This is a genomic window from Brevundimonas sp. AJA228-03, assembly GCF_017795885.1.
Lineage (GTDB): Bacteria > Pseudomonadota > Alphaproteobacteria > Caulobacterales > Caulobacteraceae > Brevundimonas.
This window is the reverse complement of the sequence record NZ_CP059297.1, coordinates 2581506-3036602: the sequence shown is the minus strand read 5'-3', so window position 1 is coordinate 3036602 and position 455097 is coordinate 2581506. Positions and strand designations below refer to the sequence as shown.

Here is a 455097-nt window from a genome sequence, read left to right as displayed (position 1 = left end):
GAAGCGCCCAGGGCGAAGGCCTTCAGCGCGATCAGCACGACGGCAACCCCGACGGATACGGCCGTGATCTGGCGGGTCGTCAGGACGGCGAAGACGGAGCGGGCGACGGGGGAGGTCATTGCCCGCCTTGTCGCCTATCGCCTGCCGGTTGCCAAGGACACCGGTCGTCGCGGAACTGTGTTAGGAGACCAGTCATCAAACCGCCTCATGGTGGGGATCAGACTGGTTAATCGGCGGGGGCGATGGCGATGACGCCAGCAGCGGACGAGCGGATCGGGGAGGCGGGGGGTCGATGGATTCCCCGGGCCGAGGTCCTGTCGATGCTGGGGGTCAAGACCCAGACCCTCTACGCCTACGTCAGCCGGGGCCGGATCACCGCCCGGCCTGACCCCAGCGATCCCCGACGAAGCCTGTATGCCGCCGCCGACGTCGCGCGCCTGAAGGGCAGCTCGGGTGGAGAGTTCGCGGGCCAGGTCCTGCCCTTCGAACCTGCCGTCAAGGGTGAGGCGGTCATCCAGTCCTGCGTCAGCCTGACGACCGATGGGCGCATCTATTATCGCGGACGGGATGCGACGGAGTGGGCGCAAGGCGCGACGGTGGAGGAGACGGCGCGGCTGCTCTGGGGATGTGGCGACCATAATCCGTTCGCGGGTCTCGGCGTCCGGGTCGACGGCGCCAGCGGGGCGTCTCCTCGCGCGCGCCTGTTCGCCGCCCTGTCGCGGCGCGCCGAAGAGGACGAGCCGTCCCAGGGACGCGATGTCACGAGCCTGCAGCGTGAGGCGGCCACGGCGCTGAACGAGGTCGTCGATGCCATGGCCGGGCCGGGGCCGCGCCTGTTCTTTCACCAGCGGCTCGCGCGGGGCTGGAAGATGCTGGAGCGCGACAGCGTTCACCTGAAGCGCGCCCTGGTACTGGCAGCCGATCATGATCTGAATCCGGCGGTGCTGGCCACGCGGGCGGCGGCGTCGGGCGGTGCGTCACCGGCTGGAGCCGCCATGGCCGGTCTGGCGGCCCTGTCCGCCTCGCCGATGGCGCGGACGCTGAAGGCCGTCATCGTCTATGTCATCGAGGCCCGTCGCGACCCCGCCGGGGCAGCGCGCCGGCACATGGAGGCCTCGGGAGCGATCCCCGGGTTTGGCAGCGAGAGCTTTCCGCTTGGCGACCCGAGGGCCGATGCGCTTCTGGCCCTGGCCGATCTCCCCCCCGATCTGACGGCGGTTCTGCGCGAGGGCGAGGCGGCAAGCGGATCGCGTGCCGGGTTCGCGGTCGCCCTGGCGGTCCTGGCGCGTCGGCTCGACCTGCCGCGCGAAGGGGCGCTGGACATGTTTCTGGTCGGGCGACTGACCGGGCTGATGGCCCATGCGCTGGACCAGATCACCGACGGCTCGCCTATCCGGGCGCGCCTGCGCTATGTGGGGCCGAGGCCGGGAGCGGAGTGACCCCGGGACGACTTCGGGGATTTCATGTCTGACTGGCTGGCGGCGATCATCCTGGGCCTCGTCGAGGGGCTGACCGAGTTCATTCCGGTTTCGTCCACCGGCCACCTGCTGCTGGCCAAGAGCGTGCTGAAGCTGGTCGACGAGCCGTGGGACACCTTCATCGTCATGATCCAGCTGGGGGCGATCCTGGCGGTCGTGGCCCTGTATTTCGGGCGGCTGTGGAAGGTGGTGATCGGCCTGCCGGGCAAGGATCCGTCCGCTCGTCGCTTTGCATACTCGGTCCTGCTGGCCTTCTTTCCGTCGGCGCTGCTGGGCCTGATGATCCACGACTTCATCAAGGCAGTGCTGTTCAATCCGACCATCGTATGCGTCAGCCTGATCGTCGGCGGATTTGCCCTGATCGCCCTGGAGCGTTGGGCTCCCCGGCCGCGCGAGTACGACGCCATGACCTTCTCGCTGAAGACGGCCCTGGGCGTGGGCCTGTTCCAGTGCCTGTCCATCATTCCCGGCGTCTCACGGTCCGGGGCCACCATCGTCGGCGGCCTGCTGCTGGGCGTCGACAAGCGGGCGGCGGCGGAGTTCTCCTTCTTCCTGGCCATCCCGACCATGGTCGGGGCCTTCGCGCTGGATTTCTGGGAGAGCCGCGATCTGCTGACCGGCGATGCGATCCAGCTGATCGGCATCGGCTTTCTGGTATCCTTCGTCAGTGGTCTGTTCGTGGTCCGGACCATGCTGGATTTCGTGACCCGGCATGGCTTCACTCCCTTCGCCTGGTGGCGGATCGTGGTCGGCACGGTGGGGCTTGGGCTGTTGTGGACCGGCGTTCTGGCCTGACTTGTCAGACTGCCGGTTTCGGGGGAACGTGACTGGCATGACCCACCAACCCACCTCCGGCGAACGCTTCCGATCGTTCGAAGCCTTCTATCCGTATTACATCCACGAGCACTCGAACCAGACCTGCCGACGGATCCACATCGTGGGCACGTCGCTGGTGATCGTGGCGGCCCTGCTGGGGCTGCTGGTCAATGCCTGGTGGTTTCTGGCCATGCCGTTCGTCGGTTATGGCTTCGCCTGGGTCGGGCATTTCTTCTTCGAGAAGAACCGGCCGGCGACGTTTCAGTACCCGCTGTGGAGCCTGATGGGCGACTGGCGGATGTTCTTTGAGACCGTGGGCGGCAAGCGGAAATTCTAGTCGCCTGTCCGCGTCAGGCGGGTCTGGTTGCGAAAGCGCCAGGCGGTGTCGTCGGCGCCGACGGGGCGGACCTCCTTGACCTCCAGCAAGGTGTCGCCGTCGCGGGTCTCGGTGACGCGGATATCGGCGGGCTGGTCATCGTCCTCGCCCGTTTCCGAATAGATCAGGGTCCAGCGGGTGGCGTCGGTGAAGGCCGCGACACGGACGGTGCCGGTCGACAATTCCGGCGAGGTGCCCGCGCGGAAGCTGGCCGACGTCGAGGTACCGGTGGCGCGATCGTCCAGGCTGACGGTGGTGATCCAGACCGGCTTGTCGGGACCGTCGTCGAACAGGGACTGGCGCACCTGGGTCGCGCCGTCGCCGGGCGTCGCGATGGTGGTGGTGACGGGGATCTCGAACAACAGGTCGGTCTGGTAGTCCCGGTAGCCGAGCGCACCGGACCATTGGCCGACAAGCCCGAGGCGGAGATCGGTGGCGGTCGGCTGGCCTTGCGCCAGGGCCGAGCCGGGCAGGAAGACGAGCAGGGCCAGGGTGGTGGCAAGCAGGCGAAGGGTCATGACGGGCTCCCGGTCAGGCGGAAAGGATGTGGGCGGTGGCGGCGGCCATCTGGGGGTCGGTTCCGGCGACGATGTCGGCTGTGGTCGTCGGGACCAGCAGGTCGGGCGCGATCCCGGCGTCGGGCTGGGGCGTCTCCGGGAAGGAGGCGATCAGCGGCAGATCGACCTCGATGCGCGAGGCGGGCAGCCGCAGGAAGCAGAAGGCACCGCCGTTGATCCCGCGCCGGTTGCCGCCGGTCGGCGTGCCGATCAGGGTCGCGGTCCTGCTTTCCTGAACCGACTGGGCGAAGCCGAAGGTGGCCGAGGAATTGGACGCGTCGCACAGCACCGCGACCGGTCCGGCGAAGCGGCGGCCGGTTGGGCGGATTCGCGTCGACACCTCGCCGTCGTCGTAGCGGATGAGGCGATAGAAGCCCGGCCGGTCGGGATCGGGAACCGCCTGGTCCCCCCAATCCAGGAACGACCGGTCCCAGGTGTCGAGGTAAGGGTGCAGGGCCTGGGGTGCGCTCCGGTAGCGGACGAAACGCTGGTTGCGGGACGGGGCGAAATCGCGCGTGACCAGGCGGCTCAGGATGACATTGCCGCAGTCCTCGCCGCCCTCGTTGCCGCGCAGGTCGACGATCAGCCCCCTGGCCCCGTCGCCCGTCAGGTCGTCCATCACGCCGCCCAGCCAGGTCTGCCAGTCGAAGGTCGAGTTGTAGAGCGCCCAGCCGGGCATGGTCAGGCGGGCGATGCCGTCCGGGCCCTTGTCCAGCGTCCATGGGTTGGTGTCGCCGGACGGCTGTACGGCGGAGGGGGCCCTGGCCTGGCGCTCGGCCAGGGTCAGCAGGGTGGCCGTGACCACCCGCCCGTCGGCCAGGGTGAAGGCGGCCTGATCAACAAGGCCGGGAAGGACGAGCGGCAGGTGGATGTCCGGCGTTTCGAATTCGTCGTCGCCGCGCACCTCCATCAGGCTGATGCGCTTGGCATCGTTGTGGCCGTCGGCCCGGGCCAGGGGGATCAGGCGGGCGAGGATGTCCCCGGTCGGCACCTCGTTGACGGCCGTGACGCAGGTGCCGCGCGGAAAGGCTCCTTCGCCGGATTGGTCCGCTGTCACGACCATCTGCCCGTCGATCCAGACATAACGGAACGGCACCAGCTCACGACCCAGGTACAGCCGGTCGCGCACGGCCGCCCCGCCATTGTAGGGGCTGGGGTAGGTATGGCCGCAGCGGACCGAGGCGGTGACGCGGGTCAGGGCGAGGAACCGGTCGCGGAAGGACGCGGGCGCCTTCCATGCCGCCGACAGTCCATCCAGGCGCGCGGTGATCTCGTCCGGGGTGCTGTAGCGATGGAGGCCCGGATGCATGGTTTGCCAGGCCTGACGCAGGATCTCGACATCGCCGGACCAGTCCTCCGATGCGGACTGGCGTGCCCGGGCCGGCACGGCGCTGGACAGTACGAGGCCAGCGGACATCTGCAACAGGTGGCGACGGGACAGCATTGGGGAACTCCGCGAAAGACGCCCGGAGCATCGCCGGGATCAGCGGACGGCGCGCCTCATTTCCGGCAGGGGCGGTCGAAAATCACGATCTGAGACGCCGCGCCGGTAGCGGGACGGCGCGACGCCGTAGCGGGCCTGGAAGGCGCGGTTGAAGCTGGCCTTGGAGCTGAACCCCGCATCGAACGCCAGGGTCAGCAGGTCGTCACGCGAACCGGTGTCGAGCGCGGCGGCGACCGCCTCGGCCCGGACGCCGTTGATCCAGGACGAAAAATTGACGCCCAGACCCAGGTTGATCGCGCGCGACAGCCGACCGGTGTTGGTCGCGAGCCGCCGCGCCAGCACCTGCAGGCCGAGATCCGGCTCCGTTGCCCAGCCGGCCTGACGAAGGCGGGTGTCGAAGTCAGTCGCGATGGCGATCCAGTCGGGGACGACGGGCGTCTCGACCGCGGTGGGGTCCGCCGCCGCCCCGTCCAGAACGGGAAACCGCAAGGTCGTGTGACGCCAGCCCTCAATGGCCAGATAGAGGCCGATGACGACGAGCGACAGATACAGGCCTGTCTCCTGGAAGAAGTCGATGCCGCCGCTGAGCCAGTCCCACAGGGTGAAGGCGGCATAGAGGAACAGCACGGCCACCAGGGCGACGATGACCCGCGCCAGCCAGCCGGTGGCGAACCGGTCGTCGTCGCTGCGGGCCTGGGCCAGGTCGCGGCGATAGCGGTTCAGCAGACGCAGCGACCAGACGGCATAGAGGCCGAGCGAAACCAGAAGGGCCAGCTCGAATGCCGGACTGACGAACCGGGCGTGACTGCCGGTATACCAGGACCATTTCGCGTCGAGTGGCAGGGCGAAACAGGTCAGGGTGTAGCCGAGCTGGATCATCGGCGGCAGGAGATGCAGGCCGAACCGGGGCGGCAGGCGTCCGCGCACCAGGGCGTGGGTATAGGCGAACAGCAGGGGTGGAAGCGCCAGGGTCAGGGCCAGCGGCGCGAAGGTCAGCCAGCGCCAGGCGTCATAGGCACCCGCAAAGCCGATCGTATAGGGCGTCACGACCCCAACCAGCACGATGAGGAAGGCCGTCAGCAGACGGTTCGCCAGTGCATTCGGCGTCTGGACCGCGATCACCGCGGCGAGCAAAAGCAACTGCAGGCTGGCGAACCCGAGGATCGCCACGCGCCAGCCGAGATAGAGGGTCACACCATCCATGACCGGACATTAGGCCGGGTCGGTTGTGCTTCGCAAAGCGCCACTGGACGTCGGCCGGGCGTCAGTTGGACGCGGTGTTCCAGGCGGGCGGGCAGCCGTCGAAACGGCCGGCGTTGGTGATGGTCAGTCTCTGCTGGTTGAAGCGCATGACCGGCTGCATCGAGCCACGGCCATGGCCGGTATAGAGGTCGACGCGCTGGCCCCGGATCGCACCGCCGGTGTCGGACGCATACCAGTAGCCGTCATGGATGGTGCCGTCGGGCAGGTGCATACCGACCGTCTCGCGGATGAACAATCTGGTGCGGCGCGGAATCACACGGGGATCGGTGGCCAGGGTCCGCATGGGAATCGGGCGGCAGCCGAGGGAATCGTTGCCCGTCGCTCCGCCACCACCGGCGTGATAGAGGCTGGCACGGGCGCTCCAGTCGGGGTCGCGGGCCATCAGGGCAGCCTGTTCAGGGGTCAGATCGGCCAGGGCGTCGCCGGACTCGTTCGCGTTGTCAGGGCTTGTCGCAACGACCGGATCAGCGGCGACAGCCACTTCGTAGGGGATCGGATCGAAGGCGGCTGCCCAGAGCATGGCGAGCGTGGCGACGGTGCTGAACACAGATCGGTCTCATAGGTGACACCGGCCCCAGACCGCACCGGCAGGGTGCCGTGTCGCCGCGATCGATGGCGAAAATGTGGCAAGCGCGTGCGCCGCGACCGTCTGTCCCCGGCTCGGGATCGATCAGTCAACCGTTGCCTGAGATAAGCGGAACCGGGGTTGGGCAACGGCCGCAAACGCGATAGCAGTATAGGACGATCTTAAATCCTTTGCTGGCGTCCGATGCTTACTGTTCATGGAGATATTCGTTCGGGCAACTGCCTGAAGGTCAAGTGGATGCTGGATGCGCTTGGCCTTGATTATCAGTGGGTCGAGGTGGACATCATGACAGGCGGCAGCCGCACGCCGGAATTTCTCCTTTTGAATCCGTTCGGTCAGGTGCCGACGCTGGTGCTGGAAGATGGCCGGGCCCTGGCCCAGTCCAACGCGATCCTGCTGCATCTCGGCGAAAACACACGATGGATCCCGACGGAGCCGTGGGAACGGGCGAAGATGTTCGAATGGCTGTTCTGGGAGCAATACAGCCACGAGCCCTATGTCGCGGTTGCGCGGTTCCAGCGGGTCTATGCCGGCAAGACGGCGGCGGAGGTCGAGCCCCGCCTGATGGAGCGGGGCCATCTGGCGCTTGCGCGGATGGAGGCGGCGCTGGCGCATTCGACCTGGCTGGCGGGCGGACAGGCGGCGACGCTGGCCGATCTGGCGCTGGTCGCCTACACCCGGGTCGCGCACGAGGGCGGGTTCGACCTCGCGGCCTATCCGTCCTTGCGAGACTGGATCGGCCGCACCGAGGCGGCCTTCGCCATCGCCTAATCCATGCCCCGCACATTGTCGTCCGAGTTCCGGTCGATCCATTTGTTGTAGGGATCGACGCCCGCGAAGGTCGGCTTGGCCGCCGTGACGAACCGGAACGTCTGGGTGCCCGAGCGCAGTGCACGGCGTTCCAGAACCACGACGTTGGACCGGTCGAAGGCACCCTTGCCCGGTTCGGCGGTGAACAGGCCGATGTCGATGCTCTCGTTCAGCGGCGCTTCGGTCTCCTTGCCCTGGCCGTCGGCATAGAGCTTTCTTGCCTCCACCGTGATGGCGACGTCCCAGCGGCCGTCGGGGCGGCGCGTGGCCGTCGAGGCCGTCGTCTTCAGATCGTACAGGGTGATCTTTTCGAACAGGTCGGTGATCAGGGCCTGTTTGTCAGCCGGGGCATTGGCGCGGATCAGGGCGATCAGGTCGACCGAGCGCGGATAGGGTGCGCCCTTGAAGGCATGCGCCTGAAGGAACTGCGCCAGGGCGCGGTTCAGGTTCGCCTCGCCGATCTGGTCCTTGAGCAGATACATGACCAGCGCCCCCTTGCGGTAGTGAATGTACTGCTGGTTCTCGACCCGGTTCAGCGGCAGTTCCTCGATCCGTTCGGTGCCGCGCGAGCTCAGATAGTTGTTCAGCTCGAACTGCAGGAAGCGGCGAATCTTGTCGGGGCCGTACAGCCGCTCCATCACCATCAGGGCCGAATACTGGGCCAGGGTCTCCGACAGCAGGGTCATGCCCTGCATGTCCGCGCCCACGACCTGATGTGCCCACCACTGGTGCCCGAACTCATGGGCCCCGACATAGGTCACATAGTCGATCTTGTTCGGGTCCTTAAGGTCGGCGATGAAGCCGAGCCCTTCGGACCAGGCGAAGGTGTTGGGGAAGGACTGGGCATAGTCGGCATAGGCGGGGAACTCGCTGATCCGCGCCTGGCGGAACTGATAGGGCGAGAAATTGGCCTGGAAATAGTCCAGCGAGGTGGCCAGGGCCGTCATCATGCGGTCGACGTTCCGGCCGTGCTGGGCGTCGTGATAGACGACCATCTCAACCCCGTTGTGCATCCGCCGGGCGATCTCGTAGCGGGCCGATTGCACCGACAGGAAGTAGAGCACCGGCGACTCGGTGACGAACCGGACGGTGCGGCGGCCGTCGCGGGTGACGTCGCTGCGCTGATAGCCGGGGGCCAGGGGGGTCTGGTCGGCGTCGGTGGTGACGGTGACGTCGGTCGTGACCCAGTCCGCGCCGATATAGTTCCGGCCCGTCGCGCTCATGTCTTCCAGTTTGGCCGGTCGCAGTTCTGCGGGCAGGCCGAACTTGCGACGCTTGGCCCGGTCCTGCAGCGTGCCGTTCCGGTCCATGCCGATGATCGGCGCGAACTCCTGGTTGGTGACAAAGGTGCCGTTGTCGACGATCCGGGTCGTATTGCCACCGAGCCTGAAGCCGCGCTGTTCCAGCAGCGTGTCGAACGAGACCGTGCGGCGCTCGCCCGGGGCCATCGGGGTGGCGAAGCGATAGATGCGGTAGTTGAACTCGGGCCACTCGCGGACCATCCGCGCGCCCTGGACGTCGAGCGCCTTGATCTCCAGGTCGTCGTTCCAGCGCAGGTGCATTTCCGACAGCGGGGCCCCGGTCCGGTTCTCGATCGTATAGGTCCCGCGCGTCTCGAGCCGGGGGGCACGGGGGTGCAGGTCGAGGTCCAGCTTCACATCGACGATCGACGGCTGGGGCGTGGTCTCGAAGCGCAGCAGGGTCTTCTCGTAGTCGGCCTGGAGGCGTTCCTGCGACCCCTGGTTCCGGTATTCGTTCCAGACGTTGGTATTGACGTAGATGAAGCTGCCCAGGCCGATGAAGGCCACCAGGGCGACGCCGCCGATGATGCCGGCCGGTCCCATCAGGCGCGAGGGCAGACGGCGCAGACGGGGCAGGTAGCGGGTCTCGGTCCCCCTGCGCCAGAGGCCGTAGCCGAGCACCAGAAGGATGATCGCCGCCATGGTCCAGTAGGCGTCGGTCCAGTTGGCAAAGCCCCGGAAATCGCCCTGGCCGTTCATGTCCGACAGCGGCACGCCGATGCCGGCCCCGTAGCGGTAAAGGATGTGGTCGAAGCCAAGGTTCGACATCACGAGGGTGGAGATCAGATAGACCACCATGATGGCCCAGCCGACGAACTTGTTGGGCGACAGCGACTGCACGAAGATGGCCAGCACCGCGATCAGGCCGAAGTTCAAGGCCCCCGGCAGCACATACCACATCAGGTATTTGCCGAGCTCGAAGTCGTAATAGCCCTTGAACGTCTGGACAGCGACGCCGGCGACGACCCCCGCCAGCAGGATCGAGACCAGCACCAGGATCAGCGCCAGGGTCTTGGGCAGGATGAAGGTCCAGTCCGGCGTGGACGAGGCGTCGATGATCTCGTGCACCTTGCGGTCGCGATCGCGCCAGACCAGCTCGCCGGAATAGTAGATGGCGACGATGATGGAGATCAGGCCGAACGCGCCCAGCAGGCCCGAGATGACCGTGCGGGTGACCAGCAGGATCGGGGCGCCGTAGATCTCGCCAAGCACGAGCAGGGTGGTGGTTGCGAAGGCGAAGCCCAGCAGGATCAGGACGGCGAAAGCCGGGCTCTTGAACACCATGGCCATCTCGATGGCCGTGCGCGACGCCAGACGGCTCCAGCTCGCGGCAAGGCCCTCGGTCGGCGAGGCGAGGGGCCGGTCGACGACGCCGGGCGCGGCGGGGGTGGCGGCGAGGGCGCGCAGCTTGTCCAGCTTGCCCGCCTTCGCGCCCCGGACGGCCGGCTGGTAGAGGACATAGGCCAGGGCCAGCACGCCGACGCTGATCCCGATCCAGATGACCCGGTTCCACAGCAGGACGCCTTCCAGAGGGGCATTGATCGTATTGCGCTCGATCGCGGTCCAGTAGCGGGTGACGAGGCCATAGGCCCCGGCTCCGAAAGGCTCGCCCCAGGCCATGGCCGTCTCCAGCTCAGGCTTGGATCCCAGGATGCCTGAGGCCGCCAGATAGGCGATGAAGACCCCGACCACGCCGACATAGGTCGCCATCATGGACCGGGTAACCGTGGCGAGGGCGAAGAAGATCGCCGAGGTCAGGAAGACGCCGGGCAGGCCGAAGACCAGGTAGGCGTATGCGTAGTCCCACGGCCGGAACGCGCCGATGGTTTCCTTGTCGACCCAGGGGGCCAGCGTGCCGGCGACGATGCCGATCGTGACGGACAGGAAACACAGGGCGGTGGCGGCGAAGGCCCCGGTGAAGCGGCCGTACAGATATTCGAACTTGTTGATCCGGGTCGCCTGGACCATGGGCCCGAAGCCCGTCTGGACGTCTCGGACGACCACGTTGGCCACGATGGCCGTGGTCGCCAGCATAAAGAAGATCGCCATGATCCCGTTGATCGTGGCCAGGGCATAGGGGGCGTTCTTGTTGACGTTGCCGCCCGCCCCGATGGAGATGTTGTCCGACGCCGCCACAAGCCCGAAGCCCAGAAGGGCGAAGGCGATGGCGATGACCCAGAAGGCCGGCTGGCGCAGCTGGTAGCGAAATTCGAAGGCAGCGACCTTGGCGAACATGATCTTTACGCCGCGACTTTGCGCGAGGCGCTGAGCGTCGAGAAATAGACGTCCTCAAGCCCGCCTGGCACCGGCTCGAAGCCTTCGCCCGGAAGACGGTCGCTGAGGACGTGGATCACAGTCCTGCCGGCGAACAGGCGCGTGGAGATGACCTCGTACCTTTCGCGATGTTCGGGCAGGGCGTCCCTGTCGATGGTCTTCTTCCAGACCCGGCCGTTCAGCTGTTCCATCAGCTGGGCGGGGGCCCCTTCCAGCTGGATCTTGCCACCGGCCAGAACGGCCATCTTCGGGCACAGGTCGGCGACGTCCTCGACGATGTGGGTGGACAGGATGATGACGACGTTGTCGGCGATCTCGGCCAGCAGGTTCAGGAAGCGGTTGCGCTCCTCGGGGTCCAGCCCCGCCGTCGGCTCATCGACGATGATCAGTTTCGGATTGCCGATCAGGGCCTGGGCGATGCCGAAGCGCTGGCGCATGCCGCCGGAAAAGCCCGCCAGGGCTTTCTTGCGCACCGACCACAGATTGGTCTGGTTCAGCAGGGTCTCGACCGTTTCCTTGCGATCCTTGCCGGACGCAATGCCTTTCAGCACAGCCATGTGATCCAGCATGTCCCAGGCCGAGACGCGCGGATAGACGCCGAAATCCTGGGGCAGATAGCCGAGGGTGCGGCGCAGCTTCTCCGGCTCCGCGATCACGTCGATGCCGTCGAAGTCGATGGAGCCGGACGTCGGCGTCTGCAGGGTCGCGATCGAACGCATCAGCGTCGACTTGCCCGCGCCGTTGGGGCCCAGCAGCCCGAACATGCCGGTCGGTACCGTCAGGGAGACGTCGTCGAGCGCCCGCGTCCCGTTGCCATAGACGTGAACCAGATTCTTGATCGTAAGCATGATGGCACCCCTGTCAGTCAAGCAAGCTTGTCACCCGGCAACGGGCGGGGCAAGTTACAGAAGCGTAAGAATCCTTTTCCCTTTCCAGGAGAAGGACGTGGATCAGTGGAGGCTCTCGCCGTGCTGGGAGTAGTCGAGGCCCTCGACCTCGCCATCCCTGGGCACGCGCAGGCCGGTGGTGAACCTGCAGATCATCAGCACCAGGAAGGTCCCGGCCGCGCTCCAGGCGATGACGGCGGCGAGCCCGACGATCTGTTTGACCACATCCGCCCCCTCGGCCACGCCGTTGACGGCGGTGGTGGCGAACACGCCGGTCAGGATGGCGCCGACGATGCCGCCGACGCCGTGGATGCCGAAGGCGTCGAGGCTGTCGTCATACTTCAGGGCGTGCTTCAGCCAGACCGCCCCGGCGTAACAGGCCGGTCCGCCGATCAGGCCGATCAGGAAGGCCCCCTTGGGATCGACGAAGCCGGCCGCCGGGGTGATGGCGACCAGGCCGCCGACGATGCCGGACAGCAGCCCCAGCAGGGTCGGCCGCTTCTTCTCGATCCACTCGATGGTCATCCAGCCCAAGGCAGCGGCGGCGGGCGCGATGAGGGTGTTCAGGGCGGCGACCGAAGCGATGCCGTCGGCGGCCCAGGCGCTGCCCGCGTTGAAGCCCAGCCAGCCGACGAACAGCAGGCCCGTGCCGATGGCGGTATAGGCGAGGTTGGCCGGGGCCATATTGTCTCGTCCGAAGCCGTGGCGGGGGCCGAGCACGAGGGCGCAGACGAGGCCCGCCACGCCCGCATTGACGTGGACGACCGCGCCACCGGCGAAGTCCAGCACGCCCCACGAACCCAGATAGCCCCCACCCCAGACCTGGTGGCAGATCGGCGCATAGACGATCAGGTGCCACAGGCCGAAAAACAGCAGGGACGCCGAGAACTTCATCCGCTCGGCGAAGGCCCCGGCGATCAGGGCCGGGGTGATGATGGCGAAGGTCAGCTGATAGGCGATCCAGAGGTATTCCGGCAGGCCGGGGGCCAGGCTGTGGGCCGTGTCGATGCGGACTCCGTCGAGGAACAGCGCCTGCAAGCCGCCGATGAAGGCGTTGGTCGCATCGCCCGACGTGCCGAACGACAGGCTGTAGCCGACGATGAACCACAGCACCGTCACCACCATCAGGGCGGCCGTCGACGAGGCGATGGTGGCGATGATGTTCTTTTTCCGCACCATGCCGCCGTAGAACAGCGCCAGTCCCGGCAGGGTCATCATCAGCACGAAGGCGGTGGAGACGAGGATCCACGCCGTGCCCGCGCCGTCGAGGACGAGCGGCGCCTGATGGGCGAGGAGGTCAGGCGTGGGGAGCGTCATCGGCGGGGAGGCCTCAGGGAGCTAGATGTGAACGGCGATCATGCGGGGACCGCTTCGCCATGGTCAAGCTTGCGCTCCGCCTCGGCCACGGGGGTCGGGACGATGCGGACAAAGCGTTTGACGCTGTCACCCCAGGCCGAGAGCAAGCGCCGCGCGAGGGGCGATCCGGTCGCAGCGCCATGCGCCTCGATCAAGGCCTTCAGACGCTCGGCCGCCGCTGCCGTCACCGGGGCGAATGAGGCGAGGTCGCCGTTCAGCGCCAGCCCCGTGCGACCGGCTTCGTCGAGCACGAACAGCTCGCCGCCCGACATGCCGGCCGCCAGGTTCCAGCCGACCGGACCCAGGATCGCGACCCGGCCGCCGGTCATGTATTCGCAGGCGTGGGCCCCGGCCCCCTCGACCACGGCCTCGGCACCCGAGTTCCGCACCGCGAAACGCTCGCCCGCTGAACCGGCCACGAACAGGCGGCCGGAGGTGGCACCGTACAGGGTGGTGTTGCCGATGGCGGGCTGGTGCTCGCGCCATTCGATCGGCCGGACCACGATGTCGGCACCCGACAGCCCCTTGCCGACGTAGTCGTTGGCTTCGCCGGTCAGTTCCAGTTTCAGCCCCCTGGCGCCGAAGGCCCCGAAGGACTGGCCGGCCGATCCCTGCAGCTTCAGGGTCAGGACGCCGGTCGGCCCGGCCGGCCCCCAGCGGCGGACGATGGCGGAGGATACGCTGGCACCGATCGTGCGCATGACGTTGGAGATCGGATAGGTCAGCTCCGACGTCTGGCCACGATCCAGGAAAGCCCAGGCATCGTTGAGGACGCGGGCGTCCAGGGTCTCCGGCACCTCCGCGCGGCCCTTTTCGGCCCACAGTTTCTTCTCGGCCGCCTCGACCCGCACCAGCAGGGGGTTGAGGTCGAGGTCGTCCAGATGCGCCCCGCCGCGCCGGACCTGACGCAGCAGGTCGGTGCGCCCGACAATCTCGTCCAGCGACCGAGCGCCCAGCATGGCCAGGTATTCGCGGACCTCCTCGGCGATGAAGCTGAACAGGTTGACGACCTTGTCCGCCGTGCCGGTGAACTTCTCGCGCAGCCGCGGGTCCTGGGAGCAGACACCGACAGGACAGGTGTTGGAATGGCACTGGCGCACCATCAGACAGCCCATGGCGATCAGGGACGCCGTGCCGATGTTGAACTCCTCGGCCCCCAGGATGGCGGCGATGACGATGTCGCGGCCAGTCCTCATGCCGCCGTCGGCGCGGACCACGACGTGGCTGCGCAGGTTGTTCAGGCTGAGCACCTGATGGGTCTCGGCCAGGCCGATCTCCCACGGCAGGCCGGCGTGCTTGATCGAGGACTGGGGCGAGGCACCGGTGCCGCCGTTGTGGCCGGCGATCAGGATGCAGTCGGCCTTGGCCTTGGCCACACCGGAGGCGATGGCTCCGATGCCGGAGGCGCTGACCAGTTTGACCGTCACCCGGGCGTCGGGGTTGATCGATTTCAGATCGTAGATCAGCTGGGCCAGATCCTCGATCGAATAGATGTCGTGGTGTGGCGGCGGGCTGATCAGGGTCGTTCCCGGCGTCGAATGGCGCATCCGGGCGATGAATTCCGTGACCTTGAAGCCGGGGAGCTGGCCACCCTCGCCGGGCTTGGCACCCTGGGCGATCTTGATCTCGATCTCGCGGCACTGGTTCAGGTATTCGGCGGTGACGCCGAACCGGCCCGAGGCGATCTGTTTGACCGCCGAGTTCATGTTGTCGCCGTCGGGTCGGGTCGCGTAGCGCTCCGGATCCTCTCCGCCCTCGCCCGAAACCGAGCGGGCCCCGATGCGGTTCATGGCGATATTCAGCACCCCGTGCGCCTCGGGGCTGAGGGCACCCAGAGACATGCCGGGTGTCAGGAACCGCTTCCTGATATCCGAGACGGATTCGACCTCGTACACGGGAACGGGCTTCAGGCCCTCGCGCCAGTCGAGCAGGTCGCGGGGGGCCAGGTCGGGCTGGTCGCGAACGGCTTCGGAATACTGTTTGAAGCGCTTGTAGTCGCCCCGGTTGCAGGCGTCCTGCAGCAGGTGGATGACCCTGGCCTCATAGGCGTGGGCTTCCTGGCCCGCGCGGATGCGGAAGAAGCCGCCGATGGCGGGCGAGGGCGTGGTTTCCGTCCAGGCGGCGGTGTGGCGCTGGATCGCAGCACGCTCCAGACCGGCCAGGCCGATGCCGGAGATGCGCGACGGTGCACCGGGGAAGAACTCGGCCGTGACGGCACGGGACAGGCCCAGAACCTCGAACTCGCAACCGCCGCGGTAGGCGGAGATGACGCTGATGCCCTTGCGCGCCAGGGTCTTCATCAGGCCGGCTTCCAGTGCGGCCTTGTAGTTCAGGCAGGCATCGCGAAGGGCGAGGCCGGGATAGGCCCCGCGATCCAGACGCTCCTGGAACATCTCCTGCGCCAGCCAGGGGTTGATGGCCGTGGCCCCGACGCCGACGAGGACGGCGAAGCCATGCGGGTCGAGCACCTCGGACGACCGCACGACGATGGAGACGAAGCTGCGCAGGCCCTTGTCCGTCAGCCGGCCATGGACCCCGGCGGTGGCCAGGATCATGGGCACGGACAGGCGGCTTTCCGAAGCTCGTTCATCGGTGACGACGATCAGTCCGCAACCGCCGCGAACCGCTTCCTCGGCCTCGTCCTTGATCCGGTCGAGGGCGGCGCGCAGCCCCGCGCCGGGGCGGTCGCCTTCGGCCGGGAGGGGATAGGAACAGTCGATCACCACGGTCGAACCGGCGCCGACGACGTCCAGCATCCGCTCATACATGCCGGTGGTCAGCACGGGGCTGTCCAGCACGAAGACGTTGGTCTGGGCCTCCTCCTCGGCGAGGATGTTGCCGAGGTTCTTGAAGCGGGTCTTCAGGCTCATCGCCCCGGCTTCGCGCAAGGGATCGATGGGCGGGTTGGTGACCTGGCTGAAGTTCTGCCGGAAATAGTGGGCCAGGGGCCGCGGCAGGGCGGACAGCACCGCCGGGGGCGCATCGTCGCCCATGGAGCCGACCGCCTCCTTGCCGTCCTTGATCATCGGATCGAGCAGCAGGTCGAGGTCCTCGCGGGAAAAGCCGGCGGCGATCTGCCGGCGGGTCAGGGCCTCGCCTGTGGCGGCGCGGGGCTCGGGTCCGGGGCCGATCAGCGGCTCCAGATCGACCATGTTCTCGAGCCACTCCGTATACGGATGATCGGCAGCGAGGGCGTCGATGGCCTGGGTCTCGTCGAGGACAACGCCGGCCTTCAGATCGGCGACGATCATGCGGCCGGGGCCGATGGGCAGACGCCGCTTGATGCGGCTTTCCGGCAGTCCGGCAAGACCGGCCTCGGACCCGGCCAGCAGCAGGCCGTCGTGGGTCTCCATGGCGCGCAGGGGACGCAGGCCGTTGCGGTCCTTGCCGCAGACGATGAACCGCCCGTCGGTGGCGCAGATGGCGGCGGGGCCGTCCCAGGGCTCCATCACCGCATTGCAATAGGCGTACAGCGCCCGGTGCTGGGCCTTCATCAGGCCCTCGTCGCGGGCCCAGGCCTCGGGGATCAGCAGGGCCTTGGCCATGGGTGCCGGGCGGCCGGCGCGAACCAGAACCTCGAAGACGTTGTCGAGCGATGCGGAGTCGGACCCCCCCGGCTGGACCACCGGCTTGACGTCCCCGTCATGCTCGCCGAACGCCTGGGCCGTCATGCGGATCTCGTGCGATCGCATCCAGTTCAGATTGCCCTTCAGCGTATTGATCTCGCCGTTGTGGGCCAGCATCCGGAACGGCTGGGCCAGCCGCCATTCGGGGAAGGTGTTGGTCGAATAGCGCTGGTGGAAGATGGCGTAGGCGGACTGGAAGGTCGGATCGAGCAGGTCGGGATACAGCTGGTCCAGCAGCTCGGCCCGGACCATGCCCTTGTAGATCAGCGACCGCGCCGACAGCGAGCAGATGTAGAAGCCTGGCACGCTCTCGGCGATGACCGCGCTCTCGATGCGCCGACGGATCAGATAGAGCTCGCGCTCCAGGGCCTCGGTGTCGTCAATCAGATCGACCGGGGCGGCCAGCATGACCTGCTCGATCTCGGGGCGGGTGGCGTCGGCCTTCGATCCCACGACGGCCAGGTCGATGGGTGTCTGGCGCCAGCCGTAGATGGTGAAACCGGCCCGCAGGACCTCGGTTTCGACGATGGCGCGGGCGCGGTCCTGGGCCCCCAGATCCGTACGGGGCAGGAAGATCTGGCCGATGGCGATCGGGCCGGGCCGCAGGGTCTGGCCGATGACGCGGACCTGTTCGGCGAAGAAGGCCTGGGGGGCCTCGACCATCAGACCGGCCCCGTCGCCCGACAGGCCGTCGGGATCCACCGCACCCCGGTGGGCGACGTTCTTCAACGACTTGATGGCCAGCTCGACCACCTCGCGGCGCGGCACACCGTCGATGGCGGCGACCAGGCCGACCCCGCAGGCGTCCTTCTCCGACGCCGGTTCATAGGCATGGGCGTCGATCAGCCGCTGCCGGTCCTGTTGGTATTGGGTCAGCCAGGTCATGCGGCCTGCTCCTGCGTGCGGGCCTTCAGATAGCGGTCGATCTCGGCGGCGGCGTCCTGGCCGTCGCGCACGGCCCAGACGACCAGCGAGGCCCCGCGCACGGCATCGCCCGCCGCATAGACGCCGGGCAGGCTGGTGGCGAAGCCGGACCGCGCGGTGGCCACCGTGTTCCATTCGGTCAGGCTGAGCGCGTCGTGATGGGCGGCGAAATCCTCCGGCTCAAAGCCCAGCGCCTCGATGACGAGGTCGGCCTTCAGGTCGAAATCAGCCCCCGGAACCGGCACGATCTCGCGGCGCTTGCCGAACTCGGGTTCCGACAGGGCCATGCGCGCCGCGCGGACGGCCGAGATCGAACCGTCGCGGCTCATCAGGGCCTTGGGCGCGCCCAGCCATTCGAAATGGATACCCTCTTCCTCGGCATTCAGGACCTCACGGGCCGAGCCGGGCATGTTCTCGCGGTCGCGGCGGTACAGGCAGGTGACGCTCTCGGCCCCCTGGCGGATGGCGGTGCGGACGCAGTCCATCGCCGTGTCGCCGCCGCCGATGACGACGACGTTGCGACCGCGCGCATGATGGCCGGTGGCTTCGTCCGCCTCACCCAGGTCGCGGCGGTTCTGGTGGATCAGGAAGTCCAGGGCGGGCAGGGTGTCGCCGGGGCCTGCACCGGGAACCTGCAGCGCCCGGGCCTGATAGACGCCCATGGCCAGCAGGACCGCATCGTGCCTTTCGCGCAGTTCGGTCAGGGTGACGTCCGTTCCGACGTCGCAGTGGGTGACGAAGGTCACGCCGCCGTCGATCAGGCGATCGATGCGGCGCTGGACGACGCGCTTCTCCAGCTTGAAGCCGGGGATGCCATAGATCAGCAGGCCACCCGGGCGGTCATGGCGGTCGTAGACCGTGACCTGATAGCCCTGCTCGCGCAGACGATCGGCGGCGGCCATACCGGCGGGGCCGGCCCCGACGATGCCGACGCTCTCCGGGCGCTCATGCAGGGGACGGATCGGCTCGACCCAGCCGTTGTCGAAGGCCGTGTCGCCGATGAAGGCCTCGACAGAGCCGATGGTCACGGCCTCCCAGCCCGACTGGTTCAGGGTGCAGGAGCCCTCGCACAGCCGGTCCTGCGGACAGATGCGGCCGCAGATCTCAGGCATGGTCGAGGTGGCAGAGGCGATCTTCCAGGCCTCGCGCAGTTCGTTCTCGGCGGACAGGCCCAGCCAGTCGGGGATGTTGTTCTGCAACGGGCAGGCGGTCTGGCAGAAGGGCACGCCGCAGTCGGTACAGCGCCCGGCCTGGACTTCCAGGTTTTCGGTCGTCGGTTTGACGATGATCTCGCCGAAATCCTGCACGCGCATGGACGCCTCCGCCTTGGGCAGGCGACGCGGTTGAACGACGAACCCGGTGGGTCCGGTGGGGCCTTTCTGTTGCATGGCAACATATAACGACAGGCGAGGCCGTCAGCGCAAATGATTTCCCTGTCGGGCGAGTGTGGCTTCATCAGACAGCACGGAACGTGCGACGATACGCCGAAAGTTGCGATTTCTTCTCATTATGCCCTTGGGCGGGTTCGAGAGCGCTCCTGATCGGCACCGCCTGATCCCTTGCCCGCGCCCGCACTGCGCATCGGTCGTGACGCTTTCATTACCCATAAGGCTTGTCCGGCCTTGCCCGCCGTGCTGCTTATGCCCCAACGAAGCGCCGGGACGGGCGCCTGGATGGGAGTGAAGCGTTGATCAGGACGGACAGTGCGCGCGCGGCAGATCGGCCGTGCACCGGGAAACACACCAGGTTCGGGGGGGACGCGTCGTGAACATCGTCGTCCTTATCGGCATCGTCATTACCCTGGTCACGGGGATTCCCGTCCTTCTCCAGATCCTCAAGACCCACCCGCGTGGCCTGTTGATCTGCTTTTTCGCCGAGATGTGGGAGCGGTTTTCCTACTACGGCATGCGCGGCCTGCTGATCTTCTACCTGACCCAGCATTTCCTGTTCAGCGACAGCGCGGCAGGATCGATCTATGGCTCCTATACCTCGCTGGTCTATCTGCTGCCCCTGATTGGCGGCATCCTGGCCGACCGGTTCATCGGCACGCGCAAGGCGATCGCTTTCGGGGCTGTCCTGCTCGTCGCAGGCCACTCCATGATGGCCTACGAGGGTCGCGACACGACCCAGACGCTCACCTATGCCAACCAGACCTACCAGATCGCCACCCAGGGTCGCGGCGACGCCGGCCAGACGGGGATCATCCTCAATGGGACTACCTACGCCTACGGCCCGGCCGAGGGTGGCGGATTGGCGATCGAAGGCTTGCCGGCCGGCTCTGCGCTTCCCGCCGTCATTCCCGCCGACCAGTATGAGCTGAAGGCACAGCGCGACCCCATCGGCGAGAGCGTCTTCTTTCTGGCCATTTCGCTGATCATCATGGGCGTCGGCTTCCTGAAACCCAACATCTCGACTTTGGTGGGCCAGCTGTACCCCCAGGGCGACCCCCGCCGTGATGCCGGCTTCACCCTCTACTACTATGGCATCAACCTCGGCTCGTTCTGGGCCGCCGTCCTGTGCGGCTTGCTGGGCCAGACCGTGGGCTGGTGGGCCGGGTTTGGCCTTGCCGGCGTCGGCATGGCGCTGGGCTTCGTCGTGTTCGTCCTGGGCAAGCCCCTGCTTCAGGGGAAAGGCGAGGCTCCGGCCACCGGCGATCTGAAGAAGCCGCTGCTGGGCCCGCTCAACCGCGAATGGTCAATCTATCTCTTCGGTCTGCTGGGCGTCATCCCGGTGTGGTGGCTGGTTCAGCGCAACACGGTGGTCGGCTGGGTCCTGGGCGTGTCCACGATCGCGTCCCTGGCCTTCATCGGCTATGTCATGGCCGTGATCTGCAAGACCTGGGCACAGCGCCAACGCATGATGCTGGCTGTGGTCCTGGTGTTTGGATCGGTTCTTTTCTTCACCCTGTTCGAGCAGGCCGGCACGTCGCTGAACCTGTTCGCGGACCGCAATGTGGACCTGAATCTGCTGGCCAGCGCCCTGCAGATCGGCCCTCTGACGCTCGGCACACCCGAGCAGGTCGCCGCCGCCGGTCTGGTGGGCCAGGGCATCTTCATCGACACGACGATGACCGCATCCCAGACCCAATCGTTCAACGCCGGGTTCATCCTGATCTTCGCGCCTATCTTCGCGGCCCTGTGGGTTGCGCTGGGCCGGGCCAGGCGTGATCCGGACCCGACGTTCAAGTTCGGTCTGGGTCTGATCCAGGTGGGGCTGGGCTTCATGGTCGTGGTCTGGGGGGCAGGCCTGGCCGACTCGGCCTTCCGGATGCCGATCATCCTCCTGGCCCTGCTCTACATGTTCCACACGACGGGCGAGCTCTTCCTGTCGCCGGTGGGACTGTCGGAGATCACCAAACTGTCCATGCCCTCCGTCGTCAGCTTCATGATGGCGGTCTGGTTCCTGGCCTCCTCGATCGCCCAGTTCGTCGGCGGCAAGATCGCGGGCATCGCCGGGACCGAGACGGTCGGGGGCGAGGTGCTTGATCCCGGCGCGGCGCTGGCGACCTCCCTGTCGGTGTTCGAGACGCTCGGCTGGGGCGGCATGATCGCCGGTGGCCTGTTCATCCTGGCCAGCTTCTTCATCAAGGGCTGGTCGAACGGGGCCAATGACGCCTCGAACCATCCGGGGCCGACCCTGACAGATCGCGGTCAGGAAGACGGCAACGTCGCAGCACCGGCCACCTCGACTCCGGGCTGAAGCGCCAGGGGCGGCGTTCGCGCGCCGCCCCATGGTCGCCTCAGAAGGTCCGGCGCGCCTGCAGGAAGACGAACGGCCCCTGCCGCGTGCCCCGGTCCTCCCGGAAGGCCAGCGGGGAACTGTTCCGCGGGCCGGTGTGGACGAAGCGCGTGCGCCGCCGCTCAAGATCGCTGGCATTGCCTGCGTCGAACCGCAGCGTCAGCTCCGGGCGCGGCTTCCACTGGACGAAGAAGGTCAGGTCGGGATCAGTCTCCAGGCGGCGGACCTCGCGGATTCGGTACTGGAATGAGTCGTCCAGATTGCAGCCGTGATGACCGCCATAGGACCATCGGCCGCCGCGCAGGTCCTGGTCGAAGCTGACCCCGCAGCCATTGGCCAGCTGGCTGCTGAACCGTCGCGCCTCTCCCGTCAGGGGATCGATCACGCTCGACTGGTTCCAGCTGTAGCGCGCATGGAAGCGAGCATTGGCGAGGCCGAACCGGTCCAGCGGCAGGGCCAGCTGCACCTGCTGGAAATCGGAGGTTCCCGTGCCGACGTTGCCCACGGCCTCGAACCCGCCGACCAGGGGAATGACGTCGACGATGTCTTCCCACTCGCGGTGCGATGCTGTCAGGGTCAGGACGCCCTCGCCCCAGAACCGGCGCTCATAGACGCCCTCGACGACCCAGCTCTTCTCGGGCTCCAGTTCGGGATTGCCGCCCTCGACCTGGTTCAGATCGACGTCGGCCGAGGCGACGAAGTCCTCGAAATCCAGCTGCCCGACCTCGCGCTCCAGCCGCAGCCGGACCTGGTGATCGGGGATCGGCGTCCAGGTCAGCTGCACGCGCGGCTTGGGATAGACGAAGGTCCGGGACCGGTCGCTGTCGCCCGACTGGCGGATCTCGGACACCTCCACCCGCAACGCCGCCTCGACCGTCAGGCTGGCGCGGGGCCGCCAGGTCGCCTGGCCGAACGCCTCGCCCCGCAGTTCCTCCACCCTGACCGACGCCGAGGGCAGCGGAACGGGCACGCCGTTCTCGGCATAGGTCGTTGTGCTGTCCAGAAAGTTGTAGGCCGCCTCGCCGCCGCCCTCCCAGGCCCAGCGGTCGTTCGGCCGAAACCGAAGAACGGCGCGGGCGATGCTTTCGCCCGATGTCGAATCGGACCCGAAGTCGGTCCCTCCACTGGCCGTACGCGATCCCGACAGACTGTCCTCGGTCTCATAGGTCTGCAGGCCGATCAGCTCGATCTCGGCGCGCTCGCCCAGCGGCCGCGACCAGTTGGCCCCGACCTCGCCATTGGCGCTGCTGTAATCGCCGGTGTTCAGTTCGTCGCTGCCGATCCCCGACAGGATATGGGTGTCGATCGAACTGGCCATGTCGAACCAGTTGCCCAGGGCGTTGATCCGCAGCTTGCCGCCACCAACCCGCACCTGCCAGGCCACGGTCCCCTCCAGGCTCCTGTATCGGTCCCAAAGGTCCAGGTCCGCGTCCTGGGTCAGAGTGCCGGCCGCATCAAAGCGCCGACGATAGCCCGTCGCCGTCTGTCCGGTCCGATCTGCACTCGCGCTGAACGAGGCCTCCAGCTGGTCATCGCCCTCGCGGCGCGACCACGACCCCTTCAGCAGCGGCCCCAGGTAGCCGTCCGGATACAGGTAGCTGTTGACCTCGATCACCCGCTCGATCTGGACCGTGCGTTTCAGCACGACATTGGCGATGACGGCCCGGCCCTGCATGTCGATGCCGGGTGCCCCGCCCCGGATCAGCTCGATCCGTTCCACGCTGTCGGCCGAGATGCGGCGAAGGATCGCGTCCAGATCCTCGCTCTTGGTCGCGGGGCGATCTCCGTCGATCAGCACATTGCCCGCTGCGCCCGCGAAGCCGCGCGTGTCGTTGTCGCCGCTGTCGAGGCCGAAGCCGGGCAGGCGACCGATCATGTCCAACGCGGTGTTCGGCCCGGAGCTGGCAAAGAAGTCCGGCGTGAAGATCAGGACGCCTTGCGGTGGCGTGTCCCCGACCGTTGCCGGCTCCGCTGGGCCGGGTGTCTGGGCACCCGCCGGTATCGGGACCGCGAGAACTGCCGTCGTGGCGAGCAGAAGGGCTCGAATCAACATGGTACGCGCACCCCCGCCCCCGGGATCGGCTGGCCGGGTCCGCCTACAACGACAGGGGCAACCAGAGGATTAAATCTGTGTCAGGTTCGGCAGCGACCGGCGCGGCCGCTGCCGCCCCGATCAGAAGGTCTTCTTCAGGGTGATCTGGTAGAAGGTGTTGGGGTCGATATCGCGGGTCTCTGTGAAGGCCACGGGCCGCCCGCCGGTGCGGCTGGCATAGACGGTGCGCTCGACGTTGAAGTCATTCCAGATCGTCACCTGGGCCCGAACCGAGATGGACGGCGTCGGCTTGTATTCGACAAAGCCCTGAAAATAGTCGTCGCCGTTGAAGCCGGACGTCTGGTCCGGATCGAAGGAATACTGCCGCAGCGACTCCAGGTAGGTGGCGGCCCAGTTGATCTTCCAGCTGGTGATGTCCTGGCTGATCGTGAAGCCGGGCTGCGACGGACGCACTCCGGATATGGGGCGCGTCTTGCCCGTCGTCGGGTCGGTGACCTCGGTCTTCGTCCAATCGTTCTCGAAGGTGAACTGCCCGCCCGAGAAGCCGGTCCAGTCCAGCGGAATCGAGATGTTGACCTCCAGCTCGTCCAGGGTCCCGTCGCCGATGTTGCCGACCGCCGACAGGTCGCCGGGCAGGGGCAGCTGGTCGATCACGCCGGTGATCTCGTCGTGGCGATAGCCGACCGAGACGATGCCGTCGCCCAGGAACCGGCGCTCATAGACCAGTTCGGTGACCCAGCGCTGTTCGGGCTCCAGATCGACATTGCCGCCGAAGACATTGTCGTCGTCCAGCTCGGCCGAGGCTGCGAAGTCGCCGAAGTCCAGCTGTCCGACCTCACGTTCGAAGCGGAAGCGGACCTGGTTGTTGGCCATCGGCGTCCAGGTCGCCTGGAAGCGCGGCTTGGCGAAATAGAAGGATTTCTCCTGATCGGCGTCGCCCGACTGGGTGATGGTGGAGGCTTCCAGACGGATCCCGCCTTCCAGCGTCAGGTCGGGCCGGACGCGCCAGGTCGCCTTGGTGAAGGCCTCGCCGCGCGTCTCCTCGACCGTGACCGAGGCTGAGGGCAGGGCCACGGGCGTGCCGCCGACCGTGAAGGCCTGATCGGTCTCCAGCATGTTGTAGGCCACCTCGCCCCCGCCCTCGATCGTCATCGACGGCGACCGTTCCCAGCGCAGCAGGGAGCGCAGGATGGTCTCGGACGCATTGCCGACCGAGGTGAACCGCTGTTCGGGGCTGGCGACGCCTGCGATCACGCTGCTCGATACCGCAGTGTCGTCGAAGTCGCTCCATTCACGGATGAACCGCGTCTCGCTGGTCACGCCGGTGCGGATGGGACGGGTATAGACGGCGCCCACCTCGCCGCTGGTGCCTTCGTCGCTGAAGCTGTTGTTGCGGCGGACGCCGGGTGCGCTCTGCAGGCTGAAGTTGCGATAGTCGTTCTGGCCGATGCGGGCCGTCAGGTCGATCTTGCCGCCCAGCAAGGCGTCGGCATAGTTGCCGCGGATGGCCTGGCCGCCGCCCTGCTGGTCATTGACGTAGGCCTCGTCGCGCAGGATGGCACCACTGGCATCGCGGCGGATGACGCGGCCGGGCCCGTTGGCATCGCTGATGCTGACCCCGTCGGACAGGGTGATGCCCCACGACCGGTCCCCATCCTTGGCCGTGAACTGGTAGTTGCCGTTGTAGGCATCCTGCCCGCCGTCGAACAGGAAGGCGTTCCACGTCAGCACGGACTGGCGGCTGGACTGGCTTTTGGTGATGACGTTCACGACGACGGAATAGCCCTGCATGTCGATGCCCGGGGCCCCGCCGCGAACCAGTTCGATGCGCTCGACCTGCGTCGCCAGGGTCCGGCCTAGGACGGACGATCCGCTGTCGTTCTTGGATGCCGGGCGGGCCCCGTTGATCAGGATGTTGCCGACCGCCCCTTCGAACCCGCGCGAGCCGTCGCCGTCCCGGGTCGAGAAACCGGGGACCCGGCTGACCATGTCCAGCGCCGTGTTGGGCCGATAGTCGGTGAAGAAGTCGGGCGTGAAGACCAGCACGCCCTGCTGGTCGGTCTCGGCCACCGGGGCCGCGGCCTGGGCCGATGGCGTGGGCGGGACGGTCTGGGCCTGCGCCACGCCGGCACCGAACAGGATGGCCGTGGTCGCCAGTAGGATCGTCTTCGTCATCGCCTGGGGTTCCCCTCGTCTTGTGAGGGCCGGTTTGGCGGTCGCGGGGATCGATCTCCAGTTACAAGGCGGACAGGTGGATTAAATCGAATACAGCATTACAGCGCTGTAATGCATTCCGATATTTGAAAACCCGGTCTGTCCAAAGAACGATCCAGTGTTTCTGGAAGGCACGGACTGTATAGCGGCGACAGGGATCCTGCGGCCGGCGGGCCCTGTGGCCATGCTGATGCCACAAGGCGCTGCAAGCGTCACAGGGCATCGTGAGGGAGTCGTCGATGATCCGTGGTCTGGCCCTTGGCCTGTTGCTGATGTGTGCCGCCGTGCCCGCCGTGCCCGCCGTGGCCCAGGACGCGGATCAGGTCGATGACATCATCGTCGTCGCCCGCCGGTCCCAGACGCCGATCTGGGAAGTCAGTCGGGGGGACCGGTCCCTGATCCTGGTCGGCAATATCCGGGGCCTGCCGCATGATTTCGAATGGAGCCCGTCGGGGCTGGAGGCGGCGACCGCGCGGGCGGACCGGATTATGTATCCACCCGTGGCCCGCGTCTCGGCATCCGATCTGTTTCGCCTGCTGTGGCGGATGCGGACGATCAGCCGATTGCCGGGCGAGACGACCAGCGCGGACTATCTCGATCCGGCCGTGCAGGCGCGGCTGGAGGCCGTCATGGCGGACGACGGCGACGACTGGCGACGCCAGAGCTTCGTCTTTCTGGGCTTCGACCTGACACGGGACAAGGCGGGCTATCGAACCGGCGGCGACGATGCCGAAGATGTGGTGCGGCGCGGGGCCCGGCGGGCGCGGATCGAGGGCGAGACGGTGGGCGAGGTGCGAGGCGACGAAATCGTCGACAACCTGATCAACCAGGCACCTGGGGCCTATGTGCCCTGTGTCGCCGCCGGCGTCGTGGCGGCGGAGGGCGGGCCGGACGGTTTCGTCGCCCGCGCCGAGGACTGGCGCGCTTTGCGGGTGCCCGAAGTGATCGGGAACCCGCTGGACGTCGCCCTGGGCCAGTGCTGGCCGTGGGGCGATCCCGAGATCGGGCCGCAGCTGCGCGGGCAGTGGCTGACGGCGATATCCGGAGCCCTGGATCAGGCCGGGACGACTCTGGCCGTGGCCCCGTTGCGGCTGCTGGCCGAACCGGGCGGCGTTCTGGATGGCCTTGAAGCACAAGGGTTCGAGGTGCGGGGCCCCGACTGGAAAACCGGCCAGGCGGACTGAAAAACACCGTCCGACCCGTCCGACCCGTCCGACCTGTCGCGCGGCGATTGGTGCTGAATAGCGATGTCAAAGACCGGGAGCGGCAAGCCTGACAAGTGGCTGCGTCAAATTCGGTCGTGACCTAAACCGCCGTCCCGCCCACCGTCAGGCCGCCGATCTTGAGGCTGGGCTGGCCGATGCCGACGGGGACGCCCTGGCCCGACTTGCCGCAGACCCCGACGCCGGGGTCGAAGGCGAAGTCGTCGCCGATCATGGACACGTTGGTCAGGGCGGTGGCTCCGTCACCGATCAGGGTAGCACCCCGGACCGGCGCGGTGATCCGGCCGTCCTCGATCAGATAGGCCTCGGTGCACTGGAAGACGAACTTGCCGTTGGTGATGTCCACCTGGCCGCCGCCGAAGTTGGCCGCATACAGACCGCGCCTCGTGCTCGCGATCATGTCCGCCTGTTTGTCCCTGCCACCCTCCATGAAGGTGTTGGTCATGCGCGGCATGGGCATGTGGGCGAAGGACTGGCGACGGCCGTTTCCGGTCGCGCGCTGGCCCAGCTGGCGCGCCGACAGCCGGTCGTTCATCAGCCCGACCATGATGCCGTCCTCGATCAGGACGGTCCGCGAGGTCGGCGTGCCCTCGTCGTCGACGCTGAGCGAACCCCGACGTCCGGCGATGGAGCCGTCGTCTACCACGGTCACGCCGGGAGCGGCCACGCGCTGGCCCATCATGCCGCTGAAGACGGACGAGCCCTTCCTGTGGAAGTCGCCTTCGAAGCCGTGGCCGATGGCTTCGTGCAGCAGGACACCGGGCCAGCCGGCAGCCAGGACCACGTCCATCTCTCCAGCGGGGCAGTCGATGGCCTCGAGGTTGACCAGGGCCCCGCGCAGGGCTTCGTCGACCTGGGCCTGCCAGTGTTCGGGCTGGATCCAGGTCTCGAAACCGGCGCGGCCACCGGCCCCGGACGACATGGTCTCTCGGCGACCGTCCTTCTCGACCGTGACCGAGACGTTCAGCCGGACCAGGGGGCGCACATCGTTCACCATCAGGCCGTCGGCGCGCAGGATCTCGATGGCGCGACGCTCGCCGACGATGGAGGCGGACACCTGAACCACCCGGGGGTCGCGGGCCCGGGTCCAGGCGTCGATCTCCTGCAGCAGGGCGATCTTGTCCGAGAAAGCCGGCGAGGCGAGGGGATCGACCGCGTCGTAGAGCTTCTGGTTGGTGGCGCGGGGGCCTTCGGCGGTGATCCCGGCGTGACCGGACCTGGCCAGGGAGGCGCTGTCGGCGGCGCGGCGCAGCGCGGCGGCGCTGATTTCATTGGCGTGGGCGTATCCCGCGGTTTCACCGGCGACGACCCGCAGGCCGAAGCCCTCGGTGGCGTCATAGGCGGCGGCCTTCAGGCGACCGTCGTCGAAGACCAGGGATTCGGACTCCGAGCGTTCCAGGAACAGTTCGCCGTCGTCGGCCCCGTGGAGGGCCCCCTGAAGGATAGCGAGCGCCTCGGACGGATCGACGCCCGAGGATTCGAGCAGGGGCGGCGGGGGGGTGTGTACGGTCATGGGCAACAAGTAGTCGCTGGTCGGTCTCTCGCCAATCCTCCCCCGTCGGGGGAGGGAGACCACGAAGTGGCGGAGGGGGCCGGCCGCAGGCACCGAACCTGCCGCGAGCCCCCTCCGTCGCTGCGCTTCGCTTCGCGCCACCTCCCCCAACGGGGGAGGATCAACACGCTGTGGATCGGTCAGGCAGCGGGCCGCTCGGTCGAGGTGCTCACCGACACGCCGGGGCCGCGGACGACGTCCCGGCTCGTCGTGACAGTCGTGCTGACGTTGACGAAGTTGACGTCTCCCGACCCGGAGATGTTCTGGTTCACCGTCGCCGGTCGTGTGGCCATATCGACGTCGCCGGACCCCGAGATCGAGATGTCGGCCCGGTTCGTCGGTGCCACTGTCGCATCCCCCGATCCGGCGATGGCGACATTGGCGTCGGTGGCGGACAGGCCGGACAGGTCGGCGTCGCCCGAGCCGGAGATGTCCAGTTCCAGACTGCGGACCCGGCCGCTGGCAGAGACGTCGCCGGAACCGGAGATATCGACCGCGAGCGTGTCCTGGTCATAGTCCTTCAGCGTCAGGTCGGCGGAGCCTTCCAGGTTGAAGGTCGAGACGTCCGGGGCCGTGACCACGATATGGACGGCTTCCGAATGGGCCCACATGCCGCGGCCGTCGCGGTTGCGGCCGAAGACGACCGTCTCGTGGTTCGGGCCGTCGGCATCGTCGGTGGTCCACGTGAGGCGGCCATCGACCAGGCGGACCTTCTCGACTAGGTCGGCGGGTCCGGTGACGGAGACACCCGCCGTATCGCCCTGGACGTAGTCGACGTCGGCGGCCAGATCGATCGTCAGGGTGTCGCCGCCGGTCCAGGCGATCTGGCGGGTGATCTCCGGGGTGCGGGTGTCGTCGGCCCGCTGGAAGCGCACGGTGTCGCCATCCTCGTCCTTGAAGGTCCAGGACCAGCCGTGGCGGGCCATGTCGCGGCCGCCGAGCGCGAAGGCACCGCCGAGGGAGGCCGTGGCCAGCACGAGGCCGGCGGCGGCGATGATGAACAGGGTCCGGATCATGCGGGGTCTCCCACGACTTGGGTGGATTGGGGCTCGAGCGCGGGCTTGAGCAGGCGGTAGTGCAGGCGGGCGAACCAGACGATGCCGTTGACCAGCCAGATGGTGACGATGGCCAGCAGGGCTCCGGCCGATGCGGCCCCGGCCATCAGGCCCAGACCCGCGAGGATGGCGGCGAAGGCTCCGCCCGGCGCGCCGGCGAACGGCCCGGCGACCATGATGGCTCCGCCCGAGACGAACAGGGCGATGACGGCAATGGCGACCCCGAACAGGGTGCCGATCACCCCCATCAGGATGGGCAGCAGGATCAGGATGTCGATGGCCCCCAGGCCCAGGACCGCGAACACGGCCCCGGCGGCGGCTGACGGGTTCTTTTCCTGGTGCCAGCGCTGGGCCCCGGCCTCGGCCCGCAGCTCGCGTGCCAGACGGTCGGGATCCCCCAGGGCCGCGGCGACCTCGGCCTCGGTGCGGCCTGCAGCGGCCCCGTCGGTGAAATGGGTTTCATAGTCGTTCACGATGTCCGAAGCGGTCGAGGTCGGCAGGCCGACCAGCCCCTTCTTCAAACGACTGAGGAATTCGGCGCGGGTCATGATGCTTCTCCCGGAGCAGGCACCGGGGGCGAATCGTTTGCGACGATTGCATCCACGGCGCGGGTGAAATGGGTCCATTCGGCGGACTGGGCAGCGAGCGCGTCGCGTCCGGCCTGGCTGAGCCGATAGTATTTGCGCGATGGGCCCGACGATGATTCGACCAGATAGGTCTCGACCAGGCCATCGGTCTGCATGCGGCGCATGAGCGGGTAGATGGTGCCTTCGCCCATGTCGATCGCGTCCGACAGGCGGCTGGCGATCTCGTAGGCATAGCTGTCGGCACGGGCCAGAAGCGCGAGAACGCAAAGGCCCAGCACTCCCTTCTTCAACTGTATCTCTATGGTTTCGGGCATGTCCGAACACCTCCTTTGATATCTGCAGGCTATCGCAAGGTATCATGCTTGGCAAGGTAGCTATTCAAACATGACAGCGATTTAACCCGGGGGACCGTCGGCGAAATCCGCCGCCTGCGGCGACGGAACGCGCCCGTATCGCTTGGCAAGGGGGAAGTGACCCGATATGGACCGCGCTTGAAATCGTCGGGCCCCTCCCCGGAGGCCGGACGGGGCGGCGTCGTTCGTGGCCCATTGGCAGATGTATATGAGGAACTCTCGCATGGGACTGGGCACGCGAGCCCTGAGCAAGACCGGACACCTTCTGGGTGCCGCTTCGCTCGCCGTCTTCTTCGCCACCCCGACGTGGGCGCAGGACCTGATGGGCCAGCCGACACCGGGCGGCATCGATCTGCAACCGGCCGCCTCGCCGCTGAAGCACGAGGCGATCTTCTTCCACGATGTGATCCTGATGCCGATCATCGTCGGCATCTGCCTGCTGGTGCTGGGCCTGCTGGCCTGGATCGTCTTCCGCTATAACGCGAAGTCCAACCCGGTTCCGGCCAAGTGGAGCCACAACACGGCCGTGGAGATCGTCTGGACGGTCCTGCCGGTGATGATCCTGGTCGGTATCTCGCTGTTCTCGTTCCGCCTGCTGTTCGCCTATCACGACACGCCGCCGGTCGACCTGACCATCAAGGCGACGGGCAACCAGTGGAACTGGGCCTATGAATATCCCGACCAGGGCGTGGCGGAATACATCTCCAACATGCTGCCCGAGGACGAAGCCAGGGCGCGTGGCGTGCCCTATCGCCTCGCCGCCGACGAGCCGATCGTCGTGCCGGTCGGCAAGACCGTCCGCGTGCTGGTGACCGCTGCCGACGTGATCCACGCCTTCGCCCTGCCGGCCTTCGGTCTGAAGACCGACGCCGTGCCTGGCCGGATCAACGAGACGTGGTTCAAGGCCGAGCGCACCGGCGTCTTCTATGGCCAGTGCTCCGAGCTGTGCGGTTCCGACCACGCCTTCATGCCGATCCAGATCAATGTGGTGACCGAGGCCGAGTTCGCGGCCTGGGTCGTCTCCAAGGGGGGTTCGATGACGGCCGACGCCGACGCCGCCGCCACGGCCGCTGCTGCCACCGCCGCCGCCGCGGCTCCGGTGGCTGCTGCCGCCGGCGACGCCGCGACCCCGGCCGTCGCCGAGGCTCCGAACCCCGCCGCCCCCACGACCGCTTCCGCGACGACGGCGCCTGCCGCCGCCGCACCGGCCGCCCAGTAAACGCGAGCCCGAGACAGACATGGCCACCGACATCACCGCAGACGACATCGCGCACGCGCCCGGGCACGACGCCCACGCCGGGCATGACCACAAGCCGGGCTTCTTCACCCGCTGGTTCCTGTCGACCAATCACAAGGACATCGGCACCCTGTACCTGCTGTTCGCCATCATGGCGGGCATCGTGGGGGGCCTGTTGTCCGGCCTGATCCGCTGGGAACTGGCCGAGCCGGGCATCCAGATCTTCACCGAGGGTTCGGGCGTCGCCCTGATGGGCCTCGTGGAGCAGTCCAAGCACGGCTACAACGTCGTGGTCACCGCCCACGCCCTGATCATGATCTTCTTCATGGTCATGCCCGCCATGATCGGCGGCTTCGGCAACTGGTTCGTGCCGATCATGATCGGTGCGCCGGACATGGCCTTCCCGCGCATGAACAACATCTCGTTCTGGCTGCTGGTCGCGGCCTGGATCCTGCTGTGCCTGTCGATGTTCGTCGACGGCGGGCCGGGCAAGGGCTTCGGCGGCGGCTGGACCATCTATCCGCCGCTGTCGACCGTCGGCCACCAGGGTCCGGCGATGGACCTGGCGATCTTCTCGCTGCACGTCGCGGGTGCCTCGTCGATCCTTGGCGCGGTCAACTTCATCACCACCATCTTCAACATGCGCGCGCCGGGCATGACCCTGCACCGGATGCCGCTGTTCGCCTGGTCGGTGCTGGTCACCGCCTTCCTGCTGCTGCTGAGCCTGCCCGTCCTGGCCGGTGCCATCACCATGCTGCTGGCCGACCGCAACTTCGGCACCGCCTTCTTCGATCCGGCCGGCGGCGGCGATCCCGTGATGTTCCAGCACCTGTTCTGGTTCTTCGGTCACCCGGAAGTCTACATCCTGATCCTGCCGGGCTTTGGCATCATCAGCCACATCGTCTCGACCTTCTCCAGGAAGCCGGTGTTCGGCTACCTCGCTATGGCCTACGCCATGGTCGCCATCGGCTTCGTCGGCTTCATCGTGTGGGCGCACCACATGTACACGGTCGGCATGAGCGTGAACCTGCGCGCCTACTTCATCGCCGCGACCATGATCATCGCGGTGCCGACGGGGGTGAAGATCTTCAGCTGGATCGCCACGATGTGGGGCGGTTCGGTCAGCTTCAAGACCCCCATGCTGTGGGCCATCGGCTTCATCTTCCTGTTCACCGTCGGCGGCGTGACCGGCGTGGTCCTGTCCAACGCGGGCATCGACTACAGCCTGCACGACACCTATTACGTCGTGGCCCACTTCCACTATGTGCTGTCGCTGGGCGCCGTGTTCGCGATCTTCGCGGGCTTCTACTACTGGTTCGAGAAGATGTTCGGCGTGAAGTACAACGAGGTCCTGGGGTGCCTGCACTTCTGGATCATGTTCGTCGGCGTGAACATCGTCTTCTTCCCGCAGCACTTCCTGGGTCTACAGGGCATGCCGCGCCGCTACGTCGACTATCCCGACGCCTACGCCTTCTGGAACCTGGTATCGTCGTGGGGCTATGCGATCACGGCCGTGGGCGTGGTGGTCTTCCTGGTCATGCTGGCCGAGGCGGCGATCCGTCGTCGCGCCGGGGTTGCCAATCCCTGGGGTGAAGGCGCCACGACCCTGGAGTGGACCCTGTCCTCGCCTCCGCCCCATCACCAGTTCAATGAACTGCCGGTGGTCAAGGCCGACAGCCACTAAACCTGTCCCGTTCGTGATAGGACGAGGGCCGTCCCCCGACCGGGGGGCGGCCCTCTCACATTTTCATATGGCCCAGACCCCAGTGACCGCCACCCCCACCGTCTCGACGACCCAGCCGGAAGACTATTTCCAGCTGCTCAAGCCGCGCGTGATGTCGCTGGTGGTTTTCACCGCCCTGACCGGGCTGGTCGTGGCACCGGGATCGGTGAATCCGTTCGTCGGCGCCATCGCGGTGCTGTGCATCGCCATCGGCGCCGGTGCGGCGGGGGCCTTCAACATGGCGCTGGAGGGCGACACCGACGCCCTGATGCGGCGCACGCGCGGCCGGCCCGTCGCGGCGGGTCGGCTGAAGAAGAACGACGCCATGGCCTTCGGCGTGGTGCTGTCGATCTTTTCGGTCATGCTGCTGGGCATGAACACCAACTGGTTCGCAGCCGGGCTGCTGCTGATGACCATCGTCTACTATGCCGTCTTTTACACCCTGATGCTGAAGCGCCGGACACCCCAGAACATCGTCATCGGTGGCGCGGCGGGTGCGTTTCCGCCGGTCATCGGCTGGGCTGCGGCGACCGGCTCGGCCCCGTGGCAGGCGTGGCTACTGTTCCTGATCATCTTCCTGTGGACCCCGCCGCACAGCTGGGCTCTGGCGCTCTATTCGACCGGCGATTACGCCAAGGCCGGTATTCCGATGATGCCGGTGGCGCGGGGCGCGAAGTCCACGCGGCTCCAGATCCTGCTCTACAGCCTGTTGCTGGTCCCCGTCGCGATCGCACCCGGTTTCACGGGGATGGGTGGCCCGGTCTATCTGGCCGTGTCGATCGGCGGCGGCGCGCTGTTCCTCGTGCTGGCCGTCCGCATCTGGCGCTCGCGCGCGGGCGATTCCCCGGACAAGGCCGAGGCCGTGGGGCGAGAGGCCGCATTGTACGATGTGCGCGCGGAGGCCAAACCGGCACGCAATCTTTTCGCCTTCTCGATCCTTTATCTGATGGCCCTGTTCGCGGCCCTCCTGGTCGAGAGCTTCGGTCTTACCGGGATCTGATCCATGCCCACCTATCTGACCTCTGAACAACTGGCCGCCCGGAACCGCCGGAGCCTCTGGATCGCCCTGGGGCTGGCCGCCTTCGTCGTGCTGATCTTCTCGACCACCTTCCTGCGCATGCAGCGGAACCTGGCCGAGCGCACGGCCCAGCAGCAGGCCGTGGCGGAACGGACTCGTTGATGCGCCTCAAGCTGAAATCGGCCAATGCCATCGCCCTGGTCTGTGGTGCCCTGGTGCTGACCATGACGGGTGCGGCCTTCGCAGCGGTGCCGCTGTACCAGATGTTCTGCCAGGTCACCGGATTCGGCGGAACGGTTCGCCAGGCCGAGGCGGCACCGACCGAGGTTCTGGACCGGATGGTGACGGTCCGCTTCGACACCAATGTCCGCCACCTGCCGATGACCTTCCGCGCCGAACAGGTGACCCAGCGGGTCCGCATCGGCGAGACGGGCCTGGCCTATTTCGACGTGACCAACACCTCGGACCAGCCGATCCTCGCGCGGGCGGCCTACAATGTCGTGCCCGAGACGACGGGGGCCTATTTCCAGAAGCTCCAGTGTTTCTGCTTCGACGACCAGACGATCGCCGCAGGCGAGACCCTCAAGTTCCCCGTCCAGTATTTCGTCGCCCCCGAACTGGCCACCGACGCCGAGACCCGGGGCGTGCAGGAAATCACGCTGAGCTACACCTTCTATCCCGTCTCCGACGACGAAAAGCCGGCCACCACTGGCGCGGGCTGATCCCCGACGCTATAGCCCTCGACACCTTCCCGATCTCGACGATTCAGAGCCCGTAAGACGCATGGCCCACGCTCCCCACCACGACTACCACCTGGTCGATCCCAGCCCCTGGCCGCTGATCGCCTCGATCGCCACGACCATCATGATGGTCGGGGCCGTGGCCTGGATGAAGGGCGTGCTCGGCATTCCCGAGGGCAACTCCGTGCTGTTCTTCGCCGGTCTGGCCGGCGTGCTCTATGCCGCCTTCGGCTGGTGGGCCGACGTCATCAAGGAAAGCCGTCGCGGTGATCATACACCGGTCGTGTCGATCGGCCTGCGCTACGGCATGACGCTGTTCATCGCGTCGGAGGTCATGTTCTTCGCGGCCTTTTTCTGGATGTTCTTCGAGATGGCCGTGTTCAACGAAGCACGGGCCCACATCCCGGAAATCGGTAACTGGGCCGACACCGCAGCCGCCTGGTCGACGTGGCCGCCCAAGGGGGTGAATACGCTGGATCCCTGGCAGCTGCCGCTGCTGAACACCGTCATCCTGCTGCTCAGCGGCACGACAGTGACCTGGGCGCACCACTCGCTGCAGATCGGCGACCGCAAGGGAGCGCGTCTGGGCCTGATCATCACCGTGGCCCTGGGCGTCTTCTTCACCGTGGTGCAGGTCTACGAATACCACCACATCCTGCATGCGCAGGAGTTCTTCAACGCCGAGGCGGGGAACTCCAAGCTGTATGGCAACATCTTCTTCATGGCGACGGGCTTCCACGGCTTCCACGTCCTGATGGGCACCATCTTCCTGGCGGTCTGCCTGGGACGGCTCCTGGCCGGACAGTTTACGCCGGACAAGCATTTCGGCTTCGAGGCGGCGGCCTGGTACTGGCACTTCGTCGACGTGGTCTGGCTGTTCCTGTTCGCCTTCGTCTACGTCATCTTCGGCTAAGGCCGGGATTGACCGAAGGCCCCGTCAAACCCGATGCGTCCCAACCGGCGCGGATCCATGCGATCCGCGCCGGTCTGCTTTGCCGGTGCCCGAACTGCGGCAAGGGCAGGCTGTTCTCCGGCTTCCTGAAGGTGGTCGACACCTGCGCGGTCTGCGGCTTCGCCTTCACCCGGCTGAACACGGGCGACGGGGCCGCGATCTTCGTCATGCAGATCGCGGGCGGGATCGTGGTGTTTACCGCCCTGTTCGTGGAGATCGCCTGGTCGCCCCCGATGTGGGTCCATCTGGTGGTCTTCCTGCCGCTGGTTCTGATCCTGTCGCTGGGGCTGATGCGACCGGGCAAGGGGGCCATGATCGCCCTGCAGATGCGCAACAGGGCCGGACAGGCGGAACGCGATGACTGACGCGACGTCCAACGCGCCGCGTTTCCCGATCCTGCTGACGGCCTTCATCGCCGTCTGCGTGGCCATACTCTGCGCGCTCGGCACATGGCAGGTGCAGCGGCTGACGTGGAAGGAAGGCCTGATCGACCGGGCGGACGCCGCCGCCCTCCTTGCACCCGCGCCGCTGGCCGAGGTTCTGACGGCGACCGACCCGGAGTTCCGCAAGGCGCTGGTCGTCTGTCGCGGTCTGCCGACCGCCGCCTTCGTCGAACTGCAGTCCATCCATGACGGCGAACCGGGCCGTCGTCTGGTCTCGGCCTGTGTACCCGAGGGGATGACCCAGACGTTTCTGGTCGATCGCGGCTTCCTGCCCGATGCCGTGACCGAGCGGCCCCGGGTGATGGCCTCGACCCTGCCGCTGGCCATGGTGGTCGAGTTGCGTCGCACGCCACTCCCGGGCCCGATGATCCCTGCGCCGTCGCAGGGGCGATTCTTCGGCCGGGACAGTGCGGCGATGGCGGCCGCCCTGGGCGCCGCGACGCCGTCCGGGTTCACCCTCTATGCGCTCAGTTCTTCCAATCCGGAGATTCCGGCCCTGATCGCCACGGCCCCGCCGGCGGCCTTCTCGAACAACCACCTCGGCTATGCGATGACCTGGTTCGGGCTGGCGCTGGCCCTGATCGGCTTCTATGTGGCCGTACTCGTCCGTCGACGCAGAAAGACCCTCTCCTGAAATCGATCCATACCCTGTCCAACGGCGTCCGCGTGGTGTGCGATCCCATGCCTGGTCTGCGCACCCTGGCCCTGACCGTCGCGGTCCGTGGCGGGACCCGGTGGGAGAGCGAGAGCCGTTCCGGCTGGTCGCATCTGCTCGAACATCTGGTGTTCAAGGGGGCGGGCGACATGGGGGCGCGCGAGATCGTTGAGCGGATCGAGGCCGAGGGTGGCTCGATCAACGCCGCCACCGGTTATGAGCGGACCAGTTTCGAGGTTCGCGCGCTGGACGGGTCGCTGGGTCTGGCGATGCAGGTGCTGTCGGATCTGGTGTTTCGTCCCACGCTCGATCCGGTCGAGATCGAACGCGAGAAGGACGTCGTGGCCCAGGAGATCGCCGAGGCGTTCGACACGCCGGATGACCACGTCTTCGAGATGGCCCAGACCCGGTCCTTTGCCGGCCAGCCCCTGGGCCGACCGATCCTGGGGTCCGTGGACAGCCTGAAACCCGTCGATCGGGCCTCGATCGAGGCCTGGCGCGCGCGGTTGTATTCGCCCGACCGGATGGTGGTCGCGGTGTCCGGAGCGGTGGACGAGACCGAACTTCTGGCCCTGGCCGAGCGCTGGTTCGGAGATGCGGTGGCCATGCCCGCCGATGCACCGGAGCCGGCCGTTTTCACTGGCGGGGTGGCGACGCTGGGCCGCAGGATCGAGCAGGCCAATCTGGTGTTCCAGCTGCCGGCCATCCCGGTCCACGATCCGGCCATGCCCGCCATGCGGTTGTTCAGCGAGATTCTGGGCGGCGGCATGGCCTCGCGCCTGTTCCAGAGCGCACGAGAGGACCGTGGGCTGGCCTATGCCATCGACGCCTATCACGAGCCCTATGACGACACGGGCGTTCTGGGAATCTACGCCGGGGCGGCGGCCGACCGCTCGGTCGAACTGGCTCAGGTCTGCGCCGACGAGGTGCGCGATCTGACCGACAAGGGGCCGACGGATGCTGAGCTGTCGCGCGCCAAGGCCGTCCTGCGAGGCGGTGTGTGGATGTCGGACGAGAGTCCGGCCAGCCGCGCGGGGCGCAACGCCGCCCAGACCCTGATGTTCGGGCGGCCTGTCGCATCGGACGATACCGTGGCGCGGCTGCAGGCTGTGTCGATCAACGATCTGAAGGCGGTCGGCACGCGGGTGCTGACATCGGGGTTGGCATCCACGGCGGTGCTGGGGCCGAAGGCGGCGGCAGGCGCGGGCAGGGCGTTCGTGGAGCGGGTGGCAGGATAGCCTGCCTGTCCCTCTGGGAGCGGGCGGAATGATGCGCTATCGTCGTTCCCATGGCCCTGCTGGACTGGATGACGGATGCGACCGGTCCCGTGGTGGAGGGCCAGGGGGTGTTGCTGCGGCCGCCCCGGACAGGCGACTATGCGGCCTGGTCCGAATCGCGTGAGCAGTCACGCCACTATCTTGAGCCGTGGGAGCCGTCCTGGCCCGACGATGACCTGACCAGGGCGGCCTACCGACGGCGACTGGGGGTCTATGCGCGCGAGATGGAGCTGGGACACGCCTGGCCTTTTTTCGTATTCGATCCGTCAGGGCGGACGCTGTACGGGGCGATCACCCTGTCGAACGTGCGGCGCGGCGTGGCCGAGACCGGGACGTTGGGCTACTGGATCGGTCAACCGTTCGCGGGACAGGGGCTCGCCACGGCGGCGGTGCGGACGATGACGCGCTTCGCCTTCCAGTCGGCCCGCCTGCACCGGCTGGAGGCGTCGTGCCTGCCGACCAACCTGGCGTCGCGCCGGGTGCTGGAAAAAGCGGGTTTTGTGAAGGAAGGCGAGGCCCGGGCTTATCTCAAAATTAACGGGGTGTGGGCAGACCATATCCTGTTCGGCCTCGTGTGCGACGACCCCGTGGTATGAAGCCACCGCTGAAGGAAACCATGACCTCGTGACCGGGCGATCCAGACACCAGACCTGGGACGCGACCACGGCGATCGAGGCGCTTGCCGCCGCCGATTCCGCCCTGTGGATCTGGACGCCTGCCGAGGATTCCCTGCGGTTCACCGGCGCCACACGGTCGTTGGGTCTGGGACCCCTGGCCCCCGATTGCTCGAGCGCCGCCTTCATCGCCCTGGCATTGCCCCAGGACCGGGCGCTGGCCGAACGGGTCCTGAAGCCCGCCGAGGAGGGAACCGAAATCGCCGTGCGACTTCGCATGCGCGGGTTCGAGACCTGTCTCTGGCGCGGCGTCTGGCTGGAGGACGGTCTGCGCGCCGCCGGCATGGTGGCCATGGAGACCAGGATTTCCGGCTCGGACAAGGATTCCCTGACCGGCCTGCTGGACCGTCGAACCTTTCTGACCCGGGCGGCGGAGACCCTGACGGCACCGGGCGAATACGACATGGTCGTCGCTGACATCGACCGGCTGCGGCGCCTGAACGAGGCCCTGGGCCACGACCGGACGGACATGGTGATTTCGGCCCTGGGGTCGCGGATGTCGGCCGCCTTCTCGCACGACGCGTCGCCGGCCCGGATCGGAGAGGACGAGTTCGCGGTCCTGCTGCCGCGGGGAATCGGCAATGCCGCCAACCGCCTGCGCGCGGCGCTGGAGCAGCCACTGCGGGTCGCGGGGTTCGACATCTATCCGACCGTCTCGATCGGCTCGGTCACCTGCGAGGGTGGACCGGACGCGTCCGATGCCGCCGAGTTGCTGCGCCGGGTCGAACTGGCCGTCGGTTCGGCCAAGAAGGTCGGGCGCGGCGGGGCCGCTGTCTATGGCCGGGGGCTGGAAAGCGACAGCCTGTCCCGGCTGGCGCTGGAGGCGGATCTGAGGAACGCCTTCGTCCGCGGCGAGATCGAGCCCTTCTTCCAGCCGATCGTGAACCTGAACACCGGGGCCGTGGCCGGGTTCGAGGCCCTGGCCCGCTGGCGTCATCCCAAGCGCGGCCTGGTGCCGCCTGACGAATTCCTGGGCCTGACCGACGAGATGGGCCTGATGAACGATCTGGGCCTGATGATGATGACCCAGTCGGCGCGGCAGCTGGCCAACTGGTTGCAGCGCCACCCCACGGCCGGAAACCTGTTCTGTTCGGTGAACCTGTCGGTCGGCGAGATCGAGCGGCCGAATCTGGTTGATGACGTGGCCCGCGTCATCAAGGAGACCGGCCTGCCGCGCGGTGCGCTGAAGCTGGAAGTCACCGAAGGCGACATCATGCGTGACGCGACGTCCGCCGCCGTGATCCTGAAGAAGCTGAAGGACGTGGGGGCCTCGCTGGCGCTGGACGACTTCGGCACCGGGTTCTCATCGCTCAGCTATCTGGCCCGTCTGCCGTTCGATACGCTGAAGATCGACCGTTATTTCGTGCTGACGATGAACAAGGACGAGGGCTCGGCCAAGATCGTCAAATCGGTCGTCAACCTGGGCCGTGACCTGTCGCTGGAAGTGGTCGCCGAAGGCGTGGAGAACGCCACCCTGGCCAAGCTGCTGCTCGACGCCCAGTGCCACTATGGCCAGGGGTTCGGCTATGCCCCCGCCCTGCCGGCGCAGGAGGCCGAGGTCTATCTGAACGAAAGCCTTTCCGACGGTGCCGCGCCGCTGAAGGCCCGCTCGGCCCAGGCCCTGATCGGCTGAGGCGGAATCGCGAAGCGATGCGGCCTCAGCCGCTCTGGCTCCACCTCTAGGCGCGCCCGCTCTGGCTCGACAGCCGGGCCGCATCGACGCCGATCCCGGCCAGGGCCCGCGTCCATTTCGTATCGAAATCGGTATCGAACAGCAGGTCCATGTCTGCATCAGCCGTCAGCCAGACGTTGTCGGCCAGTTCCTCTTCCAGCTGTCCGTCGCCCCAGCCCGCATAGCCGAGCAGCAGTACTGAACGCCGCGGACCGCTCAGTGGATCGGTCATGGCGCCAAGGGCCTCCCGCGTCGCGGTCAGGGACAGCCCCTCGATGATCGGCGAGGAGCTGTCCTCGACCGTCCAGTCGTCGGTGTGCAGCACGAAGCCCCGTTCGCGCTCCACCGGGCCGCCGACCAGGACGTGCGTCGATGTGGTCCGGTCGGGGGCGGCGACATCCAGCCGGGTCAACACGCTCTTCAAGGTCACGCCGGGAGCGGGCCGGTCGATTCGCAGGCCCATGGCGTGATCCGGGCCGTGGGCGCAAACGAGGATCACGGCGTGCTCGAACCGGGGATCGCCGATGCCGGGCATGGCCACCAGCAGGCGTCCGGCGAGTGATTGGAAACCGATCATGACGGCATGATCGGGTGCAGAAGGCCCGGGCGCAAGCGGGGGTGGATCACGATGTCGCTTGGCGGGGCGGCCTGCTCGCCCTAGAGGACGGCATCGGTGCCCCGTGCGCCTTCCGTCCTCTTCTCCGGAGCCAGCCCATGACGATCCAGATCGGCGAACGCATCCCGCACGCAGTCCTGATGACCCCGACAGCAGACGGTCCCCGCCCGGTTCAGACCGAGGCGTTTTTCAAGGGCAGGACGGTCGCCCTGTTCGCCGTGCCGGGAGCCTTCACTCCGACCTGTTCGGCCCGCCACCTGCCGGGCTTCGTCGACAACAGGTCGGCCCTGACGGACAAGGGTGTCGATGCCATCGCCTGCCTGTCGGTCAACGATGCCTTCGTGATGAAGGCCTGGGCCGAGAGCCAGAGCCTGACCGAGGACGATGTCGTCATGCTGGCCGACGGTTCGGGCGACTTCACGCGGACTCTGGGCCTGACGCTGGACGCGCGCGGCTTCGGCATGGGCGAGCGCTCGCAACGCTATTCGATGCTGGTCAAGGACGGTGTCGTCGAACAGCTGAACATCGAGCAGGGCGGCGAGTTCAAGGTCTCGTCCGCCGAGTACCTGCTGGCGCAGCTCTGATTCGGGGGGGCTACGCCGCGACGACGGGTCCGGCTGCTGTCGGGGTCGTCTCGTCCTGAGCCTCTGACAGGACGTGGTTCAATGCGCCGAGCAGGGCGGCCGGCGTCAGGGGCTTGGAGACGAAATAGTTCATGCCTGCGGCCATGCAGGCGGCGACGTCGTCCGGCGCTGTATCGGCGGTGACGGCGATGACGGGGACGCCGGCATTGATCCCTCCGCCGGCACGCAGCCGACGCGTGGCCTCGCGACCGTCCAGCTCCGGCATCCGCACGTCCATGAAGATGACGTCGAAGGCGGCGGCTTCACACTGGGCCAGGGCCAGCAGGCCATCTGCGGCCGTCGCGATGTCGCAGCCAAGCGGGGCCAGGATCAGCTCGACGGCCCGACGATTGATGTCGTGGTCGTCGACCACAAGGACGCGCAGGGCCCGCTCGCCATCCTCGGGCTCGACGATCTCGTCGGCCTGATGTCGGGGTTCCGGGGCGGTTTCGACCGGCGCATCCACGGCGATCCGTGTCCCCCGGCTGGCCGCCATGCGTGGGGCCAGGCTGCGGACAAGGTCGCCACGGTTGTCGTCGCTCAAGGTCCTGGGGGTGATCGCTTCGGCATCGCCCCTGGGGAGCAGCAGTGAAACGGTGAAGGCGGCACCCTGGCCCGGACGGCTGCGCGCCGTCAGGCGGCCGCCCATCAACCGGGCCAGATCACGGCTGATCGACAGGCCCAGGCCCGTGCCGCCGTGGCGCGCGCTGACGCCCTGCGCGGTCTGGTCGAAGGGGGTGAACAGACGGTCCAGCTGATCCGCCGTCATGCCGGGGCCGGTGTCGACCACTTCGATCAGAACGGCATAGTTGGCCGGCTCTTCGGTCCAGACTTTCAGGTTCAGGGTGACCGAACCCTCGGCCGTGAACTTCATGGCGTTGGAAATCAGGTTGTTCAGCATCTGACGCAGCCGCATGGGGTCGCCCCGCACGGCTGCGGGGACGCTGGAGGCCCCCTGGACGCGGAGGGACAGCCCCCTGGCGCGGGCCTCTCCCTGCCAGAACATCACGGTCTGGGCGATCAGGCTGCGCAGGTTGAAATCGACCGTTTCGACCGTCATGCGGCCCGCGCCCAGCTTGGCGTGGTCCAGCAGGTCGTCGAGAAGGGCCTTCATCATGATGCCGGCGTCAGTGATCAGGGCGGCCTGCGACCTGGCGGCACCGTCCACGGCCCCGCGCTCCAGCCCGGCTGCGCCCGACACGATTGCGCTGATCGGCGTGCGCAGGTCATGGCTGACGGCGGCCAGGAAAGCGGCGTGACCGGCCATGGCGGCCTCCGCATCGGCCCTGCGTCGATCGGCGTCCAGGCGTGCGGCGCTCTCGGCCCGGGCGGAGCGCTCCAGGCCCGTCCAGGTCGACAGACAGTAGGACGCGAACATACAATAGGCGACGCAGACGGCGGTCAGAAAGGACGGCGACGCGCCGTACCACGACATCCAGAACGGCATGGCGAGCATGTAGAGAAAGTGCGGCATGATCGTCACCGCAAAGACGCCGCGCGATCCCGGTGAGTTGATCGTGCAGTAGATGGCGCCCGATGCACACAGGACGGCCGCGCAGACGCCGCCCATCGGCCCGCCGATCAGCCACAACGGGATCGACAGGCTGCTGAACGCCGAGGCATTGGAAAACAGCACGACCCAGCCGGCCGCATTGCGCAGCGGACCCATCCGCACGGATTTGCCGCTGTTGATGGGCGCGAAGACCAGCATTTCGACCAGCTGGATCAGGAAATATCCCGTGACCCACAGCATGCTGAATTTCCAGCCGAACATAGGGCTGAAGATCATGGCGATGGCGGCACCCATGCCGAGGCGCTGCAGCATCGCGCGTCGACGGCTGCGGATCGCGGGGGCCCAGCTGTTCGGCGTGTCCGTGCTGGCCTCCGACATGCTTGCCTCTGTAGACTGGCGGTGTTGGTCCAGCATCCGGAGACCATGACAGGTCGGGCCTAACGCTCCGTCAACACGGACGGCCGACCGCCTCGGCGATCGAAGAAAAGCCCTCGGCTCGAAGTCTGGCGGCGAGGTCGCGCTTGATCCGGCCGACCAGCCCGGGCCCCTCATAGATCAGGGCCGAATAGATCTGGATCGCCGTTGCCCCGGCCCGAATGCGGTCCCAGGCGTCCCGGCCGGATGCGATCCCGCCCACGCCGATCAAGGGAATCCGGCCGGCAGCGGCGGCGGCGGCCTCACGCAGGGCGGTCAGGGCGCGCGCCTTCAGGGGTTCTCCGGAAAGCCCGCCCGCTTCGGCCCGATCCGGCGCGCGGAGGCTGTCGGGCCGGTCCAGCGTGGTGTTGGACACGATCAGGGCATCGATGCGATGGGCCAGGGCGGCCTCGACGATCATGGCGATCTCGTCGGCCGTCAGGTCGGGTGCGATCTTCAGGAAGACGGGGGCGGGCGTCGTGCGAGCCTCGGCGACACGGCCCAGCAGGTCGTCCAGTGCATCGCGGCCCTGCAGGGCGCGCAGGCCCGGCGTATTGGGCGATGAGATGTTCACGGTGAAATAGTCGGACAGGCCGCCCAGACCGCGCAGGCCGGTGACGTAGTCGGCCGCGCGATCCCCGGTGTCCTTGTTGGCCCCCAGATTGGCCCCCACGATCGTCGCGGGCGGGCGTCGACGCAGGTGGGCGGCGAAGGCGTCAAGGCCGTCGTTGTTGAAGCCCATCCGGTTGATGATCGCCCGGTCCTCGGTCAGGCGAAACAGGCGCGGCCGGGGATTGCCGGGCTGGGCCAGCGGCGTGACCGAGCCGCATTCCACGAAGCCGAAGCCGAGACGGGACAGGCCGGCGAGAGCCTCGGCATTCTTGTCGAGGCCGGCCGCCAGGCCGACCGGATTGGGCAGGTTCAGCCCGGCGATCCGGGTGGCCAGGATGGGGTCGTCGGGGGCCGCAGCCGGGATCGGCGCATGCTTCAGGGCCCGGATGGCCAGTCCGTGCGCCGTTTCGGGGTCCAGCAGACGCAGCGCCGCCGCGCCGAAATCGGGGATCACGCCGCGCCATCCTCGAAGACCAGGCGGCCGTCCGCCGATACGGAACAGGCCCGGGCGCGTGTCACCGCCCGGGTCGGAAGCGGGCCGTGGACATGCGGAAACAGGGCCCCGCCCCGTGACGGCTCCCACAGGACTGTGTCGCCCAGCGCCGTCAGATCGACGCTGAGCAGCATCAGGTCGGCTCGCCCGGCAAAGTGCTTCCCGGCCGTGCCCGGCAGCTGTTCGGCGGTGGACAGGTGGATGAATCCATCGGCGATGTCGACGTCCGAGCCGTTGTAGATTCCTTCGAAGAGGGCCCTTCGCCATTCGGCAACGTCGATGATCTTGAAGGCGACCGGATCGTTCACTCGTCCGCTCCGCCACCGAAGGCCTTGGGCGTCAGGAAGCCGTCGTAGGCGCAGCGACCGGCCACATCGACCTCGAAGACGGCGGCGGCGCCCGTCGGAAAGCCCCCGGCCATCCGGTCCAGGATCGAAGGCGAGGCGGCGCTTTCGGTCAGATATTCCAGCGCCAGGGTGTGGATACCCGGATTGTGGGCCATGACCAGCAGGCAACCCGCCTGTTCCTCCGCGTCCTCAACCAGCCGACGGATCGTGTGGGTGGACGCATCGTAGAGGCGGGGTTCGATCCGCACCTCGACGTCGCCCAGGGCTTCGTGAACCGCATCCCAGGTCTGGCGCGTGCGCACGGCCGGAGACACCAGGGCGAGGTCCGGCCGCAGCCCCTTTTCGACCAGGATACGGCCCATCAGGATCGCGTCGTCGAGCCCGCGTGGCGTCAGGGCGCGGTCGCGGTCCAGGCCCGAGACGGCGGCGCGTTCGGTCTTGGCATGACGCATCAGGATCAGATGGTGCATGGCCTAGCCGCTTAAAGCGGTTCGCGTTCCGCATCCAGCCCGGTTACGTTTGGCGTGCGTGTCGCGGGCTGGGGCTGAAGGCCGCGCACCTCGGCCCGGACGCGCCGGGCCACGCCCGTGGGGCGGATGTGGGCATAGGCCTGGCGCGTGGCTTCCAGCAGGATGACGCCCGCGAAGCCCGGGGCGATCCGGCGACCGACCTGCTCGAATCCGTCGGCCAGTCCGAGCAGGGGCGGCCACGGCGGGACATACAGGGTCTGGGACCAGGCCGTGGGCTCGAGCCCCGCCGCGCGCACCAGCCGCTCCAGCTGGCCTCGGGTGAAGGGCCGGCCGTGACCGAAGGGCGTCGCCTCGGCCCGCGCCCACAGACCGCCCCGGGCAGCGGCGGCCAGGATGATCCGACCGGCGGGTGCCAGGGCGCGGACCGCCTCGGTCAGCAACTGTGTCGGATCGTCCGCCTCTTCCAGGGCATGGACCAGCAACACACGGTCGAACGAACCGGCGGCGAACGGCAGTCGCCGGTCGTCGACCAGAAGGGTGCGGTTGCGACCGGCGGCCGGCCACAGCTCGACCCCCTGGCCGGAGGGCATGGCGGCGATCACCCGGCGCGCGCCGACGAAGGCATCCAGCCAGGGCGTGGCATAGCCGATGCCCAGCACGTCGCACCCGTTGGCCTCGCCCCACGCATCGTCCAGCCGCCTGGCCAGCAGGCGCCGGACCAGCGCCCCGGTGGGTTCGCCGTAGAAGGTTCGCAGGTCTTCGATGGCACGGCGCATGGCAAGGACTATATGGCCATCAGGCCCCGCGATCCAAGGACGACCCCATGCCCGTGACCGTTCACCTGTTTCCGGCGCGCACGGACAACTATGCCTTTCTGGTGCGGGACGAGGCGACGGGCGCGGTCGCTGCGATCGACACGCCCGACGCCCAGGTGATCCTGGACGGGATCGCGTCGCTGGGGTGGGGCCGGCTGGACCGGATCGTCAACACCCACTGGCACCCCGACCACACCGAGGGCAACGCCCGGCTTCAGGCCGAGACCGGCTGCGACATCTGGGGTCCGGAAGAGGTTCGCAAGGTCGCTCCCCTGGATCGGGTGATCGAGGAGGGTGATCTGGTCACGATCGGCCAGACCCGCCTGCATGTCACGGCCACGCCCGGCCACACGCTGGGCCACGTCGTGCTGCGCTCGGTCGAGGACGGCATCGCCTTCACCGGCGACACCCTGTTCCCATTGGGCTGCGGGCGGCTGTTCGAGGGGACGCCGGAACAGATGTGGGACAGCCTGGGCCGCCTGCTGGCCTGGCCTGACGCGACGGTCCTGTATGGTGCCCACGAATACACGGCTGCCAATGCGCGCTTCACCCTGAGCGTGGACGATCGTCCCGAAGTCGCGGCCCATGCGGCGTCGATCTTTGCGGCGCGCGAGCGGGGCGAGCCGACCGTGCCGACGACCATGGCGGTGGAGCGGGCCTTCAACCCATTCCTGACGGCGGGCGATGCGGCCGCGTTCGCCCGGCGGCGTGCGGCGAAGGACAGCTTTGCGGGCTGATCAGCCTTCGGCGACCGCGCGAATGATCCGGGCCGAGGACGGGCGTCCGGCCTGACCTTCGTCAGGATCGACCACGACGCGCAGGTCGCCGCCCGTGAAGGTCACCGAACTGCGACTGCCCTCGACCAGGGTGATGCTGCGCAGGGTGGCGATGCTGGCTCGAAAGGTGGGGCTGGCCGCCATCCGGATGACGGCCTCGGTCGAGACGATCAGGGCATCGACCATCAGCGCCTCCGACCGTTCGCCCGACAGATTGATGACGACAAGCCGCCCCAGCGCCTGACTGACCAGGCTGCCGCGCTGCGTCATCAGGCTGAAGAGTCGAACCGGCCCGAGCGTCGGCAGGGTCAGGGGGGCGGCCTCGCCCGTCCTGGAGACCGGCGCGCCGTTCGGGGCCAGGGTCGTATAAAGCGTGATGCCGCCCGACGGCGTGACGCGCAGGATCTGCGAGCCGGCGTCGTTGCGATAGATGATGTCGCCGCGCGGGGCCGGGGTGGCGCGCAGCACCCAGGTTTCGGGCCGACGTTCGAAGCGGAACAGAGGCAGGCCCCCGGCGCCGTCCAGGATGAAGGCCTCGCCCCCGTCCGAGACGTAGCGACCGGAGGCCGGCAGTCCCCTGCGCATGGGCGGGATGCCGATGGCCCGGCTTTGCTCGGCCTGGGCATTGCCGCGCACCTGACCGAGGGCCAGAGTCGGACACGACAGGGCCGCGACGACGACGGCGACCGCCATCGCCGACGCGACCGGCCTTCCTGCCGTCTCGACCCGGACCCTCGATTTCATGGCCGGATCGTTGCGCCGGGTGCGCGGCGGATTTTGGGCAGCCTGCCGGTCAGCCGACCAGGTATTGACCGCCGTTCAGCGACAGGGTGCAGCCTGTGACATATCCGGCACGCTCACCCGACAGCCAGGACACCATGTCGGCGATCTCCTCACCCTTGCCCAGACGTCCCACGGGGATCTGGGCGATGATGGAATCGAGCACCTTCTGGTCCATCGCACCCACCATCTCGGTGTCGATATAGCCCGGTGCGATACAGTTGACGGTCACGCCCTTGCGCGCGTTTTCAAGGGCAAGAGCCTTGGTGAAGCCGATCATCCCGGCCTTGGCGGCGGAATAGTTGGTCTGGCCGATCTGGCCCTTCTGGCCGTTGATCGAGGAGATGTTGACGATGCGGCCAAAGCCCCGGTCGCGCATGCCGTTGATGACCTGGCGTGTCATGTTGAACACGCTGTCCATGTTGACCCGGATCACGTCGGACCACTGATCGGCGCTCATCTTGTGGAAGAAGCCGTCGCGGGTGATGCCGGCATTGTTGATCAGCACGTCGATAGGCCCCAGCTCTGCCTCCACATCGGCGACGGCGCGGGCGCAGTCGTCATAGGAGCCGACGTTGCCCTTCACCACCATGACGCCCAGTTCGCGGGCCGTGGCCTCGGCCGCCTCGGCATTGCCGGAATAGCCGCAGGCGACGGCCATGCCGTCTTCCTTCAGCCGCTGTGCGATCGCCTTGCCGATGCCGCGGGTTCCACCCGTGACCAGTGCCACTCGTGCCATGTGCGTGTCCTGTTCCCTGACGGCCCCGTCTGACGCGGGGCCTCTCCGAGAGCAGGTCTAACCCGGGCGGGTTCGCGCGGGAACCCCGCTAGAGCTGTGCCATGTCGATGACGAAGCGGTAGCGGACGTCGGATTTCTCCAGCCGGGCATAGGCCTCGTTGATCTGCGATGGCGCGATGACCTCGATGTCGGAGGCCAGGCCGTGCTCGGCGCAGAAGTCGAGCATCTCCTGGGTCTCGCGAATGCCGCCGATCAGGGACCCGGCGACCGAGCGGCGACGCCACAGGAGCGGCAGGGCGAAGACCGGAAGGGCCTCTGTCGTCAGGCCCAGCATGACCATGGTGCCGTCGTGGGCCAGCAGTTGCAGGTGGCCGGCGATCTCATGCGTGGCCGAGACGGTGTTGATGATGAGGTCGAACTTCTCGGCCGCTGCCTTCATCGCGGCCTTGTCGGAGTTGATGAGGAAGTGTTTCGCCCCCATCCGCTCGGCATCGGCCTTCTTGCGATCCGAGGTCGACAGCACAGTGACCTCGGCCCCCATCGCGGCCGCCTGTTTGACGGCCATATGGCCGAGACCGCCCAGGCCGATCACGGCGACCTTCGATCCCGGCTTGATGCCCCAGTGCTTCAGCGGTGAATAGGTGGTGATCCCGGCGCACAGCAGAGGCGCCGCGACGTCCAGGGGGATCGAATCGGGGATGGTGACGACGAAGGCCTGATCCACGACGATCTTGTCCGAGTATCCGCCCTGGGTGATCTTTTCGCCGGACTGGTCGGCGTGTTTGTCGGGCGCGCCATAGGTGCCGGTCATGCCCGGGACGCAGTACTGTTCGTCGCCGGCCTTGCAGGGACCGCAGACCCGGCAGCTGTCGACCATGCAGCCGACGCCGACACGGTCGCCGACCTTGAACCGGGTCACATTGGCACCGACCGCCGTGACGATGCCCGCGATCTCGTGGCCCGGGACGATCGGATAGACGGTGTTGCCCAGGTCGTTCTTCACGATGTGCAGGTCCGAGTGGCAGATGCCCGCGAACCTGATGTCGATGGCGACATCGTCCGCCCCCGGATCCCGGCGCGTGAAAGTATAGGGCGTCAGCGGCGCAGTGGATGTGGTCGCGGCGAAGGCGCGGGTGGCGATGGGCATGGGGAGGCTCCTGAAACGGCTGCCCGACAGTTGTGCCTTCAAGGCGTCGGGCACAAGATCGGATCAGCAGGGAGCACGGAAATGGTTGGTATCGTCGAATGGTTCGGGAACCAGACGAGGCCCTGTCCGGGGGGTGCCGCATTGTCATCCCCGACGCAGCGCAGCGGAGATCGCTCTCTTGTCATCCCCGACGCAGCGAAGCGGAGATCGGGGACGGCCCCGGGCCTAGCGTTCATCCTCCCGGAAGCGGCGTCAGCCGCTATCCGGGAGACAGGTCAGGGCATGGCAGCGACTGCCGGCTGTCTCCCGGATAATCGCGCTGCGATTTCCGGGAGCGTCGACGGCGCGCTCCGGCCCGTCCCGGATCACCGCTGCGCGGTGTCCGGGATGACAAGCCGCTCCCCGTCTATTTGAGCTTCTCGATCAGGGCCTGCGCCGCGGCCGGGTTGCGCACCTTGGCCCCGGCGATGAAATAGGCGAACACCGCGCCGCGTTTGGCCCAGGCCCGGGTTTGATCGGCCACGGCGTCCAGTTCGGCCGACGTCATGCCGGTCGGTTCGTCCTCGCGGCTCGACATCAGCCGGGCGTAGGTAAAGTCGGCGGTCGGCTGGTCGATCCGGGGCCATTCGGGGGCCTCGTCGTCCACGGCATAGACGATGGCCACCCCGTATTTCGCAGCCAGATCGTAGAAGGCCGGCGTGTCGAAGGTCGGATTGCGGACCTCCAGCGCATGGCGCAGGCGGATGCCGTCCCTTTCCTTGGGCAGCAGTTTCAGAAACCCCTCGAAATCGACCGGGTCGAATTTCTTGGTCCCCATGAACTGCCAGTTGATGGGGCCAAGCTTGTCGCCCAGGGCCGTCATCCCCTGGCCCAGGAACCGCTCCATCGACTCGCCCATGTCGGACAGGATCTTGCGGTTGGTGCAGTAGCGGCTGGCCTTGACCGAGAAGACGAAGCCTTCCGGCGTCTCGTCGCGCCACTTCATCCAGCTGTCGGGCTTGAAGGTCGAATAGTAGGTGCCGTTGATCTCGATCGAGGTCAGGGCGCGCGAGGCGAACGCCAGCTCCTTCTTCTGGCTCAGCTTGTCCGGATAGAAGACGCCGCGCCATGGCTCATAGGTCCAGCCGCCGATGCCGATATGGATGGGGTGGGTCATCAATGGGCTCCTTCGCGCCGACTGTCCGCCGTGATCACGTCGAGTGGCAAGAGGCAAGATCGCGGCAGTGGACGCCTGCGGAAATCGTCGGTAGGTGAATGTCTTCAAGATGTTGATCCGGGAGATCGTTATGCTGCTTCGTCTGTTCGCCATAACCGCAGCATTCGGTCTGGCCCTCGGCACGCCGGCCAGCGCGTCCAGCCAGGCCGCCGATCCGCTGGAAACCCAGACCCGGGCGATCATCGCGCGTTTCGATACGGCGCTGCGGGCCTGTGGCGTGACACCGCCCTATGTTCCCGGTGTCGTGATCGACTCGACCCCCAGTCTGGTGTCCTTCTATACGGACGACCGGTCGGTCCACCAGTCGCGCTGGGCCGAGATGCCTGCGGAACTGCAAGGCATGCTGGGGGGCTGGGCGGCAGCCGGGACCCTGGGCCTTACGCCCGAAGGCCAGTTCGCCGAGATTTTCAACAGCCTGCTGGTTCCCCATGAACTGGGGCATTTCGTGGCGTCCTTTGACGGTCGGCTGGAGCGCGAGGATTCCTGGACCAATGAGGTGCTGGCCAATCGCATCGCCATCGCCTTCTGGGCCGAGGATACGGAGGCCAGCACGCCGATCGCGGACCGGGTCGAGAACTTCAACGTCTTCCTGAGCCAGCTGCCCAGCCCGGTGCCGGCGGGCGAGGATCCCCACGCCTATTTCGAGAGTAACTACGAGGCGCTGTCGAACGATGCCGCCGCCTATGGCTGGTACCAGGGGGCCTTCATGCGCACGGCCTGGGCCGAGCACGAGGGCGTCAGCTTCTGCGATCTGGTGAAGCCCGACGCGGGCTGATCCTCAGTAGGCGAAGTCGCGGTAGATGCGGCTGACGTCGCCCTGCCATTCGCCGTGATAGAGGTCCAGCAGGCGTTCGGCCGGGGTCACGCCGGTGTCGGCGATGTCTTCCAGTTCCGACAGATAGCCGCGCTCGTCGACCATGCCGCCGCTGAAGCGGGCGCGGTTCTTCAGGCCCTGGCGGGCGATGGCGACCATGTCCACGGCGATGTCGCGGACGGACCGCCCGGCCACCTCGGCCCGCAGGCCCAGACGGGTCACGTCGCGGCGCAGGCGTTCGTGGTCCTCGATATCCCAGTCCTTGCACAGGTCCCAGGCGGCGGCGAGCGACGGGGCGTCGTAGAAGATGCCGGTCCACAGCGCGGGCAGGGCGCAGATCCGGCTCCAGGGGCCGCCGTCCGATCCGCGCATCTCCAGATACTGTTTCAGGCGGACCTCTGGGAACAGGGTCGTCAGGTGATCGGCCCAGTCCTTCAGCGTCGGGCGTTCGCCGGGCAGGGCGGGGAGCCTGCCGTCCATGAAGTCCCGGAACGACTGGCCTGAGGCGTCGATGTAGCGGTCGCCGCGTTTGGCGAAATACATCGGCACGTCCAGCGCATAGTTGGCATAGGTCTCGAAGCCGAAGCCATCGGCGAACACGAAGTTCAGCATGCCGGTGCGGTCGGGATCGGTGTCGGTCCAGACGTTGGCCCGTGCCGACAGGAAGCCGTTCGGTCGACCCTCCGTGAACGGACTGCAGGCGAACAGGGCCGTGCCGATCGGCTGGAGCGCCAGACTGGTGCGGAACTTGGCCACCATGTCGGCCTCTGAATCGAAATCGAGGTTGGCCTGGATGGTGCAGGTGCGCAGCATCATGTCGAGGCCGAGGTTGCCCTTTTTCGGCATATAGGCCCGCATGATGTCGTAGCGGCCCTTGGGCATGACGGGCACGTCCTCGCGCCGCCACATCGGGTCGAACCCGGCACCGAGAAAGCCCAGATTCAGCTCGTCGGCGACCATCTTCACCTCCATCAGGTGCTGGCCGGTCTCGGAGCAGATGTCGTGGATGGTCTCGAGTGGAGCGCCGCTGAGCTCGAACTGGCCGCCGGGCTCGAGGCTGATGGAGGCCGCGTAGCCGTATTCGTTCTTGCGCTCGAGCGCGATGACGTGACCGGCCTCTTCCACCGGCGACCAACCGAAGCGCTGCAACCCCGTCAGCATGGCCAGGATGCCGTTCGGGCCATCGTAGGTCGGGCGACGCAGGGTCGATTTGTCGAAACCGAACTTCTCGTGCTCGGCCCCCACGCGCCACGCGGACTTCGGCTTGATGCCTTTGGTCATCTCGCCGACCAGGTCGTCGAAGGTGAGCGGCGCGGTGACGGTCATGCTGGGAGGCCTTGGTCGGTGTCGCGGGTAGATGGGCGGGATTGAGGCATGACTCAAGGGGCCAGGGTTCGCGTCGCGGGCGCGCGTCGCCTATCGCTCCCAGTCGCCGACGGCGGCCTGCCACAGGGCCATGGCCGCGATGGCGGCAGTGTCGGCGCGCAGGATGCGGGGGCCCAGCGAGACGGCCGTCGTGAAGGGCAGGGATCGCAGACGCTCGCGTTCCTCCGGCGAAAAGCCACCCTCCGGCCCGATCAGGATGGCCCAGGGAGCCCGTTCTCCCTCTCCCTTGGGGGAGGGAGACTCCAGCGCCCGCATCACCGGCTGACCCCCCGTCTCGTCGCAGAACATCAGCCGGCGCGACGGGTCCCAGGCGTCCAGGATGGTGGCCAGTTTCTGCGGGTCGTCGACCGTCGGCACGTCCAGCCGCCCGGTCTGTTCGGCGGCCTCGATGGCGATGGCGTCCAGCCGGTCGAGGCGGACATGCTCGACATTGGTCCGCTGGGTGACGGCCAGGCGCACGCGGGCGGCCCCTAGCTCGGCGGCCTTCTCGACGATGGTCTCGACGCGGGATTTCTTGACCACTGCGACGATCAGTTCGAGGTCAGGGCCGAACGCCTGGGGCCGGACCTGTTCCTCGGCCCGGAGGATGACGCCCTTCTTGAGGATTTCGGCGATCACGCAGCGCCACTCGCCGTCGCGGCCGTTGAAGACCAGCAGGGCGTCACCGAGCTTCAGCCGCATGACCTGGGTCAGATAGCGGGACTGGTCCAGCGTCGGCGCGACGGCGGCACCGGCGGAGAGGGGCTGGGGGACGTGGAGGCGGATCACCGCTCGGACGCATCGTTTGAGGCTACAGCTTTTGCGGCCTGTCGTTCGCCATTCCAGAACGCACGTTTTCGCCAGCGAAAGTGTTTCCACCATTCGCCTGCTGGAGTTAGCAGTCCTTTTTTGACCTTGGCCATCCGCGCATAATAGCTTTGGCTCAGCCGATTGCGAGGCAGTCTATGTCATCCGCCCGATCCATGGCCAGGATGTCGTTCGCGTGCATCCTGAGGAGGACATGGACATAGGTCGTTGAGCGATTGCCGCATCTAAGCCAAACCACTTTCGGGGGAGAGCCACGAAGGGCTGAGAGGTCGGCAAAATCCCCATCGAGAGTCACGATACAGTAGCCATTCTCGGCAGCGTAACTCCAAATCGTCGTATCGTCAGCCTGATCCAGGTGCAGAAGACGGACCTGGGACGAGCCGGGAAACAGATTTTCGAGAACGTTCGGCAGCCGGTGGCTGAGATTCTGATCGAACAGAAGTTTCACGCGGCCGCGAAAGTGGTCCGGCGATGTCGGTCGGCCGCGTAAGCGAGCACAGCGCGAATGTCGTCTTCGGTCAGTTCGGGGAAGTCTTTCATGATCTCAGAGTGACTCATCCCTTCGGCGAGCCACCCCAATACATCTTCGACAGAGATACGCATGCCTCGGACACACGGGCGCCCGCCTCGCTTACCGGCCTCGATCGTAATGTATTGACGGTAGTCGATCATGAGGGGAACCTACCATGTAATCCTCATGAGTTACAGGCGTGTCGGAGCTACAAGCTCCGCGCGATCAGGACCTTCATGATCTCGTTGGTCCCGCCGTAGATGCGCTGGACGCGGGCGTCCTTGTACAGCTGGGCGATCGGATATTCATTCATATAGCCGTAGCCGCCGTGCAGCTGGAGCATCTCGTCGATGACCTCGCCCTGCAGGTCGGTGACCCAGTATTTGGCCATGGAGGCGGTGACGGCATCCAGCTGACCCTTCAGGTGCAGGCCGATGCAGTGGTCGACGAACACGCGGGCGACGGTCAGCTTGGTCTTGACCTCGGCCAGCTTGAACTGGGTGTTCTGGAACTCCAGCACCGACTTGCCGAAGGCCTTGCGCTGCTTGACATAGGCCAGGGTCTCCTGAAGCCCGCGCTCGGCCGCGGCGATACCCTGGACGGCGATGTTCAGCCGCTCCTGCGGCAGCTGCTGCATCAGCTGGACGAAGCCGTGGCCCTCGACGCCGCCGATGATGTTGTCGGCCGGCACCTTCACGTCGTTGAAGAACAGTTCGGAGGTGTCGTTGCCCTCCATGCCGATCTTGTGAAGGTTCCGGCCGCGCTCGAAGCCGTCCGCGCCGTCTGTCTCCACCACGATCAGCGAGGTGCCCTTGGCTCCGGCCGCGGGGTCGGTCTTGGCCACGACGATGATGAAATTGGCCAGCTGGCCGTTGGTGATGAAGGTCTTGGAGCCATTGACGACATAGCCATTGCCGGACTTCACGGCGGTGGTCTTGACGCCCTGCAGGTCACTGCCCGCGCCCGGCTCGGTCATGGCGATCGCGCCGACCAGTTCGCCAGTGACCAGACGCGGCAGCCAGCGCGCCTTCTGCTCCTCGGTGCCGTAGTGCCAGATGTAGGGGGCGACGATGGCGTTGTGCAGGCTGATTCCGAAATGGTCCGCGCCCTTCCAGCCCAGCTGACGCATCAGCACGACCTCGTGGCGATAGTCGCCGCCCATGCCGCCCCATTCCTCGGGCTGCGACAGGCCCATCAGGCCCGCCTCGCCCGCCTTGTTCCACAGGTCGCGCGGGACGGATGAGTTGGCGATCCAGGACTGCACCGCCTCGGGCGGCGCATGCTCGTCGATCCATTTGCCGACGCTGTCGGAGAACAGGACGATGTCCTCTTCCAGCATGAAGTCGGGGGAGGGGGTGTCGATGACGTTCATGGTTTCACTCGATCTTCTCCCTCCCCCTGCGGGGGAGGGTGGCCGCGCAGCGGCCGGGTGGGGGCGGCAAGGCGGAGCGGGCACCGGCGTGTGGATCGCCCGGCCCTCCCCACCCGGTCGTCGCTACGCGCCGACCACCCTCCCCCGAGGGGGAGGGAGAGGAGCGGCCTAGAACGCCTCCGCCGGAATCTGCATCAGCACGTCAGAGCCGGTCTTCATCTTGACCAGGTGCCCCTGGGCGTCGGGCAGGATGCGTTCGACGAAATAGCGGCCGGTCTGCAGCTTGGTGATGTAGAAGGGATCGTCCGAACCCGCATCGATCTTCGCCTGGGCGGCCCTGGCCATCTGGGCCCACATATAGGCCAGGGCCGTGAGCCCGAAGAGGTTGAGGTAATCGGTGGATGCTGCACCGGCATTGTCCGGGTTCTGCATGCCGTTCTGCATCAGCCACATCGTGCCGTCCTGCAGCTTCGTCTTGGCGTCGGCCAGTCCGTCGACGAAGGGCTTGATCGGGCCCTCGGCACTGTTCTCGGCGACGAAGGCGTCGATGTCGGCGAACCAGCTCATGATCGCGCGTCCACCGTTCGACGGCAGCTTGCGGCCCACCAGATCCAGCGCCTGGATGCCGTTGGTGCCTTCGTAGATCATGGTGATCCGGGCGTCGCGCAGATACTGGCTGGCCTGGAAATGCTCGGTGTAGCCGGAGCCGCCATGGACCTGCATGCCCAGCGACGCGACGTGGAAGCCCTTGTCGGTCAGATAGGCTTTCAGCACCGGGGTCAGCAGGCCCATATAGTCCTTGGCCTTGGTGGCCGTGGCCTCGTCGGCGGATTTCTCGAGATCGGCGTGCAGGGCGGTCCACAGGACGAAGGCCTGTCCGCCTTCCACGAAGGCCTTGGCCTCCAGCAGCATGCGGCGGACGTCGGGGTGCACCATGATGCTGTCGGCCTGGGCGTCCGGGTTCTTCGGCCCCGTCAGGCTGCGGCCCTGGATGCGGTCCTTGGCGAACTCCAGCGCGGCCTGATAGGCGGCGGAACCGATGGCCAGGCCCTGCAGGCCGGTGCCGAGACGCGCCTCGTTCATGACCACGAACATGTTGTTCATGCCCCGGCCTTCCTCGCCGATCAGCCAGCCGGTGGCGCCGTCATACTGCATGACGCAGGTGGCGTTGCCGTGGATGCCCATCTTGTGTTCGAGGCCCGCGCACATCAGCGAATTGCGCTCGCCCAGGCTTCCGTCGTCGTTGACCATCACCTTGGGCACCAGGAACAGGGACAGGCCCTTGATGCCGGCCGGCGCGCCCTCGACGCGGGCGAGGACCGTGTGGATGATGTTGTCGGTGAAGTCGTGCTCGCCGGCCGAGATCCAGATCTTCTGGCCGGTGATCCTGTAGGTGCCATCGCCCTGGGGCACGGCCTTGGTGCGGACCATGCCGAGGTCGGTGCCGCACTGGGGCTCGGTCAGGTTCATGGTCCCGCCCCACTCCCCGGTGGCCATCTTGGGCAGGTATTTGGTCTTCAGCTCTTCCGACGCATTGGCGTGGATGCCGGCATAGGCCCCGGCGGTCAGGCCCGGATACATCGAGAAAGCGGCCGAGGCCCCGGCGGTAAACTGGCCGAACGCCATGCCGACCACGGCGGGCATGCCCTGGCCGCCATAGGCCGGATCAGCCGACAGGGCCGGCCATCCGGCCTCGACCATCGCCTGATAGGCTTCCTTGTAGCCCTTCGGACCGGTGACCACCCCGTTGTCCCAGTGGCAGCCTTCCTTGTCGCCCGAATGGTTGATCGGGGCGATGACCTCCTCGGCGAATTTGGCGCCTTCCTCCAGCACCTGCTGGACCAGGTCGGACGAGACGTCCTGGAACCCGGGCTGGTTGGAATAGCGGTCGATCTCCAGAACCTCGTTGAGGATGAAGGTCAGGTCGCGGACGGGCGCCTTGTAGGCCATGGGGTCAGGCTCTCAGCTTGAAGGGATGGTGGGCGTGGTTGTCGAGGTGCTGGCGCAGCACCGAGGCATATTCCTCGGCCCCGGGCAGAAGGTCGGGACGCTGGTCGTTGAGGCGTTCTTCCATGGCCGCACAGGCCTCTTCGGCCATCTGGATGGCGGCGTTGAGGTCTTCGCGCTGCCGCTTCAGGGCCTCGATCTGTGCGCGGTGACGACGCAGGGCAATGGCCATCTGATGGGTGTTGCCGTCGTTGCGGTCGTACAGATCCAGCATTTCCTGGATCTCGGTCAGGGTGAAACCGATGCGGCGGCCGCGCAGGATAAGCTTCAGACGGGCGCGGTCGCGAGCGTCATAGACCCGGGTCTGGCCCTTGCGGGCGGGGGTCAGAAGGCCCTTGTCCTCATAGAAGCGCAGGGCGCGTGCGGTCGCACCGAACTCCCGGCACAGCTGCCGGATCGAATAGGAGCGATGGTCGTCTGCAGTCGCCATAAGCGCTTCATAACTTGACGCGGACGTAAAGGGAAGCTTTCAGGTTGACGCAGCGGTTCGCCCGGGCGGATAGGACCGCCGATGTCACGCAAACACGTCAACAAGGGACTGTCGCCACGAAAGGGCGATCTGCCGGAAAAGACCTGTGTGGTGTGTCAACGTCCCTTCGCCTGGCGGGCCAAATGGGCTCGGGACTGGGACGTCATCACCGTGTGCTCCGACCGCTGCCGGTCGGCCCGGAGGCTCAGCGCGAAACGCGACGGCCCAGGTAAACCGGGATCGTGATGGCCAGCAACAGGACGTTGGTCAGGGCGAGGCCCAGGTCCAGGCCGATCGCGTGAACCGCCAGCATGGTGGCTTCCAGCATGACCAGACCAACGGCCGAGACCAGCAGCGGCCAGCGACCCAGCTTCCACGACAGCAGGGGCGCGATCATGCCGAGCGCCAGCACGATCTCCACGATGCCGATGCCCCGGACCAGGCTTTCGCTGACCATCCCGGGCCAGTTCATCAGGGCGGTCAGGTTCGAGATCGACTCGGTCAGCTTGGCGTAGCCGGCGGCTGCGAAGAACATCGCCACCCAGCCCTGCAGGGTCCACAGCGTCAGATTCCTGAACGCCGCCCGATTGCGGATCTGGGCCGCCGACAGGGTCGGGCGCGTGGAGGCGGGTGGCGCGAGGCTTGTGGACATCTGGATTTCGTTTCGTCGGGGAGGACGGGGTATTGGCAACAGTGGCTAGATCAGATTGGTGGAGCGGTTTCGCAAGGGCTTGAGAACCGCACCGTAACCGGTTGTGATGAACAAGCTGTGCCTCAACGACGCGGCGACACCGTGGCCCGATGCCTACGGATCGGTAATCCGCGTGAATCACCGGCCACAGCGGAGATAGACCTGTCCGCGCCGCTGCCACCGGTCTTCAGCAGCACATCCACCCCCCGGCCGATGGACGCGGATAGGGCCCCGCACGCGGCGTGCGAGGCCCTGTCCAGCCTGCCCGGACTGTCGACGTCCGGGGCTCAGGCCTCGTCCGTCTCGCCGGGCGGCTGAGGTTCGGCGGAGTTCGCCAGCAGTTGACCCGGGGCGCAGTCCAGTTCGCGGCACAGGGCGTCCAGGGTGGAGAAGCGAATGGCGCGGGCCTTGCCGGTCTTCAGGATGGACAGGTTGGCGATGGTGACCCCGACCCGGTCGCTGAGTTCCGTCAGCGACATGCGGCGTTCGACGAGCATCCGATCCAGTTGCACAATGATGGCCATGGGGCGCCTCAGACCGTCATCTGCTGGTCGTCGCGCATGGCCGACCCCTGCCGGAACACCTCGGCCAGCATGAAGACGATCAGGATGCCCAGCCAGGCACCGAGATCGACCGAATAGTCGAGGTCGTCGATGATCCCCTCCGGCACAGTCCAGGCCAGGATGAACGCGCTGATCTGCACCCCGATCAGACCGAGGCCGACCCCCTGCAGGCGTCCGACATTGGCGCGTTCGAACGCGTCGCCCTGATTCACGGCGAGGAACATCCGGCGCAGGCGGTTGAGGACCCACCAGGTGCTCAGGGTGGCGACGAAGGCGGCGAGGAAGGTGGCGCGCTCGTTGAGCATCAACGTTCGCCAGCTGTCCTCGTTGTCCGCGAGGGCATCGATGAAGCCGGCACCGAAGTCCGGCATGACCAGAGACGCCACAAGCATCAGGCCCGTGGCGATCACGGCGAGGGCCACGAATATGTTCCCGAACCCCAGGACCCAGCGCAGGACGCTGGCGACGGAACGACGACCGATGAGCTTCACTTGACGACCTCCACGCCGCGATATGTGCGATCATGTCGATAGTCGATATAGGTTCATTGATTATCGATCAAGAAAATTGTCGATAAACGATATGAAACTTTTGTAAGGTAAGTTTCAGGTTCGGGCGGACCGAGCCTCTTCCACGCGCGCCAGCTTGGCCTCCAGCGGCGACCAGTCGTCATGTGCGTCGATCGCGGACCAGATCGCCTCGACCTCGTGGATCAGCATTTCTTCCGGCTCGGGACGGACGAAGGCGGGATGCTCCAGTCGCTCGGGCCGGTCGGGTTCATGCTCGAACAGGGCGAAGCGGAAGGCGTCGAAGGCCTCGCCCTGCCAGGCCTTGGCGCGCGGTCCGGACAGGGCGCGCGCCGAGGAGGAGAAGCCGGCGAACCAGTCGTGGAAAAGGGGTTCCCAGCGGATGGCCTCGCCCTTATCGCGCAGAAGCGCCAGCGTCGTGTCCAGCAGGCGCTGGTCGGCCGCCTCGCCCAGGCTCCTGACGCCCAGCCGCTCCAGGAAGGCCGCGCGGAGTTCGCGGATATAGGCCGGACCGAACCCGTTCAGGGCCTCGGTCAGAGGGGTGGCGTCGCCGACCAGCTTCAGCGTGCCCGCCAGCTGGGTCAGGTTCCAGAACACGGCCTCGGGCTGGCGCGCGAAGGCATAGAGGCCCGAGTGGTCGAAATAGGCGGCGGTGAAACCGGGTTCATAGGACGGCAGAAACCGCCAGGGCCCATAGTCGAAGCTCTCACCCGTGACGTTCAGATTGTCGGTGTTCAGCACGCCGTGGACGAAGCCGGCGGCGATCCAGCGGGCGGTCAGGCGGGCGGAGGCCGCGACGATGACGGCCAGCAGGCCGGGCGCGTCGCCGACCGCGACCGTCGGATGATAGAGACTGCGCACATGCTCGACCAGGGTCTCGATCTGGTCGGCGCGGCCGAAGAAGCCGGCCCTCTGGAAGGTCCCGAAACGGACGTGGCTGTACTGCAGCCGGACCAGCACCGCAGAGCGGGTCGGCGAAGGCTCGTCGCCGCGCTCCAGCGCTTCGCCGGTCTCGATCAGGCTCAGCGCCCGGCTGGTCGGGACGCCCTGGCTTTCCAGCATGGCGGCGGCCAGGACCTCGCGCACGCCGCCTTTCAGCGTCAGACGCCCGTCGCCCGCGCGCGACCATGGGGTGGTGCCCGAGCCCTTGGTGCCCAGATCCAGCACTCTGTCGTCGGAGGCTCTCATCTGGGCGGCCAGGAAGCCGCGTCCGTCGCCGAGGTCCGGATTGTAGGTGCGGAACTGATGGCCATGATAGCGCATGGCGACCGGGCCGGGCTGGCCGGGCAGGGGCTGGAACCGACCGAAATGGTCGACCCATTCGGCGTCGCCCAGTGTGGCCAGGCCGACATCTGCGGCCGCCCGATCGTTCCGGTGGCGCAGGACGGTTTGGGGGAAGTCGGCGGGGCGGACCGCGTCGCCGAATTCCGGGCCTAGATCAAAGAAGCGAGGCTCGGGGCGATAGGTCGGGCTGACGGGCATGGGTCGCAGATGCGACCTGACGGTGGCGGACGCAACCACGGACGGCCCGGTTTTCATTGAACGCTCGCCCCGGATGGCTATGGTGAAGGCAGCGATCAGGTCGGCGACACGCCCGACCAGGCCGGCGTCGATTTCCGTGCAGGGGGATAGGCGAACCCGGTCCGGTGCCCGTCGATAACCGGGTGCCAGCAGACCCCCTGATCGGAGGCCATCGTGGCTCGCAGATTGACGCTCGACTTCCTGAAGACAGAGGCCGCGTCCGGGGCCGTGCTCGGCCTGGCCGCCGCGGCAGCGCTGGTGGTGGCCAATTCGCCGCTGTCCGACGCCTATTTCGCCTGGCTCAAGAGCGAACACCTGTTCCAGGCGGGGCCGCTCCGTCTGGAGCTGACCGTGTCGGAATGGATCAAGGAAGGCCTGATGGCGGTCTTCTTTCTCGTGGTCGGCATGGAGATCAAATACGAAATCCTTCGCGGGGAGCTCAGCGATCCGAGGAAGCTGGCGACCCCCGTCCTCGCGGCGCTGGGCGGGATGATCGCGCCCGCCCTGGTCTATCTGGCGATATCCGGCGCGACGGGAGGGCCGCCCGGCGGCTGGCCCATTCCGCTGGCCACCGACATCGCCTTTGCCCTGGGCGTCTTCGCCATCGCAGGGCGAGGCCTGCCCTCCTCGCTGCGGGTCTTCCTGCTGACCCTGGCCATCGTCGACGATCTGGGGGCCATCGGACTGATCGCGGTGCTGTTCAGCAGCGGGATCGACGGGGTGCCCCTGGCCTGGGCGGCCGGGTTGCTGGCGGTCGGCGCGGCCGCGTCCCGACGGCCCATCGCAGCCCCTTTCTGGATCATGGGCTTTCTGGCCGTCTGGTGGCTGAGCGTCCAGGCCGGCCTGAGCACCTCCCTGGCTGCGGTCGCCTTCGCCGCGATCGTGCCGGTGGAACCTCGCATCAATGACGGTCAAAGCCCGCTGAAAGAGGCGATGCACGACCTCCACCCCTATGTCGCCTACCTGATCCTGCCGCTGTTCGCCTTCGCCAAGGCGGGGGTGTCCTTTGCCGGACTGTCGCTGGATCAGCTGTTCGCACCGCTTGTCCTGGGCGTGGCGGCAGGCCTTTTCCTTGGCAAGCAGATCGGCGTCTTCGGCGCGACCTGGCTGACGACACGATTGAAGCTGGGCAAGAAGCCGGCCCAATCAACCTGGCTGCAAATCTATGGGGTGAGTCTTCTGTGCGGGGTCGGCTTCACCATGAGCCTGTTCATCGGCATCCTTGCGTTTCCCGGTACCATCGACGCCCCCGAACAGGTCGAGGTCAAGCTGGGCGTGATCCTGGGGTCGACCCTTTCGGCGTCCCTGGGTGCCGTGATCCTGGCGGTGGCGGCCAGACGTCGGCGCAATTCGAAGGCCCGACCCTCGACGAATACTGATCCTGGCGCACCAATATTGACCTAGGGTCATCGTCGTCTGTCGCTTTTGCGTCACACACACAGCCGGGACGAGGCTGAAACATGTCGTGATTGCGTGCGGTCGCTTGTCGCTGGACGCGGCTTGGACTAACGCAACAGTTCGAGAATCCGACGCCTCGCAAGAAGGGCGCGGTCTGGGAATCAGGAATCGCCGCGACACGCCCGGGAGGGTTCGTCCGGCACATGAGCCGGGAGCCATCCATGCGTCTTACCAACTTCCTCCGCTGCACCGCCTCGGCGGCCGTGGTCGGCACTGCCGTGTTCGGCTGGGCCGGCGTCGCCTCCGCCCAGGACCAGGCGTCCTCGGTCGACGACATCATCGTCACCGCCCAGAAGCGCGAGCAGAGCCTGCAGGATGTGCCGATCGTGGTCACCAGCCTGTCGCAGGAAGCGCTCGAGAACGCGGGCGTCCGCGACATCAAGGATCTGCAGATCCTGACACCGGGCCTGACGGTCACCTCGACCTCGTCGGAAGCCTCGACCACCGCCCGCATCCGCGGCGTCGGAACCGTGGGCGACAACCCCGGTCTGGAAAGCTCGGTCGGTGTCGTGATCGACGGCGTCTATCGTTCGCGCAACGGCGTCGGCTTCGGCGACCTGGGCGAACTCAGCCGCATCGAAGTCCTGAAGGGCCCGCAAGGCACCCTGTTCGGCAAGAACACCTCGGCCGGCGTCATCAACATCCTGACCGAGGCCCCGTCGTTCACGCCGGGCGGCGGCGCGGAACTGACCCTCGGCAACTATGGTGCCTGGGGTGTCGCCGGTTCGATGACGGGTCCGCTCAACGACCAGGTCGCCTATCGCCTGTACGCCGCGCACCGTGAGCGGGAAGGCTTCTATGACGTCAATGTGGGCGACGGCCCGCGCACCCTCACCGAAGACGGCACCCAGGACTTCTTCACGGTCCGTGGCCAGCTCCTGGTTCTGCCAAACGACAGTGCCTCCGTCCGACTGATCGCTGACTACTCGCGCCGTGACGAGTTCTGCTGCGTCGGCGTGCAGCGTCGTACCGGACCCATCGGTGCCATCATCGACAGCCTGTCGACGGGCCCGGGCAATACACCGGCAGCCGCAGGGTTCGGCTACCTGCCCTTCGCGCGCCTCGCCTATGCCAACCGTGTGACCGATCAGGAGATCGAGGACATGGGTGTGTCGGCGGAAGCCAACATCGACATCGATGCCTGGAACGCGACGCTGACCTCGATCAGCTCGTGGCGCAACTGGTCGACCACCAATGGTCAGGACGCCGACTTCACCGGTGCCGACATCGCCTATCGCCTGCCGGACGGTGACTTCGGTGCCTCGGTGCGCAACATCACCCAGGAATTCCGCCTGGCCGGGGCCACGGACAAGCTGGACTGGCTGGTCGGCTTCTTCGCCACGCGCGAGAACGTCAACCGTCGCGACAGCTTCTTTGAAGGCGACGACTATGCGCCGGCCCTGTCGCTCCAGCTGTCGGCGGCCCTGAGTGCAGCGACGGCCGGGGCCATCCCGACCAGCCCGTCGATCATCCCCTGCTTCACGCGCCCGGCCCAGACCGCGCTCGGCCTGCAGCAGTGCCTGGGTACGCAAGGTGCCATTTCCGGTGGCGGGCCGACGATCGTGCCCGGTCAGTCGTTGCGCGACCGGTACATGCAGCGTTCGGACTCGATCGCCCTGTTCACCAACAACACCTACAAGGTGACGGACGCGTTCGAGCTCACGCTCGGCCTTCGTTATACCTATGACGAGAAGCGCCTGATCGGGGTGCAGAACAATGTCGGCACGAATTCGGGCGTCTGCGCCGCCGCCCTGGGCAACCAGGGCGCCATCCTCGGCGTGCTGGGTACGGCCAATGGCGGGGCTTTCCTGGCCCGCTTCTGCCTGCCCTGGACCAACCCCTTCTATGCCAACCGCGGCATCAACGAGAGCGTCAATGACGGGACCCTGTCGGGCACGGTCAAGGCGGCCTATCGGCTGAACGAGTCGATCCTGGTCTATGCGTCCTATGCCCGCGGCTACAAGAGCTTCGGCTACAACCAGGACCGCGTGCAGGTTGCGACGGCAGCAGTGCCGCTGCCGATCAACCCGGCCCCGTCGCTGTTCTTCCCCTCGGAAGACGTCGACAGCTATGAACTGGGCGTCAAGACCACCCTGTTCAACCGCTCCATGCTGCTGAACGCGACCTATTTCGACCAGAGGTTCGAGAACTTCCAGCTCAACACCTTCCTCGGCACCGCCTTCGTGGTGGAGTCGATCCCCGAGCTGACCTCGCGCGGCGTGGACGCCGACTTCCTGTGGTTCACGCCTCTGGAAGGGCTGACCCTGGGCGGCGGCGTCACCTACACGGACGCGCAGTTCGGCAAGTTCACGGCCTCGCAGCTGACCAACCCGGGTAACTTCGGCGGCCTGTCCCTGCTGCCGGGCAACCGGCCGTCGTTCGCGCCGGAATGGTCGTACGTCGCCTCGATCAACTTCGACCGGTCGATCGGCAACGGCCTCCGCGCCGGGTTCAGCCTCTCGGGCAAATATATGACCGACTACAACACCGGCTCCGACCTGTTGCCTTACAAGTTGCAGGACGGGTTCGGCACGCTGAACGGCCGCATCACCCTCGGTTCGGAAGACGAGCGCTGGGCCCTGGAAGTCTGGGCCCAGAACCTGACAGACGAAGAGTATGTCCAGGTTGCCTACAACGGCTTCCTGCAGGGATCGGGCTTCCAGTCCACGGCGACCGCCAGCGGCCCGTATGCCGGCACCTTCTACAACCCGGCCGGCGACACCCAGACCATCGACGCCTTCCTGGGCGCCCCGCGCACCTACGGCGCGACGCTGCGCATCAAGTACTGATCTTCGGCCTCCAGAGGCCGGAGTGACCAGGCCGGTCGGGGATGGCCCCGACCGGCCTTTTCTTTGCCTGGCGTCTGGCGACGACAGGACGGTGCCAGCCTCAAATGATACCGGGCCTGTGTATTCTATCTGGTCGAGCCCGGAGAAATGACGCTGCATCGTGCAGATTGTGCAGATTGTGCAGATTGTGCAGTTCCGGAGTAGGGGCAACGGGCTTGCTCTGCCCGATATCCTCCCGGTAGCAGGGATCCGGAATGAGGCTGAACGACATCCGCATCATTCGCGGTCGCAGGCCGCTCGCCCCCGATACGTCCCGTGCGTCCTGCCTTGAGGCCGCAAGGCCCGGCCTGGCATGGGCAACGCTTCGGACAAAGCAGCCGGACGGTCACCAGGGTCGGGCCTCCCGCGCAGGCGAAAGGCCCCGTACTCGTCTATTCCGCCGGACCGGAACCGAGGCTTGGCGGGGTCGCCAGTGAGTCGCCTGTTGCCGCGTCGCCCCGCTGGCCGGCGAACATCCGACTCATCCGGCGTTCGATGCGGACCTTCAGCCCGTCGATCAGGCTGAAGATGACGGGCACGAACAACAGAGACAGGGCGGTTGAGGTGATCAGCCCGCCGATCACGGCGACAGCCATGGGCGAACGGAAGCCGGTGCCCTCGCCGAGCGCCAGGGCGATCGGCAGCATGCCCAGACCCATGGCCAGGGTCGTCATGATGATGGGACGGGCCCGCTTGTGAGCCGAGTCCATCAGGGCGTCGTAGCGGCTCATCCCCTCGTGCATGGCGATGATGGCGTAGTCCACCAGAAGGATGGAATTCTTGGCCGCGATCCCCGTCAGCATGATGATGCCGATCAGGGCGGGCATGGACAGCGACTTGCCGGTGAGCAGCAGGGCGATGAAAGCCCCGCCGAACGAGACCGGCAGGGCGGCCAGGATGGTGATCGGGTGCAGGAAGCTTTTGAACAGCAGGACCAGCACCGCGTACATCAGCAGGATTCCGGTCACGATCGCGAAGCCGAAGCCGACGCCCAGCTCCTGGAAGCTCTCCACATCGCCGGAGGCGGCCTGGGCGACACCGGCCGGCAGGTTGGCGATCGAGGGCAGGGCGTTCACGGCCGTGGTCGCCAACCCGAGCGTCGTTCCGGGCATCTCCGCGGTGATGTTCGCGACGCGGCGCCGGTCATAGCGGTCGATCTGGTTGGGACCGGCCCCGAAACTGATGTCGGCGACGGCCGAGAGGGGGACCGAACTGCCCGACGCGGTCGGTACTTTCAGATTCTCGATCACACTGATGGATTGGCGGGAATCTTCGGTCAGCATGACGCGGATGGGAATCTGCCGGTCGCCCAGGTTGAACTTGGGCAAGAGCTGGTCGGCGTCGCCCAGGGTGGCCACGCGGGCGGCCTGGCTGATGTCCTGGGTCGAGACGCCGGTCAGGGCGGCGACATCGGCCTTTGGCGTGATCAGGATTTCAGGACGAACCAGGGCGGCCGAGGATACCACGTTCGACAGGCCGTCGATGCCACGCATCTCGCGGGCCACATTGGCGGCGGTGGCCTCCAGCGTCGCGCCGTCGTCGCCCACCAGGGCGATGGTCAGCAGGCTGCCGCCTCCCCCGCCGCCGCCACTACCGAACTGCACGCGGGCACCGGGCGTCTGGCGAAGGATCGGCCCCACCTCGGCTTCCAGCGCCTGTTGGCTGATGCTGCGATCGGCCTTGGGCACAAGGTTGACCGTCAGACTGGCACGGCGGACCTCCCCGGCGCTCGAATTGCCTCCACCGCCGAAGCTGGTCGTGGCCGAGCCGATCGACGAATAGACCGATGCGACCTCGGGCCGCTTCTGCAATTCCCGGGTGATCCGCTGAACGGCGGCGTCGGTCTGGTCCAGGGTGGTGCCCGGGGCCATCTCGACCGTCACGCTGGAACGGGACACGTCTTCGACGGGAATGAACTCGCCCGGGATCCTCGTGGCCAGCCAGATCGAGAGGAAGAAGAACAGGCCGCCCATGCCCAACACCCACAGTCGATGATCCAGCAGGCGATCCCTGATCCGCCGCCCCAGCGGACGCCTCGCCCTCACCAGGTCCGTCTCGGCGCGCGATGCCGAACTGCCCAGCGCCCAGGCCAGGGCCTTCTGATAGGGGGCCATCCAGAACGGATCCGCGTGTTCCTTGCCCTGATCGGCCTTCAGCAGATAGGCACCCATCAGGGGTGTCAGGGTTCGGGCGACCAGCAGGGAGAACAGCACGCTGACGCAGGTGGCGATGGCGAAGCTCTTGAAGAACTGCCCGACGATGCCCGGCATGAAGCCCGTGGGCGCAAACACCGCGACCAGGGTGGCGGTGGTGGCCAGGACCGCCAGGCCGATCTCGTCGGCCGCCTCGATCGCGGCGGGATAGGGTGCCTTGCCCTGCCGGATGTGGCGGACGATGTTCTCGATCTCGACGATGGCGTCATCGACCAGGATGCCGACCGTCAGCGACAGGGCCAGCAGGGTGACCACGTTCAGGGACTGGTTGGTCAGGTCCATGATCCAGAACGTCGGGATCAGCGACAGGGGCATGGCCACGGCGGTGATGAAGGTCGCACGCCAGTCACGCAGGAAGACGAACACCACGATCACGGCCAGGATCGCGCCAAGCAGCAGAGCCTCGACCGAGGCGTGGAAGTTGTTGATGACGTCCGAGGTGGTGTTGGCGACCTCCTCGATCGTCACGTCGGCGCGTTCGGCGTCCAGGGCCTCGATCGCAGCCCTGGACTGCTCGTAGACGTCGACCTCGCTGGACCCGATCGAGCGGACGACGCCGAAGCCGACCACTTCCTGTCCGTTGAACCGGGCACGCCCGCGCGGCTCGGACCACTCGTCCATGACCTGGCCGAGGTCGCCCAGCCGGACCGTGCGGCCATCGACGGGGATCAGGGTCTGCGCCAGGGCCTCGACCGACGATGCCGAGCCGACCGTCCGGATCGCCTGTTCCTCGCCGCCGATCTCGCCGCGCCCGCCGGGCAGATTGATATTGGAGCCGCGCAGCTGGCTCGAGACGGCCGCGGCCGTGATGCCCTGGGCCTCCAGCCGGCCTGGATCCAGCTTGATGCGGATTTCGCGATCGACGCCGCCGTCACGCTGGATCTGGCTGACGCCCTTCACGGTCAGAAGGCGCTTGGCCACCGTATTGTCGACGAACCAGCTGAGTTCCTCAGGGCTCATGCCCGGCGCGCGCACGACGAAATTGGCAATGGGAGTGCCGGTGAACTCGATGCGTTGAACGATCGGTTCCTGAACATCGGCGGGCAGGTTCTGGCGGATGCCTGTCACGGCATTGCGCACGTCATTGGTGACCTTTTCCAGGTCGACACCCAGCTGGAACTCGATCGACGTGGTGGAAACGCTGTCGTTGACCGTCGAAGTGATGTGTTTGACCTGCCCCAGACCGGCCACGGCATCCTCGACCAGGCGGGTCACCTGGGTCTCCATTTCGGTCGGAGCCGCCCCGGCCTGTACGACCGAAACGGCCACGACCGGCAGGTCGACGTCGGGGAAGTTATTGGTGCGCAGATTGAAGTAACTGCCGACGCCCGCCAGCGTCAGGATGACGAACATCAGGATGATCGGGATCGGATTCCGGATCGACCAGGACGAGATGTTGGCGAAATTCATCGCGCGGCTCCGGCAGCCGGAGTCGTCGCGGGTGCGCCGGCTGCGGCACTGGCGTCTGTCACGCTTACTGCGTCACCCTCGCCCAGGAACCCGGACCCCTGGACCACCACACGCTGACCGGCACCGAGACCTGCGGTCACCGCGACCAGACTGCCGGATCGATCGCCGGTCTGGACGGGCACGAACTTCACGGTGGAGTTGGCGTCGATGACATAGACGCCCGCCCGGCCCTCGCGGAACACGACCGAGTCCGATGGCACGGTCAGCACCGGCGCGTCGCCGACATCGATACGCGCGCGGGCGAACATGCCCGGACGCAGGCCGGTGCCGTTGGTCAGGGCCACGCGCGCGACGCCAAGGCGGGTCTGGGGATCGACTTCCGACGTCACGATCCGAACCGTGCCGGCGGTCTCGCCGCCCTGGTCGGCGACGATGACGGCCGACATGCCGGCGCGGACCAGCGGCAGGTCCGTCTCGGGCACCTGGGCGTCCAGTTCCAGACGGCCGTCGCGAACGATGCGGAACAGCTCCGAGCCCGCCTGAACGATCTGCCCACGCGTGACGCTGCGCCGGATGACGAGGCCCGACACCGGGGCGCGTACGGTGGCCTGATTGAGCTGGGTCTGGGTCTGGCTGAGGGCTGCGCGCGCCTGGGCGACGCCCGCCGCCGAGGCGCGCTGATTGGCCTGGGCTGTGTCCAGCGAGGCCTGGCTGAGGAAGCCGCGCTCTTTCAACTCCCGTGACCGGGCCAGGGCCGCATCGTCACGCGCGAGGTTGGCCTCGGCGGTCTGGACCTGCGCCTGCTGCTGGCTGAGTTGGGCGCGCAGGACGGCGTCGTTCAGCTGGACCAGGGCCTGACCCTGCCGGACATAGGTCCCCTCGTCGACGAAGACGCCAGTGGCGACCAGGCCTCCGGTCTCGGCGCCCACCGGCACCTCTTCCCAGGCCGAGACGCTGCCCGAGGCGTTGACGACACGCGGAAGGTTGGTGGCTACCACCGTCGCGGCCGTCACCGACTGACGCTGGACCGGTGCGGCCTTTTCCTTGTCCCCGCCTCCGCAGGCGGTGATCAACAGGCCCAGTGCCGCAATGGCACCAATGGTCAGGGCGGAGGAACGAAGGCGCGTCGGCGTCGTGGGGGCCACGGAAGGGTCCTGTCGATGAGGCGGGCGAAATCGCCGGCCGGAAGTCGGGTCTTTGCCAGGCCAAGCTTTGGCGGCGCGAGGCCTCATACCGCGTTCACCGCGCGTTCTCAAACGCGCGACCGTCGCATTACGTCGAAGTAATGGGCCACAGATGTGACGGTCGTTCGCACCTTCTGCCGCGTTGGCGCGACAGCCCGGGCCATGCTAACCGCGCCGCACCATGACGACGCCCCCCATCGACCGAATCCGCAACTTCTCCGTGGTCGCCCACATTGACCATGGGAAATCGACCCTGTCCGACCGGCTGATCCAGTTTACCGGAGGCCTGACGGCGCGGGAGATGTCGGCCCAGGTTCTGGATTCGATGGATATCGAGAAGGAGCGGGGGATCACGATCAAGGCGCAGACGGTGCGGCTGAACTATACGGCCCGGGACGGGCTCGACTACGTCCTGAACCTGATGGACACGCCGGGGCATGTGGACTTCGCCTATGAGGTCTCGCGCTCGCTGGCCGCCTGTGAGGGCTCGCTGCTGGTCGTGGACGCCAGTCAGGGCGTCGAGGCCCAGACCCTGGCCAATGTCTATCAGGCCATCGACAACAATCACGAGATCGTGCCGGTCCTGAACAAGATCGACCTGCCCGCCGCCGAGCCCGAGCGGGTGCGCCAGCAGATCGAGGACGTCATCGGCATCGATGCCAGCGACGCCGTCCTGTGCAGCGCCAAGTCCGGCATCGGCATCGAGGAGGTGCTGGAGGCCATCGTCACCCGCCTGCCGGCCCCGAAGGGCGACCCCGACGCCCCGCTGAAGGCCCTGCTGGTCGACGCCTGGTACGACCCCTATCTGGGCGTCGTGGTCCTGGTGCGCGTGTTCGACGGCCAGCTGAAGGCCGGGATGCGGGTCAAGATGATGCAGAACGGCTCGACCCATCTGGTCGACCGGGTCGGCGTCTTCCTGCCCAAGAACACTCCGGTCGAAAGCCTCGGCCCCGGCGAGGTCGGCTTCATCACCGCCCAGATCAAGGAGGTCGCCCACGCCGCCGTCGGCGACACCATCACCGACGAAAAGAAGCCCACGGCCGAGCCGCTGAAGGGGTTCAAGGACGTCCAGTCGGTGGTCTTCTGCGGCCTGTTCCCGGTCGACGCCGCCGATTTCGAGGACCTGCGCGCCGCCATCGGCCGCCTGCGGCTGAACGATGCCTCCTTCACCTATGAGATGGAATCCAGCGCCGCCCTCGGCTTCGGCTTCCGCTGCGGCTTCCTGGGGCTGCTGCATCTGGAGATCATCCAGGAGCGGCTCAGCCGCGAGTTCAACCTGGACCTGATCGCGACGGCGCCGTCGGTGGTCTACAAGATCGGCCTGAGGGACGGCACGACGCTGGACCTGCACAACCCCGCCGACCTGCCCGATGTGATGCAGATCGAGACCATCTCGGAACCCTGGATCAAGGCCACCATCCTGACCCCCGACGAATACCTCGGCGGGGTCATCAAACTGTGTCAGGACCGGCGCGGCAGCCAGATCGAGCTGTCCTACGTCGGCACCCGGGCGCTGGTGGTCTATGAGCTGCCGCTGAACGAGGTCGTCTTCGACTTCTACGACCGGCTGAAGTCCATCTCCAAGGGCTATGCCAGCTTCGATTACGAGCTGACGGACTACAAGGTCGGCGATCTGGTCAAGATGAGCATTCTGGTCAATGCCGAGCCGGTCGATGCCCTGTCCATGCTGGTCCACCGCGGCCGGGCCGAGACGCGCGGCCGGGGCATGGTCGAGAAGATGAAGGACCTGATCCCGCCCCACATGTTCGTCATCCCGATCCAGGCCGCCATCGGCGGCAAGATCATCGCCCGCGAGACCGTCCGCGCCCTGAGGAAGGACGTGACGTCGAAATGCTATGGCGGCGACGCGACGCGCAAGAAGAAGCTGCTGGAGAAGCAGAAGGCCGGCAAGAAGCGGATGCGCCAGTTCGGCAAGGTGGAGATCCCGCAGGAGGCCTTCATCGCCGCGCTGAAGATGGATGAGGATTGAGGGGGTTATACCCCCGACCAGGCCAGCACCTCTCCGGACTTAGCTATCTGAAATAGAACGCCATTCGGCATTAGGTCCGACCCGCGTTGCCGCTTCAGCGGCCGACTTATCCTCTCGATATCGACGAGCAGGATGATGGCGGCATGACACAGACCAACACGAACCACCCCGATTTCGCCGCGCCCGACTTTGCGCTAAGGTTCGGTCATGAGCGATCTTCTGGCCCGCATCACGATCCGTCCCGACACCTGTGGGGGGCGTCCATGCATCCGGGGCATGCGGATTCGTGTCAGCGATGTCCTGGGCATGCTGGCTGCCGGGGAAACCCCGGCCTCCATCCTCGAACACCACCCCGATCTGGAGGCCGAGGACATCTCGGCCTGCCTGGCCTATGCGGCGCGGGAGGTCGACCACGCGGTCATCCTCGCGGCGTGAGGATCAGAAGCCCAGCAAGACGCGGATGCGCCAGTAAGGTCGAAACGCTAATTGACTATCAACTGAATGATTGAATCACCTTGAGGCTTCCGACCTCCGGTACCCCAAGTGTTTGCGATCGTGTTCGATCGACTCAATTCGACGCAGATATCTTTCACGTTCGTTTCCCTAAGCATGAACGCTTGCAGCAAGACGTCTGTAACTTGGGAAAACCGCGTGGGTCCCGCTCGTAGGAGGTTGGTCAGATGCGAGCGCGCCAATAGCTTTTGTTGCGCAACGACTGATTCAATCGAGGCTTCCTGAACATCGGCTTCGAAAGCGGCGAACAAGTCGACGTTGCCCGTTTTGTCTTCACGCTTTCGTTCTTTGGCGGTAGACCGATTTCTCGCGTGCTCGCGCAGGGCAGCGTACTCGATGTCCCGAAACGCTTTTAGACCAGCACGATCTTTCGTCCCGTAGGCCAAGAAAAAGTGAGGCCTATCTTCCGTGCTTTTGTCGATCCGCGTGGAGACAACGTAGTCGAAGGAGCCGGCTTGTCGCAGGGTTGAGCGGAATAGACTTTCCACAGCCAAGGCGGGTTCCATGCCGGCCTCTAGGCGAGTTTGCCAGCCTGAACCTCCTAGGATTGGGTCGAGCGATCCAATGATCTTTTCGTCCGGATGGTTTAGGAAGCGGCTGACGAATGCGTACATAAAGTTGATGAGCACTTCGCATTTCTCACGCTGAAACAGCGGCGAGATTTTCGAGAATGGATATCCAGTCCAGCCGGTTGGATCGATAAAGATCAGTGGAAACGAGATACCGATAAACGATTGAATGGTAGGAACCGCGTCTTCGAACTTTCCGCAAAAAGTCTGAATCTCAAAGCCATCCGCGGGTCGATGATGAGGCCTAACAGCCGCTTCGAGCTGGGCGTATGCCTCAGGGTCGTTTTCAGAGAAGAAGCAGCGGATACGTCGCCGGAGTCCAGTTTGTTCCTTGATCAGATTCTGAGCGTCTTTTAGGACGTTGATGGCGATCATGAAGGACGTATCACCGTAGTCCTCTCGCTCGGCTTTCCAAGGCCCCGAAAAGCCGTCCACATACGTAACATCCCAATGCCGCAGCACCTTGAAGGCCAGCGCTTGCAGGTACTTTCGAAGGATGAAGTGCTTTGCTTGTGTCTGCTCACGACCAGCGTAGGCCTGCATATCGGTCGCCAACGAATCGCCTTTCAGTTGTCCGTTTACAACGTTGCAGATTCCGGTAGTTCGTTCCACTCCCGGCCGTGCAGCGATCGGCCAGTTGCTTTCTTATTCCGGCCTCCCCACTGCTTGAAGAAGAACGCCGTCCCGGCATTTCGACAGCAAAGCTGGATTTCCTCGACCCATTCCGGATCCATCACGCGCGCTCGCGGACCGGACTCGCCCCCAATGATCGCCCAATGAATGTCTGTTAGGTCGGCATTCGCCACCGACCCTATTAGGGGTTCGAACGACACGAAACGGATGATTGCTGGCGTCGCTCTTAGATCATCAAGCCGACTGAGAACCGCTGAGTCCTCAACGCTGGCACCCAGCCACACGTGCGGCAGTACCGGCAAGTCGAGTGCCACGAGCACCTCACGCATGCGCTCGGGTCGCTTGGTTAGAATTTGATATGTGTGCTGAGGTGTCTGTTCCATCACCTTCCACACGCGCGCTATGAATTCTGCAGGAACGTCCGCGTGAAAAAGGTCCGACATCGAGTTGACGAAAATCTTTCGCGGCTTGCGCCACTTGAGCGGGGCGTCGAGCGAGGCTTCGTCAAGTCGCACTTTTCCCGTCCAGACATAGCGATCGCCACTCTTTCGCGTCAGTCCCTCGTACTTTGGAACGCCCATCGCATCGAGCCGCGCCGCCATGCGCATTGCATAGCAGTTCGTGCATCCCGGCGTGATCACCGTGCAGCCGGCGACAGGATTCCAGGTAGAGTCTGTCCATTCAATCGTGGTGTCGGCCATGGTCGATCCTATCACTTTCGAGCGCAGAGCCGACCCATGCATTAACCATGCCACCACGAAATGTTCGTGCTATGTTCTCATTTGGCGGCTGGAATGGCAAGGAACAGAGATGACAATAGAGCGGGTCGCGTGGATTGCCGAAGTCGATCGCCTGATGCTGCGAGACTGGTGCATTGACACCTCGGACGCTGGCCTCAGCGACGACGAGCTCAATCGCTACTGGCAGGAAGGCGACAAGCCCTCAGCCTTCGTTGCGTGGTTTGCTGAGAAGCATGACCTGATCCGGTTCGAGCGGAACCCCTATGGACCGGGTCGAGCCTAACGTGGCCGCTATGTCTATCCCTTGAACCGATTTTCCCGGTGGAAGCTCAGGAACGCCGGATGGGGTCGATGGTTCGGATCGGGCGGAAGGTTGATGTAGCCGCTGGCGTTGATCAGACGTTCGACTTCGTCGGGCACATGCCCCTTGGCCTTCAAGATGCGCATGTCGTCAGCCACGGCGATCAGCCCGCGATCGAACAGCCAATGAATGGTACCCGATAGAGCAAGGCCATTGCGGACCGAGTCCGGGCCACGATCCTCTACCGCTTGGATATGCGCGGCTTGGACCTCTGGTCGGCCGCCGCCGTTGATCAATCGGAGGCCGGTGACGGCGCAGCGATTGTCATAGGCCGCGCGGACCGAACGGCGAAAGGCAACGTCCCTGAACGGCTTTGTGATGGTCAGCTCCACCATCGGCCGCTCAAACTGGGCCATGTCTTCAGCGAAACTTGAGAGCGGTGTGGCCAGGTCTGGTTGGATGGCGAAGTCGACGCGGGAGGTGCTGTAACCCGCCGCCAAAATTGCCTCGAACTCGTCTTCAGGGACGATGCGAACGGCATGGCCAAAGGCTCCCCTGTTCGTACCGCCGTCGTCGCGCCGAAGAGCGTTCTCGAAATATGTGCTGCCGTTACGAAATGAGACTGCCTGTTCGAAATCCAGATAGTCCGAAACGTGGCAATAGAAGTGATCAGCCTTCTTCGGGTCTTCCGTGATTTTATAGGGCCTCGCTACCGCGAAGTAGGACTGTCGCCCCCCACGGCTGCTCAGATGCTCCGAGCTTCGTCTGGGCTCGTAATACACGATCGTGTCGCCAAGCGTTCGCTCGACGCGGGCGAGATAGTCCCGGCCAAAGTGGTATCGTTCCTCGGGGAGGTCGTCGTAGCTCGGACTAAGCTTTGTCGTGAACACGCCCTTGGCCATGGCGGATGGTCGCGCAGGTTGTGCCTTTCCTCAAGTCGTTCTGGCGCGCGTCAAGAACCCCTCCACCGCTTCGCGGTCCCCCTGCCCCATGACGGGGGAGGAGAGGGGCGGGATGTCCGCTCCCGGGGACCGGATTGTCCGCGCTGGCGGCGAATTGGCGTTTCGTTTCAGGGGTGGCCGATGAAATCGCGGCGTCGAACGCGCCTTGTCTTCTGGCACGGCAATAATGGGGGCATGACCCGAGCCTATGTCGAAGCGCCCGCGACCCATTTCCGGCTGAAGCCCGAGACCTGGGCGATCATCGCCGAGGAATACAGGAACGGGGCGACGGCGAAGGACATCGGGGCCAAGTGGAAGGTCGCGCCCTCGTCGGTCTATCGTTACGCCTGCCGCGACGGCTGGACCAAGAAGGGGATGGGCGATGCGCGGGCGCGGGCCCATGCGCGGATGGTCGAGGAGGAGGAGGCCTCGGTCCGGTCGATGCAGCCGGTGGGGTCGCGGGCGCTGAAGGCGCTGTTCCAGCCCGCGCCGGTCGACGATGCCTCGGCGACGGACCCGGCCGAACTGGCCCGGGCGGCGACCCTGGCCAGCGGGCGGGCGATGAAGGGGCGGCTGTGGAACGAGGCGAAGGCTCTGGCCGGGCTGGCCGAGACCTATGCGCGGCTGGCGGAGCGGGAGGCGAAGAGCGCGGAGGCGGCGAAGATCACGATCGAGACCATCGATCTGCAGCTGCTGTTCGACATTCTGGTGACCGAGAACGATGCGGCCCGGGCGCGGTTCTGCGTGGAACCGGATGGCCCGGACACGGAGTCGCCGACCTATCCCTTGCGCAAGCGCTTTGCCCGGATCGAGGGTGCCAAGCGCGCGGCGGTCTCCGCGTGGCGCATGGACAACCTGCGGCGGATGCGACGTCTGGAAGCCCTGGTCCGGGAGCTGGGGGGCGAGGTGCCGGAGCGTGATGAGGGGTGACGATTGTGCTGTGAACGGACGGTCGTGGCGCGAGGCGTGGCCGCGAATCACCATCCGATGGCGGAATTGTCCCGTGCCCGATGTTAAGGGTTGCGAAACGCCCCCGTCGTCCGTCACAAAGGTTGAATTGTGTTTCCGGGGGCCTTCATGACGACCAATGCGAACCTGCGCCACAGCCTGATGCTGTCCAGCGCCATCCTGCTTGTCCCGATGGCGGCGGCAGCCCAGTCCGGCTATGTCGCGCCCACCTCGCCCGAGCCGCATAACGGCTATGTCGCGCCGGTCGCGCCCGTGCCCCACTCGGCCGGCCAGGTCGTGCCGGTCGCGCCGGAACCGCAGATCCTGATCGCCAACCCGAACACGCCGACGACGGCGCGGGACCCGGTCAACATCACCGGCATCGGCCAGATGATCATCGATAACGGCGGCGGTTCGGTGGGCCTGTGCACGGGCTCGCTGATCAACCCGCGGACGGTGCTGTTCGCCGCCCACTGCGTGAACACCCGGTCGGCCATCGCCTATGGCGCGGGCGGAACACGGATCGGGTTCGGCTTCGAGGCCAACCTCCGCGCCGAGGCTGCGGGCCGACCGGATGAGCTGATACAATGGCTGCTGGCCGGTCCCAACCAGTACCGGACCAACATCGGGTCGTCCTTCTTCAACGTCGATCAGGTCCGCTACAATCCGCTGTCGCTGGAGCCGGCGGCGCGAGGCTTCCTGTACGGCGATGTCGCGACCGCGACGCTGGACACGCCGGCCGCCGGCATTCCGACCTGGGCCATGCTGTTCTCGCCGCTGGCCCCGACGACGATCACGGCCGCGGGCACGGGCTATAACGTCGGCATCGCCGGATATGGCGGCAACGGCACGGGAACCAGCGGCACGGCCCCGATCGATTTCCGACGCCGGATCGCCGACAACATCGTCGGCGCCCTGACCTCGCTCCAGACGTTCGAAGGCTTCCTGTTCGGCGGTGCGCCCAACGGCCTGACCCAGAACCTCTATTTCATCGACTTCGACGATCCCCTGCGCGGCACGGCCGGGGCCAGCCGCTTCGATTTCAACGCCTTTCGCGACAATGCCCGAGGCACGACCGAGGGCACGACGGCCGGGGGGGATTCCGGCGGGCCGCTGATCCTGCAGAACGCCCAGAACCTGAACCTGGCCATCGGCGTGCTGTCGGGCGGCTATACGCGGTTCTTCGGTGCCCAGTCGTCGAACGGATATGGCACGGTCAGCTTCTATCAGCCGCTGTATCTGTACTGGGACTGGATCGCGGCGAACAATCCGTACCGCTATGTCAGCAATGTCGCGGGTGACCGGGCCTGGACCGATCCGACCAACTGGGTCACCACCCTGGATCCGAACTACCAGATCATCGGCCCCACCGGCCAGATCATCAACGGCCTGCCCAACGACCCCGGCCAGCAGAAGAACGGCACCTCGGGCCAGTTCGGCGAGATTTGCTTCCAGTCCGGCGGTATCAGCGAGTGCCTGAACGTCGCGACCGGCGTCAATCGGGTCGACACCCGGCCGATCGGGACCGGGGGCGGGTCCGACGTGGGTGTCGCCACCCATGCGCCCGGCGAGGCGATCATCGAGCCGGTCAGTGGCTATGCCGAGGCCCAGGTCGAGGTTTCGGGCGAGGCGACGGCCCAGGCCGGGGGGACCATCGGTCTGGCCGCCCTGCCGGCCGCGACCCTGGCCAACGGCCTGCCGGGCGCGACAGGCTTCACGCCCAACAACGTGGATCCCGACCGCCTGACGGGTTCGATCGGCCGGTATTTCGACGTCAATCTGTCGGCCCAGGGCACCACCACGCTGAGCTCGACCGCCACGGTCGACCGGTTCCGGATCACCGGCGCCAACAGCCGTCTGAACATCGCCACGGGCGGGTCGCTGACCAGTCTGATGGACGTCAACCAGATGACCGGCACGCTGTCGGTCGACGGTAACCTGACCTCGCGCGGGGACTATATGATCCTGAGCGGTCTGCTGTCGGGCAATGGCCGGATCGCGGCACCGTTCGTGACCAATGTGATGGGCACCATCACCCCCGGTACGCTCGGCGGCGTGGGCGCCCTGGGGATCGACGGCAATCTGGTGCTGTCCTCGGGCAGCCGGCTGGTGATCGATATCGCGACGACCGGCGCCGATCGCCTGAGCGTCGCGGCAGGGTCGGGTCAGGCGGGCACGGCGCTGCTGGGCGGGACCCTGACGCTGAACGCCATCGGTCGGCCGAGCTATGGCGCGAGCTATACCGTGCTTTCGGCCGCGGGCGGCGTGACGGGCCAGTTCACCACCCTGAACACCCAGCTGACCCCGATCCTTTACGGCACCGTCAGCTATACCAGCTCGTCCGTGGGCGTCCGCATCGACGCTCTGGACTATGCCACCCTGAGCGGCGTGCGCCGGGGGGAACTGTTCACCGGTCGACTGCTGGATGCCAACCGGGCGGCCAACTATGCGGCCCTCGCCGGGATCTACGATCAGACGGACATCCAGAGCCTGGCCGGCATCCGTTCGACCCTGAACCAGCTGGCACCGCACGTGGCCCTGGCCAAGCGGTCCCAGGCCGTGCTCGTCAATGAGGTGCTGGCGGACTTCACGTCCGACCGGATGCACAAGGGCGCCCGCCACGACCTGGCCGGCACCCTGACCATCGGCGGCAATCCCGCAGCCATGTCGCTGAATGGCGAGTTCGACCGTCAGTCGCTGATGACCCAGCTGCAATCCGCGACGGGCCCTGTCCGGCGCATGACCCTGCCCGATGACGTCGGTGCCTATATCCATGCCGGTTATTTCGAAGGCGATTCCCGCCCGACGTTCGGTGGGGACAAGCGCGATACGCTGGACGGCTGGTTCGGCGTGGCGGGCGTGGAACTCTATCCGGAAACGGGCTGGATGCTCGGTGCCAACCTGGCCTATGCGAGCAGCGACGGCTCGGCCACGCCCCTGCAGAAGACCGGGTCCGACACCTTCCGCGGCGCGATCTACGCCACGCGTGAAGTCGGCGACGGCTTTATTCTGTCGGTCGGCGGCAACATCGGCACGACCAGCCTGGACACCGAGCGCCTGGTGACGCTGGGCACGACGACGCAGACCCTCACCAGCTCGGAAGACGTCTTCTCCTTCGGTGGCGAGGCCTCGATCAGCAAGGAGTACGAAAATGGCGGCGTCTTCATGACGCCCCAGGCCAGCCTGCGTGCCACGACCACGGATTTCGATGACGTGCGCGAAACCGGGGGCTCGGCCGCTCTGGATATCGGCAGCGGGCGCTACAACAGCTTGCAGGGCCGTGTGGGCATCGACTTCGCGCTGCCGTTCAACACCCACGGCTATGCCATCGCGCCGCACAGCTCCGTCCGTCTGGTGCATGAGTTCAGCGATGGCGACGCCCCGTTCGTGGTGGGCTTTGCGGGCGTGGGCAACCGGCTGAGAGTCCCGCGGGCGACCGGCGAGAACAGCTGGTTCGAGCTGGGCGGCGGACTGTCGGTCAGCCGGGGCGACATGAAGCTGGACATCTCGGCCGACACGACGACCGAGCGGGACGATATCAACTACCAGACCTACCGCGCAGCGCTCAGCTGGCGCTTCTGACGTCGATCGTGCGAGGTCGCGAGCGGGGGCGGGCGTGAGCCTGCCCTCGGTCGTCCTGGTCGACGACTTCCTGGCCAATCCCCAGGACCTGCGTCAGCGTGCGCTGGCCCTGGGATATGACCGCGCTGCGCAGCACGGCAACTATTCGGGGGTCACCTCGGACCGGGCGATCGAGATCCCGGGCCTGGACGAGACCGTGTCGCGCCTGATCGGAGTGCCGGTGCAGGCCGCGCCGGGCACCCTGCATGGCCACTGCCGGATCGCATTGGCCAGCGACCGCGGGGCCAGCGGCGTTCATATCGATCCGGCCTATTTTTCCGGCATCCTGTATCTGAGCCCGCCGGAGCACGCGCGGGGCGGAACGGACTTCTATCGCCACAGGCGCACGGGGCTGGACCGTGTTCCGATGACGGACGATGGTCTCGTCAGGGCTGGCTATGGCGACATCAACGCCCTGATCGAAGATGTCGTGAACCGCGACACCCTGAAGCCCAGTGCCTGGGAAAGGACGATGAGCCTTCCCATGCGGTTCAACCGGCTGGCCCTGTTCTCGCCCTGGCTGTTCCACAACAGCCGGCCCGGGTTCGGCACGACGCCCGAAACCGGACGACTGGTCTATCTGATGTTCTTCGCGGCGCGTTCGTAGGTTTGCATTCGCTGCGCCCTTGACGCCAGGTCCGAACAGGCCCCTGTCGCGCGGATGGCGACCGAGACCGTGTTTATCGTGCAGGCCTATGTTCAGGGGCGCGGCAGCGGGCTGAAGGCGGAGCCTCAGGTCGGATGCAAGGATGCCGCGGAGGCACAGCGCAAGGCCGAGCGGCTGGCCCCCCTCCGGCTGGGCGTGGTGGCGTTTTCGGTCTCGGCCGATACCGAGATGGGCGATTACGACGAGAGCCCCACCATCCTCTTCCGGGCCGGGCGTCTGCCCGAGATGTTCGAAGCCTGAGCCCGATGCCCCTGGCGCGCGGCCTTGCCAGCGTCGATCCGCTGACGGAGTATCCCTGCCTGTTCCATGGGGGTTGAAGATGGTTCTGGGTCTGGGTCGCCGGATGGCGTTGTGGCTCGCATCGAGCGCACTGGTCTCGGGAGGGCTGGCGGGCGAGGCGTCGGCCCAGTCGCAGATCCTGCAGCAGCCCGCGATCAGCGCCGATCAGGTGGCCTTCGTCTATGGCGGGGACCTGTGGACCGTGGCGCGCGGCGGCGGGCGGGCGCAGCGCCTGACGATCGGGGTCGGGATCGAGAGCGCGCCGATGTTCTCGCCCGACGGACGCAGCATCGCCTTCACCGGCGAATATGACGGCAACATCGACGTCTATACCGTGCCGGCCAGCGGCGGGCAGCCGAAGCGGATCACCTGGCACCCCGGCAATGACGCAGCGGTGGGATGGTCGCCGGACGGCAGCCGGGTCCTGTTCCGCTCGAACCGGTCGGCGGCCAGCCGCTACACCCAGCTGTTCTCCGTGTCGGCCGAGGGCGGCGCGCCGGATGTCATGCCTCTGCCCTATGCCCACACCGGCCAGATGTCGCCGGACGGGCGGGCCATCGCCTACAGCCCCTTCGCCCCGGCTTTCGGGTTCGAGTTCGGCAACTATACGGCCTGGGGCAACTATCGCGGCGGGAGGGCGTCGACCATCAAGGTGACGACGCTGGACGGGCTGGCGACGGTCGAGGTGCCGCAAGGCCAGGGCAGCAACGACCTGTCGCCGGTGTGGATGGGCGGCAGGATCTACTTCCTGTCGGACCGCGACGGGCCGATCTCGATCTACAGCTACGATCCGGCGACGCGGGCCGTGGCCAGTGTGTGGACCAACGACGGGTCGCCGATCCGGTCGCTGTCGACGGACGGCCGGACCCTGATCTTCGACCGGCTGGGCACGCTGTCGACCCTGGTGCCGGGCGGCGAGCCGCAGGCCCTGGGCGTGGACGTCGCCGGTGACATGCCAGACGCCCGGCCGCGCATCATCAATGTCGCCGACCAGGTGCAGGCGGTCAGCCTGTCGCCCTCGGCCGCGCGGGTGGCGGTGGAGGCGCGGGGCGAGATCCTGACGGCACCGGTCACGCGCGGGTCGGTGCGCAACCTGACCAATACGCCGGGCGTGATGGAGCGCAGCCCGGCCTGGAGCCCGGACGGGCAGAGTGTGGCCTATTTCTCGGACGAGTCCGGCCTGTATGCCCTGCACGTCGCGCCGCAGAACGGCGAGGGCGCGGTGCGGAAGTTTCCTCTGGCGGCCGAGCCGACCTATTACGCCAATCCGGTCTGGTCGCCGGATTCGAGGAAGATCGCGTTTTCGGACAACCATCTGCGCAACTGGGTTCTGGACACCACGACGGGGCGGCTCGGCGAGGTCGGCACGGCCCAGGCGCACGGGGGCTTCACCGTTCAGTCCACCGACATGGCCTGGTCGCCGAATTCGAACTGGCTGGTCTATTCGCGCAACGGGGCCAACCGGCTGACGGTGCTGAACCTGTATTCGGTGGCCGACGGGACATCCACGCCGCTGACCTCGAACCTGGGCGATGCGCGCGACCCGGCCTTCGATGCCGGGGGCGACTACCTGTATTACGTCGCCAGCAACAATGCGGGCGGCCAGACCTATGGGCTGGACATGACCAGCAACCTCTTCACGCCGACGCATTCGATCTATGCCGTCGCGCTGAACGCAGGCGTCGCCTCGCCGGTCGCGCCGCAGAGCGACGAGGAGGAGGGCGAGGCGGGCGACCGGACGACCGGTGGCGACGCCATGTCGGGGGCGAACACGCCGCCGAGGGCCATCGACATCGGCGGGATGACGCCCGACCAGATCCAGCGGCGGACGGTCGCCCTGCCGGTGCCGGTCCGGGCCTATTCGGACCTGACGGCGGGCAAGACCGGCGTGATCTTCTTCATGGAACAGACCAGTCCGGCAGGTGCCACGGGGCCCGCCGACATGTCGCTGAACCGGTTCACCCTGAAGGACCGCAAGGTCGAGGTGCTGGCCCAGCGGGTGGTGAACTTCGAGCTGTCGGCCGACGGGGAGAAGATGCTGATCTCGACGCGCGCAGGTGGAGAGGCGGTCCCGGGCACGCCGCCCCGCCCGCCGTCCTGGGCCGTGGTGCCTGCCAATGCGCCGGTGAAGGCGGGCGAGGGCGGGGTGTCGTTCGAGCAGCTGGACGTCCGCAGCGACCCGCGCGCCGAATGGGCCCAGATGTATCGCGAGCTGTTCCGCATGCAGCGGGCCTATTTCTATGACCCCAACTTCCACGGCTCGGACCTGACCGCCGTCCAGGCGCGGCTGCAGCCCCTTGCCGACGCCATCCTGTCGCGGACCGACCTGAACTATGTGTTCCACGAGGCCCTGACCGGCATGTCGGTCGGCCACCTGAGGGGTGGCGGGGGGACGATTCCGTCGGCGCGGCGCGTGTCGGGCGGCCTTCTGGGGGCCGACTATGCGATCCAGGGCGGACGCTGGTGCATCACCAGAATCTATGGCCCGACGGCCTTCTCGCCCGACGTGACGGGGCCGCTGGCCCAGCCGGGGGTGGATGCAAGGGTCGGCGACTGCGTGCTGTCGGTCGACGACCGGGCGGTCAGCGCCGACATGGACATCCAGGCGGCGCTGGAGGGCACGGCCGGGCGGATGGTGACGCTGAGACTGGGCGCGGCCTCGGGGGCCAACGGGCGCGACGTGACGGTGCAGCCGGTCGCCAGCGAGGCGCGCCTGCGCTACCTCGACTGGATCGAGGGCAACCGCCAGAGGGTCGACCGGCTGTCGGGCGGGCGGCTGGCCTATGTGCATCTGCCCGACACGGGGCAGGGCGGGTTCACCAGCTTCAACCGCTATTATTTCGCCCAGAGCGACCGCGAAGGGGCTGTCATCGACGAGCGGTTCAACGGCGGCGGCCAGATGGCCGATTACATCATCGAGGTGCTGGGGCGCGGGCTGCAGAGCTGGTGGGCGCCGCGCTACGGCTCCATCGACCGGACGCCCGCGCACGCCATCCTGGGGCCCAAGGTGATGATCGCCAATGAGGTCGCGGGCTCGGGCGGCGACGCCCTGCCTTGGATGTTCAAGCGCGAGCAGCTGGGCACCCTGGTCGGCAAGCGGACCTGGGGCGGTCTGGTCGGGATCGGCGGCATGCCGCCCCTGATGGACGGCGGCCAGGTCACCTCGCCCAACGTCGGCTTCTTCAACCCGGAGGGCGAATGGGAGGTCGAGAACGCGGGCGTGGCCCCGGACGTGATGGTCGATCAGGACCCCCGCGCCGTGGCCGACGGGGCCGATCCGCAACTGGACGCGGCGGTGGCCATCGCCATGCAGGCCCTGCAGGCGGCACCGCCCGAGCAGCCCCGTCGGCCGCCATATCCGGTGTATCCGCAGCGGTAATCGTCCCGTTCGTAATTCAGGGTCTGCGCCGCAAAGGGCGGCAACAGGGAAGCGGAGGAGACGGAGGGGTCATCAAGCGGGTGAGGTCGGTAGGGGGGCAAGACCCCCTCCACCACGTCGTGGTCCCCTCCCCATCGTTACGCGACAGGGAGGAGACGGTCAGGCCTGGCGGAACGCCTTCACCGCGTCCACGGCAGACCGGACCGAAGCCTCGATCCCCGCCCAGTCGCCGGCCTTGACGGCCGCATCGGTGATCAGCTTCGAGCCCATGCCGGCGGCGACGATGCCCGCGCCGAACCATCGGGCGATCGAGGCCGCGTCGGGATCGACGCCGCCGGTCGGCATGATCTTGGTCCAGGGCATGGGGCCCATGACCGCCTTGACGAAGTCCGGCCCGCCGACCGAGGCCCCCGGGAACAGTTTGATGATGTCGCAGCCCAGGGCGTGGGCCTCGGTGATGTCGCGCACCGAACCGCAGCCGGGGAAATAGGCGACCATGCGCCGGTTGCAGACCTGGGCGACCTCGGGGACGAGGGCCGGGCTGACCACGAAGCGGGCGGCGCGGTTCAGGTACAGGGCGGCCGTGCCCGCATCCAGCACCGAACCGATGCCGAGGATGATGTCCGGGTCGGTGCGGGCGATCTCGCGGGCGATGTCGGCGAACAGATCGACGGCGAAGTCGCCCCGGTTGGTGAACTCGATCACCGGCGCGCCGCCCCGGGCGCAGGCGCGGATGACGTTCAGCGCGACCTCGGGGTCCGCATGATAGAAGACCGGGCAGACGCCCTGGGCCTGGAGGGCGGTCAGGACGGTGAGGCGGTCGTGCGGCATGGCGGGCTCCGGAAAGGCTCAGCCGGAATCGTCCGGACGCGCCGTCCCGTCAAGTGACGTTGCGTTGCAGGGGGAGGCCTATTGCCAGCGCGTTCCCACGCCGCCGCCCTCGTCCCATTCGCCGCCGGCATCGAGCGCGTCGTCGAAGTCGAGCAGCCGGTCCAGCAGGACGCCGGCGAGCACGCCCAGGGCGGCGACGCCGACCAGGGTGGCGACCGAGCCGATGCCGATCTTCTCCGAGCGCGTCAGGCGACGACGACCGGTCGGGTCGATGATGCGGGACTTGGCGCGGGCCATCAGGCGTCCTCTCTCAGGCGCATGGTCTTCTTCACCCTGGACATGGCGCGGTCGCGGCGCAGGCGCGACAGGTGGTCGATGAACAGCACGCCGTTCAGGTGGTCCAGCTCGTGCTGGAAGCAGACGGCATACAGGCCCTCGATCTCTTCCTCGATGCGGGTGCCGCTGCGGTCCAGATAGGCGACGCGCACGCGGGCGGGGCGTTCGACCTGATCGAAATATTCGGGGATGGAGAGGCAGCCTTCCTCGTAGCAGAAGGTCTCCTCCGAGGCCCACAGGACCTCCGGATTGACGAAGTAGCGGGGATTGGGAACGCGGCTCCCGCCCTCGCCCTCGCCCTCGCCCTCTGCGGCCGGTTCGCCGCCCGCAGGGGCCGGGCCGTCGCCCAGGTCCATGACGACCACGCGCTGAAGCGCGCCGATCTGCACGGCGGCCAGGCCGATGCCGGGGGCGTCATACATGGTGTCCAGCATGTCATCCATCAGGGCGCGCACGGCGTCGTCGACCCCGTCGACGGGCTTTGACACCTGTTTCAGGATCGCCAGGTCGGAGGCGTTGTCGATGGTCAGGATGCGTCGGATGGCCATGTCCGTCAGGTAGGCGTGGGGGCCTCCAGGGTCAAGTTTGGCGCATGCCGCGCGGGTTTGCTGTAGGAGAGGGCCGACGCCGCGAAAGGAGCCCGACCATGACCGACCCGCCCGCCATGGGCCGCTTCGACGGCCGTGCGCATCTGTTGCCCGTGCGGGTCTATTACGAGGACACCGACTTCACCGGAGTGGTCTATCACGCCAACTATGTCCGCTATTTCGAGCGGGGGCGGTCCGATTTCCTGCGCGCCCTCGGCATCGGCCATGCGCAGCTGCTGGAGGGCGAGGCCCCAATGGCCTTCGTGATCGCGGAGATGAGGCTGCAGTTCGTCAAGCCGGCGCGGATCGACGACGCCATGGTCGTGCGGACCACCTATGATGCGGTGAAGGGTCCGCGGCTGATGATCTCCCAGGCCGTGGAGCGGGACGGCGAGGCGCTTTGCCGGGCGGAAGTGACGGCGGTCTGCATCCATCTGGACGGGCGGCCCCGGCGGCCGACGAAGGCCCTGGTCGAGGCGGTCGCGCCGTGGCTGGCATCCGTCTGACGGTTTCGTCACTTGCCGCGCGGGGCGGCGCGGCTAGACTCACGGGCAAGCGGGGGAGAGATCGATGGCCACTTCGGACAACAAGGCGTCTGCGGACGTCACGATGACGAGCAGCGCGGTGATCGTCACCTTCCTGCTGCTGGCGATGCTGGTCGGCGGCGGGCTGGTGGGCTGTCCCTACTATAACGTCTGGAAGCAGAAGATGGCCGGTCAGGCCGAGCTGCAGTACCAGCAGGGCGCGCGTCAGGCCCTGATCGCCCAGGCCGCGGCCGAGGACGAGGCCTCCATCAAGCGGGCGGAGGCGGCGACGCGGCGCGTGCGCGGCTGGGCCGATGCGGCCAAACGGGGGTGTGAGGACGTGGGGCTGGCGAACGATCGCGCCTGCATCAACCAGCTGCTGCGCGACGCGGCGACCTATTCCATCGCCAAGGAAGGCCATGAGGGGGTGATCGTCTCGGTCGGGGCGCCCGTCTCCGTGGCGGTGCAGCCACAGACCGGCGGTCGTCAGGAATAGGCGGCTCCCGAACCGCCCGTCCTCCGCTACCCTGCCTTAGAACCGCCACCGCCCGTCGCTCGATAGGGCGAAAGACGCATTCAGGATTCCCGTATGACCGTTGCCGCCGTGGCCACCGACGCCTCCATGATGAACCCGGTCACCCTGTTCATGGCCGCCGACTGGGTGGTGAAGGGGGTGATGCTGGGTCTGGCCGTGGCCTCGGTCTGGTCCTGGACCATCATCATCGACAAGGCGTTCCGCTTCACCGCCCTGAACCGCCAGGCCGATGCGTTCGAGGACGCGATCGGCTCGGGGCGTTCGCTGGAAGACGTGGCGGCCCAGGCGGGGCCACAGCCGACCCATGCCCTGCCGCGCATGCTGGTCATCGCCCTGGGCGACTGGAAGGAGACGCGCCTGAAGGGGCCGATGACGGACACCCAGGGCAATCTGCTGATCAGCCGCATCGACCGGGCGCTGGATTCCCTGATCGCGCGCGAGGGCCAGAGGATCGAGGAGGGGCTGGGGGTGCTATCGGTGGTGGCCACGGCCTCGCCCTTCATTGGCCTGTTCGGGACCGTCTGGGGCATCATGAACGCCTTCGGGCGGATCGCGGCAGCGGGCAACACCAATCTGACCACGGTGGCCCCGGCCATCGCAGAGGCCCTGTTCGCCACCGCCGTGGGTCTGGCGGCGGCCATTCCGGCCTATGTCGCCTACAACAAATTCTCGATCGATGCGGGCAAGTTCACCGGGCGGCTGGAAAGCTTCGCCGACGATCTGCAGGCGGCCGTCGCGCGTCGGCTGGGATCCGGCACGCCCGCGCCGGTGACGCCGCCGCCCTCATCCGGTGCCGCGCCTTATCGCCGGAGCGTCTGAGATGGCGATGGGTGGAGGCGGCGGAGGCGGCCACGTCCGGGGCCGACGCCGCGCGCGCAGGAAGCCGCTGAGCGAGATCAACGTCACGCCGCTGGTCGACGTGATGCTGGTGCTGCTGATCATCTTCATGATCTCGGCCCCGCTGCTGACCGTGGGCGTGCCGGTCGAACTGCCGAAGACCGAGGCCAGCGCGGTCGAGACCGACAAGCCGCCGGTGACCGTCTCCATCGACAAGGAGGGCGCGATCTTCGTGGCGCGCGACGAGACCGCCTTTGATGCCCTGATCGAACGGGTCACCGACGAGGCGGGCGATACGGAAAGGGAAGAGCTTTCGATCTTCGTGCGGGCCGACGGGCGGGCCCCCTATCAGGCTGTGGCGCGGGTGATGGCGCGGCTGTCGGCGGCCGGGTTCACGAAGCTGAACCTGATCACGGACACGGCGGCCGAGTCCTGAGCATGGCCGCGCGGGCTCCTTCCCCGGCGATCCCCCTCCCGGCGATTCTGGGCGCGATCCTGCTGCACGCGGGCGTGGCGGCCCTGTTCCTGCTGCGCTGGCCGCAGGCGGAAGAGGACATCGTGCCGATGGTGTCTTCGGTGCCCGTTTCGATCGTGTCGTCCGAAGTCGTCGAGGCCGCCGCCGCCGACAATCCCTCCGAGGAAATGGTCACCGAGGACGCCGCCACCGCGCCGGTCGAGGCCGAGGTGGCCCCGACGCCTCCCGCACCGACGCCGCCGACGCCCGCGCCGCGTCCGACGCCTGCGCCGACGCCGCCCCGTCCCACACCGCCCCGCCCCACACCGCCGACCCGCCCGGCCGCGACCCCGCGCGAGACGCCGTCGCTGGACCTGGACAGCCTGGCCGGACCTCGTCGTCCGGCCCCGGCCCCGGGACCACGCGCCGCGACCGGCCAGCAGGGACGCGGACAGGCTCCGCAGGCCACGGGACCGCAGCTGACCGCCATCTTCAACCAGGTCTATCCGAACTGGATCCTGCCCTGCGACATCCCCGGGGCGAACGCCCTGCGGATCGAGATGGATGTCACCCTGTCGGCTGACGGGCGGATCACCTCGGGGCCGACGTTGCGCAATGCCCGGTCGGACCCGGTCTATCGCGCCGCCGCCGACGGGGCGTTGCGCGCGATCCGCCAGACCGCGCCGTTCGACGTGCCGCAGGGATTTCCGGGCGGCGCGTTCCGGCCGGTGTTCGTGACGGAACGGGCGTGCCGGAATCGTTAGTTTTGGCGCTCGGGATTCTGCCGCTGTTTTCGTCATCCTCCGGCAAGCCGCGTCTTTGCGGCGCAGACCGGGGGACGCAGCGGCGCCGAAGGCGATCTGTTCATGTCGGATGTTGGAGGTATTGTGTGCGCGGCAGGTTCGCGCTCCCGCGCGCCGCTGCGTCCCCCGGTCTCGCTGCGCTCGCCGGAGGATGACGAAGGATTTGCAGGCGCATCAACGTCTGACCATCCCTGACACCACTCCCCGGCAAGGATTGCCGTCCCGAAAGTCGCCCCAATCGCCCGCAAGCTGGCGTTTGTCACACGGTCTGGCGATAAGGACCGGGACATTCTCGCCTGCGCCTCAAGGAGACATCGATGCGTCTGAACCTGCTTCTCGGCACCGTGGCGGCCATTGGCATCCTGGCGACCTCGCCGCAGGCCCAGACTTCCGGCCTGAACGGGCCCAGCCGCCAGCAGACCCAGGCCCAGCCGGCCCAGACGGGCGAACCGATCGAGGTCGAGATCGACCAGGGCGTGCTGCGCCCCTTCCAGATCGCGGTGGCCCCGTTCAGCGGCCAGAACGGCACCTCCCTGACCGAAGTCCTGTCGGGCGACCTGCGCCGCTCGGGCTTTTTCGAGCCGATCAATCCGGCCAGTTTCATCGAGACGGGCCTGACGCTGGCCAATGCGCCGAACTTTCCGCAGTGGACCCAGATCGGGGCCCAGGCGGTGCTGTACGGGTCGGTGACCCCGCGTCCGGATGGCCGGAACGACTTCGGCTTTCGCCTGTACGACCCGTACCGCCAGTGCCAGCTGGTCAGCTACAACTTCACCGCCACGCCCGAGCAGTGGCGCCGGATCGCGCACAAGATCGCCGACGTCGTCTATGCGCGCATGACCGGCGAGACCGGCGTGTTCGACACGCGGATCATCTATGTGGCCGAGAGCGGCACCGAGCTGAACCGCCTCAGCCGCCTCGCGATCGTGGACCAGGACGGATACAACCCCGTCTTCCTGACCGACGGCAGCGAGATCATCCTGACGCCGCGCTTCTCGTCCAATCCGAACGAGATCACCTATATGGCGCTGGGGCGGGATTACAGCCGCATCTACCTGTACAATCTGCAGACCGGGCGGAGGGAAAGCCTCGGCGAATTCGACGGCCAGGCCCTGGCGCCGCGATACTCTCCGGACGGGACCAGGGTGGCCTTCTCGATCATCCGGGGCGGCAATACCGACGTCTATGTGATGAACCTGCGCACCCGCCAGCTGTCGCGCCTGACCTCGGATCCCGGCATCGACACCTCGCCGTCGTTTTCGCCCGACGCGTCGCGGATCGTGTTCAACTCCGACCGGACCGGGACGCCGCGCCTGTATGTGATGAATGCCGACGGATCGAACCAGCGGCCGATCAGCCGGGGCGGCGGCAGCTATACGGCCCCGGCCTGGAGCCCGCGCGGCGACCTGATCGCCTTCACCAAGTCGGGCGGCGGACAGTTCGGGATCGGTGTCATGGCCACCGACGGCTCGGGCGAGCGGATGCTGAGCCGGTCCTATTTCGAGGAAGGTCCGTCCTGGGCCCCCAACGGCCGCTATCTGATGTTCTCGCGCCAGACGCGGGGCGGGAACACCAATCTGTGGATGGTGGACCTGTCGGGGCGGGTCATCGCCCAGTCCGGCTATCAGGGCAGGGGGTCGGACCCGGCCTGGTCGCCCCTGCTGGACAGCGCGCCCCGGAACCTGGGCACCGGCGGTGCCGACAGCTGCCCGACCTGACTTTTCCCGACGAAACCAACCACGGGTCGCGGCCTTATGGTAAGGCTTGGTACGGCCGAGAACAGACGAAGGAGACCCCGAGAATGTCCCAGTCCACTGTAGTGAAGATCGCCCTGGTCGGTCTGGCCGCCCTGTCCATGGCCGCCTGCACCCCGCGGCGCCCGGTGACCGGCGCGACGGACGGCACCGTCGGGGCCGTGGCCAACAATCCCGTCTATCCCGGGCCCGGCAACGGCGGCATCGACGGCAGCGCGACCGGCCCGGCGGCGATGGGTTCTGAACAGGACTTCGTCGTCAACGTCGGCGACCGGGTCTATTTCGACCTGGACAGCTATGAGGTCAGCCCCGAGGCCTATCCACGCCTGGACGCCCAGGCCGCCTGGTTGCAGCGCTATCCGCAGGTTCAGGTCCGGATCGAGGGCAATGCCGACGAACGCGGCACCCGTGAATACAATCTGGCGCTCGGTGCCCGGCGCGCCGAGTCGATCCGCAACTATCTGATCGATCGGGGCGTGCCCGCCGGCCGGATCGACACCATCAGCTTCGGCAAGGAACGCCCGATCGCCCAGGGTGCCAACGAGGACGCCTGGGCCCGGAACCGCAATGGCCACACGGCGATCGTGACGGGCGCGAACTAGAACGGGTCTCCTCCCCGTCCGCAGGATGGGGAGGGGGACCGCGAAGCGGTGTAGGGGTTCTTGCTGCCCCACCGCTGAGTGCCGTTGAAGAACCCCTCCGTCACGGCGCTGAAGGCGCGCCGTGCCACCTCCCCATTCGCTGCGCGAACGAGGATGAGACTTCGGTCTCGACCCTTGCCTCCGCCCTGGCTGACCGGCAGATTGTGCGATGCATGGTCTGGGGGACCCCATGGTGGATATCGAGGCGACCGGGGGTCTGATCACCGGCGGCATGATTGCGGGCGCGGTCGAGAAGCCGACCGGTCATGCGGGCGAGGCCCATTCCGGCACCTGCAGCGACTGCGGCGAGCCGGTCACGGCCAACTTCTGCGCCAACTGCGGCCAGCCGACCCATGTCCACCGCACCCTGCTGCATCTGGGCGAAGAACTGCTGCACGGCGTCATGCATTTCGATGCCCGCATCTGGCGCACCCTGCCGCTGCTCTTGCTGAATCCCGGCAAGCTGACGCGCGAATGGATCCATGGAAGGCGGACGCGCTACGTCTCGCCTCTGGCCATCTTCCTGTTCACCGTCTTCCTGATGTTCTTTCTGCTGAGTTTCGCCGGTGGCGGGATTGTCCAACAAGAACCGCTGGAGCAGCGCATCGCCTCCGCGCGGGAGGCCGTGGCCGAAGCCGAAGCGGAGCTCGCGGAAGCCCGATCCGAAAGCACCGTCGATGACCCGGGTGCCGAGGGGGTCATTGCGGGTGCGGAAGCCGCTGTGGAGGGGGCGAAAACGTCGCTCCGCTCCCTTGAGGAGGCCAGAACGGCCGGTCCGCGCGCGGATGGTCTGACCCCCGGCAGCTGGCAGGCCGGGGTGGCCGATGCGGTTCATGACCGGCGCGTCCAGATCGGGATCGGTGACGAGAAGCTGAAGGAGAAGATCCTGCACAAGCTCGCAAACCCCGACTTCGCCCTCTACAAGATCCAGCAGACGCTCTACAAATTCGCCTTCCTGCTCGTGCCGCTGTCGATCCCGTTCGTCTGGCTGTTGTTCGCCTGGAAGCGAGGATTCACCTGGTACGACCACGGCGTCTTCGTGCTGTACTCTCTGACCTTCATGTCGATCCTCTTTATGGGTCAGCTGGCATCCGGTATGGGCCCTGGCTGGATGGGGGCGATCACCAGCGCGGCGGTGTTCTGGATCATCCCCATTCATATGTTTGCGCAGTTGAAGGGGACCTATGGTCTGTCGATCTTTTCGGCGCTCTGGCGAACGGTCGCCCTGCTGATCTTCTGCTTCTTTGTGCTGGTTTTCTTCATTCTGGGCATCATCGTTCTGGGGCTGACCTCCTGACGCCTTGCGGTGGCCCCAAATCGGTGAAAGCTGTAGCATCATGAAAAGCCTGCTCACCTTTCGGAACATCGCCCTGGCCGTCGTCGGCTGCGGGCTGGTCGGCGGGGCCGTCGTGGCCCAGACCCAGCCGCTGCCCGCGGTACAGTGGGACAATCGCCGCCTCGATACGCTGGACCGCAACGTCCGGCGTCTGGAGCGCGCCCTGACCCAGAGGAACAGTCAGGGACAGCCCGTGCTGGTCGAGCCGGACCCCGAGGTCCTGGCGCTGCAGGGGCGCGTCGGCGCGATGGATCGACGGCTTCGCGATCTGGAGGCCACGGTCCAGCGGGTGAACGGCGATCTGGAGCGGATGACCTTCTCGCTGGACGAGAGCGACCGCGACAATGCGGCCCTGCGCATGCGCCTGACCGACGTGGAAGGCCGCGTGCAGGCGCTGGAGCGCGCCGCCGCCGAGGCCCGCGCCGCCCAGGAAGCCGCCGAAGCCGAAGCGGCCCGGCCCCGCTCCCCGACCGGCGACGCCGCCTCGGACCTGGCCGCGGCCCGGGTGCTGCTGGGCACCGATCCGGCGCGGGGTCGGGCGGCGCTGGAGGCCGTGACCATCAACTGGCCCGATACCCCTACCGCGCGCGAGGCGCTGTGGCGGGTGGGCGACATCATCCGCGCGGGTGGCGATCAGACCGGGGCGGTACAGCAATATGCCCAGGCCCTGCAGGGCTGGCCGACGCTGGCCTGGGCGGGCGAGGTCACGCTGAAGCTGGCGCGCGGTCTGGAGGCGACCAATCGCGATCCGCAGGCGTGCGCGGCGCTGGGTGAGTACAACCGGCGCTATGCGGCGACCTCGACGCCGGGTCTGCGCCAGATCGCGGCGGACACCGGCCGGGCCGCGAACTGCCGCTGACCGACGATCTGGGCGCGCGGGTCCGGGCACGGCTGGATGCGCGGCTGGAGCGGAACGTCGACCCTCCCATTGCTCTGGCCCTGTCCGGCGGCGGGGACTCCATGGCCCTGCTGTCGATCGCGGCCGACTGGGCGCGCGAGGCCGGGCGTCGGCTTCTGGCCATCACCGTCGATCACGGGTTGAACCCTGAGGCCGCCACCTGGAGCCGCTTCTGTGCCGGGGCGGCACGGGCCGTCGGCGCGGACTGGATCGAACGCCGCTGGCAGGGTGACAAGCCCGCCACCGGCCTGCCCGCCGCCGCGCGCCGGGCCCGCCATGCCCTGATCGCCGACGCGGCGCGAGAGGCGGGGGGCAGGGTCGTGCTGTTCGCCCACACCGCCGACGACATCGCCGAAAGCGACTGGATGCGGATGCGGGGTTCGACCCTGGGGGGCTTGCGGGAATGGTCGCCGAGCCCGGCCTGGCCTCAGGGGCGGGGGCTGATGCTGATGCGGCCGATGCTGGGCGAGCGGCGGGAGGCGCTGCGGGACAGGCTGCGCTGGGCCGGTCAGGGATGGATCGAGGATCCGGGGAATGACCGGTTTGCCAGGGGGCGAGCGCGTCATGCGCTTGCCGGTTCGCACCTTGACCCCTCACCCTTTCGGCTGAAGGCGCATCGCTCCGCTCTGCGAGTCTCAAGCCCTCTCCCGCTGGGAGAGGGATTCGAGGAAGTGGGAGCGGATCTCGCCATGACCCTGCTCTGCGCCGCCGGGCACGATCGTCTGCCCCGGACCGAGCGGCTGGCGGCCCTCGCGGACCGGCTCCGAACGGGTGACCCTTTCACCGCGACCCTGGCCGGGGCGAGGATCGAGGTCTCGTCCGATCGCGGGATCATCGGCCGCGAGGCGGGCGAACTGAAGCGAAAGCCCGTCGCCGACATCTCCCTTCATCCCAACATCCCCGCCGTCTGGGACGGTCGCTATGAGATCACCGCGCGCGAACCCGGCTGGACCGTGACCGCCGCCCTCGGCCGCCTGAACCGGCTGTCGAAGGCGGATCGCGCCATCGTCGATACGGTCGAGCCCTGGGGCCGCGCTGCCCTGCCGGTGCTGATCCGGGACGGATCGGATGGGCCGGTTCTTGCATGGCGAGAGGCGAGGGTTCGTGCGCTTGCGCCGCGTCGTCTGGCCCTGGCGCTGGGCGAAACGACGCAGGAATGCGACCTTCACGGACCGATCCATGGCGAAACGCCGCCGTCTGACCTATTTTGAATCCGAACACGTGAAACCCATGCCGGACAGCGGTCCGGTGACCTAGGAAATCAGAGCGATGAACCTGCGCAACATGGCCATCTGGGGCGTGATCCTGCTGGGTCTTCTGGCCGTCTATGCGGCGATCAGCCAGGGCAGCGGCATGAGCATGCCGGGTGGGAGCACCGCTGCTGCCGCGCGGCCGGTGGCGATCAGCTATTCGCAGCTGAACGACCAGGTGGCGGCCGGTGAGGTCAAGTCAGTCATGATCTCGGGCGACCAGGTCAGCGGCGTCTACAAGAACGACACCCGTTTCACCGCCGTGGTGCCGATTTCGGACAACCAGCTGGCCGCCCGTCTGGACGCCGCGGGCGTCGACGTCGGGGCCAAGACGATGCGCCAGTCGGTCTGGATGAGCGCCCTTCTGGGGCTGCTGCCGATCCTTCTGCTGATCGGCGTGTGGGTCTTTTTCATGCGCCAGATGCAGGGCGGCACGCGCGGGGCCATGGGCTTTGGCAAGTCGAAGGCCAAACTGCTGACCGAGCACAAGGGTCGCAAGACTTTCGACGACGTCGCCGGCGTGGACGAGGCCAAGGAGGAACTTCAGGAGGTCGTCGACTTCCTCAAGGACCCCGCCAAGTTCCAGCGCCTGGGCGGCAAGATCCCCAAGGGTGCCCTGCTGGTCGGCCCTCCCGGCACCGGCAAGACGCTGCTGGCCCGTGCCGTGGCGGGTGAGGCGGGCGTGCCCTTCTTCTCCATCTCGGGCTCTGACTTCGTCGAGATGTTCGTGGGCGTCGGCGCCAGCCGCGTGCGTGACATGTTCGAACAGGCCAAGAAGAACGCGCCCTGCATCATCTTCATCGACGAGATCGACGCCGTCGGACGGCACCGCGGCGCGGGCCTGGGCGGCGGCAATGACGAGCGCGAGCAGACGCTCAACCAGCTGCTGGTCGAGATGGACGGGTTCGAGGCCAATGAAGGCATCATCCTGATCGCCGCCACCAACCGTCCCGACGTTCTGGACCCGGCCCTGCTGCGCCCCGGCCGCTTCGACCGTCAGGTCGTTGTGCCGAACCCGGACGTTTCCGGCCGAGAGCGTATTCTCCGCGTGCACATGAAGGACGTGCCCCTGGCCGCCGACGTCAACGTCAAGACCATCGCACGGGGCACGCCCGGCTTCTCGGGGGCCGACCTGGCCAATCTGGTCAATGAGGCAGCCCTGATGGCGGCGCGCAAGGACCGGCGCATGGTCACCCATCGCGACTTCGAGGACGCCAAGGACAAGGTCATGATGGGCGCCGAGCGCAAGTCCATGGCCATGAACGAGGAAGAGCGCCGCCTGACCGCCTATCACGAGGGTGGCCACGCCATCGTCGCCATGAACGTCAAGATGGCGGATCCGGTGCACAAGGCGACCATCGTCCCGCGCGGACAGGCCCTGGGCATGGTGATGCAGCTGCCGGAAGGCGACCGCTATTCGATGAAATACCAGCAGATGGTCGATCGTATCGCCATCATGGCCGGAGGCCGCGTGGCCGAGGAGCTCATCTTCGGCAAGGAGAACATCACCTCCGGCGCATCGTCCGACATCCAGCAGGCGACCAAGCTGGCCAGGCGGATGGTGACCCAGTGGGGCTTCTCCGATGTGCTGGGCACGGTGGCCTATGGCGAGAACGAACAGGAAGTCTTCCTGGGTCACTCGGTCGCCCGCAGCCAGAACATCAGCGAGGAGACCGCCCGCACCATCGACGCCGAGGTCAAGCGGCTGGTCACCTCGGGCTGGGACGAGGCCCGCGAGATCCTGACCCGCAAGGCCACCGACCTCGAAACCCTGGCCCAGGCGCTGCTGGAGTACGAGACCCTGTCGGGCGAGGAGATCAAGGACCTGCTGGAGAAGGGCGCGGCCCCGAACCGCGACGAGAACAACTTCCCCAACGCCGGGCCTTCGGTATCAGTGCCGGTGACGCCGGTATCGGAAGGCGTCACGGTCGTCGCCGCGGATCAGCACCCCACCGTCCACTAGGCATAAGAACCCCGCCCTCGCGCAACGAGGCGGGGGTCTTTTTGATGAACATGTTTGCAATCTAAACAAGTCTGTGAGATATGGCGCTCCACACGAGGGAGAAGCGTCATGACCACCGAAATCCACCGACCGGACCGACTGCATGGACTGGACGCACTGAGGGCCGGCGCCCTGTTGCTGGGCGTCGTCCTGCACGCGAGCCTGGCCTTCTTTCCGCAGCAGATCTGGATCGTCGCCGACGAGAGCCGGTCCATCGGCGCGGCCGGGCTGTTCTTCGCCATCCACCTGTTCCGCATGACGGCCTTCTTCCTGATCGCAGGCCTGTTCGCCCATATGATGCTGGCGCGCCGGGGATGGCCGGGCTTTGTCAGGGACCGGGCCCTGCGGATCACGGGGCCACTGGCGGCCTTCTGGTTTCCGGTGATGGTCGGCATCGTCGGGGCCCTGATCTGGACCTCCTATGTGAACGGCCTGGTCGTGCCGGGCGCGTCGGCGCCCCCGCCGCCGACCTATGACTGGACCAATTTCCCGCTGACACACCTGTGGTTCCTCTATGTGCTGACCCTCTTCTATGCGGGGGTTCTGATCCTGCGCGCGCCCTTCGCCCTGCTGGACAGGGATGGCGGCTGGGGTCGGATGGTGGACAGGATGACCGGTGCCCTGATCGGGCCGTGGACGCCGGCCGTTCTGGCCGCGCCCCTGGCCCTGGCCCTTTATCTGGATCCGAAATGGATCGCCTTCTTCGCCGTGCCGACGCCGGATGCGGGACTGGTGCCGCACACCGCGGCCCTGGTCGGGTTCGGTCTGGCGTTCGGCCTCGGCTTCCTGATCGACCGGCGTCGCGACCTGTTGAACCGGATCGCCGCCTGGTCGCCGCTGTTCCTGGTCGTCGCCGTGGTTTCGGGTGTCGCCGCCTGGCATCTGGCCGGCGGCCCGAAGATCACGCCCATGGTCGAACTGACCGATGAAAAGGCGATCGCGGCGGCGGTGACGGCCCTGGCCGTCTACAGCTCCGCCCTCGCGGCGATGGGGCTGTGCCTGCGCTTCCTGTCGGGATACAGCGCGATCCGGCGCTATCTCGCCGATGCCTCCTACTGGGTCTACATCCTGCATCTGCCGCTCGTCATGCTGGCCCAGGTCTGGGTGCAGGACTGGGCCGGGCCCTGGTGGCTGAAGCTGGGCGGGGTGTCGCTGGGCGTCTTCGCCGTCTGCCTGATCACCTATGAACTGCTGATCCGCCACAGCTTCATGGGACGCTGGCTGAACGGTCGGCGCGTCCCGTGGCGCAAATCCGTGCCGATGACGACCGTCGCCGCCGAATAGCTTGCCAAGATCGACCGGCTCGTCCACCCCGGACGGGCCGGTCCAGAGAGAGAATCGCTATGTCCGAACACTCCAGCAAGCCGTCCGCCGAGGCCGACCTCGCCTTCCTGCGCGCGATCGTGGAGGGCGGGGGTGGGCGCAAGCAAATTCCCATGGGCGTGCTCTTTTTGGTCGGCGGGCTCCTCTACGGGGTCCAGTGTCTGTTCCATCTGGGCCAGATCGCCGGCCTGGTCCGCTGGCCCGACTGGGCGACCCTGACCTTCGTCGTGGCCATCACAGGGGCGATGTGCGTGGCCATCGCCTGGGTGGTCGTCGCAGACCGTCGGTCCGGCGTCGCGGCGACCAAGGGACCGACGGCCGGCCGTGCCATGAACAGCGCCTTCACCGCCACGGGCCTGGGCAATATGGCGGTCATCATCATCTTCGGCGCCGGTTCGGCGCGAGACGCCGATTTCGCGGTCTGGCTCTACTATCCCGCCATCGTCTTCGCCTTCCAGGCCATGGCCTGGTTCGTGGCCTGGACCCTGAAGCGCAAGGCCTGGATGGGACTGGTGGCCGCCGGGCACTGGACGACGGCCGTGGCCCTGGGCCTGCTGGTGCGGGAGCCGGTCACCTATCTCTGGGTCGCGACGGCCGCCCTGTTCCTGCTGTTCGCCCTGCCCGGCGCCATCATCCTGCGTGACGCCCTCCGCGCCGAGGCCTGACTCCATGTCGCTGGGCGATCTGGGCCGGATCGACGAGGTCATCCACGGTCGCATGCGGCTGGGGATCATGGTCTATCTGGCCGACGTCGAGACGGCCGACTTCACCGAGCTGAAGACGGTGCTGGAGGCCACGCAGGGCAACCTCTCCGTCCATCTGAAGAAGCTGGAGGAGGCGGGCCATGTGGCGATCGACAAGAGCTTCAGGGACAACAAGCCCCTGACGCGTGTGACCCTGACCCCCTCTGGCCGAAAGGCATTCGCCGCCTATCTCGAAGCCCTGGGCGGACTGATCGGAAAGAGGGGCTGATGGCGCCGGTGGTCGTCGATTCGCGCGTCCTTCAGCGCTTCACCCCGCGTGACCCCGGGACCCTCTGTCCGCAGGCGGAACCCGCGTGAGCCGTCCCCGCGTCATGGGCATTCTCAACGTCACGCCGGACAGTTTCTCGGACGGTGGCCTGCATGCCTCGGCCGAGGGCGGGCTGGCCCAGGCGATGAAGCTGATCGGCGACGGGGCCGACATCCTGGACATCGGGGGCGAGTCGACGCGGCCGGGGGCCGAGCCGGTTCCGGCCGACGAGGAGATCGCGCGGACGATCCCGGTGATCGAGGCGGTCCACGCCCGCTGGCATGGCCCCATCAGCATCGACACCATGAAGCCCGAGGTCGCGCGCGCGGCCATGGCGGCGGGGGCCAGGATCTGGAACGATGTGACGGCCCTGACCTTCTCGCCCGACAGCCCGGCGGTCGCGGCCGATCTGGGGTGCGAGGTCGTGCTGATGCACATGCTGGGCGAGCCACGCTCGATGCAGGTGGAACCGCGCTATGACGACGTGATGGCCGAGGTGACGGACTATCTGGTCGCGCGGGCGCGGGTGGCCGAGGCGGCGGGCGTCGCGCGGGCGCGGATCACCCTCGATCCCGGGGTCGGCTTCGGCAAGACGATCGAGCACAATCTGACGCTGATCGCCGGGCTGGGACAGCTGACCCGGACCGGCTATCCGGTGCTGATGGGAGCCAGTCGAAAGCGCATGATCCGCAACCTCGATCCGTCGGCGGTCGAGGCGGGAGACCGGCTGGGGGGTTCGCTGGCCATCGCCCTGGACGCGGCGGCGCGGGGGGCCTCCATCGTGCGGGTCCACGATGTGCGCGAGACGGTCCAGGCCCTGGCCGTGCAGGCGGCGATCGAGGGGGCCGTTCCGTGAGGGGCCGGGTCCTGATCATCGCCGGGTCCGACTCCGGAGGGGGCGCGGGGATCCAGGCCGACATCAAGGCCGTGACGGCGATGGGCGGCTATGCGGCGACCGCGATCACCGCGATCACGGTGCAGAACACCCTGGGTGTTCACGGCGTCCATCCCCTGCCGCTCGACCTGATCGGGGCCCAGGCGCGGGCCGTGCTGGACGACATCGGGGCCGATGCGATCAAGACCGGCATGCTGGGATCGGTCGCGGTGGTGGAGCGGGTCGCGGCCATTCTGGATACGTCCGACGCCATCGCCGTGGTCGATCCGGTGATGGTGGCCAAGGGCGGGGCGGCCCTGCTGGACGAGGACGCCGTGCAGGCCGTGCGGTCGCTGATGATCCCGCGCGCCGGGCTGCTGACCCCCAATGCCCCCGAGGCCGAGGCCCTGACCGGGATCCCGGTCGTCGATCTGGACAGCCAGCGCCGGGCCGGCGAGGCGCTTCTGACGCTGGGCGCGCGCGCGGTGCTGATGAAGGGCGGCCATGTGCCCGGGCCGAACGTCGTCGACCTGCTGCTGACGCCGCGCGGCGAGACCCTGCTGGAAGGCGCGCGTGTCGACACGACCTCGACCCACGGGACGGGTTGCACCCTGGCCAGCGCGATCGCGGCGGGGCTGGCGCGGGGGCGGCCGCTGGAGGTCGCGGTGGCGGAGGGGTGGGCCTATGTCGCCGAGGCGATCCGGCGGGCCCCGGGGCTGGGCGGCGGACACGGCCCGCTGGACCATGGCTGGCCGTTGCGGGTCGGGCGGTGAGCGACCTTGAAGCCCGTCTGGTCGAGATCGTCGGCGCCGATGATGGCCTGATGCATGTGCTGACCGTCGTCCGCGCGCAGGACCTGCCCGACTGGCGCATCTTTTCGGGGGCGGTCTATCAGTCGGTCTGGAACGCCCTGACCGGGCGACCGGCGGGCTACGGGCGCAAGGATTTCGACGTCGGCTACTATGACGCCGACACCTCGTGGGACGCCGAGGATATCGTCATCAGGCGGGTGGCAGCCGCTTTCGCCGAACCGTTCGCCAGCACGGTCGAGGTCCGCAACCAGGCCCGCGTGCCGATCTGGTTCCCCGCCCATTTCGGCGAGCCCTATGACCCCATCGCCAGCACGGACGAGGCGCTGGAGCGGTTCGTGGCCCCGGCCTTCGCCGTCGGCATCCGGCTGGAGACCGACGACACGATCAGCGTCGCGGCCCCCCTGGGGCTGGACGACCTGTTCGGCCTGATCCTGCGCCCCAATCCGAACCGGGGCGTGGCCGGGGACTGGGCGCGGGTGGTCGACAGGCTGACAGCGCGGTGGCCGGAGCTGACGGTGCGAGACCGGGAGCCCAACTGATGCGCCAGTGGACCATCGATGCCTTCGCCGACCGACCCTTCATGGGCAATCCCGCCGCCGTGGTCGAACCGTTCGAGGTCTGGCCAGACGACGGCTGGATGCAGGCCCTGGCGGCCGAGAACAACCATTCCGAGACGGCTTTCCTGCGCCGGACCCCGGACCCGGCGCGGTTCGATCTGCGCTGGTTCACCCCGGCGACGGAGGTCCCGTTGTGCGGCCACGCGACCCTGGCGGCGGCCCATGTTCTGTACGCGGAGCCTGGGGTGACGGCCGATGCCCTGACCTTCGACACCGCCTCCGGACCGCTGACGGTCGGGCGTCGCGGCGAGGGTTACGAGATGGACTTTCCCGTCGATCCCGTTACCCGGGTCGAGGTGCCACCGGGCCTGGCCGAGGCGCTGGGGGCCGAGCCGGTCGAGGTCTGGGCCAGCCGTTATCTGATGGCGGTCATGGCCGATGCCGCGACGGTCCGGTCGTTGAGGCCCGACAGCAAGGCCCTGCTGGCATTCGGCGATGGAGCGATGGAGCGCGGGCAGGTGATCGCCTGTGCCCTGTCGGATCTGGACGACGTCGATGTGATCGACCGGTTCTTCGGGCCGGGCTGCGGGCTGGACGAAGACCCGGCGACGGGCTCGGCGCGCGGCGGGCTGACGGCCCTGTTCGCCGAAAAGCTGGGGCAGCGGACGTTGCGGTTCCTGCAGGCCTTTCCCGGACGCGGCGCACGGTTCGAGTGCGAGCGCGCCGGCGACCGCGTGCTGATCCGGGGGCGGGCGATCACCGTGATGGACGGTGTTCTTCGAGTCTGAGAAACGCGAAAGGGGGCGCGACCCTTTTCGGATCGCGTCTCCGGCTGAGCGGTTTCGCGCGAGGTTAAACCTGTCTAAGCTGGATGTTCAGCCGCCGTTCACGGGCGATCTGTCACATAGCGTCCCATGTCCCGCGTTTCCGCCATCCTTCTCGCCGCCCTGATCGCCTTAGCGCCCCTGAGCGCGGCCGCGCAGGACCGTGGCGGCTTCCGCGGGGATCGCGATCGCAACGATGATCGCAGCGACATGCGCGAGCGCCGACAGATGAGCGTGGCCGAGGCCCAGTCCATCGCCCAGGGCCGGGCAGGGGGCGCGCGCTTCGTCGGCTATATGGGGATGCGCGGCAACAGCCATGTCTTCCGCTTCGAGCGCGACGGTCGTGTCATGGACATTTCCGTCGACGCCGGCGGCTGAGGTCTGGGGGAACGATCATGCGTGTTCTGCTTGTCGAGGATGACGTTGACCTGTCGCGTCAGCTGAAGATGGCGCTGGGCGACGCCGGCTATGCCGTCGATCACGCCGCCGACGGCGAGGAAGCCCATTTTCTGGGCGACACCGAACCCTATGACGTCGTGGTGCTGGATCTGGGTCTGCCCAAGATCGACGGCGTCTCGGTGCTGGAGCGCTGGCGGCGGGATGGCAAGACGACACCCGTGCTGATCCTGACCGCGCGCGGGGCCTGGTCGGACAAGGTCTCGGGCTTCGATGCCGGGGCCGACGACTATCTGACCAAGCCCTTCCACACCGAGGAGTTGCTGGCGCGGCTGCGGGCCCTGCTGCGGCGTTCGGCCGGCATCGCCTCGGCGACCCTGTCATGCGGCGGCCTGCGGCTGGATCCCAAGGCGGCGCGCGCGACCGTGAATGGCGAGCCGCTGCGGCTGACGTCGCTGGAATACCGGCTGCTGCACTATATGATGATGCACCAGGGCCGGGTCATCAGCCGGACCGAACTGGTCGAGCACCTGTACGATCAGGACTTCGACCGGGATTCCAACACGATCGAGGTCTTCATCGGCCGCCTGCGCAAGAAGGTCGGATCAGACCGGATCGAGACCGTGCGCGGGCTCGGCTATCGCCTGACGCCGCTGACCGGCGAGTCCGAGGCGGCGTGAGCCCCGAGGCGGGGACCCCGGTACGCTCGAAAGTGGCACCGTCCTGGGACCGCTGGTTCGGAAGGCCGGGCCGCAGTCTGACGCGCCGCCTCATCTGGCTGGCGTCGGCCTGGATCATCCTGGCCCTGATGCTGACGGGCTGGATGCTGACGCGCCAGTATGAGGAAAGCGCCTTCCGGCGCCTGGGCAACGTCCTGGCCACCACCATAGACGAGGTCGTCCTGGCCAGCGTGGCAACGCCCGACGGCATCGCGGTCGCCGAGATCAAGGACGCCCGCACCCTGCGCGGACTATCCGGCAAATACTGGCAGGTGGCCGAGGTCGGGCCCGACGGTCGGATGCGCATCCTGGCGCGTTCGCCCTCACTGGCGGGAGAGACACTTTATGTCGGCGGAGAGCTGCCCGAACGGCTGCAGGCGTCGTTCGGCACCCTGATCAGCTTCAACGACCCCGGCGTGCTCAAGGCCCCCCAGAGTCAGCCCCTGTACATTGCCGCCAGCATGAAGTCCCTGCCCGACCGGGCGCGCCCCCTGGTCTTCATGGCCGGCATCGACCGGTCCGACATCGAGACGGACACGCGCCAGTTCGCGACCTTCACCTGGACGGCGCTGCTGATCCTGGGGATCGGGCTGGTGATCGCGGTCTTCCTGCAGGTCCAGATCGGGCTGCGGCCCCTGTTCGATCTGAGGAACGAGATCGCCGACGTCCGCAAGGGCCGCGCGGCCCGGATCGCCCGCGATTATCCGACCGAGATCCAGCCTCTGGCCGAACAGGTCAATCGCCTGCTGGACCATAATCAGGAGGTGGTGGAGCGCCAGAGGACCCACGTCGGCAATCTGGCGCACGCCCTGAAGACGCCGCTCTCGGTCATGCTGGCCGAGGCGGAAAGCGATCCGACACCGCTGGCCGGGGTCGTGCGCCGTCAATCCGAGATCATGAAGGGCCAGGTCGATCACCACCTGCGCCGCGCCCGCGCCGCCGCCCGGGCGCAGGGCCTGGGCGAGCGCACGCCCGTGGGAGAGGTCATCGACGAACTGGCCGTGATGCTGGAACGGGTCTTCCAGTCCAAAGGGGTCGAGATCGACTGGCGCGCGCCCGACGACCTCGCCTTCCTGGGTGAGCGTCAGGACCTGCAGGAGGTGCTCGGCAATCTGATGGAGAATGCCTGCAAATGGTCGACGCGGCGGGTTCGGGTCTCGGCCGGGGGCAGCGGCCTGGGCCAGATGATCGCCGTGGTCGAGGATGACGGCCCCGGCCTGCCCGCCGACCAGCGTGACGAGGTCCTGAAGCGCGGGGCCCGTCTGGACGAGGAAGCCCCGGGGTCGGGCCTGGGTCTGGCGATCGTGGAGGACCTGACGAGGGCCTATGGCGGGCGGCTGACCCTGGCGGCCAGCGACCTGGGCGGTCTGAAGGCGGTGCTGGAGCTGCCGGCTGCCGAGGCCTGAACCGTCCGCTTGCCGAATCTTAAACTTCAGCGGTCAAGATGGTCCGAAAGCGGGGCGAAGCCCGTCTATCGGAGACCAGAATGGCCGCACTGTCGGTCGCTCAGTGCGCTGTGCTCGCCCAGATGCTGGAGCGCGTGCCCGGCAGCGTTCTGGATACGCTGTCGATGACCGTTGGCGAGATGCCAGGGGATCGCGCCCGCGCGCTCAGCAAGATGCTGGCTGAAGAGACCGCCGACCGCCAGCGCCGCGCCGTGGTGTTCGCGCCCCTTCTGCCCATGTTTGGCCCGCGTCCTGACGGCGTCGCCGCCCTGACCTTTCCGTCCACCGTCCTGCCTCGCGTGTGGAAGGCCGCCACGGCCCGCGAGCCCAAGCTGCTGCGCCAGCTGGAAGACGTCCGGTTCCGTGAGGACGATCCCAAGGTCGTGGCGGTGGCCAATCGCATCTGTATCGCGGCCTCCGGCGTGATCCGGGACCAGCCCGACATCATCTGGCCTGCGGACGGGTGGGACGAAGACACGCGGGCCGAAGGTCTCAGTGAACTGGCGGCCTGTTTCGACCTGTCCATTCTGGCCCGAAGCGGCATCGCGGCTCTTCCGGCCCTGACCGCCCGCCCGACCGAGGCTCAGCTGGCCGAGCTGCGTCTGATGATCCGCGACGCTTCCGAGATCGCGCATGACGGAGGACCGCGCCTTGTCGAAATCCTGTTTGCACACCTGGGCGATGCGGCGCGGATCCTGCGTCTGGTGATCAACTCGTCGCGCGCCGCGAGCCAGGAAGGCATGCTGTCGGCATCGGAGATGGCGGTCTTCGTCGACCGGCTGATCGCCGCAGTGGAAGACCGGGTGACCCGTATCGCCGCCTTCAAACCCGGGCGTGCCGACTCCGCCCCGGGTGTCGGCGTGGAGGACGACATCATCTGGTGTGGCGAGATCCTGGAGGAACTGGACCGTACCCTTCAGCTGGCGCCCGAAGGCGCATGGGGCAGGTCGGCGCGCGAGGCCCGCGTCCGCATCAACGGCACTCTGTCGGACATGCTGAAATCCACGGAAAGGTCCCTCGACAAGATCATGCCGACCCGGCGGGCCCGGACCGCCGGCCGCATGACCCGCGAAGCCGCCGACCTGGACAAGATGGCCGGGCCGGACGTCATCGAGACCACACGGGTCATGCTGACCCTGGTCGGGGCCATCCGCAGCTCGGCCAAGGTCTTCGGCTGCGAGTCCCAGAGATATCAGCTGGAACAGACGGTGATCGAGCGGCTCACCAGCTACGTCGATCTGGTGATGGAGATCGTCAATGAAGGCGAGGCCCCGGATGTCCATGCCGCCCTGCATCTGGTCGAGACCTTGTCGGAGTTCCTGACGCTGATCGACGCCACCGACCTGGCCAAGACCGTGCGCCGTCGTGCCACCGCCGCCAAGGTCGCCCTGAACCCCGCGACACCTGAGGCCTCGCCCCAGGCCGCGTGATCCGCTAAGCCGCCGGGATGATCGTATTCTGGACTCTGGCCGGGTTCGCCACGGCGCTCGCAGGATGGCTGGTGCTGACGGCGGCCCGACAGGGACGGACGGTGGTTCCGGTGCCGTCCGACACCGCGACCGCAGAGCTGGCGGAGCTGGACCGCCTGAAGGCACGCGGCTTGCTGGACGACGATGCCTATGCCGGCGCGCGGGCCGAGGCGGCGCGTCGCCTTCTGGCCGATTCGGGGCCGGAGCCCGTCGTGCAGGTCGGATCGCGCGACCGGACCATCGTCATGTCAGCCTTGGGGGCGACCGCCGTCGTCGCCCTGGGCCTGTATTTCGTCTTCGGTGCCCCCGGTCTGCCGGACCAGACCTATGAGCGGCGCATCGACGAATGGACCGCGACGCCCGAGACGCTCGACGCGCCCCGGATGGCGGCCGTCCTCACCCGCGCCGTCAAGCGCGATCCCGGCAACCACACCGCCCTGACCATGCTCGGGGCCGCGCGCTTCCAGGCCGAGGATCCGATCGGCGCGGCCTCGGCCTTCCGCAAGGCGCTGGAGATCCGGCCGGACGACGCCCAGAGCTGGTCGCGTCTGGGGGAAAGCCTGGTCCGCGCCAATGAGGGCACGGTCGGCACGGACGCCGAAGCCGCCTTCGTCGAGGCCATCCGGCGCGATCCCGATCAGCTGGGCGCGCGCTTTTTCCTGGGGCAGGCCGCACTGGCGCGCGGCGACCCGGCACGGGCGCGGGAAATGTGGGGCCCGCTGATCGCCGTGCTCGATCCGGCCGACCCGCGCCGTGCCGGTCTGGTGGCCCGGCTGGCAGCGGCGGGATGACCCGTTGGTGCCGCCCGCATGCGGGTCTATACGCAGCATCCTGTTCCGATCTGACCGGTTTCGCGCACCCATGAGCTGGCTTCCCAAATCGCCCAAGGCCCGGCGTCGTCTATGGGTCGTGGCGGCCGCCGCGCCCGTGCTGGCTCTGGCCGTCGGCCTGTCCCTGTGGGCCATGCAGGACAGTGTGACCTTCTTCTTCTCGCCGTCCGAGGTGACCGAGCAGAAGGCCCCGACCGGCCGGGTCATCCGTCTGGGTGGCCTCGTCGAGACCGGCAGCGTCCGGATGCACGGAGCGGACGTCAGCTTCGCCGTCACCGACAACAAGGCGACCACCCGCGTCGTCTATCGCGGCGACCTGCCCGACCTGTTCCGCGAGGGGCAGGGGGTCGTGGCGCAAGGGTCGTTCCAGCCCGACCGCACCTTCCACGCCGACACGGTTCTGGCCAAGCACGACGAACGCTATATGCCGCGTGAGGTCGCGGACCGCCTGAAGGCCGACGGCGAATGGCGGCCCGAGACGCCCGCCCGCTCATGATCGTTGAATTCGGGTCCTTCTGCCTGGTCCTGGCCCTGGCCCTGTCGGTGCTGCAGACGGGGCTGTCCGCGGTCGGCCGGACGCGCCGCAGTCCGCTGCTGGCGGGCGGTGCCGAAGGGGCCGCACTCGCCGCTGCCGGAGCCGTGGCGCTGGCGTTCGGCGCGCTGATCTTCGCCTTCGCCACCTCCGACTTCTCGGTCGCCAATGTGGCCTCCAACAGTCACACCGACAAGCCGATGCTCTACAAGGTCGCGGCCGCCTGGGGCAGCCACGAGGGCTCGCTGGTCCTGTGGTGCCTGGTCATGACGGTGTTCGGTGCCGCCCTGACGCGCGCGCGCGGCCTGCCGTTCGGGCTGAAGGCCTCGGCCGTCGGCGTGCAGGGCGCGCTCGGCTCCCTGTTTCTGGCCTTCGCTGTCTTCACCTCGAACCCGTTCAGCCGGCTGGATCCGGCCCCGATCCAGGGGGCGTCGCTGAACCCGTTGCTGCAGGACCCGGCACTCGCCTTCCATCCGCCGCTTCTCTACATGGGCTATGTCGGGTTTTCGGTGACCTTCTCGCTGGCGGTCGCGGCCCTGATCGAGGGCAAGGCCTTCTCCGGCTTCTGGCCCGCCTGGGGGCGCTGGGTCCGACCGTGGGCCCTGGCCAGCTGGGTCTTTCTGACCGGCGGCATCACACTGGGCTCCTTCTGGGCCTATTACGAACTGGGCTGGGGGGGCTGGTGGTTCTGGGACCCGGTCGAGAACGCCAGCTTCATGCCCTGGCTGGCGGGCACCGCCCTGCTTCACAGTGCCGTGGTGACCGAGCGGCGCGGGGCGCTGGCGGGCTGGACCGTCTTCCTGGCCCTGCTGGCCTTCAGCATGTCGATGCTGGGTGCCTTCCTGGTGCGCTCCGGCGTCCTGACCAGCGTTCACGCCTTCGCCGTCGATCCCGAGCGGGGCATGATGTTGCTGGCCATTCTGGGCTTCACCGCCGGGTCCGCTTTCGCCCTGTTCGCCTGGCGGGCACCCCAGCTGAAGGGCGGCGGTCTGTTCGCCCCGATCAGCCGCGAGGGCGCGCTGGTGCTGAACAACCTGTTCCTGACCGTCGCGGCCGTCACCGTCCTGCTGGGTACGCTCTATCCCCTGATCCTGGAGGCCGCGACCGGCGCGACCATCTCGGTCGGCCCGCCCTATTTCGCCCTGACCTTCACGCCCCTGATGCTGGTCGCCTTCCTGATCCTGCCGGCCGGGCCGTTGCTGGCCTGGAAGCGGGGCGATGCCCGGGGCGCGATCCAGCGTCTGGCCGTCGCCGGAGCCCTGGCCATCGGTGCCGGATTCGTCGGCTGGCTGGCGTTCGAGCCGAAGAAGGCCCTGACCGCAGGGGGTCTCGCTATCGGCGCCTGGCTGATCTTCGGGGCGCTCGCGGAGGTGATCGAGCGGGTCCGGCTGTTCAAGGCCCCCCTGGCCGAGGTCCTGCGCCGCACGCGGGGCCTGCCGCTGGGGGCCTGGGGCATGACCCTGGCCCATGCCGGTCTGGGCGTCTTCGTCCTGGGGGCCGTGATCGAGACCGGATTCAAGGTCGAGGCCGCTGCCCCCGTCTCCATCGGCCAGACCGTGACCGCCGGGCCATGGCGGGTCACCCTGGACAAGGTCGAGGTCGTCGAGGGGCCCAACTATCTGGCCGAGCGGGGCACGCTGACGGTCGCCCCGGTCGATGCGGGCCCGCAGACCCGCACCATCACCGCCGAGCGTCGGTTCTTCCCGGCGGGCGGCCAGACGACGACCGAGGTCGGTCTGGATTTCCGGGGCCTGGACGACGTCTATGTGGTCATGGGCGAGCGCCGCGCGGGGGCCCAGGGCCAGAACGCCTGGACGGTGCGGGTGTATGTCAATCCGTGGGCGCGGCTGATCTTCCTGGGACCGTTCATCATGGCGCTGGGCGGCCTGCTGAGCCTGTTCGACCGGAGGCTGAGGCTGGCCGTCGGAGGGCGCAGGAAGGCGGTGGCGACATGAACATCGAGACTTCCGCTCATCCCCGCGAAAGCGGGGACCCAGTCCTGTGGGGGAGGGGCTCCCATGAGGTCCTTATTGAGCGCGATCCTGCGCACCCTGCGCCACGAAAGCACTGGGTCCCCGCTTTCGCGGGGATGAGCGGAGGGGGAGCGACGGTGCTTCTTTCGCTCATCATTGCTATGCTGTGCATGATTACAGCGCCCGCCTTGGCCGCCGAGCCCGCCGCGGCACCCGACCGGCCCCTGCCCGATGCCGCCCAGGAAGCCCGCGCCCAGGCCCTGTTCAAGGACGTGCGCTGCGTCGTCTGCCAGCATGAGTCCATCGCCGACAGCCCGGCGGGCATCGCCGGCGACATGCGCCAGCGCATCCGCGAGGAGATCGCCTCGGGCGATACCGACGCCGCCGTCCGCGCCGACCTGGTCAGGCTGTATGGCGACTACATCCTGTTCACGCCGCCGGTGCGCGAGGGGACCTGGCTGCTGTGGTTCGGGCCGCTGATGCTGGTCGTGCTGGGCGGGCTGGCGCTGATTGCCTTCACGCGCCGCCAGACCGTGGAATCCCCACCGCTTTCGCCTGATGAGGAGCGTCGGCTGGCCGATCTTCTCCAAACGGAAACGGTTCGCCCCGATCCTGACGCAAGCGCGCCTCACGACGGGCGCTAGACGGGTAGAATCGTCAAACAGCGGAGGTTGGCGAAAGTCGCCATCGTCCTATATCCAAAGGCGAAACGGACACCCGCAAGGGGTCCATTGAAGGATCGCAAGAGACCGATGCTGAAACGCAAGGAATTCATCCTGGGGGCCGCCGTCGGCCTGACCTTCGCCGCCGCGGCGACCGCCGGGGGCGTGATCGACTGGCCGGGTGCCAATGCGGCCGAACGGCCGACCGCCGCCGGACGCCTGATCCCCTCGGCCGGAGCGGGCCTGGCCTTCGCCCCGCCGCAGGGCGCGCCGCTCAGCTTTGCCGACATCTTCGAACAGGTCGCGCCCGCCGTGGTCCAGATCGATGTCGAGACCCCGGTCGAGCGCCCGCGCGGCGGCATGATCCCCATCCCCGGCCTGCCGGGCTTCGGCTTCCAGGCCCCCGAGACCCAGCAGCCCGATGAGGACGAGGAGCCCCGGACGGCCCAAGGGGCCGGGTCCGGCTTCTTCATCTCGGCCGACGGCTTCATCGTGACCAACAATCACGTCGTCGAGAACGCTACCAAAATTATGGTCAAGCTGTCGGACGGGCGAGAACTTCAGGCCCGGTTGGTCGGTCGCGATAAGGATACGGACCTGGCCGTGGTGAAGGTCGAGGGATCGGACTTCAAATTCGTCAGCTTCGAGGAAGCGGCCGAACCGCGCGTCGGCGACTGGGTCATCGCCGTGGGCAACCCCTTCGGCCTGGGCGGCACCGCCACGGCCGGGATCGTCTCGGCACGCGCCCGCGACATCGGCGACGGGTCGACGCCCTATACGGACTATCTGCAGATCGATGCCGCCATCAACCGGGGCAACTCGGGTGGGCCGACGTTCGATATCTACGGCCGGGTGATCGGGGTGAACTCCGCGATCTTCTCACCGACCGGCGGCTCGGTGGGCATCGGCTTCGCCATTCCGGCCTCGATCGCCAAGTCGGTGACGGATCGGTTGATGAGCGGCCGAGCGATAGAGCGCGGCTATCTGGGCGTCCAGATCCAGAACCTGCCGGAAGACTATCGCGAGCCGCTGGGCCTTCCTGCAGAACAGGAAGGCGCCTTCATCGCCGAGGTCACGCCCGGCGGCCCGGCGGCCGAGGCCGGGCTGCGCGAAAGCGACGTCGTGGTGGCCCTGAACGGCCAGCCCGTCACGAGTTCGACCGAACTGACCCGTCGCGTGGGACAGGCCTCGCCGGGCGATGTCCTGCGGCTTGAGATCTTCCGCGAAGGCCGTCGCCAGACGATCAATGTCCGGTCCGGGACCCGCCCGGCAGACGTCAATGCCCAGGCGAACGGAGCCGATGAGGACCAGACGGTTCGCCCGGATCGCGTGCAACCTCTGGCAGGGGAAGTCATCGAAGGGATGACGGTCGCGCCGATCACCGAGGCCCTTCGGTCTCGCTATTCGATCGACGAGGGCGTCCGCGGACTGGTCGTGACCGGGGTGTCGGCAACGTCGCGGGCGGGGAGGGCCCAGATCCCCGCCGGTGCCGTCATCACCCAGGCCAACGGCCGACCGGTGGCCAGCGTCGCCGAGCTGCGCGGGGTCATCGCGGCCTTGCGTACTGCCAATCGCGACAGCGTGCTGCTGATGTTCCGCGTTCCGCAGGGCAACCGGCCGTTCGTGCTGGAACTCGAGGACAAGTGATCGTCCCGACCCTGAACAAGCCGTAACTCCCAAGTTCGCCGCCGATGGGCTACCGTCGGCGGCGAATCTGCGTCTGGAGGGCGGTGCCATGAAAATTCTGGTTGTCGAGGACGACGCCGAGGCGGCCCAGGCAATGGTGCGGGGCCTGACCGAGGGCGGCCACACCGTGTCCCACGCCATCGACGGGGCCTATGGCCTGCTGGAGGCGCAGAAGGGCGACTACGACGTCTATGTGGTCGACCGGATGATGCCCCGGCTGGACGGCATCGGCATGGTCGAGACCCTGAGGAAGGACGGCGACCAGACCCCGGTGCTGTTCCTGTCGGCCATGGGCGAGGTCGAGGACCGCGTCGTGGGGCTGAAGGCCGGGGGCGACGACTATCTGGTCAAGCCCTATGCCTTCGCAGAGCTGATCGCCCGGGTCGAGGCCCTGTCGCGCCGCCGCGAGACGGGCGGGGTGCAGACCGTGCTGAAGGTCGGCGACCTGGAGATGAACCTGATTGCCCGCACCGTGCATCGCGGCTCGACCGAGATCGACCTGCAGCCGCGCGAGTTCCAGCTGCTGGAATTCCTGATGCGTCATGCCGGCCAGTCGGTGACCCGCACCATGCTGCTGGAAAAGGTCTGGGAATACCATTTCGACCCCCAGACCAACGTCATCGACGTCCACATCAGCCGCCTGCGCTCCAAGATCGACAAGGGTTTCGATCGCGCCATGCTGCAGACGGTCCGGGGCGCGGGGTACCGGCTGGAGGCTTGAGCCAGTGGCGAGTGGCGAGTGGCGAGTGGCGAGTTGGTCGCGGCCGGCGATATGGTCTGATTGCGCTCGGGTCCAAGGGTGCGCTGCTGCTCGTTTCCGCTCTCGCCACTCGCCACTCGCCACTCGCCACTAAGCGATGCAGCTTCCCTCCCTCTTTCGCCGCACGCCCTTTCGCCTGACGCTGCTGTTCCTCGCCCTGTTCGCGGCGGCGGCGAGCGCGATCCTGGCCTATGTCTACATCGCCTCGGCGACGGAGGCGCAGGCCAAGGCTGAGGCGGATGTGACGGGCGAGTTGCTGACCCTGCGGGGCATCTATGACACGCGCGGGATCGACGCGCTGAACATGGCGGTCATCGATCGTTCGATCAGCAGAAACGCCTTCGTCTACCAGCTGATCGACCGAAGCGGGATGCCGATCACCGGCAGCCTGAGCGTTAATCCCTTCGAGCCGACGGCGCAGGACGGCGCGTGGATCACCTTCCCCTTCACCGACATCGACGCCGAGGGGCGCGTGATCCGGCCCCAGGTGCGGGCTGTGACCTCACGGTTGTCGGGTGGCGAGACCCTGATCGTCGGCGAGAGCCTCGGCGATACCGAGGCCTATCTGAACCGGCTGACCCAGGCGCTGTGGGCGGCCATGGGCATGGTGCTGCTGCTGGGGCTCAGCGGCGGGCTCCTCATCAGCCGAAATCTTGAACGGTCGATGGCGCGGCTGACCCGCGTCGTCACGGCCGTGGAGGAGGGGGATCTCAAGGCTCGTGTGCCGGTCAAGGCGTCGGGCGACGAGCTGGACGAGCTGGGGCGCGGCCTGAACCACATGCTGGACCGGCTGGAGGGGTCGATGGCCTCGATCCGGCATGCGGGCGACGCCATCGCCCACGACCTGCGCTCGCCGCTGACGCGGATGCGGGCCAAGCTGGAGGTCGCCCTGATCGACGCCGACAATGGCAAGGTTTCGGGCGTCGAGGCCCTGGGCATCGCGCTGGACGAGGCCGATACCCTACTGAAGACCTTCAACACCGTCCTGGCCATCGCCCGGCTGCAGGCTGCGGCGGGGCGGATTCCCGACGCCGCCGTGTTCGACGCCGCCGACCTGGCTGCCGACATGGCCGAGCTGTACGAGCCCGCCGCCGAGGACAAGGGGCTGGAGTTCTCCGCCGAGATCGAGACCGGGTTGATGATCGAGGGCGGGCGGCCCTTCCTGGCCCAGGCCCTGGCCAACGTCATCGATAATGCCATCAAATATACCCCGGTCGGGGGCGCGGTGATGCTGCGTGCGCGTCGTCGCTCCTCGGGCGAGATCGAATATTCGGTCACCGACACCGGACCGGGCGTGCCCGAGGCGGATCGCGGTCGGGTCATCGAACGCTTCGTGCGGCTGGACAACTCCCGCACCGAGGCCGGATCGGGGCTGGGCCTGTCGCTGGTGGGTGCCGTGATGGAGGCGCACATGGGCCGCATCCAGCTGGACGAGGGTCCGGGCGAATACGGCGGCTTCGGTCCCGGCCTCCGCGTCGCCCTGATCCTGCCGCCTGCGAGCGTGGCGTGAGCGACCTGCCGCTGGGCCGACGGATCGCACCGTGCGGTCCGGTGGTCGACGCGAACGCGGCAGAGCGGGCGAGGGACCGGCTGGCCCCGCTGGCGGCCGAAGGCGGATGGGGCGATGTGTTCGACGCGGCATGGCCCGCCCTGGTCCCGGCCTTCGCCGCCTCGCCCTATCTGTTCGGTCTGGCCCGGCGCTGGCCCGCGATCCTGCGGGCTGTGTTGACCGATCCGGTCGACGACCGGCTGGCCGAGCTCATCGCCCGCACCATCGCCCTGACCGGCGGGGCCGACGACATGCGGGCCCCCCTTCGGCACCTGAAGGCCGAGCTGCATCTTCTGACGGCGCTCGCCGATCTGGGCGGTGTCTGGGATCTGGATCGGGTGACGGGCGCGCTCAGCCGGTTCGCGGATGTCGCCAGCCGCGCGGCCCTGTCCGGCGTGGCCGAGGACCTTCGCCGACGGGGAAAACTGCTGACCCCCGCCGCCGACACGCGCGGGCCCATTCCGGGCCTGTTCGGCCTGGCCATGGGCAAGCATGGCGCCTTCGAGCTGAACTATTCCTCCGACATCGACCTCAGCCTGTTCTTCGATCCCGAGCGGCTGGCCCCCGTCCTGGCCGGGGGCACGGAGGCGCAGGGGCTGATGAACCGGGTGGCCCAAGGGGTCGCGGCCCTGCTGAGCGAGCGCACCGCAGACGGCTATGTCTTCCGCGTCGATCTGCGGCTGCGGCCCGATCCGTCGTCCACGCCGCCGGTTGTGGCCGTCCCCATGGCGCTGGACTATTACGAGAGCGTCGGCCAGAACTGGGAGCGGGCCGCCTTCATCAAGGCGCGCGCCATCTGCGGGGACTTCGAGGCCGCGACAGCGTTCCTGAAGGAGATGGTCCCCTTCGTCTGGCGACGCAGCCTCGACTATCAGGCCGTGCTCGACATCCAGTCGATCAAGCGACAGATCCACGTCCACAAGACCGGCGAGGGGCTGGAGGCGGCCGGGGCGAACCTGAAGCTGGGGCGCGGCGGCATCCGCGAGATCGAATTCTATGCCCAGACCCAGCAGCTGATCCTGGGCGGGCGAGACGCCGGCCTGCGCCAACCCCGCACCGTCGATGCATTGGCGGCCCTCGTCGACAGGGGCCATCTGCCCGCCGGGGTCGCTGCCGGGATGACCGACGCCTATGTCGAGCTGCGCGGTCTGGAACACCGGATCCAGATGCTGGACGACGAACAGATCCACGTCCTGCCCGCCGATCCCGTCCGCCGCGCGGCCGTCGCGGCCCTGGCGGGGGCGGGCGACCTGGCGATCTTCGATGCGGGGGTCGAGGCGGTGCTGCTGGGCGTCAACCGGCGCTACGGGGCTCTGTTCGAGGGGGAGGAGGAACTGTCCTCGCCGTTCGGCAGCCTGGTGTTCACCGGGGTGGACAACGACCCGGAGACCCTGGCGACGCTGCAGCGGATGGGGTTCCCGGACCCCTCGAACGTCGCCGACACGATCCGGTCCTGGCACCACGGCCGCATCCCGGCGACCCGCTCGGTCCGGGGGCGCGAGCTGTTCACGCGGCTGGCCCCGCGCCTGCTGACGGCGCTGGCGCGGACGGGCGCGGCGGACGCGGCCTTCCGACGGTTCTCGGTCTTCTTTTCGGGCCTGTCGGCGGGGGTACAGATCCAGGCCCTGTTCCTGAACCAGCCCGAGCTGTTCGAGCGCATCGTCGGCGTCATGGCCTTCGCCCCCCGGCTGGCGCGGACCCTGGGGCGCTATCCGGCGGCGCTGGATTCCATGCTGGACGTGCGGTTCGAGACCGAGCTGGGCGTCAACACCGGCCTGTTCGACCAGATGGACGAGGAGGCGAAGGCGGCCGGCGACTTCGAGGGGGCCATGAACGCCGTGCGCCGCCTGCATCGCGAGCAGGCCTTCCGCATCGGCATGCAGACCCTGACCGGCCGGGTCGGCCCACAGGCGGCGGGGAAGGGTTTCACCAACCTGGCCGATGCCGTCATGCGCACCCTGTCGGCCGCAGCCCTGACCGAAACGCTACGGCTGGGCGGGACCTTTCCCGGCGCGGTCGCGGTCATCGCACTGGGCAAGGCCGGGTCTGGCGAGATGACGGCGGGGTCCGATCTGGATCTGATGACCGTGTACGATGCGCCTGCCGATGCGGTGTCCGGGACCCGGGGCTGGTCGGCGGATACCTTCTATGTCCGTTTCACCCAGAGGCTGATCTCAGCCCTGTCGGCGCGCACGGCAGAGGGGGGGCTGTACGAGGTCGACATGCGGTTGCGCCCTTCCGGCTCCAAGGGACCGGTGTCGGTCAGGCTGTCGGGCTTCAGCGCCTACTATGCCGGGGAGGCCGCGACCTGGGAGTTCATGGCCCTGACCCGCGCCCGCGTCGCCTGGGCCAGCGACCCGGCCTTCGGGTCGCAGGTGACCCAGGCCATCGAGGAGGCCCTGCGCCGGCCGCGTCCGGGCGTCGATGTCGCCGCAGAGGTCCGCGCCATGCGCGACCTGATGGCGCGCGAACGCCGCGCCTCGGGCTTCTGGGACCTGAAGCTGGTACCCGGAGGGCTGGTCGACGCCGAATTCGTCGGTCAATTCCGGCAGTTGCAGGCTGCAGGCAGGGGCACCGCGCTCAGCGTCTCGACGCTGGAGCAACTCGCCTCCGACAAGGCCCTGCACGAGGCCTGGGCCCTGCAGCAGGGTCTGTCCCAGCTGCTGGCCTGCGCCTTCGACGACCGCGCCGACGTCGAGGCCGAACCCGCCACCTTCCACGCCCGGCTGGCGACAGCGGCCGGCGAAAAGGACTTCAAGGCGCTGGTCCGGCGGCTGGAGCGAACGCGCAAGGCGGCGCGCAAGGCCTTCGACAAGGCCCTGCCACCCCCCGGAGGACTCGCGACCTGATGGACGTCGTCATCTATCACAACCCAGCCTGCGGCACGTCCCGCAATGCCCTGGCCCTGATCCGTCACGTCGGGATCGAACCCCATGTGATCGAGTCTCTGAAGACGCCGCCCAGTCGGGCCATGATCGTCGATCTGGCGGCGCGCGCCGGTGTTCCGATCCGGATGCTGATGCGCGCGAAGGAAGCGGCGTTCTCCGATCTTGGCCTCGGCGATCCCGGGCTGGACGACGACCGGCTGCTGGATGCGATCGGAGCGCAGCCGGTCCTGCTCAATCGCCCGATCGTCGTGTCCGGGCTCGGCGTCCGGCTTTGCCGGCCTTCGGAAGCCGTCCTCGACCTGCTGCCGTCCGACGGCCTCAAGCCCTTCACCAGGGAGGACGGAGCGGTGGTCGTCGATGCCTCCGGACGGCGCGTCCTGCCCTGACGACGGCCCCGCGACGGACTCCCTGACGACCCGCGTTGAATGTGTCGGTGGGCAACATCGGGTCAGCGCATGGCGCACCCCTTTCGGAGACGACATCATGAGAAAGATCCTTCTGGTTACGGGCGCCGCGGGCGTCCTGGCCATCCTCGCCGGAGCCGCAGTCGCCCAGACGGCGACACCGGCACCGCATGGCATGCGCGCGGATGCCAATGCCGACGGCCGTATCAGCCGTGACGAATTCGTTCAGGGCCGGGTGGCACGCCTGACGGCCGTGGACGCCAACCGCGACGGCTCGGTCTCGGCCGAGGAGATGCGCTCCGGCATCGACACCCGCCGCAACCAGCAGGTCTCGGCCCGCTTCGACACGGCCGACACCGACGGCAATGGCATGCTGAGCCGCGAGGAGTTCATCTCGGCCGCGGGTCAGCGCGGCGAGCGCGCCGGGCGCGGCGGCCACGGGCGGGGCGGGGAGCATCGCGGCTGGCGCGGAGCGGGCAGGGGCGGTGCCGAGCGCGGCACGCGCGGACCGGTGGCCATCGCCGATGTCGAGGCCCGCATCACCGCCGCCTTCGCCCGTCTGGACAAGGACGGCGACGGCTATGTAACCGCCCGGGAACGTCAGACCGCCCGGGGCGAGATGCGCGAGGCCCGTCGGGAGCGTCGCGCCGCGCGGATGGCCAACCGCACCGCCGGAACGTCGTCGCCATCGACGGCCCCTTCGGAGTAGGGTGAATGGCGGGGTCGACGATGCGCGTCCGACTCTCTCTCCTGTCCGGAAAGGGACCGATTGGGCGCGATCGTCGACCCCGACGAGGATCTGGTGCGCCGCGTGGGTCAGGGCGACCCGGCGGCGATCGAGGCCATGGTGGCCCGGAAGCTGCCGCGCATGCTGGCTCTGGCCCAGCGGATGCTGGGCGACGTCGGCGAGGCCGAGGACGTGGCCCAGGACGCCATGCTGCGGGCGTGGAAACAGGCGCCGCTCTGGCAGCCGGGCAAGGCCAGGTTCGACACCTGGCTGCACCGGGTCGGGCTGAACCTCTGCTACGACCGATTGCGGAAACGGCGCGAGGTCCCGACCACGACCGGGACGCCGCCGGACCGGCCCGATCCGGGACCGGCGCCGGATCGGGGCCTGCTGGCTGCGCAACTGGGCGACCGGGTCAACCGGGCGCTGGCGAAACTGCCGGAGCGTCAGCGGGAGGCCATCGTGCTGTGCCACTATCAGGAGCTGGGCAATATCGAGGCCGCCAGCCTGATGGATATCAGCGTCGAGGCGCTGGAAAGTCTTCTGTCGCGGGGCCGCCGGACCCTGCGCCAGACCTTGTCGGACCTGGCACCCGGCGCTGAACCGTGACGGGCATGAGGAGAGAAGAGATGGACGAGGCGAGGCTGCGCGCACTGGCCGATATCTGGGGCGGGGACCTGCGCCGGTGGCCCGTGGCCGATGCCACGGCGGCGCGCGCCTGGTCGGCCGCGAATCGGTCCCTGGCCGAGCGGGCCCTGTTCGAGGCGCGTCAGCTGGATGCCGCTCTGGATAGCTCGCCCCGGCCGGCCGTATCGACGGCCCTGCGGGATCGGGTCATCGCCTCGGCGGCCGCAGCCGGGCTGAAGGCGCGGCAAGGCCTGTCCGCAGCGCTGAACCGCCTGTTCTGGATCGGCGGGGTTGGCTGGGCCGCCGCCGCCTGCGCGGGGGTGCTGTTCGGCACCACTCTTGGCAGCCAGATGGCGGCCGATCAGCAAACCGATCTGGTGCTGGAACAGGCGCTCGCCCCCGGCCTCGACGACACCATGGTGCCGGGATGAAGACCTGGACCCTGGCCATGGTTCTGGGCGCGGCCCTGGCCGTTTCGGTGGGCGTGAACCTGTTCGCCGCGACCGCCGCCTATTCGGTCCTGTCACGCCAGGACAGCGGCAGGCCCCACCGGGACGATGCGGATGGAGCGGGCCGCCCGTCCAGCCGCGCGATGATCGACAGGCTCAGCCCGGAGGCGCGTGCGCCGGTCCGCCAGGCCCTGCGCGCCGCCGCCCAGCGGGCCCGCCCCGAATTCCAGGCCTCACGCGAGGCCAGACGTCAGGCGATCGCGGCCGCATCGGCCGAGCCCATGGACGCCGCCCGCGTCACCGCCCTGCTGGATCAATCGCGCGCCTCCGAGGTCCGGGGTCGCGAGATGCTGGAGGCCGACACCATCGCCATCCTTCAGACGCTGAAGCCCGCCGACCGGACGGTGATGGCCCAGATGCTCAATGCCCGCGGGCGCGGTAGCGGTCATGACCGTAGCCATGCCCCGGCCGCGCGTTCGAACACGCCATCAGCCCGGAGCCTGATCGGATGACGTGGGATCGGCTCGCGATGCCGCCAATGCCGTGAATCAGGCTCCGGTCAGGCGCAGGGCATGATCCATGCCTTCGGTTGGTCCCACGATATGGGTCCACCTCAAACGATCATCCCTTAGGCCGCCTGTGCCTGCTGGGCTTCGACCGGGACGGGTCGACGGATCGGGATGTCGAAGCTGACGGTCGTGCCTTCGCCCGGCGTGCTGGTCATGATCATCCGGCCGCCGTGCAGTTCGATCAGCGACCTGGTCAGGGCCAGGCCCAGGCCCGTGCCTTGCGTCGTCTTGGAATGCTGGCCCTCGACCTGTTCGAACGGCTGGGCCAGGCGCGCCAGGTCGGCCTCGGCGATGCCGATCCCGGTATCGGTCACCGCAATGCGCATCCGTCCGGTGTCCTCTTGCGCGATCGAGACGGTGATCTTGCCGCCTTCCGGCGTGAACTTCACCGCGTTGGAGATCAGGTTCAGCATCACCTGCTTCAGGCCGCGATAGTCGGCCTCGATCTCGGGCCCGTCTTCGGCCTCCAGGCTCAGGGTCAGGCCACAGTCCTGGGCCTTGCCGCGCATCAGCCGGATCGCTTCCTCGCACACCTCGGTCAGGGATACCGGCTCGTAGTGCAGGGTCATCTTGCCGGCCTCGATCTTGGCCATGTCCAGGATGTCGTTGATCAGACTCAGCAGGTGCTGGCCGGACTTCAGGATGTCGTGCGAATAATCCCGGTATTTCTCGTGACCCAGCGGGCCGAACATTTCGCCGGCCATGATCTCCGAGAAGCCGTTGATGGCATTCAGCGGGGTCCGCAGTTCATGGCTCATATTGGCCAGGAACTCCGACTTGGCCTGGTTGGCGGCCTCGGCGCGTGTCATGGCGATCTCGTACTTGCGGGCGAGCAGGGACAGCTTCGTCCGGCTGGCCTCCAGCTCGTCCACGGTCTTGCGCAAGCTGTCGGCGGCGCGCTGGCGCTCGACCTCCTGGCGACGTATGGCGGTCACGTCGGCGGCCGTGATGACGGTGCCGCCGTCGCTGGTGAAGCGTTCGGACAGCTGCAGGACCCGGCCGTCGTGCAGTTCGACCTCGCGAGCGCCGGCGCGGCCCTCGGGCGAGGACCGGTCCGTCTTGATGGCCAGGGCGGCGATGCGGTTCAGTTCGTCCTTGAGGGCACCCCTCCGGACCGTCTCGCCATCGAAGTTGAAAGCGTCCTTGAAGGCCTGGTTCCACAGGATGAGCCGGCCGAGCCGGTCGAACAGAACGAAGGCGTCGGACACGCTCTCGATGCCGTCGCGCAGGCGTCCCTCGGCCGCCTGGGCCTGGGCCTTGGCGCGGCGGGCCTCGGTGATGTCCATGGCGACGCCCAGGATCTTGACGTAGCCATCTTCGCCGCGAGCGCCCTGGGCCTGGCCGCGTGCGTCGATCCAGCGAGCCCCGCCGCCCTCCAGGGGAACGGCGAACGTGACCTCGAACGTGCCGAAGGTGGCCGCCTGGCGAAGGGCATGTTCGACCAGATCGCGATAGCGCGGATGGATGTGCTCCATGACCCCGGCGGTCGTCACCGATCCTCCATCCGGCAGTCCGAGCAGGGCGGCCATGTAGTCGGAGACGTCCACGGTTTCGGTCTCCAGGTTCCATTCCCAGACCCCGCACTGGGCCGCCTCGACCGCCACGCGGAAGCGCTGTTCGCTCTCGGCCCATACCCTGGAGGCTCGCGACTGACGCCAGCGTTGCAGCACGGCCAGGCCCAGCACCATCACGCCCAGTCCGATCGGCGCGACCACCAGCCACAGATCGCTGACGAAAGCCGCTGCGCCGGTCGACCGGGGACGCCAGGCCACGACGACCAGCCCGGTTTTGCCCACCGCCGCGCCCGCGGCGCTCAGAGGCGTGTCGCCGCTCTTGCCGGGCAGGGGCGTTCGGGTTTCGACGAGTGCGCGGGGTTCGAGGCCCAGCCGGTCCTTCAAGGTCGTCGGCGTCCCGATCACGCGACCGTCCAGACCGACGAAGACTATATCAGCGGCCTCGGGCAGGGTCGTGCGCGCCGTCACGGTGCGCCCGCTGACGGCGCGTTGGTGCAGGATGCCCCGGGTATTCGAGACGAAATCCTCCGGGGCGGCCCCCTTCACCGCCACATGGGCCCCGTCGGAGGCCTTCACCAGAAAGGCCGTCTCGGGGGCCACGGCGCGGCCGGCCTCCACGGCGTCCAGGGGGCGCCCCGGCGCGCTGGCCAGACGTCTGGCGACGACATCGAGCCCCAGCTGTGCCCGTCCCAGGGCCGCGTCCAGACGGGCTGCCGTCAGTTGGGCCTCGGCCACCAGGGCCTGTTCGCGCAGACCCTCGACCTCGCGCGCCGGGCGCGTGCTCTCGCGGGCGAACAACAGGACATAGATGGCCAGACCCAGGGTCAGGGCCAGCACAAGCACCCTCGCCCAGGCCGGCAGGCCGTCGGGACTGTCCGCGGCGCGGCGGCCCGGCTGCTGAATGCGGCGCTCTTTGCCCCGCAAGGCGCTCTCCCCGGACAGGTCGCGGCCTTGTCCGGCGGGGCCGGGTGCGCGCGTTCTTGACGACGCCCTGGAATCTAAGCTGCGTCGCGGAATCCTGTCGAGGTCTGGTTAACGAAAGATGACCGCGTGATCCCGAAAAGTGTCAGCAGTTTTCGGACCGGATTATGCCCCAGGCTTCAGGCCGCGGCTTGTCCGGTCATCTGCGGCTCGACGCGCGGCTGCACATCGGTCGGCGCCGGGGTCAGCTGGGTCACGCCTTTCAGGATGTCATGCGCTTCCCGCGCCAGGGCCAGGCCCTCGGCCGTGGCATCATCGGGGCTCTCGGACACCGCATCGATCAGCCGCTGCGCCAATTGCATCAGGCGGGGCGCGGCCACGATCAGTCGGCCCTGATACTCGATCTTCTGTGGGTCGCGGTCGTATTCCGCGCCCGGTACGCGCCAGCCGCCCCAGTCTGCCGCGTCGGTCACGACGACGGGATAGGTGCCGGGGTAGGGATGGTGCGCCACGTCATCGGACGTCTGCCACTTGTTGCGGGCGCGCAGCAGACGCCATTTGCCGAGCTCGGGGTCCGCCTCGTCCTCGACCGGCAGGGTTAGTTCGCAAGCCTGGAACTCGCGTCCCAGCCCGACGTCATAGGTGAGGCGTACGGGTTCCTCGAACCCCTTGGCCCAGATGGGCTGAACCTTTTCGATCTGGGCCCATGCACCGACGCACTCGACCCAGACCTTCTGGCCCTTCTGAAACTGCGCGCGCGCCATTCTGGCCACTCCTGATCGTTACCGCCTACCTTGCCGCACCGGTCGTTGACGCATGGTGTCCAGACAGGGTGAAACAGGCGTGAAGGCGAGCAGGCCGATGTCGAGATCGTCTCCGGCGTCGCGCCCACGGATTTCGTCTTCACACGCGCCGACGGGTCGCCCGGCGACACGATGCGACCTCCTTGATCGGATCGGCGGGGCGGGCGACCTGCACGTCCCGGCTCATCACGTCCTTGATCGTCACGATGGAACGCCGGGTCTGCTGCGTGGAACCGTCAGAACCCGCCGCACGCGGCCGCGTTGCTCCGCTCTTGCGGGCCACAGGCGTCACCGTTCATCTAGCTGTCGGTTTGACAACAGACGGCTCAGACCTGTGTCAGCTTCACCGTGGTTTTCTGATCCTCGCCGCCCAATCCAGGGTGGGTGAATGAGGAACAAAGATCATGACGACCGCCCTGACGAGGAAAGCCCTGCTTTCGCTGCTGGCGGCGTCGGCGGTCGCGATCGCGACCCCGACGCTGGCTCAATCCTACGGTCGCCACCACGGTGGCGGTTATGGTGGAGGCTATGGTGGCGGCTACGGCCAGGACTACAACGGCGGCTGGAACGGTGCCGGCCTGAACGGCGACCAGGCCCGCCTGTCCCAGCGCATCGACCGCGCGGCCTACACCGGTCGCATCAGCCGGCGAGAGGCCCGCGACCTGCGCTGGCAGCTGAGCGAGTACCAGCGGGTCGAATGGCAGTATCGCCGTGACGGTCTGAGCCGCTGGGAGCGCCGCGACCTGGAGGACCGGTTGTATCGCATCGGGCGCGCGCTGCGCGAAGACCGCCGCGACGGCGGCTGGCGCGATCACCACTGATCCAGGGCTGATCTGAACGAGGGGCCGCTTCCGAAAAGGAGGCGGCCCTTTTGCTTTGTCCGACGCAAGGCTAAGCCCGGCACGAAACTGGAGCCGACCATGACCGCCGCCGCAGATGCCCGTCTGATCCTGACCCGTCTCGGCGTGCCTGAAACCGCCTTCGCGACCGACGGGCTGCCGACCCGCTCTCCCATCGACGGCTCGACGGGCGTATCCGTCCGCATCGACGGCCCCCGCGACATCGACACCGCCCTGTCGGCAGCCACCACGGCCTTCGAGGCCTGGCGACGCGTGCCGGCGCCGCATCGGGGTGAGCTGGTCCGGCTGCTGGGCGAGGAACTTCGCATCGCCAAAGCCGACCTCGCCATGCTGGTCACGCTGGAGGCCGGCAAGATCACCTCCGAGGGTCAGGGCGAGGTGCAGGAAATGATCGACATCTGCGACTTCGCGGTCGGCCTGTCGCGTCAGCTCTATGGTCTGACCCTGCCCAGCGAACGCCCCGGCCATCACATGCGCGAGACCTGGCAGCCGCTGGGTCCGGTCGCGGTGATCTCGGCGTTCAACTTTCCGGTCGCGGTCTGGGCCTGGAACGCGGCGCTGGCCCTGGTCTGTGGCGATCCGGTGGTCTGGAAGCCATCGGAGAAGACGCCGCTGACGGCCCTGGCCGTTCATGCGGTTGTCCGGCGGGCACTGGCGCGCTTCGGCACTGCCCCCGACGGACTGCTTCAGCTCTTGATCGGCGGCCGCGATGTGGGCGAGGCGCTGGTGGCCGATCCGCGCGTGGCCCTGGTGTCCGCGACCGGGTCGACCCGGATGGGCCGGGCGGTGGCGACAACGGTGGCGGCACGGCTGGGCCGGTCGCTGCTGGAGCTGGGCGGCAACAATGCCATGATCGTCACCCCGTCCGCCGACATGGACCTGGCGGTGCGGGCCATCGCCTTTTCCGCCGTGGGGACCTGCGGCCAGCGGTGCACGACCCTGCGCCGCCTGCTGGTCCACGAGGACGTGGCCGAGCCCCTGTTGGCGCGGCTGGCATCCGCCTACGCCAGCCTCCCCATCGGCGACCCGCGCGCGTCCGCCACCCTGGTCGGGCCGCTGATCGACGAGGAGGCGGTGAAGGGCTTCGATGCGGCCCTGGCCCAGGCGGTTGCCGAGGGCGGTACGGTCGTGGTCGGCGGCACCCGGGTGGAGGGCACCTGCGTCCGTCCCGCCATCGTCCGGATGCCGACCCAGAGCGCGGTCGTCCGGCACGAGACCTTCGCGCCGATCCTCTATGTCCTGACCTGGCGCGATTTCGATGAGGCGGTGGCGATGCAGAACGCCGTGCCGCAGGGGCTGTCGAGCTGCGTCTTCACCGACAGCGTCCGGGAGGCCGAAGCCTTCCTGTCGGCCTGGGGCTCGGACTGCGGCATCGCCAATGTCAACATCGGCCCCTCGGGCGCCGAGATCGGCGGGGCCTTCGGCGGTGAGAAGGAGACGGGTGGCGGGCGTGAGAGCGGCTCGGACGCCTGGAAATCCTATATGCGTCGCCAGACCCAGACGGTGAACTTCTCGGCCGACCTGCCCCTGGCCCAGGGCGTGACCTTCGAGGTTTGACCGCGACCGCGACAGCACCGCGCCTCGACGCGGGGGTCGAGCATCCCCATTGTTGATTCATGAACCGTCGTGACCTCCTGACCCGGGCCGCGCTGCTCGCCGGTGGGCTGGGCGGGGCCTGGTGGCTGCGCGACAACGTCCTGTGGCGCGATCCGGCGGTGAGCTTCGGCGCCGACGGGACCAGCGGCTGGGTGCCCTATGACGCCCCGTATGCCGCGACGCCGACCGCCCTCGTCACCATCGCCGGCCAGACGGTCCGGGCCCTGATCGATTCGGGGGCCCAGTATTCGGTCATCGACAGCGGCCTGTTCGACGCCCTGGGCCTGACCCGCGCCCTCGACCTGCCGCTGGTGGCCTATGGCGTCGGCGGCGGGGCCCAGATGGGGCGGGGGACGACGCTGCAGATCGCGCTCGGAGACATGCGGATCGCCGATCTTCGCGCGGCCATCCTGGCGCTGGGTCCCCTCGCCATGCGCGAGGGCCTGTCCGCCCCGCTGATCCTCGGTCAGGATGTTCTGGGCGAGGCGGTGCTGGAGCTGGACACGGCCGGGCGGCGGCTGCGCTTCCACGCCCGATCCGGCCACGTCCTGCCGAGCAATGTCCTGCCCGTGGTGGTCGGCAAGTCGCGCGGAGCCCTGGAGACCGAGGTCACGGTGGAGGGCGCGCGGGTCCAGGCGGTCATCGACACCGGTGCCTCGGCCCTGATCGCGCTGGGGCGCGAAACGGCGCAGAACGCGGGCCTGCTGGACGGCCGTCCCGTGCGGCGCGGGTCCAGCATCGTGCTGGGCGGAGCCATCGCCTCACAACTCGTCCGTGCCCGGACGGTCACTGTGGGCGATCAGCTCTATCGCGATGTGGAGACCGCCATCTATGCCGACGTCGCCCTGCCGGGCTTTCCCAAGGCCCTGGTCGGTATGGAGGCGTTCGAGGGGCGACGGCTGGTCATCGACCTCGGCGGCACGGCGCTGCACACCTCGCGGCCGATGGATCTGACAGTTGGCTAGGCCCGCGTCTGGCCCGTGCCGGTCACCAGATATTTGAAGCTGGTCAGCTGTTCGGCCCCCACCGGCCCCCGCGCATGCAGTCGCGAGGTCGAGATGCCGATCTCGCCACCGAAGCCGAACTCTCCCCCGTCGGCGAACTGGGTCGAGGCGTTCCAGAGTACGATGGCGCTGTCGACCGCCTGCTGGAAGGCGGCGGCGGCCCAGGCGTCCCCGGCCACGATCGCCTCGGTATGGCCCGAGCCATAGGTGGCGATGTGCGCGATGGCCTGATCCAGACCGTCCACGATCCGCACCGACAGCATCGGTGCCAGATACTCCGTCGACCAGTCGGCCTCCTCGGCCGCCTCCATGCCGGGCACCAGGGCCATGGCCTCTGCATCGCCCCGCATGGCACAGCCCGCCGCCGTCAGGGCCCGGGCCACCGGCACCAGCAGCCGCTCCGCCGCCGCGCGGTCGACCAGCAGCGTCTCGGTCGCGCCGCAGACCGAGACGCGCCGCATCTTGGCGTTCACCACGATGTCCACCGCCATCGCCGGATCGGCCGAGGCGTGCAGATAGGTATGGTTCAGCCCCTCCAGATGACCCAGCACGGGCACACGCGCATCGGCCTGCACCCGCGCCACCAGACTCTTGCCGCCGCGCGGGATCAACAAGTCGATATGGCCCTCCAGTCCCGTCAGCAGGGCACCGACGGCGGCGCGGTCCGGCGTATCCACCAGCTGAACCGCATCGACGGGCAGCCCGGCCTCGGCCAGGCCCTCGACCATGGCCCGGTGGATGGCGCGCGAGCTTTCCAGACAGTCGGACCCGCAGCGCAGGATGGCCACATTGCCCGCCCGGATCGACAGGGCGGCGGCGTCGGCCGTCACATTGGGCCGGCTTTCATAGATGATGGCCAGCACGCCGAGCGGGGTCCGCACCCGCTGGAAGGCCAGCCCGTTCGGCCGGGTCCAGCGCTCGGTCACGACGCCCACCGGGTCGGCGAAGGCCGCGACCGCGTCGACGCCCTCGGCCATGGCGGCGATGCGGGCCGGCGTCAGGGCCAGCCGGTCCTGCATGGCCTCGCTCATGCCGTTCGTCCGGGCCCGGTCGATGTCGCTCTGATTGGCGGACAGGATCGCATCGGCTTGGGCGCGCAGCGACCGGGCGGCAGCCGACAGGGCGCGGCTGCGCACCTCGGCCGGGGCAGTGCGGACCGCCGCCGCCGCGGCCCGCGCGCGTCGCCCCATGGCCAGCATGTCGGTCTCGATATCGCTCATCAGCTCAGCACCAGATCGTCGCGGTGAATGGCCACGCCGGGGCCCTTATAGCCCACGATGGCCTCGATCTCACCGGAATGGCGGCCCAGGATCAGGGCCATCTCCTCGGCCGAATAGGCCGCCAGTCCGACGCCGACGGCCGTGCCCGCGCTCAGCACCCGCACGCTGTCGCCCCGGTCGAAGCGCCCTTCGATCCGGCAGACGCCCGAGGCCAGCAGACTGCGCCCCCCTGCCAGGGCATCGGCCGCGCCGGCGTCGATCTCGATCACGCCTGCGGGTTCCAGACTGCCCGCGATCCATGACTTGTAGGCCTGCATCGGACTGGCTGGCGCGGTGATCAATGTCGCCCGCGCTCCGTTGGCGATCGCCGCCAACGGCCGCGTCACCAGGCCCGAGACGATCAGGGTCGCGCAACCCGCCGACCGCGCGATCCGCGCCGCCTCCAGCTTGGTCGCCATTCCGCCCGTCCCGACCGAAGCCTCCGCATTGGCCCCACCCGCCATGGCCAGGACGTCCGGCGTCAGGGCGTCGATCCGGTCCAGATGGGTGGCGTCGGGGTTCTGCCTCGGATCGGCCGTGTACAGACCATCCACGTCCGACAGCAGGACCAGCAGATCCGCTCGCGCCAGCTGCGCCGTCCGCGCGGCCAGCCGGTCGTTGTCGCCGTATCGGATTTCCTCGGTGGCGACGGTGTCGTTCTCGTTGACCACGGGCACGACGCCCAGCTTCAGCAGGGCCTCCAGCGTCGCCTGCGCATTGAGCCAGCGGCGGCGGCGTTCGGTGTCGTCGCGCGTCAGCAGGACCTGCGCCGTCGTCATGCCGCGAGACGCCAGCGCCACCTCCCACGCCTGCATCAGCAGGGACTGACCCACGGCCGCCGCGGCCTGCTTCTCATCCAGCCGCGCGTTCTTCGCCAGCCCCAGGCGCCCACGCCCCAGCGCCACGGCCCCGGAGGAGACGACGATCACGGATCGCTTGCTGGCCCGCAGCGCCGCGATGTCCTCGGCCAGACCGGCCAGCCAGGGCAGGGCGGCCGCGCGGCTCTCTCCGTCGACGACCAGAGAGGAGCCGACCTTGATCACCACACGGCGGGCATGGCGAAGGGCGTCGGCGGCGGTGGCAGGCGCGGAGGCGGTCACGGCGTGACAATGGCGTCACCTTGCGTGCACTGCAACATGCGATCAGAAGTCGGTATAGCGGTCGCAGGCCGCCGGTTCGCCGGACTGGTATCCGCGCCGCAGGGCCTCGACCCGCTGTGCCGAGGTGCCGTGGGTGAAGCCGTCGGGGTTCACCTGTCCACCCGAACGGCGCTGCAGGTTGTCATCGCCGATGGCCGAGGCGGTCTGCAGACCCTCTTCCAGATCGCCCTGTTCGACCGCGACCTCCCCGCCGGACACCGATGCGGCATTGGCGGCCCAGACTCCGGCATAGCAGTCGGCCTGAAGCTCCAGCCCGACCGAATACTGGTTCGCCTCGGCCTCGCCCGAGGCGCGGGCCTGGGCCCGTTCGACGCGCTGCGAGGCCCCGGTCAGGGTCTGGACATGGTGGCCGATCTCATGGGCCAGGACATAGGCGCGGGCGAAGTCGGCCCCTGAGGCCCCCAGTTGGGTCTCCATCTCTTCCCAGAAGCCGAGGTCCAGATAGACGGTATTGTCCGCCGGGCAGTAGAAGGGCCCCATCGCCGACTGGCCGAAGCCACAGCCGGTGTCTGTGCCCTGTTCGTAGAGGACCGTCGGTTCGGGCGGCGTATAGCCGTCGATCTTGGCCGCCCAGACATCGTTGATGTTCTTGCCGACGATGGCTACGAATTGACCCGCTTGGTCTTCCGGCGTGCCGATCTTGCCTTCCTGGCTGGTGCTGGCCCCGCCGAATTGGCTGGCGACCTGCTGGGTCGTGGACGGGTCGATGCCGAACACGAAATAGCCGATCAGGCTCAGGACGATGACGCCGATCCCTCCGCCCGCGACGGCACCGCCGCTCATCCCGCGCCGATCCTCGACCCCGCCACCCCTTTGTCCGCCCCGCCAGCGCATCTTCGTCTCCCCATTTCCTGACCGAGGCTAGGCCGAAACGCGGGGGCAGGGGAAGGGATTCCGTCGCCGGCCGGGTGCTGGGCGTCGCCATGTCACGAGGTCGCGAGACCGGTTCAGGGCATGGCCCAGACGCTGGAGCGCTTGATGGCGAAATCCTCCAGCTCGCGCGTCGTCGGGACCTGGTACTCGGCCAGCAGGTCGAGCCCGGACTTCGGAAAATAGGTCCGGTGGGGATCGCCGATCAGGACGCGCGTGCCCTGTCGCCGCGCCCGCCCCAGCCACTGAAGCACCCGATCCGTCATCGGCTTCTCATAGCAGACGTCGCCCGCGCAGATGACGTCGACCGGCGGCGGATCGGCGTCCAGCAGGTCCATGTCGGTGAAGGCGACCTCCACGCCATTGGCCCGGGCGTTCAGCGCGACCGCCGCCCCGCTGAACGGATCGATGTCGGCGCACAGGACGCGGGCCGCCCCCGCCTTCATCGCCGCGATCCCGACCAGTCCCGATCCGGTGGCGAAGTCCAGCACCGACCGGCCCGCGACCTCGGCAGGCGTGTCCAGCACCCAGCGGGCCAGCCCCTGTCCGCCCGACCAGGCGAAGGCCCAGAACGGCGGCGGCAGGCCCAGTTCGCCCAGTTCCTCTTCCGTCATGCGCCAGATCGGCGTGATCTCGTCGGCCAGCCACAGCTGGATCTCCGGCGTATGCGGCACGGCCTGCAATCGGGTGTTGGTCAGGATGAAGGCGGATGGATCGGCGATGGCCATGCGCAGCATGTGCGCCTTCGCGCCCTGACCGGCTAGAGCCAGGGCTGCAGGATCGCGCGGACATCGACCCGCGCCTTCAGTCGGGCGGCCAGCAGATAGATGCCGCCCAGCTTCCTCTGGATGAACAGGGTGTCGATCGGGGGGATGTGCCAGACCGCACGGTCCTCGGCGAAGGTCATGCCGCGCGTCCGCAGCTGACCGACCACGGCCGTGTCGCCGAAATCGAACGGCCCGGGGGCCCGGAACGGGGCCATGGCCAGGTCGAACATGGCCTCCAGACCCGCGCGATCCTTGCTCAGCGCCCGGTCGTCGAAGAAGCCGATCCGCCGCGCCGCCTCGATGGCCCCGTCGCGGTCGTCGTCCAGGGCGGCCTTCAGGAAGATGCGGTAGCCCTCGGCCACTTCGGGCCGGATCTCGCGCGTCGCGCCGAAGTCCAGCAGGACGATGCGGCCGGTGGTGGCCTCGTGGCGATAGTTGGCGAAGTTGGGATCGGTCTGCATCAGGCCGAACTCGAACAGCTCGCGCAGCAGAAGCTGCATCAGGACGGTCGCGACCTGGTCGCGTTGCGCCTGCGGCGCGGCGATCAGGTCCTCGACCGGGTCACCGGACAGATAGGTCATGGCCAGAACGTCCGGCCGGGTCAGCCCGGCGTGCAAGGCGGGCACGACGACGTCGGGATGGTCGGCCAGCAGCGCTCCGAACCGCGCCAGATGCTGGCCCTCGCGCTCGTAGTCGGCCTCCTCGTGCAACTGGCGCTTGGCCTCGCCCAGCAGGGGCGTGACGTCCAGCTCCCGAGGCAACAGGCCGGAGACCCGCAGCAGGGTGGCGACATTGTCCACGTCGCTGTCGATGCTGTTCCGGACGCCCGGATACTGGACCTTGACGGCCAGGTCCTCGCCCTCCCGCGTCAGGGCGCGGTGCACCTGTCCGATGGAGGCTGCGGCGACGGGGTCGAAATCGAACCGCTGGAACCGCGCCTCCCAGCCCCGGCCCCAGCGCCGGTTCAGGGCGGCCTTCAGCTGGACCTGCGGCATCGGCCGGGCGTCGGCCCGCAGGCGCGACAGGATGTCCGACAGTTCGGGGGGCAGCATTTCGCCCGCGTCCATGGAGATCAGCTGGCCCACCTTCATCGCGGCGCCGCGCAGCTGGGCCAGCTGTTCGGTGACCCGCACCGCATTGGCGGGGGTCAGCAGCAGGTCGCCGACCGTCGGTCGCTTGCCCTGGCTGAACTGACGCGCCCCTTCGGCCAGCATGCCGCCCGCCACGCCCGAGGCCAGCCCGCCGAAGCGGGCGAGACGGGACAGCCGCCCGCTGGGGACAGCCATGCCGCGTGGGGATGAAACGGGCGATCGCATACCCGGACAGATGGCCTGTGTATGCCCGATCCGGAATGCGGCATGTCCGCCGGGTCCAGGGGCAGCGCGATGTGGGGGCGCGGCCATTGACCCGGATCAGGCTCCGTGGCGTGATCGTCAAGGCGTCGCAGGATCATGTCAGATGGCGCGACAGATGAGAAACAAGGCCATGCGCACAGCATTTGCAACGATCCTCCTGTTCTCCGGCGTCGTCGGGACGGCGACGCTCACCCCGGTCGGGCCGGGCGCACAGGCGGCCAGTTTTGACTGCACCCGCGCGCGCAGGGCGGACGAGGTCGCCATCTGCGGCAATCGCGCGCTGGAAGACGCGGACGTGAAGATGAGCACGACCTACACCCTGGTCCTCCAGCTGGTCGGCATGGGGATGCGCAGCGACCTGCGCGACAGCCAGACCGCCTGGCTGCGGGAGCGGGGCCAGTGCGGCGGCAACGTCAGCTGCATCGCTCAGTCCTATCGTGTCCGTACCCAGCGGCTGGAAGCCGTGTTCCAGACCATCGTCCGCCAGGGCCCGTTCTGACGTCAGCCTGACCTGACAAAAGTCAGGTTGACATGACAAAACTTCGGTGTAAGGTAGGCCTTACATCGGAGAGCAAACATGCAACTGCCCAAGGTGTGGGACGCGGCCCACAAGAAATATTTCATCCGCACCAACGCCTTCATGGCCGGCTATGTCGCCGTCAACGTCGCGGCCATTTTTGGTGCGTTCGACGCGATCATCGGAAAGCCCGCCGGCCTGCTGCTGGGTCTGGCCGTGGCGGCGCCCATCGCCGGTCAGGTCTGGGCCACCCTGACGCTGATCAACGAGGCGGATGAGTTCGTACGCGTGCTCACCGCCAAGCGGTTCATCCTGGCGTCGGGCCTGGCCATGGCGCTGTTCTCCGGCTGGGGCTTTATGGAGAGCTATGGCGGTGCGCCGCACGCGCCGGGCTGGATCGTCTATATCCTGTTCTGGGGCCTGTTCGGCCTCGTGTCTCCCTTCGTGCGGGACAGCCGCTGATGCGAAACTCCCTGCGCGACCTGCGCACCGCGCGCGGCTGGACCCAGGAACAGCTGGGTCAGGCGCTGGGCGTCTCGCGACAGGCGGTCAACGCCCTCGAGACCGAGAAACACGACCCGTCGCTCGACCTCGCCTACCGGATCGCCACCGTCTTCGGCCAGCCGGTCGAGGCCATCTTCGAAAACCCCCACGCCTGACACCCGTCAGGCACCACTCCAGAAGGACACCACCATGCGTTTCCAGACCGCCTTTCCGCGGTGCCGGCGCCCCCTTGCCTGGTTCCCGATCATCGTCGCCATAGTCGTGGCCTGCACCGTCGGCCAGACCGACGCCCGGGCAGAGCCGGCCCATGCCGTTCAGACGGCTCCCTTCACCTCCGACCGGCTGTCGGTCGAGGTTACCGGCTCAGGCCCCGACGTCGTCCTGATCCCGGGCCTGGCCTCCTCGCGCGAGGTCTGGCGGCCCCTGGCGACCCGACTGGCCGCGATGCACCGGGTGCATCTGGTGCAGCTGGCGGGCTTCGCGGGCGAGCCCTGGAGCCACGGCGACGGCCCCTTCGTCCAGCCGGAGGTCGATGAGCTGGCCCGCTATATCGCCGAGGCTGGCCTCGATCACCCGGCCGTCATCGGCCACTCCATGGGCGGGCTGTCGGGCCTGCTGCTGGCCCAGCAGCATCCCGACCGGGTCGGCCGGCTGATGATCGTCGATGCCCTGCCGTTCTACAGCGCCCTCTTCGGTCCCACGGCAACGCCCGAGTCCGCCCGGCCGTTCGCGGCCCAGTTCGCGGCGGGCATGCTCGCCGCCGACGATGCCACCTTCCGCTCGCAGCAGGCCCAGACCGCCGTGGGCCTGGCCCGCGATGCGGCCATGCGCCAGACCATGGTCGAATGGTCGATGGCCAGCGATCGCCACGCGGTCGCCGCCGCCCTGACCGACGTCATGACCACCGACGCCCGGCCCGGTCTGGCCGCCATGACCACCCCCGTGACCGCCCTATACGCCACCGACGCTGATGGCGGCCCGCCGCCCGCGATGGCGCAAGCCCTGTGGACGCAGGAGTACGCGAGCCTTCCCGGCGTGACCCTGATCGCCGTCGACGGCAGCCGCCACTTCATCATGGCCGACCAGCCGGCACGGTTCGATGAGATCGTGGATCAGTTTCTGAAGTAGATCAGGCGGCGGCGGGCTTCGGCTCGCCGCCGAACTCGTCGGCATAGGCCGGGGCGATCAGGCTGCGGAAAACGCTCTGGGGCACGGTCACCTTATAGCTGCCCTCGGCATAGGGGCCGACCAGATAGGGGGCGATCAGGAAGACCAGTCCGCCCGCCTTGCCCGGCGAGACGCCCTGCGCCAGCACGAAGGGCGTGGTCGCCGCCCGGGGACAGGTCCAGTCGCCGCCGGTCAGGGACACGGTCCGGGCGGCCGGATCGCGCTTTTTCTTTTCGGCATTGATGGCGGCGCACAGGGCGGTGTCGAGCGCCGACAGATCAGCCCCCTTGGTGAACAGGTCGATCGCCGTGATCTCGCGCTTCAGCGCCTTGTCCCACAGGATCGACAGGAAGGAGGCGTTCGAATGCGCCCCGCCGGTGAACTCGCTGTCGGTGCGGATCAGGCTGAACAGCTTGCCGGTCTCGGCCCCCGGGGTGATCGCGATGGACTTGTCATAGGGCCCCATGCCCTCGTCGCCGCCGGCTTCGGTGCGATCGGCCTGGGCCCCTTCGGTGAACTCGCGCAGGTCCGCGACCGTGCGGGCATAGAGGGCGGCGTGCAGGTCGGGCTGGCTCTTGATGGCGACCGGCAGGGTCAGGCTGACCTCGGCGTAGGGCGTCTTTGACTCATAGGTCATCGGGGCGGCGGCCTCGGCCGGGGTCACGACGGCACCGACGGCGGGCGCAGTGGCGGCAGTCTCGGCGGGCTTGTCGCGGTTGCACCCGACCAGCGTCCCGGCCAGGGCCAGGGTGATGACGAGGCTGCGGATGGGGACGGTCATGACGATCTCCGGGTCAGAGCGAAACTGTTAGCCCACCCAGAGCGATCGCCGCCAGCAGGATCAGTCCGGCCTCGCGGTTCGACTTGAACAGCCGCAGGGCCAGCGCCCCGTCGTCCGGCTTCAGGGTCCGGACCTGCCAGATGAAATGCGCCCCATAGGCCACCAGCACCATGAAGAAGGCCACGCCCAGCCCGGCCGCGAGACCCGCTGCCAGGGCGCACAGGGCCGCCAGCCCATAGAAGATCGCCACGCCGCGCCGCACATCCTTGCCCAGCCGCCGGGCGGTGGACTTCACCCCGACCATGGCGTCGTCCTCGATGTCCTGCAGGGCGTAGATGGTGTCGTAGCCGAGCGTCCAGAACACCCCGCCGAGGTAGAGGAGGGCGGCGGCGGCGGTCAGCGAACCGTTCACGCCGGGCACGGTGTCGTAGATCGGCCACTGGCCCGTCGCCATCATCAGCCTGGCATAGGCCCAGGCGAAGAATGGCAGGATACCGGCCGCCGCCGCGAATCCCATCAGCGCGCCCCAGTTGAAGGTCAGCCCCAGCCACGCCTGCGGCCACCATGTGATCCGCTTCATGAAGGGATAGGCTGCGACCAGCGCCAGCGACCCGACCCCCAGCAGCACCACCGTCAGGTTCAGCGTCAGCAGGATCAACAGACTGACCAGACTGCAGCCGACCAGAAAACCCCACGCCTGTCTGACGCTGATCCGGCCCGACGGGATCGGCCGCGCCGCCGTGCGGGCGACCCGGGCGTCGATGTCCCGGTCCACGATGTCGTTGAAGGCGCACCCGGCCGCCCGCATCAGACAGGCCCCGAGGCCGAAGCCGACGAACAGCCAGAGGTCGCCGAGGTCCGGTGCGCGCCGATATTCCGCCAGCGCCAGGGCGATCCCCTGCCAGCCGGGCAGCAGCAGCAGCCAGATCCCGATCGGCCGGTCGAACCGGCCCAGCTTCAGCCAGGGCTTCAGCCCCTCGGGCGCGCGGGCATCGACCCAGTTTCGACCGGCATCGGGAAGGGGCGTGGACATCAACCTCTCCGCACCAACAGGACGCCGGCGATGACCAGGGCGACCCCGGCCACCCGCGTCAGGCTGATCGGGCTCTGCGGTACGCCCAGGGCACCGAAATGGTCCAGCACCAGACTCAGCAGCAGCTGGCCCGCCACCATCAGGGTGATGGTCATGGCCACGCCCAGCCGGGGTACGGCCCAGGCGGCCGCCACCACGAAGATCGCGCCATACAGTCCGCCGAACCAGGCATAGGCGGGCAGGGCCCTTGTCGCGACCATGTCCGGCCGCGTGTGCAGGACGGCAGCGATGATCCCCAGCGCGGCCGTCCCGACCGCGAACGAGATGAAGGCCGCATTGACAGGGCTGGCCACGGCACTGGCCAGCCTCGCATTGGTCGGGGCCTGCAGCGCCGTCGCGCCGCCGGCCAGAACGACGGCCAGCATGGCCAGATAGGGGGCGAAGTTCATGGCCGGGCCTCTACCAGTTCGGATCGACCGGCGCGCCACCGAAGATTTCGGCCAGGCGCGTGACGGTGGACCGGTGCGCGTCGGGCGGCAGGTCCTTGGGATCGAACCAGCCGGTCTCGGCGATCTCGCCGTGATGGGTCCGTTCGCCCGGCGTGAATTCATCGAACCGATAGACCGCGACATGGTCGCCGCGAAAGAACCGCTCGTTGGAGTGCAGCGACAGCAGCCGGCCCGGCGCCGTGGCCCTCAGGCCGGTCTCCTCGAACAGCTCGCGCGCGGCGGCGTCCAGACAGGTCTCGCCGCGGTCGACCCCGCCACCGGGCAACCACCAGCCATGCAGATAGGTGTGCCTGACCAGCATGACCCGGCCCCGGTCATCGACCGCCACGGCCCTGACGCCGAGGGTCATGCCCCGCGTCGCGCGCGAGACGGCGAAGAACAGCGGGCGGGTGAACGGCTCGATTCGGGTGCGCCAGGGCATGGGCCCACGCTGCCACAGACGCGCGCGCCGTGCGACGCCGTTGCCGAACCGGGGCGGGTCCGACGGGCTCGCGCCTTGAACCGATCGGCGGCCCCCTATATGGCATCCGCTGAACAGGAGAGTTCCATGATCGCCCTCGGCATCATCATCGGTTTCGTCGTCGTGCTCGCCGCGATCAACGCGTTCGAGTTCGGCCGGGTTGACTGACACGCCCCGGGGGGCGGTCCCGGGCGCGGCGCTGGTCACCGGCGGCGCGCGCCGCATCGGTCGCGCCATCGTCCTGGCCCTGGCCCGGCGTGGCCATGACGTGGCCATCCATCATCGCGAATCGAAGGACGACGCCGAAGCCGTCGCCGCGGAAGTCCGCGCGCTGGGGTGCCGGTCGATCGTCGTCGCCGCCGATCTGACGGATGAAGCCGCGGTCCGCGCCCTGATCCCTGCTGCCACCGCCGCGCTGGGCCCGTTGTCGGTGCTGGTGAACAACGCCTCCGTGTTCGAGGACGACCGGGTCGGCGCATTGTCGCGCGAGACCTGGGACCGGCATATCGAGACCAACCTGCGCGCCCCCATCGTGCTGGCCGAGGCCTTCGCGGCCCAGGCCCCCGACGGCTCGGCCATCGTCAACCTGCTGGACCAGCGGGTGCTGAAGCCCGATCCGCGCTTCGTCTCCTATGCGATCTCCCGAAACGGCCTGTGGTGGGCGACGCGCACCCTGGCCCAGGCGCTGGCCCCGCGCATCCGCGTGAACGGCGTCGGCCCGGGCCCCACCCTGAAGTCCATCCACCAGTCCGACGCGGACTTTCAGGCCGAGGCCGCCGCCGTGCCGCTGGGCCACGGGGCCTCGCCGGACGAGATCGCCGAGGCCGTCCTCTATCTGGTCCAGGCCGGCTCCGTGACGGGCCAGATGATCGCCGTCGACGGCGGTCAGCACCTGGCATGGCAGACGCCTGATATCCTGCCGGAGTCCTGAGCCGTGTCCCCGTCCCCCGAGTCCCACTCCCCCGAGTCCCCGTCCGCGCCCCGCCGCCAGGGCCTGACCATCTTCGTCGAGGGGCTGAAGGTCGAGGCCGGAATCGGCGTCTACGACCATGAACACGGCCGGCTGCAGACCCTGCTGATCGATGTACGGCTGGAACTGGGCCCGCTCGAGATCCACGGCCTGGCCGACACCATCAACTACGAGACGGTCGCCAACGCCTGCCGTCGCATCGTCGCCGAGGGCCATGTCGGGCTGGTGGAGACCTTCGCCGAGCGGCTGGCGCTGGACTGCCTGACCGATGCGCGGGTGCGGGCCGTCACCGTCCGGGTCGACAAGCCCGGCGCCCTCAAGGCCGCCACCGGGGCCGGGTGCGAGCTGCGCTATAGCCGCTGAACCTTGCGTTTCCGGCCCTTTGGCACGACATAGCGCCCTCCCATGCCCCAGGTTCGCTTCACCCGCCGGTTTTCCATGGCCCACCGCCTGCTGGCGGATGCGGGGTCACGATGCGCCGTGCCGCACGGGCACAACGAATTCGTCACCGTCACCCTGGCCACCGATGCCGCCATCGACTTCGGCGGCTCCAACTATGTCGCCTCGTTCGAGACGTTGAAGACGCGCTGGCACGGATTCATCGACGGGGCGGTGGACCACGCCTTCCAGATCGGATCGGCCGATCCCCTGCTGGACTGGTTCCGCACGCACGAGCCGCACCGGCTGGGTCGGTTGATGGTGTTCGAGGGCGACCCGACGACCGAGGCCTTCGCCATCGCCCTGCGCCGCAAGCTGGACGCCATTCTGGCGGATGACGGCTCTCCCTATCGCTGCGTGGAGCTGGCGCTTGAGGAGACGCCCACCAACACCGTCGTGGTGGGCGAGCAGCTGAGCGCGGGCGAGCGGGCCTGGGCGGCGGGCAGCTGGATGGACCGGCCCGACATGAGCATCAACGATCTTCAGGGCTGACCCGGAAACGCCTCAGCGGATTTTCGACAAGGTCAGGGCCCAACCACCATGCCTTGCTTAGGGGCGGGCGGATCGCCATTGTCCCCGCTCCTGACCTTCGAGGATTCCGATGGCCGAACCCGGCGATCCAGACGCGCCCACGCCGACCGATCCGGCCGTCGATCACGACGATCTGATCGGCTTTTCCTCGGCTGCCGCCCTGCAGGGTCGGTCGCGCGTCGTACAGGAGCCGGAGCCAGACCCTGTGCCGGAGCCTGCTCCGTCCGTCGAGCCGGTCGAGGCTGCGGCCTCCGGGCCGGAAGCCGATCCGGTCGCCGCCATCGAACCGGCGCCGCCGCCCGACGAACCCGTCCTGCCCGCGCCGGATCCCCGGCCCCGTCCGCGCCGGGAGGTTCCGCCCGGGCGTGAGCCGGCGCCGACGTTTGCGCCCGCACCGCGACCCGCTCCGGTGCCCGGCTGGGCGGTCGAATCTCCGCGCGTCTTCGGATCGTCCCCCGTGGACCGCCGCACCGTCGTCCCGCCGAAGGACGTTGCGGGCAGCACCGGCCTGTACACCGTCTACGCCCTGATCCTGTTTGCCGTGCCGACGCTGGGCGTCTCGGCCCTGATCGCCCTGCTGGCGGTCACCGGTCGGCCCGGTCCGGGCGGCGCGGTCGCCGCCAGCCATTTCCTGTTCCAGCAGCGCACCCTGTGGACCGGTGCCGTCGCGGCCCTTCTGGGGGCCATCCTGATCGCGGTGGGTCTGGGCGTCTTCGTCCTGTTCATCGTTGCGGTCTGGTTGATCCTTCGCGGGGCAAGCGGCGTTCTGACCCTGAAGGCCGGCCGGCCGGTCCGCAATCCGCGCGGCTGGTTCCTCGCCTAGGAGGCAAACAATGTCAGATGCATCCCAGCCCCGTCTCGCCCCCGGTCACGAGGCCGAGGGCAAGCCCGCCGCCCTGATCGCCTGGGGCCTGTATATCCTGTCGATCCCCAGCGCGAACATTCTGGTCCTGGTCGGGCTGGTCGTCGCCTATGCGGCGCGGAGCACGGCCACCGGCCTGGCGCGCGAGCATATCGAGGCCCAGATCGCGCTGTTCTGGTCGGTCTTCTGGTGGACCATCGCCACCTGGGTTCTGATCGCCCTCAGCGCGGTCGCCTCGATCGTGCTGATCGGCATCCCGTTCCTGCTGCTGTTCCTGGCGCTGTGGTTCCTTCTCAGCGTCTGGTTCACGGTCAAGAGCGTGCTGGGCCTTCTCTCGCTGCTCGGGGATCGCCCGCCGGCCTGAGGCGGAACGACCGCCCCCGGCGCGGGTTTTCGCGTCCCGGCCCGCGGTCAGGCCTGCTCCTGCTGGCGCTCCATCTCCTCGGCCGTCATCAGCCCGGCCGCTTCTTCGTTGAGGGCGCGACCTTCGCGACGCGGCTTCACATAGGGGGCCGGTTCCGGCGTCGTCGCATTGCCGCGCGCCAGATCCCGACCCGCCTGCAGTCCGCCCGCGACCTGCAGCGTCAGACGCTCGTAGTCCCGGCGACGCGCATCCTCGACGGCTTCGCGCGCATCCTCGTCGGAGAATCCCAGGTCCATCAGCACATGCTCGCTGAAGGCCAGGGCGCTCTCGAAGGTCTCGCGGATATGATACTCCACGCCCGCCTTGATCAGCCGGATCGAGTGTCCCCGGTCATAGGCGCGCACGAACAGCTTGGTCAGGGGGAACTCGGACTGGACCAGTTCGACGATCCGGTCCGCCGTCTCGGCCCGGTCGACGCAGACCAGGATGCTTTCGGCATCGGCCGCGCCCGATGACCTCAGCACGTCCAGCCGCGACCCGTCGCCGTAGTAGACCTTGAAGCCGAAATTGCCGGCGGCCTTGATCATGTCCACGTCGATGTCGACGATCGACACGTCCACGTCGCGCGCCAACAGCGGCTGACAGACGACCTGGGCGAAACGGCCGAAGCCGATCACCAGCACCCGCTCCTGCAGATTGCGGGCCTCGTCGATGCCTTCCAGAGACACCTTTTCGCGGGACTTCAGCCGGTCGGCGACCATCATCCGCAGTGGCGTCAGCGCCATCGACAGGATCACCACGGCCGAGGCGATGGCCCCGGTGCGCGCATCGAACAGTCCGGCGGCCAGGGCTGCGGCATACAGGACGAAGGCGAACTCGCCGCCCTCGCCCATCAGGGCGGCGCGCTTCAGCGCCTCGGGATGACCGGCCTTCATGAACCGGGCGACCGAATAGACGCCGATCATCTTGGCCCCCATGAAGGCCGCGACCCCGCCCAGCACCAGTGGCCAGTCCCGCGCGACCACGCTGAGGTCCAGCGACATGCCCACACTGAGGAAGAACAGGCCCAGCAGGATACCGCGGAACGGCTCGACATCCGCCTCCAGCTGGTTGCGGAAGGTCGATTCCGACAGCAGCACGCCCGCCAGAAACGCCCCCATGGCCATCGACAGCCCGCCCAGGTCCATGGCCCAGGCCGCGCCCAGCACGACCAGCAGCGCGCCGGCCGTCATCACCTCGCGCCCCCCGTATCGGGCCAGCAGCCGGAACGCCGGGTTCAGCGCCCAGCGTCCGATCACATAGACCGCCGCCACCGCCGCGATGGCGAACCCGACGGTCAGCCAGATCGGCTGCGGATTCTCGATGGTGGTGCCGAACTGGCCGGCCAGGATCGCCACGATGGCCAGCAGCGGCACGATGGCCAGGTCCTCGAACAACAGGATGGAGACGACCCGCTGCCCGTCGTTCTCGTTGTTCTCGTTCCGCTCTTCCAGCAGCTGCATGACAATGGCTGTGGACGACAGGGCGAACCCCGAGCCGATGATCAGCCCGGCATACCAGGGCAGGCCGAAGGCGATGGCCGCGGCGGTCAGCAGGCTGGCGCACACCCCCACCTGAAGCGCGCCCAGACCGAAGATCTCCCTGCGCAGGCTCCACAGCCGCGCGGGTCGCATTTCCAGCCCGATGATGAACAGGAACATCACGACGCCGAGTTCGGCGACATGCAGCACCGCCTGAGCGTCCTCGATCATGCCGACCCCGAACGGGCCAATGATCAGGCCGGCGGCCAGATACCCCAGCACGGCACCCAGGCCGAAACGCTTGAACAGCGGCACGGCCACAACCGCCACCGCCAGAAGGGCCACCGCGTGGCCCAGATCCATTCCCGTCGGTTCCGCCATGACGCCTGCCCCTGCTGCGAACCCCTATAGTGGCGTCACAGTGTCGCGATGGCGAGGGTGGTGACGCCAACGTCTCCCTCCCCCGAGGGTGGGCGGTCGGCGATACGGACACGGGCGGTCGCTGTGTTGCCCTGCCGCCCCCACCCGGTCGCTTCGCGACCTGCCCTCCCCCGAGGGGGAGGGAGACGGCTACCGCGCCAAATCGGCGATCCGCTTCACCAGCGGACTGTCCGGGTCGGTCAGGGGCTCCAGCACGGTGAAGTGGTTCAGGCCGGGCAGGGCCTCGAACCGGGTCTCCACGCCCTTCGCGCCCCAGTGATCAGCCATGTCGCGCGACTGGCGGATGAACTCGGAAGTCTCGTCCCCGCCGACGACGCAGTCCAGCACCGTGCCGCCGGGCGTCGATCCGTCCGGCGCGGGCCAGTGAATCGGCGACAGCGCCGCCGCGTCACGCGCATCCAGCCTCAGCGCCGCATTGATCGAGGTCGGGATCAGCGGGGCCAGGTCGAACACGCCCGAGATCGCGACCGCCGCCGAGGCGCGTCCCTGGCTGAGCAGGCAGGCCGCCAGATGCCCTCCGGCCGAGTGCCCGAACACCACCGGGCGACGTCCCGACCGCACGCGCACCTGATCGGCCACGGTCTCCATCTGCCGCACGATGGCGCCGAGGCGCACGGTCGGGCACAGGTCGTAGGACGGAATGGCCAGGCTGACCCCGTGGGCCAAAAGGGCCGGGGCCAGGCCGCTGAACCAGTCCTTGTCCAGCGCCTGCCAGTAGCCGCCGTGGATGAAGACGACGATGGGGGCGTCCGGCCCGGCCTCGAACAGGTCCATGACCTCGCGCGCGCCAGCGCCATAGGCGATCGTCGTCGGGGGATGGGCCGCGCGGGCCGCCACAGCCGACGCTTTCCAGCGGCTCATCAGCAGGGGGTGGTCGGGCACGGCCGCGCGGTTGTTGTATTCGGCCTCCAGCCATTCCTGAGAAGGCGGGGCGGCCGGGGACTTGGGGGGCTTATCGGTCATGCCTGCATCCGCTACGACACCCGCGAACAGCCGGGAGCTTGCCGCCATGATGACCGCCATCTTCGTTTTCATCAAATGCGAGCTGGGCCATGCCAACGACGTCGCCGCCGACATGGTCGACAATGTCGAGAACGTCTCGGAGGTCTATTCCACCTCGGGCCAGTACGACCTGCTGGCCAAGTTCCAGCTGCCCAAGGACATGGACATCGGCACCTTCGTCACGAAGTCAGTCCAGACGCGCCCCCACATCCGCGACACCTTCACCGTCATCACCTTCTCGCCCTTCCTGCCGACCGCGCGCTGACACTCTCCCTCCCCCGCGGGGGAGGGCAGGCGCGGAGCGCCGGGTGGGAGCGGCAAGGCAAGGCCGCACGATGGATCGCCTTGCCCTCCCCACCCGGTCTTCGCTGCGCTTCGACCACCCTCCCCCGCGGGGGAGGGAGAACGCTGACGCTACGTCACCCGATTTTCTTTGCTAACCTGATCGTCTGAGACGCAGCCGAAGACGTCAGGGAGACGACCATGACCGATCTGGACACTTTCCGCGCCGAGACGCGTGCCTGGCTGGAGGCGAACTGCCCCGCCGAATGCCGTGGCCCCATGGACAATGACGAGGACCGCGTCTGGGGCGGTCGCAACGCCACCTTCAAGACCCCGGCGCACAAGGCCTGGATGGAGGCCATGGGCGAGCGCGGCTGGACCGCGCCGGAATGGCCGACCGAATACGGCGGCGGGGGCCTGAGCCGCGAGGAGGCCAAGGTGCTGGCCAGCGAGATGCGCCGTATCGACGCCCAGTCGCCGCTGTCGTCCTTCGGCATCTGGATGCTGGGCCCGGCGCTGCTGCAGTTCGGCACCGAGGCCCAGAAGAAGCGCTTCCTGCCCGAGATCGTGCGCGGCGAGATCCGCTGGTGCCAGGGCTATTCGGAGCCCGGCGCGGGCTCCGACCTCGCGGGCCTGCAGACCCGGGCCGAGGATCGCGGCGACCACTGGATCGTCAATGGCCAGAAGGTCTGGACCTCCTATGCCGACAAGGCCGACTGGATCTTCTGCCTCGTCCGCACCGACCCGGACGCGCCCAAGCACCTGGGCATCAGCTTCGTCCTGTTCGACATGGCGACGCCCGGCGTGACCACCAAGCCGATCACCCTGATCAGCGGCAAGTCCCCCTTCTGCGAGACCTTCTTCGACGACGTGCGGGTGGAAAAGGAAAACCTGGTCGGCACGCTGAACCGGGGCTGGGACGTGGCCAAGGCGCTGCTGGCCCATGAGCGCACCATGATCGGCGGCATGGGCGACATGGGCCGCCCCATGGGTCACGTCGCCGTCGATTCCATCGGGCTGGACGAAGCGGGCCGGCTGGACGAGCCGATGCTGCGCACGAAGATCGCCGAACTGGACATCGACGTCGCCGCCTTCCGCCTGTCGATGGAGCGGGTCGGCGACCAGGTGAAGGCCAGACAGGTCTCGCCCGCCATCGCCTCTATGCTGAAATACTATGGCTCGGAACTGAACAAGCGCCGCCACGAACTGGCCATGGCGGCCGGGGGCTCTGACGCGCTGGAGTGGGAAAGCGACCGGTCAAGGAAGGGCACGGCGGCGCGCGACTGGCTGCGCACCAAGGCCAATTCGATCGAGGGCGGGACCAGCGAGGTTCAGCTGAACATCATCGCCAAACACCTGCTGCAGCTGCCGGGGGCTTAAGAGCCCCTCCGTCACGGCGCTGGAGAAGCGCCGCGCCACCTCCCCATTCCTTCGGAACGAGGAGGAGACGATGAAGCACCGTCTCCTCCCCACGTCGTGGGGAGGGGGACCACGAAGTGGTGGAGGGGCTCTTGGCACCCCACCGACCGGAGACCCGAGATGCCCCTGATCCTGACCGAAGAGCAGACCATGCTGAAGGAGGCCACCGACGGCTTCCTCAGCGAAAACGCGCCCATCGCCCACCTGCGCCAGCTGCGGGACTCGAAGGACGCCGACGGCATCTCACGCGACCTGTGGAAGGCCTTCGGCGAGATGGGTTTCGCGGGTGTCATCATCCCGGAAGAACACGGCGGCTCCGGCCTCGGCGCGGTCGAGGCGGGCATCGTGGCGGAAGGGCTGGGCCGCACCCTGACGCCCTCGCCCTTCTTCGGGTCGAGCGTTCTCGCCGCCCGTGTCCTGATCGACGCCGCCTCGGCCGAGCAGCAGGCCGCCTGGCTGCCCCGGATCGCGGCGGGCGAGGCCATCCTGTCGCTGGCGCTCGACGAAGGCCCCAAGCACCAGCCGTCGCGCATCGCCACCACCGCCGAACGCAGCGGCAACGGCTTCAAGCTGAACGGGGCCAAGGGCTTCGTGCTGGACGGCCACATCGCCGACGCCCTGATCGTTGCCGCAAGGACCGGGGCGGGTACGACGCTGTTCCTCGTTGATCCGAAGACTGCGGGCGTCGAGATCGAGCGCACCGTCATGGTCGACGCCCACAACGCCGCCCGGATTGTCCTGACCGACGTCCAGGTCGACGCGGATGCCGTGATCGGTCCGGTCGACGGCGGCGAGGCGGCTCTCGAGGGCGCGCTCAATCTCGGCCGCGCCTGCGCCGCCGCCTGCCTGACCGGGGCCGGGGATCAGGCCTTCCTGTCGACCGTCGAATATCTGCGCGGACGCAAGCAGTTCGGCAAGGCGATCGGCGAGTTCCAGGCCCTCCAGCACCGCGCCGCCCATCTGTTCACCGAGCTGGAACTGGCCAAGGCGGCCGTGCTGGGTGCCCTGCAGAGGATCGACGCCGGGGCCGACAAGGCCGACCTCGCCGTCTCCGTCGCCAAGGCCAAGGCCGGCAAGGTCGCCGAACTGGCGGTGCAGGAGGCGGTTCAGATGCACGGCGGCGTCGGCATGACCGACGAATACGACGTCGGCCTCTATATGAAGCGGGTCCGTGTGCTGAACGAACTGCTGGGGGATGCCGGGTTCCACGCCGAAAAACTGGCGAGGGCGGGGGGGTACTAGGCTTTCCCTCTCCCATCGGGAGAGGGCTTGAGGCTCGCAGAGCGTAGCGATGCGCGAAGCCGAAAGGGTGAGGGGTGTCGCCCTTACCGGTTCGCACCGTAACCCCTCACCCTTTCGCGCAAGTCTGCTCGCCTTTGGCTCTCAGGCGCTCAAGCCCTCTCCCTCCGGGAGAGGGTGACGCCCCCGTCTCCCGCGGTTAAACCCCTCACTGGGAGACTCCACGCATGACGCTGAACAGCGCGACTTACCTGACCGGTTTCGGCAATCATTTCGCGACCGAGGCGGTCCCCGGTGCCCTGCCGGTCGGCCGCAACTCGCCGCAGAAGACGCCGATGGGCCTCTATGCCGAGCAGCTCAGCGGCACCGCCTTCACTGCGCCCCGCTCTGAGAACCGCCGCAGCTGGCTGTATCGCCTGCGACCCTCGGCCCAGCATCCGGCCTATCGGCCCTTCGGTCAGGGCCTGATCCGCTCCGGCCCCTTCCACGACGCCCCGCCCAGCCCCAACCGCATGCGCTGGGACCCGCTGCCGATCCCGACCGCCCCCACCGACTGGGTCGAGGGCCTCGTCACCTATGGCGGCAACGGCGACGCGGAGGCCCAGACCGGCGTGGGTATCCACCTGTACGCCGCCAACCGCTCGATGGTAGACCGCGTCTTCTATTGTGCCGACGGCGAGCTTCTGATCGTGCCGCAGCAGGGATCCCAGACCTTCGTCACCGAGTTCGGCCGCATCGATGCGGACCCCGGCCACGTCGTCGTCATCCCGCGCGGCGTCCGCTTCCGCGTCGAGGTGACCGGGCCGGTGCGCGGCTATGTCTGCGAGACCTATGGCGCGCCCTTCCGCCTGCCGGATCTCGGCCCCATCGGCTCCAACGGACTGGCCAATCCGCGCGATTTCGAGACGCCCGTCGCCGCCTTCGAGGATGTCGATCGCCCGACCGAATGTATCCAGAAGTTCGCCGGGCGTCTGTGGACCACGACCTTCGCCCACAGCCCGCTCGATGTCGTCGCCTGGCACGGCAACAACGCGTCGTATCGCTGGGACACCGCGCGGTTCAACACCATCAACACGGTCAGCTTCGACCACCCCGACCCGTCGATCTTCACCGTCCTGACCAGCCCGTCGGACACGCCCGGCACCGCCAATTGCGACTTCGTCATCTTCCCGCCGCGCTGGATGGTGGCCGAGGACACCTTCCGCCCGCCGTGGTTCCACCGGAACGTCATGAGCGAGTTCATGGGCCTGGTGACCGGGGCCTATGACGCCAAGGAAGGCGGCTTCGCCCCCGGCGGTGCCTCGCTGCACAACGCCATGAGCGGCCACGGCCCCGATCAGGCCAGCTATGACAAGGCGGTCGCCGCCGAGCTCAAGCCGCACAGGCTGGAAAACACCCTGGCCTTCATGTTCGAGACGCGGCTTCCGATCCGCACCACGGAATGGGCGCAAACGACCCCGACGATGCAGCTCGACTACGACGACGTCTGGACCGGGTTCACCAAGGGCGACGTCTCGCACAAGGGATAACCATGCGCCTTTTGATCGCCGCCCTCGCCCTGATGGCGTCGGCCTGTTCGCCGATGGCGGCCCAGGCCCCGGAGACGGCCACGCAGACCCGGACGGCGGAGCAGGTCTGCGCGGCCCGGGGCGGCGCGCTGATGCGGGTGGGCCGGTTGCAGACCGAGCAGTGCGTCATTCCCTTCGCGGACGGCGGCAAGGTCTGTCGCGACGGCGATGACTGCCGGGGCAATTGCTACACGGAGACGGCGGGCAACCAGCCTCCCGGTCCGGTGACCGGCCGCTGTGCCGTCAACGACCTGCCGTTCGGCTGCCGCACGCCGGTCGAGGACGGGCAGGCCGGCCCGACCCTCTGCGTCGATTAGCAGTCCGGGCAGTCCGGCATCACGTCGGTTTCGAGCTGCAGGGTCGTGTGGCCGATGGCGAAGCGGCTGCGCGCCAGGGTCTGGGCTTCCAGCAGCAGGGCGTGCGGATCCCTCCGGTCGTGAACCAGATGGGCCGTCAGCGCCGTCCGGGTGGTCGACATCCCCCAGATGTGCAGGTCGTGCACGGCCGTGACGCCCGGCAGCCCGGCCAGGGCCGACCGGACGGCCTCCACATCGACCGAGGCGGGGGCGGCGTCCATGGCCAGGCCGATGGAGTCCTTCAACAGGCCCCAGGTGCCCCACAGGATCACCGCCACGATGACGATGGACACCAGCGGATCCAGGATCGACCAGCCGGTCAGCAGGATGACCCCGCCCGTGATGACCACCCCGATCGACACCGCCGCATCCGACAGCATGTGCAGATAGGCCCCGCGCGCATTGAGGTCCGAATGCTGGTCCCGCATGAACAGCAATGCCGTGCCCAGATTGATGACGAAACCGATGCCCGCCACGATCATGACGACGCCCGACTGGACCGGCGCGGGCTCTGACAGTCGCTGCACCGCCTCGAAGGCGATGGCCCCGCAGGCGAAGATCAGCAGCAGGGCATTGGCCAGTGCCGCCAGGATGGTCGCCTTGCCGAAGCCATAGGTCAGCTGGCTACCCGCCGCGCGCCTCGCCAGCACCGCCGCCCCGCCTGCCATGGCCAGTCCCAGCACGTCCGACAGATTGTGCCCCGCGTCCGCCAGCAGCGCCGTGGAGCCGCTGAACAGCCCGGCCCCGAACTCGCACGCCACGAAGGCCAGGTTGATGATCAGCCCCACGCCATAGCGCCAGTCGCCCGTGTCGACCGGACCGTGCGCATGTCCATGTCCGCCGTGAGCGTGGCCGGCGTGCCCATGGCTGTGACCGCCGTGGTCGTGGTGATGGTGATGGTGCGCGTGGTCGTGGGCCATGGGGGATGGGTAGGCCCGGGAGCGGCGAGTGGCTAGTGGCGAGGGATCGCCCACGGTCCATTCTCTCAATACCGGACACCACGTGGCCGTGGACAATGCGCGCGGTTCAGGCTGAACCACTCGCCACTCGTCACTGCCTAGTGCTGATGCGTCACGACAAGAAGTCCGATCGCGATCAGGGCGACACCCAGGATGGCCCCCTCATAGCGCGCCCACCGCTCCAGCCTCAGCACCGAAGCGCCCGCGCGGGCCAGGGTCGTGAAGGTTGCCATGCCCAGGATCGTCCCGACGGCGAAGACGACCGTCAGCAGCGCCAGCGCCATCGCGCCCTCCTGGGCCGAGGACATGTAGATCGGCAGCAGGACCTCCCCCGGCGACAGGGCCATGACCGCCACCAGTCCCCAGAAGGCGGCCGAATGCGAAACCGTCGGCTCGGCCAGATCCAGCGGCGGCCCGCCCGCCGTCGCCGGTCTGCGGACCACCGACTTGATCAGATAGAAGCCGCCGAAGCCGAACAGCAGCACCGCCGATAGATGCGACAGCAGACCTGCGACCACCTCGTCCAGCGCCATGCCGGCCGCGACGATCAGACTGCCCACCACGACTGTCGTGGCGATATGGGCCAGCCCCGCCGCCGTGACCGCCAGAAGGCTCCGCGTCAGGCTCCAGCGCTGGGCCCGGCCGACCAGCACGAACGGCAGCCAGTGCGTCGGCAGGGCCGCATGCAGAAAGGCCGCCGCGAACCCGCCGCCGAGAAGCGACCACAGGACCGGCTGTTCAAAGGCGGGCGGGGACATCGACCGCCCTATAGCCTGTTACTTTGTAACGGTCGAGGAGTAATCCTCACCCGGAGCGTAGCGAACGGGGGAGGGGGACCGCCCCCGGGTCTCGGCTTCGCCGAGCCCGAGGACAGGCTTTGCGATTGCGTCGTGGTGGAGGGGGCGGCCCCGGACTCGGTGTCCGCTTCGGCCTCCTCCACCGCTTCGCGTTCCCCCTCCCCCGCAAAGTGGCGGGGGAGGATCAGGCGTACAGACTGGCCCGGTCCAGCGGCAGGCCACTGGGGCCGGGACGGCGCTTCTGGGCGACGGTCTGGTAGACCAGCACCGATCCGCGCTCGAAGCCCTTCTTGAACAGGGCGAAATAGATCAACCACAGCCGGGTGCGGGCCTCGCCGACAAGGGCATAGGCCTCCTCGCGCCGGGCATAGAGCCTGTCTTCCCAGTGCTTCAAGGTCAGTTCGAAATGCTCGCGCATGTCTTCGACATCCAGGGTCTCGAAGCCGAGCCGGCCCAGGTTGGTCACCGTCATGCCGATGGTGTCCAGCTCACCGCCCGGGAAGATGAAGCGAGTGATGACCTTGGTCGTGTCGGTCGGCCGGATCGGACCCTTGCCGCCACGCCGCACCGACGCCTGGTGGAAATACAGGCCGCCGGGCTTCAGCAGCCGATGCATTTCCAGGAAGTGGCGTTCGTGGTTGGCGAAGCCGACGTGTTCGAACATCTCGACCTGGCTGATGGCGTCGTATTGGCCCTCGACGTTGCGATAGTCCTTCAGCTCCAGGGTGATCCTGTCCGACAGCCCCTCGCGCTCGACCTTGGCCCGGCCGAAATCCAGTTGCGCCTGCGACAGGGTCACGCCGTGAACGGTGACCCCGTAATGTTTCGCGGCCCAGCAGGACAGACCGGCCCAGCCGCAGCCGACATCGAGCAGGCGTTGCCCGGGCTGGAGTCGCAGCTTCCTGCAGATACGGTGCAGCTTCTCTTCCTGGGCCGCCTCCAGCGTCGCGTCGTGGCGCGTGAAACAGGCGCTGGAGTAGACCATCTCCGGGTCCAGGAAGAGCGCATAGAAGTCGTTGCCGACGTCATAGTGGAACTGGATGAAGTCCTGGTCGCTGCGCCCGGCCTTTGTGGCCCCGATGCCGTCGTTGCCGGTCGTGTCCCAGGCCGGAAGCTGCGTCGACCCGGCGTCTGATCCCCCCAACAGGAAGGGCAGGGCCTCCTTCGCCATCAGGACCTTGTCGAGCCGTGAGGCCAGATGGATGGCGCGGCCATGGTCCCAGCGGTCCGCGGCATCCAGCGGACTGCCCCCTTCGACCCGCAGGTCGCCGGTGGCGAACATCTCGAACAGCGTCATCAGGCCGGGCTTCAGCAGCAGGCGACGCACCGCCGAGGGGCGGGCGACCACGATCTGGATGTCGTCGCGGGCCTTCGGTCCCAGCGGCAGGACCTCGCCGGTCCACAGCCGCAGCGACAGGTCGGCCTGAAGATGTTCGGCCACATGGGCGACGATCCGGCGGGCGGCGGTCGCGCGGCGGTCGGTTGCGCCGCCGGCTTCAGTCTGGGTCATCGAGGGCCTCTGGCTGGAAGGTCGTTCCGTCTTTGCACGGCCGGTCGGATCAGGGCTAGATCAGCGGCGCAAATCAGCACCTGACGGCATTTCCGGTGCGTTTCGCGTTGACTCGCAGGGCACCATCCGTATATGTCGCCGCTCTTCGCCCGCGGGGTCTCCCGGCGGGCGCATTCTTTTTTGCGTTAGCCAAGGCTTCAAGATGTACGCGGTGATCAAGACCGGCGGCAAGCAGTACCGGGTCCAACCGGGCGACACGATCGTCGTTGAAAAGCTCGACGGCGCGGCCGGCGATGTCCTCAGCCTGGGCTCGGTCCTGATGCTGGGCGGCGACAAGGGCGTGACCCTGGGCGCTCCCCTGATCGAAGGCGCGACCGTCGCCGCCACCCTGATCGAGACCCGCAAGGGTGAGAAGGTCAAGATCTTCAAGAAGACCCGCCGCCAAGGCTATCGCCGTACCAACGGCCACCGCCAGATGGAATCGGTCCTGCGCATCACCGGCATCGATGGTGCCGGCGAGACCGCAAAGTGGGACGGCAAGGTCGACCTGATGACCAAGGCCGAGATCAACCTGCGTGCCCGTGGCCTGGCGCCCCGTGTGGAAGCCGCCGCTCCGGTGGAAGCCGAAGCGCCCGTCGCCGCCGCCAGGCCTGCGAAGGCTCCGGCCAAGAAGGCCGCGCCCAAGACCGAAACCGCCGCTTCGACCGACGAAGCCTAAGCAGGACCCGCGCTCAGTCAGGCCGAACGGCCCCTGGCGCAACAAGGAAGCAGGAGCGCCCAGATGGCTCACAAGAAATCCGGTGGTTCGTCGCGTAACGGTCGCGACTCTCACTCCAAGCGCCTCGGCGTGAAGAAGTACGGCAGCGAGAACGTGCTGGCCGGCAACATCCTGGTGCGTCAGCGCGGCACGACCTTCCACCCCGGCGACAACGTCGGCATGGGCCGTGACCACACCCTGTTCGCGCTCGAGCACGGCGCGGTGAAATTCACCAAGAAAGCCAACGGCCGCTGTTACGTGTCGATCCTTCCGGCGAACGACGACGCCTCCCTTGCTCGGAATGGGGCGATCGCCGCCGAGTAGCGCGAAACCGGATTTCGGATCGCGCTGCTTCCTCGAAAAAGCAGCCGATCCGGACCAGGGAAACATTTCCGCGGGGAGTCTGGATCACCAGGCTCCCCGTTTGCGTTCCCCGCCTCGATGTCCGCCCGAGCCCTCCAAGGCGGTGGACCGAAGACAAGGCTGGAAACATGTGCGTCATCGAAACCTCTCCGGTCATCGAGACCCGGCGCCTGCTGCTGCGCGCGCCCGCGCCCCGGGACGTGTCCGTCATCGCGCAATTGGCCAATGACGAGGCCATCACCCGCAACACATTGCGGATGCCCTATCCCTATGGCCATCGGGAAGCCGAGGCGTTCGTGACCGATGTCGCGGCCCAGAACCCGGCAAAGGCCAACACCTTTCTGATCGAGCACGAGGATCTGGGACCCGTCGGGGTCATCGGCCTGTTCGAGGACGCCGACCTGGCCCCCGAGATCGGCTACTGGATCGGTCGGCCCTTCTGGGGCCGGGGCTTCGCTACCGAGGCCCTGGAAGGTGCCCTGGTCTGGGCCGGCCAACGCTGGCGCAGGCGGGCCCTGATGTCCGGCCATTTCGCCGACAACCCGGCCTCGGGTCGCGTGCTGGAAAAGGCGGGCTTCCTCTATACCGGCGAGGTGCGGCGCCAGTTCAGCAAGGCGCGGGGCGCGCCGGTCGACACCCGCCGGATGGTCTGGTTGGCCTAACCGCCGGCCAGGCCCGGTCCAAAGGCCAGGACGGCGGCGGCGACGCCCCCGACGACGGCGGCTGCCGCTCCGGCCACGAAGGCGAAGGCGGTACGGGTCTGGCGGCGACGCATGCCGCCGGCCCGAACGCTGCGGATGAAGACGAAGGGCGATCGGTTGAACGCTTCCGAACCGACGATGTTGTGCTGGGACATGAACGCGCTCCCTGAACTGAGATCGGCCCGGAACGGGCCTTCAGCAGGTAAGGCGATCCCGCTGTGTCTGAAAGATGGCGAACGCGGGTTACCCACTGTCTCGTGATCGGCCGGGAGGCCCTGCGTCACCCGCAGAACACCAGACGGCCCGAATAGGCGCGGTAGTAGCCGGTGCCGGGATCGTAGGAGCGGTAGCGGGCGGCGCACCAGGACGACCGGCCGCGATCGCCATCGGCAGCATACTGGCCGTATCTGCCGACCTGGCCGCCGTAACCGCTGCCGGGGTAGACCTGATCCGGGCGGCCGTATGCTCCGTAGTACTGAGTGCCCTGGCTGTAGGGCTGGTAGACATGGCCACCGCCCTGCCCATGGCCGTAGGACCTGTAGCGTCGATGGCCATATTCCGAACCATGGGCCTGGCTGCCGTAGCGCCGCTGGTCGCGCCAGGACGCTCCACAGTCGTCCCGCCCCCGATCCCAGTAGGCGTCACAGCGGTAATCGCCCGGCCGATCGGCCTGACCGTTGAAGTCCTCTCCATACCGGCCGTCGCTCGAATAGGTCCGGACCGGATCGGGATAGGACCCGCTCTGCGCCGAGGCGGGGCCTGCGACCGTCAGGGCAAGGGCGGCGAGGGCGAAGGCTTTCATCGAAGGGACGCCTCGGGCTGTGGCGGGACCGTCCCGCGCGGATGGGGGCAAGCCTTACAGGGTGACGTTGGCGGTGGTGCCGGCGCGGGTGACAACATGACGCATCAGGATGATCCGGTCCGCTCCGGCGCTGACCGGGGTGATCAGGAACCAGCCGCCCTCGGGCAGGTCGTCGAACCGGAACTGGCCGTTGCTGCAGGTCTGGGACCGGACGTAGGAGCGGTAGTCGGCGGTGGGGTCGGGCACGGTGCGGGCGCGGACCACCGCCTCGGGCACGGCGGCCTGTTCGGTCGAGCCATACAGGGTCTGGAACCGCTGGCGGGTGTAGGGGGTGTCCGGCGTCAGGCCGACCGAGCCGGTGCAGGCAAAGCTCTGGCCGTCGCGCTCGAAGGCCACGCGCCCCTCGATGGCGGCGTCCCCGGTCCGGGCGGACGGCGCGAAGTCGGCGGTGTTGAAGGCGGCGGGGGGACCATAGCCGCCTCCGGCCGTTCCCATCGTCGGGGCGCAGGCTCCCAGACCGGCGGCGACGGCCGCAAAGGCGACGAGGGTACGAATGGACATCGGCAGGCTCCCTTTCAGACACGCGGAATCGCCCGTCAGGCGACCACCACAAGACCCCTAACGCAGGCATAAGGTCAAGGTTGCGAGACCTGACGACGGGCGCCACAACGGCCCCATGAGCGTCACCTTCGAAGACATCCAGGCCGCGCAGTCGCGCATCGCCGGCCAGGTCGACCGCACCCCCGTCCGCCACTCCCGCCGCCTGTCGCAGGCCACGGGGGCCGAGGTGTGGGTCAAGTTCGACAACCTGCATTTCACCGGCTCCTTCAAGGAGCGCGGCGCGCTGAATCGCCTCCTGTCCCTGACCCCCGAAGAGCGGCGGCGCGGCGTAGTGGCGGCCAGCGCGGGCAACCATGCCCAGGCCCTGGCCTATCACGGCGGCCGCCTGGGCATCCCCGTCACCATCGTCATGCCCGAGGGCACCCCCTTCACCAAGGTCGACGGCACCCGTGGCCACGGTGCCCATGTGGTCATCCACGGCCTGGACTTCACCGCCTCCACCACCGAGGCGCACCGGCTGAGGGACACCGAGGGTTTCGTCTTCATCTCCGCCTTCGACGATGCGGGCATTGTGGCGGGGCAGGGGGTCTGCGGCCTGGAGTTCCTCGAGGACGCCCCCGATCTGGACGCCCTGGTCATCCCCATCGGCGGCGGGGGCCTGATCGCGGGCTGTGCCGTCGCGGCCAGGGCGATGAAGCCCGACATCCGCATCTTCGGCGTCGAGGCGGCCATGTATCCCTCCTTCAGCGCCCGGCGGGCCGGCCTGCCACCCGTCTGCGGCGGGGCGACGATCGCCGAGGGCATCGCCATCAAGGCCGTCGGCGACATCCCCTTCGCCCTGGCCGACCCCCTGGTCGAGGACGTCGTGGTCTGCGCCGAGGAGGATTTCGAGCGCGCCGTCTCGATGTTCGCCACGCTCGAAAAGACCGTCGCGGAGGGGGCCGGGGCCGGGGGTCTGGCCGCCCTGCTGGCCCAACCGGAGCGGTTCCGGGGGATGAAGGTCGGCCTGGTTCTCTGTGGCGGCAACATCGATGCCCGGATGCTGGCCGTGGTCCTGAACCGCGAGATGGTCCGCGAGCGCCGCCTGATCGTCTATCGCATCCTGTCCGACGACCGGCCGGGCATCCTGTCGGCCATGGCAAGGGTCATCGGCGACGTCGGCGGCAACATCATCGACGTCGTCCACAACCGTCTGGCGCTGGACGTGCCGGCCAAGGGGGCGGAGTTCGACATCATGGTCGAAACGCGCGATAGCGCCCACGCCGACGAGATCGGACAGGCTTTGAGGGACCAGGGTTATGCGCTTCGGATGGGTTAGGCCTTTCGTTCTGGTCGCGGTCCTGGCCGTGTCCGCCTGCAGCCGGGGCGACGCCGCGCCGGGGGCCGATGCGGAGGCGAATATGAAGGCCGCCGAGTTCTTCCTGACCTCCAACGCCCGCGCCGAGGGCATCCGCACCACGGCCAGCGGCCTGCAGTACCGGGTCCTGAACAGCGGCCCGTCCGGCGCCGTCAGCCCCGACCGCAACGACCTGGTCCGCGTGGACTATGAGGGGGCGCTGACGGACGGCACGGTGTTCGACTCCTCCTTCGCCCGGGGCATCCCCTATGCCACCCACGTCGATGCGGTGGTGCCCGGCTGGACCGAGGCGCTGCAGATGATGAAGGCCGGCGACGAGTGGATGCTCTACCTCCCGCCCGACCTCGGCTATGGCGACCAGGGCCAGGGCGACATCCCGCCCAACTCGGTGCTGGTGTTCCGCGTCAAGCTGCTGGACGTCGCCCCCGTCCCGGGCGGCGGACGGGGTGTCGGGCTGGCGACGGGATAGTTCGGCCCGCCGTCACCGCGTCACGGATCACCGGAAAAAATTTCGTCCGCACCGTGCAGACCGTGCAGACCGTCCAGTTGGGGCGGGCCGAGGCGGGCGGAGAGGGCTTCGGACAGCACGGCGCTGGAGGCGACGTAGGCATCGGCCTCGCGCTGGTTCAGGATGCGGCGCTCGGCCTGTTTGGCCTCCCAGATATTGGTGAAGCGTTCGGGCTCGGCGGCCAGGGCCACCTCCGCAGCGGCCCTGGCGGCGGCTTCGGCCTGGCGCCGGGCCTCGACCATTTCGGCGAGACGGCGATGGGTCCGGATCCAGCGCCCCGCCTCGACGGCCCGGTCGGCGGCGATGGCGCGCCGCACGCGCAACAGGGCCCGCTCGACCAGGACGTCGAGGGAGACCTCGTCCAGGGTGTCGTCGATCAGGGCGTCCCGGCCGTCGTCCTCGACCGCATATTCGACGAGGGGGCGCACCGCGCCCGCCTGATCGGCGCGCCGCCAGCCCTGTTCCCGTGCCCGCGCCCGGATCGTGCGCTCGGCCATGCCGAACCTCGCCGAGATCGAGGCCGCGCTCTCTCCGTCCAGATAGGCGTCGCGCGCGGCCGCCCAGTGGGTCTCGGAGACGAAGCGGTGGCCGCTGCGGGGCCCCGATCGCGTGGAAATGGGGGCAGGCGCGCCCTCAGGCTGGGGCAGCAGGCCGAAGGGGTCATAGGGCGGCGGGTTGAAATCGTCTTCGTCGTCCGACCAGGCCACGGCGTGCCTCCCGAGGTGAAACTGCGGGCGGCAGGATCGCACAGCCGGATATGCGGGCGCGTTCGAGGGGGTGGTTTTACGGAGGGGTGTTGAAAAGGTGGGGGGTATTGGGCCGAGCGCGGACAATTGGCGGTGGTTGGGCGGACATCCGTTGCCTTCTCCCCTTGCGGGAGAAGGTGGCCGAGCGGAGCGAGGTCGGATGAGGGGTGACTCCCAATCTACCCGATGAGCATCTGCCCTGACCATCTCGATTGCGTCTTCGTACCCCTCATCCGCCCCTCCGGGGCACCTTCTCCCGCAAGGGGAGAAGGAGAGTCGGTGAAACTCAGCCCTTGCCGTGACGCACGGCGTGATCGCGCACCGCCTGGAACAGCAGGGCCGGGTTCTTCAGCACCGCCTCGTTGTTGAACCGCAAAACCGTCCACCCGTTCGCCGTCAGCCACGCGTCGCGCACAGCATCGGTCTCGGCCCGCAAGACATGGACCCCGCCGTCCAGCTCGACGATCAGACGGATTGATGGACAGGCGAAGTCGGCGATGTAGGGACCCAGCGGTAGCTGCCTTCGAAACTTCAGCCCTTCCAGTCGTCGGTCGCGCAGAAACGTCCAGAAAACCGCTTCCGGCAAGGTCGGATCACTCCTGCCTCGGCGGGCGCTGGCTCGGGTGCGATCGGATGGCTTGAGCATGGGTTGAGTCTAATCGGCAGACGGCGGTGTTTCACCCCTCATCCGCCCCTCCGGGGCACCTTCTCCCGCAAGGGGAGAAGGACCGTGCGTTGAGGTCGTCGGCGACACGCTGAAGTATGCGGATTGCATACCGGACCATAAATGATACGATGAATTTGCAGTCCTCGGCATTGGGCCGAGGGGAATAAAGCTGGGAATGGATCCGCTATGCAAAGTAGTGTCAACCTGCACGCAGGAGATGTGCATGCACACGGTCCGATTCTACGAAACCCCGTCCGGCCGTCCCGTCATCCTGGAGTGGCTGCGATCCTTCGATAAGCCGGATCGCGCGATTCTCGGCTTTGACCTCAAGCGGGTCCAGTTCGGGTTTCCGATGGGGCTGCCCCTCTGCCGCTCATTGGGCGGCGGGCTTTGGGAGGTCCGGTCGAGCCTTGGCGGCAACCGCGAGGTGCGGATGATCTTCTTCCACGACGCGGAGCATCAGGCGCTCGTCGTGGTCCACGGCTTTATCAAGAAGTCGCAGAAGACGCCGCACGCCGATATCGATATCGCATCCCGGCGAATGAAGGAGCGCGGCCTTTAGAAGGTGTGCTCATGACAGACATGAAGTTCCGCGACCCGTCCCACTTCTCCACCCTCGACGACTTCCTCGACGAGGAGGGCATCCGCGAGGAGGTAACGCTGCGCGCGGTCAAGAGCGTGATCGCCCTCCAGCTCCAGCAGGCGATGGCCGACCAGAAGATCACCCGCGCGGCCATGGCCGCGCAGATGGACACCAGCCGGGCGCAACTGAACCGCGTCCTCGACCCGAACGCCTCCAATGTCACCCTGGACACCCTGAGCCGCGCGGCGCGGGTGCTGGGGCATTCGTTGAAGGTGGAGTTGGTTTAAGGCGAGCCGCCTCGTCCCCCCTTCGTCATCCTCCGGCGAAGCGCAGCGGAGACCGGGGGACGCAGCGGCGCCGCAGCGAAGCGCAGGCGATCTTTCAGCAGCAGCGTCCGCGACAGGTTGGCGGCTACGCCCCGCCCTTCGGGTCCGGGTCTTCCCCCGGCTTGCGCCGGGGTCCGCCCGGAATGACGAAGGAGAAGAGCCGGGACAGAAGGCATGGGCGGCGACCCAACCCTCGCTCAGGACGCGGGCGTTCCGGGTCGGCCCCTTGAAGACCGCCGCCTCTTCGGCGAAGCCAAGATTGCTCCAGGGGGCGTCGTCTTGGGCCATTCAGCTTACTTGACCTAGTGCGAGCAACCTCGGACTGTATCCGAAAATCACAAGAGAAGTTGGGGCGCTTTTGGACACGCAGGATGGCGAGAGCCTCGGTCTTACGCAGACACTCACCGGCCGGCTGCGCAATTTCCCCCTGGCACCATCGCCAGATAATTCCCTCTGGGCAGTATACGAGTCCATCTCGAACAGCCTGCACGCTATTCGTGATCGGGAGTCCGGCGGCCGGGATCGTATCGACGTCCGAGTGAACCGTGACAGCGCGGGTGACGTCGAAGGCTTTATCATTACCGACACTGGCGTCGGGCTGACCACGGACAACTTCGCTTCATTCCGGAGGATTGACAGCACTTACAAAGCAGTCCGAGGAGGAAAAGGAGTCGGACGCCTTACCTGGCTGAAAACGTTTGGTCGTGCACGTGTGTCATCGACCTTTAGCGACGGGACTTCCTTCCAGGTAAGGAACTTTGATTTCATCGAGGATGACTCGATGCCGATCAAACATCACACGCTGGTCCCGTCCTCAGGCCCGTCAGGCACGATCGTAGAGCTTAACGAGATGAAGCCTGCGTACAAACGTGAGTGTCCAAAGCGGTCTGAAACGATAGTGCGATCCATCGTCCGACACTTTCTGAAGGACGTTATTTCTAAAGAAGGGCCCGACATATTTGTCGACGATGGCGGCATCCATGATCTGAAAAAAGTGTTCGAAAGCTCGATTGTCCGTCGCCATGAGTCGACATTTACGGCGAAGATTGGCGACGCAGAGCACTCATTCTCAATCACGCATCTAGTGACTTCGAAGGCGTTCGCCGATCACGAGGCTAAAGAAAATGTCGTCTATTTGCTTGCGCACGGGCGGGTCGTGGGACGACGCCCCGTTGGGGGCCTGATCGGGCTCAAGAAGCTGCAAGGTGGCAAGACTTATGTCGGGATGGTTGAGGGCGACTTCCTAGACGATACCGTCACACAAGAGCGTACAATGCTCGCCGCCGACTCCACGTTGGTCGATATAATCGTGCGAGAGGCAGCAGAAGACGCAGCTCAGTTTCTTCGCGAAGACACCCAGCCAGTCCGCGATCGGCAGCTAACAATGGTCAAACAGATAAAGCGAGAGTATCCAAGATTTATGGGGACTTTGTCGGATGAGCAAAGTTTCGTTGACAATAAATTACAGCTTTCAGTGCGAGATCAAGAATCCGTATTCAGAGCGGTGTCGTTGGATTGGTATAGATCAAAAAGGAAGATCGACAGATCTATCCGGACAGGCCTTAGCAATCCAAAGAACGAGCAGGAGTTCAAGGCCGCATTAGCCGAAGCAAACAAATCCATAGCGATAGAGTCAAAAGCGATTCTCGCTGACTATGTCACAGAGCGAAAAGTTGTTATTGAATTTCTGACGAAGCTAGTAGCGCGGGTTCGCGCCTCGCCAGACGATGATTATGAGACTGAGGCCAAGGTCCACGACTTGATACTGCCAAGGAAATCGAATTCCTCAAACATCAAACTTGAAACTCACAATCTTTGGATAATTGACGAAAGGCTTCCATACTATTATTATTTTAATTCAGATATCCCTCTGAAGGATCAGATTATAGATTCGAATGATTTGAGGCGTCCAGATATAACATTATCTGATGTAGCGTCGTCATTCCAGCAACGAGGATCAAACGAGCCGTTCATTGTCGTTGAATTTAAAAGACCCGGAAGAGATAACTATAACTCGAAAGACGATCCGGTTAAGCAGTGCCTAGAGTATGTCGCGGAAATGCGGGATGGAAAAAAGCTCGCTAGCGCCGACGGCTCATGGAACAGCTCCGTCCAAGATAATACGCTCTTCTATTGTTACATAATCGCAGACATAACCCCGACGCTTCGGAAGCTTGTTGAGTTCCACGATATGAAGAAAACTCCTGATGGACGGGGGTATTTCCGTTATCATGATGGTCTGAGAGCATGGTGCGAGGTCATACCTTTCGACAAGCTGATCGAGAATAACCGGGTTAGGCACAACGCCTTCTTCGAGAAGCTTGGGATAACTTAGCCCCTACAACCGCCCCTTCCTGAACGCCTCCGCCTTCTCCGTCGTCGCCTCGGCGCGCCACGTCTTTGGAGCCGCCTTGTCCACCGCTTCCCCCGCCCCGGTCATGATCTCGTTGGCGAACGCCAGGGCGAGGCGTTTCTGCGTCCTGGTCTGGCGGCGCCCTGCGGGCTTCGTCGCCCTCGGCTTCGCTTCGGGTCGTCGCGGAGGCGGGTGGTCCGTCAGATCAGCTGTGCGGGGATGTCCATCCGGTCGTCGAGGACGCGGACGACGATCAGCCGATCCCCGTCCCGCGTGAAGACGATCAGGTGGCGGGGACGTGCGACCCGGTCCGGGCGAGGCAGGTCGCGGCCGCTGGACCGGAGATGCCAGGCCGAAAGCTGATCGGTCAGCGCGCGGACGCCGGCACGGCCGGGGTCGTCGGCGATGTCCTCAAGGGCGCAGTCGATCAACCGGGCGTAACGCGCGCGGGCGGCGGGGCCGAAGGTCTTGCGGCTTTGGCGCAAGGCGGCGGCGATGTCTTCCCGCGCCACCGGCGTAAGGAAGATGCGGGTCACGCCGCGCGGTCGGCGAACCCGGCTTCGACCTCGGCCGCGATCTCGTCGAGGAAGGCCCGGATGTCGGTGACCTCGATGACGTCGCCGCGCTCGATCTCGTCGAGCCCCACCTGGACCAGGGCATTGAAGCGTTCCACGCGGAAGGAGTCGGCCTCGGCGCGGGGCATCATCCGCAGGATGGCTTCATGGATCAGGGTGTCCGTGTCGGGATATTCCCCCGCAGCGACCTGATCCTGGACGAACTGGTCGAGCGCGGGCGGCAGGGTGACTTTGAGCACGGCCATGGGAGGAGGATAGCACAGATGGCGGCGGTGCGGAATGTCGGCCCCTCTCCCGGCGGGAGAGGGCTTGAGGCCCGCAGAGCGGAGCGATGCGTCTCGGCCGAAAGGGTGAGGGGTCGTTGCATGAGGGTTGGCGGGGTGCCCCTCACCCTTTCGCGCAAGTCCGATCGCCTTCGGCTCCCGGGCGCTCAAGCCCTCTCCCGCCGGGAGAGGGAAAGGCTCAGAGCCGCCCCTTCCTGAACGCCTCCGCCTTCTCCGCCGCCGCCTCGGCGCGCCATTTCTTCGGGGCGGACTTGTCGACCTGTTCGCCCGCCCCGGTCATGATCTCGTTGGCGAACTCGAGGTCGAGGAGTTTCAGCTTCTTGATCTCGTCGCGCAGGCGGCCGGCTTCCTCGAACTCGAGGTTGGAGGCGGCTTCGCGCATCTTGCCTTCGAGGTCTTTCAGCGTGGTCTGGAAGTTGTTGCCGATGAAGGGGCGGGTGTCTTCCCTGACGCCCGTGGTCGGGATCAGGACACGGTCCTTCTCATAGGGGCTGTCGAGGATTTCCTTGATGTCGCGCTTGACGCTCTCGGGCGTGATGCCGTGTTCGAGGTTGTAGGCGGTCTGGCGCTCGCGCCTGCGGTTCGTCTCGGCCATGGCGCGTTCCATCGAGCCGGTGACGCGGTCGGCATAGAGGATGACGCGGCCGTCGACGTTGCGGGCCGCGCGGCCGATGGTCTGGATCAGGGAGGTCTCGGAACGCAGGAAGCCCTCCTTGTCCGCATCGAGGATGGCGACCAGGCCGCATTCGGGGATGTCGAGCCCCTCGCGCAGCAGATTGATGCCGATCAGGACGTCGAAGGTGCCCAGGCGCAGGTCGCGGATGATCTCGATCCGCTCCATGGTGTCGACGTCACTGTGCATGTAGCGGACGCGGACGCCCTGTTCGTGCATGTATTCGGTCAGGTCCTCGGCCATCTTCTTGGTCAGGACGGTGACCAGGGAGCGGTAGCCGGCGCGGGCGACAGCCTTCACCTCGTCGATGACATCGTCGACCTGGTTGCGGGTGGCACCGCTGACGGGGCGGATCTCCACCGGGGGGTCGATCAGGCCGGTGGGGCGGATGACCTGTTCGACGAAGACGCCGCCGGTCTGTTCCATCTCCCACGGGCCGGGGGTGGCAGAGACGTGCACCGTCTGGGGCCGCATGGCCTCCCATTCGTCGAACTTGAGCGGGCGGTTGTCGATGCAGGAGGGCAGGCGGAAGCCGTACTCCGCCAATGTGGACTTGCGGCGATAGTCGCCCCGGAACATGCCGTTGATCTGGCCGATGGTGACGTGGCTCTCGTCCACGAACAGCAGGGCGTTGTCGGGGATGTATTCGAAGAAGGTGGGCGGGGGCTCGCCGGGGGCGCGGCCGGTCAGCCAGCGGGAATAGTTCTCGATCCCGGCGCAGGAGCCGGTGGCCTCCATCATCTCCAGATCGAAGCGCACGCGCTGCTCAAGGCGTTGCGCCTCCAGCAGCTTGCCGTTCTCGATCATCCAGTCGAGCGTCTCCTTCAGCTCGGCCTTGATGCCGCCGAGCGCCTGGTTGAGCGTCGGGCGCGGGGTGACATAGTGGCTGGCGGCATAGACGGTGACCTCCTTCAGATCGGCGGTCTTCCTGCCGGTCAGGGGGTCGAACTCGGCGATCGCCTCGATCTCGTCGCCGAACAGGCTGACGCGCCAGGCGCGGTCGTCGAGGTGGACGGGGAAGATCTCGACCGTGTCGCCGCGCTTTCGGAACATCCCCCGCTCGAAGGCGACGTCGTTGCGCTTGTACTGCAGGGCGATCAGGTCGGCCCGCAGCTTGGACTCGTCGATCTGGTCCCCGACCTTCAGGTCGAAGGTCATGGCCGTATAGGTCTCCACCGACCCGATGCCGTAGATGCAGGAGACCGAGGCCACGACGATGACATCGTCCCGCTCCAGAATCGACCGCGTCGCCGAGTGCCGCATCCGGTCGATCTGCTCGTTTATGCTTGAGTCCTTCTCGATATAGGTGTCGGTTCGGGGGACATAGGCTTCCGGCTGGTAGTAATCGTAGTAGCTTACAAAGTATTCGACCGCATTGTCCGGAAAGAATGCTTTGAACTCAGAGTATAGTTGCGCAGCCAATGTCTTGTTTGGCGCGAGGATCAGGGCCGGGCGCTGGGTGGCCTCGATGACCTTGGCCATGGTGAAGGTCTTGCCCGAGCCGGTGACGCCCAGCAGGACCTGGTCGCGGTCGCCCTGGGCCGCCTGGGACACCAGTTCGGCGATGGCGGCGGGCTGGTCTCCGGCGGGGGTGTAGGTGGTCTCCAGCCGGAAGCGGTGCTTCTGGCGGCCGGTCAGGGACTTGGCCGGGCGGTCGGGGCGGTGCGGGGTCCACTCGCCCGCATTGACCGGCGGCTCCTCCGGCGTCAGGCGCGGTCCTCCGGTCAAGCCGGAGGATGACGAGGTCACCGGGGCGAACATCGGCAGGTTCGCCGTAGCCCGTCCTCCGGTCGGGCCGGAGGATGACGGGATATCGCCGTCGCGGATGAAGGCCGACGGAGCCTCGGCCACGCCCCTGTTCGGAACGTGGACCGGCTTCCTGGTGACGGGGGCCGAGCCCTTGGGGGTCGAGGAACGGTTCATGAACGCAACCTAGTGCGCCCGGGACGATGTCGCCAGTCAATGCGCGGTCGCGGCGGCGGAGCCGGGAGGCTGTGTCGCTGACCTCAGCCCGGCGCGGGGTCGTGGCGGGCGGCGTCGGCATCGATGCGGATGTTGGCGACATGGCGCAGCGACAGGCCGTCGTCCCGCCCCGTGAAGACCAGGGTCATGCGGTTGGTCTCGGCCACGATCCGGTCCCCCGACGGCGTGGTGTAGTCGCCGAGCGCCCAGCGGGCGACGCAGATCCGGACGTCCGGCGCGATCTCGACGATGCTGTCCACCCCCAGCAGGGTGTTCGGGACATCGTGGAACATGATGGAAAAGAACACCTCATGCGCATGGATCACGGCGGGCAGGCCGCGCCAGTGCATGCCGACCACATTGACCCAGTGCAGGTCGGGCGCGGCGCGGGTGTACATGGCGGGAACGTCATTGGCGTTCCAGGCGGCGGCGTGCTGATCCAGCCAGGTGTGGATATCGGCGTGGCTGTCGGTGGAGGGCTGGGCGAGGGCGGTCATGGCGGTGCCTGCGAGAGGAAGGGAAACAAGGCCGAGGACGGCGTGGCGGCGGTGGAGGGGGCGGCGGTGCATGGGGTCGATCTCCGTCTGGACGGGCCCGCAGTCAGCCACGCCGGACCCCCGACCGATAGGACGGATCGGTCATGCCCGGACGACCGGAAGCGGCGAGGCGAACCCGCCGGGCGCGGTCCCGGCAAAGGCGTGGAAGTCGCGCTGGAGATGGGACTGGTCGAAATAGCCGTGGTCCTGGGCCAGGGCGGTCCAGGGGCGCGACGGGTCCCGGTCCCGGTCCGCCAGCATGGCGTCGAAGCGGACGATGCGGGCATAGAGTTTCGGCGCGACCCCGACCTGGGCGGTGAAGCGGCGGTGGAACTGGCGGTCGCCCAGGCCGGCGCGTTCCGCCAGGGCGTCGATCCGTACCGCCCCCCGCATCCGGCGCAGGACATCCGCCGCCTGGTCGACCGCGTCGCGCGGGCGTGCGGCCTCCAGTCGCCGCGACAGCCAGGCCTCGGCCGCGGCGACACGCCCCTCGAAGCCCGCCGCCGACTGCACCGCGGCGCGCAGGTCGGCCAGGGCCGCCCCGCCGACCTGATCCGCCGCATGGGCGGCATCCGCCATCTCGTCCATCGGCAATCCCAGAAGCCGGTTGAGGCCCCCCGCCTGGAACTGGATGTTGAAGCTGCAGATCTCGCCGCGCATCAGAAGGTCCGTATGCCGCCGGGTCTGGGGCCCCACGATCACGGCGTCCGGCACCGCCGCGAACCCCGAGCCCACATCGGCCCAGTAGGGGGTGGCGGCATAGATCTCGATGAAGGCATTCGGCCGCCCGGTCAGCGGCAGCACCACCCCCGGCCCGGACAGACGACCGGTCCGCTCCTGATAGCCGCGCACGACCCCGCGAAGGCGGGCGGCGGCGGGCTGGCGACGATAGACGAGCATGGCCTCAGCCTAGCCGAAGGACGCCGCCCCGATCTACCGGCCCGGTCCCGCCGCACCCGGTCCCCTGCGCAGGGGGCGGAGAGAGGGCGGTTGTGGCGAGGGGTGTCAGATCGCGGCGTCCAGCCGCGCGGCCTGGGCTGCGATCAGGCCACTCCAGTGTTCGGCCTCGTCGGCGGGCAGGACGGCCAGCAGCTTGGGCACGGTCCGGTCCATGCGCGCGGCCTTCATGTCCGGGTCCCACGGCCAGCGCGTGGCGGCGGTCAGGGTGGCCAGGGTCTTGCGCAGGGTGTTCACCGCGATGGCGTGGGGCACGACATAGGCGGCGGGTCCCCCGGCCAAGCCGGGGGATGACGAAGGGGTGCCGAAGAGGTCGGGTTGCAACTCAGTCCTTGCCGTCGCGGCCGTCGGGTTCCTTGGCGACGCCTTTGAAAGGGCCTTCGCTGGACTTGCGCTCCATGAACTGGCCCGTGCGCTCGTCGCGCTTCTGCCAGTCGCCGTTGGGTTGCTGAAACTGGGTGCGGCCGGTGACAGCCCCGCGGCGAAAGTCGTTACCCGTGTTCTTGGCCATCACAGCCTCCGTTGGAACAGATCGGGAACGTACACCGATTCTCGCCCTTGTCATCCGCACCCGTGCGCGGGCCACGACCTCAACGGCGCGCGACAGGGCGACCGCGCCGTCCAGCCTGGCATCGGCGAGATAGGCGGCAATGGCTTCCTCGGTGTCGAGGTAGTCCGCCGGATCGAAAGGCAGGGTTTTGAGGGGCATCATGATTCTCGTTCGAGCGCCTTGGCCCTGGCGATGTCTCGCGATTGAGAACTCCTGTCTCCGCCGCACAATAGCACAATCACTGTTTCTCCGGGAGAAGGAAAACGGTAAAGTTGTGCGATGAGAAAGATCGCGCAGGCTCGGGCGTTGCGACAATCCTCCGGCCTCGCCGAGGACCGGATGTGGGCCAGGCTGCGCGGGGGCCGGGTCGATGGACACAAATTCCGGCGGCAGCACCCGATCGGCCGTTTCATCGCCGACTTCGCCTGCGAGCCACTGAGGCTGGTGATCGAGCTGGATGGCGGCGTGCACGGGCTGGAGGCGGTGGCGGAACGTGACCGGGCGCGTCAGGCGGAGATCGAGGCCATCGGCTGGACCGTGATCCGGTTCGACAATGCCGTGGCGCTGGCGGAGCCGGGCCGGATCGACGAGGCGGTGCGGGAGCATGCGAGGACGTTAGGGCTGTGATCCCTCTCCCGGCGGGAGAGGGCTTGAGGCTCGCAGAGCGCAGCGATGCGTGCAGCCGAAAGGGTGAGGGGTCGGTGCGTGGCGGTTGGCGGGTGCCCCTCACCCTTTCGCACAAGACTGATCGCTACGCTCTCAGGTGCTCAAGCCCTCTCCCGCCGGGAGAGGGAGTTCCCGCGCCCCCGCCGGCAGCGCCGCCATGGCGTCGGTGATCGCCACTGTCTCCACACTGACCGTCACCACACGCGCCAGCAGGTCCACCACCGTCTCCTTGTAGTCGGCGAAGCGATAGGTGTTGAACTTCGCCCGGATGGTCGGGTCCGTGGGCGTCTTTTGCTTGTGCTGGTCCAGCACCCAGTCGATGGCCGAGCGGTTGCCGAGGCGATAGCGCCAGGCGGACAGGGGCACGCCCGACAGCTGGGTGTCCGCGTCCAGCACGATGATGCCTTTGTCGGGATCGGACTTCAGCTTGACCACCGGGGTGGTGTCGGGCGCGCGTTTCGGGTCGGGGGTGTCGGTGCGGGTCAGGGCGGCGGGGGCGGCGGTCTCATAGCCGATGTGCAGGTCCAGCAGGGCCTGACCCCAGTCGCGCCACCGCTTGAAATCGGGATACAGCGGAATGCGCGGGAACTCGCGCTTCAGGTTCAGGGCATAGGTCTCGCGGTACACCGGGTCGTGCAGCACGGCATAGACATAAGCGAAGATGTCGTCTTTGGAGATCGCGGCGGCCTTGCCGTAGCGGTCGGTGAACTGTTTGAGCGCCCAGTCGGTGATGTTGTCGAGGCGGTCTTTGCCGACATAGCGGTAGCGTCCAACACCTTGGTATCCGTCGCTCGAAGCGCCGAAGTGGAGGTCCCACGGGCCATCTGTCGCCAGAGACATGAAGTCGGCCCGGAAAGCGGTATCGCTCCAAGTGATCGCTATGTTCGACAGGCCAGCGCCAAACATCGCAGGCTGTTGGTAAGTCCGGCCGTTGAAATGTGCATCGAAATACAGCCAGCGTTTGGCAAATGGCCGATAAGCAGCTCGAATTATCGATTTGGCCGAAAAGCTCTTCGCGATCCCAGCGGCGCGGTGGCGATCCAAATCAGCGTCCCACTTGATCGTCTCCCGATCATCGAATGCCGCGTTCTTGCGAGTGGCCTCGTAAATCTTGACCATCACAGCGGCTTTCGCAGCGAGAGCGTCCTTACCTATGTCATAGGTCCACTCGTCCCGCTGGGTCTTCAACCCATTCGACACAAGCCGGAATATCGCGTTGTGCTGCGCGGTCGTGCGAGCGACGGAGATGCTGGTATCGACAAGCGGAAGTAGCGTGTCCCAGTCGTTGTCGCTGAGGTTTAGCCAGTCATTCTTCCGATCCGGCTGGATTGTCTCAACCGACAGTTTTCCGATATCGCCAATCGCGGAGATGGCCGCCAGCTTGTCCTCCGCCGTCTCCATCTCCGGGCGCCGTGCATAGCGGATCACGGCCCCGCCCGACTTGCCCTTCTTCTTCACCAGAAAGACAATCGCCACGCCGGTCTGGATGCCGAACACGTTGTGCTTGGTGCCCGAAAGCTTGGGATTGTCGCGCACGTCGCCCCCCAGGTCGAAGACCCAGATTTCCGCGAACTCGCGGGCGATCACCTTGCGGAACCCGTCGTAGGCGGCCTTGGCGAAGGGCTTTCGCCCGATGATGAAGGCGATGACGCCTTCGTCCTTCACCCGGTCCGAAGCCCAGCGGATGAAGCGGGTGTACATGTCATAGACGCTGTTCTTGTTCTGGGCCGTGCCCTCCTTGATGTAGGTCGCGCCGATCCGCTGATCGACCCGCGCATAGGGCCGATTGGCGTTGTTCTGATTGTAGTTTTCCTGCCAGGCGTTGTAGGGCGGATTGCCGATCACGACGCTGATCTTGCGGCTGTTCTGGCGCTTCACCCGGTCGGCGTTCTCGTCCGACATGCCGCCCAGCAGGTCGTACTGGTGCCCGGAATAGATGCCGAGCGCCGCGACGTTATCCAGCGTGTCGACGAAGCACAGGCCCGGGAACTCGGCATAGCCGCCGGTGATGGCGTTGTAGGTCGCCTCGATATTCAGGTTGGCGACGTAGTAGGGCAGGATCGCCACCTCGTTGGCGTGCAACTCCTCGGCGTATTTGTGCTTCAGCTTTTCGGGCTGGCCGCTGAAATGCTCCAGCAGTTCGACGATGAAGGTGCCGGTGCCCGTGGCGGGGTCGAGGATCTCGACATCCCGGTCGATAAGATTCTTCTTGAAATGCTTCTCGCACAGCCAGTCGGCGCTCTCGACCATAAAGCGGACGATCTCGTTGGGGGTATAGACGACCCCCAGCCGGTCGGCGGCCTTGGCGTTATAGACCTTGTAGAACCCCTCGTAGATCGCCTTGAGGAACCCCTGCTTTTCGCTGTGTGACGTGATCAGGGCGGCGGCGGATTCGATGGCCGCGTAATAGGTCGAGAGCTTGGACAGGGTGCGGCGGCGCACATCGCCGGAGAAGAAGGTGTCCTCCAGCGCATACAGGGCCTGGGCGACGTTGTTCTTCCGGTGAAACTCGTCGTCGCCGAACACCTTGGCGAAGATGTTCTCGGTCAGAATGTGCTGGATCAGCATTTCCCGAACGTCGTCAGCCGTGACCGACGGATTGATGGTCTCTTTCGCCTGTTTCAGAAAGGCGGCGGCGGCGCTCTGAAACGCCGGGACGTTGGCCTGGGCCGCGTCGATCTGTTCGCGCAGGATGTCGAGGACGGGGGGCAGGTCGACCTTGAACTGGGCCACGGCCTTCTTGAAATTGGTCGTCTCCTCGCGCTCGTAGCCGAAGAAGATGTCCAGCAGCTTGCCCAGTTCCGGGCCGTCGGTGACGGCGCAGTCCATGACGAATTTGCCGTGCTGCCACAGGACCGCGCGGTGGGTGTCCTCGAAGATGATGTTGGTCTTGGGATAGCCGCGCCGGAACTTCTTTTCGATCTCGACGTCGAGGTCGTCGTCCTCGTCCTTGGCCTCCCAATAGCCGATGGGGAACCGCTCCAGCATGATCGCGCCGTCGACGCGGTTGTTGACCTTGGCGGTCGTGGTGAAGGCGTGCTGGGTAATGAGCGTGTAGCCAAACGGCTTGGCCCAGGCCTTGAGCAGGTCCTTGAACGCCTCTGAGGTGACGCCCTCGGTGGTGCCACCAATGCGGCGGTAGTTCGCCAGATCCTTCAGATAGGCGTTGATCAGTTGCTGGCTCATGCGGTCCCCTGCGCCGGGAGACTTTCGCCCGGTTCGCGGGAGACGTGCAACGCAAAAACCCTCTCCCGGCGGGAGAGGGTTTGAGCCCCCGATCAGGTCGGGGGAAGCGATGTGTCTTGAGCCGAAAGGGTGAGGGAGGGGTGCGAAAGGGTGACGGGGTGCCCCTCACCCTTTCGCGTGGCCGATCGCTTCGCTCCCGGACGCTCAAGCCCTCTCCCGACGGGAGAGGGAAGTCTTTAGCGCCGCACCCGCGCCTGGACCTCCAGCTCGCCGAGGCGGCGGTCGAGGTAGGCGCGGTCGTCTTGCGACGGCTGGGTGCGGCTGTAGGCGGCTTCGAGGTGGGTGAGGTCGTCGAACGGGACGCGGACGGCGTCCTGCTGGCCGCGCGGCAGGGTGTAGAGGGCGCGCTCGATGGCGGTCAGGCGATCGCGGGGGCTCTGGCTGTAGCCGCCGCCGTTGTTGCCGGTGGTGTAGCCGGTGTCGCCGACGCGGGCGTCCAGGGCGTCGAGGCGGGTCTCTATATCGGCGCGCTCGCGGGCGGTCAGGCCGTCCCGCTGATCGCCGGCCTCGACCTGGACCAGAGAATAGTAGTCGGCGCGCAGCCGGGTGGCCTCGGTGCGGGTCAGGCGGCGGGCGCCGACGGCGGCGTCGACGCGGGCCTCGAACGCGCGGCGGCCGTCTGCGACCGACCGATAGCCGCCGACGTCGTCGCCATAGCCGCCGTCCTCCACCGCCAGGGTCAGGGCGTTGTAGCGGGTGGTCAGGTCCTGACGCTCCTGCGTCGTGAAGCGGCCGTCGCGGGCATAGGAGGCCTCCCGCTGGACCAGGGCGTCATAGTCGGCGCGGATGCGGTCGCCGCTGTACGCCGCGATGGCACCGGAGCGAATCTGGGCGTCCAGCTGGCTGTCGAAGGTGGCCTGCTGCGACGCCAGCGGACGCCGGCCCCGGCTCCATTCCGCATCGGCGGTGCCGGAGGTCTGGCCGCCCAGAAGCTGCTGCAGAATCTGGCCGAAGACCTGCTGGCCGGTCGAGGGCTGGCCGTATGGCGACGGGGTCTGGTTGTACGGGGTCTGGTAGTAGGGCGTCTGGGCCGTGGCGACCGAAGCGGTGGCGAGCGCGAGGGTTCCGGCCGCGAGGGCGGTGAAGGTCTTCAGCGATGTCATGGGGATCTTTCCGGGGTCTGGCCCTGTTCGGATGAGAGAACGGCGTCGGCTGGTTATGGTTGCTTCGGGGCCCGGTTCGCCGTGCTAGGGTCAGGGCATGACCGACGAAGCGAACGACCCGGTAACGCCCGCCGAGACCCCGGCCCGCAAGGCCTTGCGGCTGAAGCAGGCGCGGCTGGAGGCACGGCCCAAACCGCCCCGGGGCGGGAAGTTCCAGAAGGATCAGGCGGCGGGCGTCAATCCGGGCGCCAACCGTCCGTGGACGCACAAGTAGGCGATGCCTCCTCCCCCGTCGGGGGAGGGGGACCGCCGAGCGCTTGCTCGGGGGTGGAGGGGCCAGCCACAGTTCGCCTGTTCGCGGCGAGCCCCCTCCGTCACGGCGCGAAGAGGCGCCGCGCTACCTCCCCCGCCGGGGGAGGATTGCCGCCTACCAGCGCGGCGAACTATGGGCCGGGCCGAGGAAGATGGCGTTGATCAGCAGGGGCTTCAGGCCCTCCAGATAGCCGCGCACGGTCGGGTCCTGGGTGAAGGCGACCAGCTGGCCGCTGCCCAGGCTCTCGCTCATGACGAAGGGCTTGAAGGCCAGCTGGCGGCGGTTCTGCTCCCAGATCTGGCCGGACTGGACCAGGTCGTCCGGGCCCGAGAAGCGCACGACATTGGTGCCCTGGCCCCGGGTCAGGGGGCTGTAGATGTCGCCGCCCTGGACCAGGACATTGACGCTGGACGCCATGCCGACCGAGAGCCAGTGTTCGGGATCGACCTCGGCCCTGAGCAGGGCCCCCGCGACGCTGTCGGGTGGGCCGCCGCCGGCCAGGATCAGGGCATGGTAGTCTGAGGCATCGGCGATGACGGTGGCGTCGGCCTCGTCGTCCGCGGCCTCCTCGCCCGCCGCGTCCTGACGGCGCGAAGCCAGCATCTTTGAGTCCTCCGCGGTCAGCAGTCGGGTGGCGCGGCCGAGCGAGATCAGGGTCCCGCCACGCTCGACCCACGCCCGCAGGGCGGTGACGCCGTCCTCGCCCAGGGTGTCGGCATAGCCGCCGCCGGACGGCAGGATCAGGACCTGGAAGGCCGACAGATCGGCCGAGGACAGGTTGGCGGTGCGGATGGCGGTGACCGGATAGCCGAACTCGCGCTCGACGATATAGCGGGCCGCCCCGGCGGCGGAGGGGTCGGTGGGATCGTCCCAGGCCAGGGCGACGCGGGGCGCGCGGACCAGCACGGCGTCGGACGAGCCGAAGCCGGGGCCGTCGGAGACCCAGCTGTCGGCCACCCCGGTGATGCGGGCGCCCGTGGTGGCGGCCAGGGTGGTCAGGGTCTCTGTCAGATCGGCGGGGTTGCCGGCGCGGGGGATGACCATCGTGCCCGACGGCCATCGGCGACCGTCCTTGGTGAAGCCGTGCTCCATGGAGCGGAGCGTTATGCCCTGCCGGACGGCGGCGACCATCAGCTTCAGGCCCGCCGAGCCCGGCTCGACCAGATAGCCGAAGGCTGCGGAAGGCCCGGCGATGGCGGCGGGGCGGACGAGGTCGCGACCGGCCGGGGTGGTGGCGATCGACGGTGCCGATGCGCAGCGGGCCGAGGGCACATTGAACATCAGCGGCAGGGACCAGGCGGTGACGTCATAGATCTGGTCGCCCAGGCCGCGCGCGCGCCGCCGCTCCTGTTCGGCCAGAAAGTCGGCGGAGAGCGGCACGTCCTTCGACAGCAGCACCTCGGCCATGCGGCGCCGCGGCTGGCCGAGGTTTACGACATAGGAACCGGCGGCATAGGACTGGCCGCAGGCGGTGAAGGCGGCACCGGCCTGGCCGACCTCCAGACCCGAACGGGTCAGCAGGCCCGCCAGCCGATCCACGGTGCCCGGATCGGACGGATTGGCCGACAGGATGAAGGCCCCGCGCCCGCCCTCGACCCCGTCGCGGCCGAAGGCATAGGCGTTGTTCAGCAGCCGGTCGTGGTTGGCGCTGGCGGCCTCGATCGTCGACAGGCTCGCGATCAGGTGATGCCGGACGGTGTCGCGATAGGTCAGGATCTCGCCGGACGAGCGACGGGCGGCCAGGCCCCGCGCGGAGCCCTGTTCATAGGTCATGGAGACCACGCCCAGATAGGCGGGCCAGCCGTCGCCATAGCCGGGGTAGAAGGCGTCGTAGACCTGACGGTTGAAGTAATCGACGCCGGCCGCATCGAAGCGCCGGGCGGTGTTGCGGCCGATCAGTTCGCGGCTTTCCAGCGTCGCCGGAAAGATCAGCGGGTTCAGGGGCTGGGCCTCGGGCGGGAAGAAGAAGCTGGCGTCGGTGCCCATCTCGTGGCTATCGACCATGACCTGGGGCTGCCAGTCCAGGACCAGGGCGGCGTGGCCCTGCGTCTCCGGCTGGGTCTGGATGAACCAGTCGCGGTTCAGGTCGAACAGGTCGTGATTGTAGCGCCCGCCGGGCCAGGGCTGATCGCGTTCGGCCGACAGGGCGTCGGGGTTCGGCGTGGTGCCGAAGCCGCCGTAGAAGCTGTTCAGGAAGCGGTCGCGGCCGTCCGGGTTCTGGGTCGGAACGACGACGACGACGGTGTTGGCCAGCCAGGCCTGGACGGCCGGATCGCGGCTGGCCAGCAGGTGGTGGGCAGCAGCCATGGCGGCATCGGCGGGGCTGATCTCGTCGCCATGGACCGAATAGGCCATCCAGACCAGGACGGGCTGGTCTGCGATCAGGCCTTGTGCCTGGGCCGGAGAGGTGACGCGCGGATCGGCCAGGGCGCGGGCATTGGCCTTGATCTGGTCAAGGCGGGCGATGTTCCGGGCCGAGCCGACGGCGGCCCACCACAGGGGGCGGCCCTCGTGCGTGCGGCCATACTCGCCGATGACCATCCGGTCGGGCGACCCGGCGGCCAGGGCCTCGAAATAGCGGCGGACATCCGACGGGCGGGTGATCCAGTCGCCGCTGTCATAGCCGAGGACGGCACGCACCGTCGGGACGGCCGGGTCGAAGGTCGTGCCCGCGATCAGGGGCGAGGCGGCGACAGGGGCAGGGACCCGGACGGGGGTCTGGGCCAGGGCGGGGCCGCCGAGGGCGACGAGAAGCGCGAGGCATGACCCTGCGAGGCGGCGGAAGGCGGTCGGCATGGATGGATCCCCGTAACTGTCGTCACCCTAGCCGGGTCGGCGAAAAAGGAAACCGGGGCTTGACCGGATGTAACCCATAGGTGATATGTAACCCCAAGGTGACATGTAGAGCTCGGAGAGATGGACGTGGCTGAAAGCAGCTTCAAAAAGGCGGATGAGGCGTTCGCAAGGAAGTCGCGATGGCTGATCGCGCTGATGGGGCTGGGCATTGTGGCGGCCGTGACCGGCTTCATCGGCGGCAGTGACAAGGATGGGGACGTCGCAACCAACTTCGGCATCTTGGCGGGCGTGGGAATAGCGTTGGTGCTGGGCGGTGCCGTCATGCTGTGGATCCACATTGCGGCCAGGGCCATCGGGGACGATCCGGGCGGGTCCATCAAGCGCGAGCGCCTGCAGACCCAGCGGTCGCGACAGCTCTGGGTGTTTCCGGTTTTGGCGTTCTTCTTCCTGATCCAGGCCATTCCGGCGGCCGGGAACATCATCCGGCGAACGGGAGACACGGGTGATTACCTGCACATGGTGCTGCCCGTGCTTTACGCCTGGATGGCGACCGCGATCGTGATGGGGTGGGACGGGCAGACCCGCAAGGAAAGGAAGTTTCTGGAGGACGAACTGACCCGGGTGCTGCGCGCGCGGGCCATGTCGTGGGCCTTTATCGCCCTGATGGCTGGCGTGACGGCGTCTCTGGGGCTGGGGTTGTGGCGACAGGACCTGGGGATCGCGTCTCTGCCGCTGGTTCTGTCGGCCGCCGGGGCGACCGCCGCCATCCGCTTCGTCTGGCTGGACCGCGAGGCGGGGCAGAACGATGGCTGATCTGCGATCCACTCTCCAGAAGGCAAGCGGCCTCCTTATCGGCCTTGGTGTTTGTCTGCTGGTCGTGGGCGTGACCTTGCGCGACGCCTATGGCGATCCTCTGGATCACGGCCTGGCACCCGGTATCGACGGTCGATGGACGAACGTCGCGATCGGAACCGGTTTTGCGATGCTGGTGATCGCGGGATTGATGCTGCTGTTCACCTATCAGAGCGCGGCGGCAAGGCGGCGGGCCATGGATCCGCGCCGGGCCGAAGGGGCCCAGCGTCTCAGGGTGTGGACCCTGCTGATCTATTCGCTCGTTCTGGTCGTGTTTTCCGTACCGTCGTCGTTGGAGATCGGGCGCTTGATGATCGGGGCGAGCCCGCCGCATGACGGACGGGCGCTCGGCGTGGTGCTGACCTACGTGTGGCTGGTGCCCCTCGTCCTGATGGGTTGGGATTATCGATCGCGGATCAACCGCCGCTGGCTGAACGATGAGCTTTCGCGGAACATGCGGGCGCAGTCGCTCATGCTGGCCTTCTTTGTGCTTCTGGCCGGGGTCACGGCGGCGCTTGCACTCACAATGGTCCAACCCGCCTGGGGACTCATGGCCCTGCCGCCTGCCCTGGGTCTAGCGGTGGCATCGGCGGCATTGCGCTTCGCGTGGCTGGACCGCGAGGCGGGCAAGGATGGGTGATCCGCGTCTGGGGTCGCGGCTGAAGGAAATCCGGACCGAAGCCGGACTGACCCAGGCCGAGCTGGCCGACCGCGCAGGCGTGTCGCGCAAGACCATCAACACGGTGGAGAACGGCGTCTTCGTGCCCTCGACCCTGCTGGCCCTGTCGCTGGCCAGGGCGCTGGGGACGACTGTGGAGAGGCTGTTCTACCTGGTGGAGTGAGGGGTTCCTTCAGTCATTCCGGAATGTCTGAGCCAGGCGGCCAGACCGGGCGAGCCTCAGGACGCGATCCTTCAGGCGTCGATACAGGGCATCGGGCAGAAGGCCGTAGGCATAGGTGCCAGAGCCGCGTCGGATCGGTCGCAGATCGACGCCGGGCCAGACGAAGCGATTGAGATCGGCGGCCACGATCCACGAACGGTCTCCGTCGAGGCCGAGACGGGCCTTGGTGGCGGCCGGAATCTCGACGGCGCTGTCGGGGTAGCGAGGCGGAGCGTGGGTGACGGGTGCGACCGTGACGATGGTCTGCCCGTCGCGATCCTCGACCGAAAGCACGATCACGCAGGGCCGGTCCTTTCGGCCTTCCTGTCGGCCACGCAGGGCCTCGTCACGCCAGAGGTAGGCATAGCAGACGACGAGGCCGGGGACGGGCCGGGGAAGCACCAAGCCTTAGTCCAGCTCGACATCGAAAGCGCGCGCCTCGGCGGGAGCCTCCGAGGCTGCCAATGCCGCCAGGGATGCTTCGTCCAGTTCCCACGGATAGAGTGGCTGGCGATCATTGGCCTTGAGCCTGCGATATTCAGCAGCGGACAACAGCACCAACCGCTCGCGACCATGGCTGGTGATCGAGACGGGTTCAGTGAGGGCGGCTTCGCTGATGCGGCCATAGGCTTTCAGGAAATCGCCGGATGAGATGGTGATGGCCATTCCGACAGTTTGACGAATTTCTCGAGTTTTTCAACTTTGGCATTGTTGCGGGTATCGCCGTCGAGCGCTTGACTCCCTCACACAGTATGCGGCATACACTGTGTGTCACACACTATGTGACGTGAAGGACCAAGCGCGTGACCGTCGACGCCGACCTGTTTGAATCGATGCGGCTGGAGCTGCGGCGCGGGTCGCTGGTGCTGGCGGTGCTCGCCTGTCTCCGGACCGAGCGGTACGGCTATACGCTGCGTCAGGCCCTGGCTGCCGACGGGCTGGAGATGGAGGAATCGACCCTCTATCCGCTGCTGCGCCGGCTGGAGAGCCAGGGCCTGCTGAACAGCGAATGGCGCGAGGAGGAGAAGCGGAAGAAGCGCTTCTATGTGCTGTCGCCCCTGGGCGTGCAGCTGCTGGCCCGTCTGGGCGACGAGTGGCGGGCGATCAGCGTCTCGCTCGACAAGATTCTCTGACATTTCGGATTTGAGGGGAGCGTCATGAACGCCAGGACCGAAGACATGATCGATCGCTATCTGGAGGCCGTCGCGGCCCAGCTGCCGGTCGAGGAACGCGACGACATCATCGCCGAGCTGAGGGACCTGATCCTGAGCCGCGTCGAGGCGCGCGAGGCGGAGAAGGCGCGGCCGCTGACCGATGACGAGCGCGAGGCGATCCTGAAGGAGATCGGCCATCCGCTGGTGGTGGCCGCGCGGTACCGGAAGGGGCCGGACAGTCTGATCGGGCCGGAGCTGTTTCCCTACTGGCTGTACGGCGCCAAGGCGGGGCTGCTGATCCTCGGGGCCGTGTTCGCGCTCGGTCTGCTGATCCGGCTGATCGGCGGGTCCGCGAACTTCGGCCAGGACATCGCCCAGGCCTTCCACGGCTTCTTCGGTGCGGCCCTGACGCTGATCGGGGCGCTGACACTCGCGGGGGCCGTGATGGAGCATTACGCCATCCGGCCGAAATGGTTGACCGACTGGCGGGTCAAGGATCTGGGCGCGTTCGGCCTGTCGGACCCCTCGACCTGGGGCATGGCGGCCAAGTCTGCGGGCGAGCGGATGCAGGCGCGCAGCGATGGGCGCCGGTCCACGGTTCCGTTCGGCGTGCATCTGGGCGGCGGCGGCAACGACGTCGGCAATGCGGCCTTCACCTTCATCGCCATGGGGATGTTCGCCCTGTGGTGGCTCGGGATCGTGCATTTCCCCGGGACGGCAGGCGTCATCTCCATCGACGGAGAGAATGCGACGCTGAGCCCGGCGACGATCTGGGCGACCCTGTTCGTGCCGATCCTCGTCTATGCCTTGGCGCGGATGGGGGTGGCGCTGTTCACAATCATCCGGCCGCCGGCGGTCCGGATGCGGGCGGGGCTGAACATCCTGATGGCGGCGTTCGGGTTGTGGCTGATCTGGATGATCTTTCAGGCGAGCGACTGGTTCACCCTTTCCGTCGGGGCCGACAGCGCCCGGATCGCGGGCGACATGACCATGCTGGACCTCGACCGGCTGCGGACGATCGGCGACGGGCCACGCGACCTGGCCGGCATCGCCTCGACCCTGTCCCTGGGCATGACCTGGTGGCTGGCCATCATGGGGCTGAGCCTGGTGTGGAAGGTGGCGAAGAACGTGGGACGACTGTTCCAGTCCTCACCCGAGTAGCGGAGCGGAACGGGGGAGGGCGCAACCCCGGACGCGGTGCCGGCTCCCGCCCCCTCCACCCCCCTTCGGGCGGTCCCCCTCCCCCGCGAAGGGCGGGGGAGGATAAGTCCGAAAACCGCGAGACATCGGCGGTGTCCCGGGTCATCTTCGCGGCATGGAAATGCGCACCGAACCGCTCGATCAGGAGGCCTGCTACCGCGCGGCCCTGACGCGGGATGCCCGGTTCGACGGGCGGTTCTTCGGCTGCGTGAAGACGACGGGCATCTATTGTCGGCCGGTCTGTCCGGCGCGGACCCCGAACCGGGAGAACATGATCTTCGTCGTCACGGCGGCGGCGGCGGAGGAGGCGGGGTTCCGGGCCTGTCTGCGCTGCCGGCCGGAGACGGCTCCTGACATGGGGGCCTGGCGCGGCACCTCCAACACCGTCAGCCGGGCGCTGAGCCTGATCGAACAGGGGGCTCTGGATGAGGACGATGTGGATGCCCTGGCCGGGCGGCTGGGGGTCGGGGAGCGGCAGCTGAGGCGGCTGTTCCGCCAGCATCTGGGCGCCGCGCCGGTCAGCGTGGCCCAGACGCGGCGTGTGCTGCTGGCCAAGGCCCTGATCCAGGAGAGCGATCTGTCGATGGCGCAGGTGGCGCTGGCGTCCGGCTTCGGATCGGTGCGGCGGTTCAACGAGACGTTTCAGGCGCTGTACGGGCGGCCACCGTCGGCGCTGCGGCGGGGCAAGGACCGGGTGTCGGACGGAGGCGTGAAGCTGAGCCTCAGCTATCGTCCGCCCTATGACTGGGACGCGATGTTTGAGGCGCTGATGGCACGGGCCCCGGATCAGGTCCGGGATGACAGGCCGGCAAGCCGGGTCTGGTCGCGTGAGCTGGATGCGGCGATCGACGGGGCGACGGGGCGGGTGACGGCGACGCCCGGCCCGCCGGGGCGGCTGGAGGTGCGCGTGGAGGCCTCGGACCTGAAGGCCCTGCCCGGTGTGCTGGCGCGGGTGCGGCGGGTGTTCGACCTGTCGGCGGACCCCGAGGCGATCACACGCGACCTGTCGACCGATCCGGTGCTGAGGCCCCTGGTCGAGGCGCGGCCGGGGCTGCGCTTGCCGGGCGACTGGGTGGATGCGGGCGAGGATGCGCCGTCGGACCGACTGAGCGATGCGACGCTCGTGGCACGGGCAGAGCAATGGCGACCCTGGCGGGCCTATGGGGCGCTGTATCTCGGCCTGGCCGGGATCACGGGCGCGGACCTGATGGAGAGAGACGATGAAAAACGCGCAGCCTGAGACCCTGACCCTGGACCGGATCGCGACGCCGGTGGGCGAGGTGCTGCTGGTCACCGATGCGGACGGTGCCGTGCGGGCGCTTGACTTCGTCGACTTTGAGCCCCGGATGATGCGGCTGCTGGGACGGCACGCGCCCGGCGCGACGCTGCAGATGGGCCGCGCGCCGGAGACGGTGCGGGGGGCGGTCGAGGCCTATTTCGCGGGCGATGCGACGGCGCTGGACGGGCTGACGGTCCGGACGGCGGGGACGGCGTTCCAGACGGCGGTCTGGGCCGCACTGCGCGCCATCCCGGCGGGCGAGACCCGCAGCTATGGCCAGCTGGCGGCGGCGGTGGGGTCGCCGAAGGCGGTGCGGGCGGCCGGGCTGGCGAACGGACAGAATCCGGTCGCGGTGATCGTGCCGTGCCACCGGGTGATCGGGGCCAACGGGACGCTGACAGGCTATGCGGGCGGGCTGGAGCGCAAGCGGTGGCTGCTGGCGCATGAGGGGGTGGTGTTGTGACCTTCGTCATCCTCCGGCGAGCGTAGCGAGACCGGGGGACCCAGCGGCGCCGAAGGCGATTTGTTCAAGCAGGCCGTTGATACGGAGTCCGCGGCAGGTTCGCGCTCGCGCGCGCCTCCCCCGGTCCGATCTTCGATCGGCCGGAGGATGACAATGTGTCCCCCGGTCTGCGCCGCGAAGGCGCGGCTTGCCGGAGGATGACGATCCTCGAAATCTACACCGCCTCCAGGAACAGTTTCGTCGCCGGGTTGTCGGTCTCGTCGACATAGGGATAGCCCAGCTCGGCCAGGGCGGTGGTCAGGGCGGGCTGTTCGGCGGGCGGGACGGAAATGCCTGCCAGCACCCGGCCGACGTCGTCGCCGTGGTTGCGGTAGTGGAACAGGGTCAGGGCCCAGGCGGGTTTAAGACTGTTCAGGAAGCGCAGGAAGGCCCCCGGGCGCTCGGGGAATTCGAAGCGCAGGATCCGTTCGTGCGGCAGGCCGGTGGCGCGGCCGCCGACCATGTGGCGGACATGCAGCTTGGCGGTCTCGTTGTCGCTCATGTCCTCGACAGCGTAATCGCCGGACCGCAGCGTTGAGATGAGATCGTCCTTCTCGTGCGGACCCTGCTTCAGGGCGACCCCGACGAAGATGTGGGCGCGACCTTCGCCCGACCAGCGGTAGTTGAACTCGGTCACCGAGCGGCCGTCGAGCGCGGACAGGAAGCGGCTGTAGACGGCGCGGTCGTCGGCCATGGCCACGGCCAGCAGGGCCTCGGTGCCCTCGCCGATCTCGGCGCGTTCGGCGATGTGGCGCAGGCGATCGAAATTGACGTTGGCCCCGGAGTTGACCGCGATCAGGGCACCCCCGTCGGCATCCGGATGGGCGGCGGCCCAGGCCTTAAGGCCTGCCAGTGCGAGCGCCCCCGACGGCTCGGCCACGGCGCGGCTGTCGTCGAAGATGTCCTTGATGGCGGCGCAGATGGCGTCGTTGTCGACGGTGACGATGTCGTCCAGCAGGTCCCTGCACAGGCGGAAGGTCTCGGTTCCCGCCTGACGCACGGCCACACCGTCGCAGAACAGGCCGACCTGGTTCAGGGTCACGACCTCGCCCGCTGCGATGGCGGCCTGCATGCAGGCGGCGTCGACGGGCTCTACGCCGATGACCTTCGTTCCGGGCCGGAGGAATTTGACGATGGCCGCGACCCCGGCGGCCAGACCCCCGCCGCCGACGGGCACGAAGATGGCTTCGATCGGCCCGGAGTGCTGACGCATGATCTCCAGCCCCACCGTGCCCTGGCCTGCGATCACATCGGGGTCGTCGAAAGGGTGGATGAAGACCGCGCCGTCGTCTGCGGCCATGCGGCTGGCCTCGGCGAAGGCCTCGTCGAAGGCGTCGCCATGCAGGATGACGTCGCCACCCAGGGCGCGCACGGCCGCGACCTTGATGGGCGGGGTGGTGACCGGCATGACGATGGTGGCGGTCGCGCCCCGCTTCCGGGCGGCGAAGGCGACGCCCTGGGCATGGTTGCCGGCCGAGGCGCAGATGACGCCGCGCGCCAGCTCCGGGCCGGACAGACCGGCGATCTTGTTGTAGGCCCCGCGGATCTTGAACGAGAAGATCGGCTGCAGGTCCTCGCGCTTCTGCAGCACGGCGCGTCCAAGCCGTCGGGTCAGGCCGGGCAGGGGGTCGAGCGGTGTCTGGATCGCCACGTCATAGACGCGGGCGGTCAGGATCCGGCGGAGGGTTTCTTGCATGGGAGGACGATCAGGCAGGGGTTCCGTGGAGGAACTATCTCGCCCACGGCGCATTTGCGAACGGATTTCCCTCACATGACCGAATTTCGTCCGGACGACTGTGGGTCAGGGCGCGCCCGATCGGTCGTTCACCCGCCCTTGCACCCGTCCGTCATCGGCCTATATTGCTCGCAGTTATGCTAACTTTGAGCATAAGGGTCGGGAGGCCGCATTGGTCGTCAGTCTGCAGCTGGATCGCAAGATCGCCGAGGAGACCGCGCCGGTCTGGGCCAAGGTCAAGGACTTCGTCACGCCGATGGAGTGGCCGGATCAGGCGCGACTGATCTCCGAGATCAACGCCCTGAAGCGCGAACGCGACGCGGTCATCCTGGCGCACAACTATATGACGCCCGAGATCTTCCACGGGGTCGGCGACTATGTCGGCGACAGCCTGGGCCTGGCCAAGGAGGCGGCGAAGTCCAGTGCGAAGGTGATCGTGCAGGCGGGCGTGCACTTCATGGCCGAGACGTCCAAGATCCTGAGTCCCGACAAGACCGTGCTGATCCCCGACCTGAAGGCCGGCTGCTCGCTGGCCGAGGCGATCACGGGGGCGGACGTGCGTCTGATCAAGCAACGCTATCCCGGCATTCCGGTCGTCACCTATGTGAACACCACGGCCGACGTGAAAGCCGAGACCGACATCTGCTGCACATCCGCCAACGCCGTTCAGGTGGTGGAATGGGCAGCGAAACAATGGGGCGTCGACAAGGTCATCCTGATCCCTGACGAGTTCCTGGCGCGCAATGTCGCCGCCCAGACGACGGTCGGCATCATCGCCTGGAAGGGTCGCTGCATCGTCCACGAGCGGTTCCGCGCCGCCGACATCGAGGAGATGCGTCAGGCGTATCCCGGTGCCGAGATCCTGGCCCACCCGGAATGCCCGGAGGACGTGCTGGCGGCTGCGGACTTCGCCGGATCGACGGCAGCGATGACCGACTACATCACCACGAGAAAGCCGCGTCAGGTGGTGCTGATCACTGAATGCTCGATGGCGGCCAACATCAAGGGCGACGTGCCCGAGGTCCAGTTCATCGGGCCGTGCAACCTGTGCCCCTATATGAAGCGGATCACCCTGACGAATATCCGCGACTGCCTGCGGGACATGCGCTTCGAGGTGACGGTGCCGCAGGAACTGATCGCGCCCGCCGCCCTGGCCGTGCAGCGGATGATCGACCTGCCGCCGCCGTCGGTGCCGGCGCGCTATGACATGGTCAAGGCCCGGCACCATGTGTCGGTGGAGCTGATATGAGCGAGATCGGTCCCTGGGGTGCGCGCGACGGGCGCGCGGCAACACCGGGTGTCAGCGCCGAAACGGCCGTGCCCGCCTCCAGCCCCGGTGCACCGCCGATCGACAAGGGACAGAGCCTGCCCTGGGCGATCGGATCGACCCTGCTGCTGGGCGGGTTCATCTGGTTGACCACAGGCAGCTGGGTCGTCGCAGTGGCGGCGATCTTCGGCCTGTTCGTGCACGAGTACGGACACGTTCTGGCGATGAACCGGCTGGGGATGGGACCGGCGAAGATCTACATCATCCCCTTCCTCGGCGGGCTGGCGCGGGGGCAGCGGAACCCCGACAGCGAATGGCACGGGGTGCTGGTGGCGCTGGCGGGGCCGGCGTTCGGCCTGCTGGCGATCCTGCCGGTGGTGGGCGTGTGGCTCGCGACCGGCGACGATGCCTGGATGCTGGGGGCCTTCTTCATCGCCATGATCAATCTGGTGAACCTGGCCCCCGCGCCGCCGCTAGATGGATCGAAGGCGCTCGGCCCCGTGCTGGCCCGGATCGATCCGATGGTCGAGAAGGCGGCGCTGATTGCGATAGGCGGTCTGGCGGTCTGGTGGGGCGTGTCCACCGGGCGCTGGATCCTGGCCATCTTTCTGGGCCTTGCCGTGTTCGGGTCGCTGCAGCGTGGCGCGTGGCGGCCGGGCGAGACAAAGCTGACCTGGCCCGAGGCGGCGAGGTCCCTGGGCCTGTTCCTGCTGACCGGGGCGGCCTGTCTGGGCGCGGCGATCGGCGTGCTGCTGCCGATCGCGGACGGCTCTCCGGGCGAGGCTCTGTCCATCGCCGCCCGCTTCATCGGTTTCGACCAATGAGCCGGATCGTGCACGATGGACCGCTGATCATCGGCGGCGGGCTGGCCGGCCTGTCGGCCGCGCTGGCGGCCGCGCCGCGACCCGTTCTGGTCATCAGTCCGGCCCCCCTGCTGGAAGCCGCCTCGAGCGCCTGGGCGCAGGGCGGCGTGGCGGCGGCCCTGTCGAGGGACGACGCACCTGCGCTGCATCTGAAGGACACCGAGGCGGCCGGGGCCGGTCTGGTCGACCACCATGCGGCCGAGGTCCTGACGGACGAGGGCCGTTCGACGGTCGAATGGCTGGCGTCTCTGGGCGCACCGTTCGACCGGGACGCGGCGGGCGAGTTCTCCGTCAGCCTGGAGGCGGCCCATTCGAAGGCGCGGGTGGCGCGGGTCGGCGGCGACGGCGCCGGGCGGGCGATCCTGTCGGCCCTGGTCGACTCGGTCCGGGCGGCGACGCACATCACGGTGTGGGAGGACGCGCGTCTGAGGTCGCTGATCCAGGACCAGACCGGCCGGGTGCGCGGCGCGGTGATCGAGCATCCGGGCGGGACCCTGGTCGAGGTGCTGGCCCCGGCCGTGGTGCTGGCGACCGGCGGCGCTGGCGGGCTGTTCGGGGCGACGACGACCCCGACCGCGCTGAAGGGCGAGGGCATGGCCCTGGCCTGGGCGGCGGGGGCCGAAATCCTCGATCCGGAGTTCGTGCAGTTCCACCCCACGGCCATCGATGTCGGCCTGGACCCCATGCCGCTGGCGACCGAGGCGCTGCGGGGCGAGGGCGCGCGGCTGATCGACGGGGAGGGACGTTTCCTGCTGGGCGAGGCACCGGATGCGGATCTGAAGGCGCGCGACATCGTGGCCCGTGCGGTCCACGCAGCGCGGACGGCCGGGCGCGGGGCCTTGCTGGATGCGACCCGGGCGATCGGCGCGCATTTTCCGACCGAATTTCCGGCCGTGTTCGCCGCCTGTATGAAGGCCGGGCTGGACCCACGCACGACACCGATCCCGGTGGCGGCGGCGGCTCACTATCACATGGGCGGAATCGGCGCGGACCCGGACGGACGTACCAGCCTGCCGGGCCTGTTCGCGGTCGGGGAATGTGCGGCAACAGGGGTCCATGGTGCCAACCGTCTGGCGTCCAACTCCCTGCTTGAGGCTGCCGCGTTCGGGCGCCGGACGGGGCGGCTGGCGGCGACCATGATGGCCGGGACCGGGCCGGTTGTCGTCGGGGTGGTGATCGACGACCTGCCGGCCGAGGCGATGCTGGAACTCCGCGCGGGCATGAGCGCCAACTGCGGCGTGGTCCGCAACGGCGACGGCCTGCGGCGTCAGATCGCGCTCATCGACCGGCTGGAGGCGACCTGCGGGGCGGCACCGGCCCTGGTCGCGGCCCGACTGATCGTAGAGGCGGCCCTGGCCCGGCACGAGAGCCGGGGCGGGCATTATCGCATCGACTACCCGGACACGGCGTCGGTGGCGCGGCACACCCGCTTGTGTCGGGCAGAGATCGAGGCGATGGCGGCGGAATGATCCCGTCGCTTCCCGATATCCTGATCCTGCCGATCGTGCGCGCCGCACTGGCCGAAGACCTGGGCCGGGCCGGCGATGTGACGGCGGCGGCCTGTATCCCGGACGGCGCGCGGATGCGGGCGGTCTTTGCGGCGAGGAAGCCAGGCGTGCTGGCGGGCATCGATTGCGTGCGGCTGACCGTGCTGGAGATCGACCCGGATGCGTCCGTCGACCTGCGGATGCAGGACGGGGACGCGTTCGAGGCAGGGGCCGTGCTGGCCGAGGTCGAGGCGGACGCGCGGGCCTTTCTGTCGGCGGAGCGCACGGCGCTGAACCTGCTGGGACGGCTGTGCGGGATCGCCACTCTGACGCGGGCCTATGTGGAGGCGGTGGCCGGTACAGGGGCGCGGATCGCGGACACGCGCAAGACCACGCCCGGCCTGCGCGCGCTGGAGAAACACGCGGTGCGCTGTGGCGGGGGCATCAATCACCGCTTCGGCCTGGATGACGCCATCCTCATCAAGGACAACCACATCGCCGTCTGCGGCGGCGTGGAGGCGGCGATCACGGCCGCGCGCGCGCATGTCGGCCACCTGATGAAGATCGAGGTCGAGGTGGACGGGCTGGATCAGCTGGACGTCGCCCTCGGGATGGTCGCCGGGGGTCGGGGGCCGGACGTCATCATGCTGGACAATTTCGACCTGGCGATGCTGGCCGAGGCGGAGCGGCGGAGGCGAGGTGGCGGACACCGGGTGGTGCTGGAGGCGTCCGGCGGTGTGAATCTGTCGACCGTGCGGGGCATTGCCAAGACGGGCGTGGACGTGATCTCGGTGGGCGCGCTCACCCATTCGGCATCGGTACTGGATATCGGTCTGGACGCGGTCTGACATCGGTCCGGGGTCGTGCGATGGCACGTTCCGGACCGGCAGGCGCGCGACCGATCAGGCCTTCGGCGTGGTGGCGGGCTGGACCTGGGCCGGTGTCGTGGCCGGGGCGGTCGGTGCCTGAACCGGGGGCGATGCAGGCTGGATCGCCGGGGCCTGAGTGGCCGGGGCCGATGTCGTGCCGGACGCCAGGTTTTCCTGAGCCACGAGGGCCGTATAGGCGATCGCCTCGCCCGCCTGACGCAGGCTGGTCGAGGGGTCGATGCCGGCATAGACGGTGTGTTGCATCTCGCCGCCGCTCGATGGCCGCGTCTGATAGGCGAAGGCGCTGGTGGTGCCCGAGCGACCGCCGAAGCGGTAGAAGACGTGATTGCCGACCTGGCCGACACGCATCAGCGAGTTCCGCCACGACGGCGAGACGCCTGTGGTGTGAAAATGGGTCGCATTGCCGACGCCGGCATAGACCGAGCCGGACAGGGCCGCCGAGGCGATCGAGCGCGCCCGGTTCCAGGCAACGCGGTTGACGGTGCCGCGCATCGAGCCGTCGCAGGTGAAGCTGAACTGGCAGCCGACCCGACGGCCGGCTCCCTGGAAGACGACGCCGCAGATGCTGTTCGGGAAGGCCGCATGGCGCGCGCGGTTCAGCACGACCTGGGCCACGGCGCGCATTCCGTCGGCACCCTCGCCGCGCGCCTCATAGTAGGCCGCCTGGGTCAGGCATTCGAGGTCACGGCTGTCATCGAGGGCGTTGCCGAGGTGGAAGGGCCGCGGGGCGTCCGACAGGCTGGCGCGTCGCAGACCGGCATCCATACGCTGCGGACGAAGCTGCTCCAGGCGGGCGGTCAGCAGTTCGGCCTGGCGGTCACGCTGGGCGGAGCCGGCCACGGTGTACGGATCGTGACGACGGGCAATGGCCAGGGCGCTGGCGTCCAGACCTCCGGCGGCAGCGGCCAGGGCTTCCTCGGTGAAGCCGGCGGAAGTCGCCCCCTCGAGCCGTTCGGCCTGGGCACGCACGGTCGTCGCCTTCGCGACGGTGCCGCCCAGATAGGCACAGCCGATTCCCAGCCCCAGGACGCCGCCGAACATCGCTGCCGCCGTCATGGGCCGAATCCGGGCCACACGATCGGCGCGCGAGATCGCACGCGTCTGCGAGGGATGGATCAAAGGCGTCGTCCTATTCAACAGGGCGGGAAGCTGCCCCTTGGTCGTCTGCAGAACCGGGCGAAATGGTGTGTCGCGGTCCGGTTTGCGAATCGAGGCTCGGTGAACGCCAAGCCATCGAAGAAATCGCCTTAAGCCATCCGTTTATGGCACCAATGTGTTTGATTCGCAACTCCGTACTGCAGCGCAGCATCCGACGACCAGTTTTCGACCAGGGTGAGGTGAATCGGCACCACCTTATGAACAGGCCAATGGTTTTCGTATTCAAATCTGTATCCTGATGCACAGAGCCTTCGTGGAGCGATTAACGGAATTGAAAAAACCACTCTGGTGGCCGCCCTTTATTGTATTCGATGCCTTTCGCTCGCTCATGCGAACTGGAGCCCGGTCCGGGGCGTGGAACCTGTGCCGTGATCCGGCGTTTCGAGCCCGTCATTCCCGGAAGGACCCAGACCATGCACCGCGCCATCCTTGCCTCCATGGCCCTGTTCGCCCTGCCGCTCGCCGCCTGTGGCCAGACGATCGAACAGCGCGCGGCCACGGGTGCCGTGGCCGGAGCCGTTGTGGCAGGACCCGTGGGCGCGGCGGTCGGTGGCGCGGCCGGAACCGCCGTCGGTCAGGCCAGCAGGCCGGACTGATCTGGCTCCGTCGCGTGCCGACCGCCACTGGATCATCGCAGGCGGCTTCCCATATGCGTCGGCCTGCCTGCGACACCGGCGCGACGGTCGCCCAGGAACCGCGCCGAAAGCGGTTCCATAAATGGCTGCGCGCTTGATTTTTGCCGCCGTTTCGGGTTTGCCGACCGCCGGATGCCGTGACGCATCCTGATCGCGTCGTCCGGCTGATCCGGACGGGCGACCCAAACCCTCGAAGGACGACCGACCGCCCGCATGAGAGATCTGAAACAGACCGGCTTCAACGACCGCATCACGGCCCAGCAGGAGGCCAAGAAGGCGCTGCTGGCCAAGTTCAAGCCCAAGCCGACCGTGACCGACCCCGAGTTCGACCGTCTGGCCGAAAAGCGCGCGGCGGAAAAAGAAGCCCTGCGCCTGCAGCACGAGGCCGCAAAGGCCGAGGAACGCCGCATCAGGCAGGAGCGTGAAGAAGCCCGTCTGGCTGCCATGCGCGAGACCGAGGAGGCCAAAGAGGCCGAGAAGCGCGCCGCTCGCAAGGAGCGCAAGCAACTCACCAAGGAAGAGCAGAAGGCCGCACGCGACGCCCGCTACGCCGCCCGCAAGGCGCGTCGCTAGAACATGATCGCTTGAGGCAGAACCGCGAAGCGGTTCGACCTCAGCCGATCCGGCTCCAGGCCGGCCTCGCGCCTCTACCCCTTCTCCCCCTCCCCCCGCCCGGCCGGGCAGACGCGGCGCGAGCCGGTCTGGCGGAAGGGGGACAGGCGAAGCTTTGATTCGTGGTCGGCCGGGCCGGGCGTGCCGTCGGGGTGCAGGCCGCGGTAGTAGAGCTTCTGCCACTGGTCGGCCGGGGTCTTGGGCTGGGTCCGCTTGACCCAGTCCTGGAAGTCCAGCCGCGCCTGTCGCCAGGCGTCGAACGAGGCCAGCAGCTCGGGGTCGTCCTCCATCGGGCGCAGTTCGGGCTTCAGCCGTTCCAGCACGCCGCGCGGCGTGGGGAAGAAGAAGCAGAAGGGCTCGTTCTCCTCGAACCGGATCCAGACGTCGGGCCGGGTGAAGCGCCAGTTCATGGTGAAGGTGTAGGGCGACCAGTCGGTCTCGATCACGCCCCCCATGGGGGCGATGCCGTCCTTCATGGCGTTGGGCGGGCCGCCGACCCACAGGTTCCAGCCCTCCGACGTGCGGAAGATGCCGTCGACGTGAAACGTCAACGTGCCGCTGCCGAACAGGGCGTTCGGGGCCCTGGACTTGTCCGCCCCCGGATCCAGCACGATCTCGACCGCCCCGGCATGGTCGCCGCCGTGCCAGCGGGCGGAAAAGCCGCAAGGGTTCAGCACCTCCCAGCCATGGGTGTTGGCGACGGCCAGGGGCAGGCAGCGATAGGCGAAGCTCTCGGGCGTCGCGGTCATCCAGTCGCGGCGCGGTGAGGCGGGCGCGATGCGCGGGGCCCAGCCGTCGCGCACATGGCAGATCAGTTCGGTCTCGGCCGACCGGAGGGGCGCGTCGGGGCGGCGCGCCGGGGCCGATCCCTTCAGCCGTTTCCTCATCTTCTGCCCCCGTCGTTGTGGTCTGGGACTTATGGCATGGGGCAGGCGGGGTCGTAAGGGCGACCGCCTGGCGATCAGATGCCCGAGGCCGCCTCGGGGTCGGCGGTGGCATCGCGGCCCTCCACGATCCGCGCCGCCGCCAAGTCCGCCGTGACGTTGCCGACCGTGCGGAAGATGTCGGGCACGACCTCGACCGCCAGCAACAGGGGCAGGACCTGCAGCGGGATGCCCATGGCCAGACAGATGGGGCCGATGGAGGCGAAGAAGCTGACCTGTCCGGGCAGGCCGACGGTGCCGACGCTGATGGCGAGGGCCGCCACGCTGCCGGCCAGCAGGACCTGCGGTGACAGGGCGACGCCGAACAATTTGGCGCAATAGATGGCGACGGCAAGGTTGGCGACGGTCGAGGTGATGCGGAACACCGCCACCGCCAGCGGCAGGACCAGACCCGCCGTCGGGGCCGAGACCCCCAGCCGCGTCGTCGCCCGCTCCACCATCACCGGCAGACAGGCCAGGGACGACTGGGTGGAAAATGCCACCACCTGGGCCGGGGCGACGGCCGAGGCGAACCGCGACAGGCTGATCCGGCCGAACACGACGGCGATCCCATAGGTCAGCAGGATCAGGCCGATCAGGCTGAGCACGACCAGGGCGATATAGTGACCCAGCACGCCCGCGGCCCCGAGCCCGGCGCGCAACCCCACGCCCATGGCCAGGGCGAACACGCCCAGCGGCGCGACGGCCAGCACCCACTGGACGATGACGATCATGGTCTGGGCCACGGCCTCGAAGAACAGGGCCACGGGCTGGCGCAGGCGCTCGGGCAGTTTCGTCGTGGCGAAGCCGAACGCGATGGCGAAGACGACGATGGCCAGGATGGCGTCGTCGGCGGCCGCCCGGATCGGATTGGACGGGGTGAGGCCCGTCAGGAAGGCCTCGAACCCGCCGCCGGTGACGTTACCCGCGACCTCGCTCGCGGCCTCGGGTGGCGCTCCGGCGATCAGGGCCCGGGCCCCCGCCGGGTCGATCGGCCACAGCATATGCAGCCCCAGTGATGAGGCGACCGCCCAGACCGTGGCGACGACCAGCAGGGCCGCGAACACCAGCACCGCCTTCAAGGCCAGCCGCCCCGAGGCCGCCGCATCGGCGATAGAGGCGATGCCGGTGACCAGCAGGCTGAAGACCAGCGGGATGATGGTCATCCTGAGTGCATTGAGCCATAGCTGACCCAGGGCATCGACGACGGCGATGGTCCCCGTCCCGCCCGGAATGCCATACGCCTGCGCCGCCGCCCCCGCGGCCACGCCCCCGACCAGGGCGATCAGCACCCACAGGCTGAGGGAGGTCAGGACGGAGTGGGTGCGCGATGGGGTCATGAGGAGACGCTAGTGCCTTCGCCGGTCTGTGGGGAGAGGGTTGCAACCATACGATCCGCCGCCCGGTCCAGCGCCCCGTCGGACACCTCCGCCATCTCCACCCGGCCCAGCACCGGCCGGTCCCGCCGCGCCGCCATCCGGCGATAGGCGGGGTCGTAGTGATCGGCGATGAGGGCGGCGGCCAGGGCCTCGACCTGGCCCTCGCGCGCCAGGGTTTTCCAGCCCGCCACCGTCTCTTTCGAATGGTGCGGCGGCAGGCGGGTCAGGGCGGTCTCCAACGCCGACGGGTCGGCCGCGATGTCGGCATAGACCCGGGCGGAGAAGGCGGCGCGGGCGGCCACGGGAGCGGACAGTTCGACCACCGACGCCCGGCCCATGGCGGCCCACAGGGCGGGCGGCACGGTGCGGGCCCCGATGCGGCTGCTTTCGGCCTCGACGACCAGCGGGCGGCCCGGGTCCAGCCCTTCGAGCGCCACGAACAGCCGGCTCTCGAACAGCTTCTGCGACGGCTGTGGTTGACCCTTCAACGCCCCGAACAGGGAGCCGCGATGCGCTGCCAGTCCCTCCAGATCGATGACCTGAACCCCGCGCTCCGCCAGCCGGGCCAGAAGCGCGGTCTTGCCCGAACCGGTCCCGCCATCCAGGAGCACGACCTGCCGGTCCGCGCCATCGCCATACAGCGCCGTCTGGACCGTGCGCCGCCAGGTCATGTAGCCGCCGTCCAGCACCGTGACCGGCCAGCCGATCTGGTCCATCACCGCCGCCATGGCCCCCGAGCGCTGTCCGCCGCGCCAGCAGTGGACCAAGGGGCGAAAGCTGCCGTCCCGGTCCTTCAGCGCACCGTCCAGATGGGCGGCGATGTTGCGCGCCACCTTCGCCGCCCCGATGCGCCGGGCGAGGAATTTGGACGACTGGACATAGAGGGTCCCGATCTCGGCCCGCTCGACGTCGTCCAGCACCGGCAGGTTGATGGCCCCCGGAATGTGATCCAGGGCGAACTCGGAGGGGCTGCGCACATCGAGGATGGCGTCGAAGCCGGCGCGGGCCGTCGGCGAAAGATCGATCGTGCGCCGGATCAAACGACCCGCACCCCGGTGCCCTCGACCGTCCGGCCGACGACCGCCGCCCGGTCGAAGCCGGCCGCACGGACCCGGGCGAGAACATCAGGGGCCGCGTCGGGGGCCACCGCGATCAGCAGGCCGCCGGAGGTCTGCGGGTCGGTCAGCAGGTCGCGCCGCCAGCCGTCGAACCCGCCCGGCAAGGCCACGCCCGCGCCGTAGCTGTCCCAGTTCCGCCCTGAGGCCCCGGTCCGCACGCCGTCACGCGCCAGGGCCTCGACCCCGTCCAGCAGAGGAACCGCGCCCGCCTCGATCTCGACCGCCCGTCCGGACCCCCGCGCCATCTCCAGCGCATGGCCCAGAAGACCGAAGCCGGTCACATCGGTCAGGGCGTGGACCGCATCGACCTCCGCCAGATCGGCCCCGACCGCGTTCAGCCGGGTCGTCGAGGCGAGCATTGTCGCATAGCCGGCCTGATCCAGCCGCCCCTGCTTCAGCGCCGCGCTGAGCACGCCCACGCCCAGTCCCTTGGTCAGGATCAGGACGTCGCCGACCTGTGCGCCCCGGTTGGTCCGCACCCGGTCGGGATGCACCAGCCCCAGGGCAACCAGCCCGTAGATCGGCTCGACGCTGTCGATCGAGTGGCCGCCCGCGACCGGGATCCCGGCGTCGGCGCAGACGCTGGCCCCGCCTGCGAGGATCTGTCCGATCGTCCCGGTCGACAGCACGTTCACCGGCATCCCGACCAGCGCCAGCGCCAGGATCGGTCGCCCGCCCATGGCATAGACGTCGGACAGGGCATTGGTCGCGGCGATCCGGCCGAAGTCGAACGGATCGTCCACCACCGGCATGAAGAAGTCCGTGGTCGCCACCAGCGCCTGGGTGTCGTTCAGCCGCCAGACCGCCGCGTCGTCGGAGGTCTCGGTGCCGACCATCAGGCTGGTGAAGGCCGCCGCCTGTGGCATTCCGGCCAGGATGTCGCGCAGGACGCCGGGCGACAGCTTGCAGCCGCATCCCCCGCCGTGGGCGAGACTGGTCAGGCGCGGTTCGGGCGTGGTCATGCGCCATGGTGTGGGCGAAACCGCGCAGGGTTTCAACGCCGGTGAGCCGGGGGCGCGTCCGGTGCTGGCGGACAGGCTGACGCCGGGCTTGCGCTCCGTGGCGTCAACTCCGCTAATGTGACGCGTCGTCAGCGGAGCCGTACCATGATCGTCGTCCATCACCTGAACAACTCCCGATCGCAGCGCGTGCTGTGGCTGCTGGAAGAGATGGGCCTGCCCTATGAGGTGAAGCGCTACGAGCGCGACGCAAAGACCATGCTGGCCCCGCCCGAGCTGCGCGCCATCCACCCGCTGGGCAAGTCGCCGGTGATCCAGGACGGCGATATCGTGGTCGCCGAGACCGGGGCCATCGTCGAATATCTGCTGGAGGCCTATCCCGGGCGGGGGCTGAAACCCCAGCCGGGCACGCCGGAAGGGCGCCGCTTCACCTACTGGCTGCACTATGCCGAGGGGTCTGCCATGACGCCCCTGCTGCTGAAACTGATCTTCGGCCAGCTGCCGACCCGGTCGCCGGGTCTGGTCAGGCCACTGGTCAAGGCGATCTCGAACAAGGCCCAGACCGGCTTCATCGACCCCCAGATCGCCAGCCACACGGCCTACTGGGAGGCCGAACTGGCCAAATCCGCCTGGTTCGCGGGCGAGAGCTTCAGCGCTGCCGACATCATGATGAGCTTCCCGCTGGAGGCCGGGGCCAGTCGCGCGCCCTATGGCAAGGACAAGCCCCGGCTCAAGGCCTTCCTGACCGCCATCCACGCACGCCCGGCCTATCAGCGCGCGCTCGAACGCGGCGGACCCTACGCCTACGCCTGACGGTCGCCGGGTCGGCAACCATGGCGGCGGGCGGGCGTTAAGCGGCCCATGCGCCTGCGAATGAACCACATCTGTGCGGTCCTGGCCGCCGCCGTCGCCCTGTTCCTGGCCTTCATCGCCATGGGCATCGCGGCGATGTCCGGTCTCGCAGCCCTGCTCGCCGCGGCCCTGGTGGCCTGGATCGTCTACCGCGCGGCGCGCAACGCCCTGACCCGCGACCGGGTGAGCCGGGTTGCCGCCGAAGGTGCGCCCCGGGCGGTGCCTCCACTCGCCACCTGACCCCACCTTGAGTTTTCGGTTGGTCTGCCCTAGTTTCTTCGGCCGGTCGCGCGCGCCCAGCGACCCAGTGCTTTCGCCAGAGTTTCTCTTCAGTCCCCTCTCCGGTTTACCGGGCGACAACCCAGAAAAATCACGACCACATGGAAAAAGTGCCGATGACGGCCGAGGGATACCGCTCCCTCGACGATCAGCTTAAGCAATTGAAGTCGGTGGAACGGCCCAGCGTGATCGCCGCCATTTCCGAGGCGCGCGAACACGGCGACCTGTCGGAAAACGCCGAATATCACGCTGCGAAAGAGCGTCAGGGCTGGATCGAGGGATCGATCGCCGAGATCGAGGACAAGATCAGCCGCGCCCAGGTCATCGACGTCTCCAGGCTGAGCGGCGACCAGGTCAAGTTCGGCGCGACCGTCACCGTGGTCGACGAGGACACCGAGGAAGAGGGCCGTTACCAGATCGTCGGCGAACATGAGGCCGACGTGAAGAAGGGCAAGATCTCGATCTCGTCGCCCATCGCGCGCGCCATGATCTCCAAGTCGGTCGGCGACACGGTCGAGGTGAACACCCCCGGCGGCGTGAAGGCCTACGAAATCCTCAAGGTCGAGTGGAAATAGGCTCCGGCCCGCTTCGCATCCAGGTCGTCTCCGACGGCCGGGTCGGCATGGAAAATCAGGCGCTCGGCCTGGCCGAGGCCGTCGCGCGCCTGAAGCCTGCAGAGATCAACGTGAAACGCGTCCGCTGGCGGCGGGCGTTCGACTGGCTGCCGGTCGGCCTCAAGTCGCCCGGGATGCTGGACCCGGCCGGTGACGCGCCTTTCCCGGCCGATGGCCAGCCCTGGCCGGATCTTTGGATCGCCACCGGCCGCGCGACCCTGCCCCTGTCGCTGGCGGCCCGTCGCCTCGGCGATGGCCACACCTTCGTCGTCCAGACCCAGGACCCGCGCATCGACCCGGCCGGATTCGACCTGATCGTGGCCCCGGCCCACGACGGCCTGACCGCTCCGAATGTCGTCTCCATCACCGGTTCGCCACACCGGATCACGCCCGGGGCCCTGGCTGCCGCAGCGCCCGCCTTCGCCGACCGGCTGGATGCCCTGTCCCGGCCGCGCGTGGCGGTCCTGATCGGTGGACGTTCGAAGGCCTTCGACCTGACCGAGGACCACGCCCTGGCCCTGGCCGACCGGATCGAGGCGGCAGTGCGCGCCGTCGGCGGCACCCTGTTGCTGACCTTCTCGCGACGCACCCCGGCTCTGGCGCGCGCGGCGATCACGACGCGGCTGTCCGATCTGCCCGGCTGGATCTGGGACGGCACCGGACCCAATCCGATGTTCGCTTTTCTGGAGACGGCCGATCACATCCTGGTCACCGAGGACAGCGCCAATATGGCCGCCGAGGCCGCCTCGACCGGCAAGCCCGTCCACATCCTGCCCATGATCGCGCGGAAGGCCCCCGGCAAGTTCGCCCGACTGCACGCCGACCTTGCCGAACGCGGCGCGGCGCGACCCTTCGACGGCGTGCTTGAGACCTGGACCTATCAACCGCTGGCCGAGACCGACCGGGCGGCGCGGGTCATTCTGAAGCGGATGGGCCGCCTCTAGTCGCCGCCGCCGCCGCCGCCGTCTCCGCCACCACTGTCCCCACCGCCGTCCGAGCCACTGTCGTTGTCGCCGTGGCCGCGGCCGTGCCCGTGCCCGTGCCCGTGCCCGTGCCCGTCGCTCCCCGTGCCCATGATCAGGGGAAAGATCGCAGCGTCTCCGCCATCGTCACTGCGGCGTGTCGCGCTTCGCTTGCCACCCCGCGCATCCATCGCCACGCCCACGACGATCCCCAGGGTGAACCCGATGATCAGGCCGATCAGGATGCTGCCGACAGCATAGCCGATGCCGGCCCCGACCGCCGCGCCCAGGGCGATGAAGATCCCGATGTAACTGCGACCCTGCATGCGACGATCCTTATCCACACCTGCGGGCATCGCGCCCGGCGGAATCAGCGACTAGATAGCACCCATGAGCCATCCAGAAACCACCCGTGTCGCCATCATCGGTTCCGGCCCCGCCGGATGGACCGCCGCCATCTATGCGGCGCGGGCCAGCCTGAACCCCGTCGTCATCGCCGGCATCCAGCCGGGCGGTCAGCTGACCATCACGACCGACGTGGAGAACTACCCGGGCTTCGCCGAGGTCATCCAGGGCCCCTGGCTGATGGAGCAGATGAAGGCCCAGGCCCTGCACGTCGGGACCGAGATCATCGAGGACATCGTGGTGTCCTGCGACCTGTCGCAGCGCCCCTTCCGGCTGAAGCTGGACAGCGGCACCGAAATCCTGGCCGAGACGGTCATCATCTCCACCGGCGCCCAGGCCAAGTGGCTGGGTCTGGAATCCGAAGCGAAATACCAGGGCTTCGGCGTCAGCGCCTGCGCCACCTGCGACGGCTTCTTCTATCGCGGCAAGGAGGTCGTGGTCGTCGGCGGCGGCAATACAGCCGTAGAGGAGGCGCTGTTCCTGACCAACTTCGCCGCCCGGGTGACCGTGGTGCACCGCAAGGACGAGTTCCGCGCCGAGAAAATCCTGCAGGACCGGCTGTTCGCCAACCCGAAGGTCGAGGTGGTCTGGGACCACCAGGTCGACGAGATCCTGGGCCACAACGACGGGGTCGCCTCCAACGTCACCGGCGTACGACTGAAGAATGCCAGGACCGGCGAGACGCACGAGCGGTCCTGCGACGGGGTCTTCATCGCCATCGGTCACGCGCCGTCATCGGAACTGTTCCTGGGTCAGCTTGAGACCAAGCAGGGTGGCTATCTGGTCGTGAAGCCGGGCACCACCTCGACGAATGTCGAGGGCTGCTACGCCGCCGGCGACGTCACCGACGACGTCTATCGCCAGGCCGTCACCGCAGCCGGCATGGGCTGTATGGCCGCGCTGGAGGCCGTCCGCTTCCTCGCCGAGGAAGACCACGCCCGCGCCCACCATCCGATCTCCCACCATGAGGCCGAAAAGATCGGGGCCTGGTAGCCTCCCGATGCCGTCGGTCGATCTCCCTGAACGCTGCAGCTCCGGCGGGGCGTATTCGATGCGCCGACCCTGACGCCAGCGTGAATGGCCCGGCCTTCCCATGCGTGAACCCGGACCGGGTCGCAGGCGTGGTGGTTCAGCCGACGGGCCTGCCGACTTCCTCGACGTCCATCCGGGTTACGCCGACGGGCGGTGGTGCCGGCGGTGCCGACGCGATGGCCGGAGCCTCGAAAGCCGCCAGGCGCGCGTTGATGGCGGCGATCTCTTCGGCCGTGGCGGGTCGGCGACCGCCCAGACTGGCCACGCCGACGACCCGGGTATGGCCGTTGATCTCGACGGTTCGCAGGCTGGCACCGCCATTGGCCAGCACAGCCGCATCTGCGGCGTCGAGATCGCCCCCGGCCAGCAGCGTCGGCGGCGCGACGAAGCGGGGGCGAGAGAAGCGCGCCTCGTCGATCACCGGCTCACGCCCGGCATAACGCTGCTTGAAGGCCGCAGTCTCTCCGTAGATGCCCTTCCAGCGATAGAAGATGTGCGCGCCGATCTGCGTGATCTTGGCCAGGGTCGGCGACCACCAGGGATGGACATAGTCGGCGTGATAGTGGGTCGCGGTGCCGACCTTTTCAGCCACATGCCCGGCCAGGGCCCGCTCCGCCACCGAACGGGCCCGGTTCCAGGCCCAGCTGACAGGGGCCTGTGCGAGCGCGCCGTCACAGGTGAAGCTGAACTGGCAGCCCGTCGTCCGCTCGGCGCCCTCGAACACCACGCCGCAGATGGTGTCGGGATAGTTGGGATCGCGCACGCGGTTCAGGATGACCTGCGCCACGGCCGCCTGCCCCTCGGTGCTTTCCAGCGCCGCCTCGTAATAGACGCCCTGCGTCAGGCAGCGCAGCGCGCGCTGGCGGTCCGCCTCGCTCGCGGTATGGAACACGAACGGCCTGGCTTCGCGCAGAGCACCCCTGTCGGCCGGCATGGCCGCATTCAGGCGCTGAGCCTGAAGCCCGTTGGTGCCCAGCTCCAGCGACGGCTTGCCCGCCAGCGTCAGGCTTTCCCAACCGGGCGTCAGTCCCAGCAGCGCCGGGTGGCGGTCATTGGGATCGAAACGGATGGCCAGGGCCAGCTGCGCCCGGTCCATCCGCGATGACAGCGCCGCCAGACCGCGCGCGGACAGATCGCCTTCGGTGACCCGCGCCACGGCCTCGGCCGTCCGGTCCGCATCGGAACGCGCGGTCGATCCCGCCGCCATGGCCACACCGAGCGCCGCCAGAGCCGCCGGCAGCGCCGCCGCATAACGACGGGCGCGGGTCGTCACCCGCTTCCAGTCGATCGGCGAGGCGAATGATGGCGTCATGACGCTTTCGGGCTGAGGCGCGAAGGCCGCGAAGTCGGGGCGTTACCCGGTCTTCGCGGCGGTTTTCGGGCCGTCGACTACGGTTCGGTCAGCCTGTCCCGATGCCGTGAATCAGGCAAGAGCGCCGGGACAAGGACACCACGGATCATGCGTGAAACGTCGCGCCGGATCATCCGAACATCCAGAGATTGAACGCCCGAAGCTTCGGTCGACCGTCAGTGCGCGAAATCCTGGATCGGCCGCACGTCCAGCGTATCCGCCTGGATCGCTTCGATCCCCTGCGCCGCCGCCAGGGCTCCCGCGGTCGTCGTATAATAGGGAATCTTCATCATCAGGGCGGTGCGGCGAAGGCTGAAGCTGTCCTGCAGCGACTGCTTGCCCTCGGTGGTGTTGATGACCAGCTGGACGTCGCCGTTCTTCATCACGTCGACGATGTTGGGTCGGCCCTCCAGCACCTTCTTCACATAGCCGACGGGCAGGCCCTGCTGGACCAGCCAGGCATGTGTGCCGCCGGTGGCGATGACCTCGAACCCCTGTTTCAGCAGCAGGGTGACGGCCTCGGTCACATAGGGTTTGTCGGCGTCCTTGACGCTGACGAAGGCGCACCCCGAGGTCGGCAGGGTGGTGCCGCCGCCGATCTGGGACTTGGCGAAGGCGCGGGCGAAGGCGGGGGCCATGCCGGTCTCGCCGGGACGTTTGAAGTCGAGGCCCATGACCTCGCCGGTCGAGCGCATCTCGGGGCCCAGGATGGTGTCGACCCCGGCGAAACGGGCGAACGGGAAGACCGCCTCCTTGACCGCGATATGGTCATAGGGGACGTCCTTCAGGCCGAAGGAGGCGAGAGGAACGCCCGCCATGACCTTGGCGGCGATGGCAGCGACCGGCTGGCCTATGGTCTTGGCCACAAAGGGCGCCGTGCGGGACGCGCGCGGATTCACCTCCAGCACGAAGATGCGGGGCGCATCGCTGTGCGGCTCCTCGATGGCGAACTGGACGTTCATCAGGCCGCGCACCTTCAGGGCCCGGGCCATGGCCTCGGTCTGGCGCTTCAGCTCGGTGACGATCGCGCCCGACAGGGAGAAGGGCGGCATCGAACAGGCGCTGTCGCCCGAGTGGACCCCGGCCTCCTCGATGTGCTCCAGCACCCCGGCCACGAACACCGTCTCGTCGTCGCACAGGGCGTCGACGTCCACCTCGGTGGCGCGGTTCAGATAGTGGTCGATCAGGACCGGGTCATCGCCCGAGACCCGCATCGCCTCGCCGACATAGCGGTCCAGCTGCTCGCGGTCGTGGACGATCATCATGCCGCGTCCGCCCAGCACATAGGACGGGCGCAGGACGACGGGATAGCCGACCTCGTCCGCCTTGTCGGCGGCCTCCTGGGCGCTGCGGGCGAGGCCGTTGGGCGGCTGCATCAGACCGATGTCGTTCAGCATGACCTGGAACCGCTCGCGGTCCTCGGCCAGGTCGATGGAGTCGAGCGACGTGCCCAGGATCGGAATGCCGTCCTCGTGCAGGGCATGGGCCAGCTTCAGCGGGGTCTGGCCGCCGAACTGGACGACGACGCCGATCAGCTCGCCCTTCGACCGCTCGACCTCGATCAGCTCCAGCACGTCCTCGGCCGTCAGCGGCTCGAAATACAGCCGGTCGGAGGTGTCGTAGTCGGTGGAGACGGTCTCCGGGTTGCAGTTGACCATGATCGACTCGACGCCGATGTCGGCGAAGGCGAAGGCCGCGTGGCAGCAGCAGTAATCGAACTCGATCCCTTGCCCGATCCGGTTCGGTCCCCCGCCCAGAATGATCGCCTTCTTTCTGTCGGTGGGCTCGGATTCGCACTGCGCGATCTGGCCCAGGGCGCCGGTCTCGTAGGTCGAATACATGTAGGCGGTGGCCGATTTGAACTCGGCCGCGCAGGTGTCGATCCGCTTGAACACGGGGCGCACCGACAAGGCGCGACGGGCGTGGCGGACCTCGCGTTCGGTCGCACCGGTCAGCTGGGCCAGGCGGGCGTCGGAGAAGCCCTTGGCCTTCAGCGTGCGGAAATCGTTCGGGTCCGTGGGCAGGCCCTGGACGCGGACATGGCCTTCGGTCCGTACGATGTCGGCGATCTGGCGCAGGAACCAGGGCTCATAGGAACAGGCGGCATGAACTTCCTCGACCGACAGGCCGTGGCGGAAGGCCTGGGCGATGACGCGGATCCGGTCGGGCGTCGGCTGTCCGAGCGCGCGCACGACGGCGGCGCGGGCGCTGGCGTCGTCCTCCGCATCGACCGTGCCCTCGATCTCGATCTCGTCGAAACCCGACAGGCCCGTCTCCAGCCCGCGCAGGGCCTTCTGCATCGATTCCTGGAAGGTCCGGCCTATGGCCATGACCTCGCCGACCGACTTCATCGAGGTCGACAGGGTGGCCTCGGCACCGGGGTATTTCTCGAAGGCGAAGCGGGGGATCTTGGTGACGACATAGTCGATCGACGGCTCGAAGCTGGCCGGGGTGACCATGGTGATGTCGTTGGTCAGTTCGTCCAGCGTATAGCCGACCGCCAGACGCGCCGCGACCTTGGCGATGGGGAAGCCTGTGGCCTTGGACGCGAGGGCCGAGGACCGCGACACGCGCGGGTTCATCTCGATCACCACCATCCGGCCGTCGGCGGGATTGATGGCCCATTGGACGTTGGACCCACCCGTCTCGACGCCGATCTCGCGCAGGACGTTGATGGAGCCCGTCCGCATCCGCTGATATTCCTTGTCGGTCAGCGTCAGGGCGGGGGCGACGGTGATGGAGTCGCCCGTGTGGACGCCCATCGGGTCGATGTTCTCGATGGAGCAGATGATGATGCAGTTGTCCGCCTTGTCGCGGACGACCTCCATCTCATACTCCTTCCAGCCCAGCACGCTCTCCTCGATCAGCACCTCGGTGGTCGGCGACAGGTCGAGACCGCGCAGGACGATCTCCTCGAACTCCTCGCGGTTGTAGGCGATGCCGCCGCCGGTGCCGGCCAGGGTGAAGCTGGGGCGGACGATGGCGGGCAGGCCGACGAACGCCAGCCCCTCCAGCGCCTCTTCCATATTGTGGGCGGCCTTGGACCTGGGCGATTCCAGGCCCAGCTTGTCCATGGCGTCGCGGAATTTCTGGCGGTCCTCGGCCTTGTCGATGACCTCGGCCCGGGCCCCGATCATCTCGACGCCGTACTTCTCCAGCGCGCCCGACGCGTCCAGCGCCAGCGCCGTGTTCAGCGCCGTCTGCCCGCCCATGGTCGGCAAGAGGGCGTCAGGGCGTTCCCGGGCGATGATCCGCTCGACGAACTCGGGCGTGATCGGCTCGATATAGGTCGCATCCGCCATGTCCGGATCGGTCATGATCGTGGCCGGATTGGAGTTGACCAGGATGACCCTGTACCCCTCGGCCTTCAGCGCCTTGCACGCCTGCACGCCCGAGTAATCGAACTCGCAGGCCTGACCGATGACAATCGGCCCGGCCCCGATGATCAGGATGGATTTGATGTCTGTGCGTTTGGGCATCTCAAATCAGGTCATCAAAGCCGACGTCAACGCGGGCTTTTAGGTCATTCAGGAATGAGTTCAGGAAGTATGCATCAGGCGCGCTCTTTTTTGCCCTAACCTCCTGTCGGAATGCGTATTTTTCACCATCGATCTTGAAGAGGATCAGTCCGATACCGACCATTTCGCAGAGGGTATCGATACGATCCAGATCGTCTTTTCGAGACTTGGTCGTCTCGGCCTCGGGGACAACCAGATAGGAACGATGCGTGAACAGTTGGTACGCGACCGCTTGACCGAACGCTTCAACCAGATTTGCCCCAGCGTCCTTGATTTCAGCGGCGACATACTCCGGCTGAAACTTGTAGAACTGGGATGCTAAGGGCTTAAAAACGCCAAAGACATCTGGGTTTCCCCATTTTCCGTTGAATCGAAACGCTCCTGAGACGATAGCGTTATTGCAGAGCTCCTCTTGAAGTAAAAACTGCCGCAGAGGTTCATATATCTTGGCTTCTTCGTATTGACGGGGAGCTGCCTCCTTCGCCTCTGCGACCTCAACAGCCTCATCGATTGAAGCCAGTGACACCCAGCCTCGCCCAGGGTCGGAAACGTCGTCGTTGTTGGCTTTTAGCCAAGAGATTGTCGACTGGATGCTCGATGAGTTTGCATCGGGGTACTTTTTGGAGATCCATTCAACGACCTCCTTGTTCTTGGCTGGCCGCTTGAGTGAGTTGAGAGCTGCCATCACCATTTCGACGTTGGTCATCTGTTTCGGCTCCTAGTTCGTCACGACCGCGCACTCCCAGCCGTCGTAGTCGAGCTGGAAGGCCGCGGCCCAGGATTGCATCATGGCGGAGACCGGCGAGAAGGACGCCTCGTCCACCGCCATGGTCGTTTCGAGAATGGTGGTGTCGTCCTGGCCCCGGGTGAGGAAGCCGGCGCGGCGTGCGACCTCGTTCAGGTCGTCGTGGTCGCCCTCGCCATGGAAGTAGAACAGGGTGTGGCGCGGTGTGATGCCGCTGTCGCCATGCTCCGCCAGCGAGGCGCGCACCATGGCATCGCGTTCGTCGTGGGGGATGGCGTCGTCGTCCAGGGCGGTCTCTCGCTCGCGCACGAACGACCGGCGCAGCGAGGTTCGCGGCCGGGAGCGTTCGGGTTGTCGGTTAAGCGGCCGGTTTAGAGAGAGCGTGGCAGGCGTGCAAGGTGCCGGGCGACAGACATGAAAAAGGGGCGGCCCCTTTCGGGACCGCCCCCTCTCGTTTCGATCGAATGCGGATCAATAGGTCGTGGCGAACCGCAGGAAGAAGTAGCGACCCACGCCCGAAACCGGCGTCGTCACCGAGGCGATGAAGGGCTCTTCGTTCGTCACATTGTTGACGCCGAAGGTGACCGCATAGTCGTCGGCCTGCCAGCGCACCGACAGGTCGTGGATCCAGGTCTCGTCGGCGAAGGCGAACACGAAGTTGGACGCGTTCTCGATCTCGACGCCCGGCAGGGCCTGCTCGCCCAGATACTGGTGACCGGTGTTGATCGTGAAGTCGCCGATGGACCAGCGGATGCCGGCGTTCAGGGCCAGTTCCGGATTGTTCAGCTGAAGCTCGACCGGGTTGGCCTGGGTCGGGTTGGTGGCGAAGGGATAGTCATTGCGGTCTTCCACATGGGTACCGCCGACCGACACCGACATGTCCCCCCAGGCCGGGCGGCCCAGGTCTGCGAAGTCGAAGGCGTAGCTGACGTTGAAGTCGATCCCCGACGCTTCCAGGCCGGCGAAGTTCAGCTGGGTCGTGGTGATCGAGTTGAAACCGAGGAAGGTCGGCGAGGCCCGGTTCCGGTTCCGCGTGAACTGGCTGCAGAAGATGTTGCTGAGGTTCGGTCCGTCGTAGCAGCTGTCGACGATGTCCTGGGTCGTCACCGCCTGGATCGCGTTGGTGATCTCGATATTGTAGTAGTCGACTGTCACCGCCAGGCCCGGAATGAAGCGGGGCTGGAGGACGACACCGTAGGTGAAGCTGTCGGATTCCTCTTCCTGCAGGTTCGGGTTGCCCCCGGTGCGGCCCGCGAACTGGCTGGTCAGGGGGTCGGTGAAGCCGACGGGAATGCCGTCGGCCCGGCAGTTGGCCAGACGGTTGGCCGGGTTGTTGCCCAGGCCGATGTTGTTCTGGTCGCAGGGATCGACCGGGCGAGCGTTGAACGAGGTGATCGGCGAGAACAGCTCTGAGATATTGGGCGCGCGCACCGTCTTGGCCTGGCCACCGCGGAAGCGGATGTCGCTGATGGGGGCCCAGACGGCGTCGTACTTGTAGGTGGTGGTCGAGCCGACGGTCGAATATTCACCCGTGCGGACGGCCCCGGTCAAAGTCAGTTCGTCGAAGAACGGCCTGTCTGCCAGCAGCGGCACACGCAGTTCGGCGAAGATTTCCTGAACGTCGTACTCGCCGCTGACGTCCGCCGTGATCCGGCTTTCGAAGTTGTAGCCCTTGTTGACGTAATTGTCGCCGTCGAAGTCGCTCTTCTCCTTGCGGTACTCGCCGCCCAGGACGAACCCGATCGGGCCGCCCGGCAGCGAGAACAGTGGCTCGGAATCGCCGGTCAGGACGCCGGTGACGACCGTCTGTTCGATCGTGAACACATCCACGCCCGTGTAGGCGATGAAGTCCAGGGCCGCCTTGCTGGCCTGATTGAGGCCGAACAGGTTCAGCGGGCGACAGGCGGATCCGGCACCGGGGGTGAAGGTGTTGAAGGGGATGGTCCCGCCGGGGTTGGGGCCCAGCTGACCCTTGCTGGGCAAGGCGGTGGGGTTCAGCGTCGAACGGCAGACGATCTCGCCATTCGGTGCGCGTACAGCGTCGATGGCCGAGAAGTAGCGGTCTTCCAGTCGCACGGCGCTGCGCGACTCGCCTTCGGTCCGGCCGTAGTTGAGCGACAGGTCGTAGGACAGGTTCCAGCCCAGATCGCCGCGAGCCCCGATGACCGCGCGGTAGGTCGTGCGTTCGTCGTCGATCGCGGGATCGAACAGGTCGATGTTGTCGCGGCCCAGCAGAACCTTGGCGACACTGGCAATCGAGGGATCGGCCGCGATCTCGGCATTCATGATTGCGCGGATGCTTGCCGGAATGAAGGGGTTGTCGAGCCGGATCGGAATCGAGTCGTCGAAGGTGTTGTAAGGGTTGTAGCTGGTCGCGGTGGTGCGGACGGCCTTCAGTTCTGCATAGGGGTGGAAGGCCTCGCTGACCTCGTAGTTCAGGAAGACGTTGGCCGAAATCTGGACCTCGTCCGGGACCAGGGACTGGCCGTTGAAGGTCTGGCCTGCGCCGTCGCCACCGGACTGGTTGATGCCGCCGGCATAGATGCCGTCGACGAACGGCCGCACCTGACCGGTGACCGGGTCGACCACATAACAGCCATAGCCTTCGCGGCCCGCGCGGCTTTCCTGACAGTCGTTGATGCCGTCGCGGTCCAGATCCTGGAAGGTTGAAAGGAAGCGCGCCGGGGCCGAGTAGCCGCTGCCGTCGGTGTCAAAGCCGATCAGGCCGCTGGTGCTCGACACGTCGAAGGTCGGACGATTGATGAAGGTCCGCGCCTTGGCGGCCCGGGCGCGGGCGATCAGAGCGGGAGAGGTTCCGGCGAAACGCGGATTGCCGCCGGACAGGATGGTCCGGCCCAGGACGCGCGTCTGTCCCGGCGGGATGGGATCGCCCGCCTGGAAGAACAGGTCGGGGTTGGGATAGTCGTCGGCCAGGAAGTTGTCGCGCGTGAAGTCGCGGTCGCCATAGAAGACGGCCTGGCGATCATAGCCTTCCACCGATACGGTGATATTGCCGCGGTCGCCCTCACCGAAATTGGTGCCGAACAGGAAAGAACCATAGAGTTCGTTGCCGTCGCCCTCGCCGGACATGCCGGCCTGCATGGTGAATTCCGAGCCCTCGAAATCGTCCTTGATGATGAAGTTGACGACCCCGGTGACGGCGTCGGAACCGTAGACGGCGGAGGCACCACCGGTCAGCACGTCGACGCGGTCGATCAAACCGGAGGGGATCGAGGCGATGTCCACGGCGGACGAACCGGGAACGCCCGCCACATGTCGGCGGCCATTCACAAGCACCAGGGTGCGGTTGCCACCGAGGCCACGCAGGTTCAGCGTCGCCTGGTTTCCGTTGGCCTGGGCCGAGCTGGTGGAGCTGAGCAGGGCGGGCAGGGTGTCGAGCAGATCCGAGATCGCGACGGTGCCCTTTGCGGCGATGGCCTCGGCGGTCACAACCTGAACCGGCTGCGGGGCCTGGAGGACCGAGCCCGAAGACAGGCGCGAGCCGGTGACCACGATCTCTTCGACCTGGTCTGCCTGGTCGGAGGCCTGGGGCGCAGTCGACTGGGCCAGGGCAGGCCCGGCCAAGATGAAGGTCGCCGCCGACCCCATCAGCCAATGCTTCGCCATACGCATGAATCGTTCCCCTGAGGTTGAATTGAGCTTCAGAAGGGCATGGTTCTTGCGGCAATGCGAAATGCGCAAGCCGCGATTTGCGGCGCAACGATTATGTCCAGATCGTGTCACGCTTTTGACACGCTCAAGTTCGTCACGGCCGGGAAGCTCCCGGAGCCTGCAGCACACGGAGGGCTTCTGGCTTGCCGGGGCCCGGTGCACCGCAGCACCGGATGACGAAGGGAAGGGCGGCCCCTGCGCAAGGCCGCTCTCTTCTATGCCCGGTCGGCGATCCAGGCGGGCAGGGCGGTGATAGCGTGCAGAGCCCCGTAGCGGGCATGGCCGTTGGGCGGGTCGGCCAGTTCGTGCGCCCAGGTGACGTGATAGGGAATGTGCACAGCGAAGGCCCCGGCCTGCAGCGCGGGCAGGATGTCGGACTTCATCGAGTTGCCGACCATCACCGCCTCGTCCGCGCCGGTGCCATGGCGGGCGAAGACGCGGTCATAGGTGCCGCGGTCCTTCTCCGAGACGATCTCGACGGCGGCAAACAGCTCGCCGAGGCCCGAGGCCGCCAGTTTGCGCTCCTGGTCCAGCAGATCGCCCTTGGTGATCAGCACCAGACGATAGGTTTCGGCCAGCAGCGCCACGGTCTCGTCGACGCCGGGCAGGGTCTCGACCGGATGGGCGATCATCTCGCGCCCGGCGGCCAGGATCTCGCGCACGACCGAGGCGGGGGCGTCGCCTTCGCACAGCTCCATGGCCGTCTCGATCATCGACAGGGTGAAGCCCTTGATGCCGTAGCCGTAGAGCCGAAGGTTGCGTCGCTCGACCTCGGCCAGCCAGGCTTCGGTCGTATCCGTATCGGCATAGGCACCCAGCAGATCGAGGAACCGCGCCTGGGTCAGCCGAAAGATCGTCTCGTTGTGCCAGAGGGTGTCGTCGGCATCGAGACCGATCGTGGTGATGGGCATGGGGAGGGCTCCGGCCGGGACGGGTGATCTGGCGCGCGCCCGATGCGGGGTCAACCGGTCGCGTTGCGCCCCGTGCCAGAGACCTGCATGGCCTTCGCATGGACCCGAGCGACAGGAAGACATCGGCCGTGGTGATCGGAGCCTCCGGCGGGATCGGGGGTGCCGTCGCCGATGCCCTCGAGGCCGGCGGCGCGTTCGGTGTCGTGCATCGCTTCGCGCGGTCGACGCCGGGTGAGGCCCATATCGACCTGGAGGACGAAGGCTCCATCGCCGCCGCCGTTGCGCGGGTGGCGCAGGGGCCCGTTCCCACCCTGGTCTTCGTCGCCACCGGCGTGCTGCATCACGGGCAGGAACCGGAGCGGTCCTACAAGGCCATGACGGCCGAGCACCTGTTGCGCGATTACCGCGTCAACACCGTCGGTCCTGCGCTGATCGCCAGGCATTTCGTCCCGCTGATGCCGCGCGACCGGCGGGCAGTCTTCGCGGCCCTGTCGGCGCGGGTCGGCTCGATCGGGGATAACCGTCTGGGGGGCTGGCACAGCTATCGGGCGTCCAAGGCGGCGCTGAACATGATCCTGACCAATCTCGCCATCGAACTGGGGCGGTCGCATCCGCAAGCCATCGTGGCGGGTCTTCATCCCGGCACGGTCGACACCGGGTTGAGCGCGCCCTTCCAGCGCGGGGTAAGGCCGGAAAAGCTCTTCACGCCCGCAGCATCGGCCGCGCGGCTGCTGAAAGTGCTGGATGGTCTGACGCCCGCCGACACCGGTGGCGTTTTCGCATGGGACGGCATGCGAATTCCGGCATAGCGTTTTCGCCATGAGCCAGACCGAAACGATTCCGCTGGCGGCCCGGCATGGCGGCCGCAAGCTCGGCTGGGGCCTGGCTGCGCTGGTGGTGGCCGGCAACATGATCGGCTCGGGCGTCTATCTGGCCCCCGTGGCCCTGGCCGCAACCGGGTCGTCCAGCCTGATCGGCTGGCTGATCTGCGGGGCGGGAGCCATGGTGCTGGCGGCGGTGTTCGCGGGGTTGGGCCGGTTCCAGCCGGACGCGGACGGGCTGACCGACTTCACGCGCCGGGGTCTGGGGCGGTTCGTGGGGTATCAGACCGCCATCGCCTACTGGGGTGTCTGCCTGACCGGCAATGTGGCGGTTGCCCTGGCGGGAACCGGCTATCTGGCCTTCTTCCTGCCGTCGCTGGCTGAGCCCGTTCCGGCGATGCTGTGCAACCTCGCCCTGATCGGGATCACGACGGCGGCCTATGCGGCTGGAGCGCGCGTGGCGGCGCGACTGGGGGCGGTCACACTGGTGATCGGGCTGTTGCCGCTCGTGCTGGCCATGGGGGCCGGGGTCGTGGCCTTCAGCGGGACGACGTTCGCGACGTCCTGGTCGCCACAGGGCCTGCCGCTGGCCCAAAGCGTGCCGGCGTCCCTCGTGGTGATCTTCTGGTCCTTCCTCGGGCTGGAGAGCGCCGCAGCCCTGTCACGGCTGGTGCGGAACCCGGCCAAGGACGTCGGCCGCGCCAGCGTCGCGGGCGTAGCATTGGCGCTGGTCGTCTATGTCGCCGCCAGCGTGGCGGTTTTCGGCGTCATACCGGCCGGACAGCTGGCCAGTTCGACCAGCCCGTTCGCCGATCTGGCGGCGCGCGTGTTCGGGGCCTCGGTCGCCGGGTTCGTAGCGGCCTGCGCCGTCATCAAGGCGCTTGGCACTATTGCCGGCTGGACCATTCTGGGCGGCGAGACAGCGAGGAGCGCCGGCGAGGCCGGCTATCTGCCGCGCTGGTTCGGATCCGCCGCGACACCGGGGCGGTTGCCGCTGGCCAATCCCCTGATCAACGGGGCGATCATGGCCGGCCTGATCGTCATGACCTCCCAGCCGACGCTGGCCGGACAGTTTGCCCTGTTGATCGGGGCCTGCACGGTTCTGACCATCTGCCTGTATGCCCTGTGTTGCATCAGCCTGTTCCGAGCCAGCCGCGCACCGGGCTGGAGAGCCCTGGCCATCGTCGGGCTGGTGTTTTCGGTGGGAGCCGTGGTGGCGGCGGCACCGGGGAACATCGTGCCGGCCATCGTCCTGTTCCTCGTAGCGTCGATCGGATGGCTTTGGGCGCGCAAGGCTCCCGAACGGCGCGTTGACCCGGTCAGGCCATCTGTTTAGTGACGCAGCCGTTTGTTCGCCGGGATTCGGTGTAAGGGAACGGCCATGACCACTCCGCTTCTGCCCGGCTGTACCGGCGTTCTGGCCCTGGCCGACGGCACTGTCTTTCAGGGCATCGGCGTCGGCGCGACCGGTTCGGCGCTCGGCGAGGTCGTCTTCAACACCGCGATGACCGGGTATCAGGAAATCCTGACCGACCCCAGCTACATGAGCCAGATCCTGGCCTTCACCTTCCCCCACATCGGCAATACCGGGACGAACGGGGAGGACATCGAGCAGATGGGTGGCGGGTCGGACACCTCGGCGCGCGGCGCGATCTTCCGCGACCTGCCGACCGATCCGGCCAATTGGCGCTCGGACGCCACCCTGGACGTCTGGATGAAGCGCCGCGGCGTCGTGGGTCTGTCGGGCATCGACACCCGCGCCCTGACCCGGCGCATCCGCGACCACGGCGCGCCCCATGCGGTGATCGCCCACGATCCGGAAGGCCGCTTCGATCTGGAGGCGCTGGTCGAGCAGGCACGGGCCTGGACCGGTCTGGTCGGCCTCGATCTGGCCAGGCCTGCCTCGACGCTGCAGGCGTTCGAGTGGGACGAAGGCCTGTGGGAATGGCCGGAAGGGCATCCGAAGACGACCGGCAGGAAGTCGGTCGTGGTTCTGGACTATGGGGTGAAGCGCAACATCCTGCGGGCCCTGGCCTCGACCGGCGCGAAGATCACGGTGGTCCCGGCGACGACGACGGCGGAAGAGGTCCTGGCGCGCCATCCGGACGGCATCGTCCTGTCGAACGGACCGGGCGATCCGGCGGCGACGGGTGCCTATGCCGTGCCGGAGATCCGCAAGCTGGTCGAAAGCGGCAAGCCGGTCTTCGGGATCTGCCTGGGCCACCAGATGCTGGCGCTCGCCCTGGGCGCCAGGACGGTGAAGATGGATCAGGGGCACCACGGGGCCAACCATCCGGTCAAGGATCTGACCACCGGCAAGGTCGAGATCGTGTCGATGAACCACGGCTTTACCGTGGACCGCGACAGCCTGCCCGAGGCGGTGGTGGAGACGCACGTTTCGCTGTTCGACGGCACCAACTGCGGTATCCAGCTGAAGGACCGGCCGGTGTTCAGCGTCCAGCACCACCCCGAGGCCTCGCCCGGGCCCACCGACAGCCTGTATCTGTTCGACAGGTTCCAGGCCCTGATGGACGCCTAGGTTGGCGTCCTCGCCCAGCGTCCGGTCGGACTATCTGCGCTGGCTGTCGCAGGCGCGGGGATCCGCGCGGGTCGAGGCGGTGTCGGGTTCGGGCACCGTCGATGTCGTGGCCGGCTATGCCACCGGCTATGACGCCCACCACATCGCGCCCTTCGTCCGCTCGCTGCGCAGCGTCTTCGACGGTGAGATCGCCCTGGCCGCCGATGCGCGACCCGACGTCGAGGCGCTGTTCGCCGAGCACGACGTGCGGTTCCTGGCGCAACCCCGTACACAGGGCTGGCAGCCCCATCCGGTCATGGCCCGGTTCGCGGCGGTGGATGCCCATCTGTCCGGGCGGGCCGATGTCCGCAACGTGCTGCTGACCGACGTGCGTGACGTGATCTTCCAGAAGGCCCCGTTCGAGCCCGCGCCGGAGGGGCTGGAGGTGTTCCTGGAAGGCGACCGGCTGGCCGACCACGCCTTCGACATGAAGTATCTGCGGGCCCTGGCCGGGGATGCGATCGCCGACGACCTGGCCCCGGCACCCGCGATCTGCGTCGGGACGGTTCTGGGGCCGCGCGCCGACATGGTGCGGTTCTGCCGTACGGTGCTGATGCTGGCGGCCGTGCCCCGCTCGGAGATGGGTGGAAGCTTCGGGGCCGATCAGGCCGCCTGCAACATCGCGATCCACATGGGTCTGGTGGAGGCCGAGGTGCGCGAGAACTACGGCCGGGTCGCCACCATCGGTCTGGCAGCCGCCGGGGGCTTCGCCTTTCGTGACGGGCAGGTGGTCAATCCCGACGGCACGATCAGCGCCATTGTTCACCAGCACGACCGCCACCCGATCCTGGCCGAGGCCGTGCGCGGGCGCTGGGCCGTCGGGCTGGAAGCGCGTGAGCGGGTGACCCCCAAGAGCCTGGCGTTTCGCCTTCAACGGCTCAGGCAGTCCCTCGCGCGGCGGCTGCCCGAGGCACGCTAGATCCGCTTCAGGGCAGGGGCGCGAAGCTGCATGCCTCGCGCAGGGCGCAGGCCTTCCTGACCGCCACCGGCGCGGCATGCAGCCAGTAGTCCGCATCCTCATGCCGGTCGGCCCGCTTTCGCTCCATGCCGCGCAGCCGCCGCTGGGCCGCATTCTCCAGAAGGCGTGCATGCAGGGCACGGGGGGGCAGGTGGTGGATGGCGGGGAACCGGGGACGGCGACGGCGTCGGGGCCGAGGGGTTCCACCGCCGGGCGGGCGATGGCGATGAACATGGTGGGCAAATCCGTGAGTGATCCGCCCGTCGCGCATCGCGTCCGGGGCGGCGAGGTCGCTCCCTTTCTGGGCGCGTTCGACAGGGTTAATCCACAAACCCTGTGGATTGTTCCTGATGTCTCACAGAAATATGCCCGAAATCAGATGGTTACGAACACGGATTTGCCTGTGTGGTTAACGAGAGGTTAATCGGCCAAGGTCTGCCATTCCGATCCATGCCTCGCCGCCCAGGCCCGCTGCGCTATCCACCGCCATGACGTCGCCATTGCTTCGCGTCGGGACGCAATGGCGTTAAGGATTGCGGGTGCGTTTCGATGACCGCTTCCTGGAAGAACTGAAGGCCCGCCTTCGCCCGTCCGACGTGATCGGCCGGTCGGTGAAGCTCAAGCGTCAGGGACGCGAGTGGGTAGGACTGAGCCCCTTCTCCAAGGAAAAGTCGCCGTCCTTCTTCGTCAACGACGACAAGGGGTTCTTCCACGACTTCTCCTCCGGCAAGCACGGCGACGTCATCAGCTTCCTGCAGGAGACCGAGCGGCTGAGCTTCCCCGAGGCGGTCGAGCGGCTGGCGGCCGAGGCGGGGATGCAACTGCCGGCCGAGGACCCGCAGGCCGCCGAACGCGAGGCGAGGAAGCAGGGCCTGTCGGACTGGATGGACCTGGCCCAGAAATGGTTCGCGGCCAACCTGCGCCGGTCGGTCGGCAAGGCGGCGCGGGACTATCTGGAGCGGCGCGGCCTGCCCGAAGATCAGTGGGACCGGTTCGGACTGGGCTATGCCCCGAACGACCGCGAGGGGCTGAAGGCGGCGCTGGTCCAGCGTGGGGCGAAGCCGGGCGACCTGGTCGAGATGGGCATGCTGATCGCGCCGGAGGGCGGGGGCGCGCCCTATGACCGGTTCCGCGACCGGCTGATGTTCCCGATCCTGGATGCGCGCGGGCGTCTCGTCAGCTTCGGTGGTCGGGCGATGAACCCAGACGACCGGGCCAAATATCTGAACGGGCCGGAGAGCCCGCTGTTTCACAAGGGGGCCACCCTCTATGGCCTGCCCGAGGCGCGGCGCATCCTGGGGGCGGAATCGAAATCGACCCAGAGCGTGATCGTGGTCGAGGGCTATATGGACGTCATCGCCTGCCAACGCGCGGGGCTGCCGGCCGTGGCGCCGATGGGCACGGCCCTGACCGAGGAGCAGATGGCCCTGCTGTGGCGGGTCTCGTCCGAGCCGATCCTGTGTTTCGACGGCGACGGGGCCGGGCAGAGGGCGGCCTATCGCGCCATCGAGCGGGCCTTGCCGCTGCTCAGGTCCGGCCGCTCGTTCCGGTTCGCCTTGCTGGAGGGCGGCCAGGACCCCGACGATATCCTGCGCGACAAGGGGGCACCGGCCCTGCGCCAGGCGATGACCGGGACGCGCCCCTTCGCCGAGGTGCTGTTCAGGCGCGAGGCCGAGGTCGAGCCGCTGGACACGCCGGAGCGCCGTGCGGGCCTGAAGGGACGGTTGCGCACGGCCGCCGCGGCCATCGCCGACAAGGATCTGGCCGAACAGTATCGCCGGGAACTTTTCGACCGGTTCGATGCCCTGTTCCCCTCGCGTGGGCAGGCGCCGCAGCGGGCCCAGCCGACGGGCGGCCGGTGGCGCCCCGGTCCGCCGCCCAGGCTGGGTCAGACGGCCGAAGGCGCCCAGGCCATGCAGGCGCTGAATCGCTCCATCGAGCCGGTCTCGGCGGCGCTGGCGCACGGGGCTATCGAGGATCCCGAACGGATGGACGATCACCTTGAGGCGATCGCGGCGCACGGGTTTGGCGATCCCGCCCTGGACGGTCTGGCGCAGGAGCTGGTGCGCCTGCGTTTCGGGGGTCAGACGCTTGACAGCGCGGCCCTGCGTCGCCATCTCGCGTCCTCCGGACACGACGCTTTAGTGCGCGAGGTCGAGAAGGCGGCGGCAAAGTCCGGCGCGCCTTTCCTGGCCGCGAATGCGCCCCTCGCCGAGGCAAGGGTCCGGTGGTCGCAAGGCTTCGATGCCCTGACCCGCGTGGCGGGTCTGGACGCGGCGCTGGCGTCAGCGAAATCGGGGGCGGATCACGCCTTCGATGCCTCGGCCTTCAGTCGCCTGAAGGCGGAGCGCGACGCGTTGCGACGGGCCATCAAGACCGGGACGATCTGGGACGACGCGGCGGTTTCGTAACGAACGGCGCGTCCAGGCGTTCTGTTTTGAAACGGATGTGGCATTTTTGCCAAGGGGCCTGATCCTCCCCTGTGGCTGGAGAAGAAGACGTAATGAGCGATACGCAGGAAGCGCCCGAGGCCACCACCGACGGGCCGCTGCTCGACCTCACCGATGCCGGGGTCAAGAAGTTCATCAAACAGGCCAAGGCGCGCGGCTATGTGACGATGGAGGAGCTGAACAAGGTCCTGCCGTCCGAAGAGGTCACGCCGGACGCGATCGAGGACACCCTGGCGATGTTGTCCGAAATGGGCGTCAACGTCGTGGAGGCCGAGGAAGACGCGGCGGAGTCCACCGGCGGCGAGCTGGCCGAGAAGGCCGAAACCTCGGTCACCGAGGGCGACGCCAAGCCGACCTATGACCGCACCGACGACCCCGTGCGAATGTATCTGCGCGAGATGGGCTCGGTCGAGCTGCTGAGCCGCGAGGGCGAGATCGCTATCGCCAAGCGGATCGAGGCCGGGCGCGACGCGATGATTTCGGGCCTTTGCGAAAGCGCCCTGACGTTCGAGGCCATCATGGTGTGGCGCGACGAGCTGGCGAACAACCGCATCCTGCTGCGCGAGGTCATCGACCTGGACGCCACCTATGGCGTGCTGAACCCGTCTTCGCTGCCGCACAACCAGCCCCAGCCGCCGATCCCGGGCCAGCCGATTCCGCCCAAGCCCGAGCCCGAGCCCGGCGCAGAGGCCGAGGCTGAAAAGCCCGAGGGCGACGACGAAGACGAGGATTTCGATGACGGCGGCGGGATGTCCATCTCGGCGCTGGAAGCCGAACTGCGCGAAGGGGTCATGGAGACCCTGGATGCGATCGCCGGCGACTTCGACGCATTCCGGAAGCTGCAGGAGAAGCTGGTCGAGAGCCGGCTGAAGGGCGAGGAGCTGAGCGCCAGGGACCGCAAGGCCTATGACACCCTGTCGGCCGCGATCTCCGGCCGCCTGAAGACGCTGAAGCTGAACAACAACCGCATCGAGGCCCTGGTCGAACAGCTGTATGCGATCAACAAGCGTCTGATCGGTCTGGAAGGCCGCCTGCTGCGCCTGGCCGACAGCTATGGCATCAGCCGCCCCGAGTTCCTGAAGGCCTATTTCACGGCCGAGCTGGACCCGACCTGGTCCACGCGCGTCAAGGACATGGGCGTGCGCTGGACCCGGTTCAGCGACAACGAGGCGACCCAGATCGCCACGATCCGCCATGACGTCGCCGCTGTCGCGGTCGAGGCCGGCCTGCCGATCGACGACTATCGCCGCATCGTCCAGACGGTGCAGAAGGGCGAGCGCGAGGCCCGTCAGGCCAAGAAGGAAATGGTCGAGGCCAATCTGCGCCTCGTGATCTCCATCGCCAAGAAATACACCAACCGCGGCCTGCAGTTCCTGGATCTGATCCAGGAGGGCAACATCGGCCTGATGAAGGCGGTCGACAAGTTCGAGTACCGCCGCGGCTACAAATTCAGCACCTATGCGACCTGGTGGATCCGGCAGGCGATCACCCGGTCCATCGCCGACCAGGCCCGGACCATCCGCATCCCCGTGCACATGATCGAGACGATCAACAAGATCGTGCGCACGAGCCGGCAGATGCTGCACGAGATTGGCCGCGAGCCGACCCCGGAAGAGCTGGCCGAAAAGCTGGCCATGCCGCTGGAGAAGGTGCGCAAGGTCCTGAAGATCGCCAAGGAACCCATCAGCCTGGAGACGCCCATCGGCGACGAGGAGGACAGCCACCTCGGCGACTTCATCGAGGACAAGAACGCCATCCTGCCCATCGATGCGGCCATCCAGTCGAACCTGCGGGAAACCACCACCCGCGTGCTGGCGTCGCTGACCCCGCGCGAGGAGCGGGTGCTGCGCATGCGCTTCGGCATCGGCATGAACACCGACCACACCCTGGAAGAGGTCGGTCAGCAGTTCAGCGTAACCCGCGAACGCATCCGTCAGATCGAGGCCAAGGCGCTGCGCAAGCTGAAACACCCCAGCCGGTCGCGCAAGCTGCGCAGCTTCCTGGATAGCTGACCGAGAGACAAGGGCCCGGGAGCGATCCCGGGCCTTTCGTCTATCGGCCGTCGAAGATCACCTCGAAGCCGCCCCACATCATGCGCTTGCCGTCGAAGGGCATGTCCACGTCCTTCCAGGCGGGGTCGGATTCCATGGTGGCGAAACAGGCGTCGGCCGTGGCCTTGTCGGGCCATTTCAGCCAGGAGAAGACGACCACCTCGTCCGGCTCCAGCTTCACCGCCAGGTCGAAGCCGGTCAGCTTGCCGGGGGGCACGTCGACGCCCCAGGTCTCGACCTGTTCGAGGCAGCCGTATTTCTGGAAGATCGGCCAGCTGGTCTGCGCCGAGGCGATGTAGCGGTCCCTGTTGTCCGCCTTCACGGGGGACAGGAAACCGGACACATAGGGCATGAGGGTGCTCCGTCGAAAGGAGGCTCAGGGTGCGACCGTCAGGCCAGCATGTCCAGCAAGGTTCCGGTCATGTCGTCGGCGGTGCGCAGGACGGCGACGTTGGCGGACAGGGCGGCCTTGGCCTGCATCCGTTCGACCGTCTCGGCGGCGAGGTCGTCCAGAGGCGCGGCGGCGGTGCGCGCCGCGCTCTGGTCGAACCGGGCCACGGCCGAGGCGATGCCGGCCGTGGCGACGGAGGCCGCGATCATTTGCTGATCCGCATTTTTTCGATGGCACCGGCGATGCGGTCGAAGGCGTCCCCGATGCCGGAGGCGCTGTTGACCGGGAAATAGTGGGCGTTATCGGTGGCGCAGCGCCGCAGCAGGGCCTGGGCCCTGGAATCGACCTGGACGGCGACGGTGTAGACCTCGATGCCCTTTGTCTTGATGTTTCCGCACATGTCCTCGGTGCCGGCGGTGGCGCTGTCGAACCGATCGTCCATCCTGGCGCGGCGGGCGGCATCGCTGCCCGAGGTTAAGCCCAGCCGGTTCTGCCAGATGTAGCCGTTGCCGTTGTAGGTGCTGTCGTTAGGGTTGGAGGCCGCGCTCATCACGTTCTCGCCGTCGGTCATGATGATGATGATCTTCTTCAGCTGCTCTGTGTCGTAGGCGCGGCCGTCACCGAAGGGGGCGTTGGGCGACAGGGTGTGCCAGCCCCACATCGTGCCGAGGGGGACATCGGTGTTGCCCCACGCGATCATGTCACTCACCCCCGCGCGCAGGGCGTTGAAGTCGTTCGTCAGCCGGATGATCGGCCCGAGCCTGCAGCCGGCGTTGGGACCGTAGGCGTTGGTCAGCGTATTGCGCGGGGTGTTCGAATAGCGGCTGGTATTGCGGACCCGGTCCCACCAGGCCTGGGCCCGTGCCGCCGTCGCCGCCGCCCCGGTGCCGAAGGGATTGTTGCCGGTGATGGCCGCGATGCCGTCATCCACATAGTCGTTGCCCTGGTAGCCATAGTTTCTCCACGTCGAGTCCCTGGGATAATCGTCCCTGTCCGGCTCGTCCGGGGCAAAGAAGGGCACGAACCAGCTGGCCTCGGTCCCCGCGACCGGAGGCGTGTCGCGGATGTCGTAGGGCGCACCGCGCGCCTCCACGCAGCCGCCCCAGGTGGTGTTCAGGCGACCGAACAGGGTGAACCGGCCCGTCGCATTGGCGTCGAACAGGCTGTATTTGTTGCCAGGGTCCGAATAGACGCCGCCGCCCGTGTGGTCCGTGGCATTCGTCATCCAGCTGGGCGGTGTGTTGGTGCCGCCCGCTGTGACCCGCACCGTCATGGAGAAGGGCACCAGCGCGATCTTGATCGCGTCCGGCTCGATCGAGCGAGCTTCGGCGGCCTCCAGCCGGTTGATCAGGTCGATGGCGGCGGCCTTGGTATTGGACAGTTTGGCCCCGGACATGGAGCCGGTGTTGTCGATCACCAGAGCGACCTCGAGCAGGCCTCCGCTGGCCCGAAGCACCTCGGAATGGGCGTTGACCGGCAGTTGGTCGTCGAAGAATTGGCCATAGGGCGGCAGGAAGATGTTGGCGACCATGGCCTTGACGCTGACCGTGGCGTCGGCCTCGATCACGCCGGTGGCCTCGTTCAGGCGGAATGTCGTTCTGGTCGTGTCGAGGATGATGTCATCGTAGGGGGCCAGATTGGCCTTCAGAGCGGCCAGGCCCACCTCATTGATGCGGGAGTCTTCGGTGGACTGCGAGCGGGCGGCGGCCAGGGTGGCGGCGTCGAGGGCGTCCTGGACGTTCACGCGCACGCTGGAAACACGGGCGATATCGACCCCGCCAAGGGTCATCAGCAGCATCGGCGGCAGGGCCAGGGCGAAGATCATGGCGACATTGCCGCGCCGGTCGCCAGCGACCCGGGCCCCGAAAGTCTTCAGCGCAGACGCTGTCCTCTTCACGATCCGCATGGCCCACTGTCTGGTCTGTCACGAGCGGGCCGCAGGGTCCGCCATCGACCTGACCTACCAAGGCGCCGTTAAGGGATCGGTGAAGGCAAGGGTTAACGGGCCGACGTCGAGCGAGGTTCGGTCAGGACGGTATAGCCTACCTCCAGCCCCTTGCGGACCCAGTCGCGGCCGGGCCACAGGAAGACGTTCTTGGCGGTCTGCTGGCTGATGGTGGAACCGCCCCACATCATGCGCTTGCCGTCGAAGGGCATGCCCACGTCCTTCCAGACGGGGTCGGTTTCCATGGTGGCGACGGAGGCCGCGATCACCGGCTGATCCGCAGGTCTGCGATGGCACCCGCGATGCTGTCGAAGGCATCCCCGATGCCGGAGGCGCTGTCGACCTCGAAATAGTGGCTGCTATTGGTGGCGCAGCGCCGCAGCAGGGCCTGGGCCGTGTCATCGACCTGGACAGCGATGGTGAAGACCTCGATGTTCGCGTTCTTCATGTTTCCGCACAGGTCCTCCGTGCCGGGGGTGGCGCTGTCAAGACGGTCGTCCATCCTGGCCCGGCGCGTCGACTCGCTGCCCGTGGTGATGCCCAGCCGGTTCTGCCAGATGTAGCCGTTGCCGCCGTAGCTGCCTTCATTGGGGCTGGAATACTCGGGCATATAGTTTTCGCCGTCGGTCATGATGATGATGATCTTCTTCAGCCCCGGGGTGTCGTAGGCGCGGCCGTCGCCGAAGGGGGCGTTGGGCGACAGGGTGTGCCAGCCCCACATCGCACCCAGGGGGACGTTGGTGTTGCCCCACGCGATCATGTCTCTCACCCCCGCGCGCAGGGCGTTGAAGTCGTCCGTCAGCCGGATGATCGGCTTGTGTCTGCAGCCGACGTTGGGACCGAAGTAGTTGCTCAGCGTACTGCGCGGGGTGTTCGAATAGCGGCTGGTATTGCGGACCCGGTCCCACCAGGCCTTGGCCCGGGCCGCCGTCGCCGCCGACCCGGAGCCGAACGGGTTGCTGCTGGTGATGCCCGCGATGCCGTCATCCATATAATCGTTGCCCTCGTAGTCATAATTTTTCCAGGTCGAGTCCTTGGGATAATCGCCCTTGTCCGGCTCGTCCGGGGCGAAGAAGGGCACGAACCAGCTGGCCGCGGTCCCCGCGACCGGAGACGTTTCGCGGATGTCGTAGGGCGCACCGCGCGTCTCCACGCAGCCGCTCCAGGTGGTGTTCAGGCGACTGAACAGGGTGAAACGGCCCGTCGCATTGGCGTCGAACAGGCTGTATTTGTTGGCAGGGTCCGAATAGACGCCGCCGCCCGTGTGGTCCGTGGCATCCGTCATCCAGCTGGGAGGTGTGTTGGTGCCGCCCTCTGTGACCCGCACCGTCATGGCGAAGGGCACCAGCGAGACCTTGATCGCGTCCTCCTCCGTCGCTTCAGCATCGGCGGCCTCCAGCCGGTTGATCAGGTCGATGGCGGCGGCCTTCGTATTGGTCAGTTTGGCCCCGTACATGGAGCCGGTGTTGTCGATCACCAGAGCGACCTCGAGCAGGCCTCCGCTGGCCCGAAGCACCTCGGAATGGGCGTTGACCGGCAGTTGGTCGTCGAAGAATTGGCCATAGGGCGGCAGGAAGATGTTGGCGACCATGGCCTTGACGCTGACCGTGGCGTCGGCCTCGATCACGCCGGTGGCCTCGTTCAGGCGGAATGTCGTATTGGTCGTGTCGAGGATGACGTCATCGTAGGGGGCCAGATTGGCCTTCAGAGCGGCCAGGCCCACCTCATTGATGCGGATTTTGTCGGTGGCCTGCGAGCGGGCGGCGGCCAGGGTGGCGGCGTCCAGGGCGTCCTGGACGTTCACGCGCACGCTGGAAACACGGGCGATATCGACCCCGCCAAGGGTCATCAGCAGCATCGGCGGCAGGGCCAGGGCGAAGATCATGGCGACATTGCCGCGCCGGTCGCCGGCGAACCGGGCCCCGAAAGTCTTCAGCGCAGACACTGTCCTCTTCACGATCCGCATGGCCCACCGTCTGGTCTGTCACGAGCGGGCCAAAGGGTCCGCCATCGACCTGACCTACCAAGGCACCGCTAAAGGATCGGTGAAGGCAAGGGTTAACGGGCCGAAATCGAGCGAGGTTCGGTCAGAGCACGCAGGCGGCCAGACCGTCGTTGCGGACCACCCGGGCCGAGGCCTGGATGCGCGCGGCCCGCCTGCGGACATAGGGGCCGGGCGTTCCGGCATTGTAGCGGCGTGGACTGGGCAGGATGGCGGCGATGCGGGCGGCCTCGCGCGGTGTCAGGTCGGCAGCCGACTTGCCGAACCAGTGGCGGGCGGCGGCCTCTGCGCCAAAGATGCCGGGGCCCATCTCGGCGACGTTCAGATAGACTTCCATGATGCGGCGTTTGCCCCAGCCCGTCTCGATCAGGACGGTATAGCCCGCCTCCAGCCCCTTGCGGACCCAGTCGCGGCCGGGCCACAGGAAGACGTTCTTGGCGGTCTGCTGGCTGATGGTGGAGCCGCCGCGCATCCTGCGACCGCTCTCGTTGTCCTTCATCGCCTGTTCGATGGCCTCCAGGTCGAAGCCCCTGTGGCTACAGAAACGTGCGTCCTCGGCCGCGATGGCGGAGGCGACCAGGTTGGGGGAGATGTCGCCAAGCGGCTTCCAGCGATAGTCCATCCCGTGTCCGGCCAGACCTTCCCGGATCATCAGAAGGGTAAGGGGCACCGGGGCGAACCGGTAGATCAGCACCCCGCCGAACGGCAGCAGGGCCAGGACCATGAGGGTGGTCAGGATGGGGCGGGCCTTGCGGCGCGGGCGCTCGGACGGGATCGGTGTGTCGCTCATTTCGGCAGGTTCACGTCCCACAAAAAGCCCCCGAGCCAGGCGCCGACCGCGACGACCAGGATCACCATCACGGCCAGGCACCCGAAGGCCATGCGCGGTGAGCCGCCTCGCCCTTTCCGGTTTCGCATCGGAACCCCCGTTCCGCCTGACGATAGGCGCGGGCGGCGCGGCCTGTCGAGGGTCAGTCGATGACGACGTCCGCCACCCCGGCGTTGCCGTCCTCGTCGGCCCAGGCGACGCGCGTGGTATCGGGGCTGAGGGCCAGGGCGACGATGGGCGCGCCCTTTTCGACCTTGACGAAATTCAGGCCCTGACCGGCCGGGTCGGCGACCCAGACGCGGCCGTCGGCGAGACCTGCCGCCAGCCGGCCGTGCGGGTTGGAGGCGGCGACCAGGCTGACGGTGGTGGCGTCGTCGAAGCCGATCTCCGACGCCTCGCGTCCCATCGGGCCGTTCGAGCCGGTGAAGGGCCACAGCACCGCCCCCTGCGCGCCCGAGGTGGCCAGCAGCGATCCCTTCGACAGGAAGGCCATGGCGCGAATTTTGGACGGATAGCCGCCCATGCGCATGTTCTTCGAATCCTTCAGCCGCCAGCCATGCAACTGCATGTCCTGCATGGTGGTGACGACGAAGGCCCCGTCCGGCGAGAAGGTCACGCCGGTGTGCGATCCGGCCCAGACCAGCTTCGTCGGCTTCTGGTCGGAGATACGGGCGAACCAGAGACAGGCTCCGCCATAGGTCGAGGTGGCGATGCGGCGGCCCCCGGGATCGAAGGCGACGCCGGACACGGTCCGCTCGTGCTGGAAATCGCGGCGGAATCCAGCGTCTGTGGCATCAATGACCGACAGCGTCCTGCCGGACGAGAAGGCGATCAGCTTCGTCTCTGGCGATGCGGCGATCGCATCGATCCAGCCGCCTGTGCCGGGACCTTGTGTGGTGGCCAGGACACCGGCCTCGCCCTTGCGGCTCCAGATCACCCGCCCGTCGTCGCCCCCGGTGACCAGACCCTCGCCCGAGGGGTGGACGGTGGCGCACAGGACCGCGCCGTCATGCACGGCATCGAACACGCCGTCCTCGAACCGGACCGAGCCGTCGCCCAGGGCGAAGACCGCGCCGGACCGGTCGAAATGCGCCGAGGTGACCTGGGCGTCGAAGGAGAAGGTGGTCATTTACGAGGACACTTTTTTGCGGCTTTCGAGCTCATGGCCGATGAACATAGCGCGGAACCAGCGGCGTTTCGGGTGACCCGTTGAAGAACGCCGGAAATCCGGATCAGGGTCATTTCGCCAAGGTGCCCGGCAGTCTCGCTGCCAAACCCGATTGAGTCAGCCGGCGGATCGCCTTGCGGTCGAACGAAACGAAGCTTTGGCCGCCGAGCGCCAGCCCTTCCGCCGCGATGATTGCATCGGTGAAGTCACCGCCTTCGTTCAGATGCGCCAGTCCGTGTTCGACCGTCGGTCTGTCCACGATCACCGACGGAATCGACAGGAACACTCCGATCGCCCGCCCTATTTCATCGCGACCGAAGCCGTATCGGCTTTTCAGGACCCATACCGCTTCGCACAGGGCGACCAGGGTCACCACCACCCGTTCCGCCGCGAGAACTTCGGTGCGCGCCGACCGGGTCTGGTCCGGATCGTCGCCGACGATCAGACGGACGAGGACGTTGGTGTCAATCGTGATCGTCAAGTTCGCCTGCCCACCCCCTGGCGATGGTCTCGTTCATCTCTTCGATCGACACGGGCGGCGTCCCGGGAAGAGGTTTCAGGATGCCGATGAGATCGTCCCAGGTTTTGGTTGCCGGCCTTACGGGAGGGATCACGAGGCCCCCGTCGGGCCGCACTTCGACGCGCAGCTTCTGTCCGGGTTTGGCACCCAGCCCGTCGCGCAGGGTCTTGTTGATCGTAATCTGACCCTTGGATGTCATCGTCAGTTCCATCACCGGAACGTAATGCAAAACTGCCTTACATTCAAGCCGCGCACCCCTCGAACCCCGCCTTCAACCCCGCCTCGTCGAGGTCGCGGCCGATGAAGACGGCGCGGCTCCAGCGGCGTTCGGCGGGGCCCCATTCGCGCTGGAGGTCGCCCTCCAGGATCATGTGGACGGCCTGGAAGACCAGGCGGCGGTCCTCGCCCTGGACGTCGATGATGCCCTTGGCGCGCAGGATGTTCTGGCCCTGCTGGCCCAGTAGCGTGTCCAGCCACTGGGTGAACTTCACCCCGTTCATGGGCCGGTCGAGGCTGAGGGAAATGCCGCGGATGTCGTCGCCGTGGCTGTGGCCGCGCGGGCCGTGGGCGGCATGGGCAGGGTCCGGATTCGCGTGGACTTCCTGTACTTCCTGTACTTCGTCATGGTGGTGGTCGTGGCCGTGATGGTCATGGCCGCAGTGTTCGTCGTGGACGTGGCCGGCCTCGCCGTGGGCCGGATTGGCGAACTCGGGGTGCAGGTCGAGGATGCGGTCCAGGTCGAAGCCATGCAGCCCCAGCACCTGGTCCAGCGGCACGTTCGCGCGTTCGGCGCGGGTGATCGGCGCGAGCGGGTTCAGGGCGCGCAGGCGGGCCTCGACGGCGGTCAGTTCAGCGGGCGTCGCCAGGTCGGTCTTGTTGAGGATGATGCGGTCGGCAAAGGCGACCTGTTCGCGGGCCTCCTTCGAGTCATCCAGGCGGGCCATGATGTGTCTGGCGTCGACCAGGGTGGTGACGCTGTCCAGTTTCGTCTTCGCCTTGACGTCCTCGTCGACGAAGAAGGTCTGGGCGACCGGGCCCGGATCGGCGAGACCCGTGGTCTCGACGATGATGGCGTCGAAGGCGGGGGCACCGGGCTTCTGGCGTTTCATCAGGCCGGCAACGACGCGGATCAGGTCGCCGCGCACCGTGCAGCAGACGCAGCCGTTGTTCATCTCGAACACATCCTCGTCGGCCCCGACGACCAGGTCGTTGTCGATGCCGATCTCGCCGAACTCATTGACGATGACGGCATAGCGCTTGCCGTGATCCTCGGTGAGGATGCGGTTCAGGAGGGTGGTCTTGCCCGCGCCGAGGTAGCCGGTGAGGACGGTGACGGGAATGCGTGTGTCGGTCATGGGCGCTAGATGGCGGCTGCGGCGGCGAAGGGGAAGAGGGCGACGCCATGACATATGTCCGGGCTTGCGTCCGGGCGGGCGATAGGCTCGTTAGGGTTCCATGACGCTGATCGAACTCGCCGGGCTGCTGGGCCTGAATCTGCTTCTCATCGTGGCGGTGATGCTGGGCCTGTGGACCCTGTCGTTGCGGCTGAAGGACGTCAGCTTCATCGACGGCGTCTGGCCGCTGGGCATGCTGTTCCTGGCCCTGATCACCTTTCCCCGGACGGACGGCGATCCGGTGCGCAAGGGCCTGCTGCTGTGGCTTTGCGCCGTCTGGGCGATCCGGCTGGGCTGGCACCTGCTTCACCGCTGGCGAGCGCACGGGGCCGACAAGCGCTACACCGAAATTCTGGAGGGACAGGCGGCGAAGGGCTGGAGCTTCGGCAAGACCGCCCTGCTGTTCGTCTTCCTGCCCCAGGCCTTTCTGGCCTGGCTGAACTCCCTGCCGACCCAGCTGGGCCAGATCGCGCCGGTTCCCCCTATCGGCTGGATCGGCTGGATCGGGGCGGTGATCGTGGTCGTCGGCATCGCCTTCGAGAGCATTGGCGACGCCCAGCTGGCGGCGTTTCGCAAGGACCCCGGGAACAAGGGCAAGGTGCTGGACAGCGGCCTGTGGCGCTATACGCGACACCCGAACTATTTCGGCGACGCCTGCGTCTGGTGGGGGCTGTGGCTGATCGCGGCAGAGACGGGCTGGATCGGGTTCGCCTCGATCCTTGGGCCGATCTTCCTGACCTTCACCCTGACCAAATGGTCGGGCATCGGCATCACCGAGAAATCGACGGCCCGGACCAAGCCGCAGTATGCCGACTACATCCGCCGGACCAGCGCCTTCATCCCGATGCCGCCGAAGAAGGACTGAGGCCTCCCTTCGTCATTCCGGGCGCGGTTATCCGGCCTCGTCGAACGCGACCCGTGCAGAGCCCAGCAGGGCGGCGTGCTTGTGGGTGATCACCCAGGTCGGGATGTCGGCCATATAGTCCCTGAACCGGCCCTTCCTCTCGAACCGCTGGCGGAAGGGGCTGGCCTTCAGGAAGGGCAGGATGCGCGGCGCAATCCCGCCGGCGATATAGACCCCGCCGCGGGCCCCGGTGGTCAGGGCGATGTCGCCAGCGACGGCCCCCAGAATGGCGCAGAACCGGGCGAGCGTCGCGCCGCAGGGGCTGTCGGGATCGGCCAGGGCCGTCCTTGTGATCTCGGCCGGATCCTCGATATGGGTCTCGCGTCCGTCGATCTCGGCCAGGGCCCGGTGCATGTTCAGCAGGCCGGGGCCGCAGATCAGCCGCTCGATCGAGACGCGGTCGTAGCGGCGGCGCAGGATGCGCAGGATCTCGTCCTCGACGGGATCGCCGGGGGGGAAACAGGCGTGGCCGCCTTCGGACGGCATGGCCATCTCGCCGCCATGGGCGTCGCGGATCAGGGCCGAGACACCGAAGCCGGTGCCGGGCCCGAGGACCGCGATGGTCGAATGGGGATCGCCGGCGTCGGGACCGCCCAGCTTTTCCAGATTTTCGGACGGAATGACCGGCGCGCCCCAGGCCAGGGCCTCGAAGTCGTTGATCAGCTTGACGGGGTTGAGGCCCAGCGTCGCCAGTTCCGTCTCCGACACCGCCCAGGGCGAGTTGGTCAGGTCGATGGCCCCGTCCTCGACCGGCCCGGCCACGGCGATGACCCCGCCGGACGGCCTCGTTCCGCAGCCGTCGATGAAGGCCTTCACCCCGGAAAGAAAGGTCGGATACTGCTCGGCCGGGAAGCTCTCGTGATGGTCCAGAACGATCTGGCCACCCTCCATCCGGGCCAGGGCGAAGCGGGCGTTGGTCCCGCCGACGTCGCCTACGAGGAGCGTCCTGCCGTCACTCATGCGTCCACTGCCCTGTTCTGTACATTCGCGTCCGCTACATCGCGGATCTCTGGTTGTTGGCTTGTCGGTTCGGGGACGAAACAGACCGAGGCCCCCTGTTCGGCGGAGGAAACCACCGACCGGAAGGCGCCGAACAGCTCGCGGCCATAGCCCCAGCTCTGGACGGCGGTCGGCCGGGCGCGGTCGCGCATCGACAGGTCGGCGGCGATGGCCAGGGTGCCGGCCTCGGCGTCCAGGCGGACGATGTCGCCGTCGTGGACATAGGCCAGCGGCCCGCCGTCCAGCGCCTCGGGTGTGACGTGGATGGCGGCAGGGGTCTTGCCGGAGGCTCCGGACATGCGGCCGTCGGTGACCAGGGCGATGGGCACGCCGCGGTCCTGGAGCACGCTCATCAAGGGCGACAGGGAATGCAGTTCGGGCATGCCGTTGGCCCTCGGGCCCTGGAAGCGCAGGACGATGACGCCGCCGGTGTCGAGCGCGCCGCGCTGGAAGGCGGCCAGGACGTCTTCCTGGGCGTCGAACACCCGGGCAGGCCCCTCGACGATGCGATGCTGCGGCTTGACCGCCGAGATCTTGATCACGGCCCTGCCGAGGTTGCCCTTCACCAGACGCAGGCCGCCCTCGGTGTCGAAGGGGTCGGAGGCGGGGCGCAGGATGTCGCGGTCCAGACTCTCGGCCACGCCGTCCTTCCAGACCAGCTGACCATCGACCATCGCCGGTTCCCGGAAATAGTGGTGGATGCCCCGGCCCATGATGGTGGTGACGTCGGAATGGATGTGACCGGCCTGGGCCAGTTCACGCGCCACGAAGGCCACGCCGCCGGCCGCCTGGAAGGCGTTCACATCGGCCGTGCCGTTCGGATAGATGCGCGCAAGCAGGGGGGTGACGGCCGACAGCTCGTCCATGTCGGTCCAGTCGATCAGCACCCCCGCCGCCCGCGCCATGGCGACCAGATGGATGGCGTGGTTGGTCGATCCGCCAGTCGCCAGCAGGGCCACGATCATGTTGACGACGGACTTCTCGTCCACGACGTCGGCCATGCGGCCTTCGCCGGACTGCGCCAGCTCGACGGCGCGCTTTGCCGCTGCCGCCGTCAGGGCATCGCGCAGGCCGGTCTCCGGATGGACGAAGGCGGTGGAGGGCATGTGCAGGCCGCCCAGCTCCATCATCATCTGGTTGGAATTCGCTGTGCCGTAGAAGGTGCAGGTCCCGGGCGAGTGGTAGGAGCCGATCTCGCTGGCCAGCAGCACGTCGCGGCCGACCTTGCCTTGCGCATATTCGGCGCGGACGCGGGCCTTTTCGGCATTGGGGATGCCGCTGGGCATGGGACCGGCGGGGGCGAAGACGACGGGCAGGTGGCCGAAGGCGAGCGCGCCCATGAACAGGCCGGGCACGATCTTGTCGCAGACTCCCAGCATCATGGCCGCGTCGAAGGCGTCGTGGGTCAGGGCGACCCCGACCGACATGGCGATGACGTCGCGGCTGAACAGCGACAACTCCATGCCGGGCCGACCTTGCGTGACCCCGTCGCACATGGCCGGGGTGCCGCCCGCGACCTGGGCGGTCGCGCCGACCTCGCGGGTCGCCTTGCGGATCACCTCGGGGAAGCGCTCGAACGGCTGATGGGCCGACAGCATGTCGTTGTAGGCGGTGACGATGCCGACATTGGGCGTCTTGCCCGTCATGGCGGTCAGCTTGTCGGCGATGGTCTGGCCCGCGAAGGCATGGGCCCAGTTGGCGCAGGACAGCTTGGCGCGGCCGACGCCGCTGTCGCGGGCAGCGTCCATGCGGCGGATATAGTCGGCGCGGGTCGCTTTTGAGCGTTCGACGATGCGGGCGGTGACGTCCGCGACCACGGGGTGCAGGGTCATCAGGCGGCCTCCGTCCAGACGACTTCGAGGGGAACCTTCGCCGCGATCATCGCCGCGACGGGTTGCGTGGCCGGGTCGCCGCCCGCCTCGCGCTCGAACACCGAACGCTTGGCGGACCCTTTCAGGGCCAGGACGACGCGACGCGCCGACATCAGATACGGCAGGTTGATCGACAGCCGCTCCAGGCTGGGGGCCGCACCGTCGCGGCCGTGCGGCACGCCATAGACGGCGGGCTTCAGGGTGGGGGTGAGCAGGGTCTTCAGCGTCGGGCTGTTCGGGAACATCGAGCAGATGTGCCCGTCCTCGCCCATGCCCAGCAGGACCGCGTCGAAGCGGCCGCCGGCCTCAGCGAGAGCATGGGCTGCCTTCGCCGCCGCGCGGTCCACGGTGACCTCCGGGTGATACAGCGGGACAAAGGTCGCTGCCGCGGCGGGTCCCTGCAGGAGGACCTCCCTGATCAGCCGGGCGTTCGACTCCGTTGAGGTCTCGGGCACGTAGCGTTCGTCCACGAGGGTGACGGCGATGTTAGACCACGCGAGGTCGGCCCGGGCCAGACGGGCGTAGACGGGCGAGGGGGTCGACCCGCCGGGTCCGGCGAACAGGGCGCGACCATTGCCGAGGACGGCGGCGGCGAGGGTTTCTTCAAGCCGGCCGGCAAGGGTGGCGGCCCAGGCGTCGGCGGTGGGAACGGTCTCAAGCATCGCTCGTGTTCCAGTCGCGGCCGGTGCGCACCATCAGCATGTCGGCGGCGTCGGGGCCCCAGGTGCCGGCGCGGTAGGGCTGTGGCTTCACATGGCCGTCGACCCAGGCCTGGGACACGCCGTCGACCCATTCCCAGGCCTTTTCGGCCTCGTCGCGGCGCACGAACAGGGTGGAATCCCCGTTCAGGGCGTCGAGCAGCAGGCGCTCGTAGGCGATCCGGCGGCGCGGCGGCCGGGCGTCCTTGCCGCCGACACCCCAGGACAGGCTCATCTTGATCGGCTGCAGCTGCATGCGCTGATCCAGCCCCGGCTTCTTGTTCATGACCGTCAGGGAGATGTCTTCCTCGGGCTGCAGCTCGATGATCATCCGGTTGGCGCTGTCCTCGTCGCGCGCATCCTGGCCGAAGATGGAATGGGGCACCGGCTTGAACTGGATGACGATCTCGGTCCGCTTCTCGGGCAGGCGTTTCCCGGTGCGCAGGAAGAAGGGCACGCCGGCCCAGCGCCAGTTGTCGATGTCGGCGCGGATGGCGACGAAGGTCTCGGTGTCGGAATCCGATCCGCGTTCCTCGTCATAGCCGGGCACGCGCTTTCCATCGACCGTGCCGGAGACGTACTGGCCGCGCACGGTGGTGCGTTCGACATCTTCATCCGTGATCGGACGAAGCGAGCGGATCACCTTGACCTTTTCGTTGCGGACCGAGTCCGGATCGAGGTCCGAGGGCGGCTCCATGGCGACCAGGCACAGGAGCTGCAGCATGTGGTTCTGCAGCATGTCCCGCAGGGCACCGTATTCGTCGTAATAGGGCCAGCGGTCGCCGACGCCGACGGTCTCGCCCACCGTGATCTGGACGTGGTCGATCGACAGATTGTTCCACAGCGGCTCGAAGATCACATTGCCGAAGCGCAGGGCGATCAGGTTCTGGACCGTCTCCTTGCCCAGGTAATGGTCGATGCGGAACACCTGGCTCTCGCTGAAGGCATCGGCCACGGCGTCGTCGATGGCCTGGAAACTCTCCAGATCGCGGCCGACCGGCTTTTCCAGCACGACACGGTCTTCGGGCTCGGCCAGTCCGGCCGCGCGCATGGCCGTGACGATCCTGGCATAGAGGGACGGCGAGACCGCCAGGAAGCTGGTGCAGGAGCCGTCGCCGACCTTGTCCTTCAGCGGCTTCAGGCTCTCGGCCGAGGTGGCATCGACGGCGAGATAGTCGAGCCGGGCTTCCAGCCTGCCCCAGGCATCGTCGGACCAGTGGCCGTCAGCCTTGGACTCGACCGCCGTGCGGACCTTGGCGACATATTCCGCGCGGGTCTCTTCGGACCGGGCCGCGCCGATGATCTTCAGCCCGTCGGGCAGCAGGCCGTCGTGCTCGAGGAAATAGAGCGAGGGCAGCAGCATCCGCATTGCCAGATCGCCGCCGCCGCCGAACAGGACCAGAGCCGTCATGCCGATTCCTCAAATCGCGAGGGCAGGCCCCCGCCAGTCAGTCCGCGTGTGTGGCCGGTCGCGCGCGTGAGGCCAACACATCCAGCACGTCCTGAAACGACATTTGACGCGCCCGTAACAGAACCAGCAGATGATAGACCAGATCGGCGGCCTCGGATGCGACTTCCTCGTCCGGGCCGGCGGCCCCGGCCAGGGCGGTCTCCACGCCCTCCTCGCCGACCTTCTGGGCGACCCGCTTCGGCCCCTCGGCGAGCAGGCGGGCGGTCCAGCTGGTGGCCGGATCGGCGGCGGCGCGTTCGGCGATGGTGGCTTCCAGACGGGCGATGCGGCCGAGGCCCGGCGCATCCTCGGTGCCGAAACAGCTGGTGGTTCCCAGATGGCAGGCGGGACCCATCGGACGGACGGCCAGCACCAGGGCATCGCCGTCGCAGTCGGGCGTGATGGAGACGACCTTCAGCCGGTTGCCGCTGGTCTCGCCCTTTCGCCACCGTCCGCCGCGCGAGCGCGAGAAGAAGGTGGCCTCTCCGCTCTCGATCGTCTCGTCGAGCGCGGCCCGGTCCATATAGGCGAGGGTCAGCACCTGCAGGGTGTCGGCATCCTGCACCACGGCCGGGATCAGGCCGCCGCCCTTTGCGAAATCGAGGGTGTCCAGATCCTCCCCCGTCGGGGGAGGTGGATCGGAGCGAAGCGGAGAGACGGAGGGGGCATGCTCCGAACGCGGTGCCCGGGGTTGGCCCCCTCCACCGCTTCGCGGTCCCCCTCCCCCGATGGGGGAGGATTGGGTCTTCACGATCATTGTCTCACCTCAACACCCGCGCCCGCCAGGAAGGCCTTCAGGTCCGGGACCGCGATCTGGCCGGAGTGGAAGACGCTGGCCGCCAGGGCACCGGATACATTCGCCCGATCGAAGACATCGAGAAAATGCGACTTCGCCCCGGCCCCGCCGGACGCCACCAGCGGAATCGTCAGGCGGCTGCGGGCGTCGGCCAACTGGGCGGTGTCATAGCCCTTTCGCACCCCGTCCTGATCGATGCAGTTCAGCACGATCTCGCCCGCGCCGCGGTCCTGGGCCTCGACGATCCAGTCCATGGTGAGGCGTCCGGCCAGACGGCGGCTGTCCGGGTCGCCGGTGTATTTGTGCACGACATAGTCGCCGTTCTCGCGCCGGGAGTCGACGCCGACGACCACGCACTGGCTGCCCAGCCGCTCTGCCATCTCGGAGATCAGTTCGGGCCGTTCCAGCGCCGGGGAGTTGATGGACACCTTGTCGGCCCCGTTGTCGAGGCAGGCCGCCGCCTGATCCACGGTGCGGATGCCGCCCGCGACGCAGAAGGGGATGTCCAGCAGCCGGGCGATCTCGCGGACCCAGCCGTAGTCCAGCGTCCGGCCTTCGGGCGAGGCGGTGATGTCGTAGAAGACCAGTTCGTCGGCACCCTCGTCGCGATAGCGCGCGGCCAGCTCGGCGGCGTCGCCCATGTCGACGTGGCCCTCGAAGCGGACGCCCTTGACGACGCGGCCGTCCTTCACGTCCAGGCAGGGAATGATCCGGCGTGCGGTCATGCCGTCAGCCTCGCCAGGACCGCATCCCGATCTCCGCTCATCCCCGCGAAAGCGGGGACCCAGTGTTTTGGGCGATGATCGACACCGAATGTCCTGCAGCATCGATCCCGGACACCCGGCCTCGCGAAAGGACTGGGTCCCCGCTTTCGCGGGGATGAGCGGAAAGGAAGGGAGGAGGCCATCACCTTGCGGCTTCTATGGCGTTGCGGGCCGTGAAGCGACCCTCGTAGATCGCGCGGCCGACGATGGCCCCGTCGCAGCCGATGGCCCTGGCCGCCGTCAGGTCGTCGAGGGAGGAGACGCCACCGGACGCCTGGACCTTCAGGTCGGGACGACGCCGGATGACCTCGGCCAGCAGGTCGAGGTTCGGACCCGTCAGGGCGCCGTCGCGACCGACGTCGGTGATCAGGACGTGCTCCAGCGTGCCGGGCGGATAGCGGTCGAGCGCGGTCCACAGGTCTATCGGCGCGGCCTCGGTCCAGCCCTTCAGGGACGGGACGGGTACGCCGTCCTCGCCCACCCGGACGTCGAAGGCGAGGGTCAGGCGCTGGTGGCCGAACCTGCCCAGCCAGGCCGACACCTCGGCCGGCGCCGTCACGGCCTGCGACCCGACGACCACGCGGCTGACGCCCGCGTCCAGCAGGTTGCGCACGTCGGACAGGGTGCGGACGCCGCCGCCGGACTGGATGTTCACATCCAGGCTGCCGGCCAGGTCGCCGATCAGCCGGTGCTGGACCGCTCGGCCTGCCTCCGCACCGTCCAGGTCGACGATGTGGACCCAGGTCGCGCCCTCGGCGACGAAGGCGGTCAGGCGCGCAGCGGGGACGGTGTCGTACTCGGTCACCTGGTCGAAGCGGCCATGCATCAGCCGCACGCAGACGCCGTTTCGCAGGTCGATGGCGGGATAGACGATCATGCCGTCACCATAGTTTTCGTCATGCCCCGGTCTCGCTGCGCTCGCCGGAGGATGACGAAAGAGAGGGAAGAGGGTTCACGCCGCCACCTCCAAAAAGTTCTTCAGAATCCGCGCGCCGGCCCCGGCCGATCGCTCCGGGTGGAACTGGCAGCCCCAGCGGTTTCCGGCGCGGACCATGGCCGGGACCTCGGCCCCGTAGTCGGCGCAGGCGATGGTGGCCCCGGTGTCGGGACAGACATAGGAGTGGACGAAATAGGCGTAGTCGCCCTCGCTCACCCCCTGCAGCAAGGGGTCGTCCTTCAGCTTATGCAGCTGCGACCAGCCCATGTGCGGGACCGGCAGGTCATGGCGGACGGGCATGCGCCGGACCGTCCCCGATATGAAGCCCAGCATGGCGGCACCGCCGTTCTCCTCGCTTTCGGCGAACAGCAGCTGCTGGCCCAGGCACAGGCCCAGCAGGGGGCGTTCGAAGGCCTTGATGACATCGGTCAGGCCGAGCGCCGCCATCCGCTCCATGGCATAGCCGGCCGCACCGACGCCGGGCAGGACCAGGCGTTCGGCCTCGGCGATCTCGACGGGATCGGAAGTGATGCGGGTGTCGGCGCCCAGCCGCTCCAGCGCGAACTGGACCGAGGCGGTATTGCCGGCCCCCAGGTGGACGATGGCGACGGTCATCGGCCCCTCTCCCACAGGGAGAGGGCTTGAGCGCGCGAGAGCCGAAGGCGATCGGCCTTGCGCGAAAGGGTGAGGGGTTTCGACCTCACCGGCTGGCATTGTAACCCCTCACCCTTTCGGCTTGGCGGCGCGCTGCGCTTGCCGAGCCTCAAGCCCTCTCCCAAAGGGAGAGGGAGCCGAAGAGCGGCCATCACAGCACCCCCTTCGTGCTCGGCACGGCGTCGCCCTCGACGCGGATCGCCTGACGCAGCGCGCGGCCGAAGCCCTTGTAGACGGCCTCGGTCTTGTGGTGGTCGTCGTCGCCCTTGACCGAGATCTGGATCGCGGCCCCCAGATGCTCGGCCAGGGAGCGGAAGACGTGGGCGGTCAGGTCGGTGCGGTATTCGCCGATGAAGGGGGTCGAGAAGGTGCCCTCGAACACCGGATAGGGACGCCCGGACAGGTCGATAGCGACATTGGCCTGGGCCTCGTCCATGGCCAGGACGAAGCCATAGCGCTGGATGCCACGCCGCTCGCCCAAGGCCTGTTTCAGGGCCTGACCCAGCGCGATGGCCGAGTCCTCGATCGTGTGGTGCGGGTCGGTGTGCAGATCGCCTTCGCACTTGAGACGCAGCGAGAATCCGCCGTGGGCTGCGACCTGTTCCAGCATGTGGTCGAAGAAGCCGACGCCCGTCTCGATCCGGATGGGGCCGGCGGCGTCCAGGTCCACGGCGCAGACGATGCGGGTCTCCTTCGTGTCGCGGACGGCCTGTCCGACGCGGTGCGCGCGGGTCCTCGCGGGCGTCAGGCCGAGCGCGGTCAGCAGCCGGTCGTTGACCTCGGCCTTGATCGAGACGGGCAGGCGGACCCGCTCCCCCGAGCGATCCGCGGCGATGCCGTATTTCGACAGGTCGGCCAGGGTCGCCTCGATGTCCAGCGGGCGCGCCATCAGGATGGGGCCGACACCGGTCTCCACCACCATGACCCGGCCGATCTGGCGCACCAGCCGCTCGCGTTCGCGGCGGACGGCGGCGATGCGTTCGGTGGTTTCGATCATGCGCGACGGATCGAGCGCCTGCATGGCGAGGCGGACCAGAGGCTCGGGCAGGGCATAGGGTTCGACGACCTCGGCCAGGGTGGCCAGGGTGCCGGGCTGGGCCAGGGCTGCGCCGACGCGGGCACCGGCCAGACCATAGGCCAGCGACAGGCTGCGCAGGACCACCAGATTGGCGTGGTCGCCGATCAGGGTGGTGGCGGAGGGGCCGTCGGCGAACTCGACCAGGCCCTCGTCCACGACCAGCAGGGCGGGGGCGACGCGTTCGGCCATCTCGGCCACGGCCTCGGGCGAGCCGAGGGCGCGGATGACCACGGCGGCGCGGTCGCCGTCCGCCGCACGATAGAGGCGGGCCAGACCGGCACAGGGCTCGGCGTCGGGGGCCTCGACCGAGCGGCCATCGCGGGCCGCGAGGCGGAAGACCAGCTCCAGCCCGTGGGTCAGGCCCCGGACGGGCAGAACCCGGTCGGTGGCGACGCCGTAGACCTGGGCCATGCGAGCGGCGAGGGCGGAGGGGTCGCCGGGATAGGCGTCGAGGCCTTCGCCACCGGCGACCAGGGGCGGATAGGGGGCGGGAAGGGTCATGTCGGGTCTCCTTCTCCCCTTGCGGGAGAAGGTGGCAGCCGAAGGCTGACGGATGAGGGGTACGAGGACGCAGATGGGATAAGGCGAGCAGTCCCCGACCGGCGAGACCGGGAGTCACCCCTCATCCGACCTCGCATTCGCTCGGTCCCCTTCTCCCGCAAGGGGAGAAGGGGAATGCTGAAGATCCTCATCCCGCACTCCTCAGATCGGCGGCCCGGGCGTGGGCTTCCAGGCCCTCCAGCCGGGCCAGACGGGCGGCGATGGGGCCGAGGCGTTCGGCCCCGGCCTCGGTCACGGTCTGGACCGACATGGAGGTCATGAAGCTGGCGGTGGTGATGCCGCCGAGCGTCCGGGCTCCGCCGTCGGTGGGCAGGACGTGGCTGGGGCCGGCGGCGTAGTCGCCCAGGGTCTCGGCGGCCCAGCGACCGACGAAGACCGCTCCGGCAGCGCGGATGGAGGCCACCAGGGCGTCCGCGTCCTCGGCCTGGAGGGCCAGGTGTTCGGGGCCATAGAGGTTGGACACCGCGCAGGCCTCGGCCATGTCGGACACGAGGATGGCGCGGGCCTCCGCCAGGGAGGCGCGGGCGATGTCGGCGCGGGGCAGGGTGGTCAGCTGTTCCTCGACCTCGGCCAGGATGGCGTCGATCGTGGCGGCGCGTTCGCAGACCAGGATGACCTGGGCGTCCGCGTCGTGCTCGGCCTGGCTCAGCAGGTCGGCGGCGGCGATCTCCGGGTCGCAGAAGCGGTCGGCGATGACCAGCAGCTCCGACGGTCCGGCCGGCATGTCGACCGAGGGGCCGTTCGGCAGGGCGGCGGCCTGACGCTTGGCCTCGGCGACATAGGCATTGCCGGGGCCGAACAGCTTGTCGCAGGCCGGGATCTCGCCGTCGTCCAGCACGACGCCATAGGTCAGAGCCGCGATGGCCTGGGCCCCGCCGATCAGCCAGATGGCGTCGAGGTTCGCCTCGGCCGCGGCCAGGATCATGGCCGGGTGGACGCTGCCGTCTTTCGCCGGCGGGGTGACGACGACGCGGGACGTGACGCCCGCGACCTCGGCCGGGATGGCCTGCATCAGAAGCGACGAGAACAGGGGCGCCGTGCCGCCGGGGACGTAGATCCCGGCCGCGCCGATGGGTCGCCAGACCAGTTTCGATTTCACGCCGGGGGTGGTCTCGATGAAGGCGGTGTCCTCCGGTTTCGTCGCCTGGTGAAAGACGTGGACGTTCTCGGCGGCGACCCGGAGCGCGCGGGTGTCGGCGGGGGGCAGGGCGTCGCGGGCGGCGGCGACGGCCTCGGGCGTGATGGCGATGCGGCGGGGCCTGAAGCCGTCGATCCGCTCGGCGAACTGGCTGACGGCCAGACCGCCGGAGAGGGCGACCTGTTCGAAGATGCCGCTGACGACATCCTGCACGTCGCGTTCGCTGCGGCGCGAGGGGCGGGCCAGCGCGTCGAGGCGACCCTGTCGGTCCAGGCCCGACCAGTCGATGCGCTTGATGGAAAGCGTGCCCATCACATCATCTTCTCGATCGGCAGGACCAGAATGGCCGAGGCCCCGGCCGCCTTGAGCTTCTCCAGCGTTTCCCAGAAGACCGCTTCCTGACACACGGCGTGGACGGCGACCGCGTCGTCGCGGCCCATCAGCGGCATGACGGTGGGGGCACCGGCCCCGGGCAGGATGGCGGTGATGGCGTCCAGTGCCGAACGGGGCGCGTTCAGCATCACATATTTGGCACCCTGCGAACTGACCACGCCGGCCATCCGCTCGATGATCGACTCCAGCAGGTGTTGCAGGCCGGGCTCGGGCGCGACAGGCGACTGGATCAGGACGGCCTGGCTTTCGAACACGGTCTCCTTGGCCACGAGGCCATTGGCCTCCAGCGTCGCGCCGGTGGAGACGAGGTCGCAGATGGCGGAGGCGAGCTTCAGCCGGGGAGCCACCTCGACCGCGCCGCGCATGACGACGATGTCGGCCCCGATGCCCTGCTCGTCCAGATAGCGGCGCAGGATCTTCGGATAGGAGGTGGCGATGCGCAGGCCCTGCAGCGAGGCGGGCCCCGCATAGTCCAGCATGGGCGGGCAGGCGAGCTTCAGCGTGCATCGGCCGAAGCCCAGCGGCATCACGATGGAGGCGTTCGATCCGCCGTTCTTGCCCTCTTCCAGCACATTCTCGCCGACGATGCCGAGATCGCAGACGCCGTCGGCGACGAAGGTCGGGATGTCGTCATCGCGCACCCGCAGCAGGTCGATCGGATAGTTCTCGACCTTGTACAGCAGATCGTTGGCTCCCTTCACGACGCGCAGGCCCGCATCCCGGACGAGGTCGAGGCTGCGGTCGGCCAGACGGCCGGATTTCTGCACGGCGATGCGAAGTCGCCCCTGGACGGTACTCATGGCGTTGGACTCAGGCTGATCTGTGGGTTCTGTCCAGCACCAGGCGATAGCCCTGATGCGGCATCTCGCGCAGGAAACGCGCGACGCGGACGACGGTCGTGGGACTGGCCCCGGCCTCGATCGCGATCTCTCGATAGGATTTCGACTTCTGATCCAGCAGCCGGGCGACAGCCCAGCGTTCGGCGAAGGCGCGGATCTCGGCCGGGGTGCACAAGTCCGACAGGAAGGCCTCCATCTCCGCGCGCGTCTTCAGCGACAGAAAGGCGTCGCAGAGCGCATCCCTGTCGTCTGCGGCCCGGGCCGGGGCGGTGTTGCGGAGGGTGTCGGTCATTGAGCGCGTTCCACTATGCTGTAACAGTGGAACGGTCAAGGGCGATCGACGCAGGGTCTAGCTGACCACCGTCATCGAGGGGCGCTGCGGGGGCGCGTCGGCCATCCACGGCGGGTCGGGCATGGCGCGGTGGGCGTTGGCCAGAGCCTCTGACCAGCGTCGACCCAGGTCCTTGAAATAGGGATCGTCGGTTTCGATCCGGCGCTGGTCGCCGTGCAGGCTGTCGCGCGGGATCACGATCATGTCGAACGGCGGACCCACGGCGATGTTCGACCGGATGGTGGAATCAAAGCTGATGAGCCCCAGCTTGACCGCCTCTGACATCGGGGTGTCGGGGCGTAGCGCGCGGTCCAGAATGGGCTTGCCGTATTTCAGCTCGCCGATCTGCAGGTAGGGCGTATCGGTGCCGCACTCGATGAAATTGCCCTGGGCGTAGATGAGATACAGCCCCATCTTGCCACCCCGGACCTGGCCGCCCAGCAGCATGGAGGCGGTGATCTTCAGCGCGTCGGCCTCGACCGTCGGCTGCAGGTCCTGACGGACCTGGTTCAGGCAGTAGCCGACCAGCTGGGCCGCGCGGAACAGGGTCGGGCAGGTCTCCAGCGTTTCGGGCACATCGTGGCCCGGCATCCGCACGCCCTCGGCGACCATGGCCAGGGCCGTCTGGGTCACCGACAGGTTTCCGGCCGTGGCGATGCCGATGACCCGGTCGCCCGGCACCTCGGTCACATGCAGCTTTCGATAGGACGAGATGTTGTCGACACCGGCATTCGTCCGGGTGTCGGCGATCATCGCCAACCCCTCATCCACCAGCATGCCGACGCAGTAGGTCATATCAGAAGACTCGGCCCGAACCGGACCGCCACTCATCAGAAGCGACGACGCTAACAGATTCGAACAACAGGACGACCCCTGAACGGATCATGACCAGCCCTGGCTTTGCTGTTGCTGCTGGGTCTGTTGCATCTGGCGCACACGCAGGGCCACGGTCATCGTCTCGCGCCCGCCGCCATAGCTGGTTCCGCGAATGGGCGAGGCCCCCAGCGCGTCCAGGCCGCAGGCGACGCGGACATAGTGTTCGGTCGGACAGATGCCATTGGCCGCATCGAACCCGACCCAGCCGAGGTCCTCGATCCAGGCCTCGGCCCAGGCGTGGGCGGCGTCCTGGTTTTCGACCCCGTCGGACCGGTGCAGATGGCCCGATACATAGCGCGCCGGAATGCCCATGCGCCGGGCGGCGGCGATGAAGATCTGCGCGTGATCCTGGCACACGCCCTGTTTCTGGGCATAGGCGTCGGCGGCGGTGTGATCCACCGTGGTCGATCCAACCCTGAAGGCCACCGTGCCATGGATCGTGGACATCAGCCGGTGCAGCCTCGTCAGGGTGTCGCCGTCCTCGCCCACCTCGGCCGCCAGGGCCCGGAGCGCCGCATCGGCGTGGGTCAGGGGGGTGTCGCGCAGGAAGACCAGCGGCGACAGACGCTCCGGCGTGCCGCGCAGGACGCCGCCGGTGTCGACGGTCGCGACCTCGCCCGTCACCCGCACCATCAGACCGTTGGTGGGGCGCTCGGTATAGAGGGTGTGGACGATGTTGCCGAAGGAGTCCTCGGAGCGGCGCAGATGGGCGTCGACGTCGGTCTCGATGCGCCAGTCGCGCACCTGCTGGCCCTCGGTCGAGCGCGGTGTCAGGCGCAGGACCTGGACGATGAACCGCGCGGCGCGGTCGTAGGCGTAACGGGTTTCGTGGTCGATCCGGATGCGCATCCTACACCAGGTACTGATCGTGGACGGCGGCAGCCAGGGCGTTGTTCTCGCTCAGGAAGGCCAGGATGTATTCGTGCAGGCCGGACTGGAAGATCTCTTCGATATTCGTCTCGTTGAACCGCGTCAGCCGGGCCGAGGCGATGCGCTGGGCCGGACCGCGACGGCCGTAGTCGGTGGCCAGACGGTCCAGATAGCTGACGATCATCCCCTGGCAGCTGGCCAGCGAGCGCGGCATCTGGCGGTTCAGCACCATCAGGTCCGCGACCAGCCAGGGTCGCACGCTCTCGCGATAGACCCAGCGATAGGCGGTCAGGGCCGAGACCTCGCGCAGCAGGGTCGTCCACTGGAAATAGTCGAGCTGGCCACCGACGCGTTCCCCGGCCGGGAGCAGCAGGTGATACTTCACGTCCAGCAGCCGCGCGGTGTTGTCGGCCCGCTCGATCGCCCCGCCCAGCCGCAGGAACCAGTAGGCGTCGTTCCTCAGCATCGTCCGCGACGATGCCCCCTCGACCGCCAGCGAGACGCCCTTCACCCACTCCAGATAGCGCACGAAGTCGTCGCGTTTCGACGGCTCGCCGAACTCGTTCAGCCCGTTCCAGGCTCCGTTGATGGCTTCCCACAGCTCGATGGTCAGGGCGGTGCGGACCGAGCGGGCATTGGTGCGCGCGGCGGTGATGCAGGCCCTTATCGAAGAGGGATTGTCGGGCGAGAAGGCCAGGAATTCGCGCACCGACTTCTCGGACGGGGTGCGGCCCGAGGCGGCGAACTGGCGCGACACCCCCGCCGAGGCGATGGCGCTGGCCCAGGCCGTGGCGGCGGCCCCGTCACGCGCAGGCAGGGCGGCCAGACGCACGGCCGCCTCCAGGATGCGCGCGAGGAAGTCGGCCCGCTCCATGTAGCGGCCGGTCCAGTAGAGGGATTCAGCGGTTCTAGAGAGCATCTCTATACCCGCTCATCCCCGCGAAAGCGGGGACCCAGTTCTGTCGCGAGGCCGTGCGCTGGACCATGACCGTGCCCTCTACGAACGATCGTCGCCCAAAGCACTGGGTCCCCGCTTTCGCGGGGATGAGCGGGATATGGAAAGACCTAATCATCCAGCACCCAGGTGTCCTTGGTCCCGCCGCCCTGGCTGGAGTTGACCACCAGCGATCCGGCCTTCAGCGCCACGCGGGTCAGGCCGCCCGGCGCGACACGGACGCCTGCGGGGCTGCTCAAAACGAACGGCCGCAGGTCGACGTGGCGGGGCGACAGACTGCCGCCGTCCAGCGTCGGGGCGGTGGACAGGGCCAGGGTCGGCTGGGCGATGAAGTCGTCGGGGTCGGCGATCAGCTTCTTGCGGAAATCCTCGATCTCGGCCCTGGTCGAGGCCGGACCCACCAGCATGCCGTAGCCGCCGGAGCCGCCGACCTCCTTGACCACCAGCTCGGGCAGTTTTTCGAGCACTTCCTTTAGCGCGGCCGGCTCGCGGCAGCGCCAGGTGGGCACATTGCCCAGGATCGGGTCGCCGCCGCTGAAGAAGCGGATGATCTCCGGCATATAGGTATAGACCGCCTTGTCATCGGCGACGCCGGTGCCCACGGCGTTCGACAGGGTCACGTTCCCGGCCGTGTAGGCGGCCATCAGGCCGGGCACGCCGACGGTCGAATCAGGCCGGAAGGTCAGCGGATCGATCCAGTCGTCGTCGACGCGGCGATAGATGACATCGACGCGTTTCGGACCCTCGGTCGTGCGCATGAAGACGATGTCGTCGTTGACGAACAGATCGCCCCCCTCGACCAGCTCGACCCCCAGCTTGTCGGCCAGGAAGCTGTGCTCGTAGTAGGCCGAGTTGTAGGGGCCGGGCGTCAGGACGACGATGTTGGGATCGGCCCCTGCGTGCTCGGGCGCGCTGGCGCGGAGGCTGGCCAGCAGCATGTCGGTATAGGTCTCGACCGGGCGGATGCGGTGCTCGGCGAACAGGTCGGGGAACAGCCGCATCATCATCTCGCGGTTCTCCAGCATGTAGGAGACACCGGACGGCGTGCGGCAATTGTCCTCCAGCACCACGAACCCGTCCTCGCCCGTGCGGACCAGATCGACGCCGCAGATGTGGGTCCAGATGTCGCCGGGTGGACGGCGGCCCTGCATCTCGGGGCGATAGTGGGGATTGGTGAAGATCAGCTCGGCCGGGACGATACCGGCGCGGATGCACTCCTGGGGGCCATAGATGTCCTTCAGAAAGGCATTGATCGCCGTGACCCGCTGCTTCAGGCCCTTTTCCAGCGGCTCCCACTCGGCCGCGCCGATGATGCGGGGCACCACGTCGAAGGGGATCAGGCGTTCGTTGGATTCGACGTCGCCATAGACGGCGAACGTCACGCCCATGCGGCGAAAGAACAGCTCCGCCTGGCGCGAGCGGGCCTGCAGCAGGTCGGCCGGCGCGGCCTCGAGCCACCGGGCCAGGGTCCGGTAGCTGGGGCGGACCTGATCCGAGCCGGCATGGCCTGACATTTCGTCGAACGTGACGGTCGCTCCCGCGCGCTAGGGTCCGTACTCAATAAGTCCTGGCCGTCTTTCAGTTGTTCTGATTCAAGGATTCCGGAAGGAGTCCTTGAATGCGGAAGCTCTATTGGCTGGATGACGAAGCGTGGGCACGGATCGAGCCCCATCTGCCTCGCGGTCGTCGCGGCGCGCGACGAGTGGATGATCACCGTGTGATCTCCGGAATCATCCATATGCTTCAATCGGGTGCGCGCTGGCGTGACTGCCCGGCCGAGTACGGGCCGTACACGACAGTCTACAACCGGTTCAACCGCTGGAGCCGCCAAGGCATCTGGCACGACATCTTCAAGGCCCTGACCGGCCACAGCGGCATCTACTCCAGCGCCGCCATCGACTCGACCTCGGTCAAGGCCCACCGCTCGGCGGCGGGCGCTAAAGGGGGGCCTTCGTCCAGAGCATAGGCCGGTCGCGAGGAGGTCGGACGACCAAGATCCACGGGCTGGTGGATGATCAGGGACGGCCTCGCGTGCTGCTGCTCAGCGCAACACCAACGACATCACCATGGCCCACGCCCTGATCGAGGCCGCCGGGCCGTTCCGCAAGCTGCTGGCTGATCGGGGCTATGATGCCGACCACCTCAGGAAGCGCCTGGCCGAGCGAAGCGCCGAGGCCGTCATCCCGACCACAACATCGCGAAAACGACCCATCCCCTATGACGTCGTCGCCTATCGCCAGCGCAACACCGTCGAGCGCCTTTGGTCCAGGCTTAAGGACTATCGCCGGGTCGCTACCCGATACGACAAGCTCGCAGCAAACTACCTCTCCGGCGTGCTCATCGCCGCGACCGTCTGCTACTGGGCCAAATGAGTCCCGACCCTAGGGTGGAGGTCCAGCGTGGACCGGCGGCGCGCCGATGCGCAACAGTTTTGTTGCGGTGCGGGACGGAAGATGCACCGGGTCTGCGGTCAGACGTCCAGATCGACCGTGATCGGGCAGTGGTCGCTGGGCTGTTCCCAGGCGCGGACCGGTTCGTGGATGGTGGCCGATCCGGGGATGACGGCAGGGGTCAGGCCCGGCGAGGTCCAGATGTGGTCCAGACGCAGGCCACGGGCGGACTTGCGGAAATCCTGCGCGCGATAGCTCCACCAGCTGGCCAGCTTCTGCGGCTCGGGAAACGCCTCGCGGACCACGTCGGTGAACGCGCCTGCGGCCTGCAGCCGGTTCAGGGTCTCCACCTCGACCGGCGTATGGCTGACGATCTTCGACATATAGCGGTGGTTCCAGACGTCGAACTCCGATGGCGCGATGTTGAAGTCGCCGCACATCAGCAGAGGGCGTGACCGGTCCTGCGCCGTCACGGTGGCCGTCAGCTGTTCGTAGAAGTCCATCTTGTGATCGAACTTGGGGTTCAGTTCGCGGTCGGGCACGTCGCCACCGGCGGGGATGTAGAAGTTCTGGATGTCGACGCCCGCGACCTGCACGGACACGCAGCGCGCATGGCCCAGCCTGCAGGACTGGAACGTCTCGCTGGGCGCGATCGGGTGGCGGCTGGCGATGGCCACGCCGTGCCAGCCCTTCTGACCCGCGACCTTCAGATGGGGCAGGCCCATTTCGGCGAAGGCGTTTCTGGGGAACTGGTCCTCCAGGCATTTGATCTCCTGGAGGCACAGGACGTCGGTGCCGCTCATCGTCACGAAGCGCGCGACCTGGTCGATACGCAAGCGGACGGAGTTGATGTTCCAGGTGGCGATGCGAAGCATCGGGTGCCTCTAGCCTGTCCGCGCTTCAAAAAATAACCCCCGGCGGGGGGCGCCGGGGGCCAAGGGTTCTCTCTCGCAGCCATCGGGAGGGGATGACGTCCGAAGGCAGAAGGGCGGCCAAAACCGCCTGTGCCCAAAGTGTCACGCCTGTCAGAAATAGTCAAATCGTTAATAAAGTGATTTGCCTGTGTTCATCCGAACACGGTGCAGGATTCGCCAAACTGTCAGTTGCGCCCGGGGCGACGGGTTGGATCGGTCAGGCGGAACAGGCTGGCGGCCAGGCCAGACGCGGGCGTCAGGGTGGTCAGCTGTGTCCGCGTGCGCGCGCCCGAGGCATCGGTGATGGTCCACTCCTGCAGGCGCATCGGGCTGCCGGCAAAGGCCAGGATGACCGAACCGTCGTCGGGCCGGTTGGAGTCCCGGGCGGTGATGGCGAAGGCTCCGGACTGCATGCGGGTCACGCGATCGATGCGCACGCCCTGGTCCAGCCGGACGTTCCTGGCCAGGAAGGTCGACAGCGGCGTGGCCCCCAGCGGCACCTGCCGGAAGACGTTCAGGCGCGGGTCGTAGCGTTTGACGTTGTTGCCGTCCGAGACGACCAGCAGGCCTGCCGGGTTGGTGTACTCGAACCGCATCCTGCCCGGGCGCTGCAGATAGAAGCGACCCTCGCGCCGCTGGCCGCCCGCGCCGGTCTCGACGAAGGTCCCCTGGGCCGAGGTGAGGTTCTGCAGATAGGTCTGGGCCGTCGCCAGCGTCGCGCGGTCCTCGGCCGACAGGCCCGACTGGGCGGCGGCCGGCAGGGCGGCGAGCGAGGCCCCCATGGCCGTCAGGGCGGCGAGGCCGAAGCCGAGGTCTCTGCGGGACAGGGTCATGAGGGTCTCTCTCAATTCGTCATCCTCCGGCCTGACCGGAGGGCGCGATGATTGTCGGTCGTGCCGTTATCGCGACCTGACCTGGCGTCGATATGACCCAAGCCAGACCATATTCCGGCGGTCGGATGAAGCCCTGTTCAGGTGAAGGGTTCCCGATGCGCCGTTTCCCTCCCCTTGATCGGAAGGGAGACGGGCCTGCCTCACACGATCGGCGGCGGGCCGGCGAGGACGTCACGCTTGCCCGCATGGTTGGCGGCCGAGACGACGCCCTCCTGTTCCATCCGCTCGATCAGGGAGGCGGCGCGGTTGTAGCCGATCTGCAGGCGGCGCTGGACGTAGCTGGTCGAGGCCTTGCGGTCGCGGGTCACCACGGCCACGGCCCGGTCGTAGAGGTCGTCGCCCGAAGACGCTCCACCGCCCTCTTCCATCGCCCCGTCGCCGTCCCCGTCCGGATCGTCGGTGATCAGGTCGAGGTAATCCGGCTCGCCCTGGCTGCGCAGGTATTTGCAGACCTCCTCGACCTCCTGGTCCGTCACGAACGGACCGTGCAGTCGGGTGATCCGCCCGCCACCGGCCATGTAGAGCATGTCGCCCTGGCCCAGCAGCTGCTCGGCGCCCTGTTCGCCCAGGATGGTGCGGCTGTCGATCTTGGAGGTGACCTGGAAGGAGATCCGGGTCGGGAAGTTGGCCTTGATGGTGCCGGTGATAACGTCGACCGAGGGGCGCTGGGTCGCCATGATCAGGTGGATGCCGGCGGCGCGGGCCATCTGGGCCAGGCGCTGGACGGCGCCCTCGACGTCCTTGCCGGCGACCAGCATCAGGTCGGCCATCTCGTCCATGACCACGACCAGATAGGGCATGGGCTCGGGCCGGATCTTCTCGGATTCATAGACCGGGCGGCCCTGGTCGTCGAAGCCGGTCTGGACCGTGCGTTCGAAATGCTCGCCTTTGGCCTGGGCCTCCTTCGCCCGCTCGTTGTAGCTGGCGACGTTGCGCACGCCGAGCTTGGACATCCGGCGATAGCGGTCCTCCATCTCGCGGACGGTCCATTTCAGGGCGACGACGGCCTTCTTCGGATCGGTGACGACCGGGGCCAGCAGGTGCGGAATGCCGTCATAAACCGACAGTTCCAGCATCTTGGGGTCGATCATGATGAAGCGGCATTCTGCCGGGCTGAGCCGGTACAGGATCGACAGGATCATGGCATTGACCCCCACCGACTTGCCCGAACCGGTGGTGCCCGCGATCAGCAGGTGGGGCATGCGCGCAAGGTCGGCGACATAGGGCTCGCCGCCGATGGTCTCGCCGAGCGCGAGCGGCAGCAGGTGCGCGGGCTTGCCGTATTCGGCACTGGCCAGCAGGTCGCGCAGATAGACGGTCTCGCGCTTCAGGTTCGGCAATTCGATGCCGATGGCGTTCCGGTTCGGCACCACCGAGATACGGCAGGCGCGGGCGGACATGCTGCGGGCGATGTCGTCCGACAGGGCCACGACGCGGCCGTGCTTGACGCCGGGCGCGGGCACCAGTTCGTACAGGGTGACCACGGGGCCGGGGCGGATCTGGTCGATGACACCCTTGACCCCGAACTCGGCCAGCACCTCTTCCAGCATCCTGGCATTCTGTTTCAGGGCCGTCTCGTCGACCGTGCCGACGCGGGCCTGGGGCCTGGCCAGCATGGCCAGGGGCGGCAGATCGAAGTCGCCTTGGGGCCGGACGAAGTCGAAGGTGACCTGACCGTCGTCGATGGCCTTTTTCGAGGCCTTGGCCGGCCGGGGCGCGGCGACACGGGGCTCGGTGGCCGTGCGGGCCGCGGGCAGGGCGGGTTCAGGCGCCGGTTCGTCCCAGGGCAGGAGCGCGACGTCGTCCTCGTCCCCGGGCAGTTCGAGACGGGTGGCGCGACCCGCGGCCCGGGGCGCGGCGATCGCGGCCTCGGCCACCGGGCGGCGACCGACCGGCCGGGACGCGGGCAGGGGGGGACGGTGCAGGCCGGACGCCCAGGCGATCGTCTCTCCGAAATCCGACGCCCGCAGGCCCACGGCGTAACCGCAGGCCCACAGGCCGAAGACCAGGAACAGCACGCCGCTGACGATCCCGCCGCCCGGTATGCCCAGGGCATGGGCCCCGTGGCCGAACAGGCCGATCACCGCATCGCCCCACAGACCGCCGAGGCCCGTCTGCAATGGCCAGGCGCCGGGGGCCGCCAGCGCGGACAGGGCGGCGGACAGGGCCAGGACGCCGCCGGTGGCCGACAGGGCCTTCAGGGGCGTGGGCTTCAGGCGTTGGCGGATCGCATCGCCGATGGCGGCGGCCAGCCCGAAGGCGATGGTCAGGGCGGCGGCGGGCCAGGCGGCCAGGCCCAGGCTCTGCATGAACAGATCCGCGAAGATCGCGCCGCTGGCGCCCAGCCAGTTGGTCGCCGGGCTGGACGAGGCGGCGTTCAGGCTGGGATCGGCTGCGTTCCACGACACCAGGGCCACGACCAGAAGTGTGGCCAGAAGCGCCTGCAACACGCCGCGAAACCGCACCACGAAGGGCGCGTCCCACAGGACAAGGGCACTCAGGAAGGCACGCTGGCTGATGGCGAGGGCGGCGGACATCGACGGCTCCGATCGGACGGACCGAGAGTGTCGCAGGTGCAGGGTTAAGAGGCTGTTTACCCCGGGACCACGCAATCGCCCGGTGTCGAGCTGATACTGCGACGAATTCGCAATTCGCCTTGCCACAGCTCTCTTGTCTGATATTGCGAACTAGTCGCATTTCAGTGCCGGATCTTGCCAGTGTCCCCGCCCAACGCCTCAGCTTTCAGCGCCCTTCTCGCATCCACAGCGCTTGCGCTGACATGGCCGACGATGGCGCTCGCGCAGCATCAGGCGACGGATCTTGAGCCCATCATCGTGACGGGTGCCAAACGCGGCTATATCGCCGTGAACTCGGTGACAGCGACCAAGACCGACACCGCCCTGATCGACGTGCCGCAAAGCGTGACGGTGGTGACGCGAGCCCAGTTGAACGACCAGGCGATGTACAGTCTGGGAGACGTGCTCCGGTATGTTCCAGGCGTCACCGTGGGGCAGGGTGAGGGCAATCGTGACCAGGTGACGCTGCGCGGTCAGAACACCACGGCCGATTTCTTCATCGACGGGGTGCGCGACGACGTTCAGTACTATCGTGGCCTCTACAATCTGGAGCGTGTGGAGGTCCTGAAAGGACCCTATGCGCTCATCTTCGGACGGGGCGGCGGTGGCGGGATCTTCAATCGTGTTCAGAAGGCCCCCAGCGCTGCGGGGCGATTGTTCGGGACGCGGACAAGCGTCAACAGCTTCGGTGCCTATGATCTGTCGCTGGACCTGAACGTTTCGACGGGAGAAATGTCGGCGTTCCGGCTCAATGCCGCCTACGAGGAACTCGCCAATCATCGCGATGTCTATGAGGGACAGCGGTCTGCGATAAACCCTCATTTCGCGGCGGATCTCGGCCACGGCTGGAAGGCCGGCATCTCCTATGAGCATATCGACGACGATCGCGTAACCGATCGAGGCGTCCCTTCACTGGCCGGTGTCCCGATCCGGGGTTATCGGGATCAGTTTTTCGGTGTCCCCGGTGTGAACCGCACGACCCTGGACGCTGACATCGTCAAGGTCCGGGTCGATGGTGTCCTGACGCCTGACCTGTCTTTCTCGACGACGGCGCTCTACGGCGACTACGACAAGGTCTATACGAACGTCTTTCCGAGCGGTGTCGCGACGGCGCAGGCCGGAACGGTGGCGCTGGACGCCTACGCTGACGCGACCACGCGCCAGAACCTTCTGGTCCAGAGCAACCTCGTCTGGAGCTTGCACACCTCCAGCGTCGATCATCAGGTGCTCTTCGGTCTTGAGTACGGCGATCAGGACTCGACCAACCGACGGCTCAACGGTGTTTTGTCGAGCAGGACCTTCAACCTTGCGAACCCCGTGTTTCCCACGGTCAGTTTTTCGGCTCCGGCCCGGGACACGGTTTCAAACGTCGAAACCGTATCGGCCTATGTGCAGGACCAGATCCGGCTTGGCGATCGGGTGGAGGCAATCGTCGGCATCAGGTACGACAGGTTCGACATCGACGGGCTGGACCTGCAGCCGAACCCTGATCGGCCCTTCACCCGGACCGACGAAAAGGTGTCGCCCCGTCTGGGTCTGATCTTCAAGCCCGGGCCCGGGATTTCGCTCTTCGCCAGCTACAGCCAGTCCTTCCTGCCGCGGTCGGGCGACCAGTTCCTGACCCTTTCGACGACCCAGCAGAACCTGGAGCCCGAGGCCTTCGTCAATCACGAGGTCGGCCTCAAGTGGGATGTCCGGCCGGGTCTGAACCTGACCGCGGCCGTGTTTCAACTGGACCGCTCGAACGCGACGACCCCTGATCCCTTAAACCCGCTGGTGACCATCAATGTCGGGAAGACGCGGACCCGCGGGATCGAGCTGGGCCTGACAGGTCGCATAACATCAGCCTGGCAGGTCAGCGGTGGATACGCCTGGCAGGAGGCGACGCTGCAGGGGAACGAAGCCGTCCGGCTGGGGCAGGTTCCGGAGCATCAGGTTTCGCTCTGGAACCGCTACAGCGTGAACGAAAGACTGGGACTGGGGCTCGGGATCATCCATCAGTCCGAACAGTTCGCCAGCATTCGAACGTCGGCCGCCACGACGCGCCTTCCGTCCTTCACGCGGGTCGACGCCGCCGTCTTCTACGAGATCACCCCGTCCGTGCAGGTCCAGCTCAACGTCGAGAACGTGATGGACGAGACCTATTTCGCCGACGCCCACAACAACTTCAACATCTCGCCTGGTGCCCCCCGGAACGCCCGCCTGACCCTGATGACCCGGTTCTGAAGCAGGGTCTGCCCTACCAGCTCAGGCTCAGCCCCGCTCGCAGACTGCGCGGGGGGCCATAGCCCTCGACCCCGTCGCCGCTTTCGGCCACCGCCACCCCGGCGTCGAACAGATTGTCGGCGGCGGCGTACAGGATCACGCCGTCGCGCACGGTCCACTCCGCCCGGGCGTCGGCGGTGATCGCCCCGTCCAGCACGCGGCTGTTCAGGTCGTCCTCGAACCGGCGGCTCTCGTAGCGGGTGCGGACGATCAGGCTCAGGCGTCCGGTCGCGCGCCAGTCGGCCCCGGCCGAGGCGCTCCAGACCGGGGCCTGGGCCGGGCGCAGGCCGGTCAGCCGGGGTGCCGCGGTGCCGCCGTCGACCTTGGCATCGGTCACCGACAGGGCGGCGTCCAGCGTCAGGGTCTCGCCGAGACGGTGCCCGGCGGTCAGCTCCAGGCCGGTCGCGTCGATGGTGCCCGCGTTCTGGCGCTGGCGCAGCACGCCGCCGGCCGGCACGAAGCCCGCGCGCGGGAAGGTGCCGGGGCCGCTGCCGAGGGTGACATTGACGATGGCGTCCTCGATCCGGTTCCAGAAGACGGTGGCCCCCAGCGTCGTCGCCGAGCCCTGCCAGGACAGGCCGGTCTCGACCCCCTGCAGCGTCTCGGGCACCAGGGCGGCATTGGCCTCGGTCAGGTCGTTGCCGACCCGGAAGGGCCGGTGCAGCTCGTTCAGGGTCGCGGGCCGGAACCCGGAATAGGCCGCGGCACGCGCGGCCAGGCCCGGGGCCAGCGCGCGGCGGACGGCCAGACGCGCGCTGAGGACCTCGCCCGACCGGTCGGGATCGGTCTCGTCCAGAGTGGCCAAGCCGGTCGCCCGGTCGCGCTCCAGCCGACGACCGTCCGCATTGCGCCAGCCGTCGATCCGCAGACCCCCGGCGACCAGCCACGGCCCGGTGGTCCAGGATCCCTCGCCATAGGCGCCGATGACGGACGTCCGGCCGCCCGCGACCCGGTCGCGGGTGAAGGCTCCGGCCATGAAGCGGAACAGTTCGCGCGTCTCGCCCTCGGTGAAGCGGGCGTCGGCACCCAGCTCCCACTCCAGCGCCCCGCCGCCGAACGGCACCGTTGTGCGACGGACCGCGAGGTTGGCGCCCCAACCCTCGGCCGGGGTGGCGAACTGGTTGTTGGCGGGAGTGGTCGTGGTCCGGTCGGCGGCCACGGCGACCGAGGTGTTGGCGAAGTCGCTCTCGCGCCGCCAAACCTGGGCGCGCCAGCCCGGGCGGCCCGCAGACGGGGTGCGCGACAGGGTGGCCGCATAGCTCTGGCCCGTCGCCGACGACCGCGCGCCCAGAAGACCCGCGCCGCGATCCTCCTCATAGGCCGAGGCGCGCAGGGACAGGGCGGTCACGGTGCTTAGGGCGACATCGGCCCGGATCGCCCCGGACAGGGTGGCGAGGTCCAGCGGCACGTCCGCCGCGCCCGCCCGGGCGCCCCGCACGGGGATGTAGCCGTCCGACTGCTCGCGCTGCACCGTGCCGGTCAGGGCCAGGCGCCCGATGCCCAGGGTGGTCGCGGCCGCCAGTCTCCGGCCGCCGTATTCGCCGCCGGACAGGTCCAGCGATCCGCCGACCCCGTCGCGCTCGCGCAGGGCGATGACCCCGGTCAGGGCTCCGGCACCGTATGGGCCTGCGCCCGCGCCCCGGACGATGTCGAGGCCGGACAGGCTTTCGGTCGGCACCTGGGACCAGATCACCCAGCCGCCGAATGGATCGTTCAGCGGCACCCCGTCCAGTGTCACCAGCGTCCGCCCGGCTCCCGACGGGGCGATGGCGCGCAGCGAGATGCCTTGCGTCGTCGGATTGGCGGCGAGGCTGGAGGTGCGGCGGAACAGGCTGACAGCCGGAACCGTGGCCAGGGCCTCGTCCAGCCGGGTGGCGCGGTCCAGCCGGTCCGGGTTCAGCCGGATGACGGAGAAGGCGGCCTCTCCGGCAGCGGGAGGCAGGCGCGCTGCGGTGACGACGACGTCGGGGAGGGGGGCGGCGGCGTCCTGAAGCATCCGGCCTAAGCGCCCAGCCGGCCCAGAAGCTCCGCCGCGAACTGCGACAGGGTGTCGTCCCGCGCGCCCATGACGATGATCCGGTCGCCTGGCCGGGCCAGATCGACCAGCCGGTCGCCGCAGGCCGCGCGGTCGTGCAAAGCCTCCGCCTGGCCACCCGCCGCGCGCACGCCCGAGGCGATATCCTCCGAGCCCACGCTGCGGTCGGTGGTGCCGCCGTAATAGACCGGCTCGGGCATCAGCAGGACGTCGTCGGGACGCATCAGCCCGGCGAATGTGTCGATGAACTCGGCCTTCATCAGCTTCAGCGGACCGAAGCCGTGGGGCTGGAACAGGATCAGCAGCCGCCCGTCGAAGGCGTGCAGGGTCTTGACCGTGGCGGCGATCTTGTCGGGGTTGTGGGCGAAGTCGTCGATGACGGTGATGCCGTTGGCCGTGCCGACCACCTCCATCCGCCGTCTGATCCCGGCGAAGGTCGCCAGCGCCGAGACCGCCGCGTCCAGCGGCACGCCCAGGGCCCGCACGGCCCCCAGTGCGGCCAGGGCATTGGCGACATTGTGCGCGCCGGGCACGTTCAGGGTCGCGGCGATCCGCGCGCCGCCGGCCCGCTCGGTCAGGTCGAAGGTCATGCCGGTGGGCAGGGGGGCCAGGTCGTGGGCCGACAGGTCCGCTGTGTCATTGCCCAGGGCGAAGGTCAGGACGGCCTCGTCCCGGCCGTCGTCCACCATCGCCTGGGCCAGGGCCGCCGTCTCGGGGTTGTCGAGGTTCAGCACCGCCGTCCGCGCCTTGCCGGTGAAGCCGCCGAACAGCTCGCGCAGCTCCTCCATCGACTTGTGGTCCAGCGAGATGTTGGACACCACGGCGACGGTCGGATCGTAGCGGGCGATGGAGCCGTCGCTTTCGTCCACCTCGGCCACGAACAGGTCGGCCCCGCCGACGAGGGCGCTGGCGAACGGATGGTCGGCGTCGGCGAAGTTGCGCATCACCGCCCCGTTCATGACGGTGGGGTCGCGGCCGGTCTGGTTCAGGATCCAGGCGATCATGCCGGTGATGGTCGACTTGCCGCTGGTGCCCGCGACCCCGACCGAGGTGGGCGCGGCGTTGAAGATCCGGCTCAGCAGCTCGGGCCGGGTGACGATGGTCGCGCCCAGCCGCCTCGCCGCCCCGATGTCGGGCACGGTGTCCTCGACGGCCCCGGTGGCGACGACGGTCATGTCCGCCCGGATGCCCGATCCGTCCTGCGGATGCAGGGTCACGCCGTGCGCCCTCAGCCAGTCGAACTTCTCGGGCGTCCGGCCCTGGTCCAGCGCCCGGTCCGACCCCTCGATCGCAGCCCCGCGCGCCTGGACGATCATCGCCAGCGGCAGCATGCCCGACCCGCCGATGCCGCAGAAGAAACAGGATGGTTCGCTCATGATCGCGTGACTAAAGTGGAGACGAGCGGGAGGCTACAGCAGAATGAAGATCGGTATCGTCGCGGTCTCGTCGCGGTTCTCCCGCGAGCGGGCCGAAGCCATCGAGGCCTGGATGGAGTTGAACTTCCCGGCCCGCAAGGTGGCGGTGGTGATCCACCCCTCATCGCTGGAGAAGTCCGGCCACTTCAGCGGCGATGACGCGACGCGCGCCCAGGCCTTCGTCGACTATGCCAACGACCCCCGCATCGACGCTGTCTGGTTCGCCCGGGGCGGCTATGGCTCCTGCCGCATCGCCGAGGCGGTGCTGCCGCGGCTGACCGAGAGGGCGCGGGCGAAGCGCTACCTGGGCTATTCCGACGTCGGGTCGTTGCTGGCCATCCTCTACAAGGCGGGCTTTCCGCACCTGGCCCACGGGCCCATGGCCTCGGACGCGGTCCGCCACGACGACACCGCCTTTCGCGCCCTGAACTGGCTGAGGAAGGGTGCGGTCTCGTCGTGGGAGCCGTCACTGCACGACGATCCGCGCCCGGCCGTGGCCTTCAACCTGACCGTTCTGGACCAGCTGCTGGGCACGCCGCTGGAGCCGGACCTGAGCGACCATGTCCTGATGCTCGAGGATGTGTCCGAGGCCGCCTACAGCATCGACCGGATGATGTTCCACCTGACCTCGACGCCCTCGATCCGGCGCGTGGCGGGCATCCGCGCCGGGCGGTTCACGGACGTGCCGCCGAACGATCCGGACTTCGGCATGACGGGCGAGCAGATCGTCGAATACTGGTGCAACCGGTCCGGCATCCCGTATCTGGGGCCCGCCGACATCGCCCATGACGGGGACAACAAGGTCGTCCCGTTCGGGGTGAGATGATACGCCCCATAGGGCGGAGGATCAGTGCCGTTCGGGACACGGGGTCAAGCCTTTCGTTCTCCCGCCCGGCGAACCCGGTCGACAGCGAACGACGGTCCGGGCCAGATGTCCGGCGATGGGGCGTAACGGTCTGACAACCCTGCCGGCATGGACACGGGCGGCCATGGTCGGCGTGATGGGTGTCACCGTTCTCGCAAGCGCGACGACCGTGTCGGGGGGCACGGTCGCGGCGGCGGAGAGCCGCAGCTTCATCACTTCCGACGGGGCCCGCCTCCACTATCTGGAGGCGGGTCCTGCGGAAGCCCGGACCGTGCTGTTCGTGCCCGGATGGACCATGCCGGGCTGGATCTTCCAGGCCCAGATCGACGCCCTGTCGGACCGCTTCCATGTCCTGGCGCTGGACCCGCGCGGGCAGGGCGACAGCGAGGTCACCCGCTTCGGCTACACCTATGAACGACGCGGACGCGACATCGGCGAACTGATCGACCATGCGGCGAACGGCCGCGTCGTTCTGGTCGGCTGGTCCCTGGGCGTGCTCGACAGCCTGGCCTGGGTCGCCGCCGCGGGTGATGCGCGGATCGCCGGCCTGGTTCTGATCGACAACTCCATCGGCGAGGAACCGGCACCGCGCGCTGCGGCCGGCGGGCGCGCCGCCGAACCGCCGGTCCTGACCGAGGCCGAACGCCGCGACCGCCGCGCCGCCTTCGTCGCCTCCATGTTCGCCCGCGATCCGGGCACGGACTATCGCGCGCGGCTGACCGATCAGGCGTTGCGGATGACCCCGGAGGACGAGCGGCGCCTGCTGGCCTATGATGTGCCGCGCGACTACTGGCGCGCGGCCGTGCATTCGACCGACCGGCCGGTGCTCTATGTCGTGCGGCCCCGCTGGCGTGCGCAGGGCGAGACTCTGGTCCGGACTCATGCCGATGCGCGGATGGTGGTATTCGAGGATGCGGGCCATGCCCTGTTCGTCGACGAGGCCGACCGCTTCGACCGCCTGCTGATCGACTTCCTCGACGGTCCGGTCGCGGCGCGGGACGCGGTCCATTGACCGCGCCCGCCGACCGCAGCCGCGCGGCCCTGATCCCGCTGTTCCTGATCGCCCTGGGTGTGGTAGGAATCGAGAACGCCCTGACCCGCTATTTCGCCGTCGCGAAATGGTCCGAGTACGGATACTGGATCATCTCCATCGTCCTGGCCGGGTTCGCCCTGTCCGGCGTGGTCGTGGCCCTGCTGAGAGACACCGTCCAGCGCCACGGCGTTCTGCTGCGGGCGATCTTGCCGGGCGCCATGACCCTGGCGGCGGCGCTCGGCTATCAGTGGGTGACGCAGAACCCGTTCAATCCGCTGCAGCTGCAGAATCCGACGACCTGGCCCGATCAGGTGCGCAACATCGGCCTGTATTATGCGGCGCTTCTGCCCTTTTTCTTCCTGGCGGGGCTCTACATCAGCCTGATCTTCGTGCTGAACCCGAGGGAGATCGGGCGGGTCTATGGCTATGACCTGATCGGGGCCGGGGTCGGGTCGGCGGTGGCGCTGGGGCTGATGTTCGTGGTCCATCCCTTCCTGCTGGCCCCCGTGCTGCTGATCCCGCTGGCGCTTTCGACCCTGTTCCAGCCGGGGCGGTTCAGATGGCTCGGCGTCGGTCTGGCCGGGGCGGCCCTGGTGGCGGGCGAGGCGATCCTGTTCCTCGGTGCCCCCCCGGCCTTCAGCGAGTTCAAGGCCATCTATGCGCCGCTGAATACGCCGGGCGCGGCCGTGGTGGCCGAGATCCGCCAGCCGCGCGGCCACTATCTGCTGCTCGACGACTTCACCGAGCGGGTGGACGTCGATGTGTCCAACAACGCCGGGATGATGGGCGTGGCCGGGCCGCCCAAGACCTATGGCCTGTACCGGGACGGCAACCGCATCGCCTCCCTGCCGATGGCAGGGCCTCTGCAGGCCACCTATGCGTCCAGCGCGCTGTCGGCCGCGCCCTATGCCCTCCGTCCGGGCGCGGACGTTCTGCTGGTCGGACTGTCCGGCGGTTATCGCGTGGCCGAGGCCCTGACGCTGGGCGCGGCCCATATCGACGGGGTCGAGAGCGAGCCGGTGCTGCGCGACGCCCTGATGCGCGGGCTCGGCCCGTCGCCCGCCCTGGCCCGCGATCCGCGTGTCCGTCTGCTCGAGGGTGGTCCGATCAATGCGGCCTGGCGCGCAGACCGTGGCCGCTACGACATCGTCGACGTTTCGGCCGACTTCGTCGACGCCGCACCGGCCAATGTCACCGGCGTGACGGTGGAGGCGATGGAGGCCTATCTGGCGGCGCTGAAGCCGGGCGGGGCCGTGTCGATCTCCGTCTCCATCCGCGACTTCCCCGTCTATGCGCTCCGGGTGCTGGCCAACGCGCGACAGGCCCTGCTGGAACAGGGTGTCGGCGATCCATCCACCCATGTCATGGTCTATCGCTCGGCCTGGAACGCGCGGATCCTGATCAGCCCGACGCCGTGGTCGGCGGCCGACGTCGCCGCGCTTCAAGCCTTCTGCGCCGCCCGGTCGTTCGATGTCTCGTGGCACCCCGGCATGGACGTCGCCGCCGCCCGCGCCCGCCTGTTCAACGACCTGCCCGGCGTCTCCTTCGAGAGCGGGGAGATGACGTCGAACGGGCCCGATGACGCCATCGCCAATGAGGTGGCCGCCGTGCTGGCGGGCCGCGCCTCGCCGTCGTCCGAGGCCTTCCACATCCGGCCCGCGACGCTGGACCGCCCGGCCTTTTATGCGTCGCTGAGGCTGGAGCATCCCGGCACCCTGATCCGCCGTCTGGAGGTCCTGCCCCAGGCCGAGATCGGCGCTCTGGTGAATCTGGCCGTCCTGGCCCAGGCCGTGGTGATCGCCCTGCTGGTCCTGGCCACGCCCGCCCTTTTCCGGCGGCGGTCCGGCGGGGTGAAGGAGCCGAAGCGCCTGTGGCCCGCATTCTATTTCCCCGCCCTGGGGCTGGGCTTCCTGTTCATCGAGATCCTGCTGATCGACCGGGCGGCCTTCTATCTGAACGACTACTCCTCGGCCTTCGCCATCGTCCTGACGTCGATGCTGATCTTCTCCGGCCTCGGCAGCATGATCGCGGGCCGATGCGCGGCCATGCCCAAGGCGGCCTCGGCCATCGCCCTGATCGTCGTTCTGGCCTGGATCGGTGCGATGCTGATAGGTGCCGAAGATTTCATGATGCGGACGCTGGATCAGTCCTGGGCCATCAGGGCGGGGCTGGTGGCGCTGGCCGCCGCGCCGGTCTCGCTGGCGCTGGGTCTGCCGTTCCCTCTGGGTCTGATCCAGGTCGGCAACGGCCGGGCCCTGCCCTGGGCCTGGGGCCTGAACGGCGCCTTCTCGGTCGTCGCCACGCCCCTGGCCAATCTGATGAGCCGCGACATCGGCTTTTCGTCCCTGCTGATCGTGGCGGCCGGTCTCTATGCCCTGGCCTTCCTCGTGCTGCCGGTCGCGGCACCCCGTGCCCGTACCGCCCCCCTGTTCGAACCGGCCCTGCCGGACGACCCCTTCGCCGACCTGCCCGGGCCCGCTCCCGCCCGCCTCGATCCTTTTCCGGACGCTGATCGTCCCAGCCAGCCGAGCCCCGCATGACCCCCTTGAATCGCCGCACCCTGCTGACCGCTGCCGCCGGCACCGCGCTGACGGGCCTCGCCGCCTGCGACGAGAACACGATGAAGTCGGTGCAGGCCCGGCTGAACCCGACCCAGGCTGCTGGGGGCGGCGGTGTCGCCACCAACGCCCCGACGCAGGCGGCGGCCGCTGCGGCCTCGGCCGTGTCGCAGACGGTCCGGATACCGGGCGAACCCTGGACCTTCGCGCGCTTCAATGCCGCGATGGAGGCCTCGAAACGCCCCCATACCATCACCGAGGCCCAGTTCACCGAGATCCAGGCCCGTAAGCCCGCCGCCATCGAGCGCATCAAGGCCTATCTGGACGGCCGGTTCGGCGCGGCCGATCCGAACGTCCTGATGGCCTTCGAAAGCGTGCCGCGCGACTATTTCCACTACGCCTACGCCAGCCAGGACTCGACCGCCTGGCAGGCCTATGAGGCCAACCCCAAGCCCTGGGCCATCGGCCATGGCAGCGTGCTGTCGGACTATCTGGGGCAGGCCTATATGACCCAGCTGGCGGCGCCGAAGCCGACCGATGTGACGCTGGAGATCGGGACCGGCTCGGGCTTCCAGTCGAGCCTGCTCAGCCGCATCGTGCGCGACGCCTATACGATCGAGATCATCGAACCGATCGGGCGGGCGGTGGACCAGATCTTCGCCCCGCTCGGCTATGACAACGTCCACGGCAAGGTCGGCGACGGCTATTTCGGCTGGCCCGAGGTGACCGAGGGCTTCGATACCATCATGCTGACCTGCGTCGCCCAGTACGCCCCGCCCGAGCTGTTCCGCCAGCTCAAGCCCGGGGGCAAGCTGATCATCCCGATCGGCCAGCCCTTCCGCCGCGGACAGGTCCTGTATGTCTATACCAAGGATGCCGACGGCCGGGTCCGCAGCCGCCGCGACGTGGGGGTGTTCTTCATTCCCATGACCGGGGCGATGCAGCAGCGACGGAACCCGGCGTAAGGTCCGTTTGAGGTGCGGACCGGATATGCTTCCGGGTCCGGAATGGAACCGTCATGAGCCTTGAACCATCGCCCCGGCCGATCGCCTGGCCCCTGCTGGCGCGCCAGACCCACACAGTCCTGGGCATGGTCATCGCGCCCTCGATCCTGATGTTCGCCGTGACTGGAGGGCTACAGATCTTCCGGCTGCACGAAAGCCACCCCGGCTATACGCCCGCGCCGCTGATCGAGAAGCTGGGCCGGGTGCACAAGGATCAGGTCTTCGCCATGCGCCCGCCGCGCCGGCCCCGGCCCGAGGCCCCGCGCCCGGCCGGTGCCGCGGCACCACCGGAGGCCGGGACGCCCGCCACCCCGCTCTCGAAGACCCTGCTCCAGTGGTTTTTCGTCCTGGTCTCGGTCGGCCTGTTCCTGTCGACCCTGCTGGGCGTCTGGATGGGCGTGACGATGGGACGGTTGAAGACCGTTGCGCGCTGGGCGCTCCTCGCCGGAACGCTGATCCCGATCGTGATCCTGCTGATCCCCTAGAGCCTGATCGGCTGAGGTGGAATCGCTTCGCGATTCCGCCGATGCCGTGAATCAGGCTCCAGATATGAGCGAGAGCATGATTCACGCTTTCGGCTGGACCCACGACGTGGGTCCACCTCAAGCGATCATGCTCTAGGCGGCCGCTGCTGCCTCTGCGACGACCAGAGCATCCAGCGCCTGAACCAGGTCGGCGATCAGGTCGTCCTCGTGCTCCAGACCGACCGACAGGCGCAGCAGGCCGTCGGTGATCCCGGCGACGACGCGCGCTTCGGGCGTCATGGCGGCGTGGGTCATGGTGGCCGGGTGGGCGATCAGGCTTTCGACCCCGCCCAGCGATTCCGCCAGGGTGAAGGTCTCAAGCGTCTCCACCAGCCGGCGCACGGCCCCGACGCCACCGGCCAGCTCGAACGACAGCATGGCGCCCGGCCCCTGCTGCTGGCGCGCGGCCAGGGCGTGGTTCGGGTGGGACGTCAGGCCCGGATAATGGACGGCCGAGACGGCCGGGTGGCCTTCCAGCAGGGCGGCGACCCTGCCCGCCGTCGTCTGCTGGCGTTCGATGCGGGCGAACAGGGTGCGCACCCCGCGCAGGGTCAGATAGGCGTCGAACGGCGAGCCCGTCACGCCCAGACAGTTGGCCCACCAGGCCAGCTCCGCATGATCCGCCGGATCGGCCGCGATCACCGCCCCGCCGACCACGTCGGAGTGGCCGTTGATGTATTTGGTCGTGGAGTGGACGACGATGTCGGCGCCCAGCTCGATCGGGCGCTGCAGGGCAGGGGACAGGAAGGTGTTGTCCGCCACCACCCTGGCCCCGACCCGGTGGGCGCGGGTGCAGATGTCGGCGATGTCGACGACGCGCAGCAGGGGGTTGGACGGGGTCTCGACCAGCACCAGTTTCGGGTTCAGGGCCAGCGCCTGTTCCAGCGCGACGGGGTCGCCCTGGTCCACCCACAGCACCTCGAAATGCCCCTTCCTCGCCCGGGCGCACAGCAGGCGGTGCGTGCCGCCGTAGCAGTCGTGCGGCGCGATCAGCAGGTCGCCCGGCTCCAGCAGGGACAGGGGCAGGTCGACCGCCGCCATGCCGGTCGCCGTGACCACACATCCCGCCCCGCCTTCCAGTTCGGCCAGGGTCTCGGCCAGCACGTCGCGCGTGGGATTGCCCGAGCGGGAGTAGTCGTATTTCCGCTTCTGCTCGAAGCCTGCGAACGAATAGTTGGACGACAGGTACAGCGGCGGCATGACCGAACCGTGGGCCGTGTCGGTGTCGACGCCCGAGCGGGCGCAGGTGGTGCGGACGTCGTGGGGGCGCCTGGTCATTGGTCGATATCCTTCAGGGCGGCACGGAGGATGGCGGCGACCGCCTCGTCCTCCTTCAGAAAGGCGTCATGGCCATACAGCGACGGGGCCTCGACCAGCCGGAACAGCCGGGGCAGGCGGGCGGCCAGTTCGCGGATGTCGTCGATCGGCACCAGCCGGTCGGAGGTGAACCCGACCAGGGTCACGGGCGTGCGGATCGCCTCGGGCGTCACCGCATGGCGGTCGATCGAGTCCGACAGCGACAGCCAGCGATCGGGCGTGGTGTGGGTGCGATAGGCCTTGCCCCGCGCGGTCAGATATTCGCAGACCGGATAGGCCTGACCCGCAGACGTGGGGGCCGTGGTCTCGAACCGGTCGGCGAACTCCTCGGCGGTGCGATAGGTGGTCATGGCCAGTTCGCGGGCCAGGGCGACCCCGTCCTCAGGCCGACCGGCGGCCTGGGCCAGCTGCAGGATGCGGCGCTGGATGCCGCGCCAGGCGGTGGCCTGCGGATGGGCGCGATGGGCGGCGGAGACGACGACCAGCTGATCGATCCGGTCGGGGAACAGCTCGGCAAAGGCCAGGCCGATCATGCCGCCATAGGAACAGCCGACAAACGCCGAGACGACCGGATCGCCGATCCGGTCCAGGATCAGACCCAGCAGCCGGGCCTGGTCGTGGGTGGTGATGGTGACGGGCTTCGATCCTTCCGCCGCCTCGGGGGCATAGTCGAATGCCAGGACCTGGAAGCGGCTGAGGTCGATGGGGCCCCGGATCGACACCGCGCCCGACCACCAGCCCAGGCCGTTGGTCTCGGTGCGGTGCACGAAGCGCCCGGCCGAGATGCCGCCCGCCACGACGATCAGCGGCGCGCCGACCCGGCCATGCAGCCGCCCCACGATCTGGCGCTGGCCCAGCCGCTCACCCGACGCCAGCCGGAAGTCGGCGGGGATCGCGACCGTGACGTCGGCGGCCTCGTTGCCGCGTCCGGCCAGCCGGGCCGTACGGCGACAGAGGGGTTCTGCGGCCGGTTGGGAAAGGGTCTCGGTGTCGAAAGCCATGGTGTCGTCTGCATCGTCCCGCCCACCAAGGCTCCGGATGCGATGACAGATCGTGGAGACGTCGCCTCGTCGACGCTCCACTCATCTCTCGCGGAAGGTCCGAAAACCGTCCTCGCAGGAGTTGGCACCGTTCGGCTGGAAACCGGTGGTTGCCCCGACGTCAAAGGGCCTATCCCTCGGTCGGTCTTGATGAGTGAGTTCAGGTTGCAACCGCGAAGCGCACCGGTCAAGAGAAAAAATCTCCCTCAGCGATTCCCCCTGCGTGGCCGGAAGGGTCAAAAGCGCCACACTTTCGGCCTGGACGCAAAAAAGATGCGTCAACCGGGTTGACGCCGGCGTTTCATCCCGACACCCTGAAATCAACGATCTTCAACAAGGTTCCGCCCGTGTCCCGTCTCGGCCACATCGCCGTTTCGACCTCCACCGCCGCCCTCGGGGCGCGGACGATGACGCTCGCGACCCTCATTTCGACCACCACCGGTATGACCATCACCGGCCCCTCGCGGGCGGGGACAGGTTAGCGCACGGGGATCGAAAGACCTTCAGCCAACCCAGACCCGCCCGGCCCCGGCCAGGCGGGTTTTCCTTTGCCCGATCACCCCGATTTCAGAACCCCGAACGGATCCACCGCAATGCCCAACGCTCCCCACCTCGCCGTCGTCGAGAAACCGAACGCCGAACCCGCGCCCGCCACCGAGGTGGTGGTACTGAAGTTCGGCTCCTCCATCCTGCAGGACCGGTCGTGCGCCCCGGCCGTGGCGTCCGAGGTCTATGGCCACGTCCGCGCGGGTCGAAAGGTCATCGCCGTGGTCTCGGCCCTGGGCGGTCACACCGACCGGCTGCTGGCCGAGGCGCGGGAGCTGGGACTGGATCACGAGAACGACCTGCTGCCCGCCTATGTCGCCCTGGGCGAGGAGAAGGCGGCGGCCCTCGTCGCCATCGCCTGCGACCGGATCGGTCTGGACGCCTCGGCCCTGTCCGTCCGCGAACTGGGCATCGTGGCCGAGGGCCCGTCCGAGCACGCCCATCCCGTCTCCCTGCGCAGCGAGGCGCTGCGAAAGGCGCTGGCGGATCATCAGGTCGTCGTGGTCCCGGGGTTCGGCGCGCTGGGGTCCAGCGGCAAGGTCGTGCTGCTGGGGCGTGGCGGATCGGACCTGACGGCCGTCTTCCTGGCCGCTGAACTGGGGCTGAAGCGCGTGCGTCTGGTGAAGGATGTGGACGGACTTTACGACCGCGATCCCGCCTCGGCCTCGGGCAAGCCACTGCGCTATCGCCGTGCGAGCTGGGACGACGCGCGCCGCCATGGCGGGGCCCTGGTCCAGCACGACGCCATCGATCTGGGTCAGTCCCGGTCGGTCGACATCGAGGTCGCTGCCCTCGGTCGTGCCGACTGCACGGTGGTGGGTGACGCCTCGGCGCCCCCCGGACCGTCCGTGCCCGATGCCCCGCTCAGGGTCGTCGTCGCCGGCTGCGGCGTGGTCGGCGGTGGCCTGCTGGCCCGGCTGCAGAAGGACGCGCGGTTCGAGGTCGTGGGCGTGCTGGTCCGCGATCCGAAGAAGCCCCGCGACGTCGAGGCCCCGGCCGGACTGTTCACGTCCGACCGCGAGGCCCTGCTGGCCCTGAAGCCCGACATCCTGCTGGAGGCCCTGTCGGAGGGCGGAGCCGGCCACGACCTGATCCGCGCCGCCCTGGAGCGCGGCATCGATGTCGCCAGCGCCAACAAACAGGCGATCAGCCGCGACCCCCAGGGCCTGGCCGACGCCGCCCACGCCCACGGCTCGCGCCTGGCCTATTCCGCCGCGGTCGGCGGGGGCGCACCGATGATCGAGACGCTGCGCGCCGCGAAATCGGCCGGTCCGGTCAAGGGCTTCGAGGCAGTGCTGAACGGCACGGTCAACTTCATGCTGACGCGGCTGCAGGCCGGGGCCGACTTTGCCGATGCCCTCGCCGACGCCCGCGTCGCCGGCTTCGCCGAGGAGGATCCCTCGTCGGATCTGGAGGGACGGGACTCGGCCGCCAAGGTCCGCCTGCTGGCCTTCGAGGCGTTCGGCCGGACGCCCGACGAGGCCGACGTCCCGTGCGCCGTGCTGTCGGATGCCTTTCAGCCTTCCGGGCCGGTGCGGCAGATCGGGGCCTGTTTCCGGGACGGCGACGGTCTGAAGGCGTCGGTCTCCCTTGACGCCGGGCTGGATGACCCGTTCTTCCAGGGACTGAACGGGGAGCGCAACGGCTTGAAGGTTTATGGCGAGGACGGGCGGGTCTGGTCCTGCAAGGGACGCGGCGCGGGCCGCTGGCCGACGACCGAGAGCGTGCTGGCCGACCTCGCCGACATCGTGCGGGCGCGGCATGCGTCGCTGGGACATCATTAGCGGGTGGCCGTCTTCACTCCGGTTTCGGACGATCAGGCGCGTGCCTTCCTCGAAACCTACGACCTCGGGGCTTTTCGCGCGCTCCACCCCATCGCCGAGGGGGTGGAGAACACCAACTATCGCCTCGAAACCGAAGGGGCCCGCCACGTCCTGACCCTGTTCGAGGCACGCACCGATGCGGCCTCCCTGCCGTTCTGTCTGGGCCTGACCGATCATCTGGCGGGGCGGGGCTTTGCGGCCCCCCGCCCGGTGCGCAATCGCGACGGCGGCTGGGTCGGAACCCTGAACGGGCGACCGGCGGCGGTGATCGAATGGCTGTCCGGGGCCTGGTTGCGCGACCCGTCACCCTCCGAGGTCGAGGCGGCCGGGGCCATGCTGGGGCGGCTGCATCTGGAGGCCGGGGGCTTCGCCGTTGCACGCGCCAATCCGGTCGGGCCGGTGGCCTGGCGCGCCCTGGCCGACCGGTGTCAGACGGCCGCGACCGGAGAGGACCGGGTGATCCTGGACGGGGTCGAGGCGGCCCTGGTCCGTCTCGGCGATCCGTGGACGGACGATCTGCCGCGCGGACCGATCCACGCCGACTATTTCCCCGACAATGTGCTGTTCGACGACGGCGCCGTGTCGGGCGTGATCGACTTCTATTTCGGCTGCACAGACCTGCTGGCCTATGACCTCGCCATCGCCCTCAGCGCCTGGGGTTTCGACGGCACGGGCACGCCTATTCCGGGCGCGATCGAGGCCTTCCGTCGCGGCTACGAGGCCGTCCGCCCGCTGACGCCGCCCGAGGCCGCCACCCTGCCGCATCTGGGCGAGGCCGCCGCGATCCGCTTCACCCTGACCCGCCTGCACGACCGCATCTTCCACGACCCCACCAAGCTGGTGACCCCCAAGGACCCGGGGGCCTTCTTCCGGCGCGCGCCCTGGTGGCGGGAGATGGGGTAAACCGTCTCCTCCCCGCGCCACCTGACGATGGGACTTGTCATCCCGGCCGTAGCGAAGCGAAGAGCCGGGACGCTGGACCGTGCCACCCTCCCTCCCGGAAATCGCGCCAGCGATTGTCCGGGAGAAAGCCCGGCCATTCCCGGCCGTCTCCCGGACAGCCGCTTTGCGTCTTCCGGGAGCGTCGATAGCGGGCATCGTCCGTCCCGTCCCGGATAATCGCTGGCGCGATTTCCGGGATGACAAGTTTCGAAGGCTCCGCAACCCCCGGCGGCCAAAACGCCTACCCCCCAAACCCCCGCACCGCCGCCAGAGCCTCGGCGGCCTCCGCCCCGATCACCTCGAACCGTTCGGCCCGGTCGCCGAGGTCGCGGATGACCTTCGGCGGGTCGGGGTCGAAGCCGAGCACAGGGGCTACGTCCTTGCCGAACTTGGCGGGGTGGGCGGTGGCCAGGACGATCACGGGTCCCTGCGTCCGGTCCACCCCACGCGCCGCCGACAGGCCGACGGCGGTGTGGGGGCAGACGACCTGGCCCCAGGCGGCGTGGGCGTGGGCGACCTCGGCCCGGGTCGTCGGCTCGTCGACCGAGACGGCACTGACCTCGGCGCGGAGGGCGGCCAGCAGGTCGACGGGCAGGGTCACCTCGCCCTTTCGGGCGAAGTCGGCGAACAGGCCGGCGGTCAGGGCGGCGTCGCGGCCCGAGGCCTCGTACACCAGCCGCTCGAAGTTCGACGGAGCCTGCACGTCCATGCTGACGCTGGCGGTCTCGACGGCGGCCTTTCGGGCATAGACGCCTTCGTTGATCGCGCGGGCCAGGGCGTCATTGCTGTTTACCGCCGCCACGAACCCGGCGACCGGCAGGCCCATCTTCCGGGCCGCGATCCCGGCGAAGGCGTCGCCGAAGTTTCCCGTCGGCACGACGAACACCGGGGCCCGCGTCTCACCCATCGCCGCCGCCTGGGACACCGCCGAGACATAGTAGGGAATCTGTCCGGCCAGCCGCGCCCAGTTGATCGAATTGACCGAGCTGAACCGCCCATGCGCGCGCAAGGTCTCGTCGGCCAGCAGCCCCTTCACCAGACGCTGGCAATCGTCGAAATCGCCCCGGACGGCCAGGTTCAGCACATTGTCGGCCTGGACCGTCGTCATCTGGCGGCGCTGGACGGGCGACACCCGCTCATGCGGATGCAGCACGATCAGGCGGATGCGCGGCTGGTCGGCGAAGGCGGCGACGGCGGCGGCCCCCGTGTCGCCGCTGGTCGCCGTGACCAGGGTCAGGGTCTCGCCGGAGGCGGCCAGGGCTTCCGACGCCAGGGACGCGGCCAGCTGCATGGCCAGATCCTTGAACGCGGCGGTCGGACCGTGGAACAGCTCCAGCAGATAGAGCCCCTCCTCCAGCCGGACCAGCGGCGTCACCTCGGCGGGCGCAAAGCCTGTGATCAGCCGCGCCAGCGCCCGGTCCAGCGATCCGGCCGGCAGGGCGTCGCCGATGAAAGGGGTCATGGCTGCGGTGGCGATGTCCGCATAGCCTTGTCCGGCGGCCCAGGCCCCGGGGGTCAGCGTCGGCCAGGCGGTCGGCATATAGAGCCCGCCGTCGGGGGCCATGCCGCGCAGCAGGGCCTCGGCGAAATCCGTCGCGGGTGCGCCGCCGCGCGTGGAGACATAGGTATCGGATCTTTGGGCCATCGCCATTCTGGTTAGCCAGCGGGGTTGCAGGCGTCAAAGCCCTTTCGGCCGAAGGTGGAACACCCGATCGCCCGGACGTCCGCGAATGTTGCTCCGACGTGCTAAAGAGCCTTTCGCCCGGTGGGCAAAGTGCAGGAAGTGCACAAAGTCCACCCTGTTTTCGCCGTACCTGGCCCCCAGATAGCCGACCATGACTCCCGTTCCCGCCCACCGCCTGTCGGTGGCCCCCATGATGGACCGGACAGAGAGTTTCGTGTTTTCAATTACGTGGAAGCGCTTGGGCACACGGCGGGTACAGCAAGAATGATAGGCGCGTGTTGTCGCGCGTTGTCCGATAGAGCCTCTTGGTTCCTTTCAGCCGTTGAGTTGTGACCGAGGGGATCGACCCAAAGGTTACGAACGGCCTGGTTCTATGCCCATGCCTGCCATTCAGCGCCAAGGTTACAACCTCACACCATTGGCCCCAGGCGGCCGTTCGCCCTTGCAGTGAGTAATGTCGGCCTTGCAGCCGAAACTCAGACGAAACGTCTGAACGAAGCATCTGAGCTGCCGACCAGCTCAGGAATGACGCTGGCGATGTGGATCGTAGCCTCGACGACCTGAGCCTCGTCGACGCCCCGGGCGCGCGAGGCGTCGAGCGTGGAAGCGAGGCCCTCCAGCAATGAACAGACAAGCGTTGCAGCGCGGTTTGTTTCCTCTGGTGAGAGACCTGGGAACTCCGCGGCGATCATGTCGCTCAAGGTCGACAAGTAAGCCATCATGAAGCTCTGGGTCGCTCGCTTTGCCGCCGGATCGTGAAAGGCCCGCGCCTGGATCATCGCCAACACGCCGCTCTCCCCGATGCGGCGCGTTTCCGACACCATGAACCGGATCGCGACGCCATAACGGGGGGCGTTCACATTGGCCGCAGCGATCGCCGCCAGTCGCGCGCGATACTCGGCGATGGCGTGGGCGACGAAGGCATCGAGAAGAGCTGCCTTGGTCGCGTAATGATATTGCAGCGCGGCAAGAGAAATCCCAAGCCGCCTGGCCACGTCGCGCATCGAGACGTCATCAAGCCCCGTCTCGAGCGCGAGTTCTTCCAGACACGCCAACGCCTGAACCGCCGTGTCGGCTCTGGGCCTTTGCTGATCGTAGATCACTGCGCACTCCGTCCCGACAATCGGCCCACATGAGCAGGATCGATCCATACGCGCTTGTCAGTTGACAGGCAACGCCCTGAATGGCACCTGTCATATGACAGGCGCCTTGGTGCGCTGGAGGAAGCCAATGACAGGTTCAGCCTTGAATCCAGGATCTCCGCTTGTCGCCCCGCGCGCCGTTAACAGTGAGTCGGCCAATGACGGTCCCGTGCTTGACGCGATCATCATCGGCGGAGGCCTTGCAGGGTTGGCGGCCGCGCGGCACCTCAAGCGAAGGGGGGCCTCCCTGAGGGTCCTTGAGGCACGGGATCGGATTGGCGGGCGCGTTCAGTCTCAGCGCCTTACCAGCGGACACTTTATCGATTTGGGAGCCCAATTAATCGGCGACGCCCAGACGCGCATTTCTGCCCTGGTCGACGAGGTTGGACTGACGCGCGTGGCGCGCAACCACATGGGACAAACGGTTCATATTCCATCACCAGACGCAGAGCCCGTGCTTGCCCGCAGCGGCAGTCCGCCGCTCTCGTTGATCGGGAAGGTGGATGCGCTCCAAGCCCTCTGGGACTTCGATGGACGCCTAAAGTCCTTTCGAGCGGACATCGATCAGCTCGACGCGATGACCGCGGCCCATTTCATCGCGGACATGACGTTCACTCGCGCAACTGCGGCCTTGCTGGCCGGCTTTACCGAGGGGGAGTTGTGCGTCCCGCTCGACGACGTCTCGGCCTATGAACTGCTGGACCAGAGCGCATCGGTCGGTGGCTATGACGGCGAGCGCGCCTCCGCCGATTGGTATCTCGCCGAGGGCATGGCCCCCGTCGCCGATCACCTCGCCAGCGCCCTCGGCGGTGACCTCATTCTCAATGCTGCTGTGACAGAGATCGAACAGCACACCGAATGGTTCCGCGTCAGCGCTCGCCCGGGGACCTATCGCGCCCGCAACCTTGTCGTCGCCGTCCCGCCACAGCTGTATGAACAACTGGGACTGTTTCCACTCTTGCCGGCCGAACGCCGCAAGGTCCTTGCCACATACAGGCACGGCGAGGTGATCAAGACCATTCTCGTGTTTGAGCGCCCCTGGTGGAGGGACCGCGGTCTCTCCGGCGATGTTCTCAGCCCCGGCAGCATGTTCAACTCGGCGCTTGACGGATCGCCTGAAAATGGCGGCGTCGGCATCCTTGTCCTGTTCGCTACGGCCGCTGCCGCCCGGCGGCTCAGCCAGACGCGGGCAGAGTCTGACCGGATATCGAAGGCCATCGACTGGCTTAGGGGGCTTAGCGGTTGGCCCGTGCCGAATCCAATCGCTGCGCGCTCGATCGACTGGAACGCCGATCCGTGGTCGCTTGGCGGTTACGCCAGCCGTCGTCCAATCGGCGGATGGTCAGAGACGCCGGATCTCTTTGCCTCATCGCAGCGGATTCACTTTGCAGGATCGGAGACCGCGAACGAGTGGCGGTCCTTCATGGAAGGGGCGCTCCAATCTGCCGAGCGAGCCGCCGATGACGTGCTACGGGACCTCTCGACGTTGTAGCGCCAATGCGAACGTCGGTTAGGAATCATCTACACCACTGGTCATTCGCTGAATGAGTGGCAGGGTCCGGAATCGGCGAGAATCAGCCGGTGCGGTTTGCTGAGAGCAACGGCCATTGATCGCCGCATTTCAGACATCGGCCAAAGCTCGACTGGCACACAGAAATCAAAAGATCGCGCGAAGTTGAGCGGTTTGCGCGCTCTAAGCGCTTGATTTAACTGTTCGGCGTCTCAGTCGGTCCAATAATGTATTGGAAGGATTTGGCGCGGAAAAACTGAATAAAATGACGCAACTAGATCGTCGTTTTGCCACGGCCCCCATGATGGACTGGACCGACCGGCACTGCCGGGCGTTTCACCGCGCCCTGAGCAGGCGGGCCTTGCTCTATACCGAGATGGTCACGGCCCCGGCGGTGCTCCACGGCGACCGTGAGCGGCTGCTGGGGTTCGATGCGGTCGAGCATCCCGTGGCCCTGCAGCTGGGCGGGTCCGACCCGGATCAGCTCGCCGAGGCCGCCCGGATCGGGGCGGACATGGGCTATGACGAGATCAATCTGAACGTCGGCTGCCCGTCCGACCGGGTCCAGTCCGGGCGGTTCGGGGCCTGTCTGATGAAGGAGCCGGAACTGGTCGCGGACTGTATGGCGGCCATCGCCGGTGCCGTGGATGTACCGGCCACCGTCAAATGCCGGATCGGTGTCGACGATCAGGACCCGGCGGTCAGCCTGTTCGCGACCGTCGACGCCAGCGCCGCCGTCGGCGTGACCACCTTCATCGTCCATGCGCGGAAAGCCTGGCTGAGCGGTCTGTCGCCCAGGGAAAACCGCGACGTGCCCCCGCTCGACTACGCCCTGGTCCGACGGCTGAAGGCCGAGCGTCCGCATCTGACGATCTGCATCAACGGAGGCATCACCTCGCTGGAGGCGGCCGAGGCGCATCTGGACGGCGCGGACGGCGTGGTCCTGGACGGCGTGATGCTGGGCCGCGCTGCCTATCACGAGCCTGCCCTGCTGGGTCAGGTGGATCGCCGCCTGTTCGGCGAGGGGGCCGGGGACGTCGATCCTTTCACGGCCATCGACCGCTACAGGCCCTATCTGGCCGCCCGCCTGGCTGAGGGCTGGGGCTTGCACGCCATGACCCGCCACATGCTGGGCCTGATGCATGGCCGTCCGGGCGCGCGGGCCTTCCGCCGCATCCTGACCGTCGAGGCGATCCGGCCGGGGGCGGGGCTGGAGGTCGTGGATCGGGCGGTCGAGGCGGTCCGCGAGGCCGAGGCCCGCCGCGAGCGGGTGGGCGAGGCGGCCTGACCGCATCAGGGTAAACCCGTCATTAAGCCTGTTTCGGCTATCCGGGCGCATGACCCGTGCTCTCCTGATCGCCCTGTCCCTGTCGTCAGCCCTGACCGTGCTCGCCGCCGGATCCGCCGAGGCGCAAGGGCGCGGCCGCTCTCCGATCACCGCCGCCCTGAATCTGGGCACGCCCGGTGTGGGGGTGGAAGCGCAGCTCTCGCTGGGGCCGGTGTTCGTGCTGCGCGGCGGCCTCGACACCCTCGGCGTCCAGTTCGACCAGAGCTACAGCGATGTGGACTACAAGGGCCGGTTTGACTTCGATACGGTCTCGGCCTTCATCGACCTTCACCCCTTCGCCAACGCCTTCCTGATCTCCGGCGGGGTCTATGTCGGAGACCGGACCATCGACCTGAACGCCACGCCCAATGCGCCGGTCGAGCTCGGCGGGGCGACCTTCACCCCGGCCCAGGTCGGCACTCTGAGCGGCCGCATCAAGCTATCGGACACCGCGCCCTTCCTCGGGCTGGGCTATGACGACAGCTTCTATCGCGACCGGCGCTGGGGCTTTCGCGGTATCGTCGGCGTCGCCTACAGCGCGGAGCCGCAAGTGGGGCTGGATTCCACCGGTGGCACCCTGTCCAACGATCCGACGCTCCGCGCCCGCCTCAATCAGGAAGCCGCCGACATCCAGAAAGACGCCAGGGACCGGGGCCTGTTTCCCGTCGTCCAGCTGGGTGCGACCGTCCGTTTCTGATCAGGCTCGACGGGCTGTTCAGGCCGATCGAGCCAGTGTGGTTCGCTGGCGTGCATTGCCAAGTCGGCGTCCCGGCCATAGCGTTCGTCCATGTCCAGGATGGCCGATGACCCTGACACGCCGTTCGATCGGTTGTCGGATATCGACAGGATCTTGCTGCGCGGAGCCGCGATCGGGCTCAGCTCCAAGCAAATGGCCCCCATGGTCTCGCGGTCTCCGCACACGATCGACGACCGTCTCAAGGCCTTGAAAAACAAGCTTGGCGCCATCGATCGATTTCACGCGGGGCGGATGTTTCTGTCGCATGAGGCGGGTCATGACCCCCTCAAGGATTGGGGGGCCCAAGCATTGGGTCTGGGCGGCCATATCGAGCCGTCGGATTCTTCCTCGAAACGAGGAATGATCCATGGTCTCGCCGAAGACGACCCATCCTTCGACCGATATGTCGCTGCCCGACGTCTATCCCAGACGGACGCGCCCCGCGATCCGGCCCCTGGACGTGCCGCCCTTGCGAGGCCCGCAGGTCCGGCAGCTGACCGAGGCGCAGCGCGTTTTCGAGGCGGCCTTCCCGCCGATCCGGGCATCGGACAGCGACAGTCTGGTCCTGAACTGGGACGAGATCGAACGGCAGTATCTGGACCTGGTCGCGCCGTGGGATCTGCAGAACGCGATGTTCCGTATCCGGGAAGCCCGCAGGATGGCCGCTCTGGAATCGCCGGAGAAGACCTTCAGGTGGTTGCTGGTTCTGGCCCAGTCCTGCCCGGGCCTGGACGCCGAGGAGCCACCCTCTGGGACCGGGAAATATCTCCCGATGCCATAGATGCCGCCCGGCTGGCACGGGAAGTCCTGCTCGCAGCCCTGGTTTGCGCGGCGATCATCGCCCTGATCTCATTCGCGCTCGGGCAATTCTGAGGGTCGCCGGATTTGAGGCGGAGGACCGAAGCCTCAAGGTCTCAGCGTCAGGACTGTGGGTCGGGCCTCGAAGGCCGACAGGCGACCCAGATAGCTCATGCCCAGCAGGGAGTGCGGCAGCCCCTTCTCGACCACCAGGGCCTCTACCCGATCGACGCGCGCACCGGCGACAGCGACATGGCCCAGCTGGATCGAGGCGGCCTTTGCAGGTCCGGAGGCAGTCTCGACCGTCCGGGTGAAGTCGGCGGGTGTCAGGCGCAGGCCCAGTCGCAGGGCGTCCTCGCGGGTCAGGGCGACGACGCTGGCACCGGTGTCGACCAGCACACGGATGGCGTGGCCGTCGATGTTCGCCTCGGCCCAGAAGTGACCATCGGCGCTCTTGGCGATCTGGGCGGGCTGACCGGCGACGGGAACGACGACGGCCGGGGCGTTCGCAGCGCTCGGGGTCGCGGCCTCGGCCTCGCGCGGAGTCTGATGGCTCAGCACCCAGGCGACGCTCAGAGAAGACACGATCGCCATGCCCATGACGATCGCGGATTGCAGGTCGAAACGCACCAGGGGGACACCCACACCAACCGGCTGCCTCTGCGGCCGACCCATATCCTGCACGACCGGTGTTGGGATGCGGTGAATCGAGATGGCTCACGGCGGGTTAACGCCTCATGTGCCGCGCAGGGCAGGATCGATCCGGTCCCGGCGGGCCGGAAGTTCGCTCATGATAACGGCGCGTTCGTCGTCGCTCAGCCGGCTCCATCCGGCGATCTCCGACAGGGTCCGATAGCAGCCCAGACAGAGGCTGGAGGCCCCGTCGACGACGCAGACCTTGATGCAGGGGGTGGCTACAGGCCGTGGCGGCTGCGCGACAATCAGCGACATCTTTACGAAATATACTCCGCAATCGGATTAAAAACTTGCATTCTTCACCGCATGTGCGAAGGTGTCATCGACGCGAAACGACTAAGAGGGTGAGAACCCCTGCAAGCACGACGCGTCTCTTTTCATCGTTCATCGAAAGGAGACGCCACCATGAACGACCGAGACAAGAACCTGCAACATGCCATGATGTCCTTTGCCCTGTGGGGCGGGATGCTGGTGAACACCAGGGCCCCGCGCACCGACGATCGCGTGGTCAGCCAACGGTCCAATTTCGTGCCCTTCCGGTTCGACAGGAAGGACTGAAAGCAGCGCCTGAATGCAAAAAGCCCCGGCCATCGGCCGGGGCTTTCGCTTGTCGGGATCTCGCGATCAGGCCGCCGGGTCGGGGGCCTGCATCGAGCGGTCGGCCGGGACACCGATGTTGGGCGTGCGCGGCGCACCGGCCGTCTGGCCTGGCTTCATGAACTTGACCAGGACCCGCTGGCCGATCAGCAAGGGGGCGTCGTTGGCCGACACAACGACCTCGACCACGCGTTCGTCCGAGCGCTGGGACGGATCGTCCGACGCCAGCTTCCTCGCTCCGAACACGGCCGCGCGACGCAGGACCGACCCGACATAGACCTTGGTCGGATCGCCTTCGGGGGTGATCTCGACGGCCTGACCGACGCTGACGTTGGGGATGTCGCTCTCGACGATCTCGGCGCGGGCGATACGGGGGGCGACGGGCTCCAGATCGAACATGTTGGACACGTTCAGGGTCGAGGCCCCGGCGCCGGGATTGGCATAACGCCGCACGATCCGGCCGTCGGCGGGCGAGCGGATGACCGTCAGTTCGACGTTATAGGCGGCTTGATCGCGGCGGGCGCGGGCGGTCTGGACGGCGGCCTGCTGGGCCCCCAGTTGGGCCTGGGCGGTGGCGACCGCGTCGCGGGCCTGGTCCACGCGCTGGGCGGCCACGAAGTTGGTCGCGACCAGGGCCTGGAGCCGTTCCAGCTCGCGCTGTGCGGTGCGGATGTTGACCTGGATCAGGCGCAGCTGACTTTCGGCGGCGGCCAGGTCGGCAGACGCCGTCTGCAACGCCAGCCGGGCCTCGTCGTCTTCCTGACGGGCCAGGATCTGCCCGGCGACCACGGTGTCGCCTTCCTGGACCAGAACCTCGCGCACGATACCGCCACGACGGGCCGCGATCTGGATGATCCCGCCCTCGACGTCCACCTTGCCGTTGGCAATGGCGGCATAGGGGCTTTCGACCTTGGTCGCCTCGGCCTTTTCCGTTTCCGCCTTCTTCGCCGCACCCGCGCCCTGCAGGGCCATGAAGCCGACGACGACGACGATGATCAGCAGGATGCCGATCCAGAGCCATTTGTTCTTGAGGAAGGCGGGCATGCGGATGGGTCCTTCGAAAGGCGTCTAGTGCGAGCCGAGCGTGGCGTTGGGATTGGGCGTCCGACGCTCGTCGGAGATGATGATGCCGTCCTCGATCTTGATGACCCGGTCGGCCCATTCCTCAAGGCGCGGATCGTGGGTCACGCAGATGACGGCGGCCCCGTGTTCCGTGGCGGCCCGGCGAAGCAGGCGGATGACCACCTGGCCGTTCTCGCCGTCGAGGGCGGATGTGGGTTCGTCGGCGAAAAGGATCTGCGGGTCCTTGGCCAGGGCACGGGCGATGGCGACCCGCTGCTTTTCCCCACCGGACAGGGCGGACGGGCGCTGGTGCAAACGTGGACCCAGCCCCACCTCCTCCAGGGCCTGGATGGCGCGCTTCCTTGCCTGACCGGGCGTCAGGCCCTGGAACTGCAGCACCGTGGTGACCTGCTGCAGGGCGGTCAGGGCGGGGAACAGGTTGAACCCCTGGAAGATGAAGCCGCAGTGATCCAGCCGGAACCTGTCGATCCGGCTGGCCGACAGTTTCCACAGATCGTCGACGTCCAGGGTGTCGACCCGGCCTTGCTCCGGCCGCAACAGGCCGCTGAGGGCCGCGATCAGGGTGGACTTGCCGGAGCCGGATGGGCCCATGACCATGGTCAAGTCGCCGTGGCGGGCGTCGAAATCGACGCCTTTCAGCACCTCGACATAGGCCTTGCCCGACTTGAACCGCTTGACCAGGCCCTTGGCCTCGATCGCATAGTCGCCATGCTTGCCGTGGGCGGTGGTGTGGATGACGGGCTTGGGGTCCGGCGTGAAATCCATCATCGTAGCAGATCCGCCGGCTGGCTGTTCTTGAGGATGCCGAGGGACAGCAAGCCCGACAGCATGGCGATGATGATCAGCCCCCCGCCGACGATGACCAGAAGCATGGGCGGCAGGGCGATGATGACGGCCCCGGTCATGGCCAGCCACTGGACACCCATGGTCAGCAGAATGGCCGCCAGCACACCGACACAACCGACCCAGAAGCTGAGCTCCATGACGATGCGGTTCAGCGATCCCATGCCGACGCCCAGGGCCCGGAGCGAGGCGAACTCCTTGATATTGGCCATGATGGCCCCGCGCAGCGTCTGCCAGGTGATGGCGATGCCGATGATGGTGCCCAGCACCACGCAGCCGCCGATGATGATGACCAGAATGCCTTCCTCGAACATCGCCATCTGGTTGGCGTCCGCCAGTTCCTGGCGGGTCCAGGCCTTCCACTGGCCGTTGCCGGTCGCGTTCAGTTCGGCGGCGACGCGTTGGGCCTGGGCGGGATCGCGCAGCTTGACCATCAGGGGGCCGACGCTCGGGCCGGTATCGGCCTGACCGACCATCCGCAGGGTGTCGCGTGACATGATCACGGTGGACTGCATCATGTTGGGATAGCCGCGCGTGACCCCCACGACCGTGACGGTCTGGCCGTTGTACAGCGCCTTGTCGCCCAGCTTGACGCCCAGCTTGGTAATGGCCGTCTCGTCGATCGCAACGGTGTAGGGCTGACGCAGGGCATCGACCAGTTCCTGGGAATAGTCGGTCGGGATGGTCACGGCACCGGGGGTGGTGTCGATAATCAAGGCCTGGACGAACTGCTGACGTGGGGCGCCCTGCTTGGCCCGATCGGCCTGGGACATGGTGGGATCGATGTTCTTGACCGACTGGAAACTGCCGCCGGCCCCGTCCAGCGGCTTGACCTCCACGACCTCGGGATTGTTGTAGACGAGGGGGATGAAGCGGCGGGGCACGCCCGAAGGGCCGCCGATCAGCGACTTGGCACCCGGCTGCATGACGATGATGTCGGCACCGGAGCGCTCGATGGTCGCGGTAAAGCCCTTGCCGATGCCGATGAAGACTCCGGTCATCGCCAGAACCAGCAGGCCGGACAGGGCCAGGGCCATGACGGCGGCCATATAGCGGCGCCACTCGTAGAGCAGCGTTGAAAGTGCGAGCGACATTGTGTCTCGAAGGTCCCTGACTTGCGCCCTGTGTGAGGCCGGGCGCTGTTCGCTCCAAGTTAAATCGGGGTAAGGCAACGGTCGAGATGTGGTCACGCTTGCGAGCGCCCGGCACCCGGGCCTAGCTAGCGGTCAGATGACCACAGCCGCCGACCCGGTCGGCGAACGGGAGACGATCCATGAGTCTGCGTACCCTCAGCGCCGCGACCTCTGGCCTGGCCCTGGCCATCGCCGCCATCGGTTTCCAGCCGACCCCCGCCCGCGCGGATGAGGGCATGTGGACCTTCGACAACTTCCCGATCGCGCGGGCCAATGCGACGCTGGGGACCGCGATCGACCAGGCCTGGCTGGACCGGGTGCGGCTGAGCTCCGTGCGGTTCGGCGGGTGCTCGGCCGGGATCGTGTCGGGCGAGGGTCTGGTCATGACCAACAACCACTGCGTCGCGACCTGCGTGGCCAATCTGTCGACCCAGGCCCGGAACTATGCCGAGACCGGCTTCACGCCCCGCAACCGCGAGGAAGAACAGACATGCCCCGGTGGCACGGCCGAGGTCCTGACCGACATCAGCGACGTGACCGGGCGCGTGCGGGCTGCGGCAGCGGGCAGGACGGGCCTCGCCTTCAACCAGGCGCGCGACGCCGAGATCGGCCGGATCGAGCAGGAGGCCTGTGGCGCGGCGACCGACAAACGGTGCCAGGTCGTCAGCCTGTATCGGGGCGGTCAGTTCAAACTCTATACCTACAAGAAATACACCGACGTCCGCCTGGCCTTTGCGCCGGAGGATCGCGCCGCGACCTTCGGCGGCGATCTGGACAATTTCAGCTTCCCGCGTTTCGCCATCGATGCGGCCTTCATCCGGCTGTACGAGAACGGGGCCCCGGCACCGACCCCGACCCATTTCACCTGGAACGCGGACAAGCCGGTCGAGGGCACGCCCGTGTTCGTCTCGGGTTCGCCCGGTGCCACCCAGCGGCTGCTGACCATGGATCAGCTGGCGACGGTGCGCGACGTGGTCCTGCCGATGGACCAGCTGATCGCGTCGGAGCTGCGCGGGCGGCTGATCCGGTTCAGCGAGGAGAGCGAGGCGAACGCCTTCATCGCCATGGACCCGATCGTGGGGCTGGAGAACACCTATAAGCGCGGCCTGGGCCGGATGCGGGCGCTGACGGACCCCGCGTTCATGGCGACGCGGGCCGAGGGTGAGGCGGACTTCCGTCGTCGCGTCGCGTCCAACGCGGCGCTGACCCAAAGGGCGGCTGATCCCTGGGGGGCCCTGTCCACTGTGCAGCCGATCGCGCGCGAACTGTATCCCGCCATGGCCCTGCTGGAAGGCGGAACCGGCATCGGCACGACCTCCGTCGCGGGTGGGTCGCAGCTGTTCGCCTGGGCACGGACACTGGTCCGCGGTGCTCAGGAGCGGGCCAAGCCGTCGGCCGAACGCCTGCCGGAATACGGCGACGCGCGACTGTCTTCGGTGCAGTCGGCCCTGTTCGCCGAGCGGCCCACCTATCCGGCGCTGGAGCAGGTGCGGATGGAATGGTGGCTGTCCAAGACGCGCGAGTGGCTGACGGTCGACCATCCGGCTGTGCGCGGCCTGCTGGGCCGGGAATCGCCCGAACAGCTGTCGGCGCGGCTGGTTGAGGGCACGACACTGGCCGATCCGGAGGTGCGGCGGGCGCTGTGGGAGGGCGGGCTGGCCGCCATCGAGGCCTCGGATGATCCGATGATCCGCTATCTGCTGTCGATCCAGGACGAGACCCGCGCCATCCGCGCCGACTGGGAAACCCGGGTCCAGGCCCCGACCGACCAGGCCTCCGGGCGACTGGCGACGGCCCGGTTCGAGGCCTATGGCGACACCGTCTATCCCGATGCGACTGGCACCCTGCGCCTGACCTATGGGCGGATCGAGGGGTCGGACGTGCCCGGCCAGCGGTGGGGGCCCTTCACCACCTTCGCCGGCCTGTGGGACCGGGCGACGGGGGCAGCGCCCTTCGATGTCGCGCCGAAGCTATTGGCGGCGAAGGACCGTATCGATGCGGACACCGTGCTGAACATGACGGTGTCGTCCGACACCATCGGCGGTTCCTCCGGCTCGCCCGTGGTGACGGCGGCGGGCGAGATGGTGGGAGCGAACTTCGACTCCACCGTCCTGACCCAGCGCAACGCCTATGGCTATGACCGCAACGTCAACCGCAGCGTGATCGTGACCACCGGCGCGGTGACCGTGGCCCTGCGCGACGTCTATGACATGGGCCGTCTGGTCGAGGAGCTGGGCGCGCATTGATCGGACCGACGACCCGGATTTCGACCCTCGACGACCTGCCGGCCCTGCACCGGCTGATCGAGCGCGCCTATCGCGGCGAGACGGCCAAGGTGGGCTGGACCAACGAGGCCGACCTGCTGGACGGCCAGCGCACCGATGTCGAGGAACTGACCGAAATCCTGACCGACCCGGCGCGCATCATGCTGCTGGCCGAGGATGCGGGGGCAATGGTCGCCTGCCTCCAGCTGGTGGATGAAGGCGGCGGTACGGCCTATCTGGGCATGCTGTCGGTGGAACCCGAATTGCAGGCGGGGGGGCTTGGCCGCTTCATGATCGCGGCAGCCGAAGCCGAAGCCGTCGCCCGTTTCGGCGCGGACACCATGCGCATGACCGTCATCCGTCAGCGCCCCGAACTGATCGCCTGGTACGAACGCCGGGGCTATGTCCGGACCGGCGAGACCGAGCCGTTTCCATTGAGCGACGAACGCTTCGGCCTGCCGAGGCGGCAGGATCTGGAGTTCGTGGTGCTGGCGAAGGGGCTTTAATCCTTCTCCGCCAGCGACCGCCGCGCCGTCTCGAAATACTGCCAGCCGGTCCAGACGGTGGCGATGGCGGCGAACCAGATCAGGCTGTCGGCGACCAGCTGGAACTCGTCCAGATACTCGAAATCGAGGCCGAAGCTGTCCCAGTTGCGGGCGAACAGCTGGCAGCCCAGGGCGACCAGCTGGACCGTGGTCTTCCATTTGGCCAGCAGGGTGACCTCCAGCTTGACCCTGCCCGCCATGGTTTCGCGCAGGGCTGACACCGCGAATTCCCGGAACAGGATCAGGCCGCAGGGAATGGCGATCTGGGGCACCGACCCGGAGGTCAGGACGCCCAGGATGGCCCCGGTGACCAGCACCTTGTCGGCGATGGGGTCCAGGATCGCGCCCCAGCGCGTCTCCGCATGCCAGCGCCGCGCCAGATAGCCGTCGATCCAGTCGGTCGAGGCAGCGACGACGAAGATGTAGAAGGCCACGCGGTACAGGCCGAACTGGTCCTCGGGGCTCAGATAGGCCGACAGAGGGCCGAATCCCCCCGTCGCCCCCGCCAGGATCAGGAACATCACCACCCCCGCCGCCAGTCGAAGGCCGGTCAGGATGTTGGGGATCGGATTGGCATGGTGGGTGTGGGTCATGGGACGCTCCGATACCTCAAACGCGATCTGCCATGCTTTGCGCTCCGAAGCGAGACGTCTGAGTTCGCAGACCTAGCCCATGGCCTCGAACCGACCCGGGCCCTCAAGGGACCGCAGGACCCCGTCGGCGATGCCGAAATGAAGACCGCTCAGGGCCAGGGTCCCCGCAGCCTCGCGTTCGGCGATCCACGGAAAAGTGCGCAGGTTCTGCAGGGACAGGCGGACCACGGCCTCTTCCGAAACCTGTTCGATGTCTTCGGGCGAGCAGTCCTCGCAGACGCGACGAACCACCGGTGCCCCCTGTTGCACCCAGGGCGCGACAAAGTCCTGGCAGTCGGCGGGGGCCCCCGTGCGCATGGCGGCGACCCCGCCGCAGCGGGCGTGACCCATGACCATGATGCGCCGGACGTTGAGCACCTTCACGCCGAACTCCAGCGCGGCCGAGACGCCGTGCAGAAGGCCATCGGGCTCATAGGGGGGGACCAGATTGGCGACGTTGCGGACCACGAACAGCTGGCCGGGGGCGGCGTCGAAGATCAGGGCGGGGTCGGCCCGGCTGTCGGAACAGGCGACGACGAGGGTGTGGGGCTTCTGCCCGTCCGCGGCGAGCGCCTCGTACTGGGCCTTCGCCTCGGGCCAGTGGTTGTCGCGGAAGCGATGATAACCGGAGAGCAGGGCGGCACGGGAATGTTGGGGCATGGGGTCGGTACTCAGGTTTTTTTGATTGTTCACGACAACAGGTATATACCTGTGTGTACAGGGAGTGGTCATGACGATCTTGACGACAAGGGCATTCCGAAGCGGAAACAGCGAAGCCGTACGCCTGCCCAAGGGCTTCGCCTATGGCACCGATGTGGAACTCGAGATCGAGCGTATCGGCGAAGTCACAACCATTCGACCCAAACGGCCGTCGGTCGCCGAGATGGTGGCCAGGCTGCGCAGCCTTCCCAAACCCAGCGAAGTCGAAAAGCGTGAACCGATCGAGTTCCCTGAACGGCCCGGGCTTTGACCCGCTTTCTGCTGGACACCAACGTGGCCATCGGGCTTCGCGACGATGTCATGGAGGTTCAGGACCGGGTTCTGTCGCTGCAAGGCGAGGTCGCCCTGTCAGTCCTGACCCGGGTCGAGCTGGAAGGCGGTTCACACCGGGATCCGGCGGACGCGGATCGTAAGCGCGCCAGACTCGATACGCTTCTGCAGAGCCTGCCGGTGTTCCCGTTCGATGACGATGCCGCCGACGCGTATCGCGCTATCGTCCAGTCGGCCGGCTTCTCGCGCCGCAAGATCATCGACCGCATGATCGCAGCCCAGGCGATGTCCAGAGACTTGACGCTGGTGACCTTGAACGGCGCGGATTTCCGCGACATCCCGGGTCTCGACATGGTGGAATGGTAGCCCAGCCTTCGGGGCGGCCGTTCATCATGAGGTGATGCCTGGGAGCCTTGCTGCGCGTCTCTTATGGGTGGAAGGCGGCCCCTCAAGGGGATCTGTCGGAGCTTAACCATTGCGCCAGGGTGGGACTGATGGTGCGATGGAAGCTGAGCTTAACGGGGGTGGCCCATGGATCGGTTCGAATATGTGATGGTGATGGTGTCCATCATCATCGGTCTCGCGATGACGCACCTGCTCCAAGGGCTGGTGGAGGTTGCGCAGCGGCCCAAGCCCTTCCGGCTTCGTTCAATCCACCTCGTGTGGGTCCTCTTCATGCTGGTGACCATCGCGTTCTTTTGGTGGTGGCAGTTCAAGCTGCAGGCGCTTCAGGAATGGACCTTCGGCACCTACATCTTCGTCCTCGTATTCGCCTGCCAGATGTATTTCCAGTCGACGCTGTTGTTTCCCAAGAACCTCGGCCCCGACGTCGATCTAGACGAGTTTTTTCATCAGCACCGCGCCTGGTTCTTCGGGGTCAACGCACTGAGCCAATTGATCGACCTGGTGGATACCTGGCTCAAGGGCTCGGAGCATTTCCAGTCACTGGGGCCGGAGTATCCCATCGGGGTCGCGGTCCAGATCATAGGCAGTCTGATCGCTATCTTTGTCCCTGCCCGGGCCTTTCAATGGGTCTTCGCGCTAGGCTCGCTGCTCTATGTGCTTTCATTGGCGCTCAGGCAGTTCAATACCCTTGCCTAGGCGGTCGATCTGAGCGGACGCAGCGTTATCGGGACGACCGTAATGGGTGGAATCCGCTCCTGACCGTCGTGCCAGAGAGGCGACATTGGATCGCCCCCCCGCGCGATGCTCCATTATGACCCCCGGCCCCGCTTGCCGTCGATCAGGACCGCCTGTTGCCAGCGGCTCGGGGCCTTGTCGGTGCGGTGGATGCAGCCGGGCCAGCAGCAGGGGCGGCCCTTGCCTTCCCGCAGTTCCTCGGTGGTCCGGCCGATGCGGCGCTCGCGGGTCTTCGCCTGTTTCGCGTCCTCGACCCAGCAGATGAACTCATTGCGGCCCAGCGGCGTCAGCCGCTCCCACAGAGCCAGGATCGCGGGATCAATGCGCAGCGCCGCTTCCAGATCAGTCGGGACCGTGTGGACGGTGCCCTGGGACAGCGCGCTCATCGGGTGCCTCCACGGGCCGTCGCGGCCCAGCTCAGCCTAACGCTGATTGGCCGGATGGAAGAAGCCATAAATCCGCTCGGCCAGCGGCTGGTTGATCCCGTCGACCTTGACGAGATCGACAACCGCCGCCCGACTGACGCCCTTGGCGGAGCCGAAGGCGTGCAGCAGGGCCTTCTTGCGGCCGGGGCCCACGCCCTCGATCTCGTCGAGCGGGTTCTTCTTGATATCCATCGAGCGGCGGGTGCGGTGGGCCCCGTTGGCGAAACGGTGGGCCTCGTCGCGGAGCCGCTGGATATAGTAGAGAGCCGGCGACTTCAGCGGCATCATGAAGGGGGGCTTGCCGGGGACGAAGAACCGCTCCATCCCCGCATCCCGATCCGGCCCCTTGGCCACGCCGACGGCCAGGATGTCGTCCAGCCCGAGGTCGGCCAGCACCGCCTGGACCTCGGCCAGCTGCCCGGCGCCGCCGTCGATCAGCAGCAGGTCCGGGCGGACGACCTCCTCGACGCCTTCCTCCTCGTCCTTGACCAGACGGCCAAAGCGACGGCGCATGACCTCGCGCATCATGCCGTAGTCATCGCCGGGGGTCAGGTCCGTGCCTTTGATGTTGAATTTGCGGTACTGGGATTTCTGGAAGCCCTCGGGCCCGGCGACGATCATGCCGCCGACCGCGTTCGAGCCCTGGATGTGGGCATTGTCGTAGACCTCGATCCGCTCGGGGCGGCCCTCCAGCCCGAAGGCCTCGCAGACCTCGTCCAGGATTTTGCCCTGGGCCGAACCCTCGGCCATCTTGCGACCCAGCGCCTCGCGGGCGTTGGTGTGGGCATGATCGACGAGGGATCGCTTGTCGCCTCGCATCGGCCGTTCGATCGCGACGACGCGGCGGCCGTCCGCCTCCCGCGCCTTCATCGAAAAGGCCTCTTCCAGCAGTTCCTTCTCGAACGGGACGACGTTCGAAAGGATCAGGCGCGGGACCGGCTTGTCCTCGTAGAACTGGCCGAGGAAGGCCGACAGAATCTCGGCGTCGGTGTCGGACCTGTCCACGCGCGGGAAATAGGCCCGGCCGCCCCAGTTCTGGCCCCCGCGATAGAAGAAGACCTGGACGCAGGCCTGGCCGCCTTCGCTGAACAGGGCGAAGACGTCGGCCTCGGCCACGCTGTCGGCGCTGACCGAATTCTCCATGGTGATGGCGGACAGGGCGCGGATGCGGTCGCGGACGCGAGCGGCCTGTTCGAAGTCCATGGCCTCGGCCGCCGCGGTCATCTCGTCCGACAGCCGGCCGATGACGGCGCGCGACTTGCCGCGCAGGAACAGCGACGCCTCCTCGACCAGCTCGCCATAGTCCTCGAGCGAGATCAGGCCGGTACACGGGGCCGAGCACCGCTTGATCTGATGCAGCATGCAGGGCCGTGTCCGGGTCTCGTAGACGCTGTCCGAACAGGACCGCAGCAGGAAGGCCTTCTGCAAGGTGTTCAGCGTCCGGTTCACCGCCCAGGTCGAGGCGAACGGCCCGAAATAGTCCCCCGGCGTCGTGTGCGATCCGCGATGTTTGCGGACCTGCGGGGCGCGGTGGTCCTTGCGGATCATCAGTTCGGCGAACGACTTGTCGTCACGCAGGACCACGTTGAAGCGGGGTTTCAGCTTCTTGATGAAGTTGGATTCCAGCAGCAGCGCCTCGGTCTCCGACGCCGTGACGACCAGCTCCATCGACCGGGTCAGCGAGACCATCAGGCCGATGCGCTGGGTGTGGAACCGCCCCTGCGCATACTGCAGGATGCGCTTCCTGATGGAGCGCGCCTTGCCGACATACAGGCAGGTCCCGTCCTCGCCATACATGCGATAGACGCCCGGCTTGTCCGGCGCGCGCCGGGCCTCGTCGCGGATCAGCTCGGCAGCGACAAGGGGCAGGACGGGCGAATCGGGGGCGGGAGTCTCCGGGGTCATCGCGGCCAATATAGGCCTTCGCCCGCCGGAGCGAAGCCTCAGGGCTGCAGTCGACCCTTCGCCTTTTGCGCGGGGAACAGGATGTCCTTGTCCGGCCGGTCGACCTTTGATCCGGGGCGACAGACGCGGTGCAGGATGTGGCGGATGATGTTCAGCCGCGCCGCCTTCTTGTCGTCGGTGGCCACGACCGTCCATTCGGAATGCGGCGCGCCGGTCTCATCCAGCATCCGGTCGCGGGCCGTGGAATAGTCGCTCCAGCGTTTCTGCGCCTCGGCGTCGAGCGCCGAGACCTTGAATCGCTTCAGCGGATCGGAGGTTCGTTCTTCCAGCCGCCTGGCCTGCTCGTCGCGACTGATGTCGAGCCAGAACTTGATCAGGACCATGCCCGATCCGGTCAGCATCCGCTCGAAATGCGGCGCATCGTTCAGGAACTGCTCGTATTGCGCCGGGGTGCAGAACCCCATGACCGGCTCGACCCCCGCCCGGTTGTACCAGGACCTGTTGAACAGGACGATCTCGCCGGCGGCCGGCAGATGGGGGGCATAACGCTGGAAATACCACTGGCCGGTCTCGCGCTCGGTCGGCTTGGACAGGGCGACGACCCGGGTCTGGCGGGGTGACAGGTATTCGGTGATCCGCTTGATCACCCCGTCCTTGCCCGCAGCGTCACGCCCCTCGAACACGATCACGACTTTCAGACCCTGTTCGATGGCCCAGGCCTGGGTCGCGACCAGTTCGACCTGAAGGGCCTCCAGCGCCTCTTCGTAGTCGTCTTTCTTGCCCATGCGGGATACTCCGTGTTCGGCCACAGTTTCGGGCAGTTTGGCAGCGCCGTCGAGAGCGCGACATGCGAAACAGGCCGGCCGCGATTGTTACCCTTTACGCACCCGTCCATTGTGGTCGGGCATGAAGCGTGACTTCGCCGACTTCTGGAACCTGATGTGGGAGGCGATGCTCGGCGTGTGCGCCGTCTTCGCGCTGCTGAACGCCTTCGCCCCGCCCCAGGACCTGTTCTGGAAGCCGCTGGACCTGAACCAGCCGGTGGGTCGGGCGACGGCGGCCAGGGTCGCCGATTTCGCGGTCGCGCCCGGTGCAGCGCCCGAGGAGATCGAGGGCGCGACCGATGCCTGTCTCCAGACCCTGCGCGACGCTGGCGTCGAGGTGAAGCGCGCCGTGGACGTCGATGACGGCGGCTTCTGTCAGGTGCGCGGCGCCGTCACCATCACGGGCGGGGCGGTCACCCCGCTGAAGCCCGGTGATCTGACCATGCAGTGCCCGCTGGCGGTCCGCTATGTGATCTGGGACCGTCAGGTGCTGCAGCCCGCAGCCCGGTCGGTCTTTGGTTCGCGCGCCGTGGCGGTGAACAACTCCGGCACCTATGCCTGCCGCCGGATCTATGGCTCGACCGACGTCGCCGACCGGCCCAGCGAGCATGCGCGGGCCAATGCCCTGGATGTGGCCTCGATCACCCTGGCGGACGGGCGCACGGTGTCGGTGGAGGCGGACTGGAGGGGCGACGGCCCACAAGGCGCGGCAGGCCCGGTTTTCCTGAAGCGGCTGCGCGACGGGGCCTGCCGGGTGTTCTCGACCGTCCTGACGCCCGACTACAATGCGGCGCACAGAAACCATCTGCACCTGGACGGCGCCCCCCGGTCGCTCTGCGTTACCGGACCGCATTAGCCACGCTCGCCTTAACGGCGAATCGTTTCGGGTTGACCGCGCCTTCACTCCGCGAGAAAACAGGCGCGCAATCCGGATTTCGCGTGGGGTCCAAACCCGCGTTTCGCTCCTTCGCCTGAACGAGCTGTCCAGATGGGTTGTCGGGCCCCCTCGTAAGGGCGTCCGCCTGGAAAAGCGCGTTTATGGAGACGCAACAATGGCGACCGGTACGGTCAAGTGGTTCAACCCCACGAAAGGCTTCGGCTTCATCCAGCCCGAAAGCGGCGGCGCAGATGTGTTCGTTCACATCACCGCCGTCCAGAAGGCTGGCCTGACGGGCCTCGATGAGAACGCCAAGGTGTCCTACGAGCTGGAATCCCAGCGCGGCAAGACCTCGGCCGTCGATCTGAAGCTGCTCTGATCCTCTAGGATCGGGGTCGCTGGACGACCATCAGGCGGGCGCGGGACCTTCGGGTGCCGCGCCCGTTTTCGTTCTGGCCCCCATGGCGGCTGACCACTGCGCCAGCACGATCGCGCACAGGACCAGCGCACCGCCCAGGGCCTGAACCGGCGCCAGGGTCTCGCCGAAGATGAGCCAGCTGAGCCCTGCGGCGACCAGCGGCTGGATCAGAATGGTCACCGCCGTGATCGAGGCCGGCAGTCGGCCCAGGGCCCAGGCGACCCCGCCCTGGCCGGCCACATGCATCAGCCCCATGGCCACGCAGGCGGCCCAGCCCGCCGCCGTCGCCGGGATCATGTCCTCGCCCAGCAGCAGCGCCACCCCGCCCATCAGCGGCAGCCCGGCCAGCGTCGCCCAGAAGGTGACCCTGAGCGCGCCCGCGGTGGTCCGTGCCTGTTTCACCATCAGGAAATAGCCCGCGTACCAGACCGACACCGTCAGCGAGAGGATGTCGCCCAGGATCGGGTGGGTGCCCTGTCCGCCCTCGGCGGCCGCCGCCATGGCAAAGGCCCCCGCCATGGCCAGGGCCAGCGCCAGAAGGAACAGCCGGGCAGGCGTCTCCTTGAAGAACAGCCAGCCGATCAGGGTCACGACCACCGGCGTCAGATTGCACAGCACCGTGGCGTTGGCGACCGAGGTCATGACGATGCCATAGTGCCAGAACGACAGGTCCAGGGCGAAGAACAGCCCCGCCAGCAGCATCCATTTCGACGGCCGGGCGATCCCTTCGCCGCCCGGCCGGGACAGGATCAGGACCAGCAGCGGCAGGGCGAACATGAACCGCCAGAACCCCGCCGCCGCCGGGCCTGTCTCGGTCAGACGAACGAGAATGGGGGCCAGCCCGAGGATGCTGGCGGACACCAGCACGACCAGCAGCGGAATCAATCGGGGGGCGGGGGGCGTCATGCGAGGTCACTAGCGTGTCCCCTCTCCCCACGGGAGAGGGAAAGCTACGCGAACCCCAGCTCCGCCCTCAGCTCCTGCGGCGTCACCCCCGCCTCGCGCAGGGCCATGATCGTTACCGATCCGTCCCGTTTGGCATAGCGTTTCCCGTCCGGGCCCAGCAGCAGGGGGTGATGGCGATAGACCGGGGTGGGCAGGTCCAGCAGGGTCTGCAGCAGGCGCTGGACCGAGGTCGCGGGGATCAGGTCCTCGCCCCGCACCACATGGGTCACGCCCTGCAGCGCGTCGTCGACGACCGAGGCGATGACATAGCCGGCGCCGATGTCCTTTCGCCCCAGGACCATGTCGCCCAGCGCCTCGGGCCGGGCGGTCCGCGTGCCCGGATCGGCCGTTTCCTCGACCCAGGTCAGGGCTTCGAACCCGCCCAGCCGTGCCCGCGCCGCCGCGAGCGACAGCCGCCAGGCGAAGGGTTGGCCGGCTGCCAGCCGTTCGGTCTCCTCGCCCGGATCCAGCGGGCCACCGGCAAAGGCATGGGCATCGGCAGGATCGTCGTCATGGGGCGCGACGCCGGCCAGGGCCATCAGCTCCTTTCGCGTCCGGAAGCAGCGATACAGCACGCCCTGACCCCGCAGCCGCTCCAGCGCCGCGTCATAGGCCGCGCGGTTGTTTGACTGCCGCCGGACCGGCTCTTCCCAGTCCAGGCCCAGCCAGGCCAGGTCCTCCAGCAGGGCGGTCTCATATTCCGGCCGACAACGGGTGAAGTCGGTGTCCTCGATCCGCAGCAGGAACCGTCCGCCCGCCTCCCTTGCGGCCGTCCAGGCCGTCAGGGCCGAAAAGGCGTGACCGCGGTGCAGAAGCCCGGTGGGGGAGGGGGCGAAACGGGTGACGAAGCTCATTGCCGGGCGCACGGGCCCGGCGGTTTTCGGCTGCTGTCGTCCGAAGGGGCAGACGCGGGGGTGATCGGAGCGGCGAGATCGTCCAGACTGGGCATGGCCGGACGCTACCGTTCCACGGCCGCGCTTGTCGACAAGGACGTCATGCCCATCACGCCTGCTGAACTGGCCGCCGCGCGCGAGACCCTGGCCCGGCTCGACCCGGCCCTGGCCCGCGTCGATGCCGGGACGCCGCCGTTCGAATGGCGGGTGCGTCAGGCCGGCTTCGTCGGCCTGTTCCGCATGATCGTGGAGCAGCAGGTGTCGGTGGCCTCGGCGGCCTCCGTCTGGGCGCGGCTGCAGGCGGGTCTGGGCGAGATCACGCCGGCCAATCTGCTGGCTCACGATCTGGACAGTCTGCGCGGCATGGGCCTGTCGCGGCAGAAGGCGACCTATGGCCAGGGCATGGCAAGGGCGCAGATGGACGGCACCATCGATCTGGAGCATCTGGCCACACTGGACGATGCCTCGGCGATCGAGGCCCTGGTCGCGCTGAAGGGCGTCGGTCTGTGGACGGCCGAGGCCTATCTGTTGCTGTGCGAGGGACGGACCGACGTCTTCCCCGGTGGAGATGTGGCGCTGCAGGAGGCCATTCGATGGGCCGACGGCACTGAGACCCGGCCTGACACGAAGGCAGCCTATGCCCGGGCCGAGGTCTGGCGGCCGTGGCGCGGCGTGGCGACCCACCTGCTGTGGGCCTGGTACACCGGCGTGAAGAAGGGCGAGATCGTGCGGGATGATCCCGCATGACGACGCTGGTCGATCCGACGCTGCTGACACCCGCCCTGGCGCATCCCGAAACGGTGCTGGGCGCGCTCGACTTCGCGGGCGTGGCGGTCTTCGCCGCGACGGGAGCGCTGGCCGCCGCGCGCGAGAAGCACGACCTGGTCACCTTCGGATTCTTCGCCGCCATCACCGGCGTCGGCGGCGGGACCCTGCGCGACCTGCTGATCGAGGCGCCGGTCTTCTGGGTCCAGGACTGGCGCTATATCGCCGTCTGTCTGGCCAGCGCGGCGGTCGTCTGGATCATCGGGGCCGGGGCCTGGCGGTTTCGGGCCCTGCTGTGGCTGGATGCGATCGGGCTGGGCGCCTATGGCGTTCTTGGCGCGGCCAAGGCCGAGGCGTTCGGCGTCCCGCCGCTGATCTGCATCGTCATGGGGGGGCTGACGGCCTGTTTCGGCGGGATCGTGCGCGACATTCTGGCCGGCCAGCCGTCGATCCTGCTGCGCCGGGAGATCACGGTCTCGGCGGCCCTGCTGGCGGCCACCGTCTACGTCGTGGCGCGGCTTCTCGGGCTGGACAACTGGCCGGCCGCGGCCATCGCGGCACCCGCCGGCTTCCTTCTGCGCGGCGGGGCGTTGATCTGGGGCTGGAGCCTGCCGGGCTTTCCCGGAGGCTTCGTCCGAAAGAGCTAGTCACGAAACCGATGCAAGCCCGTCATGGCGGCGCGCACGAATCGGGGATAGGCTGGATTCAGCAGAGAGAAGGAGCGACGTCTTCAGTCCTATTTCCTCGATCCAGTCCGGCGTGAGCGGGAGGGCCTGATGCAGGTGCTCCACAGGCCGCCGTCCGGCTATCCGGCCCTGGTGCTGAACGCCGATTTTCGCCCTCTGTCCTACTACCCTCTGTCGCTCTGGCCGTGGGAAGAGGCGGTCAAGGCCGTCTATCAGGACCGTGTCGATGTCGTGTCCGTCTACGACAAGGTCGTGCGCAGTCCGTCGATGGAGATGGCGATCCCCAGCGTCATCGCGCTGAAATCCTACGTCGACCAGAACCGCGCCCCGGCCTTCACCCGCTTCAACGTCTTCCTGCGTGACGGCTTCACCTGCCAGTATTGCGGCGACACCGCCGAGCTGACCTTCGATCACGTCATTCCGCGCAGCCGGGGCGGGCGCACGACCTGGGAAAACATCGTCGCCGCCTGCTCGCCGTGCAATCTGAAGAAGGGTGGCCGCACCCCGCAGCAGGCGCAAATGCCCGTGCGGCGTGCGCCGCATCGACCGAACGCCTATCAGCTTCAGGACGCCGGTCGCCGGTTCCCGCCGCACTATCTGCACCAGAGCTGGCTGGACTACCTCTATTGGGACATCGAGCTCGAACCGTAGGTCCGGTCGGAATGACGCGGGTGCCGCGACGTCTATCAGAGACGGCATCGCCTCTATCCGGACCCTGTCGATCTGCTATGGGACGCGGCCCGGAACGCACGCGCCTGCGCGACGTTGCCCGATCGTCCACTCCGTCATCAGGTCCTTCATGAAGATCCGCGTCCGCGCCGAGCTCGTCTATCGCTTCGATCCCCCGACCGATGCGATCTACAAGATTCAGGTCGCGCACTGGCCGGGTCAGACGGTGATCGAGGAGCGGCTGGTCACCAACCCGCCCCAGGATTTCCATGAGGACGAGGACGCCGACTTCGGGGCCCGAACCCTGCGCGCACGCCTGTCGGGCGAGGTGGCCGTGGCCTATGAGGCGATTGTCGACAACGGCACCCTGATGGGCCTGCCGCCGGGCGCGACCCGGCACGACTGGAACGACCTGCCGGCCGAGGTCCTGACCTATCTGTGGCCGAGCCGGTACTGTCCCTCGGACCAGTTCGGACGCTTTGCGGAACGCCAGTTCGGCGACACCTCGGGCGGCGAGCGGGTGCTGGCGATCCTGGGATGGATCACCGAAAACATCGACTATGAGGCCGGAGTCTCGGATTCGGAGACGACCGCGTCCCGCACCTTCATCGACCGCGCCGGGGTGTGCCGCGACTTTACCCACATGGGCATCACCCTGTGTCGGGCCTCGGGCATTCCGGCCCGCGCCGTCAGTGCCTTCGCCCATCAGCTGAGCCCGCCGGACTTCCACGCCATCTTCGAGGTTTGGCTGTCGAACGGCTGGTGGCTGGTCGATCCGACAGGCCTGGCCCCGATCGAGGGACTGGTGCGGATCGCCTGCGGGCGCGACGCCGCCGACATCGCCTTTCTGTCCACCCAGGGCACCTGCGAGCTGGTACGCCAGTCCATTACCGCCGTGGCCACCTGACGGCCTGTAAAAAGAAGGGGCGATCGGTCGAAACCGATCGCCCCCCGCACTCTATCGAGACGCCGGAAATCAGAAGCGCATCGTCACGGCTGCACGCCAGGACCGGCCGAGCACCGGACGGGCCAGATAGTAGCGGGCACCGGCGTCACCGGAGATGAACTGCCCGGCACGCGGATTGCCTTCGGTCAGGCCGATCTCATTGGTCAGATTGACCCCGGCCACCGAAAGGGCGACGGTCTCGGTCGCATCCCAGCGCAGGTTCAGATTGACGACCGTATAGGCCTTGAGAGCCTGGGTGTTGGCCACGTCGGCAAAGCGCTCGCTGTAGTATTCGACCGGCAGTTCCACACGGACCGTGTTCCCGAGCAGGTTCAGGCCGGGGGTCAGGCGAGCGCCAACCTTGGGAACGCGGATCAGCTGGTTGCCGCCGAAGTTCCGCACGGTCGGAACACCTCCGACGTTCTCGGTGAACCGGAAGGTATCGTACTCCGGGTTTTGCCAGGAGAGGGCACCGGAAAGGTCCGCCCATTCGACCGGCCGGAAGACGCCTTCCAGCTCCAGCCCGACCGTATTGGTGTCACCATAGGCAACCCGCGTCGTGAAGCTGTTGGTGGCCGAGTTGAACACATTGTCGTTGAAGCGGATGTTGTCGAATTTAGTCTGGAAGGCGGTCGCATAGACGTCGAAGAGATCCGACTGCCACTTCAGTCCGCCTTCCAGCATCGTGACCGGGGTCTCGCGGATGTCGGTGCGAAGGGCGTCAGCAGGGCTGCCCTGGAATTCCGAGGGGGCCGGCAGTCGAAGGGTGTCCGTATACCGGCCAAAAAGGCCCAGATTGTCTGCGAGCTGATAGTTGACACCCAATGTCCAGCTTGTGCCGTCATAGGCGCGGTCTATCGGGGTGAAGACCCCGGTGCCCGTGATCACCTGATTGTCCGCCAGTATGCCCGCGACGCCCAGATCGACGGTCTGTTTGCCCTCGACCGAGCCGCTGAAGTCGATCTGTTCGTGGCGCACGCCCAGATCGATCCGGAGTTTGGGCGTCACCTGCCACTCGTCAGAGGCGTAGAAGGCCATGACGCGGGCGTCGATGGTGGCGTTGTCGAACAGCGACCCATAGCGCAGGAAGCCGTTTTCGGTGACGCGACCGACGATCCCTCCTGCCGCGTTGACGGCCACGATGTCCAGACGGCGGGCCTGATCGCGCACTTCCAGATTGGCCGTCGCCATGTAGCGGTCGTAGTCGTAGTTGAAGTCCGACACATAGACGCCGAAGGCCAGATCGTGGGTCTGATCGCCCAGGTCCAGGGTCTTCACCAGCCGCAGATCGTTGGTGAACTCGTCAAGCGGGACCGAGACGCTGAGCAGGTTGCCGCTGACCACCAGGCCGTTCCTGTTCGCCGTCGCCGGGTCGAACGCCGCACCTGTGGTCGCATAGCGGTATTCGATGTTGGTCGCGCCTGGATAGGCGGCCAGGGCCTGCGCCCGCAGACCGTTCAGGCGCGCCGTGGCCGTTTCGATGCTGCCGGTCGGGAACAGACCGTTGCGCACGATGTTGCTGGTTCTGAAGCGGGCCGTGTTCTGCAGACGCCAGCCGTTGGCGATCTCCAGGTCCAGCCTGGCGGTGACAGCGGTGAGGCTGACGTCTGTACCGCGGCCGAGATCGAAGTTGAACGGGCCATTGACGTTGCGGAAGCTGACCAGACGGTTGTCCGGGCCCGCGAGGGTTCCGTAGTTGGGATCGAAGCCGGGAACACCGTCCGGGTTCTGCGAACCGTCGAACGTCAGGGGCACAGGCAACAGGAAGCCGACATTGTCATCGATGTGCTTGACGTTGATCTCGAAGCGGCCGCGCTCGAGTTCGCGCGACAGGCCGACGCGAATCTGGCCGCCCTTGTTCTGGGTGAAGCCCGGGCTGCGGACGCCTTCGTCGGAGCGGTAGAACCCGCCGATGGTCAGGCCCCAGCCGTCTCCCAGCGGCGCACCGTACCAGAAATCACCGCGGTACATGCCATAATCACCGACGGTGGCCTTGATCAGACCCTCGGGCGTATCTCCGGCCTGACGGGTGATGAAGTTGACCGTTCCCCCGGGGGAGTTGGACGCAAAGATCGAGGCCGGGCCGCCACGAACCGCTTCGACACGGCCGATGGTTTCGTCCAGACGGAAAGACTGGTCGGCATTCAGCCAGCCCAGGCCGCCGTCGTGCTGGATCGTCAGGCCATCTTCCTGGATGGTGACCGACGAATAGCCGTCGGTGGGGATGCCGCGCGTGCGGACGTTGTTGGAGCTCTCACCGCCGGATGCTTCCACCCAGAAGCCCGGAATGGCCTTGAAGACTTCAGCCGTAGAGATCGGGGCCTGAAGTCGCAGTGCGGTCTCGTTCAGGGTCGTGACGGCATAGCTGGCTTCAACGCGGCGACGCTCGGAAGCGCCAGCCCTGCCGGTTACGATGACCTCGTCCAGTTGTGCAGTGCTCTCGCTGGTCACGGCCTGTGCCAGCACTGGCGATGCCGTGGCAAGGAACGACAGCGCCATGGCGCTGGACAGTAAATTCCGTGAATAACGCATATCAAATCCCCCAAACTTTACGATGGGAGGACGCCTAGGCCTTTAATGTGGAACTGCTATTTATAAATCATAACATTCAGGAATACTTCTTCTGAACGTTTATTGAAAGAAGATCGGATTGCTGATCAAGATAAGGTGGCCGTCAGCGTCCCTTACGTTGACCCTTATCCATGAGTATTCGGGATTCCGTCCAAGGCTGTGGATGAGGACTTCGCTGGTGCCATGGACGGGCAGCGTCTCCGGCGCGGCGGAGGTCGGACCGCCCGTTATCAGCTCGATCAGGCCGCCGGGCACGCCAGAGACTGTAATCGTCAGCTGAACATCCTCATCGCCTGTGATTGGCAGGGTGCCTCCCATGGCGGTGCTGGCCCCGCCCACCGTCGCGGCCAGGTCCACGAACAGCCCCGGCTGCCCGCCCAGATCGATGAAGACGCGGCCGCTGCGAACGCCATCCAGAATGGCAGCCTGTGACAGGTCCCGTGCATAGACGACCGTGGTCGGCCGACCGACGGGAGACTGTCGATCCGCCGCGGCATCCGGGTCGTGGCTGTCGCTGCCGCCGATGGCCGTCGGGCGGCAGCCCGCGTCGAGCAGGCCTTGCCAGAAGGGGATATGAGACAGGCTGCCCTCGACCGAGCCGGTCAGGTGCATCGTCCCGCCATTGGCGATCTCGACGGCGGTGATCCGCGCGCAGTCCGGGATCGGCATGGTCCAGCCGCAGCCCATACAGGCTTCGCCAGAGGGCATGCCGGGATGGTTGATCGACAGGATCCCGCCCTGGGCGTCCACGGCATCCACCAGCTCCGGCAGGGCCGGCAGCCTCGGCGAACCCAATTGGAACGGCAGCGGTCCGGTTGGGCCGATGGCGTTCATGTGACCGTAGAAGGTCGTGATTTCCCGTCCCGGCAGGATCAGGAGATTGTCGTAGTAGGCCTGAAGCCCTCGCAGCTCGGCAAAGCCGGCCGGCGTGTTGTGTTCGGTCACGGCGATGAAATCCAGCCTGGCACTGCTGGCCCGCTCGAGCGTGCGAAAGACGGGGCAGGGAATGCGACGTCCGCTCAGGCTGTCGCACGACCCGTCGCTCTGACCGCTGTGTGTATGGAAGTCGCCGCGATACCAGCCCGGTCCGCTGCGGATCGGTCCGTCGAAGAATGCCGATTCAGGGGCCGGAGCCGCGGTGCCGACCAAGCGGATCGAGGCGGTCCAGCGGGCGGTGACCCCCTGGCGGATGTTCGGCACGCCCAACAACAGCCGCCACTGCCCGGGAAAGACCGGACCAGGCACATAGGAAGGGGTGGCGTCGCTGGTGGCCACCGTCACGATCGACTTGTTGCCTCCGCTCCAGCCCCGCAGGCCGTTGGGATCATAAAGACCGAGGTCGATGACCGTCCGATCGGCGCGATCATACTCAAACGACAGGGTCAGCCGCTCGATGCCCGGCGGGACGTCAAACGGCACCTCGACATAGGTCTGGTGATCAGCCCCGGTCAGAGTGCCCGTCAGCGTCAGAGTGCGGGCGACACCGGGATCGGGTTCCGACGGAGGCCCGCCCTGCCGGGCCAATGCGGTCCCGGGAACGGATGCGAGCATCGTGCAGATCAGGAGGCCGACACCAATGACGCCCCGCAGGCGGCCTTCCATGACGATCCGCAGTCTGCGCAGCATCTGCTTTTCCCCTTGGTTGATGACCCCCTATGGCAGCAGATTATGACATCCGGTTGAGCGCGACGGTCTGCCCCTGACCTCGCGCGCAGTGTCAGTGACGTGGATTGAAAGTCCAGGGCGGCAGCACCCTGATGCCGCAATGGAGGCATCGCCGATTTCGTCCAACCTGGCCGGCCCGCGCCGCAAGAGGCTCAGCGCTCAGCCGGTCGGGCGCGCCAGGCCTCGATGAAGTCCAGCCGCCGCAGGACCTTGTTGGCGGGGTCGATCAGGACATGGGCTCCGGTCGGTACGGCGATCGACCCTCGCCCGTCGGCCATGGGCACGGTCTGGACCACACCGTCGATTTCGACCTCCACCGGCATGGGGAAGATGCCGCCGTCGCCGGTGGTCCATGACAGGGTCAAGGTCTCGCCCTCGCGCGTCGCGGCCAGATCTGGCAGGGCGGCGTTGTACAGATAGCCCCGGAAGAACCAGCCGTAGTCGCCACCCGTCACCTCATTGACGATCCGCAGGAAGTCGGGCGTCGAGCGATAGACGGTGGTGAAGTTGCCGGGCGCCGGATCGGGCCGACCATAGACGAGGGTCGTGATCGCCCGATGGAAGGCCGCATCGCCGATCAACATCCGCAGCGAGTGGGCGACCAGCGCGCCCTTGAAATAGATGTCGTTGCCCGGCCCGGTTTCGCCCTTGTAGACCTCGTCCTCGCTCTTGAACGTGCCCGAGACGACGGGGAACTGGTTGCGCAGGTCCTGCTGAAGCCTGGCCAGTTCGGTCTGCATATAGCGATCGCCGTGCAGCCAGCGGCCGTACAGCGGCTGCATATAGCTGCCCAGCCCCTCGTGCAGCCACATGTCGTCGGCGTTGGCATTGGTCAGCTGGTTGCCGAACCACTCGTGCGACAGCTCGTGCTGCAAAAGCCAGTCATAGCCACGGCCATCCAGCCTGTAGCCGTTGCCATAGGCGTTGATCGTCTGGTGCTCCATGCCCAGGTGCGGGGTCGCGACCACGCCCATCTTCTCGTCGCCGAAGGGGAAGGGGCCGACGGTGGCCTCGTAGAAGTCCAGCTGCTTGGGAAACTCGGCGAACAGGGCCGCCGCCTGGGCCGGATCGTCGGACTTCAGATACCAGTATTGCATCGGGAAGGTGTTGCCGAACCGGCTGCGGTAGTCGGCGCGCAGTTCCTCGTACGGCCCGATGTTCAGGGCGATCGCATAGGTGTTGGGGTGGGCGGCGGACCAGTTCCAGGTCGTCCAGCCGTCGCCGTGATCCTGAGCCCCCAGGAAACGGCCGTTCGACGGAGCCGACAGGCCGGTCGGCACGGTGATGTGCAGATCGACCCGGCCGGGCTCGGCCAGGGGGCTGTCGATGCAGGGCCACAGCAGGTCGCAGCCCTCGCCCTGGATGGCGGTGGCGATCCAGGGTTCGCCCGTCGGCGCGGTGGACCAGACGAAGCCTCCGTCCCACGGCGCATTCGGTGCCACGCGGGGCTTGCCGGCATAGGCGATCCGCAGGGTCGTCGTTTCGCCCGTTGCCAGCGGACGGGGCAGGGCGACGGTCATGCGGCCCTCGGGGTTGGTCCATTCGGCCGGCTGGCCATCAACCGACACGGCCGAGACGGTGAACAGGGTGTCCAGTTCGACCACCAGCCGGGCGACGGGGGCGGTCGCGGTGAAGGTCAGTTCGGCGACGGCGTCGATCGCCCTGTCGGCCGGCAGGACCTTGATCGACAGGTCGGCCAGGTCGATGCGCAGGGCTTCCTGTTCCACCGTTCGCGGCTGGTCGGTCCGCAGGGTGAAGGCGGTGGATTCGCGGGGCGGGCTGTCCTGGGCGAGGGTGGGCCCCGAGCTCAGGGCCAGGCCGACGAAAAGCGCCAGGGCAGGGCGCAGGTCTTCTCCCGACATCAGTTGGCCGACCGGGCGCGTTCGGCGGCCGCCGCCTCACGCGCTTCCCGCCTGTAGGAATCGAAGTCGTCCATGAAGTCCAGTTGACGCAGCAGCTTGTTGTCCGGATCGATCAGCACAAGCGCGTTTTCCGGGACCGTGATCGTCGCGCTGCCGTCGGGCATGGGAACCGTCTGCGCGTCGCCGTCGACCTCGATGTCCACCGGCATGGGGAAGGGGCCGTCGCCACCGACGGTCCAGGTCAGGGTCAGCTGGTCGCCTGTGCGCGTCTGGGTCAGCACCGGCAGTGCGGCGCTGTACAGATAGGCGTCAAAAAACCAGTCGTAGTCCCGGCCGGTCACCTGGTTGACGATGGCGTTCATCTCGACGGTCGAGCGGGTCTGCGGGACGAAATTGCCCGGCCGAGGGTCGGGACGGCCATAGACGAGACGGCGGAGCACTTCGAAGAAATCGTCGTCGCCGAGGGTCATGCGCAGCGTGTGCGCGATCAGCGAGCCCTTGCTGTAGATGTCGCCGCCCGGGCCTTCCGACCCGCCATAGACCGCGTTGACCGTGCGGTTGGTGCGCGACACGACCGGGAAACGATTGGCCAGGCCCTCGCGCTGGCCCTTCAGCTCGGCCTGCATGTAGCGCTCGCCGTGCAGGAAGCGGGCGTAGAGCGGCTGCATATAGCTGCCCAGACCCTCATGCAGCCACATGTCGTCGGCGTTCCGGTTGGTCAGCTGGTTGGCGAACCACTCGTGGGCGAATTCGTGCTGCAGCAGGGTGTCATAGCCGCGGCCATCCAGCTTGTAGGCATTGCCGTAGGCGTTGATGGTCTGGTGTTCCATGCCGAGGTAGGGCGTCTCGACCACCCCCATCTTTTCGTGCCCGAACGGATAGGGGCCGATGGTCGATTCGAAGAAGTCCAGCATTCGCGGGAACTCGGCGAACAGCCGCGCGACCCTGGCGGGGTCGTCGGACTTGAGGTGCCAGAACGACATGGGGAAGGTGTTGCCAAACCGGCTGACGTAGGGGGCCGTGACCTCCTCGTACGGGCCCATGTTGATGTTGATGGCATAGATGTTCGGCCGTTCGGCGCGCCAGTTCCAGGTCCGGGTGCCGTCCGCGTTCTCGGTCATGCCGCGAAAGACCCCGTTGCCGGGGGCCGAGACATTGCCGGGCGTGACGACGTGCAGATCGACGACGCCGGGCTCGGCGTTGGAGTTGTCGATACAGGGCCACAGCAGGTCGCAGCCGTTCAGCTGCATGGCCGACCCGACCCAGGGTTCTCCCGTCGGCGCCGTGGCCCAGACGAAGCCGCCGTTCCAGGGCGAGCGTGGCGCGACCCGGGGCTGTCCCGCCCAGGCGATGGTGAGGGTCGGGGTGTCGCCCGCTGCGAGGCCGGCGGGAACCTCGACCGTCAGACGCCCTTCGGGGTTGGACCAGCGGTCGGCCGGCACGACCTCCCCGTCCAGACGGATCTCGGAAATCGTGTACAGGGTGTCCAGCTCGACCGCGAGGCGCTGGATCGGGGCGGTCACGGTGAAGTCCAGGATCGCCACGCCGTCGATCGCCCTGTCGTCCGGCAGGACCTTGATGGTCAGGTCAGCCTTGTCGAACCGGACCGCTTCCTGCTCCGGCGTGCGCGGATTGTCGGTCTCGAGCGTAAAGGCGGTGGATTCGCGGACCGGCAGCTCCTGGGCGATGGCGCTTCCCGCGCACGCCAGCCACAGGGCCGAAATCGCGGGCACGATCAGGCGAGACGAGACAGTCATGGACAAACCCCCGGGGATAATCCGTTCAGACTAGGGGGGCATCGGCATCGCGCAACGAAAAAGGCCGGGTTCGAGACCCGGCCTTTCGCAGATTTAATGTTCGGCGGACGGGCCGCCTGAACCGATCAGGCGGCGGCCTGCTCGGCCAGCCTGGCCTTGACCTGGCGCTTGATGCGCTGGGCCGCGACCGACAGCTTCTCGTCGTCGGCCTTGACGATGAAGGGGTCCAGGCCGCCCTTGAAGTCCAGGGTGCGCAGCGCGGCGTTCGAGATGCGCAGGGTGTAGGTTTGCCCCAGGGCTTCCGACGCCAGCTTGACCTTCTTCAGCGACGGCAGGAACCGGCGCTTGGTCTTCACATTCGAGTGGCTGACCAGATTACCGACCATCGGGCCGATACCGGTGAGTTCGCAACGACGTGACATCGTCAGATCCTTAGGGCACGGCGTCCACTCCGAAGCATGGGGGACGCATGAAACAAATGCGCGCGGGGTGGTTCCCCGCGCGAGAGGGGGCCGTATAGAGGAAGCGATCGCGCGCCGTCAAGGCTGGCAGGCATGAAACCGGAGCCTGCGCCGTCGTTCATGCGTCGTTCAATCGCCAAATTCCAATGCTTCAGCTATGCGGGTCCATGCGTCCGCCCTTCGCGACAGCCCGCACGAGAGATCGCCGATGACCCTGCCTCGCTTCGTCCTTCGTACCCTCGCCGTCGCCGCGCCCGCCGTGGCCGGTGTCGTTCTGCTGGCCGCGCCGTCGTCGGCCCAGGCCCCGACCAGCGAGGTCCTGCCGGGATTTTGGGAATACACGACCAACGCCGTGGGCATCCGCAGCACCGAACAGAAGTGTGTGCGCCCCAGCGAGATCAACCGCTTCTTCGGCGGCCTGTCCACGCGCCGCTGGCGCTGTGTGTATCCGACGCGCGAGGTCGGCAACGGCAATGCGCATTTCGAGGGGACCTGCACCGATCCGCGCGGACGCCGGGTGAATGTCCGCCTGCGTGGCCCCTATCAGGCCGAAAGCTTCCGCTTCTCGGGCGGGGCCCAGCTCGCGCGCGGCACGCCCTATCTTCCGGCCAGCATCACCGCGCGTCGCCTGGCGGCCGTCTGCCCGGCGGATGCCGAATACTTCTAGGCCGCGGCTGCGATCGCCGGATCGGCGGCGGCCTCGGCCAGCAGCCAGTCGCGGAAGCGCGCGATCTTGGGCGAGCGCCGCCGGTCCTCTGGCCAGGCGATCCAGTAGCCCTTGGACAGGGTGACGGTCTGGGCGAACGGCCGGATCAGCAGTCCTGCCGCGATCTCGCGCGCGAACAGGATGGGGGAGCCGAGCGCCACCCCCTGGCCGCCCAGGGCCGCCGCCACCTCCAGTCCCTGGATGTCGGCCTGCAGCCGGGATGCCGGTGTCGTCGTCGTCTCGACCCCGGCGCAGGCGAACCAGGCGGCCCATTCCTTTTCCTCGCCGACGCGGGGGGCGCCGAGCAGGTCGGACGGTGATGTCAGCTTCAGGTTCGCACACAGGGCCGGGCTGCACAGGGGGGTGAAGACGCTGGGCATCAGGAGGGCAGACTCGACGCCCGGCCAGTCGCCGTCCCCGACGCGCAGGGCGATGTCCACATTCTCTCGGGCCAGGTCCATCAGGCGCGGACGGGTGTCCAGCCGCACGGCCAGGCCCGGGTTGGCCAGCTGGAACGCGCCGAGCCGGGGGGCCAGCCACTGGGTCGCCAGGGTGGTCAGGGTGGTGATGGTCAGGACGCCCTGATCCTGCTCGGTCACCTCCGCGAAGGCCCGGCGCAGCAGGGTCATGGCCTCGGTCGCCGCGCGCGACAGCCGCTCGCCCGGCTCGGTCGGGCGCACCTCGCGGGGCAGGCGGCGGAACAGGCTGATCCCCAGTCGGGTCTCCAGCGCCTTGATCTGCCAGCTGACCGCCGCCTGGGTCATGCCCAGTTCCTCCGCCGCGCGGGTGAAGCTGTTCAGGCGCGCCGCGGCCTCGAACACCCGGATCGACGACAGCGGCAGGCCGGACAGAGGATCAGACATAAGTTCACCTAGGTCTTTGATGGCCTACTACTGGTTTGTGAGGTGCCACTGTCAAGCCGAAAGTCCAATGAGTTAATGTGAATCGGCAAGGTCAGAACATGGAAGAATCTCATCGAACTCATAAGGAACCTGTATTCGGCTGGCTCAAGGCCATTCTGGACGGGCTGGCCCGTCTCAGCCGGCGGACGCCCGGGGTTCGCAGACGCCGCGCCGGCGGTGCGACGCCGCGCGCCGTGTGCGAGCGGCCGGTCTAACGGTTTTGTAATCCGCCGCGTCTTGTGGGCGGTCCCGGGTTGGTGGCCAATGCGGCGACTTTTCTGGAGCAGCCGCCATGATCGACCGTCGCCGTCTGATGTTCACCGCCGCCGCCGGGGCCAGCCTGATGGCGACCGGGCAGGCGATCGCCCGTCCCCAGGCTGCGGCCACGGCCTCCGCCGCGCTGAAGGCGGTGATGGACACCATCGTTCAGGAGACCCTGATGACGTCGCCCGAACTGCTGACCCAGCTCGGGTTCGACAAGGGACCGAACGCGGCGATGAAGGCGAAGCTGGACGACCGGTCCCAGGCCAAGGTCGAGGCGGACCAGGTCCGGTTCCGCGCCCATATCGTCGACCTCAAGGCCGTCGATCGCGCCGCTCTGAACGCCGATGAGAAGGTCTATTTCGACACGCTGGAGTTCTTCGGCGACACGGCGATCGAGGGCTTTGGATTCGGCTATGGCGGCGGCGGGTTCGGACCGTCGCCCTATACCATCAGCCAGCTGACGGGGTCGTATCAGTCGATCCCCGACTTTCTGGACAGCCAGCACTCCATCGAAACGGCCGAGGACGCCGAGGCCTACCTCAGCCGCGTGTCCGCCTTTGCCACCGCCCTGGATCAGGAAACAGCGCGGATGCAGCGCGATTTCGCGGCCGGGGCGGTGCCGCCCGACTTCGTCATCGAACGCACCCTGACCCAGATGACCGCGGCCATGCAGCCCGGTGCGGCGGCCACAACCCTGGTCCAGTCCATCGTCCGCCGCACGGCCGAAAAGGGCATCGCCGGCGACTGGGGCAGCCGGGCCGAGGCCATCGTCAACGATGCGGTCTTCCCCGCTTTGGCCCGTCAGGCCGACGGGCTGAAAGCGCGCCGGGCCGAAGCGACCCATGATGCCGGCGTCTGGCGGTTGCCCGATGGCGAGGCCTTCTACGACTACGGCATCAAGAGCTATACGACGACGACCCTCAGCGGCGACGAGATCCACCGGATCGGTCTGGACCAGCTGGCCGAGCTGACCGCGCGCGCCGATGTCCTGTTGCGAGAGCAGGGCATGACCCAGGGGACGGTCGGCGAGCGGATCGCGGCCCTCGGCGACGACCCGCAATATCGCTATCCCAACACCGACGAGGCCAAGGAGACCCTGCTGGCCGACCTCAACGCCCAGGTGATCGAGGTGCGGCGGCGTATGCCGGAGTATTTCGGCCGTCTGCCGACCTCCGGCGTCGAGATCCGGCGGGTGCCCAAGGCGATCGAGGCGGGGGCGCCCGGTGGCTACTATAATGCGCCGTCGCTGGATGGGTCGCGACCGGGGGCCTATTACATCAACCTGCGCGACACGTCGGAATGGCCCAAATGGCAGCTGCCGACCCTGACCTATCACGAGGCCGTGCCCGGCCATCACCATCAGATCAGCCTGGCCCAGGAAAAGGCCAACACGCCCTTGCTGATGAAGGTGCTGGGCTTCTCGGCCTATTCGGAAGGCTGGGCGCTGTATGCGGAACAGCTGGCCGACGAGATGGGGATGTACGAGACCGATCCCATCGGCAAGATCGGCTACATCCAGTCCGCCATGTTCCGCGCGACCCGTCTGGTCGTGGACAGCGGCATGCACGCCAGGCGCTGGAGCCGCGAGCGCGCGATCGAGTTCATGACCACGGCGCTGGGTGATTCACCCACGGCCGTGACGACCGAAATCGAGCGCTACTGCGTCTGGCCGGGTCAGGCCTGTTCCTACAAGCTGGGTCACAACAAATGGGTCGAGCTGCGCAACCGCGCCCAGACGACGCTGGGCGACCGGTTCGACATCAAGACCTTCCATGATGCGGGGATGAACACCGGGGGCGTGCCCCTGACGGTGCTGGACCGGGTCATGACGGAGTGGATCGCGGGCCAGAGGGGCTAGGCCATTCGGCGGCCGGGTTGGCTCACCGGGTGACCCAGAAGGTCGGCCAGTATTCGCTGGGAACGCCGTTGCAGTCGGACATGCCGCTGCTTGTCTTCAGGACAAAACCCCGGTCGGTCCAGGTCCAGCTGGATGCCGTGCCGCAGTCGCCCAGACCCCTGCCCTTGTCAAAGGCATCGATGACGCGCGTGGCCGGATCGTAGGAGGCGTTGACCAGCAGATCCAGCGGTTCCCCGGTGCTGGGGAAGGTCAGGCGGCGTGGGTTGCTGCCGTCCGGGCGGGTCGTGAAATAGGCATTGGAGAAATTGTAGGCCCCGGCCCCGCAGGGCACGCCCCACAGGACGGTATCGGCATCCAGTCGGGCCGAGACGATGGCGGCCTGCAGATCCGGATTGAAGTCGGTATCGGCGCGGCACTGAACCACGTCGGGCAGATCCCTGATCGTGGTCGGCAGCGCCTGGCCTTCCTGATCTCCGTATCGCCCCTGGGCCACCGCAGCGGCGGGACTGACGACGGGGAGAGCCGGGGCCGGCGGCACTGTGGACGGCGACCGGTCGCCCTTGCGGATCAGGGCTGTCGTGGTACCCAGACGCCCCTGGCGCTCGTCGATCCACAGCAGCGAGGCCGCCGCACCGCTGAGCGATATCGAAACAGTCTCGCCGCCGGCATTCAAGGTCATGACCTCACCCTGGGTCATGGTGGCGATCAAGGCCTCGACCTGTGGGGCGCGAACCCGGGCGACCGGATATTCGGCGTCATCGCCCACCGGGTCGGTCGCCGCCACGACGCTGGTGCCCGTCACCTGTGCCGTTACCACGCCGGTGAATGCGCCGGTCTCCGGCCAGAAGCCGAGGACGATTTCCGGCTTCCCGTCGGGGCCGGCAGGTATCGCGACCCGTACCCAGCCCGTGCCCTCGGTCGCATGGCCGAAAGCGTAGCAGGCGTTTGCGTTGTTGCAGACGACATACCAGTCGCGGAAGGTCCGTTCCCCCGGCTGGTTGACCGACTGGATCGCGCCGGGTCTCTCGATCGTCCCGCTTGCTGCCTCGGCACTTTTGGCCACCGGGCCATCACCGCAGGCCGCAAGGGTGATTCCCGCCAAAAACAGCGCAGTAAGCCGCATCTTGCCCTCCACCAAGGCCAAGACGTCTTGTCAGGCCTTGCGCTGTTCCGACGGCCGGTGCGCCGCCCTGGCACCGGTACTGGTGCCTTCGACGGGATATTCGGGCTTATCCCTCGACGCCGCAACCTTGTGCGACCTGATCGTCGTGGGCGAGGTCAGCTTGTGCACACCCTTTCCTGTGGTCGTCCCCTGGCCATGGTCCCGGGCGACGGTCTCGCCCGCCTTGAACGTCCTGTCCGTCATGGTCTGCTGCCCGCGTTCGAGTGGCTTTTCAGCACGGCGCGCATCAATCCGGAGGATTCTTCCCGAAGCTTCGGCTATCGGACCAGTTGGTCCTGCGGTCGCCTTCACCGACCTCAATCGCACCGGCGTCCATGGACGCGCAGGACCTGACGCCGTCGCGCGCGATGGCGCTGCAGGCTCGCGCCGGCGGCGATTTGGGATTAGGCACCCAACGACCAGATCGCTCGGGTCTGCCAGTACAGGGAAAGATCGATGACGGTTGTCGTCACGGGTGCCGCAGGCTTCATCGGCATGCACGTCGCCCGGCGTTTGCTGGATCTGGGCGAAGACGTGATCGGCGTCGACAACTTCAATGCCTATTACGACCCGCAGCTGAAGCGGCTCCGGGCGGACCATCTGGCATCGCGTGCCGCGTTCCGCATGGTCGAGGCCGACATCGCCGAACCCCGGGCCATGGCCGATCTGATCGGCGGGCACGGCGTCAGACAGGTGGTTCATCTCGCCGCCCAGGCCGGTGTCCGGTATTCCATCGACAATCCGTTCGCCTATGAACGATCGAACCTGGCGGGCCATCTCTCGATCCTGGAGGCCTGTCGACACGCCGGCGTCGATCATCTGGTCTATGCGTCGTCCAGTTCCGTCTATGGCGACCGGCCGCTGGATGGAGCCGGATTTCGGGAAGACGATCCGACCGTATCGCCGGTCTCGCTCTATGCCGCCACCAAACGCTCGTGCGAGCTGCTGAGCCAGAGCTATGCGACGCTCTACGGGTTTCCCCAGTCGGGATTGCGGTTCTTTACCGTGTACGGACCGATGGGCAGACCCGACATGGCCTATTTCGGCTTCACCGAGAAGATCATGCGGGGCGAGCCGATCGAGGTCTATGGCGAGGGTCAGATGGCGCGCGACTTCACCTATATCGACGATATCGTGGACGGCGTGCTGGGCGTTCTGAGCCATCCGCCGGCGGCTGGTGGACATGAGATCTACAACATCGGAGACTCCCGGCCTGTCGGGCTGATGGACATGATTTCGACGCTGGAACGGGCCCTCGGTCGAGAGGCCGTCAAGATCATGCTGCCGATGCAGCCCGGCGACGTGACCGCCACCTATGCCGATATCACCAAGCTGAACGCCCTGACCGGCTATGCGCCCAGGATCGACCTCGCCGAGGGCCTGCCCCGCTTCGTGGCGTGGTGGCAGGGATGGAACGGCCGGAACGGAACCCGGTCCTGAGCGCGGCCCCGGTCGCCCGGGGCAGGCATGGCATGGAACATCCTCCACCGGTCGTCGTGCATGCGAGCGAAGCGGTCGTGTAGTGTCGGAAATGCATCGGCTTTCCTGCGCTTGCCTGCCCCATGCGCAAGGGCCATTAATGCATGGTCGGCACCTTCGGGTGCATCCGCCGGCCACGGCCGTGCGCAGGGGAACCAATGACTTGGCCGCGGAGCCTGTGCATTTCCTGATCCCTGTCTATCTGGAACAGCGTGACGCCCTGGCTCGGTTCCTGCGCGCGCGCCTCGGCAGCGACAGCGACATCGAGGATCTGCTGCAGGACCTGTATCTGAAGATCGTGTCGCTCGACCCCGACTATGCGGTCGCTGAGCCGCGGGCCTTTCTCTACCGGCTGGCGTCCAATCTGTTGCTGGATCGCGCGAGGTCGGTCCGCCGGTCGCAGGCCAGGGATACGGCGTGGCGACAGGTCGCCCACCACACCGACGGGGCAGACGACGTGGCCGACAGCCCATCCGCCGAGACCGCAGCGATGGATCGCCAGACCCTGCGTACCTTGCTGAACACGCTGGATACCCTGCCCGAGCGGACCCGGAGCATCTTTCGCATGCACAAGTTCGACGGGCTCAGCTACGCCGAGGTGGCGGCAAAATTTGGCATCTCGCGCAGCTCGGTTGAAAAACACATGATGCAAGCCTTGCGGGCGCTTTCGCGGGTACGCGGATCATGAAGCGGAACGGATTTTTCAGGTTTGGTGGAGGTCACCACCGATCGGCGACGTCCTATCGACGAGCACCATTCGGTCGTCTCAACAGCCCCCGGCAGCCATGACCGACGCCTCCGTCCACGATCAGGCTCTCCGCTGGTTCGCAGCCTTGCGCGACGATGGCGCTGACGAAGGCGAATGGCTGGCGTTCCAGGACTGGCTGGAAGCTGATCCCGAACATGCTCGGCAGTATGACGCCGTCCAACGGTTGTGGCTGGATCTGGAGGACGCGGCGGGAGCGCCCGGGATCGTCGCGCCGGTGTCGGCCGCGCGCCGACGGTCCCCGGCGGGCCGCGTATCGGCGAGGCGGCGACTCGTTCCGGTTCTGGCACTCGCGGCATCCCTGGTCCTGGCGGCAGGCCTCTGGATCAACCTGTCCGCCCGGCCGCAGTCCTTCGTGACGACCGATACGGACCGGATCGTGATGCTGAAGGACGGGTCCAGCGTCCATCTCAATCGCCACAGCCGCATGTCGGTACAAATGACCACCGGGCAGCGCACCGTGACCCTGGACGAAGGCGAGGCCGCGTTCGACGTCGTCCATCGCCCGGATCGCCCTTTCGTGGTGGTGTCGGGAGAGCGCTCCGTTCGTGTCCTCGGCACCGCCTTTGACGTCCTGAACCACAAGGGCCGCTATCGCGTGGCGGTGCAGAGGGGTGCCGTCGCGGTTGACACCGGCGCGGACGACGCCGGTACACGGCTGGCGGCAGGCCAGGCCCTTGAACGCCTGGGGCAGGCGCGACCGGTCCGTTACAGCCTGTCGCCGGACGAGGCGATCGCCTGGACCCAGGGCACGCTGATCTATCGAAACGCCTCCCTTTCGACCGTCGCCGACGACCTGTCGCGTTATCTCGACAAGCCTGTTATTGTCGGTGACCCTGCAAAACGCGTGATGTTCACCGGCGTCCTGCAGGTCGGGGACGAGGCGACGATGGCGAGGCAGCTGGAGGATCTTCTACCGATCCGGATCAGCCGGTCCTCGGCCGAGGTCCGCCTGACACTGCGTGGCCAGGACTGACCACCGGGGAGTACGCCCGATTGCCCGGGTTTTCGGTTTCGCCGCTGTCCTGACCCTGTCGGTTGCAGGCCCGACCCTGGCGCAGGCGCAATCCCTGTCGTCCGCCCCCCAGACCTTCAACATCCCGCGTCAGAGGGTCGAGGAGGCCCTGCTGCAGGTGGCCCTGCAGTCACGCCGATCCCTGGGTGGCGACATTGCGCAATGCCGCTCCACCAGCCCGACCGTGCGCGGGACGATGACGCTGGATCAGGCGCTGACCCGGGTCCTGCAGGGTTCGGGTTGCGTCTGGACCCTGTCGTCGAGCGGAGCCATTCTCGTCCGGCGCACCGCAACGGCCAGTCCGGTCGCCGTGCCGGTCCCTCCGTCCCGACCCGCGCGGCCCCCGTCGGCCCCGCCCCCGCCCGTCGAAGAGACGGTCGAGTTGTCGGACGTGATCGTCACGGCCGAACGCCGGATTGGCCGGGCCCAGGTTTCGGCCACCAGCCTCAGTGCCGTGGACGAGGATCGCCTGCGTCTTGCCGGCGTCACCGACATGATCGGCCTCGACGCCCTGGTGCCGGGCATGACGGTCACCAACCTGGGCTCCGGGCGCAACAAGATCCTGCTGCGGGGCATGTCGGACGGGACCTTCACCGGCCTGACCCATTCGACCGTAGGCCTGTATCTGGACCGTGTTCCGCTGACCTACAGCGCGCCCGATCCCGACCTGAAGCTGATCGACGTCGATCGGGTCGAGGTTCTGCGCGGACCTCAGGGAACGCTCTACGGAACGGGTCCCATCGGCGGCGTTGTCCGGATCGTGCCGCGCGGGCCGGAACCCTTTCGCGCCGATCTGGGCGTGTCGCTCGGCCGGTCCTGGACACGGCAGGGCGGCGAGAACCGCGACGAATCCGTCATTGCCAACCTGCCTCTGTTCGGCGGCGATCTGGCGCTGAGGGGCGTGGCCTATGAAGAGCGGTTCGGAGGCTATATCGACGACATCAGCCTGGCCACGCCCCGCGTCAACGATGGCGCGCGACGGGGTGGACGATTGTCCCTGATCCGCCGACTGTCGGACGACTGGTCCGCCAATCTCGGCGTCGTTCGCCAGACGATCAAGACCGAGGATACCCATTACATCTATCGCACCCTGGGCGGGCTGACCCGGGCCAACCTGGTCCGGGAACCGCACCACAATACCTTCAACGAGGTCCACGCCGGGCTCAGCGGGAGCAGCGAATGGGGTCAGATCGACGTCACCGTCGCCTCGGTCCGGCACAGGTTCAAGAGCCGGTACGATGCATCCAGCGCCCTTGGGTCATTCGGCTCAAGCGCCACCCTGGGCGCACTGGATGATTTTCGGCACACGGACCTGACGGTGGTGGACATCAGCTATGCCTCGCGACCTCTGGGGCGGTGGCGCTGGACGGGCGGGGCCTTCTATTCCAGAGGGACGATGCGCGCGGACAGCCGGGTGCAGGCGCTGCGGACGGTCGAGACCACGATCTATCGCGAGGTTCGACGCGATTGGACCAGCGAGATCGCCGCCTTTGGCCAGGTCAGCCTGGACCTGACGCCCGACTGGACCGTGGCGACCGGTGCCCGCCTGTCGAGCTTTGATCAGCGGGTGACGTCCAGCGTCGCCCACCGCAGCGCGATCCGACCCTTCAGCGGCGACGACAGGACGACGAGCCTGGCACCCATGGTCTCGCTGTCCTGGCAGCCGAGCGACGCGCTGAACCTCTACGGGCTGATCAGTCAGGGCCGGCGATCCGGAGGCTTCAACACGGCGGGTCCGTCCGGGCAGTCGTTCAATGGACGCCTTGGCAATCCCGCACGCCGGTACGCGCCCGATGTGCTGACCAACTATGAGCTGGGGGCCAAGGTGCAGCTGTGGGCCGGCCGGGTTCAGACGCGCGCGACGGTGTTCTTCGCCGATTGGCGTGATGTGCAGAGCGATCAGTTTCTGGCCAGCGGCCTGTCCTATGCCGTCAATGTCGGTGACGGACGGAACGCCGGTCTGGAAATCGAGGTCAACTGGCAGGCGACGGAAGACCTTCAAATCCGTGCCAACGGGCTTCTGGCCCACCCGGAGGTCACGAGCCCGAGCCCCGGCTTCAACTCTCGCCTCAACGCCGGCCTTCCCGGCGTGCCGGGACGCTCGGCCAACATCTCCGCCGATTATCGCCGTCCGATCGGTCGCGGCCTGAACCTGATCGGCCAGGCAACCGTGGCCTATGTCGGCGAGTCGCGGCTGACCTTCGATGCAGCGAAACGCTATCGTATGGGCGAATACGTCACCGGACGTGCGTCGATCGGTGTGGAGGCGCCTCAGTGGTCGGCCACCGCCTTCATCGACAACCCCTTCGATACCGAAGCCGATACCCTGTCCTACGGCGACCCGTTCCGCCTGCCGGAGGCGTTGGCCAGCACGCCGCTGCGGCCGATCACCGGGGGTCTGACCCTGACGTTCAGAAGGTAGGCGCTTCGCCTTTGCCTCCCGGCTCCGGCGTCGCTATACCGCCCGCCACCCCCTGAATATCCAGCACGCAAGGACCGCCCCATGGCCAAGATCCAGGTCGCCAATCCCATCGTCGACATCGACGGCGACGAGATGACCCGCATCATCTGGCAGTGGATCAAGGACAAGCTGGTCTTCCCGTTCGTCGACCTGAAACTGGACTACTATGACCTGTCGATGGAGAACCGCGACGCCACCGACGACCAGGTGACGATCGATGCCGCCCATGCGATCCAGAAGCACGGCGTCGGCGTGAAATGCGCCACCATCACCCCGGACGAGGCCCGCGTGGCGGAGTTCGGCCTGAAGAAGATGTGGAAGTCGCCCAACGGCACGATCCGCAACATCCTGGGCGGCGTGGTCTTCCGCGAGCCGATCATTTGCTCGAATGTGCCGCGTCTGGTGCCCGGCTGGACCCAGCCGATCGTCGTCGGCCGCCATGCCTTCGGCGACCAGTACAAGGCCACGGACTTCCTGGTCCCCGGTCCCGGCAAGCTGACCATGAAATGGGTCGGCAGCGACGGCCAGGAGCTGAACTACGAGGTGTTCGACTTCCCCTCGGCCGGTGTGGCCATGGGCATGTACAACCTCGACGACTCGATCACCGATTTCGCCCACGCCAGCTTCGCTTTCGGCCTGCAGCGGAACTATCCGGTCTATCTGTCGACCAAGAACACCATCCTGAAAGCCTATGACGGGCGCTTCAAGGATATCTTCCAGGCCGTATTTGACCAGCACTACGCCGCCGAGTTCAAGGCCAGGGGCCTGACCTATGAGCACCGTCTGATCGACGACATGGTGGCCGCAGCCATCAAATGGTCAGGCGGCTTCGTCTGGGCCTGCAAGAACTACGACGGCGACGTCCAGTCCGACATCGTGGCCCAGGGCTTCGGCTCGCTGGGCCTGATGACGTCGGTCCTGCTGACGCCAGACGGCAAGGTGCTGGAATCCGAGGCCGCCCACGGCACCGTGACCCGTCACTATCGCCAGCACCAGAAGGGCGAGGCGACCTCGACCAACTCCATCGCCTCGATCTATGCCTGGACGCGGGGCTTTGCCCACCGGGCCAAGCTGGACGACAATGTCGAACTGGCCACCTTCGCCGAGACGCTGGAACGTGTCGTGGTCGAGACGGTCGAGGCCGGTTTCATGACCAAGGATCTGGCGCTTCTGGTCGGCGACCAGCAGGGCTGGCTGACCACCGAGGGCTTCCTCGACAAGGTGGCCGAGAATCTGAAGGCCGCCCTGCCCGACCTGGGTTAGGGCGCGATCCCTCGCCGCGCGACGGCTCGCGGCCTGGGCGCAGGCCAGGCTGACCGCAGCGGGGCTCGCGGGTGACAGTGGGCCCCTGTTGTATCCGGCCATGCGCTTCCGCCTTGGACCCTTCGTTATCCTCGTGCATTGATGGCCGGGACACCGGAGGAGGGGAGACCACCGCGTGAAGACTATTCTGGGCAGGCTGGTGCTGATCGCCATCGCGCTGGCGGTGGCGTCATTCTTCGCGGCGCCGGCCGTGGTGTTCTTCGGCATACGCTCGGCGGCGCAGTCGGACGATGTCGCCGGGCTGCAGCGGCTGGTGGATTTCGACGCGGTGCGGGCTTCGCTGCGCCCCCAGCTGTCGAACCGCCCCGAGGCCCTGACCCCGCCGCCGTCGTTCATGAACGACCCGATCGGGGCCGTCCGTCGCCAGTTCGAGGAGACGGTCGCGCCGCAGCGCCCCGACCCTGACGCCTGGCTGACCCCTGACGCCCTCGACGGCCTGACGCGGGGCGAGGGACGCCATGCCGCCGTCCGCACGCCCGCGCCGGGCACGGATGCCGCCGCCGCGCCCTGGCCCCATCCTACCTACTGGGGCGTCAACCGCGCCCGGTTGGCGGTGACGGACGAGGGCGGGTCCGACACCGTCTTCACCTTCGAGCGCAAGGGGCCGTATGAATGGAAGCTGGTCCACATCGGCCTGCCCGACGGTTCCACCCCGCCCACGACCCCCACCCCCACGGCGACGCCGGAGACGAAGCGATGAAGGGCCTGTTCAAGGGGCTGATCGGCCTGGCGATCCTCGGCTTTCTGGTCGCCTATTTCGGTTCGCCCATCCTGACCGTCCGCGCCCTGGTGGCTGCGGCCGAAGCCGGTGACGAGGCGGCGCTGGAACGGCTGGTCGACTTCCCCCGGTTCCGAGACAGCCTGAAGGACGAACTGACGGCCCACCTGATGGCCAGGGCCCAGGCCGATCCGCGTGTCCGCGACAGCGGCCTGGGCGGTCTGGGCATGATCCTGGGGCCGATGCTGGTCGGCGGGGCGGTGGATGCCCTGGTCAATGCGCCGATGGTCGCGGCCATCGTCCGAACGGCGAGGGTGCCCGATCCCACGGATCGTGACCCCGGGGCACCTGCGGCCGGGGACGATGGATCCGACATCCGCCAGACCTATGGCTATCGGGACATCAACACCCTCGCCGTCCGGCTGACGAATGTGGAGCGGCCGAACCAGACGCTGAAGCTGCTGCTGACGCGTCAGGGCCTGTTCGACTGGAAGCTGACGGGCATCGACCTGCCGGCCGGTTGATCCCGTTCAGGGCCGGATCGATGACGCGGTCTGCGCCTCGATCCACGCCTCCATGCGCCGATCCAGCAGGTCCAGCGGCAGGGGCCCGTCGACCAGCAGCGCATCGTGGAAATCGCGCACATTGAACCGCTCGCCCAGGGCCTGTTCCGCCCGGGTGCGGATGGCCCGCAGCCGGATCTCGCCGATCTTGTAGGCCAGGGCCTGACCCGGCCAGCCGATGTAGCGTTGCAGCTCGGTCTCGATGTTGTGGGGGGCCAGGGCCGAGTTGTCGGTGAAACAGGCCCGCGCCTGTTCCGTCGTCCAGCCCATCCAGTGCATCCCGGTGTCGGCCACCAGCCGGCAGGCCCGCCACATCTCGTAGGACAGCCGTCCGAACCGTTCTTCCGGCGTGCGATAGAAGCCCATCTCCTCGCCGAGGAACTCCGAATACAGGCCCCAGCCCTCGGTGAAGGCGGTGACGTCGACGTTCCGGCGGAAATAGGGGCCCTGGGCTGCCTCCTGCTGCAGGGCGATCTGCAGATGGTGGCCGGGAACCGCCTCGTGCAGGGTCAGGGCCGGGAGCTCGTACAGCGGTCTCTGGTCCAGCTTGCCGGTATTGACGATGTAGCCGCCCGGTACGCCGTCGGCGAGCGAGCCGCCGTTGTAACGCCCGGTCGTATAGGTGTCCTCGATGTCCAGCGGCACGGGCCGGACATTGTAGGTCAGGCGCGGCAGGGTCCGGAACAGGGCCGGCAGGCCACCGTCGGCCCTTTTGGCCATCTCCGAGGCCTTCTCCAGCATGTCCTCGCGCGACGTCGCATAGAAGCGCGGGTCGGTCCGCAGGTGGTTCAGGAAGCCGGCGAAGTCGCCGGTCCAGCCGGAGGCCCGCATTTCCCCGTCCATGCGGGCGCGGATGCGGGCGACCTCGTCCAGGCCGATCTGGTGGATCTGGTCCGGGGTCAGGTCGGTGGTCGTATAGCTGCGGGCCTGGAAGGCGTAATACGCGCGTCCGCCGGGCCGCGAGCCGATGCCGACCTCGGGCCGGGCCGCCGGCAGGTATTCGTCCTGGACGAAGGCCAGCCAGAGGCGACGGCGCGGCGCGATCCGGTCGCCGACGATGGCCATGGCGCGGGCCCGGAAATCCTCCTGTTCCAGCGTCGGGATCGAGGCCGGCAGGCTGGCGAACGGCCGCAGCAACGGGTCGGTTTCGGGCGTGAAGGCGACCTCGTTCCTCAGCGAGACCAGAAAGCTTTCGACCACCGAGGTCGGCTGGGTGAAGCCGGTCTCCAGCCCCCGTCGCGCATTGGCCAGGGCATCGTCATAGAGGGTCGGCAGGCCGCCCAGCCGCGCCAACCAGGCCTCGGCATCCTCAGCGCTGCTGATCCGCGTCACCGAGGCCAGATAGTTCGCGGTCTGGCCGGGGCCGCCCTCGGAATCGAAGGCCAGGCGTCCGGAATCGAACCCGATCGCCTCGATCGAGCGGTTCAGGACCCAGATCAGGAAGTCGCGGTTCAGCCGGTCTTCCGACGACAGACCGTCGGTCGGAAGGGCGCTCGCCCGGGCGAGGAAGGCCTCCAGCGGCCCCTGACGCGCGACCTCGGCGGCGCGGGAGAGGTCGGGCAGCCGGGCCTTGGCGGCAAGGTCGCCCTCCTGCCCGGCGGAGATGGGGTCGTTGGCCTTCAGGAAGGCCTCATAGTCCGCAAGCAGGGCCGCCAGCGCTGGGTCGGGGCTCGGCGTCGCGACCTCGGCGGACGCGGTCTGGGCCACAGCGGGCAGGGCCGTCGAGGTCAACAGAAGGGCGGCAAGGCCTGCGGCGATGATCTTCATGGTGTCCCCCAAACGAGGGCGGCATGGGGACCGAACACCGACGCGGCGTCAATCCCGTCGCCTCCCCGTCCTTGCCCGCAGCGTCACGGCCCAACAGTCCTTCTCCCCTTGCGGGAGAAGGTGGCCGACCCCGGGCTCGACCCGGGGGAGGACGGATGAGGGGTGAAACCCGGTCCGGCCCATAGGCGATCATTCCGGTCAGCTCGCCTGCCTCTTCGTACCCCTCATCCGCCCCTCCGGGGCACCTTCTCCCGCAAGGGGAGAAGGAGACGCCTTATCCCGCCAGCGCCGCCCTGACTGCGGCCAGACCGGCTTCGGCCATGGAGCCGTCCGGGGCGCCGCCCTGGGCGAAGTCGGCCTTGCCGCCGGCGCCCTGGCCGCCCATGGCGAGGACAGCGGCGCGGGCGAGGTCGGCGGCGTTGATCCGGCCCCCCTCATTGGCGGTGATGTCCGAGGTCGCGGCCACGGTGACGGCCGCCTTGCCGTCGGTGACGCCGATCAGGGCGATGACGCCGGAGCCGACCTGTTTCCTGAAATCCTCGGCCACGCCGCGCAGACCCTTGCCGTCGACGCCGTCGAGGATGCGGGCGATCAGTTTTATGCCGTTGATCTCTTCCGGGGCGGCCGGGGCCGAACCGCCGCCACCCAGGGCCAGCTGCTTCTTCAGCTCGGCGACCTGTTTCTCCAGCGTCTTGCGTTCGGTCGACAGGGCCTCGACGCGGGCGGGGACGTCCAGGGGCTGGACCTTGAAGGTCTGGGCCAGGGATCTGGCCACGCCGGCCTGGGCCAGCAGGAACTGGCGCGCGGCCTCGCCGGTCAGGGCCTCGACGCGGCGGATGCCGGCGGCGATGCCGGTCTCTGACGTGATCCTGAACAGGCCGATGTCGCCGGTGCGGGCCACATGGGTGCCGCCGCACAGTTCGACGGAATAGGGCGTGTCGCCGGTCAGGCTGCGACCCAGGGTCAGGACGCGGACCTCGTCGCCGTATTTCTCTCCGAACAGGGCGACGGCGCCGGCCTCGATGGCGTCCTGCGGGCCCATCAGCTTGGTTTCGGCGGGCAGGTTCTGGCGGATGACCGCGTTCACCTCGGTCTCGATCCGGGCCAGTTCGTCCTCGGTCAGGGGGGCGTTGTGGCTGAAGTCGAAGCGCATGCGCTCGGCATCGACCAGCTGGCCCTTCTGGGCGACGTGGGGGCCCAGCACATTCTTCAGCGCCGCATGGACCAGGTGGGCGGCGGAGTGGTTGGCGCGGGTGGTCAGGCGCGCGTCGGGGGCGGCGCGCAGCTGGGCGCGGGTGCCGATGGCGAGCGTGCCCGCGGTGACCTCGATCGTATGGGCATGGAGGTCGCCGGTCGGCTTCTGGACATCGAGGACGCGGGCGCTGCCCCCCGACCATTCGATCTCGCCGCGATCGCCGGCCTGGCCGCCGCCTTCGCCATAGAAGGGGGTCTGGTCGAACAGGACCTCTGCGGTTTCGCCGGGTTCGACGCTGTCGGCGGCGGTGCCGTCCTTCAGGATCGCCAGCACCTCGCCCGAGCCGTCGACGGCGTCGTAGCCGGTGAAGACGGTCGGTCCCAGACGGTCCTTCAGCGCCAGCCATTCGCCGGTCGAGGCGGTCTGGCCCGAGCCCTTCCAGTTGGCCTTGCCGCGGCTCTTCTGCTCTTCCATGGCCGCGTCGAAGGCCTCGGTGTCGACGGTGAAGCCGCGACGGCGCGCCTCGTCCTGGGTCAGGTCCAGCGGGAAGCCATAGGTGTCGTAGAGGGTAAAGGCGGTGCGGCCGGGGATGACGCCGCCTTCGGCCAGGTCCGCCGTGGCGTCCTCCAGCAGGCCCATGCCGCGCCCCAGGGTGGTGCGGAAGCGGATTTCCTCCTGTTTCAGCGTGTCCTCGATGCTCGCCTGGGCGCGGGCCAGTTCGGGATAGGCCTCGCCCATTTCGCCGACCAGCGTCGGGACCAGACGGTGCATCAGCGGATCGGCGGCCCCCAGCAGGTGGGCGTGACGCATGGCGCGCCGCATGATGCGGCGCAGGACATAGCCGCGCCCCTCGTTCGACGGGGTGACCCCGTCGGCGATCAGGAAGGACGACGACCGCAGGTGGTCGGCGATGACGCGGTGACTGGCGGCGCGGTCACCCTCGGCCCTGGTCGAGGTGGCGTCCTCGGAGGCGGCGATCAGGGTCTGGAACAGGTCGGTGTCGAACACCGAGTTCTTGCCCTGCAGCACGCTGGTCATCCGCTCCAGCCCCATGCCGGTGTCGACGCTGGGCTTGGGAAGGCTGCGAACGATCTCGTCGTTCTCCTTCTCGAACTGCATGAAGACGTTGTTCCAGATCTCGACATAGCGGTCGCCATCCTCGTCCGGCGAACCGGGAGGGCCACCCGCGACATGGTCGCCGTAGTCCCAGAAGATCTCGGTGCAGGGACCGCAGGGACCGGAATCGCCCATGGCCCAGAAGTTGTCGGAGCCGGCGATGCGGATGATCCGGTCGTCGGAAAAGCCGGTGACCTTCTTCCAGATCGCGGCGGCCTCGTCGTCGTCGATATAGACGGTGACCAGCAGGCGTTTCGCGTCGAGGCCATATCCCTGAGTGACCAGTTTCCACGCCTGTTCGATGGCGTGTTCCTTGAAATAGTCGCCAAAGGAGAAATTCCCCAGCATCTCGAAAAAGGTCAGGTGGCGCGCCGTATAGCCGACGTTGTCCAGGTCGTTGTGCTTGCCGCCGGCGCGGACGCATTTCTGTGAAGAGGTCGCGCGCGGCCAGGGCGGGGTCGCCGCGCCGGTGAAATAGTCCTTGAACGGCACCATGCCCGCATTGACGAACATCAGCGTCGGATCGTTCTGCGGCACCAGCGGGGCGGAGTGGACCCGGGCGTGTCCGTCGGCTGCGAAGAAGTCGAGGAAGGTCGAACGGATCTGTTTCAGGCTGGACATGGCGATTCAGTCTTCAGGCGAGCGGCGAACGGGAAGGGGCCTCATATAGGGCTTTAGCAAAGAACGCACCCTGCAGGCGGTCGCGCGTAGCCGTCTTCCTAATCTGCCGTTTGGCGCTTGGCCGCCGCGAGTCTTGGACTGAATGCTTTCTCGATACGGTTCATGGCGCTGACCATAAAGGGCATGATAACAGGCCATTGGTCGGCGTCGAAGATATCGGCCTGTCGCTCCAGCTTGATTCGGCAGGCGCGCTTGGTGTCCAGGCGTTCCCAGACCAATGGCTCTCCGATTTCGTCTTCTATTGCCTGGCGGTCGTTATGCAGCCGATCGAAGAGCGCCTCGTTTTGATCCTTGTCCCCCCGGTCGATATAGATTTCAGCTCGTCCATAAGTTTGCGTGGCTCCAAAGTTGAAGCCGACCCCCCCGACGCCTGACCCTGCACTGATCCAACTGAATCTTCCGGGAGAAATGGACTGAAAAAGGCTAGAGCCGCTTGCATTCATTAAAGGGATAAGCTCGGTCCAAAACTTACGTCGAATTGGGTGGCGACGAGCTTCCTTTTGCAAGCCTTCGATCTCATCCTTGGCCTTGTCTGCCAGTCCGATGGTGAACTCTTCAGTGTCTTTCGTGGGTATGATTTGGTCGATTGTCAGGAACAAATCGTCCCCCATGGTGAAAGGGTTCGCTCGGAAGCACTGAATGCGAACACGAAAGTTGCTGAGCCACAGGACAGTGGAGGTGACTTCTTTGCGAAAGTTTGCGGCTACCAGAATGATTCGCTGGCTTACGCCCTTGTTCAAGATCAGGTCATCGTAGTCTTCGTCGTAGAAGGCGCACAAAGCCTCTTCGGCCGAAAGACCCTCACCGGAGCGCTGAAGGTAATCCTGGAAGATATTGCGAATTTCCTCCTTGGTCATTGCGGCGCAATAGGAGGCGTATTTCAGGGCCTGCCACGTTACGTCGCGACCGGTATCGTCCAGCTTGTTTTCGATGATCACCAAAGAGCCTTGCTTGTCGAGGGCAAGAAGGTCGAGGCGCTCGCTCGTGTCGGAGAATCCGGCGAACTCTTTTTGGATTACTAGCAGGTCTTCGCCGAGCGCGGAGGGTTCGCGTGCAATCCACTCCTGAAGATGCGCGCGCTCCCGAAATCCCAGTTCCTTAAACGAAACGGCCCGGAGGGGTTGGATGCTGTTGGCCGCCCGATCGATCCTGTACATCTTGCAACCCTATCAGCGCTTTTGAATAGTACGCCAGAATATTGATTAGCCCTCAACGACGTCATCCTCGTCGGACAGGAGGGCGTCGAGGGCTTCGAGGATGGCCTCGATCTGCCCGGGGCTGGCGGCCACGCGGAGCAGACCGCTGTCGCTGCCGCCGATCTCGAGCAGATAGCCGTCGTCGGTCTCGGCCTGGTTGAACCGGGTCAGGGTCTGGATGTCGTCTTCGGCCATGGCGGGACTCCGTGCGGGAGAGGGAGCGATGCAAGGCATGACGCCCGCGAAGGGGGCGTGAGCGGGGCGGATCGACGGTGCGCGGCATCCCGGCGCGGGACGGCCATCGTCGGACGGGCTAGGGTGAGACCATGGCAAGTCTGGAAGTCTGGTACGACGGGGATTGTCCGCTGTGTCGGCGGGAGATCAATCTGATGCGGCGACTGGACCGGCGGGGGGCCATCGTCTTCACCGATGTGGCGACCGGCCAGGGCGTTTGCCCGATCAACCGCGCCGAACTGCTGGCCCGGTTCCATGCGCGCGAGGACGGGCGGATGGTGTCGGGGGCCGAGGCGTTCGCGGCCATGTGGCGTGCGATCCCGATGCTGGCTCCGTTGGGGCAGCTGGCGCGGAATGGCGTCGTGCTGACGCTCATGGAGCGCCTGTACCTGGCCTTTCTCAAGGTCCGGCCCTGGCTGCAGCGCGCCCTGCGCGGGACCTGAACGCCGATCGAAAAGAAGGCCGTCCGGCTTTCACCGGACGGCCTGGCTCCGTCCGGCCCGATCCCGGCGGGGGTCGGCGGCGGGTCGCAGGGACCAGCCGGACGGAGTGTCTCGATCATCCTCCATCGAGGGGGAGGGATGACCGGGAAGTGCACCCTCGAAACGCAGTGTACTTCCTGTACTTTGTGCACTTCGAAGGATCAGCCCTCGAGGTCCTGGCCTTCGTCGGGCTCGGGCGTGCCCAGCAATTCGTCGGCGATCTTGTCGGTGGACCTGCGCACCTTCTGCTCGATCGCGTCGGCCATGTCGGGGTTGGCCTTGAGGAAGGCACGGACGTTCTCGCGGCCCTGACCGATGCGGGTCGAGTCATAGGAGAACCAGGAGCCGGACTTCTCGATGATCCCGGCCTTGACGCCCAGATCGATGATCTCGCCCAGTTTGGAGATGCCCTCGCCGTACATGATGTCGAAGATGACCTCGCGGAACGGCGGGGCGACCTTGTTCTTGACGACCTTGACCCGGGTGGTGTTGCCCACGACCTCGTCGCGGTCCTTGATCGCGCCGGTGCGGCGGATGTCGAGACGCACCGAGGCGTAGAACTTCAGCGCATTGCCGCCGGTCGTCGTCTCCGGCGAGCCGTACATCACGCCGATCTTGTGCCGGATCTGGTTGATGAACAGGACGATGCAGTTGGACTTGGAAATGGAGGCGGTCAGCTTGCGCAGGGCCTGCGACATCAGACGGGCCTGAAGACCCGGCAGGCTGTCGCCCATCTCGCCCTCGATCTCGGCGCGGGGCGTCAGGGCGGCGACGGAATCGACGACCACGATGTCCACGGCTCCCGACCGCACCAGGGTGTCGACGATCTCCAGCGCCTGTTCGCCCGTGTCGGGCTGGGAGACCAGCAGGTCGTCGAGGTTGACGCCCAGCTTCTGGGCATAGCCGGGGTCGAGCGCGTGTTCGGCGTCGACGAAGGCGGCCGTGCCGCCCGACTTCTGGATCTCGGCCACGGTGTGCAGGGCCAGGGTCGTCTTGCCCGAGGATTCGGGACCGAACACCTCGATCACCCGTCCGCGCGGCAGGCCGCCGATGCCGAGCGCCATGTCCAGACCCAGCGAGCCGGTGGACACCGAGGGGATCACGTCGGCGACCCCGCCCTTGCCCAGCTTCATGACCGAGCCCTTGCCAAAGGCCCGATCGATCTGTGCGATCGCCGCCTCCAGCGCGCGCTGCTTGTCGCCGTCTTCCTTGCCCACCAATTTCAATGCTGCCTGCGATGCCACCTTGCCACTCTCCCTTGCCATGATTCCCGTTTAAGCCCTGGAGGAGAGGCCCGCCTTCGATCCAATGACCGTGACCCGCTCCCTTGTGAGCCGGACTATGTGCATGTTTTGTTCCCGTTGCCAATATGTTCTTTTTTCTGGAGCGCCGGGATAGAACCACCGGCCTGAAGAGCCGCACTCCGGGCACTCCCCTTGGCTCGCCATGTGCCGGGGTTCGATTGGTCCTCCTGCTGTCATGGCCGCAGCGACCGCTTTCGGACCTGAAGCCAAGGGCTGCTTTCGACCCATTCGAGACATTTGCGTCGGAAGGCTCAAACCGCAGAGTCTGACTCATGGCGGTTGTTCAGGAGGTCCGCACCAAGGCGCGGATATCCATAGGTCGCGGCACGTCGCTGATGATCATTTACTGACCTTAGGGGCCGTCGCCGCCAGGAGCGGTATCTCGGCGCATAGATGGCGGCTCGGGGCAGGGGCGAGTTCCGCCGAAACAGGGTCACAACTCAGAGGCTGACGCTCTCAGCGCCTCGATGAACTGTTGCGTCAGGGGGCCCGGACGGCCGCCTCGGCGGAGCTTGTATCCAATGCGGCGTCCGCCGGCCCCTTGCAAGGTGATCACGCGGAAGGGCTGAGGCGGTCGGGTCAGCTGGGCGCGAGACACCAGGGTGATGCGCGACGTATGCGTGACGAGACTTTCGAGCAAGGGCAGGGCGTTCACGAGAATGCAGTCCCTGGGCCAGGCGACGCCCGAGGTCATGAACAGAGCTTCGACGTGGTGCCGATAGGTGCTTCCTTCCCGCGGCAAGGCCCAGGGCGCGTCCGCCAGTTGGCCGAGCGACAGGGATTTCGCGTCATAAAACGGGCTGGCCGGGCCAGCGGCCAACCAGAAGGGGTCATCGAACAGAACCGCTTCGACGACGTCATCCGTGCCGCCGAGCATCTCGTCGACAGGGCCGACGATGATGTCGATCTTCCCGGACCTCAGCATCGGCACCAGCCGGCCGTCCAGACCATCGACAATCTCGAGATCCAGCGGCGTCTGGCCGTTGTCCAGAAGCCGGAGCGCATTGGGCAGAAGGCTTGCCAGCACGCTGGGCGTGGCCCCGATTCTCAGGGGGCCCGATATGCCCAGAGCGTGACTGCGAACCTCGGCCTCGGCGTCTGACAGCAGCGATTGCACGCCCTCGGCGCGACGAACGAGGATCTCGCCGAAGGCTGTCAGGGTTGATCCGCGTCGACTTCTTTCCAGCACCTGCACGCCCAGCCTTTGCTCAAGCAGGGCGATGCTGTTCGACAGGGCGGGCTGGGACATGCCCTTTTCCGCTGCGGCGCGGGTGAAGGAGCCATGGCGGGCGATCGCCAGCAGGTTGGCGATCTGGGACGCTTCGACAGCCATAAGGAAAACGAACCACTACCCCAATTTCGATCATTTGACGGAGGGTGTCGGCGACTGTCAACACGATACCAACGAGAAAACCGAGGGATGGAACCGCGTGCTGGACTACGATGTCGTCATCATCGGCTGCGGACCGGTCGGTGGGTTGGCGGCCAATCTGCTCGGCAAGGCCGGGGTGAGGACGCTGGTCGTCGAACGCGTCGCTGAACCGCATCCCCTGCCGCGCGCCGTGCACATCGACCACGAGGTCATGCGCCTGTTCCAGAGCGCCGGCCTGGTCGACCGCGTTTCGTCGCTCGTGCGCGACACCCAGGGCCATATGCATATCGGCGCCGACGGTGGCGTCATCCGCTACATGGGCACCGCAGGCCGACCCCGGCCCTTCGGCTGGTCCGGCGACTATTTCTTCTACCAGCCAGAGCTCGAGGCCGTGCTTCGCGAGGGGCTGGGCCGGTTCGCTGAGGTCGATCTGCGCCTCGGCGTCGAATGCCTCGGGATCGACCAGGACGCCCGGGGCGTCCGCTTGCGGTTGGCCGCGCCGGAGGGCGAGACTGTTGTCTCAGCCCGCTGGGTGATCGCCTGCGACGGGGCCAGCAGCCCGACGCGCAAGGCGCTGGGCGTGGTCCTGGATGATCTGGATTTCGAGGAGCCCTGGCTGGTGGTGGACGCCGAGGTCGACGGGCCTCTGGTGTTTCCGGGCTTCCACCATGTGCCCGAGGGCGCAGATCTGCAGCAACTCTCCATCATGCTATGCGACCCGCGACGCCCGGCGACCATCGTTCCCGGCAGGGGCAACCACCGCCGCTGGGAGTTCATGCTGCTTCCCGGAGAAGACGAGACAACGCTGGACGCTGATGCCGTAGAGGCCCTGGTGGCGCCCTGGGTCGGATCGGCACCCAGCCGGATCGTGCGCGCGACCACCTATCGCTTTCATGGCCTGATCGCCGAGACCTGGAAGGTCGGCCGGGTGTTTCTGGCCGGCGATGCGGCGCACCAGACGCCGCCGTTCTTCGGCCAGGGCATGTGTCATGGCATGCGGGATGTCGCCAACCTGGCGTGGAAGCTGGAGAGGGTCCTGTCCGGCACCGCTCCCGACGGTCTGCTGAACGGCTATCAGCAGGAGCGCGAACCCCAGGTCCGTTCGGTCATCGCCAGCGCGGTCGAGGCCGGGCGCTATATCTGCATGCTCGATCCGGTCCGTGCTGCCGAGCGTGACGCCGAAATGCGCGCGAGGCAGGGCGACCCCGTGCGGACCGCCGCCGACCTGATCACGCCGATCCGGGGCCTGACGCTCGACAGCCCCGGTGCCGGCAAGCGCTTCATCCAGCCTTCCGTCCGGCTGGCGCAGCAGGAAGGCTTGCTGGATGACGCCACCGGCGGCGGGCTGGTGATCCTGTCGCGGGGCGAGCAGGGGGGTGTGGAGCCGACGCTCCTGCAGCGCCTCCGCATCCGTCATTTTCGCATCGGGATGGACCTGGAAGACGCGGCCGGAGATCTCGGTCGCTGGCTGGATGAGCACCAGGCCGACGCGGTCCTGTTGCGCCCCGACTTCTATGTTTTCGGGACGGCGAGCGGAACGGGCGCGGTGTCGGGTCTCGCCCGCGACTTCAGACACGCCGTCGCCGCCGAGGAGACCCTATGTCCGGCCTGACGCTCGATCTCGCCCTGACCATCACGCAAGCCGCCTTCGCGAAGGCGCGGGAGGATGGAGCCAAGCCGCTCAGCGTGGTGGTGCTGGACAGCGGCGGACATGTCCTGACGATCCATCGTCAGGAGACGGCCAGCCTGTTTCGCTCTGCGATCGCCACGGCGAAGGCCGCCGGAGCCCTGGGCATGGGAATGGGCAGTCGGGCCATCGCCGCGCGCGCCCAGCAGTCGCCGGTCTTCTTCGCCTCCCTTTCGGCCGTGACGGAGGGCCAGATGGCACTCGCGCCCGGCGGGGTGCTGATCCGCGACGCGGCCGGCGCGATCCTTGGGGCGGTCGGGATCAGCGGCGACACCTCCGACCTCGATGAACGCTGCGCGGTGGCGGGCATCGCGGCCGCCGGCCTGGTCGCCGATCCGGGCGCCGCCCCGGAGGCCCGCGCATGACCAGACTCCGCAGCATCGAGCTTGCGCTTCCGGGCGCCGGCGCGGCCGCTCACTTCCTGACCGAGCACTGGGGCATGGCTCCGGCGACGCGTGAGGCCGACACCTGGCACCTCCGCGGCGCGGGGGACGACGCCTATCTGCTGGCCCTGACCGAGGCAGATGCACCGACGGTTCAGTCGGTCACCTTCATCGCGTCCGAGGCCGAGATCGATCGGATCGAGGCTTCGGCCGGGGCGGAAGGAGCGCCGGTCGAGCGGGTCGATGCGACGGGTGAAACCGGATCCGGCCGCGGCATCCTTGTGACCGCTCCCGACGGCGAGCGGTTCCGCTTCCTGTCCGGCGTTCAGAGCAATGAACGGCTGGAGGGATGCCCCGACATGCCGAACCGCCTCACCCATGTCGTTTTTAACGCCCGGGACGCCGAGGCGTCCGGCGATTTCGTCGAACGGGTCCTGGGTTTCCGCGTTTCGGACCGGACGAAGGGCATGGTGTTCGTGCGGTGTGACGACTCGCACCATTCGATCGCCTTCGCCCGCGCCGGCGTCGCCACGCTCAATCACATCGCCTTCGAGATGGTCGATATCGACGCGGTCATGCGCGGCATCGGGCGGATGCGGGACTACGGTTTGACGGCCGCATGGGGGCCCGGACGCCATGGTCCCGGCAACAATGTCTTCGCCTACTATATCGCCCCCTTCGGGCCCGTGATCGAGTATTCGACCGCGGTCGAGAAGGTTGGAGAGGACTATCGGACCGGCGCGCCCGAGGACTGGACCTGGCCGCAGAACCGCATCGATCAATGGGGGGTCACAGACAAGGACGTGGCCGCCCTGGCCGTCGCCGAACGCAAATTCCGTTTCCCCGGCGCGCCTGCGCTGCCGGCCGCCTGACAGGAGCCGATCCGTGAAGATCGTCAGTTTTGAACGCCAGGGCCGCGCCGGCTACGGCGTGCTTGAAGGCGACCGCATCGCGGTGGCGCCGGCCTCCGGACCCGCCGACCTCAAGGCGGCCCTGGCCTCGGGAGGCGTCGCCGCCGTCATCCCGAGCGGCGAGTCGATCGCACTGTCGGACGTGACCTTGCTGCCGGTCCTGCCCAATCCCGGCAAGATCCTGTGCGTCGGTCACAACTACGAGGATCACCGCAAGGAGACCGGCCGCGCGAAGGTCGATCATCCCTCGATCTTCACGCGCTGGGCCGACACGCTCGTCGCCGGCGGCCAGCCCATCGTGCGACCACAGGAGTCCACCGATCTCGACTATGAGGGCGAACTGGCCGTGGTCATCGGAAGGGGCGGGCGTCGCATCTCGCGGGAAGCGGCCATGGATCACGTCGCCGGCTATACAATCGCCAATGACGCTTCGGTGCGTGACTGGCAGTGGCACACCCACCAATTCACCCCCGGCAAGAACTTTCCCGATACCTGTGCGCTTGGCCCCTGGTTGATGACGCCGGATGAGATGGGCCCGCTGGACCGGTGCCGGATCACGACCCGCGTCAACGGCGAGGTGGTGCAGGACGCCGGTTTCGACCAGATGATCTTTTCGATCGCCGACATCATCGCCTACTGCTCGGGTTTCACGACCCTGAGTCCAGGCGACGTCATCCTGACGGGGACGCCGGGCGGGGTCGGGGCCAAGCGGACGCCGCCGCTCTGGCTCAAGCCCGGGGATGTGGTTGAAGTGACTGTCACCGGCCTCGGCGTCCTGAGCAATCCAGTTTCGGAAGACGCCTCCGCCTGATCATTCATCCGCGATCCGGCGCAAGACCGGACGCCTCAAGAGGAAACGAAGCCATGAGCGAACCGGTGATCGACGTCGCCGCCGAAATGCGGGACGCACCGCTGACTGGATTCCACATCCGGTTCGCCGTGCTGATCGGAGCCATACTGTTCATCGACGGATATGACCTGTTCAATGCCGCCTATGTCGCGCCCTATGTGCGGCAGGAGTGGGGGCTGGGGGCTCCGCAGATCGGCATGATGCTGTCGATCGGGCTGGTCGGGCTGGCGACCGGAGCTCTGCTGCAGGGGCCGCTGGCGGACCGGTTCGGGCGTCGCGCGACCACCCTGGGGGCGGTCTGGCTTCTCGGTCTGGCCAGCCTGGCCCTCGCGATCTTTGCCAATTCGTTTGAAGTGTTTTGCGCCATCCGACTGGCGCTCGGCGTCGCGCTGGGCATGCTGTCGCCTCTCGCCTTCGTCTATATCAACGAGTGGGCGCCGAGTCGGTGTGCGAATCGGTTCGCGACCCTGGCGTTCGTCCTGCCGTTCTCGCTCGGTGGCATCGCAGCAGGTCTTGCTGGACTGCTGATCGCGCCGGAGTGGGGGTGGCGCGCCCTTTACCTGATTGGCGGTCTCGGTATTCCGGTCGCCCTGCTGGCTCACGCCATGCTACCGGAATCGGTGCGGTTTCTGGCGTCCCGCGAGCGGTGGGATCAGGTCGCCCGCATCCTGTCCCGCGCCCGCCCCGACCGCGCCGCCGCCTATGTCGGCGCGGCCTTCCAGTCCGGTGAGCCGTCGAGCGGGAAGGGTGCCTTCGTCAGCCTGCTGGCGCCGCGTTACCTGAGCACGACTGTTTCGATCTGGGTGGCGGGTGCGCTGAGCCTGCTCTGCATCCACGGCCTGACGGGCTGGCTGCCTTCGATCGTCCTAGCGGAAGGGGCAGGGGTACGCACGGCCTTCGGATATGGCTCGCTTCTGATGACGATGCAGATCTTCGGTGGTCTGGCGGGCGGCTGGCTGGCCGATCGATTCGAGCGGGTGCCTGTGATTTGCTGGGGGTTCGTCGGCGGTGCCCTGTCGCTGATCAGCCTGGCGGCGACATTGAACACGCCCTTCGCCATGGTCGCTGTCGCCGCGACCGGCTTCTTCATCTTCGGTGCCCAGGCTGTGATGAACAATCATATCGCCATGAGCTACGAGACCGGCCTTCGCAGCACCGCGGTCGGCGTGGCCGTGGCGGTGAACCGGATCGGCGGCGTGGCCGGACCCATGCTGATCGGCTTCACCCAGGGCCTGCCCGCCGCGCTCTGGGCAACGCTTGGGATGCTGGCTGTCGCCCAGTTGCTGGCGGCCGTGACATTGGGGATCCGGAGGCCGTCGCCGCCATCGTTGCGACCCGCACCTGAACCGTCCGTAGTGTGAGCGCGAGAAGATGAGAGGTCTGACCGTCCTGGCCCTCCTCGGCGCGGCCATGTCCGGCTGCGCATCCGCTTCGCCCGACAGCTTCGGCAGGAGCGTCAGCCAGCCGGATCTGGGCGTTCGAAGCGCCACCGTGCTGACGGTCGACGGTCTGCGGTTCAGGGATCTTGATCGCGACGGCCGGCTGACCCCCTACGAGGACTGGCGGCTCCCCGCCGCAGCCCGGGCCGAGGATCTCACGGACCGCATGACCCTGCACGAAAAAGCCGGTCTGATGGTGCATGCCTCGCCCCCGACCGTTGGGGGCGTGCTCAGGGCGGAATGGGACCTCGCCGGCGTTGAACCGATGATCCGCGATCAGGACATCCGGTTCATCATTCATCGGGTGAGCAGCAGTGATGCGGGCGCGCTGGCGGAAACCAGCAATACGGTCCAGGCCATGGCCGAGGCCAGCCGGCTGGGCATCCCTCTCACACTGAGCTCGGATCCCCGAAACCATTTCCAGACCACCTTCGGATTGAGCGTGGCCGCCGGTGCCTTCTCGCAATGGCCCGAAACCACGGGCTTCGCCGCTATCGGCGATGTCGATCTGGTCCGCCGCTTCGGTGAGGTCGCATCGGAAGAGTATCGCGCTATCGGGGTCCGGATGGCCTTGTCGCCGATGGCCGATCTGGCCAGCGAGCCGCGCTGGCCCCGGGTCAGCGGTACCTTCGGCGACGATCCGCACAGAGTGTCGGACATGGTCGGCGCCTATATCGAAGGCTTCCAGGGCGGGACATCCGGCCTGGGTCCGCAGAGCGTTGCCGCCGTCGTCAAACACTGGGTCGGCTACGGTGCCCAGCCTGAGGGTTACGACGCTCACAATCCCTATGGCCGGGACATCGTGTTTCCCGGGGGCCGGTTCCAGGACCACCTGAGCGCCTTTGACGGCGCGTTCAGGGCGCGGGTCGCCGCGGTCATGCCCACCTACGCCCGCCCGCCGGAGGGCCTGGAAATCAACGGCCGCCCGGCCGAGCGGGTCGCGGCCGCCTTCAGCCGGCAGATGATCACAGAACTGCTGCGTGAGGGCCGCGACTTCGACGGCATCGTGCTGACCGACTGGAAGGTCACGGACGACTGTTTGGCAGACTGCGAGGCGGGGACGCTCGACTATCGCCGTGTCGGCATGCCGTGGGGCGTCGAAGACCTGACCAAATCGGAGCGGTTCGCCAAGGCGATCGAGGCGGGTGTCGACCAGTTTGGCGGGGTGGCGGACACCGCAGTCATCATCGATGTCGTCGCCTCCGGACGGATCCCGGAAGCGCGAATCGACCAGTCGGTCATGCGGCTGCTGATCCAGACCTTCGAATTGGGTCTGTTCGAAAACCCCTATGTCGATCCGGATGCAGCGCGACGCATCGTCGGCTCGCCCGAACATCGCCAGGAGTCGCTCCAAGCGCAGCGACGATCGCTCGTGCTCCTGGAGAACCGCGACGGCGTTCTGCCGCTTCGACCGGAAGCGAAAAAGGTCTGGCTCTGGAAGGTCTCGACGGACGAGGCCCGTGCGCGGGGATTCACCGTCGTTGATGATCCGGCGGAGGCGGACTTTGCCCTTGTCCGGATCGCGACGCCGTTCACCAGCCATCCGGCCCACTTCTTCGGCCAGCGTCACCACGAGGGCGCGCTGGACTTTCCGGTCGACAACACCGACCTGCTCGCCGTGCAGAGGGCCGGCGCCGTCACCCCGACTGTTGTCAGCATCTATCTCGATCGTCCTGCCATCCTGACCCAGATCAAGCCCCTTGCGACCGCGCTGATCGGAGAGTTCGGCGCGTCGGACGCAGCATTCTTCGACTTCGTCACCGGTCGGGTGACCCCCGGAGCGCGGCTGCCGTTCGAGCTCCCCTCATCCATGGCCGAGGTAGAGGCACAGGCTCCTGATGCCGGGTCAGACACGCAGCAACCTCTGTATCCCCGAGGGGCCGGGCTTCAGGCCTGGTAGAGGGCGCAGCACCTACAGTCATAAGTGAAATGGTGCACGTAGCCATTTTCAATCATTTGACGATGGGACCTCGCCCAGTTCAACGATGACGCAACAACAACCGCTGCGCTTCGGATTTTTCCGGGCGATGGCGGGAACGCAAATGGGGAGACACCATGCAGTTTCACGTCAGCCGCCGCCTCATGGCCAGTGCCGCAGTCTTCGTTCTCGCCGCGGCCGCTGCGCCCGCGTTTGCCCAGGACGTCGCGTCACAATCCGAAGACACTGCGCAGGTCGAGGACATCATCGTCACCGCGCAGAAGCGCAGCCAGCGCTTGCAGGACGTGCCCCTCGCCGTAACGGCCCTCAGCGCCGAGACGCTCGACAACTCCCAGATCACGGGGACCAGCGGTCTCGCCAATCTGGTCCCGTCCCTGACCTACACCCAGTCGACCAGCGACCTAAACAACAACGTCCGGATCCGCGGCGTCGGTACGGCCCTGTTCAATACCGGTCTGGAATCGGCCGTCTCCTTCGTCGTCGACGGCGTGGTCCTGTCGCGTCAGGGCCAGGGTTTCCAGGAACTGATCGACATCGAGCGGGTCGAGGTCCTGCGCGGGCCGCAGGGCACCCTGTTCGGCAAGAATGCCACGGCGGGGGTGGTGAATGTCGTCACCCAGCGCCCCACCGACTACCTTTCCGGAGCGGCCGAGATCACTGCGGCCGAGCACGGAGAATATCGTTTCAAGGGCACGATCGCCGGCCCGCTCACCGACACCCTCGGTGGGCGCCTCACCGGCTTCTATACTGATGATGAAGGCTATGTTCAGGATACCGGAACAGGCCAGACGGTCTACGGCAGTGAAGTCTTCGGTCTGCGCGGCAAGCTGGAATGGCAGCCGAGTGAAGACCTGAACCTGCTGGTCTCGGCGGACTATCGCGAAAGCGACAGCACCTGCTGCCAACTCGTGCCCTATCTGACGACCAACACGGTGCTCGCCGGTATCCGCGCGCCGATCGTGGCCTCGCCCACGAACCGTTCGGTGGAAACCGACGGAACGACCTTCGCCGACACCAAGTCGTCGGGTGTGTCGCTTGAAGCCAACCTGTCCCTCGGTGACTACACCCTGACCTCGGTGACCGGTTATCGGACCTGGACGCTCGAGAACAATGTCGAGGTCGACGGCTTCCAGTCGGCGACGCCGCTCTATGTGCCGTTCGGCAACGGCTATTTCAGCATCAACGGCGGGGGGCTGGATATCGGCCAGTTCACCCAGGAACTGCGTCTGACCTCGCCGTCCAATCAGCCGGTCCAGTACACGGTCGGCGTCTTCTACTTCAACCTCGATCTGGATCGCGACTTCCGTCGCCGGGTCGGCGGCTGCGTGACCAATCCGGTCGCTTTCGGTCAGCCCTGCCCGACCTTTTTCTTTTCTTCTGCCGCCCACACCGCCAACACCAAGACAGAAAATGTGGCAGCGTTCGGTCAGGCGGAATGGCATCTGACCGATCAGCTATCGGCCCTTTTCGGTGCCCGTTTGCAGCGCGAGACAGTGAGCTACGAGGGGCTGCGTTTGGCCACGCCCCCGTTCGCTGGCGATCGTCTGCTCTTCGGGGCGTCCTCCGGTCGGGGAGAAGTCGCCGACACTGATCTGTCCGGCAAATTAGGGCTTCAGTACCAGTTCAGTGCGCAGGCCCAGACCTATCTGACCTGGTCTCGCGGTTATAAGGGCCGCGGCTACGATTTTGAGTTAACTGCAAATTTCGCGACCCAGGTGGCGGTCTTGCCGGAGACTGTAGAGGCCTGGGAGCTGGGCTACAAAGCCCAGGGGCTCGACGGACGGCTGAGCGTCAACACGGCACTGTTTTACGCCGACTATCAAAACCTTCAGGTGCAATCGACGGTCGCTCCGAACGTATCGATCCCGACGAATGCCGGCTCCTCGGTGTCCAAGGGCGCTGAAGTGGAGTTCCAGTTCGCCCTCACGGATCGCATCAGCCTGAGCGGCGGCGTCACCTATGCGGACGCCACCTTCGATGCGACCGGCCTGTCATGCCCGCTGACCGCCCAGGCCGCCGCGGTCACACTCGCCGCCGGCCAGGCCCAACCCGTGAACACCTGCTTCCGGATTGGCAACGGCACCGCACAGAACGTGGTCGACGGCCGGCTTCCCAATGCGCCGAAATGGCGGGGTAATCTGTCGATCCGGTACGACGACACCATCCCCGGCACAGATCTGAACGGCTTTATCCAACTGGCCGCCACCCGGCAGAGCGAGGTTACATTCTCGCTCGAGCAGGACCCGGGCCTGGTTCAGGACGGATACGGTCTGGTCAATCTGACGGTCGGTGCCAGCACGGCCGATGATCGCTACACGCTCAGCCTCTTTGTCCGGAACCTGTTCGATCAGGACTTCGTCAACGGCATGCAGCGCGAGTCGATCGTCACCAATGCGGCCAACCCCGGCAACATCGCCTACTTCCCGGCCAAGGACGCGGAACGCTACGTCGGCGTGTCCCTCCGCGCCAACTTCTAGGGTCTCTCGCTCCTGAACGCCTGGCCCCGAAGTCCCTCGGACTTCGGGGCTTTTCTCTGCGAGAACCAGGAGGACCAAGGCTACGGGGAGGACCTTTTCCAACCTTTCCTGGCGTTTCAGCGAGTGCCGCTAAGGCGCGAATCCCGAGGCCCGGGACATTCACTTCTGGGTTGAGAGCGGTCCTCTATATGGTGCCGAAAGGCAGATATCAGCAGCCCGGATGTCGCGTTTCCGCCGCGCTGCCAATGTCCGCGATTGGCGCGTAAGCGACTCTGAGCAGGGTTCGAACCGAAGTCCGGTATCCACCCTCAACTGCCGTTGACCGTGTCCGCTTCTGGACACTACCCAAAGGGCATGGTGGTCTCGCGCCATGTGCAACCTCTACAGCCTGCGTAAAGGCCCCGCCGCCATTCTCGACCTCGCGCGTGCGACGGTGAACCAGGCCGGCAACCTGGAACCCCGCGACACCTGGCCCGACTATCCGGCCCCCATCGTGCGCCACGATGAGGCGGGCGACCGGGTTCTGGCGATGGCCCGCTGGGGTCTGCCGTCCTCACGCAAGGCCATTCTGGACGCCGCGACCCGGCGGGCGGACAAGCTGCGGGCCAGGGGCAAGGCGGTTGATTTTGACGCCCTGCTGAAGATGGAACCGGACGGCGGGACCACCAATGTCCGCAACACCGCGTCGTCGCACTGGAAGCCGTGGCTGGGTCCGGCGAACCGTTGCCTCGTACCCTTCACGGCGTTCAGCGAGCCCGGCCGCGATGCCGAGAGCAGGTACCGGCCCGTCTGGTTCGCCCTGCCGGGTGACGAGCCCCTCGCCTTCTTTGCCGGGATCCAGATCCATGGCTGGACCGGCGTGCGCAAGATGAAGACCGGCGTTGAGACGGCAGACCTGTTCGCCTTCCTGACCACCGAGCCGAGCGAGCCGGTGCGGTCGGTTCACCCCAAGGCCATGCCGGTGATCCTGACCACGGAGGAAGAGCGCGAGGTCTGGATGCGTGCGCCGTGGGACGAGGCCAGGGCGCTTCAGCGCGCCTTGCCGGACAACGCCCTGGTGGCGGTCGAGCGGCGGTCGGAGGATTGATCCGTCGGTGCAGGGTCGGCTCTGGCCTCCACTGGCCCGGGTCATGGCGGACAGGGCCCGGGCCAGCTCAGGCCCGCCCGCCCGCCTGCGACCGGAAATGACGTGGACCCGGTCGGGGCCGGCGTGCTTTCTTGCCCGGCAGCCGCCGGGTGGGGCGGTCAATGGGGTGACGTCGGCATGGGTTGGTTCGGGCGACTGTTCGGAAAGCGCGGCCCTTCTGACCTTGAAGCGGTCTCCGCGTTGTTGACGAACCCGCCGTCGCCCCGTCTCGCCGCGGCGATCGAGGCGGTCGGGCGCACCCTTACCGAGAAGCGGCTGGGCAAGGGTCTGGGCCGTCTGCGACCGCGATTGATCCTGATTTTCGCCCGCCAGTCCGAGGACGCCACGCGCAAACTGTCCGACAGCTACTGGACCTCAGATCGCGGTCACAACGTCGGTATCGACGTCTACCATGCCTATGGGAACGCGCTCGCGGCCTTTCTGGTCGTGCTGGACCGGCGGCCCCGGTCAAAGACCCCGCTGCTGGACGCGGCAGCGGCCATTGAGGCCCTGATGCCCCCCATGCGGATCGAACCGGCCGATCCGGACGGCTACGGTCTGGCGACGCTGCACGAGATCCGGCGGGACCTGGCCAGCCTGCTGTAGAGGCGGCTGACCGCTACTCTTTCAGATGCGCATCCAGCAGGGTGTACCAGGTCGAGGTGAGGCGCTCGAACTCGGCGGGGCACTGTTCGGCGCGTTCGGGCGTCAGCCACTCGTCCTCGAGCAGGTTGGCGTATTTGTCCGGGTCGGAGCCGTACACCAGGCAGGTCAGGGTGTAGTACCGCTGCTGGCTGAGCGAGTGTTCGTCGGCGAAATCGCTCTCCTCCAGATCGCCGGCCTCTTCGGGGTCGGTATAGAAGCTGAGGGCGCCGGAGATGGCGGATTCCTCGCCATCATCGCCGTCGATCAGCCACCACGCCGCCAGACTGTCGGCGGTGTCTTCCTCGCGCCCCGTAAAGGGGATCTCCAGTACGTCGATCAGGGCGTGGCCGACCTCGTGGAAGACGGTGAAGAGAAACGATCCGTTGACCGCGTCCTCGATCTCTTCGTCGGTGTCGTAATAGGCGGCGAAGGTCTCGCGCTCGCCCTCGAACATCTCGATACAGATCTGGATCTCGCGATCGTCGGGGATGTAGTAGGCGTTGTTCTCGCCGCATTCGGCGAAGCGCATGCCAATATCGACCGGGAGACTCAGGCTCTCGTTCAGTACATCGGCGACGTCTTCCAGCCAGCGTTCCTCGGACAGCTGTTCCGCCAGTTCGGTATAGTCGTCGCTGGTCAGTTCGGCCGGGCGGACGACGAAATCCCCCCGGTCCGCTCCGGATGCGGCCACGCTCTCGCTGGAACAGGCGCCCAGGATGACGAAAGCGGCGGCTGCGGCGGCGACGCCCATGCCGCCGACGCGGCCCGTGATGGTCTTTTTCATGATCAGTCTCCCCTGCCGCGACCTTAGCCATACGGCGGCCGGTCACAATGGGGTCGCGGCCCGCTGTCAGGCGACGTCAGATCAGCCCCGGGCTGCGGCCAGGATCGGACCCCCGTTCGGGGCCTGGACGAGAACGGCCGTCGCCAGACCGGCGCGGGTCGCGGGCGGAAGGCGATAGCCGACGGTCTGGCCGCGCCAGTCGCCCAGGCGGACCAGTTCGCGCACCACATCCGCGTGGGGCAGGGTGCGGCCGCCGTTCTCGCCGCGCTCGACCGGCACATTGATCGGGCGCGGCTCGTAGCGCACCAGCCAGACGTCGGCGGGGACGGAAGGCGTGGCTCCGCCTGCGAAACCGACAGCGCCGTTACGGAACTGAACGGTCGGCCCGGTGAAGGGGCTGTGCCGGTCGATCAGGCCCTGGATCTGGGCCATGCGCTGGCCGACGACGTGGTCCCGGCCATCCACGACCACCTGGGGCGTCCAGACATTGTCGGTGCCCAGGCCGCGTTGATAGTCGCGCTGGCGGCGGGTGAAGGCTTCCTGGGCGAAGGTGTCCCTCCAGCCCAGACCGTCCCAGTAGGTGACGTTCCAGCTCAGCGCGAGGATGTCGGGTCGGCTCGACAGGGTCACCAGATTAGCGTTGGCGGGCGGGCAGGCGTTGCACCCCTGGCTGGTGAACAGTTCCACCACCGTCAGACCCGACGCGGCAGGTGGAGGCGACGGCAGGGGGGCTGCGTCGGCCGGCCGCGCCGTGCCCCGGCCGGCGATCAGGGCGGCGGCGACGACGCCGATGCTGGCGAACAGCGCCAGACGACGCCGCAGGTCGGGGTGGCTGGACAGGGCGGCGATGCGGACAGGGCGCGTCATGGCGGGTCTCTCGAACGATCTGCCCCGGCCTTCGCCGGGAGCGTCGCAGAGGTTACCGCGCGGTCGATGTCAGTGCGATGTCGGCGCGCGCACGGCGATCAGCGACTTGGTCATGCCCGCGACCACTTCGTCGTGGTGGACGGCGTCCGGATACAGGAACCGGAACTGTCCCTTGTCCAGCAGACGGGCGTGCTGGACGTCGCGCATCGCCTGACCCATGTCCCGGGCCCTGGGCGAAAAGCCATGGCCGCGTTTCAGCAGGGCGCGCGCCCGGCTCTGCTCCGAGCGCCAGTGGAAAAAGGGCGCGCTGAAATGCGGTTCGACCGGGAACCAGAAATAGGGCGTCTGGACATAGTAGGCCGGGGCCAGGCGGCGGCAGGATGCGGCGAAGGCCTCCATCCGCCCCCAGTCGCCGACGTGTTCGATGACCGAGTTGGAATGGACCAGGTCGAAGGCGTGGTCCGCATAGTGCGGCAGGTCGCAGGCGTCGCCGTCGACGATCTCGAACAGGGCGGGGTCGGCGGTCTCGTCGATGCCGCCGGGATTGACCAGGGTGATCCGGACCTTGCAGGCGTCCAGGAACGCCCGGTCGAACAGCGTCCAGTAGTTGGCCTCTCCCCCCAGATCGATGATCGACACCGCGCCCTTGCGGGCATGGATACGCTGGATCAGGTCGACGATGCGGCGCGCGCGGGCGCGGCGGAACCGCGTCACCAGCGAGTTGGGATCGGTATTGTCCTGCAGGGCGTGGATCAGGTTCATGCGCCCCTGATACCGGAGGGCGTTTTCGGTCGGCTTAAGCCACAGCCTTAACCGGACGCTAAGTCGGCCCGCCGGCGGTGGGCGCGGGCATGGGCTCGGCATAGCGGGCGGTCAGGGACAGGCCGCAGGCCAGGATCAGACAGGCGGCCGCCCCCGCTGCCAGCGTCGCCCGCGCATGCTCCGGGGCCAGGGGGCGGGCGAACAGCAGAACCAGCAGCGCCATCAGGGCGAGGACGCCGGGGATGTCCATACCGACGCCGAGGAAGACGGGATGGGCCAGGGTCAAGATCCAGGCTCCGCCCAGTATGGTCGCCAGCACGGCCGGGATCAGGGAGCGGGTGCTCTGAAGCCGCGCCCCGATCAGGGCGCAGGCCGCCGCCGCAAGGGCCGCGACCAGACCGGGCCAGACGAAGATCAGCGCCGCCTCCGGAGCGGTCGCCTGGGTGACGCACCCCAGGAGCAGGATCAGGGCGATCAGCCCCAGCCATCCGCCCCATGGGGTCTTAGGGGCCGTCTGGCTCCAGGTCGACAGGGCGATGGCGACGCCGCCCGCGCCCATCACGACGGCATCGAAGCCATTCATCACCATCACCGCCGCCGCGGCCGCGATCACGACCCCCGCCAGCAAACGGGGCCCCAGGGCGGCGCGTCCCGCCAGCGCGGCCAGGGCCACCGCCACGACAGCCAGACCGGTCCCTGCCTCCATCCAGGGCAGACGCCTCAGCAGGGTGTAATAGACCTCGGCCGACTCGGCCCGCGCGGCGGATGGACCGGCCAGGGCCCGCACGCCGTGGGTCACCACAAGCCCCATGGCCAGCACCCACAGGCCGGACAGCATGCCACGTCCGACATCGGCGGCGGTGACCCCCGTCGCATGGCGGGCTCCCCAGGCGGCGAAGGCCAGCAGGGCCGCCGTGACGGCCAGCAGCGTCCACCCCAGCCCGGTCGAATGGACGATGAAGATCCGGCCCAGCACGTCGCCATAGACGACATTGGCCCCCGCGACGGGCAGGGCGTCGGCGCGGATGTGCGCGTCGGTCGCTTCCAGCGCCTGGGAGCCTATGTGCTGCAACGCGCCCTGATCGAGGTTTTCGGGTGTGGCGCTCGGGGAGTGGTACTGCGACGGGCGGCCGATGAAGGCGAAGTTGACCCCGCCGATGCCCCGGTTCTTCGGGATGGTGAAGTCGGTGCCGTTGGGCATGGACTCATAGACGAAGATCGACAGGGCGTTGGACGTCGCGCCGCCGTCGGCCTTTCCCGCGGCCTTGGTGAACAGGGCGATCGTTTCGGCATTGCCCCGTCCGGTCTCGAACATCATGGCCCGGCCGCCGCCGCCGCGGGCCTCCAGATTGACCACCGCCCCGATCCGGTCGCGCAGGGGATTTTCCGAAAAGAAGAGGCGCGCGCCGTCCAGGTTCAGTTCTTCCGCATCGGTGAACAGGACGACCAGCGTCCGGTCCGCCGGACCACGCGCCTTGATGGCCCGGACGGCTTCCAGCACCGCCGCCACGCCCGCGCCATCGTCCGCCGCGCCCGGCGATCCCCAGGCGCTGTCATAGTGGGCCATCAGCGCGACGGCCGCCGCGCCCGGATTGCGCCCGGGCAGGACACCGACGATATTCACTGCGGCATTGCCCGCCGCCACCGGATCACCGCCCCAACGGGTCAGGCGTGCGATCGCCTCGGGCGACAGGGCTCCGGACTGGAGGACCGGATTCAGGCCGAGGGACGCCATCCGCTGGACGAGATAGCCCTGGACGCGCGCATGGTCGGCTGATCCGACGGGGTGGGGGCGGGCACCGATCTGGCGCACGTCGGCCATGGCGCGCCGGGCCGAGAATTCGGTGGGGGAGGCGCTGGCGTCGCGCGGCGCGGGCACCTGCAGCGCCCAGACCCCGATCACCAGCGCAAGCGCCAGGGATCCCAGAAACAGAGCCCATCGCATGTTCGTCATCCCCGACACTCCGTCAGGATAGGGGGCGAAACCGGACCGTGTCGATGCCCAAACCGGCGGGAGACGCGCGCGCTACGCCGCCCGGCTGACCGCCGAGGGGGACTTCACATACAGGCCGCTCCGCCCGCCGACGGGGCGGAAGGCGATGGTGTCGTCGTCGATGCGCTCCTCGGCCCCCAGCACCAGCACGCCGTCATCGACCAGGCGGCGCTCCAGATAGTCGACGACCTGTCCGCGCCGGGCGGGCTCCATCTCGATCAGCACGTTGCGGCACACGATGATGTCGAACCGGGCGTCGTCGGTCGGCGCGTCGAGCAGGTTGTGGCGGGCGAAGCGAACGACGTTCCTGAGCGCGGGCCGCACAGCCCAGGCGTCCTCGGCCGGTTCGAACCATTGCAGCATCATCCTGGCCGACAGGCCGCGCTGGACCTCGAAGGCGCTGAAGACCCCCGATCGTGCCTTGTCCAGCGCGCGCAGCGACAGGTCGGTGGCGACGATGTCGATATTGGCCCCGGCGTCCAGACCGGCCATGGCCAGGGAATAGGCTTCCTGACCGCTGGAGCATCCGGCCGACCAGACCTGCACGCGTCCCTCGGGACGGGCGCGGCCGATCGCCGGCAGGACTTCCCTGGCAAAGGTGTCGAACACGGCCCGGTCGCGCCGGAACCAGGTTTCGGAGTTCAGTAGCGCCTCGATGACCGCCCAGCCCAGGGACGCCACCGGCTTGACCCAGAGGGTGGCCAGCAGGGCCTCGACGCTGTCGAAGCCCTCGCGCCGCGCCACGGGCGCCAGTCGATGCTCGGCCAGATGGATCCGGTCGCGGCCCAGCCGGAAGCCGGCCCTCGACGAGAGCAGCGCCTGCAGACGATCGAAGTCGTCCTGGGTCATGGCTGAGCTAAGGGGGCGGGCATAGGTCGGCTTCAGACGGCTCCGACTTCGGACAGTTTGGAGTGGAGGATTTCCCCGTCGAACGGCTTCATGATGTAGTCGTCGGCACCCGCGCCCAGGGCTTCGGCGATGCGTTCGGGTGCCGTCTCGATGGTGCAGAACAGGACCTTCGGGCGGTCGCCGCCCGCCTGGGCGCGCAGACGCCGGAGGAAGGTCAGACCGTCCATGACCGGCATGTTCCAGTCCAGCAGGATGACGTCGGGCATCAGGCCGACACAATAGGACAGGGCCTCGATGCCGTCGGCGGCCTCGTCGACCTCGAACCCCAGACCCTCCACGATGCGGCGCGCGACCTTCCGGATGATCCGGCTGTCGTCCACGATGAGGCAGGTCCGGACATCCACGGTGTGTCGTCTCCCAACGGCCGGAATCAGCTTCGCCGTTTCGACCCCATAATCGGGTCAGGGCGGTTAATGACTCGTTGGTAGCGTTGATTAAGGGGGCATGGTTCCCGTCAGGACGACGCGGTCCTCCACAGTCTCGACGTCCAGCCATCCGCCCTGCTGCTGGAGGGTCAGCCAGAGCCAGTAGGGCTGTATCCACTGACCGGTCAGGCCCTCCGTCAACCGCTGTCCGGCCAGACCCTTCGCCGCCTCCGGCTTGAGCCGGGCGCGGGCTCCCTCGGCAGTACCCGTCAGAACCAGATCGTCTATCACCGCCCGCGCCGTGACCACGGCCTGACCGCCCATCGGCAGGGCCGCGGCCGTCAGATAGGCCAGGTTCACGAGCGCCCGCGCCTGGGGTTTGCTGAAATCCGTAACCTCCAGCTGCCAGTCCAGCCTGGCCCGCCCGTCCCGGGTCACGCCGTCGACCAGCGCCTTCAGCTCGTCCCCCGAGAACCGTTCGGCGGTGGTTGCCGCGCCGAAAGCCACGCGAAAGAACTGGACCTGGGCCACCATCTTTCGGGCGCTGTCGGTCAACAGGGCGATCGCGTCGTCGCGCATGTACTGGGCGGTCGGATCGTTCAGCAGGTCCAGCCCCGACACGATCGCGCCCGACGGGCTGATGAAGTCGTGGCACAGCTTGGCCACGAGCAGGCTGGCCAGTTCAGATCCATCGATGGACAGGGCGTCGAGGGGGATGTCGAAGGCGGTATCGGTCATGGGGGCGAGGATGGGGTGATTTGCCCCTTCGCGAAACCACCCGCCATGGTCTATCCCCCGCGAAATGATCGCTTCCCTGCCGACCGCCCTGGCCGCCGACCTCGACTCCGGCGCCCTGCATGACCACCTCGCCGCGATCGCAGAGGATGCCGCGCGTGTGATCCTGCCCTACTGGCGGGCGGGCGGAGAAGTCTTCACCAAGGCCGACGACAGCCCCGTGACCCTGGCCGATCAGCAGGCCGAGGCCCTGATCCTGTCGCGGCTCGCGGCCCTGTATCCCGACATCCAGGCCGTGGCCGAGGAACAGTCGGAGGCCGAGGGTCGCCCGGCCAGCGCCGATGCCGTCTTCTGGCTGATCGACCCGCTGGACGGCACCCGGGGCTTCGTTGCGGGCAAGGAAAGCTTCACCGTCAACATCGCCCTGATCCACGACGGCCGTCCGGTCGCCGGCGTCGTCACCGCGCCCGCCACCTCGACCACCTGGCGCACCACGGCCGACGGCACGGCCGAGATGCGGCGCTATGCCGAGACGGGCAACGACCCCTGGCGCGCGATCAGGGTCCGCAACCGTCCCGACGAAGGCATCGCCCTGCTGAGCCACAGCGTCACCGATGCGGAGGCGGCCCGCCTCGCGTCCCGCCACGGCTGTACCCGGTGGCAGGGGACGGACTCGTCGCTGAAATTCTGTCTGATCGCCGAGGGTCGCTTCGACGCCTATCCCCGCACCGGCCCCACGTCGGAATGGGATACGGCCGCAGGGCAGGCGGTCCTGGAGGCCGCCGGTGGCCGGGTTCTGGCCGCGGACGGATCGCCCCTGGCCTATGGCAAGCCGGGGTTCGCCAACGGCGGGTTCGTGGCGATGGGCGGATAGGCCCCCGGGCCCTGTCCGGTGACCGTCCTTCCGGGCCTGTCGGCAGGGCGGGGCCGGGTCAGGGCGCGAAGCGGGCGTTCTCGGGAACATCGGCGGGCGCGCAGTGCGTCCACTGGTCTTCCTCGACGCTGCCGTCGATGGCCAGTCGGGCCGTGCGTTTCAGGGTGCCGGCGTCGAGGACCTCATAGCTGATGGTATAGGCTCCGGCGTCACCGCCCAGTTCGGTCTGGCAGCGCTGGTCCTCGCGCCAGCTGTTGGGACCGGTCTGAAGCCACTGTCCCGGCTCGCAGCCGCCGAAGTCGATGGTGAAGGAGGTCGGGGTGGCGAAGGCCAGGTCGCCGTCACCCGGCCACACCTCGGCGCAGTCCTTGTCGCCCCGGGCATAGTAGCCGAGCGCCAGCGGAATGGGCTCCGGCTCGGTCTCGCCCTCGGCCAGGGTCACGCCGGGGGCGGAGGCCGTGGCGTCCGGGCCCAGCAGGTCGGCCAGGACGTCGTCCAGGGTGGGCGCCTGGGGGGGCTTCGGCTTGCCCGCCGGCGGCCGGGCCGCAGGCGTCTGGCCCACAGGCGGCCGGGCGTTCAGGCGCGGGTCCAGCGTGGACTGCGGCGGGGCGGTGTTCAGCGACCGGGTCGTGGCGCTGCCCTGATCCTGGGCAGAGGCGCTGGCGGCGAGCAGGATGGCACCCCCCGCGAGGGCCAGAACCGTTCCGGAGCGTATCGATCGAGCGTTCATACCGTCCCTTGGACCATGCGGTCGCGACAGAACAATGGCACGAAACCTGACGGTCCGTTCCCGGCGGTAGACATGGATCGCCCCGTATGTTGGGCTTCCCCGATTTCAGGGGGAAGGGCATGCGGAAAACGATCACCGGGGCGTTGTGGGTCGTGACCCTGGCCGCGATCATCGCGGCGGCGGCGGGCTTCTGCTGGCTGGTGATCGGCGTGGCCGACGACAAGGATGGCGGCTGGCTCACGGTGGCCGCGACCCTGGCCGTCGGGATCGGTGCCGCCGTTGCGCAATACACTCTGGCGCCCAAGGCTGCCGGTTCGATGCGGCGGCCGTTCTGGATCAGCTGGAAAGGTCTGGCGACGATCTTTGCGGCCTGCGTTACAGGAGCCGGGGCGATGTCCCTCATATTGCCCTTGATGGACCCTGCAGTGGCGACCGAGAAGACCGTGACGCAGGACGGTGACCGGACGCGGGGCGAGGTGGTTCGGGCGCGCGACGACATCCTTGCGGCCCTGTCCCCGCCACAGCGGGCCGTCGTCGGCGCTGTCCCCGGTCGGTGGGGAGAGGCGGGCTGCGCGGTGGTCTATGAGTTCAAGGTGAAGGACGGCGGCCTGATGATCGAACGGGTCCGGAAGGAGCCGGGGATGTCGGACTATGCGATGACGGCGGCGCTCGTGCCGGGCGGCGAGGGCGATCAGCTCAACGCCAGCATCGCGCGGTCGTCGGACGCGGGAGAGACCGAGGGTCAGGCCCTGATCTTCACCTATTCGAGGGCAGCCGACGAGGAACGCCTGAACTGGCGCAACCTGACCCACGTCGGATACGGCGGGACGAAGCTGGAGCGGTGTCCGTGAAGCGGTTCAGCGTCGTTCTGATGGCCCTGGCGGTCCTGGCCCCGGCCGGTGTGACTCTGATGGCGCCGATCCCGGCCCTCGCACAGGGACGGGACGGGACAGGGCTGGGCCCGGCCCAGGTTCGCGCGCTGCGGGTGGAGCTTAGCGTCGCGATCACCGCCGCCACAAATGCGCGCGGCGCCGCAGGTGCCGCCCGTCGCGAGGCCGAAGCCTCCCGGGCTGATCTCGGTCGGGTCGGGCAGCTGCTCGGCCTGCCGCCGGACGCTTCGCCGGAAAATGTCGTCCAGGCCGCGGCGCGCTGGGTCGAGCAGGACGCCGATAACCGCAACAAGCTCGCGGACATGACCGAGATCGTCGATCGGATCGAGACCGGCGAGATCCGGGACCGGGCGGCTTTTTTCGTGGAGGAGGCCCGGACCGCCTTCGAGGACGGTCGACTGCAGGACGCCGACCGGGCCCTGGAACAGCTGGCGTTCCTGCGACAATCGGCGTCGGTCGAGGCGGGAGATTTGTGGATCGGATCGGTCACGACGCGCGCGGCCTTTGCCCGCCAGCGACAGGATTTCGAGGGCGCGGAACAGATCGGTCTACAGGCCCGTCAGGAGGCGCGACGCCGCGCACGACACGACGATTTCCTTCTCACCTCGGACCTGGGCCTGACGGCATATCAGCGCGGCAATGAGCGGGGCGACAATGCGGCCCTCCTTCGCGCGATCGACTATTATTCGGAAGCGGCGTCTCTTGTGGACCGCGCAGAGAGTCCAGACGACTGGGCCGCGACCCAGAATGGCCTCGGCAATGCCCTTCAAACCCTCGGCTCGCGTGAGAGCGGGACGGCGCGTCTGGAGGAGGCGGTCGCGGCCTATCGCTTGTCGCTTGAGGAAAACACCCGTGAGCGCGTGCCGCTGGACTGGGCCTTGACCCAGAACAACCTGGGCAATGCCCTTCAGTCCCTCGGCGCGCGGGAGAGCGGGACGCCGCGTCTGGAGGAGGCGATCGTGGCCTATCGGGCGGCCCTTGAGGAAAACACGCGTGAGCGCGTGCCGCTGGGCTGGGCAGCGACCCAGAACAATCTCGGCAATGCCCTGACCACCCTCGGCGAGCGCGAGAGCGGGACGGCGCGTCTGGAGGAGGCGGTCGCGGCCTATCGGGCGGCCCTTGAGGAACGCACCCGCGAGCGCGTGCCACTGGGCTGGGCTGCGACCCAGAACAACCTCGGCACTGCCCTTCAGTCCCTCGGCGAGCGCGAGAGCGGGACGGCGCGTCTGGAGGAGGCGGTCGCGGCCTATCGGGCGTCGCTAGAGGAATACACGCGCGAGCGCGTGCCGCTGGGCTGGGCCTTGACCCAGAACAACCTCGGCACTGCCCTTCAGTCCCTCGGCGAGCGCGAGAGCGGGACGGCGCGTCTGGAGGAGGCGATCGCGGCATTTCGAGCGTCGCTTGAGGAGCGCACCCGCGAGCGCGTGCCGCTGGACTGGGCCGCGACCCAGAATGGCCTCGGCAATGCCCTTCAAAGCCTCGGCTCGCGTGAGAGCGCGCCGGCGCGTCTGGAGGAGGCGGTCGCGGCCTATCGCTTGTCGCTTGAGGAAAACACCCGTGAGCGCGTGCCGCTGGACTGGGCGCGGATCCAGAGCAACCTCGGCGGTGCCCTTCAGTCCCTCGGCGCGCGGGAGAGCGGGACGGCGCGTCTGGAGGAGGCGGTCGCGGCCTATCGGGCGGCCCTTGAGGAGAACACGCGTGAGCGCGTGCCGCTGGACTGGGCGTGGACCCAGAACAATCTGGGTAGCGCCCTTGGGACCCTCGGCCAGCGGGAGGGCGGGACGGCGCGTCTGGAGGAGGCTGTCGCGGCATTTCGAGCGGCCCTTGAGGAACGCACCCGCGTGCGCGTGCCGCTGGACTGGGCCATGACACAGATGAACCTCGGCGCTACCCTTATGACCCTCGGCGCGCGGGAGAGCGGGACGGCGCGTCTGGAGGAGGCGGTCGCGGCCTATCGGGCTTCTCTAGAGGAATACACGCGCGAGCGCGTGCCGCTGGACTGGGCGCTCACAATGGAGAACCTCGCGCTGACCTACGAAGCTCTTTTTGAGAAATCCAGCGATCCAGTCTGGCTGGATCGCGGACAGGTAGCAGCGCGCGATGCCTTGGCAGTCTATCAAGAGGCGGGAGCCGAGTACGACATCGGAACCAGTCAAGATTTGATCGCCCGCCTCGAAGCCAAACGCGCCGCCCTTCCCTGAGCCCTACCCCCGCTCCTTCGTCTTGGTGAAAGCCACCTTCGGGAAGCGTTCCATCACATAGCCGGTCTCCCACGACGATTTGGCGAGGAAGACCGGGGCCTGGTCGATGTCGCGGGCCATCTGGCCGCGGTATTTGGCCATGAAGTCCTCGACGTCGGCCTTCTCTCCGTCGATCCAGCGGGCCTCGGCATAGGGGCTGTGTTCGAAGATGACTTCCAGGCCGTATTCCTCGCCCAGCCGGTCGGCCATGACCTCGAACTGCAGCTGGCCGACGGCCCCGACGATGAAGTCCGCGCCGATCTCGGGGCGGAACAGCTGGGTCACGCCTTCCTCGGCCAGACCGTCCAGCGCCTTCTTCAGGTGCTTGGCCTTCAGCGGATCCTTGACCCGCACGCGCTGCAGGATCTCGGGGGCGAAGTTGGGCAGGCCGGCGAAGCGGATCAGGCCGCTCTCCGACAGGCTGTCGCCGACCCGCAGGACGCCGTGGTTGGGAATGCCGATCACGTCGCCGGCGAAGGCGTCCTCGGCCAGTTCGCGGTCGCTGGCGAAGAACATGATGGGGGCGTTCACCGACAGCTGCTTGCCGGTGTTCTGGACCTTCAGCTTCATGCCGCGCCTGAACGAGCCCGAGGCCATGCGGAACATGGCGATGCGGTCGCGGTGGTTGGGGTCCATATTGGCCTGGACCTTGAAGACGAAGCCGGTGACCTCGTCCGAGCCGGGCTGGATGGTCAGTTCGACGGGGGCGGGGGCGTTGCGGGTCTCGGGCGGGGCCTCCTTGCGCGCCGGCATGACCTTCGGAGGCGGCGCCCATTCGCCGATGGCGGCCAGCAGTTCGTCGATGCCGAAGTGGCGCAGGGCCGAGCCCCACAGGACCGGCGTCATATGGCCCTCCAGGAAGGACGGGCGGTCGAAGGCGGGGTAGCCGCCGGTGACCAGTTCGGCCGCCTCCATCAGTTCTTCCTGCTCGCCCGGCTCGAAATAGCGGGCGGCTTCGGACAGGGGCAGGGCAGGGGGATGGCCGGCATCCTCGACCGCGCCGGGGACCTTGCGGGCATAGGGCTGGAACCGTCCGGTGCCCATCTCGACCATGCCGCGCAGCCGGTTGCCGCTCTGGGCCGGCCACCAGACGGGGGCGGGGTCCAGTTGCAGCTTCGAGGCGATCTCGTCCAGCAGCTCCAGCGGGTCCAGGGCCTCGCGGTCCAGCTTGTTGATGAAGGTGATGATCGGGATGTCGCGCAGGCGGCAGACCTCGAACAGCTTCAGGGTCTGCGGCTCGATGCCCTTGGCGGCGTCCAGCACCATGATGGCGCAGTCGGCGGCCGTCAGGGTGCGATAGGTGTCCTCCGAAAAGTCCTCGTGCCCCGGCGTGTCCAGCAGGTTGAACATCTTGGCCACGCCGTCGGACGTGGTGTGCTCGAACGTCATGACCGAGGCGCTGACCGAGATGCCGCGCTCCTTCTCGATCTTCATCCAGTCCGACTGGGTCCGCCGGTTCTCGCCCCGCGCCCGCACCGCCCCCGCCGCCCGGATGGCCCCGCCGGACAGCAGGATATGCTCCGTCAGCGTCGTCTTGCCGGCGTCGGGGTGCGCGATGATGGCGAAGGTCCGCCGACGGGCGGCCTCCTGTTCGAGCGTGAGTTTCGACATGGGGGCGGGAGGTAGCGCGCGCGCCCGCGAAAGTCACGCGTGGCCCGTATCCGTCCGGCAGGATCGGACCGCGCCATGGGCGCTCGCGGCCTGAGCCCGGCGATCAGGCCGCCATGCGGCCCCAGACGGCGCGGTCGGCCGCGGCGGCGTCCAGACGGCCCTTGCCGCTCTTGGCCTTGAGCTGCTTCAGCACGGCCTCGGGCAGGGCGCAGAAGAGCGGCTCGACCAGGGCCGGATCGCAGTCCATATCCGGCGCCGCGAACAGGGCGGCGTTCACCTCGGGCGACCGGTCGTGGATCAGCCAGGCCAGGCGGCGCGCCCGCTCCGGGTCGTTCCGGTGCAACAGCGGATCCCCGGCGAACAGCTCGCAGCCCAGTTCCATCAGATAGTCGAAGCCCAGCTTCTCGAACCGGCGCGCATCGGCCGACGTGACCGGAGAGGCCTCGTCCAGGTCGAACACCACGTCGTTCATGAGAAACAGCATAGGGAAAGCCACCCGGTCGACGCCGACGGTTCTGACGACAATCGTGACCATGCACCCGGTTGGTTTTCGGTTCTGTGTGCGAACGGGGTTAGCGAGGGGTTATCCGTCCCGGAGCGCGGCGAGGAGAGAGGATCAGTCTCCCTCGACCCTTTCCGTCAGAAAGTGCCGCCCCTGGCGGTCCTCGATCTCCACCACCCACAGGTCGGGGTCATAGCCGCGCTGACGCTCGACATAGGCATCCAGCTCGCCCTCGGTGCCTTTCACCGGCTGGATCCACAGCCGGTCGCCATCCTGTCCGAAGGCCTCGCTGAACAGCCGTGCCGTGCGTTCCGACGTATTGTAGGCTTTCACGATCACGGTCCCCGCGCGCGCATCGCCCTTGCGGACCACCGTGGCATTGGCCCCTTCGATCCCGGCCCTGCGGATCAGGGCACCGACCCACAGGTCTGAGTTCAGAAGCAAATCGGTAACCCTGCTCGGAAACGGGACCGGAACGTCATGGCGCTACGGTCGGGCCCATGAGGATAGGCCGTTTCTCCCGTATCGCCAGCGCCGTGACCATCGGCGCCGTCCTGGCCCTGTCGCCCGTCCTGGCCTCGGCCGAGGGCGGCGGGACCTATTACGACCGGACCTTCGTCCTGGCCGCCGACCGGAAATGTCGTCTGTTCCAGGCGCCGGTCGCCGGGGCGCTGTCGGCGGCGACGCTTCAGTCGCGCGGCGCTGCCCTGAGGGGCGGCGTGGCCGAGGCGACGCTGAACGAGACCGCGGCCCGCGCCCGTTACCGGGCCGCGCGGGTGGATTGCGCCAACCCCGAGCTGGCGATGGTGCGCGACCGCGTCGCCGACGCCTTCGCCGGCTGGCAGCGCATTCCGCGCATGGACTTCATCGGCGACCGCGCCACCTGGACCGCCGACCGCGTCCGGCGCGAGGATGCCGCCTGGCGACTGGTCCAGCCCTCGGTGGTCGGGGCCTCACCCGTCCGGTTCGGCCTCAGCGCCAGTCCGGCGCAACCCGGCACGGTGTTCGGCGGCAACGTCCTGTCGGCCGTGGTGTCCTTCGTCGGTCGTCCACGACCCTATGCCGCGCGGATCGTGATGCGCGACCCGGCCCTGGCTCCGCGCCCGTGGCTGACCGCCGCCGGGTCCGCAGTCCTGCCGCCCGTCTCGGCGCGCAAGGAAATCTGGTCGGCCGGCACCGCCCCGGCGGCCCCGACCCTGCTGGCCACCGGCCGGACCCAGGGCGAGATCTGGCGCTTCCCCCAGACCGGGGCCGATGCCCTGGCCACACTGGATCCGCGCGAGCCCTTCCTGGTGGAGTTCCTGTTCCGCGACGGCAGCGTCGCCACCACGACCTTCGAGGCCGGAGACTTCGCTGCGGCGCGGGCGTTCGTGGGGTTGGGGACGGTCTGACATCCGCTTCGCCCTCTCCCTCGGGGAGGGGAACGACGTCGCGCCTAATCTGCCGCGTTCAGCGGAATGATCTCGGCCCCGCCTTCCGGCGGCCCGGCCCGGCCCACGGACACCACCGGCAGGCGCACCGTGACGGCCGTGCCTTCGCCCAGGGTGGAATCGATGCTCATGCGCCCCCCGTGCAGTTCGGCCAGGGCCCGGACCAGCGACAGACCCAGGCCCGTGCCCCTGGCCCGCTGATCGGCCTCGCCCGCCTGCTCGAACGGACGACCCAGGCGATTCAGGTCGCTGGAGGCGATGCCGACGCCGGTGTCGGCCACGACCAGCTCCAGGTACGGCCCGATCGTCTCCAGCGTCAGGGTCACAGAGCCACCCGACGGCGTGAACTTGATGGCGTTGGACAGCAGGTTCAGCGTGATCTGCTTCAGGGCCCGGCGGTCGGCGTCGACGTCGATCGGATCGTCCGGCAGCAGGCTGGCCAGGGTGACGCCCCTGTCCGTGGCTGAGACCCGCACCAGGGCTACGGCGGCCGAGACGACCTCGCGTGCATCGAACGCCTCGCGGATAAGCTCGTAGCGTTCGGCCTCGATCTTGGACACGTCCAGCACATCGCCGATCAGGTCCAGCAGGTGGGACCCGGCCTCGTGGATGTTGTCGGCGTATTCGGCGTATTTCGGTGACAGGGGTCCGAACAGGCGCTGGCGCATCACGTCGCTGAACCCCAGGACGGCGTTCAGGGGCGTGCGCAGTTCGTGGCTCATATTGGCGAGGAAGCGGGTCTTGCCGGCGTTCTGGGCCTCGGCCTCGGCGCGGGCCGCCTCCAGCCCGATCTCGGTGGCGAACTGGCGGGTGCCGTCGAAGGCCTGGGCGACCAGGCGCGGTCGACCGGCCGCATCGTTGGCCCGGCGCAGGATCAGGGTGACGCGCCGGTCCAGCGCCTGACGCGGGGCGAAGCTGACCTGGGTCGGGTGTCCGCGCAGCGCCGTATCGATGGCGTCCAGGAGCGGCCGCCGGTCCGGGGCATGGATGGCCGCGATCAGCCCCTGCTCGAACAGCGCATCGACATTCAGCGCGGGCGGTGCGCAGCCATAGGCCCCCTGCACCCGTCCCGATGGTTCCAGCACCAGGGTCAGCCCCGGCTGGTTGGTCAGCAGGGCCTCGATCCGGCGGGTCGTCTCCTCCGCCACCACCAGCCGTGTCTCGCGGATGCGCCACGCCAGGCGCATGGCCAGCGCGGCCGCGACCGCCGCCAGCAGGGCCGTGCCGGTGGCCACGCCGATGTTCGTATTGGGGGCTCCGATCAGCCAGGCGGACAGCTGACCGCCCCCTGCGGCGATGGCCGAACCCAGGGCACCGCCCTGCGCCAGCCGCACACCGTGCCTCGGCCCGCCCAGCGCCAGGCCGGCGACGAACGGCATGGCGATGAACCCCACCAGAGGTCCGCCGAGACCGCCCGACAGGACCGAGGCACCCAGGGCGACGAGCGTCCAGACCACCAGGACCAGGGCCCGCTCGCCCGGGCCGTCCCAGCGGATCAGCGCCAGTCCCGCCAGGCCGGGGACCAGCATGGCCAGGCTGCCGAATGCAGCGGGACCGCCCAGGGCCCCGACCCAGATCGCAGCCAGGGTGGCCAGCATGATCGCCGCCGTCCATGCCCCGTGCCAGGCGGCCAGGGCGGGCACGCCTTCGGCGACCGTCGCGCGGGACGCAACGCCTTTGGCCGGACCGTCCCTGGCGTCCGGCGATGTGGGGGCGGGTGAGGTCAATCGCGGGTCCGGAGGCCTTCGGGCGAAAGGCGGGGCAAGGGGAGTCGTACCGGACCGGACACTAGCCTTGCGCTTGAGTCGTCCAAAGCCCGCACGCGCGTGGGGCGAACCCGCGAAGGGACGGCAGACCCTGTCGCCGGGGACGATCCGCCTCGTTGTTCTTGACCCATGCCGGGGCTATCTGCGCGCCATGACCGAAGCTGGCACGATTGACGACACCCTGGCCGAACTGATCGAGGACTTCGACGTGCTGGAGGACTGGGAACAGCGCATCGCCTATGTGATCGACCTGGGGAAGGATCTGGCTCCGCTGCCGGACGAGGATCGGGTCGAGGCGAACAAGGTGCCCGGGTGTGCCGCCCAGGTCTGGCTGGCCTCAGGCCGCACGGGGGACGGGAAGGGGGGCGACCGCCTGACCTTCCGCGCCGACAGCGACAGCGCGATCTCGAAGGGCAATGTGGCCCTGTTGCTGAAGCTCTATTCCGACCGCACGGGTCCGGAGATCCTGGCCTTCGACGCCAGGGCCGCGCTGGACCGGCTGGGCCTGCCGCAGGCCCTGACCCGCCAGAGGGCCAATGGCCTGAACGCCATGGTCGGTCGCATCCGGCAGGAGGCGATGGGCACGGGATAGAAAAACCCTCCCCCGTTCTTCACGGGGGAGGGGGATCGCCGAAGGCGGTGGAGGTTCGTTACTTCTTGGCGGCGCGCGGGGCGCGGGCGGGTTTGCGGCCGCCCTGGCCCAGGCCCATCTGCTTGGCCAGGTCCGAGCGGGCCTTGGCATAGTTGGGGGCGACCATCGGATAGTCTTTCGGCAGACCCCATTTGGCGCGGTATTCCTCGGGGCTCATGTCGTATTTCGTGCGCAGGTGGCGCTTCAGCGACTTGAACTTGCGGCCATCTTCCAGGCAGATCAGGAAATCGGGGCTGATCGACTTGCGGATCGGCACGGCAGGTTCCTTGACCTCGGGCTCCACCTCGACGACGCCGGTCGAGACCTGGCTCAGTGCCGCATGGATATTGGAAATCAGCGACGGCAGATCGTTGGCCGACACGCTGTTGTTGCCAACATAGGCCGACACGATGTCCGCCGTCATTTCCAGAAGCTCGGACCGGTCGTCCATTCTTGTCGCGTCCATCGTCATTTCCCTGTCTAGACTTGTCGCACGGTTGCGATTGTGAGTCGGGAAATACTGATATTTCATACCGAAAGCAATGCGTCGGCAGGTCTTCTTCAGAGAAACGTCTGGACAAGAGCAGTTTTAACTATAGATGCGCTCCGGCCCCTCCGGAGATCAGCGGCCGAAGTTTTCGGACAGGGCCATGATCGCTGCGCGTTCGGCTGCCGAATAGTCGTCCAGGCCCTGGTCGTCGCCATCGCGGATCGCCTTCAGCAAGGCAGGTGACAGGGCGGAAGACAGCGACCAGTTCCAGTAACGCAGAACCGTCTGGGCGCGATCGACCGCCAGCATCTCATAGGTGGTCTGCACCCGCTCCCAGTCGGGATGCACAGAGCCGTCGGCCCGGGTTTCTGGCCGCCGTATCGAACGCCACAGGTACTGCAGGTCGACACGGGACAGGCCGGTGGCCTTGCACAGGATGGCGAGGGGTTCGCCACCGACGTCGCACAGGATCTTGGCTGCGGTCAGGGGTTTGATGCCCGCCAGATGGGCGATCTCGGCGGCGACCTCGGGGTTCAGGCCCGTCCTGGCGGCCTCGGCGACGGCGTGTTCCAGACTGGCGTAGGGGCTCTTTTCGATGGCCACCCGGTTTCGCTGGCGGCGCTCGATGAACTGCAGGGCCTTGCGCGACACCGGGTCCTGCCAGCGCTCCTCAGCGGCCATGGCAAAGACGTCCTCGACGACCTCCTGCATGACTTCGCGCGACACGGCGAAACGCTGCAGGATGGTCTTCCGGTCCTCGGCCCCGCTCCACCAGAACATCACATAGGCCCCGGATGGTCGCAGCTCGGACCGGCGTAGCATGTGGCCGCACAGCTCGGGCGCGGCCCGGCTCAGGCTGACGATCGCCTCGACCCCGCTCTGGGACAGGCGGGCGGTGGTGTTCTTCAGGACCCCCTCGATCACCGGGAGCTCGTCGAAGGCGATCAGGGTCTCGGTGACGACCTCCGACAGGCCGCGTCGGCTGGCCATCAGGACGCGGTGTTCGATGCCGGTGTCGCGGGCGCAGGCGACCAGGTCGGCATCGCTGAGGGCGGCGCAGCCCTCGATCAGCAGGCCGGCGATAGCGGGTTCGTCGCGCATCAGCATCCGCGCCAGGCTGTTGGGCAAGTCTCCGAGCGGTGCCAGGCGCTGGGCCACGCGATGGCGCTCTTGCGGGGCCGCCAGTCGCAGGATTTCGATCAGCAGATCCCCGACCACCGATCGCTCAAAGGTGTTGACCCGGCTGCCGGGCAGCGACACCACATCGGCCAGCCGCTTAAGCAGTGCATGACGCGCGCGAAAGCCCGGTGACGGTGCGTCAGGCGCAGGAGCTGGGGCCGGATCGGTCATACAGGTGCCAGCCTACTGGCAAGACGGTTAACCGCGCGCTTACAGCCCTTCGAACAGCGCCGTCGACAGATAGCGTTCGGCGAAGCTGGGGATGATGACGACGATGGTCTTGCCGGCGTTCTCTTCGAGCGCGGCCAGGCGGAAGGCGGCAGTCAGGGCGGCGCCGGAGGAGATGCCGACGGGAATGCCTTCGACGCGGGCGGCCTTGCGCGCCATTTCGAAACTGTCCTCGTTGGAGACCTGTTCGACGCCGTCGATGACCGAGCGGTCGACGATGGCGGGGATGAAGCCCGCGCCGATGCCCTGGATCTTGTGCGGGCCAGGCTCGCCGCCCGACAGCACGGGCGAGGCGGTCGGTTCGACCGCGATCATGCGGACCGAGGGCTTCTTCGCCTTCAGGCCCTGGCCGACGCCTGTGATGGTCCCGCCTGTGCCGACGCCGGACACGACGATGTCCACCGTGCCGCCCGTATCGTTCCAGATTTCCTCGGCCGTCGTGACCCGGTGGATGGAGGGGTTGGCGGGATTCTCGAACTGCGATGGGCTGACCGCGCCCGGGGTGTTGGCCAGCAGGTCCGCGGCCAGGGCGATGGCCCCCTTCATGCCCTTCTCGGCGGGCGTCAGGACCAGCTCGGCGCCCAGCAGGGACAGCATCTTGCGCCGCTCGATCGACATCGATTCCGGCATGACCAGGATCAGGCGATAGCCCTTGGCTGCGGCGACGAAGGCCAGGGCGATGCCGGTGTTGCCGCTGGTCGGTTCGATCAGGACGCTGTCGGCGTTCAACCGGCCCGCCGCCTCCAGCGCCTCGACCATGGCCACGCCGATCCGGTCCTTGACCGAGGCGATGGGGTTGAAGAACTCCAGCTTGGCCAGCACGCGGGCCCTGGGCTGGTATTCGGCCGACAGGCGCGGCAGGCCGACGATGGGCGTGTCGCCGATGGTGTCCAGGATGCTGTCATAGACCTTGCCCCGCCCGTGCGTGGCGTGGCGGACCGTGTCGTAGGCGGCGGGCAGGTCGGACATGGGGGAGGCTCCGGTGGGTCGCTCTGGAATTGAGTGCACATTGTGCACTTTGTGCAGATTCGCCGATCGCCCCGGCGCGGCCGGAGCGGCTGCGACAGACATAGGTCCGGCACCCGGAGGCACAAGGCATTATTGCTGAACCCCGCCCCAAGATTTCGTCGTCGATCCACCTGGGGAAACGGCCAGGGTATCGTTGAAACCTGTCATGCGTCTCCGCGACGGATCGGTCCCGGGGGAGCGGACCAAGGACTGAACAGAAATCCGGCATCGACGCTCACCGGGCGTTTGCGGCGGTGTGATCCGCTCTCCCTGCCCATGAAGGAGGGGGAGAAAGGGAGACGGGGACAAATCCGCCGCCCATGCTCTCTGCCGAGGCCGCGCGTCTGGATCGGCCGGACCTGAAGGTGCTGTTCATCACCGGCTATGCCGAGAACGCAGCGGTCGGAAACGGCCTTCTGGCCCCCTGCATGGAGGTCGTGACCAAGCCCTTCTTCATGGGCGACCTGGCGGCCAGGGTGCACGACAGGATCGAGGCGTAGGACGCGGTCTCGCGACGGAGACGCCCGCCATTCCTCACGCTTGACGCAGGCCCGCGCGATGGGCTTGGTTGACGGAACGCCGTTGGAAGAAAAGTCATGTCGATCCGTTGTGTCTTCCTCGCGCTCGCGGTGGCGTGGGGCGTTCCGGCCGCTGCATCGGGCCAGGACCTCGACGCCTATCCCACATGGAGCGCACTGGAGCTCGTTTCGGACTTCAGGCCCGACCCCGTTTCCGTCAGCGGCGGCGCAGGCGGGCCGATCCTGGCATCGTCCATTGGCGGGGGCTGCGCTGGCCTTGTCGGCAGTGCTCCCAACGTGCAGTTGACCTATTGGGCTGGCGACCAGCCCCTGTTCTTGAGGACCGCGGCGGCGGCGGATACGACGTTGCTGGTCCATGCGCCCAACGGCAGCTGGTATTGCGACGACAACGGTCGCGGAGGCCTGAACGCGCAGCTGTATTTCCCGAGCCCGGACAGCGGGACCTGGCTGATCTACGTCGGTGCCCAGGTCGAGACGGGCGTGCAGGCTCTGCTGGAGATCAGCGGTCTGCCGGATGGCCGCTCGGCTCCGGCCTGGCCCGGAGAGACGCTCGATCCGTCGCTTGCCGATGCCGCTGCCGATGCTGCCGATGCTGCCGCCGACGCGATGGACTTGTCGGCAACGGCGCCGGCGGCCATGGGCACGTATGGAACTCTGATGCTCGAAAGCGGCTTCTGGCCCAGCCCCAACCAGACCCTTGTGTATGCCGGGGGTGACGATCTGGCCTCGAACGTCGCCGAAGGTTGCGTCGGGCTGATCAGCACGGCCCCCGACGTGCTGCTGGCGTTCTGGCCCGGGAGCCCCGGCCTCATTTTCAGAACGGTATCGATCAAGGACACGACGATCCTGCTTCAGTCGCCCAGCGGCGACTGGTACTGTAATGACGACAGTGGCGGCAGCCAGAATGCCGAGCTGTACTTCCCCACACCTGAGGCCGGGACCTACTCCGTCTGGGTCGGAGCCTATGGTGAGGCGGACAAGGGCGCGGCCCTGCTGGAGATAAGCGAACACGCGGATTACTGAGCCCACATCTGTATCGCCTGACGACGCGGACGCTTCACCCCTCGTTAACCACGATCCCGCATCCCTCTTTGGATGCACAACCTGGTTGCCGCCGTCGAAGCCGTCGATCCCCTGGTCGTCACCGGCAAGGTGGCGGGCGTGTCCGGCCTGCTGATCGAGGCGAAGGGCGGGCTGTCGCGGCTGGCCGTCGGGGCGCGGGCCGAGATCGGGCGACGGGGGACCACGCCCCTGCCGGCGGAGGTGGTCGGGTTTCGCGACTCTAAGGCCCTGCTGATGCCGTTCGGCCCGGTCGAGGGCGTGGCGCCGGGGGCCGACATCCACATCATCGGCCAGGCGGCGGCGGTCCAGCCGACCACGGCCTGGCTGGGCCGGATCATCGATGCCTTCGGCCAGCCGATCGACGGCAAGGGGCCGCTGCCGCAGGGGCCCGCACCCTATCCGCTGCGCGCCGCGCCGCCCGCCGCCCATGCGCGAGGCCGGGTGGGGGAGCGGCTGGACCTGGGCGTGCGGTCGATGGACGTCTTCACCACGACCTGCCGGGGCCAGCGTCTGGGCATCTTCGCGGGCTCGGGCGTGGGCAAGTCGGTGCTGTTGTCCATGCTGGCGCGTCAGGCGACCTGCGACGCCGTCGTCGTCGGCCTGATCGGCGAACGGGGCCGGGAAGTGCGCGAATTCATCGAGGAGACCCTGGGCGAAGAGGGTCTGCGTCGCGCCATCGTCGTGGTGGCGACGTCGGACGAGCCGGCGCTGAAGCGGCGTCAGGCGGCCTATATGACCATGGCGATCGCCGAATACCTTCGGGACCAGGATCTGGAAGTGCTGTGCCTGATGGACTCGGTCACCCGCTTCGCCATGGCCCAGCGCGAGATCGGACTGGCGGCGGGCGAACCGCCGACGACCAAGGGCTATACCCCCACCGTCTTCTCCGAACTGCCCAAGCTGCTGGAACGCGCCGGACCGGGGCCGATCCGGCCGGACGGGACGACGGCGGCACCGATCACGGCCATGTTCACCGTGCTGGTGGACGGCGGCGATCACGACGAGCCGATCGCCGACGCGGTGCGCGGGATCCTGGACGGGCATATCGTGATGGATCGCAAGATCGCCGAGCGCGGGCGGTTTCCGGCCATCGATGTGCTGAAGTCCGTCAGCCGGACCCTGCCGGGGTGCCAGACCCCGCCGGAGCGCGAGCTGAACAAGCGGGCGCGCCAGTGTCTGTCGGCCTATGCGTCGATGGAGGAGCTGATCAAGATCGGGGCCTATCGCGCGGGGGCCGACCCGGTCACCGACCGTGCCATCGCCCTGAACCCGGCGCTGGAGGCGTTCCTGGGTCAGGACAAGGAGGACGTCACGCGGATGGCCGATTCCTTCAACCGGTTGGAAAGCATTCTGAACCAAGGTCTGGTTCAAAGTGGCGAGTGACGAGTGAAGCGAAGACCGGGCGCGCATCGCGGACGATGGCTGACGATCAGTCCATCGACGAGGTCGCCGGCTCTCTCGCCACCCGCCACTCGCCTCTCGCCACTGACTTGATCTGGATAAAGGTACTGTAACCGTATGACCGCCTGGGCCCATTCCCTGATCCGCATTTCCAACTATGAGGTGGAGACGCTGCAGAAGCGCCTCGCCGAGATCACGTCGAAGAAGGCATCGGCCGAGATGCGCCTGGCCGTTCTGGATGCCGAGGCCGAGATCGAGCGCGAGCGCGCCCGGATCGACGCGGAGGCCGCAATGATGCTGCAGGGCTATCTGACGGGCTGGAAGGCCCGAAAGGGTGCCGCCGAGGGCGACCTGGTCACCCTGGACGCCGAGGAAGAAGGGGCCCGTGACGCCCTGACCGGGGCCTATTCCGAGCTGAAGAAGTTCGAACACGTCGCCGAGATGACCCGTCTGAACGCCATCGTCGCCGCCGGCAAGCGTGAGACGGCGGCGTTCGACGAGATGGGGTTGAGGAAGCGTGCGGGCTAACGCACACCCATCTCCCTCCCCCTGCGGGGGAGGGCAGATCGCGAAGCGATCGGGTGGGGGCGGCAAGACGAGGCCGCCCAGACCGGAGTCCAGATTGCCTTGCCCTCCCCACCCGGTCTTCGCTTCGCTTCGACCACCCTCCCCCGAGGGGGAGGGAGAACGATGATCGACCGCCGCTCTGTTCTGCTGTCATCCCTCGCTCTGGCCGCCTGCGGGAACACCGAGGCCGCGCCGGCGGTCGATGCCACACCTTTGAAATCCATCGCGCCCTTCCCGATCGGCGTGGCCGCCATGAGCGGGCATTTCGACGAACCGGCCTGGGTGAACCTGGCCCTGACTCACGTCTCCCAGCTGACGCCGGAGTGGGAGATGAAGATGGAGTACATCCTGTCGGAGACCGGCGACTATCGCTGGGACGCCCCCGACCGGATCGCCGACTTCTGCACGGCGCATGAGCTCAGGCTCTATTGCACCACCCTGATCTGGTATTCCCAGGACAGCGCCTTCTTCCGGTCGCTGGACCCGGCGCGGTTCCGGCGGGAGTACGACCGCTACATCGCCGAGGTCGTCGGGCGATACCGCGGCCGCGCCACCGGCTGGGACGTCGTCAATGAGGCGGTGGCCGAGGACGGGAACGGACTGCGGTCCTGCCTGTGGTCGGACGTCCTGGGGCAGGAAGGCTATATCGCCCGCGCCTTCGAACAGGCGAAGATGGCCGATCCGGATGCGGTGCTGTTCCTGAACGACTACAATCTGGAGAACAATCCGGTGAAGGGCGCGACCTTTCTGCGGCTGGTCGAGCGGCTGCTGAAGGCGGGGGTCCCCGTCGGCGGTATCGGCACCCAGTCGCACCTGGATATCGAGATCCCCGTCGGCCAAACCCGCGCCTTTTTCAAGGAAGCCGCCCGGTTCGGCCTGCCGATCCATGTGTCGGAGCTGGATGCCAGTCTGCGATCCGAGGGCCGCATCGACATCCGCTCGCCGCGCCAGAAGATCGACCAGCAGACCGCGCGCGTCGCCGAACTGACCGAGGCCTTCGTTGCGCTTCCGTCGGCCCAGAGGTTCGCCTTCACCGTCTGGGGCCTGCGCGACACCGACAGCTGGCTGAGGGGCGGAGCTCGTGACGACGGCAAGGACAGCCCCCTGCTGTTCGACACGGCCGGGCGGCCCAACCCGATGTATCGCGCCGTGATGGCGGGTCTTCAGGGCGATTAGCCGACCCCGGACGATACGGCTCCGTACACGCACAATAGGCTGTCGAACCGTCGCCTTGATCAAATAACTGCGTCGCAATCCCGGCCTATGGCACCGCAGCGCTGCCCGCATGGGGCACGGCGGCGCGGGGATCCATCATCATGCTGAAGACGACCTTGCTCGGGACGGCCGCAACCGTCTGTTTCGTGACACTCGGCGCGAGCGCAGCGTTCGCCCAGACCTCTGCCGCGCCGGTCCAGACGGCCGAGGACACCGTCGACGAAATCATCGTCACCGGCTACGCCCGCAGTCTGCAGCGCGCGTCGACCCTGAAGCGCGAGGCCGACTACAGCCTGGACGCCGTGACCGCCGAGGACATCGGCAAGTTTCCCAGCCTGAACGCCGCCGAGGCGCTGCAGACGGTTCCGGGCGTGACGCTGGACCGCCAGCGCGGGCAGGGCCTGTTCATCAGCGTGCGTGGCCTTGGGCCCCAGTTCCAGAACGTCGAACTGAACGGCCGTTCGGTCGCCATCAACGAGCTGATCGAGAACGGCGGGGCGCAGGGTCGCAACTTCCGCTTCGAGGTCCTGCCGTCCGAACTGGTGTCGTCGATCGAGGTGGTGAAGGCCCCGACCGCGGACATGAACGACGGGGCCCTGGGCGGCAATATCGACGTCCACACCTTCCGTCCCCTGGATCTGGGATCCCGCGCGGCCCTGTCACTGCGGGCGTCCTACAATGATCTGGCCGAAAAGACCGATCCCTCGGTCTCGGGCCTCTACAGCTGGAACAACCAGGATGGCACCCTGGGCGTGCTGGTCTCCGGTTTGTATGACGAGCGGACCGTCCGCAACGACCGCTTCTTCAACTTCGGCTGGGTGCTGGACCGGTTTACCCCGGCGGTGGCCGGTGGCCTGCCCGCAGGTCTCTATGCTCCGACGAGAACCCGCCCGACCATCGAGCTTGAAGATCGCGAACGCGTCTCGGGCTCGCTGGCCCTGCAATGGCGTCCCAATGACGACTTCCAGACCGATTTCGACTTCCTGATCACCCGTCTGGACGTCGACTACGACGAGTACGGCCTCGACATCTATCCGGACGATCGCACCTTCCGCCAACCGGTGTTCCGGGCGGGCACCCAGCGCGTGGTCGGCGACACCATCGTGTCGGGCACCATCGACAACGTCCGCTGGATGGCCTCGCGCGAGACCAGCCTGAACCGCCACGACCTGCAGGTCTGGGGCCTGAAACAGACCTGGACGCCGGGCGAATGGACCGTCACGGGCGACCTGACCTACTCCTATGCCCGCAGCTATCATCCCGCAGGTCTGGCCACGACGCGCAACCGGATTTCCTATTTCGCGCCGCTGACGTTCGACTTTTCGCGCGGGTACAAGGAGGTCGCCCTCCTGTCCGGGCCGGTCGACTATAACAATCCGGCCAACTATTCGGGCGACGCCTTCGACTATACCCGCAAGGATTCGCGCGACACCGACCAGGCCGCGAAGCTGGACGCCCATCGCGAATTCGACGGCTTCCTGACCCGCATCGCCTTCGGGGCCCAGTATCGCGAGCGTGAGCGCAACTACATCCGCCGCGACATCGTGCTGAACACCCTGCTCGGCGTGCCGGTCTCGACCCTGGGGTCCAACTTCGTCACGACGCTGCCGATCACGAACTTCCTGTCGGATTTCGGCGGCAATACCCCGCGCGTCTGGGTGGCACCGTCGCGCACGGCCTTCTTCAACCTTCTCTATACCGATGCGGTGCGCAACCAGGCCCCATCCACGGCCGACCTGCGCAGTTCGTTCGTGGTGAGCGAGACCGTCAGCGCCGCCTACGTGCGGGGCGACTTCGCGTTCGATGTCGGGTCGATCCCGGTGACCGGCAATGTCGGCGTCCGCTACAGCCAGACCGAACAGACGGCCAGCGGCACGCTGGTCAACGGCACGACACCCACACCGGTCAGCTATCCCAAGACCTATGACGACTGGCTCCCCAGCCTGAACCTGCGTGCAGAGCTCACCGATACCCTGATCGCCCGTGCCTCCGCCTCGCGGGTCCTGACCCGGCCCAACCTGGTCGACATCGCGCCACGCATCACCGTCTCGCGCGACAGCCCGACGGCGTCCGGCGGCAACCCGGCGCTGGAGCCTTTCCTGGCGACCCAGGCCGACGTGTCGCTGGAATGGTATTTCGCCCCGACCGGCTCGCTGACCGGCGCGGTCTTCTACAAGAAGCTGGACGACTACATCACCGCCGCCAACACCACGATCCAGGTGCCGGGACGCGGCGACATCCTGCTGTCCAGCCTGGCCAACGGTGGCGAGGCCAAGCTGACCGGTTTCGAGGCCGCCTATAATCAGGTGTTCGACTTCCTGCCTGCGCCTTTCGACGGTCTGGGCTTGCAAGCGTCCTTCACGCTGGTGGACGTGAAATCCGAGTTCACCTCGGGCGCGCGCATCATCACCGACGAACTGGTGGGTCTGTCCAAGACCAGCTACAATCTGGTGGCCTTCTACGAGCGTGACCGGTTGCAGGCCCGGATCGGCTATTTCTGGCGCGCGAAGTTCCTGTCCGGCACCGGCAGCACGACCCAGGCCCAGACCTTCGTCGACGATTTCGGCTCGCTGGACGGTTCGATCTCGTTCGACGTGACCGACACCTATGCGGTGACGCTGGAGGCGACCAATCTGACCAACGCCTACAAATACACCTATGCCGGCTCGACCAACCGCCCTGCCGAAATCAATGACTACGGCCGAACGGTCACCTTGAGCCTGCGCGCCCGTTTCTGATCCAACTCCAGGTCCGGGGGCCCGCCGCGATGATCGATGTCCGCAAACCGTTCATGGCGGCGTTCGCCCTGCTGACGCTGGCCCAGCCCGCGTCGGCGCAGGATCTGAAGATCAACCAGATCCAGATCCTGGGCAGCCACAACTCCTATCGACCCTATCCGGATGCCCCGGTGATCGAGGCCATCCGCGCGGCGGCACCGACCCTGCTTCCGGGCCTTGAGTACGGCCACCCGCCGGTAGAGGACCAGCTGGCCCTGGGGATTCGCCAGTTCGAATTCGATCCGGTCTCGGACCGCCACGGCGGACTGTTCGCCGGTCCCTATGCCGGCGACCCGCGGGCCCTGGCCATCATGTCCGCACCGGGGGCCAAGGTGCTGCACATCCCGCCGTTCGACGATCAGACCCACTGCCTGACGCTGGAGCTGTGCCTGGCAATCGTCGCCGACTGGTCCGCGGCCCATCCGGACCACGAGCTGATCGTCATCCTGGTCAACAATCGCGACGCACCCGAACCCTATGACGTCGCAGGTCTGGACGCGATCGATGCTACCATTCGCACCGTCTTCGGCGACCGGGTCATCACGCCCGACAGCGTGCGGGGCGATCACGCCACCCTGCGCGAGGCGGCGCTGGCCCGGCATTGGCCGACGGTCGAGGCCTCGCGCGGCAAGGTGCTGCTGGTCCACGACACCAGCCCGCGCCTGAACGCCCTGTATGCCGAGGGCCATCCGGCCCTGCGCGGACGGATGATGTTCGGCTTCTATCCCGAGGATGCGGCCGAGGCGGCGGTGTTCAACATTCAGGACCCGGTGGTCGAGGGCGAAACCATCCGGCGTCTGGTCGGCCAGGGGTTTCTGGTCCGCAGCCGGGCCGACGCCAACACCGCCGAGGCGCGCATCGGCGACCTCGGCCGACTGGACGCGGCCGTCCAGGCCGGGGCCCAGATCATCAGCACCGACTACTATCCGGGCGCGCCCGATCCGCTGGGCCTGAACTTCGTGGTCCGGCTGGCCGACGGCTTCTCCCAGCCGAACCCGCGTGCGTCGGAGGCCGGGGCGATCCGTCTACCGCGCTAGATCAATGCCCTTCGGGCATCACCGATGAATGGAGATGGTCGATCTTCCACTCGCCGTCCTCGAACCGGTAGATGAAGGAATAGCGGGCGTGCACGTCGCGGCTGGCACCCGTGGCGGGATCGGTCAGGGTCACTGTCCAGGTGCCGACGCGTGATGCGGTCTGGCAGTCGATCTCAACCGTGCTGGTGTCGATCCGGCCGACCGGGCGGTTCCGCAGGAAGCCGACGAAATAGTCGCGGACAGCCGCCGGCGTCGTGCGCGGCGTGTTCGAAAGCGTCGGCAGCAACACCGGCTCTGCGGTGAACAGGGCGGTCACCGTATCCGGGTCTTGCGTGGCCCAGGCGGCGTTGAACCGCTGGAACTGGGCCTCGACACCGGCGGTCGTGACGGCGGGACAGGCCGCCTGGACGGGCGCGGCCAGCAGCAGGGTCGCGAGGGCAAACAGCGTCATCGTTGGTCTCCGTTGTTGAAGAAGGTGCCCACTCACGACCACAGCCAATGGGCTGCAGCGGCGTAGAGGGCGATGCCGAAGGTCAGGTTGAAGGGGAAGGTGATGGCCAGGTCTGACCGCACGAAAGCCGCCGCCGCGCCGGGGAAGAAGAACAGGATCGCCGGAGAGGTCAGTCGTTCAAGGCTGGCAGCGAGGTCGGGCATGGATCAATCCGCGTTTGAGCGGGGCCCCTGTAACGCCGGGATCAAGGCCGTTCCAGTTTATTGGTGTGATACAACGCATAACAAATACTTATGTATGGCTGATCGCATCTTCGATCGGGACATCGACGTTTTGCACGCCTTCGTGAGGGTGGCGGAGACGCGCAGCTTGACCCGCCGCACCAGCCCGGCTCGACCAAGCGCTGTCAGCCGACATGTTTATGCCCGACCATTCGGTCCTCCTCCGAGGTCCGGTCTGAAGGCTTCAACTCCAGTTCCCTCGGCCCGGACCGGATGGACACCCTGTTGAGGTCGCACAATCAGAGCCTCATCGGTTGAGGTGGCATTGCTTCGCGATTCCGCCGAAGCCGTGAATGAGGCTCCAGGACTGAGCGAGAGCGCGATGCACGATTTCGGCGGACCCACGTTGTGGGCCCCCCTCTGCCGATCAGGCCCTAGAACCTGAAGGTGGTGCCCGCCCAGACCTGGCGCCCGTAGAAGGACACGTCCCGATAGATGTCGTTTCCGGTGTAGTTGATCTTCTCCTCGTTGGTCGCGTTGCGGACCTCACCGATCAGTTCGAAGCGATCGTTGATGGCATAACGCGCCTGAAGATCGAACGTCCCCAGCGCCGCATCATAACGATCCGTCACACCGGTCAGATCGGTCGCGCTGACACTGGTGAAGGCTTCGCCGACATAGGCATAGGCGGCGCGGGCGCGGAACCGACCCTGCTCGTAGAAGACGGCGACGTTGCCGAGGGTGTCGGCCTGACCTTGCAGCACATCGACCGTGCCGCGCAGACCGCCTGTATCGAAACTGCCGTCGATGAAGGAGGCGTTGGCGGACACGCCGAAGTTCGACAGCCACCCCGGCAGGGGCAGGTTGTTGATGACGGCGTTGAGCTCAAGGCCCTGGACTTCTGCCCGGGTGGCATTGACCGGCTGGGTCACGTCTTCGCCATTGGGGCCGCCGGCGACGGTCAGCCGGGTGACGATCTCGTTCTTGATCTCCTTGCGGAAGACGCCGATCGAGACCACGCCGGTATTGCCGGGCAAGTAGTATTCCAGCGAGGCTTCATAGCTGTCGCCTTCGCGGGCGAGCAGATCCGGGTTGCCGCGATTGATGGCCCCGGTGGTCTGGTTGACGGTTTCACCCGAGGCGAGCTGGCTGGGGTTGGGGCGTCCCACCGCTCTGGACGCGCCCGCGCGAAGCCGCAGCGAGTCGGTGACGTCATACAGGAAGGTGACCGACGGCAGGAAGTGGTCGTACTGGCCCTCGCGGGTCACCCGCGACTGGACTGCGCCCTGAGTGCGGTTGCGCTCGACCGAGGTTGCCGTGTCCTCGTAGCGACCGCCGAGGATCAGGGTGTGACGCGAACCCGCGTGGCGCACGAGGCCATAGAGGGCGGTGACATCCTCGTCAAAGACCCAGTCTGCCTGACGGTTCTCGTTTCGACCGCCGGTGAAGCTCGCGGCATTGGCTTTGAAGAAGGCGTTGAAGGCGTCGAAGTCGATGAAGATCTGGTTGAGGTTGCCGTACGGGGGGCGATAGCTGGTCGGGATCGCAAACTGGCTGAGCGACAGGGGCGCGCCCGTGAGGACCCAGTTCCAGGTGGTCGAGTCATTGTCGCGCTTGATCTCGCGCACCTTGGCGCCGAGGCCGAACCCCAGGCCCTGGTCGCCGCGTTCGGTATTGCGGCCATAGTCGAAGGCGACTTCGCGGACATATTCGTCGCTGTCGTCCTCATAGGGCGTGAAGCTGTTGTTGAGCAGGGTGTAGCTGGCCGGGTTCGACAGCCGGGGATCCAGGTTGGTCGCCACCGGCACACGGCCCTGAAGAGCCACATCGAACGTCGCCGCCGGACCCGTCAGATTGAACTGCAGCTGGTTGGACGGTTCCAGAAACTGCGCCTCGGAGTAGGAGGCCCGGAATGCCAGGGTCTGGGTCTCGTCTAGGGCCCAGTCGACGAAGAACTGCGCCACAGTGGTGGGCTTTTCGAGCGGAAAATCGTTGAACCGGATGAAGCTGGCGTTGCCGCCGGTCCCGTTGCGCAGGCGCTGCGAATGGCGCAGCTCGTTGTCATTCTGGACATAGTGGACGAAGGACACGCCCGTCCGCAGGCCGGTCATCGGCTCCCATTCCAGCTTCAGGATGCCGCCGAGCCGTTCGATCGTGTTCGGATAGGTCGACCACAGCAGATCCGTCTGGGACCCGGCCGCCGCCGGGGCCCCCACGGGCGTCGGGGTCGCGGAAATGGAGGGCTGGACCTGCTGCGGCAGGAGCCTCTCCTGGTCGCGGTTGCGCTGGAGGTAGTTGACGCCGAACAGGACGCCGAATTCACCGCTGCTGCCGAAGCGTTGCGACATGGTCGCGTCGAAGCGCCAGTTCGGCGCATCGTCATAGGAGCGGCCAAATCCCTTGCCCGGGACGACGGTGTCGGAGGAGGTGCCGACCTCGGCCGTGCCGGCGAAATAGAAGCCGGACGAATCGAACGGCGAGCGCGTGATCAGGTTCAGCGTACCGCCGATCGCATTGCCGTCGACGTCGGGCGTCCGCGACTTGGTGACGACGACCTGGCGGATCGCGCCGGAGGGGATCGCCTCCATATTGAGCTGGCGGTTGGACCGCTCGGAGGTCGCGAGCGTCGCCCCGTCGAACGCCCCCAGGGTGTAGCTGGGGTTCAGGCCGCGGATCGAGATGAACTTGCCCTCGTCCTCATCGAACACGGTCTGAATGCCCGGCAGGCGCCGGATCGCGTCAGAGATGTTGTAGTCGGGCTGGCTGCCAATGTCGTCGGCCGCGAGATAGTCCGCGATACGCTCATCTGCGCGACGCGCCTGGATGGCCTGTTCGTTTTGCGCGCGATAGCCGAGAACGACGATCTCCTCGACCTGTGTGGCGTCCTGATCGGCCGGACCCGACTGGGCGAAGGCCTGTCCGGCAAGAGACGACAGGGCGATCGAGCTGCTCATCATCATGAGCAGGGTGCGCAGCGAAAACGTCATGGCAAATATTCCCCTTGCAGGCTCGCCTTGCTCAGCGAAAACACCCGCGTCCAAGACGAGACGTCGCAGCGACCGACAACGGCAACGCATCCGTTTCGAGAATTTTTGATCGGGAGTCGGCGAATTTTTTGCGACTGAGCACAGTCGTTGCGCGACTGAGCAGAGCGGGGCAGTGTGGCATACAACCTGTGGCGCATTCCGTATCCGACGATGCCGCCGATCTGTGAATTTTCGTCTGAATACTGAGGTTATCATGAGCTGGACAACCGGCATTCTTGCGAGAACATGCCTCGCGGCGGCAGCCTTCACAGTCGCGGCCTGCAGCACTGTCCCGACGTCCGGTCCGGTTCCGGCCCCTTGGGTCCCCCTGTTTGACGGCGTGTCGCATCAGACCCTGCCCGCGTCGGGGCCGGTTCCGATGTCGATCCAGGTGCTGCGGATCGACCTGACGGTCCCGGGGGTGTCGCTGGGGGTCACGCCGGGAGATGCAAGCGAAGGCCACGAATACCGGGCCCTGAAAACGTCCGAGGCGCTCCAGGCCCAGGACTGGCAGGCGGCGGTCAACGGAGGCTATTTCCTGCCATTCGCAGGCGGTTCGCCCGGGGGCGATGACTATATCCCCCAACCCGGTCAGGGGACGGATGTCTCAGGGGCCGCGATCCACGACGGGCGGGTGGTCTCCCCGGTCGAAACCGACCTCGACCGGCGGGTCAACGCCATCCTCTGCATCTGGCGGGAGGCCCGGGTGGTCATCAACGACGGTCAGGACTGCGGCCCGGGCGTGCGTGAGGCCATGGCGGCCGGTCCGCGCCTGCTCAAGGATGGCCAGCGTCTGTCATATGCAGCCTTCGACGCCGCCTATGGCACAGCCCGCCACCCGCGCACCGCCGTCGGTCTCGATGCCCGCCGTCGACTGGCCTGGCTCGTGACCGTCGATGGACGCCAGCCGGGTTTCAGCGAGGGTGCCAGTCTCGACGAATTGACCGACATTCTCGTCGCGCTGGGGGCCAGCGACGCCATCAATCTCGACGGCGGCGGATCCACGACCATGGTGGTGGAGTCGGCGAACGGACCTGTGGTGTTGAACCGTCCGATCCATACCGCCGTGCCCGGCCGTGAACGCCCCTCGGCCAATCATCTTGGCGTCCGCGCCCGTCCGCGCCCCGATGCGGTCCGGCCCTGAACCGGCCCCCCCGATCGGGTCGAGCGCGGGCTGGACGGGTCTGAACCCGCCCCCTCGGCCGGACGCCCACAAATTGTTCGCAGGGCCGTCTCACAAATGCATTGAGTCTGCCGGGGCAGCGTCACGGCAGGGGCCTAGGCGAGGAGGCGGATTGGAGACGCCGATGCTCAGACCCATCCTCGCCGCCACGGCCCTGGCCGTCCTCGCCCTGGGCTGCGCCGCCGCCGCGCGCGGCCAGGACCGCCCGGCGGTCGCCCGGCCGGCCGAGCCACGGCCGGTCCCGCCCCTGGCCAGCTATCCGCGCCAGCAGGAGCGGCCCCTGTCCCAGCCGCCCTATCCGCCGACCTTCGCCTCGGTCGAACTGCGGCGCTATCCGGACATCCGCGAGGCCGGCCAGGGCGCGGCGGCGGCGGGCGACGACTTCTACGCCGTGGTCAACACCCGGCTGGGCCGTTACGCCAAGGCGGATGGCACCAAACTGGCGGAATGGGCGGGCGACCCGACCCTGTTCGTCCATCTGAACGCCTGTCTGGTGCACGAGGCGCGGCTGATGTGCGCCCATTCCAACTTTCCGCATGTGCCGATGGTGTCCTCGGTCGAGGTGTTCGATCCCCTGACACTGGCCCATGTCGACAGCATCAGTCTGGGCGAGCAGATCGGGTCGCTGACCTGGATCGACTGGAAGGACGGGGCCTGGTGGGCCCTGTTCGCCAACTATGACGAGCGGGGCGGCCAGCCCGGACGCGATCACACCTACACCACCCTCGTCCGGTTCGACGACCAGTGGCGGCGGACGGAAAGCTGGGTCTTTCCGCCCTCGGTGCTGGAGCGGTTCGCCCCGACCTCCAGCTCGGGCGGCGGCTGGGGTGACGACGGCCTGCTGTATGTCTCGGGCCATGATGCGAAGGAGCTGTATGTCCTGGCCCTGCCCGAGGCCGGGTCGGTCCTGCGCCATGTCGCCACCGTCAATGTCGAGTTCGAAGGCCAGGGCTGGGCCTGGGACCGGACGGCCGACCGGGAGATCTGGGGCATTTCGCGCGAGGGACGGTCCGTGGTCCAGATCCACATCCCGCCGCTGCCGCTGCCGCTGAATCGCTAGAGCGACCACGCCCGCCGGTTCGCCGGCGTCGTCCTTGTTGCAACCACACGACGGTGGCCTGTTCGACGGTCCAGCTCTCGATGCCGGCCGCCTGCAGGTTCGACCCGCTACCCGGGCTCTGGCAGGGTCGGGGGGCGCGCTGATCGGAAGGATCGCCAGCGCGCCGCCCGGAAAACCTGGACCTGTCGCGCCCGTTGACGGTGTCATCAGCGAGAACGGCTGCCCCCGTTCGGGCCTGACAGTCCGGCCCCGATGAACGGGCGCCCCCATTTTCGGCACCAACGCCGTTGTGACACCGGTGGTCTGCGATATCACAAGTTTAAGGATTTATTCACTATTCCGCCGGGGGCGGACCATGACCAACGTTATCAGCTACTCCGCGTACAAGACGGCCAAGGGTGCGATCGACCCGCTGGTCGCCGACATCATCGATGCGCTCAGGGCCAACAGCGGCTCCGCGCACCGACAGGATATCGCGAACTGGATTGTCGGGCGCAGAACCGGCAAGCCGCTGAAGGCGACCCCCGACGAGCGGGAAGCGGTCTATGCCGCCTTTGAGGCCTATCTGGACGTCGCCGGGCGACGCCGCCCCCCGCCGCTTCTCTGCAAGCCGCTCGGCCCGGACAGCTACCGATGGGCCCTGACCAGCGCGGCGCTCGACCTGTTCGACAAAAGATGGTCCGGTCCCGCCATCAAGCGCGCCCGCTGAATGGCCTGGCGAACCTATACCCGGACGGAGCCCGAAGATCATCCGCTGAGCCCGCAGTCGCGGGCGCGGGCCTCCCGGGGAATCGTCTCCGAGGTCGTCCTGCCGGATGGACGTCGGCGATCCACCGCCCGCCCGTTGTTTCGCGCCTTCATGGACTGGTTCCAGAAGACCCGATTCCGTCTTTGACGGCGCGCATGATTGAGAGCCGGACATGATTGGATATGGAATGGACTTTGCCCACAGGCACAGGCGCGCGCTGGCGGCCTGGGCGATGACGGCCCTGGCCGGTGCCCTGACCGCTGGACTGATCGGACAATTGTAGGTTGGCAAGGACATCGTGGACGCGTTGCGGCGAACCGGAATCCGCACATCACCCTGAACATGGTGCGCTTATCGGCGTGCCGCATGCACAGAATTCTGCCGGTCGTATCTGATGAAGACGCACACGCCGGCCGCCGAGGTGTCCTGGCTCAATCTCAGAATGAGCCTCGCCTTCGTGAAGGCGAGCCGGGGGTGGCTGTCTGACGACATCATCGCCAGCCTGATCGTGGCGGGCGTCTTCACCGGCAACATCGAACACATAGACCGGCGACCCGAAGGCACCCGGATGTATCTTCTGCCGGGAAGCGTGCCGGACGAGATGCGCCAGCCCGCCAATGTCACGAGCGTCGCCATCTCGGTGGGCGTGCCGCGCGAAACGGCGCGAACAAAGATCCGGATGCTTGCGGGCAGGGGGTTTCTGTCCGAGCAGGAGGACGGCTTTGTCCTGGCCCGGGACAGCATCGTCATGGGCCCCCTGTCATCGATCTTTCCGGCCTATCTGGCGTCACTCGATGACTTCGTGAAGGGTCTCGGCGTGGTCAACGCCTATGATCTGGGACCGGACAGGACGCTGGTCCAGCCCCTCTGGTCCATCGGCGGTGCCCTGCTGCGTCTGGGATCATCGCACGTTCTGCGGACGATAAACGCCGTACAGGCCATCGCGCCCGACCTTCCGTTCATGACCAAATATGTGCTCGCGGCGACGTGCCATCTGGTCGGCGCGGACCTGCGTCTGTTGCCGGAGAGCATCCGTGCGTCCAGTCCGCTGTCTGTCCTCCGTCCCGGCGCATCGCCCGTGAGCGGTGGCGCGGTCGCGCGCTTTACAGACCTGCCGGCGGAAACCGTCAGACGGCACATTCGAAAGCTCGTGGATCAGGGCTACCTCGTCCGGATCGGGGATGGCTATGACTTCAATCCCGACAACCCGATCTTCGTCGCCCGGTGGTCGGCCTTTCAGGCCCGGTCCTATGCGAGTACGCGGCAGTTCATATGGAAGCTCGCATCGTCCGGGATCATCGTCGGGCCCTGAGGCAATTCGCGCCCTGCACCCCGGGTGACTGTTTGCGCGTTGTTCCCGATAGTGGCGTCATCCGGGATGGCCGAGAAAAGGACGATCATGAGGAAGACCCTGATGGCGATCGGCGCAGCCCTGGTGACCACCGCCTGTTCCACGGTCGGGGTTCGCTCCGGCACCGAGGAGCCTGCCTATCAGACCCTGGCGCCGGCAGGGGATCTGGAGATCCGCCTTTATGGCGAGCGGATCGCCGCGCAGACCGTCGTGACGGGCACCAGCGACGCAGCCCGCAACCAGGGCTTTCGACGCCTGGCGGGCTATATCTTCGGCGGCAACGCCCGGCGCGCCTCCATCGCGATGACGGCCCCGGTCGCGCAGTCCGGCGGGCGATCCGCGGGGTCGCAGACGATCGCCATGACCGCGCCGGTGGCCCAGACCCCGTCAGGCCCGGACCGCTGGACGGTCCAGTTCTTCATGCCGGCCGCCTATACGATGGACCAGCTGCCCGTGCCGGACGATCCGACGGTCGAACTGGTCGTCGTTCCGGCCGAAACCTATGCGGTGGTGCGGTTCAGCGGCGTCGGCTCGGTACGGGCCGTGGAGACGCACAAGGCCGGGCTGATGGCCGGGCTGAGCGGCAGCGGCTGGGTCGCGCGCGACGAGCCGGTGGTCTGGTTCTACGACCCACCCTGGACCCTGCCGCCGATGCGCCGCAACGAGGTCGCGGTAAGGGTCGAGCGGGAGTAGGGGGATCAATCCGATCCCCTGCATCAGCAGAGTCAAAAGGAACATCTGGATCAGGAACCGCTTCAGCCCCGACAGCCGGCTCCAAAGATCGCCCAGCCGCACCCGTTCCGAAGCCGTCTTCTTCTCGAAATGAGGCGCAGGCGTCAGTTCCAGCGCGACGCCGGTGAAGTGGCGCGACACCTCCCCCAGCGTCAGCTTGCGCTCGCCCCGCGCCGGATCGGCGATCCAGGCGAGGCCGCATTCGGACTGGAGGATTAGTCTGCTGTGCATCCTTGCCTTCTAGTACATGCTGCAGCTTGACACACAAATTTACCCACGTCAGCATTGTATCAATTAGGTAATGTGTTTTCGGAAATGCCTTTCGGAGACAGGTTGATGCGACAAACATTATTTTTTATTTTCGCTTGCTTGGCGATTATTTATACGCCGGCCTGCGTTCAACAGCCAGATCAAGTTAAAACAATAACGGGCGAACTTGACTCGACTTTTGTGGACGCAATTAGACGAAATGCCAACGCTGGTAATGATATTGTGATTTCTTCTTACGGAGGTGACCCTGCTATAGGCCAAGAAGCTGCATTATTAGTTGGTAGTTATCCTGCAAAAGTCTCTATTGGGGAACTTTGTCTGTCGTCATGTGCAGAGTTTATTTTGCCCACGAAGGCTCAATTGAATTTCGTCGGTAGACCACTCATTGGATTTCATGGCAACGACCAGATCGCCGTTTGGCTTGCTGAATACTACCAATGGCACACCCCCGTCTGTGGAAGCGAACGCGCCCAGTCTCAGAGAACACGTTTCGAGGAGTTAGGATGGAATGTGGATTTCTGGAAAGACGTTGCAAGACGTCTTCTTATAATTTCAGCCCGAGACAGTGGTGAGTATAACTGTACGTCCGTCGTTGTATCCTATGACATAGCCATGTGGTTTCCGACCTCAGATCAACTTCAACTGTATCTGAATTTTTCTCCAAGGGCATCAATTTGTGCAGATGACGAGAACTGCTGGCGCTCCCGAATGAGTTCCGTAATTTCGCCAGGGAGTGGATTTATGGTCGGCGATGATATCTTTCTTATGTCTGTAGACAACAAAATTGTTCCTCTTGCACGCGCACAGTTTCAAAGAAACTACATATCTCCATGATCTAGAAGAACTTTTCTCTACTCTGTTGTTGCGACTGAACAGGCGCTCTCCTGCCGCCAGACCCCGAACCTTGCGTCGTCTTGTCTTGTTGGCCACCCGTTTGAGAGCCTTGCTGATCAGCGTCACCAGGTTGAATCGAATACATAGGATCCCCAATCGCCCCACCGGCGACCATACCACAGTCTTCAAAGGTCAGGCTTCGCATTTACGCCTCCATGGGTTGTGGTTGACCTTTATGATGGTTAACAGAAACCAGGTTTGGCAGCCACCTAAACTTGTATAGAGGGACACGAAAAACTTGTGGCAACGGTCGCCCGGGCCGTCGGTCGCCCTTTCTGGTGCCAGCGCTCAAGGGTGCGGTCCTGGTGCTGTCCGAGGGGTCAATCAGTGCGCCGATTGCTCTTGCAGTCCTGCCGTCCTTCATCACGCGAGCAAGGCAGGTCACAATGGGGGGACTTCCGGCACGCGGCGTCCAGCGCCCCGGCACCGAAACTGGCCCAGTCCACCCTGACGCCGGCGCATCCCGCCAGGGTCGCCGTGAGTCCGAGACCGATCGCCAGCCTGGCAGCGCGTCGCATTGGTTCCGCCGGGCTCATGGCTCAAGTCCCTCTATGTCGCTCAGGATTTGGGAATCGCCGGCCAGGTCATGACCGATCCCTTCATAGGACTGGCCCTCCACGTCGGATCCAAGGCTTCTCGCATAGGCGACGAAATTGGCCGAACCCTCGACCGGCACGATTTCGTCCGCCATTCCGTGCAGGACGATGAATCGGGGTGCCACCCCGGCGGGAGCCTGGGTTCCGCCCAGCCATTCGGGAAAGCCGCCCTGAACGGATCCGTACTCGTCGAGGGCGAAACTGCCCTCGATCGCCGCTTCGGACAGGGACAGGTCCAGCAGGCCAGAGATCAGAACGACCCGATCGAACAGGTCCGGCCGTGCGAACGCCGCTCTCGCCGATGTGAAAGCACCGGCGCTGATTCCCACCAGGTCGAGGCGGAGAATGCCGGGATGGCGCCGCAGAACATCCTCGGACACCGCGATCAGATCCTCGGTCACGCGGCGCTTGTGGTTCCCGCGCCCGGCCTCCACCCACTCCCGGGTGCCTGCGTCGCCCCGAAGTCTGGGAACGATCAGCGTGTTGCCTTGCGCCACCCACTGTCGTTCAAGCGGTCGCGCGATGAACCGTTGAGGTTCCAATCCAAAGGCACCGTAAGGCCGGATCAGAATGCGCCCGACCTGGCCAGCACGGGCGATCACGTCGTAGGTCAGCACGACTCCGTCGGACGCGACCGTGGAATGGCCAAGCCGCACGACGTCCGAAAGCGGCTGAGCAGGCGCGGGAAGATCGAGATCGGCGGACAGCACGCGTGTCTGGCCGCATAGACCGATCGCGCGCGCCGGACCCGGCGACGACGCGATCGTCAAAGCCTTGATCGACAGATTACCGGCCACGTCGGACCGCGCGACCAACAGCGTGCCCGCCGCCGGCGCCCCGCCGTGGATCGTCAGGCTGGCCGCCTCCGCGCTCCAGTCGATGAACTGGGTCAGGGGTTCGGCGCGCGGCGCCGCGTCCGGCGAAGGGCGGCATATCTCCGACAGGGCGAAAACCCCGTCCGTTCGCGTGACGGCGATCATGGCTCCGTTCGGCAGGAAGGCGGCACCCTTCTCCGGCGATACCAGCCGACCAGGATCGGTGGGAACGGTCACCGTGGGCGAGGTCAAGCCGTCACCGTGATACAGGAGCCGATCAGGCGTCCATTCGGCCCCGGCGCGGGGTGTTTCGGTGAAGCCCTGCCAGCTCTCCCGGCCGTCCGGAGAGGCAGCGGCAATGTACAGGGTGCTTTCGAAACTGGCGATCAGCACCCCGGGAGACGGTCGAACCGGAGATTGCCTGTCGCCGTCGATCACCGTCCAGTGCGCTGGAACACCGCCCGTCATCAAAAGGATCGGCCGAACCGACGTTTGCGTGGGAAGATAGCGGGCATCGGCCACGCTGTTCGCGGGCTCGGCGCGCCAAAGCTCGCGCGCGCTGCCCGGATCGCTCAGGGACTGGACGACCAGTCCGGTCACGGTCGCCTCGGAGACCGACGAACGCAGCACACTCGAAGAGCGGGCATCGTAGTCCAGCACGGTGCCGTCACCAAGCTCGCGCCAATCCGGGCCGGACTGACCCGACGACAGGTCAAGCGTCGTCCACTGTTCCACAACGCCCCGGCGCCGCCGGATGATGCAGGCGTTCGTCACCTGGGTGTCGCACAGCACCTGACGGATCCGCCAACCCTCCTGGCGAACTTCGGAACCGAGCGTGTATCGCGTTTCCCATTCCAGACTGACGGACGGGGTCGAGTCCGTTCCGGGAACGCCAACCGAGACCGTGTCGCCGTTGGTCAGCCGGACCACGGCGGGTCCGCTGACAGAGTATTCGACCGACCGGATCGGCTCGTCCGGGCTCTCCAGAGGCAGGGCGGCGCTCCAGGCTGAACTGGCCTGAAACGCCGCCGCCACCCAGATCACGCCGGGTCCAGGCCAGGTCTTGAGACGCATTCGAAAACTCGTCGCGATCATTGATTTCAGAAGCGCCGGGTAATGCGAATCCCGCCGCCGTTGCCGTCCTCGGTCACGCCGACACCGACGGACCCGTTACCCGTATCGACGATCACCCCAGTCCCTGTGATCGGAGGGTAGTCGTCCGGGCCGCCTTCGTTTCCGCCAGGACCTGACTCAAAGGGCCCAGCCGGACGGCTGATCGGGATGTCACCCCATCTCACCTCCGGAGCGCGAGCTGTCTCACTGGGTGATCGCCCGCCGTTATTCCCCACACCTTGCGTCGTCTTGTCTTGTTGGCCACCCGTTTGAGAGCCTTGCTGATCAGAGTCACCAAGGTAAATCGAATACATAGGATCCCCAATCGCCCCACCGGTGACGATGCCACATTCGTCAAGGGTCAGGCTTCGCATTTAAGCCTCCATGGGTTGTGGTTGCAACCATGAGGCGCTGCCATGACCAGGATTGATCGCAACCACAGGTGATCTGCGGGGTGGGGGGTATTCTAAAGACGCCTTAAGAAGCCGTCGGTCACCCCTCGAGGCGGCGACGCGGACCGGGGCCGTGCTGGTGCTTGCCGACAGGTGGCGCAGGCCGCAGGCGCGGCCCCGGGGCGGTTTCGACGTAAGGACAGCAGAACGCCCGCCGGATCGCTCCGGCGGGCGTCTGAAGGTCTAGTCGTCCGCGGCCTTTCAGGCGGCGGCGCTGACCGGGGTCGGGGCGGAGCCTTCCGCCGGGTCGCGCAGGACGTAGCCGCGGCCCCAGACGGTCTCGATATAGTGTTTGCCGCCGGCGGCCGTGGCCAGCTTCTTGCGCAGCTTGCAGATGAAGACGTCGATGATCTTCAGCTCGGGCTCGTCCATGCCGCCGTACAGGTGGTTCAGGAACATTTCCTTGGTCAGGGTGGTGCCCTTGCGGAGCGAGAGCAGCTCCAGCATCTGGTATTCCTTGCCCGTCAGGTGGACGCGGTGGCCGTGCACCTCGACCGTCTTGCCGTCCAGGTTCACGGCGATCTCGCCGGTGTGGATGATGGCCTGGGCGTGACCCTTGGAGCGGCGGACCACGGCATGGGTGCGCGCGATCAGCTCGTCCTTGTGGAAGGGCTTGGTCATGTAGTCGTCGGCGCCGCCGCCGAAGGTCTTGACCTTGGTCTCGATCTCGGTCGAGCCCGACAGGATCATGACCGGAGTATTGATCTTGCCGACGCGCAGCTGGCGCAGGACTTCCAGACCGCTCATGTCGGGCAGATTCAGGTCCAGCATGATCATGTCGTAGTCATAGATCTTGCCCAGATCGATGCCTTCTTCACCCAGATCCGTCGTGTAGACATTGAAACCTTCCGACTTCAACATCAGTTCGATGCTCTGCGCGGTCGCGTGATCATCTTCGATAAGCAGAACGCGCATTCGAGCCCCTCCAGGCAAATCTTGACAAATAAGCCCGGTCTATCAGTTCCGGGTAACCTTGTTCGCGAGTTAACCCGTTAAAACCTTAAGAACGGTTAACAGCACCCCATGAACGCGAATCTAGGCTGATTTGCGAATCGGCGTCGAGAGTCCGCGAGTCCCGGATTCAATTTATTTTCAATACCTCGACGCCGTCGGCCTCCTGCGACCGTTTCTGACGCATGACAGGATTATATTCCTAACTATGCACTTTACATACCCGGCTGATTTCAGCATAAGAGGTGCATGACCGCCGCAACGCTCTCTGACCCGATCTTCCACGACGCCGACAAGGCCCGCGCACACTTTGAAAAGCTGCGCTGGCCGAACGGTCGGACGTGCCCGCATTGCGGTGTGATCGGTGACGATCAATCGACGCTCCTCAAGGGCAAGAGCACTCGCCCAGGCCTCTACAAGTGCAAGGCCTGTTCAGAGCCGTTCACGGCCACCATCGGCACGGTCTATGAGGACTCCAAGGTTCCTCTGAACAAGTGGCTTCTGGCGACGCACCTTATGTGCGCCAACAAGAAGGGGATCAGCGCCCTCCAGCTTCAACGCGAACTCGCCCTCGGTTCCTACCGCACGGCGTGGTTCATGGCGCACCGCATCCGTGAAGCGATGATCGACACCGACGACACCCTGCTAGGTGGCGAAGGCAAGGTCGTGGAAGCCGACGAAACCTATTACGGCAAGCCCGCCGTCTCCCCGACAAAGCGCACCCGTGGGGGCGACTTCAAGTATCCGAAGAAGCGCAACAGCCGCCCCGTGGTCGCTCTGGTCGAGCGCGGCGGGAAGGCCAAAGTCTTTCACGTTGCCGTTGCCGACAAGGCCACGGTGTCCGCTATCGTCATGGCCAACGTTGATCCGGCGACCCGTCTGCATACCGACGAAAGCAGCCTCTACAAGGGCGCTGCTGACGTGTTCGCCTCGCATGAAACGGTGAAGCACTCGGCTGGCGAATACGCCCGTGGTGACGTGAATACGAACTCGGCAGAAGGCTTCTTCGGCGTCTTCAAGAAGGGCATGAAAGGCGTCTATCAGCACTGCTCCGAGAAGCACCTGAACCGCTACGTCACCGAGTTCGGCTTTCGCCATAACACCCGCGCCCTGCTGGGCTTTAACGACGCCATGCGCACCGACGAAGCCCTTAAGGGCACGGTTGGCAAGCGCCTGACCTATCGGCGGACTGACGAAGCCTACGTTTAAGTTTCAGGCCGCGAGGCTGGCGAGGCTCCGCAGGAAGGGGCTGCTCGCCACACCTGTTGATGCCGATGCTAGCGTGCGTTGAGCGGATGACGAATCACGCCAGAAAGGTAGAGCCCGGCCGTGCGCCAACACGGACCGGGCTTTTTCTCAACCGCTGTAGGGCAGCGACTGAAATGACCTTGAGATCTCCGATTAAGTGGAGCCGCCAGAGTCGGTCAATGCCTTACTGCCATTTCCCATAAGGAAATCGTTATATGGCAAAACCTCCCCCAAACCATAACAAGCAGTGGACCGCTGCCGAAGTGAAGCAGCTTCAGAAGCTGGCCAACGGCAACACACCTACCCGCATTATCGCTCTAAAAATGGACCGGACGCCAGCGGCGATTCAGTCGAAGGCCTCAGCTGAGGACATCTCGCTGAAGCCGGCCAACCAGAGTCCATACGGGACTCAGAAGTAGCGACCTCATAAAGCTGGCGCTCCCGATCCGTCCATGAGTGGTCGTGGTTGGCGAGCGCCAACCCCAACGCGTCTAAGGCCTCAATAGCAGGGGTCATTCCTTCACCTTCGGCGCGAGCTTCGGCTCGCGCCCCTCTTTCTTCGGCTTTCGCGGTGCGGGCGGTGTCGCCAGCATCCGCTTCACAACTTCATCGCGGCGCTCAGCCGTGGGATCAGATTTCTCAGGCATGACCGACAATCCTTTTCCGGAGATGGACGCCTACCTGACCCATCTCGGCTTGTTCATCCACGAGTTCGCCCGCTGCGAAAGGGCTTTGCATCAGCTTTTGATCTTTCACGCTGGCGTGACAGACGAGGTTGCAGGCGCGATCTTTACCGGCGCGCGCGTCGATACGGCGAAAGACTTCATCAATCGTATCCTCGACGGAACCGGAAACAAGGAAACGAAAGCGCGTCTCTCAGATCCGTTTGCGCAACTAACTCTTATTGCCGGTGTCCGGAATCACCTTGTGCATTGGGGAACCAGCCACACTCAAGGCGTTCCGGACTTCTTGATTTCAAACGCGCACCTCAAGCCCGGCCCAGGCCGAGAGAAGGAATATCGAGCGTCCGTTGATGACCTAAAAAACATGACCATGGACCTGTTCCGGATCACGGTCATGTTCACGATTGAGTCGCAAACCTCTCCGCACGTCCCGCACTCAACTCTTCTCGAACTCGTCCTTCCGACGCTTGGCGACGCATGGCTGCATAAACCAATGCAACAAGCTCCTCTTCCGACGCCGCACCGCGCCCATGAAAAAGGGCAGCCGCGCCCGCCGCGATCATCGCCTCCGTAATCTCAATCTCAGTCAGCACCGGCCTGTCATCGTAGGTCATATGGGAAATTCTTCCGGTATGCAAAGTGCATAGTTAGGATTATATTCCTGTGTCTGGTCGGGGCGGGTCGCAGCCCCGGGACGTCAGGGAGGTCGGCACGATGAGGAGTCCATACCGCGTCGCGGTGTCGGAGGAGGACCGCAAGAAGGCGGATCTGGTGATCCAGATCGTGGCCCTGCGGTTCGGGGTGTCCGTCGCCGCGATCAATCGGGACTGCCGGCTGTCGGCCGATGCGCTGCGGGCCCGCCGGGTGGCCATGTATCTGGCCTATGTCTCGTTCGACTGGCCGCAGGAACGCGTCGGCCACGCCTTCGGCGTCAACCGCCAGACCACCTCGACGGCCTGTCGCAAGATCGAGGACGCGCGCGAGAACCGCGAGCTGAACGACCTGTTGGAGGAGTTGGAGGGGGCCATCCATGCGATCGTCGGCGCACCGGTGGACGCGACGCCGGACGTGCCGGAGGCGGCATGAGCGCGGGCAGGGTGGAGACGACCGCGGCTGATCCGCCCCTGGCGGGGCGCGCCCGGCGCATGCTGGGACGGTCCGGTGCCTGGATCTGCGAGCAGCCCTGCGGCGGTTATGGCCTGCGTCTGACCGCCGACCGCAGGACCCGGCCGCATATGGTCCTGGACGAGGCCGTCTTCCGGGCCCTGGTCGCGGCACCGGGTCTGAAGGCGCGGCCGAGCGGCGGCTGGGTCGCGCGCGTGCCGGACCCGCCGCACCGCGTCTCGCCCGCGGGCGCGCCCGGCCGGATCGAGGGCGAACGATGCGTGATGGCGGGCGACGGCCGCCTGATCCGCCGCACGGCCAATCTGGGCGAAAGCCCGATCGCCTGGCTGGCCCGTCGCAGGGACGCGGACGGCCGTCCCTGGCTGGGCCCGGCGGAGGTGGCGGCGGCGATGCGGCTGAGGCGGGATGCGGAGCTGGCCCTGTCGGGGCCATCGCTGACCCTGCGGTGGGACGCCCTGCCCAGGTCGGGTGGCGGCTCGGCCGCGCGGATGGAGCCGGGCGACCGGTCCCTGGCAGCCGGCCGGCGCGTGGCGCGGGCGCTGGAGGCCTGTGGCCCCCGCTGCCGCGGCTTCGTCGAACAGGCCTGCATCCACGACACGGCGATCCAGGCCGCCGAGCGGGCCCTGGGCCTGCCACGACGGGCGGGGAAGCGGTTGCTGAAGGCGGGGCTGGAGGCGCTGGCGCGGCATTACGGGATCGGATGACGACGCGGTTCGACGCTCTTGCGACCCGGGGGCGGGGGGTTCGCTATGGAGGCTAGCCTGACGCCGTCGACCGCGCTCGACGACGCCAGGCTCAAGATCCGATTGCGCCTTTCTGCGACAGGGCTTCAGCGCTGTGCCGAACTGGCCTCAGCCAGAGCCTCAAACCGGGCGAGTGTGGGTGCATAGGCAGCTCCACCGGTCTGCAGGTGGTTGAAACCGGGAAACTCCTGGATCGATACATTCCCGCCGCGCGCCCTGGCCCGCTCATAGAGAATGCGCGTTGCCGCGGGGTCGACGTGGTCGTCGGCCGTCCCGAGGATGATGTGAAACGGTGCCCGTGGGGTCCATTCATAGGTTTCGTTCTCGCGAACCATCCGGTTGAACCAGAAATCCCTGTCCGTCCGAATCGAGGCCAGGAACTCGGGGCGCAGGATCTCTGTGATGCTGCCCGGGGCCTGCCCCAGGAGCTCCTGCATCGACATGGAGCCGCCGAACCAGCGCGGCGCCTGCGCCACATAGGCCGGTGCAAAGACCTCTTCCAGCGGGCGGCCTTCACGCCAGGCGAAGGTGTACGCGGCCCAGGCGACATAGCCCATGGCTATGGGGTTGCTCGCCAGCGGCTCTTCGATCCGTGCCGCGAAAGACCCAACCAGTTCGTGCGGGCCAGCGACCGCCACCGTCTCGCGCAGGTCGTATCCGCGCAGCGGCCTCGCGTCGAGGTCGCGATGGAGCGCTGCGCTGAGCTGGCCGCCCTGGGAGAAGCCCGTGACGAACAGGGGGGTGTGCCTGCCCAGCGCCAGCGCCGATTGCGCGGCCGTCAGGGCGGCGCGGAAATCGGCGACATTCTCATCGGTCAGCAGAAACGCTTGCGGAGAGGGTGAGGCCCCAAAGCCGATATAGTCCGGTACGATGGTCACGAAGCCATTGCCGCCAAAGACAGCCGCCTCACTGGTCCAGATCGCATTGGGTGTGGTCGGCGCGGCGCTCCGAGGGATGTCGGAGCCGCGCAGATAAAGGACCGCGCCACGCGGCGGGCCTTGCGTGTCAGGAACGGCCACCAGCGCCGAGGCGTCGATGGCCTGCCCGCGGACGGATGAGCGATAGATCAAGCGATAGAGCCGCACGCCGTTGTTGACCGCGATCGCGCCCGGGAGTCCGGACGCCGTCTGTTGCAGGGACGCCCGTTCCAGATGATCGATCGGCTCGAAGCGGACCAGCTGGCCGGACTGGCTTGCAGGCGCGGTGATCCGGGTTTCGGGTGCCGAAGTCGGCGCGGACGATACGCAGGCGGTCATCAGACCGGCAGCGACGACGGCGATGGAAAGAACTTGAAAACGCATGGTGGCCTCCTGTTGTGGATAGCCGGATGGATGCGTCGGGACGGAGGTCACCGTCTCCTCAGAGGCAAAAACTCCCTCTCACTTCATGAATTGGGCAGGGATATCGGGTTCTGAGCAGACTCGCGCAGACGCTTTTCGCGGTAGCCGGTCGGCGTGTCGCCCTCGACCTCCTTGAAGACCCGGTTGAAGGTCTGGAGTGCGGCAAAGCCGGATTCATAGGCGATGGCCAGGACCGTCTCGCGCCCGCGCTTCGGGTCTGCGAGTGCGGCTTTGGCGTGAGCCAGGCGGTAGCCGTTCAGAAAGGCCGCAAAGTTGCGGTGTCCCAGGCCCTGGTTGATGACAGCCCGCAAGCGGTGCGTTGGTGTCCTGAGCACCTTCGCGACGCGCTCCAGCGTCAATCCCGGCTCTCGATAGAGGCCTGCATCCATCGCGCTGACCAAGCCGGCCAGCAGCGCCTGATCGCGTGGATCGACGCCGGATGGGGTCGCGGGGTGATCCGCTGCGGTCGCCGGATCGAAGCGCAGCCGTCCCGGTTCGATGGCCGTCAACCAGACGCTGACGACGGCCAGGCCCGGCAGGCTGGACAGGGCCAGCCGTACCAAGGCCGCAGCATCGGGATCGGCAAGGCTTTCAGACGCCACTGAAGCCAGGGCGGCGGCCGACAGAATGACCACCACCCAGATGCGCGCCGACTGGCGCCCTTGCACGAGGTCGCCCCCTCGTTCGGACGCGGCCACCCACATGACATGGGCGATCGCGAGGAAGGGAGCGACGCTGATCAGGGTCTCCAGGATGTCAGCACCCCCCGCTCGGTCCCAGTCGAAGGTCCTGGCCAGGGGGCCAATGCTGAAGAGAACGAAACCGACCTGCTCGAGGCGGCGAATCCTGAAGCCGTCGCGCAGAACCGCCAGAAAGAACAGCCACAGCAGCGCGACATTGAAGCCGCCAGTCAGGCGCAACGGCGTCCAGAGCCAGGACGGCAAGGCATCGCCCACAGGGCCTGTTGTCAGCTCCAGGGCAGCCAGCGAAAGACAGAGCCCCGCCATCAGGCGTCCGGCCAGATCCTTGCGCACATCGCGCCAGGCCAGCAGGCCAAGCAGCGTCGCAAGCGCGATGAACCCGCCGGAAAGCCCTGCGGTCAGGGTCGATGTCATGCCTGCGCCTTTCTGTGCGTCGGGTACGGGGGGACATTGGCCTTGCCGGTCGCGGCGGGCCATGAGCAAGCGACGAAAGCTGGCTCGCCCCGGCCCGGCCCCCGGTGAATCAGACGGCGATGCCAGCTAAATCCGCCTGCCTCGCGAAGTCCATCGGCTGCCGTCGGGTAAAACGCCAGGAGATCGGACGGCTACACATTGGATCGCGACGGGTCGTTTCACGAAATGCCGCCCGGGTACAAGGCGGGCAGGGCGGGAATGTCCCCTCCCCACCCACAACCGCCGTCCGGAAGGTCCGCGTTCCGGCGGTGCCGGGCCCGGGCGGCGGGATGGGTGATGCGGATCAGGCCGCGGCCGAGACCCGTCGCATGCGCCAGAACCGCAGGGTCCGGCCGGCGGCTTCCTTCGTCAGTTCGGCATAGAGTTTGGCGTAGCCCTGGGCCTTGCCCATGGCGCTTTCCTCCGTGCCCAGGATGACCACAGCGAAGGTCAGGAACAGGGCGCGGTCAAGGTCGGCGGCCTTGCAGATGACCGACAGGGCGTCCAGCTCGCGGCGGTCCACGATCTGGCGGGCGGTATGGAAATCCACGTCGGCCAGCTGGGCCAGGGCGATCAGGAACGAGGTCCTGGATCCCGAGCGGAGGAAGCGCGCCAGCACCGTCGGCGTCAGCTGGTTGGCGGCCTTCAGCGCCTCGACCTGGGACAGACAGTCCGCATAGTCGGCGGGCAGGGCCCCGTCGTCCGAGGCCACGCGGGCGCGGCCGGCGGCGAGAGCGCTTTCCAGCAGGATCGGATCCATCGCTGCGTTCTGTTCGAGAATCCGCTGGCGCAGACGCGCCTCGACCACGAAATACATCTCGTTCAGCAGGTCGGGAGGCAGGGCCTGACGCTCGACCGTGGCGGCATGAAGGGCCGGGTTCGCCTTGGCCCGTTCAACCGCCGTCTCGGATGCGGCACGCGACAGGATGGCCCCGTCGTTCCGCAACAGGGTGCCCAGGGTCTCGTCGTCGCCGCGTTCGACGATGACGTCGGATACGGCTTCGGGCACGCTGGCGCGTTCGGACACGGCGCGGAGATGCCCCTGGCCTTTGGAGCGGACGACGCCCAGCAGATCCTCGTCCGTCAGGACGGTGGAGACGCGCAGGACCGCCTCGGCCACCTCGACTTCGTCATTGGCCAGGCGCCGGATCAGGCCGCGCGGCGCATCGGGGGCCAGGGCGAACCGGGCCGACAGCTCGGCGCGGACGGCGGTCTCCATCTCGGCCGTCAGGTCGGTCAGGACGGAGTCGTAGAGGGAGTCCTCGGTCGCCGTGCGCGGGGCCCCGCCGAAGAAGTGGCCGGTCAGCTCGCGCAGCAGGGTGCGGCGCTTCTCGCTGGACGGCTCCTGCGCCAGGGCGATCAGGTCGGGCAGACGCGAGCCGATGTCGGCCGGGGCCGAGGACTCAGGGGCGCTGGAGGTCAGGGTCTCGCTCATGGGCGTTCTGGATCGTCGCTGCGGGAGGGGGCGAGAAGGCGGCCCTGGGCGTCGCGCCGGGGCACCTGGGTTTCGGGCGGCTGGGCCAGGTCCAGTGCCACGCTGTCATAGAAGACGGCCTCGGGCAGGGCGGTCCGGTCCGGCGTGTGACCTGCTTCGCGGTGGACGGAGTAATAGCGGCTGCCCTGCTGCCCGGGCTGGGCGGCCACGGGGGGCGTCGCCTCGGCATAGACCCGGGGCGCGGGCTGGTCGGCCCCGGCGCCCTGTTGCTGCGGAGCGGCTTGCGGGCGCAGGCGGAAGATCGGCGCATCGGCGCGCGGAGCCATGGGGTCGGCGGCGGCACCCGGGGTGGGCAGAGGCCCCTCGGCCACGGTCGTGGTCGGCGCGCCCTGGTCTGGCAGGAAGTCGGGCCCGGGCTGGCGCGGCGCGGGTTGCACGGTCGGCCGGGTCGCCATGACCGGAGCCGGTGCGGGGACGGGGGCGGCCATCTCGCGGGTATAGGCCAGCGGATCGGGCGAGCCGGGCGCGAAGGACGAAACCGGCTGCGGACCCAGCCAGGCGCTGGCGGGGGTCAGGCTGTTGGAGACCGGACGGGGCACCGGGGCCGGCTGCATCATCGGACGCGAGACGGTCTGGCCGGGGGCCATCCGGCGCGGGATCATGCCGCTGTGGGCCGGGGCCGCAGAGACACTGGCGGGCGTGGTGTTGGCCGGGCGACCGGCCCAGGACACGTAACGGGGGCCGGGGGCCGCCTGGGCCTGGGCCATGCCTGAGATCCCGCAGACCAGGGCGGCGGTCGCCAGCAGGATCGCGGGTCTGAGGGCGCGGGTCGACAATGCGTGGCTCCGGTGGATCATTGCCGCCAAGCCTAGCGGAAAGCGGCTTAACTCCGCGCTAACGGGGCGCAACGATCAGGACAGGACCTTCAGCACCCGCCGCTGGATCGCGGTGGTGACGGCGTTCAGCGCCAGGCCCATGGCGGCCAGGCACAACAGGGCGGCCAGCAGGTCGGGGGTGCGCAACCGGTTGCCGGCCTCCAGCAGGCGCCAGGCGAGCCCTTGCGTCGCGCCCGATCCGGACACGAACTCGGCCACCACGGCCCCGACGATCGACAGGCCCGCCGCGACGCGGATGCCTTCCAGCACGAAGGGCAGGGCCGAGGGCAGGCGCAGTCGCCACAACCGCTGCAGCGCCGAGGCTCCATGCAGATCGAACAGGCGCTCAAGGTCCGGATCGGCGGATTTCAGGCCTGTCAGTACCCCGGAGAAGACCGGGAAGAAGGCGACGGCGGCGGCGAGCGCGGTCACAGCCCGGTCGGCGTGGTCGAGACCGGCCCAGATCAGGACCAGGGGGGCGATGGCGACCACGGGGGTGACCTGAAGCGTGACGGCCAGGGGGGCCACCGCGCGTTCGGCGGTGGCGCTCAAGGACACGAGGATGGCCAGGCCACCGCCGAGGGCCACGGCGACGACCAGGGCCTTGAACGCCATCCAGAAGGTCTGGGCCGCCGATCCGGCGAGGATCGGGGCGTTGTGCATCAGGGCAAGGGCGACCGCGCCGGGCGGCGGCAGGAAATAGACGGGCACATCCAGCAGGCGGCAGGCGGCCTCCCAGCCGGCCAGAAGCAGGGCGGTCAGGAGCAGGGCGGGCAGGGCCTCGGTCAGGCGCTTCATGCCGCGACCCGCATGGAGGCGGCCAGGGCGTCGGCGACGATCTCGACCGCCGCGCGATACGCGGGATCGGCGCGCCAGCCCTCGGGGCGGGGCAGGGGGCCGGGCATTCCGACATCCCTCATGGCGCGGCCGTCGGTCGCGGACAGGACGACGACGCGGCGGGCCAGATAGGCGGCCTCCTCCACGTCATGGGTGACGAAGACCATGGCGATCGGGCGTGTGGCGGCGATGCGGTGCAGATCCTCGATCAGGCCCCGGCGGGTGATGGAATCCAGCGCCGCGAAGGGCTCGTCCAGCAGCAGCAGGTCGGGCTCGACGACCAGGGCGCGGGCCAGGGAGACGCGCATGGCCATGCCGCCGGACAGCTGGCGCGGGCGGGCGGTGGTGCGGTCGCCCAGACCGACGGCGACGAGGGCGACGTCGGCGCGACGGCGGGCTTCCCTGGCCGGGACGCCGGACAGTTCCAGCGGCAGGGCGACATTGGTGCGGGCATCGGCCCAGGGCATCAGGGTCGGGCTCTGGAAGACGAAGGCGGTGCGGGTGTCGGCAGGCTTCTCGACATGGCCGGAAGCGGGACGTTCCAGTCCGGCCAGAAGGCGGAGCGCCGTTGACTTGCCCGCGCCGGAAGCTCCGACCAGGGCCAGGATCTCGCCCGACGCGACGGTCAGGTCGATGGGGCCGAGAGCGGGGCGGCCGGAATACTGGACGACAGCCTGACTCAGTCGCGCGATCACGCTCGGTTCGGGGGCGTCCATCCGGGCGCGCCTCCGGCCGCTACGCGGCCCCTCTCCGCCCGGGGGGCGGAGAGCTAGCCACGGCCGGGCAGGAAGTTGTCGGTGAAGGCGTTGCGCCAGTTCAGGTTCGGGGGATAGACGCCCGCCTGGCTGGTGACGTCGAAGAAGGCCTTCCAGCGCGCTTCGGTCATGGCCCCGAGGCCATACAGGGCGGCGTCGCCCGCATCGACAATACCGTATTCGCTGAGCTTGGCGCGGGCCTGGTCCAGGATGTCCTGGGTCATGTCGGGGTTGGCCTTGCGGATCAGGGTGTCGGCCGGTTTGGGATCGCCCCGCATATAGTCGCGCCAGCCCTCGGCCGAGGCGGCGATGAAGCTGCGCAGCGCCTCCGCATTGTCGCGGGCGAACCCGTCCGGCGACAGGACCATGGTGGCGTAGGAAGGGTAGCCCTCGTCGGCCAGCAGGAAGACGCGGGGCTCGAACCCGGCCTGTTTCTCGATCGTATAGGGTTCGGAGGTCAGATAGCCCTGCTGGACCGCCCGGTCGTCGGCGATGAAGGGGGCAGGGTTGAAGTTGTATTTGCGGACCTGATCGTCGGTGAAGCCGTATTTCGCCTTCAGCCAGACCCAGAAGGCGGTGATCGAGGCGTCGGCCAGCAGGAACGGCCGGCCGGTCAGGTCGGCGATGCCCGTCAGGTCCGGGTCGGGGTGGGCGATCAGGACCTGGGGGTCCTTCTGGAAGAAGGCGGCGACGGCCTTCACCGGGGCCCCCTCGGCGACCAGGTTCAGGGGGATGAAGCTGTTGGAGCCCATGCCCAGTTCGACTGCGCCGGCGGCCAGCAACTGGGGCACGTTCACGCCGGGTCCGCCCTGGATGATCTCGACGTTCAGGTTGCGCCGCGCATAGGCCCCGGACGCCAGGGCCTGATAGAAGCCGCCGTGCTCGGCCTGGGCGCGCCAGTCGGTGGCGAAACGGATGCGGACGCGGCCCTGTTCGTCGACCGGGGCCTCGGAACTGCCGCAGGCGGCCAGCCCCATGGCGGTGACGGCGACGCCTCCCGCCAGGACGAGACGGCGGCTGACGACGGACTGAGTCGTGCGAGGCTTCATGCCGGGCAAACTAGGGCGATGACGGAAGGATGGGAAGCGGAGCGTCGTCGCGGGGGTCAGGCCGACTGCATCAGCTTTCTGGCCGCCTGGGCCAGAAAGCCCGAGCGGGTGAACCCATGGGCCTCGGCATAGGTGTCGATGTCGCGAAGGGCATCTTCCGGCAGTGTGATGTTGACCCGGACAGCGCGCGACCGCGTCTCGGCCCGAACGAGGATGGCCACCCCGTCCCGGTTCCCGGGATCATTCATGATGGTCTCAAGGCTGCTGGCTTCGGGAATGGGTTCGCCATCCTCGGCCAGACCTTCGAGATGCAGGACCAGAGCCTCTTCGGCAAAGGCGCGCGCCTCGTCCAGCGTCGTCCCGGCGGTGGCCAGGCCCGGCAGATCGGGGAAGTGGACGCCGTAGTCGCTGTCGGCATCCTTGTGGATCAGGGCGATGAACTGGGCCATGGCTTTACCTCAGGACGATCTGTGCCTGACGCTCGATCGAGCGCAGGGTGGCGATCGGAAAGTCGCGTTTGGGATGCGGCACCGTCACGCGACCGGGCTTGATCGGGTGGCGGAACTGCTTGTGCGATCCCTTATGCGCAACCTCGATCCATCCATCGGCGTGCAAGGCCTTGATGACATCGCGGCTGTTCATGTGCGTACTTATACACACGAAGCGGGGCGGGCGCAAGATTCGGCCTGAAGCGCAGACCGCGACGATGGGCCTGGATGTGTGGCGGGATGGCCGGCCTCAAGCCGCGAGGCCGGGGGAAGGCAGCGGCAGGCCGGTGCCGGAATTGAGCGAGGGGACGTGAACCCGGTCGAGCCGGTATTCACGTCCCCCCACCAAGTCCGGGTTGGGACTTGGCCATTGAGGTTTTCGGACCCTGGCGTCAGCGCCGGCGGGCGAACCCGGCGACGGTCGGCTGTATCCTGGCGGCCCCTGGTCTCTGGCGTTCCGTCCGGGCTTTTGACCCTCGCGCCGTCCATCGATCCCGATCCGGTTCTCCGTCCCCCTGCACCGAAGCGCCAAAGGCTGGGAGCCTGGACCCTGCCCGGGTTTTCCGCGTCCACCGAAGTGGCCTTGGAACCCTTGGTCAGAGAGCCGGACCGACCCGCTTGAAACCCCGGTCTCCCCGGGTTTCCGCGCCGCCGTGTCCCTCGGCAAAATCAGGTTCGCGCCGATCCCGGGATCCGGCAAGCGGCCGTTTCGTTACCGCTGTGCAACATGGGTCGGTGGCCGGTGGACAAGGTTGTTTACCTCTGTGGACGGATAAGATTCCGGCTCTGGGATCAGTGATCTGGGATATCCACAGAATCCCGTCAGCCGGCCATCGCCTCGCGTTTCGCTTCCAGCTCCAGCCATTCTTCCTCGGCCGCTTCCAGTTTCGCCCGTGCACCATCCAAGGCCTTCATGGTGCTGGCGAAGCCGGAGGGATCGCGGGCGTAGAAGTTGACGTCGGCGAGGGTCGCCTCGTGGGCCGCGATGTCGGCGGGCAGGGTGTGGATCAGAGCGTCCAGCTCCTTCAGCCGGTGCTGGTCCTTGAAGGAGAGTTTTCTGGAAGTGGCGAGTGGCGAGTGACGCGTAGCGAGTGAAGGGGCGGGCTCCGGAGGTGGTGTCGGGCTGTGGGCGCTTTTCTCGCCACTCGTCACACGTCCCTCGCCACTCTTCAGGAACCCCGGGTTCTGGCGGATGAAGTCGGTCCAGCCGCCGGGGGTCTCGACGATGTCGCCGCGGCCGTTCATGCCGATGGTCGAGGTCGCCAGACGGTCGACGAAATCGCGGTCGTGGCTGACCAGGATCAAGGTGCCGTCGTACTGCTCCAGCAGCTCCTCGAGCTTGTCGAGCGTGTCCATGTCGAGGTCGTTGGTCGGTTCGTCGAGGACCAGCATGTTCGCGGGTCTGGCCAGGGCGCGGGCCAGCAGGAGGCGGTTGCGCTCGCCGCCCGACAGGGTGGAGATGGGCTGGCGCAGCTGACCCTCCTGGAACAGGAAGTCCTTGGCGTAGGCGGCGACGTGTTTCGAGACGCCGCGCACCAGGATGGAGTCGCCGCCGCCGGGGGTCAGGGCGTCCCACAGGGTCATGTCGGACTTCAGGCCCTCGCGCGACTGGTCGAGATAGACCGGCTCCAGATTGGCCCCCAGCTTGACCGTGCCGGTGTCGGGCGCGAGGTCGCCCAGCAGAATCTTGACCAGGGTGGTCTTGCCCGCGCCGTTGGGTCCTACGATGGCCAGCCGGTCGCCCCGGATGACCCGGGTGGTGAAAGGCTTGATGACGGTCCGGTCGCCAAAGGCCTTGGACACCCCCTTCAGGTCGGCGACGAGCTTGCCGGAGGAGACGCCGGAATCGACGCCCAGCTGGAGCTCGCGCGGAATGTCTTTCACCCGGAGGGCGCGATCCTGGCGCATGGCCTCGAGCGCGCGGGCACGGCCCTCGTTGCGGGTCCGCTGGGCGGTGATGGAGCGGTAGAAGGTGTAGGTCTCGGCCTCGATGCGCTTGTTGAGGCGGCGCAGGCTTTCGGCCTCCTCCTCCTGCACCTTGGCGGCCCATTCGTCGAAATCGTTGAAGCCCTTGTTCAGGGTGCGGACGCGGCGATGCTCCAGCCAGTGGCAGGACTGGGTGACGCGATTCAGGAAGGCCCGGTCGTGGGAGACGATCAGGGCGGCGCATTTGGCCTGGATGATCTCGTTTTCCAGCAGCTCGATGGCCAGGATGTCCATGTGGTTGGTCGGCTCGTCGAGCAGCAGCAGGTCGGGCGCCTCGGCGAAGGCCTTGGCCAGGGCCGCGCGGCGGATCTCGCCGCCGGACAGGCCGCGGGCGGGCTTTTCCGGATTCATGCCGAAGGTCTCGAGCCAGCTTGCGGCCATCCAGGGCTCGGCGTCGCCGGAGGTGGCGTAATCCAGCAGGGTGTCGCCGGCGATGACGGGTTCCTGGGGGACATAGGCGAAGCGGATGCCGGACTGGACCGAACGGTCGCCCGAGTCGGGCTCGATCAGGCCCATGACCATCTTCATCAGGGTCGACTTGCCGGCCCCGTTGCGACCCACGAGACAGGACCGGGTGCGCGGCTCGATGGCCAGATCGACGCCCTCGAACAGGGGACGGGTGCCGTCCTGCAGACGGACATCCTTCAGGGCGACGAGCGGCGGACGGGGGGAGGAGCGGGGAGCCATGGGTGTCTTTCATCCTCCACCGCGTGGCGGGGGAGGGGGACGGGAATGGAGCCTGGGAAGGAGCGGCGTTCATCTAGGCGATCGCCGCCCAATGCGCCATAGACCTTGGCCGCGATATCAGATTGCGCTTGCAAATCACGCCGCTTGCAACTAGATTTCTGCTTGCATGAACAGCAAGCATACGAAGACGCTGTCGGCGGTATTCGCCGATCCGGTGTCCGGAACGATCGAATGGGCTGCGATCGAAAATCTGCTGGTCGCGGTTGGGTGCCACATCGTCGAGGGGGCGGGCTCAAGGGTCCGGTTTGTGCGTGGTGTCGAAGCCGAGTTCTTTCACAGGCCTCATCCCGCCAGGGAGGCCAAGCGGTATCAGGTCAGGGCGGCGCGGGCCTTTCTGATCAGGCTGGGAGTAGAGCCATGAGCATCATGACATACAAAGGGTATTCGGCGGCGGTCGAATTCGATGCCGACGACGAGATTTTCTTCGGCAAACTGGCCGGAATTCGGGACGGCGTCGGCTTTCATGCGGATACGGCGCGCGAGTTGAAGGCGGCCTTCCGGGAGGCGGTCGATGACTACATCGAGACCTGCGCCAGGATCGGGAAGTCGCCGGACAAACCTTACTCTGGCAAGGTGATGTTTCGGGTCGATCCCGAAGTTCATGCGCGCGTCACAAAGGCGGCAGAGCTGTCGGGGCGGAGTCTGAACGCCTGGGCCGAGGACGCGCTGAGGCGGGCGGCGGATGCGGACATGGCCAAGGCGGTGGCGGTCTGACCGCCCCGCCGGTCCCGGCCGACAGACCCTTCTGGCAGACCAAGCGTCTGGAACAGATGACCGCTGCGGAGTGGGAGAGCCTGTGCGACGGGTGCGGGCTGTGCTGTCTGATCCGGTTCGAGGACGAGGATACCGGTGAGGTCTTTCCGACCCGGGTGCACTGCAAGCTGTTCGATGGACAGCTGTGCGCCTGCACCGACTATGCGAACCGCAAGGACCATGTGCCGGACTGCATCAAGCTGACGCCATGGAACATCGAGGCCCTGGGCTGGATGCCGCTGTCGTGCGCCTATCGCAGGTTGCATGAGGGGCGGGGGCTGGCGAACTGGCACCCCCTGATTTCCGGCGATCCCGAGACCGTGCACACGGCGGGCGTGTCGATCCGGGGACAGACGATCAGCGAGCTTGAGCTGAACAGGCCGGAGGACGCGGTCGAGTATGAAGCGGCTGAATGGCTGGAAGAGCGGGGGTGAAACGGGCTGCCCGGTAACCGTTTGTTTGGTGTCGCCGGTTAACCCTGTTTCTCGAAGTGGAGACCGGTGTTGCCCAACAGTACAGCTTTCGACCGTTTGACCGAACTGGCGGCGGCCATGTTCGACGCGCCGATCGCCCTGATCACCGCGCTGGACGAGGATCGCCAGTGGTTTCGATCCAACCGGGGTTACCGGGCCGATGAGACGACGGCAGAAGAATCCTTTTGCCGGCACATGATCGGTTCGGAGGCCGGGACGACCCTGGTGGTCCAGGACGCCACCCTGGACGGCCGCTTCGTCGACAATCGCCTGGTCACCGAAGAGGGTGTGCGGTTCTATGCCGGCGCTGTGATCACGACGGCGGATGGCAAACAGGACGGGGCCGTCTGCGTGCTGGACACCCTGCCGCGCAGCGCGCCGACCGAGGGCCAGATGGAGAGCCTGAAGTTGCTGGCGCGGCTGGCGGGCCAGGAGATCGATCACGTGCGCCTGCTGAGGGCCCAGGCCAAACATACGACCATGATGGAAATGGCGGAGGAACTGGCCGGCCTGGGGCGTTGGCGCTACGACATCGCGTCCGGCAAGGTGGACTGGTCCGATCAGGTCTACCGGATTCACGGCAAATCCCGGGCGACATTCGATCCCAGCTTCGACGATGCGGTCGGATGCTACCATCCCGATGATCGCCTCCTGGTGAGAGACTGTTGCGCGCGGGCCATCCGGACCGGCGAGGGCGGCGGGATCCAGGTGCGACTGATCCGGGAGGACGGCGAGGAGCGGATCGTGAAGGCCGCGTGTCGGCCCGAGCGCGACGGAGACGGGCCGGTCACGGCCTTGTTCGGTGTGTTCCAGGACGTTACCGACCTGGCCCGCAGCCAGCAGAAGGTCGAGGCCAGCGAGGCGCTCTATCGCCTGCTTGCCGCCAATTCGACCGATGTGATCGGGACCTATGGCATGGACGGCCGGTTCCGCTACCTGTCGCCTTCGGTCGAGGGCATCATGGGCTATCGGGCCGAGGACCTGGTCGGTCGGGCGTCCTGGGATTTCATACATCCGGCGGATGCGCGGCGGGTCCGCAAGGCGTTTGCGGACTATGCCCGCTCGGGACCGGAGGCCGTGCCGCCGCGCATTCCGTATCGCGCGATCCGCAAGGATGGAACGGAGATCTGGCTGGAGGCGCATCCCAAGGTGATCCGCGACGCACAGGGCAGGGCGGTGGAGTACCAGGACGTGGTGCGCGATATCACGGCCACCAAGCGTCTGGAGGACGAACTGGTGGCAGCCCGCGACGTGGCCGAGGCGGCGGCAAGGTCCAAGTCCGAATTCCTGGCCAATATGTCCCACGAACTACGGACGCCCCTGACCAGCGTCATCGGATTCTCGGGCCTGCTTCAGGCCAGCGAGGCCCTGCCTGAGGCGGAGCGGCGCTATGCCGACCGGATCGCCGCGACCAGCGAGGCCCTGCTGGGCGTCATCAACGACGTTCTGGACTATTCCAAGCTGGAGGCCGACGCGGTGGGGCTGGATCCCGTGGCCTTCGATCCGGCGGCGATGGCGCGGTCGGCGGCATCGATCGTCGAGACCCAGTGCCAGGACAAGGGACTGACGCTGGCGGTCACGACGTCGGGGGACCTGCCCGAAGCAATCATCGGCGATGAAGGGCGGGTGCGTCAGGTGACGCTGAACTTCCTGTCGAACGCGATGAAATTCACGGCTTCGGGCCTGATCGGCCTGGATGTCGGCATCGTCGGCGAGCGGCTGCGGGTGACGGTCACCGACAGCGGGATCGGCATCGCGCCCGACAGGATCGACGCCCTGTTTGAACGGTTCACCCAGGCCGACGCCTCGACGCGGCGGGTCTATGGCGGGACGGGTCTGGGGCTGGCGATCTGCCGCCGGCTGGTCGACATGATGGGCGGCGAGATCGGGGCGACGAGCCGTCCGGGGCATGGATCGACCTTCTGGTTCGAGGTGCCGCTGATCGCGGTCGAACCCCTGAATGCCATGTCGGACGAGGTCCTGGAGGGCCTGCCGAATGGCTTGAGGGTTCTGTTGGCCGACGATGCGCCGGCGTACCGGGAACAGGTCCGTGTTCTGATGGACGCCTGGGGCATCAATCTGACGACGGTCTGTGACGGGGCCGAGGCGGTGCAGGCGGCCGCGACGGGCGGTTACGATCTGATACTGATGGATGTGCATATGCCGGTGATGGATGGAATGGATGCGTGTCGAACGATTCGTGCCCTGGGCAGCGAGGCGGCGGCGACGCCGATCCTGGCGCTGACCGCCGCCGTCCTGCCCGAGCAGGTCGAGGCGTGCCATGCTGCCGGCATGGACGGCCACGTCGGCAAGCCGATCGAGGTCGTGGCCCTGATCGAGGCCATGGTGAAGGCCCTCGATGTTCGCAAATCCTTCGCCTATGAGGCCGCAGCATGAAGCCCTCGATCCTGGTCGTCGACGACGACGACAACATCCGCGAGGTCATTCATGCGGTCCTGACCCAGGCGGGTTTCCAGGTCCTGGTGGCGGCGAGCGGCGAGGCGGCCCTGGCCTTGTTGAAGCGGTCGCGCTTTGAGCTGGTGCTGCTGGACGTCCACATGCCGAAGATGAGCGGGCTGGAGGTGCTGGCCGCCATGAAGAAGATCGCAGATGCGACGCCCGTCCTGATGGTCACGGCCGACAGCCAGACCGCAACGGTTCGCGAGGCCCTGTCGCTGGGATGCTCCGGCTATATCGCCAAACCCTTCACGCCGGCCACGCTTGTCGAGCGGGTGCGGCGGGTCCTGCCCCAGCCGGAAAACACCCGCCTGGTCTGATGGTGTCCGTGGACAGCCCTCAAGTTGTCCGCGAAAGCGCCGAAAAGCTGTTTGCGATCAGAGAGCGATCGATTTAACGGGCCGTCCAACCCGCCTTGTGACGCTGGTCCGCTATAGTTTGGGCATGGCGGGAAATGGCGATGCGAGGGGCAGGGCGGCGGTTCAGGCCGTCTGGCTCGAGGGCAGGCTGCAGGGCCTGCGCGACATGATCGACGGGGCCTTCACGGTGGTCGAGGCGCTGGAGACGCCCCGGGGCGATCCGGCCGCCATCAACCGGAAGATCCGCGCCCTCATCAACCTGGCCCGCGCGGTGGCGGCCGTCGAGGCGGCGGCCCGGCGGATCATGACCGCCGCCGCCCGCGCGCCCGAAAGTCCAGAGGATGAGATGAACGACGGTGACAGACCCGATCCCGAAACGGTCGAACGCTACAAGGCCGAGCTGCTCGACCGACTGGAGCGACATCGCGCGATTGTTGAAGCCAAGCGCGTCGCAGAGGATGCCCGAGACCGAGGCGGAATGGAGGCGGCTCTTCAAGGATAATCCCGACCTTGTCGACCATCAGATCGCTCCGGGCGTGCGATGGCGAACCTGGGTCATGCTGGGGGGACGGGGATCGGGAAAGACCTTCGCCGGCGCCCACTGGCTGCATGAAAAGGCGAAGACCTCCGACTTCACCTTCGCCCTGGTCGGGCCGGCGCTGCACGATGTGCGCGAGGTGATGGTCGAGGGACCGTCAGGGCTGAAGGCTCTGGGCGAGGGCGAGGACCGGCCGCGCTGGGAGGCGGGCCGCAAGCGGCTGGTGTGGCCGCGCAGCGGTGCGGTGGCCTATGCGTTCTCGGCCGAGGATCCCGACAGCCTGAGAGGGCCGCAGTTTCACGGGGCATGGGCCGACGAATTCTGTGCCTGGCGAGAGCCGGAGCGGGTGCTGTCGAACCTGCGATTTGGCCTGCGCCGGGGGGAGGCCCCGCAGCTGGTGGTGACGACGACGCCCCGGCCGATCGCGGCGCTGAAGAGGCTTTTGTCCGAGCCGGGCACGCGGACGACGCGGGGCGCGACACATGCGAACGCGGCGAACCTGCCGCCCGTCTATCTGGCGCATCTGCGCGACCTGTATGCCGGGACACGACTGGAGGCCCAGGAGATGGAGGGGCTGGTCGTCGAGAGCGAAGGGGCGCTGTTCAGGGCCGAGGATATCGCGGCGGCGCGAGGCGAGCGGCCGGAGCGGCTGGAGAAGATCATCGTGGCGGTCGATCCACCGATCACGACCACGGGCGACGCCTGCGGGATCGTGGCGGCCGGTCGTGCCTGCCCTCGCGGGAATGACGATGGCGCGATCGCCTATGTCCTGGCCGACCGGTCGGTGCGGGGCCTGACACCCCTTGGCTGGGCCCGGCGCGTGGTGGAGACGGCCGAGATGGTGGGGGCCGACCAGATCGTGGCCGAGGCCAACCAGGGCGGAGACATGGTGCGCACCGTTCTGGAACAGGCGGGGTGCCGGACCCGGGTCAGGCTGGTGCATGCCTCGCGCGGAAAACGGGCGCGGGCGGAGCCGGTGGCGGCGTTGTACGAGCAGGGCAGGGTGGTCCATTGCGGCCGCTTCAATGCCCTGGAAGAAGAACTGATGGGTCTGGGCAGCGAAGCGCCCGGACACAGTCCGGACCGGGCCGACGCCCTGGTCTGGGCGATCTCGCAGCTGATGCTGGACCGGCCCGCAGGCCCGCGCATCCGCCTGATCTGATCTGGCCACAAGCCGGCTTTCGACGCCCGTCCCGATCGACGTCCCTGCGTCACGCGATCCCTCGGCCGTGTTCGGACGGTCGCGGGTCTCGCGCCGCCACGACCAGGTCTGTCCGATCACCCGGGTGAGTGCCGGGACGCGGCGCTGCACCCATCCTGGCCGGTGGCACGGCCTGAACCCTGTCTGAGGAAAACATATGGCGATCCTGAACTGGCCGTCGCGTCGGGCGCGGAAGGCTGCGCCGGGCGCGCCGGAGGAAACCAAGGCCAGTCGGGCCGGACCGCTGATCGCGGTGACCGGCGCGGGTCGGCCACGATGGACTCCCCGCGACTATGGCAATCTGGCGCGCGAGGGATTTGCGCGCAATGCGGTGGCCTATCGCTGCGTGCGGATGATCGCCGAGGCCTGTGCGGCGACGCCTCTGGTGGTGTTCGCGGGCGGCGCGCGCGACGACGACCATCCGGTGGCGGCCCTGCTGCGACAGCCCAATCCCGAGCAGTCGGGGGCCGAATGGCTGGAGGGGTTGTATGGCGCGCTGCAGACGGCGGGGAATGCCTATGTCGAGGCGGTCGGGGACGGGCAGCCCGCTGAGCTGTGGTCGCTGAGGCCGGACCGGGTGCAGGTGGTGCCGGGGCGGGCGGGGTGGCCCGACGCCTATGAGTATTCCGTCGGCGGACGCTCGGTCCGGATCGGGCGCGAGACCGATGGCTGGATGCCGGTGATGCAGCTGAAGCTGTGGAACCCGACCGACGACCACTATGGATTTTCGCCGCTGGAGGCGGCGGCCGCTGCGATCGATGTGCACAATGCCTCGGGGGCCTGGAACAAGGCTCTGCTGGACAATGCGGCGCGGCCGAGCGGCGCGCTGGTGTTCAAGGGGGCGGACGGGGAGCGGCTGACCGAGGCGCAGTTCACACTGCTGAAGGCCGAACTGGGCGAGGCGCATGCGGGGGCGGGGAATGCCGGTCGGCCGATGGTGCTGGAGGGCGGGCTGGACTGGAAGCCGATGTCGATGAGCCCGTCGGACATGGACTTCATCGCCGGCAAGCATGCGGCGGCGCGTGAGATCGCCCTGGCCTTCGGCGTGCCGCCCCAGCTGCTGGGGATCCCGGGCGATGCGACCTATGCGAACTACCGCGAGGCCAATGCGGCCTTCTGGCGGGGCACGGTGGTGCCGCTGGCGAGGAAGACGGCCGGGGCGCTGGGCGGTTGGCTGGGCGGGCGCTTTGATGGCGTGCGGATCGAGCCGGACCTGGACGCGGTGCCAGCCCTGCAGCCCGAGCGCGACGCCCTGTGGGCGCGGCTGTCGGGGGCGGGTTTCCTGACGGACGAGGAGCGTCGACGGATGGCGGGCGTCGGCCACTGAGTCCCTCTCCCGGAGGGAGAGGGCTTGAGCGTCCAGGAGCGCAGCGATTGGAGACGCGAAAGGGTGAGGGGATCTACTCTTACCGGCTCGCACCCTGACCCCTCACCCTTTCGGCCAGGACGCATCGCTCCGCTCTGCGGGCCTCAAGCCCTCTCCCTCCGGGAGAGGGGGGAGAAGACCATGGACGACATTCGAAAACTGGCGACCGGGCTGGCGGTAGCGCTGGTGGTGCAGACGATCGGCGGGCTGGTCTGGGCCGGGAGTGCGGCGACGCGGATCGCGACGCTGGAGGACCGGGTGGACGAGCAGAGGCTGGTCGCCGAACGGCTGGCGCGGCTGGAGGAGCAGGGGATCGCCACGCGGGCGGCGTTGATGCGGATCGAGACGCGGCTGGAGGACGGGGAGTGAGGGGTGGGGCGAAGGCTTCTCCCTCCCCCTCGGGGGAGGGTGGTCGGAGCGAAGCGAAGACCGGGTGGGGAGGGCAGGGTCATCCTGATCTGGACCTGTGTGGCCTTGCCTTGCCGCCCCCACCCGGTCGCTACGCGACCTGTGCGGAGCCGATCGTATACGATCGGCCCGCGCCCCCGAGGGGGAGGGAGAGCGATGGTGCCTTGCTCATCCACGGCTACGCCTCCCTGTGGGGCGTGGCGGACCTGAACGGGGATGTGGTGGCGCGGGGCGCGTTCGTCGACAGCCTGAGGCGGACGGGTGCGCAGCGGGTGCGGATGCTGCATCAGCACGAGAGCCGGGCGGTCGTCGGCGTCTGGGACGAGATGGTCGAGGACGAGCGCGGGCTGTTCGTCCGGGGACGGATCGCCGACTGGTCGGCGGAGGCGCGCTATGCCCAGGCCTTGAGCCGGGCGGGGGCGCTGGACGGACTGTCGATCGGGTTCCGGGCGGCGAGGGCGCGGCGGGACGGGCGGTTGCGGGTGCTCTCGGGCGTGGAGCTGTGGGAGGTGTCGCTGGTGACGTTCCCGATGCTGCCGGGGGCGCGGTTCAGGACGGTGTGATCATAAATTCTCCCTCCCCCGAGGGGGCGCACAGCGCGCGAAGCGAGCGGGTGGGGGCGGCAAGGCCGCACGATGGGGTGCCGGCCGTTCCCACCCGGTCTCCGCTTCGCTTCGACCACCCTCCCCCGAGGGGGAGGGAAAAGATGTCACTCAACCAAGGAGACACCATGAAAGAGACCAAGACCGCCTCCGGCTCGCCGGAGGCGCGCAGCGCCATGCACGAGATGATGGCCGCGTTCGAGGCGTTCAAAGGGGCGAACGATGCCCGGCTGGACGAGATCGAGAGGAAGGCGTCGGCCGATACGCTGCTGGAAGAGAAGGTGGCGCGGATCGACCAGGCGGTGGGGCAGGCGCAGGCGCGGCTGGACCGGGCGCTGTCGGAGGCCAGGCGGCCGGCGGTGGGGGATGGACTTGTCCCCTCCGTCTCTCCCTTCGGTCGAGCCACCTCGCCCGACGGGGCAGGATTGGAAGCCAAGGCCGCGTTCGACGGCTATGTGCGGACAGGGCGGGAGCTGGGGCTGGAGGTGAAGGCGGGGCTGAGCTCGGCACCGACCTCGGGCGGCTACATCGTGCCGGCCGAGACGGAGCGGGCGATCGAGCGGCGGCTGATGGCGACCAGTCCGATGCGCGAGATCGCCACCGTGCGGACGGTGGCCTCGGGCGTGTTCCGAAAGCCGGTATCGACGGCGGGGATCGCCAGTGGCTGGGTGGCCGAGACGGCGGCGCGGCCGGAGACAGATCCGGCGACGCTGGCGCTGCTCGAATTCCCCTCGGCTGACCTTTACGCCAATCCGGCGGCGACCCAGGCCCTGCTGGACGACGCCCTGGTCGATCTGGACGAATGGCTGGCGGCCGAGGTGGAGGACGCCTTTGCCGCCCAGGAGACCCAGGCCTTCGTCAGCGGCGACGGGACGAACAAGCCCAAGGGCTTCCTGGGCTATCCGATCGTGGTGGATGCGAGCCAGACCTGGGGCAGTATCGGCCATGTGGCGTCGGGGGCGGCCGGGGCGTTTGTGCCGTCCAACCCGGCCGACAGGCTGATCGACCTGATCTATGCGCCCAAGGCCCGGTACCGGCCGAACGGGCGGTTCGTGATGAACCGCAAGACGGTCTCGACCGTGCGCAAGTTCAAGGACGCCGACGGCAACTACATCTGGTCCCCGGCGACGCGGCCGGGCGAGACGGCCAGCCTGCTGGGCTATCCGGTGACCGAGATCGAGACGATGCCGGACATCGCGGCGAACAGCTTCGCCATCGCGTTCGGGGACTTCCAGCGGGGGTATCTGATCGTCGATCGGGCCGGGGTGCGGGTGCTGAGGGACCCCTATTCGGCCAAGCCCTATGTGCTGTTCTACACGACCAAGCGGGTCGGGGGCGGGGTGCAGAACTTCGATGCGATCAAGGTGATGAAGTTCAGCGCGACGTAGTCGTCGAGGCAGTAGGCAGTAGGCAGTAGGCAGCAGGATTTGGGCGACGACAGGGAGGCCGTGACTGCGGGGTCTACTGCCTACTGCCCAAGCCCTACTGCCTCCCTTTTCTGACATCGGAGATTTCCCATGACCGCACCCGTGACCCTCACGGAGGCGAAGCTGTTCCTGCGCGTGGAGCACGCGGCGGAGGACAGTCTGATCCAGACGCTGATCGATGCGGCCACGGCCAGGGTCGAGGGGGAGGTGGGCCTGGGCCTGACCTCGACCTCGGCGGCGCCGCTGAGGCTGGCGATCCTGATGCTGGCCCTGCGCGCCTATGAGCGGGGGGAACAGGAGATGTCGATCCGCCCGGTGGAGGCCTGGATCGCGCCTTATCGCGTGGTGCGGCTGTGAGCGGCTTCAGGGTCCTGGCCAGCCTGCTGGAGCGGGTGGAGGCGGAGACGCCCTATGGCGGGCGGGCGATTTCTTATCAGCCTCTGGGATCGATCTGGCTGAGGCTGGAGGGGCGACGGCGGCGGCAGGCGACCGAGGCCGGTGGGACCTCGGCCATCGAGGTGGCGACGGGCGAGACACGGGCCGATCCGAGGCTGGCCGAGGGGCGGGTCATCCGGTTCGGCGGGGCGGACTGGACGATCGCGGCGGTCGATGCGGACCCGGACCGGCCGGGGCGGATGCGCCTGGGCCTGGAGCGCAGCCGATGAGGGATCATGAGGGCGCGCTGCAGAAGGCGCTGATCGGGCACCTGCGGGCGGACACCGCGGTTCGGGCCTTGCTGGGAGATCCGGCCAGGGTCTGGGACGCGGCACCGGGAGATGCGGTCTGGCCCTGGCTGGCGATCGGGCGGTCCGAAAGCCGGCCGGTGGCGGCGGACGGGTGCGGGGTGGAGCATACGCTGAGCCTGCGCTGTGCCTCGCGGTTTGCAGGGACGGAAGAGGCCAAGGCCGTGCTGGCGGCCGTACGGGCGGCGCTGCACGACGTGACGCTGGAGGCGGACGGGGTCCGCACCGTGTCGATCCGCGCGACCTATGCCGACGTGTTCCGGTCGCTCGACCAGAAGCGGGTCTGGGGCGTCGTGCGGGTGCGCGCGGTGACGGAAGAGACTTAGCGACCCCTCTCCCAGAGGGAGAGGGCTTGAGGCTCGGAGAGCAACGCGATCCGCAAGCCGAAAGGGTGAGGGGTTAGGTGGGAGCCGGTGAGAGGGAAACCCCTCACCCTTTCGCGTTTCCAATCGCTGCGCTCTTGGACGCTCAAGCCCTCTCCCTCTGGGAGAGGGATCGCAGAAAGGATTGAGACATGGCCGCTCAACGGGGCAAGGACATACTGCTGAAGATCGAGGGCGCGCCGGGCGTGTTCACGACGGTCGCGGGGCTGAGGGCGCGGACGATTTCGCTGAACGCCCGGACGGTCGATGCGACGGATGCCGACAGCGCCGGGCGGTGGCGCGAGCTGCTGGGCGGGGCGGGGGTGAAGTCGGCGGCGGTGTCGGGGCAGGGCATCTTTCGCGATGCTGCGTCGGACGCCGCGATCCGCGAGGCCTTCTTCGATCAGGGGCTGAAGACCTGGCGGCTGATCGTGCCCGACTTCGGCGTGCTGGAGGGGCCGTTCCTGGTCTCGGCGCTGGAGTATGCCGGCGACCACGAGGGCGAGGCGACGTTCGCCATCAGCCTGGCCAGCGCCGGGGCGGTCGGGTTCAGCGCGCTTTGAGCGGGGTCGGGACGGACGGCCCCCCCTCGGGCCTGGCGGCCCCCTCCCCCCGGCGGGGGGAGAATGGGGTCCGGGGCGAGGCGGTGGTGGTGCTGGCGGGCCAGCCGCGGCGGCTGTGCCTGACGCTGGGGGCCCTGGCGGAGATCGAGACGGCGCTGGGGGTCGCGGGTGTCGAGGCGCTGGGTGCGCGGATGCGGGCGCTGTCGGCCGGAGACCTGATGGCGGTGCTGGCGGCGCTGTTGCGCGGCGGCGGCGAGAGCGCGTTTGCGGGCGAGCTGGAGCGGGTGGCGGTGTCGCCGGTCGAGGCGGCCGAGGCCGTGGCGGCGGCATTCGTGGCCTCGGCCGATGGCTGAGACGGGCTGGGGCGCGATGCTGCGGACGGCGGTGGCGCTGGGCGTGTCTCCGGAAGCCTTCTGGCGGCTGTCGCTGAAGGAATGGCGGATGCTGACGGCGGTCGCCGGGAAGGCGGTGCCGATGGGACGCGCCGAGGTCGAGGCGCTGATGCAGGCGTGGCCGGATTGAGGCTTTCTCCCTCCCCCGAGGGGGAGGTGGCGCGACGCAACTTCGCGTCGTGACGGAGGGGGTTCGCCGCGAGCAGGGTGTCCGGGGCTGGCCCCCTCCACCGCTTCGCGGTCCCCCTCCCCCGATGGGGGAGGATTTATGACGGACCAGACACTGGACACGATCCCGGCCAGGGCGGCGGAGGCGGCGGCGGCGCTGGAGGCCTTGCGGGAGCCGGCGGAGCGGGCGGCGTCGAGCATCGAGGCGGCGTTCGGGCGGGCGGGGGCCAGTCTGACCCGGTCGCTGGCGCGGGCGGCGGCGGATGGCGAGGTGACGCTGGGCGACCTGGCGCGCGCCGTGCTGGGCGCGCTCGGGGCCGGGGTCGGCGGGCCGGGCGGGCTGGGCGAGGCGATCGCCCGGGCGGTCGCGGGCGCGGCCGGCTTCGGCGGTGCGCGGGCCGATGGCGGCGCGGTGACGGGCGGCAGGGCCTATCTGGTCGGGGAGCGGGGGCCGGAGGTGTTCCGGCCGTCGGGATCGGGTGTGATCGAGAACAGAGGCGGCGGTGGTGGCGTGACGGTGAACGTCAGCGTCGACGGCGGCGCACCAGCCCTTTTGAGGTCCGAGGCGCAGATCGCCCAGATGCTGGCCCGAGCCGCCGCACTGGGAGTGCGGCGGCTGTAGTTTGGCAGGTTCGACACCCGGTCTTGTCATCCCGGAAATCGCGGCAGCGATTATCCGGGACCGGAAACGCCAGTCATTGACCTCCCGGAAGACGCGAAGCGGCTGTCCGGGAGACGATCGAGGGCGGTCAAACTGGCTCCCGGACAATCGCTGGCGCGATTTCCGGGAGGTATGGTGGCGCGGTCCAGCGTCCCGGCTCTTCGCTTCGCTCCGGCCGGGATGACAAGGGCGGCTCTTCGCTCCGCTCCGGCCGGGATGACAAGGGAGGCTCTTCGCTCCGCTCCGGCCGGGATGACAAGGGAGGCTCTTCGCTTCGCTCCGGCCGGGATGACAAGGGCGGCTCTTCGCTCCGCTCCGGCCGGGATGACAAGGGAGGCTCTTCGCTCCGCTCCGGCCGGGATGACAAGGGCGGCTCTTCGCTTCGCTCCGGCCGGGATGACAACTGGGGCTCTTCGCTTCGCTCCGGCCGGATGACAGGTCCCTGAAAAAGCCGAAGATGGATTGGTCCTATCGGGTCTTCGGGTTGGGACCGAAGCGATTGTCGCCGGGCTGGCCTTCGGTGAGACCGATCCAGAGCAGGAAGCCGAACTGGACCACGGAGGCGATCGCGAAGATGCCGAGGGCGGGGGCCACCAGAGGCCAGACCACGGCGGGGTCGTCCGATTCCCAGTTTCCGCCATGGGCAATGGCGCTCACGCCGATGGTGGCGATGATACCGCCGATGGCGACCATGCCCCCGATCCAGGGGATGATGGCGAGCCAGCCGCTGTGACCCATGTCGTGCAGGCGCTTCACCGTGATGGCGACGTTCGGCCAGATCAGGGCGATCGAGATCAGCGCGCCAATGACAGGGATCCACCCCAGCACGATTCCGATACCAAGGCAGATCAGCCAGCCGAGCCAGAAATGCTGGCGACGAATGCGACCCTCGAACGCGAACAGGACCTTCGCAAAGTCGAAGGTATCGACGGGCACGCCGGGGGTTGCCGACGGGCCGGATGACGGCACGGCGGCGGCCAGCAGCATGATGCTGGTGGCCTGACCGGCCACGGGCACGAAGTCGACGCGCAGGCCGGGGGTGATGCTGGCCGGGGGCGTCACCTGGTCGGCATTGAAGGCGTAGCGGATTCCGTCGTCGCCGCTGATCAGGCCCGAACCCGCCGTCGGATCGAAATCGAGAATCTGGCCGCGCATCCGATGGCTCCCTTGCCGGGGGCCGAGGCTGGCCCGCCCCCAGACTGGACGAGGCACCGGGCCGCGACAATCCCCGCGTTCGCGGGGATGACCAAAGAGGAGCGATGATCCGATGGGTTTTCATGAGGTGAGGCTGCCGGCCCGTCCCCGCTTTCGCGGGGATGACAAGACCGCGTGTCGGGGGTGGCGATGAGTTTTCATGAGGTGAGGCTGCCCGCCCGGTTGGCGTTCGGATCGACGGGCGGGGTGGAGCGGCGGACCGAGATCGTCACCCTGGCCTCCGGGTTCGAGCGGCGGAACAGTCCCTGGGCGATGGGACGCAGGCGGTATCTGATCGGGGCGAACCTGAGGTCGCTGGCGGACATGGCGGCGCTGACGGCCTTTTTCGAGGCGCGGCGGGGCAGGCTGTTCGGGTTCCGGTTTCGGGACTTCGCGGACTTCGCCTCGTGCGCGCCGGGCGGGACGCCGGGGGCCGGGGACCAGGTGCTGGGAACGGGGGACGGGGCGAGGGCGGTGTTTCCGCTGGTGAAGGCCTATGGCGACCCCGGATCGGGTCCGGGTCAGGGCCTGCAGCGGCCGATCACCAAGCCGGTCGAGGGATCGGTGCGCCTTGCCGTGAACGGGATCGCGGTGTCGGACGCGGGCTTTTCCGTCGACGCGACGACGGGCGTGGTCACGCTGGCCAGGGCACCGAGCAAGGGCACGGTGGTGTCGGCGGGTTTCCTGTTCGACACGCCGGTGCGGTTCGACGCGGACCGGCTGGAGATGACGCTCGAGAGCTTCGACGCCGGGCGGATGGCGGCGGTGCCGCTGATCGAGGTCAGGGTCTGAGATGAAATCCTCCCCTTCCGGGGGAGGTGGCGCGGCGCGCCTTTGCGCCGTGACGGAGGGGGCTCGCGGCGAGCAGGGTGTCCGGGGCCGGCCCCCTCCACCGCTTCGCGGTCCCCCTCCCCCAGTGGGGGAGGATCATGAGGGACATACCGACTGAACTGGCCGCCCGCATCGAGAGCGGGGCGGCGACGCTTTGCCATGTCTGGATCGTGACGCGAACGGATGGGGCGCGGATGGGCTTTACGGACCACGACCGCGACCTGGAGGTGGATGGCGTCGTCTGCTCGGCGGGCAGCGGATGGACCCAAGGGGCGATGGACGCCTCGGCCGGGCTGGGCGCCGGGTCTCTGGCGGTCGCGGGCGTGCTCGATGATGACCGGATCACAGCGGCGGAGGTCGCGGCCGGACTGTGGGACCGCGCACGGGTCGAGGTGTGGCGTGTGGACTGGAGGCGACCGGACCTGAAGGTGCGGCTGGGGGTCGGGACATTCAGCCGGATCCGACGCGAGGGGGCGGGGTTCACGGCCGAGGTCGAAGGACCGCTGGCGGCGCTGGAGAGGGTGGTGGGGCGGACCTACGGGCGGGCCTGCGACGCCCTGCTGGGGGACGGGCGGTGCCGGGCCGATCCGGCGGGGCGGGTCTGTGACAAGCGCTGGGAGACCTGCGTCGGGGTGTTCGGCAACGGGATCAACTTCCAGGGCTTTCCGGGGATTCCGGGCGACGACTTCCTGACGGCCTGTCCGGCGACGGGCGGGCGGAATGACGGGGGGAAACGGTGAGAGGGTTGAATTCTGCTGTTTCCCTCCCCCGCGGGGGAGGGCCGGTCGCGACGCGACCGGGTGAGGGCGGCGATGCGAGGTCGCGCAGAGTTGAGTCCGGATCGCCTTGTTCGCCCCACCCGGCTTCGCCTTCGGCTCGGCCACCCTCCCCCGAGGGGGAGGGAGAGGCTGTGGTGATGGCCGCGCGCGGGTGGCTGGGGACGCCGTATCGGCATCAGGCGAGCACGAAGGGCGCAGGCGCGGACTGTCTGGGACTGGTGCGCGGGGTGTGGCGCGAGGTTATCGGCAAGGAGCCGGAGGCCCTGCCCGCCTATGCACCGGACTGGGCCGAGGTCGGTGGTGTCGAGACGCTGCTGGAGGCGGCGGGGCGGTGGCTGGTCGAGAAGCCGGTGAACGCGATGCGGCCGGGCGATGTGTTGCTGTTCCGGATGGCGGAGGGGGCGATGGTCAAGCACTGCGGGATCGTGTCGTCCATCGAGGGACCGGAACCCCGGATCATCCATGCCTACTGGGGGCGGGCGGTGGTCGAGAGCTGGATGGGGCCGTGGTGGCAGAGGCGGCTGGTGGCGGCCTTTGCCTGGCCCGTTCAGGCGCAAGGCCGGGATGACAAGAGAGGTTCCTGATGGCGCAGGTGATCCTGGGCGGTGTCGGACAGGCGATCGGCGGCGGCATCGGGCGCAGTCTTGGCGCGGCCCTGGGGGGTGTGGCGGACCGGTCGCTGATCGGGGCGCTGTCGCCGGCGCGCCAGGTCGGGCCGAGGCTGGAGACGCTGAAGATCCAGTCGACGGCGGAAGGCGCGCCGATGGCCTGTGTGTTCGGGCGGGCGCGGGTGACGGGTCAGGTGATCTGGGCGGCACGTTTCCTGGAGCAGAGGAACCGGAGCGGGGGCGGCAAGGGTGGGCCAAGGACCGTCGACTATGGCTATTCGCTGAGCTTCGCGGTCGCGCTATGCGAGGGGCCGATCGACGGGATCGGGCGGGTCTGGGCCGACGGCAAGCCGATGGACCAGACGGGCGTGGCGATGCGGGTCTATCGCGGGAGCGAGGACCAGACGCCCGATCCGCTGATCGAGGCGGTGGAGGGGGCTGCACCCGCCTATCGCGGGACCGCCTATGTGGTGTTCGAGGATCTGCCGCTGGGGCCGTATGGCGATCGGATGCCGCAGCTGAGCTTCGAGGTGTTTCGCAGGCCGGAAGCCGACGGGCTGGAGACGATGCTGGAGGGGATCTGCCTGATCCCCGGGGCGGGGGAGTTCGTGCTGGCGACGCAGGCCGTGATGCGGCGCGAGGGGCTGACGCGGACGCGGTCCGAGAACATTCACCTGGGCGACGGACGGACGGACGTGATCGCGTCGCTGGATCAGCTGGCGGCGCAGCTGCCGAACCTCAAACGGGTCAGTCTGGTGATCGGCTGGTTCGGGACCGACCTGAGGGCCGGGCACTGTGTCGTAAGGCCGGGGGTGGAGCGGCGGAACAAGCCGACCGAGCCCCTGACCTGGTCGGTGGCGGGGCTGGGGCGTGAAGACGCGCATCTGATTTCGGAGGCGGATGGCCGGCCCAGCTATGGCGGGACGCCGTCGGACGAGAGTGTGCGCCAGGCGGTGGCGGCTCTGAAGGCGCGGGGATGGGCGGTGACCTTGTATCCCTTCGTCTTCATGGACTGCGAGGGCTATCCGTGGCGCGGGCGAGTGAAGGGCGCGGACGGGCCGGGGGCGGCGGCCGAGGTCGCGGCGGTGTTCGGGACGGCGGACGGGTGGGGCCTGCGGAGACTGGCGCTTCATTATGCCGGGCTGGCGGCCGAGACGGGATGTGACGGGCTGCTGATCGGGTCGGAGATGCGGGGCCTGACCGGGACGCGGGACGCGGCGGGTGGATATCCGGCGGTTCAGCAATACCGGGCGCTGGCGGCGGAATGCCGGGCGGTGGTGGGGCCGGAGGTGGCCCTGTCCTATGCCGCGGACTGGTCTGAGTATTCGGGGCATCGACCGGATGACGGGTCGGGGGATGTGGTATTTCACCTGGATCCGCTGTGGGCGGACGAGGCGATCGATTACGTCGGCATCGACTGGTATCCGCCGCTGGGCGACTGGCGGGGCGGCGACGGCGGGCGGGATGCGGAGGCGTTCGCGGGGCCGGATGATCCCCTCTATCTGGCCACCCAGGTCGCGGGCGGCGAGGGGTTCGACTGGTTCTATGCCGACGAGGCGGATCGCGCGGCCCAGGTGCGCACTGCCATCGTCGATACGGCGCATGGCGAGGACTGGGTGTTTCGGCCCAAGGCCCTGAAGGGGTGGTGGGGCAACGTCCACCATGACCGGCCGGGCGGGGTGCGGGCCGCGGTGCCGACGGCCTGGGTTCCGGGGATGAAGCCGATCCGGCTGACGGAGTTCGGCTGTGGGGCGGTGGACCGGGGCGGCAATGCGCCGAACCTGTTCCAGGACCCGAAGTCCGCCGAGAGTTCGCTGCCACCGTTCTCGACGGGCGCGCGGGACGACGGGATGCAGCGGCGGGCGCTGGAGGCGGTGCTGAAGCATTTCGCAACGGGTCCGAACAATCCGCTGTCGTCGGTCTATGGCGGGCCCATGCTGGCGGGGGCGGATGCCTGGTGCTGGGACGCGCGGCCCTATCCGGCGTTTCCGGCGCTGGGCGACGTCTGGGCCGATGCGAGCGCTTGGCGGGCCGGGCACTGGCTGAACGGCCGGGTGGGCGGAGAGGGGCGGGCGCTGCTGGCGGCGATCCTTCGGCGGGGCGGTCTGGAGGCCGACGGGTTCGAGGTCGGGGAGCCGGTCGGGAAGGTTTCGGGCTATGTGATCGATCGACCGATGCGGACGCGTGATGCGCTGGAACCCTTGCTGGGGGCCTTCGACATGGTCGGGGCCGAGCGGGACGGACGGGTGGCGCTGGTCGGGGTCGAGGCGGCGGGCGCGACGGTTGCGCTTGAGGCAATGGCGCTCCGCGAGGAGACGTCGGGGCCGGTGCGCGAACGGGTGCTGGAGGCGCGGCCCGAGACTGCGCGGGTGCGGTTCATCGACGACGGGGCGGACTATCAGACCGGCGCGGTCGTGGCCCGGGCCGAGACGGCAACGGGTGGCGGCGGGGTCGATGTGGACCTGCCGATCGTATGCGGCACGGCGCTCGGCGCGGCCATGGCGCGGCGGATGCTGGCGGCGCATGGGGCGGATCGGGTGACGCTGGCCCTTGGGCCGCTGGAAGCGTTGCGGCTTGAGCCCGGTGATACGGTGGCGGTCGAGGGCGAGACCGGGGCGTGGCGGGTCGAGTGTGTGACGCTGGATGAGACGCCATCGGCGCGGCTGGCGCGACGGTCGGTCGGCGTCGTCGGACCCGACAATGCGCCGACGCAGCTGTCGGAGGGTGCCGAGCCGCCGGGGGTGCCGTTTGCGCGAATCCTGGATCTGCCCGGGCTGCCGGGGGCGGAGACCGATGGTCGGCCGGTCGTGATCGCGGCGGGCGATCCCTGGCGTCCGATGGCGGTCCATGTCGGGGAGACGTCCGAGGGGCTGATGCAGCGCGGCACGGTCGACATGCCCGCGACCGTGGGGCGGCTGGTGGGCGACTTGAGGGCCGGGCCGGTCGATCGATGGGACGAGGTGAATACGCTCGTCGTCGCGCTGGAGGGAACCGCGCCGACGTCGGCGAGCGACGGAGCCGCGCTGGGCCAGGCCAATCTGCTGGCGGTCGAGAGCGTGACGGGATGGGAGATTCTGTCGTTCCGGGAGGCGACCCTGGTTTCCACCGGCGTCTGGCGGTTGTCGGGGCTTTTGCGCGGGCGGCAGGGCACGGAGGTGGAGGCTGAACAAGGCGCGGCGGTCGGGGCGACGGTGGTCGTGCTGGACGGGCGTGCGGGTCGGCTGGAACTGGACCCCGCCGAGCGGCGGCTGGACCGGCGGGCGCGGATCGGGCCGATTGGTTCGGCACCGGGCGGCGCGGGGTTCGCCGAAGTGCCGTTCCGGTTCGAGGGCGTGGTCGATCGGCCATGGAGACCGGCGGCCCTGCGGGTCGTTCCGGAGGCAGGCGGGCTGGGCGTCAGCTGGCTGCCGCGCGTGCGGGTCGGGGGCGATCGGTGGGACATCGAAGCGGCGGAGGTGGACGTCCGGCGGTTCCGGCTGCGTGTGCTGGACGGCGACGTCGAGCGGCGGGTGTTCGAGGTCGAGGGGCTGTCGGCGGTCTATGCCGGGGCGGACCTGGCCGCGGACTTTCCGGGAGGGCCGGGGGAGGGCGCGAGGGTCGCCGTGGCGCAATATGGGGTCGACTGGGGCTGGGGCCGGGAGGCGGTTTGCAGGCTGGCGGCCTGAAAAACGATTGCGCGGCGCGGTCCATGCCCTAACTGACAGGGAAGCGTTCCGGCATGTGATGCAGGGGCGGCCCTGATTCTCTGACGGAGCGGCGAACGGCGTGGCGGGCGATCCCTATAAGGAACTGGGCGTAGCCAGGGGGGCGAGCGCCGCCGAGATCAAGGCCGCGTTCCGCAAGCTGGCCAAGGAACTGCACCCCGACAAGAACCCCGGCGACGCCAGGGCCGAGGAACGGTTCAAGCGTGCCTCTGCGGCCTTCGACATCCTGAGCGACCCCGAGAAGAAGGCGCAGTTCGACGCCGGACGGATCGATGCCGACGGCCAGCAGAAATATGGCGGCGGCTATGGCGGGGGTTCGTCGGGCGGAACGACCGGCGGGTTCGGTGGCTTCGGCGCGGGCGGCCCCGGCGGACGGGCGGCGTTCGAGGACCTGGATCTGGAGGAGCTTTTCGGGCGGTTCGGCGGCGGGGCCGCGCGGGGGCCGGGTCGCGGCATGGGACGCGGGCAGGACGTGCGCGCCACGCTGGAGATCAGTCTGGAGGACTCCATCGTCGGGGCGACGCGGCGGATCCAGTTCTCGGACGGGCGCACGCTGGACGTCACCATTCCCAGGGGCGCGGCCAGCGGGCAGACGATCCGGCTGCGCGGACAGGGCGCGCCGGGGCGAACCGAGGCGGGCGATGCGCTCATCGAGCTGCGAATTGCGGTCCATCCGGTGTTCAAGGTGGACGGGACGGATCTGATCATGGATCTGCCGATCTCGGTGCCGGATGCGGTTCTGGGGGGCAAGGTGGAATGCCCGACCCCGGACGGGCCGGTCTCGGTGACGGTGCCGAAGGGGGCGAACTCGGGCCAGACGCTGCGGCTGAAGGGCAAGGGGGCCTATGCGGGTGGATCGCGCGGCGACCTGAAGGCGCGACTGATCGTGACCTTGCCCGAGACCGTCGATCCGATATTGCAACGGATCGCGGAGGACTGGCGCAAAAGCCGTCCCTACAGGCCCGGAAAGAGCTGAACGTGGACAAGCCGAGTGTAAAGCCGAAGCGGCCGTGGTTCTCGGCCGGGCCGACGGCCAAGCGGCCGGGCTGGTCGTCGGAAGGGCTGCCGCAGACCCTGCTGGGACGGGGGATCCGCGCACCGGAGGTGGTGGAGCGGTTCGCGCATGGCATCCGGTTGACCAAGGCGGTGCTGGAGGTGCCCGAGGACTGGGTACTGGCCTATCTGCCGGGGTCCGACACGGGCGCGGTCGAGGCGGCGATGTGGTCGATGCTGGGCCAGCGGCCGGTGCAGGTCATGGCGTTCGAGAATTTCGGCAAGCAGTGGGCGGTCGATGCTAAGGATCACCTGAAGCTGGACGACCTGGAACTGCTGGAAGCGCCCTGGGGTGAGCTGCCGGACCTTTCGCGCGTGGACCCCGACAAGGACCTGGTGTTTCCGTGGAACGGCACGACCTCAGGGGTGCGGGTGCCGAGCGCGGACTTTATCTCGAAGGACCGGACGGGGCTGGCGATCTGCGACGCGACGTCGGCGGCCTTCGCCATGGCCATCGACTATTCGCGTCTGGATGTGGTGACGTTCAGTTTCCAGAAGGCGCTGGGCGGAGAGGCCGGGATCGGGGTGGCGGCCCTGTCGCCGCGCGCGGTCGAGCGGCTGGACACCTATGCGCCGCCCCGGCCGGTGCCCAAGGTTCTGCGGCTCAGAGACGCCAGGGGGTTCGACCGGGCGCTGGCCACGGGGTCGATGATCAACACCTTCAGCCTGTGGACGCTGGAAGACTGGATCGATGCGCTGGAGTGGGCGCAAGGCGTCGGGGGGTTGAGCGAGCTGATCCGCCGCACCGATGCGAACGCGGGCGCGCTGCAGGCCTGGGTCGGGCGAACGGACTGGATCGAAAGCCTGGCCGTCGATCCGGCGACGCGGTCGACGACCTCGGTCTGTCTGAAGATCGTCGATCCGCGCGTGACGGCCCTGGACGAGGCGGGGCGGCAGGCCTTCGTCAAGCGGATGAAGGGCCTGCTGGAGGCCGAGGGCGCGGCGTTCGACGTGGAGAGCCACCGGAACGCGCCCGCGGGCCTGCGGCTGTGGTGCGGCTGCACGGTCGAGACGGAGGACGTGGTGGCGGTGACGCCCTGGCTGGATTGGGCGTTCGGGGTGGCGGTCGCGGAGCTGTGACGGTTTAATCGTCCCGGTCGGGACGACATTCGCCCATTCCGCCGCTATAGCCCTCCCCGCATTCAGCGGAGACGAATCCTTTGGCGAACGTGGCGGTGGTCGGGGCCCAGTGGGGCGATGAGGGCAAGGGCAAGATCGTCGACTGGCTGTCGAACCGCGCCGACATGGTCGTGCGGTTCCAGGGCGGGCACAATGCGGGCCATACGCTGGTGGTGGACGGCAAGGTCTACAAGCTGGCCCTGCTGCCCTCGGGCGTGGTGCAGGGCAAGCCCTCGATCATCGGTAACGGCGTCGTGGTCGATCCCTGGCATCTGGTCGGCGAGATCGGGAAGATCGAGGCCCAGGGCGTATCGATCAATCCGGACATCCTGACCATTGCGGACAATGCGTGTCTGATCCTGCCGATCCACCCGGCGCTGGACGTCGCGCGCGAGGCGGCGGCGAATGCGGTCGGCGCGCGGATCGGCACGACGGGGCGGGGCATCGGCCCGGCCTATGAGGACAAGGTGGGCCGCCGTGCGATCCGGGTCTGCGACCTGGCCAATGCCGACGACTTGAAGGTCAAGATCGACCGGTTGCGGTCGCACCATGATCCGTTGCGGGCGGGTCTGGGGCTGGACCCGATCGATCCCGAGGCGCTTCTGGCCCAGCTGCTGGAGATCGCGCCGAAGATCCTGCCCTATGTGAAGCCGGCCTGGCGGGTGCTGGACCAGGCGCAGAAGTCGGGCAAGCGGGTGCTGTTCGAGGGGGCGCAGGGCGCTTTCCTGGATGTCGATCACGGGACCTATCCCTATGTGACGTCGTCGAACACCGTGGCGGGGCAGGCGGCGGCCGGGTCCGGGATCGGGCCGCGCGGGGTCGGCTATGTGCTGGGCATCGTGAAGGCCTATACCACCCGGGTCGGCGAGGGTCCGTTCGCCTGCGAGCTGAAGGACGAGATCGGGCAGCATCTGGCGACCGTGGGGCGCGAAGTGGGGGTCAATACCGGACGGGCGCGGCGTTGCGGCTGGTTCGACGCGGTCCTGGTGCGCCAGTCGGTGGCGATCAACGGTATCGACGGGATCGCACTGACCAAGCTGGACGTGCTGGACGGGTTGAAGAGGCTGAAGATCTGCGTCGGCTACCGGGTCGGTGATGAGGTGCTGGATTATCTGCCGAGCAGCCTGCACGCCCAGGCGGCGGCCGAGCCCGTATTCGAGGAACTGGAAGGCTGGAGCGAGACGACGGCCGGGGCTCGCAGCTTCAAGGATCTGAACGCCCATGCGATCAAGTACGTCCGGCGGATCGAGGAGTTGATCGGGGCCCCGGTGGCGTTGCTGTCGACCAGTCCCGAGCGGGATGACACCATACTGATCCGGGATCCCTTCCACGGCTGAAAAAGCCGTTTCGGTTCAACGTGGCCTTAACCGCCGCAGCGCTAGGTATTTCCCTCAGCCAGGAGGGCCACGCTTGTTCTCAGCCGATACCAAGACCCTGAACCGGATCGAGCCCGTGGTGCGCCGCGTGCTGATCGCCGATCCGAACCTGGCGTCCGCGCGACTGTTGCTGGACATCATGAAGAGCATGGGCGCGCGCGAGGTCGTGACCGAGTCCGATGAGCATCGGGTCATGGACCATGCGCGCGAGATGGAGCCGGGGCTGATCTTCACGGAGCGCAGCGGTCCCAAGCTGGACGGAGAACAGCTGGCCCGACGCATTCGCCGCTCGCACCTGCCCTGTCGGCGGGTCCCGATCATCATGGCTACAGCCGATGCGACGGCGACGTCCATCAGGGGCGCGCGGGATGCGGGCATCCACGAATTTCTGAGGAAACCCTTCGCCAGCGCCGACCTTTTCAGGCGGATCGAGAACGTGGCCCTGAAGCCGCGCGACTGGGTCGAGGGGATCGGTTACGTCGGACCAGACCGGCGCCGGTTCAACTCGGGCGAATATCCAGGGCTGCAGAAGCGGACGGGCGACAAACCGACGACGGCGGCGCAAGCGGCCCTGGAGGTCAAGGATCAGGCGCTGCGTATTCTGGCGGCGGCGCTGGCGAAGTTCGACAACGATCCGATACAGGCGACGCGCGCCGCCAAGCAGCAGGTCGAGACGCTGAAGGCGCTGGCCACAAAGAACGCGGATGTCCGCCTGTCGATCGCCGTTGCGGCACTTGAGGGTTATCTGGCGGAGGGCGTGCCGACCAGGGCAGGGCTGACCGGGCCGATCGGTGCCATCCTGGCGCTTGCCCCGCCCGAGACACTGTCCGAGGCGGGTTGACGCCTCGTCCACTCAGGCGTCGATGAGGTTCCGTTCCTCGGCGGCGGCGCGCATGGCCTTCTGCAGCTTCTCGAACGCGCGAACCTCGATCTGACGGACGCGTTCGCGGCTGACGCCGTATTCGCCCGCGAGTTCTTCCAGGGTGACCGGATCGTCCTTCAGGCGACGTTCGGTCAGGATATGCTTCTCGCGCTCGGTCAGCTCGCCCATGGCCTCTTCCAGCAGGCTCATGCGGATCGATTTTTCCTCGGAGTCGGCCAGTGCCGTCTCCTGAGAGACGGCGTTGTCGTCCGACAGCCAGTCCTGCCACTCGCTTTCGCCGTCGACCCGCAGGGGAGCATTCAGCGAGGCATCGCCGCCGAGACGGCGGTTCATATTGGTGACCTCTTCTTCCGACACGCCCAGCTTGGTGGCGATGGCGGCGAGATGTTCGGGACGCAGGTCGCCTTCCTCGAAGGCCGAGATCTGGCTCTTGGCCTTGCGCAGGTTGAAGAACAGCTTCTTCTGCGCGGCCGTGGTGCCCATCTTCACGAGCGACCAGCTGCGGAGGATGTATTCCTGGATCGAGGCGCGGATCCACCACATGGCGTAGGTCGCGAGGCGGAAGCCCTTGTCCGGGTCGAATTTCTTGACGGCCTGCATCAGGCCGACGTTGCCTTCCGAGATCACCTCGCCGATCGGCAGGCCGTAGCCGCGATAACCCATGGCGATCTTGGCCACGAGGCGAAGGTGGGATGTGACCAGGCGGTGGGCGCTTTCGGAATCCTGGTGTTCGGACCAGCGTTTCGCCAGCATGAACTCCTCGTCCTTGGTCAACATCGGAAACTTGCGGATTTCCGTCAGATATCGCGACAGCCCCTGTTCAGGCGACATCACCGCGAGTGATTTCATTGCAGCCATGTTTGGTCCCTCCGAACCCAGATCCGAGCAGGCTCGACGCAGGCGGCCACCGGATGTGCACCGCCTCCTCACCCCTCAACCGGACACATAGCGATGGGTTGCCGCCCTTGTCAGAGGCGGATCGTCACAGAGACCTGCGACCGTGACCCTGGCGCCACTTGCACCGTTCAGGAGCCTTTATAGACAGAAGTCCGTCCTTAATCAAGACTTACTCGATGCCGCGCCTGTTCCGGGCAGGGTCATGCTCCGTTTCGCTGGCGACACCCCGATCGTTACCCGGCCTGCGTCCCTTTCAAAGGGCGGCCAGAATCGATTCGAGGCAGGCCATGTCGGCCGGCAGGGGCGTTTCGAAGCGCAGCGGTGCCCCGGTCACGGGATGGACGAACCCGAGCACCGAAGCGTGGAGCGCCTGCCGGGTCAGGCCCGACTGCGCGATCGCGGCGCGGACGCTGACCGCCGGGCTGCCCGAGCCGTAGGTTGCATCTCCCAGGATGGGGGAGCCCTTTGAGGCAAGGTGCACCCGGATCTGGTGGGTGCGACCCGTGTGCAGGGTACAGGCGACCCGGGCTGCGAGCGGTGCGGCACCGGCCTTCGCGGGCACGGCAAAGCGGGCCTGGACCAGGTAGTCGGTGATGGCGTTTCGTCCGCCGGACTTCAGCACGGCCATCTTCTTGCGATCCGAGGCTGAACGTCCGATCAGGGTCTCGATCCGGCCCCGCGCAGGGGAGGGCGCGCCGCGCGTCAGGGCGATGTAGGTGCGCTCGATGTCATGGGCGGCGAAGAGTCTGGACAGACCCGAATGGGCGCGGTCGGACTTGGCGGCGACCATGACGCCGGAGGTGTCCTTGTCGAGGCGGTGGACGATGCCGGGGCGGGCCACGCCGCCGATGCCGGACAGGGACGCGCCGCAGTGGTGGAGCAGGGCGTTGACCAGGGTGCCGTCGGGCGTGCCGGGCGCGGGGTGAGCGGCCATGCCGGCGGGCTTGTCGATGACGATCAGGTCGTCGTCCTCGTAGAGGACGACGAGCGGGATGGACTGGGGCACAGGCGTTGCGGAGGCGATGGGCGGAACGGCGATCTCGTAGTCCCCCGCCACGGCTTTCGCCGATCCGTTGGCCAGGACGATGCCGTTCAGCGTGACTGCGCCGTCTGCGATCAGCGCCTGGAGCCGCGCGCGCGACAAGGTCGGACACGCGTCGGCCAGAGTTTTGTCCAGCCTGGGCCCGGCCGCGCCGACGTGGATGCGCAAAGGCTCAGTCACTGCGCAGTCGTCGTCGAAATTCAGGTCTGGATCGGACAAGCAGCCTCCTGCACCGGCTCTAGCATCCCCCTCCCATCGTGACACGCCCGGGCGATTGCGGCATGGTCAAGCCTGGCGTTGGGCCCGGAGGATATCGATGAAACGACTGGCACTCGCGCTCGGGGTGGTGGGCGCAGGCATGCTGCTCGGCAGTTGTGCGACGATGAGTGAAGATCAGTGCCTCGCCGGGGCCTGGGGCGAGGTCGGCTATGCCGACGGCCAGGCTGGCTACCCGATGAGCCGTCTGGACGCGCACGCCGAGGCCTGTGCCAAATACGGTGTCGTCCCTGAGCTGTCCGTCTATCAGTCCGCGCGTGCCGATGGTCTGATGCAGTACTGCACCGAGGCCAGGGGCTTTCAGGTCGGGCGCCAGGGAGAGGCCTACAACGGGGTCTGCACACCGTCACAGGAGGCGCAGTTCCTGCCAGCCTATCGCGACGGGCAGATCGTTCACGCAGCGATCTCAGCGGTCAATTCCGCGCGCAGCAATGTCGACGGGCTGGCGTCTCGTCTGAACGAGCTGGACGACAAGATTTCCGCCAAACAGGACGAAGTGCGTCAGCCTCAGCTCACGGATGACGAACGCGATGCCATTCGAGACCGCATCAGGGAAATCCGCCTGGAGCGCGAATCGACCGAACGCGACTGGTACCGCGCCCAGGACGAGCTGGACGACGCAGAGGCGGCCGTTCGCGATGTGCGATGGCGGTTCCGGGACATCTACGGCACCTGGTAGACGACGGGCCCGGCGGTCGGTGCCGGGCTGTTTCATCGAGGCGCTCCGCGCGCGTCAGGATGCCGCCTTCAGCGCGCGCCCGTAGACGGGGTCAAGATCGCCCCTGGCCTGGTGCCGGTCATGGCCATGCCGGCGGGCTTGTCGATGACGATCAGGTCGTCGTCTTCATGCAAGTCCGCCAGGGGGATCGCCTCAGCCAGGGGCTCTGCGGCCAGGACAGGCGGGAGTGTGATCCGATCATCACCCTTGACAGCCTTTGATGATCCGTCGGTCACTATGGTCCCGGCACGCGAGACCGCTCCCTGCTCGAACAGGACTTGAAGGCGGGCGCGGGAGACCAGGGGCGTTCCGCGAGCCAGGGCCTTGTCCAGCCGTTCCCCGGCGTCGGCTGCGGTCAAGTGAACAATGATAACTTGATCGTCCGCTTCAAGATCAATCGTCACGGATTCTGCCGTCAATCGTTCGCCCTGGCTTCATCAGGACTTCGCGGGGGCGACACGGATTGGCCTTAACGGCCAACCAAAGCCCGTTTTGGGGCATGGGGGACCCTGGCCATGATCGTTGCGAATTCGAAACCTTGTCTGATGGCCGCCGCCAGCCTGCTGGTCCTGTCGGTTGCCGCGCCCGCGATGGCGCAAGAAGCGACCACCCTCGGGGACATCATCGTCACGGCCCAGAAGCGGGAACAGGCCTCGACGGATGTGCCGCTGGCCCTGACGGCCTATTCGGGGGAATTCCTCGACCAGATCGGGGTGCAGGAGTTCGAGGAACTGTCGCTCTTCGTTCCCGGCTTCGAGGTGCAGAACCAGTCGCCGAACAACCCCGGCTTCGTCATTCGCGGCATCACGTCGGACTCGGGCGAGGCGACGACCGAGCCGCGCGTGTCGGTGTTCCAGGACGGTGTGTCGATCTCGCGGTCGCGTGGATCCTACATCGAACTTTTCGACAATGAGCGGATCGAGATCGCCAAGGGACCGCAGTCGACCCTGTTCGGCCGCGGCGCTCTGATCGGCGCGGTCAACGTCGTTCAGAACAAGGCACAGCTCGATGACTTCAGCGGGAACGCTGAAACCGAGGTCGGCAACTACGGCTACTACATGGTGGGTGGAGCGGTGAACCTGCCGCTCGGCGAGGGCCTGGCCGTTCGTCTGTCGGGGCGGATCAAGCAGCGCGACGGGTTCGTCGAAAATCTGCTGGGCGGCGAAGACTTCAACTCGACGGACACGCAAGCCTACCGCGTAGCCTTGCGTGGACAGCTGGGCGAAAATCTTCGTGCCGACGTCATCGTCAACGTCCAGTTCGACAATCCCAGCGGCACGTCGTTCAAATCGCTGACCTATGCACCGACCAATCCCGATACGGGCGCGGTCATCGGCGACCTGGGGCGCAACTCGGGCGCGGCGCTGACCACCGCAGCCGGCTTCGAAGGTGACCAGCCGCTGGGCCTGGATCGCGAAGTCTATGGCGTCACCGCCCTGCTGGACTACACGATCAACGACGCCTTCAGCCTGTCGTCGATCACCGCCTTCCGCCAGTTCGACGGGACCGAAGTGTTCGATCCCGACGGCTTCTCGCTTCCTGTGTTCGTGTTCGCCGAAGACGCCCAGGCCGATATGGCCAGCCAGGAGCTGCGCCTGAACTATGATACCGGCGGCGCGATCACGGCCTTTGCCGGTGTCAGCTATTTCTGGGAGAAGGGTTCGCAGCGGGTGCCCTTGCGGACCAACGAGCGGCTGTTTGCCCTGCTGAACACTGGCGGGCTGCCGCGTCCGAACGGATTGTCGATGGCAATCGTCAACTCTATCCCGACCCTGGCCCCGCTCAAGGCCAATCACACCGAGACCTTTACCAACTATGGTGAAACCAAAGCCATCGACGTCTTCGCCGACGCGAGCTGGGCCGTCACCGATCGTCTGGAACTGACGGCGGGTGTGCGGTTCACCAGCGAGGACAAGAGGTCGGGATACGGTGCGCAACTGAACAACGGTGGATCGATCGTCGGCGGCAGTACGCCGACTGTGGCGCGCGGCCTGATCATCCAGCCGACCCTGAACGGTGAGCCGCAATACCAGTCAATCGAAGACGACGGCATCACCTATCGCGCGGTGGCACGTTACGAGCTGAGCAACGATTTCAACGTGTATGCCTCCTATGCCACGGGCCGTCGCCCGGTCGTGCTGGCGGTCGCGGCCCCGACGGCACCGCAGGGCAATGTCCGGTTCACTGAACTGCCTTCGGAAGAGGTTGAGAGCATCGAAATCGGCGCCAAGGGCGAGTTCCTGGACCGCACCCTGACGCTGGAATCCTCGATCTACGACTACAGTTACTCGAATTTTCAGACCACGATCCGCAACTCCGCCGGTCAGTTCGTGAGCATCAATGCCGGTGAAGCCTCGTCCTATGGCTATGAAGGGCAGGGTTCCTGGCGGCCGAACGACGTGTTCACTGCCTTCGCCACCTATGCTTACAACCATTCGCGCTTCGACATCGGGGCGTTCGAGGGCAACCGCTTCCGCCTGTCGCCGGACCACACATGGTCGGTCGGCGCGCGGGTGGCGATTCATGCCCTGGGCGGAGAGTTCTCGGCCGTGCCGACCTATACTTGGCAGTCCAAGGTCTTCTTCGACAACAACAACGACCGCAGGGACCTTCAGGGTGCCGATCGGATCGTCGATGAGTTCCAGGAGGCTTATGGCCTGCTGAACCTGCGCCTCACCTATGCGCCGGAAAACGCCAACTGGCAGGTCGAGGCCTTCGGCTCCAACCTGCTGGACGAGGAATACATCAAGGACGCGGGGAATACGGGCGACGCCTTCGGTATCGCCACCTTCATCGCCGGAGAGCCACGCTACTATGGCATTGGCTTCTCTGTGAGCTACTGAGATGACTCTGGACCGTCGCAGTCTGCTGGGTCTCATCGGGGCGGGAGCCGGCGTCGTCGCCGGCCCCGTCGCAGCGGCTTCCGTCGCGGGTGAGGTCGCCTTTCGTCATGGTGTGGCGTCGGGCGATCCGGATCAGGCCTCCGTTCTGCTGTGGACGCGGGTCACGGCCACTGACAGCGTCGAACTGCGATGGGAGGTCGCCGAGGATGAGGCGTTCCAGCGCATCGTGTCCCAGGGCCGCGCGACGACCGACGCCAGCCGCGATCACACGGTCAAGGTCGTCGCCGAAGGGCTGAAGCCCGGTCAGGATTACGTCTATCGGTTCGTTGTCGGTGAGCTGGTGTCGCCGACCGGGCGCACCCGGACCCTGCCCGAGGCGTCTTCGATCGATGCGGTCGTTCTGGCGGTGGCGTCGTGTTCGCTGCACCCCAACGGCCTGTTCAACGTCTATGACGCCATCGCCAGGCTGGAGCGTCTGGACGCGGTCCTGCACCTGGGGGACTACATCTACGAATATGGTGCGGGCCAGAACGATTACGGCATGGCCAATGGGCGGATCCTGAACCGCATCCCCGAGCCGGCGCACGAGATCCTGACGTTGGCGGACTATCGGTTGCGTCACGCCCAGTACAAGTCGGATGCCGACCTTCAGGCCGCCCACGCACGGGCGCCCTGGATCGTGGTCTATGACGACCACGAAACCGCCAACGATGCCTATGACGGCGGGGCCGAGAACAATCAGGCCGGCGAGGCCGACTGGGCGACGCGCAAGGCGGCGGGCCTGAAGGCCTATTTCGAATGGATGCCGATCCGCGATCCGGCCCCCGGCGTCGGTCTGGAAGCGGCGACCCATCGCAGTTTCCGCTTCGGCCGGTCGGCTTCGCTGCACATGGTCGAGACCCGGCTTCTGGCCCGCACCAAACAGCTGGAATATGCCGAGGACTTCTATGTCGCCGGGCCGAACGGGACGCCGGTTCCGGATCGCGACGGGTTCCTTGCCAAGCTGAACGACCCCGATCGTCGTCTGCTGGGCGATGCCCAGCTGGCGTGGATCGCGCAGGATACCAGGGCCGCCGTCGAGGCCGGTTGCGCCTGGCAGATCATCGGCAATCAGGTCGTCATGGCACGGGTCAAGGGTCCGGACATCGGTGCCCTGGTCCCGAAAGAGACCCTGGACGCCATGGTCGCCAGCCTGCCCGAGGCCATCCAGGGACGGGTGCGCCAGATCATCGCCCTGTTCGGACAGAACGTACCGTTCAACCTGGATGCCTGGGACGGTTATCCGGCCGAGCGCGAACGGCTGTATGCCGCACTGAAGGCGGCAAAGGCCCGGCCGATCGTCCTGGCAGGCGACAGCCATACCTTCTGGGTCGATCAGCTGAAGACAGCCACCGGTGAAAAGATCGGCGTTGAATTCGGTACGACGGGTGTCACCAGCCCCAGTCCGGCGGGCTATCTCGGTCTGCCCGAGGTGCAGCTGGGCCAGCTGATCGCGGCCCAGAACGACGAGGTCGAGCTGGTCGATTTCGGTCCGCGCGGCTTCATCGCCCTGACCCTCACGCCCGAGACGGCAAAGGCGGATCTGATCGGCGTGTCGACCATCGCGGCCAAGCCCTATTCGACCACGGTCGTGGCGAGCTACAGCGTGCGCGCCGAGGGGATCGGCGTGATCGGGGATCTGGTCCGGGGCTGAGCCCGGGACACCCGCCGTCAGGCGGCCCTGGCGGACGCCTTGCCGAAGTGGGGGTTCAACTCGCCCGCAGCGTAGCGCCTGGCCATGATGGCGGTGGAGACAGGCGTGATCTTCGACGCCATGCCTTCGCAGCCGAACTCCTGGAAGCGCTGCTGGCAGACCTTGCGCATCGCCTCCTTGGCGGGCTTCAGCCAGGCGCGCGGATCGAACTCGCCCGGCTTTTCGGCCAGCAGTTTTCGCACCGCGCCGGTCATGGCCATGCGGTTGTCGGTGTCGATGTTGATCTTGCGCACGCCATGCTTGATGCCGCGCTGGATCTCCTCCACCGGCACGCCCCAGGTCTGGGGCATCTGGCCGCCGTACTGGTTGATGATGTCCTGCAGGTCCTGCGGCACCGAGGAGCTGCCGTGCATGACCAGATGGGTGTCGGGCAGGCGACGGTGGATTTCCTCGATGACGTGCATGGCCAGGACCTCCCCATCGGGCTTGCGGCTGAACTTGTAGGCCCCGTGCGAGGTGCCCATGGCGATGGCGAGGGCATCGACCCCGGTGAGGCTGACGAAATCGACGGCCTGGTCCGGGTCGGTCAGCAGGGCGGCGTGGTCCAGAACACCCTCGAAGCCGTGGCCGTCCTCGGCCTCTCCCATGCCGGTTTCAAGCGACCCGAGTACGCCCAGCTCCCCCTCGACCGAGACGCCGCAGGCGTGGGCCATCTCGACCACCCGGCGGGTGACATCGACGTTGTAGTCATAGTCGGCGGGGGTCCTGGCGTCTTCCTTCAGGCTGCCGTCCATCATCACCGAGGTGAAGCCGTACTGGATGGCGGTGGCGCAGGTGGCCGGACCATTGCCGTGATCCTGGTGCATACAGACCGGGATGTGCGGATAGAGCTCGGCCAGGGCATCGATCAGCTTGGCCAGAACGATGTCATTGGCATAGGAGCGGGCGCCGCGGCTGGCCTGAATGATGACCGGCGCATTGACGGCCTCGGCCGCCTCCATGATCGCCAGACCCTGTTCCATGTTGTTGATGTTGTAGGCCGGCAGGCCGTAGTCGTTCTCGGCCGCATGGTCGAGAAGCTGTCGCAGCGTGATGCGCGCCATGGGGTAGGCTCCTGAGGTCTTTTGTTTTGCCCTCGCTTTAGCGGGCCGACGCGCTCAAGTCACGCCGTGTTACAGCCGTTTCAGGCGCGAAGAGCCTCGACCCCCGGCAACGGCTTGCCCTCCATCCATTCCAGGAAGGCCCCGCCGGCTGTGGAGACGAAGGTCATGTCGTCGACCACACCCGCATGGTTCAGGGCCGAGACCGTGTCTCCACCGCCGCCGACCGCGACCAGAACCCCGGCCCTGGCCAGAGCCGCGGCGTGATGGGCGACGGCAACGGTGGCGGTGTCGAAGGGCGGGACCTCGAACACACCGAGCGGCCCGTTCCAGATCAGGGTCTTCGACGCCGTCAGGGCCTCGACCAGACGGGCGACCGTGGCGGGACCGGCGTCCAGGATCTTGTCGGCGGCGGACAGGGTGTCTCCGGCCATGACGATGCGGCTGGCGGCACCGGGCTTGACCTCGGTGGCCACGACGAAATCGACGGGCAGCAGCAGTTCGCAGCCCTTCGATCCGGCTTCGGCTATGATCTCCAGCGCCGTCTCGGCCATGTCGCGTTCGGCGAGCGAGCCGCCGATGTCGATGCCTTGGGCGAAAAGGAAGGTGTTGGCCATGCCGCCGCCGATGGCCAGACGGTCCAGCTTGCCGACGAGGTTCCTGAGCAGGTCGAGCTTGGTCGAGACCTTGGCCCCGCCGACGATGCCGATGACGGGTTTCCTGGGGTTACCCAGGGCGGCGTCGAGGGCGTCGAGCTCGCGGCGCATCGACTCGCCGGCATAGGCGGGCAGGTGGTGGGCGATGCCCTCGGTCGAGGCATGGGCGCGGTGGGCGGCGGAGAAGGCGTCGTTGACATAGAGGTCGCCGAGGTCGGCCAGCTTCTGGGCGAAGGCGGGGTCGTTCGCCTCCTCGGCCGCATGGAAGCGGACGTTCTCCAGCAGGATGACGCCGCCGGCGTCGAGGTCGGCGATGGCGGCCACGGCATCCGGGCCGATGCAGTCGTCGGCGAAGCGGACGGGGGCACCCAGCAGGTCGGACAGGGGTTTGACGACGGGGCGCAGGCTCATCGACGGCACGACCTTGCCCTTGGGGCGGTCGAAATGGGCCAGCAGGGCGACCCTGGCCCCGGCGTCGCGCAGCTTCTGGATGGTGGGGATGGCGACGCGCAGTCGGGTGTCGTCGGTGATCCGGCCATCCTCCATCGGGACATTGAAATCCACGCGGACGAGGGCAGTCTTGCCGACCAGGGAACTGGCGTCGTCGAGGGTGCGGAAGGCCATATCGGTCTCACATTGAGGACAAAAGACCCCACCCAAAAGGCAGGGCACCGAGAAGGAAAGGCGCTGCGATCAACGCTGCAGAAGTCACGCGTAAAGAAGGCAGGCGGCGAAGCCAGACAAACAAGCCGAAAAGCCAGGCTATGCAGACTGCCAAGACGATGGCACCTCCGCCGGCGAGCACTACCGAAAGGGCAAACTGTCGCTCGGGTATTGAGCCGGTTATGGCTGCAAGCGCTGTCGCAATCGTAGCGACCAAACTCCACGCAAACGCCGCACCGACAAATATGGCCGAGAAGCCAAACAGGGCGGTCATGATCGCCCTGTTTGCCATCACATCAACTTCGCCATCACCAGCGCCGTGTCAGCCATCCGCGTCGCGAAGCCCCATTCGTTGTCATACCAGGTCAGGACGCGGGCCAGCTTGCCGTCGACGACCTGGGTCTGGGGCAGGGCGGCGGTGCTCGACGCGGCGATGTGGTTCAGGTCGCTGGAGACGAGCGGCTCGTCGGTGGTGGCGAGGACGCCCTTCATCGGGCCGTCGGCGGCGGCCTGGAGCGCGGCGTTGATCTCCTCGACCGTGACGTCGCGACCGGCGACGACCTTCAGATCGACGACGGAGACGTTGGGGGTCGGGACGCGGATGGACGATCCGTCCAGCTTGCCCTTCAGGGCGGGCAGGACCAGCCCCAGGGCCTTGGCGGCGCCGGTCGAGGTCGGGATCATCGACAGGGCGGCGGCGCGGGCGCGGTACAGGTCCTTGTGTATCGTATCCAGGGTCGGCTGGTCGCCGGTGTAGGAGTGGATCGTGGTCATATAGCCGCGCTCGATCCCGAACAGGTCGTGCAGGACCTTGGCGACGGGGGCCAGGGCGTTGGTGGTGCAGCTGCCGTTCGAGACGATGATATCTCCGGCGGTCAGGGTGTCGTGGTTGACCTTGTAGACGATGGTCTTGTCGGCGTTGTCTCCGGGGGCCGAGATCAGGACGCGCTTGGCACCGGCCTTCAGGTGCGCCTCGGCCTTGTCCCGGGCAGTGAAGATGCCGGTGCATTCGAAGGCGATGTCGACGTTCAGGTCCTTGTGCGGCAGGTTCGCCGGGTCGCGCTCGGCCGTGACCTTGATCTTGCCCAGACCCACGTCGATCCAGTCATCGCCGTGGCTGATCGTGCCGGGGAAGCGGCCGTGGACGCTGTCGTATTTCAGCAGGTGGGCATTGGTGGCCACCGGCCCCAGATCGTTGATCGCCACCACCTCGATGTCGCGACGGCCGTGCTCGACGATGGAACGCAGGACGAGGCGGCCGATGCGGCCGAAACCGTTGATGGCGACGCGGACGGTCATGATGGCTTAGTCTCCTGAAGCGGTGGTTGCCGTTTTTATGGCCCGCCGCGTGTCACGCTGCCTGAGGCCGGGATGGGCGCTTCAATGGAACCCGTGGCCGCCAGGATCAACCCCGCAGGCGTCACAAGGGGTGAAGGATTGTATCGCTCAGCCGGTGAGCGGCAGGGACAGACGGGCCTCCAGCCCACCGCCCGGCCGGTTCGACAGGGTCACGTCGCCGCCCGCCGCCCGCGCCGCCTGACGGGCGACAGCCAGACCCAGCCCCGCCCCGCCCGTCTGGCGGTTGCGGGAGCGCTCGCCCCGGTGGAAGGGCTCGAACACCGCGTCCAGTTCGTCGTCGGCCAGGCCGGGGCCGTCGTCGGCAACGGTGACGATCGCGCGATCGCCCTGGCGTCTGGCCTCGACGCGTGCGGTTCCGGCGAACTTCAGCGCATTGTCGATCAGATTGGCGACCGCTCGCCGGAGGGCTGCCGGGTCACCCGTGACGGGCAGAGGTCCGGCTCCGACGAAGGTCACGGCCGCGCCGGTCTCGGCGAAGCCACCGGCGCAGGTCTCGGAGAGGGCGGCCAGATCCAGTGGCTCGCGCCGTTCGGCCTGGGCCTCGCCCCGCACGAAGGCCATGGCCTGGCCGATCAGGGCGTCCATCTCCTCGACGTCCGATGCCATCCTGTCGCGCAGGGCGTCCGGGGCCTGCTCGGCCCGGAACCGGAGGCGGGTCAGGGGGGTGCGCAGGTCGTGGGCGATGGCGGCGATGGTCTGGGTCCGCTGGCGCATATGGTCCCGGATGGAGGCCTGCATGTCGTTGAAGGCGGCGATGGCGGTGCGGACCTCGCGGGGCCCGGCGGGGCGCAGGGGCGCGGCATCGGGATCGGCCCCGAGACGTTCTGCGGCCTCGGCGAACACGCGAATGGGACGGGTCAGCCGACGCGCCATCAACCAGACGAGCGGGGCCAGCAGCAGGGCGGTGATCCCCAGGGCGATCAGCAGCCGCATCTGCCACGGATCGATCAGGCCCCGCGGCGGCTCGACCGTGGCCCAGCGGCCGTCGGGCAGGCGCAGGGAGGCCGAGAAGGGCGCGAACGTCAGGCGATCCGCCGCCACGTTGAAGCGCAGCTGGCGGTCGCCGGACGTGATGATGTGGACGGAGGACCCGCCCGGCGGCGGCGCTCCACCGGGATCGGCCTGGCGCGCGACGATGGCCCCCATTTCGGCCATCAGGGCGTCATGGCCCGCGCGACCGGCGTCGTCGGGGCCCTGGGTGAAGACGAAGCTTTCCACACGCCGTTCGCCCCGGGGTGGCGGAGGTCCGGCCAGACCCGGCGGCCCGGCTTCCCGCCGCCGTATGTTGAACTCGGTGCGCTCCGGGGCCAGGCGGACCCTGACCGCACTGGCCGGCACGCCCAATCGCTGTGACAGGGCCAGGGTGATCCCCGTCTCGATCGGACCCGGGCCGACCTCGGCCACGCCCGGCTGCGCCGACACCGATCGTCTGAGGGCGCGTCCGTCCGAGGTCTCGGCCGCCTTGCCCTGCAGCGCATCGGCGGCCGCCGCGACGCTGAACCCGGCGGGACGCGGTGCCGGGGCCAGCAGGACGACCGCAAAGGTCACCGCCTGGGTGGCCACGACGGCGAACACGGCCAGCAAGGCCACCTGGACCAGGACCGACAGGGATGACAGGGGGTTCTTCACGCCCGGCCCCCGCGTTCGGCCTTTCGCACGCGCGCGTCGAAACGGTAACCCTCGCCCCGGATGGTGGTGATCAGGTCGCGTCCCGACCCGTCGTCGAGCTTCTTTCTCAGGCGGCTGATCTGCACGTCCATGGCCCGGTCGAAGACATCGGCCTCGCTGCCGCGGGCGGCCTCCAGCAGCTGGTCGCGGGTCAGGATGCGGCCGGGCCTTTCGACGAAGGCGCGCAGCAGGCCGAATTCCCCCGCAGACAGCTGAACCGCCTCGCCGTCGGCGCGCGTCAGCTCGCGCCGGACCAGGTCGAGGGTCCAGCCGTCGAAGGTCAGGGCCGCTTCGGCCGGGGTGTCGTCGTCTCGGGGGCGGCGCAGCACGGCGCGGATGCGCGCCAGCAGTTCGCGCGGATTGCAGGGCTTGGCCAGATAGTCGTCGGCGCCGAGCTCGAGCCCTACGATCCGGTCCGTGTCCTCGCCCATGGCCGACAGCATGACGACTGGCGGCGTGCCCGACAGGCGGCGCACGACCGACAGGCCGTCCTCGCCCGGCATCATCAGATCCAGCACGATCAGATCGGTGGGGCCGGACGCCAGGGCCCGGTCCATCTCGGCGGCGGAGGCGGCCCCGCGCGCCTGATAGCCATGCTGACCCAGATAGTCGCACAGCACCTCGCGGATGCCGGGGTCGTCATCGACGACGAGGATGCGGGCGGGTGCGTCGTTCATGCCGCCTTGATGCCACCCCAACGGCGCCGCGTCATTTCACGGCTGAAACAATCCGCACCCGGCCTGAAATGCGTCTGCAAACCGCGCATGGTCCAAGGGCGTCATCACAAATCGAGGAGTCGTCCCCATGACCATCGCTGCCATCGCCCTTGTCACAGCCCTGATGGGGTCTCCCGTTCAGGATGAAGCCGCCCTGCAGGCTGGACTTGCACACGCCCTGGGGCCAGGGGGCGAGGTGCGCGTCGTGGTCGTCAACGGACCCGGTGATCCCGGTCGCCTTGATGCCGACGGCGACGGCGTGGTCACCCGCGAGGAGTTCTCCGCGCCGATGTCGACGGCCTTCGACCGGCTGGACGCCGACCACGACGGGCGACTGACGACCGATGAAATGGCGGCAGGACACGGCGAAGGCGGCCCGGATGGTCCCGGGGTCCATATCATCACGAGGCGCGGACCCGGTGGACCGGATGGTCCGGGCGGTCATCCGATGATGTTCCTCGGCGGACCTGAGGGCGGCGACGCCCAGGTCTTCATGTTCCGGCATGACGGTGGACCCGAGGGGGGCCCGCCCCCCGGCCCCGGTGGGCCCGGCGAGCGCCGCGTCGAGATCCGGCGCTTCGGTGGACCCGAGGGCCACGGATCGATGGACACCAACCATGACGGCAAGATCTCGGAAGACGAGTTCCTGGCCCCGATGCGCGAGGCCTTCCAGTCGATGGATGCCGATCGCGACGGCTCGCTCGACGACAGCGAGGAACCGCACGGCCCGCCGCCGCCGCCTCACGCCCCGCATGGGCCTCGTCCGCCTGCGAACTAGGGCATGATCGTTTGAGGTGGACCCACGTCGTGGGTCCAGCCGAAAGCGTGAATCATGCCCTCGCTCATATCTGGAGCCTGATTCACGGCATCGGCGGAATCGCGAAGCGATTCCACCTCAGCCGATCAGGCTCTGGGATCGACGGCCAACACTTGAGGGGCGGGCTCGGCCCGGTCTAGGCTGGCGGGGATGACGCTCCCCGCCGGCCGCCTGCTTTCGACGATCCGGGGCCTGGCGGTCGCGATGGCGCTCGCAGGAGGCCTGCTGCCCCCCGCCCCGGTGTCGGCGCAGGTCGCGGCCGCCGAAGCCGCTTGGCACGTACCGATGCCGAGGGCGCGAGCGCGCATGAATGCGCGCGTGTTCGACACGGTCTGGAACACGGTGAGTCGCCAGTATTACGATCCCGGCCTGCATGGGGTCGATTGGCGTGCCGCCCGCCAGACCTATCGTCCGATGGCCCTGGCGGCCACCGATGACCGCCAGCTCTATCGCGCGATCGGCCAGATGCTCGCTCTGCTGGACGACCAGCACGCCGGTGCCATCTCACCCGCCATGGCCCGGCGCCAGGACGTGGCACGGACGCGGCGGGCGGTCATGGGCCTGGTTCTGTCCAGGGAGACGTCGGATGTCTGGCGGGTCGATGCGGTGCGTCCGGGGTCTCCGGCCGAAGAGGCGGGCATCCAGCCCGGATGGCGCCTGCAAAGCGTCGATGGACAGGCCTGGGGCGTGGATTTTGCCGTGGAAGACGGCCGGCCGCTGCGGCTGGACCTGACCGACGAACAGGGCGTCCTGCATTCCCTGAGCGTGGTCCCGCGCGAGATGGAGCCGATCCCGGCCTTCAGCCTCGACGACAGTCGACCGGGCGTCGTCGTCCTGCGGGCCGAAGGGTTCGAGTCCGGCATGGGGCGCTGGCTGGGCGAGCAACTGGCGCGACTGTCGCCGGATACGGATGTGATCCTGGACCTGCGGGGCAATCCCGGCGGGCTCCTGCTCGAGGCTGACGCGACCCTGTCGTGCTTCCTGCCCGCGCGGCAGGCCTGGGCGACGCGGATATCGCGATCGGGGCGGCCGGTGACGCTGTCGATCATGCCGGGGTGTGGGCCCCTGCGCGAGCCGATCGCCAATGATGTGGCCCTGCTGGTCGACGCCAACAGCCGCAGCGCCGCCGAACTGACGCCTGCGGCCCTTCAGGAAGCGGGACGCGCCCTGGTGGTCGGGGAGCACACGGCGGGGGCGGTACTGATCTCGCAGGACACGCGTCTGCCGGACGGAGGGCGGCTGACGCTGAGCCGGGCCGATTACATCACGGCAGGTGGCGTGCGGCTGGAAAAGAACGGCGTCGAGCCGGACATCCTGGCAACCCGTTCAGCCGAAGACCTCCGCGCCGGACGCGACCCGGCGCTGGACGCGGCCATCCACGCCCTGGCCCAGCCCGAAGCGGTGCAGCGTGCCCGGGTCGCCGCCCGGCGACCCGATCTCTAGAGTCTCGGCTCGGCCTGTTCTGCGCCGCCCCGGTTGTGCGCGGCATGCGCGGGTTCGATCGCCTCGATCCGTGTCGGCTGGACCCCCGACGTGGATCCACCCCAAACGATCATGCCCTGGGCGAACGGCGTGTCGTGCTCAGAGCCGCGCCCTGACAGCGGCCACGACCGCGTCCGCCGTGATCCCGAACTCGCGGTACAGGACCTCTGCCGGGGCCGAGGCGCCGAAGCCGGTCATGCCGACGAAGCCACCGTCCTCGCCGATGAACCGTTCCCAGCCTTGTCTGATCGCGGCCTCGACCGCGACCCGGACGGTGCCGCGTCCGATCACCGAGGTCTGCCAGGCGGCGTCCTGCTGTTCGAACAGTTCGAAGCAGGGGACCGAGACGACGCGCGTCGGTGTGCCTTCGCCTTCCAGGGTCGCGGCCGCCTTCAGGGCGACGGGCACCTCGGTGCCGCTGGCGAACAGCGTCACCTGCGCGTCACCCGACGCGGCCTTCAATTCATAGGCCCCCCGAGCCGACAGGTTCTCGTCCGAGGCCGTCACGCGCACCGCCGCCGTCTTCTGACGCGACAGGGCCATGGCGGACGGCGTGGTCTTGTGCTGCAGGGCCAGCTGCCAGCACTCGAAGGCCTCGACCGTGTCGGCGGGGCGGAACACCAGCAGGTTCGGGATCGCCCGAAGCGCCGCCAGATGCTCGACCGGCTGGTGCGTCGGGCCGTCTTCGCCGAGGCCGATGGAATCGTGGGTCAGGACATGGATGACGCGCACCCCCATCAGGGCCGCCATCCGGATCGCCGGGCGGCTGTAGTCCGAGAACACCATGAAGGTGCCGCCATACGGGATGACCCCGCCGTGCAGGGCCATGCCGGTCATGGCCGCCGCCATGCCGAACTCGCGGATGCCCCAGTTGACGTAGCGACCCTCGTAGTCGGGCGCATCGAAGATCGGCGTGCCCTTGACGAAGGTGTTGTTGGATCCGGTCAGGTCGGCCGAGCCGCCGATCATCTCCGGCACCGCTCCGAACAGGGTCTCAAGCGCGGCGCCCGACGACTGGCGCGTGGCCTGGGCCGGCTGGTCCACGACCAGGCGGGCAATCCCGGCATTCAGGGCGTCGAACGCGCGCTCGGGCAGGTTGCCCGCCATGGCGCGGGTGAAATCGGTGGCCTGTGGCGAGGCCGCCAGACGCGCTTCCCACGCCTTGCGGACTTTGGATCCCCGCCGGCCTGCCTTGCGCCAGGCCTTCTCGATCGCCTCGGGGATGACGAAAGGCGCGTGGTCCCATGCCAGGCCCAGACGCGTCGCGGCGATCTCGGCGGCGCCCAGGGCCGCGCCGTGCGTCTTGTGGCTACCTTCCATGGTCGCGGCACCGCGACCGATCCGGGTCTTGCAGGCGATCAGGGTGGGCTTGTCCTGTTTCGTCGCCCACTGCAGTGCCGATTTGATGGCCTTGGTGTCATGGCCGTCGATCGCCTTGACGGCCCAGCCGGCGGCCTTGAAGCGGGCCTTCTGGTCGGTGGCGTCCGACAGGGCGACGGCCCCGTCGATGGTGATGGCATTGTCGTCCCACAGCACTGTCAGCCTGTTCAGGCGGTAGCGACCGGCGAGCGCGATCGCCTCCTGCGACACGCCCTCCATCAGACAGCCGTCGCCGGCGATGACCCAGGTCCGGTGGTCGACCAGGTCCTCGCCGTACTTCGCCGCCAGATGCCGCTCGGCCATGGCGAACCCGACCGAGTTGGCCAGACCCTGACCCAGAGGCCCTGTGGTCGTCTCCACGCCCGGCATGTGACCATACTCGGGGTGTCCGGCGGTCCTGGAGCCCCACTGGCGGAAGTTCGAAAGCTGTTCGGCCGTCGCGGCCTTGTATCCGGTCAGGTGCAGCAGGGCATAGATCAGCATCGAGCCGTGGCCGGCCGACAGGATGAACCGGTCCCGGTCGGCCCAGTCAGGGCGGCTGGCATCGAACTTCAGGAACTTCGAGAACAGCACCGTCGCCACGTCGGCCATGCCCATCGGCATGCCGGGGTGGCCGCTGTTGGCCTTCTCGACGCCGTCCATCGCCAGAACACGGATGGCATCGGCCATCTGTTTCAAGGTAGCCTTTGCGGAGGCGGTCTTGGCATCTGCCACGGGCGAATCTTTCGTCTGGGGGCGGAAAAGGCGGGCGCCGCGCTTTACCGCGCGGCGTGGGCGGGTTCTATAAGAAATCTGGAGGAAGCGACCGATGGCTGATGCCACCACCGCCGCGCGCGACCGCATCGATCGGGCCCTGGCCCTGCTCGAGCGCCGGCTCAACGAGTTGAAGGCCATGCCTGTCGTGGCGGACGACGACCTGTTCGCCGTGCCGCTATCGTCCGCAGGGCTGGCCGCCGACAAGGCGCGCATCGCCGAACTGGAGGCTGCAGGGCAGGAGGCCTCGCGCGCCCTGGCCCAGGCCGCCGAGGCGGTTCGAGCCGTCCTGTCCGAGGGGGCCGACTGATGGCCACGGTGACGGTCGACATCAATGGACGCCCCTATGCCGTGGGCTGCGCCGATGGTCAGGAGGACCGGGTCCGGGTCCTGGCCAGACAGTTCGACGCCAATGTGCGCCAGGTCGCGGCCGACGTGGGCCATGTCGGCGATCTGCGGCTGTTTCTGATGGCGGCGCTGGTGCTGGCCGACGAGTTGCATGAGGCGCGACTGGCCGTGGGCGGGGAGATCACCCTGCCAGCGGCGGTGCCGCACGCGGAACCCGGGGTGGCCGAGGCCTTGAATGCGGTCGCCGCCCGCATCGAGAAGATCGCCCAGAGCCTCTGATCTTCGCGTCGCCCGCCATTGCCGCGGGTGCATTGCGCGCCTATCTTCCCCGGTGGCGGGTCATGCTGTGGCTCACGTCGAAGGCAACATATCCTCGCGGCCTTAATTCACTCGAAGGGATCTGTCCCTGTCTGACCTCGTGGGGTCGGGTACACGGAGCCCACCTGGCTACCCAGGCTCGAGAGGATTTAAACCGTCCTTCACGGCTCTCGCGGCGCCGCCAACCTCTTTCCCGCATTTGGCGCTACCCCTCACGGTTTGCGCACCCGGAACACGCCGGTTTCGCTTGAGAGCGCCAAATGCCAAGCGTAATCAGCGCTCTAAACAGGAGCAGACCATGAAGCGCGGCTGGTTCGGCCCCAAAAGGTTCGGCTGGGGAGCCTCACCCGCGAGTTCGGAAGGCTGGCTGGCCACAGGCATCATGGTGCTGGCCTTGATCGGGGCTTCGATCGTGTTCGGTGAGCGGCCCCACGGCTGGATCGCGCCGGCCCTCGTGCTCATGGTCTATTCGGTCGTGGTGGTGCTGACCTATCGCCATGACGCCAGGCCGTGGATGTGACGCCCGCCGACAAGGGGGCCCTCCGCGTCCAGACCCGCTGTGTTCGCAGACGGTTGGCCGAGACCTTTCCTGACGCCGCAGAGCGCGCCGCATCGCATGTCGGGGCCCTGTCGCCCGGCAGTATTGTCGCCGTGTATCGTGCCATGGGGTCCGAACTCGACCCGGAACCCCTGGCCCGCGCCCTGATCGACCAGGGCCGTGTCCTGTGCCTGCCGGTGGTGCTGGCCCGCGACGCCCCCATGATCTTCCGCCGCTGGTCGCCCGGCGATCCGCTGGAGGTCGACGTCGCCGGGTGTCCCGCGCCCTTGCCCCTGGCGGAGATGCTGACGCCCGATCTGGTCATCACCCCATTGCTCGCATTCGACGCAGAGGGCGGACGGCTGGGGCAGGGCGGAGGATATTACGACCGGACGTTCGCGGCGTCCGCGGAAGCGATACGGATCGGCCTAGCGTATTCAGGCCAGTTGCTGGCCGGATTGCCGATCGAACCCCATGATGCCCGTCTGCACGGCGTCCTCACCGAGACCGGATTTCACCGGTGTATATGGCGTTGATATATGCCGTCGTTTGGCCTAGGTTGTCGTCATGACCCTGCCTCGCGCCACGGTATTCAGAACCAACCGCTCCCAGGCGATCCGCATCCCGAAAGCGGTGGCCTTTCCCGATGACGTCAAGGAGTTGGTCGCCATTCGGGAAGGGCGGGGACTGCTGCTTGTTCCGCCGGATGATGTCTGGACGAGCTTCTTCAACAGGCCGGGCATCGATATCGAAGAGCCGGAAGACCCGATCGACGATTCACCGCCGGTCAGCTTCGACTGATGTCACTGTTCATGGTCGATACCAGCGTCTGTATCCGGGCGCTGAGAGGGCGTTCACGCCTATTGATGGATCGCTTTCAGGAAGAAGCAGACAGGATCGCCATCTCCTCGGTGGTCTTGATGGAACTGCTGTATGGCGCGGCGGTTTCGGCCCGCCCCCGGCATCACAGGTCCGAGGTTGAAGACTTCGTCGATCGCCTGATGGTCCTGGACCTCGATTCGGAGGCTGCCGCCCACGCTGCCGACATCAAGGCGGATCTGCGCGCCAAAGGAACGCCGATCGGCGTCCACGACACCCTGATCGCCGGACATGCCAGAAGTCGGAGTTCGATCCTGATCACGGGCAATCTCAACGAGTTCAAGCGGGTCGATGGCCTGCGGTGCGACGACTGGCCGGACACACAGACATGAGACTGGCCTTCTTCGGCGATGTGATCGGCAAATCCGGTCGCGACGGCCTGTCCGACCATCTGCCGGGGCTGAAGCGAGTGCTGAAACTCGACTTCGTCGTGGTCAATGCGGAGAACGCGGCGGGCGGCTTCGGCATCACCGAGAACACGGCGAAAGAGCTCTTCATGGCCGGGGCCGACTGCCTGACGCTGGGCAACCACTCGTGGGACCAGCGCGAGGCCCTGACCTATATCGTGCGCGAGCCGCGCCTGATCCGGCCGGCCAACTATCCCCGGCTGATGGATGCGCCGGGTGCCGGGGCCAATCTGTTCGAGACACCGTCGGGCAAGACGGTGCTGGTCATGAACGTGCTGGGCCGGATCCACATGGACGCGGTCGACGATCCGTTCGGTGCCGTGGATCGAGAGCTGAACGCCGCCCCCCTGGGCCACGTCGCCGATGCTGTGATCGTCGACATGCACTGCGAGGCCACCAGCGAGAAGATGGCCATGGGCCACTTCTGCGACGGCCGCGCTTCGCTGGTGGTCGGCACCCACACCCATGTCCCGACCGCCGACGCCCAGATCCTGCCCGGCGGCACGGCCTATCAGACCGATGCGGGCGGCTGCTGCGACTATGACTCGGTGATCGGCAACGAGAAGGAAGAGCCGCTGCGCCGGTTCACGACCCGCATCTCGCAGGGCCGCTACACACCCGCGCATGGCCCGGCGACGATCTGCGGCGTCTATGTCGAGACCGACGACAGGACCGGCCTTGCGGTGCGCATCGAGCCGATCCGGGTCGGCGGCCGGCTGAAACAGACGATTCCCGAGGCGGCCTGACGCTCAGTCGGTGGCGGCCGGGCGCCAGGCGCGCATCTCGGCGATCTCGCGCGTCTGGGCGGCGACGACGCCCTCGGCCATGCGACGGACCTCGGGGTCGCGGCTCTCGCCCAGGGCCACCTCGGCCATGGCGATGGCCCCCAGATGGTGGGCGATCATCTTGGCGACATAGGCCTCGTCGACCGTCGCGCCGGACGCCGCGCTCATCAGCCGATGCATTTCCGCCTCCGATGCCGCGAAGGCCTGATCGCCCGCGCCCGCGCCTGCGCCCGGGGTCCCGTCGTCATGGGCCGAGTGATCCTCCGGCCCCGACACAGCCCCCTCGACGACCGTCGCGGACTGGTTTTTGGACGAGGTTTCCAGCAGGGCCTGCTGCACCGGATCTCCCCCGCCGTCGCAGGCGGCGAGCAGAAGGGGCAGGGCGGCGAGAAGGGCGAGGCGGCGCAGGGTCATGGGCAGGGTCCGAAGGGAAGGCGACGCTCTCCCTTTGCCGGAAAGCCGGTCGCCGGTCTGCCCCTGATGATGCCGCAGCGGTCGGTGCCCGCGAAGGCCGCCCTCAGGCCGTGACCAGCCCCGCCTTGCCCGCTTCCACCGCGAACTTCGCCCGGGTTGTCAGCACGCCATTCCGGTCGTGGATCTGGTCCAGCACCTTGAACTCGGTCTGCCAGCGTTCCGGTGTCACGTCGCAGATCACATAGCCGCGCTGGGCGTTGTTGAACTTCAGCTGCGGGTTCACGGCCTGGATGCGCGCCATGTCGGGCCGCTGGTCGATACCGTCGCCGCCCGAGCTGATCGAGGTCGTCACGAACTCCGTCGCGATCGGCGCGCCCTCCGGATTGCGACCGTCGATGTGCAGCTCGCCGGCATAGTTCTGGTGCTCGTCGCCGGTCAGGACGACGACGTTGTCGATGCGCCGGTCCCGGATGTGCTGCAACAGTCGCGCGCGGGGCACGCGGTAGCCGGCCCAGCTGTCGGGATTGACGCCGTAGTCGTCGCCGGGGTTCCGGTCCAGGTCCATGACCATGACCTGCTGGGCCAGGGTCTTCCAGGTCGCCTGCGACTTGTTCAGGCCGTCGAACAGCCAGGCCTGCTGCGCCTCGCCGAGGACCTGGGCGTTGCGGTCGTTGATGGCGTCGCATCCGGCATTGAACTGGTCTCCGCAGGGCTGGTTCGTCCGGAACTGGCGGGTGTCCAGCAGGTGCACGTCCAGCAGGTTTCCATAGGTCGCCCGGCGATAGAGCTGCAGCGCCGAGCCGCGCGGGAAGGACGAGCGGCGCAGCGGCATGTGTTCGTAATAGGCCTGCATGGCGGCGGCCTTGCGCAGGGCGAAGACGGCCGGGTCGGTGCCGTCCTGGTCGATGTCGCCGACCCAATTGTTGTCGATCTCGTGGTCGTCCCAGACGGTGAACCAGGCGGCCGAGGCGTGGCTGGCCTGCAGGTCGGTGTCCATCTTGTACTGGGCGTAACGCTGACGGTAGTCGGTGACGGTGTAGGTTTCGCCGCCGATGTGAACGCGCGGGTTCTCATTGGGCGTTGTCGACCCATAGATGCGGTTGCCGCGACCTTCATAGATATAGTCGCCGTAGCAGAAGATGAAATCCAGGTCCTCGGCCGCGATTTTGCGATGGGCGGTGTAGTAGCCGCTCTCATAGGCCTGGCAGCCGACGACGCCGAACCTGACCTGGGCCGTCGAGGCTCCGGCGAGCGGCGTGGTCCTGGCCCGGCCGACGCCGCTGCGCTCCCGGCCGGCACGGAAGCGATAGAAATAGGGGCGGGCGGGCTCCAGTCCCTCGACCTCGACATGGACGGCATGGCCCAGCTCGGGCCGGGCGATGACTTCGCCGGTGCGGACGATGGTGGCGAACCCGGCGTCGGCGGCGACGTCCCAGGTCACGGCCACGGGCTGGGACGGCATGCCGTGATCGGGTTCCAGCGGGCGGGGGCACAGGCGCGTCCAGATCACGAAGCCATCGGGCAGCGGGTCGCCTGCGGCGACGCCCAGCTGGAACGGGTTATCCTCGAACACGGCCTGGGCCAGGGCCGGGCCGCCCGCCTGGGTCAGGACGAGACCGCCTCCAAAAGCGGTTAGCAGCGAACGACGGGACAGGTTCAGGCCGCTCATGACGCGTGCTCCAGACTGAAAGGCAAGAGCGAAGTCCTAGCGGGCGATTATGACAGGTGTCCCGCCGTCTCTGGCATTCGATCGTACGCCGGTGCATCCCGTAACCGACGCCGGACCGCGTCCAGCTGTCGAGATCGGTCATGGGCGTCGTGGGTCCGGGCCACGAAGGCCTGACCGTCCAGGGCCAGGGCCTCGCGCGCCTCCGGGTGGTCGATCAGGTCCACCACGGTCTGCGCAATCCGAGCGGCGAAATCATCGCCCGGCGGCACGATGCGGGCGTGATCGCCGCTGGCCTCGGACAGGCCGCCGGTGCCCGAAGTGACCACGGCCGCGCCCGCCGCATGGGCTTCGATCGCCACCAGCCCGAACGGCTCGCGCCACAGCGACGGAATGACCACGATCGCCGCCTCCTGGAACAGGTCCCGAACCGTCTCGTGGGCGGTGTCCCGCCGGACGCTGACCCGGTCTCCGAAGGGGGCCAACTGTGCCAGCTGCGCCTCGGTCCAGGCCGCGTTGACCGAGGCGTCGCGCAGGATCAAGGCGGCGCGCCAGTCGGGCCGGGCGGTCAGGACCTCAACCAGGGAGGCACACAGCGGGGCCAGGCCCTTCTCCGTCGTGGCGCGGCCCGCGAAGGCGACGATGGGGGCTCGACCCCGGGCAGGCGCGCGCCAGTCCGATACGTCGATGGCATTGCTGATCGCCACGGCCCGGTCGGCCAGGCGCGGATAGCGGTCGGCGAACTCCTGGCGGCTGGCTTCGCTGCAGAAGACATGGCCGCCGAACAGACCGGCGCGCCACCGGTGCCGCAGCTCGGTCAGGGGGTCCTTCACGGATGGCAGGAAGTTGTGGCGATACAGCAGGGTCGGCGTACCCCGCAGCCGGCGGGTCAGGGCGGCGGCGCTCGGCATGTGCTGGTGCATCTCGACCACGTCCGGTCGAAGGCGCGCGATCTCGGGCAGAAGGGCCAGGGCGCGCCGGCGCGGCGAACGCTCCGGCGGGATCGCCACGGTGGCCAGGTCGTCGCCCCGATCCGCCCCCTCGTCGCACAGGACGGTCAGGTCGTTCCGGTCCTGGCTGTGGCGGGCCAGGGAGCGGACCACGGCCTCGATCGAGGTCGGCTTCAGCGCGTCGAAGCGCGACCCGGGCGGCAGGACGATGACGACCTTCAGGCCGCGACGGGCCGGATCGTCAGGGGGTGAAGCCGGAGCGGGCATGGGAGGGGGCTCAGCTGTCGATCCAGCCGGGCATCCAGCTCTCGTGGATTTCGCGTAGATGTTTCAGGGGGATGCTGAACAGATCGGTCGAGGCGAAGGCATCGCCCCGGGCATGGCCGACCACGGCGGCGTGCAGCCCGGCCTCGCGCGCGTTGGCCAGCACCTCCTGCGGGTTCGACACGGCGATCAGGTACCGGGCCTGATCCTCTCCGAACAGAAAGACGTGGGCGTGGGTCGCGCTGGACGCATCCAGCACCACGCCGGTATCTGACGCCAGCGCTATGTCCGCCGCCGCACCGATCAGCCCGCCGTCCGACAGATCGTGGACGCAGGTCAGCCGCCCGGCCTCGATCTCGCCGCGGATGAAGTCGCCCGTCCTGCGCTCCAGCTTCAGATCGACCGGCGGCGGCGCGCCGTCCTCGCGGCCCAGAACCTCCCGCAGATAAAGCGACGCCCCCAGCTCGCCGACGGTCTCACCGATCAGGACCAGGGTGTCGCCGTCCGCCATGGTCGAAAAGCCGGCCACGACGTCATAGTTGGGCAACAGGCCGACAGCGCCGACGGTGGGGGTCGGCGGAATCGCCACGCCATTGGTCTCGTTGTAGAGGCTGACGTTCCCGCTCACGACCGGGAAGTCCAGGTCCCGGCAGGCCTCGGCCATGCCGTCGATGGCTCGCACGATCTGGCCCATGATCTCGGGCCGCTGCGGATTGCCGAAGTTCAGGTTGTCGGTGATGGCGATCGGGCGTGACCCCACGGCCGTCAGGTTGCGCCAGGCCTCGGCCACGCACTGTTTGCCCCCCTCGTAGGGGTCGTTCTGCACATAGCGCGGCGTGCAGTCCGAGGTGACCGCCAGGCCCTTGTCGGTGCCGTGGACCCGGATCACGCCGGCATCGGCGCCCGTGGCCGAATCCTGCAGCGTGTCGGCCATCACGTGGCGGTCGTACTGTTCCCAGATCCAGCGCTTGGACGCCATGTCGGGGCAGGCCAGTACCTTCAGCACGGCGTCTTCCCAGACATCGGGCGCAGGCACCTCGCCCGGCGACAGGCGGGGATGCAGGTCCGGCTGGACCCAGGGACGATCGTACAGCGGCGCGTCGTCGAACAGCGGGGCCAGCGGCACGTCGCACACGACCTCGCCATGGTGGTTCAGCACCAGCCGGCCGGTCTCCGTGGTCCAGCCGATGACGGCGGCGTCGAGGCCCCATTTCTCGAAGATGCGATGCCCGTCCGCCTCGCGGCCCGGCTTCAGCACCGCCAGCATCCGCTCCTGGCTCTCTGACAGCATCATCTCATAGGCGGACATGCCGGTTTCCCGCTGGGGAACGGCGTCCATGTTGAGTTCGATCCCCACGCCGCCCTTGCCGGCCATCTCGACCGAGGACGAGGTCAGGCCTGCCGCCCCCATGTCCTGGATGGCCGCTACGGCCCCCGACGCCATCAGCTCCAGCGTCGCCTCGATCAGCAGCTTCTCCGCGAAGGGATCGCCGACCTGGACGGTGGGGCGCTTCTCGTCCGAATCCTCGTCGAATTCGGCGCTCGCCATGGTCGCGCCATGGATGCCGTCGCGTCCGGTTTTGGACCCGAAATAGACCACCGACATCCCCGGCCCCGGCGCGGCCGAGTAGAAGATGGCGTCCGCCTTCGCCAGACCCACGCACATGGCGTTGACCAGGATGTTGCCGTTGTATCCGGCATGGAAGTTCGTCTCACCCGCCACCGTGGGCACGCCGACGCAGTTGCCATAGCCGCCGATGCCGGAGACGACGCCTTTCACCAGCCGCTTCGTCTTTTCGTGCCCCACATCCCCGAACCGCAGGGCGTTCAGCAGGGCGACCGGACGCGCCCCCATGGTGAAGACGTCGCGCATGATCCCGCCGACGCCGGTCGCCGCGCCCTGGTAGGGTTCGATGAAGCTGGGGTGGTTGTGCGACTCCATCTTGAAGATACAGGCGTCGCCATCGTCGATGTCGATGACGCCCGCGTTCTCGCCCGGTCCGCAGATGACGCGCGGTCCCTTGGTCGGGAACTTGCCCAGGTGGATCTTCGACGACTTGTAGGAGCAGTGCTCGGACCACATCACCGAGAAGACCCCCAGCTCCAGCTGGTTGGGCTCGCGCCCCAGCCGGTCCAGGATCACCTGATATTCGCTGGGGGCCAGGCCGTATTCGACGGCGAGATCGGCGGTGGTCTTCTGCAGGGCGCTCATGGGAGGGGCTTCTAGCGGGCGTCGGACCGATACGCTATATTCTAGAACTCCAGTTCGGAGTTCTAGAATGGGCCTCAGCATCAAACGCGTCGAAACCGAACGCAAGGCCCGCGCTGTGGCGGCGCGGATGGGCGTTGGCGTGACGGAGGCCATCGACCGGGCGCTGGAAGACAAGTGGCAGGCGCTGACCGCCGACGATCAGGCGGAGGAGCAGGAAAGAAAGCGCGAGGCCCTGTTTGCTTACCTCGCCAGCCTGCCGAAGGCGCGAGGTCCCTCTGTCCGGGAGATCGAGGCCGAAATGTATGGTGACGGCGGTGAGCCGATCTGATGGTGATCGATACGTCGGCGCTCATCGCCATCATCCAGAATGAGCCCGAGGCGAGGGCGTTCGATGCCTCGATCCGCACATCCTCGACACGGCTCATCAGCACCGCGACCGTTCTTGAAATCGTGTCGGTCCTGACTCGAAGGCTGGGGTATGATGCCCGGCCGATCATCGATCATCTGCGCGCCGACTACCGGCTGGTTGTCGTGGGGGTCGATCAGGATCAGATGACGGTTGCCTGTGAGGCGATGGTCCGCTTCGGAAGAAGCCGGCATCCGGCGGCGCTGAATTTCGGCGATTGTTTCGCCTATGCCTTGTCGAAGACGTCGGGCGAGCCGCTCCTCTTCAAAGGTGATGATTTCAGTCGGACCGACATCCGCGCCGCCTGAGCCCAACCGTCTGCTACGCTTCCACCCCGGCGTGCGTCGTCCCGCGGCGAAGGCCGAGCGTGATCCATAGCGCCCCGCCCAGGACGATCAGGCTCGCTGCCAGCGCCCCGGATGACAGCGTCGCATTGCCCTTGTCCTGTTCCGCGACGAACACGCCGAGCAGGCCCCAGGCTACGGGCAGGGGATAGGCCAGCAGCCGCGTCGCCCAGGTGACGAACAGGGCGAAGGCGGCCACGGCCACCACGGCGATCAGCGCCCAGACCGTCGGAGCCAGGGCGGTGGGCAGGTCTCCGTTGCCGGTGGCCACGGTCAGCAGATTGACCGGCGAGGCGATCGTCAGCCAGCCAGCCAGCGCACCCAGCGGCCAGGCCACCAGCCAGCGGTCGCGGTCCCCGCGCGACAGGCCTCGAATCAGCCCGGCGTTCGTCAGCAAGGGAATGATCAGCACGCTCAGGGAACCGAAGATCAGCACGATGGTCGCCACCTCGGCATCGATCGCCGCAGCGATGATCCAGCTCCCGATGCCGAGGAGGGCCAGGATGGACGGCCAGCCGAAGCGATTGATCATCTCGCTCTCGCCCGTCTGCGGCAGGGCCTGGCGGATCGCATAGGCGATCAGGCCCAGATAGATCGGCCCCCAGATGGCAAAGGCCCAGCCGACGACCCGCAGGCTCGCATCGCTGTCGGCCGAGAACTGGGCCGGGCTCTGGCCGATGTTCCCGAACTGCTGGAGCTGACCGGCGACGACGGCGAAGGCGGCGGCGGCCAGCACGATCAGGCGGCGGGTCTTCTGGGCGGGCGTGGCCCTGACGATGGAGGACATGGACGGTCTCGACTCAGTCGCCGAAGCCCGGCTTCAGCATTCCAGCCCACTTTACGCGCAGGTCGCAGGATCGTTCACCGGAATCGTGTGGCGGAACCGCGCGGCCCGGTCGCGGTTGTTCCGGTGCACCAACAGGAGACCGACATGGCTGACGAATCCGGAACCCCAATCGAAAAACCTCATTTCGAGACGAGCGACGTCGAGGCCAATCTGGCCATGGAGCAGGGCCTCGGTGTCGGTGCCCGCGAACTGGCCGCCCAGCGCGATCCCGGCGGCATCGTCACGCCCGACGAGGATGAAAACGAAGGCGAGGGCGACGAGGACCCCGTCGACCGCGACACCGCCGTCCAGGGCGATCCCTCGATCTAGGCGGCCGCGTAGATCGATCTGAACAGGACCGCGCCGTCGGCCGAGCCCAGTTCGGCCTCGAAGGCGCGGTCCGGGTGGGGCATCATGCCCAGCACATTGCCGCGCGCGTTCTGAAGGCCGGCGATGTCTCCGACCGAGCCGTTGGGATTGTCGATATAACGAAACACGACCTGACCCTCGCCTTCGATGCGGGCCAGGGTTTCGGCGTCGGCGAAGTAGTTTCCGTCGCCATTGCCCTGGGTCATCACGACCTCGCGCTGGCCCTGATAGCCGGCGGTGAAACGGGTCTGGCCGTTGGTAACCTCCAGGCTGATCGGCTTGCAGACGTATTTCAGCCCGGCGTTGCGCAACAGCGCGCCCGGCAGCATCCCGGCTTCGCACAGGATCTGGAATCCGTTGCAGATGCCCAGAACGGCGACCCCGTCGTCTGCGGCCTTCCTGACGGCTTGCATCACCGGCGACTGTGCCGCCATGGCCCCGCAGCGCAGGTAGTCGCCATAGGAAAAACCGCCCGGCAGGACGATCAGGTCCAGCCCATCGGGCAGGCTCGTCTCCTGGTGCCAGACCATCTCGACGCGTTCGTGGGTGGAGCGTTCGATCGCGACCTTGCAGTCGCGGTCGCAATTGGATCCGGGAAAGACGATGACGGCTGCGCTCATGGCGCGGGCGTCTAGCAGGGTTCGGACCGAATGTCAGTGGGCGGGTTCGACCAGACCCAGCCTGACTTCGATGCGGTCGACCCGATCTTCGAGATGGCCCAGCCGATTGTAGATATTGCCCACATCCTGCTGGATGGCCGTCAGATGTGTTCGAACGGCATTCATCTGATGCTTCAGGTCGTTGACGTCATTGCGCACCACCGAGACGTCGCGCTGTACGGCCTTCAGGACCTCGTAGATCAGATCGTTTGTCGTTCCGGCCATGCCGTCACCGTAACAGCTTTTCCGCCTCGGCCCAATCAGCCCTTGTTCTCCCAGGTCGCCGTGATCGACGCCCTGGCGAGCGTGTGAAAATGCAGGTTGAAGCCGAAGATCGCTCCGGAGTTTTCGGGCGTGACCTCCAGCCGCTCGGTATCGACGGCGAAGACGGTGAAGACATAGCGGTGCGGGCCGTGGCCGGGCGGCGGGGCGGCCCCGCCGAAGCCGGGTGCGCCATAGTCGGTGCGTCCCTCGACCGCTCCGGCCGGCACAGGCCCGGCCGCCGGGATTTCGCGGACGTCGGCCGGGATGTTGGCGACGGTCCAGTGCCAGAATCCGGACCCCGTCGGGGCGTCGGGATCGAAGACGGTGATGGCGAAGGACTTCGTGCCTTCGGGTGCGTCGGACCAGGCCAGGTGGGGCGAGGTGTTGCCCTTCGACTGCACCTGCGCGTCCGGCAGGGTGTCGCCGTCCTGAAAGTCGTTCGAGGTCAGGGTGAAGGCCATTCGTCGCTCCTTGGAGAATCGTCTGTCCAGAACGGCCGGCCGGGATCGCAGTTGCGGTCCTAGGCCAGCTCGATCCGATAGCTTTCGATCACCGTATTGGCCAGCAGGGTCTCGCACATCTTCTTCGCCTCGGCGGCGGGGTCGTCCACGCCGTCCAGGTCCAGCTCGATCAACTTGCCGACCCGCGCGTTCGACACACCGGCCCAGCCGAGGCCCTTCAGCGCGCCTTCGACGGCCTTGCCCTGCACGTCCAGCACGCCGGGCTTCAGGAAGATATGGACACGGACTTTCATCGATTGCTCTTCATGAAGGGAGTGAAGTCTGACCACTGCTCGACCCGGAACGCTCGGATGTCCTTCACCGAGTTTCCGAACCAGGGCATGGCCTTCAGCGCGGTCATCGCCGAGGTGAGGTTCGCGAGGTCTTCCAGCTCCGTCATGAACACGCTCTGCTGCACGCGGAAGAACTCATAGCGTTTCAGGGTGCGTTCGACCTCGCGATAGGCCTGGCGCAAACCGGACGGATGGTTGATCGCCGTTTCGTCGATATCCAGATCGAAAGTGATCGCGAACATCAGGGCTTCGGATCGATTTCGGCGTCAGCGAGCGGATAGTCGAATTCATCATCGGAATCGATCATGCGCGCGCGGACGCGATCGCCCTCGACTGCCATGACCTCGTAGGCCGGGCCGATCCCGCCGACTCGCCGAAAGCGGCTGGTGGTGTTCAGGTCGATGGGCATACGAAACTCCGCAGCCTCCTCTCGAACGCCGCCGTTGTCCGCCATCAGTGCAGTCCCCCCTGGATGACGGTCGGCATGTCCTTCATGATCCCGAGACGACGCGCGACCTCGGTGTAGTTCTCGATGACCTGGCCCAGGTCGCGGCGGAAGCGGTCCTTGTCCATCTTCTCGCCGGTCGCCGTATCCCACAGGCGGCAGGAGTCCGGGCTGATCTCGTCGGCCAGGATGACGCGGCTGAAGTCGTTCTCCCACACCCGGCCGAACTCGATCTTGAAGTCCACCAGGGTGATGCCGACGGCACCGAACATGCCGCACAGATAGTCGTTCACCCGCACGGTGGTGGCCAGGATGTCGTCGATCTCCTGGGTGTTGGCCCAGTTGAAGGCGGTGATGTGCTCCTCGGTCACCATCGGATCGTTGAGCTCATCCTTTTTGTAGTAGAATTCGATGATGGAGCGGGGCAGGGGCGTGCCCTCTTCCTGGCCCAGGCGCGTGGCCAGCGATCCGGCGACGATGTTCCTGCACACCACCTCCAGCGGGATGATCTCGACCTCGCGGATCAACTGCTCGCGCAGGTTCAGCCGCTTGATGAAGTGGTTGGTGACGCCGATGCCGTTCAGGCGGCTCATCACGAACTCGCTGATGCGGTTGTTGATGACGCCCTTGCCCTCCAGCGTGGCCTTCTTCTGGGCGTTGAAGGCGGTGGCGTCGTCCTTGAAATACTGGATCAGGGTGCCGGGCTCGGGACCCTCGTACAGGATCTTGGCCTTGCCTTCGTAGATCTTCTTGCGCTTCGAATTCATCATCGGGGTCCCTGACGGGATGGATGCGTCGCTGGAAACGCAAATAACGCTGCCAGAGGACGTCTGGGCGGCGTGATTCTGTCTCGAGCCAGGCGGGGAATGGGTCGCGCGTCCCTTAACGGAATTCCGGATGCGACACAAACGGCCGGGCGAGACGGCGCAGCGGGGACACAGCCGCGATCTTCCCGCGACGGGCGAGCGCAATGCGAGGCGTTATCCGTTGCCTTCGAGCGGCGCGCGGCTGTAGATCACCGGCGCGGGACGTCCTGTCTTTGATCCCGCGACGGAGCGATTGACGACTGATGACGACCTTCAACGATCGGGAAAAGGGCTTCGAGTCCAAGTTCGCACTCGATCAGGACCAGGAATTCCGGGCCATGGCCCGCCGGAACAAGCTTCTGGGCCTGTGGGCGGCCGAGAAGATGGGCCTCTCGGCCGAGTCGTCGGAAGACTACGCCAAGGCCGTCGTGCGCGCCGACTTCGAGCAGCCGGGAGACGAGGATGTGTTCCGCAAGATCGCGGGCGACATCAAGGGTTCCGGATTGACGGTGTCCGAGGGCGAGATTCGCTCCAAGATGGACGAACTGGCCTCCATGGCACGGGATCAGGTCCGGGGCGGCGAATAGTCCGGAAAGAAGGGGCCGTCCGGGACGGCCCCTGTAACCCGCCGGCCGCTCAATGCGGGGACATCACGCCGTCGATCACATGAATCACGCCGTTTGCGGCGTTGACGTCGGTCGCGGTGATCCAGAAGCTCTCTCCGGCGGCATCATGCAGTCTCAGCCGGCGGCGGCCCGCGTCGACCGCCGTGAGCCGGCCGCCCTCGACCGTGGTCAGAGTGGCGGACCCTCCACCCACACGCACGGCTGTGGCCAGATCGGCTGCGCTGATCCGGCCGGCGACGACATGATACGTCAGGATGCGTTGCAGGTCGGCGCGGCGTGACGGCTGGACCAGGCTCTGGACCGTGCCATCGGGCAGGGTCTCGAAGGCATCGTTGGTCGGCGCAAAGACGGTGAAGGGGCCGGGCCCGGAAAGCGTATCGACCAGCCGCGCCGCCTGGACGGCGCTGACCAGGGTCGAGAAGTCGGGATTGGCGGCGGCGACCGCCACCAGGGTCATGGCCGGGGCATGGTGAGTCGATTGCGCGCGCGGGCGATCATGGGCACTGGCCGGCAGGGCCGAAGCCACGAGGCCGCAGAAGGACAGGGCGCAGGCGGACGAGATAGCAAGACGACGAAGCATCGATCTTCTCCTGAAAGACCGCCTCGACGATCGGGCGGTTCAGGGCAGCTACTGTGCGTCTGACTGGCCGGATGCGGCAGAAAAGATTAAGAAATATCCATATTCGACCAGGGCTGGCAGAAACGCAAAAGGGCCGCAGCGGGGGATCTGCGGCCCTTCCACTATCGGGGGCTGGGGGGATAGCCTCACCCGACGATTTCGCGTGTTGACGCCCCTTCAGAATGCGGGACCACGCGAAAGGTTCACCGGAAAGATCAACCCGGCATCACGACGGTATCGATGACGTGCACGACGCCATTGGACTGGAGCACATCGGCCTGGGTCACCTTCGAGGTGCCGCCTGCCGCGTCGGTCAGGGTGACCGAGCCGTCGGCATTGACCGTGACCTTCAGCGTGCCACCCTGAACGGTGGTCAGCTCGGCCGTGCCGCCGCCGGCGGTGGCCTGGGCGGCCAGATCGGCGGCGGTGAGGCGACCCGGTACGACGTGATAGGTCAGGATGCCGGTCAGGTCCGCCTTGCCGGCGGGGGCCATCAGCGATTCGCGCGTCGCGGCGGGAATCTTCTCGAAGGCGGCATTGTCGGGGGCGAAGACCGTGAAAGGTCCGGGGCCCGACAGGGTTTCGGCCAGGCCGGCGGCCTGGACGGCGCTGACGAGGGTGGTCAGGTTGGACGCCTTGGCGGCATTGGTGACGATGGTGTCGGTGGGGCTCATGGACGCGCCGCCGACGACGGGGTCCGTGGTGGCGGGTGCCATGGCGGCGGTATCGGTCGCGGTCGCGTCGGCCGCAGGGGCCGTCTCGGTCGGCTTGTTGCAGGCGGCGACAGCCAGCAGGGCGGCCGAGGCGACGGTAAGGGTCAGAATGCGGGGGTTCATGGGCGTCTTCTCCTGAGGGATGGCCGCTTGGGTCGCGGTTCCGGGGATAGAGACGGCTGGGCGACCCAAAGGATGCCTGCCCGATCACGATTTCCGGCGCGACAGGTTACCGCAGCGTCATCCCCAGCCGGTTCCAGACCGCTGCCTTTTCCTCGAACGGCCGGGCGTGGGCCGGGCTGGATGAGGGCAGGTCGATCAGGGTCAGGCCGGATCGCTCGCCCAGCAGCCGTCGTCCGGTGTGTGCCGCCAACGCTCCATTGAATCCCACAGCACGGAGTGCCGGCAAGGTGGCGATTAGCGCCTTCAGATTGGCGGCCTCGGCATTCCGGATCGCCGCGTCGAGGCTACCCTTGCGTTCACCTCCGGCAATGACGTCCCAAAGGCCGATGCCGGCCGTCTTCAGGGCGACGAGCCGGTCAGGATAGGTGAGGCCGGGGAGGTCCCGATCCACGATCTGACCCAGCAGCCGCCAGAAGGCGTTCCGGGGATGCGCGTAATACTGCCCTGCCGCCAGCGAGGCATCGCCCGGCAGGCTGCCCAGAATCAGCAGGCGCGTGTTCGTATCGACGACAGGGGCAAGGGCCCACTTGATCACCGGGTCAGTCAGGCGTCTGTCCGAACACGCGCCTGAAGACCGTGTCGACATGCTTGGTGTGGTAGTCGAGGTCGAACAGGGCCTCCAGATCGGCGTCGGGCACGATGACCTCGGGGTCCTCCTTCAGGAAGTCGAGGAAATTCCCCTCGCCGCGCCAGACCTTCATGGCGTTGCGCTGGACCGCCGCATAGGAGTCCTCGCGCGACTGACCCAGCTGCGTCAGGGCCAGCAGGACGCGCTGCGAGTGGACGAGGCCGCCCAGCCTGTCGAGGTTCTTCTGCATATTGTCCGGATAGACCAGCAGCCGTTCCATCACGCCGGCCAGACGGTTCAGGGCGAAATCCAGATGCACCGTCGCGTCCGGGCCAATGCCGCGCTCCACCGAGGAATGGCTGATGTCCCGCTCGTGCCACAGGGCGACGTTCTCCATCGCGGGCGTGACGGCGGAGCGCACCAGTCGGGCGAGGCCGGTCAGGTTTTCGGTCAGGATCGGGTTGCGCTTGTGCGGCATGGCCGACGAGCCCTTCTGGCCCTTGTCGAAGAACTCTTCCGCCTCCAGCACCTCGGTGCGCTGCAGATGGCGGATCTCGATGGCCAGCCGCTCGATCGAAGAGGCCACGACGCCCAGCGCCGCGAAGAAGGCCGCATGGCGGTCGCGCGGGATGACCTGGGTCGAGACGGGCTCCACCTGCAACCCCATTTTTTCGGCGACGTATTCCTCGACCGCCGGATCGACGTTGGCGAAGGTGCCGACGGCCCCGGAGATGGCGCAGGTGGCGATCTCCTCACGGGCTGTGATCAGGCGACGCTTCGCCCGCTGGAACTCGGCATGATAGCCGGCCAGTTTCAGGCCGAAGGTCACCGGCTCGGCGTGGATGCCGTGCGAACGGCCGACGGTGGGGGTGTACTTGTGCTCCCTGGCGCGGACCTCGAGCGCGGCCAGAACCCGGTCGGTCCCGGCGATCAGCAGGTCGGCGGAGCGCGCCAGCTGCACGGCGAAACAGGTGTCGAGCACATCGGACGACGTCATCCCCTGATGCAGGAATCGCGCCTCCTCGCCGACTGTCTCCGACACATGGGTCAAAAAGGCGATCACGTCATGCCTGGTCGTGCGTTCGATCTCGTCGATGCGGTCGGCGTCCCAGGCGGCGTCCTTGCCCCTGGCCCAGATGGCCTCGGCCGCCTCGGTCGGAATGACACCCAGCTCGGCCATCTTCGTGGCGGCATGAGCCTCGATCTCGAACCAGATCCTGTATTTGGTCTCGGACGACCAGATGGCGACGGCTTCGGGGCGGGAGTAGCGCGTGATCATGGGCCGTGCGTGTCGGTCGCAGGGGTGTCGAAGTCAAGGTGGCAGGCGTTTCACCGTCGGGCGCGCGCGTGACGCGTAGGCTTGACCTGCAACGCGTCGGCCCGCATCGGGCGGCATGGAGATCGTCACCCCCCGCTTGACGCTGCGACCCGCAGGCCCCGACGATCTGGAGCCAATGCACGCGGTGCTGTCCGATCCTCGCGCCGTGCAATGGTGGTCGACACCCCCGCACGAAACCCTGGACCAGACCCGCGGTTGGCTGGAGGCGATGATTTCGGCCAACGGGTCAGGGCTCGATTTCCTGATTGAGTTGGAAGGCCGCGTCGTCGGCAAGGCCGGGTTCTATGCGCCACCGGATGTGGGCTACATCCTGCACCCCGACGTCTGGGGGCGGGGCCTGGCGACGGAGGCGGTCGGGGCTGTCCTCGATCGACTGTTCGAGACCACCGACCACGCCATGGCCACGGCCGACGTCGATCCCGCCAATGCGGCGTCCATCAGGCTGCTCGAGAAACTCGGCTTCCTCCGTACCGGTTTCGCCGAGAACACCTGGAACGTCGGTGGCGTGTGGAAGGACAGTTTCTACTATGCCCTGTCGCGCGAAGCCTGGAGCCGCCGCCGTCAGGGGTGAAGCCTCAACCCGGTGTTCGGCCCATAGCCCGTCCTTGTCCCACCACAAGCGATCCCGCTCTGGACCGTTGCCCTGGACCGGGCGCATGGTGCGGCGGTGAACACAAGAGCGAGCGGCATGGAACTGATCGTCGGCAATATCGCCTTTTCGACCTGGTCGCTGCGGCCCTGGCTGGTGCTGAAGCGCTGCGGGGCGGAGTTCACGACCACGGAGATTCCGCTTTACGGCCCGGACTCCGCCCGGTTGCTGGCCGAGCATTCGCCGACCGGCAAGGTGCCGGTGCTGAAGGTCGAGGGCGAGACGATCTGGGATTCCCTGGCCATTTCGGTCTGGGCCTCGGAGAGGTTCCCGAACGCCGGTCTGTGGCCGTCCGACCCCCACGCCCGCTGGCTGGCGCGGTCGGTGGCCTGCGAGATGCATTCGTCCTTCATGGCCCTGCGCACCGAATGCGGCATGGGGCCGGACGCCAGCGGCGTGATCCACACCATGGTCGGGCCGGATCGCGCACCGACACCGGCTTCGGAGGCGGTCGCCACGGATGTGCGTCGGCTGGTCGAGATCATTCGCACGATGCGCACCCGGTTCGGCGCAGGCGGGCCATATCTGTTCGGCGCGTGGTCGATGCCGGACGCCTTCCTGACCCCGGTGGCCGCGCGGTTCCGCCACTATCAGTTCGACCTGGCGGCCTATGGCGATGATGGCATAGCGGCAACATATGTGGCCGAACTGCTTCAACAGCCGGATTTCCTGGAATGGTCGGAACTGGCGGTCACGAAGCGGCCTTAAGCTGGCGTCACTCCCGTTAACGAGACCTGCGAACCCCGCCTTAAGGGAACGCCGGTATCGATCGATGATCAACGAGATTCTGCCATGTCCGCCCCGCCGACGACCGCTCCGCACCTGACCCCGCCGGTCGCCCAGCGCCGCCCGACGCTGATGACCTATGCGATCTTCATCCTGGTCGGGTGCTGCCTGTCCGCCTCGCTGGTCGGCAGCCTGCTGTAGTCAGCGTGTGCCCGTCGGCTGCACAGCCGACGCGACCAGCACGCCTTCCAGTGTATCCGGCGTGGCCAGCGGCTGGGGCGGTGGGGCCACATAGTCCAGACTGATCGGGATCAGGGTCTGTCCCGCCGCGAGGGCGTCCAGGGTCTTCAATGGTCCACCCGTCATGCGCTGATAGATCCAGTAGGCGGCGACGACCTTTTCCACATATTCGCGGGCCTGGGGTACGTCGATCGTCTCGATCAGCAACAGGGGATCGGCATCGGGACCCAGCCGACGCAGGGCGTCCAGCATCGGACCCGGCCCGGCGTTGTAGCTGGAAACCGCACGCAACAGGTCACCCTGGAACTCGGGCCGCGCCAGCATCCGGTTCACATAGGCCTGACCCAGACGCACATTGGTCGCCGGCTGAAACAGCTTTTGCGGGCTGGAGACGAAGCTGCGATCGCCGGTCATCTCGGCCGCCGTCGTCGGCATGACCTGCATCAGGCCATACGCTCCCACCGGCGAGCGGGCCTGGGCGTTGAACCCGCTTTCCTTGCGCGCGATCGCATAGACCAGCGAGCGTTCGAGCGTCCAGCCGCCGTCCGGCACCAGCTCGGGCATCGGATAGTTCTCGGCATTGATGCGGCTGACGTCGCCGCCGTTCGACCCCATGAGTCGCGGGGCCAGGACGCGGGCCAGACCCGTCCAGAGACGCCGGGTGCGGTCCGTCGCCGTGCGCAGGCCGGTGCGCAGCTCGTCCTGGGCATCGCCGCGCCGCCCGACTTCATAGAAGGCTACGGTGCGACGGGCGCGGGGATCGTTCTGAACGAAACTGTCCAGTTCGCGCTGGTTGACCCCGACCGGCTCGTTCGGAACCGAAACTGTCCGGGCCACGGCGGTATAGGGAACGGGACCGCCGTTGAGCACGACGGGCTCCTCGCCCATCTGGCGCAGAGCGATCTGGCCGTAAAAGGTTGCGGGCCAGCGGGCGGCAAGAACAAGGAACTCCTGGACCCGGTCCTGGC

The 455097-nt window shown here is 67.6% G+C and carries 440 protein-coding genes, 2 pseudogenes and 1 riboswitch (2 of these 443 running past the window's edge); of the genes and pseudogenes, 230 read left to right on the top strand and 212 right to left on the bottom strand.

Annotation, left to right across the window (positions count from 1 at the left end; genetic code table 11):
• Positions 1–119, bottom strand: the beginning of a protein-coding gene (locus HZ989_RS15125) for a cation diffusion facilitator family transporter (protein WP_209321614.1). Its footprint begins 802 nt before the window's first position; the window shows 119 of its 921 coding nt (coding positions 1–119); the start codon lies at positions 117–119; its stop codon lies off the left edge, out of view.
• Positions 120–248: 129 nt separating this feature from the next.
• Here HZ989_RS15125 and HZ989_RS15120 point away from each other — a divergent pair, with 129 nt between their 5' ends.
• Genes HZ989_RS15120 through HZ989_RS15110 form a run of 3 tightly spaced genes read left to right on the top strand, consistent with a single transcriptional unit; the run spans position 249 to position 2631 of the window.
• Positions 249–1439 carry a citrate/2-methylcitrate synthase gene (locus HZ989_RS15120; RefSeq protein ID WP_209321613.1) on the top strand — a complete coding sequence of 397 codons (1191 nt, stop codon included), beginning with the start codon at positions 249–251 and terminating at the stop codon, positions 1437–1439.
• Between the two features lie 24 nt (positions 1440–1463).
• Positions 1464–2273: an undecaprenyl-diphosphate phosphatase gene (locus HZ989_RS15115; protein ID WP_209321612.1), complete on the top strand. Its 810-nt coding sequence runs from the start codon at positions 1464–1466 to the stop codon at positions 2271–2273.
• A gap of 37 nt (positions 2274–2310) precedes the next feature.
• Positions 2311–2631: an Mpo1-like protein gene (locus HZ989_RS15110; RefSeq protein ID WP_209321611.1), complete on the top strand. Its 321-nt coding sequence runs from the start codon at positions 2311–2313 to the stop codon at positions 2629–2631.
• Here HZ989_RS15110 and HZ989_RS15105 read toward each other — a convergent pair.
• The 4 genes from HZ989_RS15105 to HZ989_RS15090 all read right to left on the bottom strand — a co-directional run bounded on the left by HZ989_RS15105 (position 2628) and on the right by HZ989_RS15090 (position 6481).
• Positions 2628–3188: a hypothetical protein gene (locus HZ989_RS15105; protein ID WP_209321610.1), complete on the bottom strand. Its 561-nt coding sequence runs from the start codon at positions 3186–3188 to the stop codon at positions 2628–2630. The genes HZ989_RS15110 and HZ989_RS15105 overlap by 4 nt on opposite strands.
• Positions 3189–3201: 13 nt before the next feature.
• Positions 3202–4671: a S41 family peptidase gene (locus tag HZ989_RS15100; RefSeq protein WP_209321609.1), complete on the bottom strand. Its 1470-nt coding sequence runs from the start codon at positions 4669–4671 to the stop codon at positions 3202–3204.
• A gap of 39 nt (positions 4672–4710) precedes the next feature.
• Positions 4711–5865, bottom strand: a complete 1155-nt coding sequence (locus HZ989_RS15095; RefSeq protein WP_209321608.1) for a helix-turn-helix domain-containing protein — start codon at positions 5863–5865, stop codon at positions 4711–4713.
• A gap of 70 nt (positions 5866–5935) precedes the next feature.
• Positions 5936–6481, bottom strand: coding sequence for a 3D domain-containing protein (locus HZ989_RS15090; protein WP_245162402.1), 546 nt, complete (start codon positions 6479–6481; stop codon positions 5936–5938).
• Positions 6482–6757: 276 nt separating this feature from the next.
• Between HZ989_RS15090 and HZ989_RS15085 the strand changes: the two genes are divergently transcribed.
• A complete protein-coding gene (locus tag HZ989_RS15085) occupies positions 6758–7291 on the top strand; it encodes a glutathione S-transferase family protein (protein WP_245162401.1) in 534 nt (177 codons plus the stop codon).
• Here HZ989_RS15085 and HZ989_RS15080 read toward each other — a convergent pair.
• The 5 genes from HZ989_RS15080 to HZ989_RS15060 form a co-directional block, all read right to left on the bottom strand.
• Positions 7288–10866, bottom strand: a complete 3579-nt coding sequence (locus HZ989_RS15080) for a M1 family aminopeptidase (RefSeq protein ID WP_209321606.1) — start codon at positions 10864–10866, stop codon at positions 7288–7290. The two genes, HZ989_RS15085 and HZ989_RS15080, sit on opposite strands and share 4 nt — an antisense overlap.
• A gap of 5 nt (positions 10867–10871) precedes the next feature.
• Positions 10872–11753, bottom strand: a complete 882-nt coding sequence (locus HZ989_RS15075) for an ABC transporter ATP-binding protein (protein ID WP_209321605.1) — start codon at positions 11751–11753, stop codon at positions 10872–10874.
• A gap of 102 nt (positions 11754–11855) precedes the next feature.
• Positions 11856–13109 (bottom strand): ammonium transporter, encoded by a 1254-nt coding sequence (locus HZ989_RS15070; RefSeq protein ID WP_209321604.1) that lies wholly within the window; start codon positions 13107–13109, stop codon positions 11856–11858.
• A 38-nt stretch (positions 13110–13147) separates the two neighbouring features.
• Positions 13148–17659 (bottom strand): glutamate synthase large subunit, encoded by a 4512-nt coding sequence (gene gltB, locus HZ989_RS15065; RefSeq protein WP_209321603.1) that lies wholly within the window; start codon positions 17657–17659, stop codon positions 13148–13150.
• Positions 17656–19086, bottom strand: a complete 1431-nt coding sequence (locus HZ989_RS15060) for an NAD(P)-dependent oxidoreductase (RefSeq protein WP_209321602.1) — start codon at positions 19084–19086, stop codon at positions 17656–17658. The genes gltB and HZ989_RS15060 overlap by 4 nt, the downstream gene beginning before the upstream one ends.
• 376 nt (positions 19087–19462) lie before the next feature.
• Here HZ989_RS15060 and HZ989_RS15055 point away from each other — a divergent pair, with 376 nt between their 5' ends.
• Positions 19463–21397, top strand: a complete 1935-nt coding sequence (locus tag HZ989_RS15055; RefSeq protein ID WP_209321601.1) for a peptide MFS transporter — start codon at positions 19463–19465, stop codon at positions 21395–21397.
• Between the two features lie 40 nt (positions 21398–21437).
• On the opposite strand, the gene HZ989_RS15050 is transcribed toward HZ989_RS15055, so the two are convergent.
• Together HZ989_RS15050 and HZ989_RS15045 are read right to left on the bottom strand one after the other, a co-directional pair.
• Entirely contained in the window at positions 21438–23489 is a 2052-nt protein-coding gene (locus HZ989_RS15050) for a TonB-dependent siderophore receptor (RefSeq protein ID WP_209321600.1), read from the bottom strand.
• Positions 23490–23609: 120 nt separating this feature from the next.
• Complete coding sequence (locus tag HZ989_RS15045; RefSeq protein WP_209321599.1) at positions 23610–25664, bottom strand: TonB-dependent siderophore receptor; 2055 nt, start codon at positions 25662–25664, stop codon at positions 23610–23612.
• Positions 25665–25942: 278 nt separating this feature from the next.
• On the opposite strand from HZ989_RS15045, the gene HZ989_RS15040 reads away from it, so the two are divergent.
• Positions 25943–26887 carry a TraB/GumN family protein gene (locus HZ989_RS15040; protein WP_245162400.1) on the top strand — a complete coding sequence of 315 codons (945 nt, stop codon included), beginning with the start codon at positions 25943–25945 and terminating at the stop codon, positions 26885–26887.
• 121 nt (positions 26888–27008) lie between these two features.
• Here the strand turns inward: HZ989_RS15040 and tldD are convergent, their stop codons facing one another.
• The 4 genes from tldD to HZ989_RS15020 all read right to left on the bottom strand — a co-directional run bounded on the left by tldD (position 27009) and on the right by HZ989_RS15020 (position 30434).
• Positions 27009–28439, bottom strand: a complete 1431-nt coding sequence (tldD, locus tag HZ989_RS15035) for a metalloprotease TldD (RefSeq protein ID WP_209321598.1) — start codon at positions 28437–28439, stop codon at positions 27009–27011.
• A gap of 179 nt (positions 28440–28618) precedes the next feature.
• Positions 28619–29494 (bottom strand): GIN domain-containing protein, encoded by an 876-nt coding sequence (locus tag HZ989_RS15030; RefSeq protein WP_245162399.1) that lies wholly within the window; start codon positions 29492–29494, stop codon positions 28619–28621.
• Positions 29491–30081, bottom strand: coding sequence for a DUF1700 domain-containing protein (locus tag HZ989_RS15025; RefSeq protein ID WP_209321597.1), 591 nt, complete (start codon positions 30079–30081; stop codon positions 29491–29493). Before HZ989_RS15025 ends, HZ989_RS15030 begins: the two co-directional genes overlap by 4 nt.
• Positions 30078–30434 (bottom strand): PadR family transcriptional regulator, encoded by a 357-nt coding sequence (locus tag HZ989_RS15020; RefSeq protein WP_209321596.1) that lies wholly within the window; start codon positions 30432–30434, stop codon positions 30078–30080. Before HZ989_RS15020 ends, HZ989_RS15025 begins: the two co-directional genes overlap by 4 nt.
• A 262-nt stretch (positions 30435–30696) precedes the next feature.
• Between HZ989_RS15020 and coxB the strand changes: the two genes are divergently transcribed.
• From coxB to HZ989_RS14965, 11 genes are all read left to right on the top strand, one after another.
• Entirely contained in the window at positions 30697–31692 is a 996-nt protein-coding gene (coxB, locus tag HZ989_RS15015; RefSeq protein ID WP_209321595.1) for a cytochrome c oxidase subunit II, read from the top strand.
• A gap of 19 nt (positions 31693–31711) precedes the next feature.
• The gene (ctaD, locus tag HZ989_RS15010) at positions 31712–33394 is read left to right on the top strand and encodes a cytochrome c oxidase subunit I (protein ID WP_245162398.1); all 1683 of its coding nucleotides are present in this window, start codon (positions 31712–31714) and stop codon (positions 33392–33394) included.
• Between the two features lie 67 nt (positions 33395–33461).
• Entirely contained in the window at positions 33462–34433 is a 972-nt protein-coding gene (gene cyoE, locus HZ989_RS15005; protein ID WP_209321594.1) for a heme o synthase, read from the top strand.
• A gap of 3 nt (positions 34434–34436) precedes the next feature.
• Positions 34437–34613 carry a hypothetical protein gene (locus HZ989_RS15000; RefSeq protein ID WP_209321593.1) on the top strand — a complete coding sequence of 59 codons (177 nt, stop codon included), beginning with the start codon at positions 34437–34439 and terminating at the stop codon, positions 34611–34613.
• Positions 34613–35173: a cytochrome c oxidase assembly protein gene (locus HZ989_RS14995; protein ID WP_209321592.1), complete on the top strand. Its 561-nt coding sequence runs from the start codon at positions 34613–34615 to the stop codon at positions 35171–35173. The genes HZ989_RS15000 and HZ989_RS14995 overlap by 1 nt, the downstream gene beginning before the upstream one ends.
• 61 nt (positions 35174–35234) lie before the next feature.
• Positions 35235–36104: a cytochrome c oxidase subunit 3 gene (locus HZ989_RS14990; protein ID WP_209321591.1), complete on the top strand. Its 870-nt coding sequence runs from the start codon at positions 35235–35237 to the stop codon at positions 36102–36104.
• A gap of 8 nt (positions 36105–36112) precedes the next feature.
• Positions 36113–36508 (top strand): DUF983 domain-containing protein, encoded by a 396-nt coding sequence (locus HZ989_RS14985; protein ID WP_245162397.1) that lies wholly within the window; start codon positions 36113–36115, stop codon positions 36506–36508.
• A complete protein-coding gene (locus HZ989_RS14980; protein ID WP_209321590.1) occupies positions 36501–37220 on the top strand; it encodes an SURF1 family protein in 720 nt (239 codons plus the stop codon). The genes HZ989_RS14985 and HZ989_RS14980 overlap by 8 nt, the downstream gene beginning before the upstream one ends.
• A 47-nt stretch (positions 37221–37267) precedes the next feature.
• Positions 37268–38479, top strand: coding sequence for a pitrilysin family protein (locus HZ989_RS14975; protein ID WP_209321589.1), 1212 nt, complete (start codon positions 37268–37270; stop codon positions 38477–38479).
• A 50-nt stretch (positions 38480–38529) separates the two neighbouring features.
• On the top strand, positions 38530–39114 hold the full coding sequence (locus HZ989_RS14970; RefSeq protein WP_209321588.1) for a GNAT family N-acetyltransferase: 585 nt from the start codon (positions 38530–38532) through the stop codon (positions 39112–39114).
• 28 nt (positions 39115–39142) lie between these two features.
• The gene (locus HZ989_RS14965; RefSeq protein WP_209321587.1) at positions 39143–40825 is read left to right on the top strand and encodes a bifunctional diguanylate cyclase/phosphodiesterase; all 1683 of its coding nucleotides are present in this window, start codon (positions 39143–39145) and stop codon (positions 40823–40825) included.
• Positions 40826–40871: 46 nt separating this feature from the next.
• On the opposite strand, the gene HZ989_RS14960 is transcribed toward HZ989_RS14965, so the two are convergent.
• Positions 40872–41441, bottom strand: a complete 570-nt coding sequence (locus tag HZ989_RS14960) for a YqgE/AlgH family protein (RefSeq protein ID WP_209321586.1) — start codon at positions 41439–41441, stop codon at positions 40872–40874.
• Positions 41442–41578: 137 nt separating this feature from the next.
• Between HZ989_RS14960 and HZ989_RS14955 the strand changes: the two genes are divergently transcribed.
• Positions 41579–42064, top strand: a complete 486-nt coding sequence (locus HZ989_RS14955; RefSeq protein ID WP_209321585.1) for a peroxiredoxin — start codon at positions 41579–41581, stop codon at positions 42062–42064.
• 10 nt (positions 42065–42074) lie between these two features.
• Here the strand turns inward: HZ989_RS14955 and HZ989_RS14950 are convergent, their stop codons facing one another.
• From HZ989_RS14950 to HZ989_RS14930, 5 genes are all read right to left on the bottom strand, one after another.
• Positions 42075–43994 (bottom strand): ATP-binding protein, encoded by a 1920-nt coding sequence (locus tag HZ989_RS14950; RefSeq protein ID WP_245162396.1) that lies wholly within the window; start codon positions 43992–43994, stop codon positions 42075–42077.
• Positions 43995–44064: 70 nt separating this feature from the next.
• Complete coding sequence (locus HZ989_RS14945; protein ID WP_209321584.1) at positions 44065–45096, bottom strand: quinone-dependent dihydroorotate dehydrogenase; 1032 nt, start codon at positions 45094–45096, stop codon at positions 44065–44067.
• Entirely contained in the window at positions 45093–45443 is a 351-nt protein-coding gene (locus HZ989_RS14940; protein WP_209321583.1) for a DUF952 domain-containing protein, read from the bottom strand. Before HZ989_RS14940 ends, HZ989_RS14945 begins: the two co-directional genes overlap by 4 nt.
• On the bottom strand, positions 45440–45952 hold the full coding sequence (locus HZ989_RS14935) for a histidine phosphatase family protein (RefSeq protein ID WP_209321582.1): 513 nt from the start codon (positions 45950–45952) through the stop codon (positions 45440–45442). The genes HZ989_RS14940 and HZ989_RS14935 overlap by 4 nt, the downstream gene beginning before the upstream one ends.
• 11 nt (positions 45953–45963) lie before the next feature.
• A complete protein-coding gene (locus tag HZ989_RS14930; protein ID WP_209321581.1) occupies positions 45964–46728 on the bottom strand; it encodes a class I SAM-dependent methyltransferase in 765 nt (254 codons plus the stop codon).
• Between the two features lie 47 nt (positions 46729–46775).
• Here HZ989_RS14930 and gloB point away from each other — a divergent pair, with 47 nt between their 5' ends.
• Positions 46776–47504 (top strand): hydroxyacylglutathione hydrolase, encoded by a 729-nt coding sequence (gloB, locus tag HZ989_RS14925; protein ID WP_209321580.1) that lies wholly within the window; start codon positions 46776–46778, stop codon positions 47502–47504.
• Here the strand turns inward: gloB and HZ989_RS14920 are convergent, their stop codons facing one another.
• From HZ989_RS14920 to HZ989_RS14905, 4 genes are all read right to left on the bottom strand, one after another.
• Positions 47505–48287: a DUF4908 domain-containing protein gene (locus HZ989_RS14920; protein WP_209321579.1), complete on the bottom strand. Its 783-nt coding sequence runs from the start codon at positions 48285–48287 to the stop codon at positions 47505–47507.
• Between the two features lie 49 nt (positions 48288–48336).
• Positions 48337–49062 (bottom strand): acetoacetyl-CoA reductase, encoded by a 726-nt coding sequence (phbB, locus tag HZ989_RS14915; protein ID WP_209321578.1) that lies wholly within the window; start codon positions 49060–49062, stop codon positions 48337–48339.
• A gap of 88 nt (positions 49063–49150) precedes the next feature.
• The gene (locus HZ989_RS14910; RefSeq protein ID WP_209321577.1) at positions 49151–50209 is read right to left on the bottom strand and encodes an NAD(P)-dependent alcohol dehydrogenase; all 1059 of its coding nucleotides are present in this window, start codon (positions 50207–50209) and stop codon (positions 49151–49153) included.
• A 406-nt stretch (positions 50210–50615) separates the two neighbouring features.
• Positions 50616–51365 carry a DUF72 domain-containing protein gene (locus tag HZ989_RS14905; RefSeq protein ID WP_209321576.1) on the bottom strand — a complete coding sequence of 250 codons (750 nt, stop codon included), beginning with the start codon at positions 51363–51365 and terminating at the stop codon, positions 50616–50618.
• A gap of 130 nt (positions 51366–51495) precedes the next feature.
• Here HZ989_RS14905 and HZ989_RS14900 point away from each other — a divergent pair, with 130 nt between their 5' ends.
• Positions 51496–52200 (top strand): hypothetical protein, encoded by a 705-nt coding sequence (locus tag HZ989_RS14900; RefSeq protein WP_209321575.1) that lies wholly within the window; start codon positions 51496–51498, stop codon positions 52198–52200.
• A 3-nt stretch (positions 52201–52203) separates the two neighbouring features.
• On the opposite strand, the gene HZ989_RS14895 is transcribed toward HZ989_RS14900, so the two are convergent.
• The 7 genes from HZ989_RS14895 to HZ989_RS14865 all read right to left on the bottom strand — a co-directional run bounded on the left by HZ989_RS14895 (position 52204) and on the right by HZ989_RS14865 (position 58752).
• Entirely contained in the window at positions 52204–53565 is a 1362-nt protein-coding gene (locus HZ989_RS14895) for a glutamate--cysteine ligase (RefSeq protein WP_209321574.1), read from the bottom strand.
• 90 nt (positions 53566–53655) lie between these two features.
• Entirely contained in the window at positions 53656–54393 is a 738-nt protein-coding gene (locus HZ989_RS14890) for a 16S rRNA (uracil(1498)-N(3))-methyltransferase (RefSeq protein WP_209321573.1), read from the bottom strand.
• A gap of 154 nt (positions 54394–54547) precedes the next feature.
• Entirely contained in the window at positions 54548–54880 is a 333-nt protein-coding gene (locus tag HZ989_RS14885) for a DUF5615 family PIN-like protein (protein ID WP_209321572.1), read from the bottom strand.
• Entirely contained in the window at positions 54877–55104 is a 228-nt protein-coding gene (locus HZ989_RS14880; RefSeq protein WP_209321571.1) for a DUF433 domain-containing protein, read from the bottom strand. Before HZ989_RS14880 ends, HZ989_RS14885 begins: the two co-directional genes overlap by 4 nt.
• A 47-nt stretch (positions 55105–55151) precedes the next feature.
• Complete coding sequence (locus tag HZ989_RS14875; protein ID WP_209321570.1) at positions 55152–56315, bottom strand: acyl-CoA dehydrogenase family protein; 1164 nt, start codon at positions 56313–56315, stop codon at positions 55152–55154.
• A 168-nt stretch (positions 56316–56483) separates the two neighbouring features.
• Complete coding sequence (locus tag HZ989_RS14870; protein WP_209321569.1) at positions 56484–58265, bottom strand: acyl-CoA dehydrogenase C-terminal domain-containing protein; 1782 nt, start codon at positions 58263–58265, stop codon at positions 56484–56486.
• Between the two features lie 4 nt (positions 58266–58269).
• Positions 58270–58752, bottom strand: a complete 483-nt coding sequence (locus HZ989_RS14865; protein WP_209321568.1) for a MerR family DNA-binding transcriptional regulator — start codon at positions 58750–58752, stop codon at positions 58270–58272.
• A gap of 81 nt (positions 58753–58833) precedes the next feature.
• Here HZ989_RS14865 and HZ989_RS14860 point away from each other — a divergent pair, with 81 nt between their 5' ends.
• Positions 58834–59037: a DUF2256 domain-containing protein gene (locus HZ989_RS14860; protein ID WP_209321567.1), complete on the top strand. Its 204-nt coding sequence runs from the start codon at positions 58834–58836 to the stop codon at positions 59035–59037.
• On the opposite strand, the gene HZ989_RS14855 is transcribed toward HZ989_RS14860, so the two are convergent.
• The 4 genes from HZ989_RS14855 to HZ989_RS14840 all read right to left on the bottom strand — a co-directional run bounded on the left by HZ989_RS14855 (position 58997) and on the right by HZ989_RS14840 (position 62054).
• Positions 58997–59443, bottom strand: a complete 447-nt coding sequence (locus HZ989_RS14855; protein ID WP_209321566.1) for a DoxX family protein — start codon at positions 59441–59443, stop codon at positions 58997–58999. The two genes, HZ989_RS14860 and HZ989_RS14855, sit on opposite strands and share 41 nt — an antisense overlap.
• Positions 59444–59769: 326 nt before the next feature.
• The gene (locus tag HZ989_RS14850; protein ID WP_209321565.1) at positions 59770–60006 is read right to left on the bottom strand and encodes a helix-turn-helix transcriptional regulator; all 237 of its coding nucleotides are present in this window, start codon (positions 60004–60006) and stop codon (positions 59770–59772) included.
• Between the two features lie 8 nt (positions 60007–60014).
• A complete protein-coding gene (locus tag HZ989_RS14845; protein WP_245162395.1) occupies positions 60015–60536 on the bottom strand; it encodes a DUF2975 domain-containing protein in 522 nt (173 codons plus the stop codon).
• 114 nt (positions 60537–60650) lie between these two features.
• Positions 60651–62054: a protein adenylyltransferase SelO family protein gene (locus HZ989_RS14840; RefSeq protein WP_209321564.1), complete on the bottom strand. Its 1404-nt coding sequence runs from the start codon at positions 62052–62054 to the stop codon at positions 60651–60653.
• Between the two features lie 213 nt (positions 62055–62267).
• Between HZ989_RS14840 and nhaA the strand changes: the two genes are divergently transcribed.
• Together nhaA and HZ989_RS14830 are read left to right on the top strand one after the other, a co-directional pair.
• On the top strand, positions 62268–63497 hold the full coding sequence (gene nhaA, locus HZ989_RS14835) for a Na+/H+ antiporter NhaA (protein WP_209321563.1): 1230 nt from the start codon (positions 62268–62270) through the stop codon (positions 63495–63497).
• A 215-nt stretch (positions 63498–63712) separates the two neighbouring features.
• A complete protein-coding gene (locus HZ989_RS14830) occupies positions 63713–66340 on the top strand; it encodes a TonB-dependent receptor (RefSeq protein WP_209321562.1) in 2628 nt (875 codons plus the stop codon).
• Positions 66341–66771: 431 nt separating this feature from the next.
• Here the strand turns inward: HZ989_RS14830 and HZ989_RS14825 are convergent, their stop codons facing one another.
• On the bottom strand, positions 66772–70002 hold the full coding sequence (locus tag HZ989_RS14825) for an efflux RND transporter permease subunit (protein ID WP_209321561.1): 3231 nt from the start codon (positions 70000–70002) through the stop codon (positions 66772–66774).
• Positions 69999–71147 carry an efflux RND transporter periplasmic adaptor subunit gene (locus HZ989_RS14820; RefSeq protein WP_245162394.1) on the bottom strand — a complete coding sequence of 383 codons (1149 nt, stop codon included), beginning with the start codon at positions 71145–71147 and terminating at the stop codon, positions 69999–70001. Before HZ989_RS14820 ends, HZ989_RS14825 begins: the two co-directional genes overlap by 4 nt.
• 220 nt (positions 71148–71367) lie before the next feature.
• Between HZ989_RS14820 and lepA the strand changes: the two genes are divergently transcribed.
• Both lepA and HZ989_RS14810 read left to right on the top strand, forming a co-directional pair.
• Positions 71368–73176, top strand: coding sequence for a translation elongation factor 4 (gene lepA / locus HZ989_RS14815; RefSeq protein ID WP_209321559.1), 1809 nt, complete (start codon positions 71368–71370; stop codon positions 73174–73176).
• A 207-nt stretch (positions 73177–73383) separates the two neighbouring features.
• Positions 73384–73611: a DUF433 domain-containing protein gene (locus tag HZ989_RS14810; RefSeq protein WP_209321558.1), complete on the top strand. Its 228-nt coding sequence runs from the start codon at positions 73384–73386 to the stop codon at positions 73609–73611.
• 47 nt (positions 73612–73658) lie between these two features.
• Here HZ989_RS14810 and tcmP read toward each other — a convergent pair whose 3' ends face one another.
• Both tcmP and HZ989_RS14800 read right to left on the bottom strand, forming a co-directional pair.
• A complete protein-coding gene (tcmP, locus tag HZ989_RS14805) occupies positions 73659–74801 on the bottom strand; it encodes a three-Cys-motif partner protein TcmP (RefSeq protein ID WP_209321557.1) in 1143 nt (380 codons plus the stop codon).
• Positions 74802–74836: 35 nt separating this feature from the next.
• Complete coding sequence (locus HZ989_RS14800; protein ID WP_209321556.1) at positions 74837–75592, bottom strand: DUF5131 family protein; 756 nt, start codon at positions 75590–75592, stop codon at positions 74837–74839.
• On the opposite strand from HZ989_RS14800, the gene HZ989_RS14795 reads away from it, so the two are divergent.
• Complete coding sequence (locus HZ989_RS14795) at positions 75591–75914, top strand: hypothetical protein (protein ID WP_209321555.1); 324 nt, start codon at positions 75591–75593, stop codon at positions 75912–75914. The two genes, HZ989_RS14800 and HZ989_RS14795, sit on opposite strands and share 2 nt — an antisense overlap.
• Before the next feature lie 14 nt (positions 75915–75928).
• Here HZ989_RS14795 and HZ989_RS14790 read toward each other — a convergent pair whose 3' ends face one another.
• Entirely contained in the window at positions 75929–76834 is a 906-nt protein-coding gene (locus HZ989_RS14790; protein ID WP_209321554.1) for an HNH endonuclease, read from the bottom strand.
• A gap of 234 nt (positions 76835–77068) precedes the next feature.
• Between HZ989_RS14790 and HZ989_RS14785 the strand changes: the two genes are divergently transcribed.
• The 5 genes from HZ989_RS14785 to HZ989_RS14765 all read left to right on the top strand — a co-directional run bounded on the left by HZ989_RS14785 (position 77069) and on the right by HZ989_RS14765 (position 85767).
• Positions 77069–77803, top strand: coding sequence for a hypothetical protein (locus tag HZ989_RS14785; RefSeq protein WP_209321553.1), 735 nt, complete (start codon positions 77069–77071; stop codon positions 77801–77803).
• Positions 77804–77950: 147 nt separating this feature from the next.
• Positions 77951–81403, top strand: a complete 3453-nt coding sequence (locus HZ989_RS14780) for an autotransporter outer membrane beta-barrel domain-containing protein (RefSeq protein WP_209321552.1) — start codon at positions 77951–77953, stop codon at positions 81401–81403.
• Between the two features lie 34 nt (positions 81404–81437).
• The gene (locus HZ989_RS14775; RefSeq protein WP_209321551.1) at positions 81438–82049 is read left to right on the top strand and encodes a DUF6445 family protein; all 612 of its coding nucleotides are present in this window, start codon (positions 81438–81440) and stop codon (positions 82047–82049) included.
• Between the two features lie 54 nt (positions 82050–82103).
• The gene (locus HZ989_RS14770) at positions 82104–82349 is read left to right on the top strand and encodes a hypothetical protein (protein ID WP_209321550.1); all 246 of its coding nucleotides are present in this window, start codon (positions 82104–82106) and stop codon (positions 82347–82349) included.
• A 79-nt stretch (positions 82350–82428) separates the two neighbouring features.
• Complete coding sequence (locus tag HZ989_RS14765; RefSeq protein ID WP_209321549.1) at positions 82429–85767, top strand: S41 family peptidase; 3339 nt, start codon at positions 82429–82431, stop codon at positions 85765–85767.
• A gap of 159 nt (positions 85768–85926) precedes the next feature.
• Here the strand turns inward: HZ989_RS14765 and HZ989_RS14760 are convergent, their stop codons facing one another.
• From HZ989_RS14760 to HZ989_RS14750, 3 genes are all read right to left on the bottom strand, one after another.
• The gene (locus HZ989_RS14760) at positions 85927–86598 is read right to left on the bottom strand and encodes a bifunctional 4-hydroxy-2-oxoglutarate aldolase/2-dehydro-3-deoxy-phosphogluconate aldolase (RefSeq protein WP_209321548.1); all 672 of its coding nucleotides are present in this window, start codon (positions 86596–86598) and stop codon (positions 85927–85929) included.
• Between the two features lie 78 nt (positions 86599–86676).
• Entirely contained in the window at positions 86677–86895 is a 219-nt protein-coding gene (locus tag HZ989_RS14755) for a hypothetical protein (RefSeq protein ID WP_209321547.1), read from the bottom strand.
• On the bottom strand, positions 86895–87482 hold the full coding sequence (locus HZ989_RS14750; protein ID WP_209321546.1) for a peptide deformylase: 588 nt from the start codon (positions 87480–87482) through the stop codon (positions 86895–86897). The genes HZ989_RS14755 and HZ989_RS14750 overlap by 1 nt, the downstream gene beginning before the upstream one ends.
• A gap of 98 nt (positions 87483–87580) precedes the next feature.
• On the opposite strand from HZ989_RS14750, the gene ybgC reads away from it, so the two are divergent.
• The 35 genes from ybgC (at position 87581) to HZ989_RS14575 (ending at position 121584) form a co-directional block, all read left to right on the top strand.
• On the top strand, positions 87581–88027 hold the full coding sequence (gene ybgC / locus HZ989_RS14745; protein ID WP_305852210.1) for a tol-pal system-associated acyl-CoA thioesterase: 447 nt from the start codon (positions 87581–87583) through the stop codon (positions 88025–88027).
• A 64-nt stretch (positions 88028–88091) separates the two neighbouring features.
• On the top strand, positions 88092–88541 hold the full coding sequence (locus HZ989_RS14740; RefSeq protein WP_209321545.1) for a hypothetical protein: 450 nt from the start codon (positions 88092–88094) through the stop codon (positions 88539–88541).
• Between the two features lie 93 nt (positions 88542–88634).
• On the top strand, positions 88635–89399 hold the full coding sequence (tolQ, locus tag HZ989_RS14735; RefSeq protein WP_209321544.1) for a protein TolQ: 765 nt from the start codon (positions 88635–88637) through the stop codon (positions 89397–89399).
• Position 89400: 1 nt separating this feature from the next.
• Entirely contained in the window at positions 89401–89853 is a 453-nt protein-coding gene (locus tag HZ989_RS14730) for an ExbD/TolR family protein (protein ID WP_209321543.1), read from the top strand.
• Between the two features lie 2 nt (positions 89854–89855).
• A complete protein-coding gene (locus HZ989_RS14725) occupies positions 89856–90635 on the top strand; it encodes a hypothetical protein (protein ID WP_209321542.1) in 780 nt (259 codons plus the stop codon).
• A 356-nt stretch (positions 90636–90991) separates the two neighbouring features.
• Positions 90992–92392 (top strand): Tol-Pal system beta propeller repeat protein TolB, encoded by a 1401-nt coding sequence (gene tolB / locus HZ989_RS14720; RefSeq protein WP_209321541.1) that lies wholly within the window; start codon positions 90992–90994, stop codon positions 92390–92392.
• Positions 92393–92475: 83 nt separating this feature from the next.
• The gene (gene pal / locus HZ989_RS14715) at positions 92476–93030 is read left to right on the top strand and encodes a peptidoglycan-associated lipoprotein Pal (RefSeq protein WP_209321540.1); all 555 of its coding nucleotides are present in this window, start codon (positions 92476–92478) and stop codon (positions 93028–93030) included.
• 229 nt (positions 93031–93259) lie between these two features.
• On the top strand, positions 93260–94366 hold the full coding sequence (locus HZ989_RS14710; protein ID WP_209323151.1) for a DUF3667 domain-containing protein: 1107 nt from the start codon (positions 93260–93262) through the stop codon (positions 94364–94366).
• Between the two features lie 40 nt (positions 94367–94406).
• A complete protein-coding gene (locus HZ989_RS14705) occupies positions 94407–95264 on the top strand; it encodes a tol-pal system YbgF family protein (protein ID WP_209321539.1) in 858 nt (285 codons plus the stop codon).
• A 101-nt stretch (positions 95265–95365) separates the two neighbouring features.
• The gene (locus HZ989_RS14700) at positions 95366–96514 is read left to right on the top strand and encodes a tRNA lysidine(34) synthetase (protein WP_209321538.1); all 1149 of its coding nucleotides are present in this window, start codon (positions 95366–95368) and stop codon (positions 96512–96514) included.
• A gap of 58 nt (positions 96515–96572) precedes the next feature.
• Positions 96573–98516, top strand: a complete 1944-nt coding sequence (gene ftsH / locus HZ989_RS14695) for an ATP-dependent zinc metalloprotease FtsH (RefSeq protein ID WP_209321537.1) — start codon at positions 96573–96575, stop codon at positions 98514–98516.
• A gap of 108 nt (positions 98517–98624) precedes the next feature.
• Complete coding sequence (locus tag HZ989_RS14690) at positions 98625–99839, top strand: acyltransferase family protein (RefSeq protein ID WP_209321536.1); 1215 nt, start codon at positions 98625–98627, stop codon at positions 99837–99839.
• Between the two features lie 59 nt (positions 99840–99898).
• The gene (locus HZ989_RS14685) at positions 99899–100543 is read left to right on the top strand and encodes a hypothetical protein (protein ID WP_209321535.1); all 645 of its coding nucleotides are present in this window, start codon (positions 99899–99901) and stop codon (positions 100541–100543) included.
• A gap of 4 nt (positions 100544–100547) precedes the next feature.
• Positions 100548–100850, top strand: coding sequence for a transcriptional regulator (locus HZ989_RS14680; protein WP_209321534.1), 303 nt, complete (start codon positions 100548–100550; stop codon positions 100848–100850).
• A gap of 103 nt (positions 100851–100953) precedes the next feature.
• The gene (gene folP, locus HZ989_RS14675) at positions 100954–101745 is read left to right on the top strand and encodes a dihydropteroate synthase (RefSeq protein ID WP_209323150.1); all 792 of its coding nucleotides are present in this window, start codon (positions 100954–100956) and stop codon (positions 101743–101745) included.
• Positions 101742–102536, top strand: a complete 795-nt coding sequence (gene thiD / locus HZ989_RS14670) for a bifunctional hydroxymethylpyrimidine kinase/phosphomethylpyrimidine kinase (RefSeq protein WP_209321533.1) — start codon at positions 101742–101744, stop codon at positions 102534–102536. The genes folP and thiD overlap by 4 nt, the downstream gene beginning before the upstream one ends.
• Positions 102533–103114: a nucleotidyltransferase family protein gene (locus tag HZ989_RS14665; RefSeq protein WP_245162392.1), complete on the top strand. Its 582-nt coding sequence runs from the start codon at positions 102533–102535 to the stop codon at positions 103112–103114. The genes thiD and HZ989_RS14665 overlap by 4 nt, the downstream gene beginning before the upstream one ends.
• Positions 103114–103920 carry a PhzF family phenazine biosynthesis protein gene (locus tag HZ989_RS14660; RefSeq protein WP_209321532.1) on the top strand — a complete coding sequence of 269 codons (807 nt, stop codon included), beginning with the start codon at positions 103114–103116 and terminating at the stop codon, positions 103918–103920. Before HZ989_RS14665 ends, HZ989_RS14660 begins: the two co-directional genes overlap by 1 nt.
• Positions 103921–104046: 126 nt before the next feature.
• Positions 104047–104334: a hypothetical protein gene (locus HZ989_RS14655; RefSeq protein WP_209321531.1), complete on the top strand. Its 288-nt coding sequence runs from the start codon at positions 104047–104049 to the stop codon at positions 104332–104334.
• A 17-nt stretch (positions 104335–104351) separates the two neighbouring features.
• Positions 104352–105032 carry a response regulator transcription factor gene (locus tag HZ989_RS14650; RefSeq protein WP_209321530.1) on the top strand — a complete coding sequence of 227 codons (681 nt, stop codon included), beginning with the start codon at positions 104352–104354 and terminating at the stop codon, positions 105030–105032.
• The gene (locus HZ989_RS14645; RefSeq protein ID WP_245162391.1) at positions 105029–106477 is read left to right on the top strand and encodes a sensor histidine kinase; all 1449 of its coding nucleotides are present in this window, start codon (positions 105029–105031) and stop codon (positions 106475–106477) included. The genes HZ989_RS14650 and HZ989_RS14645 overlap by 4 nt, the downstream gene beginning before the upstream one ends.
• Before the next feature lie 80 nt (positions 106478–106557).
• Entirely contained in the window at positions 106558–107946 is a 1389-nt protein-coding gene (locus tag HZ989_RS14640; RefSeq protein ID WP_209321529.1) for a hypothetical protein, read from the top strand.
• Between the two features lie 17 nt (positions 107947–107963).
• Complete coding sequence (gene ccmI / locus HZ989_RS14635; protein ID WP_209321528.1) at positions 107964–108776, top strand: c-type cytochrome biogenesis protein CcmI; 813 nt, start codon at positions 107964–107966, stop codon at positions 108774–108776.
• A 70-nt stretch (positions 108777–108846) separates the two neighbouring features.
• On the top strand, positions 108847–109311 hold the full coding sequence (ccmE, locus tag HZ989_RS14630; RefSeq protein WP_209321527.1) for a cytochrome c maturation protein CcmE: 465 nt from the start codon (positions 108847–108849) through the stop codon (positions 109309–109311).
• On the top strand, positions 109308–111302 hold the full coding sequence (locus HZ989_RS14625; protein ID WP_209321526.1) for a heme lyase CcmF/NrfE family subunit: 1995 nt from the start codon (positions 109308–109310) through the stop codon (positions 111300–111302). The genes ccmE and HZ989_RS14625 overlap by 4 nt, the downstream gene beginning before the upstream one ends.
• 206 nt (positions 111303–111508) lie before the next feature.
• Positions 111509–111964, top strand: coding sequence for a cytochrome c-type biogenesis protein (locus HZ989_RS14620; RefSeq protein WP_245162390.1), 456 nt, complete (start codon positions 111509–111511; stop codon positions 111962–111964).
• A 108-nt stretch (positions 111965–112072) separates the two neighbouring features.
• Positions 112073–113629 (top strand): Do family serine endopeptidase, encoded by a 1557-nt coding sequence (locus tag HZ989_RS14615; protein ID WP_209321524.1) that lies wholly within the window; start codon positions 112073–112075, stop codon positions 113627–113629.
• An 88-nt stretch (positions 113630–113717) separates the two neighbouring features.
• Positions 113718–114389: a response regulator transcription factor gene (locus HZ989_RS14610; protein WP_209321523.1), complete on the top strand. Its 672-nt coding sequence runs from the start codon at positions 113718–113720 to the stop codon at positions 114387–114389.
• A gap of 136 nt (positions 114390–114525) precedes the next feature.
• Positions 114526–115938, top strand: coding sequence for a HAMP domain-containing sensor histidine kinase (locus HZ989_RS14605; protein WP_209321522.1), 1413 nt, complete (start codon positions 114526–114528; stop codon positions 115936–115938).
• Positions 115935–118826, top strand: coding sequence for a bifunctional [glutamine synthetase] adenylyltransferase/[glutamine synthetase]-adenylyl-L-tyrosine phosphorylase (locus HZ989_RS14600; protein WP_209321521.1), 2892 nt, complete (start codon positions 115935–115937; stop codon positions 118824–118826). The genes HZ989_RS14605 and HZ989_RS14600 overlap by 4 nt, the downstream gene beginning before the upstream one ends.
• Positions 118826–119251 carry an arsenate reductase (glutaredoxin) gene (gene arsC, locus HZ989_RS14595; protein WP_209321520.1) on the top strand — a complete coding sequence of 142 codons (426 nt, stop codon included), beginning with the start codon at positions 118826–118828 and terminating at the stop codon, positions 119249–119251. The genes HZ989_RS14600 and arsC overlap by 1 nt, the downstream gene beginning before the upstream one ends.
• A gap of 97 nt (positions 119252–119348) precedes the next feature.
• Entirely contained in the window at positions 119349–119978 is a 630-nt protein-coding gene (locus HZ989_RS14590; protein ID WP_209321519.1) for an EF-hand domain-containing protein, read from the top strand.
• Positions 119979–120038: 60 nt separating this feature from the next.
• Positions 120039–120605 (top strand): RNA polymerase sigma factor, encoded by a 567-nt coding sequence (locus tag HZ989_RS14585; protein ID WP_209321518.1) that lies wholly within the window; start codon positions 120039–120041, stop codon positions 120603–120605.
• Between the two features lie 20 nt (positions 120606–120625).
• A complete protein-coding gene (locus HZ989_RS14580) occupies positions 120626–121054 on the top strand; it encodes a hypothetical protein (RefSeq protein ID WP_209321517.1) in 429 nt (142 codons plus the stop codon).
• Complete coding sequence (locus tag HZ989_RS14575; RefSeq protein WP_209321516.1) at positions 121051–121584, top strand: periplasmic heavy metal sensor; 534 nt, start codon at positions 121051–121053, stop codon at positions 121582–121584. Before HZ989_RS14580 ends, HZ989_RS14575 begins: the two co-directional genes overlap by 4 nt.
• 116 nt (positions 121585–121700) lie before the next feature.
• On the opposite strand, the gene HZ989_RS14570 is transcribed toward HZ989_RS14575, so the two are convergent.
• Together HZ989_RS14570 and HZ989_RS14565 are read right to left on the bottom strand one after the other, a co-directional pair.
• Positions 121701–124079 carry a cell wall metabolism sensor histidine kinase WalK gene (locus HZ989_RS14570; protein ID WP_209321515.1) on the bottom strand — a complete coding sequence of 793 codons (2379 nt, stop codon included), beginning with the start codon at positions 124077–124079 and terminating at the stop codon, positions 121701–121703.
• 176 nt (positions 124080–124255) lie between these two features.
• On the bottom strand, positions 124256–124840 hold the full coding sequence (locus HZ989_RS14565) for a hypothetical protein (RefSeq protein ID WP_209321514.1): 585 nt from the start codon (positions 124838–124840) through the stop codon (positions 124256–124258).
• Between the two features lie 443 nt (positions 124841–125283).
• Here HZ989_RS14565 and HZ989_RS14560 point away from each other — a divergent pair, with 443 nt between their 5' ends.
• The 3 genes from HZ989_RS14560 (at position 125284) to HZ989_RS14550 (ending at position 128300) form a co-directional block, all read left to right on the top strand.
• Positions 125284–125700 (top strand): hypothetical protein, encoded by a 417-nt coding sequence (locus HZ989_RS14560; RefSeq protein WP_209321513.1) that lies wholly within the window; start codon positions 125284–125286, stop codon positions 125698–125700.
• A gap of 99 nt (positions 125701–125799) precedes the next feature.
• Entirely contained in the window at positions 125800–127296 is a 1497-nt protein-coding gene (locus tag HZ989_RS14555; protein WP_209321512.1) for an aldehyde dehydrogenase family protein, read from the top strand.
• Between the two features lie 59 nt (positions 127297–127355).
• The gene (locus HZ989_RS14550) at positions 127356–128300 is read left to right on the top strand and encodes a retropepsin-like aspartic protease (protein WP_209321511.1); all 945 of its coding nucleotides are present in this window, start codon (positions 127356–127358) and stop codon (positions 128298–128300) included.
• Here HZ989_RS14550 and HZ989_RS14545 read toward each other — a convergent pair.
• From HZ989_RS14545 to HZ989_RS14525, 5 genes are all read right to left on the bottom strand, one after another.
• A complete protein-coding gene (locus HZ989_RS14545; protein WP_209321510.1) occupies positions 128297–129559 on the bottom strand; it encodes a glutamate-5-semialdehyde dehydrogenase in 1263 nt (420 codons plus the stop codon). The two genes, HZ989_RS14550 and HZ989_RS14545, sit on opposite strands and share 4 nt — an antisense overlap.
• Positions 129559–130698: a glutamate 5-kinase gene (proB, locus tag HZ989_RS14540; protein ID WP_209321509.1), complete on the bottom strand. Its 1140-nt coding sequence runs from the start codon at positions 130696–130698 to the stop codon at positions 129559–129561. Before proB ends, HZ989_RS14545 begins: the two co-directional genes overlap by 1 nt.
• 42 nt (positions 130699–130740) lie before the next feature.
• The gene (locus HZ989_RS14535) at positions 130741–131592 is read right to left on the bottom strand and encodes a neutral zinc metallopeptidase (RefSeq protein ID WP_209321508.1); all 852 of its coding nucleotides are present in this window, start codon (positions 131590–131592) and stop codon (positions 130741–130743) included.
• A gap of 113 nt (positions 131593–131705) precedes the next feature.
• Positions 131706–132365 carry a methyltransferase gene (locus HZ989_RS14530; protein ID WP_371812957.1) on the bottom strand — a complete coding sequence of 220 codons (660 nt, stop codon included), beginning with the start codon at positions 132363–132365 and terminating at the stop codon, positions 131706–131708.
• A 23-nt stretch (positions 132366–132388) separates the two neighbouring features.
• Positions 132389–133681 carry an AarF/ABC1/UbiB kinase family protein gene (locus HZ989_RS14525; RefSeq protein ID WP_245162389.1) on the bottom strand — a complete coding sequence of 431 codons (1293 nt, stop codon included), beginning with the start codon at positions 133679–133681 and terminating at the stop codon, positions 132389–132391.
• Positions 133682–133865: 184 nt separating this feature from the next.
• Here HZ989_RS14525 and HZ989_RS14520 point away from each other — a divergent pair, with 184 nt between their 5' ends.
• From HZ989_RS14520 to HZ989_RS14505, 4 genes are all read left to right on the top strand, one after another.
• Positions 133866–134249, top strand: coding sequence for a lysozyme inhibitor LprI family protein (locus HZ989_RS14520; RefSeq protein WP_245162388.1), 384 nt, complete (start codon positions 133866–133868; stop codon positions 134247–134249).
• A gap of 78 nt (positions 134250–134327) precedes the next feature.
• Positions 134328–134729: a hypothetical protein gene (locus HZ989_RS14515; RefSeq protein ID WP_209321506.1), complete on the top strand. Its 402-nt coding sequence runs from the start codon at positions 134328–134330 to the stop codon at positions 134727–134729.
• Positions 134729–134926 (top strand): helix-turn-helix transcriptional regulator, encoded by a 198-nt coding sequence (locus tag HZ989_RS14510; RefSeq protein WP_209321505.1) that lies wholly within the window; start codon positions 134729–134731, stop codon positions 134924–134926. The genes HZ989_RS14515 and HZ989_RS14510 overlap by 1 nt, the downstream gene beginning before the upstream one ends.
• Positions 134927–134960: 34 nt before the next feature.
• Positions 134961–135899 (top strand): alpha/beta fold hydrolase, encoded by a 939-nt coding sequence (locus tag HZ989_RS14505; RefSeq protein WP_209321504.1) that lies wholly within the window; start codon positions 134961–134963, stop codon positions 135897–135899.
• 1 nt (position 135900) lies between these two features.
• Here the strand turns inward: HZ989_RS14505 and HZ989_RS14500 are convergent, their stop codons facing one another.
• From HZ989_RS14500 to HZ989_RS14485, 4 genes are read right to left on the bottom strand one after another with little or no spacing between them, the layout of a single operon-like run.
• Positions 135901–136719 (bottom strand): RsiV family protein, encoded by an 819-nt coding sequence (locus HZ989_RS14500; RefSeq protein WP_209321503.1) that lies wholly within the window; start codon positions 136717–136719, stop codon positions 135901–135903.
• A 13-nt stretch (positions 136720–136732) separates the two neighbouring features.
• Positions 136733–137752, bottom strand: a complete 1020-nt coding sequence (locus HZ989_RS14495) for a UbiA family prenyltransferase (RefSeq protein WP_209321502.1) — start codon at positions 137750–137752, stop codon at positions 136733–136735.
• On the bottom strand, positions 137752–138201 hold the full coding sequence (locus HZ989_RS14490) for a DMT family transporter (protein WP_209321501.1): 450 nt from the start codon (positions 138199–138201) through the stop codon (positions 137752–137754). Before HZ989_RS14490 ends, HZ989_RS14495 begins: the two co-directional genes overlap by 1 nt.
• A gap of 10 nt (positions 138202–138211) precedes the next feature.
• Positions 138212–138682 carry an NUDIX domain-containing protein gene (locus tag HZ989_RS14485; protein ID WP_209321500.1) on the bottom strand — a complete coding sequence of 157 codons (471 nt, stop codon included), beginning with the start codon at positions 138680–138682 and terminating at the stop codon, positions 138212–138214.
• Between the two features lie 199 nt (positions 138683–138881).
• On the opposite strand from HZ989_RS14485, the gene HZ989_RS14480 reads away from it, so the two are divergent.
• From HZ989_RS14480 to HZ989_RS14460, 5 genes are all read left to right on the top strand, one after another.
• On the top strand, positions 138882–139652 hold the full coding sequence (locus HZ989_RS14480; protein ID WP_209321499.1) for an SDR family oxidoreductase: 771 nt from the start codon (positions 138882–138884) through the stop codon (positions 139650–139652).
• Between the two features lie 3 nt (positions 139653–139655).
• Entirely contained in the window at positions 139656–140054 is a 399-nt protein-coding gene (gene folB, locus HZ989_RS14475) for a dihydroneopterin aldolase (protein WP_245162387.1), read from the top strand.
• A gap of 42 nt (positions 140055–140096) precedes the next feature.
• Entirely contained in the window at positions 140097–140621 is a 525-nt protein-coding gene (locus HZ989_RS14470) for a 6-carboxytetrahydropterin synthase (RefSeq protein ID WP_209321498.1), read from the top strand.
• Between the two features lie 109 nt (positions 140622–140730).
• Complete coding sequence (locus HZ989_RS15230; protein ID WP_245162386.1) at positions 140731–141483, top strand: hypothetical protein; 753 nt, start codon at positions 140731–140733, stop codon at positions 141481–141483.
• Between the two features lie 10 nt (positions 141484–141493).
• Entirely contained in the window at positions 141494–141886 is a 393-nt protein-coding gene (locus tag HZ989_RS14460) for a hypothetical protein (protein ID WP_209321497.1), read from the top strand.
• A gap of 47 nt (positions 141887–141933) precedes the next feature.
• Here HZ989_RS14460 and HZ989_RS14455 read toward each other — a convergent pair whose 3' ends face one another.
• Both HZ989_RS14455 and HZ989_RS14450 read right to left on the bottom strand, forming a co-directional pair.
• Complete coding sequence (locus HZ989_RS14455) at positions 141934–143787, bottom strand: monovalent cation:proton antiporter-2 (CPA2) family protein (RefSeq protein WP_209321496.1); 1854 nt, start codon at positions 143785–143787, stop codon at positions 141934–141936.
• Positions 143788–143976: 189 nt separating this feature from the next.
• Positions 143977–144810, bottom strand: a complete 834-nt coding sequence (locus HZ989_RS14450) for an alpha/beta hydrolase (protein ID WP_209321495.1) — start codon at positions 144808–144810, stop codon at positions 143977–143979.
• Positions 144811–144856: 46 nt separating this feature from the next.
• On the opposite strand from HZ989_RS14450, the gene HZ989_RS14445 reads away from it, so the two are divergent.
• The 5 genes from HZ989_RS14445 to HZ989_RS14425 all read left to right on the top strand — a co-directional run bounded on the left by HZ989_RS14445 (position 144857) and on the right by HZ989_RS14425 (position 149674).
• On the top strand, positions 144857–145114 hold the full coding sequence (locus tag HZ989_RS14445; protein ID WP_209321494.1) for an Lrp/AsnC ligand binding domain-containing protein: 258 nt from the start codon (positions 144857–144859) through the stop codon (positions 145112–145114).
• Positions 145115–145332: 218 nt separating this feature from the next.
• Positions 145333–146511 carry an acyl-CoA dehydrogenase family protein gene (locus tag HZ989_RS14440; protein ID WP_209321493.1) on the top strand — a complete coding sequence of 393 codons (1179 nt, stop codon included), beginning with the start codon at positions 145333–145335 and terminating at the stop codon, positions 146509–146511.
• 159 nt (positions 146512–146670) lie between these two features.
• The gene (locus HZ989_RS14435) at positions 146671–147792 is read left to right on the top strand and encodes an acyl-CoA dehydrogenase family protein (RefSeq protein WP_209321492.1); all 1122 of its coding nucleotides are present in this window, start codon (positions 146671–146673) and stop codon (positions 147790–147792) included.
• A gap of 224 nt (positions 147793–148016) precedes the next feature.
• Entirely contained in the window at positions 148017–149318 is a 1302-nt protein-coding gene (hmgA, locus tag HZ989_RS14430) for a homogentisate 1,2-dioxygenase (protein WP_209321491.1), read from the top strand.
• A 2-nt stretch (positions 149319–149320) separates the two neighbouring features.
• Positions 149321–149674 (top strand): hypothetical protein, encoded by a 354-nt coding sequence (locus HZ989_RS14425; protein WP_209321490.1) that lies wholly within the window; start codon positions 149321–149323, stop codon positions 149672–149674.
• On the opposite strand, the gene HZ989_RS14420 is transcribed toward HZ989_RS14425, so the two are convergent.
• The 3 genes from HZ989_RS14420 to HZ989_RS14410 form a co-directional block, all read right to left on the bottom strand.
• On the bottom strand, positions 149671–150633 hold the full coding sequence (locus tag HZ989_RS14420) for a cation diffusion facilitator family transporter (protein WP_209321489.1): 963 nt from the start codon (positions 150631–150633) through the stop codon (positions 149671–149673). The two genes, HZ989_RS14425 and HZ989_RS14420, sit on opposite strands and share 4 nt — an antisense overlap.
• Positions 150634–150770: 137 nt before the next feature.
• Positions 150771–151430, bottom strand: coding sequence for a hypothetical protein (locus HZ989_RS14415; RefSeq protein WP_209321488.1), 660 nt, complete (start codon positions 151428–151430; stop codon positions 150771–150773).
• A gap of 223 nt (positions 151431–151653) precedes the next feature.
• Positions 151654–152979, bottom strand: coding sequence for a cyclopropane-fatty-acyl-phospholipid synthase family protein (locus HZ989_RS14410; RefSeq protein WP_209321487.1), 1326 nt, complete (start codon positions 152977–152979; stop codon positions 151654–151656).
• 202 nt (positions 152980–153181) lie between these two features.
• On the opposite strand from HZ989_RS14410, the gene rplU reads away from it, so the two are divergent.
• From rplU to HZ989_RS14395, 3 genes are all read left to right on the top strand, one after another.
• Positions 153182–153697 (top strand): 50S ribosomal protein L21, encoded by a 516-nt coding sequence (gene rplU / locus HZ989_RS14405; RefSeq protein ID WP_209321486.1) that lies wholly within the window; start codon positions 153182–153184, stop codon positions 153695–153697.
• 63 nt (positions 153698–153760) lie between these two features.
• Entirely contained in the window at positions 153761–154060 is a 300-nt protein-coding gene (gene rpmA, locus HZ989_RS14400; protein ID WP_209321485.1) for a 50S ribosomal protein L27, read from the top strand.
• A gap of 167 nt (positions 154061–154227) precedes the next feature.
• The gene (locus tag HZ989_RS14395) at positions 154228–154761 is read left to right on the top strand and encodes a GNAT family N-acetyltransferase (RefSeq protein ID WP_209321484.1); all 534 of its coding nucleotides are present in this window, start codon (positions 154228–154230) and stop codon (positions 154759–154761) included.
• On the opposite strand, the gene HZ989_RS14390 is transcribed toward HZ989_RS14395, so the two are convergent.
• The 3 genes from HZ989_RS14390 to HZ989_RS14380 all read right to left on the bottom strand — a co-directional run bounded on the left by HZ989_RS14390 (position 154758) and on the right by HZ989_RS14380 (position 156163).
• Positions 154758–154955, bottom strand: a complete 198-nt coding sequence (locus tag HZ989_RS14390) for a hypothetical protein (protein WP_209321483.1) — start codon at positions 154953–154955, stop codon at positions 154758–154760. The two genes, HZ989_RS14395 and HZ989_RS14390, sit on opposite strands and share 4 nt — an antisense overlap.
• A gap of 125 nt (positions 154956–155080) precedes the next feature.
• The gene (locus HZ989_RS14385; RefSeq protein ID WP_209321482.1) at positions 155081–155602 is read right to left on the bottom strand and encodes a BA14K family protein; all 522 of its coding nucleotides are present in this window, start codon (positions 155600–155602) and stop codon (positions 155081–155083) included.
• A gap of 54 nt (positions 155603–155656) precedes the next feature.
• Entirely contained in the window at positions 155657–156163 is a 507-nt protein-coding gene (locus HZ989_RS14380; protein ID WP_209321481.1) for a hypothetical protein, read from the bottom strand.
• 115 nt (positions 156164–156278) lie between these two features.
• Here HZ989_RS14380 and HZ989_RS14375 point away from each other — a divergent pair, with 115 nt between their 5' ends.
• Positions 156279–157481, top strand: a complete 1203-nt coding sequence (locus tag HZ989_RS14375) for a threonine ammonia-lyase (RefSeq protein WP_209321480.1) — start codon at positions 156279–156281, stop codon at positions 157479–157481.
• Positions 157462–157989, top strand: a complete 528-nt coding sequence (locus HZ989_RS14370) for an FKBP-type peptidyl-prolyl cis-trans isomerase (RefSeq protein ID WP_209321479.1) — start codon at positions 157462–157464, stop codon at positions 157987–157989. Before HZ989_RS14375 ends, HZ989_RS14370 begins: the two co-directional genes overlap by 20 nt.
• Before the next feature lie 20 nt (positions 157990–158009).
• Here HZ989_RS14370 and HZ989_RS14365 read toward each other — a convergent pair whose 3' ends face one another.
• Positions 158010–158735, bottom strand: coding sequence for a hypothetical protein (locus tag HZ989_RS14365; RefSeq protein WP_209321478.1), 726 nt, complete (start codon positions 158733–158735; stop codon positions 158010–158012).
• Positions 158736–159060: 325 nt separating this feature from the next.
• Positions 159061–159360, bottom strand: a complete 300-nt coding sequence (locus HZ989_RS14360) for a DUF559 domain-containing protein (RefSeq protein ID WP_245162385.1) — start codon at positions 159358–159360, stop codon at positions 159061–159063.
• Between the two features lie 304 nt (positions 159361–159664).
• Here HZ989_RS14360 and HZ989_RS14355 point away from each other — a divergent pair, with 304 nt between their 5' ends.
• The 3 genes from HZ989_RS14355 (at position 159665) to HZ989_RS14345 (ending at position 162685) form a co-directional block, all read left to right on the top strand.
• Positions 159665–160003 (top strand): type II toxin-antitoxin system RelE/ParE family toxin, encoded by a 339-nt coding sequence (locus HZ989_RS14355; RefSeq protein WP_209321476.1) that lies wholly within the window; start codon positions 159665–159667, stop codon positions 160001–160003.
• A 20-nt stretch (positions 160004–160023) separates the two neighbouring features.
• Positions 160024–160311, top strand: coding sequence for a helix-turn-helix transcriptional regulator (locus tag HZ989_RS14350; RefSeq protein WP_209321475.1), 288 nt, complete (start codon positions 160024–160026; stop codon positions 160309–160311).
• A gap of 397 nt (positions 160312–160708) precedes the next feature.
• The gene (locus HZ989_RS14345; RefSeq protein WP_209321474.1) at positions 160709–162685 is read left to right on the top strand and encodes an ATP-binding protein; all 1977 of its coding nucleotides are present in this window, start codon (positions 160709–160711) and stop codon (positions 162683–162685) included.
• 218 nt (positions 162686–162903) lie between these two features.
• Here HZ989_RS14345 and HZ989_RS14340 read toward each other — a convergent pair whose 3' ends face one another.
• The 7 genes from HZ989_RS14340 to HZ989_RS15225 form a co-directional block, all read right to left on the bottom strand.
• The gene (locus HZ989_RS14340) at positions 162904–163239 is read right to left on the bottom strand and encodes a type II toxin-antitoxin system RelE/ParE family toxin (RefSeq protein ID WP_209321473.1); all 336 of its coding nucleotides are present in this window, start codon (positions 163237–163239) and stop codon (positions 162904–162906) included.
• Positions 163236–163523, bottom strand: coding sequence for a hypothetical protein (locus HZ989_RS14335; protein ID WP_209321472.1), 288 nt, complete (start codon positions 163521–163523; stop codon positions 163236–163238). The genes HZ989_RS14340 and HZ989_RS14335 overlap by 4 nt, the downstream gene beginning before the upstream one ends.
• Before the next feature lie 217 nt (positions 163524–163740).
• Positions 163741–166158, bottom strand: a complete 2418-nt coding sequence (uvrB, locus tag HZ989_RS14330) for an excinuclease ABC subunit UvrB (RefSeq protein ID WP_209321471.1) — start codon at positions 166156–166158, stop codon at positions 163741–163743.
• An 83-nt stretch (positions 166159–166241) separates the two neighbouring features.
• Entirely contained in the window at positions 166242–166766 is a 525-nt protein-coding gene (locus HZ989_RS14325) for an SgcJ/EcaC family oxidoreductase (protein ID WP_209321470.1), read from the bottom strand.
• 69 nt (positions 166767–166835) lie between these two features.
• On the bottom strand, positions 166836–167633 hold the full coding sequence (locus tag HZ989_RS14320) for a helix-turn-helix domain-containing protein (protein WP_209321469.1): 798 nt from the start codon (positions 167631–167633) through the stop codon (positions 166836–166838).
• 105 nt (positions 167634–167738) lie between these two features.
• Positions 167739–168014: a hypothetical protein gene (locus HZ989_RS14315; protein ID WP_209321468.1), complete on the bottom strand. Its 276-nt coding sequence runs from the start codon at positions 168012–168014 to the stop codon at positions 167739–167741.
• Between the two features lies 1 nt (position 168015).
• Positions 168016–168402: a DNA-binding protein gene (locus HZ989_RS15225; RefSeq protein WP_245162384.1), complete on the bottom strand. Its 387-nt coding sequence runs from the start codon at positions 168400–168402 to the stop codon at positions 168016–168018.
• 117 nt (positions 168403–168519) lie between these two features.
• Between HZ989_RS15225 and HZ989_RS14305 the strand changes: the two genes are divergently transcribed.
• Entirely contained in the window at positions 168520–168867 is a 348-nt protein-coding gene (locus HZ989_RS14305; protein ID WP_209321467.1) for an endonuclease domain-containing protein, read from the top strand.
• A gap of 132 nt (positions 168868–168999) precedes the next feature.
• On the opposite strand, the gene HZ989_RS14300 is transcribed toward HZ989_RS14305, so the two are convergent.
• A complete protein-coding gene (locus tag HZ989_RS14300) occupies positions 169000–172092 on the bottom strand; it encodes a type ISP restriction/modification enzyme (protein WP_209321466.1) in 3093 nt (1030 codons plus the stop codon).
• A 236-nt stretch (positions 172093–172328) separates the two neighbouring features.
• Complete coding sequence (locus HZ989_RS14295; protein ID WP_209321465.1) at positions 172329–173255, bottom strand: hypothetical protein; 927 nt, start codon at positions 173253–173255, stop codon at positions 172329–172331.
• Positions 173256–173352: 97 nt separating this feature from the next.
• Between HZ989_RS14295 and HZ989_RS14290 the strand changes: the two genes are divergently transcribed.
• Positions 173353–173529 (top strand): hypothetical protein, encoded by a 177-nt coding sequence (locus tag HZ989_RS14290; RefSeq protein WP_209321464.1) that lies wholly within the window; start codon positions 173353–173355, stop codon positions 173527–173529.
• Between the two features lie 153 nt (positions 173530–173682).
• On the opposite strand, the gene HZ989_RS14285 is transcribed toward HZ989_RS14290, so the two are convergent.
• Positions 173683–176364, bottom strand: coding sequence for a M14 family zinc carboxypeptidase (locus HZ989_RS14285; protein WP_209321463.1), 2682 nt, complete (start codon positions 176362–176364; stop codon positions 173683–173685).
• 126 nt (positions 176365–176490) lie between these two features.
• Between HZ989_RS14285 and HZ989_RS14280 the strand changes: the two genes are divergently transcribed.
• The 3 genes from HZ989_RS14280 (at position 176491) to HZ989_RS14270 (ending at position 178058) form a co-directional block, all read left to right on the top strand.
• Positions 176491–177177 (top strand): hypothetical protein, encoded by a 687-nt coding sequence (locus HZ989_RS14280; protein WP_209321462.1) that lies wholly within the window; start codon positions 176491–176493, stop codon positions 177175–177177.
• 76 nt (positions 177178–177253) lie between these two features.
• Positions 177254–177856, top strand: coding sequence for a hypothetical protein (locus HZ989_RS14275; protein ID WP_209321461.1), 603 nt, complete (start codon positions 177254–177256; stop codon positions 177854–177856).
• Positions 177849–178058, top strand: a complete 210-nt coding sequence (locus HZ989_RS14270; protein WP_209321460.1) for a helix-turn-helix transcriptional regulator — start codon at positions 177849–177851, stop codon at positions 178056–178058. The genes HZ989_RS14275 and HZ989_RS14270 overlap by 8 nt, the downstream gene beginning before the upstream one ends.
• 9 nt (positions 178059–178067) lie before the next feature.
• Here HZ989_RS14270 and HZ989_RS14265 read toward each other — a convergent pair whose 3' ends face one another.
• Positions 178068–178499 carry a type II toxin-antitoxin system PemK/MazF family toxin gene (locus HZ989_RS14265; protein ID WP_245162542.1) on the bottom strand — a complete coding sequence of 144 codons (432 nt, stop codon included), beginning with the start codon at positions 178497–178499 and terminating at the stop codon, positions 178068–178070.
• A 6-nt stretch (positions 178500–178505) separates the two neighbouring features.
• Positions 178506–178763 carry a type II toxin-antitoxin system prevent-host-death family antitoxin gene (locus HZ989_RS14260; protein ID WP_209321458.1) on the bottom strand — a complete coding sequence of 86 codons (258 nt, stop codon included), beginning with the start codon at positions 178761–178763 and terminating at the stop codon, positions 178506–178508.
• Positions 178764–178900: 137 nt separating this feature from the next.
• On the opposite strand from HZ989_RS14260, the gene HZ989_RS14255 reads away from it, so the two are divergent.
• The 4 genes from HZ989_RS14255 (at position 178901) to HZ989_RS14240 (ending at position 182193) form a co-directional block, all read left to right on the top strand.
• Complete coding sequence (locus HZ989_RS14255; protein ID WP_209321457.1) at positions 178901–179230, top strand: PadR family transcriptional regulator; 330 nt, start codon at positions 178901–178903, stop codon at positions 179228–179230.
• A gap of 24 nt (positions 179231–179254) precedes the next feature.
• Positions 179255–180412, top strand: coding sequence for a hypothetical protein (locus HZ989_RS14250; RefSeq protein WP_209321456.1), 1158 nt, complete (start codon positions 179255–179257; stop codon positions 180410–180412).
• 154 nt (positions 180413–180566) lie between these two features.
• Positions 180567–181691, top strand: a complete 1125-nt coding sequence (locus HZ989_RS14245; RefSeq protein ID WP_209321455.1) for a bifunctional transcriptional activator/DNA repair enzyme AdaA — start codon at positions 180567–180569, stop codon at positions 181689–181691.
• The gene (locus tag HZ989_RS14240) at positions 181672–182193 is read left to right on the top strand and encodes a methylated-DNA--[protein]-cysteine S-methyltransferase (protein ID WP_209321454.1); all 522 of its coding nucleotides are present in this window, start codon (positions 181672–181674) and stop codon (positions 182191–182193) included. The genes HZ989_RS14245 and HZ989_RS14240 overlap by 20 nt, the downstream gene beginning before the upstream one ends.
• 214 nt (positions 182194–182407) lie before the next feature.
• On the opposite strand, the gene ilvA is transcribed toward HZ989_RS14240, so the two are convergent.
• Positions 182408–183928 (bottom strand): threonine ammonia-lyase, biosynthetic, encoded by a 1521-nt coding sequence (ilvA, locus tag HZ989_RS14235; RefSeq protein ID WP_209321453.1) that lies wholly within the window; start codon positions 183926–183928, stop codon positions 182408–182410.
• A 211-nt stretch (positions 183929–184139) separates the two neighbouring features.
• Between ilvA and nadA the strand changes: the two genes are divergently transcribed.
• Genes nadA through nadC form a run of 4 tightly spaced genes read left to right on the top strand, consistent with a single transcriptional unit; the run spans position 184140 to position 188432 of the window.
• A complete protein-coding gene (gene nadA / locus HZ989_RS14230; protein ID WP_209321452.1) occupies positions 184140–185216 on the top strand; it encodes a quinolinate synthase NadA in 1077 nt (358 codons plus the stop codon).
• Positions 185213–186058, top strand: a complete 846-nt coding sequence (locus tag HZ989_RS14225; protein WP_209321451.1) for a metalloprotease — start codon at positions 185213–185215, stop codon at positions 186056–186058. Before nadA ends, HZ989_RS14225 begins: the two co-directional genes overlap by 4 nt.
• Entirely contained in the window at positions 186055–187566 is a 1512-nt protein-coding gene (locus tag HZ989_RS14220) for an L-aspartate oxidase (RefSeq protein WP_209321450.1), read from the top strand. Before HZ989_RS14225 ends, HZ989_RS14220 begins: the two co-directional genes overlap by 4 nt.
• Positions 187563–188432, top strand: a complete 870-nt coding sequence (nadC, locus tag HZ989_RS14215; protein WP_209321449.1) for a carboxylating nicotinate-nucleotide diphosphorylase — start codon at positions 187563–187565, stop codon at positions 188430–188432. Before HZ989_RS14220 ends, nadC begins: the two co-directional genes overlap by 4 nt.
• A 54-nt stretch (positions 188433–188486) precedes the next feature.
• Here nadC and HZ989_RS14210 read toward each other — a convergent pair whose 3' ends face one another.
• The gene (locus HZ989_RS14210; RefSeq protein ID WP_209321448.1) at positions 188487–189530 is read right to left on the bottom strand and encodes a cell wall hydrolase; all 1044 of its coding nucleotides are present in this window, start codon (positions 189528–189530) and stop codon (positions 188487–188489) included.
• Positions 189531–190045: 515 nt separating this feature from the next.
• Here HZ989_RS14210 and HZ989_RS14205 point away from each other — a divergent pair.
• Positions 190046–190228: a hypothetical protein gene (locus tag HZ989_RS14205; RefSeq protein WP_209321447.1), complete on the top strand. Its 183-nt coding sequence runs from the start codon at positions 190046–190048 to the stop codon at positions 190226–190228.
• A 252-nt stretch (positions 190229–190480) separates the two neighbouring features.
• Positions 190481–190840, top strand: coding sequence for a DUF6481 family protein (locus tag HZ989_RS14200; RefSeq protein ID WP_209321446.1), 360 nt, complete (start codon positions 190481–190483; stop codon positions 190838–190840).
• A 74-nt stretch (positions 190841–190914) separates the two neighbouring features.
• On the opposite strand, the gene HZ989_RS14195 is transcribed toward HZ989_RS14200, so the two are convergent.
• From HZ989_RS14195 to selD, 4 genes are all read right to left on the bottom strand, one after another.
• A complete protein-coding gene (locus HZ989_RS14195; RefSeq protein WP_209321445.1) occupies positions 190915–191766 on the bottom strand; it encodes a DUF6065 family protein in 852 nt (283 codons plus the stop codon).
• A gap of 74 nt (positions 191767–191840) precedes the next feature.
• A complete protein-coding gene (locus tag HZ989_RS14190; protein ID WP_209321444.1) occupies positions 191841–193142 on the bottom strand; it encodes a dicarboxylate/amino acid:cation symporter in 1302 nt (433 codons plus the stop codon).
• Entirely contained in the window at positions 193139–194221 is a 1083-nt protein-coding gene (mnmH, locus tag HZ989_RS14185) for a tRNA 2-selenouridine(34) synthase MnmH (RefSeq protein ID WP_209321443.1), read from the bottom strand. Before mnmH ends, HZ989_RS14190 begins: the two co-directional genes overlap by 4 nt.
• Positions 194218–195261, bottom strand: coding sequence for a selenide, water dikinase SelD (gene selD / locus HZ989_RS14180; RefSeq protein WP_209321442.1), 1044 nt, complete (start codon positions 195259–195261; stop codon positions 194218–194220). Before selD ends, mnmH begins: the two co-directional genes overlap by 4 nt.
• Positions 195262–195405: 144 nt before the next feature.
• Here selD and HZ989_RS14175 point away from each other — a divergent pair, with 144 nt between their 5' ends.
• The 4 genes from HZ989_RS14175 (at position 195406) to HZ989_RS14160 (ending at position 197947) form a co-directional block, all read left to right on the top strand.
• Positions 195406–196071 (top strand): glutathione S-transferase family protein, encoded by a 666-nt coding sequence (locus HZ989_RS14175; protein ID WP_209321441.1) that lies wholly within the window; start codon positions 195406–195408, stop codon positions 196069–196071.
• Between the two features lie 60 nt (positions 196072–196131).
• A complete protein-coding gene (locus HZ989_RS14170; RefSeq protein ID WP_209321440.1) occupies positions 196132–196350 on the top strand; it encodes a hypothetical protein in 219 nt (72 codons plus the stop codon).
• Positions 196351–196490: 140 nt separating this feature from the next.
• Positions 196491–196964 (top strand): transcription elongation factor GreA, encoded by a 474-nt coding sequence (gene greA / locus HZ989_RS14165; RefSeq protein ID WP_209321439.1) that lies wholly within the window; start codon positions 196491–196493, stop codon positions 196962–196964.
• Complete coding sequence (locus HZ989_RS14160) at positions 196955–197947, top strand: mitochondrial fission ELM1 family protein (RefSeq protein WP_209321438.1); 993 nt, start codon at positions 196955–196957, stop codon at positions 197945–197947. The genes greA and HZ989_RS14160 overlap by 10 nt, the downstream gene beginning before the upstream one ends.
• On the opposite strand, the gene HZ989_RS14155 is transcribed toward HZ989_RS14160, so the two are convergent.
• Entirely contained in the window at positions 197944–198291 is a 348-nt protein-coding gene (locus HZ989_RS14155; RefSeq protein WP_209321437.1) for a hypothetical protein, read from the bottom strand. The genes HZ989_RS14160 and HZ989_RS14155 overlap by 4 nt on opposite strands.
• Before the next feature lie 64 nt (positions 198292–198355).
• On the opposite strand from HZ989_RS14155, the gene trxB reads away from it, so the two are divergent.
• Complete coding sequence (trxB, locus tag HZ989_RS14150; protein ID WP_209321436.1) at positions 198356–199363, top strand: thioredoxin-disulfide reductase; 1008 nt, start codon at positions 198356–198358, stop codon at positions 199361–199363.
• A gap of 136 nt (positions 199364–199499) precedes the next feature.
• Here the strand turns inward: trxB and HZ989_RS14145 are convergent, their stop codons facing one another.
• The 6 genes from HZ989_RS14145 to HZ989_RS14120 all read right to left on the bottom strand — a co-directional run bounded on the left by HZ989_RS14145 (position 199500) and on the right by HZ989_RS14120 (position 209599).
• Positions 199500–200714: a cell wall hydrolase gene (locus tag HZ989_RS14145; RefSeq protein WP_209321435.1), complete on the bottom strand. Its 1215-nt coding sequence runs from the start codon at positions 200712–200714 to the stop codon at positions 199500–199502.
• 215 nt (positions 200715–200929) lie between these two features.
• Complete coding sequence (gene carB / locus HZ989_RS14140; protein WP_209321434.1) at positions 200930–204232, bottom strand: carbamoyl-phosphate synthase large subunit; 3303 nt, start codon at positions 204230–204232, stop codon at positions 200930–200932.
• Between the two features lies 1 nt (position 204233).
• On the bottom strand, positions 204234–204977 hold the full coding sequence (locus HZ989_RS14135) for a hypothetical protein (RefSeq protein ID WP_209321433.1): 744 nt from the start codon (positions 204975–204977) through the stop codon (positions 204234–204236).
• A 12-nt stretch (positions 204978–204989) separates the two neighbouring features.
• The gene (locus HZ989_RS14130) at positions 204990–205325 is read right to left on the bottom strand and encodes a ribonuclease E inhibitor RraB (protein ID WP_245162383.1); all 336 of its coding nucleotides are present in this window, start codon (positions 205323–205325) and stop codon (positions 204990–204992) included.
• A 162-nt stretch (positions 205326–205487) separates the two neighbouring features.
• Positions 205488–208649: a TonB-dependent receptor domain-containing protein gene (locus tag HZ989_RS14125; protein WP_209321432.1), complete on the bottom strand. Its 3162-nt coding sequence runs from the start codon at positions 208647–208649 to the stop codon at positions 205488–205490.
• A 254-nt stretch (positions 208650–208903) separates the two neighbouring features.
• A complete protein-coding gene (locus tag HZ989_RS14120) occupies positions 208904–209599 on the bottom strand; it encodes an HAD family hydrolase (RefSeq protein ID WP_209321431.1) in 696 nt (231 codons plus the stop codon).
• Between the two features lie 98 nt (positions 209600–209697).
• Between HZ989_RS14120 and HZ989_RS14115 the strand changes: the two genes are divergently transcribed.
• Genes HZ989_RS14115 through HZ989_RS14100 form a run of 4 tightly spaced genes read left to right on the top strand, consistent with a single transcriptional unit; the run spans position 209698 to position 213917 of the window.
• Positions 209698–210408 carry an SDR family NAD(P)-dependent oxidoreductase gene (locus HZ989_RS14115; protein ID WP_209321430.1) on the top strand — a complete coding sequence of 237 codons (711 nt, stop codon included), beginning with the start codon at positions 209698–209700 and terminating at the stop codon, positions 210406–210408.
• A 10-nt stretch (positions 210409–210418) separates the two neighbouring features.
• Entirely contained in the window at positions 210419–211756 is a 1338-nt protein-coding gene (locus tag HZ989_RS14110) for an amino acid permease (RefSeq protein ID WP_209321429.1), read from the top strand.
• 45 nt (positions 211757–211801) lie between these two features.
• Positions 211802–212959, top strand: a complete 1158-nt coding sequence (carA, locus tag HZ989_RS14105; RefSeq protein WP_209321428.1) for a glutamine-hydrolyzing carbamoyl-phosphate synthase small subunit — start codon at positions 211802–211804, stop codon at positions 212957–212959.
• 1 nt (position 212960) lies between these two features.
• Positions 212961–213917, top strand: coding sequence for a hypothetical protein (locus tag HZ989_RS14100; protein ID WP_209321427.1), 957 nt, complete (start codon positions 212961–212963; stop codon positions 213915–213917).
• A gap of 7 nt (positions 213918–213924) precedes the next feature.
• Here the strand turns inward: HZ989_RS14100 and HZ989_RS14095 are convergent, their stop codons facing one another.
• The gene (locus HZ989_RS14095) at positions 213925–214227 is read right to left on the bottom strand and encodes a hypothetical protein (protein WP_245162382.1); all 303 of its coding nucleotides are present in this window, start codon (positions 214225–214227) and stop codon (positions 213925–213927) included.
• A gap of 268 nt (positions 214228–214495) precedes the next feature.
• On the opposite strand from HZ989_RS14095, the gene dnaG reads away from it, so the two are divergent.
• Positions 214496–216367, top strand: a complete 1872-nt coding sequence (dnaG, locus tag HZ989_RS14090) for a DNA primase (protein ID WP_209321426.1) — start codon at positions 214496–214498, stop codon at positions 216365–216367.
• Between the two features lie 92 nt (positions 216368–216459).
• A complete protein-coding gene (gene rpoD, locus HZ989_RS14085; protein ID WP_209321425.1) occupies positions 216460–218418 on the top strand; it encodes an RNA polymerase sigma factor RpoD in 1959 nt (652 codons plus the stop codon).
• Positions 218419–218458: 40 nt separating this feature from the next.
• On the opposite strand, the gene HZ989_RS14080 is transcribed toward rpoD, so the two are convergent.
• The 10 genes and pseudogenes from HZ989_RS14080 to HZ989_RS14035 all read right to left on the bottom strand — a co-directional run bounded on the left by HZ989_RS14080 (position 218459) and on the right by HZ989_RS14035 (position 226667).
• Positions 218459–218809, bottom strand: coding sequence for a DUF1428 domain-containing protein (locus HZ989_RS14080; RefSeq protein ID WP_209321424.1), 351 nt, complete (start codon positions 218807–218809; stop codon positions 218459–218461).
• Positions 218810–218847: 38 nt separating this feature from the next.
• Entirely contained in the window at positions 218848–219057 is a 210-nt protein-coding gene (locus HZ989_RS14075; RefSeq protein WP_209321423.1) for a flagellar hook protein FlgE, read from the bottom strand.
• Positions 219054–220754: a pilus assembly protein gene (locus HZ989_RS14070; RefSeq protein ID WP_209321422.1), complete on the bottom strand. Its 1701-nt coding sequence runs from the start codon at positions 220752–220754 to the stop codon at positions 219054–219056. Before HZ989_RS14070 ends, HZ989_RS14075 begins: the two co-directional genes overlap by 4 nt.
• Before the next feature lie 116 nt (positions 220755–220870).
• A pseudogene (locus HZ989_RS14065) lies at positions 220871–220987 on the bottom strand (transglycosylase domain-containing protein); the annotation flags it as partial.
• A gap of 71 nt (positions 220988–221058) precedes the next feature.
• Positions 221059–222759: a TadE/TadG family type IV pilus assembly protein gene (locus tag HZ989_RS14060; RefSeq protein ID WP_209321421.1), complete on the bottom strand. Its 1701-nt coding sequence runs from the start codon at positions 222757–222759 to the stop codon at positions 221059–221061.
• A 121-nt stretch (positions 222760–222880) separates the two neighbouring features.
• Positions 222881–223585, bottom strand: coding sequence for a monofunctional biosynthetic peptidoglycan transglycosylase (gene mtgA, locus HZ989_RS14055; RefSeq protein ID WP_209321420.1), 705 nt, complete (start codon positions 223583–223585; stop codon positions 222881–222883).
• 181 nt (positions 223586–223766) lie between these two features.
• Positions 223767–224753, bottom strand: coding sequence for a WD40 repeat domain-containing protein (locus HZ989_RS14050; protein ID WP_209321419.1), 987 nt, complete (start codon positions 224751–224753; stop codon positions 223767–223769).
• A 109-nt stretch (positions 224754–224862) separates the two neighbouring features.
• Positions 224863–225273, bottom strand: coding sequence for a type II toxin-antitoxin system VapC family toxin (locus HZ989_RS14045; RefSeq protein WP_209321418.1), 411 nt, complete (start codon positions 225271–225273; stop codon positions 224863–224865).
• A complete protein-coding gene (locus HZ989_RS14040) occupies positions 225257–225523 on the bottom strand; it encodes an AbrB/MazE/SpoVT family DNA-binding domain-containing protein (protein ID WP_209321417.1) in 267 nt (88 codons plus the stop codon). Before HZ989_RS14040 ends, HZ989_RS14045 begins: the two co-directional genes overlap by 17 nt.
• 31 nt (positions 225524–225554) lie before the next feature.
• Positions 225555–226667 carry a GTP-binding protein gene (locus tag HZ989_RS14035; RefSeq protein WP_209321416.1) on the bottom strand — a complete coding sequence of 371 codons (1113 nt, stop codon included), beginning with the start codon at positions 226665–226667 and terminating at the stop codon, positions 225555–225557.
• Positions 226668–226767: 100 nt separating this feature from the next.
• Here HZ989_RS14035 and HZ989_RS14030 point away from each other — a divergent pair, with 100 nt between their 5' ends.
• Positions 226768–227571 (top strand): DUF1295 domain-containing protein, encoded by an 804-nt coding sequence (locus HZ989_RS14030; protein ID WP_209321415.1) that lies wholly within the window; start codon positions 226768–226770, stop codon positions 227569–227571.
• 27 nt (positions 227572–227598) lie between these two features.
• Here HZ989_RS14030 and glk read toward each other — a convergent pair whose 3' ends face one another.
• From glk to HZ989_RS13950, 16 genes are all read right to left on the bottom strand, one after another.
• A complete protein-coding gene (glk, locus tag HZ989_RS14025; RefSeq protein ID WP_209321414.1) occupies positions 227599–228570 on the bottom strand; it encodes a glucokinase in 972 nt (323 codons plus the stop codon).
• On the bottom strand, positions 228567–230441 hold the full coding sequence (gene edd / locus HZ989_RS14020; protein WP_209321413.1) for a phosphogluconate dehydratase: 1875 nt from the start codon (positions 230439–230441) through the stop codon (positions 228567–228569). Before edd ends, glk begins: the two co-directional genes overlap by 4 nt.
• Positions 230441–231142 (bottom strand): 6-phosphogluconolactonase, encoded by a 702-nt coding sequence (gene pgl / locus HZ989_RS14015; protein WP_209321412.1) that lies wholly within the window; start codon positions 231140–231142, stop codon positions 230441–230443. Before pgl ends, edd begins: the two co-directional genes overlap by 1 nt.
• Positions 231135–232589, bottom strand: a complete 1455-nt coding sequence (zwf, locus tag HZ989_RS14010; protein WP_209321411.1) for a glucose-6-phosphate dehydrogenase — start codon at positions 232587–232589, stop codon at positions 231135–231137. Before zwf ends, pgl begins: the two co-directional genes overlap by 8 nt.
• Positions 232590–232626: 37 nt before the next feature.
• Positions 232627–233205, bottom strand: coding sequence for a bifunctional phosphoribosyl-AMP cyclohydrolase/phosphoribosyl-ATP diphosphatase HisIE (gene hisIE / locus HZ989_RS14005; RefSeq protein WP_371813009.1), 579 nt, complete (start codon positions 233203–233205; stop codon positions 232627–232629).
• Between the two features lie 176 nt (positions 233206–233381).
• The gene (gene hisF / locus HZ989_RS14000; RefSeq protein ID WP_209321410.1) at positions 233382–234149 is read right to left on the bottom strand and encodes an imidazole glycerol phosphate synthase subunit HisF; all 768 of its coding nucleotides are present in this window, start codon (positions 234147–234149) and stop codon (positions 233382–233384) included.
• 181 nt (positions 234150–234330) lie between these two features.
• A complete protein-coding gene (locus HZ989_RS13995) occupies positions 234331–235065 on the bottom strand; it encodes a HisA/HisF-related TIM barrel protein (RefSeq protein ID WP_209321409.1) in 735 nt (244 codons plus the stop codon).
• 75 nt (positions 235066–235140) lie between these two features.
• Entirely contained in the window at positions 235141–235740 is a 600-nt protein-coding gene (gene hisH, locus HZ989_RS13990) for an imidazole glycerol phosphate synthase subunit HisH (protein WP_209321408.1), read from the bottom strand.
• Positions 235741–235930: 190 nt separating this feature from the next.
• Complete coding sequence (gene hisB, locus HZ989_RS13985; protein ID WP_209321407.1) at positions 235931–237358, bottom strand: imidazoleglycerol-phosphate dehydratase HisB; 1428 nt, start codon at positions 237356–237358, stop codon at positions 235931–235933.
• Between the two features lie 187 nt (positions 237359–237545).
• Positions 237546–238868 (bottom strand): histidinol dehydrogenase, encoded by a 1323-nt coding sequence (hisD, locus tag HZ989_RS13980; protein WP_209321406.1) that lies wholly within the window; start codon positions 238866–238868, stop codon positions 237546–237548.
• Positions 238868–239749, bottom strand: a complete 882-nt coding sequence (hisG, locus tag HZ989_RS13975; RefSeq protein WP_209321405.1) for an ATP phosphoribosyltransferase — start codon at positions 239747–239749, stop codon at positions 238868–238870. The genes hisD and hisG overlap by 1 nt, the downstream gene beginning before the upstream one ends.
• A 10-nt stretch (positions 239750–239759) precedes the next feature.
• Positions 239760–240080, bottom strand: a complete 321-nt coding sequence (locus HZ989_RS13970) for a YerC/YecD family TrpR-related protein (protein WP_209321404.1) — start codon at positions 240078–240080, stop codon at positions 239760–239762.
• A gap of 57 nt (positions 240081–240137) precedes the next feature.
• Positions 240138–240914 (bottom strand): peptidase, encoded by a 777-nt coding sequence (locus HZ989_RS13965; RefSeq protein WP_209321403.1) that lies wholly within the window; start codon positions 240912–240914, stop codon positions 240138–240140.
• Between the two features lie 87 nt (positions 240915–241001).
• On the bottom strand, positions 241002–241844 hold the full coding sequence (locus HZ989_RS13960; protein ID WP_209321402.1) for a transglutaminase family protein: 843 nt from the start codon (positions 241842–241844) through the stop codon (positions 241002–241004).
• A 1-nt stretch (position 241845) separates the two neighbouring features.
• Entirely contained in the window at positions 241846–242784 is a 939-nt protein-coding gene (locus HZ989_RS13955; protein ID WP_209321401.1) for an alpha-E domain-containing protein, read from the bottom strand.
• Positions 242785–242930: 146 nt separating this feature from the next.
• On the bottom strand, positions 242931–244334 hold the full coding sequence (locus HZ989_RS13950) for a circularly permuted type 2 ATP-grasp protein (protein WP_209321400.1): 1404 nt from the start codon (positions 244332–244334) through the stop codon (positions 242931–242933).
• 104 nt (positions 244335–244438) lie between these two features.
• On the opposite strand from HZ989_RS13950, the pseudogene HZ989_RS13945 reads away from it, so the two are divergent.
• Positions 244439–245192 (top strand): annotated as a pseudogene (locus HZ989_RS13945) (IS5 family transposase).
• 98 nt (positions 245193–245290) lie between these two features.
• Here the strand turns inward: HZ989_RS13945 and xth are convergent.
• The 3 genes from xth to HZ989_RS13930 form a co-directional block, all read right to left on the bottom strand.
• Positions 245291–246085, bottom strand: coding sequence for an exodeoxyribonuclease III (gene xth, locus HZ989_RS13940; RefSeq protein ID WP_209321399.1), 795 nt, complete (start codon positions 246083–246085; stop codon positions 245291–245293).
• A gap of 224 nt (positions 246086–246309) precedes the next feature.
• Entirely contained in the window at positions 246310–246957 is a 648-nt protein-coding gene (locus tag HZ989_RS13935) for an outer membrane lipoprotein carrier protein LolA (protein ID WP_209321398.1), read from the bottom strand.
• Between the two features lie 200 nt (positions 246958–247157).
• Complete coding sequence (locus tag HZ989_RS13930) at positions 247158–249554, bottom strand: DNA translocase FtsK 4TM domain-containing protein (RefSeq protein ID WP_209321397.1); 2397 nt, start codon at positions 249552–249554, stop codon at positions 247158–247160.
• A 252-nt stretch (positions 249555–249806) separates the two neighbouring features.
• On the opposite strand from HZ989_RS13930, the gene HZ989_RS13925 reads away from it, so the two are divergent.
• Positions 249807–251819 carry a TonB-dependent siderophore receptor gene (locus tag HZ989_RS13925; protein WP_209321396.1) on the top strand — a complete coding sequence of 671 codons (2013 nt, stop codon included), beginning with the start codon at positions 249807–249809 and terminating at the stop codon, positions 251817–251819.
• 13 nt (positions 251820–251832) lie between these two features.
• Here the strand turns inward: HZ989_RS13925 and HZ989_RS13920 are convergent, their stop codons facing one another.
• Positions 251833–253854, bottom strand: a complete 2022-nt coding sequence (locus HZ989_RS13920; RefSeq protein WP_209321395.1) for a TonB-dependent receptor — start codon at positions 253852–253854, stop codon at positions 251833–251835.
• A 5-nt stretch (positions 253855–253859) separates the two neighbouring features.
• Positions 253860–255269, bottom strand: a complete 1410-nt coding sequence (murC, locus tag HZ989_RS13915; protein WP_209321394.1) for a UDP-N-acetylmuramate--L-alanine ligase — start codon at positions 255267–255269, stop codon at positions 253860–253862.
• 43 nt (positions 255270–255312) lie between these two features.
• Here murC and HZ989_RS13910 point away from each other — a divergent pair, with 43 nt between their 5' ends.
• The 5 genes from HZ989_RS13910 to HZ989_RS13890 all read left to right on the top strand — a co-directional run bounded on the left by HZ989_RS13910 (position 255313) and on the right by HZ989_RS13890 (position 261253).
• Positions 255313–256134, top strand: a complete 822-nt coding sequence (locus tag HZ989_RS13910; RefSeq protein ID WP_209321393.1) for an LD-carboxypeptidase — start codon at positions 255313–255315, stop codon at positions 256132–256134.
• 115 nt (positions 256135–256249) lie between these two features.
• The gene (locus HZ989_RS13905) at positions 256250–257185 is read left to right on the top strand and encodes an alpha/beta fold hydrolase (RefSeq protein WP_209321392.1); all 936 of its coding nucleotides are present in this window, start codon (positions 256250–256252) and stop codon (positions 257183–257185) included.
• A complete protein-coding gene (locus tag HZ989_RS13900) occupies positions 257182–259746 on the top strand; it encodes a hypothetical protein (protein WP_209321391.1) in 2565 nt (854 codons plus the stop codon). The genes HZ989_RS13905 and HZ989_RS13900 overlap by 4 nt, the downstream gene beginning before the upstream one ends.
• A complete protein-coding gene (locus HZ989_RS13895; protein ID WP_209321390.1) occupies positions 259743–260729 on the top strand; it encodes a protein-L-isoaspartate O-methyltransferase in 987 nt (328 codons plus the stop codon). The genes HZ989_RS13900 and HZ989_RS13895 overlap by 4 nt, the downstream gene beginning before the upstream one ends.
• Before the next feature lie 53 nt (positions 260730–260782).
• A complete protein-coding gene (locus tag HZ989_RS13890) occupies positions 260783–261253 on the top strand; it encodes a hypothetical protein (RefSeq protein WP_209321389.1) in 471 nt (156 codons plus the stop codon).
• Positions 261254–261385: 132 nt separating this feature from the next.
• On the opposite strand, the gene metB is transcribed toward HZ989_RS13890, so the two are convergent.
• Both metB and HZ989_RS13880 read right to left on the bottom strand, forming a co-directional pair.
• Positions 261386–262570: a cystathionine gamma-synthase gene (metB, locus tag HZ989_RS13885; protein WP_209321388.1), complete on the bottom strand. Its 1185-nt coding sequence runs from the start codon at positions 262568–262570 to the stop codon at positions 261386–261388.
• Entirely contained in the window at positions 262567–263610 is a 1044-nt protein-coding gene (locus HZ989_RS13880) for a homoserine O-succinyltransferase (protein WP_209321387.1), read from the bottom strand. The genes metB and HZ989_RS13880 overlap by 4 nt, the downstream gene beginning before the upstream one ends.
• Before the next feature lie 78 nt (positions 263611–263688).
• A riboswitch (SAM riboswitch) is annotated at positions 263689–263806 on the bottom strand.
• Between the two features lie 436 nt (positions 263807–264242).
• Between HZ989_RS13880 and HZ989_RS13875 the strand changes: the two genes are divergently transcribed.
• Entirely contained in the window at positions 264243–265979 is a 1737-nt protein-coding gene (locus HZ989_RS13875) for a homoserine dehydrogenase (protein ID WP_209321386.1), read from the top strand.
• A gap of 3 nt (positions 265980–265982) precedes the next feature.
• Positions 265983–266921, top strand: coding sequence for a homoserine kinase (gene thrB / locus HZ989_RS13870; protein ID WP_209321385.1), 939 nt, complete (start codon positions 265983–265985; stop codon positions 266919–266921).
• 280 nt (positions 266922–267201) lie between these two features.
• Here thrB and thrC read toward each other — a convergent pair whose 3' ends face one another.
• Both thrC and HZ989_RS13860 read right to left on the bottom strand, forming a co-directional pair.
• Positions 267202–268605, bottom strand: a complete 1404-nt coding sequence (thrC, locus tag HZ989_RS13865) for a threonine synthase (protein ID WP_209321384.1) — start codon at positions 268603–268605, stop codon at positions 267202–267204.
• Positions 268606–269120: 515 nt separating this feature from the next.
• A complete protein-coding gene (locus HZ989_RS13860) occupies positions 269121–269747 on the bottom strand; it encodes a TetR/AcrR family transcriptional regulator (RefSeq protein ID WP_209321383.1) in 627 nt (208 codons plus the stop codon).
• Between the two features lie 208 nt (positions 269748–269955).
• On the opposite strand from HZ989_RS13860, the gene HZ989_RS13855 reads away from it, so the two are divergent.
• From HZ989_RS13855 to HZ989_RS13840, 4 genes are all read left to right on the top strand, one after another.
• Positions 269956–271278, top strand: a complete 1323-nt coding sequence (locus tag HZ989_RS13855) for an NAD(P)/FAD-dependent oxidoreductase (protein ID WP_209321382.1) — start codon at positions 269956–269958, stop codon at positions 271276–271278.
• Between the two features lie 319 nt (positions 271279–271597).
• Positions 271598–272584: a tRNA dihydrouridine(20/20a) synthase DusA gene (gene dusA / locus HZ989_RS13850; RefSeq protein WP_245162541.1), complete on the top strand. Its 987-nt coding sequence runs from the start codon at positions 271598–271600 to the stop codon at positions 272582–272584.
• A 49-nt stretch (positions 272585–272633) separates the two neighbouring features.
• On the top strand, positions 272634–273320 hold the full coding sequence (locus HZ989_RS13845) for a hypothetical protein (protein WP_209321380.1): 687 nt from the start codon (positions 272634–272636) through the stop codon (positions 273318–273320).
• Between the two features lie 406 nt (positions 273321–273726).
• Positions 273727–274140 (top strand): hypothetical protein, encoded by a 414-nt coding sequence (locus HZ989_RS13840; RefSeq protein ID WP_209321379.1) that lies wholly within the window; start codon positions 273727–273729, stop codon positions 274138–274140.
• Positions 274141–274265: 125 nt separating this feature from the next.
• Here HZ989_RS13840 and HZ989_RS13835 read toward each other — a convergent pair whose 3' ends face one another.
• Both HZ989_RS13835 and HZ989_RS13830 read right to left on the bottom strand, forming a co-directional pair.
• Entirely contained in the window at positions 274266–274790 is a 525-nt protein-coding gene (locus tag HZ989_RS13835; protein ID WP_245162540.1) for a TIGR02281 family clan AA aspartic protease, read from the bottom strand.
• A gap of 102 nt (positions 274791–274892) precedes the next feature.
• A complete protein-coding gene (locus tag HZ989_RS13830) occupies positions 274893–275108 on the bottom strand; it encodes a DUF1289 domain-containing protein (protein WP_209321377.1) in 216 nt (71 codons plus the stop codon).
• A 150-nt stretch (positions 275109–275258) separates the two neighbouring features.
• On the opposite strand from HZ989_RS13830, the gene HZ989_RS13825 reads away from it, so the two are divergent.
• On the top strand, positions 275259–275411 hold the full coding sequence (locus HZ989_RS13825; RefSeq protein WP_209321376.1) for a hypothetical protein: 153 nt from the start codon (positions 275259–275261) through the stop codon (positions 275409–275411).
• Between the two features lie 66 nt (positions 275412–275477).
• Here HZ989_RS13825 and HZ989_RS13820 read toward each other — a convergent pair whose 3' ends face one another.
• The 3 genes from HZ989_RS13820 to HZ989_RS13810 are packed head-to-tail and all read right to left on the bottom strand — an operon-like array spanning position 275478 to position 278470.
• Positions 275478–276494 carry an HlyD family secretion protein gene (locus HZ989_RS13820; protein ID WP_209321375.1) on the bottom strand — a complete coding sequence of 339 codons (1017 nt, stop codon included), beginning with the start codon at positions 276492–276494 and terminating at the stop codon, positions 275478–275480.
• 24 nt (positions 276495–276518) lie between these two features.
• A complete protein-coding gene (locus tag HZ989_RS13815) occupies positions 276519–277301 on the bottom strand; it encodes an ABC transporter ATP-binding protein (RefSeq protein WP_209321374.1) in 783 nt (260 codons plus the stop codon).
• The gene (locus HZ989_RS13810) at positions 277298–278470 is read right to left on the bottom strand and encodes an ABC transporter permease (RefSeq protein WP_209321373.1); all 1173 of its coding nucleotides are present in this window, start codon (positions 278468–278470) and stop codon (positions 277298–277300) included. Before HZ989_RS13810 ends, HZ989_RS13815 begins: the two co-directional genes overlap by 4 nt.
• A 179-nt stretch (positions 278471–278649) precedes the next feature.
• Here HZ989_RS13810 and HZ989_RS13805 point away from each other — a divergent pair, with 179 nt between their 5' ends.
• The gene (locus HZ989_RS13805) at positions 278650–280755 is read left to right on the top strand and encodes a S46 family peptidase (protein ID WP_245162380.1); all 2106 of its coding nucleotides are present in this window, start codon (positions 278650–278652) and stop codon (positions 280753–280755) included.
• On the top strand, positions 280752–281279 hold the full coding sequence (locus HZ989_RS13800) for a GNAT family N-acetyltransferase (protein WP_209321372.1): 528 nt from the start codon (positions 280752–280754) through the stop codon (positions 281277–281279). The genes HZ989_RS13805 and HZ989_RS13800 overlap by 4 nt, the downstream gene beginning before the upstream one ends.
• Here HZ989_RS13800 and pgsA read toward each other — a convergent pair.
• Positions 281276–281911: a CDP-diacylglycerol--glycerol-3-phosphate 3-phosphatidyltransferase gene (gene pgsA / locus HZ989_RS13795; RefSeq protein WP_209321371.1), complete on the bottom strand. Its 636-nt coding sequence runs from the start codon at positions 281909–281911 to the stop codon at positions 281276–281278. The genes HZ989_RS13800 and pgsA overlap by 4 nt on opposite strands.
• 72 nt (positions 281912–281983) lie before the next feature.
• Positions 281984–282610, bottom strand: coding sequence for a carbonic anhydrase (locus tag HZ989_RS13790; RefSeq protein ID WP_209321370.1), 627 nt, complete (start codon positions 282608–282610; stop codon positions 281984–281986).
• Between the two features lie 70 nt (positions 282611–282680).
• Between HZ989_RS13790 and HZ989_RS13785 the strand changes: the two genes are divergently transcribed.
• The 3 genes from HZ989_RS13785 to HZ989_RS13775 all read left to right on the top strand — a co-directional run bounded on the left by HZ989_RS13785 (position 282681) and on the right by HZ989_RS13775 (position 284041).
• The gene (locus tag HZ989_RS13785) at positions 282681–282920 is read left to right on the top strand and encodes an antitoxin (RefSeq protein ID WP_209321369.1); all 240 of its coding nucleotides are present in this window, start codon (positions 282681–282683) and stop codon (positions 282918–282920) included.
• Positions 282917–283306 carry a PIN domain-containing protein gene (locus HZ989_RS13780; RefSeq protein ID WP_245162379.1) on the top strand — a complete coding sequence of 130 codons (390 nt, stop codon included), beginning with the start codon at positions 282917–282919 and terminating at the stop codon, positions 283304–283306. Before HZ989_RS13785 ends, HZ989_RS13780 begins: the two co-directional genes overlap by 4 nt.
• Positions 283307–283471: 165 nt before the next feature.
• Complete coding sequence (locus HZ989_RS13775) at positions 283472–284041, top strand: hypothetical protein (protein WP_209321368.1); 570 nt, start codon at positions 283472–283474, stop codon at positions 284039–284041.
• A gap of 113 nt (positions 284042–284154) precedes the next feature.
• Here HZ989_RS13775 and HZ989_RS13770 read toward each other — a convergent pair whose 3' ends face one another.
• The 3 genes from HZ989_RS13770 to ppk2 are packed head-to-tail and all read right to left on the bottom strand — an operon-like array spanning position 284155 to position 287195.
• The gene (locus tag HZ989_RS13770) at positions 284155–284466 is read right to left on the bottom strand and encodes a YdeI/OmpD-associated family protein (RefSeq protein WP_209321367.1); all 312 of its coding nucleotides are present in this window, start codon (positions 284464–284466) and stop codon (positions 284155–284157) included.
• A gap of 36 nt (positions 284467–284502) precedes the next feature.
• Complete coding sequence (gene uvrC / locus HZ989_RS13765; protein ID WP_209323138.1) at positions 284503–286410, bottom strand: excinuclease ABC subunit UvrC; 1908 nt, start codon at positions 286408–286410, stop codon at positions 284503–284505.
• A 38-nt stretch (positions 286411–286448) separates the two neighbouring features.
• A complete protein-coding gene (gene ppk2, locus HZ989_RS13760) occupies positions 286449–287195 on the bottom strand; it encodes a polyphosphate kinase 2 (protein WP_209321366.1) in 747 nt (248 codons plus the stop codon).
• Between the two features lie 121 nt (positions 287196–287316).
• On the opposite strand from ppk2, the gene HZ989_RS13755 reads away from it, so the two are divergent.
• Both HZ989_RS13755 and HZ989_RS13750 read left to right on the top strand, forming a co-directional pair.
• The gene (locus HZ989_RS13755; protein WP_209321365.1) at positions 287317–288090 is read left to right on the top strand and encodes an extensin family protein; all 774 of its coding nucleotides are present in this window, start codon (positions 287317–287319) and stop codon (positions 288088–288090) included.
• A gap of 196 nt (positions 288091–288286) precedes the next feature.
• A complete protein-coding gene (locus HZ989_RS13750) occupies positions 288287–288490 on the top strand; it encodes a cold-shock protein (RefSeq protein WP_077356590.1) in 204 nt (67 codons plus the stop codon).
• 30 nt (positions 288491–288520) lie between these two features.
• On the opposite strand, the gene HZ989_RS13745 is transcribed toward HZ989_RS13750, so the two are convergent.
• Both HZ989_RS13745 and gluQRS read right to left on the bottom strand, forming a co-directional pair.
• Positions 288521–289435 (bottom strand): DMT family transporter, encoded by a 915-nt coding sequence (locus HZ989_RS13745; protein WP_209321364.1) that lies wholly within the window; start codon positions 289433–289435, stop codon positions 288521–288523.
• A 44-nt stretch (positions 289436–289479) separates the two neighbouring features.
• Positions 289480–290328 (bottom strand): tRNA glutamyl-Q(34) synthetase GluQRS, encoded by an 849-nt coding sequence (gene gluQRS / locus HZ989_RS13740; protein WP_209321363.1) that lies wholly within the window; start codon positions 290326–290328, stop codon positions 289480–289482.
• A gap of 93 nt (positions 290329–290421) precedes the next feature.
• Here gluQRS and HZ989_RS13735 point away from each other — a divergent pair, with 93 nt between their 5' ends.
• From HZ989_RS13735 to HZ989_RS13720, 4 genes are all read left to right on the top strand, one after another.
• Entirely contained in the window at positions 290422–291114 is a 693-nt protein-coding gene (locus HZ989_RS13735) for a DNA-3-methyladenine glycosylase (protein WP_245162378.1), read from the top strand.
• A complete protein-coding gene (locus HZ989_RS13730) occupies positions 291111–291779 on the top strand; it encodes a trimeric intracellular cation channel family protein (RefSeq protein ID WP_209321362.1) in 669 nt (222 codons plus the stop codon). Before HZ989_RS13735 ends, HZ989_RS13730 begins: the two co-directional genes overlap by 4 nt.
• A gap of 129 nt (positions 291780–291908) precedes the next feature.
• Positions 291909–292469, top strand: coding sequence for an HNH endonuclease (locus HZ989_RS13725; protein WP_209321361.1), 561 nt, complete (start codon positions 291909–291911; stop codon positions 292467–292469).
• Positions 292470–292617: 148 nt separating this feature from the next.
• Entirely contained in the window at positions 292618–293394 is a 777-nt protein-coding gene (locus tag HZ989_RS13720) for a transglutaminase family protein (protein ID WP_209321360.1), read from the top strand.
• Between the two features lie 69 nt (positions 293395–293463).
• Here the strand turns inward: HZ989_RS13720 and HZ989_RS13715 are convergent, their stop codons facing one another.
• The 5 genes from HZ989_RS13715 to rpmB form a co-directional block, all read right to left on the bottom strand.
• Positions 293464–295965 (bottom strand): TonB-dependent siderophore receptor, encoded by a 2502-nt coding sequence (locus tag HZ989_RS13715; RefSeq protein WP_209321359.1) that lies wholly within the window; start codon positions 295963–295965, stop codon positions 293464–293466.
• A gap of 99 nt (positions 295966–296064) precedes the next feature.
• On the bottom strand, positions 296065–297630 hold the full coding sequence (locus tag HZ989_RS13710; RefSeq protein WP_209321358.1) for a CehA/McbA family metallohydrolase: 1566 nt from the start codon (positions 297628–297630) through the stop codon (positions 296065–296067).
• 191 nt (positions 297631–297821) lie between these two features.
• Positions 297822–299531, bottom strand: coding sequence for a M1 family metallopeptidase (locus tag HZ989_RS13705; protein WP_209321357.1), 1710 nt, complete (start codon positions 299529–299531; stop codon positions 297822–297824).
• Positions 299531–301288, bottom strand: a complete 1758-nt coding sequence (locus tag HZ989_RS13700; protein WP_209321356.1) for a M1 family metallopeptidase — start codon at positions 301286–301288, stop codon at positions 299531–299533. Before HZ989_RS13700 ends, HZ989_RS13705 begins: the two co-directional genes overlap by 1 nt.
• A gap of 125 nt (positions 301289–301413) precedes the next feature.
• Positions 301414–301710, bottom strand: coding sequence for a 50S ribosomal protein L28 (rpmB, locus tag HZ989_RS13695; RefSeq protein ID WP_209321355.1), 297 nt, complete (start codon positions 301708–301710; stop codon positions 301414–301416).
• A gap of 247 nt (positions 301711–301957) precedes the next feature.
• On the opposite strand from rpmB, the gene HZ989_RS13690 reads away from it, so the two are divergent.
• Positions 301958–302416 (top strand): DUF3617 family protein, encoded by a 459-nt coding sequence (locus HZ989_RS13690; protein ID WP_209321354.1) that lies wholly within the window; start codon positions 301958–301960, stop codon positions 302414–302416.
• Here the strand turns inward: HZ989_RS13690 and HZ989_RS13685 are convergent.
• Positions 302413–303318, bottom strand: a complete 906-nt coding sequence (locus HZ989_RS13685) for a LysR substrate-binding domain-containing protein (RefSeq protein WP_209321353.1) — start codon at positions 303316–303318, stop codon at positions 302413–302415. The genes HZ989_RS13690 and HZ989_RS13685 overlap by 4 nt on opposite strands.
• A 331-nt stretch (positions 303319–303649) precedes the next feature.
• Between HZ989_RS13685 and HZ989_RS13680 the strand changes: the two genes are divergently transcribed.
• Positions 303650–305479 carry a DUF885 family protein gene (locus HZ989_RS13680; RefSeq protein WP_209321352.1) on the top strand — a complete coding sequence of 610 codons (1830 nt, stop codon included), beginning with the start codon at positions 303650–303652 and terminating at the stop codon, positions 305477–305479.
• A gap of 22 nt (positions 305480–305501) precedes the next feature.
• On the opposite strand, the gene HZ989_RS13675 is transcribed toward HZ989_RS13680, so the two are convergent.
• Together HZ989_RS13675 and HZ989_RS13670 are read right to left on the bottom strand one after the other, a co-directional pair.
• Positions 305502–306602 carry a DUF1176 domain-containing protein gene (locus HZ989_RS13675; protein WP_209321351.1) on the bottom strand — a complete coding sequence of 367 codons (1101 nt, stop codon included), beginning with the start codon at positions 306600–306602 and terminating at the stop codon, positions 305502–305504.
• A 30-nt stretch (positions 306603–306632) separates the two neighbouring features.
• On the bottom strand, positions 306633–306845 hold the full coding sequence (locus tag HZ989_RS13670; RefSeq protein ID WP_209321350.1) for a DUF2945 domain-containing protein: 213 nt from the start codon (positions 306843–306845) through the stop codon (positions 306633–306635).
• Positions 306846–307097: 252 nt separating this feature from the next.
• On the opposite strand from HZ989_RS13670, the gene HZ989_RS13665 reads away from it, so the two are divergent.
• The 7 genes from HZ989_RS13665 to HZ989_RS13635 all read left to right on the top strand — a co-directional run bounded on the left by HZ989_RS13665 (position 307098) and on the right by HZ989_RS13635 (position 314927).
• Positions 307098–308081: an NAD-dependent epimerase/dehydratase family protein gene (locus HZ989_RS13665; RefSeq protein ID WP_209321349.1), complete on the top strand. Its 984-nt coding sequence runs from the start codon at positions 307098–307100 to the stop codon at positions 308079–308081.
• A gap of 202 nt (positions 308082–308283) precedes the next feature.
• Entirely contained in the window at positions 308284–308808 is a 525-nt protein-coding gene (locus HZ989_RS13660; RefSeq protein ID WP_245162377.1) for an RNA polymerase sigma factor, read from the top strand.
• Positions 308809–308905: 97 nt separating this feature from the next.
• Positions 308906–309862, top strand: coding sequence for a FecR domain-containing protein (locus HZ989_RS13655; protein WP_209321347.1), 957 nt, complete (start codon positions 308906–308908; stop codon positions 309860–309862).
• The gene (locus HZ989_RS13650; protein ID WP_209321346.1) at positions 309849–312323 is read left to right on the top strand and encodes a TonB-dependent receptor; all 2475 of its coding nucleotides are present in this window, start codon (positions 309849–309851) and stop codon (positions 312321–312323) included. Before HZ989_RS13655 ends, HZ989_RS13650 begins: the two co-directional genes overlap by 14 nt.
• 81 nt (positions 312324–312404) lie before the next feature.
• Entirely contained in the window at positions 312405–313625 is a 1221-nt protein-coding gene (locus tag HZ989_RS13645) for an NADP-dependent isocitrate dehydrogenase (RefSeq protein ID WP_209321345.1), read from the top strand.
• Positions 313626–313800: 175 nt separating this feature from the next.
• On the top strand, positions 313801–314385 hold the full coding sequence (locus tag HZ989_RS13640) for a DUF2939 domain-containing protein (protein WP_209321344.1): 585 nt from the start codon (positions 313801–313803) through the stop codon (positions 314383–314385).
• Positions 314382–314927, top strand: a complete 546-nt coding sequence (locus tag HZ989_RS13635) for a DUF2939 domain-containing protein (RefSeq protein ID WP_209321343.1) — start codon at positions 314382–314384, stop codon at positions 314925–314927. Before HZ989_RS13640 ends, HZ989_RS13635 begins: the two co-directional genes overlap by 4 nt.
• 6 nt (positions 314928–314933) lie before the next feature.
• Here HZ989_RS13635 and HZ989_RS13630 read toward each other — a convergent pair whose 3' ends face one another.
• From HZ989_RS13630 to HZ989_RS13615, 4 genes are all read right to left on the bottom strand, one after another.
• Positions 314934–316733, bottom strand: a complete 1800-nt coding sequence (locus HZ989_RS13630) for a DUF885 family protein (RefSeq protein ID WP_209321342.1) — start codon at positions 316731–316733, stop codon at positions 314934–314936.
• Between the two features lie 274 nt (positions 316734–317007).
• Positions 317008–319665, bottom strand: a complete 2658-nt coding sequence (alaS, locus tag HZ989_RS13625; protein ID WP_209321341.1) for an alanine--tRNA ligase — start codon at positions 319663–319665, stop codon at positions 317008–317010.
• Between the two features lie 98 nt (positions 319666–319763).
• Positions 319764–320882: a DUF4268 domain-containing protein gene (locus HZ989_RS13620; RefSeq protein ID WP_209321340.1), complete on the bottom strand. Its 1119-nt coding sequence runs from the start codon at positions 320880–320882 to the stop codon at positions 319764–319766.
• A 45-nt stretch (positions 320883–320927) separates the two neighbouring features.
• A complete protein-coding gene (locus tag HZ989_RS13615) occupies positions 320928–321116 on the bottom strand; it encodes a hypothetical protein (protein WP_209321339.1) in 189 nt (62 codons plus the stop codon).
• 131 nt (positions 321117–321247) lie between these two features.
• Here HZ989_RS13615 and HZ989_RS13610 point away from each other — a divergent pair, with 131 nt between their 5' ends.
• Positions 321248–321598: a thiol-disulfide oxidoreductase DCC family protein gene (locus tag HZ989_RS13610; RefSeq protein ID WP_209321338.1), complete on the top strand. Its 351-nt coding sequence runs from the start codon at positions 321248–321250 to the stop codon at positions 321596–321598.
• Between the two features lie 200 nt (positions 321599–321798).
• Here HZ989_RS13610 and recA read toward each other — a convergent pair whose 3' ends face one another.
• Complete coding sequence (gene recA / locus HZ989_RS13605) at positions 321799–322881, bottom strand: recombinase RecA (protein ID WP_209321337.1); 1083 nt, start codon at positions 322879–322881, stop codon at positions 321799–321801.
• Positions 322882–323374: 493 nt separating this feature from the next.
• Positions 323375–324274, bottom strand: a complete 900-nt coding sequence (locus HZ989_RS13600) for a LysR family transcriptional regulator (protein ID WP_209321336.1) — start codon at positions 324272–324274, stop codon at positions 323375–323377.
• Positions 324275–324371: 97 nt separating this feature from the next.
• Between HZ989_RS13600 and HZ989_RS13595 the strand changes: the two genes are divergently transcribed.
• From HZ989_RS13595 to HZ989_RS13555, 9 genes are all read left to right on the top strand, one after another.
• On the top strand, positions 324372–325925 hold the full coding sequence (locus tag HZ989_RS13595) for a bifunctional 3-(3-hydroxy-phenyl)propionate/3-hydroxycinnamic acid hydroxylase (protein WP_209321335.1): 1554 nt from the start codon (positions 324372–324374) through the stop codon (positions 325923–325925).
• The gene (locus HZ989_RS13590) at positions 325913–326365 is read left to right on the top strand and encodes a heme-binding protein (RefSeq protein ID WP_209321334.1); all 453 of its coding nucleotides are present in this window, start codon (positions 325913–325915) and stop codon (positions 326363–326365) included. The genes HZ989_RS13595 and HZ989_RS13590 overlap by 13 nt, the downstream gene beginning before the upstream one ends.
• Positions 326362–327255 (top strand): VOC family protein, encoded by an 894-nt coding sequence (locus tag HZ989_RS13585; protein ID WP_209321333.1) that lies wholly within the window; start codon positions 326362–326364, stop codon positions 327253–327255. Before HZ989_RS13590 ends, HZ989_RS13585 begins: the two co-directional genes overlap by 4 nt.
• Positions 327256–327268: 13 nt before the next feature.
• The gene (locus HZ989_RS13580; RefSeq protein ID WP_209321332.1) at positions 327269–328105 is read left to right on the top strand and encodes a fumarylacetoacetate hydrolase family protein; all 837 of its coding nucleotides are present in this window, start codon (positions 327269–327271) and stop codon (positions 328103–328105) included.
• A 53-nt stretch (positions 328106–328158) separates the two neighbouring features.
• The gene (locus HZ989_RS13575) at positions 328159–329505 is read left to right on the top strand and encodes an MFS transporter (RefSeq protein WP_209321331.1); all 1347 of its coding nucleotides are present in this window, start codon (positions 328159–328161) and stop codon (positions 329503–329505) included.
• A gap of 10 nt (positions 329506–329515) precedes the next feature.
• Complete coding sequence (locus tag HZ989_RS13570) at positions 329516–331483, top strand: glycoside hydrolase family 3 protein (protein WP_209321330.1); 1968 nt, start codon at positions 329516–329518, stop codon at positions 331481–331483.
• 155 nt (positions 331484–331638) lie between these two features.
• A complete protein-coding gene (locus HZ989_RS13565) occupies positions 331639–333999 on the top strand; it encodes a TonB-dependent receptor (protein WP_209321329.1) in 2361 nt (786 codons plus the stop codon).
• Between the two features lie 370 nt (positions 334000–334369).
• Entirely contained in the window at positions 334370–335086 is a 717-nt protein-coding gene (locus tag HZ989_RS13560) for an SOS response-associated peptidase (protein WP_209321328.1), read from the top strand.
• A gap of 243 nt (positions 335087–335329) precedes the next feature.
• The gene (locus HZ989_RS13555; protein ID WP_209321327.1) at positions 335330–335731 is read left to right on the top strand and encodes a hypothetical protein; all 402 of its coding nucleotides are present in this window, start codon (positions 335330–335332) and stop codon (positions 335729–335731) included.
• A 13-nt stretch (positions 335732–335744) separates the two neighbouring features.
• On the opposite strand, the gene HZ989_RS13550 is transcribed toward HZ989_RS13555, so the two are convergent.
• From HZ989_RS13550 to chpT, 7 genes are all read right to left on the bottom strand, one after another.
• Entirely contained in the window at positions 335745–336554 is an 810-nt protein-coding gene (locus HZ989_RS13550) for a DUF4344 domain-containing metallopeptidase (RefSeq protein ID WP_209321326.1), read from the bottom strand.
• A gap of 81 nt (positions 336555–336635) precedes the next feature.
• A complete protein-coding gene (locus HZ989_RS13545) occupies positions 336636–337421 on the bottom strand; it encodes a thioredoxin family protein (protein WP_209321325.1) in 786 nt (261 codons plus the stop codon).
• Between the two features lie 69 nt (positions 337422–337490).
• Positions 337491–338183, bottom strand: a complete 693-nt coding sequence (locus tag HZ989_RS13540) for a class I SAM-dependent methyltransferase (RefSeq protein ID WP_209321324.1) — start codon at positions 338181–338183, stop codon at positions 337491–337493.
• 58 nt (positions 338184–338241) lie between these two features.
• Positions 338242–340137, bottom strand: a complete 1896-nt coding sequence (locus HZ989_RS13535; RefSeq protein WP_245162376.1) for a M20/M25/M40 family metallo-hydrolase — start codon at positions 340135–340137, stop codon at positions 338242–338244.
• A gap of 72 nt (positions 340138–340209) precedes the next feature.
• Complete coding sequence (locus HZ989_RS13530) at positions 340210–341025, bottom strand: protein-glutamate O-methyltransferase CheR (protein ID WP_209321323.1); 816 nt, start codon at positions 341023–341025, stop codon at positions 340210–340212.
• Between the two features lie 32 nt (positions 341026–341057).
• Complete coding sequence (locus tag HZ989_RS13525) at positions 341058–341429, bottom strand: PleD family two-component system response regulator (RefSeq protein ID WP_209321322.1); 372 nt, start codon at positions 341427–341429, stop codon at positions 341058–341060.
• A 90-nt stretch (positions 341430–341519) separates the two neighbouring features.
• Positions 341520–342188, bottom strand: a complete 669-nt coding sequence (gene chpT / locus HZ989_RS13520) for a histidine phosphotransferase ChpT (protein WP_209321321.1) — start codon at positions 342186–342188, stop codon at positions 341520–341522.
• A 64-nt stretch (positions 342189–342252) separates the two neighbouring features.
• Here chpT and cysQ point away from each other — a divergent pair, with 64 nt between their 5' ends.
• Positions 342253–343059 (top strand): 3'(2'),5'-bisphosphate nucleotidase CysQ, encoded by an 807-nt coding sequence (cysQ, locus tag HZ989_RS13515; protein WP_209321320.1) that lies wholly within the window; start codon positions 342253–342255, stop codon positions 343057–343059.
• A gap of 58 nt (positions 343060–343117) precedes the next feature.
• Here cysQ and HZ989_RS13510 read toward each other — a convergent pair whose 3' ends face one another.
• Positions 343118–343789, bottom strand: coding sequence for a hypothetical protein (locus HZ989_RS13510; RefSeq protein WP_209321319.1), 672 nt, complete (start codon positions 343787–343789; stop codon positions 343118–343120).
• 119 nt (positions 343790–343908) lie between these two features.
• On the opposite strand from HZ989_RS13510, the gene HZ989_RS13505 reads away from it, so the two are divergent.
• Positions 343909–344640 (top strand): hypothetical protein, encoded by a 732-nt coding sequence (locus tag HZ989_RS13505; RefSeq protein ID WP_209321318.1) that lies wholly within the window; start codon positions 343909–343911, stop codon positions 344638–344640.
• Positions 344637–346880, top strand: a complete 2244-nt coding sequence (locus tag HZ989_RS13500; protein WP_209321317.1) for a tetratricopeptide repeat protein — start codon at positions 344637–344639, stop codon at positions 346878–346880. Before HZ989_RS13505 ends, HZ989_RS13500 begins: the two co-directional genes overlap by 4 nt.
• A gap of 3 nt (positions 346881–346883) precedes the next feature.
• Here HZ989_RS13500 and HZ989_RS13495 read toward each other — a convergent pair whose 3' ends face one another.
• The 3 genes from HZ989_RS13495 to HZ989_RS13485 all read right to left on the bottom strand — a co-directional run bounded on the left by HZ989_RS13495 (position 346884) and on the right by HZ989_RS13485 (position 349476).
• Positions 346884–348530: a peptide chain release factor 3 gene (locus HZ989_RS13495; protein ID WP_209321316.1), complete on the bottom strand. Its 1647-nt coding sequence runs from the start codon at positions 348528–348530 to the stop codon at positions 346884–346886.
• Positions 348531–348633: 103 nt separating this feature from the next.
• Positions 348634–349014, bottom strand: a complete 381-nt coding sequence (locus HZ989_RS13490; RefSeq protein WP_209321315.1) for a hypothetical protein — start codon at positions 349012–349014, stop codon at positions 348634–348636.
• A 132-nt stretch (positions 349015–349146) separates the two neighbouring features.
• Positions 349147–349476 (bottom strand): DUF1491 family protein, encoded by a 330-nt coding sequence (locus tag HZ989_RS13485; protein ID WP_209321314.1) that lies wholly within the window; start codon positions 349474–349476, stop codon positions 349147–349149.
• Between the two features lie 56 nt (positions 349477–349532).
• On the opposite strand from HZ989_RS13485, the gene HZ989_RS13480 reads away from it, so the two are divergent.
• The gene (locus HZ989_RS13480) at positions 349533–350423 is read left to right on the top strand and encodes a hypothetical protein (protein ID WP_209321313.1); all 891 of its coding nucleotides are present in this window, start codon (positions 349533–349535) and stop codon (positions 350421–350423) included.
• Between the two features lie 44 nt (positions 350424–350467).
• Here HZ989_RS13480 and HZ989_RS13475 read toward each other — a convergent pair whose 3' ends face one another.
• Positions 350468–352189 (bottom strand): HAMP domain-containing sensor histidine kinase, encoded by a 1722-nt coding sequence (locus HZ989_RS13475; RefSeq protein WP_209321312.1) that lies wholly within the window; start codon positions 352187–352189, stop codon positions 350468–350470.
• Between the two features lie 190 nt (positions 352190–352379).
• Here HZ989_RS13475 and HZ989_RS13470 point away from each other — a divergent pair, with 190 nt between their 5' ends.
• Positions 352380–352820, top strand: a complete 441-nt coding sequence (locus tag HZ989_RS13470) for a SufE family protein (protein WP_209321311.1) — start codon at positions 352380–352382, stop codon at positions 352818–352820.
• Positions 352821–352878: 58 nt separating this feature from the next.
• Here HZ989_RS13470 and HZ989_RS13465 read toward each other — a convergent pair whose 3' ends face one another.
• The 3 genes from HZ989_RS13465 to cysK form a co-directional block, all read right to left on the bottom strand.
• Entirely contained in the window at positions 352879–353310 is a 432-nt protein-coding gene (locus HZ989_RS13465) for a MucR family transcriptional regulator (protein WP_209323135.1), read from the bottom strand.
• Positions 353311–353481: 171 nt separating this feature from the next.
• Complete coding sequence (locus tag HZ989_RS13460) at positions 353482–354699, bottom strand: DUF2336 domain-containing protein (protein WP_209321310.1); 1218 nt, start codon at positions 354697–354699, stop codon at positions 353482–353484.
• A 39-nt stretch (positions 354700–354738) separates the two neighbouring features.
• Complete coding sequence (gene cysK, locus HZ989_RS13455; protein ID WP_209321309.1) at positions 354739–355725, bottom strand: cysteine synthase A; 987 nt, start codon at positions 355723–355725, stop codon at positions 354739–354741.
• Between the two features lie 359 nt (positions 355726–356084).
• Between cysK and HZ989_RS13450 the strand changes: the two genes are divergently transcribed.
• From HZ989_RS13450 to HZ989_RS13420, 7 genes are all read left to right on the top strand, one after another.
• On the top strand, positions 356085–356264 hold the full coding sequence (locus HZ989_RS13450; RefSeq protein WP_209321308.1) for a hypothetical protein: 180 nt from the start codon (positions 356085–356087) through the stop codon (positions 356262–356264).
• Positions 356265–356360: 96 nt separating this feature from the next.
• Positions 356361–357326: a hypothetical protein gene (locus HZ989_RS13445; protein ID WP_209321307.1), complete on the top strand. Its 966-nt coding sequence runs from the start codon at positions 356361–356363 to the stop codon at positions 357324–357326.
• Positions 357327–357398: 72 nt separating this feature from the next.
• On the top strand, positions 357399–358748 hold the full coding sequence (fliI, locus tag HZ989_RS13440; protein WP_209321306.1) for a flagellar protein export ATPase FliI: 1350 nt from the start codon (positions 357399–357401) through the stop codon (positions 358746–358748).
• A 135-nt stretch (positions 358749–358883) separates the two neighbouring features.
• Positions 358884–359294, top strand: a complete 411-nt coding sequence (locus HZ989_RS13435) for a flagellar export protein FliJ (protein ID WP_209321305.1) — start codon at positions 358884–358886, stop codon at positions 359292–359294.
• 162 nt (positions 359295–359456) lie between these two features.
• On the top strand, positions 359457–360509 hold the full coding sequence (locus tag HZ989_RS13430) for an endo-1,4-beta-xylanase (RefSeq protein ID WP_209321304.1): 1053 nt from the start codon (positions 359457–359459) through the stop codon (positions 360507–360509).
• A 140-nt stretch (positions 360510–360649) separates the two neighbouring features.
• Positions 360650–363286, top strand: coding sequence for a TonB-dependent receptor (locus HZ989_RS13425; RefSeq protein WP_209321303.1), 2637 nt, complete (start codon positions 360650–360652; stop codon positions 363284–363286).
• A 29-nt stretch (positions 363287–363315) separates the two neighbouring features.
• The gene (locus tag HZ989_RS13420) at positions 363316–364362 is read left to right on the top strand and encodes a Ca2+-dependent phosphoinositide-specific phospholipase C (protein WP_209321302.1); all 1047 of its coding nucleotides are present in this window, start codon (positions 363316–363318) and stop codon (positions 364360–364362) included.
• Between the two features lies 1 nt (position 364363).
• On the opposite strand, the gene HZ989_RS13415 is transcribed toward HZ989_RS13420, so the two are convergent.
• The 3 genes from HZ989_RS13415 to HZ989_RS13405 form a co-directional block, all read right to left on the bottom strand.
• Positions 364364–364813 (bottom strand): SgcJ/EcaC family oxidoreductase, encoded by a 450-nt coding sequence (locus HZ989_RS13415; RefSeq protein ID WP_209321301.1) that lies wholly within the window; start codon positions 364811–364813, stop codon positions 364364–364366.
• Positions 364814–364845: 32 nt separating this feature from the next.
• Positions 364846–365016: a hypothetical protein gene (locus tag HZ989_RS13410; RefSeq protein ID WP_209321300.1), complete on the bottom strand. Its 171-nt coding sequence runs from the start codon at positions 365014–365016 to the stop codon at positions 364846–364848.
• A 452-nt stretch (positions 365017–365468) separates the two neighbouring features.
• Positions 365469–368021, bottom strand: coding sequence for a TonB-dependent receptor (locus HZ989_RS13405; RefSeq protein ID WP_209321299.1), 2553 nt, complete (start codon positions 368019–368021; stop codon positions 365469–365471).
• Between the two features lie 379 nt (positions 368022–368400).
• Between HZ989_RS13405 and HZ989_RS13400 the strand changes: the two genes are divergently transcribed.
• The 6 genes from HZ989_RS13400 (at position 368401) to HZ989_RS13375 (ending at position 374238) form a co-directional block, all read left to right on the top strand.
• The gene (locus tag HZ989_RS13400; RefSeq protein WP_209321298.1) at positions 368401–369204 is read left to right on the top strand and encodes a phosphodiester glycosidase family protein; all 804 of its coding nucleotides are present in this window, start codon (positions 368401–368403) and stop codon (positions 369202–369204) included.
• A 163-nt stretch (positions 369205–369367) separates the two neighbouring features.
• Positions 369368–370303 carry a hypothetical protein gene (locus tag HZ989_RS13395; RefSeq protein WP_209321297.1) on the top strand — a complete coding sequence of 312 codons (936 nt, stop codon included), beginning with the start codon at positions 369368–369370 and terminating at the stop codon, positions 370301–370303.
• A gap of 355 nt (positions 370304–370658) precedes the next feature.
• On the top strand, positions 370659–371012 hold the full coding sequence (locus HZ989_RS13390) for a hypothetical protein (protein ID WP_209321296.1): 354 nt from the start codon (positions 370659–370661) through the stop codon (positions 371010–371012).
• A gap of 433 nt (positions 371013–371445) precedes the next feature.
• Positions 371446–372363: a hypothetical protein gene (locus HZ989_RS13385; protein WP_209321295.1), complete on the top strand. Its 918-nt coding sequence runs from the start codon at positions 371446–371448 to the stop codon at positions 372361–372363.
• 87 nt (positions 372364–372450) lie between these two features.
• A complete protein-coding gene (locus HZ989_RS13380) occupies positions 372451–373095 on the top strand; it encodes a heme-binding protein (RefSeq protein WP_209321294.1) in 645 nt (214 codons plus the stop codon).
• A gap of 375 nt (positions 373096–373470) precedes the next feature.
• Positions 373471–374238, top strand: coding sequence for a hypothetical protein (locus tag HZ989_RS13375; protein WP_209321293.1), 768 nt, complete (start codon positions 373471–373473; stop codon positions 374236–374238).
• Between the two features lie 592 nt (positions 374239–374830).
• Here HZ989_RS13375 and HZ989_RS13370 read toward each other — a convergent pair.
• Positions 374831–376783 (bottom strand): prolyl oligopeptidase family serine peptidase, encoded by a 1953-nt coding sequence (locus HZ989_RS13370; protein WP_209321292.1) that lies wholly within the window; start codon positions 376781–376783, stop codon positions 374831–374833.
• A gap of 692 nt (positions 376784–377475) precedes the next feature.
• A complete protein-coding gene (gene ctrA, locus HZ989_RS13365) occupies positions 377476–378189 on the bottom strand; it encodes a response regulator transcription factor CtrA (protein ID WP_209321291.1) in 714 nt (237 codons plus the stop codon).
• Positions 378190–378474: 285 nt separating this feature from the next.
• Here ctrA and HZ989_RS13360 point away from each other — a divergent pair, with 285 nt between their 5' ends.
• A complete protein-coding gene (locus HZ989_RS13360; RefSeq protein ID WP_209321290.1) occupies positions 378475–379434 on the top strand; it encodes an IS1595 family transposase in 960 nt (319 codons plus the stop codon).
• Positions 379435–379688: 254 nt separating this feature from the next.
• A complete protein-coding gene (locus HZ989_RS13355) occupies positions 379689–379892 on the top strand; it encodes a hypothetical protein (RefSeq protein ID WP_209321289.1) in 204 nt (67 codons plus the stop codon).
• Between the two features lie 93 nt (positions 379893–379985).
• Here HZ989_RS13355 and HZ989_RS15265 read toward each other — a convergent pair whose 3' ends face one another.
• Positions 379986–380120 carry a hypothetical protein gene (locus HZ989_RS15265; RefSeq protein ID WP_256435875.1) on the bottom strand — a complete coding sequence of 45 codons (135 nt, stop codon included), beginning with the start codon at positions 380118–380120 and terminating at the stop codon, positions 379986–379988.
• On the opposite strand from HZ989_RS15265, the gene HZ989_RS13350 reads away from it, so the two are divergent.
• From HZ989_RS13350 to HZ989_RS13340, 3 genes are all read left to right on the top strand, one after another.
• Positions 380119–380730: a hypothetical protein gene (locus HZ989_RS13350; RefSeq protein WP_209321288.1), complete on the top strand. Its 612-nt coding sequence runs from the start codon at positions 380119–380121 to the stop codon at positions 380728–380730. The genes HZ989_RS15265 and HZ989_RS13350 overlap by 2 nt on opposite strands.
• A gap of 140 nt (positions 380731–380870) precedes the next feature.
• Positions 380871–381242, top strand: a complete 372-nt coding sequence (locus HZ989_RS13345; protein WP_209321287.1) for a helix-turn-helix domain-containing protein — start codon at positions 380871–380873, stop codon at positions 381240–381242.
• A complete protein-coding gene (locus tag HZ989_RS13340; RefSeq protein WP_209321286.1) occupies positions 381239–381985 on the top strand; it encodes a DUF6456 domain-containing protein in 747 nt (248 codons plus the stop codon). The genes HZ989_RS13345 and HZ989_RS13340 overlap by 4 nt, the downstream gene beginning before the upstream one ends.
• Positions 381986–382110: 125 nt before the next feature.
• On the opposite strand, the gene HZ989_RS13335 is transcribed toward HZ989_RS13340, so the two are convergent.
• The 10 genes from HZ989_RS13335 to HZ989_RS13290 form a co-directional block, all read right to left on the bottom strand.
• Entirely contained in the window at positions 382111–383325 is a 1215-nt protein-coding gene (locus tag HZ989_RS13335; RefSeq protein WP_209321285.1) for a S9 family peptidase, read from the bottom strand.
• A gap of 83 nt (positions 383326–383408) precedes the next feature.
• The gene (locus tag HZ989_RS13330; RefSeq protein WP_209321284.1) at positions 383409–384479 is read right to left on the bottom strand and encodes an AraC family transcriptional regulator; all 1071 of its coding nucleotides are present in this window, start codon (positions 384477–384479) and stop codon (positions 383409–383411) included.
• 343 nt (positions 384480–384822) lie between these two features.
• Positions 384823–385953: a DUF2336 domain-containing protein gene (locus HZ989_RS13325; RefSeq protein ID WP_209321283.1), complete on the bottom strand. Its 1131-nt coding sequence runs from the start codon at positions 385951–385953 to the stop codon at positions 384823–384825.
• Positions 385950–386789 carry a hypothetical protein gene (locus HZ989_RS13320; protein ID WP_209321282.1) on the bottom strand — a complete coding sequence of 280 codons (840 nt, stop codon included), beginning with the start codon at positions 386787–386789 and terminating at the stop codon, positions 385950–385952. The genes HZ989_RS13325 and HZ989_RS13320 overlap by 4 nt, the downstream gene beginning before the upstream one ends.
• A 75-nt stretch (positions 386790–386864) precedes the next feature.
• Complete coding sequence (locus HZ989_RS13315; protein WP_209321281.1) at positions 386865–387626, bottom strand: ABC transporter permease; 762 nt, start codon at positions 387624–387626, stop codon at positions 386865–386867.
• Positions 387623–388381: an ABC transporter ATP-binding protein gene (locus tag HZ989_RS13310; RefSeq protein ID WP_209321280.1), complete on the bottom strand. Its 759-nt coding sequence runs from the start codon at positions 388379–388381 to the stop codon at positions 387623–387625. Before HZ989_RS13310 ends, HZ989_RS13315 begins: the two co-directional genes overlap by 4 nt.
• A 53-nt stretch (positions 388382–388434) precedes the next feature.
• Complete coding sequence (locus HZ989_RS13305; protein ID WP_209321279.1) at positions 388435–389469, bottom strand: ABC transporter substrate-binding protein; 1035 nt, start codon at positions 389467–389469, stop codon at positions 388435–388437.
• Between the two features lie 56 nt (positions 389470–389525).
• Positions 389526–389918, bottom strand: a complete 393-nt coding sequence (locus HZ989_RS13300; protein WP_209321278.1) for a type II toxin-antitoxin system HicB family antitoxin — start codon at positions 389916–389918, stop codon at positions 389526–389528.
• A gap of 4 nt (positions 389919–389922) precedes the next feature.
• Positions 389923–390111, bottom strand: a complete 189-nt coding sequence (locus HZ989_RS13295; RefSeq protein ID WP_209321277.1) for a type II toxin-antitoxin system HicA family toxin — start codon at positions 390109–390111, stop codon at positions 389923–389925.
• A 668-nt stretch (positions 390112–390779) separates the two neighbouring features.
• Positions 390780–392630 carry an ABC-F family ATP-binding cassette domain-containing protein gene (locus tag HZ989_RS13290; protein ID WP_209321276.1) on the bottom strand — a complete coding sequence of 617 codons (1851 nt, stop codon included), beginning with the start codon at positions 392628–392630 and terminating at the stop codon, positions 390780–390782.
• Between the two features lie 166 nt (positions 392631–392796).
• Here HZ989_RS13290 and HZ989_RS13285 point away from each other — a divergent pair, with 166 nt between their 5' ends.
• The 18 genes from HZ989_RS13285 (at position 392797) to HZ989_RS13200 (ending at position 405124) form a co-directional block, all read left to right on the top strand.
• Positions 392797–393051: a type II toxin-antitoxin system HicA family toxin gene (locus HZ989_RS13285; protein ID WP_209321275.1), complete on the top strand. Its 255-nt coding sequence runs from the start codon at positions 392797–392799 to the stop codon at positions 393049–393051.
• Positions 393048–393404, top strand: a complete 357-nt coding sequence (locus tag HZ989_RS13280) for a type II toxin-antitoxin system HicB family antitoxin (RefSeq protein WP_209321274.1) — start codon at positions 393048–393050, stop codon at positions 393402–393404. Before HZ989_RS13285 ends, HZ989_RS13280 begins: the two co-directional genes overlap by 4 nt.
• 56 nt (positions 393405–393460) lie before the next feature.
• Positions 393461–393877 carry a YcgN family cysteine cluster protein gene (locus HZ989_RS13275; RefSeq protein WP_209321273.1) on the top strand — a complete coding sequence of 139 codons (417 nt, stop codon included), beginning with the start codon at positions 393461–393463 and terminating at the stop codon, positions 393875–393877.
• 69 nt (positions 393878–393946) lie between these two features.
• The gene (locus HZ989_RS13270) at positions 393947–396313 is read left to right on the top strand and encodes a PAS domain S-box protein (protein ID WP_209321272.1); all 2367 of its coding nucleotides are present in this window, start codon (positions 393947–393949) and stop codon (positions 396311–396313) included.
• Positions 396310–396693, top strand: a complete 384-nt coding sequence (locus HZ989_RS13265; protein WP_209321271.1) for a response regulator transcription factor — start codon at positions 396310–396312, stop codon at positions 396691–396693. Before HZ989_RS13270 ends, HZ989_RS13265 begins: the two co-directional genes overlap by 4 nt.
• A gap of 124 nt (positions 396694–396817) precedes the next feature.
• A complete protein-coding gene (locus HZ989_RS13260; protein ID WP_209321270.1) occupies positions 396818–397234 on the top strand; it encodes a hypothetical protein in 417 nt (138 codons plus the stop codon).
• Entirely contained in the window at positions 397191–398432 is a 1242-nt protein-coding gene (locus HZ989_RS13255; protein ID WP_245162375.1) for a DNA-packaging protein, read from the top strand. The genes HZ989_RS13260 and HZ989_RS13255 overlap by 44 nt, the downstream gene beginning before the upstream one ends.
• A gap of 196 nt (positions 398433–398628) precedes the next feature.
• On the top strand, positions 398629–399798 hold the full coding sequence (locus HZ989_RS13250; RefSeq protein ID WP_209321269.1) for a phage portal protein: 1170 nt from the start codon (positions 398629–398631) through the stop codon (positions 399796–399798).
• Between the two features lie 180 nt (positions 399799–399978).
• Complete coding sequence (locus HZ989_RS13245; protein ID WP_209321268.1) at positions 399979–400206, top strand: hypothetical protein; 228 nt, start codon at positions 399979–399981, stop codon at positions 400204–400206.
• Positions 400207–400409: 203 nt separating this feature from the next.
• Positions 400410–400808, top strand: coding sequence for an HK97 family phage prohead protease (locus tag HZ989_RS13240; RefSeq protein ID WP_245162374.1), 399 nt, complete (start codon positions 400410–400412; stop codon positions 400806–400808).
• Between the two features lie 167 nt (positions 400809–400975).
• Complete coding sequence (locus HZ989_RS13235) at positions 400976–402235, top strand: phage major capsid protein (RefSeq protein ID WP_209321267.1); 1260 nt, start codon at positions 400976–400978, stop codon at positions 402233–402235.
• Between the two features lie 129 nt (positions 402236–402364).
• Positions 402365–402631 carry a head-tail connector protein gene (locus tag HZ989_RS13230; protein ID WP_209321266.1) on the top strand — a complete coding sequence of 89 codons (267 nt, stop codon included), beginning with the start codon at positions 402365–402367 and terminating at the stop codon, positions 402629–402631.
• The gene (locus HZ989_RS13225; RefSeq protein WP_209321265.1) at positions 402628–402939 is read left to right on the top strand and encodes a head-tail adaptor protein; all 312 of its coding nucleotides are present in this window, start codon (positions 402628–402630) and stop codon (positions 402937–402939) included. The genes HZ989_RS13230 and HZ989_RS13225 overlap by 4 nt, the downstream gene beginning before the upstream one ends.
• Positions 402936–403343 carry a DUF3168 domain-containing protein gene (locus tag HZ989_RS13220; RefSeq protein WP_209321264.1) on the top strand — a complete coding sequence of 136 codons (408 nt, stop codon included), beginning with the start codon at positions 402936–402938 and terminating at the stop codon, positions 403341–403343. Before HZ989_RS13225 ends, HZ989_RS13220 begins: the two co-directional genes overlap by 4 nt.
• 188 nt (positions 403344–403531) lie before the next feature.
• Positions 403532–403942: a phage major tail protein, TP901-1 family gene (locus HZ989_RS13215; protein ID WP_209321263.1), complete on the top strand. Its 411-nt coding sequence runs from the start codon at positions 403532–403534 to the stop codon at positions 403940–403942.
• Positions 403943–404025: 83 nt separating this feature from the next.
• Complete coding sequence (locus HZ989_RS13210) at positions 404026–404295, top strand: GTA-gp10 family protein (protein ID WP_245162373.1); 270 nt, start codon at positions 404026–404028, stop codon at positions 404293–404295.
• Positions 404288–404464 carry a phage tail assembly chaperone gene (locus HZ989_RS13205; RefSeq protein ID WP_209321262.1) on the top strand — a complete coding sequence of 59 codons (177 nt, stop codon included), beginning with the start codon at positions 404288–404290 and terminating at the stop codon, positions 404462–404464. Before HZ989_RS13210 ends, HZ989_RS13205 begins: the two co-directional genes overlap by 8 nt.
• A 138-nt stretch (positions 404465–404602) precedes the next feature.
• The gene (locus HZ989_RS13200) at positions 404603–405124 is read left to right on the top strand and encodes a phage tail tape measure protein (RefSeq protein ID WP_209321261.1); all 522 of its coding nucleotides are present in this window, start codon (positions 404603–404605) and stop codon (positions 405122–405124) included.
• A gap of 507 nt (positions 405125–405631) precedes the next feature.
• Here HZ989_RS13200 and HZ989_RS13195 read toward each other — a convergent pair.
• Positions 405632–406318 (bottom strand): DUF805 domain-containing protein, encoded by a 687-nt coding sequence (locus HZ989_RS13195; RefSeq protein WP_209321260.1) that lies wholly within the window; start codon positions 406316–406318, stop codon positions 405632–405634.
• Between the two features lie 189 nt (positions 406319–406507).
• Between HZ989_RS13195 and HZ989_RS13190 the strand changes: the two genes are divergently transcribed.
• From HZ989_RS13190 to HZ989_RS13150, 8 genes are all read left to right on the top strand, one after another.
• Entirely contained in the window at positions 406508–407149 is a 642-nt protein-coding gene (locus HZ989_RS13190; protein ID WP_209321259.1) for a DUF2460 domain-containing protein, read from the top strand.
• 137 nt (positions 407150–407286) lie between these two features.
• Positions 407287–407928, top strand: coding sequence for a DUF2163 domain-containing protein (locus HZ989_RS13180; RefSeq protein WP_209321258.1), 642 nt, complete (start codon positions 407287–407289; stop codon positions 407926–407928).
• Between the two features lie 176 nt (positions 407929–408104).
• Entirely contained in the window at positions 408105–408551 is a 447-nt protein-coding gene (locus HZ989_RS13175; protein ID WP_209321257.1) for an NlpC/P60 family protein, read from the top strand.
• Positions 408551–412240 (top strand): glycoside hydrolase/phage tail family protein, encoded by a 3690-nt coding sequence (locus tag HZ989_RS13170; protein ID WP_209321256.1) that lies wholly within the window; start codon positions 408551–408553, stop codon positions 412238–412240. The genes HZ989_RS13175 and HZ989_RS13170 overlap by 1 nt, the downstream gene beginning before the upstream one ends.
• Positions 412241–412340: 100 nt before the next feature.
• Positions 412341–413255 carry a DnaJ C-terminal domain-containing protein gene (locus HZ989_RS13165; RefSeq protein ID WP_209321255.1) on the top strand — a complete coding sequence of 305 codons (915 nt, stop codon included), beginning with the start codon at positions 412341–412343 and terminating at the stop codon, positions 413253–413255.
• 2 nt (positions 413256–413257) lie between these two features.
• Entirely contained in the window at positions 413258–414412 is a 1155-nt protein-coding gene (locus HZ989_RS13160) for a phosphoserine transaminase (RefSeq protein WP_209321254.1), read from the top strand.
• Positions 414413–414492: 80 nt separating this feature from the next.
• Positions 414493–415788 (top strand): adenylosuccinate synthase, encoded by a 1296-nt coding sequence (locus HZ989_RS13155; RefSeq protein ID WP_209321253.1) that lies wholly within the window; start codon positions 414493–414495, stop codon positions 415786–415788.
• A gap of 73 nt (positions 415789–415861) precedes the next feature.
• Positions 415862–416668 carry a PleD family two-component system response regulator gene (locus tag HZ989_RS13150; RefSeq protein WP_209321252.1) on the top strand — a complete coding sequence of 269 codons (807 nt, stop codon included), beginning with the start codon at positions 415862–415864 and terminating at the stop codon, positions 416666–416668.
• A 12-nt stretch (positions 416669–416680) separates the two neighbouring features.
• On the opposite strand, the gene rpoH is transcribed toward HZ989_RS13150, so the two are convergent.
• Positions 416681–417568: an RNA polymerase sigma factor RpoH gene (gene rpoH, locus HZ989_RS13145; protein ID WP_209321251.1), complete on the bottom strand. Its 888-nt coding sequence runs from the start codon at positions 417566–417568 to the stop codon at positions 416681–416683.
• 292 nt (positions 417569–417860) lie between these two features.
• Positions 417861–418853, bottom strand: coding sequence for an RluA family pseudouridine synthase (locus HZ989_RS13140; protein ID WP_245162539.1), 993 nt, complete (start codon positions 418851–418853; stop codon positions 417861–417863).
• 112 nt (positions 418854–418965) lie between these two features.
• Here HZ989_RS13140 and HZ989_RS13135 point away from each other — a divergent pair, with 112 nt between their 5' ends.
• Positions 418966–419604: a DUF2799 domain-containing protein gene (locus HZ989_RS13135; protein WP_209321249.1), complete on the top strand. Its 639-nt coding sequence runs from the start codon at positions 418966–418968 to the stop codon at positions 419602–419604.
• A 68-nt stretch (positions 419605–419672) separates the two neighbouring features.
• On the opposite strand, the gene HZ989_RS13130 is transcribed toward HZ989_RS13135, so the two are convergent.
• Entirely contained in the window at positions 419673–420002 is a 330-nt protein-coding gene (locus HZ989_RS13130) for a hypothetical protein (RefSeq protein WP_209321248.1), read from the bottom strand.
• Positions 420003–420188: 186 nt separating this feature from the next.
• On the opposite strand from HZ989_RS13130, the gene HZ989_RS13125 reads away from it, so the two are divergent.
• Together HZ989_RS13125 and HZ989_RS13120 are read left to right on the top strand one after the other, a co-directional pair.
• Positions 420189–422486, top strand: coding sequence for a TonB-dependent receptor (locus HZ989_RS13125; protein ID WP_245162372.1), 2298 nt, complete (start codon positions 420189–420191; stop codon positions 422484–422486).
• A gap of 1 nt (position 422487) precedes the next feature.
• Positions 422488–424179: an alkaline phosphatase gene (locus HZ989_RS13120; RefSeq protein WP_209321246.1), complete on the top strand. Its 1692-nt coding sequence runs from the start codon at positions 422488–422490 to the stop codon at positions 424177–424179.
• Between the two features lie 17 nt (positions 424180–424196).
• Here the strand turns inward: HZ989_RS13120 and fba are convergent, their stop codons facing one another.
• From fba to HZ989_RS13090, 6 genes are all read right to left on the bottom strand, one after another.
• Complete coding sequence (gene fba, locus HZ989_RS13115; RefSeq protein WP_209321245.1) at positions 424197–425282, bottom strand: class II fructose-bisphosphate aldolase; 1086 nt, start codon at positions 425280–425282, stop codon at positions 424197–424199.
• A gap of 80 nt (positions 425283–425362) precedes the next feature.
• Positions 425363–426559, bottom strand: a complete 1197-nt coding sequence (gene pgk / locus HZ989_RS13110; protein ID WP_209321244.1) for a phosphoglycerate kinase — start codon at positions 426557–426559, stop codon at positions 425363–425365.
• A 7-nt stretch (positions 426560–426566) separates the two neighbouring features.
• On the bottom strand, positions 426567–426872 hold the full coding sequence (locus tag HZ989_RS13105) for a hypothetical protein (RefSeq protein WP_209321243.1): 306 nt from the start codon (positions 426870–426872) through the stop codon (positions 426567–426569).
• A gap of 17 nt (positions 426873–426889) precedes the next feature.
• Positions 426890–427897, bottom strand: coding sequence for a type I glyceraldehyde-3-phosphate dehydrogenase (gene gap, locus HZ989_RS13100; RefSeq protein WP_209321242.1), 1008 nt, complete (start codon positions 427895–427897; stop codon positions 426890–426892).
• A gap of 147 nt (positions 427898–428044) precedes the next feature.
• A complete protein-coding gene (locus HZ989_RS13095; protein WP_209321241.1) occupies positions 428045–429586 on the bottom strand; it encodes an ATP-binding protein in 1542 nt (513 codons plus the stop codon).
• On the bottom strand, positions 429583–430302 hold the full coding sequence (locus tag HZ989_RS13090) for a response regulator (protein ID WP_209321240.1): 720 nt from the start codon (positions 430300–430302) through the stop codon (positions 429583–429585). Before HZ989_RS13090 ends, HZ989_RS13095 begins: the two co-directional genes overlap by 4 nt.
• Positions 430303–430429: 127 nt before the next feature.
• Between HZ989_RS13090 and HZ989_RS13085 the strand changes: the two genes are divergently transcribed.
• Positions 430430–431119, top strand: a complete 690-nt coding sequence (locus HZ989_RS13085; RefSeq protein WP_209321239.1) for an EF-hand domain-containing protein — start codon at positions 430430–430432, stop codon at positions 431117–431119.
• Positions 431120–431308: 189 nt separating this feature from the next.
• The gene (locus tag HZ989_RS13080; RefSeq protein WP_209321238.1) at positions 431309–432601 is read left to right on the top strand and encodes a S41 family peptidase; all 1293 of its coding nucleotides are present in this window, start codon (positions 431309–431311) and stop codon (positions 432599–432601) included.
• 138 nt (positions 432602–432739) lie between these two features.
• Here the strand turns inward: HZ989_RS13080 and tkt are convergent, their stop codons facing one another.
• Positions 432740–434689 carry a transketolase gene (gene tkt, locus HZ989_RS13075; protein WP_245162538.1) on the bottom strand — a complete coding sequence of 650 codons (1950 nt, stop codon included), beginning with the start codon at positions 434687–434689 and terminating at the stop codon, positions 432740–432742.
• Positions 434690–434828: 139 nt separating this feature from the next.
• On the opposite strand from tkt, the gene HZ989_RS13070 reads away from it, so the two are divergent.
• The 7 genes from HZ989_RS13070 (at position 434829) to HZ989_RS13040 (ending at position 438009) form a co-directional block, all read left to right on the top strand.
• On the top strand, positions 434829–435083 hold the full coding sequence (locus HZ989_RS13070) for a hypothetical protein (protein ID WP_209321236.1): 255 nt from the start codon (positions 434829–434831) through the stop codon (positions 435081–435083).
• Positions 435083–435400 (top strand): cell division protein ZapA, encoded by a 318-nt coding sequence (locus HZ989_RS13065; RefSeq protein ID WP_209321235.1) that lies wholly within the window; start codon positions 435083–435085, stop codon positions 435398–435400. Before HZ989_RS13070 ends, HZ989_RS13065 begins: the two co-directional genes overlap by 1 nt.
• 337 nt (positions 435401–435737) lie before the next feature.
• A complete protein-coding gene (locus HZ989_RS13060) occupies positions 435738–435959 on the top strand; it encodes a hypothetical protein (RefSeq protein WP_209321234.1) in 222 nt (73 codons plus the stop codon).
• Positions 435950–436513 carry a 5-formyltetrahydrofolate cyclo-ligase gene (locus HZ989_RS13055; protein ID WP_245162371.1) on the top strand — a complete coding sequence of 188 codons (564 nt, stop codon included), beginning with the start codon at positions 435950–435952 and terminating at the stop codon, positions 436511–436513. The genes HZ989_RS13060 and HZ989_RS13055 overlap by 10 nt, the downstream gene beginning before the upstream one ends.
• 31 nt (positions 436514–436544) lie before the next feature.
• Positions 436545–436778 (top strand): type II toxin-antitoxin system VapB family antitoxin, encoded by a 234-nt coding sequence (vapB, locus tag HZ989_RS13050; RefSeq protein WP_209321233.1) that lies wholly within the window; start codon positions 436545–436547, stop codon positions 436776–436778.
• Positions 436778–437188, top strand: coding sequence for a PIN domain-containing protein (locus HZ989_RS13045; RefSeq protein ID WP_209321232.1), 411 nt, complete (start codon positions 436778–436780; stop codon positions 437186–437188). The genes vapB and HZ989_RS13045 overlap by 1 nt, the downstream gene beginning before the upstream one ends.
• Positions 437185–438009, top strand: a complete 825-nt coding sequence (locus tag HZ989_RS13040) for a TIGR00282 family metallophosphoesterase (RefSeq protein ID WP_209321231.1) — start codon at positions 437185–437187, stop codon at positions 438007–438009. Before HZ989_RS13045 ends, HZ989_RS13040 begins: the two co-directional genes overlap by 4 nt.
• 3 nt (positions 438010–438012) lie before the next feature.
• On the opposite strand, the gene HZ989_RS13035 is transcribed toward HZ989_RS13040, so the two are convergent.
• The 4 genes from HZ989_RS13035 to purL form a co-directional block, all read right to left on the bottom strand.
• Positions 438013–438462 (bottom strand): DUF305 domain-containing protein, encoded by a 450-nt coding sequence (locus tag HZ989_RS13035; RefSeq protein ID WP_209321230.1) that lies wholly within the window; start codon positions 438460–438462, stop codon positions 438013–438015.
• A 103-nt stretch (positions 438463–438565) separates the two neighbouring features.
• The gene (locus HZ989_RS13030) at positions 438566–440131 is read right to left on the bottom strand and encodes an alkaline phosphatase (RefSeq protein WP_209321229.1); all 1566 of its coding nucleotides are present in this window, start codon (positions 440129–440131) and stop codon (positions 438566–438568) included.
• Between the two features lie 47 nt (positions 440132–440178).
• Positions 440179–441345, bottom strand: coding sequence for a glycosyltransferase family 4 protein (locus HZ989_RS13025; RefSeq protein WP_209321228.1), 1167 nt, complete (start codon positions 441343–441345; stop codon positions 440179–440181).
• 10 nt (positions 441346–441355) lie between these two features.
• Entirely contained in the window at positions 441356–443554 is a 2199-nt protein-coding gene (gene purL / locus HZ989_RS13020) for a phosphoribosylformylglycinamidine synthase subunit PurL (RefSeq protein WP_209321227.1), read from the bottom strand.
• A gap of 67 nt (positions 443555–443621) precedes the next feature.
• Between purL and HZ989_RS13015 the strand changes: the two genes are divergently transcribed.
• The gene (locus HZ989_RS13015) at positions 443622–443882 is read left to right on the top strand and encodes a type II toxin-antitoxin system VapB family antitoxin (protein ID WP_209321226.1); all 261 of its coding nucleotides are present in this window, start codon (positions 443622–443624) and stop codon (positions 443880–443882) included.
• A complete protein-coding gene (locus tag HZ989_RS13010; protein WP_209321225.1) occupies positions 443882–444268 on the top strand; it encodes a type II toxin-antitoxin system VapC family toxin in 387 nt (128 codons plus the stop codon). The genes HZ989_RS13015 and HZ989_RS13010 overlap by 1 nt, the downstream gene beginning before the upstream one ends.
• 13 nt (positions 444269–444281) lie before the next feature.
• On the opposite strand, the gene HZ989_RS13005 is transcribed toward HZ989_RS13010, so the two are convergent.
• Positions 444282–445091, bottom strand: coding sequence for a hypothetical protein (locus HZ989_RS13005; protein ID WP_209321224.1), 810 nt, complete (start codon positions 445089–445091; stop codon positions 444282–444284).
• 144 nt (positions 445092–445235) lie between these two features.
• Here HZ989_RS13005 and HZ989_RS13000 point away from each other — a divergent pair, with 144 nt between their 5' ends.
• Positions 445236–445460 (top strand): hypothetical protein, encoded by a 225-nt coding sequence (locus tag HZ989_RS13000; RefSeq protein WP_209323160.1) that lies wholly within the window; start codon positions 445236–445238, stop codon positions 445458–445460.
• Here the strand turns inward: HZ989_RS13000 and purQ are convergent.
• The 7 genes from purQ to purC are packed head-to-tail and all read right to left on the bottom strand — an operon-like array spanning position 445457 to position 448427.
• Positions 445457–446119, bottom strand: a complete 663-nt coding sequence (gene purQ, locus HZ989_RS12995) for a phosphoribosylformylglycinamidine synthase subunit PurQ (protein ID WP_209321223.1) — start codon at positions 446117–446119, stop codon at positions 445457–445459. The genes HZ989_RS13000 and purQ overlap by 4 nt on opposite strands.
• A 33-nt stretch (positions 446120–446152) precedes the next feature.
• Positions 446153–446383, bottom strand: coding sequence for a hypothetical protein (locus HZ989_RS12990; protein WP_209321222.1), 231 nt, complete (start codon positions 446381–446383; stop codon positions 446153–446155).
• 35 nt (positions 446384–446418) lie between these two features.
• Positions 446419–446883, bottom strand: a complete 465-nt coding sequence (locus HZ989_RS12985; protein ID WP_209321221.1) for a YbhB/YbcL family Raf kinase inhibitor-like protein — start codon at positions 446881–446883, stop codon at positions 446419–446421.
• Positions 446884–446942: 59 nt separating this feature from the next.
• Entirely contained in the window at positions 446943–447176 is a 234-nt protein-coding gene (purS, locus tag HZ989_RS12980; RefSeq protein ID WP_209321220.1) for a phosphoribosylformylglycinamidine synthase subunit PurS, read from the bottom strand.
• The gene (locus HZ989_RS12975) at positions 447173–447457 is read right to left on the bottom strand and encodes a virulence factor (protein ID WP_209321219.1); all 285 of its coding nucleotides are present in this window, start codon (positions 447455–447457) and stop codon (positions 447173–447175) included. Before HZ989_RS12975 ends, purS begins: the two co-directional genes overlap by 4 nt.
• Positions 447457–447669 carry a hypothetical protein gene (locus HZ989_RS12970; protein WP_209321218.1) on the bottom strand — a complete coding sequence of 71 codons (213 nt, stop codon included), beginning with the start codon at positions 447667–447669 and terminating at the stop codon, positions 447457–447459. The genes HZ989_RS12975 and HZ989_RS12970 overlap by 1 nt, the downstream gene beginning before the upstream one ends.
• A complete protein-coding gene (gene purC / locus HZ989_RS12965; protein WP_041762193.1) occupies positions 447669–448427 on the bottom strand; it encodes a phosphoribosylaminoimidazolesuccinocarboxamide synthase in 759 nt (252 codons plus the stop codon). Before purC ends, HZ989_RS12970 begins: the two co-directional genes overlap by 1 nt.
• Positions 448428–448729: 302 nt before the next feature.
• Here purC and HZ989_RS12960 point away from each other — a divergent pair, with 302 nt between their 5' ends.
• Complete coding sequence (locus tag HZ989_RS12960) at positions 448730–449053, top strand: DUF1476 domain-containing protein (RefSeq protein WP_209321217.1); 324 nt, start codon at positions 448730–448732, stop codon at positions 449051–449053.
• 49 nt (positions 449054–449102) lie between these two features.
• Here HZ989_RS12960 and HZ989_RS12955 read toward each other — a convergent pair whose 3' ends face one another.
• From HZ989_RS12955 to purB, 4 genes are all read right to left on the bottom strand, one after another.
• Complete coding sequence (locus HZ989_RS12955) at positions 449103–449672, bottom strand: fasciclin domain-containing protein (protein ID WP_209321216.1); 570 nt, start codon at positions 449670–449672, stop codon at positions 449103–449105.
• A gap of 254 nt (positions 449673–449926) precedes the next feature.
• Positions 449927–450547 (bottom strand): fasciclin domain-containing protein, encoded by a 621-nt coding sequence (locus HZ989_RS12950; protein ID WP_209321215.1) that lies wholly within the window; start codon positions 450545–450547, stop codon positions 449927–449929.
• Between the two features lie 106 nt (positions 450548–450653).
• A complete protein-coding gene (locus HZ989_RS12945) occupies positions 450654–451142 on the bottom strand; it encodes a DNA-deoxyinosine glycosylase (RefSeq protein ID WP_245162370.1) in 489 nt (162 codons plus the stop codon).
• A gap of 4 nt (positions 451143–451146) precedes the next feature.
• Positions 451147–452454 carry an adenylosuccinate lyase gene (gene purB, locus HZ989_RS12940; RefSeq protein ID WP_209321213.1) on the bottom strand — a complete coding sequence of 436 codons (1308 nt, stop codon included), beginning with the start codon at positions 452452–452454 and terminating at the stop codon, positions 451147–451149.
• 115 nt (positions 452455–452569) lie between these two features.
• On the opposite strand from purB, the gene HZ989_RS12935 reads away from it, so the two are divergent.
• From HZ989_RS12935 to HZ989_RS15260, 3 genes are all read left to right on the top strand, one after another.
• The gene (locus HZ989_RS12935) at positions 452570–453085 is read left to right on the top strand and encodes a GNAT family N-acetyltransferase (RefSeq protein ID WP_209321212.1); all 516 of its coding nucleotides are present in this window, start codon (positions 452570–452572) and stop codon (positions 453083–453085) included.
• Between the two features lie 117 nt (positions 453086–453202).
• Positions 453203–453871: a glutathione S-transferase gene (locus HZ989_RS12930; protein ID WP_209321211.1), complete on the top strand. Its 669-nt coding sequence runs from the start codon at positions 453203–453205 to the stop codon at positions 453869–453871.
• An 84-nt stretch (positions 453872–453955) separates the two neighbouring features.
• Entirely contained in the window at positions 453956–454090 is a 135-nt protein-coding gene (locus HZ989_RS15260) for a hypothetical protein (protein ID WP_256435874.1), read from the top strand.
• Here the strand turns inward: HZ989_RS15260 and HZ989_RS12925 are convergent, their stop codons facing one another.
• On the bottom strand, positions 454091–455097 hold the 3' portion of the coding sequence (locus HZ989_RS12925) for a lytic transglycosylase domain-containing protein (RefSeq protein ID WP_209321210.1). Its footprint extends 739 nt past the window's final position; the window shows 1007 of its 1746 coding nt (coding positions 740–1746); the start codon falls outside the window, past its right edge — the gene reads right to left on this strand; it ends in the stop codon at positions 454091–454093.

Bases quoted from the DNA above. Each gene is read 5' to 3' on its own strand.
- HZ989_RS15120 (WP_209321613.1), top strand. From the start codon at position 249: ATGACGCCAGCAGCGGACGAGCGGATCGGGGAGGCGGGGGGTCGATGG.
- HZ989_RS15115 (WP_209321612.1), top strand. From the start codon at position 1,464: ATGTCTGACTGGCTGGCGGCGATCATCCTGGGCCTCGTCGAGGGGCTG.
- HZ989_RS15110 (WP_209321611.1), top strand. From the start codon at position 2,311: ATGACCCACCAACCCACCTCCGGCGAACGCTTCCGATCGTTCGAAGCC.
- HZ989_RS15105 (WP_209321610.1), bottom strand. From the start codon at position 3,188: ATGACCCTTCGCCTGCTTGCCACCACCCTGGCCCTGCTCGTCTTCCTG.
- HZ989_RS15100 (WP_209321609.1), bottom strand. From the start codon at position 4,671: ATGCTGTCCCGTCGCCACCTGTTGCAGATGTCCGCTGGCCTCGTACTG.
- HZ989_RS15085 (WP_245162401.1), top strand. From the start codon at position 6,758: ATGCTGGATGCGCTTGGCCTTGATTATCAGTGGGTCGAGGTGGACATC.
- HZ989_RS15080 (WP_209321606.1), bottom strand. From the start codon at position 10,866: ATGTTCGCCAAGGTCGCTGCCTTCGAATTTCGCTACCAGCTGCGCCAG.
- HZ989_RS15075 (WP_209321605.1), bottom strand. From the start codon at position 11,753: ATGCTTACGATCAAGAATCTGGTTCACGTCTATGGCAACGGGACGCGG.
- HZ989_RS15070 (WP_209321604.1), bottom strand. From the start codon at position 13,109: ATGACGCTCCCCACGCCTGACCTCCTCGCCCATCAGGCGCCGCTCGTC.
- gltB (WP_209321603.1), bottom strand. From the start codon at position 17,659: ATGACCTGGCTGACCCAATACCAACAGGACCGGCAGCGGCTGATCGAC.
- HZ989_RS15060 (WP_209321602.1), bottom strand. From the start codon at position 19,086: ATGCAACAGAAAGGCCCCACCGGACCCACCGGGTTCGTCGTTCAACCG.
- HZ989_RS15050 (WP_209321600.1), bottom strand. From the start codon at position 23,489: ATGTTGATTCGAGCCCTTCTGCTCGCCACGACGGCAGTTCTCGCGGTC.
- HZ989_RS15045 (WP_209321599.1), bottom strand. From the start codon at position 25,664: ATGACGAAGACGATCCTACTGGCGACCACGGCCATCCTGTTCGGTGCC.
- HZ989_RS15040 (WP_245162400.1), top strand. From the start codon at position 25,943: ATGATCCGTGGTCTGGCCCTTGGCCTGTTGCTGATGTGTGCCGCCGTG.
- tldD (WP_209321598.1), bottom strand. From the start codon at position 28,439: ATGACCGTACACACCCCCCCGCCGCCCCTGCTCGAATCCTCGGGCGTC.
- HZ989_RS15030 (WP_245162399.1), bottom strand. From the start codon at position 29,494: ATGATCCGGACCCTGTTCATCATCGCCGCCGCCGGCCTCGTGCTGGCC.
- HZ989_RS15025 (WP_209321597.1), bottom strand. From the start codon at position 30,081: ATGACCCGCGCCGAATTCCTCAGTCGTTTGAAGAAGGGGCTGGTCGGC.
- HZ989_RS15020 (WP_209321596.1), bottom strand. From the start codon at position 30,434: ATGCCCGAAACCATAGAGATACAGTTGAAGAAGGGAGTGCTGGGCCTT.
- coxB (WP_209321595.1), top strand. From the start codon at position 30,697: ATGGGACTGGGCACGCGAGCCCTGAGCAAGACCGGACACCTTCTGGGT.
- ctaD (WP_245162398.1), top strand. From the start codon at position 31,712: ATGGCCACCGACATCACCGCAGACGACATCGCGCACGCGCCCGGGCAC.
- cyoE (WP_209321594.1), top strand. From the start codon at position 33,462: ATGGCCCAGACCCCAGTGACCGCCACCCCCACCGTCTCGACGACCCAG.
- HZ989_RS15000 (WP_209321593.1), top strand. From the start codon at position 34,437: ATGCCCACCTATCTGACCTCTGAACAACTGGCCGCCCGGAACCGCCGG.
- HZ989_RS14995 (WP_209321592.1), top strand. From the start codon at position 34,613: ATGCGCCTCAAGCTGAAATCGGCCAATGCCATCGCCCTGGTCTGTGGT.
- HZ989_RS14990 (WP_209321591.1), top strand. From the start codon at position 35,235: ATGGCCCACGCTCCCCACCACGACTACCACCTGGTCGATCCCAGCCCC.
- HZ989_RS14980 (WP_209321590.1), top strand. From the start codon at position 36,501: ATGACTGACGCGACGTCCAACGCGCCGCGTTTCCCGATCCTGCTGACG.
- HZ989_RS14975 (WP_209321589.1), top strand. From the start codon at position 37,268: ATGCCTGGTCTGCGCACCCTGGCCCTGACCGTCGCGGTCCGTGGCGGG.
- HZ989_RS14970 (WP_209321588.1), top strand. From the start codon at position 38,530: ATGGCCCTGCTGGACTGGATGACGGATGCGACCGGTCCCGTGGTGGAG.
- HZ989_RS14960 (WP_209321586.1), bottom strand. From the start codon at position 41,441: ATGATCGGTTTCCAATCACTCGCCGGACGCCTGCTGGTGGCCATGCCC.
- HZ989_RS14955 (WP_209321585.1), top strand. From the start codon at position 41,579: ATGACGATCCAGATCGGCGAACGCATCCCGCACGCAGTCCTGATGACC.
- HZ989_RS14950 (WP_245162396.1), bottom strand. From the start codon at position 43,994: ATGTCGGAGGCCAGCACGGACACGCCGAACAGCTGGGCCCCCGCGATC.
- HZ989_RS14935 (WP_209321582.1), bottom strand. From the start codon at position 45,952: ATGCACCATCTGATCCTGATGCGTCATGCCAAGACCGAACGCGCCGCC.
- HZ989_RS14930 (WP_209321581.1), bottom strand. From the start codon at position 46,728: ATGCGCCGTGCCATCGAAGACCTGCGAACCTTCTACGGCGAACCCACC.
- gloB (WP_209321580.1), top strand. From the start codon at position 46,776: ATGCCCGTGACCGTTCACCTGTTTCCGGCGCGCACGGACAACTATGCC.
- HZ989_RS14920 (WP_209321579.1), bottom strand. From the start codon at position 48,287: ATGAAATCGAGGGTCCGGGTCGAGACGGCAGGAAGGCCGGTCGCGTCG.
- phbB (WP_209321578.1), bottom strand. From the start codon at position 49,062: ATGGCACGAGTGGCACTGGTCACGGGTGGAACCCGCGGCATCGGCAAG.
- HZ989_RS14910 (WP_209321577.1), bottom strand. From the start codon at position 50,209: ATGCCCATCGCCACCCGCGCCTTCGCCGCGACCACATCCACTGCGCCG.
- HZ989_RS14905 (WP_209321576.1), bottom strand. From the start codon at position 51,365: ATGACCCACCCCATCCATATCGGCATCGGCGGCTGGACCTATGAGCCA.
- HZ989_RS14900 (WP_209321575.1), top strand. From the start codon at position 51,496: ATGCTGCTTCGTCTGTTCGCCATAACCGCAGCATTCGGTCTGGCCCTC.
- HZ989_RS14895 (WP_209321574.1), bottom strand. From the start codon at position 53,565: ATGACCGTCACCGCGCCGCTCACCTTCGACGACCTGGTCGGCGAGATG.
- HZ989_RS14880 (WP_209321571.1), bottom strand. From the start codon at position 55,104: ATGATCGACTACCGTCAATACATTACGATCGAGGCCGGTAAGCGAGGC.
- HZ989_RS14875 (WP_209321570.1), bottom strand. From the start codon at position 56,315: ATGAACGTCATCGACACCCCCTCCCCCGACTTCATGCTGGAAGAGGAC.
- HZ989_RS14870 (WP_209321569.1), bottom strand. From the start codon at position 58,265: ATGGCCTACAAGGCGCCCGTCCGCGACCTGACCTTCATCCTCAACGAG.
- HZ989_RS14865 (WP_209321568.1), bottom strand. From the start codon at position 58,752: ATGGCGACTGCAGACGACCATCGCTCCTATTCGATCCGGCAGCTGTGC.
- HZ989_RS14860 (WP_209321567.1), top strand. From the start codon at position 58,834: ATGTCACGCAAACACGTCAACAAGGGACTGTCGCCACGAAAGGGCGAT.
- HZ989_RS14855 (WP_209321566.1), bottom strand. From the start codon at position 59,443: ATGTCCACAAGCCTCGCGCCACCCGCCTCCACGCGCCCGACCCTGTCG.
- HZ989_RS14850 (WP_209321565.1), bottom strand. From the start codon at position 60,006: ATGGCCATCATTGTGCAACTGGATCGGATGCTCGTCGAACGCCGCATG.
- HZ989_RS14840 (WP_209321564.1), bottom strand. From the start codon at position 62,054: ATGCCCGTCAGCCCGACCTATCGCCCCGAGCCTCGCTTCTTTGATCTA.
- HZ989_RS14830 (WP_209321562.1), top strand. From the start codon at position 63,713: ATGCGTCTTACCAACTTCCTCCGCTGCACCGCCTCGGCGGCCGTGGTC.
- HZ989_RS14825 (WP_209321561.1), bottom strand. From the start codon at position 70,002: ATGAATTTCGCCAACATCTCGTCCTGGTCGATCCGGAATCCGATCCCG.
- lepA (WP_209321559.1), top strand. From the start codon at position 71,368: ATGACGACGCCCCCCATCGACCGAATCCGCAACTTCTCCGTGGTCGCC.
- HZ989_RS14810 (WP_209321558.1), top strand. From the start codon at position 73,384: ATGAGCGATCTTCTGGCCCGCATCACGATCCGTCCCGACACCTGTGGG.
- tcmP (WP_209321557.1), bottom strand. From the start codon at position 74,801: ATGCAGGCCTACGCTGGTCGTGAGCAGACACAAGCAAAGCACTTCATC.
- HZ989_RS14795 (WP_209321555.1), top strand. From the start codon at position 75,591: ATGGTCGATCCTATCACTTTCGAGCGCAGAGCCGACCCATGCATTAAC.
- HZ989_RS14800 (WP_209321556.1), bottom strand. From the start codon at position 75,592: ATGGCCGACACCACGATTGAATGGACAGACTCTACCTGGAATCCTGTC.
- HZ989_RS14790 (WP_209321554.1), bottom strand. From the start codon at position 76,834: ATGGCCAAGGGCGTGTTCACGACAAAGCTTAGTCCGAGCTACGACGAC.
- HZ989_RS14785 (WP_209321553.1), top strand. From the start codon at position 77,069: ATGACCCGAGCCTATGTCGAAGCGCCCGCGACCCATTTCCGGCTGAAG.
- HZ989_RS14780 (WP_209321552.1), top strand. From the start codon at position 77,951: ATGACGACCAATGCGAACCTGCGCCACAGCCTGATGCTGTCCAGCGCC.
- HZ989_RS14770 (WP_209321550.1), top strand. From the start codon at position 82,104: ATGGCGACCGAGACCGTGTTTATCGTGCAGGCCTATGTTCAGGGGCGC.
- HZ989_RS14765 (WP_209321549.1), top strand. From the start codon at position 82,429: ATGGTTCTGGGTCTGGGTCGCCGGATGGCGTTGTGGCTCGCATCGAGC.
- HZ989_RS14760 (WP_209321548.1), bottom strand. From the start codon at position 86,598: ATGCCGCACGACCGCCTCACCGTCCTGACCGCCCTCCAGGCCCAGGGC.
- HZ989_RS14755 (WP_209321547.1), bottom strand. From the start codon at position 86,895: ATGGCCCGCGCCAAGTCCCGCATCATCGACCCGACCGGTCGTCGTCGC.
- HZ989_RS14750 (WP_209321546.1), bottom strand. From the start codon at position 87,482: ATGGCCATCCGACGCATCCTGACCATCGACAACGCCTCCGACCTGGCG.
- ybgC (WP_305852210.1), top strand. From the start codon at position 87,581: ATGACCGACCCGCCCGCCATGGGCCGCTTCGACGGCCGTGCGCATCTG.
- HZ989_RS14740 (WP_209321545.1), top strand. From the start codon at position 88,092: ATGGCCACTTCGGACAACAAGGCGTCTGCGGACGTCACGATGACGAGC.
- tolQ (WP_209321544.1), top strand. From the start codon at position 88,635: ATGACCGTTGCCGCCGTGGCCACCGACGCCTCCATGATGAACCCGGTC.
- HZ989_RS14730 (WP_209321543.1), top strand. From the start codon at position 89,401: ATGGCGATGGGTGGAGGCGGCGGAGGCGGCCACGTCCGGGGCCGACGC.
- HZ989_RS14725 (WP_209321542.1), top strand. From the start codon at position 89,856: ATGGCCGCGCGGGCTCCTTCCCCGGCGATCCCCCTCCCGGCGATTCTG.
- tolB (WP_209321541.1), top strand. From the start codon at position 90,992: ATGCGTCTGAACCTGCTTCTCGGCACCGTGGCGGCCATTGGCATCCTG.
- pal (WP_209321540.1), top strand. From the start codon at position 92,476: ATGTCCCAGTCCACTGTAGTGAAGATCGCCCTGGTCGGTCTGGCCGCC.
- HZ989_RS14710 (WP_209323151.1), top strand. From the start codon at position 93,260: ATGGTGGATATCGAGGCGACCGGGGGTCTGATCACCGGCGGCATGATT.
- HZ989_RS14705 (WP_209321539.1), top strand. From the start codon at position 94,407: ATGAAAAGCCTGCTCACCTTTCGGAACATCGCCCTGGCCGTCGTCGGC.
- HZ989_RS14700 (WP_209321538.1), top strand. From the start codon at position 95,366: ATGGCCCTGCTGTCGATCGCGGCCGACTGGGCGCGCGAGGCCGGGCGT.
- ftsH (WP_209321537.1), top strand. From the start codon at position 96,573: ATGAACCTGCGCAACATGGCCATCTGGGGCGTGATCCTGCTGGGTCTT.
- HZ989_RS14690 (WP_209321536.1), top strand. From the start codon at position 98,625: ATGACCACCGAAATCCACCGACCGGACCGACTGCATGGACTGGACGCA.
- HZ989_RS14685 (WP_209321535.1), top strand. From the start codon at position 99,899: ATGTCCGAACACTCCAGCAAGCCGTCCGCCGAGGCCGACCTCGCCTTC.
- HZ989_RS14680 (WP_209321534.1), top strand. From the start codon at position 100,548: ATGTCGCTGGGCGATCTGGGCCGGATCGACGAGGTCATCCACGGTCGC.
- folP (WP_209323150.1), top strand. From the start codon at position 100,954: ATGGGCATTCTCAACGTCACGCCGGACAGTTTCTCGGACGGTGGCCTG.
- HZ989_RS14660 (WP_209321532.1), top strand. From the start codon at position 103,114: ATGCGCCAGTGGACCATCGATGCCTTCGCCGACCGACCCTTCATGGGC.
- HZ989_RS14655 (WP_209321531.1), top strand. From the start codon at position 104,047: ATGTCCCGCGTTTCCGCCATCCTTCTCGCCGCCCTGATCGCCTTAGCG.
- HZ989_RS14650 (WP_209321530.1), top strand. From the start codon at position 104,352: ATGCGTGTTCTGCTTGTCGAGGATGACGTTGACCTGTCGCGTCAGCTG.
- HZ989_RS14640 (WP_209321529.1), top strand. From the start codon at position 106,558: ATGGCCGCACTGTCGGTCGCTCAGTGCGCTGTGCTCGCCCAGATGCTG.
- ccmI (WP_209321528.1), top strand. From the start codon at position 107,964: ATGATCGTATTCTGGACTCTGGCCGGGTTCGCCACGGCGCTCGCAGGA.
- ccmE (WP_209321527.1), top strand. From the start codon at position 108,847: ATGAGCTGGCTTCCCAAATCGCCCAAGGCCCGGCGTCGTCTATGGGTC.
- HZ989_RS14625 (WP_209321526.1), top strand. From the start codon at position 109,308: ATGATCGTTGAATTCGGGTCCTTCTGCCTGGTCCTGGCCCTGGCCCTG.
- HZ989_RS14615 (WP_209321524.1), top strand. From the start codon at position 112,073: ATGCTGAAACGCAAGGAATTCATCCTGGGGGCCGCCGTCGGCCTGACC.
- HZ989_RS14610 (WP_209321523.1), top strand. From the start codon at position 113,718: ATGAAAATTCTGGTTGTCGAGGACGACGCCGAGGCGGCCCAGGCAATG.
- HZ989_RS14605 (WP_209321522.1), top strand. From the start codon at position 114,526: ATGCAGCTTCCCTCCCTCTTTCGCCGCACGCCCTTTCGCCTGACGCTG.
- arsC (WP_209321520.1), top strand. From the start codon at position 118,826: ATGGACGTCGTCATCTATCACAACCCAGCCTGCGGCACGTCCCGCAAT.
- HZ989_RS14590 (WP_209321519.1), top strand. From the start codon at position 119,349: ATGAGAAAGATCCTTCTGGTTACGGGCGCCGCGGGCGTCCTGGCCATC.
- HZ989_RS14580 (WP_209321517.1), top strand. From the start codon at position 120,626: ATGGACGAGGCGAGGCTGCGCGCACTGGCCGATATCTGGGGCGGGGAC.
- HZ989_RS14575 (WP_209321516.1), top strand. From the start codon at position 121,051: ATGAAGACCTGGACCCTGGCCATGGTTCTGGGCGCGGCCCTGGCCGTT.
- HZ989_RS14565 (WP_209321514.1), bottom strand. From the start codon at position 124,840: ATGGCGCGCGCGCAGTTTCAGAAGGGCCAGAAGGTCTGGGTCGAGTGC.
- HZ989_RS14560 (WP_209321513.1), top strand. From the start codon at position 125,284: ATGACGACCGCCCTGACGAGGAAAGCCCTGCTTTCGCTGCTGGCGGCG.
- HZ989_RS14555 (WP_209321512.1), top strand. From the start codon at position 125,800: ATGACCGCCGCCGCAGATGCCCGTCTGATCCTGACCCGTCTCGGCGTG.
- HZ989_RS14550 (WP_209321511.1), top strand. From the start codon at position 127,356: ATGAACCGTCGTGACCTCCTGACCCGGGCCGCGCTGCTCGCCGGTGGG.
- HZ989_RS14545 (WP_209321510.1), bottom strand. From the start codon at position 129,559: ATGAGCGATATCGAGACCGACATGCTGGCCATGGGGCGACGCGCGCGG.
- HZ989_RS14535 (WP_209321508.1), bottom strand. From the start codon at position 131,592: ATGCGCTGGCGGGGCGGACAAAGGGGTGGCGGGGTCGAGGATCGGCGC.
- HZ989_RS14530 (WP_371812957.1), bottom strand. From the start codon at position 132,365: ATGCTGCGCATGGCCATCGCCGATCCATCCGCCTTCATCCTGACCAAC.
- HZ989_RS14525 (WP_245162389.1), bottom strand. From the start codon at position 133,681: ATGGCTGTCCCCAGCGGGCGGCTGTCCCGTCTCGCCCGCTTCGGCGGG.
- HZ989_RS14520 (WP_245162388.1), top strand. From the start codon at position 133,866: ATGAGAAACAAGGCCATGCGCACAGCATTTGCAACGATCCTCCTGTTC.
- HZ989_RS14515 (WP_209321506.1), top strand. From the start codon at position 134,328: ATGCAACTGCCCAAGGTGTGGGACGCGGCCCACAAGAAATATTTCATC.
- HZ989_RS14510 (WP_209321505.1), top strand. From the start codon at position 134,729: ATGCGAAACTCCCTGCGCGACCTGCGCACCGCGCGCGGCTGGACCCAG.
- HZ989_RS14505 (WP_209321504.1), top strand. From the start codon at position 134,961: ATGCGTTTCCAGACCGCCTTTCCGCGGTGCCGGCGCCCCCTTGCCTGG.
- HZ989_RS14500 (WP_209321503.1), bottom strand. From the start codon at position 136,719: ATGACCGTCCCCATCCGCAGCCTCGTCATCACCCTGGCCCTGGCCGGG.
- HZ989_RS14495 (WP_209321502.1), bottom strand. From the start codon at position 137,752: ATGTCCACGCCCCTTCCCGATGCCGGTCGAAACTGGGTCGATGCCCGC.
- HZ989_RS14490 (WP_209321501.1), bottom strand. From the start codon at position 138,201: ATGAACTTCGCCCCCTATCTGGCCATGCTGGCCGTCGTTCTGGCCGGC.
- HZ989_RS14485 (WP_209321500.1), bottom strand. From the start codon at position 138,682: ATGCCCTGGCGCACCCGAATCGAGCCGTTCACCCGCCCGCTGTTCTTC.
- HZ989_RS14470 (WP_209321498.1), top strand. From the start codon at position 140,097: ATGCCCCAGGTTCGCTTCACCCGCCGGTTTTCCATGGCCCACCGCCTG.
- HZ989_RS15230 (WP_245162386.1), top strand. From the start codon at position 140,731: ATGGCCGAACCCGGCGATCCAGACGCGCCCACGCCGACCGATCCGGCC.
- HZ989_RS14460 (WP_209321497.1), top strand. From the start codon at position 141,494: ATGTCAGATGCATCCCAGCCCCGTCTCGCCCCCGGTCACGAGGCCGAG.
- HZ989_RS14455 (WP_209321496.1), bottom strand. From the start codon at position 143,787: ATGGCGGAACCGACGGGAATGGATCTGGGCCACGCGGTGGCCCTTCTG.
- HZ989_RS14450 (WP_209321495.1), bottom strand. From the start codon at position 144,810: ATGACCGATAAGCCCCCCAAGTCCCCGGCCGCCCCGCCTTCTCAGGAA.
- HZ989_RS14445 (WP_209321494.1), top strand. From the start codon at position 144,857: ATGATGACCGCCATCTTCGTTTTCATCAAATGCGAGCTGGGCCATGCC.
- HZ989_RS14440 (WP_209321493.1), top strand. From the start codon at position 145,333: ATGACCGATCTGGACACTTTCCGCGCCGAGACGCGTGCCTGGCTGGAG.
- HZ989_RS14435 (WP_209321492.1), top strand. From the start codon at position 146,671: ATGCCCCTGATCCTGACCGAAGAGCAGACCATGCTGAAGGAGGCCACC.
- hmgA (WP_209321491.1), top strand. From the start codon at position 148,017: ATGACGCTGAACAGCGCGACTTACCTGACCGGTTTCGGCAATCATTTC.
- HZ989_RS14425 (WP_209321490.1), top strand. From the start codon at position 149,321: ATGCGCCTTTTGATCGCCGCCCTCGCCCTGATGGCGTCGGCCTGTTCG.
- HZ989_RS14420 (WP_209321489.1), bottom strand. From the start codon at position 150,633: ATGGCCCACGACCACGCGCACCATCACCATCACCACGACCACGGCGGT.
- HZ989_RS14415 (WP_209321488.1), bottom strand. From the start codon at position 151,430: ATGTCCCCGCCCGCCTTTGAACAGCCGGTCCTGTGGTCGCTTCTCGGC.
- HZ989_RS14410 (WP_209321487.1), bottom strand. From the start codon at position 152,979: ATGACCCAGACTGAAGCCGGCGGCGCAACCGACCGCCGCGCGACCGCC.
- rplU (WP_209321486.1), top strand. From the start codon at position 153,182: ATGTACGCGGTGATCAAGACCGGCGGCAAGCAGTACCGGGTCCAACCG.
- rpmA (WP_209321485.1), top strand. From the start codon at position 153,761: ATGGCTCACAAGAAATCCGGTGGTTCGTCGCGTAACGGTCGCGACTCT.
- HZ989_RS14395 (WP_209321484.1), top strand. From the start codon at position 154,228: ATGTGCGTCATCGAAACCTCTCCGGTCATCGAGACCCGGCGCCTGCTG.
- HZ989_RS14390 (WP_209321483.1), bottom strand. From the start codon at position 154,955: ATGTCCCAGCACAACATCGTCGGTTCGGAAGCGTTCAACCGATCGCCC.
- HZ989_RS14385 (WP_209321482.1), bottom strand. From the start codon at position 155,602: ATGAAAGCCTTCGCCCTCGCCGCCCTTGCCCTGACGGTCGCAGGCCCC.
- HZ989_RS14380 (WP_209321481.1), bottom strand. From the start codon at position 156,163: ATGTCCATTCGTACCCTCGTCGCCTTTGCGGCCGTCGCCGCCGGTCTG.
- HZ989_RS14375 (WP_209321480.1), top strand. From the start codon at position 156,279: ATGAGCGTCACCTTCGAAGACATCCAGGCCGCGCAGTCGCGCATCGCC.
- HZ989_RS14370 (WP_209321479.1), top strand. From the start codon at position 157,462: ATGCGCTTCGGATGGGTTAGGCCTTTCGTTCTGGTCGCGGTCCTGGCC.
- HZ989_RS14355 (WP_209321476.1), top strand. From the start codon at position 159,665: ATGCACACGGTCCGATTCTACGAAACCCCGTCCGGCCGTCCCGTCATC.
- HZ989_RS14350 (WP_209321475.1), top strand. From the start codon at position 160,024: ATGAAGTTCCGCGACCCGTCCCACTTCTCCACCCTCGACGACTTCCTC.
- HZ989_RS14335 (WP_209321472.1), bottom strand. From the start codon at position 163,523: ATGGCCGTGCTCAAAGTCACCCTGCCGCCCGCGCTCGACCAGTTCGTC.
- uvrB (WP_209321471.1), bottom strand. From the start codon at position 166,158: ATGAACCGTTCCTCGACCCCCAAGGGCTCGGCCCCCGTCACCAGGAAG.
- HZ989_RS14325 (WP_209321470.1), bottom strand. From the start codon at position 166,766: ATGCACCGCCGCCCCCTCCACCGCCGCCACGCCGTCCTCGGCCTTGTT.
- HZ989_RS14320 (WP_209321469.1), bottom strand. From the start codon at position 167,633: ATGCTCGTCTATCGTCGCCAGCCCGCCGCCGCCCGCCTTCGCGGGGTC.
- HZ989_RS15225 (WP_245162384.1), bottom strand. From the start codon at position 168,402: ATGATGCCCCTCAAAACCCTGCCTTTCGATCCGGCGGACTACCTCGAC.
- HZ989_RS14305 (WP_209321467.1), top strand. From the start codon at position 168,520: ATGAGAAAGATCGCGCAGGCTCGGGCGTTGCGACAATCCTCCGGCCTC.
- HZ989_RS14300 (WP_209321466.1), bottom strand. From the start codon at position 172,092: ATGAGCCAGCAACTGATCAACGCCTATCTGAAGGATCTGGCGAACTAC.
- HZ989_RS14295 (WP_209321465.1), bottom strand. From the start codon at position 173,255: ATGACATCGCTGAAGACCTTCACCGCCCTCGCGGCCGGAACCCTCGCG.
- HZ989_RS14290 (WP_209321464.1), top strand. From the start codon at position 173,353: ATGACCGACGAAGCGAACGACCCGGTAACGCCCGCCGAGACCCCGGCC.
- HZ989_RS14285 (WP_209321463.1), bottom strand. From the start codon at position 176,364: ATGCCGACCGCCTTCCGCCGCCTCGCAGGGTCATGCCTCGCGCTTCTC.
- HZ989_RS14270 (WP_209321460.1), top strand. From the start codon at position 177,849: ATGGGTGATCCGCGTCTGGGGTCGCGGCTGAAGGAAATCCGGACCGAA.
- HZ989_RS14260 (WP_209321458.1), bottom strand. From the start codon at position 178,763: ATGGCCATCACCATCTCATCCGGCGATTTCCTGAAAGCCTATGGCCGC.
- HZ989_RS14250 (WP_209321456.1), top strand. From the start codon at position 179,255: ATGAACGCCAGGACCGAAGACATGATCGATCGCTATCTGGAGGCCGTC.
- HZ989_RS14245 (WP_209321455.1), top strand. From the start codon at position 180,567: ATGGAAATGCGCACCGAACCGCTCGATCAGGAGGCCTGCTACCGCGCG.
- HZ989_RS14240 (WP_209321454.1), top strand. From the start codon at position 181,672: ATGAAAAACGCGCAGCCTGAGACCCTGACCCTGGACCGGATCGCGACG.
- ilvA (WP_209321453.1), bottom strand. From the start codon at position 183,928: ATGCAAGAAACCCTCCGCCGGATCCTGACCGCCCGCGTCTATGACGTG.
- HZ989_RS14225 (WP_209321451.1), top strand. From the start codon at position 185,213: ATGAGCGAGATCGGTCCCTGGGGTGCGCGCGACGGGCGCGCGGCAACA.
- HZ989_RS14220 (WP_209321450.1), top strand. From the start codon at position 186,055: ATGAGCCGGATCGTGCACGATGGACCGCTGATCATCGGCGGCGGGCTG.
- nadC (WP_209321449.1), top strand. From the start codon at position 187,563: ATGATCCCGTCGCTTCCCGATATCCTGATCCTGCCGATCGTGCGCGCC.
- HZ989_RS14210 (WP_209321448.1), bottom strand. From the start codon at position 189,530: ATGACGGCGGCAGCGATGTTCGGCGGCGTCCTGGGGCTGGGAATCGGC.
- HZ989_RS14205 (WP_209321447.1), top strand. From the start codon at position 190,046: ATGCACCGCGCCATCCTTGCCTCCATGGCCCTGTTCGCCCTGCCGCTC.
- HZ989_RS14200 (WP_209321446.1), top strand. From the start codon at position 190,481: ATGAGAGATCTGAAACAGACCGGCTTCAACGACCGCATCACGGCCCAG.
- HZ989_RS14195 (WP_209321445.1), bottom strand. From the start codon at position 191,766: ATGAGGAAACGGCTGAAGGGATCGGCCCCGGCGCGCCGCCCCGACGCG.
- HZ989_RS14190 (WP_209321444.1), bottom strand. From the start codon at position 193,142: ATGACCCCATCGCGCACCCACTCCGTCCTGACCTCCCTCAGCCTGTGG.
- selD (WP_209321442.1), bottom strand. From the start codon at position 195,261: ATGACCACGCCCGAACCGCGCCTGACCAGTCTCGCCCACGGCGGGGGA.
- HZ989_RS14175 (WP_209321441.1), top strand. From the start codon at position 195,406: ATGATCGTCGTCCATCACCTGAACAACTCCCGATCGCAGCGCGTGCTG.
- HZ989_RS14170 (WP_209321440.1), top strand. From the start codon at position 196,132: ATGAACCACATCTGTGCGGTCCTGGCCGCCGCCGTCGCCCTGTTCCTG.
- greA (WP_209321439.1), top strand. From the start codon at position 196,491: ATGGAAAAAGTGCCGATGACGGCCGAGGGATACCGCTCCCTCGACGAT.
- HZ989_RS14155 (WP_209321437.1), bottom strand. From the start codon at position 198,291: ATGCAGGGTCGCAGTTACATCGGGATCTTCATCGCCCTGGGCGCGGCG.
- trxB (WP_209321436.1), top strand. From the start codon at position 198,356: ATGAGCCATCCAGAAACCACCCGTGTCGCCATCATCGGTTCCGGCCCC.
- HZ989_RS14145 (WP_209321435.1), bottom strand. From the start codon at position 200,714: ATGACGCCATCATTCGCCTCGCCGATCGACTGGAAGCGGGTGACGACC.
- carB (WP_209321434.1), bottom strand. From the start codon at position 204,232: ATGCCCAAACGCACAGACATCAAATCCATCCTGATCATCGGGGCCGGG.
- HZ989_RS14135 (WP_209321433.1), bottom strand. From the start codon at position 204,977: ATGACCAACGTCGAAATGGTGATGGCAGCTCTCAACTCACTCAAGCGG.
- HZ989_RS14125 (WP_209321432.1), bottom strand. From the start codon at position 208,649: ATGCGTATGGCGAAGCATTGGCTGATGGGGTCGGCGGCGACCTTCATC.
- HZ989_RS14120 (WP_209321431.1), bottom strand. From the start codon at position 209,599: ATGCCCATCACCACGATCGGTCTCGATGCCGACGACACCCTCTGGCAC.
- HZ989_RS14115 (WP_209321430.1), top strand. From the start codon at position 209,698: ATGGACCCGAGCGACAGGAAGACATCGGCCGTGGTGATCGGAGCCTCC.
- HZ989_RS14110 (WP_209321429.1), top strand. From the start codon at position 210,419: ATGAGCCAGACCGAAACGATTCCGCTGGCGGCCCGGCATGGCGGCCGC.
- carA (WP_209321428.1), top strand. From the start codon at position 211,802: ATGACCACTCCGCTTCTGCCCGGCTGTACCGGCGTTCTGGCCCTGGCC.
- HZ989_RS14095 (WP_245162382.1), bottom strand. From the start codon at position 214,227: ATGCGCGACGGGCGGATCACTCACGGATTTGCCCACCATGTTCATCGC.
- rpoD (WP_209321425.1), top strand. From the start codon at position 216,460: ATGAGCGATACGCAGGAAGCGCCCGAGGCCACCACCGACGGGCCGCTG.
- HZ989_RS14080 (WP_209321424.1), bottom strand. From the start codon at position 218,809: ATGCCCTATGTGTCCGGTTTCCTGTCCCCCGTGAAGGCGGACAACAGG.
- HZ989_RS14075 (WP_209321423.1), bottom strand. From the start codon at position 219,057: ATGATCGCGGCCTCCGTCGCCACGGCCGGCATCGCCTCGGCCGTGGCC.
- HZ989_RS14070 (WP_209321422.1), bottom strand. From the start codon at position 220,754: ATGCGGATCGTGAAGAGGACAGCGTCTGCGCTGAAGACTTTCGGGGCC.
- HZ989_RS14060 (WP_209321421.1), bottom strand. From the start codon at position 222,759: ATGCGGATCGTGAAGAGGACAGTGTCTGCGCTGAAGACTTTCGGGGCC.
- mtgA (WP_209321420.1), bottom strand. From the start codon at position 223,585: ATGAGCGACACACCGATCCCGTCCGAGCGCCCGCGCCGCAAGGCCCGC.
- HZ989_RS14050 (WP_209321419.1), bottom strand. From the start codon at position 224,753: ATGACCACCTTCTCCTTCGACGCCCAGGTCACCTCGGCGCATTTCGAC.
- HZ989_RS14040 (WP_209321417.1), bottom strand. From the start codon at position 225,523: ATGGAACTGACGATGACATCCAAGGGTCAGATTACGATCAACAAGACC.
- HZ989_RS14035 (WP_209321416.1), bottom strand. From the start codon at position 226,667: ATGACCGACACACGCATTCCCGTCACCGTCCTCACCGGCTACCTCGGC.
- HZ989_RS14030 (WP_209321415.1), top strand. From the start codon at position 226,768: ATGACGCTGATCGAACTCGCCGGGCTGCTGGGCCTGAATCTGCTTCTC.
- glk (WP_209321414.1), bottom strand. From the start codon at position 228,570: ATGAGTGACGGCAGGACGCTCCTCGTAGGCGACGTCGGCGGGACCAAC.
- edd (WP_209321413.1), bottom strand. From the start codon at position 230,441: ATGACCCTGCACCCCGTGGTCGCGGACGTCACCGCCCGCATCGTCGAA.
- pgl (WP_209321412.1), bottom strand. From the start codon at position 231,142: ATGCTTGAGACCGTTCCCACCGCCGACGCCTGGGCCGCCACCCTTGCC.
- zwf (WP_209321411.1), bottom strand. From the start codon at position 232,589: ATGACGGCTCTGGTCCTGTTCGGCGGCGGCGGCGATCTGGCAATGCGG.
- hisF (WP_209321410.1), bottom strand. From the start codon at position 234,149: ATGACCGCACGCCGGATCATTCCCTGCCTGGACGTGAAGGACGGCCGC.
- HZ989_RS13995 (WP_209321409.1), bottom strand. From the start codon at position 235,065: ATGATCGTCTATCCCGCCATCGACCTGCGAAACGGCGTCTGCGTGCGG.
- hisH (WP_209321408.1), bottom strand. From the start codon at position 235,740: ATGACCGTCGCCATCGTCCACCTGGGGGCCGGCAATACCGCCTCGGTC.
- hisB (WP_209321407.1), bottom strand. From the start codon at position 237,358: ATGACCCTTCCCGCCCCCTATCCGCCCCTGGTCGCCGGTGGCGAAGGC.
- hisD (WP_209321406.1), bottom strand. From the start codon at position 238,868: ATGGGCACGCTTTCCATCAAGCGCATCGACTGGTCGGGCCTGGACCGA.
- hisG (WP_209321405.1), bottom strand. From the start codon at position 239,749: ATGAGTACCGTCCAGGGGCGACTTCGCATCGCCGTGCAGAAATCCGGC.
- HZ989_RS13970 (WP_209321404.1), bottom strand. From the start codon at position 240,080: ATGACCGACACCCTCCGCAACACCGCCCCGGCCCGGGCCGCAGACGAC.
- HZ989_RS13965 (WP_209321403.1), bottom strand. From the start codon at position 240,914: ATGACCTACTGCGTCGGCATGCTGGTGGATGAGGGGTTGGCGATGATC.
- HZ989_RS13960 (WP_209321402.1), bottom strand. From the start codon at position 241,844: ATGCGCATCCGGATCGACCACGAAACCCGTTACGCCTACGACCGCGCC.
- HZ989_RS13955 (WP_209321401.1), bottom strand. From the start codon at position 242,784: ATGCTCTCTAGAACCGCTGAATCCCTCTACTGGACCGGCCGCTACATG.
- HZ989_RS13950 (WP_209321400.1), bottom strand. From the start codon at position 244,334: ATGTCAGGCCATGCCGGCTCGGATCAGGTCCGCCCCAGCTACCGGACC.
- xth (WP_209321399.1), bottom strand. From the start codon at position 246,085: ATGCTTCGCATCGCCACCTGGAACATCAACTCCGTCCGCTTGCGTATC.
- HZ989_RS13935 (WP_209321398.1), bottom strand. From the start codon at position 246,957: ATGACCCTGTCCCGCAGAGACCTCGGCTTCGGCCTCGCCGCCCTGACG.
- HZ989_RS13930 (WP_209321397.1), bottom strand. From the start codon at position 249,554: ATGTCCGCCGCCCTCGCCATCAGCCAGCGTGCCTTCCTGAGTGCCCTT.
- HZ989_RS13925 (WP_209321396.1), top strand. From the start codon at position 249,807: ATGGCGCTCGCGCAGCATCAGGCGACGGATCTTGAGCCCATCATCGTG.
- HZ989_RS13920 (WP_209321395.1), bottom strand. From the start codon at position 253,854: ATGCTTCAGGACGCCGCCGCCCCCCTCCCCGACGTCGTCGTCACCGCA.
- murC (WP_209321394.1), bottom strand. From the start codon at position 255,269: ATGAGCGAACCATCCTGTTTCTTCTGCGGCATCGGCGGGTCGGGCATG.
- HZ989_RS13910 (WP_209321393.1), top strand. From the start codon at position 255,313: ATGAAGATCGGTATCGTCGCGGTCTCGTCGCGGTTCTCCCGCGAGCGG.
- HZ989_RS13905 (WP_209321392.1), top strand. From the start codon at position 256,250: ATGGGGCGTAACGGTCTGACAACCCTGCCGGCATGGACACGGGCGGCC.
- HZ989_RS13895 (WP_209321390.1), top strand. From the start codon at position 259,743: ATGACCCCCTTGAATCGCCGCACCCTGCTGACCGCTGCCGCCGGCACC.
- HZ989_RS13890 (WP_209321389.1), top strand. From the start codon at position 260,783: ATGAGCCTTGAACCATCGCCCCGGCCGATCGCCTGGCCCCTGCTGGCG.
- metB (WP_209321388.1), bottom strand. From the start codon at position 262,570: ATGACCAGGCGCCCCCACGACGTCCGCACCACCTGCGCCCGCTCGGGC.
- HZ989_RS13880 (WP_209321387.1), bottom strand. From the start codon at position 263,610: ATGGCTTTCGACACCGAGACCCTTTCCCAACCGGCCGCAGAACCCCTC.
- HZ989_RS13875 (WP_209321386.1), top strand. From the start codon at position 264,243: ATGCCCAACGCTCCCCACCTCGCCGTCGTCGAGAAACCGAACGCCGAA.
- thrC (WP_209321384.1), bottom strand. From the start codon at position 268,605: ATGGCCCAAAGATCCGATACCTATGTCTCCACGCGCGGCGGCGCACCC.
- dusA (WP_245162541.1), top strand. From the start codon at position 271,598: ATGATGGACTGGACCGACCGGCACTGCCGGGCGTTTCACCGCGCCCTG.
- HZ989_RS13845 (WP_209321380.1), top strand. From the start codon at position 272,634: ATGACCCGTGCTCTCCTGATCGCCCTGTCCCTGTCGTCAGCCCTGACC.
- HZ989_RS13840 (WP_209321379.1), top strand. From the start codon at position 273,727: ATGGTCTCGCCGAAGACGACCCATCCTTCGACCGATATGTCGCTGCCC.
- HZ989_RS13830 (WP_209321377.1), bottom strand. From the start codon at position 275,108: ATGTCGCTGATTGTCGCGCAGCCGCCACGGCCTGTAGCCACCCCCTGC.
- HZ989_RS13825 (WP_209321376.1), top strand. From the start codon at position 275,259: ATGAACGACCGAGACAAGAACCTGCAACATGCCATGATGTCCTTTGCC.
- HZ989_RS13820 (WP_209321375.1), bottom strand. From the start codon at position 276,494: ATGCCCGCCTTCCTCAAGAACAAATGGCTCTGGATCGGCATCCTGCTG.
- HZ989_RS13815 (WP_209321374.1), bottom strand. From the start codon at position 277,301: ATGATGGATTTCACGCCGGACCCCAAGCCCGTCATCCACACCACCGCC.
- HZ989_RS13810 (WP_209321373.1), bottom strand. From the start codon at position 278,470: ATGTCGCTCGCACTTTCAACGCTGCTCTACGAGTGGCGCCGCTATATG.
- HZ989_RS13805 (WP_245162380.1), top strand. From the start codon at position 278,650: ATGAGTCTGCGTACCCTCAGCGCCGCGACCTCTGGCCTGGCCCTGGCC.
- pgsA (WP_209321371.1), bottom strand. From the start codon at position 281,911: ATGACCCACACCCACCATGCCAATCCGATCCCCAACATCCTGACCGGC.
- HZ989_RS13790 (WP_209321370.1), bottom strand. From the start codon at position 282,610: ATGCCCCAACATTCCCGTGCCGCCCTGCTCTCCGGTTATCATCGCTTC.
- HZ989_RS13785 (WP_209321369.1), top strand. From the start codon at position 282,681: ATGACGATCTTGACGACAAGGGCATTCCGAAGCGGAAACAGCGAAGCC.
- HZ989_RS13775 (WP_209321368.1), top strand. From the start codon at position 283,472: ATGGATCGGTTCGAATATGTGATGGTGATGGTGTCCATCATCATCGGT.
- HZ989_RS13770 (WP_209321367.1), bottom strand. From the start codon at position 284,466: ATGAGCGCGCTGTCCCAGGGCACCGTCCACACGGTCCCGACTGATCTG.
- uvrC (WP_209323138.1), bottom strand. From the start codon at position 286,410: ATGACCCCGGAGACTCCCGCCCCCGATTCGCCCGTCCTGCCCCTTGTC.
- ppk2 (WP_209321366.1), bottom strand. From the start codon at position 287,195: ATGGGCAAGAAAGACGACTACGAAGAGGCGCTGGAGGCCCTTCAGGTC.
- HZ989_RS13755 (WP_209321365.1), top strand. From the start codon at position 287,317: ATGAAGCGTGACTTCGCCGACTTCTGGAACCTGATGTGGGAGGCGATG.
- HZ989_RS13750 (WP_077356590.1), top strand. From the start codon at position 288,287: ATGGCGACCGGTACGGTCAAGTGGTTCAACCCCACGAAAGGCTTCGGC.
- HZ989_RS13745 (WP_209321364.1), bottom strand. From the start codon at position 289,435: ATGACGCCCCCCGCCCCCCGATTGATTCCGCTGCTGGTCGTGCTGGTG.
- gluQRS (WP_209321363.1), bottom strand. From the start codon at position 290,328: ATGAGCTTCGTCACCCGTTTCGCCCCCTCCCCCACCGGGCTTCTGCAC.
- HZ989_RS13735 (WP_245162378.1), top strand. From the start codon at position 290,422: ATGGCCGGACGCTACCGTTCCACGGCCGCGCTTGTCGACAAGGACGTC.
- HZ989_RS13730 (WP_209321362.1), top strand. From the start codon at position 291,111: ATGACGACGCTGGTCGATCCGACGCTGCTGACACCCGCCCTGGCGCAT.
- HZ989_RS13725 (WP_209321361.1), top strand. From the start codon at position 291,909: ATGCAGGTGCTCCACAGGCCGCCGTCCGGCTATCCGGCCCTGGTGCTG.
- HZ989_RS13720 (WP_209321360.1), top strand. From the start codon at position 292,618: ATGAAGATCCGCGTCCGCGCCGAGCTCGTCTATCGCTTCGATCCCCCG.
- HZ989_RS13715 (WP_209321359.1), bottom strand. From the start codon at position 295,965: ATGCGTTATTCACGGAATTTACTGTCCAGCGCCATGGCGCTGTCGTTC.
- HZ989_RS13710 (WP_209321358.1), bottom strand. From the start codon at position 297,630: ATGCTGCGCAGACTGCGGATCGTCATGGAAGGCCGCCTGCGGGGCGTC.
- HZ989_RS13705 (WP_209321357.1), bottom strand. From the start codon at position 299,531: ATGTCGGGAGAAGACCTGCGCCCTGCCCTGGCGCTTTTCGTCGGCCTG.
- HZ989_RS13700 (WP_209321356.1), bottom strand. From the start codon at position 301,288: ATGACTGTCTCGTCTCGCCTGATCGTGCCCGCGATTTCGGCCCTGTGG.
- rpmB (WP_209321355.1), bottom strand. From the start codon at position 301,710: ATGTCACGTCGTTGCGAACTCACCGGTATCGGCCCGATGGTCGGTAAT.
- HZ989_RS13690 (WP_209321354.1), top strand. From the start codon at position 301,958: ATGACCCTGCCTCGCTTCGTCCTTCGTACCCTCGCCGTCGCCGCGCCC.
- HZ989_RS13685 (WP_209321353.1), bottom strand. From the start codon at position 303,318: ATGTCTGATCCTCTGTCCGGCCTGCCGCTGTCGTCGATCCGGGTGTTC.
- HZ989_RS13680 (WP_209321352.1), top strand. From the start codon at position 303,650: ATGATCGACCGTCGCCGTCTGATGTTCACCGCCGCCGCCGGGGCCAGC.
- HZ989_RS13675 (WP_209321351.1), bottom strand. From the start codon at position 306,602: ATGCGGCTTACTGCGCTGTTTTTGGCGGGAATCACCCTTGCGGCCTGC.
- HZ989_RS13670 (WP_209321350.1), bottom strand. From the start codon at position 306,845: ATGACGGACAGGACGTTCAAGGCGGGCGAGACCGTCGCCCGGGACCAT.
- HZ989_RS13665 (WP_209321349.1), top strand. From the start codon at position 307,098: ATGACGGTTGTCGTCACGGGTGCCGCAGGCTTCATCGGCATGCACGTC.
- HZ989_RS13655 (WP_209321347.1), top strand. From the start codon at position 308,906: ATGACCGACGCCTCCGTCCACGATCAGGCTCTCCGCTGGTTCGCAGCC.
- HZ989_RS13645 (WP_209321345.1), top strand. From the start codon at position 312,405: ATGGCCAAGATCCAGGTCGCCAATCCCATCGTCGACATCGACGGCGAC.
- HZ989_RS13635 (WP_209321343.1), top strand. From the start codon at position 314,382: ATGAAGGGCCTGTTCAAGGGGCTGATCGGCCTGGCGATCCTCGGCTTT.
- HZ989_RS13630 (WP_209321342.1), bottom strand. From the start codon at position 316,733: ATGAAGATCATCGCCGCAGGCCTTGCCGCCCTTCTGTTGACCTCGACG.
- alaS (WP_209321341.1), bottom strand. From the start codon at position 319,665: ATGTCCAGCCTGAAACAGATCCGTTCGACCTTCCTCGACTTCTTCGCA.
- HZ989_RS13620 (WP_209321340.1), bottom strand. From the start codon at position 320,882: ATGTACAGGATCGATCGGGCGGCCAACAGCATCCAACCCCTCCGGGCC.
- HZ989_RS13615 (WP_209321339.1), bottom strand. From the start codon at position 321,116: ATGGCCGAAGACGACATCCAGACCCTGACCCGGTTCAACCAGGCCGAG.
- HZ989_RS13610 (WP_209321338.1), top strand. From the start codon at position 321,248: ATGGCAAGTCTGGAAGTCTGGTACGACGGGGATTGTCCGCTGTGTCGG.
- HZ989_RS13600 (WP_209321336.1), bottom strand. From the start codon at position 324,274: ATGGCTGTCGAAGCGTCCCAGATCGCCAACCTGCTGGCGATCGCCCGC.
- HZ989_RS13590 (WP_209321334.1), top strand. From the start codon at position 325,913: ATGTCCGGCCTGACGCTCGATCTCGCCCTGACCATCACGCAAGCCGCC.
- HZ989_RS13585 (WP_209321333.1), top strand. From the start codon at position 326,362: ATGACCAGACTCCGCAGCATCGAGCTTGCGCTTCCGGGCGCCGGCGCG.
- HZ989_RS13575 (WP_209321331.1), top strand. From the start codon at position 328,159: ATGAGCGAACCGGTGATCGACGTCGCCGCCGAAATGCGGGACGCACCG.
- HZ989_RS13570 (WP_209321330.1), top strand. From the start codon at position 329,516: ATGAGAGGTCTGACCGTCCTGGCCCTCCTCGGCGCGGCCATGTCCGGC.
- HZ989_RS13565 (WP_209321329.1), top strand. From the start codon at position 331,639: ATGCAGTTTCACGTCAGCCGCCGCCTCATGGCCAGTGCCGCAGTCTTC.
- HZ989_RS13560 (WP_209321328.1), top strand. From the start codon at position 334,370: ATGTGCAACCTCTACAGCCTGCGTAAAGGCCCCGCCGCCATTCTCGAC.
- HZ989_RS13550 (WP_209321326.1), bottom strand. From the start codon at position 336,554: ATGAAAAAGACCATCACGGGCCGCGTCGGCGGCATGGGCGTCGCCGCC.
- HZ989_RS13545 (WP_209321325.1), bottom strand. From the start codon at position 337,421: ATGACGCGCCCTGTCCGCATCGCCGCCCTGTCCAGCCACCCCGACCTG.
- HZ989_RS13540 (WP_209321324.1), bottom strand. From the start codon at position 338,183: ATGAACCTGATCCACGCCCTGCAGGACAATACCGATCCCAACTCGCTG.
- HZ989_RS13535 (WP_245162376.1), bottom strand. From the start codon at position 340,137: ATGACGAACATGCGATGGGCTCTGTTTCTGGGATCCCTGGCGCTTGCG.
- HZ989_RS13530 (WP_209321323.1), bottom strand. From the start codon at position 341,025: ATGACCCAGGACGACTTCGATCGTCTGCAGGCGCTGCTCTCGTCGAGG.
- chpT (WP_209321321.1), bottom strand. From the start codon at position 342,188: ATGACCGATACCGCCTTCGACATCCCCCTCGACGCCCTGTCCATCGAT.
- cysQ (WP_209321320.1), top strand. From the start codon at position 342,253: ATGATCGCTTCCCTGCCGACCGCCCTGGCCGCCGACCTCGACTCCGGC.
- HZ989_RS13510 (WP_209321319.1), bottom strand. From the start codon at position 343,789: ATGAACGCTCGATCGATACGCTCCGGAACGGTTCTGGCCCTCGCGGGG.
- HZ989_RS13505 (WP_209321318.1), top strand. From the start codon at position 343,909: ATGCGGAAAACGATCACCGGGGCGTTGTGGGTCGTGACCCTGGCCGCG.
- HZ989_RS13495 (WP_209321316.1), bottom strand. From the start codon at position 348,530: ATGTCGAAACTCACGCTCGAACAGGAGGCCGCCCGTCGGCGGACCTTC.
- HZ989_RS13490 (WP_209321315.1), bottom strand. From the start codon at position 349,014: ATGCTGTTTCTCATGAACGACGTGGTGTTCGACCTGGACGAGGCCTCT.
- HZ989_RS13480 (WP_209321313.1), top strand. From the start codon at position 349,533: ATGAGGATAGGCCGTTTCTCCCGTATCGCCAGCGCCGTGACCATCGGC.
- HZ989_RS13470 (WP_209321311.1), top strand. From the start codon at position 352,380: ATGACCGAAGCTGGCACGATTGACGACACCCTGGCCGAACTGATCGAG.
- HZ989_RS13465 (WP_209323135.1), bottom strand. From the start codon at position 353,310: ATGGACGACCGGTCCGAGCTTCTGGAAATGACGGCGGACATCGTGTCG.
- HZ989_RS13460 (WP_209321310.1), bottom strand. From the start codon at position 354,699: ATGACCGATCCGGCCCCAGCTCCTGCGCCTGACGCACCGTCACCGGGC.
- cysK (WP_209321309.1), bottom strand. From the start codon at position 355,725: ATGTCCGACCTGCCCGCCGCCTACGACACGGTCCGCCACGCCACGCAC.
- HZ989_RS13450 (WP_209321308.1), top strand. From the start codon at position 356,085: ATGCTCTCTGCCGAGGCCGCGCGTCTGGATCGGCCGGACCTGAAGGTG.
- HZ989_RS13445 (WP_209321307.1), top strand. From the start codon at position 356,361: ATGTCGATCCGTTGTGTCTTCCTCGCGCTCGCGGTGGCGTGGGGCGTT.
- fliI (WP_209321306.1), top strand. From the start codon at position 357,399: ATGCACAACCTGGTTGCCGCCGTCGAAGCCGTCGATCCCCTGGTCGTC.
- HZ989_RS13435 (WP_209321305.1), top strand. From the start codon at position 358,884: ATGACCGCCTGGGCCCATTCCCTGATCCGCATTTCCAACTATGAGGTG.
- HZ989_RS13430 (WP_209321304.1), top strand. From the start codon at position 359,457: ATGATCGACCGCCGCTCTGTTCTGCTGTCATCCCTCGCTCTGGCCGCC.
- HZ989_RS13425 (WP_209321303.1), top strand. From the start codon at position 360,650: ATGCTGAAGACGACCTTGCTCGGGACGGCCGCAACCGTCTGTTTCGTG.
- HZ989_RS13420 (WP_209321302.1), top strand. From the start codon at position 363,316: ATGATCGATGTCCGCAAACCGTTCATGGCGGCGTTCGCCCTGCTGACG.
- HZ989_RS13415 (WP_209321301.1), bottom strand. From the start codon at position 364,813: ATGACGCTGTTTGCCCTCGCGACCCTGCTGCTGGCCGCGCCCGTCCAG.
- HZ989_RS13410 (WP_209321300.1), bottom strand. From the start codon at position 365,016: ATGCCCGACCTCGCTGCCAGCCTTGAACGACTGACCTCTCCGGCGATC.
- HZ989_RS13405 (WP_209321299.1), bottom strand. From the start codon at position 368,021: ATGACGTTTTCGCTGCGCACCCTGCTCATGATGATGAGCAGCTCGATC.
- HZ989_RS13395 (WP_209321297.1), top strand. From the start codon at position 369,368: ATGCTCAGACCCATCCTCGCCGCCACGGCCCTGGCCGTCCTCGCCCTG.
- HZ989_RS13390 (WP_209321296.1), top strand. From the start codon at position 370,659: ATGACCAACGTTATCAGCTACTCCGCGTACAAGACGGCCAAGGGTGCG.
- HZ989_RS13385 (WP_209321295.1), top strand. From the start codon at position 371,446: ATGAAGACGCACACGCCGGCCGCCGAGGTGTCCTGGCTCAATCTCAGA.
- HZ989_RS13380 (WP_209321294.1), top strand. From the start codon at position 372,451: ATGAGGAAGACCCTGATGGCGATCGGCGCAGCCCTGGTGACCACCGCC.
- HZ989_RS13375 (WP_209321293.1), top strand. From the start codon at position 373,471: ATGCGACAAACATTATTTTTTATTTTCGCTTGCTTGGCGATTATTTAT.
- HZ989_RS13370 (WP_209321292.1), bottom strand. From the start codon at position 376,783: ATGCGTCTCAAGACCTGGCCTGGACCCGGCGTGATCTGGGTGGCGGCG.
- ctrA (WP_209321291.1), bottom strand. From the start codon at position 378,189: ATGCGCGTTCTGCTTATCGAAGATGATCACGCGACCGCGCAGAGCATC.
- HZ989_RS13360 (WP_209321290.1), top strand. From the start codon at position 378,475: ATGACCGCCGCAACGCTCTCTGACCCGATCTTCCACGACGCCGACAAG.
- HZ989_RS13355 (WP_209321289.1), top strand. From the start codon at position 379,689: ATGGCAAAACCTCCCCCAAACCATAACAAGCAGTGGACCGCTGCCGAA.
- HZ989_RS13350 (WP_209321288.1), top strand. From the start codon at position 380,119: ATGACCGACAATCCTTTTCCGGAGATGGACGCCTACCTGACCCATCTC.
- HZ989_RS15265 (WP_256435875.1), bottom strand. From the start codon at position 380,120: ATGCCTGAGAAATCTGATCCCACGGCTGAGCGCCGCGATGAAGTTGTG.
- HZ989_RS13345 (WP_209321287.1), top strand. From the start codon at position 380,871: ATGAGGAGTCCATACCGCGTCGCGGTGTCGGAGGAGGACCGCAAGAAG.
- HZ989_RS13340 (WP_209321286.1), top strand. From the start codon at position 381,239: ATGAGCGCGGGCAGGGTGGAGACGACCGCGGCTGATCCGCCCCTGGCG.
- HZ989_RS13335 (WP_209321285.1), bottom strand. From the start codon at position 383,325: ATGCGTTTTCAAGTTCTTTCCATCGCCGTCGTCGCTGCCGGTCTGATG.
- HZ989_RS13330 (WP_209321284.1), bottom strand. From the start codon at position 384,479: ATGACATCGACCCTGACCGCAGGGCTTTCCGGCGGGTTCATCGCGCTT.
- HZ989_RS13325 (WP_209321283.1), bottom strand. From the start codon at position 385,953: ATGAGCGAGACCCTGACCTCCAGCGCCCCTGAGTCCTCGGCCCCGGCC.
- HZ989_RS13315 (WP_209321281.1), bottom strand. From the start codon at position 387,626: ATGAAGCGCCTGACCGAGGCCCTGCCCGCCCTGCTCCTGACCGCCCTG.
- HZ989_RS13310 (WP_209321280.1), bottom strand. From the start codon at position 388,381: ATGGACGCCCCCGAACCGAGCGTGATCGCGCGACTGAGTCAGGCTGTC.
- HZ989_RS13305 (WP_209321279.1), bottom strand. From the start codon at position 389,469: ATGAAGCCTCGCACGACTCAGTCCGTCGTCAGCCGCCGTCTCGTCCTG.
- HZ989_RS13300 (WP_209321278.1), bottom strand. From the start codon at position 389,918: ATGGCCCAGTTCATCGCCCTGATCCACAAGGATGCCGACAGCGACTAC.
- HZ989_RS13295 (WP_209321277.1), bottom strand. From the start codon at position 390,111: ATGAACAGCCGCGATGTCATCAAGGCCTTGCACGCCGATGGATGGATC.
- HZ989_RS13290 (WP_209321276.1), bottom strand. From the start codon at position 392,630: ATGGCTCCCCGCTCCTCCCCCCGTCCGCCGCTCGTCGCCCTGAAGGAT.
- HZ989_RS13285 (WP_209321275.1), top strand. From the start codon at position 392,797: ATGAACAGCAAGCATACGAAGACGCTGTCGGCGGTATTCGCCGATCCG.
- HZ989_RS13280 (WP_209321274.1), top strand. From the start codon at position 393,048: ATGAGCATCATGACATACAAAGGGTATTCGGCGGCGGTCGAATTCGAT.
- HZ989_RS13275 (WP_209321273.1), top strand. From the start codon at position 393,461: ATGACCGCTGCGGAGTGGGAGAGCCTGTGCGACGGGTGCGGGCTGTGC.
- HZ989_RS13265 (WP_209321271.1), top strand. From the start codon at position 396,310: ATGAAGCCCTCGATCCTGGTCGTCGACGACGACGACAACATCCGCGAG.
- HZ989_RS13260 (WP_209321270.1), top strand. From the start codon at position 396,818: ATGGCGGGAAATGGCGATGCGAGGGGCAGGGCGGCGGTTCAGGCCGTC.
- HZ989_RS13255 (WP_245162375.1), top strand. From the start codon at position 397,191: ATGCCCGAGACCGAGGCGGAATGGAGGCGGCTCTTCAAGGATAATCCC.
- HZ989_RS13250 (WP_209321269.1), top strand. From the start codon at position 398,629: ATGGCGATCCTGAACTGGCCGTCGCGTCGGGCGCGGAAGGCTGCGCCG.
- HZ989_RS13245 (WP_209321268.1), top strand. From the start codon at position 399,979: ATGGACGACATTCGAAAACTGGCGACCGGGCTGGCGGTAGCGCTGGTG.
- HZ989_RS13235 (WP_209321267.1), top strand. From the start codon at position 400,976: ATGAAAGAGACCAAGACCGCCTCCGGCTCGCCGGAGGCGCGCAGCGCC.
- HZ989_RS13230 (WP_209321266.1), top strand. From the start codon at position 402,365: ATGACCGCACCCGTGACCCTCACGGAGGCGAAGCTGTTCCTGCGCGTG.
- HZ989_RS13220 (WP_209321264.1), top strand. From the start codon at position 402,936: ATGAGGGATCATGAGGGCGCGCTGCAGAAGGCGCTGATCGGGCACCTG.
- HZ989_RS13215 (WP_209321263.1), top strand. From the start codon at position 403,532: ATGGCCGCTCAACGGGGCAAGGACATACTGCTGAAGATCGAGGGCGCG.
- HZ989_RS13205 (WP_209321262.1), top strand. From the start codon at position 404,288: ATGGCTGAGACGGGCTGGGGCGCGATGCTGCGGACGGCGGTGGCGCTG.
- HZ989_RS13200 (WP_209321261.1), top strand. From the start codon at position 404,603: ATGACGGACCAGACACTGGACACGATCCCGGCCAGGGCGGCGGAGGCG.
- HZ989_RS13195 (WP_209321260.1), bottom strand. From the start codon at position 406,318: ATGCGCGGCCAGATTCTCGATTTCGATCCGACGGCGGGTTCGGGCCTG.
- HZ989_RS13190 (WP_209321259.1), top strand. From the start codon at position 406,508: ATGAGTTTTCATGAGGTGAGGCTGCCCGCCCGGTTGGCGTTCGGATCG.
- HZ989_RS13180 (WP_209321258.1), top strand. From the start codon at position 407,287: ATGAGGGACATACCGACTGAACTGGCCGCCCGCATCGAGAGCGGGGCG.
- HZ989_RS13175 (WP_209321257.1), top strand. From the start codon at position 408,105: ATGGCCGCGCGCGGGTGGCTGGGGACGCCGTATCGGCATCAGGCGAGC.
- HZ989_RS13170 (WP_209321256.1), top strand. From the start codon at position 408,551: ATGGCGCAGGTGATCCTGGGCGGTGTCGGACAGGCGATCGGCGGCGGC.
- rpoH (WP_209321251.1), bottom strand. From the start codon at position 417,568: ATGGCTGCAATGAAATCACTCGCGGTGATGTCGCCTGAACAGGGGCTG.
- HZ989_RS13135 (WP_209321249.1), top strand. From the start codon at position 418,966: ATGAAACGACTGGCACTCGCGCTCGGGGTGGTGGGCGCAGGCATGCTG.
- HZ989_RS13125 (WP_245162372.1), top strand. From the start codon at position 420,189: ATGGCCGCCGCCAGCCTGCTGGTCCTGTCGGTTGCCGCGCCCGCGATG.
- HZ989_RS13120 (WP_209321246.1), top strand. From the start codon at position 422,488: ATGACTCTGGACCGTCGCAGTCTGCTGGGTCTCATCGGGGCGGGAGCC.
- fba (WP_209321245.1), bottom strand. From the start codon at position 425,282: ATGGCGCGCATCACGCTGCGACAGCTTCTCGACCATGCGGCCGAGAAC.
- pgk (WP_209321244.1), bottom strand. From the start codon at position 426,559: ATGGCCTTCCGCACCCTCGACGACGCCAGTTCCCTGGTCGGCAAGACT.
- HZ989_RS13105 (WP_209321243.1), bottom strand. From the start codon at position 426,872: ATGACCGCCCTGTTTGGCTTCTCGGCCATATTTGTCGGTGCGGCGTTT.
- gap (WP_209321242.1), bottom strand. From the start codon at position 427,897: ATGACCGTCCGCGTCGCCATCAACGGTTTCGGCCGCATCGGCCGCCTC.
- HZ989_RS13090 (WP_209321240.1), bottom strand. From the start codon at position 430,302: ATGAACGACGCACCCGCCCGCATCCTCGTCGTCGATGACGACCCCGGC.
- HZ989_RS13085 (WP_209321239.1), top strand. From the start codon at position 430,430: ATGACCATCGCTGCCATCGCCCTTGTCACAGCCCTGATGGGGTCTCCC.
- HZ989_RS13080 (WP_209321238.1), top strand. From the start codon at position 431,309: ATGACGCTCCCCGCCGGCCGCCTGCTTTCGACGATCCGGGGCCTGGCG.
- tkt (WP_245162538.1), bottom strand. From the start codon at position 434,689: ATGGCCGATGCCATCCGTGTTCTGGCGATGGACGGCGTCGAGAAGGCC.
- HZ989_RS13070 (WP_209321236.1), top strand. From the start codon at position 434,829: ATGGCTGATGCCACCACCGCCGCGCGCGACCGCATCGATCGGGCCCTG.
- HZ989_RS13065 (WP_209321235.1), top strand. From the start codon at position 435,083: ATGGCCACGGTGACGGTCGACATCAATGGACGCCCCTATGCCGTGGGC.
- HZ989_RS13060 (WP_209321234.1), top strand. From the start codon at position 435,738: ATGAAGCGCGGCTGGTTCGGCCCCAAAAGGTTCGGCTGGGGAGCCTCA.
- vapB (WP_209321233.1), top strand. From the start codon at position 436,545: ATGACCCTGCCTCGCGCCACGGTATTCAGAACCAACCGCTCCCAGGCG.
- HZ989_RS13045 (WP_209321232.1), top strand. From the start codon at position 436,778: ATGTCACTGTTCATGGTCGATACCAGCGTCTGTATCCGGGCGCTGAGA.
- HZ989_RS13040 (WP_209321231.1), top strand. From the start codon at position 437,185: ATGAGACTGGCCTTCTTCGGCGATGTGATCGGCAAATCCGGTCGCGAC.
- HZ989_RS13035 (WP_209321230.1), bottom strand. From the start codon at position 438,462: ATGACCCTGCGCCGCCTCGCCCTTCTCGCCGCCCTGCCCCTTCTGCTC.
- HZ989_RS13030 (WP_209321229.1), bottom strand. From the start codon at position 440,131: ATGAGCGGCCTGAACCTGTCCCGTCGTTCGCTGCTAACCGCTTTTGGA.
- HZ989_RS13025 (WP_209321228.1), bottom strand. From the start codon at position 441,345: ATGCCCGCTCCGGCTTCACCCCCTGACGATCCGGCCCGTCGCGGCCTG.
- purL (WP_209321227.1), bottom strand. From the start codon at position 443,554: ATGAGCGCCCTGCAGAAGACCACCGCCGATCTCGCCGTCGAATACGGC.
- HZ989_RS13015 (WP_209321226.1), top strand. From the start codon at position 443,622: ATGGGCCTCAGCATCAAACGCGTCGAAACCGAACGCAAGGCCCGCGCT.
- HZ989_RS13010 (WP_209321225.1), top strand. From the start codon at position 443,882: ATGGTGATCGATACGTCGGCGCTCATCGCCATCATCCAGAATGAGCCC.
- HZ989_RS13005 (WP_209321224.1), bottom strand. From the start codon at position 445,091: ATGTCCTCCATCGTCAGGGCCACGCCCGCCCAGAAGACCCGCCGCCTG.
- HZ989_RS13000 (WP_209323160.1), top strand. From the start codon at position 445,236: ATGGCTGACGAATCCGGAACCCCAATCGAAAAACCTCATTTCGAGACG.
- purQ (WP_209321223.1), bottom strand. From the start codon at position 446,119: ATGAGCGCAGCCGTCATCGTCTTTCCCGGATCCAATTGCGACCGCGAC.
- HZ989_RS12990 (WP_209321222.1), bottom strand. From the start codon at position 446,383: ATGGCCGGAACGACAAACGATCTGATCTACGAGGTCCTGAAGGCCGTA.
- HZ989_RS12985 (WP_209321221.1), bottom strand. From the start codon at position 446,883: ATGGCCTTCACCCTGACCTCGAACGACTTTCAGGACGGCGACACCCTG.
- purS (WP_209321220.1), bottom strand. From the start codon at position 447,176: ATGAAAGTCCGTGTCCATATCTTCCTGAAGCCCGGCGTGCTGGACGTG.
- HZ989_RS12975 (WP_209321219.1), bottom strand. From the start codon at position 447,457: ATGTTCGCGATCACTTTCGATCTGGATATCGACGAAACGGCGATCAAC.
- HZ989_RS12970 (WP_209321218.1), bottom strand. From the start codon at position 447,669: ATGGCGGACAACGGCGGCGTTCGAGAGGAGGCTGCGGAGTTTCGTATG.
- purC (WP_041762193.1), bottom strand. From the start codon at position 448,427: ATGAATTCGAAGCGCAAGAAGATCTACGAAGGCAAGGCCAAGATCCTG.
- HZ989_RS12960 (WP_209321217.1), top strand. From the start codon at position 448,730: ATGACGACCTTCAACGATCGGGAAAAGGGCTTCGAGTCCAAGTTCGCA.
- HZ989_RS12955 (WP_209321216.1), bottom strand. From the start codon at position 449,672: ATGCTTCGTCGTCTTGCTATCTCGTCCGCCTGCGCCCTGTCCTTCTGC.
- HZ989_RS12950 (WP_209321215.1), bottom strand. From the start codon at position 450,547: ATGAACCCCCGCATTCTGACCCTTACCGTCGCCTCGGCCGCCCTGCTG.
- purB (WP_209321213.1), bottom strand. From the start codon at position 452,454: ATGATCACGCGCTACTCCCGCCCCGAAGCCGTCGCCATCTGGTCGTCC.
- HZ989_RS12935 (WP_209321212.1), top strand. From the start codon at position 452,570: ATGGAGATCGTCACCCCCCGCTTGACGCTGCGACCCGCAGGCCCCGAC.
- HZ989_RS12930 (WP_209321211.1), top strand. From the start codon at position 453,203: ATGGAACTGATCGTCGGCAATATCGCCTTTTCGACCTGGTCGCTGCGG.
- HZ989_RS15260 (WP_256435874.1), top strand. From the start codon at position 453,956: ATGTCCGCCCCGCCGACGACCGCTCCGCACCTGACCCCGCCGGTCGCC.